The organism is Herbiconiux sp. FW305-C-125 (assembly GCF_058783455.1).
Genome location: NZ_JBYSYO010000001.1, coordinates 895,207 through 1,343,393, shown reverse-complemented (window position 1 = coordinate 1,343,393; position 448,187 = coordinate 895,207). Strand labels below are relative to the sequence as shown.

General features: G+C 70.3%; 449 protein-coding genes, 4 tRNA genes and 1 pseudogene (2 of these 454 only partly in view). 263 read left to right on the top strand and 191 right to left on the bottom strand.

The features are described 5' to 3' along the window. Together AC3WLB_RS06895 and AC3WLB_RS06890 are read right to left on the bottom strand one after the other, a co-directional pair. Window positions 1–1,388, bottom strand: the 5' portion of a protein-coding gene (locus AC3WLB_RS06895) for a sugar ABC transporter ATP-binding protein (protein WP_492504471.1). The gene continues 289 nt to the left of window position 1, outside the view; only the first 1,388 of its 1,677 coding nucleotides appear in the window; it begins with the start codon at window positions 1,386–1,388; the stop codon falls past the left edge of the window. Further along, complete coding sequence (locus tag AC3WLB_RS06890; protein ID WP_492504469.1) at window positions 1,385–2,482, bottom strand: substrate-binding domain-containing protein; 1,098 nt, start codon at window positions 2,480–2,482, stop codon at window positions 1,385–1,387. The genes AC3WLB_RS06895 and AC3WLB_RS06890 overlap by 4 nt, the downstream gene beginning before the upstream one ends. Before the next feature lie 167 nt (window positions 2,483–2,649). On the opposite strand from AC3WLB_RS06890, the gene AC3WLB_RS06885 reads away from it, so the two are divergent. Further along, window positions 2,650–3,225, top strand: coding sequence for a 1,2-dihydroxy-3-keto-5-methylthiopentene dioxygenase (locus tag AC3WLB_RS06885; RefSeq protein ID WP_492504467.1), 576 nt, complete (start codon window positions 2,650–2,652; stop codon window positions 3,223–3,225). 109 nt (window positions 3,226–3,334) lie between these two features. Here AC3WLB_RS06885 and AC3WLB_RS06880 read toward each other — a convergent pair whose 3' ends face one another. The 5 genes from AC3WLB_RS06880 to AC3WLB_RS06860 all read right to left on the bottom strand — a co-directional run bounded on the left by AC3WLB_RS06880 (window position 3,335) and on the right by AC3WLB_RS06860 (window position 8,473). Continuing rightward, the gene (locus AC3WLB_RS06880; RefSeq protein WP_492504465.1) at window positions 3,335–4,486 is read right to left on the bottom strand and encodes a VIT1/CCC1 transporter family protein; all 1,152 of its coding nucleotides are present in this window, start codon (window positions 4,484–4,486) and stop codon (window positions 3,335–3,337) included. A gap of 269 nt (window positions 4,487–4,755) precedes the next feature. Next, complete coding sequence (locus AC3WLB_RS06875) at window positions 4,756–5,415, bottom strand: alpha/beta hydrolase (protein WP_492504463.1); 660 nt, start codon at window positions 5,413–5,415, stop codon at window positions 4,756–4,758. A gap of 727 nt (window positions 5,416–6,142) precedes the next feature. Then, window positions 6,143–6,382 (bottom strand): hypothetical protein, encoded by a 240-nt coding sequence (locus AC3WLB_RS06870; RefSeq protein WP_492504461.1) that lies wholly within the window; start codon window positions 6,380–6,382, stop codon window positions 6,143–6,145. 99 nt (window positions 6,383–6,481) lie between these two features. After that, window positions 6,482–7,684: an acyl-CoA dehydrogenase family protein gene (locus AC3WLB_RS06865; RefSeq protein ID WP_492504459.1), complete on the bottom strand. Its 1,203-nt coding sequence runs from the start codon at window positions 7,682–7,684 to the stop codon at window positions 6,482–6,484. Between the two features lie 102 nt (window positions 7,685–7,786). Further along, window positions 7,787–8,473, bottom strand: a complete 687-nt coding sequence (locus tag AC3WLB_RS06860) for a histidine phosphatase family protein (protein ID WP_492504457.1) — start codon at window positions 8,471–8,473, stop codon at window positions 7,787–7,789. Between the two features lie 151 nt (window positions 8,474–8,624). Here AC3WLB_RS06860 and AC3WLB_RS06855 point away from each other — a divergent pair, with 151 nt between their 5' ends. From AC3WLB_RS06855 to AC3WLB_RS06840, 4 genes are read left to right on the top strand one after another with little or no spacing between them, the layout of a single operon-like run. Then, a complete protein-coding gene (locus tag AC3WLB_RS06855) occupies window positions 8,625–10,025 on the top strand; it encodes an amidohydrolase family protein (RefSeq protein ID WP_492504455.1) in 1,401 nt (466 codons plus the stop codon). A 24-nt stretch (window positions 10,026–10,049) separates the two neighbouring features. Continuing rightward, complete coding sequence (locus tag AC3WLB_RS06850; protein WP_492504453.1) at window positions 10,050–10,514, top strand: GNAT family N-acetyltransferase; 465 nt, start codon at window positions 10,050–10,052, stop codon at window positions 10,512–10,514. A 45-nt stretch (window positions 10,515–10,559) separates the two neighbouring features. Beyond that, window positions 10,560–11,582, top strand: a complete 1,023-nt coding sequence (locus AC3WLB_RS06845) for a nitronate monooxygenase (RefSeq protein ID WP_492504451.1) — start codon at window positions 10,560–10,562, stop codon at window positions 11,580–11,582. Continuing rightward, entirely contained in the window at window positions 11,579–12,430 is an 852-nt protein-coding gene (locus AC3WLB_RS06840) for a PPK2 family polyphosphate kinase (RefSeq protein ID WP_492504449.1), read from the top strand. The genes AC3WLB_RS06845 and AC3WLB_RS06840 overlap by 4 nt, the downstream gene beginning before the upstream one ends. 27 nt (window positions 12,431–12,457) lie before the next feature. Here the strand turns inward: AC3WLB_RS06840 and AC3WLB_RS06835 are convergent, their stop codons facing one another. Next, window positions 12,458–12,649: a hypothetical protein gene (locus AC3WLB_RS06835; RefSeq protein WP_492504447.1), complete on the bottom strand. Its 192-nt coding sequence runs from the start codon at window positions 12,647–12,649 to the stop codon at window positions 12,458–12,460. A gap of 64 nt (window positions 12,650–12,713) precedes the next feature. Next, window positions 12,714–14,033, bottom strand: a complete 1,320-nt coding sequence (locus AC3WLB_RS06830; protein WP_492504445.1) for a glycosyltransferase — start codon at window positions 14,031–14,033, stop codon at window positions 12,714–12,716. Window positions 14,034–14,114: 81 nt separating this feature from the next. Between AC3WLB_RS06830 and AC3WLB_RS06825 the strand changes: the two genes are divergently transcribed. Continuing rightward, on the top strand, window positions 14,115–14,813 hold the full coding sequence (locus tag AC3WLB_RS06825) for a TetR/AcrR family transcriptional regulator (protein ID WP_492504443.1): 699 nt from the start codon (window positions 14,115–14,117) through the stop codon (window positions 14,811–14,813). Here the strand turns inward: AC3WLB_RS06825 and AC3WLB_RS06820 are convergent. Next, the gene (locus tag AC3WLB_RS06820) at window positions 14,720–15,994 is read right to left on the bottom strand and encodes a Bcr/CflA family efflux MFS transporter (RefSeq protein WP_492504441.1); all 1,275 of its coding nucleotides are present in this window, start codon (window positions 15,992–15,994) and stop codon (window positions 14,720–14,722) included. The two genes, AC3WLB_RS06825 and AC3WLB_RS06820, sit on opposite strands and share 94 nt — an antisense overlap. Before the next feature lie 93 nt (window positions 15,995–16,087). Here AC3WLB_RS06820 and AC3WLB_RS06815 point away from each other — a divergent pair, with 93 nt between their 5' ends. Beyond that, the gene (locus AC3WLB_RS06815; RefSeq protein WP_022898459.1) at window positions 16,088–16,912 is read left to right on the top strand and encodes an SDR family oxidoreductase; all 825 of its coding nucleotides are present in this window, start codon (window positions 16,088–16,090) and stop codon (window positions 16,910–16,912) included. Between the two features lie 25 nt (window positions 16,913–16,937). Here AC3WLB_RS06815 and AC3WLB_RS06810 read toward each other — a convergent pair whose 3' ends face one another. Continuing rightward, a complete protein-coding gene (locus AC3WLB_RS06810; protein WP_492504438.1) occupies window positions 16,938–17,903 on the bottom strand; it encodes an NAD(P)/FAD-dependent oxidoreductase in 966 nt (321 codons plus the stop codon). 65 nt (window positions 17,904–17,968) lie between these two features. Between AC3WLB_RS06810 and AC3WLB_RS06805 the strand changes: the two genes are divergently transcribed. Both AC3WLB_RS06805 and AC3WLB_RS06800 read left to right on the top strand, forming a co-directional pair. Beyond that, on the top strand, window positions 17,969–18,637 hold the full coding sequence (locus AC3WLB_RS06805; protein ID WP_492504436.1) for a helix-turn-helix domain-containing protein: 669 nt from the start codon (window positions 17,969–17,971) through the stop codon (window positions 18,635–18,637). A 73-nt stretch (window positions 18,638–18,710) separates the two neighbouring features. Further along, on the top strand, window positions 18,711–19,385 hold the full coding sequence (locus tag AC3WLB_RS06800; RefSeq protein WP_492504434.1) for a hypothetical protein: 675 nt from the start codon (window positions 18,711–18,713) through the stop codon (window positions 19,383–19,385). On the opposite strand, the gene AC3WLB_RS06795 is transcribed toward AC3WLB_RS06800, so the two are convergent. Genes AC3WLB_RS06795 through AC3WLB_RS06780 form a run of 4 tightly spaced genes read right to left on the bottom strand, consistent with a single transcriptional unit; the run spans window position 19,355 to window position 21,607 of the window. Then, window positions 19,355–19,714 carry a gamma-glutamylcyclotransferase family protein gene (locus AC3WLB_RS06795; RefSeq protein ID WP_492504432.1) on the bottom strand — a complete coding sequence of 120 codons (360 nt, stop codon included), beginning with the start codon at window positions 19,712–19,714 and terminating at the stop codon, window positions 19,355–19,357. The two genes, AC3WLB_RS06800 and AC3WLB_RS06795, sit on opposite strands and share 31 nt — an antisense overlap. A gap of 34 nt (window positions 19,715–19,748) precedes the next feature. Then, window positions 19,749–19,970 carry a hypervirulence associated TUDOR domain-containing protein gene (locus AC3WLB_RS06790; RefSeq protein WP_022898464.1) on the bottom strand — a complete coding sequence of 74 codons (222 nt, stop codon included), beginning with the start codon at window positions 19,968–19,970 and terminating at the stop codon, window positions 19,749–19,751. A 26-nt stretch (window positions 19,971–19,996) separates the two neighbouring features. Then, window positions 19,997–20,500, bottom strand: a complete 504-nt coding sequence (locus AC3WLB_RS06785; protein WP_492504430.1) for a hypothetical protein — start codon at window positions 20,498–20,500, stop codon at window positions 19,997–19,999. 60 nt (window positions 20,501–20,560) lie between these two features. Then, window positions 20,561–21,607, bottom strand: coding sequence for an EamA family transporter (locus tag AC3WLB_RS06780; RefSeq protein ID WP_492504428.1), 1,047 nt, complete (start codon window positions 21,605–21,607; stop codon window positions 20,561–20,563). 73 nt (window positions 21,608–21,680) lie between these two features. Between AC3WLB_RS06780 and AC3WLB_RS06775 the strand changes: the two genes are divergently transcribed. Next, window positions 21,681–22,229, top strand: coding sequence for a CGNR zinc finger domain-containing protein (locus tag AC3WLB_RS06775; RefSeq protein ID WP_492504426.1), 549 nt, complete (start codon window positions 21,681–21,683; stop codon window positions 22,227–22,229). Here AC3WLB_RS06775 and AC3WLB_RS06770 read toward each other — a convergent pair. From AC3WLB_RS06770 to AC3WLB_RS06760, 3 genes are all read right to left on the bottom strand, one after another. Further along, entirely contained in the window at window positions 22,226–22,759 is a 534-nt protein-coding gene (locus AC3WLB_RS06770) for a DUF1697 domain-containing protein (protein WP_492504424.1), read from the bottom strand. The genes AC3WLB_RS06775 and AC3WLB_RS06770 overlap by 4 nt on opposite strands. Window positions 22,760–22,865: 106 nt before the next feature. Next, window positions 22,866–24,761 carry an alkaline phosphatase gene (phoA, locus tag AC3WLB_RS06765; RefSeq protein ID WP_492504422.1) on the bottom strand — a complete coding sequence of 632 codons (1,896 nt, stop codon included), beginning with the start codon at window positions 24,759–24,761 and terminating at the stop codon, window positions 22,866–22,868. A 139-nt stretch (window positions 24,762–24,900) separates the two neighbouring features. Beyond that, window positions 24,901–25,626, bottom strand: a complete 726-nt coding sequence (locus AC3WLB_RS06760; RefSeq protein WP_492504420.1) for a GNAT family N-acetyltransferase — start codon at window positions 25,624–25,626, stop codon at window positions 24,901–24,903. A 185-nt stretch (window positions 25,627–25,811) separates the two neighbouring features. Between AC3WLB_RS06760 and AC3WLB_RS06755 the strand changes: the two genes are divergently transcribed. Both AC3WLB_RS06755 and AC3WLB_RS06750 read left to right on the top strand, forming a co-directional pair. After that, complete coding sequence (locus tag AC3WLB_RS06755; RefSeq protein WP_492504683.1) at window positions 25,812–26,516, top strand: response regulator transcription factor; 705 nt, start codon at window positions 25,812–25,814, stop codon at window positions 26,514–26,516. Further along, window positions 26,513–28,129, top strand: a complete 1,617-nt coding sequence (locus tag AC3WLB_RS06750) for a sensor histidine kinase (RefSeq protein ID WP_492504418.1) — start codon at window positions 26,513–26,515, stop codon at window positions 28,127–28,129. Before AC3WLB_RS06755 ends, AC3WLB_RS06750 begins: the two co-directional genes overlap by 4 nt. A 101-nt stretch (window positions 28,130–28,230) precedes the next feature. On the opposite strand, the gene AC3WLB_RS06745 is transcribed toward AC3WLB_RS06750, so the two are convergent. Then, window positions 28,231–28,578, bottom strand: coding sequence for a metalloregulator ArsR/SmtB family transcription factor (locus tag AC3WLB_RS06745; protein WP_022898274.1), 348 nt, complete (start codon window positions 28,576–28,578; stop codon window positions 28,231–28,233). A gap of 75 nt (window positions 28,579–28,653) precedes the next feature. Here AC3WLB_RS06745 and AC3WLB_RS06740 point away from each other — a divergent pair, with 75 nt between their 5' ends. Next, window positions 28,654–29,598 (top strand): NAD-dependent epimerase/dehydratase family protein, encoded by a 945-nt coding sequence (locus AC3WLB_RS06740; protein WP_492504415.1) that lies wholly within the window; start codon window positions 28,654–28,656, stop codon window positions 29,596–29,598. A 6-nt stretch (window positions 29,599–29,604) separates the two neighbouring features. Here the strand turns inward: AC3WLB_RS06740 and AC3WLB_RS06735 are convergent, their stop codons facing one another. After that, window positions 29,605–30,429, bottom strand: coding sequence for a TspO/MBR family protein (locus AC3WLB_RS06735; protein ID WP_492504413.1), 825 nt, complete (start codon window positions 30,427–30,429; stop codon window positions 29,605–29,607). A 118-nt stretch (window positions 30,430–30,547) separates the two neighbouring features. Here AC3WLB_RS06735 and AC3WLB_RS06730 point away from each other — a divergent pair, with 118 nt between their 5' ends. Further along, window positions 30,548–31,636, top strand: a complete 1,089-nt coding sequence (locus AC3WLB_RS06730) for a hypothetical protein (RefSeq protein WP_051047966.1) — start codon at window positions 30,548–30,550, stop codon at window positions 31,634–31,636. On the opposite strand, the gene AC3WLB_RS06725 is transcribed toward AC3WLB_RS06730, so the two are convergent. The 13 genes from AC3WLB_RS06725 to AC3WLB_RS06665 are packed head-to-tail and all read right to left on the bottom strand — an operon-like array spanning window position 31,633 to window position 44,206. Beyond that, window positions 31,633–32,538 (bottom strand): MurR/RpiR family transcriptional regulator, encoded by a 906-nt coding sequence (locus tag AC3WLB_RS06725; protein ID WP_492504411.1) that lies wholly within the window; start codon window positions 32,536–32,538, stop codon window positions 31,633–31,635. The genes AC3WLB_RS06730 and AC3WLB_RS06725 overlap by 4 nt on opposite strands. Before the next feature lie 13 nt (window positions 32,539–32,551). Then, window positions 32,552–33,526: a phosphoglycerate dehydrogenase gene (locus AC3WLB_RS06720; RefSeq protein ID WP_492504409.1), complete on the bottom strand. Its 975-nt coding sequence runs from the start codon at window positions 33,524–33,526 to the stop codon at window positions 32,552–32,554. After that, window positions 33,527–34,141 carry a glucose-6-phosphate isomerase gene (locus tag AC3WLB_RS06715; protein WP_492504407.1) on the bottom strand — a complete coding sequence of 205 codons (615 nt, stop codon included), beginning with the start codon at window positions 34,139–34,141 and terminating at the stop codon, window positions 33,527–33,529. Beyond that, the gene (locus AC3WLB_RS06710; protein WP_492504405.1) at window positions 34,138–35,118 is read right to left on the bottom strand and encodes a shikimate dehydrogenase family protein; all 981 of its coding nucleotides are present in this window, start codon (window positions 35,116–35,118) and stop codon (window positions 34,138–34,140) included. Before AC3WLB_RS06710 ends, AC3WLB_RS06715 begins: the two co-directional genes overlap by 4 nt. Beyond that, window positions 35,115–36,614: a glycerol kinase GlpK gene (gene glpK, locus AC3WLB_RS06705; RefSeq protein WP_492504403.1), complete on the bottom strand. Its 1,500-nt coding sequence runs from the start codon at window positions 36,612–36,614 to the stop codon at window positions 35,115–35,117. Before glpK ends, AC3WLB_RS06710 begins: the two co-directional genes overlap by 4 nt. A gap of 38 nt (window positions 36,615–36,652) precedes the next feature. Beyond that, entirely contained in the window at window positions 36,653–37,702 is a 1,050-nt protein-coding gene (locus AC3WLB_RS06700; RefSeq protein WP_492504401.1) for a zinc-dependent dehydrogenase, read from the bottom strand. Beyond that, complete coding sequence (locus AC3WLB_RS06695; RefSeq protein ID WP_492504399.1) at window positions 37,699–38,769, bottom strand: galactitol-1-phosphate 5-dehydrogenase; 1,071 nt, start codon at window positions 38,767–38,769, stop codon at window positions 37,699–37,701. Before AC3WLB_RS06695 ends, AC3WLB_RS06700 begins: the two co-directional genes overlap by 4 nt. 4 nt (window positions 38,770–38,773) lie before the next feature. Continuing rightward, window positions 38,774–39,631 carry an SDR family oxidoreductase gene (locus tag AC3WLB_RS06690; RefSeq protein ID WP_492504397.1) on the bottom strand — a complete coding sequence of 286 codons (858 nt, stop codon included), beginning with the start codon at window positions 39,629–39,631 and terminating at the stop codon, window positions 38,774–38,776. A gap of 9 nt (window positions 39,632–39,640) precedes the next feature. After that, on the bottom strand, window positions 39,641–40,306 hold the full coding sequence (gene eda, locus AC3WLB_RS06685) for a bifunctional 4-hydroxy-2-oxoglutarate aldolase/2-dehydro-3-deoxy-phosphogluconate aldolase (RefSeq protein ID WP_492504395.1): 666 nt from the start codon (window positions 40,304–40,306) through the stop codon (window positions 39,641–39,643). After that, on the bottom strand, window positions 40,299–41,213 hold the full coding sequence (locus AC3WLB_RS06680) for an MBL fold metallo-hydrolase (RefSeq protein WP_492504393.1): 915 nt from the start codon (window positions 41,211–41,213) through the stop codon (window positions 40,299–40,301). Before AC3WLB_RS06680 ends, eda begins: the two co-directional genes overlap by 8 nt. After that, window positions 41,210–42,049: an ATP-binding cassette domain-containing protein gene (locus AC3WLB_RS06675; protein WP_492504391.1), complete on the bottom strand. Its 840-nt coding sequence runs from the start codon at window positions 42,047–42,049 to the stop codon at window positions 41,210–41,212. The genes AC3WLB_RS06680 and AC3WLB_RS06675 overlap by 4 nt, the downstream gene beginning before the upstream one ends. 29 nt (window positions 42,050–42,078) lie before the next feature. Next, entirely contained in the window at window positions 42,079–43,125 is a 1,047-nt protein-coding gene (locus tag AC3WLB_RS06670) for an ABC transporter permease (protein WP_492504389.1), read from the bottom strand. Window position 43,126: 1 nt separating this feature from the next. Then, entirely contained in the window at window positions 43,127–44,206 is a 1,080-nt protein-coding gene (locus tag AC3WLB_RS06665) for a substrate-binding domain-containing protein (RefSeq protein ID WP_492504387.1), read from the bottom strand. A 221-nt stretch (window positions 44,207–44,427) separates the two neighbouring features. Here AC3WLB_RS06665 and AC3WLB_RS06660 point away from each other — a divergent pair, with 221 nt between their 5' ends. From AC3WLB_RS06660 to AC3WLB_RS06645, 4 genes are read left to right on the top strand one after another with little or no spacing between them, the layout of a single operon-like run. Next, entirely contained in the window at window positions 44,428–45,285 is an 858-nt protein-coding gene (locus AC3WLB_RS06660; RefSeq protein ID WP_492504385.1) for an SMP-30/gluconolactonase/LRE family protein, read from the top strand. A 22-nt stretch (window positions 45,286–45,307) separates the two neighbouring features. Continuing rightward, window positions 45,308–46,456, top strand: coding sequence for a winged helix DNA-binding domain-containing protein (locus AC3WLB_RS06655; RefSeq protein ID WP_492504383.1), 1,149 nt, complete (start codon window positions 45,308–45,310; stop codon window positions 46,454–46,456). Beyond that, complete coding sequence (locus AC3WLB_RS06650; protein ID WP_492504381.1) at window positions 46,453–47,265, top strand: spermidine synthase; 813 nt, start codon at window positions 46,453–46,455, stop codon at window positions 47,263–47,265. Before AC3WLB_RS06655 ends, AC3WLB_RS06650 begins: the two co-directional genes overlap by 4 nt. Window positions 47,266–47,295: 30 nt before the next feature. Continuing rightward, window positions 47,296–48,006 (top strand): SOS response-associated peptidase, encoded by a 711-nt coding sequence (locus AC3WLB_RS06645; protein WP_492504379.1) that lies wholly within the window; start codon window positions 47,296–47,298, stop codon window positions 48,004–48,006. Window positions 48,007–48,040: 34 nt separating this feature from the next. On the opposite strand, the gene AC3WLB_RS06640 is transcribed toward AC3WLB_RS06645, so the two are convergent. The 6 genes from AC3WLB_RS06640 to AC3WLB_RS06615 form a co-directional block, all read right to left on the bottom strand. Next, window positions 48,041–48,742, bottom strand: a complete 702-nt coding sequence (locus AC3WLB_RS06640) for a response regulator transcription factor (RefSeq protein WP_492504681.1) — start codon at window positions 48,740–48,742, stop codon at window positions 48,041–48,043. 173 nt (window positions 48,743–48,915) lie between these two features. Beyond that, complete coding sequence (locus AC3WLB_RS06635) at window positions 48,916–50,181, bottom strand: sensor histidine kinase (protein WP_492504377.1); 1,266 nt, start codon at window positions 50,179–50,181, stop codon at window positions 48,916–48,918. 74 nt (window positions 50,182–50,255) lie between these two features. Further along, the gene (locus AC3WLB_RS06630) at window positions 50,256–50,792 is read right to left on the bottom strand and encodes a hypothetical protein (protein ID WP_492504375.1); all 537 of its coding nucleotides are present in this window, start codon (window positions 50,790–50,792) and stop codon (window positions 50,256–50,258) included. A gap of 133 nt (window positions 50,793–50,925) precedes the next feature. Further along, window positions 50,926–51,438, bottom strand: a complete 513-nt coding sequence (locus tag AC3WLB_RS06625; RefSeq protein ID WP_492504373.1) for an anthrone oxygenase family protein — start codon at window positions 51,436–51,438, stop codon at window positions 50,926–50,928. 27 nt (window positions 51,439–51,465) lie between these two features. Then, on the bottom strand, window positions 51,466–51,753 hold the full coding sequence (locus AC3WLB_RS06620) for a hypothetical protein (protein ID WP_492504371.1): 288 nt from the start codon (window positions 51,751–51,753) through the stop codon (window positions 51,466–51,468). A gap of 3 nt (window positions 51,754–51,756) precedes the next feature. Then, window positions 51,757–53,451 carry a PspC domain-containing protein gene (locus tag AC3WLB_RS06615; protein WP_492504369.1) on the bottom strand — a complete coding sequence of 565 codons (1,695 nt, stop codon included), beginning with the start codon at window positions 53,449–53,451 and terminating at the stop codon, window positions 51,757–51,759. A gap of 114 nt (window positions 53,452–53,565) precedes the next feature. On the opposite strand from AC3WLB_RS06615, the gene AC3WLB_RS06610 reads away from it, so the two are divergent. Continuing rightward, on the top strand, window positions 53,566–54,870 hold the full coding sequence (locus AC3WLB_RS06610) for an ATP-binding protein (RefSeq protein ID WP_492504367.1): 1,305 nt from the start codon (window positions 53,566–53,568) through the stop codon (window positions 54,868–54,870). An 18-nt stretch (window positions 54,871–54,888) separates the two neighbouring features. Beyond that, window positions 54,889–55,542: a LuxR C-terminal-related transcriptional regulator gene (locus AC3WLB_RS06605; protein WP_492504365.1), complete on the top strand. Its 654-nt coding sequence runs from the start codon at window positions 54,889–54,891 to the stop codon at window positions 55,540–55,542. Here AC3WLB_RS06605 and lspA read toward each other — a convergent pair. Beyond that, complete coding sequence (lspA, locus tag AC3WLB_RS06600; protein WP_492504363.1) at window positions 55,539–56,129, bottom strand: signal peptidase II; 591 nt, start codon at window positions 56,127–56,129, stop codon at window positions 55,539–55,541. The two genes, AC3WLB_RS06605 and lspA, sit on opposite strands and share 4 nt — an antisense overlap. 76 nt (window positions 56,130–56,205) lie before the next feature. Between lspA and AC3WLB_RS06595 the strand changes: the two genes are divergently transcribed. Then, window positions 56,206–57,231, top strand: coding sequence for a PHP domain-containing protein (locus tag AC3WLB_RS06595; protein WP_492504361.1), 1,026 nt, complete (start codon window positions 56,206–56,208; stop codon window positions 57,229–57,231). Between the two features lie 46 nt (window positions 57,232–57,277). On the opposite strand, the gene AC3WLB_RS06590 is transcribed toward AC3WLB_RS06595, so the two are convergent. Then, window positions 57,278–57,514 carry a hypothetical protein gene (locus AC3WLB_RS06590; RefSeq protein ID WP_492504359.1) on the bottom strand — a complete coding sequence of 79 codons (237 nt, stop codon included), beginning with the start codon at window positions 57,512–57,514 and terminating at the stop codon, window positions 57,278–57,280. 60 nt (window positions 57,515–57,574) lie between these two features. Further along, window positions 57,575–58,465, bottom strand: coding sequence for an SDR family oxidoreductase (locus tag AC3WLB_RS06585; protein WP_492504357.1), 891 nt, complete (start codon window positions 58,463–58,465; stop codon window positions 57,575–57,577). Window positions 58,466–58,547: 82 nt separating this feature from the next. On the opposite strand from AC3WLB_RS06585, the gene AC3WLB_RS06580 reads away from it, so the two are divergent. After that, window positions 58,548–59,129, top strand: coding sequence for a TetR/AcrR family transcriptional regulator (locus tag AC3WLB_RS06580; protein WP_492504355.1), 582 nt, complete (start codon window positions 58,548–58,550; stop codon window positions 59,127–59,129). A gap of 77 nt (window positions 59,130–59,206) precedes the next feature. Here the strand turns inward: AC3WLB_RS06580 and AC3WLB_RS06575 are convergent, their stop codons facing one another. Together AC3WLB_RS06575 and AC3WLB_RS06570 are read right to left on the bottom strand one after the other, a co-directional pair. After that, on the bottom strand, window positions 59,207–59,725 hold the full coding sequence (locus AC3WLB_RS06575; protein ID WP_492504353.1) for an FBP domain-containing protein: 519 nt from the start codon (window positions 59,723–59,725) through the stop codon (window positions 59,207–59,209). Window positions 59,726–59,909: 184 nt separating this feature from the next. Then, a complete protein-coding gene (locus AC3WLB_RS06570; protein WP_492504351.1) occupies window positions 59,910–60,677 on the bottom strand; it encodes an SDR family oxidoreductase in 768 nt (255 codons plus the stop codon). 155 nt (window positions 60,678–60,832) lie between these two features. Between AC3WLB_RS06570 and AC3WLB_RS06565 the strand changes: the two genes are divergently transcribed. Then, window positions 60,833–61,726: a fructose bisphosphate aldolase gene (locus tag AC3WLB_RS06565; protein WP_492504349.1), complete on the top strand. Its 894-nt coding sequence runs from the start codon at window positions 60,833–60,835 to the stop codon at window positions 61,724–61,726. After that, on the top strand, window positions 61,723–62,415 hold the full coding sequence (locus AC3WLB_RS06560; RefSeq protein WP_492504347.1) for a Pr6Pr family membrane protein: 693 nt from the start codon (window positions 61,723–61,725) through the stop codon (window positions 62,413–62,415). The genes AC3WLB_RS06565 and AC3WLB_RS06560 overlap by 4 nt, the downstream gene beginning before the upstream one ends. On the opposite strand, the gene AC3WLB_RS06555 is transcribed toward AC3WLB_RS06560, so the two are convergent. Further along, on the bottom strand, window positions 62,405–63,787 hold the full coding sequence (locus tag AC3WLB_RS06555; RefSeq protein ID WP_492504345.1) for an LLM class flavin-dependent oxidoreductase: 1,383 nt from the start codon (window positions 63,785–63,787) through the stop codon (window positions 62,405–62,407). The two genes, AC3WLB_RS06560 and AC3WLB_RS06555, sit on opposite strands and share 11 nt — an antisense overlap. Window positions 63,788–64,369: 582 nt before the next feature. Then, window positions 64,370–64,705: a helix-turn-helix domain-containing protein gene (locus AC3WLB_RS06550; RefSeq protein WP_022897536.1), complete on the bottom strand. Its 336-nt coding sequence runs from the start codon at window positions 64,703–64,705 to the stop codon at window positions 64,370–64,372. Between the two features lie 63 nt (window positions 64,706–64,768). On the opposite strand from AC3WLB_RS06550, the gene AC3WLB_RS06545 reads away from it, so the two are divergent. Beyond that, on the top strand, window positions 64,769–66,346 hold the full coding sequence (locus tag AC3WLB_RS06545; protein WP_492504343.1) for a deoxyguanosinetriphosphate triphosphohydrolase family protein: 1,578 nt from the start codon (window positions 64,769–64,771) through the stop codon (window positions 66,344–66,346). Between the two features lie 39 nt (window positions 66,347–66,385). Here AC3WLB_RS06545 and AC3WLB_RS06540 read toward each other — a convergent pair whose 3' ends face one another. After that, window positions 66,386–67,192, bottom strand: coding sequence for a dienelactone hydrolase family protein (locus tag AC3WLB_RS06540; protein ID WP_492504341.1), 807 nt, complete (start codon window positions 67,190–67,192; stop codon window positions 66,386–66,388). Window positions 67,193–67,284: 92 nt separating this feature from the next. Between AC3WLB_RS06540 and AC3WLB_RS06535 the strand changes: the two genes are divergently transcribed. Beyond that, entirely contained in the window at window positions 67,285–68,526 is a 1,242-nt protein-coding gene (locus tag AC3WLB_RS06535; protein ID WP_492504339.1) for a cell wall-binding repeat-containing protein, read from the top strand. A 47-nt stretch (window positions 68,527–68,573) separates the two neighbouring features. Continuing rightward, window positions 68,574–69,512, top strand: coding sequence for a 5'-3' exonuclease (locus tag AC3WLB_RS06530; protein ID WP_492504337.1), 939 nt, complete (start codon window positions 68,574–68,576; stop codon window positions 69,510–69,512). A gap of 43 nt (window positions 69,513–69,555) precedes the next feature. Here AC3WLB_RS06530 and AC3WLB_RS06525 read toward each other — a convergent pair whose 3' ends face one another. From AC3WLB_RS06525 to AC3WLB_RS06505, 5 genes are read right to left on the bottom strand one after another with little or no spacing between them, the layout of a single operon-like run. Further along, window positions 69,556–71,280: an alpha-glucosidase gene (locus AC3WLB_RS06525; RefSeq protein WP_492504335.1), complete on the bottom strand. Its 1,725-nt coding sequence runs from the start codon at window positions 71,278–71,280 to the stop codon at window positions 69,556–69,558. Next, window positions 71,267–72,901 (bottom strand): glycoside hydrolase family 66 protein, encoded by a 1,635-nt coding sequence (locus AC3WLB_RS06520; protein ID WP_492504333.1) that lies wholly within the window; start codon window positions 72,899–72,901, stop codon window positions 71,267–71,269. The genes AC3WLB_RS06525 and AC3WLB_RS06520 overlap by 14 nt, the downstream gene beginning before the upstream one ends. 2 nt (window positions 72,902–72,903) lie before the next feature. After that, window positions 72,904–73,740, bottom strand: a complete 837-nt coding sequence (locus AC3WLB_RS06515; RefSeq protein ID WP_492504331.1) for a carbohydrate ABC transporter permease — start codon at window positions 73,738–73,740, stop codon at window positions 72,904–72,906. Beyond that, complete coding sequence (locus AC3WLB_RS06510; RefSeq protein WP_492504329.1) at window positions 73,737–74,696, bottom strand: carbohydrate ABC transporter permease; 960 nt, start codon at window positions 74,694–74,696, stop codon at window positions 73,737–73,739. The genes AC3WLB_RS06515 and AC3WLB_RS06510 overlap by 4 nt, the downstream gene beginning before the upstream one ends. A gap of 12 nt (window positions 74,697–74,708) precedes the next feature. Next, window positions 74,709–75,983: an extracellular solute-binding protein gene (locus tag AC3WLB_RS06505; protein WP_492504327.1), complete on the bottom strand. Its 1,275-nt coding sequence runs from the start codon at window positions 75,981–75,983 to the stop codon at window positions 74,709–74,711. A gap of 138 nt (window positions 75,984–76,121) precedes the next feature. On the opposite strand from AC3WLB_RS06505, the gene AC3WLB_RS06500 reads away from it, so the two are divergent. Then, window positions 76,122–77,285 carry an ROK family protein gene (locus AC3WLB_RS06500; RefSeq protein ID WP_492504325.1) on the top strand — a complete coding sequence of 388 codons (1,164 nt, stop codon included), beginning with the start codon at window positions 76,122–76,124 and terminating at the stop codon, window positions 77,283–77,285. Window positions 77,286–77,310: 25 nt separating this feature from the next. On the opposite strand, the gene AC3WLB_RS06495 is transcribed toward AC3WLB_RS06500, so the two are convergent. The 13 genes and pseudogenes from AC3WLB_RS06495 to AC3WLB_RS06435 all read right to left on the bottom strand — a co-directional run bounded on the left by AC3WLB_RS06495 (window position 77,311) and on the right by AC3WLB_RS06435 (window position 92,187). Beyond that, window positions 77,311–77,814: a hypothetical protein gene (locus tag AC3WLB_RS06495; protein WP_492504323.1), complete on the bottom strand. Its 504-nt coding sequence runs from the start codon at window positions 77,812–77,814 to the stop codon at window positions 77,311–77,313. Beyond that, window positions 77,811–78,446 (bottom strand): apurinic/apyrimidinic endonuclease family protein, encoded by a 636-nt coding sequence (locus AC3WLB_RS06490; protein ID WP_492504321.1) that lies wholly within the window; start codon window positions 78,444–78,446, stop codon window positions 77,811–77,813. Before AC3WLB_RS06490 ends, AC3WLB_RS06495 begins: the two co-directional genes overlap by 4 nt. Next, window positions 78,443–79,093, bottom strand: a complete 651-nt coding sequence (locus AC3WLB_RS06485) for a hypothetical protein (RefSeq protein ID WP_492504319.1) — start codon at window positions 79,091–79,093, stop codon at window positions 78,443–78,445. The genes AC3WLB_RS06490 and AC3WLB_RS06485 overlap by 4 nt, the downstream gene beginning before the upstream one ends. After that, entirely contained in the window at window positions 79,086–80,687 is a 1,602-nt protein-coding gene (locus AC3WLB_RS06480) for a hypothetical protein (RefSeq protein WP_492504317.1), read from the bottom strand. Before AC3WLB_RS06480 ends, AC3WLB_RS06485 begins: the two co-directional genes overlap by 8 nt. After that, window positions 80,687–80,983 (bottom strand): hypothetical protein, encoded by a 297-nt coding sequence (locus AC3WLB_RS06475; protein WP_492504315.1) that lies wholly within the window; start codon window positions 80,981–80,983, stop codon window positions 80,687–80,689. Before AC3WLB_RS06475 ends, AC3WLB_RS06480 begins: the two co-directional genes overlap by 1 nt. 1 nt (window position 80,984) lies before the next feature. After that, window positions 80,985–81,284, bottom strand: a complete 300-nt coding sequence (locus tag AC3WLB_RS06470; protein WP_022895766.1) for a WXG100 family type VII secretion target — start codon at window positions 81,282–81,284, stop codon at window positions 80,985–80,987. A 10-nt stretch (window positions 81,285–81,294) separates the two neighbouring features. Beyond that, complete coding sequence (locus AC3WLB_RS06465; protein ID WP_492504312.1) at window positions 81,295–86,055, bottom strand: type VII secretion EssC family protein; 4,761 nt, start codon at window positions 86,053–86,055, stop codon at window positions 81,295–81,297. Window position 86,056: 1 nt separating this feature from the next. Beyond that, window positions 86,057–87,403: a serine/threonine-protein kinase gene (locus tag AC3WLB_RS06460; protein ID WP_492504310.1), complete on the bottom strand. Its 1,347-nt coding sequence runs from the start codon at window positions 87,401–87,403 to the stop codon at window positions 86,057–86,059. After that, window positions 87,400–88,044: a hypothetical protein gene (locus AC3WLB_RS06455; protein WP_492504308.1), complete on the bottom strand. Its 645-nt coding sequence runs from the start codon at window positions 88,042–88,044 to the stop codon at window positions 87,400–87,402. The genes AC3WLB_RS06460 and AC3WLB_RS06455 overlap by 4 nt, the downstream gene beginning before the upstream one ends. Before the next feature lie 153 nt (window positions 88,045–88,197). Next, window positions 88,198–89,394, bottom strand: a complete 1,197-nt coding sequence (gene dinB, locus AC3WLB_RS06450) for a DNA polymerase IV (protein ID WP_492504306.1) — start codon at window positions 89,392–89,394, stop codon at window positions 88,198–88,200. Window positions 89,395–89,484: 90 nt separating this feature from the next. Next, the gene (locus AC3WLB_RS06445; RefSeq protein ID WP_492504691.1) at window positions 89,485–90,495 is read right to left on the bottom strand and encodes a hypothetical protein; all 1,011 of its coding nucleotides are present in this window, start codon (window positions 90,493–90,495) and stop codon (window positions 89,485–89,487) included. Between the two features lie 50 nt (window positions 90,496–90,545). Further along, window positions 90,546–90,737, bottom strand: a pseudogene (locus AC3WLB_RS06440) (pentapeptide repeat-containing protein); the annotation flags it as partial. 91 nt (window positions 90,738–90,828) lie between these two features. Continuing rightward, the gene (locus AC3WLB_RS06435; RefSeq protein WP_492504304.1) at window positions 90,829–92,187 is read right to left on the bottom strand and encodes an HNH endonuclease signature motif containing protein; all 1,359 of its coding nucleotides are present in this window, start codon (window positions 92,185–92,187) and stop codon (window positions 90,829–90,831) included. Window positions 92,188–92,299: 112 nt separating this feature from the next. Between AC3WLB_RS06435 and AC3WLB_RS06430 the strand changes: the two genes are divergently transcribed. Both AC3WLB_RS06430 and AC3WLB_RS06425 read left to right on the top strand, forming a co-directional pair. Further along, a complete protein-coding gene (locus tag AC3WLB_RS06430) occupies window positions 92,300–93,682 on the top strand; it encodes a magnesium chelatase ATPase subunit I (RefSeq protein WP_492504302.1) in 1,383 nt (460 codons plus the stop codon). Window positions 93,683–93,897: 215 nt separating this feature from the next. After that, the gene (locus AC3WLB_RS06425) at window positions 93,898–95,949 is read left to right on the top strand and encodes a vWA domain-containing protein (RefSeq protein WP_492504300.1); all 2,052 of its coding nucleotides are present in this window, start codon (window positions 93,898–93,900) and stop codon (window positions 95,947–95,949) included. Window positions 95,950–96,037: 88 nt separating this feature from the next. Here the strand turns inward: AC3WLB_RS06425 and AC3WLB_RS06420 are convergent, their stop codons facing one another. From AC3WLB_RS06420 to AC3WLB_RS06395, 6 genes are all read right to left on the bottom strand, one after another. Continuing rightward, window positions 96,038–96,397 (bottom strand): DUF202 domain-containing protein, encoded by a 360-nt coding sequence (locus AC3WLB_RS06420; protein WP_492504298.1) that lies wholly within the window; start codon window positions 96,395–96,397, stop codon window positions 96,038–96,040. Then, a complete protein-coding gene (locus AC3WLB_RS06415; RefSeq protein WP_022897904.1) occupies window positions 96,394–96,771 on the bottom strand; it encodes a DUF202 domain-containing protein in 378 nt (125 codons plus the stop codon). Before AC3WLB_RS06415 ends, AC3WLB_RS06420 begins: the two co-directional genes overlap by 4 nt. Beyond that, window positions 96,768–97,754, bottom strand: coding sequence for a formylglycine-generating enzyme family protein (locus AC3WLB_RS06410; RefSeq protein WP_492504296.1), 987 nt, complete (start codon window positions 97,752–97,754; stop codon window positions 96,768–96,770). The genes AC3WLB_RS06415 and AC3WLB_RS06410 overlap by 4 nt, the downstream gene beginning before the upstream one ends. After that, window positions 97,751–99,451, bottom strand: a complete 1,701-nt coding sequence (locus AC3WLB_RS06405; RefSeq protein WP_492504294.1) for a sulfatase family protein — start codon at window positions 99,449–99,451, stop codon at window positions 97,751–97,753. Before AC3WLB_RS06405 ends, AC3WLB_RS06410 begins: the two co-directional genes overlap by 4 nt. After that, entirely contained in the window at window positions 99,448–100,944 is a 1,497-nt protein-coding gene (locus tag AC3WLB_RS06400; protein WP_492504292.1) for a sulfatase family protein, read from the bottom strand. The genes AC3WLB_RS06405 and AC3WLB_RS06400 overlap by 4 nt, the downstream gene beginning before the upstream one ends. 79 nt (window positions 100,945–101,023) lie before the next feature. Next, a complete protein-coding gene (locus AC3WLB_RS06395) occupies window positions 101,024–102,457 on the bottom strand; it encodes a sulfatase-like hydrolase/transferase (RefSeq protein ID WP_492504290.1) in 1,434 nt (477 codons plus the stop codon). 104 nt (window positions 102,458–102,561) lie between these two features. Here AC3WLB_RS06395 and AC3WLB_RS06390 point away from each other — a divergent pair, with 104 nt between their 5' ends. The 11 genes from AC3WLB_RS06390 (at window position 102,562) to AC3WLB_RS06340 (ending at window position 117,878) form a co-directional block, all read left to right on the top strand. Continuing rightward, window positions 102,562–104,097 (top strand): ABC transporter substrate-binding protein, encoded by a 1,536-nt coding sequence (locus tag AC3WLB_RS06390; protein WP_492504288.1) that lies wholly within the window; start codon window positions 102,562–102,564, stop codon window positions 104,095–104,097. Between the two features lie 86 nt (window positions 104,098–104,183). Beyond that, entirely contained in the window at window positions 104,184–105,563 is a 1,380-nt protein-coding gene (locus AC3WLB_RS06385; RefSeq protein WP_492504286.1) for a sulfatase family protein, read from the top strand. Further along, a complete protein-coding gene (locus AC3WLB_RS06380) occupies window positions 105,563–106,510 on the top strand; it encodes an ABC transporter permease (protein ID WP_022897911.1) in 948 nt (315 codons plus the stop codon). The genes AC3WLB_RS06385 and AC3WLB_RS06380 overlap by 1 nt, the downstream gene beginning before the upstream one ends. Before the next feature lies 1 nt (window position 106,511). Further along, the gene (locus AC3WLB_RS06375) at window positions 106,512–107,426 is read left to right on the top strand and encodes an ABC transporter permease (RefSeq protein WP_492504283.1); all 915 of its coding nucleotides are present in this window, start codon (window positions 106,512–106,514) and stop codon (window positions 107,424–107,426) included. Continuing rightward, window positions 107,423–109,054, top strand: coding sequence for an ABC transporter ATP-binding protein (locus AC3WLB_RS06370; RefSeq protein WP_492504281.1), 1,632 nt, complete (start codon window positions 107,423–107,425; stop codon window positions 109,052–109,054). The genes AC3WLB_RS06375 and AC3WLB_RS06370 overlap by 4 nt, the downstream gene beginning before the upstream one ends. Before the next feature lie 28 nt (window positions 109,055–109,082). Next, a complete protein-coding gene (locus tag AC3WLB_RS06365; RefSeq protein WP_022897579.1) occupies window positions 109,083–109,733 on the top strand; it encodes a TetR/AcrR family transcriptional regulator in 651 nt (216 codons plus the stop codon). Window positions 109,734–109,759: 26 nt separating this feature from the next. Next, entirely contained in the window at window positions 109,760–111,325 is a 1,566-nt protein-coding gene (locus tag AC3WLB_RS06360) for a sulfatase-like hydrolase/transferase (protein WP_492504279.1), read from the top strand. Between the two features lie 12 nt (window positions 111,326–111,337). Continuing rightward, window positions 111,338–112,705 (top strand): sulfatase family protein, encoded by a 1,368-nt coding sequence (locus AC3WLB_RS06355; RefSeq protein WP_492504277.1) that lies wholly within the window; start codon window positions 111,338–111,340, stop codon window positions 112,703–112,705. Window positions 112,706–112,707: 2 nt separating this feature from the next. After that, window positions 112,708–115,182, top strand: coding sequence for a beta-glucosidase (locus AC3WLB_RS06350; protein WP_492504275.1), 2,475 nt, complete (start codon window positions 112,708–112,710; stop codon window positions 115,180–115,182). A 93-nt stretch (window positions 115,183–115,275) separates the two neighbouring features. Then, the gene (locus AC3WLB_RS06345; RefSeq protein WP_492504273.1) at window positions 115,276–116,442 is read left to right on the top strand and encodes a pyridoxal-phosphate-dependent aminotransferase family protein; all 1,167 of its coding nucleotides are present in this window, start codon (window positions 115,276–115,278) and stop codon (window positions 116,440–116,442) included. Further along, window positions 116,439–117,878 carry an amidase gene (locus AC3WLB_RS06340; RefSeq protein WP_492504271.1) on the top strand — a complete coding sequence of 480 codons (1,440 nt, stop codon included), beginning with the start codon at window positions 116,439–116,441 and terminating at the stop codon, window positions 117,876–117,878. The genes AC3WLB_RS06345 and AC3WLB_RS06340 overlap by 4 nt, the downstream gene beginning before the upstream one ends. A 3-nt stretch (window positions 117,879–117,881) precedes the next feature. Here the strand turns inward: AC3WLB_RS06340 and AC3WLB_RS06335 are convergent, their stop codons facing one another. From AC3WLB_RS06335 to AC3WLB_RS06325, 3 genes are read right to left on the bottom strand one after another with little or no spacing between them, the layout of a single operon-like run. Further along, window positions 117,882–118,649, bottom strand: a complete 768-nt coding sequence (locus AC3WLB_RS06335; protein WP_492504269.1) for an SCO1664 family protein — start codon at window positions 118,647–118,649, stop codon at window positions 117,882–117,884. Next, entirely contained in the window at window positions 118,649–119,203 is a 555-nt protein-coding gene (locus AC3WLB_RS06330; RefSeq protein ID WP_492504267.1) for a DUF3090 domain-containing protein, read from the bottom strand. The genes AC3WLB_RS06335 and AC3WLB_RS06330 overlap by 1 nt, the downstream gene beginning before the upstream one ends. A 4-nt stretch (window positions 119,204–119,207) precedes the next feature. Next, window positions 119,208–119,945, bottom strand: coding sequence for an MSMEG_4193 family putative phosphomutase (locus AC3WLB_RS06325; RefSeq protein ID WP_492504265.1), 738 nt, complete (start codon window positions 119,943–119,945; stop codon window positions 119,208–119,210). An 88-nt stretch (window positions 119,946–120,033) separates the two neighbouring features. On the opposite strand from AC3WLB_RS06325, the gene AC3WLB_RS06320 reads away from it, so the two are divergent. Together AC3WLB_RS06320 and AC3WLB_RS06315 are read left to right on the top strand one after the other, a co-directional pair. Continuing rightward, a complete protein-coding gene (locus tag AC3WLB_RS06320; protein ID WP_492504263.1) occupies window positions 120,034–121,716 on the top strand; it encodes a cell wall-binding repeat-containing protein in 1,683 nt (560 codons plus the stop codon). 231 nt (window positions 121,717–121,947) lie between these two features. Then, window positions 121,948–122,958, top strand: a complete 1,011-nt coding sequence (locus AC3WLB_RS06315; RefSeq protein WP_022898116.1) for a TerC/Alx family metal homeostasis membrane protein — start codon at window positions 121,948–121,950, stop codon at window positions 122,956–122,958. A gap of 19 nt (window positions 122,959–122,977) precedes the next feature. On the opposite strand, the gene AC3WLB_RS06310 is transcribed toward AC3WLB_RS06315, so the two are convergent. Both AC3WLB_RS06310 and AC3WLB_RS06305 read right to left on the bottom strand, forming a co-directional pair. After that, window positions 122,978–123,283 (bottom strand): DUF3253 domain-containing protein, encoded by a 306-nt coding sequence (locus AC3WLB_RS06310; protein WP_492504260.1) that lies wholly within the window; start codon window positions 123,281–123,283, stop codon window positions 122,978–122,980. Between the two features lie 80 nt (window positions 123,284–123,363). Then, window positions 123,364–124,047 (bottom strand): HAD family hydrolase, encoded by a 684-nt coding sequence (locus AC3WLB_RS06305; protein WP_492504258.1) that lies wholly within the window; start codon window positions 124,045–124,047, stop codon window positions 123,364–123,366. Between the two features lie 59 nt (window positions 124,048–124,106). Between AC3WLB_RS06305 and AC3WLB_RS06300 the strand changes: the two genes are divergently transcribed. Further along, a complete protein-coding gene (locus AC3WLB_RS06300; RefSeq protein ID WP_492504256.1) occupies window positions 124,107–125,033 on the top strand; it encodes a cation diffusion facilitator family transporter in 927 nt (308 codons plus the stop codon). 158 nt (window positions 125,034–125,191) lie between these two features. Beyond that, on the top strand, window positions 125,192–125,401 hold the full coding sequence (locus tag AC3WLB_RS06295; protein WP_492504679.1) for a DUF3072 domain-containing protein: 210 nt from the start codon (window positions 125,192–125,194) through the stop codon (window positions 125,399–125,401). A gap of 1 nt (window position 125,402) precedes the next feature. Here AC3WLB_RS06295 and AC3WLB_RS06290 read toward each other — a convergent pair whose 3' ends face one another. Then, on the bottom strand, window positions 125,403–125,729 hold the full coding sequence (locus AC3WLB_RS06290) for a biopolymer transporter Tol (protein ID WP_492504254.1): 327 nt from the start codon (window positions 125,727–125,729) through the stop codon (window positions 125,403–125,405). A 127-nt stretch (window positions 125,730–125,856) separates the two neighbouring features. Here AC3WLB_RS06290 and AC3WLB_RS06285 point away from each other — a divergent pair, with 127 nt between their 5' ends. The 4 genes from AC3WLB_RS06285 (at window position 125,857) to AC3WLB_RS06270 (ending at window position 128,219) form a co-directional block, all read left to right on the top strand. Next, the gene (locus AC3WLB_RS06285; RefSeq protein ID WP_492504252.1) at window positions 125,857–126,210 is read left to right on the top strand and encodes a nuclear transport factor 2 family protein; all 354 of its coding nucleotides are present in this window, start codon (window positions 125,857–125,859) and stop codon (window positions 126,208–126,210) included. 125 nt (window positions 126,211–126,335) lie between these two features. After that, window positions 126,336–127,217 carry a S1C family serine protease gene (locus AC3WLB_RS06280; RefSeq protein ID WP_492504677.1) on the top strand — a complete coding sequence of 294 codons (882 nt, stop codon included), beginning with the start codon at window positions 126,336–126,338 and terminating at the stop codon, window positions 127,215–127,217. A 101-nt stretch (window positions 127,218–127,318) separates the two neighbouring features. Next, a complete protein-coding gene (locus tag AC3WLB_RS06275) occupies window positions 127,319–127,897 on the top strand; it encodes an SRPBCC domain-containing protein (RefSeq protein ID WP_492504250.1) in 579 nt (192 codons plus the stop codon). Between the two features lie 7 nt (window positions 127,898–127,904). After that, on the top strand, window positions 127,905–128,219 hold the full coding sequence (locus AC3WLB_RS06270) for a metalloregulator ArsR/SmtB family transcription factor (protein ID WP_022898107.1): 315 nt from the start codon (window positions 127,905–127,907) through the stop codon (window positions 128,217–128,219). Between the two features lie 49 nt (window positions 128,220–128,268). On the opposite strand, the gene AC3WLB_RS06265 is transcribed toward AC3WLB_RS06270, so the two are convergent. The 3 genes from AC3WLB_RS06265 to AC3WLB_RS06255 form a co-directional block, all read right to left on the bottom strand. Then, window positions 128,269–129,111: a class I SAM-dependent methyltransferase gene (locus AC3WLB_RS06265; RefSeq protein WP_492504247.1), complete on the bottom strand. Its 843-nt coding sequence runs from the start codon at window positions 129,109–129,111 to the stop codon at window positions 128,269–128,271. 61 nt (window positions 129,112–129,172) lie between these two features. Further along, window positions 129,173–129,952 carry a class I SAM-dependent methyltransferase gene (locus tag AC3WLB_RS06260; RefSeq protein ID WP_492504245.1) on the bottom strand — a complete coding sequence of 260 codons (780 nt, stop codon included), beginning with the start codon at window positions 129,950–129,952 and terminating at the stop codon, window positions 129,173–129,175. 77 nt (window positions 129,953–130,029) lie between these two features. Next, on the bottom strand, window positions 130,030–130,494 hold the full coding sequence (locus AC3WLB_RS06255; RefSeq protein WP_492504243.1) for a MarR family winged helix-turn-helix transcriptional regulator: 465 nt from the start codon (window positions 130,492–130,494) through the stop codon (window positions 130,030–130,032). A gap of 23 nt (window positions 130,495–130,517) precedes the next feature. On the opposite strand from AC3WLB_RS06255, the gene AC3WLB_RS06250 reads away from it, so the two are divergent. The 6 genes from AC3WLB_RS06250 (at window position 130,518) to AC3WLB_RS06225 (ending at window position 134,303) form a co-directional block, all read left to right on the top strand. Continuing rightward, entirely contained in the window at window positions 130,518–130,769 is a 252-nt protein-coding gene (locus AC3WLB_RS06250) for a hypothetical protein (protein ID WP_051048077.1), read from the top strand. Between the two features lie 148 nt (window positions 130,770–130,917). After that, a complete protein-coding gene (locus AC3WLB_RS06245) occupies window positions 130,918–131,379 on the top strand; it encodes a helix-turn-helix transcriptional regulator (protein ID WP_492504241.1) in 462 nt (153 codons plus the stop codon). A 9-nt stretch (window positions 131,380–131,388) separates the two neighbouring features. Continuing rightward, window positions 131,389–131,793 (top strand): VOC family protein, encoded by a 405-nt coding sequence (locus tag AC3WLB_RS06240; RefSeq protein WP_022898101.1) that lies wholly within the window; start codon window positions 131,389–131,391, stop codon window positions 131,791–131,793. A gap of 109 nt (window positions 131,794–131,902) precedes the next feature. Then, entirely contained in the window at window positions 131,903–133,174 is a 1,272-nt protein-coding gene (locus AC3WLB_RS06235; RefSeq protein WP_492504238.1) for a sensor histidine kinase, read from the top strand. Continuing rightward, a complete protein-coding gene (locus tag AC3WLB_RS06230) occupies window positions 133,171–133,863 on the top strand; it encodes a response regulator (protein WP_492504236.1) in 693 nt (230 codons plus the stop codon). Before AC3WLB_RS06235 ends, AC3WLB_RS06230 begins: the two co-directional genes overlap by 4 nt. Window positions 133,864–133,910: 47 nt before the next feature. Further along, the gene (locus AC3WLB_RS06225; protein WP_492504234.1) at window positions 133,911–134,303 is read left to right on the top strand and encodes a PPOX class F420-dependent oxidoreductase; all 393 of its coding nucleotides are present in this window, start codon (window positions 133,911–133,913) and stop codon (window positions 134,301–134,303) included. A 29-nt stretch (window positions 134,304–134,332) separates the two neighbouring features. Here AC3WLB_RS06225 and AC3WLB_RS06220 read toward each other — a convergent pair whose 3' ends face one another. Next, complete coding sequence (locus AC3WLB_RS06220) at window positions 134,333–134,626, bottom strand: DUF4287 domain-containing protein (RefSeq protein ID WP_492504232.1); 294 nt, start codon at window positions 134,624–134,626, stop codon at window positions 134,333–134,335. A gap of 105 nt (window positions 134,627–134,731) precedes the next feature. On the opposite strand from AC3WLB_RS06220, the gene AC3WLB_RS06215 reads away from it, so the two are divergent. From AC3WLB_RS06215 to AC3WLB_RS06205, 3 genes are read left to right on the top strand one after another with little or no spacing between them, the layout of a single operon-like run. Further along, window positions 134,732–135,652 carry an ABC transporter ATP-binding protein gene (locus AC3WLB_RS06215; RefSeq protein WP_492504230.1) on the top strand — a complete coding sequence of 307 codons (921 nt, stop codon included), beginning with the start codon at window positions 134,732–134,734 and terminating at the stop codon, window positions 135,650–135,652. Then, on the top strand, window positions 135,649–137,265 hold the full coding sequence (locus tag AC3WLB_RS06210) for an ABC transporter permease (protein ID WP_492504228.1): 1,617 nt from the start codon (window positions 135,649–135,651) through the stop codon (window positions 137,263–137,265). The genes AC3WLB_RS06215 and AC3WLB_RS06210 overlap by 4 nt, the downstream gene beginning before the upstream one ends. A 22-nt stretch (window positions 137,266–137,287) precedes the next feature. Next, entirely contained in the window at window positions 137,288–137,755 is a 468-nt protein-coding gene (locus AC3WLB_RS06205) for a GbsR/MarR family transcriptional regulator (RefSeq protein WP_492504226.1), read from the top strand. A gap of 201 nt (window positions 137,756–137,956) precedes the next feature. Here AC3WLB_RS06205 and AC3WLB_RS06200 read toward each other — a convergent pair whose 3' ends face one another. Continuing rightward, entirely contained in the window at window positions 137,957–139,549 is a 1,593-nt protein-coding gene (locus tag AC3WLB_RS06200; RefSeq protein ID WP_492504224.1) for a hypothetical protein, read from the bottom strand. Window positions 139,550–139,801: 252 nt separating this feature from the next. Between AC3WLB_RS06200 and AC3WLB_RS06195 the strand changes: the two genes are divergently transcribed. From AC3WLB_RS06195 to AC3WLB_RS06180, 4 genes are all read left to right on the top strand, one after another. After that, window positions 139,802–140,779: a beta-ketoacyl-ACP synthase III gene (locus tag AC3WLB_RS06195; protein WP_492504222.1), complete on the top strand. Its 978-nt coding sequence runs from the start codon at window positions 139,802–139,804 to the stop codon at window positions 140,777–140,779. 71 nt (window positions 140,780–140,850) lie between these two features. Continuing rightward, complete coding sequence (locus tag AC3WLB_RS06190) at window positions 140,851–141,891, top strand: LacI family DNA-binding transcriptional regulator (protein WP_492504220.1); 1,041 nt, start codon at window positions 140,851–140,853, stop codon at window positions 141,889–141,891. After that, window positions 141,888–142,643, top strand: a complete 756-nt coding sequence (locus AC3WLB_RS06185) for a glutamine amidotransferase (RefSeq protein WP_492504218.1) — start codon at window positions 141,888–141,890, stop codon at window positions 142,641–142,643. The genes AC3WLB_RS06190 and AC3WLB_RS06185 overlap by 4 nt, the downstream gene beginning before the upstream one ends. Beyond that, entirely contained in the window at window positions 142,640–144,082 is a 1,443-nt protein-coding gene (locus AC3WLB_RS06180) for an amidohydrolase (protein ID WP_492504216.1), read from the top strand. Before AC3WLB_RS06185 ends, AC3WLB_RS06180 begins: the two co-directional genes overlap by 4 nt. A 44-nt stretch (window positions 144,083–144,126) precedes the next feature. On the opposite strand, the gene AC3WLB_RS06175 is transcribed toward AC3WLB_RS06180, so the two are convergent. The 6 genes from AC3WLB_RS06175 to AC3WLB_RS06150 all read right to left on the bottom strand — a co-directional run bounded on the left by AC3WLB_RS06175 (window position 144,127) and on the right by AC3WLB_RS06150 (window position 151,252). After that, complete coding sequence (locus AC3WLB_RS06175) at window positions 144,127–145,530, bottom strand: M24 family metallopeptidase (protein WP_492504214.1); 1,404 nt, start codon at window positions 145,528–145,530, stop codon at window positions 144,127–144,129. 61 nt (window positions 145,531–145,591) lie between these two features. Beyond that, the gene (locus tag AC3WLB_RS06170) at window positions 145,592–146,773 is read right to left on the bottom strand and encodes an adenosine deaminase family protein (protein ID WP_492504211.1); all 1,182 of its coding nucleotides are present in this window, start codon (window positions 146,771–146,773) and stop codon (window positions 145,592–145,594) included. A 17-nt stretch (window positions 146,774–146,790) separates the two neighbouring features. Beyond that, complete coding sequence (locus tag AC3WLB_RS06165; RefSeq protein WP_492504209.1) at window positions 146,791–147,489, bottom strand: purine-nucleoside phosphorylase; 699 nt, start codon at window positions 147,487–147,489, stop codon at window positions 146,791–146,793. A gap of 30 nt (window positions 147,490–147,519) precedes the next feature. Then, window positions 147,520–149,232 (bottom strand): ABC transporter permease, encoded by a 1,713-nt coding sequence (locus AC3WLB_RS06160; protein WP_492504207.1) that lies wholly within the window; start codon window positions 149,230–149,232, stop codon window positions 147,520–147,522. After that, window positions 149,229–150,080: an ABC transporter ATP-binding protein gene (locus AC3WLB_RS06155; RefSeq protein WP_022895154.1), complete on the bottom strand. Its 852-nt coding sequence runs from the start codon at window positions 150,078–150,080 to the stop codon at window positions 149,229–149,231. The genes AC3WLB_RS06160 and AC3WLB_RS06155 overlap by 4 nt, the downstream gene beginning before the upstream one ends. Before the next feature lie 107 nt (window positions 150,081–150,187). After that, window positions 150,188–151,252, bottom strand: coding sequence for an ABC transporter substrate-binding protein (locus tag AC3WLB_RS06150; protein ID WP_022895153.1), 1,065 nt, complete (start codon window positions 151,250–151,252; stop codon window positions 150,188–150,190). A gap of 196 nt (window positions 151,253–151,448) precedes the next feature. Here AC3WLB_RS06150 and AC3WLB_RS06145 point away from each other — a divergent pair, with 196 nt between their 5' ends. From AC3WLB_RS06145 to AC3WLB_RS06110, 8 genes are all read left to right on the top strand, one after another. Beyond that, window positions 151,449–152,471: a substrate-binding domain-containing protein gene (locus tag AC3WLB_RS06145; protein ID WP_022895152.1), complete on the top strand. Its 1,023-nt coding sequence runs from the start codon at window positions 151,449–151,451 to the stop codon at window positions 152,469–152,471. A 135-nt stretch (window positions 152,472–152,606) separates the two neighbouring features. Continuing rightward, window positions 152,607–153,866: an ABC transporter substrate-binding protein gene (locus AC3WLB_RS06140; RefSeq protein ID WP_022895151.1), complete on the top strand. Its 1,260-nt coding sequence runs from the start codon at window positions 152,607–152,609 to the stop codon at window positions 153,864–153,866. A gap of 10 nt (window positions 153,867–153,876) precedes the next feature. Beyond that, window positions 153,877–154,827 (top strand): ABC transporter permease subunit, encoded by a 951-nt coding sequence (locus AC3WLB_RS06135; RefSeq protein WP_022895150.1) that lies wholly within the window; start codon window positions 153,877–153,879, stop codon window positions 154,825–154,827. Next, on the top strand, window positions 154,827–155,774 hold the full coding sequence (locus AC3WLB_RS06130; protein ID WP_492504204.1) for a carbohydrate ABC transporter permease: 948 nt from the start codon (window positions 154,827–154,829) through the stop codon (window positions 155,772–155,774). Before AC3WLB_RS06135 ends, AC3WLB_RS06130 begins: the two co-directional genes overlap by 1 nt. A 4-nt stretch (window positions 155,775–155,778) precedes the next feature. Continuing rightward, on the top strand, window positions 155,779–157,734 hold the full coding sequence (locus AC3WLB_RS06125; protein ID WP_492504202.1) for a DUF8034 domain-containing protein: 1,956 nt from the start codon (window positions 155,779–155,781) through the stop codon (window positions 157,732–157,734). Further along, complete coding sequence (locus tag AC3WLB_RS06120) at window positions 157,731–158,522, top strand: RraA family protein (protein ID WP_492504200.1); 792 nt, start codon at window positions 157,731–157,733, stop codon at window positions 158,520–158,522. The genes AC3WLB_RS06125 and AC3WLB_RS06120 overlap by 4 nt, the downstream gene beginning before the upstream one ends. Next, complete coding sequence (locus tag AC3WLB_RS06115) at window positions 158,492–159,439, top strand: aldo/keto reductase (RefSeq protein WP_492504198.1); 948 nt, start codon at window positions 158,492–158,494, stop codon at window positions 159,437–159,439. The genes AC3WLB_RS06120 and AC3WLB_RS06115 overlap by 31 nt, the downstream gene beginning before the upstream one ends. After that, the gene (locus AC3WLB_RS06110; RefSeq protein WP_492504196.1) at window positions 159,436–160,251 is read left to right on the top strand and encodes an amidohydrolase family protein; all 816 of its coding nucleotides are present in this window, start codon (window positions 159,436–159,438) and stop codon (window positions 160,249–160,251) included. Before AC3WLB_RS06115 ends, AC3WLB_RS06110 begins: the two co-directional genes overlap by 4 nt. Here the strand turns inward: AC3WLB_RS06110 and AC3WLB_RS06105 are convergent. The 5 genes from AC3WLB_RS06105 to AC3WLB_RS06085 form a co-directional block, all read right to left on the bottom strand. Further along, on the bottom strand, window positions 160,239–160,916 hold the full coding sequence (locus AC3WLB_RS06105) for a GntR family transcriptional regulator (protein ID WP_492504194.1): 678 nt from the start codon (window positions 160,914–160,916) through the stop codon (window positions 160,239–160,241). The genes AC3WLB_RS06110 and AC3WLB_RS06105 overlap by 13 nt on opposite strands. Before the next feature lie 118 nt (window positions 160,917–161,034). Continuing rightward, entirely contained in the window at window positions 161,035–163,047 is a 2,013-nt protein-coding gene (locus AC3WLB_RS06100; protein ID WP_492504192.1) for a right-handed parallel beta-helix repeat-containing protein, read from the bottom strand. Between the two features lie 86 nt (window positions 163,048–163,133). Then, the gene (locus AC3WLB_RS06095; RefSeq protein WP_492504190.1) at window positions 163,134–165,107 is read right to left on the bottom strand and encodes a DUF2264 domain-containing protein; all 1,974 of its coding nucleotides are present in this window, start codon (window positions 165,105–165,107) and stop codon (window positions 163,134–163,136) included. Then, on the bottom strand, window positions 165,104–166,231 hold the full coding sequence (locus AC3WLB_RS06090; RefSeq protein ID WP_492504188.1) for a LacI family DNA-binding transcriptional regulator: 1,128 nt from the start codon (window positions 166,229–166,231) through the stop codon (window positions 165,104–165,106). The genes AC3WLB_RS06095 and AC3WLB_RS06090 overlap by 4 nt, the downstream gene beginning before the upstream one ends. After that, window positions 166,228–168,174 carry a heparinase II/III domain-containing protein gene (locus AC3WLB_RS06085; protein ID WP_492504186.1) on the bottom strand — a complete coding sequence of 649 codons (1,947 nt, stop codon included), beginning with the start codon at window positions 168,172–168,174 and terminating at the stop codon, window positions 166,228–166,230. Before AC3WLB_RS06085 ends, AC3WLB_RS06090 begins: the two co-directional genes overlap by 4 nt. A gap of 138 nt (window positions 168,175–168,312) precedes the next feature. Here AC3WLB_RS06085 and AC3WLB_RS06080 point away from each other — a divergent pair, with 138 nt between their 5' ends. Then, window positions 168,313–169,332: a hydroxyacid dehydrogenase gene (locus AC3WLB_RS06080; RefSeq protein ID WP_492504184.1), complete on the top strand. Its 1,020-nt coding sequence runs from the start codon at window positions 168,313–168,315 to the stop codon at window positions 169,330–169,332. A 54-nt stretch (window positions 169,333–169,386) separates the two neighbouring features. Continuing rightward, window positions 169,387–170,736, top strand: coding sequence for an alpha-L-fucosidase (locus tag AC3WLB_RS06075; RefSeq protein WP_492504675.1), 1,350 nt, complete (start codon window positions 169,387–169,389; stop codon window positions 170,734–170,736). A 77-nt stretch (window positions 170,737–170,813) separates the two neighbouring features. Here the strand turns inward: AC3WLB_RS06075 and AC3WLB_RS06070 are convergent. The 3 genes from AC3WLB_RS06070 to AC3WLB_RS06060 all read right to left on the bottom strand — a co-directional run bounded on the left by AC3WLB_RS06070 (window position 170,814) and on the right by AC3WLB_RS06060 (window position 171,169). Then, a tRNA-Phe gene (locus AC3WLB_RS06070) sits at window positions 170,814–170,886 on the bottom strand. Between the two features lie 76 nt (window positions 170,887–170,962). After that, window positions 170,963–171,039 (bottom strand) — tRNA-Asp (locus tag AC3WLB_RS06065). Between the two features lie 57 nt (window positions 171,040–171,096). Continuing rightward, a tRNA-Glu gene (locus AC3WLB_RS06060) sits at window positions 171,097–171,169 on the bottom strand. 163 nt (window positions 171,170–171,332) lie between these two features. Here AC3WLB_RS06060 and AC3WLB_RS06055 point away from each other — a divergent pair. Together AC3WLB_RS06055 and AC3WLB_RS06050 are read left to right on the top strand one after the other, a co-directional pair. Next, the gene (locus AC3WLB_RS06055) at window positions 171,333–172,598 is read left to right on the top strand and encodes a M23 family metallopeptidase (protein ID WP_022894907.1); all 1,266 of its coding nucleotides are present in this window, start codon (window positions 171,333–171,335) and stop codon (window positions 172,596–172,598) included. Between the two features lie 7 nt (window positions 172,599–172,605). Next, window positions 172,606–173,880: a M23 family metallopeptidase gene (locus AC3WLB_RS06050; RefSeq protein ID WP_492504181.1), complete on the top strand. Its 1,275-nt coding sequence runs from the start codon at window positions 172,606–172,608 to the stop codon at window positions 173,878–173,880. 421 nt (window positions 173,881–174,301) lie between these two features. Here AC3WLB_RS06050 and AC3WLB_RS06045 read toward each other — a convergent pair whose 3' ends face one another. Further along, window positions 174,302–174,796: an inorganic diphosphatase gene (locus AC3WLB_RS06045; protein ID WP_492504179.1), complete on the bottom strand. Its 495-nt coding sequence runs from the start codon at window positions 174,794–174,796 to the stop codon at window positions 174,302–174,304. Between the two features lie 83 nt (window positions 174,797–174,879). Between AC3WLB_RS06045 and tilS the strand changes: the two genes are divergently transcribed. From tilS to cls, 16 genes are all read left to right on the top strand, one after another. Continuing rightward, on the top strand, window positions 174,880–176,037 hold the full coding sequence (tilS, locus tag AC3WLB_RS06040) for a tRNA lysidine(34) synthetase TilS (RefSeq protein ID WP_492504673.1): 1,158 nt from the start codon (window positions 174,880–174,882) through the stop codon (window positions 176,035–176,037). 13 nt (window positions 176,038–176,050) lie between these two features. Further along, a complete protein-coding gene (gene hpt, locus AC3WLB_RS06035) occupies window positions 176,051–176,605 on the top strand; it encodes a hypoxanthine phosphoribosyltransferase (RefSeq protein WP_492504177.1) in 555 nt (184 codons plus the stop codon). 119 nt (window positions 176,606–176,724) lie between these two features. After that, window positions 176,725–178,737, top strand: coding sequence for an ATP-dependent zinc metalloprotease FtsH (ftsH, locus tag AC3WLB_RS06030; protein ID WP_492504175.1), 2,013 nt, complete (start codon window positions 176,725–176,727; stop codon window positions 178,735–178,737). A 17-nt stretch (window positions 178,738–178,754) separates the two neighbouring features. Further along, window positions 178,755–179,369: a GTP cyclohydrolase I gene (folE, locus tag AC3WLB_RS06025; RefSeq protein ID WP_492504173.1), complete on the top strand. Its 615-nt coding sequence runs from the start codon at window positions 178,755–178,757 to the stop codon at window positions 179,367–179,369. After that, window positions 179,366–180,169: a dihydropteroate synthase gene (gene folP / locus AC3WLB_RS06020; RefSeq protein WP_022896482.1), complete on the top strand. Its 804-nt coding sequence runs from the start codon at window positions 179,366–179,368 to the stop codon at window positions 180,167–180,169. Before folE ends, folP begins: the two co-directional genes overlap by 4 nt. Further along, entirely contained in the window at window positions 180,166–180,549 is a 384-nt protein-coding gene (gene folB, locus AC3WLB_RS06015) for a dihydroneopterin aldolase (RefSeq protein WP_492504171.1), read from the top strand. The genes folP and folB overlap by 4 nt, the downstream gene beginning before the upstream one ends. After that, window positions 180,546–181,091: a 2-amino-4-hydroxy-6-hydroxymethyldihydropteridine diphosphokinase gene (folK, locus tag AC3WLB_RS06010; protein WP_492504169.1), complete on the top strand. Its 546-nt coding sequence runs from the start codon at window positions 180,546–180,548 to the stop codon at window positions 181,089–181,091. The genes folB and folK overlap by 4 nt, the downstream gene beginning before the upstream one ends. Then, window positions 181,088–181,540: a DUF3180 domain-containing protein gene (locus tag AC3WLB_RS06005; protein ID WP_492504167.1), complete on the top strand. Its 453-nt coding sequence runs from the start codon at window positions 181,088–181,090 to the stop codon at window positions 181,538–181,540. The genes folK and AC3WLB_RS06005 overlap by 4 nt, the downstream gene beginning before the upstream one ends. A gap of 60 nt (window positions 181,541–181,600) precedes the next feature. Further along, window positions 181,601–182,065, top strand: coding sequence for a PH domain-containing protein (locus AC3WLB_RS06000; protein WP_492504671.1), 465 nt, complete (start codon window positions 181,601–181,603; stop codon window positions 182,063–182,065). Then, complete coding sequence (locus tag AC3WLB_RS05995) at window positions 182,062–183,744, top strand: PH domain-containing protein (protein ID WP_492504165.1); 1,683 nt, start codon at window positions 182,062–182,064, stop codon at window positions 183,742–183,744. Before AC3WLB_RS06000 ends, AC3WLB_RS05995 begins: the two co-directional genes overlap by 4 nt. Continuing rightward, window positions 183,741–184,454, top strand: a complete 714-nt coding sequence (locus AC3WLB_RS05990) for a Rossmann-like and DUF2520 domain-containing protein (protein ID WP_492504163.1) — start codon at window positions 183,741–183,743, stop codon at window positions 184,452–184,454. The genes AC3WLB_RS05995 and AC3WLB_RS05990 overlap by 4 nt, the downstream gene beginning before the upstream one ends. Window positions 184,455–184,512: 58 nt before the next feature. After that, the gene (gene panC, locus AC3WLB_RS05985) at window positions 184,513–185,427 is read left to right on the top strand and encodes a pantoate--beta-alanine ligase (protein ID WP_492504161.1); all 915 of its coding nucleotides are present in this window, start codon (window positions 184,513–184,515) and stop codon (window positions 185,425–185,427) included. 81 nt (window positions 185,428–185,508) lie between these two features. Continuing rightward, window positions 185,509–187,020, top strand: coding sequence for a lysine--tRNA ligase (gene lysS, locus AC3WLB_RS05980; RefSeq protein ID WP_022897424.1), 1,512 nt, complete (start codon window positions 185,509–185,511; stop codon window positions 187,018–187,020). 15 nt (window positions 187,021–187,035) lie between these two features. After that, on the top strand, window positions 187,036–187,266 hold the full coding sequence (locus AC3WLB_RS05975) for a hypothetical protein (protein WP_492504159.1): 231 nt from the start codon (window positions 187,036–187,038) through the stop codon (window positions 187,264–187,266). 18 nt (window positions 187,267–187,284) lie between these two features. After that, window positions 187,285–187,467: a hypothetical protein gene (locus AC3WLB_RS05970; RefSeq protein ID WP_022897426.1), complete on the top strand. Its 183-nt coding sequence runs from the start codon at window positions 187,285–187,287 to the stop codon at window positions 187,465–187,467. Between the two features lie 48 nt (window positions 187,468–187,515). Next, complete coding sequence (gene cls, locus AC3WLB_RS05965; protein ID WP_492504157.1) at window positions 187,516–188,988, top strand: cardiolipin synthase; 1,473 nt, start codon at window positions 187,516–187,518, stop codon at window positions 188,986–188,988. Between the two features lies 1 nt (window position 188,989). On the opposite strand, the gene AC3WLB_RS05960 is transcribed toward cls, so the two are convergent. After that, window positions 188,990–190,069 carry a pirin family protein gene (locus AC3WLB_RS05960; protein WP_492504155.1) on the bottom strand — a complete coding sequence of 360 codons (1,080 nt, stop codon included), beginning with the start codon at window positions 190,067–190,069 and terminating at the stop codon, window positions 188,990–188,992. 20 nt (window positions 190,070–190,089) lie between these two features. Between AC3WLB_RS05960 and AC3WLB_RS05955 the strand changes: the two genes are divergently transcribed. Beyond that, on the top strand, window positions 190,090–190,518 hold the full coding sequence (locus AC3WLB_RS05955) for a DUF5684 domain-containing protein (protein ID WP_492504153.1): 429 nt from the start codon (window positions 190,090–190,092) through the stop codon (window positions 190,516–190,518). Window positions 190,519–190,571: 53 nt separating this feature from the next. Here AC3WLB_RS05955 and AC3WLB_RS05950 read toward each other — a convergent pair whose 3' ends face one another. Together AC3WLB_RS05950 and AC3WLB_RS05945 are read right to left on the bottom strand one after the other, a co-directional pair. Next, window positions 190,572–190,865, bottom strand: coding sequence for a hypothetical protein (locus AC3WLB_RS05950; RefSeq protein WP_492504151.1), 294 nt, complete (start codon window positions 190,863–190,865; stop codon window positions 190,572–190,574). Next, complete coding sequence (locus AC3WLB_RS05945) at window positions 190,862–191,032, bottom strand: hypothetical protein (protein ID WP_492504149.1); 171 nt, start codon at window positions 191,030–191,032, stop codon at window positions 190,862–190,864. Before AC3WLB_RS05945 ends, AC3WLB_RS05950 begins: the two co-directional genes overlap by 4 nt. A gap of 290 nt (window positions 191,033–191,322) precedes the next feature. Between AC3WLB_RS05945 and AC3WLB_RS05940 the strand changes: the two genes are divergently transcribed. The 3 genes from AC3WLB_RS05940 to AC3WLB_RS05930 all read left to right on the top strand — a co-directional run bounded on the left by AC3WLB_RS05940 (window position 191,323) and on the right by AC3WLB_RS05930 (window position 194,780). After that, window positions 191,323–193,845: an ATP-dependent Clp protease ATP-binding subunit gene (locus AC3WLB_RS05940; protein WP_492504147.1), complete on the top strand. Its 2,523-nt coding sequence runs from the start codon at window positions 191,323–191,325 to the stop codon at window positions 193,843–193,845. 135 nt (window positions 193,846–193,980) lie between these two features. Continuing rightward, window positions 193,981–194,499, top strand: a complete 519-nt coding sequence (locus AC3WLB_RS05935; protein ID WP_492504145.1) for an amino-acid N-acetyltransferase — start codon at window positions 193,981–193,983, stop codon at window positions 194,497–194,499. Then, the gene (locus AC3WLB_RS05930) at window positions 194,496–194,780 is read left to right on the top strand and encodes a hypothetical protein (protein ID WP_492504143.1); all 285 of its coding nucleotides are present in this window, start codon (window positions 194,496–194,498) and stop codon (window positions 194,778–194,780) included. Before AC3WLB_RS05935 ends, AC3WLB_RS05930 begins: the two co-directional genes overlap by 4 nt. Window positions 194,781–194,865: 85 nt before the next feature. Here the strand turns inward: AC3WLB_RS05930 and AC3WLB_RS05925 are convergent, their stop codons facing one another. Both AC3WLB_RS05925 and AC3WLB_RS05920 read right to left on the bottom strand, forming a co-directional pair. Further along, window positions 194,866–195,138, bottom strand: coding sequence for a TraR/DksA family transcriptional regulator (locus tag AC3WLB_RS05925; RefSeq protein WP_492504141.1), 273 nt, complete (start codon window positions 195,136–195,138; stop codon window positions 194,866–194,868). 83 nt (window positions 195,139–195,221) lie between these two features. Beyond that, the gene (locus AC3WLB_RS05920; protein ID WP_022894985.1) at window positions 195,222–195,392 is read right to left on the bottom strand and encodes a hypothetical protein; all 171 of its coding nucleotides are present in this window, start codon (window positions 195,390–195,392) and stop codon (window positions 195,222–195,224) included. A 55-nt stretch (window positions 195,393–195,447) separates the two neighbouring features. Here AC3WLB_RS05920 and AC3WLB_RS05915 point away from each other — a divergent pair, with 55 nt between their 5' ends. Then, the gene (locus tag AC3WLB_RS05915; RefSeq protein WP_022894984.1) at window positions 195,448–195,984 is read left to right on the top strand and encodes an NUDIX domain-containing protein; all 537 of its coding nucleotides are present in this window, start codon (window positions 195,448–195,450) and stop codon (window positions 195,982–195,984) included. A gap of 12 nt (window positions 195,985–195,996) precedes the next feature. Here AC3WLB_RS05915 and AC3WLB_RS05910 read toward each other — a convergent pair whose 3' ends face one another. Further along, on the bottom strand, window positions 195,997–198,297 hold the full coding sequence (locus AC3WLB_RS05910) for an FdhF/YdeP family oxidoreductase (RefSeq protein ID WP_492504138.1): 2,301 nt from the start codon (window positions 198,295–198,297) through the stop codon (window positions 195,997–195,999). Then, a complete protein-coding gene (gene fdhD / locus AC3WLB_RS05905; protein ID WP_492504136.1) occupies window positions 198,294–199,163 on the bottom strand; it encodes a formate dehydrogenase accessory sulfurtransferase FdhD in 870 nt (289 codons plus the stop codon). Before fdhD ends, AC3WLB_RS05910 begins: the two co-directional genes overlap by 4 nt. Window positions 199,164–199,298: 135 nt before the next feature. Here fdhD and AC3WLB_RS05900 point away from each other — a divergent pair, with 135 nt between their 5' ends. From AC3WLB_RS05900 to AC3WLB_RS05885, 4 genes are all read left to right on the top strand, one after another. Next, window positions 199,299–200,678 carry a DUF6457 domain-containing protein gene (locus tag AC3WLB_RS05900; protein WP_492504134.1) on the top strand — a complete coding sequence of 460 codons (1,380 nt, stop codon included), beginning with the start codon at window positions 199,299–199,301 and terminating at the stop codon, window positions 200,676–200,678. Continuing rightward, complete coding sequence (locus AC3WLB_RS05895; protein WP_492504132.1) at window positions 200,675–201,967, top strand: molybdopterin molybdotransferase MoeA; 1,293 nt, start codon at window positions 200,675–200,677, stop codon at window positions 201,965–201,967. Before AC3WLB_RS05900 ends, AC3WLB_RS05895 begins: the two co-directional genes overlap by 4 nt. Window positions 201,968–202,113: 146 nt before the next feature. Continuing rightward, window positions 202,114–203,421: a GAF domain-containing protein gene (locus AC3WLB_RS05890; RefSeq protein ID WP_492504130.1), complete on the top strand. Its 1,308-nt coding sequence runs from the start codon at window positions 202,114–202,116 to the stop codon at window positions 203,419–203,421. Window positions 203,422–203,568: 147 nt separating this feature from the next. Then, window positions 203,569–204,810 (top strand): MFS transporter, encoded by a 1,242-nt coding sequence (locus AC3WLB_RS05885; RefSeq protein WP_492504128.1) that lies wholly within the window; start codon window positions 203,569–203,571, stop codon window positions 204,808–204,810. Between the two features lie 2 nt (window positions 204,811–204,812). Here AC3WLB_RS05885 and AC3WLB_RS05880 read toward each other — a convergent pair whose 3' ends face one another. Further along, window positions 204,813–205,760: a helix-turn-helix domain-containing protein gene (locus tag AC3WLB_RS05880; protein WP_492504126.1), complete on the bottom strand. Its 948-nt coding sequence runs from the start codon at window positions 205,758–205,760 to the stop codon at window positions 204,813–204,815. A 150-nt stretch (window positions 205,761–205,910) separates the two neighbouring features. Between AC3WLB_RS05880 and exaC the strand changes: the two genes are divergently transcribed. Genes exaC through AC3WLB_RS05865 form a run of 3 tightly spaced genes read left to right on the top strand, consistent with a single transcriptional unit; the run spans window position 205,911 to window position 208,608 of the window. Then, window positions 205,911–207,482 carry an acetaldehyde dehydrogenase ExaC gene (gene exaC, locus AC3WLB_RS05875; protein ID WP_492504124.1) on the top strand — a complete coding sequence of 524 codons (1,572 nt, stop codon included), beginning with the start codon at window positions 205,911–205,913 and terminating at the stop codon, window positions 207,480–207,482. Beyond that, window positions 207,482–207,901, top strand: a complete 420-nt coding sequence (locus AC3WLB_RS05870; protein WP_492504122.1) for a DUF779 domain-containing protein — start codon at window positions 207,482–207,484, stop codon at window positions 207,899–207,901. The genes exaC and AC3WLB_RS05870 overlap by 1 nt, the downstream gene beginning before the upstream one ends. A 29-nt stretch (window positions 207,902–207,930) precedes the next feature. Next, window positions 207,931–208,608 carry a hypothetical protein gene (locus AC3WLB_RS05865; protein ID WP_031281800.1) on the top strand — a complete coding sequence of 226 codons (678 nt, stop codon included), beginning with the start codon at window positions 207,931–207,933 and terminating at the stop codon, window positions 208,606–208,608. Between the two features lie 22 nt (window positions 208,609–208,630). Here the strand turns inward: AC3WLB_RS05865 and AC3WLB_RS05860 are convergent, their stop codons facing one another. Continuing rightward, window positions 208,631–208,789 carry a hypothetical protein gene (locus tag AC3WLB_RS05860; RefSeq protein ID WP_492504120.1) on the bottom strand — a complete coding sequence of 53 codons (159 nt, stop codon included), beginning with the start codon at window positions 208,787–208,789 and terminating at the stop codon, window positions 208,631–208,633. Window positions 208,790–208,898: 109 nt separating this feature from the next. Here AC3WLB_RS05860 and AC3WLB_RS05855 point away from each other — a divergent pair, with 109 nt between their 5' ends. Further along, complete coding sequence (locus AC3WLB_RS05855) at window positions 208,899–210,488, top strand: carboxylesterase/lipase family protein (protein WP_492504118.1); 1,590 nt, start codon at window positions 208,899–208,901, stop codon at window positions 210,486–210,488. A gap of 163 nt (window positions 210,489–210,651) precedes the next feature. Here the strand turns inward: AC3WLB_RS05855 and radA are convergent, their stop codons facing one another. After that, window positions 210,652–211,974: a DNA repair protein RadA gene (gene radA, locus AC3WLB_RS05850; protein WP_492504116.1), complete on the bottom strand. Its 1,323-nt coding sequence runs from the start codon at window positions 211,972–211,974 to the stop codon at window positions 210,652–210,654. A 46-nt stretch (window positions 211,975–212,020) separates the two neighbouring features. Beyond that, window positions 212,021–212,806, bottom strand: a complete 786-nt coding sequence (locus AC3WLB_RS05845) for a hypothetical protein (protein ID WP_492504114.1) — start codon at window positions 212,804–212,806, stop codon at window positions 212,021–212,023. 148 nt (window positions 212,807–212,954) lie between these two features. Between AC3WLB_RS05845 and AC3WLB_RS05840 the strand changes: the two genes are divergently transcribed. Both AC3WLB_RS05840 and AC3WLB_RS05835 read left to right on the top strand, forming a co-directional pair. After that, window positions 212,955–213,356 carry a DUF6855 family protein gene (locus AC3WLB_RS05840; RefSeq protein WP_492504112.1) on the top strand — a complete coding sequence of 134 codons (402 nt, stop codon included), beginning with the start codon at window positions 212,955–212,957 and terminating at the stop codon, window positions 213,354–213,356. Between the two features lie 149 nt (window positions 213,357–213,505). Further along, entirely contained in the window at window positions 213,506–215,152 is a 1,647-nt protein-coding gene (locus AC3WLB_RS05835) for a stealth family protein (protein WP_492504110.1), read from the top strand. On the opposite strand, the gene AC3WLB_RS05830 is transcribed toward AC3WLB_RS05835, so the two are convergent. Beyond that, a complete protein-coding gene (locus AC3WLB_RS05830; RefSeq protein ID WP_492504108.1) occupies window positions 215,088–216,032 on the bottom strand; it encodes a phosphodiesterase in 945 nt (314 codons plus the stop codon). The two genes, AC3WLB_RS05835 and AC3WLB_RS05830, sit on opposite strands and share 65 nt — an antisense overlap. A 155-nt stretch (window positions 216,033–216,187) precedes the next feature. Here AC3WLB_RS05830 and AC3WLB_RS05825 point away from each other — a divergent pair, with 155 nt between their 5' ends. From AC3WLB_RS05825 to AC3WLB_RS05775, 11 genes are all read left to right on the top strand, one after another. Beyond that, window positions 216,188–217,201, top strand: coding sequence for a lactonase family protein (locus AC3WLB_RS05825; protein ID WP_492504106.1), 1,014 nt, complete (start codon window positions 216,188–216,190; stop codon window positions 217,199–217,201). A 54-nt stretch (window positions 217,202–217,255) separates the two neighbouring features. Continuing rightward, window positions 217,256–218,011 (top strand): IclR family transcriptional regulator, encoded by a 756-nt coding sequence (locus AC3WLB_RS05820; protein WP_492504104.1) that lies wholly within the window; start codon window positions 217,256–217,258, stop codon window positions 218,009–218,011. 106 nt (window positions 218,012–218,117) lie between these two features. Further along, on the top strand, window positions 218,118–218,774 hold the full coding sequence (locus tag AC3WLB_RS05815) for an RraA family protein (RefSeq protein ID WP_492504102.1): 657 nt from the start codon (window positions 218,118–218,120) through the stop codon (window positions 218,772–218,774). Between the two features lie 36 nt (window positions 218,775–218,810). Further along, the gene (locus AC3WLB_RS05810) at window positions 218,811–219,818 is read left to right on the top strand and encodes a mannonate dehydratase (RefSeq protein WP_492504100.1); all 1,008 of its coding nucleotides are present in this window, start codon (window positions 218,811–218,813) and stop codon (window positions 219,816–219,818) included. Further along, window positions 219,815–220,636, top strand: coding sequence for an NAD-dependent epimerase/dehydratase family protein (locus tag AC3WLB_RS05805; RefSeq protein WP_492504098.1), 822 nt, complete (start codon window positions 219,815–219,817; stop codon window positions 220,634–220,636). The genes AC3WLB_RS05810 and AC3WLB_RS05805 overlap by 4 nt, the downstream gene beginning before the upstream one ends. Window positions 220,637–220,675: 39 nt before the next feature. Beyond that, entirely contained in the window at window positions 220,676–222,058 is a 1,383-nt protein-coding gene (locus AC3WLB_RS05800; protein WP_492504096.1) for an ABC transporter substrate-binding protein, read from the top strand. Window positions 222,059–222,146: 88 nt separating this feature from the next. Then, window positions 222,147–223,052 carry a carbohydrate ABC transporter permease gene (locus AC3WLB_RS05795; protein WP_492504094.1) on the top strand — a complete coding sequence of 302 codons (906 nt, stop codon included), beginning with the start codon at window positions 222,147–222,149 and terminating at the stop codon, window positions 223,050–223,052. Beyond that, on the top strand, window positions 223,049–223,885 hold the full coding sequence (locus AC3WLB_RS05790; protein WP_492504092.1) for a carbohydrate ABC transporter permease: 837 nt from the start codon (window positions 223,049–223,051) through the stop codon (window positions 223,883–223,885). The genes AC3WLB_RS05795 and AC3WLB_RS05790 overlap by 4 nt, the downstream gene beginning before the upstream one ends. A 5-nt stretch (window positions 223,886–223,890) precedes the next feature. Then, window positions 223,891–225,930, top strand: a complete 2,040-nt coding sequence (locus tag AC3WLB_RS05785) for a hypothetical protein (protein ID WP_492504090.1) — start codon at window positions 223,891–223,893, stop codon at window positions 225,928–225,930. Then, window positions 225,927–226,850, top strand: coding sequence for a phosphotriesterase family protein (locus AC3WLB_RS05780; protein WP_492504088.1), 924 nt, complete (start codon window positions 225,927–225,929; stop codon window positions 226,848–226,850). Before AC3WLB_RS05785 ends, AC3WLB_RS05780 begins: the two co-directional genes overlap by 4 nt. After that, window positions 226,847–227,563 (top strand): DUF4432 family protein, encoded by a 717-nt coding sequence (locus AC3WLB_RS05775; protein ID WP_492504086.1) that lies wholly within the window; start codon window positions 226,847–226,849, stop codon window positions 227,561–227,563. The genes AC3WLB_RS05780 and AC3WLB_RS05775 overlap by 4 nt, the downstream gene beginning before the upstream one ends. On the opposite strand, the gene AC3WLB_RS05770 is transcribed toward AC3WLB_RS05775, so the two are convergent. Further along, complete coding sequence (locus tag AC3WLB_RS05770; RefSeq protein WP_492504084.1) at window positions 227,496–228,173, bottom strand: potassium channel family protein; 678 nt, start codon at window positions 228,171–228,173, stop codon at window positions 227,496–227,498. The two genes, AC3WLB_RS05775 and AC3WLB_RS05770, sit on opposite strands and share 68 nt — an antisense overlap. Window positions 228,174–228,236: 63 nt before the next feature. Between AC3WLB_RS05770 and AC3WLB_RS05765 the strand changes: the two genes are divergently transcribed. Then, window positions 228,237–229,145, top strand: a complete 909-nt coding sequence (locus AC3WLB_RS05765) for an alpha/beta fold hydrolase (protein ID WP_492504082.1) — start codon at window positions 228,237–228,239, stop codon at window positions 229,143–229,145. Here AC3WLB_RS05765 and AC3WLB_RS05760 read toward each other — a convergent pair. After that, the gene (locus tag AC3WLB_RS05760; RefSeq protein ID WP_492504080.1) at window positions 229,099–229,854 is read right to left on the bottom strand and encodes a glycosyltransferase family 2 protein; all 756 of its coding nucleotides are present in this window, start codon (window positions 229,852–229,854) and stop codon (window positions 229,099–229,101) included. The genes AC3WLB_RS05765 and AC3WLB_RS05760 overlap by 47 nt on opposite strands. Window positions 229,855–229,923: 69 nt before the next feature. Here AC3WLB_RS05760 and AC3WLB_RS05755 point away from each other — a divergent pair. Further along, window positions 229,924–230,013, top strand: a tRNA-Ser gene (locus tag AC3WLB_RS05755). 73 nt (window positions 230,014–230,086) lie between these two features. On the opposite strand, the gene AC3WLB_RS05750 is transcribed toward AC3WLB_RS05755, so the two are convergent. The 6 genes from AC3WLB_RS05750 to AC3WLB_RS05725 are packed head-to-tail and all read right to left on the bottom strand — an operon-like array spanning window position 230,087 to window position 235,273. Further along, complete coding sequence (locus tag AC3WLB_RS05750; protein WP_492504078.1) at window positions 230,087–231,343, bottom strand: dihydroorotase; 1,257 nt, start codon at window positions 231,341–231,343, stop codon at window positions 230,087–230,089. Continuing rightward, window positions 231,333–232,187 (bottom strand): iron-sulfur cluster-binding protein, encoded by an 855-nt coding sequence (locus AC3WLB_RS05745; RefSeq protein ID WP_492504076.1) that lies wholly within the window; start codon window positions 232,185–232,187, stop codon window positions 231,333–231,335. Before AC3WLB_RS05745 ends, AC3WLB_RS05750 begins: the two co-directional genes overlap by 11 nt. Beyond that, window positions 232,177–233,433: a Zn-dependent hydrolase gene (locus AC3WLB_RS05740; protein ID WP_492504074.1), complete on the bottom strand. Its 1,257-nt coding sequence runs from the start codon at window positions 233,431–233,433 to the stop codon at window positions 232,177–232,179. Before AC3WLB_RS05740 ends, AC3WLB_RS05745 begins: the two co-directional genes overlap by 11 nt. Window position 233,434: 1 nt before the next feature. After that, window positions 233,435–233,899, bottom strand: coding sequence for a hypothetical protein (locus AC3WLB_RS05735; RefSeq protein ID WP_492504072.1), 465 nt, complete (start codon window positions 233,897–233,899; stop codon window positions 233,435–233,437). Continuing rightward, window positions 233,892–234,350, bottom strand: coding sequence for a hypothetical protein (locus AC3WLB_RS05730; protein WP_492504070.1), 459 nt, complete (start codon window positions 234,348–234,350; stop codon window positions 233,892–233,894). The genes AC3WLB_RS05735 and AC3WLB_RS05730 overlap by 8 nt, the downstream gene beginning before the upstream one ends. Next, complete coding sequence (locus AC3WLB_RS05725) at window positions 234,347–235,273, bottom strand: dihydroorotate dehydrogenase (protein WP_492504068.1); 927 nt, start codon at window positions 235,271–235,273, stop codon at window positions 234,347–234,349. The genes AC3WLB_RS05730 and AC3WLB_RS05725 overlap by 4 nt, the downstream gene beginning before the upstream one ends. 124 nt (window positions 235,274–235,397) lie before the next feature. Between AC3WLB_RS05725 and AC3WLB_RS05720 the strand changes: the two genes are divergently transcribed. From AC3WLB_RS05720 to AC3WLB_RS05665, 12 genes are all read left to right on the top strand, one after another. Further along, window positions 235,398–235,967, top strand: a complete 570-nt coding sequence (locus tag AC3WLB_RS05720; RefSeq protein ID WP_492504066.1) for an LOG family protein — start codon at window positions 235,398–235,400, stop codon at window positions 235,965–235,967. A 72-nt stretch (window positions 235,968–236,039) separates the two neighbouring features. Then, window positions 236,040–237,005 carry a PfkB family carbohydrate kinase gene (locus AC3WLB_RS05715; protein ID WP_492504064.1) on the top strand — a complete coding sequence of 322 codons (966 nt, stop codon included), beginning with the start codon at window positions 236,040–236,042 and terminating at the stop codon, window positions 237,003–237,005. Next, window positions 237,002–239,377 (top strand): extracellular solute-binding protein, encoded by a 2,376-nt coding sequence (locus tag AC3WLB_RS05710; protein ID WP_492504062.1) that lies wholly within the window; start codon window positions 237,002–237,004, stop codon window positions 239,375–239,377. The genes AC3WLB_RS05715 and AC3WLB_RS05710 overlap by 4 nt, the downstream gene beginning before the upstream one ends. A 69-nt stretch (window positions 239,378–239,446) precedes the next feature. Further along, window positions 239,447–240,337 (top strand): carbohydrate ABC transporter permease, encoded by an 891-nt coding sequence (locus tag AC3WLB_RS05705; RefSeq protein WP_492504060.1) that lies wholly within the window; start codon window positions 239,447–239,449, stop codon window positions 240,335–240,337. 3 nt (window positions 240,338–240,340) lie between these two features. Further along, entirely contained in the window at window positions 240,341–241,195 is an 855-nt protein-coding gene (locus tag AC3WLB_RS05700; protein ID WP_492504058.1) for a carbohydrate ABC transporter permease, read from the top strand. Next, window positions 241,192–242,220: a nucleoside hydrolase gene (locus AC3WLB_RS05695; RefSeq protein ID WP_492504056.1), complete on the top strand. Its 1,029-nt coding sequence runs from the start codon at window positions 241,192–241,194 to the stop codon at window positions 242,218–242,220. The genes AC3WLB_RS05700 and AC3WLB_RS05695 overlap by 4 nt, the downstream gene beginning before the upstream one ends. Window positions 242,221–242,262: 42 nt before the next feature. Further along, window positions 242,263–243,027 carry a sulfite exporter TauE/SafE family protein gene (locus AC3WLB_RS05690; RefSeq protein ID WP_492504054.1) on the top strand — a complete coding sequence of 255 codons (765 nt, stop codon included), beginning with the start codon at window positions 242,263–242,265 and terminating at the stop codon, window positions 243,025–243,027. Window positions 243,028–243,069: 42 nt separating this feature from the next. Next, a complete protein-coding gene (locus AC3WLB_RS05685; protein ID WP_492504052.1) occupies window positions 243,070–243,825 on the top strand; it encodes an IclR family transcriptional regulator in 756 nt (251 codons plus the stop codon). Between the two features lie 99 nt (window positions 243,826–243,924). Next, window positions 243,925–245,391 (top strand): 2Fe-2S iron-sulfur cluster-binding protein, encoded by a 1,467-nt coding sequence (locus tag AC3WLB_RS05680; protein ID WP_492504050.1) that lies wholly within the window; start codon window positions 243,925–243,927, stop codon window positions 245,389–245,391. A gap of 107 nt (window positions 245,392–245,498) precedes the next feature. After that, window positions 245,499–246,065, top strand: a complete 567-nt coding sequence (locus AC3WLB_RS05675; RefSeq protein ID WP_492504048.1) for a TetR/AcrR family transcriptional regulator — start codon at window positions 245,499–245,501, stop codon at window positions 246,063–246,065. A 2-nt stretch (window positions 246,066–246,067) separates the two neighbouring features. Then, window positions 246,068–246,775: a GNAT family N-acetyltransferase gene (locus tag AC3WLB_RS05670; RefSeq protein WP_492504046.1), complete on the top strand. Its 708-nt coding sequence runs from the start codon at window positions 246,068–246,070 to the stop codon at window positions 246,773–246,775. 181 nt (window positions 246,776–246,956) lie between these two features. Then, entirely contained in the window at window positions 246,957–247,202 is a 246-nt protein-coding gene (locus AC3WLB_RS05665; protein WP_492504044.1) for a hypothetical protein, read from the top strand. On the opposite strand, the gene AC3WLB_RS05660 is transcribed toward AC3WLB_RS05665, so the two are convergent. Beyond that, window positions 247,156–247,647 (bottom strand): DUF2510 domain-containing protein, encoded by a 492-nt coding sequence (locus tag AC3WLB_RS05660; RefSeq protein ID WP_492504042.1) that lies wholly within the window; start codon window positions 247,645–247,647, stop codon window positions 247,156–247,158. The genes AC3WLB_RS05665 and AC3WLB_RS05660 overlap by 47 nt on opposite strands. Window positions 247,648–247,658: 11 nt before the next feature. Further along, complete coding sequence (locus tag AC3WLB_RS05655) at window positions 247,659–248,288, bottom strand: TetR/AcrR family transcriptional regulator (protein WP_492504040.1); 630 nt, start codon at window positions 248,286–248,288, stop codon at window positions 247,659–247,661. Window positions 248,289–248,374: 86 nt separating this feature from the next. Between AC3WLB_RS05655 and AC3WLB_RS05650 the strand changes: the two genes are divergently transcribed. The 4 genes from AC3WLB_RS05650 (at window position 248,375) to AC3WLB_RS05635 (ending at window position 250,393) form a co-directional block, all read left to right on the top strand. Then, complete coding sequence (locus AC3WLB_RS05650) at window positions 248,375–248,815, top strand: DUF6640 family protein (protein WP_492504038.1); 441 nt, start codon at window positions 248,375–248,377, stop codon at window positions 248,813–248,815. After that, the gene (locus AC3WLB_RS05645) at window positions 248,799–249,281 is read left to right on the top strand and encodes a nuclear transport factor 2 family protein (protein ID WP_492504036.1); all 483 of its coding nucleotides are present in this window, start codon (window positions 248,799–248,801) and stop codon (window positions 249,279–249,281) included. Before AC3WLB_RS05650 ends, AC3WLB_RS05645 begins: the two co-directional genes overlap by 17 nt. Next, window positions 249,235–250,176, top strand: coding sequence for a quinone oxidoreductase family protein (locus AC3WLB_RS05640; protein ID WP_492504034.1), 942 nt, complete (start codon window positions 249,235–249,237; stop codon window positions 250,174–250,176). Before AC3WLB_RS05645 ends, AC3WLB_RS05640 begins: the two co-directional genes overlap by 47 nt. Before the next feature lie 88 nt (window positions 250,177–250,264). Beyond that, window positions 250,265–250,393 (top strand): hypothetical protein, encoded by a 129-nt coding sequence (locus tag AC3WLB_RS05635; RefSeq protein ID WP_492504032.1) that lies wholly within the window; start codon window positions 250,265–250,267, stop codon window positions 250,391–250,393. Here AC3WLB_RS05635 and AC3WLB_RS05630 read toward each other — a convergent pair. The 8 genes from AC3WLB_RS05630 to AC3WLB_RS05595 form a co-directional block, all read right to left on the bottom strand. Then, on the bottom strand, window positions 250,390–251,217 hold the full coding sequence (locus tag AC3WLB_RS05630) for a siderophore-interacting protein (RefSeq protein ID WP_492504030.1): 828 nt from the start codon (window positions 251,215–251,217) through the stop codon (window positions 250,390–250,392). The two genes, AC3WLB_RS05635 and AC3WLB_RS05630, sit on opposite strands and share 4 nt — an antisense overlap. 55 nt (window positions 251,218–251,272) lie before the next feature. Continuing rightward, window positions 251,273–252,763 carry an aldehyde dehydrogenase family protein gene (locus tag AC3WLB_RS05625; protein ID WP_492504028.1) on the bottom strand — a complete coding sequence of 497 codons (1,491 nt, stop codon included), beginning with the start codon at window positions 252,761–252,763 and terminating at the stop codon, window positions 251,273–251,275. Between the two features lie 95 nt (window positions 252,764–252,858). Continuing rightward, window positions 252,859–254,010 (bottom strand): iron-containing alcohol dehydrogenase, encoded by a 1,152-nt coding sequence (locus tag AC3WLB_RS05620; RefSeq protein WP_492504026.1) that lies wholly within the window; start codon window positions 254,008–254,010, stop codon window positions 252,859–252,861. Window positions 254,011–254,040: 30 nt separating this feature from the next. After that, window positions 254,041–254,982 (bottom strand): 3-carboxyethylcatechol 2,3-dioxygenase, encoded by a 942-nt coding sequence (locus tag AC3WLB_RS05615; protein ID WP_492504024.1) that lies wholly within the window; start codon window positions 254,980–254,982, stop codon window positions 254,041–254,043. Between the two features lie 15 nt (window positions 254,983–254,997). Then, window positions 254,998–255,882, bottom strand: coding sequence for an alpha/beta fold hydrolase (locus AC3WLB_RS05610; protein WP_492504022.1), 885 nt, complete (start codon window positions 255,880–255,882; stop codon window positions 254,998–255,000). Further along, on the bottom strand, window positions 255,879–256,922 hold the full coding sequence (gene dmpG, locus AC3WLB_RS05605) for a 4-hydroxy-2-oxovalerate aldolase (RefSeq protein ID WP_492504020.1): 1,044 nt from the start codon (window positions 256,920–256,922) through the stop codon (window positions 255,879–255,881). Before dmpG ends, AC3WLB_RS05610 begins: the two co-directional genes overlap by 4 nt. Next, complete coding sequence (locus tag AC3WLB_RS05600) at window positions 256,919–257,857, bottom strand: acetaldehyde dehydrogenase (acetylating) (RefSeq protein ID WP_492504018.1); 939 nt, start codon at window positions 257,855–257,857, stop codon at window positions 256,919–256,921. Before AC3WLB_RS05600 ends, dmpG begins: the two co-directional genes overlap by 4 nt. Further along, entirely contained in the window at window positions 257,857–258,675 is an 819-nt protein-coding gene (locus tag AC3WLB_RS05595) for a 2-keto-4-pentenoate hydratase (RefSeq protein WP_492504016.1), read from the bottom strand. Before AC3WLB_RS05595 ends, AC3WLB_RS05600 begins: the two co-directional genes overlap by 1 nt. Window positions 258,676–258,816: 141 nt before the next feature. On the opposite strand from AC3WLB_RS05595, the gene AC3WLB_RS05590 reads away from it, so the two are divergent. Genes AC3WLB_RS05590 through AC3WLB_RS05555 form a run of 8 tightly spaced genes read left to right on the top strand, consistent with a single transcriptional unit; the run spans window position 258,817 to window position 267,619 of the window. Next, entirely contained in the window at window positions 258,817–259,785 is a 969-nt protein-coding gene (locus AC3WLB_RS05590) for a LysR family transcriptional regulator (protein ID WP_022897869.1), read from the top strand. 33 nt (window positions 259,786–259,818) lie between these two features. Further along, a complete protein-coding gene (locus tag AC3WLB_RS05585) occupies window positions 259,819–261,534 on the top strand; it encodes an FAD-dependent monooxygenase (RefSeq protein WP_492504014.1) in 1,716 nt (571 codons plus the stop codon). Between the two features lie 49 nt (window positions 261,535–261,583). Further along, window positions 261,584–263,002: an MFS transporter gene (locus AC3WLB_RS05580; protein ID WP_492504012.1), complete on the top strand. Its 1,419-nt coding sequence runs from the start codon at window positions 261,584–261,586 to the stop codon at window positions 263,000–263,002. Beyond that, on the top strand, window positions 262,999–264,738 hold the full coding sequence (locus tag AC3WLB_RS05575) for an AMP-binding protein (protein ID WP_492504010.1): 1,740 nt from the start codon (window positions 262,999–263,001) through the stop codon (window positions 264,736–264,738). The genes AC3WLB_RS05580 and AC3WLB_RS05575 overlap by 4 nt, the downstream gene beginning before the upstream one ends. Beyond that, complete coding sequence (locus tag AC3WLB_RS05570; RefSeq protein ID WP_492504008.1) at window positions 264,735–265,202, top strand: MaoC family dehydratase; 468 nt, start codon at window positions 264,735–264,737, stop codon at window positions 265,200–265,202. Before AC3WLB_RS05575 ends, AC3WLB_RS05570 begins: the two co-directional genes overlap by 4 nt. After that, window positions 265,199–265,657: a PaaI family thioesterase gene (locus tag AC3WLB_RS05565; RefSeq protein WP_492504006.1), complete on the top strand. Its 459-nt coding sequence runs from the start codon at window positions 265,199–265,201 to the stop codon at window positions 265,655–265,657. The genes AC3WLB_RS05570 and AC3WLB_RS05565 overlap by 4 nt, the downstream gene beginning before the upstream one ends. 25 nt (window positions 265,658–265,682) lie before the next feature. Then, on the top strand, window positions 265,683–266,549 hold the full coding sequence (locus AC3WLB_RS05560; RefSeq protein ID WP_492504004.1) for an amidohydrolase family protein: 867 nt from the start codon (window positions 265,683–265,685) through the stop codon (window positions 266,547–266,549). 17 nt (window positions 266,550–266,566) lie between these two features. After that, the gene (locus AC3WLB_RS05555) at window positions 266,567–267,619 is read left to right on the top strand and encodes a 2,3-butanediol dehydrogenase (RefSeq protein WP_492504002.1); all 1,053 of its coding nucleotides are present in this window, start codon (window positions 266,567–266,569) and stop codon (window positions 267,617–267,619) included. Between the two features lie 78 nt (window positions 267,620–267,697). Here AC3WLB_RS05555 and AC3WLB_RS05550 read toward each other — a convergent pair whose 3' ends face one another. The 5 genes from AC3WLB_RS05550 to AC3WLB_RS05530 all read right to left on the bottom strand — a co-directional run bounded on the left by AC3WLB_RS05550 (window position 267,698) and on the right by AC3WLB_RS05530 (window position 273,174). After that, window positions 267,698–268,540 (bottom strand): flavin reductase family protein, encoded by an 843-nt coding sequence (locus tag AC3WLB_RS05550; protein ID WP_492504000.1) that lies wholly within the window; start codon window positions 268,538–268,540, stop codon window positions 267,698–267,700. A 5-nt stretch (window positions 268,541–268,545) separates the two neighbouring features. Then, entirely contained in the window at window positions 268,546–269,712 is a 1,167-nt protein-coding gene (locus tag AC3WLB_RS05545) for an LLM class flavin-dependent oxidoreductase (protein ID WP_492503998.1), read from the bottom strand. A gap of 77 nt (window positions 269,713–269,789) precedes the next feature. Beyond that, window positions 269,790–270,587 (bottom strand): helix-turn-helix transcriptional regulator, encoded by a 798-nt coding sequence (locus AC3WLB_RS05540; RefSeq protein ID WP_492503996.1) that lies wholly within the window; start codon window positions 270,585–270,587, stop codon window positions 269,790–269,792. Next, window positions 270,584–271,681, bottom strand: coding sequence for an ABC transporter permease (locus AC3WLB_RS05535; protein WP_492503994.1), 1,098 nt, complete (start codon window positions 271,679–271,681; stop codon window positions 270,584–270,586). Before AC3WLB_RS05535 ends, AC3WLB_RS05540 begins: the two co-directional genes overlap by 4 nt. Continuing rightward, window positions 271,678–273,174 carry a sugar ABC transporter ATP-binding protein gene (locus AC3WLB_RS05530; protein WP_492503992.1) on the bottom strand — a complete coding sequence of 499 codons (1,497 nt, stop codon included), beginning with the start codon at window positions 273,172–273,174 and terminating at the stop codon, window positions 271,678–271,680. The genes AC3WLB_RS05535 and AC3WLB_RS05530 overlap by 4 nt, the downstream gene beginning before the upstream one ends. A 245-nt stretch (window positions 273,175–273,419) precedes the next feature. Here AC3WLB_RS05530 and AC3WLB_RS05525 point away from each other — a divergent pair, with 245 nt between their 5' ends. Both AC3WLB_RS05525 and AC3WLB_RS05520 read left to right on the top strand, forming a co-directional pair. After that, on the top strand, window positions 273,420–274,469 hold the full coding sequence (locus AC3WLB_RS05525) for a sugar ABC transporter substrate-binding protein (RefSeq protein ID WP_492503990.1): 1,050 nt from the start codon (window positions 273,420–273,422) through the stop codon (window positions 274,467–274,469). Further along, window positions 274,462–275,277, top strand: coding sequence for a glucose 1-dehydrogenase (locus AC3WLB_RS05520; protein WP_492503988.1), 816 nt, complete (start codon window positions 274,462–274,464; stop codon window positions 275,275–275,277). The genes AC3WLB_RS05525 and AC3WLB_RS05520 overlap by 8 nt, the downstream gene beginning before the upstream one ends. 15 nt (window positions 275,278–275,292) lie before the next feature. Here AC3WLB_RS05520 and AC3WLB_RS05515 read toward each other — a convergent pair whose 3' ends face one another. Genes AC3WLB_RS05515 through AC3WLB_RS05505 form a run of 3 tightly spaced genes read right to left on the bottom strand, consistent with a single transcriptional unit; the run spans window position 275,293 to window position 277,878 of the window. Continuing rightward, a complete protein-coding gene (locus AC3WLB_RS05515; protein WP_492503986.1) occupies window positions 275,293–276,465 on the bottom strand; it encodes an acetyl-CoA C-acyltransferase in 1,173 nt (390 codons plus the stop codon). Beyond that, window positions 276,462–277,136: a CoA transferase subunit B gene (locus tag AC3WLB_RS05510; protein ID WP_492503984.1), complete on the bottom strand. Its 675-nt coding sequence runs from the start codon at window positions 277,134–277,136 to the stop codon at window positions 276,462–276,464. The genes AC3WLB_RS05515 and AC3WLB_RS05510 overlap by 4 nt, the downstream gene beginning before the upstream one ends. Window positions 277,137–277,170: 34 nt before the next feature. Further along, window positions 277,171–277,878, bottom strand: a complete 708-nt coding sequence (locus AC3WLB_RS05505; RefSeq protein ID WP_492503982.1) for a CoA transferase subunit A — start codon at window positions 277,876–277,878, stop codon at window positions 277,171–277,173. 177 nt (window positions 277,879–278,055) lie between these two features. Between AC3WLB_RS05505 and AC3WLB_RS05500 the strand changes: the two genes are divergently transcribed. After that, window positions 278,056–278,823: an IclR family transcriptional regulator gene (locus AC3WLB_RS05500; protein ID WP_492503980.1), complete on the top strand. Its 768-nt coding sequence runs from the start codon at window positions 278,056–278,058 to the stop codon at window positions 278,821–278,823. A 3-nt stretch (window positions 278,824–278,826) separates the two neighbouring features. On the opposite strand, the gene AC3WLB_RS05495 is transcribed toward AC3WLB_RS05500, so the two are convergent. From AC3WLB_RS05495 to AC3WLB_RS05475, 5 genes are read right to left on the bottom strand one after another with little or no spacing between them, the layout of a single operon-like run. Next, the gene (locus tag AC3WLB_RS05495) at window positions 278,827–280,350 is read right to left on the bottom strand and encodes a sugar ABC transporter ATP-binding protein (RefSeq protein ID WP_492503978.1); all 1,524 of its coding nucleotides are present in this window, start codon (window positions 280,348–280,350) and stop codon (window positions 278,827–278,829) included. After that, window positions 280,347–281,366, bottom strand: a complete 1,020-nt coding sequence (locus tag AC3WLB_RS05490) for an ABC transporter permease (RefSeq protein ID WP_492503976.1) — start codon at window positions 281,364–281,366, stop codon at window positions 280,347–280,349. The genes AC3WLB_RS05495 and AC3WLB_RS05490 overlap by 4 nt, the downstream gene beginning before the upstream one ends. After that, on the bottom strand, window positions 281,363–282,427 hold the full coding sequence (locus AC3WLB_RS05485; protein ID WP_022898269.1) for an ABC transporter permease subunit: 1,065 nt from the start codon (window positions 282,425–282,427) through the stop codon (window positions 281,363–281,365). The genes AC3WLB_RS05490 and AC3WLB_RS05485 overlap by 4 nt, the downstream gene beginning before the upstream one ends. Next, the gene (locus AC3WLB_RS05480; RefSeq protein ID WP_492503973.1) at window positions 282,424–283,512 is read right to left on the bottom strand and encodes a mandelate racemase/muconate lactonizing enzyme family protein; all 1,089 of its coding nucleotides are present in this window, start codon (window positions 283,510–283,512) and stop codon (window positions 282,424–282,426) included. The genes AC3WLB_RS05485 and AC3WLB_RS05480 overlap by 4 nt, the downstream gene beginning before the upstream one ends. A gap of 43 nt (window positions 283,513–283,555) precedes the next feature. Then, window positions 283,556–284,599 carry a sugar ABC transporter substrate-binding protein gene (locus AC3WLB_RS05475; protein WP_492503971.1) on the bottom strand — a complete coding sequence of 348 codons (1,044 nt, stop codon included), beginning with the start codon at window positions 284,597–284,599 and terminating at the stop codon, window positions 283,556–283,558. A 130-nt stretch (window positions 284,600–284,729) separates the two neighbouring features. Between AC3WLB_RS05475 and AC3WLB_RS05470 the strand changes: the two genes are divergently transcribed. From AC3WLB_RS05470 to AC3WLB_RS05460, 3 genes are all read left to right on the top strand, one after another. Next, window positions 284,730–285,401: a GntR family transcriptional regulator gene (locus AC3WLB_RS05470; protein ID WP_492503969.1), complete on the top strand. Its 672-nt coding sequence runs from the start codon at window positions 284,730–284,732 to the stop codon at window positions 285,399–285,401. A gap of 69 nt (window positions 285,402–285,470) precedes the next feature. Then, window positions 285,471–286,034 carry a TetR/AcrR family transcriptional regulator gene (locus AC3WLB_RS05465; protein WP_492503967.1) on the top strand — a complete coding sequence of 188 codons (564 nt, stop codon included), beginning with the start codon at window positions 285,471–285,473 and terminating at the stop codon, window positions 286,032–286,034. 94 nt (window positions 286,035–286,128) lie between these two features. Beyond that, on the top strand, window positions 286,129–287,571 hold the full coding sequence (locus AC3WLB_RS05460; protein ID WP_492503965.1) for a DHA2 family efflux MFS transporter permease subunit: 1,443 nt from the start codon (window positions 286,129–286,131) through the stop codon (window positions 287,569–287,571). A 66-nt stretch (window positions 287,572–287,637) separates the two neighbouring features. Here AC3WLB_RS05460 and AC3WLB_RS05455 read toward each other — a convergent pair whose 3' ends face one another. Continuing rightward, window positions 287,638–288,231 carry a TetR/AcrR family transcriptional regulator gene (locus tag AC3WLB_RS05455; protein ID WP_492503963.1) on the bottom strand — a complete coding sequence of 198 codons (594 nt, stop codon included), beginning with the start codon at window positions 288,229–288,231 and terminating at the stop codon, window positions 287,638–287,640. 236 nt (window positions 288,232–288,467) lie between these two features. On the opposite strand from AC3WLB_RS05455, the gene AC3WLB_RS05450 reads away from it, so the two are divergent. From AC3WLB_RS05450 to AC3WLB_RS05440, 3 genes are read left to right on the top strand one after another with little or no spacing between them, the layout of a single operon-like run. Beyond that, the gene (locus AC3WLB_RS05450; RefSeq protein ID WP_492503961.1) at window positions 288,468–288,896 is read left to right on the top strand and encodes a hypothetical protein; all 429 of its coding nucleotides are present in this window, start codon (window positions 288,468–288,470) and stop codon (window positions 288,894–288,896) included. Continuing rightward, window positions 288,896–290,317, top strand: a complete 1,422-nt coding sequence (locus AC3WLB_RS05445; protein WP_492503959.1) for a dihydrolipoyl dehydrogenase family protein — start codon at window positions 288,896–288,898, stop codon at window positions 290,315–290,317. Before AC3WLB_RS05450 ends, AC3WLB_RS05445 begins: the two co-directional genes overlap by 1 nt. Before the next feature lie 59 nt (window positions 290,318–290,376). Continuing rightward, window positions 290,377–290,679, top strand: a complete 303-nt coding sequence (locus AC3WLB_RS05440; RefSeq protein ID WP_492503957.1) for an EthD family reductase — start codon at window positions 290,377–290,379, stop codon at window positions 290,677–290,679. 54 nt (window positions 290,680–290,733) lie between these two features. Here the strand turns inward: AC3WLB_RS05440 and AC3WLB_RS05435 are convergent, their stop codons facing one another. Continuing rightward, a complete protein-coding gene (locus AC3WLB_RS05435) occupies window positions 290,734–292,194 on the bottom strand; it encodes an MFS transporter (RefSeq protein ID WP_492503955.1) in 1,461 nt (486 codons plus the stop codon). A gap of 70 nt (window positions 292,195–292,264) precedes the next feature. On the opposite strand from AC3WLB_RS05435, the gene AC3WLB_RS05430 reads away from it, so the two are divergent. Beyond that, on the top strand, window positions 292,265–292,885 hold the full coding sequence (locus AC3WLB_RS05430; protein WP_492503953.1) for a TetR/AcrR family transcriptional regulator C-terminal domain-containing protein: 621 nt from the start codon (window positions 292,265–292,267) through the stop codon (window positions 292,883–292,885). On the opposite strand, the gene AC3WLB_RS05425 is transcribed toward AC3WLB_RS05430, so the two are convergent. Both AC3WLB_RS05425 and AC3WLB_RS05420 read right to left on the bottom strand, forming a co-directional pair. Next, window positions 292,882–293,646, bottom strand: a complete 765-nt coding sequence (locus AC3WLB_RS05425) for an NADPH-dependent F420 reductase (protein ID WP_492503951.1) — start codon at window positions 293,644–293,646, stop codon at window positions 292,882–292,884. The genes AC3WLB_RS05430 and AC3WLB_RS05425 overlap by 4 nt on opposite strands. Further along, the gene (locus AC3WLB_RS05420; RefSeq protein ID WP_492503949.1) at window positions 293,643–294,719 is read right to left on the bottom strand and encodes an LLM class flavin-dependent oxidoreductase; all 1,077 of its coding nucleotides are present in this window, start codon (window positions 294,717–294,719) and stop codon (window positions 293,643–293,645) included. The genes AC3WLB_RS05425 and AC3WLB_RS05420 overlap by 4 nt, the downstream gene beginning before the upstream one ends. Window positions 294,720–294,797: 78 nt before the next feature. On the opposite strand from AC3WLB_RS05420, the gene AC3WLB_RS05415 reads away from it, so the two are divergent. Both AC3WLB_RS05415 and AC3WLB_RS05410 read left to right on the top strand, forming a co-directional pair. Beyond that, entirely contained in the window at window positions 294,798–295,271 is a 474-nt protein-coding gene (locus tag AC3WLB_RS05415) for a MarR family winged helix-turn-helix transcriptional regulator (protein ID WP_492503947.1), read from the top strand. A gap of 112 nt (window positions 295,272–295,383) precedes the next feature. Further along, on the top strand, window positions 295,384–297,006 hold the full coding sequence (locus AC3WLB_RS05410) for a molybdopterin-dependent oxidoreductase (protein WP_492503945.1): 1,623 nt from the start codon (window positions 295,384–295,386) through the stop codon (window positions 297,004–297,006). 60 nt (window positions 297,007–297,066) lie between these two features. On the opposite strand, the gene AC3WLB_RS05405 is transcribed toward AC3WLB_RS05410, so the two are convergent. After that, window positions 297,067–297,720 (bottom strand): mismatch-specific DNA-glycosylase, encoded by a 654-nt coding sequence (locus AC3WLB_RS05405; protein ID WP_492503943.1) that lies wholly within the window; start codon window positions 297,718–297,720, stop codon window positions 297,067–297,069. Window positions 297,721–297,862: 142 nt separating this feature from the next. Here AC3WLB_RS05405 and msrB point away from each other — a divergent pair, with 142 nt between their 5' ends. After that, on the top strand, window positions 297,863–298,324 hold the full coding sequence (msrB, locus tag AC3WLB_RS05400) for a peptide-methionine (R)-S-oxide reductase MsrB (RefSeq protein WP_492503941.1): 462 nt from the start codon (window positions 297,863–297,865) through the stop codon (window positions 298,322–298,324). Then, on the top strand, window positions 298,321–298,842 hold the full coding sequence (gene msrA, locus AC3WLB_RS05395) for a peptide-methionine (S)-S-oxide reductase MsrA (RefSeq protein ID WP_492503939.1): 522 nt from the start codon (window positions 298,321–298,323) through the stop codon (window positions 298,840–298,842). Before msrB ends, msrA begins: the two co-directional genes overlap by 4 nt. A 120-nt stretch (window positions 298,843–298,962) precedes the next feature. On the opposite strand, the gene AC3WLB_RS05390 is transcribed toward msrA, so the two are convergent. From AC3WLB_RS05390 to AC3WLB_RS05375, 4 genes are all read right to left on the bottom strand, one after another. Beyond that, window positions 298,963–300,345 (bottom strand): ABC transporter permease, encoded by a 1,383-nt coding sequence (locus tag AC3WLB_RS05390; protein WP_492503937.1) that lies wholly within the window; start codon window positions 300,343–300,345, stop codon window positions 298,963–298,965. A gap of 8 nt (window positions 300,346–300,353) precedes the next feature. Next, a complete protein-coding gene (locus AC3WLB_RS05385) occupies window positions 300,354–301,115 on the bottom strand; it encodes an ABC transporter ATP-binding protein (RefSeq protein WP_492503935.1) in 762 nt (253 codons plus the stop codon). A 76-nt stretch (window positions 301,116–301,191) separates the two neighbouring features. Further along, on the bottom strand, window positions 301,192–301,920 hold the full coding sequence (locus AC3WLB_RS05380; RefSeq protein WP_492503933.1) for a response regulator: 729 nt from the start codon (window positions 301,918–301,920) through the stop codon (window positions 301,192–301,194). Continuing rightward, window positions 301,917–303,164, bottom strand: coding sequence for a sensor histidine kinase (locus tag AC3WLB_RS05375; protein WP_492503931.1), 1,248 nt, complete (start codon window positions 303,162–303,164; stop codon window positions 301,917–301,919). The genes AC3WLB_RS05380 and AC3WLB_RS05375 overlap by 4 nt, the downstream gene beginning before the upstream one ends. Before the next feature lie 175 nt (window positions 303,165–303,339). Between AC3WLB_RS05375 and AC3WLB_RS05370 the strand changes: the two genes are divergently transcribed. Beyond that, the gene (locus tag AC3WLB_RS05370; RefSeq protein ID WP_022896068.1) at window positions 303,340–303,600 is read left to right on the top strand and encodes a hypothetical protein; all 261 of its coding nucleotides are present in this window, start codon (window positions 303,340–303,342) and stop codon (window positions 303,598–303,600) included. Here AC3WLB_RS05370 and AC3WLB_RS05365 read toward each other — a convergent pair. Further along, window positions 303,591–304,106, bottom strand: a complete 516-nt coding sequence (locus AC3WLB_RS05365; RefSeq protein WP_492503928.1) for a dihydrofolate reductase — start codon at window positions 304,104–304,106, stop codon at window positions 303,591–303,593. The two genes, AC3WLB_RS05370 and AC3WLB_RS05365, sit on opposite strands and share 10 nt — an antisense overlap. Beyond that, window positions 304,103–304,906, bottom strand: coding sequence for a thymidylate synthase (locus tag AC3WLB_RS05360; RefSeq protein ID WP_492503926.1), 804 nt, complete (start codon window positions 304,904–304,906; stop codon window positions 304,103–304,105). Before AC3WLB_RS05360 ends, AC3WLB_RS05365 begins: the two co-directional genes overlap by 4 nt. A 65-nt stretch (window positions 304,907–304,971) precedes the next feature. Here AC3WLB_RS05360 and AC3WLB_RS05355 point away from each other — a divergent pair, with 65 nt between their 5' ends. From AC3WLB_RS05355 to AC3WLB_RS05345, 3 genes are all read left to right on the top strand, one after another. Continuing rightward, complete coding sequence (locus tag AC3WLB_RS05355) at window positions 304,972–305,184, top strand: hypothetical protein (protein ID WP_022896065.1); 213 nt, start codon at window positions 304,972–304,974, stop codon at window positions 305,182–305,184. A gap of 8 nt (window positions 305,185–305,192) precedes the next feature. Beyond that, complete coding sequence (locus AC3WLB_RS05350; protein ID WP_492503924.1) at window positions 305,193–305,969, top strand: YqjF family protein; 777 nt, start codon at window positions 305,193–305,195, stop codon at window positions 305,967–305,969. Window positions 305,970–306,033: 64 nt separating this feature from the next. Continuing rightward, on the top strand, window positions 306,034–306,933 hold the full coding sequence (locus AC3WLB_RS05345) for a hypothetical protein (RefSeq protein ID WP_492503922.1): 900 nt from the start codon (window positions 306,034–306,036) through the stop codon (window positions 306,931–306,933). A gap of 38 nt (window positions 306,934–306,971) precedes the next feature. Here the strand turns inward: AC3WLB_RS05345 and AC3WLB_RS05340 are convergent, their stop codons facing one another. The 4 genes from AC3WLB_RS05340 to AC3WLB_RS05325 are packed head-to-tail and all read right to left on the bottom strand — an operon-like array spanning window position 306,972 to window position 313,821. After that, complete coding sequence (locus AC3WLB_RS05340) at window positions 306,972–307,496, bottom strand: aminoacyl-tRNA deacylase (RefSeq protein WP_022896062.1); 525 nt, start codon at window positions 307,494–307,496, stop codon at window positions 306,972–306,974. A 14-nt stretch (window positions 307,497–307,510) separates the two neighbouring features. Continuing rightward, window positions 307,511–308,218, bottom strand: a complete 708-nt coding sequence (locus AC3WLB_RS05335) for an alpha/beta hydrolase (RefSeq protein WP_492503919.1) — start codon at window positions 308,216–308,218, stop codon at window positions 307,511–307,513. Between the two features lie 49 nt (window positions 308,219–308,267). After that, window positions 308,268–309,047: a DNA-formamidopyrimidine glycosylase family protein gene (locus AC3WLB_RS05330; protein ID WP_492503917.1), complete on the bottom strand. Its 780-nt coding sequence runs from the start codon at window positions 309,045–309,047 to the stop codon at window positions 308,268–308,270. After that, window positions 309,040–313,821, bottom strand: coding sequence for an ATP-dependent helicase (locus AC3WLB_RS05325; protein ID WP_492503915.1), 4,782 nt, complete (start codon window positions 313,819–313,821; stop codon window positions 309,040–309,042). Before AC3WLB_RS05325 ends, AC3WLB_RS05330 begins: the two co-directional genes overlap by 8 nt. Before the next feature lie 107 nt (window positions 313,822–313,928). Here AC3WLB_RS05325 and AC3WLB_RS05320 point away from each other — a divergent pair, with 107 nt between their 5' ends. Continuing rightward, window positions 313,929–314,468 carry an NUDIX hydrolase family protein gene (locus AC3WLB_RS05320; RefSeq protein ID WP_022897660.1) on the top strand — a complete coding sequence of 180 codons (540 nt, stop codon included), beginning with the start codon at window positions 313,929–313,931 and terminating at the stop codon, window positions 314,466–314,468. Window positions 314,469–314,515: 47 nt separating this feature from the next. Beyond that, window positions 314,516–315,106 carry a YdeI/OmpD-associated family protein gene (locus tag AC3WLB_RS05315; protein ID WP_492503913.1) on the top strand — a complete coding sequence of 197 codons (591 nt, stop codon included), beginning with the start codon at window positions 314,516–314,518 and terminating at the stop codon, window positions 315,104–315,106. Between the two features lie 80 nt (window positions 315,107–315,186). Here AC3WLB_RS05315 and AC3WLB_RS05310 read toward each other — a convergent pair whose 3' ends face one another. From AC3WLB_RS05310 to AC3WLB_RS05300, 3 genes are all read right to left on the bottom strand, one after another. Beyond that, window positions 315,187–316,854, bottom strand: coding sequence for a DEAD/DEAH box helicase (locus tag AC3WLB_RS05310; RefSeq protein WP_492504669.1), 1,668 nt, complete (start codon window positions 316,852–316,854; stop codon window positions 315,187–315,189). Window positions 316,855–317,058: 204 nt separating this feature from the next. Beyond that, entirely contained in the window at window positions 317,059–317,727 is a 669-nt protein-coding gene (locus AC3WLB_RS05305; protein ID WP_492503911.1) for a DUF1684 domain-containing protein, read from the bottom strand. Beyond that, a complete protein-coding gene (locus tag AC3WLB_RS05300) occupies window positions 317,724–318,260 on the bottom strand; it encodes a hypothetical protein (RefSeq protein WP_022896564.1) in 537 nt (178 codons plus the stop codon). Before AC3WLB_RS05300 ends, AC3WLB_RS05305 begins: the two co-directional genes overlap by 4 nt. Before the next feature lie 121 nt (window positions 318,261–318,381). On the opposite strand from AC3WLB_RS05300, the gene AC3WLB_RS05295 reads away from it, so the two are divergent. The 5 genes from AC3WLB_RS05295 to AC3WLB_RS05275 all read left to right on the top strand — a co-directional run bounded on the left by AC3WLB_RS05295 (window position 318,382) and on the right by AC3WLB_RS05275 (window position 322,524). Beyond that, a complete protein-coding gene (locus AC3WLB_RS05295) occupies window positions 318,382–319,407 on the top strand; it encodes a Vgb family protein (RefSeq protein ID WP_492503909.1) in 1,026 nt (341 codons plus the stop codon). A 50-nt stretch (window positions 319,408–319,457) separates the two neighbouring features. Then, on the top strand, window positions 319,458–320,033 hold the full coding sequence (locus AC3WLB_RS05290) for a 2-phosphosulfolactate phosphatase (protein ID WP_492503907.1): 576 nt from the start codon (window positions 319,458–319,460) through the stop codon (window positions 320,031–320,033). A gap of 28 nt (window positions 320,034–320,061) precedes the next feature. Further along, window positions 320,062–320,364, top strand: coding sequence for a DUF427 domain-containing protein (locus AC3WLB_RS05285; protein WP_022898831.1), 303 nt, complete (start codon window positions 320,062–320,064; stop codon window positions 320,362–320,364). A gap of 160 nt (window positions 320,365–320,524) precedes the next feature. Continuing rightward, window positions 320,525–321,490 (top strand): Vgb family protein, encoded by a 966-nt coding sequence (locus AC3WLB_RS05280; protein WP_492503904.1) that lies wholly within the window; start codon window positions 320,525–320,527, stop codon window positions 321,488–321,490. A 20-nt stretch (window positions 321,491–321,510) separates the two neighbouring features. Further along, window positions 321,511–322,524, top strand: a complete 1,014-nt coding sequence (locus tag AC3WLB_RS05275) for a Vgb family protein (RefSeq protein WP_492503902.1) — start codon at window positions 321,511–321,513, stop codon at window positions 322,522–322,524. 52 nt (window positions 322,525–322,576) lie between these two features. Here AC3WLB_RS05275 and AC3WLB_RS05270 read toward each other — a convergent pair whose 3' ends face one another. The 5 genes from AC3WLB_RS05270 to AC3WLB_RS05250 all read right to left on the bottom strand — a co-directional run bounded on the left by AC3WLB_RS05270 (window position 322,577) and on the right by AC3WLB_RS05250 (window position 326,696). Then, window positions 322,577–323,086, bottom strand: a complete 510-nt coding sequence (locus AC3WLB_RS05270) for a SprT-like domain-containing protein (RefSeq protein WP_492503900.1) — start codon at window positions 323,084–323,086, stop codon at window positions 322,577–322,579. Window positions 323,087–323,100: 14 nt separating this feature from the next. Next, window positions 323,101–323,589, bottom strand: coding sequence for a hypothetical protein (locus tag AC3WLB_RS05265; protein ID WP_022898829.1), 489 nt, complete (start codon window positions 323,587–323,589; stop codon window positions 323,101–323,103). 105 nt (window positions 323,590–323,694) lie between these two features. Continuing rightward, complete coding sequence (locus tag AC3WLB_RS05260; protein WP_492503898.1) at window positions 323,695–324,870, bottom strand: PQQ-dependent sugar dehydrogenase; 1,176 nt, start codon at window positions 324,868–324,870, stop codon at window positions 323,695–323,697. Window positions 324,871–324,917: 47 nt separating this feature from the next. Then, window positions 324,918–325,820 (bottom strand): spermidine synthase, encoded by a 903-nt coding sequence (locus AC3WLB_RS05255; protein ID WP_492503897.1) that lies wholly within the window; start codon window positions 325,818–325,820, stop codon window positions 324,918–324,920. 9 nt (window positions 325,821–325,829) lie between these two features. Continuing rightward, the gene (locus AC3WLB_RS05250) at window positions 325,830–326,696 is read right to left on the bottom strand and encodes a DUF817 domain-containing protein (protein ID WP_492503896.1); all 867 of its coding nucleotides are present in this window, start codon (window positions 326,694–326,696) and stop codon (window positions 325,830–325,832) included. Between the two features lie 261 nt (window positions 326,697–326,957). Here AC3WLB_RS05250 and rpoB point away from each other — a divergent pair, with 261 nt between their 5' ends. The 33 genes from rpoB (at window position 326,958) to map (ending at window position 355,365) form a co-directional block, all read left to right on the top strand. Next, complete coding sequence (rpoB, locus tag AC3WLB_RS05245; protein WP_492503895.1) at window positions 326,958–330,446, top strand: DNA-directed RNA polymerase subunit beta; 3,489 nt, start codon at window positions 326,958–326,960, stop codon at window positions 330,444–330,446. Window positions 330,447–330,488: 42 nt separating this feature from the next. Continuing rightward, on the top strand, window positions 330,489–334,367 hold the full coding sequence (locus tag AC3WLB_RS05240) for a DNA-directed RNA polymerase subunit beta' (RefSeq protein ID WP_492503894.1): 3,879 nt from the start codon (window positions 330,489–330,491) through the stop codon (window positions 334,365–334,367). A gap of 100 nt (window positions 334,368–334,467) precedes the next feature. Then, on the top strand, window positions 334,468–335,592 hold the full coding sequence (locus tag AC3WLB_RS05235) for a hypothetical protein (protein WP_492503893.1): 1,125 nt from the start codon (window positions 334,468–334,470) through the stop codon (window positions 335,590–335,592). A 332-nt stretch (window positions 335,593–335,924) separates the two neighbouring features. After that, window positions 335,925–336,299, top strand: a complete 375-nt coding sequence (gene rpsL / locus AC3WLB_RS05230; RefSeq protein WP_022889720.1) for a 30S ribosomal protein S12 — start codon at window positions 335,925–335,927, stop codon at window positions 336,297–336,299. After that, window positions 336,299–336,769 carry a 30S ribosomal protein S7 gene (gene rpsG, locus AC3WLB_RS05225; protein ID WP_022895507.1) on the top strand — a complete coding sequence of 157 codons (471 nt, stop codon included), beginning with the start codon at window positions 336,299–336,301 and terminating at the stop codon, window positions 336,767–336,769. The genes rpsL and rpsG overlap by 1 nt, the downstream gene beginning before the upstream one ends. A 48-nt stretch (window positions 336,770–336,817) precedes the next feature. Continuing rightward, complete coding sequence (fusA, locus tag AC3WLB_RS05220) at window positions 336,818–338,932, top strand: elongation factor G (RefSeq protein WP_492503892.1); 2,115 nt, start codon at window positions 336,818–336,820, stop codon at window positions 338,930–338,932. 114 nt (window positions 338,933–339,046) lie between these two features. Continuing rightward, window positions 339,047–340,240 (top strand): elongation factor Tu, encoded by a 1,194-nt coding sequence (gene tuf, locus AC3WLB_RS05215; RefSeq protein WP_022895510.1) that lies wholly within the window; start codon window positions 339,047–339,049, stop codon window positions 340,238–340,240. 77 nt (window positions 340,241–340,317) lie between these two features. Continuing rightward, a complete protein-coding gene (locus tag AC3WLB_RS05210; RefSeq protein WP_492503889.1) occupies window positions 340,318–340,530 on the top strand; it encodes an antitoxin in 213 nt (70 codons plus the stop codon). A gap of 15 nt (window positions 340,531–340,545) precedes the next feature. Continuing rightward, window positions 340,546–341,514: a DNA topoisomerase IB gene (locus AC3WLB_RS05205; protein WP_492503887.1), complete on the top strand. Its 969-nt coding sequence runs from the start codon at window positions 340,546–340,548 to the stop codon at window positions 341,512–341,514. A 222-nt stretch (window positions 341,515–341,736) separates the two neighbouring features. Next, the gene (locus AC3WLB_RS05200; protein WP_022895513.1) at window positions 341,737–342,507 is read left to right on the top strand and encodes a fructosamine kinase family protein; all 771 of its coding nucleotides are present in this window, start codon (window positions 341,737–341,739) and stop codon (window positions 342,505–342,507) included. 276 nt (window positions 342,508–342,783) lie between these two features. Continuing rightward, the gene (gene rpsJ / locus AC3WLB_RS05195) at window positions 342,784–343,092 is read left to right on the top strand and encodes a 30S ribosomal protein S10 (protein ID WP_022895514.1); all 309 of its coding nucleotides are present in this window, start codon (window positions 342,784–342,786) and stop codon (window positions 343,090–343,092) included. Between the two features lie 24 nt (window positions 343,093–343,116). Continuing rightward, window positions 343,117–343,773, top strand: coding sequence for a 50S ribosomal protein L3 (rplC, locus tag AC3WLB_RS05190; RefSeq protein WP_022895515.1), 657 nt, complete (start codon window positions 343,117–343,119; stop codon window positions 343,771–343,773). Between the two features lie 3 nt (window positions 343,774–343,776). Next, window positions 343,777–344,436, top strand: a complete 660-nt coding sequence (rplD, locus tag AC3WLB_RS05185; protein WP_022895516.1) for a 50S ribosomal protein L4 — start codon at window positions 343,777–343,779, stop codon at window positions 344,434–344,436. Beyond that, window positions 344,433–344,738, top strand: a complete 306-nt coding sequence (gene rplW, locus AC3WLB_RS05180) for a 50S ribosomal protein L23 (protein ID WP_022895517.1) — start codon at window positions 344,433–344,435, stop codon at window positions 344,736–344,738. Before rplD ends, rplW begins: the two co-directional genes overlap by 4 nt. 25 nt (window positions 344,739–344,763) lie before the next feature. Further along, complete coding sequence (gene rplB, locus AC3WLB_RS05175; RefSeq protein ID WP_022897961.1) at window positions 344,764–345,603, top strand: 50S ribosomal protein L2; 840 nt, start codon at window positions 344,764–344,766, stop codon at window positions 345,601–345,603. A gap of 12 nt (window positions 345,604–345,615) precedes the next feature. After that, window positions 345,616–345,897 carry a 30S ribosomal protein S19 gene (gene rpsS, locus AC3WLB_RS05170; protein WP_022897962.1) on the top strand — a complete coding sequence of 94 codons (282 nt, stop codon included), beginning with the start codon at window positions 345,616–345,618 and terminating at the stop codon, window positions 345,895–345,897. Between the two features lie 27 nt (window positions 345,898–345,924). Beyond that, the gene (gene rplV / locus AC3WLB_RS05165) at window positions 345,925–346,317 is read left to right on the top strand and encodes a 50S ribosomal protein L22 (RefSeq protein WP_022897963.1); all 393 of its coding nucleotides are present in this window, start codon (window positions 345,925–345,927) and stop codon (window positions 346,315–346,317) included. Continuing rightward, window positions 346,317–347,081, top strand: a complete 765-nt coding sequence (gene rpsC / locus AC3WLB_RS05160; RefSeq protein WP_022897964.1) for a 30S ribosomal protein S3 — start codon at window positions 346,317–346,319, stop codon at window positions 347,079–347,081. Before rplV ends, rpsC begins: the two co-directional genes overlap by 1 nt. Window positions 347,082–347,083: 2 nt before the next feature. Further along, complete coding sequence (gene rplP, locus AC3WLB_RS05155) at window positions 347,084–347,503, top strand: 50S ribosomal protein L16 (RefSeq protein WP_022897965.1); 420 nt, start codon at window positions 347,084–347,086, stop codon at window positions 347,501–347,503. Continuing rightward, window positions 347,503–347,820 carry a 50S ribosomal protein L29 gene (gene rpmC / locus AC3WLB_RS05150; protein WP_022897966.1) on the top strand — a complete coding sequence of 106 codons (318 nt, stop codon included), beginning with the start codon at window positions 347,503–347,505 and terminating at the stop codon, window positions 347,818–347,820. The genes rplP and rpmC overlap by 1 nt, the downstream gene beginning before the upstream one ends. Next, entirely contained in the window at window positions 347,820–348,143 is a 324-nt protein-coding gene (gene rpsQ, locus AC3WLB_RS05145; protein WP_022897967.1) for a 30S ribosomal protein S17, read from the top strand. Before rpmC ends, rpsQ begins: the two co-directional genes overlap by 1 nt. A gap of 1 nt (window position 348,144) precedes the next feature. Then, complete coding sequence (gene rplN, locus AC3WLB_RS05140) at window positions 348,145–348,513, top strand: 50S ribosomal protein L14 (RefSeq protein WP_022897968.1); 369 nt, start codon at window positions 348,145–348,147, stop codon at window positions 348,511–348,513. Between the two features lie 2 nt (window positions 348,514–348,515). Further along, window positions 348,516–348,875: a 50S ribosomal protein L24 gene (gene rplX / locus AC3WLB_RS05135; RefSeq protein ID WP_022897969.1), complete on the top strand. Its 360-nt coding sequence runs from the start codon at window positions 348,516–348,518 to the stop codon at window positions 348,873–348,875. Further along, window positions 348,875–349,468: a 50S ribosomal protein L5 gene (gene rplE / locus AC3WLB_RS05130; RefSeq protein ID WP_492503879.1), complete on the top strand. Its 594-nt coding sequence runs from the start codon at window positions 348,875–348,877 to the stop codon at window positions 349,466–349,468. Before rplX ends, rplE begins: the two co-directional genes overlap by 1 nt. Before the next feature lie 76 nt (window positions 349,469–349,544). After that, window positions 349,545–349,943 (top strand): 30S ribosomal protein S8, encoded by a 399-nt coding sequence (gene rpsH / locus AC3WLB_RS05125; protein ID WP_022897971.1) that lies wholly within the window; start codon window positions 349,545–349,547, stop codon window positions 349,941–349,943. A 6-nt stretch (window positions 349,944–349,949) separates the two neighbouring features. Then, window positions 349,950–350,486: a 50S ribosomal protein L6 gene (gene rplF / locus AC3WLB_RS05120; protein ID WP_022897972.1), complete on the top strand. Its 537-nt coding sequence runs from the start codon at window positions 349,950–349,952 to the stop codon at window positions 350,484–350,486. Between the two features lie 3 nt (window positions 350,487–350,489). Then, a complete protein-coding gene (gene rplR, locus AC3WLB_RS05115) occupies window positions 350,490–350,861 on the top strand; it encodes a 50S ribosomal protein L18 (RefSeq protein WP_022897973.1) in 372 nt (123 codons plus the stop codon). Continuing rightward, entirely contained in the window at window positions 350,858–351,553 is a 696-nt protein-coding gene (gene rpsE / locus AC3WLB_RS05110) for a 30S ribosomal protein S5 (RefSeq protein WP_022897974.1), read from the top strand. Before rplR ends, rpsE begins: the two co-directional genes overlap by 4 nt. Continuing rightward, window positions 351,553–351,738, top strand: coding sequence for a 50S ribosomal protein L30 (gene rpmD / locus AC3WLB_RS05105; RefSeq protein WP_022897975.1), 186 nt, complete (start codon window positions 351,553–351,555; stop codon window positions 351,736–351,738). Before rpsE ends, rpmD begins: the two co-directional genes overlap by 1 nt. Then, window positions 351,738–352,457: a 50S ribosomal protein L15 gene (gene rplO / locus AC3WLB_RS05100; protein WP_492503876.1), complete on the top strand. Its 720-nt coding sequence runs from the start codon at window positions 351,738–351,740 to the stop codon at window positions 352,455–352,457. The genes rpmD and rplO overlap by 1 nt, the downstream gene beginning before the upstream one ends. A gap of 132 nt (window positions 352,458–352,589) precedes the next feature. Further along, window positions 352,590–353,912: a preprotein translocase subunit SecY gene (gene secY / locus AC3WLB_RS05095; RefSeq protein WP_492503874.1), complete on the top strand. Its 1,323-nt coding sequence runs from the start codon at window positions 352,590–352,592 to the stop codon at window positions 353,910–353,912. Then, entirely contained in the window at window positions 353,909–354,514 is a 606-nt protein-coding gene (locus AC3WLB_RS05090) for an adenylate kinase (RefSeq protein ID WP_492503872.1), read from the top strand. The genes secY and AC3WLB_RS05090 overlap by 4 nt, the downstream gene beginning before the upstream one ends. Beyond that, window positions 354,511–355,365, top strand: coding sequence for a type I methionyl aminopeptidase (gene map, locus AC3WLB_RS05085; RefSeq protein ID WP_492503870.1), 855 nt, complete (start codon window positions 354,511–354,513; stop codon window positions 355,363–355,365). Before AC3WLB_RS05090 ends, map begins: the two co-directional genes overlap by 4 nt. Here map and AC3WLB_RS05080 read toward each other — a convergent pair. Continuing rightward, a complete protein-coding gene (locus tag AC3WLB_RS05080; protein ID WP_492503868.1) occupies window positions 355,362–356,402 on the bottom strand; it encodes an ABC transporter permease in 1,041 nt (346 codons plus the stop codon). The genes map and AC3WLB_RS05080 overlap by 4 nt on opposite strands. 34 nt (window positions 356,403–356,436) lie before the next feature. Further along, complete coding sequence (locus AC3WLB_RS05075; protein WP_492503866.1) at window positions 356,437–358,359, bottom strand: BglG family transcription antiterminator; 1,923 nt, start codon at window positions 358,357–358,359, stop codon at window positions 356,437–356,439. 116 nt (window positions 358,360–358,475) lie between these two features. Between AC3WLB_RS05075 and AC3WLB_RS05070 the strand changes: the two genes are divergently transcribed. From AC3WLB_RS05070 to glmM, 16 genes are all read left to right on the top strand, one after another. Then, entirely contained in the window at window positions 358,476–358,853 is a 378-nt protein-coding gene (locus AC3WLB_RS05070) for a PTS sugar transporter subunit IIB (protein WP_492503864.1), read from the top strand. Continuing rightward, entirely contained in the window at window positions 358,835–359,104 is a 270-nt protein-coding gene (locus AC3WLB_RS05065) for an HPr family phosphocarrier protein (protein ID WP_492503862.1), read from the top strand. The genes AC3WLB_RS05070 and AC3WLB_RS05065 overlap by 19 nt, the downstream gene beginning before the upstream one ends. Beyond that, entirely contained in the window at window positions 359,104–360,798 is a 1,695-nt protein-coding gene (gene ptsP, locus AC3WLB_RS05060) for a phosphoenolpyruvate--protein phosphotransferase (RefSeq protein ID WP_492503860.1), read from the top strand. Before AC3WLB_RS05065 ends, ptsP begins: the two co-directional genes overlap by 1 nt. Before the next feature lie 5 nt (window positions 360,799–360,803). Continuing rightward, window positions 360,804–362,396, top strand: a complete 1,593-nt coding sequence (locus AC3WLB_RS05055; RefSeq protein ID WP_492503858.1) for a PTS mannitol transporter subunit IIBC — start codon at window positions 360,804–360,806, stop codon at window positions 362,394–362,396. Window positions 362,397–362,421: 25 nt separating this feature from the next. After that, complete coding sequence (locus tag AC3WLB_RS05050; protein WP_031284364.1) at window positions 362,422–362,853, top strand: PTS mannitol transporter subunit IIA; 432 nt, start codon at window positions 362,422–362,424, stop codon at window positions 362,851–362,853. Between the two features lie 9 nt (window positions 362,854–362,862). Beyond that, window positions 362,863–364,011, top strand: coding sequence for a mannitol-1-phosphate 5-dehydrogenase (locus AC3WLB_RS05045; RefSeq protein ID WP_492503855.1), 1,149 nt, complete (start codon window positions 362,863–362,865; stop codon window positions 364,009–364,011). Between the two features lie 122 nt (window positions 364,012–364,133). Further along, on the top strand, window positions 364,134–364,355 hold the full coding sequence (gene infA / locus AC3WLB_RS05040) for a translation initiation factor IF-1 (RefSeq protein ID WP_022883252.1): 222 nt from the start codon (window positions 364,134–364,136) through the stop codon (window positions 364,353–364,355). A gap of 63 nt (window positions 364,356–364,418) precedes the next feature. Then, on the top strand, window positions 364,419–364,535 hold the full coding sequence (rpmJ, locus tag AC3WLB_RS05035; protein ID WP_022898361.1) for a 50S ribosomal protein L36: 117 nt from the start codon (window positions 364,419–364,421) through the stop codon (window positions 364,533–364,535). Window positions 364,536–364,661: 126 nt separating this feature from the next. Beyond that, window positions 364,662–365,039 (top strand): 30S ribosomal protein S13, encoded by a 378-nt coding sequence (gene rpsM, locus AC3WLB_RS05030; RefSeq protein WP_171703640.1) that lies wholly within the window; start codon window positions 364,662–364,664, stop codon window positions 365,037–365,039. 34 nt (window positions 365,040–365,073) lie between these two features. Next, a complete protein-coding gene (gene rpsK, locus AC3WLB_RS05025; RefSeq protein ID WP_022896808.1) occupies window positions 365,074–365,472 on the top strand; it encodes a 30S ribosomal protein S11 in 399 nt (132 codons plus the stop codon). Window positions 365,473–365,596: 124 nt separating this feature from the next. Beyond that, on the top strand, window positions 365,597–366,586 hold the full coding sequence (locus AC3WLB_RS05020; RefSeq protein WP_022896807.1) for a DNA-directed RNA polymerase subunit alpha: 990 nt from the start codon (window positions 365,597–365,599) through the stop codon (window positions 366,584–366,586). Between the two features lie 60 nt (window positions 366,587–366,646). Then, window positions 366,647–367,228, top strand: coding sequence for a 50S ribosomal protein L17 (gene rplQ, locus AC3WLB_RS05015; protein WP_492503847.1), 582 nt, complete (start codon window positions 366,647–366,649; stop codon window positions 367,226–367,228). 75 nt (window positions 367,229–367,303) lie between these two features. After that, on the top strand, window positions 367,304–368,188 hold the full coding sequence (locus tag AC3WLB_RS05010; protein ID WP_022895547.1) for a tRNA pseudouridine synthase A: 885 nt from the start codon (window positions 367,304–367,306) through the stop codon (window positions 368,186–368,188). A gap of 164 nt (window positions 368,189–368,352) precedes the next feature. Continuing rightward, window positions 368,353–368,799: a 50S ribosomal protein L13 gene (gene rplM, locus AC3WLB_RS05005; protein ID WP_492503845.1), complete on the top strand. Its 447-nt coding sequence runs from the start codon at window positions 368,353–368,355 to the stop codon at window positions 368,797–368,799. A 42-nt stretch (window positions 368,800–368,841) separates the two neighbouring features. Further along, complete coding sequence (gene rpsI / locus AC3WLB_RS05000) at window positions 368,842–369,327, top strand: 30S ribosomal protein S9 (RefSeq protein WP_022898635.1); 486 nt, start codon at window positions 368,842–368,844, stop codon at window positions 369,325–369,327. A 26-nt stretch (window positions 369,328–369,353) separates the two neighbouring features. After that, window positions 369,354–370,715, top strand: a complete 1,362-nt coding sequence (gene glmM / locus AC3WLB_RS04995; RefSeq protein WP_492503842.1) for a phosphoglucosamine mutase — start codon at window positions 369,354–369,356, stop codon at window positions 370,713–370,715. A gap of 71 nt (window positions 370,716–370,786) precedes the next feature. Here the strand turns inward: glmM and coaA are convergent, their stop codons facing one another. Beyond that, window positions 370,787–371,737 carry a type I pantothenate kinase gene (coaA, locus tag AC3WLB_RS04990; RefSeq protein ID WP_492503840.1) on the bottom strand — a complete coding sequence of 317 codons (951 nt, stop codon included), beginning with the start codon at window positions 371,735–371,737 and terminating at the stop codon, window positions 370,787–370,789. A gap of 89 nt (window positions 371,738–371,826) precedes the next feature. Here coaA and glmS point away from each other — a divergent pair, with 89 nt between their 5' ends. The 10 genes from glmS to AC3WLB_RS04940 all read left to right on the top strand — a co-directional run bounded on the left by glmS (window position 371,827) and on the right by AC3WLB_RS04940 (window position 380,292). Further along, on the top strand, window positions 371,827–373,674 hold the full coding sequence (gene glmS / locus AC3WLB_RS04985) for a glutamine--fructose-6-phosphate transaminase (isomerizing) (RefSeq protein WP_492503838.1): 1,848 nt from the start codon (window positions 371,827–371,829) through the stop codon (window positions 373,672–373,674). Window positions 373,675–373,680: 6 nt separating this feature from the next. Next, window positions 373,681–374,040 (top strand): holo-ACP synthase, encoded by a 360-nt coding sequence (locus AC3WLB_RS04980; RefSeq protein WP_022898631.1) that lies wholly within the window; start codon window positions 373,681–373,683, stop codon window positions 374,038–374,040. Continuing rightward, on the top strand, window positions 374,040–375,203 hold the full coding sequence (gene alr / locus AC3WLB_RS04975) for an alanine racemase (RefSeq protein WP_492503836.1): 1,164 nt from the start codon (window positions 374,040–374,042) through the stop codon (window positions 375,201–375,203). The genes AC3WLB_RS04980 and alr (AC3WLB_RS04975) overlap by 1 nt, the downstream gene beginning before the upstream one ends. Further along, window positions 375,200–376,360 (top strand): alanine racemase, encoded by a 1,161-nt coding sequence (gene alr / locus AC3WLB_RS04970; RefSeq protein ID WP_492503834.1) that lies wholly within the window; start codon window positions 375,200–375,202, stop codon window positions 376,358–376,360. The genes alr (AC3WLB_RS04975) and alr (AC3WLB_RS04970) overlap by 4 nt, the downstream gene beginning before the upstream one ends. Continuing rightward, window positions 376,357–376,866, top strand: a complete 510-nt coding sequence (gene tsaE / locus AC3WLB_RS04965; protein WP_492503832.1) for a tRNA (adenosine(37)-N6)-threonylcarbamoyltransferase complex ATPase subunit type 1 TsaE — start codon at window positions 376,357–376,359, stop codon at window positions 376,864–376,866. The genes alr (AC3WLB_RS04970) and tsaE overlap by 4 nt, the downstream gene beginning before the upstream one ends. A 107-nt stretch (window positions 376,867–376,973) precedes the next feature. Then, complete coding sequence (gene tsaB, locus AC3WLB_RS04960) at window positions 376,974–377,585, top strand: tRNA (adenosine(37)-N6)-threonylcarbamoyltransferase complex dimerization subunit type 1 TsaB (protein WP_492503830.1); 612 nt, start codon at window positions 376,974–376,976, stop codon at window positions 377,583–377,585. Then, window positions 377,582–378,085, top strand: coding sequence for a ribosomal protein S18-alanine N-acetyltransferase (gene rimI / locus AC3WLB_RS04955; protein ID WP_492503828.1), 504 nt, complete (start codon window positions 377,582–377,584; stop codon window positions 378,083–378,085). Before tsaB ends, rimI begins: the two co-directional genes overlap by 4 nt. Beyond that, a complete protein-coding gene (gene tsaD / locus AC3WLB_RS04950) occupies window positions 378,082–379,134 on the top strand; it encodes a tRNA (adenosine(37)-N6)-threonylcarbamoyltransferase complex transferase subunit TsaD (protein ID WP_492503826.1) in 1,053 nt (350 codons plus the stop codon). Before rimI ends, tsaD begins: the two co-directional genes overlap by 4 nt. A gap of 120 nt (window positions 379,135–379,254) precedes the next feature. Continuing rightward, on the top strand, window positions 379,255–379,533 hold the full coding sequence (locus tag AC3WLB_RS04945) for a DUF4190 domain-containing protein (protein WP_492503824.1): 279 nt from the start codon (window positions 379,255–379,257) through the stop codon (window positions 379,531–379,533). A gap of 96 nt (window positions 379,534–379,629) precedes the next feature. Next, window positions 379,630–380,292 carry a DUF4190 domain-containing protein gene (locus AC3WLB_RS04940; RefSeq protein ID WP_492503822.1) on the top strand — a complete coding sequence of 221 codons (663 nt, stop codon included), beginning with the start codon at window positions 379,630–379,632 and terminating at the stop codon, window positions 380,290–380,292. A gap of 35 nt (window positions 380,293–380,327) precedes the next feature. Here AC3WLB_RS04940 and AC3WLB_RS04935 read toward each other — a convergent pair whose 3' ends face one another. Continuing rightward, on the bottom strand, window positions 380,328–381,551 hold the full coding sequence (locus AC3WLB_RS04935; protein WP_492503820.1) for a THUMP-like domain-containing protein: 1,224 nt from the start codon (window positions 381,549–381,551) through the stop codon (window positions 380,328–380,330). Window positions 381,552–381,732: 181 nt separating this feature from the next. Between AC3WLB_RS04935 and groES the strand changes: the two genes are divergently transcribed. The 4 genes from groES to AC3WLB_RS04915 all read left to right on the top strand — a co-directional run bounded on the left by groES (window position 381,733) and on the right by AC3WLB_RS04915 (window position 385,431). Next, window positions 381,733–382,029: a co-chaperone GroES gene (groES, locus tag AC3WLB_RS04930; protein WP_066041091.1), complete on the top strand. Its 297-nt coding sequence runs from the start codon at window positions 381,733–381,735 to the stop codon at window positions 382,027–382,029. 112 nt (window positions 382,030–382,141) lie between these two features. Further along, window positions 382,142–383,098, top strand: a complete 957-nt coding sequence (gene rarD, locus AC3WLB_RS04925) for an EamA family transporter RarD (RefSeq protein ID WP_492503817.1) — start codon at window positions 382,142–382,144, stop codon at window positions 383,096–383,098. A 12-nt stretch (window positions 383,099–383,110) separates the two neighbouring features. After that, entirely contained in the window at window positions 383,111–383,920 is an 810-nt protein-coding gene (locus tag AC3WLB_RS04920; RefSeq protein ID WP_492503815.1) for an ABC transporter substrate-binding protein, read from the top strand. 152 nt (window positions 383,921–384,072) lie between these two features. Then, the gene (locus AC3WLB_RS04915; RefSeq protein ID WP_492503813.1) at window positions 384,073–385,431 is read left to right on the top strand and encodes an ABC transporter substrate-binding protein; all 1,359 of its coding nucleotides are present in this window, start codon (window positions 384,073–384,075) and stop codon (window positions 385,429–385,431) included. A 77-nt stretch (window positions 385,432–385,508) separates the two neighbouring features. Here the strand turns inward: AC3WLB_RS04915 and AC3WLB_RS04910 are convergent, their stop codons facing one another. Genes AC3WLB_RS04910 through AC3WLB_RS04890 form a run of 5 tightly spaced genes read right to left on the bottom strand, consistent with a single transcriptional unit; the run spans window position 385,509 to window position 390,184 of the window. Further along, the gene (locus AC3WLB_RS04910) at window positions 385,509–386,075 is read right to left on the bottom strand and encodes a hypothetical protein (protein WP_492503811.1); all 567 of its coding nucleotides are present in this window, start codon (window positions 386,073–386,075) and stop codon (window positions 385,509–385,511) included. Between the two features lie 38 nt (window positions 386,076–386,113). Next, window positions 386,114–386,950 (bottom strand): branched-chain amino acid ABC transporter ATP-binding protein, encoded by an 837-nt coding sequence (locus tag AC3WLB_RS04905; RefSeq protein ID WP_022894878.1) that lies wholly within the window; start codon window positions 386,948–386,950, stop codon window positions 386,114–386,116. Further along, a complete protein-coding gene (locus AC3WLB_RS04900) occupies window positions 386,947–387,903 on the bottom strand; it encodes an ABC transporter ATP-binding protein (RefSeq protein ID WP_492503809.1) in 957 nt (318 codons plus the stop codon). The genes AC3WLB_RS04905 and AC3WLB_RS04900 overlap by 4 nt, the downstream gene beginning before the upstream one ends. Beyond that, window positions 387,896–388,873, bottom strand: coding sequence for a branched-chain amino acid ABC transporter permease (locus tag AC3WLB_RS04895; RefSeq protein ID WP_022894880.1), 978 nt, complete (start codon window positions 388,871–388,873; stop codon window positions 387,896–387,898). The genes AC3WLB_RS04900 and AC3WLB_RS04895 overlap by 8 nt, the downstream gene beginning before the upstream one ends. 12 nt (window positions 388,874–388,885) lie before the next feature. Continuing rightward, window positions 388,886–390,184: a branched-chain amino acid ABC transporter permease gene (locus AC3WLB_RS04890; protein WP_492504666.1), complete on the bottom strand. Its 1,299-nt coding sequence runs from the start codon at window positions 390,182–390,184 to the stop codon at window positions 388,886–388,888. Between the two features lie 252 nt (window positions 390,185–390,436). On the opposite strand from AC3WLB_RS04890, the gene guaB reads away from it, so the two are divergent. After that, a complete protein-coding gene (guaB, locus tag AC3WLB_RS04885; RefSeq protein WP_492503806.1) occupies window positions 390,437–391,939 on the top strand; it encodes an IMP dehydrogenase in 1,503 nt (500 codons plus the stop codon). Window positions 391,940–392,081: 142 nt separating this feature from the next. Here the strand turns inward: guaB and AC3WLB_RS04880 are convergent, their stop codons facing one another. Continuing rightward, entirely contained in the window at window positions 392,082–394,040 is a 1,959-nt protein-coding gene (locus AC3WLB_RS04880) for an NHL repeat-containing protein (RefSeq protein ID WP_492503804.1), read from the bottom strand. A 62-nt stretch (window positions 394,041–394,102) separates the two neighbouring features. On the opposite strand from AC3WLB_RS04880, the gene AC3WLB_RS04875 reads away from it, so the two are divergent. From AC3WLB_RS04875 to guaA, 7 genes are all read left to right on the top strand, one after another. Continuing rightward, window positions 394,103–395,221, top strand: a complete 1,119-nt coding sequence (locus tag AC3WLB_RS04875; RefSeq protein ID WP_492503802.1) for a GuaB3 family IMP dehydrogenase-related protein — start codon at window positions 394,103–394,105, stop codon at window positions 395,219–395,221. Between the two features lie 51 nt (window positions 395,222–395,272). Further along, window positions 395,273–397,003: a glycerol-3-phosphate dehydrogenase/oxidase gene (locus tag AC3WLB_RS04870; protein ID WP_492503800.1), complete on the top strand. Its 1,731-nt coding sequence runs from the start codon at window positions 395,273–395,275 to the stop codon at window positions 397,001–397,003. Window positions 397,004–397,148: 145 nt separating this feature from the next. Next, the gene (locus AC3WLB_RS04865; protein ID WP_492503798.1) at window positions 397,149–397,679 is read left to right on the top strand and encodes a cation:proton antiporter regulatory subunit; all 531 of its coding nucleotides are present in this window, start codon (window positions 397,149–397,151) and stop codon (window positions 397,677–397,679) included. Between the two features lie 12 nt (window positions 397,680–397,691). Continuing rightward, the gene (locus AC3WLB_RS04860; RefSeq protein ID WP_492503796.1) at window positions 397,692–399,197 is read left to right on the top strand and encodes a cation:proton antiporter; all 1,506 of its coding nucleotides are present in this window, start codon (window positions 397,692–397,694) and stop codon (window positions 399,195–399,197) included. Continuing rightward, entirely contained in the window at window positions 399,194–400,015 is an 822-nt protein-coding gene (locus tag AC3WLB_RS04855; protein WP_492503794.1) for an SURF1 family protein, read from the top strand. Before AC3WLB_RS04860 ends, AC3WLB_RS04855 begins: the two co-directional genes overlap by 4 nt. A 4-nt stretch (window positions 400,016–400,019) precedes the next feature. Next, window positions 400,020–400,469 (top strand): DUF3817 domain-containing protein, encoded by a 450-nt coding sequence (locus AC3WLB_RS04850; protein WP_022897987.1) that lies wholly within the window; start codon window positions 400,020–400,022, stop codon window positions 400,467–400,469. After that, entirely contained in the window at window positions 400,465–402,060 is a 1,596-nt protein-coding gene (guaA, locus tag AC3WLB_RS04845) for a glutamine-hydrolyzing GMP synthase (RefSeq protein ID WP_492504664.1), read from the top strand. The genes AC3WLB_RS04850 and guaA overlap by 5 nt, the downstream gene beginning before the upstream one ends. Here guaA and AC3WLB_RS04840 read toward each other — a convergent pair. Further along, window positions 402,044–403,147 carry a DUF418 domain-containing protein gene (locus AC3WLB_RS04840; RefSeq protein ID WP_492503792.1) on the bottom strand — a complete coding sequence of 368 codons (1,104 nt, stop codon included), beginning with the start codon at window positions 403,145–403,147 and terminating at the stop codon, window positions 402,044–402,046. The genes guaA and AC3WLB_RS04840 overlap by 17 nt on opposite strands. Window positions 403,148–403,201: 54 nt before the next feature. Then, window positions 403,202–404,032: a Bax inhibitor-1/YccA family protein gene (locus AC3WLB_RS04835; RefSeq protein ID WP_492503790.1), complete on the bottom strand. Its 831-nt coding sequence runs from the start codon at window positions 404,030–404,032 to the stop codon at window positions 403,202–403,204. Between the two features lie 150 nt (window positions 404,033–404,182). On the opposite strand from AC3WLB_RS04835, the gene AC3WLB_RS04830 reads away from it, so the two are divergent. After that, on the top strand, window positions 404,183–405,217 hold the full coding sequence (locus AC3WLB_RS04830; protein ID WP_492504662.1) for a glycerophosphodiester phosphodiesterase family protein: 1,035 nt from the start codon (window positions 404,183–404,185) through the stop codon (window positions 405,215–405,217). A gap of 12 nt (window positions 405,218–405,229) precedes the next feature. Further along, complete coding sequence (locus AC3WLB_RS04825; RefSeq protein ID WP_492503788.1) at window positions 405,230–407,665, top strand: ATP-dependent helicase; 2,436 nt, start codon at window positions 405,230–405,232, stop codon at window positions 407,663–407,665. Between the two features lie 91 nt (window positions 407,666–407,756). Here the strand turns inward: AC3WLB_RS04825 and AC3WLB_RS04820 are convergent, their stop codons facing one another. Then, complete coding sequence (locus AC3WLB_RS04820; RefSeq protein WP_492503786.1) at window positions 407,757–409,913, bottom strand: hypothetical protein; 2,157 nt, start codon at window positions 409,911–409,913, stop codon at window positions 407,757–407,759. 223 nt (window positions 409,914–410,136) lie between these two features. Between AC3WLB_RS04820 and sucC the strand changes: the two genes are divergently transcribed. The 9 genes from sucC to AC3WLB_RS04775 all read left to right on the top strand — a co-directional run bounded on the left by sucC (window position 410,137) and on the right by AC3WLB_RS04775 (window position 421,632). Next, window positions 410,137–411,312, top strand: coding sequence for an ADP-forming succinate--CoA ligase subunit beta (gene sucC, locus AC3WLB_RS04815; RefSeq protein WP_022897251.1), 1,176 nt, complete (start codon window positions 410,137–410,139; stop codon window positions 411,310–411,312). 17 nt (window positions 411,313–411,329) lie between these two features. After that, on the top strand, window positions 411,330–412,232 hold the full coding sequence (gene sucD / locus AC3WLB_RS04810) for a succinate--CoA ligase subunit alpha (RefSeq protein ID WP_492503783.1): 903 nt from the start codon (window positions 411,330–411,332) through the stop codon (window positions 412,230–412,232). 104 nt (window positions 412,233–412,336) lie between these two features. Then, a complete protein-coding gene (locus AC3WLB_RS04805; RefSeq protein WP_492503781.1) occupies window positions 412,337–412,849 on the top strand; it encodes a hypothetical protein in 513 nt (170 codons plus the stop codon). A gap of 74 nt (window positions 412,850–412,923) precedes the next feature. After that, entirely contained in the window at window positions 412,924–414,285 is a 1,362-nt protein-coding gene (locus AC3WLB_RS04800) for a cell division protein PerM (protein WP_492503779.1), read from the top strand. A 2-nt stretch (window positions 414,286–414,287) separates the two neighbouring features. Beyond that, entirely contained in the window at window positions 414,288–414,881 is a 594-nt protein-coding gene (purN, locus tag AC3WLB_RS04795; protein ID WP_492503777.1) for a phosphoribosylglycinamide formyltransferase, read from the top strand. Continuing rightward, complete coding sequence (gene purH, locus AC3WLB_RS04790; protein WP_492503775.1) at window positions 414,878–416,524, top strand: bifunctional phosphoribosylaminoimidazolecarboxamide formyltransferase/IMP cyclohydrolase; 1,647 nt, start codon at window positions 414,878–414,880, stop codon at window positions 416,522–416,524. Before purN ends, purH begins: the two co-directional genes overlap by 4 nt. 68 nt (window positions 416,525–416,592) lie before the next feature. Continuing rightward, window positions 416,593–417,801, top strand: a complete 1,209-nt coding sequence (gene ddaH / locus AC3WLB_RS04785) for a dimethylargininase (protein WP_492503773.1) — start codon at window positions 416,593–416,595, stop codon at window positions 417,799–417,801. Between the two features lie 181 nt (window positions 417,802–417,982). Continuing rightward, window positions 417,983–419,827: an ABC transporter ATP-binding protein gene (locus AC3WLB_RS04780; RefSeq protein ID WP_492503771.1), complete on the top strand. Its 1,845-nt coding sequence runs from the start codon at window positions 417,983–417,985 to the stop codon at window positions 419,825–419,827. Next, complete coding sequence (locus tag AC3WLB_RS04775) at window positions 419,824–421,632, top strand: ABC transporter ATP-binding protein (RefSeq protein ID WP_492503769.1); 1,809 nt, start codon at window positions 419,824–419,826, stop codon at window positions 421,630–421,632. Before AC3WLB_RS04780 ends, AC3WLB_RS04775 begins: the two co-directional genes overlap by 4 nt. 36 nt (window positions 421,633–421,668) lie before the next feature. On the opposite strand, the gene AC3WLB_RS04770 is transcribed toward AC3WLB_RS04775, so the two are convergent. Genes AC3WLB_RS04770 through AC3WLB_RS04760 form a run of 3 tightly spaced genes read right to left on the bottom strand, consistent with a single transcriptional unit; the run spans window position 421,669 to window position 422,887 of the window. Then, window positions 421,669–422,079 (bottom strand): hypothetical protein, encoded by a 411-nt coding sequence (locus AC3WLB_RS04770; protein WP_492503767.1) that lies wholly within the window; start codon window positions 422,077–422,079, stop codon window positions 421,669–421,671. Beyond that, window positions 422,076–422,438 carry an MGMT family protein gene (locus tag AC3WLB_RS04765; RefSeq protein ID WP_492503765.1) on the bottom strand — a complete coding sequence of 121 codons (363 nt, stop codon included), beginning with the start codon at window positions 422,436–422,438 and terminating at the stop codon, window positions 422,076–422,078. Before AC3WLB_RS04765 ends, AC3WLB_RS04770 begins: the two co-directional genes overlap by 4 nt. Next, entirely contained in the window at window positions 422,435–422,887 is a 453-nt protein-coding gene (locus AC3WLB_RS04760) for a GNAT family N-acetyltransferase (protein WP_492503763.1), read from the bottom strand. Before AC3WLB_RS04760 ends, AC3WLB_RS04765 begins: the two co-directional genes overlap by 4 nt. 116 nt (window positions 422,888–423,003) lie before the next feature. Here AC3WLB_RS04760 and AC3WLB_RS04755 point away from each other — a divergent pair, with 116 nt between their 5' ends. Further along, window positions 423,004–424,221 (top strand): NADP-dependent isocitrate dehydrogenase, encoded by a 1,218-nt coding sequence (locus AC3WLB_RS04755; RefSeq protein ID WP_492503761.1) that lies wholly within the window; start codon window positions 423,004–423,006, stop codon window positions 424,219–424,221. Window positions 424,222–424,315: 94 nt separating this feature from the next. On the opposite strand, the gene nagA is transcribed toward AC3WLB_RS04755, so the two are convergent. Together nagA and AC3WLB_RS04745 are read right to left on the bottom strand one after the other, a co-directional pair. Next, window positions 424,316–425,461 carry an N-acetylglucosamine-6-phosphate deacetylase gene (gene nagA / locus AC3WLB_RS04750; RefSeq protein WP_492503759.1) on the bottom strand — a complete coding sequence of 382 codons (1,146 nt, stop codon included), beginning with the start codon at window positions 425,459–425,461 and terminating at the stop codon, window positions 424,316–424,318. Next, window positions 425,458–425,811: a YrdB family protein gene (locus AC3WLB_RS04745; RefSeq protein ID WP_492503757.1), complete on the bottom strand. Its 354-nt coding sequence runs from the start codon at window positions 425,809–425,811 to the stop codon at window positions 425,458–425,460. The genes nagA and AC3WLB_RS04745 overlap by 4 nt, the downstream gene beginning before the upstream one ends. A gap of 74 nt (window positions 425,812–425,885) precedes the next feature. Here AC3WLB_RS04745 and AC3WLB_RS04740 point away from each other — a divergent pair, with 74 nt between their 5' ends. The 8 genes from AC3WLB_RS04740 (at window position 425,886) to AC3WLB_RS04705 (ending at window position 434,927) form a co-directional block, all read left to right on the top strand. After that, window positions 425,886–427,040, top strand: a complete 1,155-nt coding sequence (locus AC3WLB_RS04740) for an ROK family transcriptional regulator (RefSeq protein WP_492503755.1) — start codon at window positions 425,886–425,888, stop codon at window positions 427,038–427,040. An 85-nt stretch (window positions 427,041–427,125) separates the two neighbouring features. Further along, on the top strand, window positions 427,126–428,406 hold the full coding sequence (locus AC3WLB_RS04735) for an extracellular solute-binding protein (protein WP_492503753.1): 1,281 nt from the start codon (window positions 427,126–427,128) through the stop codon (window positions 428,404–428,406). Window positions 428,407–428,527: 121 nt separating this feature from the next. After that, on the top strand, window positions 428,528–429,517 hold the full coding sequence (locus tag AC3WLB_RS04730) for a carbohydrate ABC transporter permease (protein ID WP_492503751.1): 990 nt from the start codon (window positions 428,528–428,530) through the stop codon (window positions 429,515–429,517). After that, entirely contained in the window at window positions 429,514–430,368 is an 855-nt protein-coding gene (locus AC3WLB_RS04725) for a carbohydrate ABC transporter permease (RefSeq protein ID WP_492503749.1), read from the top strand. The genes AC3WLB_RS04730 and AC3WLB_RS04725 overlap by 4 nt, the downstream gene beginning before the upstream one ends. Then, window positions 430,365–431,882: a beta-N-acetylhexosaminidase gene (gene nagZ / locus AC3WLB_RS04720; RefSeq protein WP_492503747.1), complete on the top strand. Its 1,518-nt coding sequence runs from the start codon at window positions 430,365–430,367 to the stop codon at window positions 431,880–431,882. The genes AC3WLB_RS04725 and nagZ overlap by 4 nt, the downstream gene beginning before the upstream one ends. After that, window positions 431,879–432,847, top strand: coding sequence for an ROK family protein (locus AC3WLB_RS04715; protein ID WP_492503745.1), 969 nt, complete (start codon window positions 431,879–431,881; stop codon window positions 432,845–432,847). The genes nagZ and AC3WLB_RS04715 overlap by 4 nt, the downstream gene beginning before the upstream one ends. Further along, window positions 432,835–433,623, top strand: coding sequence for a glucosamine-6-phosphate deaminase (locus AC3WLB_RS04710; protein WP_492503743.1), 789 nt, complete (start codon window positions 432,835–432,837; stop codon window positions 433,621–433,623). The genes AC3WLB_RS04715 and AC3WLB_RS04710 overlap by 13 nt, the downstream gene beginning before the upstream one ends. Before the next feature lie 38 nt (window positions 433,624–433,661). Continuing rightward, window positions 433,662–434,927 carry an alpha/beta hydrolase family protein gene (locus AC3WLB_RS04705; protein ID WP_492503741.1) on the top strand — a complete coding sequence of 422 codons (1,266 nt, stop codon included), beginning with the start codon at window positions 433,662–433,664 and terminating at the stop codon, window positions 434,925–434,927. Here AC3WLB_RS04705 and AC3WLB_RS04700 read toward each other — a convergent pair. From AC3WLB_RS04700 to AC3WLB_RS04665, 8 genes are all read right to left on the bottom strand, one after another. Further along, a complete protein-coding gene (locus tag AC3WLB_RS04700) occupies window positions 434,869–436,155 on the bottom strand; it encodes a type II toxin-antitoxin system HipA family toxin (RefSeq protein WP_492503739.1) in 1,287 nt (428 codons plus the stop codon). The two genes, AC3WLB_RS04705 and AC3WLB_RS04700, sit on opposite strands and share 59 nt — an antisense overlap. Then, window positions 436,148–436,369 carry a helix-turn-helix domain-containing protein gene (locus tag AC3WLB_RS04695; protein ID WP_022896791.1) on the bottom strand — a complete coding sequence of 74 codons (222 nt, stop codon included), beginning with the start codon at window positions 436,367–436,369 and terminating at the stop codon, window positions 436,148–436,150. The genes AC3WLB_RS04700 and AC3WLB_RS04695 overlap by 8 nt, the downstream gene beginning before the upstream one ends. A gap of 100 nt (window positions 436,370–436,469) precedes the next feature. Then, window positions 436,470–437,681 carry an adenosylhomocysteinase gene (locus tag AC3WLB_RS04690; protein ID WP_492503736.1) on the bottom strand — a complete coding sequence of 404 codons (1,212 nt, stop codon included), beginning with the start codon at window positions 437,679–437,681 and terminating at the stop codon, window positions 436,470–436,472. Next, window positions 437,671–438,093 (bottom strand): cytidine deaminase, encoded by a 423-nt coding sequence (locus tag AC3WLB_RS04685; RefSeq protein ID WP_492503734.1) that lies wholly within the window; start codon window positions 438,091–438,093, stop codon window positions 437,671–437,673. The genes AC3WLB_RS04690 and AC3WLB_RS04685 overlap by 11 nt, the downstream gene beginning before the upstream one ends. Continuing rightward, entirely contained in the window at window positions 438,086–439,195 is a 1,110-nt protein-coding gene (locus tag AC3WLB_RS04680) for an ABC transporter ATP-binding protein (protein WP_492503732.1), read from the bottom strand. The genes AC3WLB_RS04685 and AC3WLB_RS04680 overlap by 8 nt, the downstream gene beginning before the upstream one ends. A 10-nt stretch (window positions 439,196–439,205) precedes the next feature. Further along, window positions 439,206–440,009, bottom strand: a complete 804-nt coding sequence (locus tag AC3WLB_RS04675) for an ABC transporter permease (protein ID WP_492503730.1) — start codon at window positions 440,007–440,009, stop codon at window positions 439,206–439,208. Then, window positions 440,009–440,866 (bottom strand): ABC transporter permease, encoded by an 858-nt coding sequence (locus AC3WLB_RS04670; RefSeq protein WP_492503728.1) that lies wholly within the window; start codon window positions 440,864–440,866, stop codon window positions 440,009–440,011. The genes AC3WLB_RS04675 and AC3WLB_RS04670 overlap by 1 nt, the downstream gene beginning before the upstream one ends. A gap of 74 nt (window positions 440,867–440,940) precedes the next feature. Continuing rightward, window positions 440,941–441,993, bottom strand: coding sequence for an extracellular solute-binding protein (locus tag AC3WLB_RS04665; RefSeq protein ID WP_492503726.1), 1,053 nt, complete (start codon window positions 441,991–441,993; stop codon window positions 440,941–440,943). A gap of 166 nt (window positions 441,994–442,159) precedes the next feature. Between AC3WLB_RS04665 and AC3WLB_RS04660 the strand changes: the two genes are divergently transcribed. The 5 genes from AC3WLB_RS04660 to fgd all read left to right on the top strand — a co-directional run bounded on the left by AC3WLB_RS04660 (window position 442,160) and on the right by fgd (window position 447,617). Continuing rightward, window positions 442,160–443,161, top strand: a complete 1,002-nt coding sequence (locus AC3WLB_RS04660; RefSeq protein ID WP_492503724.1) for a LacI family DNA-binding transcriptional regulator — start codon at window positions 442,160–442,162, stop codon at window positions 443,159–443,161. Between the two features lie 105 nt (window positions 443,162–443,266). Next, window positions 443,267–444,115 (top strand): nitrilase-related carbon-nitrogen hydrolase, encoded by an 849-nt coding sequence (locus tag AC3WLB_RS04655; RefSeq protein WP_492503722.1) that lies wholly within the window; start codon window positions 443,267–443,269, stop codon window positions 444,113–444,115. Next, window positions 444,112–445,551: a dihydropyrimidinase gene (gene hydA, locus AC3WLB_RS04650; RefSeq protein WP_492503720.1), complete on the top strand. Its 1,440-nt coding sequence runs from the start codon at window positions 444,112–444,114 to the stop codon at window positions 445,549–445,551. The genes AC3WLB_RS04655 and hydA overlap by 4 nt, the downstream gene beginning before the upstream one ends. A 15-nt stretch (window positions 445,552–445,566) precedes the next feature. Then, complete coding sequence (locus AC3WLB_RS04645) at window positions 445,567–446,601, top strand: TIGR03842 family LLM class F420-dependent oxidoreductase (RefSeq protein WP_492503718.1); 1,035 nt, start codon at window positions 445,567–445,569, stop codon at window positions 446,599–446,601. Next, the gene (fgd, locus tag AC3WLB_RS04640; RefSeq protein ID WP_492503716.1) at window positions 446,598–447,617 is read left to right on the top strand and encodes a glucose-6-phosphate dehydrogenase (coenzyme-F420); all 1,020 of its coding nucleotides are present in this window, start codon (window positions 446,598–446,600) and stop codon (window positions 447,615–447,617) included. The genes AC3WLB_RS04645 and fgd overlap by 4 nt, the downstream gene beginning before the upstream one ends. A 36-nt stretch (window positions 447,618–447,653) precedes the next feature. On the opposite strand, the gene AC3WLB_RS04635 is transcribed toward fgd, so the two are convergent. Further along, window positions 447,654–448,115 (bottom strand): nucleoside deaminase, encoded by a 462-nt coding sequence (locus AC3WLB_RS04635; RefSeq protein ID WP_492503714.1) that lies wholly within the window; start codon window positions 448,113–448,115, stop codon window positions 447,654–447,656. Further along, on the bottom strand, window positions 448,112–448,187 hold the final stretch of the coding sequence (locus AC3WLB_RS04630; protein ID WP_022896539.1) for an isopenicillin N synthase family dioxygenase. The gene runs 854 nt beyond the window's last position; only the last 76 of its 930 coding nucleotides appear in the window; its start codon lies beyond the right edge, outside the window — the gene reads right to left on this strand; it ends in the stop codon at window positions 448,112–448,114. The genes AC3WLB_RS04635 and AC3WLB_RS04630 overlap by 4 nt, the downstream gene beginning before the upstream one ends.

Sequence of the window (448,187 nt, the reverse complement as noted above, 5' to 3'; positions counted from 1 at the left end):
CCGTCGGCCGCCAGCGCGGCCAGCCGCTGGCCGATCTCGCGCCGGGCCGCGATGTCGACCCCGCGGAACGGCTCGTCGAGAATCGCCAGCGCCGGCCCCGCCGACAACCATCGCCCCACGACGACCTTCTGCTGGTTGCCGCCGGAGAGGTCGTCGATCGACGCATCCGGCCCGCTCGCCACCACCGAGAGGGTGTCGATGACCGAGTCGGCGCGCGAGCGCTCGAACCGCCGCCGCACGAGCCCGGCGACGCTCGACTCGCGGAGGAACGGCAGCGTGATGTTGCGCAGCACCGACCAGCCCGGCAGGATACCCTGGCGCTGCCGGTCTTCGGGCACCAGCACCACCTTCGCGGCGATCGCGTCGCCGGGGCGCTTCGGCTGGTACGGCGCGCCGCGCAGCGACAGCGAGCCGGCCAGCGGGGTCGCCAGACCGCCGAGCAGCTCGGCGATCTCGGTCTTGCCGGCCCCGATCAGCCCGAGGATGCCGAGCACCTCGCCCGAGCGGATCTCGAGGTCGACCGGCGCCGACTCGGGAAACAGCCGGATGCCCGCGAGCGTCGCCGCCACCGCCGTGCCGCGATGCGTCGCGCCCCGGTCGTGGTCGAGCGTGGTCGCCCGGCCGAGCATGTCGTGCAGGATGTCGTGCCACTCGAACGGCCGCGCCGACGCGCTCTGCACGATGCCGTCGCGCAGCACCACCACGCGGTCGGCGAGCGCTTCGATCTCACCGAACCGGTGCGAGACGTACACGATGGAGAGACCGGATGCCCGCAGCGCCCGCAACACGTCGAACAGCCGCTCGGCTTCCGCCGCCGTCAGCGCGGAGGTGGGCTCGTCGAGGATGAGCAGCTGCGGGGTGGTGCGCAGGGCGCGTGCCAGCACGAGCAACTGCGCGTCGGAGATGGCCAGGCGCGCGGCATCCTGCGACAGCACGGCGTCGGACCAGTCGAGCCCGAGAGTGGCGAGCGCCGCCCGGGCGTCGGCGAGCGCGGCCCGTTTGTTGCGCAGCGGATGCCGCGAGGCCTGCGCCAGGTCGTCGAGCGTGAGGTTCTCGGCCACCGAGAGGCCCGGCACGATGCCGTCGGCCACCTTCTGGTGCACCGCCGAGATGCCGAGCTGCCGCGCCTGCACGGGCGAGGAGAGGTGCACCACCTCGCCGCGGATGCTGATCTCGCCGCTGTAGCGGGCGTTCGCGCCGGACAGCGCCTTGATGAGAGTGGACTTGCCGGCACCGTTCGCGCCGAGGAGTGCGGTGATCTCGCCCGCCCGGAACTCGAGCGCGACGTCGCTCAGCACCACGTTCGATCCGTACGCCACCGAGACGCCGACGAGGGACACGACGGTGACGTCGTGCCCCTCGGCCGGAGTGCTCGGAACGGAGGTCATTCGGAGACCGCGGGCAGCCAATCCGCGACCACGACGTCGTCGAGCTTCAGCGTGGGCTCCGCGGCGCGCAGCTCGGTCACGTTGGTGACCTTGTTGTCGGCCAGGAACTGCTGCGTGATGGTCTTCGCCGGGAACTGCACGTCGGTCTCGTCGAGCTGGCCGGCGAGGCTCAGCGCGAGGGAGCGCACGACACCCGCGCCGACCGCGGCCGGATCGGTGGCCGAGGTGGCCACCCACGGGCTGCCGTCGGCGGTGATGACCTCGATGTCGGCGTTCGAGATGTCGATTCCGTACACCTTCACCTTGCTCTGCAGATTGTTCTGGATGACGGCCTGCACCGTGCCCTTGGTGATCTCATCGTAGGGCGCGAAGATGGCCTGCACATCGGGGTTCTGCTTGAGAGCGGCGTCGACCAGCGGGATGTTGTCGGTGGCGGTCGACTCGGTGACCTTGCCGGTGGAGAACACCACGTCGAGGTCGTGCTTCTTCACGTAGTCGTTCCAGACCACGGCACGGCGGTCGAGCGCCGCGTAGCCCTCGGCCGAGACGTAGCCGACCTTCGCGCCGTCGCCGACGTCGTCGATCAGCTGGTCGAGCACACCGGAGGCCATCGACTCGTCGGACTGGCTGGTGGTGATGACGCCGGTGGAGTCGGTGAGGGCGAGGTCGTAGACCACCACGGGGATGCCCGCCTGCACGGCCTCGGTCACGAGCGGCTGCAGGGTGTCGGTCTGGCCGTGGTCGATGATGATGGCGTCGGGCTTGGACGCGATGGCCTGCTCGAGGTCGCTGGCCTGCTTCGCGTTGTCGTTGCGCGCATCCGTCACCTGCAGGTCGATGTTCGCGAACTTCGCCTGCGCCTGGGCGCCCGCGCCCCACGCCTCGAAGTAGTCGCCGGCGCCGCTCTGGCGCACCAGCGCGACCTTCACCGGGTCGCCGTCGAAGGGTGCGGGCAGCGGAGCGGATGCGGTGACCGCCGCCGAGGTGCTCTCGCCGCCCTCGGAGGAGGTGCTCGACTGGGCGCAGGCCGAGAGGGCGAGGATGCCCGCGGCAGCGAGGGCCGTGACGGCGGCGGCTCGACGGATGATGGCCATGGAAGGCTCCTTCGGGAGGGTGGAGCGCCGGAGGGACGGCCGGCGGGGCTGTGATTGCAGAGTCGATTCAACGCTGTCGGCGAGGCATTCGACGAATTGTGTTGCGATCTGTTACCTCGCGCGCCCACGGGCGGAATTGTGCAGGAGAGGAGGCTTAGCATGGGGGCATGACCCTGCTCACCGTGTGGAACGACTCCGACCCCCAGGCCCCCGAGCTGCAGACCCGGGATGCCGACACCATCCGCGAGGTGCTCGCCGGCCTCGGCGCACGCTTCAGCCGCTGGGAGCTCAAGGAGTTGTCGGCCGAGCCCACCCAGGAGGAGGTGCTCGAGGCCTACCGCGCCGAGATCGACCAGGTCAACGCCGAGCACGGCTACAGCCTCGTCGACGTCGTGTCGATCACGCCCGACGACAGCGACGAGTACCGGTCGAACGCCGCCGCCGCGCGCCAGAAGTTCCTCAGCGAGCACCAGCACGATGACGACGAGGACCGCTTCTTCGCGCGCGGCTCCGGCGTGTTCTACCTGCACGTGAACGGCAAGGTGCACGCGGTGTTCTGCGAGGCGGGCGACCTGCTCTCGGTGCCGAAAGACACCACCCACTGGTTCGACATGGGCACGAACCCCGACTACGTGTCGGTGCGCTTCTTCCACGACGACGACGGCTGGGTGGGCAACTTCACCGGCAGCGACGTCGCCACCCGCTTCGCCACCTACGACGAGCTGGCCGCCGTCCCGGCCTGACCCGCCCCGCGCATCCGCCCGCCCCGCGCATCCGCGTCACCCCGCGCATCCGCCTCGCCCCGCGCACCCGCCCAGCGCCGCAGGGCAGAGCGCCGGATGCTCGCCGCGCCTACCCGACCGAGGCGCCGAAGAGCAGCCCCAGCAAGTACGTGACGGCGGCGGCGCCGAAGCCGATCGCGAGCTGACGCAGGGCGCGGCGCAGCGGCGGCCCGCCCGAGAGCAGCCCCACCACCGCGCCGGTGCCGAGGAGCGCGAGCCCCACGAGGCCGGCCGAGAGCGCGACCGCGGCGAACCCGGTGAGCCCGAACAGGTACGGCAGCACCGGGATGATCGCCCCCGACGCGAAGAAGCAGAACGACGACAGGGCCGCCTGCCAAGCGGTGCCGATCGCTTCGTGCTCGTCACCCGCATCCGCTCCGCCCGAGATCTCAGGGGCGGTGATGCCGGCGTCGCCGACGCGTTGCACGCGGATGGCCGCCGTCGTCGTGGTCAGCCCGCCGAACACGTCGGCGGCCTTCGCCAGCGCCTCCTGCTCGCTCATGCCCCGCGCGCGATACACGAGGGCCAGTTCGTTGGCGTCGACGTCGAGTCGTGGCACGGCGGTGTGCGCCTGCGGATCGGGGGTGGATGCGGCGAGCAGCTCCCGTTGCGACCGCACCGACACGAACTCGCCGGCTCCCATCGACAGGGCGCCCGCGAGGAGTCCCGCGATGCCCGTCGCCAGCACGACCGAGGGCGCAACACCGGTCGCGCCGATGCCGAGCACGAGGGCGAGGTTCGAGACCAGTCCGTCGTTGGCGCCGAACACGGCGGCGCGGAAGGTGCCCGAGAGGCGGCTGCGGCCGCGGGCGGCGAGTGCGCGCACGACCTCGCCGTGGATGCGTTCGTCGGCGGCCATCGCGGGGGTGGCGTCGGCATCCGTCTCGTAGGGGGAGCGGGCCTCGGCGCGCTGCATCAGGGCGAGCACGAACACCGAGCCGAAGCGCTTCGCGAGCACCGCGAGCAGCCGGGTGCGCACGTCGGCCCGGCGCGGTTTGCCCACCTCGTCGCCGAGCAGTTCGACCCAGTGGCTCTCGTGCCGCCCCTCGGCCTCGGCCAGCGCCTCGAGGATCTCCCGCTCGGTTCCCGTGCGGCGCTGGGCGAGCTCGCGATAGACCTGCGCCTCCGCGCGTTCGTCGGCGAGGTACTGCCGCCAGCGGCGCAACTCGGCGGGCGTGGCGGCGGATGCGGGGGTCGCGGCTGGCGCGGATGATGCGGTCATGAGTCTCCGAATCGGCGGTCGGCGCGGCGCACGGGCGCCTCGCGGTGTCGATCGAAGGTCTCGTTCGCCGCGAGCCGCGCCGGCTGCGGGCGCCGCGGTGGATTGCCGGGCCGATCGTCGTGATGGCCAGTGTGTCGACAGGTCCGCTGCTCGCGCGAGGGCGCGGGCGCTGGAACTACTCCCCTTCGGTGCCTCCATTGTGGCAGGCGCCGGGCCGCATCCGGGGCTCGGAGCCGCGACTCCCAGTATTTCGAGGCGCCGAAACGCGCTCAGGCGGTGGGGCGGCAGGCAGGGCGCCGGCGGTCGAGCCAGGTGGCGCAGAGGCCAGTCCAGGCGGCGGCCGGATGCCCGGGAGCGAGCCCCAGGCCGTGCTCGCCCGACTCGAACACGTGCACCTCGTGCGGCACGCCCGCCGTGGCGAGGGCCTGGGCGAGCGGGTAGGTGTGCTCGTCGACCGGCACCGGCTCGTCGTCTGCGGTCGCCCAGAGGAAGACGGGCGGCGAATCCGGCGTCACGAGCCGCTCGAGCGAGGTCTGCCGGCGGAGCTCGTCGGTGGGTTCGGGCCCGAGCAGATTCAGCTGCGAGCCGGCGTGAGTCGGCGTGAGCATCGACACGACGGGGTAGCAGAGCACCGCGAAATCGGGCCGGCTGCCCTCGGGGGCATCAGGCGTCAGCGCCGTGTGCCCGGCGAGGTGCCCACCGGCCGAGAACCCCAGCACGCCGACGACGGATGCGCCCGCCGCACGCTCGGCGGCGACGGCGGCCTGCACCGTCTCGAGCGGAGCCGGATGCCGCGTCGACACCGGGTAGCGGATGACCCGCGCCCCCCACCCCAGCCCCTCGAGCCACTCGGCCACAGGCTCGGCCTCATGCGGCGCCAACACCCCGTACCCGCCCCCCGGCAGCACCAGAACCACACCCTCAGTCACCCCGCCACCCTACCGCCCCCCGCCTCTCGCCCGTCCCGCTCACGCCCGTCCGCATCCCCAACGACGGAGTCCGCGCCGAACGCCGGACGCACACTCCGTCGTTACCGTCCTCCGCCCCAAAACACCGTCGCTCCGCCCCCGGCCCGGGAGTGCCTGGGATGGCGCGGCGCGAGAGGGGGGTGAGCGAGTTGCGACGTCGGCGCAGGTGGTGGTGGCGGTTGGGGCGCGGGAGTGGGGGTGGGTGGCGATGGCGGCGCAGGTCGGGGCGGGGATTGCGGCGCGCGTGAGTGGCGACGGCGGCGCAGGGTGGCGATTGGGGCGCGGGAGGGGGCGTGTGGCGACGGTGGGGCAGGTGGTGGTGGGGATTGCGGCGCGGGTGGGGGTGGGCGTGTGGCGACGGCGGCGCAGGTGGGGGCGGGGGTTGGGGCGCGGGAGTGGGGGTGGCCGGCGCGGCGCAGAAGAGGTCGGTGCGAAAGGAACAGGGACGCGCTGCGGTGGAGCGCTGCCGCGCGTGCGGCACTGGGAGGGGGGACGAACGCTACAGGGACGCACTGGGGTGGTGGGCTGGGGTGGCGCGGGGGGCTCGGGGGCGAACGCTACGGGCCGTACTCGACGACCCAGGGTGCGGGCGCGGCCGCGGAGCGACCGCACCCGCACATGTCGCGCGGCGCCGGGCAGGGACCGGCGACGCCCGAGGAGCCCGCGCGAAGCACGGGCCCCGAGGCAGCTACAAACTATCCCGCAGGTCGTCCGGCGTCTTGTCGCCGAAGGGCTGGGACTCGTCGGGGCCCTCGCGGTCGGGTGCGTAGTGCTTCCAGTCGGCCTCCGCCTCCTTGGGCGACCCGCCGGTGGGCCCGTCGTTGCCCTCGCCGGCGCCGCCCCAGACGGTCTCGCCCGCAACGGCGTCGTTCGTCACGATGTCGTCGCCCTCGTCGAATCGCGGGGGTCCGTTCCTGTCGTCGCTCATCATGCTCCTCGTCTGCGGCCGCACCCGCGGCGCGCTGGCTCAAGCCCACCACGTTCCCGCCCGCGACGGAAGGCCCGCGTCAGCGGCCCGGGGCGACGGCTAGCTGTACCCCGACGGGGTGGGGAACAGCCCCTGCAGCGCGTGGTCGCCCACCTCCTGCGACTTGTAGGCCACCGGGTCGTGGAGGGTGATGGTGCGGGCGTTCCGCCAGAACCGGTCGAAGCCGTACGACGTGCCGGTGGCGCGGGCGCCGGTGAGCTCGAACAGGCGCGATGTGACATCCAGCACCGTCCGCGTCGACACCACTTTCGCCGCGGCGATCTCCACGGCGACCTCGCCGCGCTCCGCATCCGTCAGCGACCAGCCCCGCGACGCCGCCTCGGTGAGGGCGTCGGTGGCGCGCCAGGTGAGCGCGTCGGCGGCGCGGGTGGCGGCGGTGAGGTCGCCGATGAGCTCCCGGATGTACGGGTCGTCGACCGCACGCTCGACACCGCTGGTCGACCACGGCTTCGTGGTCGTGCGCACGTAGTCGGCGGCGACGGACAGCGCGCCCTCGGCGAGACCGACGTGGATGTGGTCGAGTGCCAGCTGGAACAACAGGATCGACAGCGACGCGAACGGCCGGTAGCGCGGGCCTGACTGCTCGCCGAGACCGAGCACGTGCGCATCCGGAACCCAGGCGCCGTCGAACGACACCGACCCGGATGCGGAGAGCCGCTGCCCGATGTTGTCCCAGTCGTCGTGGTGCACGACGCCCGGCTGGGTGGCGTCGATGATGATGGCGAGCTTCTCGCCCGTGTCGACGCGGGTGCCGCTGGCGGTGATGCGCTCGGCCACCTGGGCGCCGGTGGCGAAGAACTTGCGGCCCGAGACCGTGAACCCGCCTTCGACCGGGGTGAGTTCGAGGCCGGCGTCGCGCGGGTTGCCGGCGCCGCCCCAGAACCAGTGGTGGGCGGCGAGCCCGCGCTGCAGCTCGTCGATGGCGGCCTGGTTCTCGTTCAGCTGCAGCCGCCAGGAGTTCACGAAGTGGTAGGCGAAGACGTGGCCGAGCCCCGCGTCGGCGCGGATGACCGGCCGCAGAGCTGTGAAGACGGTGCGCCAGTCGAGGCCGCCGCCGCCGAACTCCCGCGAGACGAGGGCCGGCAGGATGCCCGTGGCCCGCAGCTCGGCGACCTCGGCGAACGGCGCGGTGCCCTGGCGATCGCGTTCGGCGGCCACGTGCCGGAAGCCCTCAGCCAGTCCGGCGAGAGCGTCGACGGCGGCGTCGGGCGAGGTGATGACGGCGGGGACGTCTTCGGGCACGGTGTTCTCCAGGTGATGTGACGGCGGCCGAGGGCTCCGGGCCGATACCACTATGCCTCCCTCACTGCGGCCGAGTGGAATCGGCGGCTGCAGCCCGCCGGGTCACTCGGCCCAGGGGGTGCGGTTCCACATACGCATCACCTGGTTGCCGTGCTCGAAGCCCAGCACGCTGATGGAGGCGGTGTCGAGCACGACGAGCTCGCCGGCCCGGATCGGCAGGCCCATCCAGGTCGCGGCCAAGGTGCGCAGGTAGTGGCCGTGCGAGAACAGCAGCACGTCCTGGCCCGCGTTGAGAGTCGGGCGGAGCCGTTCGATCACCGCCGTGTTGCGGCGCAGGAGGTCGGCGGCCTGCTCGCCGTTGCCCTCCGCATCCGGTTCGACGCCGTCTTCCCAGAGGTTCCACGGCTCACCGAAGCGCTCGGTGATCTGGGCGCTGGTGAGGCCCTCGTAGGCGCCGTAGTCCCACTCGGCCAGGTCGGGGTCGATGACCGCGCCGGCGCCGAAACCGGCGATGTCGGCCGTGCGCACGGCGCGCTGCCGCGGGCTCGTCAGCACCAGCCCGAAGGTCTGACCGGCCAGCACCCGCCCCACGGCCAGTGCCTGCTCCTCGCCGTTCGGCGTGAGCGGGATGTCGGTGCGCCCGGTGTGCTGCCCGGTGAGGCTCCACTCCGTCTCCCCGTGCCGCACCAGCACGATGCGCGGGGCCGGCACCGCCGCCGGCTGGGCGGCCACGATGGCGCCAGGCACCTCGAACGGAGCGCCGGAACGGGGTTCGTCAGAAACGGTCATGGGGTTCCTCACCGGGTGGAAGTGGGGCCGGGCAGGCCCCGTTCAGGATAGCCGCCGCGAGCCGGAGGCCCGCCGGCTGCCCCGGGCATCCGAAACCCGAACGGCGATCGCACGAAACGTCGCCGCAACCTGCGCCGGGGAGGATGGCGCCATGACCGATCCGCAGCTGCCCCTCACCGTCGTCGACGCGGTGATCATCCCACTCGCCGATGGCAGCGACTGGTTCCGCGGCTGGCTGAGCGTCGATGCCGACGGGCACATCGCGGGCCTCGGCGCGGGCGAACCGCCGGCCCAGCCCACGGGCACCCGGGTGCTCGACGCCCACGGCGCCTTCGTCGCTCCCGGGTTCGTGTCGGCGCACAGCCACCTCTTCACCTCGGGAATGCGCGGCATGACCCCGGGCGAGCCGCTGTACGGCTGGGTGGGCGAGCAGAGCGCCTTCATCTCGGGCGCCGACGCCGACGACATCTATTGGTTCACCTTGCACGGCTGCCTCGACTTCCTCGGCAACGGGGTGACGAGCGCCTACAACTTCACCGACTCCCGCATCGTCGGCCGGTACGACGCGGCCACCGACACCCGCGAGATCTACGACGTACGGCCGGAGGAGTACCTGTTCCGGCAGATCGACGCCGCACGCGACGCCGGGCTGCGCACGATGAACGCCATCCGGCTCGACAGCGAGTTCCAGCCTGCCGAGCAGGCCTTCGAGGTGTTCGCCCGCGCCGTCGAGCACCTCGAGGCGAGCGTTCCGGGGCCGCTGAACCTCGGCGCCTCCGTGTTCGGGGCCGTGCAGTGGTCGGCGACCGCCCAGGCCGCGATCGACGAGGTACGGGCGATGGATGCGCACGGCATCGGCAACCAGGCGCACTTCCTCGAGACCGGCGAGGCGCTCGATCAGCAGCGGGAGAAGTTCCGCTGGTACCAGGAGGCGGGAGCGCTGCGGCCGGGCTTCCTGTTCGGGCACTTCGTGCATCCGGATGTCTTCATGTCACGCGTCGCCGCCGCCGCGGGTGCCGGGATGGTGTGGCAGCCCACCTCGAACGGGCGACTCGGTTCGGGGGTGGCGGACATTCCGCGCTATCGGGAGCTCGGCATGCCGATCGGTGTCGGGCTCGACGACCAGTCGTGCACGGATGTGTCCGACCCGTTCCAGAACGTGCGCATCGGCGTGTACACCCAGCGCGCCGTCAGCGAGGACGCCGGGGTGCTGATGCCCCGCGAGATGCTGCGGATGCACACCCTCGGTTCTGCGGAGGCGCTCGGCGTGGCCGACCGGATCGGGTCGCTCGAGGTCGGCAAGGCCGCCGACTTCCTGGTGGTCGACCCCGCCAGACCCGACACCGGGCCGGTGTGGGACGTGTACGCGCACTACGCCTTCGCGATGAGCCTGCGCAACCTCAAGGAGGTGTACGTGGGCGGCGAGCTGGTGGCGCGCGACGGGGTGAGCACGCATCCGCTCGCCGCCGACGCCTCGCGCGAACTGCACGCCCGCGTGCGCGCCGTCGCGGCCCGCGCCGCCGAGCGCAGCACCTCGCGCCTGGCCTGGTAGGCGCCTGCGCACTACCGTTGGCGCATGGCTGTGACACTCCGACCGATGCCCGAGGATGCGCTCGCGAGCTGGCTGGCCGCATCGAACGCCGAGTACGTGCGGGAGCGGATCGCCGCCGGCGACTCACCCGAGTACGCCGAGGAGCGCGCGGCCGAGTCGAACGCGCAGTACTTCCCCGGCGGCGTGCCGGCCGCCGGCCAGCTCGTCTTCGACGTGCTCGCCGACGATGAGCCGGTCGGCGTGCTCTGGCTCGGGCCGATGTCGCCGCGGCATCCGCACGACTGGTGGGTGTTCGACGTCGAGATCGCGGCCGAGCACCGCGGCCGTGGGCTCGGCCGCGCGGCGATGCTGCTGGCCGAGGAGGCGGCCCGTGACCACGGCGCCCGCCGGCTCGGGCTCAACGTGTTCGGCCACAACACCGTCGCCCAGAACCTCTACACCTCGCTCGGCTACGAGACCACCGCCATCAACATGGCCAAGCCGCTCTGAGCCGGCGAGGGCACCCGGGCGACGGTCGCGAGTAGGGTGAGGGCGATGTTCGAGTTGCGTTCCCTCCGTGTTCCGGTGGTGCAGGCGCCCATGGCGGGCGGCCCGTCCACGCCGGAGCTCGCGGGCGCGGTGAGCAACGCGGGCGGGCTCGGCTTTCTCGCAGGGGGATACCGCAGCGCCGAGGCGCTGGCGGAGCAGATCCACCACACCCGGCTCATCACCGGGCAGCCCTTCGGCGTCAACCTCTTCGTGCCGCAGCCGTCGGTGGCCGACCCCGCCGCGCTCGCCGCCTACGCCGCCGAACTCGCGCCCGACGCCCGGCGGCTCGGCGTCGAACCCGGCACACCGCATCCGGATGACGACGACTGGGCCGCCAAACTCGACGTGCTGTTCGAGCTGCGCCCCGCGGTCGCATCGTTCACCTTCGGCACGCCCGACGCCGAGACCGTGGCACGGCTCGGCGACGCCGACGTGCTCGTGCTGGTCACCGTCACCTCCCTCGCCGAGGCGAAGGCCGCGCTCGCGGCCGGAGCACCGGCGCTCGTGGTGCAGGGCCCGCTGGCCGGCGGGCACCGCGGCACCTTCGATCCGGCGGCCCCTCCGCCGGCCGACGATCTCGAGACGCTGTTCGGCCGCATCCGGCACCACACGGATGCGCCGCTGGTCGCCGCGGGCGGGCTCACCACCCCGGCGGCCGTGGCGCGAGCGCTGGCGCACGGGGCCGTGGCCGTGCAGGCCGGCACGGCGTTCCTGCTGGCCACCGAGGCCGGCACGAGCGCGGTGCAGCGGCAAGCGCTCGTGGCGCCCGGATTCACCGAGACCATCGTCACCCACGCCTTCTCGGGCCGGCCCGCGCGCGCACTCGTCAACGACTTCGTGCGGCGGCACGACGCCACCGCGCCCCTCGGCTACCCCGAGGTCAACCAGCTCACCGGGCCGCTGCGCGCCACCTCCGGCGCGGCCGGCGACCCCGACGGAACGAACGTCTGGGCCGGTGCGGCGTGGCGGGACATCCGCTCGGGCACCGCAGCCGAGATCGTGCGGCACCTCGCGAAGGAGATCGAATGACGAAGCACGGAGCCCGCGCGGCGGACTGGAGCAAGCGCCTCCGCGTCGACGGGCCGATCGACCTGGCAGCCATCGACACCGGGGCCACCCCGGGCGTGCTCGACAAGGATGCGGGGGAGGAGCTCTTCGACGGCACCAGCCGCTCGCTCGCGACGCTGCAGGAGCAGCTCTTCGCCGCCAGCCTGTCCGGCGGCAAGCGTTCGGTGCTGATCGTGCTGCAGGGCATGGACACCGCGGGCAAGGGCGGCACGGTGAAGCGGGTGGCGGGGTCGATGGACCCGCAGGGCATCACTCATCACGCGTTCAAGAAGCCGACGGAGGAGGAGCTGGCGCATCCGTTTCTCTGGCGGGTGGAGAAGGAGCTGCCGCCGCCCGGGCACATCGGCATCTTCGACCGCTCGCACTACGAGGACGTGCTGGTGCCGCGCGTGCACGAGCTCATCACCTCGGAGGAGCTGACGATGCGGTACGCCGAGATCAACGAGTTCGAGCGCCGGCTGGTGGAGGGCGGCACGACGGTGCTCAAAGTGATGCTGCACCTCGGGCGAGACGAGCAGAAGAACCGGTTGCTGCGGCGGCTGGAGCGGTCGGACAAGCACTGGAAGTTCAATCCGGGCGACGTGGACGACCGTGCGCTGTGGCCGCTGTTCCAGGACGCCTACGAGGTGGCGCTCACGGCGACCAGCACGTCGCACGCGCCGTGGCACGTGGTGCCGGCCGACCGCAAGTGGTACTCGGCGCTCGCGGTGCAGCAGCTGCTCGACGAGGCCCTGCGAGCCCTCGACCTCGGCTGGCCGGCCGCCGACTACGACGTCGCCGAGCAGCGCGCCCGGTTGCTCGCGACCTGAGCGGCGCGAGCGAGCGAGCGACCTGTGCTAGCGGCTCTCGAGCGCGTCGATGCGCTCGGCGAGCAGTTGCAGCGCCTCGCCGATGGCGGCGAAGTTGCGGTCGGCGATCTCCCAGCGCGGGTCGACGTTGAGGCGGTGCAGCATGGCGCTGCGCTTGGACTCGTTCATGGCGAGGTCGGCTTGGGCCAGAACCTGCTTGAGGTCGTCGACGGTACTCACGGAATCCCCCTGGAGTGTGCGATGGTTGCGTACCCGTCCAATCTACGGGCGCTCCGCGACCACGTCACCGCGCGCGGGAACCCGAGCGGGAGCGGGGTGGGGTGGCGGTGAGGGTGGCGAGCACGTCGTCGAGGCCGGCGAGGCCGGGGGAGGCCGCGATGTCGGCGCCGATGCGGGCGCTCGCCTCGCGGTAGCGGGGCTCGGTCAGCACCCGCTCTACGGCGGCACGGATGCGCTCGGGCGTCGGCGCGTTCGTCGCGAGGTTCACGCCCACCCCGGCCCAGGCCACGCGCGCGGTCACCTCGACCTTGTCCTCGGTGAGGCCCGCCACGACAAGCGGCACCCCGTGTTCCATCGCGTAGTGCACGCCGCCGTAGCCGCCGTTCGTGACATAGGCATCCGTCAGCGGGAGCAGCCGGTCGTACGGCAGGTAGGAGGCCGCCCGAACGTTGGCGGGCAGCGGATGCGGGAGGGTCTCGACCGGTCGGCCCCCGGTCGAGACGACGACCAGTGCGTCGAGCCCGGCGAGCCCCTGCAGCGCCGGAGCGATGAGTTCGTCGTAGTTCTTGTTCGCCACCGTGCCCTGGGTCACGTGCACCACCGGACGCGGCCCGGCGAGCTCGCCCCACCACTCGGGCAGCGGAGTCGTCGACGGTGCGGTGCGGGAGACCGGACCGACGAAATGCACGGTGCTCGGCAGGTCGCTCCGCGGGTACTCGAACGACGGAACGGTGAACTGCACGATCGCATCGGCCAGCGCCGCCGTACCCATGAAGAAGGTGTGCAGTTCGCCGCCGGTGGTCTCGCGGATCATCCGCTCGGCCTGCAGCTGCAACGGGCGGAAGATGCCCTTCTCGGCGGCCGTCTTGAGCATCCGGTTGCGCACGCGTCCGCGCCAGCCGGGCAGCGGCGGCTTGCCGAGACCGAAGGGAGCCGTGTCGACGCTGTCGACACCGAGCGGCACGATGCCGAGGTTGACGACCGGGGGGCGGGCCGTGCCGGGCCGGGTGAGCAGCAGCAGTGCGCCCATGAAGAGCGACTCCACCAGCACGGCGTCGGTGGGCTCGGCGGCGAGCGCGGCGTCGACCGCGGTCAGCTGTGCCGGCGCCGGGGCGAGGAAGATGGTGCCGAGGTCGTAGCGGATGCCTGCAGGGCCCTTGAGGCCGACGCGACCGGGGAACGCGGCATCCATGTCGGTGTCGTCGTAGTCGGCCTCGGCGGGCAGCGGCAGGAAGGTGGCACCGGTCGCCTCGACGGCGGCCTGGTAGCGCGCTCCGGTGAGGAAGCGCACGCGGTGGCCACTCGCGACGAGGTGGCGGGCGACCGCGAGGAGCGGGGTGACGTGACCGTGCACCGGCGTGCTGCAGATGAGGAGAGAGGACATCGGTGGGCCTTCGCGTAGGGGACGAGGGGTTAAGCTTGGCTATACTCCAGAAGTATTCACTACCCCGTTAGGAAAGTCAATATGCCGGACAGCAGGACATCCGCGGTGCGCAGTTACCACTCGGCGCTCCGTGCCGAGCAGGCGGCCAACACGCGGCAACGCATCCTCGACGCGGCCGCGGCGTGCTTCGCGCGCTCGGGCTACGCCGGCACCTCGCTCGCGGACATCGCGGGGGAGGCCGGGGTCTCGGTCGAGACCGTGAAGCTGAACGGCCCGAAGCGCGCCCTGCTGCTCGGCGCCTTCGAGCAGGCCTTCGCCGGCAGCGAGGGCCGCGAGTCGATCGCCGACCGCGATGTCGGGCGCGAGCTGACCGCGCTCGACGACGACGCCCTGCTGCCGGGCTACGTGCACTTCGTCGCCGAGGCGAACCGCCGCACCAGCGGCTTGTGGGCGGGTTTCCTGAGCGCCGCGTCGTCGGATCCGCTGGTCGAGGCCGAGCTGGCCGATCTGCTCCAGCGGCGCCGCCGCGACTTCCTCGCGTCGGTGGCCGAGTTCGAGCGGCGCGGGATGCTCCCGGCCGGCCTCGGCGACAGCGAGCGACGGGAACTCGCCGACATCCTCTCGTTCCTCGTGTCGCCCGAGAGTCATGAGCAGCTCGTCACCCAGTCGGGGTGGAGCATGAAGCGCTACGAAGCCTGGCTGCGCGAGGCGGTCGAGCGCCTGGTGCTCGGCAGGCACAGCGCCAGCAGCACTCCGCCCAGCACGGCGCAGCCCACGTAGACCGCCCCGAGTGGCGCCTGGCTGTCGTCGGGCAGCGTGGCGGCGGCGGCCATCGTGACGGCCACGAAGAGGTAGCAGACGGCGCTCGTGAGCCCGCCGATGAGGCCGAGGTTGCGTTCGAACAGACCGAGCGCCAAGCCGTACGCGAGCGGGCAGAGCGCGCCGCAGCCGAGCATCACGAACACGCCGCCGACCGTGATGAGCACGAGGTCGGCGCCGACCGTGAACCCGCTCACCGCGAGCACCACGGCCCCGATGGTGAACGAGCTGAGCGCGGCGAAGCCGAGGGTGCGTGACGACAGGCGGGTGGCGAGTGAGCCGGTCGCGAGTTCGCCGCCGAGGTTCGCGGCACCCACGACGAGGGCGATGACGCCGTACGCGGCGGGCGGCAGCCCGAGCTGCGTCTCGTAGAGCAGCGGCGCCACCACGCCGAAGAGCAGCTGCGCGCTCGCGAACACCGCGAACACGAGGGTGAGGCCCACGAAGAGCTTGCGGCGGAGGGTCGTGCCGAGCACGCGGGCGATGAGCCGTGGGCGGATGGGCTCCGCCTTGTCGGCCGCCAGCGTCTCGGGCAGCAGCCGCCACACCACGAGCAGGGCGACGGCGGCGAGTGCCGCGATGAGCACGAAGATGCCGCGCCAGCTCACGAATTGCACGAGCACCCCGCCGATGGCGGGTGCGATCACCGGCGCCAGCCCCCAGGATGCGCCGAGCCAGCCCGAGAGCGCGGTCAGCTCCCGGCCGCGATGGGTGTCGGCGGCGATCGCGTACACCACCACCATGCAGGCGCAGGCACCGAGCCCCTGCACGAAACGCAGCACGAGCAGGAGCCAGATGTCGGTCGTGACCGCGATGGCGAGGCTCGCGACGACGAGGAGCACCAGACAGGTGAGCAGCGTCGGCTTGCGGCCACGCGCATCCGCGATGATGCCGACGGGCAGCAGGCCGAGGCTCATCCCCAGCACGTAGGCCGAGACCGAGTTCTGCACGAGAGTGGCGGATGCGCCGAACTCGCGGATCATGTCGGGGATCGCGGGCGTGTAGACGTCGATGGGGAACTGACTGAGGGGGATGACGCCGAGGAGTATGGCGATGAGCAGGCGGCGGTTCGGACCGCGGCGGGCGGTGCTCGAGCTGCCGGTGCCCGTGCTCGCCCCAGCGTCTGCTGCCTGACCGGCCATTGCACCCTCCCGCTTCCCCGGCCACAGTGTAGTGCGCAGGCGGGAAGTTCCCGGGCCGCTGCGGAGTTCGACTTCCCGAGAGAAGGGACCATCATGGCTCAGAAGGTTTGGTTCATCACCGGTGCATCGCGCGGGTTCGGTCACGAGTGGGCGACCGCCGCTCTCGAACGCGGCGACAGCGTCGCGGCGACCGCCCGCGACACGGCGACACTCGCGCCGCTCGTCGACCGGTTCGGCGATCGCATCCTGCCGCTCCAGCTCGACGTCACCGACCGCGAGGCGGACTTCGCGGCCGTGACCGAGGCGTTCAACTACTTCGGGCGCCTCGACGTCGTCGTGAACAACGCCGGGTACGGGCAGTTCGGCTTCATCGAGGAGCTCAGCGAGCAGGAGGCGCGCGACCAGTTCGAGACCAACGTGTTCGGTGCGCTGTGGGTGACCCAGGCGGCGCTGCCGTTCCTGCGCGAACAGCAGAGCGGGCACATCATCCAGGTGTCGTCGATCGGCGGCATCTCGGCGTTCTCGAACATCGGCATCTACAACGGATCGAAGTGGGCGCTCGAGGGCATCTCGCAGGCGCTCGCTCAGGAGGTCGCGTCGTTCGGCATCCATGTGACGCTCGTGGAGCCGGGCGGGTTCAGCACCGATTGGGGCGGAGCGTCGGCGAAGACCGCCGCGCCGTTGCCCGACTACGAAGAGGTGCACGCGGCCGCGGCGGCGGCCAGGGCCACGCGGGTGTCGACGCCCGGCGACCCGGCCGCGTCGGCCGCCGCCCTGCTGCGCATCGTCGATGCCGAGAAGCCGCCGCTGCGGGTGTTCTTCGGCACCGCCCCGCTCGGCATCGCGAAGGCGGACTACGCGTCGCGCATCGCGGAGTGGGAGGCCTGGAGCGACGTCTCGGAGCTCGCCCAGGGCTGACCCACCGGCCGCGGCCGACTCATGATCACCCGGCCGCAGCCGTCAGCGCCGCGACGGCCCGGCGGGTGTCGTCGGCGATGAGGTCGGCGTTGATCTGGGTGGCGGCGGCAGCGCCGGAGGCCGCCGCCATCACCACCAGTGCGTGGGCGACGGCCGAGTTGCCCGCGACCCACACGCCCGGCACCGACGTGGCGCCGAACGGGTCGGCGACCACCCACTCGCCCACGGGGCCCTCGGCGTAGTCGGCGCCGAGCTCGCGGAGCAGAGCGTCGTTCGCCACCGGTCGCGGCCCCACGAAGAGCCGGTCGAGCGGGATGGTGCTGCCGTCGTCGAGCGCGACGCCGGTGAGCGCGCCGGGGCCGTCGCCGCCCGCAGGGGCCGAGAGAACGGCCGTCACCTGCGCCGGCACGATGCGGATGCCGCGGGCGTCGAAGCCCGCGCGCGTCTCGGCGTCGAGGTCGGCGGCGGCGGGCCCGACGAAGGTGACGTCGGACGACCACTGACGCAGCAGTCCCGCCTGGTGTGCGCCCATCGGGGTGAACGCGAGCACCCCGATGCGCAGGTCACGTGACTCCCAGCCGTCGCAGTAGGGGCACGCGACGGCGCCGCGCCCCCACTGCTCGGCGAGGCCGGGGACGTCGGGCAGGTCGTCGCGCAACCCGGTGGCGATGACGAGGCGGCGGCTGCTGAGCATCCGGCCGTCGTCGAGGGTGACGGTGAACGCGCCGGCCTTGCCGGCCGCGCTCACCGCCCGCCCGTTCACGATCTCGCCGCCGTAACTGCGCACCTCGGCGCGGCCCGCTTCGAGCAGGTCGAGCGGCGACATGCCGTCGCGGCTGAGGAAGCCGTGCATGTGCGGCGCGAAGCGGTTGCGCGGCTCGCCGGCGTCGATCACCGCGACGCGGCGGCGGGCTCGGGCGAGCACCAGGGCGGCATTGAGGCCGGCGGCACCGCCACCGACCACGAGGACATCGAGGAGTTCATCGGTCATGCCTCCACACTGAGCCGCCCGAGACGGTATGGCAAAGTGGTGTGCCGAAATGGCAAGATGGAGGAATGCCTTCCGCCTCCGCCCCGCACCGTGTCTCCCACAGGTCGCGCCCAGTCGCCCCCGCCGCCGATGCCGCCGCCGCGCCGACGGGCGACGGCACCCGCGCGGCGCGCATCGGGGCGCGCCTCAAGGCGACCCGCCTCGACCGCGACCTCACCCTCGCCGGCCTCGCCGCGGCCACCGGCATCTCGTCGAGCACCATCTCGCGCCTCGAAGCGGGCAAACGGCAGCCCAACCTCGACCTGCTCATTCCGCTCGCCGCCGCGCTCGAGGTGACCCTCGACGAGCTGGTCTCCGACACCGCCGTGCCCGACCCCCGTGTGCGCCCGCGGTTCACCCGCCAGTGGGGTGCCGAGGTCGAGCAGCTCTCGCGCGAGGGCTCGCCGATGCAGACCGTGCGCATGGTGCTGCCGCCCCGCGACGAGGAGCCCGAGCTCCGCACCCACGACGGCTTCGAGTGGCTCTACGTGCTCGACGGCCGGCTGCGGTTGCGCCTGGCCGAACACGATCTGGTGCTGAAGCCCGGCGAGGCGGCCGAGTTCGCCACCCGCGTTCCGCACTGGATGGGCAGTGCCGACGATCACCCGGTCGAGATCATGTGCATCTTCAGCCGCGACGGCGAGCGCATCCACGTGCGTGCGCAGACCGAGCCGGATCGCCGCGCCGGGCGCTGACCCGTCCGCCCGCGGTCCGGCGGGCACCCGGCCCCGGGGTGCGGCGGTGCCCGTAGCGGCCTAGCCTCGAACCATGCCCGCACCCACCGACCTGCGTTTCGCCGGGCGCATCGCGGGCTTCGGCACCGCATCCGGAACCCGGGTCGTGCTCGGCCTCTGGCACATGACCCCGCTCGGGTCGTTCGCCGATGCGATGCTGCAGGATGCGCGGGGTCACCGCATCCTGCTCGCGCCGAACGACGAGGTGGCCGCGCTCCTCACCGGCACCTACCGCTTCGACGAGGTGCGGGTGGCGCCGGTGCGCTGGCGGCGGATCGACGGCGGTCTCCGCTTCGAGGCCCGAGACCTCCGCACGCAGCTGCGTCTCGGCGGCATCTCGCCGCTGGGCCGCGCGCTCCGGCTGGTGCCGGCGGCCGTGGCGACGCATCCGCGGTGGTTGCAGACGGTCGATCCGGTGGCACGGATGCTCGTACCCGGCGCCCGGACGGCCGGCACCGCCGGTGGCGGGCGGCGTGAGTTCTACGGGGTGACGCTCGCGCGCCGCATCGTCTGGGCCGAGGCCGAGCTCGACGGCGCCGATCTCGGGGCGTTCGCGCCGCTGGATCCGCCGGTCACGTTCGGCTTCGGGTCGGCCCCGGCGTCACCCCAGCTGGTCGACGTGGTCACCACGATCCGCGAGCCGGGCGCACGCGGCCGGCCGGCCGGTGGGGCGCCTGATCAGGCCTCCGGCGTGCCCGCGAACACGTAGACCCAAGCGTCCTCGCCCGAGTCGAGCGGAACCCGCACACGCACGTAGTCCGACACCTCGTACTCGTCGGCGGCGAGCAGCTCGTCGAGCGTGAGCTCGAAGACGGTACCGGGCACCGGCTCGGCGCCGGCGTCCGGCACGAGAAGCGGATGCCGGTCGCTGCCGCTGGTCGCGATCACCGCCGCGTCGGTGATGGTGAGCCATTCGAGCCGGTAGCCCACGACCGCGGCGTCGCGGCCCTCGAGCAGCCGCCCGAAGGTGGCGAGCTGCACCGCGGGCTGACGCAGCGTTCCGTACGAGAAGAGCAGCACGCCATCCGTCGCATCCACCCGTCGAGCCTACCGACCCGGCCGCGCGCTGCCGTCAATCGCCCTTCGGCGCCTTGCGCAGAGCCTCGGGCTTGTGCACGGCCTCGCGGCCGGTCTTGTCGCTTTCGACGAGGAACTGCGGGTCGTCGTCGGATGCCCGCACCGTGCGGCCGGCGGCCTCGGTGTCGCTCGTGATCTTCTTCTTCACGGTGCCGGTCGTCGTGGTGCCGTGGGTCGACCACCTCACGTGGTCGCCGCGGTGCGGTTCTTTCGCCATGCCGGCGACCGTACTCCCGAATCGGCTCAGGCGTACACGGCCGAGATGACCACCGGGTAGAGCAGTCCGCCCAGCACCCCCAGCAGCCCGGCCGCGCCGAGCGCGAGACCCGCGGAGGCGAGGGCCTTCGGTGCGCCGGGCCGCACGACCACGACGAGACCGAGGATGACTGCCGCCAGTGAGCTCAGCCCCACCAGCACCGCCTGCACGGTCGACACGGCACCCATCGCGCCGGGGCCGCCCGACACGAGGACGCCCGCCTGCACGAACACGAACACGAAGCCGAGCACCGGGCCGACGGCGCCGAGGATGAGTGACGCCAGCCCCAGCGGGTTGCGCGCTCCCGGGTTGCGCGGCGCGGCCGGGGGAGTATTCGCGCCGTACCCGGGGTGCTGGCCCGCGGGCGGGCTCTGCGGCGGGTAGGGCGCCGCGGGCGGCGTGGTCGGCGGCGTGGGACCGTACCCCGGGTGGCGCTCGGCGGGCTGATCGAACGGTGGCTGACTCACGGTGCTCCCCTCGGCGACGGACATCTGCGTCCATCCTGTCCCGAACCGCCGCCGGCCGGGAGGGCCAGCAGACGATCGGGGCGATCAGGCCCGGTGGTCGAGCGTCACCGCGCCGGGGTCGGGTGCGATCGGCTCCGGCAGCTCGAGCCCGGGCGCCCCGTGCGCCCCGGGCGCATCCGTCGCATCCGTCGCGCCTGACGCCTCCCGCTCGAGCTTGACGAACACGACCCCCGCGACGATCAGCGCCCCGCCGACCCCCTGCAGCAGCGTCGGCACCTCGCCGAGCAGCAGCCACGACAGCAGCACCGCGAAGAGCACCTCGACGAGCCCGACGAACGAGGCGACCCGCGACCCGAGCCGCACCGCACCCAGGATTCCCGCCAGGTACGCGAACGCGGTCGCCACCAGCACCACCACACCCATCGGCACGAGCCACGACACCTGCCCGAACACCGGCAGCACCACGTCGTCGAACGACATCGTGAACGGCAGCAGCCCGGTGGCGCCGACGAGCCCGAGCCCGGCCGCGCCGATGAGGAGCCCGACGCTCACGAGCGTCACCGGGGGGAGCCCGTTCGACGGCAGCGCCGAGATGAGGTAGTACCCGGCCAGGCACACCGCCGCCGCGAGCGCGAACAGCACGCCGAGCACGTCGAGCCCGCCCGCGCCGGAGGGGTTGATGACGAGCACCAGCCCGGCGATGCTGAGCACCGCACCGATGATGGTGAGCAGCGCCGGGGGGATGCGCGTGCGCGCCCAGGCGAGCAGTACCAGCAGGATCGGGGCCGAGTACTCGATGAGCAACGCGACGCCCACCGGCAGGCGGCCGATCGCGGCGAAGTAGAACACCTGGGCGCCGATGACGGCGACGAAACCGTAGGCCAGCAGCAGCTTCCACGAGCGCAGCAGCAGGCCGTAGCGCCCCCGCAGTGCGAGCAGGGCTGGCACGAGCAGCACCAGTCCGCCGGCGCCGGCGCGCACGGCGACCGCGGCCACGGGCGACCAGCCGGCGTCGAGCAGCGGTTTCACGAACGGCCCGCTCGTGCCGAACGCGGCGGCCGCGGCGATGGCGAGCACGAGACCGGATGCGCGGTGTGCCGATGCGGTGCGCGGTGCGGGCGAGTCGGTCATCGGGCATCCGTCGTGTCAGGAGTGAAAAGGATTACGCTAGTGACACTACTCATCCGCCCTGTCAGGAGTCAATGTGGTCTTTGCCTATGACACCGAGGCGACCCTGGTGTTCGCTGCGGCGCTGATCAACACGGGCGCCGGCGCCTCGAACTCGCGCGACGACGAGCTGACCGAGCTCGGAGCGCTCGAACGCCTGCTCGACGAGCACGAGTACTCGGGCCGGCGGGATCGCGACGCGGCCGAGCTCGAGGAGGTGCGCGCCCTGCGCGGCGAGTTCCGCCAGTTCTGGCAGGTCGACCGCGACACGGCGGTCGAGCTCGTCAACCGCATCCTCCGCGACTCCGCCGCGCTGCCGCAGCTCGTGCGGCACGGCGACTGGGACTGGCACCTGCACGCCACCGCGGCCGACGCTCCGCTGGCCACCCGGATGCGCGTGGAGGTGGCCATGGCGTTCATCGACGTCATCCGCACCGACGAGCTCGATCGCCTGCGGGAGTGCGCGGCGGACGACTGCGCCGCCGTGGTCGTCGACCTCTCCCGCAACCGCTCGAAGCGCTACTGCGACGTGGGCAACTGCGGCAACCGGATGAACGTGCTCGCCTACCGCGCCCGCCGGCGTTAGAGGAGCTTGCGCAGGGTACGGAGGTTGCGGGTGGTGGTCGCGGCCTTGAAGCGCGGCTTCGCCAGGAACTTCGCCAGCGCCGTGTCGAGGCTGTGCCCCTTCGGCACCTCCCAATAGACGATGGCGTCGCCCTGCACCTCGGCGCGCTCGGCCGGCTCGGCGTCCGGGTCGAGGCCGGCGATGAACTCGGCGATCTCGGCGGTGGCCGCGGGGTCGGAGGAGAACACGACATACGGCTGCCGCTCGTCGACCTCCTCGTAGGGGAAGCCGTCGACCACCGACGCCAGGTCGCCGCGCTCCACCAGCACGATCCAGGCGTCGTAGCCGAAGCGCTCGCGCAGGCCCGTCTCGATGGCGGCCTTCAGTCTCTTCGTCTCCTGCGCATCCGTCTCGAACAGCACGTTCCCCGAGGCGAGCACCGTCTTCACCCCGTCGAAGCCGAGCGACCGGAAGAGTTCGGCCAGCTCGGCGCTCTTCACGGTGACGCCCCCGACGTTCACTCCGCGGAGCAGGGCGACGAATCGGGTCATGCGCCAACGCTAACGGCGAATCGCCAGTTCTGGTCGGAATCCCGGGTGGGGAAGCGACCAGAACTGGCGATTCGATGAGGTGACGCGGTGCGGCGCGACCGGCGCGTCAGGCGTGCCGGCGGCGGCGCTGCAGCACGAGCACGACGCCCGCGGCGAGCAGCAGCCCGCCGAACACGACGAACCGTGCCACCGTCGCGCCCGTGTTGCCGAGCACCCCGGCGCTCGACGAGGAGCCGGAGCCGCCCGCACCGGCACCGCCGTCACCCGCGGGCCCAGCCGGCGGGTTGGTCGGCTCGCCCGGCGTGCCGGCTGCCGCGACGGTGAAGTCCACCACGACCGCCTTGGTGCTCTGCCGCCCGGTGAGGGTCACCGAGTGGGCTCCCGGCTCGCTCGGCGCCGTGAAGGTGTAGGAGGCGGTGCCGTCGATGACGTCCTGCGACCCGAGATCGGTCGGTGTCGAGGCGACGGTCGCGCCGATCTGGCGGTCGCCCATGAAGCCGGATGCGTCGACCGTCACCTCGGCCCCCGGCTCCACCGTCGTGGCCGACAGCGCCGCCGTGGCGCCCGAGCTGAGCGACGCGGTGTCGCGGTTCAGCTGCAGGGCGTTCGCCATGGTGAAGAAGTTGTCGGTCTGGTCGGTCAGGCCCACCACCTGCGCGCCGCCGGGGCCGTAGGCCGCGATGCGGAGCTGCGAGCCGGTGTGCTGCTGCGAGCCGCCGGCCGCCGCGGTGCCGTAGGCCACCTTCATGACCGTGCCGTCCTTCGTGGTGAGGGCGGTGCTGAGGCTCGTGGGCGGCGTGCTGTCGACGATCTGGCTGGTGTGGGCGTGGTCGGCGGTGACGATGACGAGCGTGTTGCCGTCGGTCTTCGCGAACTCGAGTGCGGCCTGCACGGCCTCGTCGAGGTCGATCGTCTCGCCGATCTGGCCGCATGCGTTGGCGGCGTGGTCCTGCTTGTCGATCGAGGCGCCCTCGACCTGCAGGAAGAAGCCCTGGTCGCCGGTGTCGAGCAGGTCGATCGCCTTCTGGGTGAGCGACTTCAGCGACAGCCCGCTGTCGAGCCGGTCGGGGTTCGGCTGGCAGGTCACCGGCGCGAGGTCGGCGCCTCCCACGGTCGCCTCGCTGGGGGCGAAGCGGGTGGGGAAGTTGCCCTCGGTGAAGAGGCCGAGCACCGGGGCGGTCTGGTCGGCCGAGGTGACGGCGGCGAGGCCCGCCGCGTCGCCGACCACCTGGTAGCCGCGGTCGTCGGCCTGCTCGAACAGGGTCTGGCCGTTCCACTGGCCGGCCTTCGCGGTCTGCGTGAAGCTCTTCGAGCCGCCGCCGAGGGTCACGTCCGGGCGGGTGTCGAGCAGCTGCTCGCTGATCGAGCCGAGGCCGCCGGCCGCGAGCGCGTCGTCGCCGCAGCTCGGGCTGTCGGGGCCGTAGCAGCTGCGGGCATCCACGTGCGCAACCTGCACGGCGGGCGTCGCATCCTGGATCTCGGCGGTCGACACGTCACCGGTCTTCAGGCCGTTCGCCTTCGCGATCTCGATGAGGGTCTGCTGCGGGTTGCCGTCGACATCGACCGAGATGGCGTTGTCGAAGGTCTTCGTGCCGGTCGACCAGGCCGATCCGGTGGCGGCCGAGTCGGGCACGTAGTCGGGCTTGCCCTTGTTGGCGCCGTCTCGGTAGACCGAGTAGGTCGTGTACTGACCGGTCAGCGGCAGCGCGTCGATGCCGGGCAGTTCGCCGCCGGCGCCGTACTCGTAGTTGCGGGCGACGGTGATCTCCGAGTCGCCCATGCCGTCGCCGATCAGCAGGATGACGTTCTTCGCCGGTCCGTCGACGATCGAGGCCCGCAATGCGGCGGCCTTGTCGCCGTCGTTGCGGGTGGCCCCGCCGTTGTCGGTGATGTCGGCGTAGGCCGCAGCCGGGACGCCGATGCTGGCCGCGGTGAGGAGGGCCGCGGATGCGAGGATCAGCGTGCGCCGCTTACCCCCGCCCTGGTGTGCGCTGAGCGCCATCGTGTGCTCCATGTCATGAGGTCGGCACCCACCCCGGGTGCCGTCGCTCCAGCACAGCGGCGACCCGGAACGGTGGCCCGAACATCCGAGGTCCTCCGCATGAACCCGAGGTGTCCACTCGGTGTGCCCTGCCCGGGGGTCAGCGTGCCGGGGTGCCGGCCGGCGCCGGCGACCCCGCGCGGTCGCCGCGCGGGCGCATGAGCACGAGGTCGGCCCCGGCGCTCCGCACCTCGACGAAGCCGAGCCGCCGGGCGAGCGCGAGCGAGGGGGCGTTGCGCGCATCCGTCACCGCCGTCACCCAGCGCGCCCCCACCACGTCGTAGGCGAAGTCGAGCAGCGCCGAGGCCGCCTCGGTGGCGTAGCCGCGACCACCGGCCGACGGATGCAGCACCCAGCCGATCTCCGCCGACCGCTCCGCCGCTCCGACCGACCGCAGGTGCAGCGAGACGTCGCCGATCAGTCGCCCGTCGCGCTCGATCGCCAGCGCCAGGAAGTCGTCCTTCTGCCACAACCGGGTGTGCCGGGTGCGGTCGCGCAGGTGCCGGGCCGAGCTCGCACGGTCGCGTTCGGGCCACGGCAGGAACGCGCGCACCGCCGGCTGGGACTGCAGGGCGAACCAGTCCGCGGCATCCGCCGTGCGGTGCGGGCGCAGCAGCAGCCGCTCGGTGCGGATGCGCGGTGCATCGAAGGGCGTCTCGGTGCGCGGCCCCCGCAGCACCCGGGGGCGGCGGATGCCCGCTGACGCCAGCCGGTCGCGGAAGGGCGCCAGGGGGAACGGAAGCGTGGGGCGCGTGGGGCGTGCGGGGTGGACGGCGCGGGTGGGCGCCCATCGGGTCGGCTGATCGAGTGCTCTCGACGAGGTCATGCCGAGACGGTACGTGCCGCACTCAGGTGGGCCGTGTGGGATTATTTGAGGTCTCTATGAATACGCATCGACTCGTGGATATCGGCGCGCCCGGCGACGACCATGGAAGAGTGGCGAACTCTCCGATCTCCGACGAACTCGTCACGTCGGGCCGCCGGCGTGCCGTGCTGGCGAAACTCCCGCGGATGTACCGGGCCGACGGATCGGCCATCCGCGTGCTGCTCGTCGACGACGAGGTGGTGCTCACCAGTCTCGTGAGCCTCGCGCTCGCCTACGAGGGCTGGGTGGTCGACGTCGCGCACGACGGGGCGACGGCGCTGCAGAAGTACCGCGAGGAGCGACCGGATGTGGTCGTGCTCGACATCATGCTGCCCGACACCGACGGCATCCGGTTGCTGCGCCAGCTGCGCGAGGTGGAGCAGGGCTCACCCACCCTCTTCCTCACCGCCCGCGACTCGGTCGACGACCGCATCATCGGACTGACCGCCGGCGGCGACGACTACATGACGAAGCCGTTCAGCCTCGAGGAGCTCGTGGCGCGGCTGCGCGGGCTGCTGCGTCGTTCGATCACGACCAGTTCCGACGAGGACTCGCGCATCGTGGTGGGTGACCTGCTGCTCGACGAGACGAGCTACGAGGTGAACCGGGGCGGCGACGCCATCTCGCTCACCACCACCGAGTTCGAGCTGCTGCGCTACCTGATGCGGAACCCGCGGCGGGTGCTTTCGCGCGCGCAGATCCTCGACCGGGTGTGGAACTACGACTTCGCGGGCAAGGCCTCGATCGTCGACCTGTACGTGTCCTACCTTCGCAAGAAGGTGGATGCGGGGCGCGCGCCGATGATCCACACCGTGCGCGGGGTGGGCTACGTGCTGAGGCCGGCCGAATGAGCGGGGCGCGACGCCGGTGGACGCTGCGTTCGCGCCTGGTGGTGGGCGTCACCGCGGTGTCGGCCGGTGTGCTCGCGGCGGTCGGCATCGGGAGCATCCTGAGCGTGAACGCCACCGTCACGCGTGTGGTCGACACGCAGCTGAGTGGTTCGATCTCGTCGTTCCGCTTCTCGGTGGAGAAGTACCGCTACGGCAACTTCGAGACCTCCGACGGTGTGCGGCACATCGACCCGCATCCGGAGAAGCCCTTCACCGACTACACGGGCAACGGGCCCGGCTCGGTGATCGCCCTGATCGAGGACGGCACGGTCGTGGACTCGGCCCACTTCAGCGACGGTGACGCGACGGCCTTGCCGCCGGTCGTGCTCGACCAGCTGGCGTCGGCGGACCTCGCACCGGGTACGCGCGAGACGACGGATCTCGGCGGACTCGGCAGCTATCGCATCGCGACCGAGGCCGACAGCACCGGAGCGCTGCTGGTGACGGGCGTCTCGATGGCGGCCGCCGATGCCGCGTCGGCGCAGCAGGCGGTGACGATGATCGGTCTCGCGCTGATCGGGATCGTGATCATCGGGTTCGGCGTGGTGCTCGTGGTGCGGCTCGGGCTGCGGCCGCTCGAACGGGTGGCGTCGACCGCCTCCTCGGTGGCGACCCTGCCGCTCGACCGCGGCGATGCCGCGATCACCGCCCGGGTGCAGGCGGCCGACACCGACCCCGACACCGAGGTCGGGCAGGTGGGCGAGGCGCTGAACCGTCTGCTCGCCCACGTCGACGACGCGCTCGCGGTGCGGGTGGCGACCGACAAACGGATGCGCCGCTTCGTCACCGACGCGAGTCACGAACTCCGCACGCCGCTGGCTGCGATTCAGGGCTACGCCGAGCTCACCAGGCAGCAGAGCGACGAGTTGCCCGAGCTGACCGAGTTCGCGCTCGCCCGGATCGAGTCGGAGGCGCAGCGCATGAACTCGCTGGTGAGCGATCTGCTGCTGCTCGCCCGGCTCGACGAGGGGCAGGACCTGCACCTCGACGAGGTCGATCTGGGCGAGATCGTGGTGAACGCGGTGAGCGATGCCCGCGCGTCGGCGCCCGGCCATCGCTGGGCCGTTGCTGTTCCGGATGCGCCCGCTCTCGTGCACGGCGACCGCGAGCGCCTGCACCAGCTGGTGCTCAACCTGCTCTCGAACGCCGCGGTGCACACCCCGGAGGGCACCGCCGTGACGGCGAGCGTGCGGCTCGTGCCGGCGGCGGAGGCCGCGGGGGCGGGTGCGGCGACTGACGGCGCAGCGGGCTCCGACGACGTGCTGGTCGAACTCGAGGTCGCCGACGACGGGCCGGGCATCGCGCCCGAACTCGTGCCCGAACTCTTCGAGCGCTTCGCGCGCGGCGATTCGTCGCGCTCACGCCGCGCCGGCAGCTCGGGGCTCGGGCTCGCGATCGTGGCATCCATCGTCGAGGCGCACGCCGGCGCCATCGAGGTCGCCTCGACCCCGGCGGGCACCACGTTCACCGTGCGCCTGGCCCGCGCCGCCGCCGCTGCGCCCGCCCCCGCCCTGTCGCCGGGCGCCCCCGCCGCTCCGGCTGCCGCCTCGTCCTCGGTGCCCGCCGCCACGTAGGTGTGACCGGGCATCCGCACGCCCGTATTCAGGTGCCTCGCGCGTATTCAGGGGAGTTCGGCCTGACTACGGTCGTGGCAGGTCGGCGATCCTGAAAAGGGTCAGGCCTCGGCCGGCCGGGGGGCGCCTGCGGCACCCGCCGGGGCGGCGCGCTTGCGCACCTCGCGGAGCACGATCTGTTCGGGGCAGACGGTGGAGAGGAAGTCGCCGACCGACAGGGCGAGCCGCTCGCCGACGAGCGAGTACAGGATGCGGTTGGCGTCACGCCGCTCGGTGATGAGACCGGCCTGGCGCAGCACGCCGAGATGGCGCGAGATGGTGGGCCCGCTGGCCGAGAAGCGCGCTGCGATCTCGCCGGCGGCCAGCTCGCCGTCTTTCAGGTCTTGCAGGATCTGCCGTCGCGTCGGATGCGCGAGAGCCGCGAAGATGTCGGACGCGCTGTCTGTCATATTCGCACTCTAGCACGCTTGCTAAATATCAAAAAGCCTTGTAGCTTCATCGCTAATAAGCGAAGGAGCACACTCATGCGAGTAGCAATCACCGGAGGCACCGGCTTCGTCGGCCGTCACCTGGCCGAACGGCTCGACCCCGCCGAGACCGTCATCGTCTCGCGCCGAACGGGCACGGCGATCGATGACGTCGAGGCGCTCGCCGAGGCGTTCGCCGGCTGTGACGTCGTCGCCCACTGCGCCGGCATCAACCGGGAGATCGGCGACCAGACCTTCGACCGGGTGCACGTCGCCGGCACCCGTGCGGTGGTCGAGGCCGCCCGGCGGGTCGGCGTGCAGCGCGTCGTGCTGCTCAGCTTCCTGCGTGCCCGACCCGACTGCGGCTCGCCGTACCACGAGAGCAAGTGGGCCGCCGAAGAGCTCGTGCGCAACTCGGGCCTGCCGCACACCGTGCTGAAGTCGGGCATGATCTACGGCCCCGGCGACCACATGGTCGATCACGTCACCCGTGCGGTGCGCACCTGGCCGGTGTTCGCGACGGTCGGCTTCCGGGAGCGCACGGTGCGCCCGGTGCCGGTCGACGACGCGGTCGACGTGCTGCTCGCCGCTCTCGAGGGGCGCATCCCCGAACCGACCGTCGCCGTGATGGGCGCCGAGGAGCTCCCGCTCGGCACGGCGGTGCGCCGCATCGCCCGTGTCGCCGGCCGACGCCCGCTCTACCTGCCCGTGCCCGTCGCCGCGATCCGCGCCCTGGCCTGGGTGGCGGAGCGCACGATGGTGGTGCCCCTGGTCGCCCGGGCGCAGGCCCGGATGCTCGCCGAGGGCGTCAGCGCACCGGCCCCCTGGGCGCCGGAGCCGCCCGAGGGCATCCGGCCCGCGCATCCGTTCAGCGCCGAGCGCATCCGGGCGGCGCTGCCGGCCGGCCGCTTCACGCGCGCCGACTTCCGCCTACCGCGGGGGGTTGCGACCAGGACGGTCGGGCGGCGCCGAGTCGAGCGAGAGCGGATCGTCGAGAGGTGAACGGGTTCAGGCGCGGCGGCGCATCCGCAGTTCGTCGGCGATGCGGATGACGACCGTGGCGACCACCACGGCCGCGGCGGTGGCGAGGGCGACGGATGCGACGGTCGGCGACTCGAGGCTGCCGGTGAGACGCGAGACCGCGAGCCAGGTGAGGCCCCAGGCGAGCGACGCCGTCGGCGCCAGCCGGCCGCCGCCGAACACGGCCAGGGCGACCCCCGCGAGACCGGCCACGATCACGACGGCTGAGCCCCACCCTTCCGCCGGCCAGCCGAAGCCGTCGAAGCCCGCGACCATGAACGCCGAGGTGAGGTTCGCGGCGGTGGCGACGCAGACCCAGCCGAGGTAGAGGCCGACCGTGCCGTCGACCACGAGCGATTCGACCCATGACTGACCGCGCCGCCGGGTGCGCACGACCAGAACGAAGGTCACGAGGAGTGCGGCGAGCAGCACGACGATGACGATCGCGCTGAGGGCCAGGAAACCCGCTTGAACGCTGAGGATCCACGCGGCATTCAGCAGCAGGGTGGCCGCGATCGGGTAGCCGAGGCGGCGCTGCCTGGCGCTGCCGGTCTGGCGGGGGAGGAATTGCCAGACGGCGTAGGCGACCAGCCCGGCGTAGATGACGCTCCAGATGGAGAATGCGGGGCCGGCCGGGGCGATGAGGGTGGCGTCGGCGCTCAGCGCGCCGCCCGCGGCATCCTGAATGGGAGTGCCACCCGCCGCGCCCGAGCCGACGAACGACCCCACGATCGCCAGCACGGCGCTCACCGCGACGACGGTCTGCCGCACGCGGTCGGAATTCACGGGATGGGTGACGGCGGTCTCGCTCACGGTGTTCTCCTCGCGGTGCTCAGGGAATCGAACTCGCTAACTAGCTTAGCTACTTGAGCCCCGAACCGCTCGGGTGGGTCGGCGGCGCCGGGCTGCCGGGCCGCGCTACCGTGATGGCATGTCGAGTGAACACCCCGTCGGTTCCGCACCCACCGCCGTCGCACGGGGGCTGACCGCCGCCCGGCGCGCGGTGACCGGGCCGAACAAGCCCGCACTCATCGTCTCGCTCCTGGTGTCGCTGTTCGCGGCGTTGTTCGTGACCTCCTACAGCCTGGCCATGAGCAATCCGCAGCCACACGACGTGCCGATCGGCGTGGTCTCCGAGACGGTCACCGCCGCGCAGCTGCAGGAGGGGCTGGCGAACGTCGAGGGTGCGTCGTTCGTCGTGGCCGACTATCCGTCGCTCGACGCGGCGACCCTCGCGATCGACGAGCAGAAGATCTACGCCGCCCTCGTCACCGGATCGGGGAAGTCGGCCGACCTCTACATCTCCAGCGCATCGGGCGCGTCGATCGCGAAGCTCATCGACGCCGACGCGACCGAGCTCGGCGACAAGGTCGGGGCGAGCATCACCGTCACCGACCTCAATCCGCTGAGCCCGAGCGACCCGAGCGGGCTCGTGCTGTTCTACCTCGCGCTGGCAGCGACCATCATCGGGTTCGTCGGCGCCATCCAGACCCGGGTGAACGCGGCGGGGCTCACACTCGGCGGCGAGCTGCTCTGGGATGCGGGGCGCGCCATCCTCGTCGGTCTCGTCATCACCCTCACCACCGGCCCGATCTTCGGTTTCGAGAGCTTTCCGATCGTGCCGGTCTGGGGGGTGCTGTCGTGCTCGGTGTTCATCGCGGGGGCGGTGTACAGCTTCTGGCGCGTGGTGATCGGCGGGCGGTGGGCGCTCGTGCCGACGTGGGTGCTGTTCATCCTGATCAGCAATCCGTCGTCGGGCGGCGCGGTGGCGCCCGAGTTGCTGCCGCCGTTCTACGAATTCATGGGGCGCTGGATGCCCACCGGTGCGACCGTGCGCGCGTTACGCGACCTCACCTACTTCCCCGACTACCCGCACGCCGAACCGTACCTCGTGCTCGGGGCGTGGCTCGTGGGTGCGACCGGCGCGTTCATCGTCGCCCGATCGGCGAAGTTCGGCCCGGGCCGTCTGCCGGCCCCCGCCCCCGACCCCAAGCCCGAACCCGCGGCACAGCCCGCTTAGGGGGTGCGGGACTGCTTGATGCCCGACTCGTAGGTGGCGTCGAGGTGCTGGAGGGTCTCGTCGTAGCGGCCTGCGGCGAAGGCCGCGTAGAGGATGTCGATGACGAGGATCTGCCCCCACTTGCTCGTCACCGACTCGCCGTAGAGCTCGCCGCCGCTCGGCACGCTGGAGGTGAACAGGGCGATGTCGGCGGCCGCGGCGAGCGGTGCATCCTCGGCGGAGGTGATGGCGATCGTGTGGGCGCCGCGCGACCGCGCCAGGGTGACGGCCTGGATGACCGAGGTCGACTGGCCGGAGTCGCTGATGGCGATGAGGGCATCGCTCGGGCCGATGATCGAGGCGAGCATCACCTGGATGCTCTGGTCGCGGAAGAGCAGGCACTTGCGCCCGGCGCGGGTGAAGCGCATGACGGCCTCCTCGGCGGCGATGCTCGAGGAGCCCATGCAGACGAACACGATCGTCTCGGCCGCGTCGAGATGCGCCACCGCCCGCGTCAGCGCGTCGATGTCCTGCCGCTGCGCCGTGCGGCGCATCGCCTGAACGCTGGAGCGCTCGATCTTGCCCACGATGGCCGCCAGGTCGTCGCCCCGCGCGATGCCCTCGTACACCAGCCGCTCCGGGCCGTCGGCCTCGGCGGCACCGGCCGACCGCGAGACGAACATCGCCTCGGCGACCTCCCGCGAGAGAGCCTTGTAGCTGTCGACGCCGAGTTCCCGCACGAACCGTGAGACGGTCGACTCCGCAACCCCCGAGGAGGTCGCGAGCTCGCTGATCGTCATGGACTGCGCCGCGGCGGGCTCCTTGAGGATGGTCTCCGCGACCTGCCGCAGCGACGGCGGGAGGTACGGCAGTTTCCCCGAGATCTTGTGCAACACGGTGTACTCGGGCGGCGGAACCTCCATCGACGACCTCCGTCTAACGCGGGTCATCGAGCACCCGCAACAGGTTGTCGACGGCGGCCTGAGCGGCGCGGTCGACGCTCTCCTCAGTGTATCCACCGAGATGCGGCGTCACGATGACCCGGTCGTGCCGGTAGAGCGGATGCGGCGCCGGCGGCTCGGTGGGGAAGACGTCGGTCGCGTAGGCGGCCAGCCGCCCGCCCTCGAGCGCCGCGAGCACCGCGTCGAGGTCGACGAGCGAGGCGCGTGCGGTGTTGACGAGCACGGCCCCGGGCCGGATGCGCGGAGCACCGTCGCCCGCAGCGAACGCCGCCGCACCGATCAGCGGCCCCTCGGCCGAACCCGGCGCGTGCAGGGTGACGACGTCGGCGTCGAGGGCGCCCGCGAGGTCGGTGAACGCGAAGTCGCCGTCGGGCGCGAACCCGGCCGCCGGGTAGGCGTCGAAGGCGCGCACGCGCATCCCGAGCCCGAGCGCCATGCGGGTGACCCGCTGCCCGATCTGGCCGCACCCGACGACCCCGAGCGTGCGGCCGGCGAGCTCGACGCCTTGCCGTCGTGCCCAGTCCCCGCTCTTCAGGCGGGCGTCGTGCCACGGGATGTGCCGCGCGCTCGCGAGTATCAGGGCCACGGCCAGCTCGGCGACGCCCTGCGCGTTCGACGCCGGCGCGGTCGCCACCTCGACGCCGAGCCGTGCGGCGGCGTCGATGTCGATCGCGTCGACCCCCACGCCGTTCCGCGACACCACGCGCAGACCCCGGGACGCGGATGCCTGCAGCACCTCCTCGTCGATGCGCTCGGCCCCAGCCAGCCAGCCCACGCATCCGGGCACCGCGTCGAGCAGTTCCGCGGCCGAGGGCGCGCGGCCCGGTGCCGGGAACACGAGCTCGAACCCCGCACCGACGAGGGCGTCGAGCGCCGCATGACGCGTCCCCAGCGCCGAGAGCGACCTCGGGGTGACGGCGATGCGCCGCCGGGCGGCCGTGGCGGGCATTCAGCCCTGCCAGCGCGGGTTGTCGACGAACTCGGGCGTTCCGTCGCGCTCGACGCAGAGCTTGCGGAAGCCCTTCGTCTCGATGGTGCCGTAGTCGTGCCCGGCGTGACCGGGGAAGGCGAAGAAGGTCACCAGCGGCTCGGTCGCCGATACGTTGATCGAGCGGTGCGCGTAGCGCCGCGGCACGTACACGGCGGCGCCCGGCGTGAACCGGGCCACTTGCCAGTCGCCCTCCGGGTTCTCCATCAGCATGTAGCCGTCGCCGCTCAGGCAGTAGTAGATCTCGGCGGTGTCGAGCACGGCGTGGAAGTGCCCCTTCGTCATGAAGTACTCCTCGCCCACCTTGCCGGGGTAGGTGATGCTCGTGCCGTACGCCACGTCGCCCGTCGTCGACGGCACCCCCATGTCGAAGAACTTGTAGGTCAGCACGTCGTCGGCGGCCAGCTGCGCCTCGAACGCCGCCTCGTCGGCGTACATGCCGCGCATGGCGGAGAGCGGGCGGCGCAACGGCTCCTTCGTGGTGGAGAGGCCGGTGTGCACGTCGAAGTCGGTGAGCACGGCGGCCACGGTCGTGCTGTCGGCAGCGGAGGTGGTGGATGCGGTGGGGCTGGTCATGCGGGGATTCCTTTCTTGCCGGCCGTCCGCGCGAGCTCGGAGAGCCGCTCGAAGTCCGGACCGTGGGTGGGGATGTCGAGGTGGAAGACGTCGGCGATCACGCGCGTCCACCCGTGCAGGAAGTAGAACCAGCCGTCGACGACGCGGATGTCGCGGGCGGGCTCCTGGGCGCGGGCCTGGTCGAGGAAGACGAGGTCGCCGCGGTAGTTGAAGTCCCAGGCGACGGAGCGCGCGGGAAAGACCACCGCATCCGTCAGCGGCGACCCCGGCCGGTCCTTGCCGAGGCCGGTGGCGTTGACGACGACGGATGCCTCGCGCGCGCCGGCCACGACGGCGTCGTTCTGCGCCGGCTCGGGCGCCTCCACGTACTCGATCGGCAGGGTCGAGCCGAGTCGCTCGTGCACCGCCCGCATCTCGTCGAGCCGGCCCGGGCGGCGGTTCGTCACGACGATGCGCTGCGGCACCTCGTGGCCCGCGAGCATCCGCTTGTGCAGATAGAGCGTGAGCGCGAGCGAGGAGCCTCCGGCGCCGAGCAGCACGAGCTCGCCGCCGGTGCGCGACCAGTAGGTGTCGTCGACGATGGCCTCGAGGGAGAGGCCGCTGGTGACGGGGTCCATGGCGTTGCCCCAGAGCTCGGTCGAACCCGCCGCGCCCTCGCGCTTCGCGATGCTCGAGATCTCCCCGAGCAGCTGCGCGTCGTCGCCGAACCCGTCGAACAGGTCACGGGCCGCGGTGACGATGTTGAGCTTGTGGGTGGTGACGAGCGCGCCGAGGGAGAGCGGATCGTGCTTGATGAACGACACCACCTCGCGGTAGGCCTCGGCGGGCGCATCCAGCGGCAGGTCGATGCCCGAGATCGTCGCGTCGATGCCGAGCGCGTCGGCCCAGGCGGGGAAGACGTCCATGATGGACGACTTGCCGGTGGAGACCCCGATGAAGTACATGGTGGGCCCCGCGGCGGGGGTGAAGTCGGTCAATGCAGTTCCCAATCGCTCGCGCGCTCGACGGCGCGTTTCCATCCGCTGTACATCGCCTCGCGCTGCTCGGCCGCCATGGCCGGCGCGAACGACCGGTCGAGGTCGAAGGTGTCGCGCAGCGCCTCCACGTCGCTCCAGAACCCGGTGGCGAGCCCGGCGAGGAAGGCGGCGCCCCGCGCGGTCGACTCGATCACCCGGGGCCGGTGCACCGGCACGTCGAGCAGGTCGGCCTGGAACTGCATGAGGAAGTTGTTGCGCACCGCGCCGCCGTCGACGCGGAGCTCGGAGACGGTGATGCCCGAGTCCTGCTCCATGCACTCGAGCACGTCGCGGTACTGGTAGGCGATCGACTCGAGGGTGGCCCGGATGACCTGCCGCCGCCCCGAGCCGCGGGTGAGGCCGAGGATGGCGCCGCGGGCGTACTGGTCCCAGTACGGCGCGCCCAGCCCGGTGAAGGCGGGCACGACGTACACGCCGCCCGAGTCCTCCACCTGCAGGGCCGCGGCCTCGCTGTCGCTCGCGGCGTAGAGCACCTTCAGCTCGTCGCGCAGCCACTGGATCGACGCCGCCGCCACGTAGATCAGCCCCTCGAGGGCATACTCCACCCGGCCGTCGACGCCCCAGGCGATCGTGGTGAGCAGCCCGATGTCCGAGCGCACCCGTTCGGCGCCGGTGTTCATCACGAGGCTGCCGCCGGTGCCGTAGGTGGCCTTCACCATGCCCTTGTCGAAGCAGGCCTGGCCGAACAGGGCCGCCTGCTGGTCGCCGGCCGAGGCGGCCACCGGGATGCGGGCGCCGGGGAACACGCCCTCCGCGGTGGTGCCGTAGACCTCGCTCGAGGGCCGAGCGGCCGGGAGCATCGCCCGGGGCACCCGCACGGCGGCGAGCAACGTCTCGTCCCAGTTGAGCGCCGAGATGTCGAAGAGCATGCTGCGCGACGCGTTCGTGTAGTCGGTGACATGGGCGGCGCCGCCGGTCAGGTTCCAGATCAGCCAGCTGTCGATGGTGCCGAAGGCGAGCTCGCCCCGCTCGGCGCGCTCCCGAGCGCCCTCCACGTGGTCGAGCAGCCACGCGATCTTGGTGCCCGAGAAGTAGGCGTCGACGACGAGCCCGGTGGTGTCGCGCACGTGCTCCTCGAGGCCCTGCGCCTTCAGCTCGTCGCAGACGGCTGCGGTGCGCCTGTCCTGCCACACGATCGCGTTCGCGATGGGTACGCCGGTGGCGCGGTCCCACACCACGGTCGTCTCGCGCTGGTTCGTCACGCCGATGGCGGCGAGCTGGCCGGCGTCGATGCCGGCCAGCGCTATCGCGCGCTTGGCGACCTGCAGCTGGGTGTCCCAGATCTCCACCGGGTCGTGCTCGACCCAGCCGGGCTTCGGGTAGATCTGGGTGAACTCCTGGCTCGCCTCGCCCACGATCGCGGCGTCGTGGTCGAACACGATCGCGGTGATGCTCGTCGTGCCGGCGTCCAGGGCCAGGACGTATCTGCTCGTCATCAGGTTTCCGTTCTTCGTCGAACTCGGGTGAGGCGACGCTACCGCGCGTCGAACTCGATCATGGCTTTCATTCCGGTGCCCGATCCCGCGTACTCGAGGGCCTCCGCGATCTCGTCGAGCACGAAGCTGCGGGTCACCAGCGGCTCGAGGTCGATCCGCCCGTCGCCGGCGAAGCCGAGCGCGGTGAGGTAGTCGGAGTTGCTCGAGCCGGTGGTTCCGGTGAGGGTGAGCGCACGGTAGTGCAGCCGGTTGGTGTCGATGGGCACCTGCTGCGCCCGGCCGAGGCCGGCGAAGAAGTTCACCCGGCCGTGCGTGGCCAGGAGCTCCACCGCCTCCGACTGCACCTCGGGCTTCGAGACGCAGGTGATCGCGACGTCGACGCCGCGGCCGGCCGTCTCCTCGGCCACGACGGCCGCGAGGTCGCGCTCGCCAAGGTTTACCAGCACGTCCGCGCCCACCGTCCCGGCGAAGTCGAGCCGGGGCTGCCGGGTGTTCGACACGATCACCTTCGCCGCGCCGGAGAGCTTGGCGAGCATGACGTGGCAGGCCCCGATGGGGCCCGCGCCCATGACCAGCACGGTGGCCTCCGGCCCGACATCCAGGCGCCGGATGGCCGACCAGCAGCAGGAGAGCGGCTCGACCAGGGCTGCGGCGCGGTAGCTGAGGGAGCCGGGCAGCGGGAAGACGTTGCCGCGGGCGATGGCGAAGGCGGGAATCAGCACGTACTCGGCGAAGCCGCCGTCGAGCGTGATGCCGAAGGCCTCGTAGTCGGGGCACATGTTGTTCTCGCCGAGCCGGCAGAACTCGCAGTGGCCGCAGCCGATGTTCGGCGTGACGCTCACGCGGTCGCCCACCCGGAACTGCGTCACCTCGGCGCCGACCTCGACGATCTCGCCCGCGAACTCGTGGCCGAGCACCCGCGGGGTGCCGGCCGGCAGCTTGAAGTGCCCGTTCGCGGCGATGCGCCGATCGGTGCCGCAGATAGAGGCGGCGCGCACCGCCACGACGAGGTCGCCCGGCCCCGCGGTGGGGGTGGGGATCTCGTCGAGCGTCACGACGCCCTGCTCGTGGAAGCGTGCCGCCCTCACGGTTCGCGCACCTCGTCCCGCGCCTCGTCGGCCACCTGGAAGAGCACCTTGTTGTACCAGATCTCGCGGTTCAGCAGCTGCGCGAAGGTCTCCGGTGCCGCAGCCAGCGGGCGCACGTGGCTGATCAGCTCGTCGACGTGCAGGTCGCGGCCGATGTGCGCGATCACCATGTCCCACTCGCTGCGGCCGACCGGCGTCACCTTCGCGTTCCAGGTGCCGTAGAGGCGCAACTCGCGGCGCAGGATGGAGGAGACCGTCTTCTGCGTGAGGGTCAGGTCGCCGCTGAGGTCGCCGAGCAGCACCACCTGGCCGAGGGTGGCGGCCGCCTCGATGCACTGCACCAGGGCGCCGGGGAACCCGGTGGCCTCCACGGCGATGTCGGGCCCGCGGCCGTCGGTGAGGTCGCGGGCCAGGGCGACGGTGTCGCCGGCGGCGGCGTCGATGGTCTCGAAGCCGAGGCCGGCCATGACGGCGCGCTTCCGCGCATCCGTGTCGGCCACCAGCACCCGCGAGCAGCCCAGGATGCGCAGCCACTGCGCCGCGAGGGCGCCGATCGGCCCCGCGCCGATGACGAGGGCGGTGGTGTGCGCCTCGATGGTGGGCTTCAGCATGGCGTGCAGCGCCACGCCGGCCGGTTCGACCATGGCGGCGTGCGTCAGCGGCAACTCGGCGGGCACCCGGAAGAGGTTGGCCTCCGGCACCCAGAGCAGCTCCTCCATCGCCCCGTCGCGGCGGGAGCCGAAGTAGTCGTAGCCCTGACCGAGTGCGTACTCGCCGACCTTCGACATGGGGTCGTCGTCGCGGTGCAGCAGCGGGAACACCGCGACCCGGTCGCCGGGCGCGAACGGCCCGTCGGCATCCGGAACCCGCTCCACCACTCCCGAGAACTCGTGACCCAGCACGAGCGGGTAGTGGTAGGCCTTGCCGCGGCCGTAGCGCAGCACGTCCGAACCGCACACGCCCACCGCGCCGATGCGCACGAGCACCGGGCGCTCGCCCACCCGCTCGGGCTCGGGCACCTCTTTGTAGACGAGGGTGTCAGGACCCTCGAGCACGACGGCTTTCACCGGCTCAGACCTCCATGCCGTAGCGGTGGGCCTTGTGGGTGGGGTACATGGCGATGGACGGGATGGTGACGTCGGGCGTGCGGGTGGCCACGAACAGGGTGATGTCGGCCACGTTGTCCACGTCGATGCAGCTGGCGTGGATGCCCTCCTCGATCTCCTTCTTGTCGAGCCAGCCGTCGACGTAGGCCGGCACGTCGCCGTCGTAGAGTCCCTTGTCGATGATCTCGGTCATCGGGGTCTTCACGTGCGAGGGGTTGATGACGGTGACGCCGATCTTCTTGTCCTTGCCCTCGAGCAGGATGTTCTTGCTGAAGCCCATCAGGCCGTGCTTCGACGCGCGGTAGGGGCTGTGCCCGGGGCCGGACGCGAGGCGTGCGGAGGAGGAGCCCATGTTGATGATGCGGCCGCCGGTCTCCTGCTGCTCCATGATGCGGAACGCCTCGCGGCAGGTGAGGAACACGGCCGTGAGGTTCGGCTCCATGGTCTTGTTCCACTCCTCCAGCGTGACCTCGGTCACCGGGGGAGCGAGCGAGTCGCGGCCGGCGCTGTTGACGATGAGGTCGACGCTGCCCCAGCGGTCGCGGGTGTCGGCGAAGAGGTCGATCACGGCCTGCTCGCTGGTGACGTCGATCACGACGGGCTCGACCACGGCTGCCGCGTCCCCTGCGCCGTGCGAGCGGATGCTCTCGGTCACCCAGGCGAGCCGGTCGGCGTCGAAGTCGACGAGGGCGACCTTGGCGCGGTTCGCGGCGAAGATGCGGGCCACGGCCTCGCCGATGCCCGAGGCGGCGCCGGTGACGATGGCGACTTTGCCCTCGAGCGCGGTGCCCGCGGTGGGGAGGTACGTTTCGGTGTAGGTCATTGCAATTCCTTAGCGTTGTGAGTGGTCGGAGTTGTGAGTGGTCGCGGGGAGTCGGGTGCCGGCGGCGGCCCGGGCCCGGTCGGCGATCTCGTCGAAGCGGCCCGCGGCGATGTCGTCGCGCGGGGCGATCCAGGTGCCGCCGCAGGCGGCGACGGCGGGCACGGCCAGCCAGTCCGCCAGGGTGTCGGGGCGGATGCCCCCGGTCGGCATGAAGGAGACGTCCCGGTAGGGCCCGCCGAGCGCGGAGACCATCGGGATGCCTCCGCTCGCGGTGGCGGGGAAGAACTTCAGCAGGGTGAAGCCGGCTTCGCGCGCCCGTTCGATCTCGCTCGGCGTGACCGCGCCGGGCACGATGCCGACACCGGCGTCGCGGGCTTCGGCGACGACCGCGGGGTTGTACCCCGGGGAGACGAGGAAGTGGGCGCCGGCCGCGGTGGCGGAGCGGGCGGTGGACGGGTCGAGCACTGTGCCCGCGCCGACGATCAGCTCGGGCACCTCGGCGCGGAGGCGCCGGATCGACTCCTCGGCGGCATCCGTCCGGTACGTGACCTCGACGATCGGCAGGCCCGCGGCCACCAGCGCCCGGCCGAGGCCGATCGCGGTCGCGGCGTCGACGATCTCGACGACGGGCACGACGCCGTGGCGGCGCAGCACGGCTTCGAGCGACTCAGACATGCCGGGCTCCTTCGACGAGGGGCTGGTGGCCGGCCGCGTGCGTCGCGTCGCGTCGGGCGACGCGATAGGTCAGCCCGAGGCTCGGCAGTGTCCAGTCGAGGTCGGTGGCCTCGCGGGCGAACCGCTCCCGGGCATCCGCCGGGTCGACCGTGTTGAAGTCGAAGAGGCCGAAGTGGTGCCCGAGGAGAGCCGGGATGCCGGCCTCGCGGGTGAGCGAGATCGCTTCGCTCACCGAGAAGTTGCCGGGCACCCCGTTCGACGTGCGGTGGGCGTCGCGGCCGTTGACCGGCAGCAGCGCCAGGTCGACCCGGGCGGCGCGCAAGCGGTCGGCGAGACCCGGGTACGGCACGCAGTCGCCCGAGTGGTAGAGGCGCACGCCGCCCATCTGCACGACGTAGCCGAGGCACAGGTGGTCGCCCGCGGCATCCGTCTCGAGGGTCTCGTGCGCGGCCGGCAGGGCCTCGACGGTGACGCCGTCGAGGGGCGACGTCGTCTCGCCGTCGGCCAGGCCGATCAGCGACGCCGCCGGGATGCCCCGCTCGAGCGCCACGTCACGGCGTGCCCGGGGCGCCACGAAGACGGGCCGGTTCTGCTGCAGCAGACCGCGCACGGTCCACGGGTCGAGGTGGTCGGTGTGGGCGTGCGTGTGCAGCACCGCCCCGATGCCGACGAGCCGTTCGGGTTCGACCGGGGCCGGGTGCATCCGCTCGTGCGGAAAGAGGGTGCCGCGGTACTTCGCCGCGAGGCTGTTGCTGAGGTACGGGTCGATCAGGATGCGCTGCCCGCCCGCTTCGAGGGCGAACCCGGCCTGGCCGAGCCACCAGAGCCGCAGGCCCGGGTGCTCGCCGGCCGGCCGCGTCAGCGAGTTGACGGAGGCGCCGTAGTGGTCGGGTGTCACGAGGCTCATCGGGCGGCACTCTCGAGCAGCCGTGCCGGCGGGCGATCGGCGTCGTGACCCTCGTCGGGGGTGAGGGCGCCGGTCATGAGCGACACCGCATCCGTCATCCGCACGTCGCTCGTCTGCACGCAGGCGATGCGACGGCCGAGCCGTTGCACGTGGATGCGGTCGGCCACCTCGAACACGTGCGGCATGTCGTGCGAGATGAGGATGACCGGGATGCCGCGGTCGCGGATCTCCTTGATCAGCTCGAGCACGCGCGCCGACTCCTTGACGCCGAGCGCGGCGGTCGGCTCGTCCATGATGATGACGCGGCTGCCGAAGGCGGCGGCGCGGGCCACGGCGACGCCCTGGCGTTGACCGCCCGAGAGCGTCTCCACCGACTGGCCGAGGTTCTGGATGGTGAGGAGGCCGAGGTCGCCGAGGATCTCGGCGGTGCGGGCGCGCATGGTCTTGCGGTCGAGCATCCGGAGTCCCCAGCCGAGGAAGCCGGGCTTGCGGAGCTCCCGGCCGAGGAAGACGTTCGCGGCGATGTCGCGGCCCGGAGCGATGGCCAGGTGCTGGTAGACGGTCTCGATGCCGGCGTCGCGGGCGTCGAGCGGGCTCTTCAGCCGTCGCACCTCGCCGTCGATCGCGATGTGACCCTCGTCGGGCACGACGGCACCGGAGAGGCACTTGATGAGCGTCGACTTGCCGGCGCCGTTGTCGCCGACCACCGCCAGCACCTCGCCCGGGTAGAGGGTGAGGTCGGCACCGGCCAGGGCGGTGACGTGGCCGTAGCGCTTGATCAGGCCGCGGGCCTCGAGGGCCGGGGCGAGAGCGGGGGAGGCGGGGGTGCTGGTCATCGGGATCTCCTTGTTCGCGGTGGGCGCGGTCATCCGGCCACCCGCCTCGTCCACTGGTCGACGCCGACGGCGACGATCACCAGCACGCCGGTGGTGAAGACCTGCCAGAGCACGTCGACGCCGGCGAGCGTGAGCCCGTTCGAGAACACGCCCACGATGAGGGCGCCGAGCAGGGTGCCGAGCACGTTGCCGCGCCCGCCGAACAGGCTGGTGCCCCCAATGACGACCGCGGTGATGCTGGCGAGGTTGATGTCGGCGCCCGAGAACGGGCTCACCGAGCCGACCCGGCCGATCAGCAGCCAGCCGCCGATCGCGCAGATGACACCGGCCGCGATGTAGACGCCCATCAGCACCCGGTCGGTGTGGATGCCGCTCAGGCGCGCGCCCTCCCGGTTGTCGCCGACCGCGTAGACGTGCTCGCCGAAGGAGGTGCGCTTCAGGATGTAGGCCGCCGCGAGGAACGCGGCGATGACGAGCACCGAGCCGAAGGTGACCGGGGTGCCGAACAGGCTGAAGGTCTCGCCGGGCCAGAGCAGCAGCGCCGGCACGTCGGCGGCGCGGATGGTCTGGCTGCCGGAGATCTGCAGGTTGAGGGCGGTGAAGATGCTGAGCGTGCCGAGCGTGGCGATGAACGGCGGGATGCGGAACCGGGTGACGAGCAGCCCGTTCAGGGCCCCGCAGGCCGCGCCCACCAGGAGCGCGAGGAGGAGCGCCAGGAGCGGCGGCACGCCGAGCGAGAACGCCGCCGTGCCGGCCACCACCGAGGTGAAGACCATGATGGCCGCGACCGAGAGGTCGATGCCACCGGTGAGGATGATCAGCGTCTGCGCGATGCCGATGATGCCGATGATCTGCACCTGCTGCAGCAGCAGCGACAGGTTGCGTGGGCCGAAGAACTTCGGGCCCACCCAGATCGAGAAGCCGATGCAGGCGAGCACGAGCACCACGAATGGGCCGATCAGGGCGTGGGAGTGCATCAGGCGCTGGAGCCGCTGCACCGGCGAGAGGGTGGTCTCGTCGGGCAGCCGCTCACCGACCCGGCGCTCGGCCGAGGGGGCGGGGGCGAGCTTCGTCATCTCAGCCCCAGCAGTTCTCGAGGCCCCACGCGCTGTCCTGCGAGTCGACGCCGTCGACGGGGGTGTCGGTGATGAGCTGCACACCGGTGTCGGTGTAGTCCAGGCCCGGGCTGCTCGACGGCTTCGTGCCGTCGTCGAGGAACGCCTTCAGCGCTTCGAGGGCATCCTGCGCCATCTTCAGCGGGAACTGCATCGAGGTGGCCTGGATGACGCCGTCGGCCACGTTCTGCACGCCGGCGCAGCCGCCGTCGATCGAGACGATCGTCATCTGGTCGGTGAGCCCGGCTGCCTTGATGGACTCGTAGGCGCCGGCCGCGGCGGGCTCGTTGATCGTGTAGACGAGGTTGATCGACGGGTCGACCTGGATCAGCTTCTCCATCGCCGTGCGGCCGCCCTCTTCGTTGGCGTTCGTGACCTCGTTGCCGATGATGCGCGGGTCGGTCTCGTCGCCGATCTTGCCCGGGTCGCCGAGGTCGATGCCGAAGCCGTCGAGGAAGCCCTGGTCGCGCTGCACGTCGACCGCGGGCTGCGAGGGTGCGAGGTCGAGCATCGCGATCTTCGCCTCCTTGTTCGCGGCGGCGAAGTCGGCCTTGGCCCACTCGCCGATCAGCTGGCCGGCGCTGTAGTTGTCGGTGGCGAAGGTCGCATCCGCGGCGCTGGTCGGGTCGGTGGGGGAGTCGAGCACGGCCACCCAGACGCCGGCGTCGCGGGCCTTCTTGATGGCGGGCAGGATGCCCTCGGAGTCGGCCGGGGTGATGAGGATGCCGACGGCGCCGGAGGCCACGAGGTTCTCGATGGCGGCGACCTGCGCGTCGTTGTCGCTCTGGTCTTTGCCCGAGAGCGACTGCAGCTCGAAGCCGAGCTCGTCGGCGGTTTGCTGGGCGCCCTTCTTCATGCTCACGTAGTAGGGGTCTTCGGTCTTCGTGATGAGACCGACGAGCGGCTTGTCGCCGCTTCCGCCGCCGTCGGCGGCGCCGGCGTCGCTGCAGCCGGCGAGGCCCGCGAGCAGCAGACCGGCGGATGCGAGGGCGACGAGGGTGGTGGAACGGCGTCCACGGCGGGTGTTCGGGAAGTTCTTCATTGACTGCCTCTCCGATGAGGGCGGCGACGATGCCGGCTTCGTAAGTGGGGCCCGTATTTCCGGGTAGGTCACCGACGATAGCAGAAAATTCCCGCTTAAGCACGAACTAACGAAGGAATTTCCACATGAGCTGCGCCGACCCCGTCTGCCACTTCAAGGAGGGCGGTAGGAGCGCGGTATAAAGGGAGGCGACGAAGCCGACGACACGGGGGAACGCACACATGGTCAGCGCTGAACAGGTCACCGATCCGATCGTGTTCCACGGCGAGGGCGCGGTGTGGTCGGAGGCGTGGGGCGGCTTGAAGTGGGTCGACATGCTGCGCGGCGACGTGCTCTCGCTCCTGGCCGACGGAACCGTCGATCGGCTCGAGACCGGCTCCTCCGTGGCGGCCATGGTGCGGCCCCGGGTGGCGGGTGGCTTCGTGGTCGTGACCGAGCGGGAATTCACGCTGTGGGATGCGGAGGGGCGCCGTGAGTGGGCGAGCGATCCGCTCTGGGAGGCGGGCGCGGGCATGCGCTTCAACGAAGGCGGCTGCGACCCCGACGGGCGGCTGATGTGCGGGTCGATGTCCTACGCGGTCGTACCCGGGGCCGGCACGATGTGGCGGCTCGGCGCCGACCGGTCGGTCGAGCCGGTGTTCGGCGACCTCACCATCTCGAACGGGCTCGGCTTCAGCGCCGACCGCTCGCGCATGTTCTACGTCGACACGCCCACCCGCCGCATCGACGTGTTCGACTACGCCGACGGGGAGCTGCGCGAGCGCCGGCCGTTCGTGCACATCGCCGAGGGGGTGGGCGACCCGGACGGTCTGTGGGTCGACGCGGAGGACGGCGTCTGGGTGGCGCTCTTCGGCGGTGCCGCCGTGCACCACTACGACTCGAGCGGGGAGCTGGCCGACGTGGTCGAGCTGCCGGTGACGAACATCACCTCGTGCTGTTTCGGCGGCGCCGACCTCTCGACGCTCTACATCACCACCTCACGAGAGGGAATCGCCGACGATGCCGAGCCGCTCGCCGGCGCGCTCTTCGCGGCGCCCGCCGGCGGGCGGGGCAGCGCCGTGCTGCCGTTCGCGGGCTGACGGCACCGGGCATACTGGGCGCATGGCGAAGACGGCGTCCCGCGAGCTGCTGCGGCAGCGGCTCGCCACCCAATGGGTGACGCCCCCGCCGCGCCCCGGCGACGGAGGCGCCCCCACCGCCGAACGCAGCATCTCCGGCGTGGCGCGGCACCTCCTCGCCACCCAGGCGCAGGATTTCGGGCAGGGCGTCTGGGCGCTCGCCCTGCGGTCGCCCGGAGCGACCCGCGCCGACGTGGCGGCCGCCCTCGACCGGGGCGAGGTGGTGCGGTCGTGGCCGATGCGCGGCACCCTGCACTTCAGCACGCCCGACGACCTGCGCTGGATGCTCGCCCTCACCGCCGCCAAGACCGTCAGCGGGGTCGCCGCCCGCCAGCGCCAGCTCGAGCTCGACGACGACGTCTTCGCCCGGGCGACCCGCATCGCCGAGGGGGAGCTGCAAGGCGGCGGTTCGTTCTCGCGCGACGAGTTCTTCGCTCTGCTCGAGGCCGACGGCATCACCACCTCCGGTCAGCGCGGGGTGCACATCATCTGGCGTCTCGCGCACGACGGCCTTATCTGCTGGGGCCCCACCCGCGGCACGCAGCAGGCGCTCGTACTCCTCGACGAGTGGGCGCCGCCGACCCGCGATCCGCAGCCCGACCGCGACGACGCCCTCGCCGAGTTCGTGCTGCGCTACTTCGCCGGGCACGGCCCCGCCACACTGAAGGACTTCTGCTGGTGGTCGAAGACCACGGTGACGGATGCGCGTCGCGGCCTCGACCGTGTGCGCGACCGCCTCATCGAACTCGAGCTCGACGGCGCGAGCTACTGGATGCGCGACCCGGCCGATGAGACCGGGCCGGCCCCCGCGGCCGCGCCCCGCGCATCCGGTGTGCACGCCCTCCCCGGCTTCGACGAGTACCTCCTCGGCTACCAGGACCGCTCGCACGCCCTTCCCGCGGCGTTCGCCGACCGGATCGTGCCGGGGAACAACGGCATGTTCCTGCCGATGATCGTCTCGCGCGGCGAGATCGTGGGCACCTGGCGGCGCGCGGTATCGGCCCGCCGGGTGGTGGTGACCGCCGAACCGTTCACCACGTTGACGGCCGCCGAACAGAGCGGGTTCGCGCGCGAGGCCGAGCGGTACGGTCGCTTCCTCGGCCTGCCGGCGAGCGTAACGGCACCGGCATGACCCTCGCCACGACCATCCTGCGCCCGGGCGGCGCCGTCGCCGAGATCGCCGTCGACCCCGTCGTGCCGGGCTCCTTCGTGCTCAGCATCGGCGGGGTGGCCCAGTCGCACGTGTCGCTCGGTGACCCGGGCACCCTGTTCTACGACTACGTGCGGCGCATCGGGAACGCGATCGACCGCATCCGTCTGCCGGGTGCCCCCGTCACGGCGGTGCACCTCGGCGCCGGCGCGCTCACGCTGCCGAGATACCTGCAGGTGACGCGGCCCGAATCGGAGCAGCACGTGGTCGAGCTCGAGGAGAACCTCGTCGACTTCGTCGTGAGCACCCTGCCGTTGCCCGCCGGCACCGATCTGCGCGTGCATCCGGGAGACGCGGCCGAGCGTCTGGCCGACCTCGTGCCGTTCCTCGGCGGGCAGGCCGATCTCGTCGTCGCCGATCTCTACCAGGGCATCAGAACCCCGCCGCATCTGCGCACGACGGCGTTCTACCGGCGAGCCGCCGAGCTGCTCGTGCCCGGCGGGGTGCTGGCGGTGAACGTCGCCGACGACGAGGGGTTGCCCGCCCTGCGTGGGCACCTGGCCGCGCTCGCGCCCGTGCTGCCCCACCTGCTCGTGCTCGGCCCCGACTCGGTGCTGCGGGATGCCGGCACCGGCAACGCCGTCGTGCTCGCCTCGCGTGCGCCCGCGGTGCTCGGCTGGGCGGATGCGCTGCGTCTGGCCGGACCGCATCCGGGCACCGTCCTCTCCACTGCCGACGGGTCGCTCGGCCGGCTGCTCGAAAGACTGCCCGGTGTCGGTGGGGGCGACTAGCGTGGAGGGCATCCGGGGAAGGAGCGCAGCATGTGCGGCCGATTCAGCATGAGCGCCGAGACCGATGAGTTGATCACCGAGTTCGTGGCGCGGGGCGGCAGGCTCGAAGACTGGCGCCCGTCGTACAACGTGGCGCCCACGGAGGTGGTGCCGATCGTGCGCGAACGCCTGATCGACGGCGAACTCGTTCGTGAGATCGATTCGGCGTCGTGGGGGCTGAAGCCCGCCTGGGCGAAGCAGGGCGGCCCTGCGCCGATCAACGCGCGGCTCGAGGGCGTGGCCACGAACGGTTTGTTCCGCAACGCGTTCGCCCAGCGGCGGTGCATCGTGCCGATGAACGGGTACTACGAGTGGGTGGCGACGGCGCAGGGCAAGCAGCCCTACTACATCCATGCGCCCGAGAGCATCCTCGCCGCCGCCGGGCTCTACGAATTGAAGAAGGAGGCCGACGGCTGGGCGCTGTCGTTCACCATCATCACCCGGGAGGCGGCCGATGCGTCGGGCGAGGTGCACGATCGCATGCCGGTCTTCCTCACCCCCGACACGTGGGACGAGTGGACCGAGCCGCTGAAGGTCGAGGAGCCCACCCAGAAGGAGGCACTGGTGGCGATGCTCGACCGGTCGTCGTTGGCGGTGGCGCGCACGATCACGACGTACCCGGTGTCGAAGCGCGTGAACAACGTGCGCGACACCTCCGTGGCGAAGGACGACCCGACGCTGATCGAGCCCATCGAGCTCTGACGCGCCACGGGCCCGCGCCGCGTGCCGGGCGCGCTCAGGTGCGCACGAGGGCGATCGCCTGGGCGCGGTCGCGCACGGCGAGCTTGGCGAACAGCGCGTTGATGTGCGTCTTCACGGTCGCCACGCTCACGAACATCCGCGCCGCGATCTCGCCGTTCGAGAGGCCGTCGCCCACGAGCGCGAGCACCTCGGCTTCGCGCTGGGTGAGGAGGGGGAAGCGGATGCGCAGCGCCGCCGGTGTGGGAACGCCGGGCCGGCCGTCTGCGGCAGCGGTCCGGGCTGCGGTCGGGGCGCCGATCATGCTGTCGATGAGCAGGGCGCCGACCTCGGGCGCGAACGTCGCCTGCCCGCGGGCGACGGAGCGGATGGCGGTGGCGACCTCCGTACGACCGGCGTCCTTCGTGAGGTAGCCGCGGGCGCCGGCGCGCAGGGCGCCGACGATGGAGGCGTCGTCGGCATAGGTGGTGAGCACGAGCACGGCGGTGGCCGGGTGGGCGGCGACGATGGCGGCGGTGGCGGCGGTGCCGTCGAGCACGGGCATCCGCAAGTCCATCAGCACGACGTCGGGGTGCGCTTCGGCGGCGAGTCGCACGGCTTCGGCGCCGTCGGCGGCCTGGCCCACCACCGTCACGTCGTCGAGCAGGGAGAGCACGGTGACGAGTCCGTCGCGCACGATCGCCTGGTCGTCGCACACCAGCACCCGGATGCGCGAGGCCGCCGCGCCATCGCCCGGCACGGGCGGGTTCGCCGGCTCCGCCACGGAGCGGCCGCCTGCCTCGGTGTGGTCGCCCGCCAAGGAGAAATCGCCCGCCGGGTGATCGCCTGCGTCGACGTGGTCGCCCGCCACGGAGTGATCGGCGTCGACGCGGTCGCGGGGCTCGGCGGGATCGTGCGGCTCGGTGTCAGGCGTCATCGCGGCGCTCCCTGCTCGGCGCCGGGTGCCGGAGCGCCCGCGGTGTCGTCGGCCACGGGCTCGAGCGGGAGGTGGACGCTCACGACGAACTTCCCGTCACGCTCCTGGGCGTCGATGGTCGCCTGTGGGAAGACGGCGAGGCGTTCGCGCATCCCTTCGAGTCCGTGCCCGCCGCCCGGCACCGGGTCCTGCCGGTCGGATGACGCCATGCCCGGGCCTGCCACCGGATTCTCCACTCGCAGCTCGACCGCACCGGCCGGGGACCAGCTCAGTGTCGCCCGCACCGGCTGGCCGGGCGCGTGCTTGCGAGCGTTGGTGAGCGACTCCTGGGCGGCGCGCCGGAGGGCCTCGCCGGCGGTCGCCGGAAGGGCATCCGGTGCTCGGCCGTCCACCGCGAACTCGATGGTGCCGTCGAGTGTCCGATGCGCCTGCGCCAGTGCCGCCACCTCCGCTTCGAGCTCGCGACCCGCGACGGTCGGGGCCGCGCCCGTGGTGGCGGCGCCGGGCGGGGCCGGGACGTCGCGGAGGGCGTCGACGGCGCGGCGCGCCTCGGCGAGGCCCGAGACCGCGAGGGCGCGGGCGTCGTGCACGCGCGTCGCCGCATCCGTCGTGCGGCCCGCCTCGAGCAAGGCCTCGACCGCGTCGAGCTGGATGACGAGCCCGCCAAGGCTGTGTGCGAGCACGTCGTGGATGTCGCGTGCCACCTGCTGCCGCGAGGCCAGCACGGTCGCGCGGGCGAGTTCCTCGCGCGCCGCCACCCGCTCCTCCAGCAGCAGCCGCGACTGCCGCTCGGCAGCCCGGAACTGCCGCCGGCTGAGGCCGGCGAGCACGGCCACGACGATCCCGGCCCCGATCGACACCACGCCGAGCAGTGGCACCGAGGTCGCCAGCGCCGACACCGGAACGATCGCGCCCGCGACCACGGCGAGCGCGAGCCCCAGCCAGATCGGCCGTGCCAGGTCGCCCACCGTCTGCGCCACCCCGATGGCCACCACGACCACCAGCACGCCGTTGCTCGGCAGCATCACCGGCGCCCCCGCCAGCACCATCACGGCCTGCAGAACGCCGATCACTCGAGCATCGCGCCGCGGCACCAGTGCGGTGGCCGCCCAGCAGGCCAGCGCGAGCCAGAGCAGCACGATCTGCCACCACACCAGCTCCGGCATGCCGTCCCGCGTCGCGAAGAACGCCACGACCGCCACGGCCAGCAGGTTGAGCGCGCGACTCAGCCAGGAGCGGCGCGGGTCGGGCGGCGGGATCACGTCTCCATCATCGCGCTCGCCGCGCGTCGGGCGCACGCGCCGGGCGAGCCGGGGCACGCCCGACGCGGCCGGTGTCACGCGACGGCCGTGCGCATCCGTTCGATGCGCGACAGGAACACCACGGTGCGTGCGGCGCGGTTCGCGGCCACGACGATGAGGATGGCACCGACCGTCGTCGCCAGCTGCGACCCGGCGGCGCCGGCCCAGACGTCCATGCCGATGCGCACCGCGATGAAGACGAGCCACAGCGCGATGCCCCACCAGCCCGTGCGGCTCTCGACCACCGGCGCCGCGCCGTCACGACCGCGTCGCTTCACCGACCACGCCGCCAGCGCCGGTTCGGTCACCGGACGGAACAGCGCGATCGCGCCCATCAGCGCACCCACGCCGAGCGCGATCACGATCTCGATCGCGAGCACCGCGAGGTCGAAGGTCGAGATCGCTGCCGTGCCACGCACCGAGGCGACCTGAACGACGCCGATCACCGCGAACAGCCCGGCGGTGCGCCACATGTCCGGCACGACGACGGCGCGCCACTGGGCTTGGCGGTAGCAGATCCAGCCGACCACCGCGATGATCAAGACGGTACGGATGAGGACGTCGTACGACATGCGAGCACTCTCGGAACGGGGGCCGAGCGGATGTGCCGGCCGGGTCACTCCAGACTCGTCGCGTCACGTCGTGAGCGGCACCACCCCAGGGTGGAGAACGCGGTGGCGCCGGGTGGAGATCGGTGCGCGGCGGTCAGTGCGCGGCCACGGTCAGGGCGACGGCGACGCCGAACAGCACGGCGGCGATCACACCGGTCAGGGCGCGCACGTGGTTGCCGCGCGTCCATTCGGTGAGGTAGCCGCGCCACGCGGGGACCGCATCCGCCGACGCGCTGTCGAGGCGGTCGAGCGCGGTGTTGCGCGGGACGTGGAAGCCCATGGTGAGGCCCACCGCTCCCACGAGGTAGACCGCTTCGCCCGCGACGGCCCACCACAGGGCGTTGCCGCCGTGCGTGACGGCGAGCAGGATGCAGGCCGCGAGTCCGGCCAGCAGGGTGCCGAAGAGGCTGATCATGAGCGGCGGGCGCACCGCCGCCCGGTTGATGGCCTGCATCACGGCGATCGCCGCCGCCGGCGCGGAGTCGCCGAGAGCGCGCATCACGAATCCGGAGAAGGCGAAGAACACCCCGCCCACGACCGCCGCGCCGAGCGCACTCGCCCCGGTGACGACGGTGACGAGCGCGACGGCGGCGGTGGGTTCGCTCATCCAGCCATTGTGGCCCCTTCGGCCCGGTCAGCGGCGGAAGGCCGCCGCGATACCGACAGCGACCAGCGCCACTCCGGCGGCGATGACGCCGATGAAGGCCCAGAGGTAGCGGTCGGCGTCGATTCCGGGGCCGAATTGCGCCAGGGCCACGAAACCGCAGAGACCGAGCAGCAGGATGCCCCACACCATGGTGCCGAACTGCGGCGACCGCTTCCGCGCCGCTGCCGCGGGGGCCGTGGCAGCGGCCGGTGGGAACGGGGGCGTCGGGGACGACGGGGTGGTGGCCTCAGGGGAGGGGGTGCTGGGGTCGGACATGGGTTACCTCTCGGAAGCGGGGACGAAGGAGACGGAGCCGGCGAGCAGCCAGACGCGGATGACCGGGGCGCTCGCCGAGGCGGTGTCGCCGCCCCGCGGGGTGCCGGTGGGGGGACCGGTGCGGGTGAACATCCGGTCGTCGTCGATCCACACGCCGCTGCGTTCGGTGCCGAGCGACGAGGTGACCGAGCCTGCGAACACGTGCGATTCGACGCGCACCGAGGCGTTCGCCGGCAGCAGCACCTGCGTCTGCCCGGCCATCAGCCACACGTCGACGCTGCCGTCGGGGGAGGCGGCGGTGAGCGCCTCGGCATCGACCACCGACTTGCCGGCCAGCAGCAGGTAGCTGTCGGGGCCGCGGCTGAGCGACTGACTCGCGTCGATGTTCTGGGTGCCGAACGGCTGCACCACGGTGCCCGCGGGCAGCACACCGGTGAACACGACGACAGCGGCGAGGAGCACGGCGAAGGGCCCGAGTCCGCCACTGCGGCGCCCCCGGATGCCCGCCACCACGATTCCAACCGCGATCACCGCGAGGGCGGCGAGGGAGATGACGAGCACGAGCTTGCCGTCGGGCACGACCGCGCCGTAGCCGATGCCGACGACGGCGGCCGCGACGAGGGCGATGCCGAGCACGACCGAGGAGAACGCCGCGCCGGCGCCCTGTGCCTGCGGGTGCGCCGCCTTCCAGGCGTCCGCCCGTGCGCGCGCCTCCTCCTTGGCACGTTCGTGGCGCTCGCGGTGCCACTCGGAGCGCTGCCACGCCGTCTGCCCCCACGGATCGGCGGTGCCCGCCGCGGCGGTGGGTGCACCGGGCGCGGATGCGGGACCGGCTGCGAACGAGTCGGTGAAGCCGGCCGTGCCGGGCTCGCGTGCGAACCCGGTCGCGACCGGATCAGCCGCGGCGGAGTCGGCGGTCTCGCCCGTGGTGGGGAGCACCCCGACGGCGTCGGCCTGCACGGTGTCGGACTGCGCGGCGGTGGACTCCGAGGTGACGGAAGGGCCCGAGGGCATGGCGAACGCGGCGGCGGAGCCCGCAGATCGGGCGCTCGGCGCCTCCGACGACGGAGCGGGCGCATCCGTCGCTGTCGGAGCCCACGCCCCATCGGCGAAGGGTGCAGCAGCGCCAGGTCCTGTCGCCCCGGTCGCGCCCCAACCCGGCGCGCCGGCGGTCCCGGCGGCACCTGGACCTGGCGCACCGGGCGCGGGCGGGCGCGGCACGCGTCGGGCGATCGCGACCGTGAGCCAGATGCCCGCCCCGATGAGCGCCAGCACCCACAGGGTGCGCAGGGTGATCTCGAGCCAGTCGGGCATGCCCCAGATGTGCGGCGCACCGTCGAACCAGATGCCGCGCGTGAACGGCAGGAAGGTCAGCACCGCGGCGATGCCGATGAAGATCATCGGGTAGGTGAAGTGCCCGTTCACCGCGCTCTCGGCGTGGATGTGCCCCCGGGCATCCGGCAGCAGCGCCCAGCCCACGGCGTAGGCGAGGAACACGGGGCCGCCGAGGATCGCGATGACGATGGCGATCCCGCGCACGAGCATGGGGTCGAGGCCGGTGCGGGCGGCGATGCCGGAGCAGACGCCGGCGATCCAGGCGTCGTCGCGACGGGTCACGCCGAGACCGCGGAGCCAGCCGAAGAAGGTGGCGCCGACCGGTCGCGGCGGGGCGGGAGGAGCAGGAGGCGGTGTGGACATGTGTCGATTCTGGCGAACGGCCCGCACCGCCCGGTATCGGGGATGACCCTGATTCGACCCCCAGATCGCCCCGGGGGAGTAGGGGTGGCGGCGCCGACCTGCTTGGATGCTGGAATGGAGAACTCCGCCACCATCGTGCGCCCCCGCCTGCGCATCGTGGGTGGCGTGTGCGCCGGGGTCGCCGAGCACCTCGGGGCGCCCGTGACCGTGGTGCGCACGGTCGCGGTGCTGCTCGCCCTCTGCGGTGGTGCGGGCATCCTGCTCTACGCCTGGTTGTGGGCCACGACGCCGGTGGCGCCCGAACCCGCAGAACCACGGATGCGCGCCGGCCTCACCGCGCCCGCGTCCGCCACCGTGGGCGGCCCGGGCTCGGCGGGTGCCGGAGGGCCCCGCGCCGAGCAGCTGCGGCGGGCCCCTGTGACCGAGATCCTGCTCGGACTGGCGTTGATCGCGGCGGGCGGAGCGCTCGTGGCCGGCCGGCTCGGCGTCGAGGTGCCGCTGGCGGTGGTGATCCCGGGCATCGTCGTGCTCGCCGGGGTGGCGCTGGCCTGGCGGCAGTTCGCCGACCTGCGAGCGGGGTCGACCGCAGCCGGGCCCACGCTCGTGGTGCGCTCGCTCGGGGCGCTGGTGCTGGTGGCGACCGGTATCCTGCTGTTCTTCATCACCGGCGACGCGCCGAACATCTGGACGGTCGTGATCGCCGCCGTCACCGTGCTGCTCGGCGTGGGGCTCGTGGCGCTGCCCTGGGTGGTGCGGCTCATCCGCGACCTCGGCGCGGAGCGGGTGGCGCACGAACGGGCGGCGGAGCGCGCCGAGATCGCGGCGCACCTGCACGATTCGGTGCTGCAGACGCTGGCGCTCATCCAGCAGAAGGCGGGGGCGCAGAGCGAGGCGGCGCGGCTCGCCCGGGCGCAGGAGCGCGAGTTGCGCGACTGGCTGTTCGACACGGCGCCGGCGGATGATCGTGACCTCGCCGGGGAGCTGCGGCGTCTGGCCGGGGTGATCGAAGAGGACCACGCGGTGCGCTTCGAGCTCGTGACGGTGGGCCCGTCGGTGCCGGCACCCGACGCGCTGCTCGCCGCCGGCCGCGAGGCGATGCTGAACGCCGCGCGGCACGCGGGCGGCGATGTGTCGATCTTCCTCGAGGTGGGCCGGGAGCGCATCGAGCTGATCGTGACCGACCGCGGACCCGGCATCGACCTCGCCGCGATCCCGGCTGACCGGCTGGGCGTGCGCGAATCGATCGTGGGCCGGTTGAAGCGTGCGGGCGGGACGGCGATCCTCGGGCCGGGGCGCGGCGGAGCGGGCACGTCGGTGCACCTCACGCTGCCGATCGCGGCCGAACCCGCCGCTCCGGCTCCTGCTGCCGCATCCGCTGCCGCGTCACCGTCCGAACCACCGATCGCCGAGCAGCACTGACATGGGAGCACTGACCAGATGACCGCCTTGCGCATCGTCATCGTCGACGACCACTCGATCTTCCGCTCCGGGCTGCGCGCCGAACTCGACCCCGCGCTGGACGTGGTGGGTGAAGCCGCGACGGTCGACGAGGCGGTCGCCCTGGTCGCCGCGACCCGGCCGCGGGTGGTGCTGCTCGACGTGCACCTGCCCGGGGGTCGGGGTGGCGGCGGCGCGGAGGTCATCACGCGGGCGGCGCCGACGTCGCCCGAGACGGTGTTCCTGGCCCTCAGCGTGTCGGATGCCGCCGACGACGTCGTGCGCGTCATCCGCGCCGGGGCCCGCGGCTACATCACGAAGAGCTCGTCGGGGGCCGACGTGTCGGATGCGGCCAGGCGCGTCGCCGACGGCGATGCGGTGTTCTCGCCCCGGCTCGCGGGCTTCGTGCTCGACGCGTTCGGTGCGGCCGCGGGGGAGACGGCGTCGACCCACGACGAGCTCGACCGCCTCTCCCGGCGCGAGCAGGAGGTGATGCGCCTGATCGCCCGCGGCTACTCCTACCGCGAGGTGGCGACCGAGCTCTACATCTCGGTGAAGACGGTCGAGACCCACGTCTCGGCGGTGCTGCGCAAACTCCAGCTCTCGAGCCGCCACGAGCTCACCGCGTGGGCCCTGGAGCGCAAGCTCCTCTAGGCCGGGTCCGCGTCCGGATCGGGGGCGGGGCGCATGCGGAAGCCGAGGAAGGAGAGGAGGAGGATGAGCACGGCGCCGGCGAAGATGGCGATGTCGGCGACGTTGCCGATGAACCAGTTGCCGTAGGCGATGAAGTCGACCACGTGGCCCTGCGCGAAGCCCGGCTCACGGAAGAGGCGGTCGCCGAGGTGGGTGATGGCGCCGCCGAGGAGGAGCCCCCAGGCGATCGACCATGCGATCGAACGGGTGCGGACGGCGATGATCGCCACCGCGATCGCCGCGAGCCCGGCGAGCAGGGCGAAGACCCAGGTGAACTGCTCGCCGATCGAGAACGCGGCCCCCGGGTTGTAGATGAGCTGCAGGCCGAGCAGGTCGCCGATCAGCGGAATGCGCTCGTTCGTCGACAACTCGGCCTCCGCCCAGAGCTTCGAGAGCTGGTCGGCCGCGATGGTGGCGACCGCGATCGCCGCGGCCAGCAGCGGTGCCCAGCGCGAGAAGGTCTGCCGCCGGGTGCGCGGCGCGGGTTCGGCCGGGCCGGGCTCCGGCGTCGTGGCCGGCGCGTCGGGCTCGGATGGTGCGTTCGACATGGCTCAATCTTCGCAGCCGCCGCTGAGTGCCGCCGACACGCTCCCGGTCGCGAGCGCACGTCGGTAGGGTCGGAGCATGGAGCCGATCGATGCGCTGAACGAGACCGCGTTCCTGCTCGAACGCGAGCTCGCCCCCGGCTTCAAGGTGAAGGCGTTCCGCCGGGCGGCGGCGGTGATCGCGGCGTGGTCGCCCGAGGAGCTGGCGGCACGGGCATCCGATGGCCGGCTGAAGGCGACCAAGGGCATCGGCTCCCGCACCTTCGAGATCATCGGCGAAGCGCTCGAGGGCCGCGTGCCGGCGTACCTCGCCGACCTGCGCGAGCGCACCGCCGAGACACTCGCGCCCGCGGTGGCCGAGTTGCGTGCGCAGCTGAAGGGTGACCTGCACGCGCACAGCGAGTGGTCCGACGGCACGACCGACATCCCGAGCATGGTGGCCGCGGCCCGCCTCCTCGGGCACCGTTACCTCGCCCTCACCGACCACTCGCCGAGCCTCACCGTGGCCAACGGCCTCTCGCCGGAGCGGCTCGAAGAGGAACTCGATGTCGTGGCCGAGCTCAACGCATCCGCCGCCACCGGGCCCGATTTCACGCTGCTCGCGGGCATCGAGGTCGACATCCTCGACGACGGCTCGCTCGACCAGGAGAAGGCGCTCCTCGACCGCCTCGACGTGGTGGTGGCGAGCGTGCACTCGAAGCTGCGCTCCGACTCGGCGACGATGACGAAGCGGATGCTCGGCGCCATCGACGACCCGCGCACCGACGTGCTCGGGCACTGCACCGGGCGCCTGGTTCAGGGCTCGCGGGGCACCCGGCCGCCGTCGGAGTTCGACGCGGACGCGGTGTTCGCGGCCTGCGCGGCGGCCGGCGTCGCGGTGGAGATCAACTCGCGGCCGGAGCGGCAGGACCCGCCCGACGAGCTGATCCAGCGGGCCCTGGATGCCGGATGCCTGTTCAGCATCGACTCCGACGCGCACGCCCCCGGGCACCTCGGCTTCCTCGACCTGGGCGCGGCGCGCGCCGTCGCGGCGGGGGTGCCGGCCGAGCGCGTCGTGACCACCTGGGAGCTGCCCCGCCTGCTGGAGTGGACGGGGCGGCGCTAGCCGCGAGCGTCCCGCGCCGGCCCGCTTTCCCGCCCGCCGGCCGGCCTCAGCCGACCAGGTCGCCGGGCGCAGGCGCGGGAACCGTGCGCTCCTCCGCGATCTGCAGCTCCACGAAGGTGTCGTGCGCCGTCGAGTGCATCGCCTCGTCGTACGCGGCCATGGCGGCGGCGATCGCCGGGCCGGCGCTGCCTCGCCGGCGGACGCGGAGCGCGAGCAGCACGAGCACCAGCAGTACGGCCGCCACCACCGCGAAGAACACCGCGCCGAAGAGGAGCCCTGTCACGCGCTCACGGTACACCCGGCGCCTCGGAGTCCGGGGTCCGGGGCCTAGGACTCCGAGGGCTCAGGCGTAGGCGCCCGCGGCGATGTCCTCGAGCAGGGTGGGGCCGGTCGGGGTCCACCCGAAGCGCTCGCGGGTGAGGGCGCTCGAGGTGGGCATGTCGGTGCCGAAGAAGCGGGCGATCCAGCCGAAGCGCTCTGCCGCGGCATCCGGTGCGACGGACTCGACCGGGAGCGCGAGGTGCTCGCCGATGGCCGTTGCGATCTCGCGGGTCGGGATGCCCTCCTCCGCCACCGCGTGGACGACCCCGCCGGCCGGCGCCTGCTCCAGGGCCAGGCGCACGAGGCGTGCCGCGTCGGAGCGGTGCACGGCCGGCCAGCGGTTCGACCCGTCGCCGATGTACCCCGAGACACCCGCCGTGCGCGCGGCGGCGACGATCACCGAGGTGAAGCCGTGGTCGCCCTGGCCGTGCACGGTGGGCGCGAAGCGGAGGCTGACCGGGCGCACCCCGCGCTCGGCGAAGGAGAGCGCGAGGTTCTCGCCGCCGCCGCGGGGCGCATCCGGCCCGCTCGACGGGTTGGCGTCGCGCTCGGTGAGCACCCGGCCCGGGGTGAGACCGGCGACGCCGGACGCGAACAGGAGCGGCCGGTCGGAGCCGGCGAGCACGTCGCCGAACAGCTCGATCGCGGCCCGCTCGGTGCGCGCGGCCCCCGCCATGTCCGAGAAGTCGTGCTTGAAGCCGAGGTGCACGACCCCGTCGGCGTGCTCGGCTCCCGCGCGCAGACTGTCGAGGTCGTCGAGGCTGCCTCGCTGCACGGCGGCGCCTGCACTGCGGACTGCCGCGGCCGACTCCTCGGAGCGAGCCAGGCCGACGACCTCGTGGCCGGCGCCCAGGAGTTCGGAGACGACGGCCGAACCGATCCAGCCGGATGCCCCGGTGACGAAAACGCGCATGAGTGATCTCCTATCATGATGTCAGTATCTGTCATCAGATTAGCACGGCGATGACAGTGACTGACATCGCTACACTGGTCCGGTGGGACGCTGGGAGCCGGATGCGCCGGGCCGCCTGACACAGGCCGCCCTCGAGCTGTTCGTCGAGCGCGGGTACGAGCAGACGACCGTGCTCGACATCGCGGAGCGTGCGGGTGTGACCGAGCGCACCTTCTTCCGCCACTTCACCGACAAGCGCGAGGTGCTCTTCGATCGCACGAACGCGATGCAGGAGGCCGTGGTCGCGGCGATCGCGGCGGCGCCGGAAACCCTCCCGCCCCTCGAACTCGCCGGCCTCGGGATGGCGGCGGCCGGCGACTTCCTCGAGGGTCGCCGCGAGCACGCCGGCCGTCGGGCCGGGGTGATCGCCGCGAACCCGAGCCTGCAGGAGCGCGAACTGCTGAAGCTGGCGGCGCTGTCGGACGCGGTCGCCACCGAACTCCGGCAGCGCGGTGTGCCCGCGCCGGAGGCCGGGGTCGCCGCCGAGGCGGGCGTCGGCGTGTTCCGTCGCGCGTTCGAGCGCTGGGTGGCCGACCCCACCGCTCCCGACCTCGCAACCTGCGTCCGCGACTCCCTCGCCACCCTCCGCGCGCTCGCGGCCGGTCAGCGAGTCTCCAGTTCTTGACGGAATGGCGGCGGCCATTCCGGCGTCTTCTGGAGACTCGCTGAGCGCGGCCGCGAGGCCGCGCGGCCGAGGCGCCGTTACGCGCTGAGCTGCACCTCGGCGGCGAAGCCGGCTGCGCGCATCCGCAGGTTCTCGATGCGTTCCGCTCGCGCCGCCTCGACGTCGAACCCGACGTAGGCCACCGGCGGGGTCTTGCGCACGTTCGCCGAGCACTCGAACTCGGCGCAGACGAGCGTGCCGACCGTGTTGCCGTTGCGCCCGCCGGCGCCCGCCCGCCGCGCGCTGTAGAACACCACGTCGTTCGGCAGATGCACGTCACGGCACCACGAGCACTGCGCGCGGGTGCGCGGCGTCGCCTCGGCCTGGCGCAGCATGATGCCGACGGGGTCGCCCCAGCCGTCGCCGGGGTCTGTGCCCGGCACGGCCGGGATCACCACGTACGCCCGCCGCGGGTTCTTGCGGTCGCGCCAGCCGAGGTAGTCCAGCCGGGACCAGTCGAGCTCGTCGAACGCCGGAGGCAGCACGAGGTCGTTCAGTTCTTTGCGCGTCGCATTCACGAACGACGCGCGGATGGTGCTTTCGCTCAGAGGGAGCATTGATGTCGCCAATCGATTCGGCCCGCACCGCCGCGCCGATGACGCGCAGCGCGGGCGGAGAACAAGAAAAGATCGAGAAACGGCGACTACCTGATGCCGGCGGATGACGCGCCGACGACCTCCCAACGCCCCGAGGGCGTAGCGGACGGCTGGTGGATGCTCACCCCAGCAGTCTACGCGCCCGCTACGCCGCGAAGGCGCGCGTGAGCCACTCCTCGAACCGGGTCGCGCCGTACCGCTGCCGCGTCACGCGCGGGTCGTTGTCCGGGGTGAGGGAGCGGTCATCCACCGTGCCGCCGAAGTAGCCGAGCTCGTCGGCCACCACCACCCGACGCGGGTCGCCCTTGGCGGCGAGCACGCGGGCGCCGAGGTCGGCGAGCCGCAGCGGCTCGGGGCCCGCCAGTTCCACCACCCCGCCGAGCGGTTCGCCCACGGCGACCTCGGCCAGCGCGGCCGAGACGTCGGCGGCCGCGATCGGCTGCATCAGCACGGAGGAGAGCCGCACGACGTCGCCGTCGGCGCCACCCTCGGCGAGCGCGCCGATGAACTCGAAGAACTGCGTCGCCCGCACGATGCTGACGGGCACCGGGCTCGCCGCCGCGATCTGCTCCTGGGCGACCTTGGCGCGCATGTAGCCGATGTCGGGCATCCGGTCGGCGCCCACGATCGAGAGCACCACGTGATGCCGCACCCCCGCGGCTGCCGCAGCCTCGACGATGGTGCGCGTCGACGTCTGGAAGAAGTGCAGCACCGGCCCGTCATCGAACGAGGGGGAATTCGGGATGTCGACCACGACCTCCGCGCCGGCCAGAGCCGCTGCCAGGCCCTCCCCGGTGATGGTGTCGACGCCGGTCGACGGTGAGGCCGCCACCACGTCGTGCCCCGACTGCCGGAGCTGCTCCACCAGGGGCCTGCCGATGAGCCCGGTTCCGCCGATGACCACGATCTTCATGAGAGATGCCTTTCTTCCGGTTCGGGCGGGACACCGGATGTGCCGGCCGCCTTCACGAACCACGACGATTCGGCGGGCGGGAATGTGACCTCGTGGCGCCGAGGTCTCGGCGGGCCGGCGAACGCTAACTAAGCTGGCCCCTGAGGGAGACGCAGATGCCAGACGCTCAGAAACTCAGCCGCTTCGAGACCGGTCGCGGGTTCATCGCCGCGCTCGACCAGAGCGGCGGCAGCACCCCGCGGGCGCTCGAGCAGTACGGCATCGATTCCTCGCAGTACTCCACCGACGCCGAGATGTTCGATCTCATCCACGCCGAGCGGGTGCGCATCGTCACCGATCCGGCGTTCACGTCGGAGCGCATCCTGGCCGCCATCCTGTTCGAGAACACGCTCGACCGCGAGATCGCGGGGCGTCCCGCGGCCGAGTACCTCTGGGCCGGCAAGGGCATCGTGCCGTTCCTCAAGATCGACAAGGGGTTGCTCCACGAGAGCGACGGCGTGCAGCTGATGCGCGACATCCCGGGCCTCGACGAACTGCTGCCGCGCGCCCGCAGCGCCGGGGTGCTCGGCACGAAGGAGCGCTCGGTCATCCACGCCGCGAACCCCGAGGGCGTGCGCGCGGTCGTGGCCCAGCAGTTCGAGGTCGCCCGCGTCGTGCTCGGGCACGATCTGCTGCCGATCCTCGAGCCCGAGGTCGACATCCACGCGCCCGACAAGGGCGACGCCGAGGTGCTGTTGAAGGATGCGCTGCTCGAGCACCTCGAGAGCCTCGGCGCCGGTCAGAAGGTGGCGGTGAAGATCACCCTCCCCTCGGTCGACGACTTCTACCGCGACCTGATCGAGCATCCGCGGGTCGCCCGCGTCGTGGCGCTCTCCGGCGGCTACTCGCGCGACGAGGCCGACGCTCTGCTGCGCCGCAACCACGGCCTCATCGCGAGCTTCAGCCGAGCGCTGCTCGCCGGGCTCAGCGCCGAGCAGAGCGACGAGGAGTTCTCCCGCACCCTGGATGCCTCGATCGAGGAGATCTACCGCGCTTCGGTGGGCGAGTGAGCGACGCGGCTGTGCGCACGGCACCGGCCGGGCGCCGGATCGCGGGAGCGGTGCGGCTGATCGCCGGGCTCGGGCTCGCCGTGACCATCGGCATCCAGATCGGCGACCGGGTGGCGAACAACGCGTTCGACCCGTGGGAGTACTTCAGCTACTTCACCATCGAGACGAGCCTGTTCAACATCGTCGTGCTCGTGGTGGGCGGGGTGCTCGCGCTCCGGCTGCCGCGCGACCCGGGTCTGTTCACCACGGTGCGGATGGCCACGCTCACCTACGCGATCGTGACCGCGGGCGTCTACAACCTGCTGCTGCGGGGGCTGCCGCCCGAGGGGTACCCGGGATTGTCGTGGCCGAACGAGGTGGTGCACGTGTGGGTGCCGCTGCTCCTGCTGCTCGACTGGCTGTTCACGCCCGGGCGGCCGGCGCTGCCGTGGCGGTCGCTCTGGGTGGTGCCGATCTACCCGGTCGCCTGGGCGATCTACACCTTCATCCGCGCGGCGGCGAGCGGCGGCGCCATCTACCCGTACCCCTTCCTCGACCCGGCCACCGACGGGTGGGGGAGCGTGTTCGCCTACATCGTGGCGCTCACGCTGGTGCTCGTGGGGTTGGGCGCGCTCGCGGTGGCCTACGCGCGCATCCGCGCTCGTGCCGGCCGCCGCCCCGGGCGCCGGCCTCGCCGCCTCACGCCGTGACCGGCTGGCCCACCTTGAAGCGCGAGCCGTGGTGCTCGTCGGGCAGGCGGTCGCCGCGCCCGTGCAGCTTGTTGCGGAGCGTGCCCTCCGCGTAGCCCTCGGGGTAGACGCCGCGACGCCGGAGCTCGGGGATGACGAAGGTCACGATGTCCTCGAAGGTGCCCGGCGTGATGGCGTAGGCGAGGTTGAAGCCGTCGACGTCGGTCTCCTCCACCCACTCCTGCAGCTGGTCGGCGATCTCCACGGCCGAGCCGACCACGAGCGGGCCGAGGCCGCCGATGGCGCCGAGCTTCGCGATGTCGCGCACCGTCCACTCCGTGCCGTCGTCGTTGGCCGACTGGAAGTTCGACACCGCCGACTGGATCGCGTTCGACTTCACGTTGCCGATCGGCTCGTCGAGGTCGTACTGCGAGAGGTCGATGCCCATCCAGCCCGACATGAACACGAGTGCACCCTCCTCGCTGGCGTAGCGGAGGTAGTCGGCGTGCTTCGCCCGCGCCTTCTCGGGGGTCTCGTCGGTGATGATCGTGAGGAGCGTGTAGATCTTCGCCGAGTCGCGCGGGCGGCCCGCCGCTTCGAGGGCGTCCCGGATCTTCGCGACAGTGCCCTTCAGCACCGCCTTCGTGGGGGCGGCCACGAAGATCGCCTCGGCGTTGCCCGCGGCGAAGGCAATGCCCCGCGGGCTCGCCCCGGCCTGGTAGATCACCGGGGTGCGCTGCGGCGAGGGCTCGGCGATGTGGATGCCCGGCACCGTGAAGTGCTCGCCGCGATGCCCGATCTCGTGCACCTTCGCCGGGTCGGTGAACACGCCCGACTCGCGGTCGCGGAGAACGGCGTCGTCCTCCCACGACCCCTCCCAGAGCTTGTAGAGCACCTCGAGGTATTCGTCGGCGACGTCGTAGCGCTGGTCGTGCTCGAGCTGGTCGTCGTGGCCCATGTTGCGGGCGGCGCTCGGCAGGTAGCCCGTCACGACGTTCCAGCCGACGCGGCCGCCCGTGAGGTGGTCGAGCGTCGACATCCGTCGCGCGAAGGGGTACGGATGCTCGTACGCCGTCCCCGCGGTCACACCGAACCCGAGGTGCCGGGTCGCGGCCGCCATGGCCGAGATCAGCAGCACCGGGTCGTTCACGGGCACCTGCGCGCCGTGCCGGATGGCGGCCTCGTTCGACCCGCCGTACACGTCGTAGGTGCCGAGCACGTCGGCGATGAAGATGCCGTCGAAGGTGCCGCGCTCGAGCAGCTGGGCGAGCTCGGTCCAGTAGGAGAGCTCTTTGTAGCGCCACGACTGGTCGTCGGGGTGCCGCCACATCCCGGAGGACTGGTGGGCGACGCAGTTCATGTCGAAGGCGTTGAAGCGGATCTGCTTGCTCATCCCGCCACTCTCTCCGCGCATCCGCCCCCTGTCCACCGCGCCCGCCACATACCGTCACATTCCCCGCGGCCAGAACCACTTCCCACCGAGCTGTCTGCGCGCGCCTTCACGGTGCGAGAAGCGCGCGCCGCGGGGCTGTCCGCGAGCCGGGTGCGGCGGTCGGATCTCGCGCGGCCGTTCCGCGGGGTTCGCGTCGACGCCCGCCTGCCGACGCCGCTGATTCGTCTCGCCGAGGCCTACCAACTGCGGGCGCCCACGTCGCACGTGTTCAGTCACGTGACCGCGGCGCTGCTCTGGCGGGTTCCGCTGCCACGAGGCCTGAGCGAGTCCCGCATTCTCGACGTGGCCGTCGGTAAGCCGCACGCGATGCCGCGCTCGAACGCGGTTCGAGGGCATCGACTCGGCGGCGCGGGAGTGTGCGTGTGCGAACGGTACGGCCTCCGAGTCATCGACGCCGCCGCATCCGCGTGGTGCCAGCTCGCGCCTACGTCGACCTGCTCTATCGCGCCGAGCGCACGAGGTAGCGCCAGGTGCGACCTGGCGAGCCCGGAGGTCGCACTTGGCGCTACCTCGCGGGTCGCGTCAGCGGCCCTGGCGCTTGGGGTAGGGCTTGGGCTGGCCCTTCACGATGGGGGCGCGGCCCTTGCCCTTCGAGGCCTTCGCCTTGCCGCCGGCCTTCGGCGGCGGGGGCGGTGCTGCCGCGACCCGGGCGCGGGCTTCGGCGCGGAAGTCTCGTCCCGCATCCGTCAGCGCCACGCCGTCGGGGCCTGCCTCGACCAGTGCCTCGCCGCGTTCGGCTTCGAGCGCGGCGACGGATGCCTGCACGGTCGCCCGCGACACGTGCTCGGCGTTGGCGGCACGCGACCAGTCCCCGTCGTCGGCGACGGCCAGGAAGTGCCGCAGCTGACTGATCTCCATCGCCCCAGGCTACGCGACCCCCGCCCGGTGCCGCAGAATGGGGCGAACGGATGAGGAGTGAGAGTGACCGACGACGCCCGCGTGACCCGCCGCCAGCCCGAGGAGCTCGACGAGATCCTGCTCGCCGAGCACCACCCCGAGTTCCGCATCGACCTCGAGCGGGTGCGGTTCTCGCCCTACTTCTCGCGGCTGTCCGCCGTCACCCAGGTCATCTCGCAGGCAGGCGCCAGCCCGCTCATCCACAACCGGCTGACCCACTCCATCAAGGTCACCGCCGTGGCCCGCGCCATCGCGGTGACGGTCGACGACACGCTCGTGGGCACCACGCCGGCGCTCTCCGAGCCCGTGTCGCCGGGCGGATGCGACGCCGTCGTCGTGCAGGCCGCCGCCAGCGCGCACGACCTCGGGCATCCGCCGTTCGGTCACCTCGGCGAGAACGTGCTGAACCGCCTCGCTCGCGACACCCTGGGTCTCGCCGACGGGTTCGAGGGCAACGCCCAGACCTACCGCATCCTCACCGTGCTCGACGTGTGCGACGGCGCGCCCGCGGGCCTCAACCTCACCGCCGCCGTTCGCACCGCCATGTCGAAGTACCCGTGGACCCCGCGAATGGAGGGTCTCGGCCTCGGCGACTCGCCCCGCGCATCCGCCGGTCTGCGCACCGCCGACCTCCCGCCGGGCATCACGCGCGAGGGTGATGCCGTGGTGGCGCGTAAGTACTCGGCCTACTTCCTCGACCAGGACGACCTGCTCGACGCCCGCGCCTCGGTGCCCGAACTGCAGCCGTGGGAACAGTCGCTCGAGTGCTCGGTGATGGACATCGCCGACGACATCGCCTACTCGATCCACGACGTCGACGACTTCTACCGGGCGGGCATCCTCAGCCAGGTCGCGGTGTCGCGCGAGTTCCGGGGCTGGCTCGAGAACGCCCCGGCGTTGCGGATGCTCGACGCCCCCGAACTCGAGGTGGCGGGTGTGCGCAATCACGCCGGCGAGGGGCTCGAGGCGCTGCGCCGCAAGATCCATCGTGACGATCCGTGGATCGCCGACGACGATGCCTTCGCCGACGCCGTGTCGGTGGTGTCGGAGGACCTCGTGGAGGGCCTGCTCTCGACGGTGTTCGACGGGTCGATCGCGGCCGAGCGGCAGCTGTCGAGCTTCACCAGCCGCTGGATCGCGCACTTCGAGCGCTCGATCGTGGCGGCCCCGCCGGGCACGCCGCGCACGGGCATCATCACCCTCGACCGGCGCGCCTGGCACGAGGTGAAGGTGCTGAAGTTCGTGCACAAGCACTTCATCCTGAACCGGCCCGACGTGGCGATGTACCAGCGCGGGCTCAGCCAGGTGCTGGTCGGGCTGGTGGGTGCGTTCTCCGACTGGCTCGAGGACGACCACGACCGCAAGCGCGTGCCGCGCCGGCTGGTGGAGATGGCCGAACTGGCCACCCACGGCTACCAGCGCCTCGCCGTCGAGCGGCCGGATCTGCTGCCGGACACCGCGGCGTCGACGCTCCGCCGGCTCGGGCATGGGCGAGGCGTGATCGATTACGTCGCCTCGCTCTCCGACGGCCAGGCCATCGCGGTCGCCGAGGCGCTGAACGGGCGCACCGATCGGCTGTGGGACATCGGCCAGAGCCTCTGAATCTCTGAGTCTCTGAGGTGCCGCGGCGCCGCGGCCGGGTCAGGCCGCGAGCTGCCGGCGCAGGAACGCCACCACCTTGGCGCGAGCCTCGAGCGCCGGATGCCCCGGAACGTCGCGCACCTCGGCGGTGAGCACCGAATGGGCGCGCGGCGAGAAGCCGCCGGCGTTGCCCGGCGAGGAGTCCAGCTCGATCACCTCGAACGCGTCGCCGAGCCGGGCGGCGAGGGCGTCGAAGCGGGGCCGGGGTGAGTTGCCGTCGTCCGAGAACCGTAGACCGAGGGCGCAGAACCTGGTCGTGCGGGCGCGCTCGGCCACCCGTTCGAGCTCCACTCCGGACAGCCCGGGGTCGGCACGCCGGGCGGCGCCGAGCGGGAACGGGGCGGCCGGTTGCGAGACGACGGATGCGGCGACCGCGTCGTCCACGGCCGTCGCCAGCGCGAATCCGCCCGTGAAGCACATCCCGATCACGCCCACGCCCCGGCCAGGGGTGCGCGCGTTGAGCGACGCGGCGGCCGCGCGGAGGAACCGGGTGACGGGCCGCTCGGCGTCGAGGGCGAAGGCACGGAACTCCGCGCTCACGCAGACCCGGGCCACTTCGCGCAGGATGTACCCCGCGCTCTTCTCCTTCTCGGGCACACCGAACGGCGAGGGCACCACGACCGTGAACCCCTCGTCGACGAGATGCTCGGCGAGCCCCAGCACCTCCGGCGTGATGCCGGGCAGCTCGGGAATGAGCACCACTCCGGGGCCCGCGCCCTTCTCGTAGCAGTCGTAGGTGAATCCGCCGCCGGTGAACGGTGTGCGCACCCACCCCTCGAGCGTCCCGCGCGGTGCCGTCTCAGCCATGCCCCCAGTCTGCCGTGCCCCACCCCGATCGGGGGACTGTTCGATCGACAGATGTCCAATACGATTCGATCAGCCCGATCAGACAGGACCCGATGAAGCGCTTTCTCGCCGCACTCGCCATCCCCGCCATGGTCGTCGGAGCCATGGCCTTCGCCGCGCCGGCCGCAGCCGACGACACCGACACGCAGCCGTTGGCCGCAGGGGGGAATCTGCGCTATGGCGGCGATACCCGTTACGACGTCGCGATCGGCATCTCGGGGCAATGGTCACCCGGTGTGGACACCGTCTTCCTCGCCAAAGGAACGGACTACCCCGACGCGCTCTCAGCCGCCGCGGTAGCCGCGCACGTCGGCGCACCCTTGTTGCTCACGCCTCCCGACCAGCTGCTGCCGGCCGTGGCTACGCGCATCCAGCAGCTTGCGCCGTCGCACATCGTCATCGTCGGCGGTCCCGCCTCGGTGCAGCCGGTGGTGGCCGAAGCGCTGACCGGTCTCGCGCCCGACGTCCAGCGGGTGACCGGGGCGAACAGGTACGAGGTGGCTCAGAATCTCATCGGGTCGGTGTTCGAGTCCGCTCCGGTGCTCTACGTCGCGACCGGCAACACGTTCCCCGACGCGCTGTCGGCGAGCCCTGCAGCGGCGAAGGCCGGCGGCCCGGTGCTCCTCGTGAACGGTGGTGCGTCGAGCGTCGACGCGGGCACGAGCACGCTGATCTCCCGGCTGGCACCCGCGCAGATCGTCATCGTCGGCGGACCGAACTCGGTATCGACCGCGGTGGAGAACAGCCTCGGCCAGTTTGCACCGGTGCTGCGCATCAACGGCGCCGATCGATACGAGGCGTCGAGCGCTGTGAACCAGTACGCCTTCGGTTCAGCCGACCAGGTCTACTTCGCGACCGGCCAGACCTTCGCCGACGCCTTGGCCGGCGGTGCTCTGGCCGGCCAGAAGCAGCAGCCGCTGCTGGTGGTGCCCGGTTCGTGCGTGACACAGGGGGCGGCCGACCTCGTGAACGGATCGTATCCGCGGGCGCAGCGGGTCGTGTTCGGCGGCCCGAACTCGGTCAGCGACAGCGTCTTCTCGTTGAGCGTCTGCGCACCCCCGCCGCCCCCGGTCGACCCGAACCCGCCCACCAACCCGAACCCGCCCACCAATCCCAACCCTCCGACGCAACCAGGGAACCCCGGCGACACGAAGAACTGCAGCGACTTCGCCACGTGGCAGGACGCCAAAGCCTGGTTCGACACGTACTACCCCTATTACGGCGACATCGCGAAACTCGACGGAGACAACGACGGCGACCCGTGCGAGAGTCTCCCCGGGCATCCGAAGGGGTAGAACCCCGATCGGTGCGCGGGTGGGGGCATCCGTGTCAGGATTCGGGCATGACCGATCGACTGATGCTGCTCGACACCGCCTCGCTGTACTTCCGTGCGTTCTACGGGGTGCCCGATTCGATCAAGCGGCCCGACGGAACTCCCGTGAACGCGGTGCGGGGGCTGCTCGACATGATCGCCCGGCTCACGGTCGACTACGGCGCGACGCACCTCGTGGCCTGCTGGGACGACGACTGGCGGCCGCAGTGGCGGGTCGACCTCATTCCGAGCTACAAGGCGCACCGGGTGGCCGAGGTGGTGCCGGATGCGCCCGACGTCGAAGAGGTGCCCGACCCCCTCGAGGCGCAGATCCCGATGATCCGCGAGACGCTCCGGCTCGCCGGGATCGCCGTGGTGGGCAAGGCCGAGCACGAAGCCGACGACGTGATCGGCAGCTACGCCAGCCACGCCGAACTCCCCGTCGACGTGGTTACGGGCGACCGCGACCTGTTCCAGCTGGTCGACGACGCCCGCGACGTGCGGGTGCTCTACACCGCGCGGGGCATGAAGAACCTCGAGGTGCTGACCGAGCAGACCGTGGTCGAGAAGTACCGCGTGTTGCCCGAGCAGTACGCCGACTTCGCGACCCTGCGCGGTGACACCAGCGACGGTCTCCCGGGCGTCGCGGGCATCGGCGAGAAGACGGCCGCGGGGCTGCTGGCCGAGTACGGCACGCTCGATGGCCTGCTCGCGGCGGCAGCGGGTGCGCAGGGCGGCGTCTCCGCGTCCGTTCGGCTCAAGCTGGAAGCGGCCGCCGATTACCTCGTGGTCGCACCGACGGTGGTGAAGGTCGTGCGCGACCTCGAGCTGCCGAGCCTCGAGGAGGCGGGGGCGCGGTTGCACCCGGTGACCGGCGATGACCGCGCCGAGCTCGAGCGCCTCGCGACGGACTGGAACCTCGGCGGCGCGGTGACCCGCCTGCTCGCCGCGCTCGACACCCGCGACTGAAGCGCCTGACGCGACTGACCCTGACCCTGACGCTGCGACGGCGTCAGGCGCCGACCACCACCGCCTCCCACGGCCGCAGCGGAGCGAACGGCGCCGCTCCGCCCGGGCGGTCGAGGTTGGCGAGCAGTGGCCGGGCATCCGCCCACCGCTCGGCGACCGCCGGCGCGACGACCGGCGTCCGCTCGTCGGAGGAGAGGTTCGCCACCACGAGCAGCCGGTCGGCTCCATCCACCCGCTCGAACGCGAAGATCGCGTCGTCGCCCGCATCGACCCGCGAGAACGAGCCGTGCGCCACCACGGGCAGCTCGTGCCGCAGCCGGATGAGCGCCCGGTAGTGCGCGAGCACCGACCCGTCGTCCTCGTCCTGCGCCGCGACGTTGATGCGCGATGCGTTCGGGTTCACCCCGATCCAGGGCCGCCCCGACGTGAAGCCGGCCGACGGCGATGCATCCCACTGCATCGGCGTGCGCGCGTTGTCGCGGCTCATCGAGGCGAGCCCGAGCAGCGCTTCGGCGGGGCTCGACCCCGCGGCGACGGCCTCGGCGAACCAGTTGAGCGACTCGACGTCGCGATGCTCGTCGATGGTGGCGAACGGCATGTTCGTCATGCCGATCTCCTCGCCCTGGTAGACGTACGGCGTGCCGCGTTGCAGGTGCAGCATCGTGGCGAGCGCGGTGGCGGATGCGTACCAGTGCGACGAGTCGTCGCCGAACCGTGAGACCGAGCGGGCCTGGTCGTGGTTGCCGAGGTAGAGGCTGTTCCAGCCGACCCGCGCCAAGGCGTCCTGCCAGCGGGTGAGGTTCGCGGCGAGCTCGCCGGGCTCGAGCCGCCGGGGCCGGAACTTCGTGACCGGCCCGTGGTCGAGCCCCACGTGCTCGAACTGGAACACCATGTCCACCTCGTGCCGGGCCGGATCGGTGAACAACGCCGCCTCGGCCGTGGTGACCCCCGGCGTCTCGCCGACGGTGATGAGCCCCGGCCGCCCGGCGAAGACCTCCCGGTTCATCTCCTGCAGGTACTCGTGCAGCCGCGGTCCGCCGGCGTAGTGCGGGAATCCGTCGCCGTAGAGCTTGCCCGGCGGCACGACCCCGTCGGGCAGGGCCACGTTCTTCGAGATGAGGTTGATGACGTCCATCCGGAACCCGTCGACCCCACGATCGAGCCACCACCGCATCATCGTGTAGACCGCCTCGCGCACCTCCGGGTTCTCCCAGTTGAGGTCGGGCTGCTTGCGGTCGAACAGGTGCAGGTAGTACTCGCCGGTCGTCTCGTCGAGCTGCCAGGCCGAGCCCGAGAAGAACGACTCCCAGTTGGTGGGCGGCTCGCCGTTCGGGCCGGGGCGCCGCCACCAGTACCAGTCGCGCTTGGGGTTGTCGGTGCTCGAGCGCGATTCGACGAACCACGGATGCTCGTCGGAGGTGTGGTTCACCACGAGGTCCATCACGAGCTTCATGCCCCGGTCGTGCACCGCGGCCAGCAGCTCGTCGAAGTCGTCGAGGGTGCCCATGGCCGGGTCGATGTCCTGGTAGTCGCTGATGTCGTACCCGTTGTCGGCGTGCGGCGAGCGGTACACCGGTGACAGCCAGATGACGTCCACGCCGAGCCGTTCGAGGTGGTCGAGCCGCTGCAGGATGCCTCGCAGGTCGCCGATGCCGTCGCCGTTCGAGTCCTGGAAGCTGCGCGGGTAGATCTGGTACACCACCGCGCCCTTCCACCAGTCGGGAGCGGTGTCGGTGAGCCGCGGCGAACGAAGATCAGAGAGCGACATGGATGACCTGCCAGACGTGGAGAGCGGGAAGGGCGGCGACGGCATGGTCGCCGTCGAGCCGCACGGGAACATCGATGAGGCGCGGCTGCCGGTCGGGGTCGGCCACTCGCACCTGCGGGAGACGCCCGCGCACGAAGCGGAACCGCAATTCACCGCCGTCGAGGTCGACCGGATGCTCGCGCGGTGCGTCCCACCGGGTGTCATGCTGCCCGACCAGGTTGATGGCGTGCACGACGAGTCCCTCGGGCCCGGTCGTCACCCGCCGCCAGACCGCGCCGGGCACCGGGGTCTCCGTGACGGCGACGATCGGGGCGCCGCCATCGCCGGCACCGCTCACCGCCGGGTAGCGGAGCTCGAGGTCGTCGTTGTAGTCGCCGACGTACGACCGCGTCACCTCGGCGATGGCCGGGTGCAGCAGCAGCGCGTCGTGCTCCACGGCGAAGTCGTACCAGCGGGCCAGCAACTCGATGGTCGACCGCTCGGCTTCGTGATTGCGCACGTAGTACGGGTCGACGAGCACGTGCCCGCACTCGCCGGCCAGGAGCTGGGTGGCCCCGTGCGAGAACAGCGTCGCCATGGTGAACGCGGTCGCCAGATCGGCGGATGCGGCCGGCGCGCTGTCGTAGACGTGCTGATAGGCGGCGAGCACCACAGGCTGCCCGCGTGAGACGAGTCGTGCCCGGGTGACGATGGCGGCGAGGGAGCCGAGATCGTCGTTCGGTTTCCACGGCTCGATGTAGACCGCATCCTGGGCCGTGCCGGCGGTCGCCCAGGTGGGGAAGTCGTTGACGTTGTTGAAGACGAGGCTCGCGTCGGGGAGGGCTGACCGCAGGTCGCCGATGAGCTGCACGAACGAGTCGGCCACGTCGACCGGCGTGCCGTCGGGAGTGGCGGCGTGCTTCGGGTAGCCGTACTGGTCGAGGTGGAAGCCGCCGAAGCCGAGTGAGCGCACCGCGGCCAGCAGGTCGTCACGGAAGTGCTCCGCCCAGCGCGGTGCCGCCGGATCGACGAGGAAGAGGAAGTCGCCGAGCGCGTATGGTTCACCCGACGGCCGGAGCAGGGCCAGATCCGCCCACTCACTCCATTCCGATGGGCCGACCGCGTAGACGGCGGCGTAGCCGTGGGCGGTGCTCCCCGCATCCGCCAGCCCGGCGACCAGCTCGCGCACCACGGCGAGGTCGATCGGCTGGTCGAGGGCGTCGTCGTAGCGCTCGCCGCCCCCGAGGAGGTCGGCGTGCCGGTAGGCCCAGTCGTAGAACTGCACGCCGTTCAGATGCAGGCGCCGGGCGAGGCGCACCACCGCCGCGACGTCCTTGCCGGGCCGGTAGCTCGCGACGAAGCCGTAGCGCAGCCTCGCACGGGCATCCGCCGTCACCTCAACGGCGGTGCGCCGCACCTCGTCGCCGATGCGCGCCTCGATGCCGTACCCGCCGGCCGGCAGAGCGGGCAGCTGCTGCACGGCGGCGGGGGTGAGCGGCTGCTCGTGCACCAGGCGGCCCAGGCGCCACACGGAGAGGGTGCCGGTTGCGTCTCCGTCGCCGAGCGCGGGCTCGACCTCGATCTCGATCGGCGCATCCGGCGCGAAGCTCGCACGGGTGGGGAGCAGGGTGAAATGGTGCACGGTCATCCTTTGACTGCCCCGGAGGTGAGGCCTTGAACGAAGTGGCGCTGGAAGATGAGGTAGACCACGATGACCGGGATCACCGCGATGACGGATGCGGCGAACACGAGCCCCCATTGAGTGGCGTTCTGGCCCTGGAACAGCTGGATCGCGATGGGGAGGGTGCGGTTGCCGGGGCTGTTGATGATGGTGAGCGCCCACGCGAACTCGTCCCAGCAGGCCAGGAAGGTGAAGATGGTGGCGGTGGCCAGCGCCGGCCGGGCGAGCGGGATGGCCAGGCGCCAGTACCGCGTCCAGGCGTTCGCGCCGTCGACCTGCATGGCCTGGTCGAGCTCCGCGGGCAGCGCGGCGAAGAAGCCGCGCAGCAGGAAGGTGTTGAGGGCGAGCGATCCGGCCACGTAGAACACGATGAGGCCCGGCAGCGAGTCGAGCAGGCCGAAGTACTTGGCGAGCACGAACTGCGGGATGATCAGCATCATCGCCGGCACCATGAGTCCGATCAGCAGCACCCGGAAGACGACCTCCTTGCCACGGAACTCGAACCGGGCGAATCCGTAGGCCATCATCGAGCTGACCAGGATGGAGATCGCGGTCGACACCACGGCCACGAGCACCGAGTTCATGGTGTACCGGGCGAAGTCCTGCGTGGTCCACGCCTGCACGTAGTTGTTGAGGGTGAACGGGTCGGGGATGAACTGCGGGGGGTTCTGCAGCACGTACGCCTGCGGCTTGAACGAGGTCGACAGCATGTAGACGAACGGGGTCACCATGACCACGGCGCCCACGATCAGGGTGATCACGCGGAGCGTGGTGAGTGCGCGGCGTCGGGATGTTCTCACGATTCGTTCCCCCGATCCCGGAACACCCGCAGCTGCACCACGGAGATGACGAAGACGATGACGGTGAGGATGACGGCGAGGGCCGATCCGTAGCCGAAGTCGAGATTCGAGAAGGCCTGCTGGTACATGTAGGTCAGCAGCACCTCGGTCTGGCCGCCGGGGCCGCCCGCCGTCATGAGCAGCACCGAGGTGAACACGTTGAAGCCGCCGATCACGAGCATCACGATCACGAACAGCATCGCGGGCCAGATGGCGGGCACGGTGACCACCTTGAAGCGCTGCCACCAGTTGGCGCCGTCCATCTCGGCGGCCTCCTCGAGCGATTGCGGGACGCCCTGAAGGGCGGCGAGGAAGATCATCATCGACCAGCCGATGCCCTTCCAGACGCCGAGGGCGCAGATGGCGACGAGCCCCGTCCAGCGCCCGGAGAGCCACGAGGTGTCGCCGGCGGTGAGGTGCAGGATGTCGCCGAGCGTGAAGTTCACGAGCCCCTGATCGGCGAACAGGTACTTGAACAGCAGCGAGACGACCACCCAGCTGGTCACCACCGGGAGGTAGAACAGCACCCGGAAGAACGGCTGGGCCGGCGCCTTCGACCGCAGCAGCATGGCGACGGCCAGGCCGATGACGATCTGCGGCGGGACGGTCAGCACCATGTAGATGCCGCTGTTGCTGAGACTCAGCCAGAAGCGGTCGTCGGTGAACGCTCGCACGTAGTTGTCGAGCCCCACGAAGTCGCTAGCCGCGCCGCGCAGGATGTTCCAGTCGTACAGGCTCATCTGCACGGCCTGCACGATGGGGAAGAGGATGAAGACGCCGAACAGGGCGGCGCCCGGCAGGATGAAGAGGTACGGCGTCAGGCGACCGCGCCGGCGTCGCCGTGACGGCGCCGCTCCGGCGGCCGGGCGGCGTGCAGCGGCTTGCGCCGCTCCACGCCGCTCGTCGAGAAGAACCATTGCGCGATTCTCCTACTTGTCGGCTGCCAGCAGGGGGTCGATCTGCTTCGCGGCCTTCGTGAGAGCATCTTTCACCGAGACGTCGCCGTTGAAAGCGGGGACCAGTTCGGTGGCGAGGATGGTGTCGACCTCACCCGATTGCGGGATCGGCAACCGTGCCCGCGCGGTGTCGAGCTGGTCGGAGAAGGTCTGGAAGTACGGATCGGTCGCCGCCTGGGCGTCGGCGAACTCGGGCTTCACCGTCATCTGGCCGGTCTTCGCCATGCCCAGCTGGAAGTCCTTCGACTGCGTGAACTCCACGAACTTGTAGGCCGCATCCGCGTGCTCGGTGGATTCGGAGACCACGATGCTCTCCCCGCCCACCACGCTGATCGAGCCGCCGTCGCCGGCCGGAACCGGCGCGTAGATCGGCTGGAAGTCGGGGTACTGCCCCGTCCAGATGTCTTTCATCCACGGCCCGTCGAGCACGGTGGCGTAGCTGCCCGAGGGCAGGCCGTCGGAGGTCGAGGTGGCCCCGGTGTTGCCGGTGATGAGGTTCGGGATCGCGCCCTCCTGGTAGAGGTCGACCAGCAGCTGCACACCGGCGACGCTCTCGGCGCTGTCGAGGTAGCCGGATGCCGTGGTGTGGTCGGGGTCGGTGATGTCGCCGCCGGCCGACCAGATCCACGGCATCACGTTCCAGGCGTTCAGGCCGCTGTCGGCGAAGGTGGAGATCCCCGTGCCGGCCAGCTTCGTGGCCATCGTGCGCAACTCGTCGAACGTGGCGGGCGGTGCGGACATGCCGGCCGCGTCGAGGGCCTTCTGATCGGTGATGAGCACGCGGGTGTTGGTGTCGAGGGGGAGCCCGTAGTAGTGGCCGTTCCAGGACGCCGTGTCGAGGGTGCCCGGGTATACGGCGCCCGCGAGGTCGTCGAAGCCCGGCATGCTGCCGTCGAGCTGCTTGAACACCCCGAGCTGGGCGAACTGGGCCACCCAGCCGATGTCGGAGCGCACGAGGTCGGGCAGCTCACCGCCGGCCGCGCTCGTGGTGAGCTTCTGCTTGAGGCCATCGTAGGGCATGTCGACGTAGTCGACGGTGATGCCGGGGTTGGCCTTCTCGAAGGCGGGGATGAGTTCTTTCTCGAGCTCGTCGGTCTGGGCGCTGTTGCCGCCGTTGCCGTAGGTGCCCCAGAGGGTGAGCGTGATCGGGTCGTCGCTGCTGCCCCCGGAGGACGTCGAACAGCCCGACAGGACGAGTGCCCCGGCGGCGACGAGCGCCCCGGCGACGGCGAAACGGGTATGCCTCATTGCAGTGTCTCCTGATTCGGATGATGGGCGGATACGCCATGCGGGGTTATTTCATCACACGAATAAACTTGACGTCAAGTAGTCACTTTCCGACACTTTTATGAGAGAGTTGGTTCGTGATGAAAAGGAAGGCGCACGATGCCGTGGCGTCCCGCTGACGAGCTCGCGCAGGTCGTCGCGCTCGAGGTGCTGCTGCACGGCCCCTTGGCGCGTGCCGAGCTCGCCCGGCGGCTCGACCTCGCCCCGGCCACCCTCACGCGCATCAGTGCCGACCTCATCGATGCCGGGCTGCTCACCGAGACCGCTCTGCCGGCCGAGCGCCGCAACGGCCGGCCGTCCATTCCGCTCGACGTCGTCACGAGCGCGCATCACTTCCTCGGCGTGAAGCTCGCGGGCGACGCCGTCTCGGCAGCGGTGACCGACCTCCGCGCCGACGTCGTGGACTACTTCGAACTCCCGCTCGACTCGACCGAACCCGCCGCCGTGGTCGAGCGCATCTGCGAGCTGGTCGCCCGCGCAGCCGGGGAGCACGTCATCGATGCCGTGGGCATCGGCCTGGGCGGCGTCGTCGACGACGAGGGCCGGGTGAGCAGCGCGCCCTTCCTCGGCTGGGAGGATGTGCCGCTGTCGTCGATGGTGCAGGAGCGCTGCGGGCTGCCGACCTTCGCGGCGAACGACCTGACCGCCTTCACCGAGGCCCTGCACTGGTTCGGCCTCGGAGCCGGCCACGCCAACTTCGCCGCACTCACCTTGGGCGTCGGCGTCGGCTACGGCTGCATCGCCAACGGGAGGTTGCTGGCCGGCGGCGATTCCGGGGTGGGGCTGGTCGGGCACTGGCCGCTCGATCCGCTCGGCCCGCTGTGCAGTCGGGGCCATCGTGGCTGTGCCGAGTCGATGCTCACCATGCCCTACCTCGTGCGCGACATCTCGCTCGCCCTGGGGCGCGAGGTGCAGTGGCCGGAGTTCCTGACGCTCGCTGCCGACGGGCATCCGGCAGCGCGCGGAATCGCGGATGCGTCGGGTCGCGCGCTCGGCCGTCTGATCGCGGCCATCGCGAACCTCGCTGCGCCGGAGCTCGTCGTGATCGGCGGGGAGGGGGTCGACCTCGCACGGGTGTCGATGCCGGCCGTGGAGGAGGGCATCCGGGAGCATCGCGATCCGCGCGCGGCCGACGTACGGGTCGAGCTGACCTCGGGCAGCAACGAGAGCTGGTGCCGAGGTGCCGCCGTCATCGCACTGCAGGGCTACGTGCTCGACCGGCGCCGCGTCCGCTCCTCGGCTGCCCGCACCGGCTCCCGCTGACCCTCGCGCGCCCGCCCCGCCCGGTTCAGCCGTTCGGCGAGGAGTATTCCACCGTCACTGACGCGAACGGGAACGGCAGCCAGAAACGGGTCGCGTCGCCCGCACTGTCACCGATAGGGAGCAGGAAGAACCAGAGCAGGGCGATGACGATGCTCGCCGCTGCAGTGAGCGTGAGAATCAGGGCGGCACGACGCAGGATGCGCACCGCCGCGAGGTCGTCCCGCGCCCGGCGGCTGCGCGCGATCGCCACCACCAGAATGGCGCCGAGCGCGACGAAGACGAGCACGCTGGGTTTCATGTTCACCGTCGTGCACATCGGCACCAGGCCGGACACCGGAACGTCGCCACCGCCTGACCAGGCATCGCGGCTGCCCTCACCGAGACACGCTCCCCTTCCCGCAGTGGAACCGAAGGAATAGGCGACCGCCCAGCACACCGCCCAGACGATGAGACTGCGGGTGTACCGGGCGACGGGAGAGCGCGCGGCATCGACCGCCGGTGGCGTGAACTCGACGCGCGTGCCGCTCATGGGCGGCTCCCGGTGCCGGCGGGGAAGGTCCAGGTGGTGGTTCGGACGACCTCGTCGAAGAGGGTCACGAGCTGGTCGGCGAGCAGCGGCATGCCGCAGGCGAACGAGAGCAGCAGCACCCGATCGCCGGGGGTGGCCAGCCAGTAGTCGACCTCGACGGTCGTGACCTCGGGCGCCGAACCGTCCGGTGCCGCCGAACCCGTCACCAGGCGGGAACGACGGATGCCCGCCCCCGTCGGCAGGTCGGTCAGCGCTACCTGGGTGGTCTCGGCATCGGGGGCGCCGAGCACCCGCGTGAGCGCCGCCGCCGGGTCGGCCTCGCCGCTCGCCCGCAGTGCGAGCCGTGGCCAGTAGACCGTGAGGGTGGCCGGCAGTGGCACGCCCGGCATGATCTCGCGGCAGAGATGCACCTGCGCGGCGCCCGCCGTGCGCGCGCGGTCGGCGACATCGGTGAACCGGGCGCGCAGCTCGGCGCGCAGCCGGGCATCCCCGTCGCGCCGGCCGATCGCCTGCTCGACGGCCCGCCCGATCGCCTTCGCCGACACCTCGGGGTCGGCGACCGGCACGAGCCACCAGGTGCCCGGCAGTGCGAAGTCGAAACCGGTCTCGCGGGGGGAACGGGTGCCGCTCACGCCACCACCTCCGGCGTCGCGGTCTCGAATCGCAACGTCTCGGCCATCGCGATCGCGACCGCCCGAGGGTCGTCGAACGCGGTGAGGTCGGGCGTGGAGAGCTGCAGCTGCACGACGAGCTCGTCGCCCAGCGCGAGCGCGTCGGCCGACCTGTCATCGGCCGGGAAGAGGGTGATCAGGATGCGGCGGTGCAAGCGGCTGCCGTCGGCCGACGGCACCTCGAGCAGGTCGACGACCACGGCGGCCGGCCGCTCGGCGATCACGCCCGCGGCGGCCTCGCGCCGCCACGGCCGCACACCGTCGCCCGCGCCCGCGCCCCCGCCCGCGCCCGCGCCCGCGGGGCCGCCCGCCGGCTCGGCCGCCCGTGCGAGCACCGACTCGACGGTCGCGCCCTCCCGCGCCACGAGCTCGAGGTGCGCCCATGCCCGCACCGACGGTGTCTCGCCCACACCGAGGTAGACGTAGTGCCTCCGGCCCGGCCGGTTCTGTCGCCGAGCCAACTCGGCGACCCGAGCGAGCTTCTCCGCCACCTCGGTGGCCGCGAGTCCCCCCGCGGCGCCAGCGGCAGCCGCGAGTCCACCCGCGGCCATGGGCAGCTCCACCCAGCCGGCCGGCAGACCGAGCGAGAACCGCACCGGCTCAGCCATGCCGGCTCCCACCACTCGTGCCGGCGCCGACGTGCGGCGCCTGCGAGGCGTTGTACGCACTCTGCGCGAGATCGCCGAACCCCGCCGCGATCGGCTTCACCACCGCATCCGCACCCGGAACCGAGCCGAGCACGCCGCCGAGTTGCGACGAGACGAAGTCGCTCACCTGCTTGCCCGCCTCCGGCCCGCCGAGCGCCCCGCCGAGGTCGTGCGCGAACTGCGACGACACGTGGTCGAGCCCGTCGCCGAGCAGCGGCCCGAGCGCGTTTCGGGACGCCTCGTCGATCGAGCTCTGGATGGACGAGACGGCTCCGTCGACAGCGGTGGTCACCTGCGTGGCGACCGAGTAGGCCGCGTCGTAGCCCTGGCCGAGGAGCCCGGCGCCCGCGCGCCCGAGCTGGCCGGCACCCGTGATGAGATCGCCGAGCCCGCTGGCCTGCACGCCCTCCGCGAAATCGGCGCCCACCTTCTCGCCGATGCCGGTCATGGTGTCGGTGAACGCCGAGACGTCGTCGGCGAAGCTCGTGTCGAGGAAGTCGGTGCCGACCCCCGAGATGGAGTCGTAGAGCGAGTGCGCCCCGTCGCCACCGAGGTCGAGGATGCCGTCGACCACCTGGTCGGTGGCCGCCTCGAGGGCGTGGCTCACCGCCTGCTGGGCGAGCTCGCCGATGCCCTTGCTCACCGCCTCGCCGAGCGCCGTCGTCGCTCCGGCGGCCGCCGACTTCGCCGCCGCCCCGAGCGCGTTGCCGAGCGCGCCGCCGCCGAACGCGGCCAGCACCGCCATGCCCGCCACGACGAGGTCGAGGATGTGGAAGCCGTTCAGCGTGAACTGCAGCAGCGCCAGGATCGCGATGGCCAGGTTGGCCACCTGAGCGTAGGTGAACAGCAGCCCGGCGACCACGGCGAGGATGGGCAGCACCACGGCCAGTGCGGCGAAGACCACGGCGAGCACCGTGAGCACCAGCGACACGATCTTGAGGATCACCTGCGCGATGCTCGCGATCAGTCCCACGATGTCGAAGAAGTCGCCGAGCGAGTCCCAGAAGCTGTCGTTGAGGTCGCCGAACTCGTTGCCGCGGTGCACGCGCCCGGCCGCCGCGGCGGCGGCCCGGCGCATCATCTCCAGCGCAGCGTGCCACTCCGCCTCGGCCTGACTCATCTGCGACTGCAGACTCGTCAGCTCCGCCCGCAGCTGATCCGCCGCCGCCATCGCCGATTGCTGCTGCGGCCCGGGAAGCTGCGCCTGCCGCTCGTACTCCTCGAGCTGCGGCCGGATGAGGGCGGCCCGGTCGACGAGGTCGCGATTGGCCGCGGTCAGGGCGTTCGCCCGGTCGTGCGCCTCACGCATCGGACCGACGTAGTCGAGCAGGGCCTGGGCGGCCTCGGCGTAGCGGGTGTGTGCTTGCGTGATGGTTCCGGCCGCCTCGCCCGCCGTGTCGATGATCGCGTCGACGGCGTCGCTCCGGTACCGGTCGGTCGACAGCCCGCGCAGCTGCTCGGCCGCCGAGGCGATGGCCTCGGCGGTGCGCTGGTACTGCGTGGCGTCGCGGAGCACCGTGTCGGGATCGCCCGGCAGCGGCCCGAGCTCGGCCATCAGCCCTCGCCCCGCAGCTTCGCCACCAGCTTCAGCAGCTCCCCGTCGGCCTGGTCGAAGGCATCCGAGATCATGTGCACCGCGTCGCTGATCGAGCGCACCGCGTCGAGCATGTCCTCCCGGGTGTCCTCCCAATCGTCGGCGAAGTCGATCAGCACGCCGGCGAGGTCGCCGTCGCCGCAGGCGTCGGCGCTCGAACGGCTGATGCCGCCGGCGGTGTCGAGGGTGGTGACGATCAACCGCAGCGAGGAGTCGAGCTCCCGCAGGGTGTCGGTGTCGACGACGAGGTCGGCCATGTCAGTTCTGCTGGATCGAGCGGGCGAGCTGCTCGTCGGTGTTCTGCATGGCGGTGGCGGCGCCGCGCAGGAACTTCGCCATGCCGTCGAGGCCGCCGACCGCCTGGGTGGTGCCGGTGGTGAACTGCTCGTAGGTGTCCTTGAATGCGCCCGAGGCCAGCTGGGTCTGGAAGCCGTTCGCCACGAGCTGGTCGATCAGGTTCCGCAGCTCCGTCAGTGTGTTCGTCATCGAGTCCCGGCCGGCGTCCAACCGCGCGGCGGCGTCGTTCATCTCTTCGTAGGTGACGTTGAGGTTGGCCATGGTGTTCTCCTTAGGGGCGGGCCGCGATGTCGGCGGCCGGATCGGTGGTGCTGGTGCTGGGAGCGGCCGCCAGCGGCAGCTGCACCCGGGTGGCCTTGCCTGCGGCCACCAGGTAGCCGCGGCCCGGAGGGAACTCCGAGCGTGCGGCGCGCGGGAGGGCGGTGCGCAGCACCGTCTCCCCTTCAGCGGGTTCGGGTTGGAGGAGGATGCCGCGGCGCGCGTTCTTGACCTCGGCCAAGAGTGGCCACGACGAACTCCAGGCACTGGTCTCCGCCTCGGCCACGAGCAGGTGCTCGCTGCGCTTGACGGCACGGGTCAATTCGACGATCGCGGCGTCGGCGGGGGTGGAGAGGAAGTCGGCGATGCTCTCGACGATCACGGCGACGGGTGCTGCAGGCTCGGTGGCGTCGGCTGCGGCGTCGGCGGCCGTGATCTCGGCGGCGAGCCGGCGCGCGAGCTGGGCGACCGCATCCGGATCGGTGGCCGTCTCGGTCCACGGCACCGCGCCGAGGAGCGCGGAGCGGCGCTGGCCGAGGTAGTAGAGCGCGATGCCGGGCCGCCACCGCCGCAGCGACTGCGTGAGCGCGAGCACCGCGTTCGAGCGCCCGCTCGCCGGGCCGCCCGCGACGAGGAGCAACCCGACCGGGTCGAAGCCGATCGGCGCGAGGTCGTCGTCGGAGACACCGGCGACAGGCCGGCCCTTCACCTCGACCGGTAGCTCGGTCAGAGCGACCTCGGTGGGCAGCGAGCCGACGCCCGCGACATCCGTCAGCCCCTGTGCGCGGAGCTGTGCGCGGAGCTCGGCGCCGAGCCGCTCCAAGGCCCCGGCCTGCTCGAGCACGTTGCGCGAGCCGCCGAGCACGGCGATCTGCGTCTCGTGACCGTCGACGATCGCGCGGCCCGCGGGCGACGCCGCGCTCAGCACGTCGTCGGGGGCGTCGAGCATGAGGTAGGCCGAGTCGTCGGCCATGCGGAGCACCACGCGCCGCGGCACCGCCGAACTCACCGAGGAGGGCACGCTGCCCGGCCGGTCGGCGCTGAAAACGACGTGCACGCCGAGGCGCCGGCCCTCGGTGAGCACCCGCAGGAACTCGCCGTAGCGCGCCAGGCGACCGGATGCGGTCTCCCACTCCGCGCGGAACGCCGGGAACCCGTCGATGAGCAGCAGCACGCGCGGCACCAGGGCGCCGGGCGCGGTGCCGGCCCGGCCGGCCGCCGCGCCCGAGAGCTCGCGGTAGTCGTCGAGCGAGCCGGCGTTCACCGCCGAGAAGGCGCGCCCCCGTTCGTCGATGAGCGCGTTGAGGGTGCGCAGCAGCCGGGCCACGCGTTCGGGGTCGTCGCCCGCGATCACCGAACCGACGGTGGGCAGTTGCTCGAGCATCCGGAGGCCGCCGCCGGCGAAGTCGAGGGCGTAGATGGACGCCGGATCGCCGGCCGCCAGCGACGCCGCCACCGCGACGGTGCGGAGCGTCACCGTCTTGCCCGAGCCGCTGGTGCCGTAGACGGCGAGGTGGCCGTCGGCATCGGGGAAGAACGCGACGGGCTCCTGGGTCTGCCGCTCGGGCAGGTCGGCCAGCCCGAAGGTGAGCGCTCCGCCGGGCGCTGCGGCGCCATCGGCCTCCGGCAGCGCGGCGAGATCGTACGTCGCCGCGAGCTCATCCAGCCATGGCCGCCGCGGAGCCGGTACGCCGGCGATCGCTGCGGCGGTGCCGATGGTCGACACCACGCGTGACTCGTCGTTCGGCCCGGTCTCGTCGCGCCGGAGCGCGGCGACGTCGGCCACCCGAGGCTCCCACACGATCTCGGCGCCGAACCGCAGCTCGGCCACCTTCACGCTCGCGCGCTCGGGTTCGCTGCGGGTCCAGCCGCCCACGTACGCGGTCTGGAACGGCGTGAGCTTGCCCGGCCCGGTCTTGGCCACCGCGCGCCCGGGGAGTGCCGGGTCGAACCAGGCCGCCGTCTTCTCGCCGATGACATCCGTCGAGTCGTGCTCGTCGGCCATCCGCAGGGCGACGCGGAGGTTGGTGTTGGCGCGCAGGTTGTCCTTGATCACGCCGGCCGGCCGCTGGGTGGCCATGATGAGGTGGATGCCGAGCGAGCGGCCGCGCTGCGCGATGTCGACCACGCCGTCGACGAACTCGGGCACATCGGTGGCGAGCGCCGCGAACTCGTCGATGACGATCACGAGCGCGGGCGGGCACTCCGGGTCGCCGCGTTTCTCCAGCTCGAGCAGGTCTTTCGCCTTCTTGCGCCCGAGCAGGCGCTCGCGGTGCTGCAACTCGGCGCGCAGGCTCGTGAGCGCGCGACGCACGAGGTGCGGGCTCAGGTCGGTGACGAGGCCCACCGCGTGCGGCAGGGTCACGCACTCGGCGAACGCCGAGCCGCCCTTGTAGTCGACGAAGAGGAAGGTGACCCGGTCGGGGCTGTACTCGGCGGCCATCCCGAGCACCCAGGCCTGCAAGAACTCCGATTTGCCCGATCCGGTCGTGCCGCCCACCAGCGCGTGCGGGCCTTGCAGGCGCAGGTCGAGGTGCATGGCGTCGATGCCCGAGTTGCCGACCAGGGCCCGCAGGCTGCCGGCGCGCCGTGGCGCACGGGGCGCCGGTGCGCCCCCGGCGCCGTCGGCGGTGCCGAGCTCGTCCCGATCGAGCAACGAGTCGTTCTGGCGCCAGCGGTCGACCACGGCGGCGGGCGACTCGGCGAAATCCGAGCCCACCAGGGTCAGGAACGACACCGACGGCGGCAGATCGCTCGAGTCGTCGATGCGCGCCCCCGAGTCGACGAGGGGCGCGAGCCGACGCGCGAGGGCAGTGGCCTGCTCACGGTCGACGCGCTCGCAGCGCACCCCGTGCACGGCACGGCCGAGCCGCACCAGCGAGACGGATGCGCTTCCCGCCTGTTGCCCGGCCAGGTCGACCCAGCTCCGGCACACTGCGGGCAGCTCGCGCGCCGAGGGCGCCGCCCAGAGCAGATAGACGTTCGCCTCCGCGGCGCGCTCGGCGAGTTGCACGAGCCGCGCTCGATCGACCGGCGCGTCGTCGGTGACCAGCACGACGACGGCGGGCATGGCGGCACCGCGGGCCGGGGCGGCGGCGCCGCCGTCCGACGCTCCGGGCTCGCCGACCCTGGCCCCGGCGGCGGTGACGTCGTCGTCGGCGGGCAGGGCGCCGCGCTCGGCCGGCGTGCCGGTCCTCCCGGCGCGTGCCGCGACCAGGTCCTCCAGCGACGCGAGCAGGGTCAGGCCGGTCGCCGCGCTGTCGGCGAGGTGCACCTGGTCGCCGAGCGGCGATTGCGGCGAGGAGGTGTGCGGCAGCCAGCCGAGCCACGCGTACTCGGGCGACCAGCGCGCGCTCGTGATGGCGGCGAGCACGACCTCGGCGGGGGAGTGCAGGCCCGCCACCTGCACGAGGAGGCCCCGCATCACGTCGGCGACCTCCGCATCCGGCCCCACCACACCGATGCCGCCGCTCGCCCGCGGATTCTCGACGAGCGGTACGTCCGCGATCTCGGCGAACGGGGCGAGCACCCCGTCGACGCGGTGTTCGAGCGCCGCGACCACCGGTCCCGTCGCCTCCGAGCGTGACACGGTGTTGCGCGAGGGGAGCGTGCCGGTGCCGAGGCGCAGGTTGAGGAACGACCAGTGCTCGGGCCGCCTGGTCCAGAGCAGGGGGCCGAGTTGGAGGGCGTCGGTGTAGACGTCGGCCGTGGTCGGCGCTTCGGTGTTGCGCACCGATCGCTCGCGCGGCACCTCGGCGGCGAGTTCGGCCGAGAGGTCGTGCAGCTCCTCGTCGAAGCGGGCGGTGTCGGTGCCGATGCGGCGTCGCCGGTTGAGGCCGCCATCGAGGTAGCTGCCGAAGACCAGCACGGGTGCGAGCGCCACGAACAGCAGGGCGAAGGCGCTCTGGAACAGCGCGAACATCGCGGCCCCGGTGATGAGTGGCGCGAGGAGCGAGATCCACGGGAAGCGGGTCTTCTCGGGCTCGGCCGGGGTGGTCGGAGCGGTGAACTCGCGACCGGGGTAGCGCGGCTCGACCCGCGGGGCGCGGTTGAACGGGAGGCTGCCGCCGCGTTCGGCGGGGGCGCGGCTCGAGGCCGGGGCGCCCGGTCCGCCCGGTGCGCTCGGCGTGGCCGGCTCGGGCCGGGCGACCCGCCGGAAGCCGATCTCGGAGTCGCCGATGGTCACCGACTGGTGCTCGTCGACCGTGACCCGCGTCACCACACCGCCGTCGATGAGCAGTCCGTTGGCGGAGTTGAGGTCGGCGACCTCGATGGTGTCGCCCACCAGCACCTTGGCGTGCAGCTTCGAGGCGAGGGGGTCGGTGAGCACGATGGTGCAGCCCGGGTCGCGACCGATGGTGCTCTCACCGAAACCCAGGGCGAACTCGCGGCCGGCATCCGGGCCGGTGAGGATGCGCGCGATCACCGCGGTGGCGTCTGCGGCGCGGAGGGCGGTTGCGCCTCCTGCGGCGGAACCCGGTGCGGCGCGGTCGTGCGGGTCGTTCGGGGCAGCCAGCCGCACGGTGAAGCCGGAGCCGATCTCGGCCTCGCCGATCGGCGTGCCGGGCGCGAGCACGGCTTCGCGCGCGAACGCCGGCGGCGACACGGCCAGGGTGAGTGACCCGGCGGCCCCGACAGGCGCCGCGTGCGACGCCAGTGGATCGGCGGCGGCGATGGCGGTGGCGATGTCGCCGACGGAGGCGGTCGCATCCGTCGTCACCACGATGTCGGCGGGCGGTGCGGATGCCCGGGCCAGGGTGAACTTCAGCCGCACCTCAGCCGCCCGTCAGGTACACGACCGCCGCTGCGGCCACCGCCACGACGAGCACGGCGTCGAGCACGATGCCCGGCCACACCGACTTCTTGGCCACCGGCGCGGTATAGACGGGCGCGGCCGTGGCCGGGCGCCGCACGGTCGACTCGAGCGGCACCGTCGGGGCTGCGGCCGGCTGGGCGTACGCCGGTTGGGAGGGCGGGGGCGTGGTGCCCACCGCATCCGCCGGCGGTGCAGTGGGGAATGCGGGCACGGCGCGCTGTGTCTCAGCGAGCGGAGCGGGCACGGCCTCGGTCGGGGCGGTGAGCGGCTGGGTCGTCGCGCCGGTCGGGAAGGGCGGCGGTGCGGGCTGAGTGGAGGCGGCCGCGAGCGGCACGGTGGCCGGCGGGATGGGCGCGGTCGCGGGTGCCGTGCTCACCGGCGCGGTGCCGGCCGGTCGTGCGCGGCTGTCGTCGAAGGAGGGCCCGCGCGCGAAGGCGTCGTCGGTCACGTCGATCGGGGTCACTGCGAGGCCGAGCTGCTCCTGCACCCGCTGCAGCGCTCGGCCGAAAGAGAGGGCCGAGGTGTACCGCGCTGCGGGCGAGGCCGACAGGGCGACCGCCAGCGCCTCTTCGACGGCGGGCGGGACATCCGCTCGGCCGATCGGCGGCAGCGGATCGGTGCGGATGCGCGCACTCATCGCCTCGACCGTGTCGGCGCCACCGCCGGGGTCGCCGCTCGTCAGCTCGAACGGCGCACGGCCGGCGAGCAGGCTGTAGAGGGTGGCGCCGAGGGCGTACACGTCGGACGAGACCCGCAATGTGGCGCCGTCGCCGAGCACCTCGGGTGCGGCCCACGGCACCGAGTAGGCGTCGACCACCTGGGCCGAACCGAGCGTGCCCGCGATGCCGAAATCGGCCAAGGCCGGCCGGTGGTAGTCGGTGACGAGCACGTTCGCGGGCTTGATGTCGCGGTGCAGGATGCCGGCCCGGTGCGCCGTCTCGACCGCGCCCGCGAGCTGCACGCCCACGGCGAGCACCTCGGCGACCGGGATCTGCTCGCTGCGGAACCGTGCGCCGTAGCCCGGCAGGGCGCAGTACTCCATCACGAGGTACGGCTGCCCGGTCTCGGCGATGCCGGCCTGGTGGATGGTGACGATCGACGGATGCGTCGACAACTGCGCCATGAGGTTCGCCTCGTCGCGGAACCGCTCGACCGCCCGGTCGTCGAGCTCGTTCGTGGCCAGCACCTTCACGGCGACGCGGCGGCGGGGCAGGTGCTGTTCGTAGAGGTGCACGTCGGCGAACCCGCCGGACCCGATGGTCTGCAGGAAGTCGAAGCCCGGGAGGCGGGGCGGGGCGGCGGTCATCCGGTGTACCCCGTGTTCACGACCTCGATGGTCTGGCTGGTCTTGCCACCAGGGCCCACCAGGGTGATCGTGTAGATCTGGCTGGACTGCGGGCACTGGAAGTCGAGGGCGATGGAGTCGTTCACGGCGACGCTGGAGAACGGCTCGGCCTGGGCATCCCGGGTCTGTATGCCGAAGTAGGCGGTATCGGCGCCGGTGCCGGTCCAGGAGAAGCTGAGCACGGGCTGCTCCACCTGGCCTTGGCCGGGAACCGGGGCTTCGCTCGGCGTGGGGCACGTGACGGTGCTGGGGCCGGTGAACGAGGTGATGGTGGGGCCGGGGTTCGCGGGTGCTTCGGGTGCGCCACCGCCACCGCCACCGCCTGTGCCGCCGCCCGTGCCCGGGTCGGTGGTGGCCGTCGGCGTGGGGGTGGGCGTCGGTGTCGGCGTCTTGGTCGGCGTCGGTCTGGGGGTGCTGCTCGGCGTCGCGCTGCTCGCAGCCGGGGTCTCGGGGGCGGCCACCTGCGAGGTGCCCGCGTTCCGCAGCACGATGAGGGTGACGAAGACGACGAGCGCGGCGGCCAGCAGACCGCGCAACACCCAGCGGATGACGACCGGCGCGCGCCGACGGGCAGGCGGAGAGTCCCCCGGCTCTGTCGTCATGTGGTGGCCTCACGGCTGGTCTGCGGAGATGGCACGATCGTCGAGGTTCAAGATATCCGTTCGCCCCACCGAGCGCCAGAGCCAGGCATCCCAAATGTCCCCCGATTGCGGGCCACCGTCGGCGCGCACCCCGAGGCCGCTTCTCGCGATGAGCTACCGGTGCTCCGGCAGCAGCGGGGCGGTCAGGCCAGGGTCACGACCGAGTTGGGTGGCACGGGCGACGGATGCGGCGCCGAAACGATCGCGCACCGCATCGAGCACGGAGTCGAGGGCGGCGCCGTCGGTCCAGTCGATCGGCAGTTCGGGCTGGATGCTGCCGGTGCGCGCCAGCTGCCCGAACGAGATGCCGATGAGGGTGATCCCGCGTTCGCTGAGCTCGGGCCGGGCCGCGGCAAGCAGGCCCCGGGCGGTGGCGAGCAGCAGCGCCGTGCTGTCGGTCGGTGCGTGCAGGGTGCGCGACCGGGTCGCCTTCGCGAAGTCGCCGAAGCGCAGTCGCAGCACGATGGTGCGGCACATCCGGTCGCCGTCGCGGAGGCGGCGGGCGAGGCGATCGATGATCTGGCTGAGGATGACGTCGAGCTCCTCGGATGAGCGGGGTCTGCTGCCGAGGGCGCGCTGAGACCCGATGGAGGAGCGCCGCCGCGTCGTGTCCACCGGCCGCGGGTCGCGGAGCCGGGCGAGGGCGTGCAGATGGGCGCCGGCGGCTCGGCCGAGAAGCCGTTCGGCGGTCGCGGCCTCGAGCTCGGCGAGCTGACCCACGGTGCGGATGCCGAGCCCGTGCAGCTTCTCGGCCGTCTTGGCGCCGACTCCCCACAGCCGTTCGACCGGGAGGGGCAGCAGGAACTCCTGCTCGCCGTCGGGCTCGACGACGAGCAGGCCGTCGGGTTTGCTGACCGCGCTGGCCACCTTGGCGAGGAACTTGGTGCGGGCGACGCCCACCGAGATCGCGAGCCCCACCTCGGCGCGCACCCGCCGGCGGAGGGTCGCGGCGATCTGTTCCGGCGAGCCCGCGAGCCGTCGCAGGCCTCCCACTTCCAGGAACGCCTCGTCGATCGACAGCCCCTCGACGAGCGGCGTGGTGTCTCGGAAGATGGCGAACACGTCTTTGCTGGCCGCGGAGTACGCCTCCATGCGCGGCGGCACCACCACCGCATCCGGGCACAACTCGCGCGCCTGCCGGCCGCCCATCGCGGTGCGCACCCCGCGAGCCTTCGCCTCGTAGCTCGCGGCGAGCACCACGCCGCCGCCCACGATGACGGGCCGGCCGCGCAGCGCCGGAGCGTCGCGCTGCTCCACCGACGCGAAGAACGCGTCGAGGTCGGCGTGCAGCACGGTCGCTTCGCCTCGCATCCGCCCTCCCGTGCTCGTCTCCCGCCGATCGTCCCACTCACCCCCGACATCGACGCTGGCCGAGACTCGCTCAGGCGGTGCGTGCTCCGTTCAGCGCGTCGAGCCGATGGTCGAGTCGCCTCCCGACTCCTCGAGCGCCGCCAATCGAGCCGCGAGCTCGGAAGCGGCCGGTGGGAGCAGCGTGCTGAGCGGCGTCATCCAGACGATCTCTGCCGCGGCGGCGCCGCAGTCCAGCACGGCACGGATTGTCGCGATCGCCTCGTCGCGCGACGCCACCCCGCTCAGGGCGGCGACCAGTGGGGTGAGACCGGTCGCGGCGGCGAGTTGAGCACGAAGCCGGTCGATCTCGAATTCGGTCTGGCGGCGGCGCTCGAGCGGGGAGTGCCGGCGGGGTGCGACGCGATGTGCGGCGATCATGTCGTCGGTCAATTCAACGCTCAGCGGCTCCGCAGCCGAGAGACCGAGATCGATGAGCAAGGCACGGAGGTCGTACCTGCCCGGCGAGAGGCCATTCCAGGATGCCGGGTCGATGATGACGGGCACTCGGGCGTATTCGCCGGGGTCGAGAGGCACGCCGGTCTCGCGGCCGACGCTCGCCCATCCGAACGAGAAGTCCGGGTTCCCGGGCGTGGTGAACACTCCGATCACCCGCTGCCCGTCGCCGTCCGGAACCCATCGTCGGTCGCCGGTGTTCACCACGTCGATGGAGAACAACGTGCCTACGGCAGGGTCGCGTGCAACGGCCGGCCAGCGCAGTTCGAGCCCCCTGCGCCGCTCCGCGCGACCCGGTCGCAGCCGCATCGGATCGGGGTGAACCCGCAGCACGGTCCGGCCATCGCCATTCCGGTCAAGATGAGCGACCCGCCAGATCGTCGGATCGGCGGGGTTCGGCGCACCGAACAGCACCCCCGCGTCGTGCCGCACGAGAAGGCGCCAGCCGGAGTCCGGCGCATCGGCCGCCGACCCCGTGTCGATCTCGCACTCCCGCTCGCGCGCCAGGTCGATGAGCGGCCGACCGGGTTCGCGCACGACTTCTCCATCGACCTCGGCGAGACCGATCTGGTACATCTGCAGCTGCTCCATCGTGCTGTCCTCCGGCATGTTCTCGGTGAGTCTGTTCTCGGCGGTTGCGTTCTGGGTGGGTCTGTTCTGGATAGGTCTGTTCTGGATAGGTCTGTTCTGGATAGGTCTGTTCTGGATAGGTCTGTTCTGCATGGGTCGGTTCTACATGCTTGTGTTGTCGGCGGGTCTGTTCCCGACCGTTGTGCCTCCGACCGTTGTGCCTCCGACCGCTGTGCTTTCGCCCGGCATGCCCGTCCGGCGTGTCCCCGCCCAGCCTGCACCCGTCCGGCTCGTCGCGCTGGCGCATAGTCGACCTTCCCATATCGCTTCTGCTCTGCCGCCCCCAGCGGCTCAACTCGGCACCCCGGGAGCTCAGAACGGTGGGTCGTCGGGAAGGCTGGGGCGGGCGCGAGCGCGAGCGCCAGGGCGCGCTGGCACGTTGTCGAGAGCGCGGCCGGGGCGTGGTGCGGCAGTGTGATCGGGCGGTGCGGTGGCATGACGGGCGCCCGCGGGGGAGGTCCACACCAGTGAACGCGCTGGACCGGGCCGAACCCGCCACTCCGTCTGGTGCTTCAGGGTGTGGTGGCGGCGGCAGAGCGCCGAGAGGTTCTCGAGGCTCGTTTCGCCGGCGTGAGCCCAGTCGCGGGTGTGGTCGAGGTCGCAGCGGTCGGCCCGGCGGATGCAACCGGGGAAGCGACAGGTCACGTCGTCGAGAACGACAGCGGTGCGCAGATCGGCGGGCACTTTGTAGCGCTCACGGCCGACCGAGAGGCGCTGGCGGGTGACCGGATGGGTGAGGATGCGCAGCCACGAATCCGCGCCCGCCGCCAGACGACGGCTCGTCTCGTGATCGATCGGCCCGTAGCCCTGCAGCTCGGCGGCTTCGTCGGAGCGACCGAGGAGCGTCAGCGCCGGCACCGTGACCACGATGTTCGCCCGGATGCCGCGTGCACGCGCCGCGGTGTCGCCGTCTCGGTGCAGGAGCAGCTCGGCGAGGCCGTCGGCCCGGAGCTGCGCATGGGTGCGCGTCTCATCGGGGGCACGGAGCGACCGGGCGAGTTGATCGAGGGTGTCGTCGATCGCGAACGCCGACACCGCGGGAAGGTGACACACCAGGGTGGCCATGCCGTCGCGCTCGTTCTCGACCCACACCGCGCGCTCGTCCCGCGCCTCGCGGTGGCGCCGGTCGATGGAGTCGGGGTGCATCCGCTCCCGCACCGCACGGGCGTGGGCCGAGAGCTGCGCGCTGGTCTGGGAGGCCGCCCGGGCGAGTGCCACGACCTCGAACTCGCCCCGGACGGCTTCGGGCAACGACCGCGCCTGGCGAACCACCGCCCGTGCGTGCTGGTAGCTGATGTCGCCACGGCTCAGTGCCTCGAGGGTGAGCGGCAACGAACCGCACAGAACCTCGGCCTCATCGATACGCAATGCGGCTGCGCCCTCCGAGATGAGCAAGGTCGTGGCGACCTCGGCCACCAGGGAACGCCGGGCGAATTCGAGCGAGCCGCCGGGCAGTCGCGCCAGGCTGTCGGACTTGCGAGCAGCTGCCGCGAGCCGCCGTACCGACCCCGCCTCGAGGATGGCCTGCCGCCGTTGCAGCACCGCCACCGAATCGGCATCCGAACCGATGCCCCACAGCAGCGTCTCGCGAGCGTTGAAATACACCTGAGGCACCACGTCTGCGGGCTCGACGACGTCGGTCGAAGAGGCGAAGGCGGGTGTGATGAGCATGACTCGATTATATCGAACATAGATTCGAATGTCGAGTCCCGAGCGGCTGGCAGATGGGGATTCGCTGGAAGCGACAGCAGTGCCGGATGCGCGGCGTATCGTTGCGTAGGTGATGCCACCCACCATCGAAACGGTCGGCGAACTCCGGGCTTCCGGGCACGTCGAGAAGTCCCTGCGCGCCGAGATCCGCGACAACCTGCTCAGTGCCCTCCGCGAGGGCCGCGACCCGTGGCCGGGCCTGCACGGCTTCGAATCCACGGTCATCCCCCAGCTCGAACGCGCCCTCATCGCCGGGCACGACGTGGTGCTGCTCGGCGAGCGCGGCCAGGGCAAGACGCGGCTGCTGCGCACCCTGAGCGGGCTGCTCGACGAATGGTCACCGGTCATCGCCGGGTCGGAGCTCGGCGAGCATCCGTATTCCCCCATCACCAGCGTCAGCCGGCGCCGCGCGGCCGAACTCGGCGACGACCTCCCCATCGCGTGGCGCCACCGCGACGAACGGTACGTCGAGAAGCTCGCCACCCCCGACACCAGCGTCGCCGACCTCATCGGCGACGTCGACCCCATGAAGGTGGCGGAGGGCCGGAGCCTCGGCGACCCGGAGACCATCCACTTCGGCCTCATCCCGCGCTCCCACCGCGGCATCGTGGCCATCAACGAGTTGCCCGACCTGGCCGAACGCATCCAGGTCGCCATGCTCAACGTGATGGAGGAGCGCGACATCCAGATCCGCGGCTACGTGCTGCGGCTACCGCTCGACGTGCTCGTGGTCGCGAGCGCCAACCCCGAGGACTACACGAACCGCGGCCGCATCATCACCCCGCTGAAAGACCGGTTCGGCGCCGAGATCCGCACCCACTACCCCACGGAGCTCGACGACGAGGTGGCGGTCATCCGGCAGGAGGCCGAGCTCGTGGCCGAGGTGCCTGACTACCTGGTCGAGATCCTGGCCCGCTTCACCCGCGCGCTCCGCGAATCCAGCGCCGTCGACCAGCGGAGCGGCGTCAGCGCACGCTTCGCCATCGCGGGCGCCGAGACCATCGCGGCCGCGGCCATCCACCGCGCCACCCGGCAGGGTGAAGCCGAGGCCGTGGCCCGCCCGGTCGACCTCGAGACGGCCGTCGACGTGCTCGGCGGCAAGATCGAGTTCGAGTCGGGGGAGGAGGGGCGCGAAGACGAGATCCTCGACCACCTGCTCCGCACCGCCACCGCCGAGACCGTGCGCTCCCACTTCCGCGGCATCGACTTCTCACTGCTGGTGGATGCGCTGGAGAGCGGCGTGATGGTCACGACCGGTGAACAGGTGGCCGCGCGCGACTTCCTCGCGGGGTTGCCGTCGCTCGGGGAGTCGGAGCTCTACGACGAGATCTGCGAGCGGCTCGGCGCGCGCAACGACGGCGAACGCGCCGGCGCGATCGAGCTCGCTCTCGAGGGCCTCTACCTCTCCCGCAAGATCAGCAAAGACAGCGCGGGCGGCGAGACGATCTATGGCTGAGTACACGTACCCGCGCGGCGGCGACGGTGATGCCGGTGCCAGATGCGCGCCGGAACGACGGATGCGCGGGGCAAACTCGGAGGCTGGCTCCGTCGTTCCCGACATCCGGCCCGTTTCTCCGTCGTTCCGATCTCGCGCGGCCGGCACGCACGGCACGCACGGCACGCACGGCGAGGGGGGCGGCAGGGTCGGCACGCACGGCGACGGGGGCGATCGTGGCTAGGGCGAACCGGCGGCTCACGCGCGGCTCCCGGTACGGCAAGTACGTCGACGGGCCCGATCCGCTCGCCCCGCCGATCGACCTGAAAGAGGCACTCGACGCCATCGGCGAAGACGTGATGGCGGGCTACTCGCCCGAGCAGGCGCTCCGCGAGTTCCTGCGCCGGGGCGGCCGCGACCAGGAGGGGCTCGACGACCTCGCCGGCCGGGTGGCCGAGCGCCGCCGCGAACTCACGCAGAAGCACAACCTCGACGGCACCCTGCGCGAGGTGAAGCAGCTGCTCGACCGCGCGGTGCTCGCCGAGCGCAAGCAGCTCGCCCGCGATGCCCTCATGGACGAGGGCGACCGCGCCCTCGCCCAGATGCAGCTCGACAACCTCCCCGCGTCGCCGGCGGCCGCCGTGAGCGAGCTGAACGGCTACGACTGGCAGAGCAGCGAGGCGCGCGCCGACTTCGAGAAGATCAAAGACCTCCTCGGGCGCGAGATGCTCGACCAGCGGTTCGCGGGCCTCAAGAACGCGCTCGAGAACGCCACCGACGCCGATCGGGCCGCCGTCACCGAGATGATGCGCGACCTCAACACCCTGCTCGAGGCGCACAAGCGCGGCGACGACACGCAGGAGCAGTTCGACGAGTTCATGGCGAAGCACGGCGACTACTTCCCCGAGAACCCGTCGACCATCGACGAACTGCTCGACACCCTCGCCCAGCGAGCAGCGGCGGCGCAGCGGATGCGCAACTCCATGACCCAGGAACAGCGCGACGAACTCGACGCGCTCGCCCAGCAAGCGTTCGGGTCGCCCGAGCTCATGCAGACGCTCGCCGAACTCGATGGCAACCTGCGCGAGCTCCGGCCGGGCGAGAACTGGGGCGGGTCGGAGCGCCTCGACGGCGAGGAAGGTCTCGGGCTCGGTGACGGCACGGGCGTCTTCCAAGACCTGGCCGACCTCGATCAACTCGCCGAGCAGCTCTCCCAGTCCTACGACGGGTCGCGCATGGACGACCTCGACCTCGATGCGCTGGCCCGGCAACTCGGGCCCGAGGCCGCGGTGGATGCCCGAACACTGCAGCAACTCGAGAAGGCCCTGCGCGACTCGGGAACGATGAAGCGCGGCTCCGACGGGCAGCTCAAGATGACCCCGAAGGCCATGCGCCAGCTCGGCAAGGCACTGCTCCGCGACGTCGCCGAGCGGATGTCGGGCCGCCAGGGCGCCCGTGAGCTGCGGCAGGCGGGTGCCGCCGGCGATCTGTCGGGGGCCACCCGTGAGTGGGCCTTCGGCGACACGGAGCCGTGGGACGTGACGCGCACGATCACGAACGCCGTGACGCGGAGCGCGGGGGAGCGGGGCGCGTTCGGGCCGGTGCAGATCCGCATCGGCGACGTCGAGGTGCAGGAGACTGAGGCGCGCACCCAGGCGGCGGTCGCCCTGCTGGTCGACACCTCCTTCTCGATGGCGATGGACGGCCGGTGGGTGCCGATGAAGCGCACGGCGCTGGCCCTGCACACGCTCATCACCAGCCGGTTCCGCGGCGACGACCTGCAGCTCATCGGCTTCGGCCGGCACGCCGAGGTGATGGACATCGAGCAGCTCACGGCGCTCGAGGCCAAGTGGGACAAGGGCACCAACCTGCACCACGCCCTGCTGCTGGCGAACCGGCACTTCCGCAAGCATCCGAATGCCCAGCCGGTGCTGCTCATCGTCACCGACGGCGAACCCACCTCGCATCTCGAACCGAACGGGGAGATCGCGTTCAGCTACCCGCCGCATCCGGTCACCGTGGCCTACGCGGTGCGTGAACTCGACAACTCGATGCGACTCGGGGCGAAGACGACGTTCTTCCGGCTCGGCGACGACCCGGGGCTGGCGCGGTTCATCGCGTCGATGGCCAAGCGCGTGGGGGGCACGATGGTGTCGCCCGAGCTCGACGACCTGGGCGCGGCGGTGGTGGGTTCCTACCTCGGTTCGCGGCGCGGCGACGACCCGTTCGGCGCGCCGGGATCGTTCGACGACATGTTCGGGCGCGGCTGGGGGCGCTGGGCCGGCTGAGCCCGGCCACGAAACCGCGGCGGCCGACGAGCCCGCGACGACCGAGCAGGCCGAGCAGGCCGAGCCGATCGAGCCGGCCGAGCAGGCCTCAGACGATCGTCGCGATCGAGAACCCGGTCGCAGCCATCACGATGACGAGCACGAGGGTGAGCGCCGCCGCGAGCACGCAGAAGAGCGCGGTGGCGGCGATCAGCCGGCCGCCGGCGAGCGCGCTGCGATCGCCCTCCTCCGTCAGCATGCGGTGGTGGCCCAGGTAGCGGCGGTGCACCGCCCAGAGCAGCGCTCCGGCTGCCACGACGCCGGCCGCCCCGAGCACGACCGCCCAGCCGCCGAGCACCTCGGGCAGGATGCGCATGGCCACGAGCGACCCCACGAAGAGCGCGAGCGCCGTTCGACGCCAGGCCAGAGCCGTGCGCTCGGGCTGGAGCCCGGGGTCGAAGAGGCTCACACCAGCACTCCGATGAGCACGAGCAACCCGACCACGGCGACCACGATCGCGAGCGGCAACGCGAGCGGCGCACTCGGCAGCGGGTTGCCGAGGCGCAGCGCGCGTTCGGTGCGCGCCCAGCCGAACCAGCCCTGCAACGGTGTGAGGAGCCCGGCGACGATGAGGATGACGGATGCCGTGAGCCGGAGCCCGGGGTGGATGCCGAGCCCGAGGGCCTCCAGCGCCACGCCGCCCGCGAGCAGCGCCAGTCCGGTGCGGATCCAGGCCAGGAACGTCCGCTCGTTCGCGAGACTGAAACGCGCGTCGGGTTCCGAGCCCCGCGTGAAGACCGAGGCGGGGAAGCGGCGCCCCGAGCCCGGCTCCGAGCCGGTCATGCGGCCACCCCCGCCAGCGCCACCGTGCGGAACCCCGCGTTGCCCATCGACGAGTCGGGCGTGTTCTGCGAGCGCGCCGAGTTGCGGTACCGGTTGCAGTAGGAGATGTGGCAGAGGTAACTCCCGCCGCGCATCACGCGCACCTCGCCCTGATCCGGCCCCGTGGGGTTCTCGGCGGGCGACTCGCGGTAGTAGTGCGGTGAGTACCGGTCGGCGCACCATTCCCACACGTTGCCCACCGTCTGCCACAGTCCGTACCCGTTGGGTGCGAAGCTGCGCACCGGTGCCGTGGTGAGGTATCCGTCCTCCACCGTGTTCTCGCCCGGGAACACGCCCTGGAAGATGTTGGCCCGCCACCCGCCGGCGTCGACCTCGTCGTCGCCCCACGGGTACTTCGCGCCCACGAGTCCGCCGCGGGAGGCGTACTCCCACTCCGCTTCGGTGGGCAGGCGCCGCCCCGCCCAGGCGCAGTAGGCCTGGGCGTCGTTCCAGCTGACGTGCACGACCGGATGCTCGCCCAGCGCGTCGATCGTGGAACCGCGACCGCCCGGGTGCCGCCAGTCGGCTCCGCGCACCCCGTACCACCACGGCGTGCCGGGCGGCTGGCCCACGATGTCCTCGCGCGGGGCGTCGAGCGCGAGATGGAAGACGGCCGAGAATCCGAAGGTCTCCGCCTCGGTGGCGTAGCCAGTGGCGTCGACGAAGCGGGCGAAGTCGTCGTTCGTGACGGTGGTGGCGTCGATGGTGAAGCCGTCGAGCCGCACCTCGTGCAGCGGCACCTCGCCGTCGGCGGGGTTGCGGTCACCGGAGGAGTCGCCCATGGTGAACGACCCGGCCGGAACATGGATCTGCTCGATCGAGTGTGCCGGTGGGGCCGCCGGCGCCGACGGCACCGCGTCGGGGGCCGTCCCGATCGTGAGGAAGGCCGATCGTCCCGGTGCGCCACACGTGCAGCCCGGTCCGCATCCCTCGGCGTCGCTCATACTCCTGCTCCTTCTGTCGCAACTTCCAGTATCGCGTTGTCGGAGCCGCCACGGCGCACGGCCACGATCGGGCTCGGGCCGATGCCGAGCCGCCACGCCCGCAGCCAGAGCGTCGCCCCCTCGGGCAGGTCGATCGGCCCGGTTGCGATGCGCCAGCCGATCGGCTCCGCGGGCTCACCGTTGATGCGCTGCTGCAGCGAGAGCTCCCGCTCGGTCTCGGGTGGCTCGGTGCTCCACCCGATCAACGCGCCCGGTGTCTCGCAGGTCAGGACGATCGCGGCGGACTCGTCGAGCGCGGCCGTCGGCGCCGCGGTGCGCGGCTCCACACCGTCCGGGCGCCACTGCTCGGCCAGGTCGTCCTCGGCGACGGCGCCCAGGTCGCCGGTGCGCTCGAGCCACTCGTCGAGTGCGCTGAGCAGCCTCGCCACGACCTCGGCATACCCCGGGTCGCCGGCCAGGTCGGTCGTCTCGTGCGGGTCGGCGGCGACGTCGTACAGCTCGATCTCGGGTTTGCACTCGCCGGTGACGCGGCGCTGCAGAGGGGTGAGCCGGTCGGGCCGCAGTCCCGCTGCGCGCTGCCGCGCCTCATCGTTCACCGCCGTGCGGAGGTCGCGCCAGGTGGGGAACCGTTCGGCGAAGTGCTGGTGCTGCAGGGGCGAGCGGTCCGGATGGCGATGACGGATGAGCCGGAAGCGTTCGTCGCGCACGGTGCGGGAGCTGTCGCGCTGCTCATCCATCCGGTCCCGGCCGCCGAACGCGTAGCGGCCCTGGCTCAGCGCGCGGCCGTCCGCGTCGAACAAGGGGGAGAACTGCAGATGCTCGGGCACCGGCAGTCCGGCCATCGCGAGCATGGTCGGCCCGAGGTCGGCGAGGTGCACGACGTCGGTGCGCACCTGTCCGCCCGTGAGGCGCCCGGGCCAGCGCACGATCACCGGCACCCGGAGCCCGGCCTCGGTGGGGGCGCGCTTCATCCGCGGGAAGCCCGCGCCGTGGTCCGACCAGAACACGACGATCGTGTTCTCGGCCAGACCGTCGTCGTCGAGCTGCCGGAGCAGGTCGCCGACCCAGGCGTCCATCACCGAGATGAGGTCGTGGTACCGCGCCCAGGCGGTGCGGAACGCCGCCGTGTCGAGGTGGTAGGGCGGGATGGGGACGGTGGCGGGGTCGTGCCGCTGCGCATCCGGGAGCCCGGCGGTGACCCGGTCGAACTCCTCGTCGGAGAGGTAGAGCTGGCCCTCGTGCGTCGTCATGCCGTGGAAGGTCGCGAAGAACGGCGTCTCCGGATCGGGCCGGCCCCGCCAGTGGGCCGTGGGCGAGCACTCGTCGAAGGCAGTGCCCGGCAGATGCACCTGGAAGTCGGTGAACCAGTTGTTCGTGGCGTAGTACCCGGCCATCCGGAAGTACTCCGACAGCAGCCGCACCTCGGGTGGCGGCACCGCTTTCGCGCGCATCTGGTGCGTGCCGATGGAGGTCGGGAAGCAGCCCGTCAGCAGGGCCGATCGCGAGGGGGCGCACACCGGTGTCGTGGCGAACGCCTGATCGAACCGCACCCCCGCCGCGGCGAGGGCGTCGAGGTGGGGGGTGTGTGCCACCTCGGCGCCCGGCCACACTCCGGCGTAGGCGCCGAGGTCGGGGTTGATGTCGTGGGTGGAGATCCAGAGGATGTTGGGCCGCCCGCCCGCCGACGGCCCGGTCATCGCGGTGTCGTCGGCACGACCGGGTTCATGCCGGGTGAGCGGGTGAACCGGGCGAGCACGGTGAACCGCTCGTCGGTGGCGGGCTGCTGGCCCGCCCAGGGCTCGTCGCCCACCGCGGCCTGCGCCTCGAGCATCCGCCGGGTGAGGTCGTCACGGATGCCGGCGTACTCGGGGTCGTCGTAGACGTTGCGCAGTTCGTGCGGGTCGGTCTCGAGGTCGAAGAGCTCCCATTCGGCCGGGTACTCGAAGAATCCGCTGCCGGGCAGGCCGTAGCCGGTGTTGTAGTAGTAGATGAGCTTGTACCGGCGGTCGCGGTAGCCGTAGTGCGCCGGCGCCTTGTGGAACCAGTCGTCGTTCTCCCAGTAGCGGTAGTACATGCCCTCCGCCGGGGGAGTGGACGGTTCGCCCGCGAGGTCGCCCCAGAAGCTGCGACCCTGCATCCGCTCGTGCGGCTCGACCCCGGCCGCGTCGAGGATCGTGCGCGCGAAGTCGACATTGGTGACGATTCCGTCGTGCACCGAGCCGGCGGGGATGGCGCGCGGATAGCTCATCACCAACGGCATGCGCAGCGACTCCTCGTACATGAAGCGCTTGTCGAACCAGCCGTGGTCGCCGAGGAAGAAGCCCTGGTCGGAGGAGTACATCAGCACGGTGTCGTCGAGGTCGCCGCGATCGCGGAGCCACTCGGTGAGCCGGCCCACGTTGTCGTCGACCGACGCGACGCAGCGCAGGTAGTCCTCCATGTAGCGCTGGTACTTCCAGAGCGCGAGCTCGTCGTAGCTCAGCCCCTCGGGCGGGTCGACCTTGAGGTCTTCGCTGTTGATGTAGTCGGCGATCGACATCAAGGCCCGGCGGGCGGAGGCGGAGCGCGTGCTCAGGTCGTCCCAGAACGTCCCCGGCACCGGGATCGGGTCGGAGTACATGTCCTTGTGCTTCTCATCCGGCTCCCACGGCCGGTGCGGAGCCTTGTGCCAGACCAGCAGGCACCACGGCTCGTCGCCGTCGAGACTCTCGACCCACTGCATGGCGAGGTCGGTGATGACATCCGTCGCGTAGCCGGGTTCGTTGCGGATGCCCGCGGCCGAGAGGAACCGCGGATCGACGTACTCGCCCTGATTGATGAGCACGTCCCAGTAGTCGAAGTTCTTGGGGTTCGAGGGCTCCTCCTCGCCCATGTGCCACTTGCCGACGATGCCGGTGCGGTAGCCCGCCGCCTTCAGCTGCGAGATGAAGGTGGGTTGGGAGGCGTCGATCGGCGTCCAGAGGGTGGTGACACCGTTCACGTGGCTGTAGGTGCCGGTGAGGATGGAGGCCCGGCTGGGTGAGCAGAGCGAGTTGGTGACGAAGCAGTTGTCGAGCCGCACCCCGGCGTCGGCGATGGCGTCGATGTGGGGCGTCTCGTTGACGACCGACCCGTAGGCGCCGATCGAGTGCGCGGCATGGTCGTCGGTGAGCACGAAGACGATGTTGGGGCGTCTCGGTGTGTCGGTCACGGGTTCTCCTTCAGGGTCGGGCGGATGCGGTGCGGATGCAGGGCGGATGCGGGGCGGACGCGCGGGGCGGCTGGCGTGCTCAGACGGCGCCGGTACGGCCCCGGGTGCGGGCGAAGTCGGCCGCGTCGACGACGGCGACCGGGATGCCGGCGGCGGCGGTCTCGACCTGCTCGGAGAGCGTGCGCACGACGTCGGCGTAGTCCGGGTCGTCGACCCGGTTCACGCGCTCGGCAGGGTCCCGCAGGGTGTCGGCGAAGAAGGGTGCGGCGTCGTCGGCCGCGACCTGCTCGCCGCCTCGGCGGGTGGTCGCGTCGAAGCGGTAGCGCACGGTGCGCGCGCAGACGCGCTGGGGCCAGCCGCGGCCGTCGCCCCAGGCGCCCTCGTCGCGATTCGGGAACGCCCGGCTGGACGGCTCCCCGTAGCCGATGGCCGAGAGCACCACCTCGGGTGCGGGGTCGGCGAAGAGATCCCGCCCGGTCATCCCGGCGGGCCGCGGGAGGCCGGCGAGGCCCAGTAGCGTCGCCGCGAGGTCTTCGCTCACGGCGAGGTCGCCGCGGCGCTCGCCGGCGCGCAGCACGCCCGGCCAGGAGACGATGAGGGGCACGCGGTGGCTCTCCGGCGCGAAGGTGTGCTTGGCCAGGATGCCGTGCTCGCCGAGCGACGCGCCGTGATCGGTGCCGAGCACCACGATGGTCGACTGCCGGAGGCCGGCCCGGTCGAGCGCCTCGAGGATGCGCCCGACCTGGTCGTCGAGCCAGGCGACGCAGCCGTGATACCGCCGGAACGAGAGCTGCAGCTCCTCGTCGCTGAGCTCGGCCCCCCGGGTGAGCCGGCCCCATTCGCGTTCGAACTCGTTCTGCGCGTCGCCGGGCTCCCGCGGCACGTCGAAGTGCACGTCGTCGTAGCGGCTCGCCCACGGCTCGGGCACCACCATGGGCTTGTGCGGCTGCACGAAGCTGGCACGGAGGAGGAAGGGGCCGTCGGCCGCCGTCAGGGCGGCGACCGTCGCATCCGTGATCGCCTCCGAGCCGGTCGCGATGCCCGCGGGGAGGACGGCGTCGTAGACGTGTCCGATGCCGGGCGATCGCCGGATCGGAACGCCGTGCTCGCCAGCGACGGCCAGGAGTTCCGGCATGCCCGACCCGGTGTGGTCGTCGATCTGCCAGGGCGAACGGCCGCCGGGGAGGTGCTCCTTGCCGTAGTTCGCCGTCGTCCAGCCGGCAGCGGCGAAGGTCTCGGGAAACATCTCGGGTGGCTCGAATCCCGCGGGCAGGTAGCCCTCGTTGTTGACCACCCCGCTCGCGAGCGGGCTCATTCCGGAGAGCATCGCGTGCCGGGCGGGAACGCAGACGGGTGACGACGCGTACGCGCGCTCGAAGAGCACGCCGCTCGCCGCCAGGGCATCGATGTTCGGCGTGCGCACCTCGGGGTGCACGTTGCCGTAGCACGAAAGGGCGTCGGCGCGCAGCTCGTCCGCCATGATCCAGAGCACATTCGGCCTGCCCTCGAGCATCTGTCATCGCCTCCTCGCGAAATTCGTACTTGCAAACCTACTATCTACTCACTAGGTTTTTGCAACAGCACCAGTCTCTCACCGATGAGGAGTGAACAACAACGATGTTGAAGTCCCGCAGATCCAGGTTGCTCGTCGGCGTCGCCGCCGGCGCCGCCGCCCTCGCCATGACGCTGACCGGATGCCAGTCAGCCGTCAACACCGCCGCCCAGGCGTCCGCCACGCCCGTCGACGGCGGGCGGCTGACCATCGCCCAGAGTGCGGATGCCCAGCCGAACAACGTGCTCTCGGGCCGTCTCGGCAACTTCTCCTGGGCCGCGAACGTCTTCGAGACGCTGACGGTGCTCGACGCCGACGGGAAGCCGCAGCCGCTGCTCGCGAAGGAATGGAAGCTGGCCGACGACGGGCTGTCGATCGACATCACCCTCCGCGATGACGTGACGTTCCACACCGGACGGACGATGACGGCCGATGACGTGAAGTACTCGTTCGAGACGGCCGCGACCTCCAGCTCGCAGACCTCGTACATCGCGAAGATGTTCTCGGGCATCGAGGTCACGAGCCCGACCGAGCTCACCATCACCTTCTCCCAGGCCATCCCGAACCTGTTCGATTTCTTCGAGCAGACCTTCATCCTCGACCAGGAGACCGCAGCCGGCCTGGCCGACGGTTCCCAGGTGGTCGGCACCGGTCCCTTCGTCTTCACGAACTGGACGCCGGGTTCCGAACTGACGCTCGACCGCTACGACGACTACTGGGGCGAGAAGCCGCACCTCGACGGCATCGACGTGGCGGTGATCACGGACAGCACCGCGATGCTGAACGCCGTGCGCAGCGGGCGCTCCGACGTCGCCATCGGCATGAACCCGCAAGACGTGAACTCCATCGGCGCGAGCAGCGGCTACACGATCGTGAACACCTCGGGCAGCGTCTACCCCCTCGGCATCGACACCACTCAGGCCCCGTTCGACACGGTCGAGGCCCGGCAGGCGCTGAACTACGCGATCGACCGCGACCGGATCGCGACCCAGGTCTTCGGTGAGGGCGCGACGCCCACCGACGTGTTCTGGGACGAGAGCTCGGTCGACTACCCCTCCGACCTCGACGACTACTACAGCTACGACCCCGACAAGGCGAAGCAGCTGCTCGAACAGTCCGGCGCGGCAGGAGCCGCGGTGACGATCAACGTGATCAGCATCCCGGCGAACGCCAGCGTCGCCGAGATCGTGCGCAACAACCTCGAAGAGGTGGGCCTGAAGCCCACCATCAACGCGGTCGACACGCAGACCTTCGGTCAGAACCAGATCGCCGGCGAGCTCGGGCAGGTCTTCATGCCACTGCACGGCCTCAACGGCCTGGCGCCGATCACGCTGATGAACACCCTGCCGTCGCTGCGCAAGGGCAACCCCTCGAAGTTCTGGACCGACGAGTACGAGCAGCTGCGCAACGACCTGCTCACCGCCGACGAGGCCGACTACGGCGACGCGCTGCACGCCCTGACGGAGTACATGCTCGAGCAGGCCTTCTCGACCAACATCGTGCGGGTCGACGGGCAGTTCGTGCAGGCCGACGCCGCGCAGGACCTGTCCTGGAGCACGAGGGCCTACCTCGATGCCTCGAAGGCGTTCGTCACCCAGTGATCCACCGGAGGGCGCCCGCCGGGGCGCCCTCCTCCCCAACCTCAGCGTGCGCGCGTGATCGCGCCCGCGCATCCGGAAGGACCGACATGACCACCCCCAACGTGCTGTTGGTGATCGCCGATCAGCACCGCTACGACTGGCTGGAAGGCGAGCCGGGCCTGCCCGTGCGCACGCCGAACATCCGGCGCCTGCAGGAGTCCGGCGTCACCTTCCGGCGGGCGACGACTCCCTCGCCGCTGTGTGCACCGGCGCGGGCCTGCCTCGCCACCGGCCTCGACTACACCTCGACGCCGGTGCCCAACAACTTCCACGACCTGCCCGTCGAGAGCACGACCTACTACCGCACCCTGCGCGACGAGGGCGGATACTTCGTGGCGGGGGTGGGCAAGTTCGACCTGCACAAGGCGACCTTCGACTGGAACCTCGACGGCTCGCGCCTGCTCGGCGAGTGGGGCATGTCCGACGGGATCGACAACGAGGGCAAGTTCGACTCCCTCTGGTCGACCCGCGACGGCCGCCCGCACGGGCCGTACATGAACCATCTCTACGAAGCCGGCCTGGCCGACGTGCACCGCGCCGACTTCGGTCGCCGAAAGGATGCTCCCTACCGCGACGTGGCGCCGAGCCCGCTGCCCGAGGAGTCCTACCTCGACAACTGGATCGCGGCGAACGCCCACACGATGCTCGACCGTCGCCCGACGGATGCCCCGTGGCACCTCGTGGTCAATTTCGCCGGCCCCCACGACCCGATGGACGTCACCGACCGCATGCGCGACGACTGGGCGGATGTCTCCTTCCCGCCGCCGCACGCCCCGGGCGAGTTCGACGGCGACCACGACGAGGTGCGCCGCCGGTACGCCGCGATGATCGAGAACATCGATCGCCACCTCGGTTCGTTCCTCGACCGGTTGGCGGCCGAGGGTGAGCTAGCGAACACCGTCGTCATCTACACCAGCGACCACGGCGAGATGCTCGGCGACCACGGCACCTGGGGCAAGCAGATCGCCCTCGACCCGAGCATCCGCATCCCGCTCGTCGTGAGCGGACCCGTCGTGCGAACGGGCGGCGTGGTGAGCGACGCCCTGGTGTCGCTCGAAGACCTCGCCGCCACCATCCTCGACGCCGCGGGCGTCGCGGTGCCGGAGGCGATGACCGCCAGATCCGTGCTCGGCGTGCTCGAGGGCCGCACCGACTCGCATCGCGAGTGGACGGTCTCGGGTCTTGACCGCTCGGAGCGCGAGATCGAGATGGCGGCCCGCCACTACGGCGCGAACGCGTGGGTGCTGCTTCGGCAGTGGCGCGCCCTCACCACCCCGACGCACAAGCTCGTCACGAGCCCCGACCTGCCTCGCCCCTACCTCGTCGACCTCGCCGAGGATCCGTTCGAGGAGCGGGACGCGTCGGAGGACCAGCCCGAGGTGGCCGCCCGGCTGCGCGCCCTCGTCGACGCGGCGGGCGGTGCCTGATGCTGCGGTTCCTGCTGCGCAAGCTCCCGTCCATCATCCTGGTGCTGTTCGCGACCTCCATCATCGCCTTCCTGCTGCCGCGGTTCGCGCCGGGCGACCCGGCCCAGACGATCGCCGGCTCCGACGCGTCGCCGGAGCAGGTCGAAGCCATCCGGGCGTCGCTCGGTCTCGACCAGCCCCTCGTCGTGCAGTACTTCACCTGGCTCGGCGGGGTGTTCCGGGGCAACCTCGGGGAGTCGTTCATCTTCAACCGCTCGGTCACCGACCTGATCGGGGCTCGCCTGGAGAGCACGATCGAACTCGCACTCCTCGCCGCGATCTTCCTCGTGATCATCGGGTTCACGCTGGGCATCCTCGGTGGCTCCGCGCAGTCGAAGGTCGCCCGCTTCGCCGTGGACACCACCAACACCCTGCTGCTGGCCACGCCAGCATTCCTGGCGGGCCTCCTGCTCATCGTGCTCTTCGGCGTCACCTGGCGCATCCTGCCGGTGAGCGGCGAGGTGCCGCTGACGCAGAACCCCGAGATCGGCATCCAGTACCTGCTGCTGCCGGCCCTCGCGCTCGGCCTGTCCCAGGCCCCGTCGGTCGCCCGGCTCCTGCAGACGACGATGCGCACCACCCGGGGCGAGGAGTTCGTCGACCTCGCGCGTGCGAAGGGTGCGTCCGCCCGCCGGATCACCTTCCGCCACGTGCTCCGCACGAGCCTCGGCGCGGCCGTGGTGGCCATCGGCATCCGCGTCGGCGAGCTGTTCGGCGGTGCCATCATCATCGAGGCGATCTTCGCCCGCAACGGTCTCGGTCAGCTGGCCGTGCAGGCCGTCAACTCGCGCGACTACCAGCTCGTGCAGATCCTCATCATGGGCGCTGTGCTCATCGCCGTGTTCGCTCAGCTGATCACCGAGATGATCCTCGCCGCCCTCGATCCCCGAGTCAGATTGGACGCCTGAGATGAGCGTCGACCGCAAAGCCTCCCGAGTCCCGAGTCCGCCCCGCACCGAGGCGGTGAACCTGCAGCGCACCCGGCAGCGCCGGCTGACGCCCGGAGCGACGCTCCAGCGCTACCTGTCGGCCTTCCGCACCCCGCGCGGCATCATCGGTGCGGCGATCCTGATCGTGCTCGTCGTGCTCGCCGTTTCCGCCCCGCTGCTGTTCCCCGGCGGCTACGACCAGCAGACCCGGGACGCCTTCCTCGGCCCGAGCCTCGCGCACCCCTTCGGCACCGACGAACTCGGTCGCGACCTCCTCGTCAGGACCGTCTACGGCCTCCGCACCGACTTCTCGATCATCCTGGTGGCGGTGCCGCTCAGCATGATCATCGGCACCGCGCTGGGCCTCCTCGGAGCCCTGTCGCGGGTGGCCGGCACCGTCGTGCAACGCGTGCTCGACATCATCCTGGGCTTCCCCGGCGTGGTGCTGGGTGTCTGCATCGTGCTCATCATGGGCCCGGGCTGGGCGGCGCTCGTGGTGGCCATCACCATCAGCGGCCTGCCCTCGTTCGGCCGGCAGGCCCGCGCGGCCCTGATGGAGCAGATGCAACGCGAGTACGTCGTCGCCGCGCGCACCCTCGGTGTCGGGAAGGGCACCATCCTGTGGCGCCACATCCTGCCCAACGCGGTCGACCCGATCCTCGTCGGGGGCGCGATCTTCGTGGTCGTCGCGGTCTTCATCGAAGCCGGCCTCAGCATCATCGGCCTCGGCATCCAGCCGCCGGAGCCCTCGCTCGGGTCGCTCCTGAACGTCGGCATCCGCTTCATCGAGCAGTCGCCGATGTACATCCTCGGCCCGACGCTGGTGCTCATCCTGCTGTCGATGTCGTTCAGCCTCCTCTCCGACGCGCTCAACGAAACGGTGATCCGCAAATGACCAGCACAGACCCCACGGCGGAGCCGTTGCTCCGCGTCACCGACCTGGAGGTCACGTTCGACCTGCCGAGCGGTCCGCTCACCGCGGTCGACGGCGTCTCGTTCGAGCTGCGGCCCGGTCAGATCCTCGGCATCGTCGGCGAGTCCGGGTCGGGCAAGTCCGTCACCTCCCGTGCCGTGATGCGGATGCTCCGCCACCCCGGCCGGGTGACCGGCGGAACGATCGAGCTCCGCGGGCGTGACCTGACCGAGCTCACCGAGAAGCAGATGCTCGACGTGCGCGGAGCCCAGATCGCGATGATCTTCCAGGACCCGCAGGCGGCGCTGAACCCCGTGATGCGGATCAAGGACCAGATCGTCGAAGCGCTGCGCATCCACGGCGTCGACTCGCGCGCCGCCGGCGAGCGGGCGGTGGAGCTGCTCGGCAAGGTCGGCATCCCGAACCCGGAGGAGGCCGCGACGAAGTACCCGCACCAGTTCTCCGGCGGCATGCGGCAGCGCGTCGTGATCGCCATCGCGCTGGCCAACAATCCCTCCGTGCTCATCGCCGACGAGCCCACCACGGCCCTCGACGTCACGATCCAGGCCCAGATCCTCGATCTGCTGCGCGATCTGCGCGACGAGCTCGGCATCGCGATCCTGTTCATCACGCACGACATGGGCGTGGTCGCCGAGCTCTGCGACGACGTCGTGGTGATGTACCACGGCAAGATCGTCGAACGCGGCGACGTGCGATCGGTGCTCACGCAGCCGAAGGACCCGTACACGGTGCGCCTGATGGACGCCATCCCGAAGATGGATGCGCCGCTGCGCGAAGACGCGCCGGTGGAGCGGCCGAGAGTGCTCGACGTTCGCGATCTCAAGACGAACGTCAACACCCACCGCACCAGCCTCTTCCGCAAGCCCACGCCCTTCTTCGCGGTGAACGGGGTGTCGTTGCACGTGGATGCGGGCGAGACCCTCGCCCTCGTCGGGGAGTCGGGGTGCGGAAAATCGACGCTCTCGCGAACCATCGTCGGCATCTACGAGCCGGCCGAGGGTGAGATCGACGTCGACGGCAAGTCGATCCACGGCATCTCCGCGCAGGAGCGCCGCGGAGTGGCGCGGGCCGTGCAGTACGTGTTCCAGGACCCGTACTCGTCCTTGAACCCGCGCCGCACCGCCGGGCAGTCGCTCGCCGAGGCCCTGAGCGTCGCGGGCGTGCCCGGCCATGAGCTGCACGCCAGGAGCGTCGAGCTGCTCGAGCGGGTCAGCCTCGGGCCGGAGTACCTCGACCGGTACCCGTGGGCGTTCTCCGGCGGTCAGCGCCAGCGCATCGGAATCGCTCGGGCGCTCGCCAGCGACCCGCGCCTGCTCATCCTCGACGAGCCCGTGTCGGCGCTGGACGTGTCGATCCAGGAGCAGATCCTCCGGCTCCTGCGCGAGCTGCAGGAGGCCGACGACCTGGCGTACCTGTTCATCTCGCACGACCTGGCCGTGGTGAGGGAGATCAGTCACCGCGTGGCGGTGATGTACAAGGGCCAGATCGTGGAGCATGGCACTACGGAGCAGATCTTCGGCGACCCGCAGCATCCCTACACGCGGACGCTGCTCGCAGCGACGCCCGATCTGGAGAAGGCCATCGCATGACTGACGTCAGCACAACGGTAGGAGAGACATGAGCGCCGAAACGATGACACCCCGCAGCCGTGCCCAGACGAGCACGCAGAAGCGCGGCGAAGCGCGTCGCCGCGAGATCCTCGACACCGCGACGTCGTTGTTCTCGGCCGGCGGCTTCAACACGGTGAGCCTCGCCGACATCGCCCGCGAGGTCGGCATCACGCAGGCCGGCATCCTGCACTACTTCCCGACCAAGGCGGCCCTGCTCCTGGCGGTGCTGCAGGAACGCGAAGCCCGGAACATCGCGTCGCGGGAACGGCACATCGAGGAGGGCATGTCCCCGCTCGCGGCCTACATCGCGACCCTCAAGGAGAACGACCAGAACCCCGAACTCGTGCAGTTGTTCGTGGTGCTCGCCGCCGAGGCCACCGCGGTCGACCACCCGGGTCACACCTGGTTCGCCGTGCGCAACGAAAACCTGGTCACCTCCATGACCGACATGGTCTCCCGCACGGTGGACGAGTCGCGGCTGCCGGACGGCGTGACAGCCACCACCATCGCCCGCTGGGTGCTCGGTCTCGCCCACGGTCTCGGCGCCCAGTGGGTGCTCGACACCGCGGCATTCGACCGCGCCGGCCAGCTCGACCTGTTCATGAAGGTGCTCGAACCGTACCTGCTGAGTTCGGCCGACCCCTCCCCGGATCACTGATCCGCCTCATCGAAAGAGACCTCTCCGTGGCCCACCAGCCCAACATCGTCATCATCCTCGCCGACGACCTCGGCTTCTCCGACATCGCGCCCTTCGGTGGTGAGATCGACACCCCGGCGCTGCAGCGGCTGGCCGACCGCGGCATCCGGATGAGCTCGTACTACGTCACGCCGCGCTGCAGCCCGTCGCGCGCGGCCCTGCTCACGGGCCACCACCCGCACTCGGTCGGCATCGGCGTGCTCACCACCGACAACCGGCCGAACGGCTACCCGGGTTCGTTGACCACCGAGGTGCCGACGCTCGCGGAGCTGCTGCACGCGCGCGGCTACGCCACGGGACTGTTCGGCAAATGGCATCTCGCCAGCGAGTTCACCACGCCGTGCGACACCTGGCCGACGCGTCGAGGCTTCGACGAGTTCCGCGGCATCCTGCCCGGGGCGTCGAGCTACTACCAGCCCCCGCTGACCGAGGGCGAGACGAGGGTGCCCGACGACGAGCTGCCCGACGACTTCTACTTCACCGACGACATCACGGCGAGCGGCGTCGATTTCGTGCGGCGGCACGCGAAGGCGGAGGATCCGTTCTTCCTCTTCCTCACCTACACGGCGCCGCACTGGCCTCTGCAGGCGCGCGAGGAGGAGATCGCGAAGTACCGGGCACGGTTCGAAGCCGGCTGGTCGGATGCGCGGGAGCGGCGCCTCGCACGGCTGCGCCAGGAGGGCATCCTGCCCGCCGTCGACCACTTGCCCGAGCAGCAGACGCTGCCCGAGTGGCCCGAGGAGAACCGCGACTGGCAGATCGAACGGATGGCGGTCTACGCCGCCCAGGTCGAGTCGCTGGATCGCGGAGTCGGCAGCATCCTCGACGCCCTGGATGCGGCGGGAGTGGCCGACGACACGATCGTGCTGTTCTTCTCCGACAACGGCGGCTGCGCCGAGGAGCTCCCGCCCGGGCCCTCCTTCTTCCCGCCCTTCACGGCTCCGCCCGCCACGCGCGACGGCCGGCCGATCCCGTTCGGCAACGATCCCTCGATCATGCCCGGGCCCGACACGACCTACCAGAGCTACGGCAAGGACTGGGCGACCGTGTCGAACACGCCGTTCCGCATGTGGAAGCGCTGGGTGCACGAGGGCGGCATCTCCACACCGTTCATCGCCGCCTGGCCGGGCGGCGGAGTGCCGGCGGGCGGCGCGATCAGCCACTCGCTCGGGCACGTCACCGACATCGTCCCGACCATCCTCGACGTGCTGGGCGCCCCCAACTCCGCCGAGGGCCAGAGCCTCCTGGAGGCGTGGCGCACACCCGAATCCGACGACCAGGACCGCACGGTCTGCTGGGAGCACGTGGGCAACGCGGCGGTGCGGCGGGGCCGGCACAAGCTCGTGCGCGAGTGGGGCGGCCCGTGGGAGCTCTACGACATCGCCGTCGACCGGATCGAGTCGAACGATCTCGCCGCGGAGCGACCCGAGCTGGTCGAGGAGCTCGTGGCGATCTACGAGGAGTGGGCGAGGGCGCACTCGGTCATCCCGTGGCAGGATGTGCTCGACGACCACGTGGCCCGGGGCATCCCGCCGCAGCGCGCGGTCGGCTGAGGAGGGTCGACGATGCCTGCCAACATCCTCTTCATCACCGCCGACGACATGGAGGGCACGACCCCCGGCGCGTTCGGCGGCCCCGGCGACGTGACGCCGGCGCTCGACGCGCTGGCGGCCGAGGGCATGATCTTCGGCCGTGCGCACGTCGCGGTCGCCGTCTGCCAGCCGAGCCGATCCGCCATCATGACCGGTCTGTGGCCGCACCGGAACGGCGCCGAGGGCTTCGAGCCCATCGACGACGGGGTGCCCCTGCTCACCGGACTGCTCGCTGCGGCGGGCTATCGCACGGGCATCCTCGGCAAGGTCAACCACCTCCAGCCGGTCGACCGCTTCGGCTGGGACCGCATCGTGGAGATGCGGCAACTCGGGCTCGGCCGCGACCCCGCCCGCTACGCCGAGGAGACGGCGGCCTTCCTCGCCGAAGCGGCGGACCGGCCCTGGTTCCTCATGGTGAACGCCCACGACCCCCACCGCCCGTTCCACGGCGCCGACGACGTGCGCCGAGCCTTCGGTGACGCCGCCGACGCCATCCCCGAGCCCTCCAAGGTGTACGACGCCGACGACGAGGCCGCGACCCCACCGGCGTATCTCCCCGACATCCCCGCGGTGCGAACGGAGTACGCGCAGTACCTGAGTTCGGCGCGGCGCTGCGACGACGTCGTCGGTGCCGTGCTGGGTGAACTCGAGGCGTCCGGGCAGGCGGGGGAGACCCTCGTCGTGTTCCTCTCCGACAACGGCATGGCGTTCCCGTTCTCGAAGGCGAATTGCTACCTGCAGTCGACCCGCACACCGCTCATCGTGCGCTGGCCGGGGGTCGTCGCACCGGGAGGCGCGGAGACCACACGCTTCGTCAGCATGCTCGACCTGTTCCCCACGTTCTGCGAGGCGGCAGGCGTTGCGGCGGGCGAGATCGACGGGGAGAGTCTCGTCCCGGTGCTACGGGGCTCTCCCTCCACCCCCGAGCGCGACCACGTCGTCACGGTCTTCCACGAGACGGCCGCTCAGCGCCGCTACGAGATGCGGTGCGTGCAGGATGCCCGGTACGGCTACATCTGGAACGGCTGGGCTGACGGGCACACCGAGTACCAGGCCGAGAACATGATGGGCCTGAGCTGGCCCGGGATGGTGGCGGCGGCGGCCGATGACCCGGCGATCGCCGCTCGGGTCGAGTTCTACACCCACCGCCGGCGCGAGGAGCTCTACGACCTCGAGAACGACCCGGCGGGGCTGCGCGACCTCTCCGAGCAGCCGGCGCACGCAGCGACGCTCGCGACCGCTCGCGAGCACCTCCGGGCCTGGATGACCGACACCGCCGACCCGCTCCTGGCCCGGTTCGACGAGCAGCTCGGCGAGCGCGGTTTCGCCGCGGAAGGATGACGATGACCAGCACCACGACGAACTCCACCGCAACGAACTCCCCCGCGACGACGGCCGAGCGCATCGACGCCCTGGTGACCGAACTGACGCTGGAGGAGAAGGTCCGGCTGCTGACCGGCCGCGATTTCTGGACGACCTGGCCGATCGAGCGGATCGGCTTGCGGCGCATCCTCGTCTCCGATGGTCCGAGCGGTGTTCGCGGCGAGGTGTGGGACGAACGCAGTCCGTCGGTCAACCTGCCCTCGGCCACCGCGCTGTCCTCCTCGTGGGACCCGGGAATCGCCGCGCGGTACGGCGCGGTCTGTGCGGTCGAGGCGCGGCGCAAGGGCGTCGACGTGGTGCTCGGGCCCACCATCAACCTGCACCGCTCACCCCTCGGCGGGCGGCACTTCGAGGCGTTCAGCGAAGACCCCGTGCTCACCGCCGAACTCGCCGCCGCCTACGTGGCCGGCCTCCAGCGCAACGGGGTCGCCGGCACCCCGAAGCACTACGTCGCCAACGATTCCGAGACCGACCGGCAGAGTGTCGACGTGCGGATGACCGAGCGCACCCTCCGCGAGCTGTACCTGCTGGCGTTCGAGAAGGCGGTGACCGAGGCGCACGCCTGGCTCGTGATGAGCGCCTACAACGCCGTCGACGGGGTGACCATGACCGAGAACGCGCTGCTGGAGACGCCGCTCAACTCCGAATGGGGGTTCGACGGCGTCGTGATCAGCGACTGGACGGCCGTGCGGAGTGTCGACGCCGCGTGCGCCTCCCAGGATCTCGCCATGCCCGGGCCACGCGGTGCCTGGGGTGATGCCCTGCTGGAGGCCGTCCGCGCGGGGCGGGTGGCGGAGTCCGCGATCGACCGCAAGGTGCGGCGCATCCTGCTGCTGGCCGCCCGCGTCGGCGCGCTCGACGGCTTCGCCGACCTCGCCACAGCCCCGGTCGACCGCGAGGACGCGGTCGCGTTCGCCCGCGAGGCCGCCGTCGAGGGCTCGGTGCTCGTGCGGAACGACGGCCTCCTGCCGCTCGATCCGTCGGTGCCGACGATCGCCGTCATCGGCCACAACGCCCGGGAGGCGCGGTCGCAGGGCGGGGGGAGCGCCACCGTGGTTCCCGAGTCGGTGGTCTCGCCGCTCGAGGGCATCCGCGCCGCGTTCCCGGATGCACGCATCGAGTACGAGCGGGGAGCGGTCGTGGCGCAGGGCGTCGCGGAGCTTCCGCTCGCGGCCATGACGAACCCCGTCACGGGCGAACCGGGCGCGCACGTGCGCTTTCTCGACGCCACCGGCACCGAGCTCCACGCCGAGGAACGCCGGGCGAGCGCGCTGGTCTTCGTCGGAGGCGACGCGCCGATCGGGGCCACGCACACGATCGAGTTCACGACGCGGTTCACGCCGGAGGAGACGGGGGACGCTCTGCTCGGCTTCGCCGGACTGGGTTCGGGCGCCGTCTTCGTCGACGGGCGTGAGATCGCGGTGCTGCAGACGCGGTCCGAGAGCAACGACGTCGCCGCGCGACTGTTCTCGCCGCCGTCGGCGTCGGCCCCCGCGGCGCTGACCGCCGGCACGACGGTCGAACTGCGGGTCGTCTTCGAGCCCGCGCGGGACGACACCCTCACCGACGCGCTCGCCCTCATGGTCGGGATCGAGGCGGACACCGCGCATCCGGAGATCGCCCGGCAGCGCGCGGTCGAGGCCGCGGCGCGCGCCGACGTCGCCGTCGTGGTGGTCGGCACGAACGCGCAGGTCGAGTCGGAGGGGTACGACCGGCAGGATCTCGACCTGCCCGGCGAGCAGGACGAACTGGTGCGGGCGGTCGCCGCGGCGAACCCGCGCACGGTCGTGGTGGTCAACTCCGGTTCGCCCGTGCTGCTGCCCTGGCGGGAGCAGGTCGGTGCCATTCTCGTGACGTACTTCGGCGGGCAGGAGTACGGCACGGCAATCGGCGAGATGCTGCGCGGAATCGCCGAGCCGGGCGGCCGGCTGCCCACCACCTGGCCGGCGACGCTCGCCGACGTGCCGGTGCTCGACGTCACCCCCCGCGACGGCGTGCTGCGCTACGACGAGGGCATCCACATCGGCTACCGCGCCTGGTTGCGCGAGTCACGGGCACCCGCCTTCCCGTTCGGCGCCGGCGTCGGCTACACCACCTGGGAGCTCGGCACGCCGACGGTGGCCGAGGATGCAGACGGCTGGGTCGTCGAGGTGCCGGTGGCGAACGTCGGTTCACGGCCGGGCAAGCACGTGGTGCAGGTCTACGCCGAGCGGCCCGATTCGTCGATCGAGCGCCCGGTGCGCTGGCTGGTCGGGTGGGCCGTCGTGCGGAGCGAGGGCGGAGGCGAGGAGGTCGCCCGCATCCCCGTCTCCCGGCGGGCACTCGCGCACTGGGATGGCGGCTGGCAGGTGGAGCCCGGGCAGTTCACGCTCCGGATCGGGTCCGCCGTCGACACGCTGCCGCATCAGGTCGTCGTCTCGGTGGGCGCCGTGTGAACACCGTGTAAAACCGATCGGCGAATTGTTACATCCTGCGATAGTTCGATTGTATCGTGAGAGGAATTCCGAGCCCGACCGAGAGGATTCCGTGTGAAAGCCCCCGACTTCACCCTGACGGCGGGCCCGACGCCCGCATCCGCCCGCACCCTGAACGCACTGGGTTCGCAGCTCGTCTACCACCTCGACCCCACCTTCATCGAGACCTTCCGGCGCACCACCGAGAAGGCGCAGGCCTTCTTCCGCACCACGAACGACATGCTGCTCCTGCAGGGCGAGGGAATCCTCGGCCTCGAGGGCGCCGCGCGGTCGCTCACCCGCCCCGGCATGCACGTGCTCAACCTGGTGCAGGGCATCTACGGCAAGGGCATGGGCCAGTGGCTGGAGAGCTACGGATGCGTGCTGCACGAGATCGAGGTCGCGTACGACAGCGCGGTCGACCCCGACGACGTCGACGCCTACCTGGCGGCGCACCCCGAGATCGAGCTCGTCACGATCGTGCACTCGGAGACGCCGTCGGGCACGCTCTCCGACTGCTCCCGGCTCGGGCCGATCGCCCGGCGTCACGGCGCGCTCACCCTGGTCGACGCGCTGTCCTCCATCGGCGGCAGCCACTTCGAGGCCGATGCGTGGGAGCTCGACGTCTGCATCTCGGGCGGGCAGAAGTGCCTCGGCGGGCCGGTGGGCATCACGATGGCCTCGGTGAGCCCGGCGGCGTGGGAGCGCATCCTCTCGAACGAGAACGCACCTCGGTACTCGTACCTGTCGCTGATCGACTGGAAGGTCGCCTGGCTCGAGAACGGCACCTTCCCGTTCACGCCGTCGGTCACGGATGTGATGGGGCTCGAGGCCGCGCTCGACGCGATGCTCGAGGAGGGGATCGAGAACTCGATCGCCCGCCACGCCCACGCCGCTGCCGTCACGCGCGCCGGTGTGAGGGCGATGGGGCTGGAGCTCTGGCCGGTCTCGGCCGAGATCTCGGGCAACCCGATCACCGCGGTGCGGGTGCCGGACGGGATCGTGCACACGGAGCTGAGCGCGCACATCCGTGAGCGGTACGGCGTGATGCTGTCGACGGGATCGTCGGCGGGCAACATCATCCACATCGCGCACATGGGGCCGACGGCCACCGGTCTCTACCCGATCGTGGGCCTCACCGCTCTCGGCAGCGGACTGCGCGACCTCGGCATCGACATCGACCTCGGCGCGGGTGTTGAGGCTGCCATGGCGGTGCTCTCGGCCGGCCCGGCGGGCGCATGATGACGGATGCGGCCGACGAGCTCACCTGGCTGAGCGCCGGCGAGATCGCGCGCGAGGTCAGCGCCCGGCGGCTCGCGGCGAGCGATGTCGCCGAGCACTTCCTCGAGCGGATCGAACGGCTGAACCCGGCGCTCAACGCCTTCGTCTACGTCGATCCGGCGGCCGTGCGGCAGCGTGCGCACGACCTCGACCGGCGGATCGCTGCGGGGGAGGACGTCGGCCCGCTCGCCGGCGTGCCCTACTCGCTCAAGGAGAGCACCGCTGCCGCCGGGTTGCCGCACACCGGGGCCATGGCTGCGATGGCCGGCCACCGTGCCGGCCACGACGCCGTCGTCACCCGGCGGCTGGCCGCGGCCGGCGGCATCCTGATGGGCAAGACCAACCTGCCCGAGAACGGCTACCGCGGCACCACCGACAACCACCTCTACGGCGCGACCCGCAACCCCTGGGATCTCGACAGCTCCCCGGGCGGTTCCACCGGCGGGGGCGCGGCCGCGGTCGCAGCCGGGCTCACCCCGCTGGCCGACGGCAGCGACGGCGCCGGGTCGATCCGCATCCCGGCCGCGCTCTGCGGGCTCGTCGGCTTCAAGCCCTCGACCGGCCGCATCCCGCAGGAACTGCTGCCGACGCGGTTCGCGACCTTCCTCAGCCATGGCATCCTGGCCCGCACGGTGGCGGATGTCGCGCTCATGCTGCAGGTCGAGGCCGGCCCCGACCGGGTCGACCCGATGAGCCTGCCGGCCGACGGGACCGATTACCGTGCCGAGCTGGCGGGCGATCTGAGCGGCTGGCGGATCGCGTGGTCGCCGGATCTCGGCTTCGGCCCGGCGACCGATCCCGAGGTGCTCGCTCTCTGCGAGGCCGCGGTGGCGGCCTTCGCCGAACTCGGGGCCACAGTCGTGCCGGCGGCGCCGGCCTGGTCCGACCCCCAGGCGGCGATGTGGAACGGCGTCTGGCTGCCGGCCTACGCGCCCGACCTCGACGCCTACGACTGGGCGGAGCTGCTGCGCACGGACCGGGTCGACCCGGAGCTGGTCGAGATCGTGCGCGCGGGCGCCGCGCAGACCGGCACCGAGATCGCGGCGGCCGAGATGGAGCGGAGTGCCGTCTACCGGGCCTTCGCCGGGTTCATGGACGAACATGACCTCCTGGTCAGCCCGACCCTCCGCGTCGCCGGGTTCCCGGCAGTCGGGTTCGGGCCGCCGGAGTTCGACGGTGCGCCGCTCAGCGACCGCATCCTGGGCTGGCTCAACACCTATCCCTTCAACATGACCGGCACGCCGGCCATCTCCGTGCCGGTCGGCTTCACCGCGGCCGGGCAGCCGGTGGGGCTGCAGATCGCGGGCGGTCACCTCGCCGACGCGCGGCTGCTGCGCGCGGCCGCGGCCTTCGAGCGGGTGCGCCCGTGGGCGGAGCGGCACCCCGCGCACAGCTGACGGTCAGAACAGGGGGTACGGCACGGCGGGCATGGCGCCGCTCGGTGCCGGGAACGTTCCACGGGAGCGCAGACGGTCGATGCGGCTGCCGAAGGCGTCGAGTTCGGTGTCGGTGATGAGTGCGCCGAGCGCCGCGCCGAGACCCGCGCCCAGATCGGCGCGCAGGCGGTCGAGCGCGGCCAGCTCGTCGGGCGTGAGGGGATCGTCGAGCCAGCCCCAGAGCACGGTGCGCAGCTTGTGCTCGGAGTGGAACGTCAGCCCGTGGTCGACCCCGAAGCGGTGCCGGTCGGGCATCGCCAGCACGTGGCCGCCCTTGCGGTCGGCGTTGTTGACCACCACGTCGAACACGGCCATCCTGCGCAGGGCGGCCGAGTCCTCGTGCACGAGCGTGACCAGCCGGTCGTGTTCGTCGTGCCCGTCGAAGACGCGGCGCCAGCCCGTGTCCGGCACGGCGTCGGCCGGCACGAGGTCGACGGTCTCCTGTTCGGGATCGATGTCCTGCCAGAGCTGCACCATGCCCACCCCGAACGGCCCCTCGCGGAGCCAGGTGCGCGGCACCACGTTCCACCCGAACGCCTCCGACACGAGGTAGGCGGCCACCTCTCGGTGGGCCAGGTCGCCGTCGGGGAAGTCCCAGAGCGGCTGCTCGCCCGCGACCGGCTTGTAGACGACCTGGGTGTCGCCGATCCGGCCGAGGAAGGTGGCGTTCGAGGCCGTGGTGATGCGCCCGGTGAGTTCGAGCTCGCCGTCGATCAGCTCGGCCTCCGCCATCAGAGGTCGCCGGGCTCGGGGCAGACGTGACCTTCCGGGTCGATCGGGTTTCCGCACCGGGGGCAGATCGGGCGCCCGGCCCCCACGATCTCGCGGGTGCGCTTCGCGAACGCCCGGGCGGTGCCCACGGGCATCCGCACCTCGAGCATCTCTTCGGGTTCTAGGTCGTCGGCGTCGATGTCGGCGAGGTCGTCGGCCTCGACCACCACGATCGGGAACGCCTGCAGCACCACCTGCGCCGTCGTCGGGTCCCAGCCGAGGCCGAGGGCGCCGGTGCGGAACTGCTCCTCCACCGGCTCGAGCGGCTCGTTGTCGACCAGCTCCACCGGCGTCACGGCCGGCACGCTGAACGGGTTGCCCTCGTTCACCATCAGCTCGTCGAGGATCTCGTCGATCTTCTCGGCCAGCAACGCCGACTGCTCCTTCTCGAGCGTCGCACTGAGGATGCGGCGTCCTGCCCGCACCTGCAGGTAGAACGTGCGCTCACCGGGGCGGCCCAGGGTGCCGATGACGACGCGGTCGGGCCAGTCGAACTCGTGAGCGATCGTGGGCATGCTCCTATTTTACGAGCGTGCCGGGCGAGTCGGGCTCGGGGTGCGCAGCCGGATGCCCTGCACCGCCGCCGACCGGTGCATCCGTGGTGGGTGCCGCTGCGCTCCGCAGCCAGGAGAGGTCGCCCGCGTCGGTGTTGGTCGACACGACATCGGGCCGGTCGGCGCCGTATCGCACGATCGAGACGGATGCGGGGCCCACGCTGATCCGCTGGAACAGGTCGAGGTGCATCCCCAGCGCATCGGCCAGGATCGACTTGATCACGTCGCCGTGGCTGACCGCCGCCCACACCGCGCGGGGGCCGTACTCGGCCTCGACGGCGGCGTCGTGCCGGCGCACCGCCGCCACCGCGCGCGCCTGCATCCCCGCCAGCGACTCCCCACCGGGGAAGACCGCGGCCGAGGGCTGGGTCTGCACGGTTCTCCAGAGCTTCTCGCTCGCCAGCTCGCGCAGCGCTCGGCCCTGCCAGTCGCCGTAGTCGCACTCGGTGAGGTCGTCGTCGATCTCGAGTCGCGCATCCGCATCGACACCCTGCTGGGCGAGGATCGCGGCACTGGTCTCGCGACAGCGCTCGAGCGGGCTGGAGATCACGCGCACGAGCGGCGCCACCGCGAGCCGTTCCGCCATGCGGGTGGCTTGCCCGCGCCCCACGTCGTCGAGCGATACGCCACCGGCGCGTCCCGCCAGCACGCCCGCCACGTTCGCCGCCGTGCGCCCGTGCCGCACCAGAATCATCGTCGCCATGCCTGCCAGCCTAGACAGCTGCCGTGTCAGCCAGCTCCGACGGCAGAGCAGACCGAGCGCTGAGCTATCGTTGGCGTCGGGGGTATCCATGAGAAAGTTCTTCGCTGCGTCCGCCGCCGTCCTTACCGTGTTCGGTTTGTTCCTGGGGGCGGTGCCGCCGGCGCAGGCAGACGCGACGGCGCGGTACACGGTCTCGGGCACGGTGGTGTCCCCGATGCCGCCCAACCCGTACTCGCCGACTCCACTGGGAGGATCGGCAACTCTCACCACCCTCGCCGGCCAGCTGGTCGGCGAGTTTCCGGCGAGCATCGGCTATGACGGGAACTTCGCCATCGGCGACGTGAAACCGGGCAGCTACCTCCTCAGTGTCTCGCTGTACATCCAGCTGACGTACCAGGACTATGAGGGGTTCTCGACCGACTGGTACTACGGCGACACTCCCTACCGTTCGCAGGCCACAGTGATCGAGGTGATCGATCACGACGTCACCGGCCTCGAGGTGGCTCCGCCGAAGGGCGGAGCCGTGTCGGGCCGACTCACGGACTCGTCAGGTGCCGCTGTGGCCGACACGATGGCCCAGGCCTTCCTGTACGACCCCTCGACCGGTTACCAGAATCGTGCGACTGTCTGGGCCGAGGTCGGCGCGGATGGCAACTACACCCTGCACGGGCTCGCCCCAGGCCGCTGGGTGGTGCAGTTCTATCACGATCCCGACCGCACGCCCTCGCCGTACGGGGTGTCCTACGCGGGCGGAAGCGATCTCTCCGGAGCACGGCAGATCGATATCGCCGATGGCGACACCGTCACCGGGGCAGATGGCACACTGCAGCCCTACCACGTCACGGTGGCGGCTGACCGAATCGCAGGAGACGACCGGTTCGCCGTCGCCGTGCACGCCTCGCAAGTCGGATTCGCCCCCGGCGTGCAGCAGGTCTATGTGGCAAACGGTTTGAACTGGCCGGATGCACTGAGTGCCGGGCCGGCGGCCGCCTACCACGACGCGCCCTTGCTGCTCGTGACCCCGACGTCGCTTCCCGATGCGGTCCGCGCAGAGATCGAGAGGCTCGACCCCGCCCAGATCGTGGTGGTCGGCGGCCCGAACTCGGTCGGGGCGGATGTCGAGCGGCAGTTGTCCGCGATCGCGCCGGTGGAACGGATCGGCGGGGCCGACCGCTATGAGGTGTCGCGCGCACTCAACCTCGAGGCGTTCGGGCCGACTATCGACAGCCGCTCTGTGCTCGCTGCGAGCGGTCGCAACTTCCCGGATGCGCTCTCCTCCGGTGCCGTGGCGGCAGCCGAGTTCTCCCCGGTGCTTCTGATCGACGGTCTCGCGCCTCAGCTCGACGCCGAGACGCGCATCTACCTCTTCAACTCCCAGATCTGGGGCGTCACCGTCGTGGGCGGGCCGGCGTCCATCACCGACTATTTGATGAACGAACTGAACGACTTCAGCCGGTACGACGGCCCCGCGTCGCGCGTCGGCGGCGCCGATCGCTTCGCCGTCAACCGAAACCTCAACTCGTACGACGGCTACTTCACGCCGCCGACAGTGAACAATACGGCGTACCTGGTAAGTGGCCTGACCTTCCCTGATGCGCTTTCGGCCACGACGCTGGCTGCGAAGGCGGACTCCCGTCTCTTCCTCGCGGCCCCGAACTGTGTTCCCCAGGCAACTCTCGACACCATGCGCGGGCTGCATGTGGAGCGGATCGTGCTCGTCGGGGGCCCCAACACCCTGGGTAGCGGGGTGCAGAATCTCACGCCCTGCTGAGCCGCGGACCGTCAGCGGCGGGCTGACGAATCACGCCTGAGTAGAACATCAGAGTCGGTCGCCGGGTTCGGCGCGGTCGCGCGCATCCGGTATCCTGGGTGCAGCAGGGGGAGTACTCCCACCCGCGGTCGGCTCGTCAGTACGGATGCTCAGTGGCATCTCGGGCCACCGGTCCCGCCTCGGCGGGGTGGAGGAGACCTTGGTTCGACAACCGAGCCCTCTGGAGTCACCGTGCAGGTCACGCCTCTCATCTGGATCATCACCATCGCGGTCACGATCGCGTTCTTCGTCTACGAGTTCTTCGCCCACGTGCGGAAGCCGCACGAGCCCACCATCGGCGAGTCGGCGCGGTGGTCGGCGTTCTACATCGGCCTCGCGCTGCTGTTCGGCGTGGGCATCGGCGTCGTCTCGGGCTGGACCTACGGCGGCGAGTACTTCGCCGGGTACCTCACCGAGAAGGCGCTGTCGATCGACAACCTCTTCGTCTTCCTGCTCGTGATGAGCGCGTTCGCGGTGCCGAAGGCCTACCAGCAGAAGGTGCTCATGATCGGCATCGTGATCGCTCTCATCCTCCGTGGCGGGTTCATCGCGGTGGGAGCGACGCTGATCGAGAACCTGTCCTGGATCTTCTACCTCTTCGGCGCCCTCCTGCTCTTCCTCGCCTGGCGGCAGGCGTTCGGCAACCACGAGAGCAACCCCGCCGACGGGCGGTTCATGCGATTCGTGCGGCGGGTGCTGCCCGTGTCCGACGAGTACGAGCGCGACCGGTTCACCGTGGTGAAGAACGGCTCCCGCTTCGCCACGCCGATGCTCCTGACCGTGATCGCGATCGGGTTCATCGACCTCATCTTCGCCGTCGACTCCATCCCGGCGATCTACGGACTCACGAGCGAGGCCTACATCGTGTTCACCGCGAACGCCTTCGCGTTGATGGGGCTGCGGCAGCTCTTCTTCCTCATCGGCGGGCTGCTCGAGCGGCTCGTGTACCTGGCACAGGGGCTCGCGGTCATCCTCGCGTTCATCGGAGTGAAGCTCGTCTTCCACGCGCTGCACGTCAACGAACTGCCGTTCATCAACGGCGGCGAGCCCGTGCTGTGGGTGCCGGAGATCCCGATCTGGTTCTCGCTGCTGTTCATCGCGGCCACGATCGCCGTGGCGACGGTGGCGAGCCTCGTGAAGTCCTCCCGCACCGCTGCGGCGGTCACCCCCTCCGAGGAGGCATCGCAGCACCCCAGGGGCTGAGGTGTGGCGTGGGCGTGGCTCAGCGGGCGCGACGGATGCGGATGGGGCCGCGCGCCGAGGCCAGGTCGACAACCTCGCCCTTCTGCGTGATCACCACCTCGCCCCGGTCGACGAGACGCTGCGCCGCCTGCCGTGCGGGTTCCATCAGCTCGCGCCACGAGTCCCCACCCACAGCGCGCGCCGCGTCGGACGGGCAGATCGTCGACGTGGGCGCGCGCCGGGCGACCAGCTCGCGGATGCTCTCCTCGAGCTGGCCCGCCGCCTCGTGCTGCGCCGAAGTGCTGTCGCCGGTGTCAGCCCGAGGGGTTCTCGACCGGGGTGCCATCGGGCGCGGTGCCTTCGTCGGGGTCGACCTCGTCGGGAGGTGTGGGCTCTGGTCGCGGATCGCTCGTCATGCGTCGGACCCTACGCCCGTCCGAGCCATTCGGCTCCGCGCTCGGTGAACGCCGTCAGGATCGCCGACACGTCGTCGAACACCGCGACCGCTCCCGCCGCCCGCAACTCCTCCGCGCCGATGCCGCCGGAGAGCACTCCGACCGACCGCACGCCGGCGCGCCCGGCCGCCTCCGCATCCCAGCGCGTGTCGCCGACCATCACGGCCTCCTCGGCCGGAACTCCTGCCCGTTCGAGCGCCGTGGCGATGATGTCGGGCTCGGGCTTCGCCGTCTCGACGTCGTCGGCGGTGGTGGCGGCGTGCAAGAACTCGTCGACGTCGAGGCGCTCCCTCAGCACCTCGTACTCCTCCGGCGGGGCGGATGTGGCCAGCACGACGCGGACGCCCGCTTCGCTCAGCCGCTGCACCAGCTCGCGTGCCCCGTCGAAGCGCCGCAGCTGCGGGTACAGCTCCTCGTAGTGCGCGGAGTGCCGCTCCGACGCCCGCTCGCCCAGCTCGTCGGCACGGTCGCCGAGCAAGGTCTCGAGGAGCTTCGACGAATCGAGCCCGATGGCCCGGTGCACCCGCCACGAGTCGACGGCTGCGCCGACGTCGGCGAACGCCCGCATCCAGGCGTTGACGTGCAGGTAGTTGGAGTCGATGAGGGTGCCGTCGATGTCGAACAGTACCGCGCGGACGGGGGTGGGGGAGGCCATACCCCACTGAACCACCGATGCCCGTTCGCCGCAGGGCCGGCGACCCGTATCGTGATGGCATGACCGTCGTCATCGCGTTCATCGCCAACATCCTCGTCGCCCTCGCGAAGTCGATCGTGGCCGCACTCACCGGCTCGGCGTCGATGCTCGCCGAGGCCGCGCATTCCTGGGCCGACGCGGGGAACGAGATCTTCCTGCTCATCGCCGACCGGCGGGCCGAGAAGAAACGCGATGCGGCGCATCCGCTCGGCTACGGCCGCGACGCGTACATCTTCTCGCTGTTCGCGGCGTTCGGCATCTTCACGGTGGGCGCCGTGGTGTCGGTGTACCACGGCATTCAGAGCCTGGCCGCGCCGGAGGCGGTGGAGAACTACACGCTCAACTACATCGTGCTCGCGGTGGCGTTCGTGCTCGAGGGCATCTCGCTGTCGCAGTCGGTGATGCAGGGTCGGCGCACCGCCCGCCGCTACCGTCGCGGTTTCTTCGACTACGTGGTGAACGGCTCGAACACGACACTGCGCTCGGTGTTCTTCGAAGACACGGCGGCGCTCATCGGTCTCGTGCTGGCCGCGACCGGCATCGGTCTGCACCAGCTGACCGGCGATCCGATGTGGGACGCCCTCGGGTCGATCGCGATCGGCCTGCTGCTCGGCGGGGTGGCGCTGCTCCTCATCAGTCGTAACCGACGGTATCTGCTCGGCGCTGGACCGACGGATGCGTACCGCTCCCAGGTCGGCCGGATGCTGCTCGCGCACCCCGAGATCAACCGGGTCACCGCGCTGTATCTCGAGTTCAGCGGGCCGGGCGTGCTGTTCCTCGTGGCGGCGGTCGACCTTGTGGGCGACGAGCCCGAGAACGGTGTCGCGGCGCAGCTCCGGCGGCTCGAGGGCGACCTCGAACGGGAGGAGCTCATCGGCACGGCGGTGCTGACGCTGTCGGTGAACGACGAGCCGTCGATCGTGTTCGACGACGCCGAGCCGGCCTGAGCGCCGGCGCGTGGCGGGTGTCGGAGGCCGGGCGTACGCTCCTCGGCATGAGCGACAGCACTGAGACCAGCCCCGACAATCCGAACGGTCCGGATGCCCGGGAGAGCTTCGAGCAGAACGAGCAGATCGTGCCCGAACCCGCCGCCGACGACGTCGAGATGCTCGGCGGATCGGGGCCGGATACGTCGTCGGCCAGCAAAGACCCGGAGGACTGGGTCACCGGCGACGAGCCGATGACCGGGCCGCAGAAGAGCTACCTCGACACCCTGCTGCGCGAGGCCGGCGAAGAGCTGCCCGCGAACCTGACGAAGGCAGAGGCGTCGGAGCACATCGACCGGCTGCAGAAGCTCACCGGCCGCGGGCAGTAGGTCAGTCGGAGGCGCCGCAGGCGTCGAGCTCGGCCAAGGCTTCGCGAGCGCGGGCCAGGCGGGCCGGCTCGGGCTCGGTCCACCAACGGAGGCCGCGCTCGCCGAGGCCGTGCTTGGCCAGGTCGACGCGGCGGCGGGCATCCGACACGCGCTCGTCGTCGCCGGCGCGCTTCGCGGCGCCGACGGCGGAGCGCGCCCGGCCCAAATGCGAGGTCAGTGCGGCGACGAGGTCGGGCGGCAGAGACGGGTCGGTGCGGCGCCAGCGCCGACCGTCGATGACGAGCCAGCGTTCGTCGTCGGTGCCCGCTTCGTCCGCCTCCTGCTCCACGGTTGCAGCCTACGTCGCGGCGCGGTCCCGATGTCGGCGGGCCGCGATACAGTCGCAGCACGCGAACCGGCTCGACCGCCGTGTTCGCCGACCTGATCCGCCGGCCCGCCGCCCTCGAGGAGAATCCATGCCCACCACCGCCGAGCTGCTCACCGCCAACCTGCACGAGGTCTTCGGCAACCGCGACCCCGAGTCGCGCAGCGCCGCGATCGATGCCACCTACGCCGACGACGTCGCGTTCACCGACCCCGAGGGCACCGTCACCGGCCGGGTCGCCCTCGCCGAGAAGGCGGCGGCACTTCTCGACGGCGCCCCCGCCGATTTCGTGTTCGCCGAGGAGGGGCTGGCGTACGTCGACGCCGACACCGGTGCCCTGGCGTGGACCTTCGGTCCTGCCGGCTCTCCCGTGGCCCGCGGAATCGACATCATCACGGTCGTCGACGGCCGCATCGCGACCCTCCGCACCATCCTCCACGAGTGACCCACCGCCCCGGGGGCGGCCGGCGCTGTGCGCTATGAGCGAAGTGGGGGCGTCGGTCGGCGGGGTGGAGGTGGAATGGAGGGGTGAACGAACGGGAACCGTTGGATGCCTACTCCGAGGTGGTCATGAGCGTCGCCGAGCGGGTGCTGCCCTCGGTGGCCAGCGTGAGCGTGCAGACCTCGCGGGGCGCCGGCGCGGGGAGCGCATCCGTCATCGGTGACGACGGGCTGTTGCTCACGAGCGCCCACGTCGTGGCCGGGGCGCGCGAAATGGAGGTCGCGTTCGCCGACGGACGTTCGTCGGATGCCCGGGTGATCGGCGCCGACCCCCTCTCCGATCTCGCGGTGCTGCGGGCGAGCGGCCCCACGCCGCCGCCGCTCGTGCTCGGTGACGCGGCTCGGCTGCGGGTCGGCCAACTCGTCGTCGCGCTCGGCAACCCCCTCGGGCTCGCCGGCAGCGTCACGGCCGGCATCGTCTCGGCCCTCGGCCGGTCCTTGCCGACCACGGCCGGCCGCGTGATCGACGAGGTCGTGCAGACGGATGCCGCCCTCAACCCCGGCAACAGCGGCGGCGTGCTGGCCGACGGAACCGGTGCGGTGGTCGGCGTCAACACCGCCGTCGCGGGCGTCGGCCTGGGTCTTGCGGTGCCGATCAATTCGACCACGCGCGAGATCATCGACGCGCTCACGACGTTCGGCCGTGTGCGGCGGGCCTGGCTCGGCATCGCCGGCGTGCAGATCCAGCTGCCGCCCGAGGTGCAGGCGAAAGTCGGCTCGGCGCGCGGGATGCAGGTCGCGACCGTCGTGGCCGACAGTCCGGCCGCGCTCGCCGGCATCCGTCGGGGCGACATCGTGCTCTCGCTCGACGGCACGACCATCGTCAGCGCGACGGCGGTGCAGCGGCTCATGGTCGAGAACGCGATCGACCGGATGATCGAGATGACGGTGTGGCGGAACGGCGCGCTCGTCGACGTCATCCTCCAGCCGACGGAGCTGCTGCTGCGCTGACCGCGACCGATGTCCTAAGTGCAACTTATGGGTTGCACTACTCGGCGCCCTGTGCAACTGTTGAGTTGCATAACCGACCGAAAGGAACAAGGATCATGAGCATGACCAGCAACCCGGCATCCGTCGTCGACGACGAGGCGTTCACCGTGACGCGGAGCATCCGGATCGCGGCCCCCGTCGAGAAGGTGTGGGCGGCCGTGACCGAGCCCGAGCACATCTCCCGCTGGTTCGGGCGCGCGGAGTTCGCGGGCGCGGGCGTCGGCGCGGGCGCCACCGCGACGCCCGGCGTCACCGGCACCATCACGTGGCCCGGCCGCGATGCCGTGCCGCTGCGCATCGAAGCCGTCGCCGCGCCGCGCCTCATCTCGTACCGCTGGTGCAACCCCTGCCTCGGCGAGCCTGTGCCGAGCGAGATCGACGAGGCTCATTCCACGGTCTTCACGTTCACGCTCGAGCCCGTCGACGGCGGCACCCGCCTCACCGTCGTGGAGACCGGATTCGAGACCACCCCCGACCCCAAGGCCGATCTCGAGAGTCACCGCGGCGGCTGGGACGGCGAGCTCGACAAGCTCGTCGCTCTCCTCGAGACCGGCGCTACCGAGGCCGGCGCGACCGAGACCGGCGCGACTGAGACCCCCGAGACCGGCGTCGGCCCGGTCGGGGCGCGGGTGCACGCGTGACCCGCTCGTGACCGACACACTCGTGCCCGTGTTCGCCGCGCTCGGTGATGAGACGCGCTGGAGCATCCTCGCAGCGCTCGGCGAGGGCGACGCATCGGCGTCGGCCCTCGCCGGGCGGCTGCCCGTGACTCGTCAGGCCATCGCCAAGCACCTCGCCGTGCTCCAGGAGGTCGGGCTGGTCGAACCCGTGCGGGTGGGCCGCGAGGTGCGCTTCCGGGTGGTGGGCGCCACGCTCGACGCCACAGCGCGCCGCCTCGAGGCACTCGGCGCCGAGTGGGACGCCCGCCTCGCCGCCATCAGGCAGATCGCCGAGTCCCTCTGAGGGTCTGCGCCGCTGCCGGGCGGATGCGCACGGCCGCCCCGTGCATCCGTCACGCCGCCGGCTTCGCCGCCTGCAGTGTGTACGAGAGCGGAGCCACGCCGGCCAGAGCGCCGAGCGCGTGCTCGCCGTCGGGGCGCTGCACCATCTGGCCGGGCAGCGCCTCCCACGGCACGCTGTCGTGCTCGACGAGCATCGTGAGCGTGAGCCCCTCGGCCAGCAGCGCGGTCACGATCTCGCCGAGACCGTGGTTCCACTCGTACGTCGTGGTGGCCGTCAGCGGGCGGTCGGTCGCGACGTAGCTGCTCTCGCCGTTCCACTCGAGCGGTTCGGCCTGCTCGAAGTAGGAGTAGCGCAGGTGCAGATCGTCGGTCAGCGTCTCGTCCATCGACCACAGGATGGGGTGGATCTCGCGGAGGAACAGACGCCCGCCCGGCTTCAGCAGCGCGGCGACGACCCGCGCCCAGTCGGCGATCCGGGGCAGCCAGCAGAGTGCACCGATGCCGGTGTAGACGAGGTCGAAGGATGCGGGCTCGAGCACGCCGAGCGCACCGTCGACGTCGGATTCGACGAAGTCGACGGCCGCCTCGTCGCCGCTGTCGCGCACGAGGGTGCGCGCCTCGGCGATCGCGACGGAGGAGAAGTCGAGGCCGGTGACGCGAGCCCCGAGGCGCGCGAGCGACAGCGTGTCGGTGCCGATGTGGCACTGCAGGTGCACGGCGCGGAGCCCCACGATGTCGCCGAGCCGCTCGCGGTCGAACCGCACGACGTCGGAGAGCAGCGACCGGTCGTCGATGTAACGCTGCACCTCGTATCCGCGGCCGGATGCGCGGGCGGCGTGCAGCGAGGCGCGGTCATCCCAGTTGGCTCGGTTGGTGTCGAGGTACTCGTTCACGGTGGCTCCCGTTCGTGCGACGCGCCCGCGGGGGCGGCCGGCCGGTGGCCAGCCGACCAGGCTACCAGCGGCGACGGATGAGGAGGATCGCGTCGTCGAGCGTCGCCTGCTGGCCGTCGGGCCCGGTCGCCTCGCGGGCGCGGTTCTCGGCGATGAGCGTCTCCCACTCGCCCGAGGGCAGGTGCAGGGCTGCGAGCACTTCGTGGGGCGTCGGCAGGTGGTCGTGCCCGTGGGAGTGCGCGGTGGCGGTGGCCTGAGGCTCGGCGTCGCGCGCGTGGTGGGTCGCGGCTGGGTTTCCGTGCCCTCCTGCGGCGTGCATGTGGTCCTCGGCAGGCGCGGCGCCGTGCGCGACTGCGTCCGCACCCGCATCCGGCTCCGCGTGGCGCGACCAGGGTGGGAAGCCCGCGTGGCCGACCACGAGCAGGTACCCGCCCGGCGCGACCGCTGCAGCGGCCCGGCGCAGCACCTCTTCGCGGGGGAAGGCGACCGGGGAGTGCAGGAAGCAGGCGGAGACGAGGTCGAACCCCGCCGGCGGTTCCCACTCGGCGAGGTCGGCCTGCACCCACGTCGGGTCGACTCCGCGATCGGCAGCGTGCGCCGCGGCCCGGGCCAACGCGGTGGCCGAGATGTCGACGCCCGTGACCTGCCAGCCGCGCTCGGCCAGCCAGATGGAGTCGCCGCCCTCGCCGCTGCCGAGGTCGAGCGCGCTCCCGGGCTGCACCTCGAGCCCGGAGATGACATCGACCAACGCACGGTTGGCGTTGCCGCTCCAGATCTGATCGCTCTCGCTGTAGCGGCCCTCCCAGAAGGTCGTCGCATCCAACTCGGTCTCGTCACTCATTCCACCAGCATGCGCACAGCGAGCCGTGGGGCGAAATCGCGTGCCGATTCGGCAAGCGAGACCGCGACCGCGACCGCTCAGGCGCGCAGTGGCGCGATGCGCTCGATGATCGCCGACAGCCGTACCTGCAGTTCCATGAGCTCGTCGATGTCGACCCCGAGTGCCGCCACCACCTGCGGCGGCACCTGCTCCGCCTGTGCCCGCAGGTCGCGACCCGCCGCGGTGAGCCGCACGGCGAGCTGCCGCTCATCCTCCGCCGACCGCTCCCGCGTCACGAACCCGCCCGCCTCGAGCCGCTTCACGAGTGGCGAGAGTGTCGCGGGCTCCAGCCGCAGCAGTTCGGCGAGCGCCGACAGGGAGCGCGGCTCGCTCTCCCAGAGGGCCAGCATCACGAGGTACTGCGGATGCGTGAGCCCCATCGGTTCGAGAATCGGCTTGTACGCCCCGATCACCGATCGCGACGCGACCGCCAGCGCGAAGCACAGCTGCCGGTCGAGTGCGAGCAGGTCGGTCTCGGTCGACTCGATCGTCCCAGAAGTCATAAATAGATAGTACACTAATGGTTATGGCACGAAGGAAAGCGGCGCGCAAAGCCAACCCCATGAATCCGTGGGACGGCAAGCCCGGGCTGTTCAACACCATCAACCGCCTCGTCTACAGCTACGCCGGCCCCGCCCAGGTGGGCATCGGCCGCGACGAGGCACCATACGTCCCGCCGGCCGATCCGCGCTGCCCGCTCTGCGGCGAGCTCATGGCGCGCCACGACATCGACCGCTCGGGCGAACGCACCCAGTTGCACTGCCCGACCGCGGCGTGAGCTGCGCCGCGCCTCGCATGGCCGGTAACTCTGCATTTGAGAGGGAGTGGTGCCCTATACGGCGTCGCTTGCTCTCACATGCAGAGTTACCGGCCATCCTTCGCCAGGAAGTGCACCACGCCACCTCGCGGGGGATCACAATGGGTGCATGAGCGCCGACCTCGACGAACTCCGCCGCCTGCGCCGCGCCCGCGACCTCATGGATCGCGAGTACGCCCGCCCCCTCGATGTGCCCGCGCTGGCGCGCTTCGCGCTCATGTCCACAGCCCACTTCAGCCGCCGCTTCCGTGAGGCCTACGGCGAGACGCCCTACTCCCACCTCATGACGCGGCGCATCGAGCGAGCGCAGGCGCTCCTGCGCCGCGGCGACATCAGCGTCAGCGACGCCTGCTTCGCCGTGGGCTGCACCAGCCTCGGCTCGTTCAGCTCCCGGTTCACCGAACTCGTCGGCGAGACGCCGAGCGCCTACCGCGCGCGCGATCACAGCGACACCATCGCCATTCCGAGTTGCAGCGCGATGGTGCTCGGCCGAGCGCGCCGCATCCCGCCGTCGCACAGCACGGGCGAATCGAGCAGGAACGAAGAAGCGTCCGTGACGCCCAGTCGCTAGCGTCGAGCCATGACCATTTCACTCAGCCACGTGCACATCCTCGTCGACGACCCGGATGCGGCCATCGCCTTCTACCGCGACACCCTCGGCCTCGAGGTGCGCAACGAGGTCGCGAACGACGGCTTCCGCTGGATCACCCTCTCCACCCCGTCGCAGCCCGAGATCGAGATCGTGCTCTCCCAGCCGCACGCCGGCGTCTCGAAGGAAGACGGGGATGCCCGCGCCGAGCTCCTGGCGAAGGGCGAGCTGCCCGGAGTGCTCTTCCGCACCGACGACCTCGACGCCACCTTCGAGCGGGTGCGGGCCCAGGGCAACGCCGACATCCTGCAGGAGCCGACGGATCAGTTCTGGGGCGTGCGCGACGCGGCGTTCCGTGACCCGGCCGGAAACATGGTGCGCATCAGCCAGGCCTGACTCCGCCGGCGCCTCGTAGGCGCCCGCCCACGTCGGACGCCTCGTCCCTTCGGCTGAAAGCTGCGCCTCCGGCTGTCACCCGGCACGCCCGAGCGCTTAGCGTGAGGGCATGAGACGTCTTCCGAAGCACCTGCGCCTCGCGCTCGAACCCGCCGTCGCGGTGGCGTTCCTCGCGCTGTGGATCGTCGCCGAGGCCGGGCGCGAACATCCGGCGGGCTTCTGGGTGTGGTTGGCGCTCGCCGCCGCCGCGATCGCCCTGGCCCGCCTGCTGCCCGCCGTGGCGCTCGCGCTGGTGGTGGTCGTGCCCGTCGCGCAGCTGCTCGGTGTGCTGAGCCCGCCCGAGGCCACCACCTGGCCGCTCTACGGGTCGGCCGCGATCGTCGCCTTCTTCGTCGGGCTGGGCGCCGGCGGCCGGATGCGCTGGGTCGCGCCGGTCGCGGTCGTCACGCAGTCCCTGCTGGTCGGCGCGACCATGGTGTACCGCGGCGACTGGCAGAGCTGGCTCGGCGTCGCCCCCGTCGTGTCGGGTTCGACGGTGTACCTGCCGAACTCCGCCGACACCGCGCTGCCGCTGGTGCTGATCGGCGCCGTGGCCGGGCTCTCGGGGTGGACCGCCGGGTTCGCGCTGCAGGTCAGTGCGCGCCGGCGGGCCGACCAGGCGCTGATCGCTCAGGCCGAGGTCGACCTCGCGGTGGCTGACGCCGAGCTGGCGGGAGTCAAGGAGCGCAGTGCGATCGCGCAGGAGGTGCACGACGTGCTCGCGCACTCCCTCGCCGTGGTGATCGCGATGGCCGACGGATCGCGCTTTCTCCGCGCTGCCGGGTCGACGACGGCGGAGGCACGCACCGATGTGGCGCTGAGCGAGATCGCCGACACCGCCCGCACGGCCCTCACCGACCTGCGCGGGCTGCTCGAGGCGCTGCACGACGACGCCGGGGAGCGCCCGCAGCCTTCGCTCGCCGAACTGCCGGCGCTGGTGGAGCGGATGTCGTCGGCCGGGATGCGCGTGGCGCTCGAGCAGGTGGGTGAAGCCCGGGCGCTCACGCCGTCGCAGGAGCTCAGCGTGTATCGCATCGTGCAGGAGAGCCTGACGAACGCGCTGAAGCACGGTGGGAAGCATCCGGTGGCCGCGGTGTCGTTCGCGTGGGAGGGTGAGGGCCTCGCGCTGACGGTGGTGAGCGACGGGGGCGCGTCGCCGGCTGCCGGTGGGGGCGCGGGCACGACGGCCGGGCCTGGCGGCACGGGTGCGAGGCGGGCGTTCGGCATCGAGGGGATGAAGCAGCGCGCGCGCCTCGCGGGCGGTTGGCTCACCGCAGAGCCCGACGCCGACGGCTTCATCGTGACCGCATTCGTTCCCGTGCGGGCGGAGGTGCTCGCGTGAGCGCGGCGGCGGGCGCGGCACCGGGCGCGGCGGCCATCCGCGTGGCGGTCGTCGACGACCAGGAGCTGTTCGGCTACGGCATGCGCATGCTGATCGAGTCGCAGCCCGACCTCGCCTTCGCCGGAGCGTCGACCGACGGGGCGCAGGCCGTGGCGCTCGTGGCCGAGACCCGGCCCGATGTGGTGCTGATGGACATCCGGATGCCCGTGCTCAACGGTCTCGACGCCACCCGTCGCATCGTCGGCGCCGGCGACTCCGCGGCGCCGAGGGTGATCGTGCTGACGACGTTCCAGCAGGAGGAGGCGGTGTTCCAGGCGATGAAGCACGGCGCGAGCGCGTTCGTGACGAAGGATGCGACGCCCGAACTGCTGCTCGACACGATCCGCTCGGTGCACGCCGGGGATGCGCTGCCGGCGGGACTCGCGGCCTTGGTGAAGCGACAGGCCGGAGCTCCAGACGGCGCAGCCTCGGCCTCCCCGACCGACGCGATCGCCTCGCTCACCCCGCGCGAGCGCGAGATCTTCCTGCTCGCGGCGAAGGGCCTCCGCAACAGCGAGATCGCGGCCGCGGCGTTCGTGAGCGAGTCGACCGTGAAGACGCACATCGGGAGCATCCTCACCAAGCTCGGCCTCGAGACGAGGGCGCAGATCGTGGTGCACGCCTACGAGAACCGGCTCCTCACCGCCTGAGCCTGTCGAGCCTCCTCGCCGCCTGACCGGAGTGATTGGATGGTGGCATGAGCGACCTCATCCCCGCCGACTACGCCGATCTGCTCGAACAGCCGAACTACGGTCACCTGGGCACGGTGCGCCCCGATGACACCGTGCAGGTGAACCCGATGTGGTTCCTGCGCGACGGTGACACCCTCCGATTCACCCACACCACGAAGCGGGCCAAGTACCGCAACCTGCAGCACAACCCCTCGATGAGCCTGTCGGTGATCGACCCCGACAACCCGTTCCGCTACCTCGAGGTGCGGGGGCGCCTGATTGCGGTCGAGCCCGATCCCGCGGGCGCCTTCTACGTCGTCCTCGGCAAGCGCTACGGCAACCCGGGCCAGACCCCGCCGCCCGACTCCGCCGACCGCGTCGTCCTCGTCATGAGCATCGAGTCCACCACTTCGCAGTAGCGCCCCGCGCCCGGGCGCGTGCGGGGAGGTCAGTAGCCTTCGGGCTTCGTGGCGACGCCGTCGAGCCAGAGGTGGTCCTTGGCGTCGGAGTGGGTGGTGCCGGTGCCCACGTGCTTGTCGCCGATGCGGTCGCCCTTCGTGATGACGTGCACCATCGCCATGCCGTGGCCGCGCCCGAGACCGTAGTCGTCGGCCAGCCACTGCAGGATGGGTGCCGCCTTGGTGTCCGCACCGAAGCCGCGCTCGTGCGCGAGTTCGACCAGTTGCCGCGGCGTGAGGCCGGTCTTCTTCTCGACGGCGTCGAGGTAGGCCTGGAATGACATCGTTGCTCCTTCTGATGCGGCACACTCACCGACGCAACCCACTGTATTGCGCGCTGTTCCTTCGGACTATTCACAAATTTGTGAATCAAGCGTAAAGTCCCGCGCATGAACACCGTGATCGAGGTCGACGCCCTCGAAAAGCAGTACGGCCGAGTGCGCGCCCTGAGAGGCCTCGACCTCACCGTCACCGAGGGGGAGGTGCACGGCTTCCTCGGCCCGAACGGGGCGGGCAAGTCGACCACCATCCGCATCCTGCTCGGTCTGGCACGGGCCACCGGCGGCCGAGCGACGGTCTTCGGCCGCGACCCGTGGGCGGATGCCGCGACCCTCCACCGCCGAATCGGCTACGTGCCGGGCGACGTGAACCTCTGGCCGAACATCTCCGGCGGCGAGGCGATCGATCTCATCAGCCGGCTCCGCGGCGGCACGCTCGACCGAGCGGCCTACGCCGCCCGCAGACAGCGTCTCGTCGAGGCGTTCCAGTTCGACCCCACGAAGAAGGGGCGCGCCTACTCGAAGGGCAACCGGCAGAAGGTCGCCCTCATCGCGGCCTTCGCCACGCGCGCCGACCTCCTCATCCTCGACGAGCCCACCAGCGGGCTCGACCCGCTGATGGAGTCGGTCTTCGCCGAAGAGATCCACCGCGCGGCCGGCGACGGCACCACCGTGCTGCTGTCGAGCCACATCCTCTCCGAGGTGGAGCAGCTCTGCGACCGCGTCACGATCATCCGCTCGGGCGTCACCGCCGAGACCGGCACCCTCGCCGAACTGCGCCATCTCACCCGCACCGAGGTCTCCTTCGCGGCCGAGGGAGTGACGGATGCCCAACTCGCGTCCATCCCGGATGCGCACGACCTCCAGGCCCGCGACGCCCGCGTGCACTTCACGGTCGACAGTGACCGCCTCGCCCCCGTGCTGACCGCACTCGGTGGCCTGGACGTGCACGGTGTGACGATCGCGCCACCCTCGCTCGAAGAACTGTTCCTGCGTCACTACGGCGTCGCCGCCGACGCAGCCCGTTCATGAGCGCGCTCGTCGCGCTGCTCGGGCAGCGCATCCGTCGTGACCGCCTCCAGCTGATCTTCTGGATCGGCGGTACCGCCCTGCTGGCGCTCTTCACGGCCACGGCGGTCGCCACCACGTACGGCGACGCCGCGGAGCGGAACCAGATCCTCGCGCTCGCCATTCAGAGTCCCGCCATCCTCATCCTCCGCGGGCTTCCGCAGGGTGGTGGTCTCGACGCGTTCGTGTTCTTCGAGATCTTCACCTACCTCGCCCTGCTCGCGGGCCTCATGAGCACCTTCCTCGCCGTGCGGCACAGTCGCGCCGAGGAGGAATCGGGGCGTGCCGACCTCATCGGCTCCACCCCGGTCGGCCGCGTGCTGCCGACGGTGGCGACGCTCGCGCACGGCGTCGGCGCGAACCTCCTGCTCGGGCTCGGGGTGGTCGCCGGATTCGTGGCCGGCGGCATGGCCGTCGACGGGTCGTTCGTCGCGGGAGTGGCCACGACGGCGACCGGTGTCGCCTTCCTCGCGGTCGGGCTGCTCGTGGCCCAGTTCCTCCGCACCTCGCGCGGCGCCAACGGGGTCTCGGTCGCACTGGTCGGAATCGCCTTCCTGCTACGCGGTATCGGCGACGCGCTCGGCACGCAGACCGGCCCGCTCGCGATGGCGAGTGCGTGGCCGAGCTGGCTCTCGCCGATCGGCTGGGCCCAGCACACGGCGGCGTACAGCGGCAACTCGCTCGCGCCGTTGCTGCTGAGTGCCGCGCTCGCGGTGGCCTGCCTGATCGGGGTCTTCGGGCTGCAGAGCGTGCGCGACAGCGGGGCGAGCCTGCTGCCGGAGCGGCGGGGGCGGGCATCCGCTCGGCCCCTGTTCGCCGGCGCGTTCGGGCTGGCCTGGCGGCTGCAGTGGGGCACGGTCGTGGCGTGGGCCGTGGGCGGCGCCGCGTTCGGCCTGCTCGCCGGTTCGCTCTCGTCGCTCGTGCAGCAGGCGGCGGCGAGCGATCCGTCGATCGAGCACTCCCTCGAAGCCGTCGTGGGTGGCGCCGGGTCGGTGACGCAGACGCTGGTGGCCGCCATGTTCGACTTCGTCGGGGTGCTGGCGGCCGCCTGCGCGACCCAGGCGGTGATCCGGATGCGCCAGGAGGAGTCGCTCGGCACGGCCGAACTGTTGCTCGCCACGCCGGTGTCGCGGGTGCGCTGGCTGGTCGACTACCTCGTGGTCGGCGCTCTCGCCATCGTGATCGTGCTGGCCGTGGCGGCCGGCGCCGGAGTACTCGGCCTCGCGGCCTCCGGCGATTCGTCGGTCGGCGCGGGCGACGTGATCGCGACCGCGCTGGCCCAGGTGCCGGCGGCGCTGGTCTATCTCGGCGTGGTGGCTCTGCTGTTCGTGCTGGTGCCGAAGGCGACCATCGGGGCCGGCTGGGCGTTCGTGGCAGCGGGCGTCGTGGTGGGAGAGTTCGGCGGCCTGATCGGCCTGCCGGAGTGGTTGCGCGACGTCTCGCCGTTCACGCACACGCCGGTCGTCACGGGTGCGGCCACCGATTGGAGCGGGGGTCTGTGGCTGGCGGCCGTGGCGGTGGTGGCGATCGCCGCATCCGTCGCGCTCATGCGGCGCCGCGAAGTGGGCACGGCCTGAGCGGGAGTGCGAGGCTGAAGGGATGGCGAGAGACGAAGCGGCAGTGCGGGCGGCGGTCGAGAAGACGGCCGCGGTGCTCTCGGCGGCAGGGTTCCCCAAGATGGCGGCGCGGGTGCTGATGACCCTGCTCGTGGCCGACCGGGGCGGGCTCACCGCCGCCGAACTCGGCGAGACGATGGGGGTGAGTGCCGCTGCCGTCTCGGGCGCGGTGCGCTACCTGCAGAACCTCGGCGTCGCGCACCGGGTCGCGCAGCCCGGCAGCCGTCGTGACCGGTACGAACTGGTCGACGATGCGTGGTACACGACGTCGCTGAAGAACAGTCCGCTCTACGCGACGCTCGCGGGTCTCGCCGAGTCGCTGCTGGACGCCTTGGGCGCGACCGAGTCGGCGGCAGCGGCGCGGGCGCGCGACATGGCCGACTTCTACCGCTTTCTCGAGGTGCGCATGCCGGCGCTGCTCGAAGAGTGGGAGTCAGAACGCCGCCCCTGACCTGTCCGCCGCGCCCGGGGGCGCGATCGTGGGGCGGATGCGCGCCCGCGTTAAGCAGAGGATGCGACGTCACCCACGTGACGTCGCATCCATCCCCCCGCCCCAGTCAGACGAGAAGCCGCAACCGGTCCCGAATCCGGTTGCAACTTGAGACTCCAATATTGCACACCCAACCGCACTTCGACAAGTGCCGAATTCGGGTCATAGCCCGGCCAACGCGCCCAGGCGCTTCTTGAGCTTCGGTTCCGGCTCGGCCCGATGAGCCGCGAGCACGGCCATGTGAGCCTCGCTCGGCCAGGCCTCGCGCGGCCACGACTCCAGGGTGCGTACGGTCAGCGACCGAACACGCACCACCTGATTCACCAGCCCGAGCCGAAGAGCATCCCAGCCGAGGCCCGGGAAGCGCCCGAGATCGGCAACGAGCCCCTCGAAACAGTGGTTGGCGTCGAAGCCTTCACCGAAGCCGAGGTGCAGCGTCGGTCCGGTCGGCAGTGTGGTGGGGTCGAGGAGCCGGTCGGCCAGTACGAGGAGCTCGCTCATGAAGTCGCGGTCGGCGCCGTCGCGGAGCACCTGCCAGAGGTAGGCGTCGTGCGGGTCCTCCGGCAGGCGCCGAAGTGCGGCCTGCCGCGGGTCGAGGCCGACCGCGGAGGCGTTCGCCAGCGCCTCCTGGAAGGTCCAGCGGTCAGCCGACTCCAGGCCCGCCTCGACGGTCGGGCGCCACTCGGGCCGCGCCAGCACGCGCTCGGCGAGGTGGGTGAGGTGATGGCGGTCGTCGGGCGTGAGGTGCGGGTTGCGCTCGGCCGGGCCGCGCAGGTAGGAGTCGATCGCACGCACCGCGCTCAGGCGGCCCAGGGTGGCGGCCGCGGTCAGGAGCTCGGTCAGGTAGAGCTCGAGCGCCACGCCGCCGGCCGGCCAGTTGCGCAGGCTCTGGCCCTGGATGCCGTCGGTCAGCGCGGCGAGCAGCACGCCGGCGTGGTCGAGCAGCTCGTCGTCGACGTCGCCCTGCAGCGCTTCGACGAGGCCGCCCGTGGTGACGGCGATGAGCGCCAGCTCCGCCACGGCGACGCCGCTGTCGTAGCCGCCGCGCAGCAGCCAGCGCGCGACATCCGGTCGTCGGCTGTGCTTCAGGCGGTACACGCAGTGGATGCGCCCCCAGCCGTGCACCTGCTTCGCCAGCTCGAACATGGCGGCCTCGGCCTCGGCGGCGGGCAGGAGGTTCTGCAGGGCGACGACGGCGTAGAGCGTGAGTGCGTCGAGGAGGCCGAGGTGCGCCACGAACTCCGCGTCGCCCGGTGTCCCGGCGACACCGAGGAGCGCCAGCCCGCCCTTCACCTGCCACTCCCGTACGCCGAAGCGGCAGAGCCAGCGACCCAGCTCGGCGAGGCGCAGGCGGTTGACCGGTACGTCGAGGCGGATGGCCTCGAGCATCCGATCGACGTCCTGCGGACTCTGCAGCCCGAGCAGTCGTTCAGCCACGGTGTGCACCGCGATGGTGCCGAGCGGGGTTCGGCAGGCCTCGAGCACCGCGGCGGCGGCGAGGAGCGGCGCGTCGCCGGAACTCGGCGCCCCGCGGAGACTCAGCACGCCATCGAGCGCGGACTGCCACCACGACGCGGAACCGGGGTCGGTGTCGACCGCGTCGGGCAGCGGGAAGCCGCCCTGCGGAAGCGGGCCGCGCCCGTCAGGGGGCAGAAGTCGCTCGAGATGCGAGAGGTAGGTCGTGCCCTCGAGCGGATCGACGCCGTCGGGTGACCAGAGCGCGGGGCGGGGCGTCGCCCGCCGGTCGCGTCTCATCGGATGGGCGAGAAGCCGCCCTTGCTGTCGTGATTCGTCATGATCGTCGTCCTTCGCGGCGGACGTGGGCCATCGTCAGGCGCGGGCCGATCGCCCAGCGCGGAGGATGACACTAGCGTCTGCGCCGCCCGCCGGCAAGACGTGCCCCGCCCGCCCCCCGCACGAAGACGCATGCCGCTCGGGGAATGGCGGCGGGGTTAGGGTCGGCACGGAGTGGGCGACCCAGACGCCCCGCCGGAGGAGAGGCGACCGATGACCGTGCCGACACCGACCCTGCGAGGCAGCCGACTGCTCGGGCTCGGGCACTACCAGCCCGAACGCGTCATGACCAACGAGGAGCTGAGCCGACTCGTCGAGACGAACGACGAGTGGATCGTGAGCCGCACCGGCATCCGCACCCGCCACATCGCCGGCGAGAACGACACCGTCGCCTCGATGGCGATGGAGGCCGGCCGGATGGCACTGACCGACGCGGGGGTGGCGGCGACCGACGTCGATCTCGTGGTCGTCGCATCCGTCACCGGCACCGACCGCAGCCCGAGCGCCGCGGGCCGCGTCGCCGTCGGTCTCGGGATGGCGGGGCCCGGCATCTTCGATCTCAGCGCTGCCTGCTCGGGGTTCGAGTACGCGCTCGGGGTGGCCGACATGGCGATCCGCGCCGGGTCGGCGAGCACCGCGCTCGTCATCGGCTCCGAGAAGCTCAGTGCGTTCACCGACTACACCGATCGCTCCACCTGCGTGCTCACCGCCGACGGTGCGGGCGCGTTCGTGCTCGGCGCGACCGATCAGCCGACGGTCGGCCCCACCGTCTGGGGCTCGGTGCCGCACCTGCTCGACGGTGTGCGCATCGAGGGCGCCCCGGGCGAACCGCGGTACTTCGCGCAGGAAGGCCGATCGGTCTTCCGCTGGGCGATCACCGAGGCGGCCGGTCACGCCGAACGCGCGGTGGCTGCAGCGGGCCTGCGGCTCGACGAGATCGACGTGCTCGTCACCCACCAGGCCAACCTGCGCATCATCGAGCCGCTGGCCGAGGCGCTGAAGCTCACCGGCAAGATCGTGGTGACCGACATCGTCGAGTCGGGCAACACCTCGGCCGCGAGCGTGCCGTTGGGGCTCTCGAAGGCGTGGCACCGCGGTGAGATACCGGCGGATGCGCAGACGCTGCTGTTCGGGTTCGGCGGCGGCTTCGCGTACGCCGGCCTGGTGCTGCGCACCCCGTCCCGCGCCTGAGCGCGGGCGACGTCGTCGGCCGGCACCTCGCACGCACTGCAAAACGTTTTGTAACCCGCTAGAGTGCTGCCATGACCTCGGATCGACAGCGTTCGCCGACGATCAAAGACGTCGCCCGGGTGGCGGGGGTGAGCATGACCACGGTCTCGCACGCCCTCTCCGCGAAGCGCCCGGTGAACGCCGAGACGGCCGAGCGCATCCAGGCCGCCATCGACGCCCTCGGCTACGTGCCGCACTCCGCCGCCCGAACGTTGCAGGCCGGCAAGACCTTCATGCTCGGACTCGTGCTGCCGGATGTCTCCGACCCCTTCTTCGGGCGCCTCGCGGTGGCCGTGGAACGGGCGGCCGACGAGAACGACTACGGCGTCGTGCTGAGCAGCTCGAACGGCGCGCCGGAGCGGGATGCCCGCTACTTCAACCTCCTCCGCTCCCGCTCGATCGACGGCCTGATCTACGTCGCCGGCGCCCTGCGCCGCGACAACCAGCTGGCCGAACTCGCCCGGGCGTTCCCGATCGTGCTGGCCGACGAGTGGGTCGAGGGGCTCGACGGCATCCCGCTCGTCGCATCCGACAACCGGGCCGGCGGCCGGCTCGCGGCGCAGCACCTGCAGCAGCTCGGGCACACCGACGTCGCGGTGCTGGCCGGCCCGCGCGGGTTGCGGTCGGCCGAGGAGCGGATGGCCGGATTCCAGGAGGTCTTTCCCGCGGCCGAGGTGATCGAAGGCGACTTCAGCGAAGCCACCGCGTTCGCCCGCGCCCAGGAACGGGTGGCGCGCTCCGAAGCAGAACGTCACACGCTGCCCACCGCCGTCTTCGCCTCGAACGACCTCGCGGCGTTCGGTGTCATCGAGGCGTTCGCCGCCGCCGGCCTCGTGGTGCCCTGTGACGTGTCGGTCGTGGGCTTCGACGACGTCGACCTCGCCCGCCGCTTCACCCCCGGCCTCACCACCGTTCGGCAAGCCGTCGACCAGATCGGCCGGCAGGCCACGCTGACCCTGCTCGAACTCGTGGCCGGCGATGCGCCGTCGCTCGTGCCGCCGTGCCCCGTCGAACTCGTCGTGCGCGCGAGCACGGCACCGCCCCGACCCCGCCCCCGAAAGGAACGCCTGTGACTCGAGTTCTGCTGCTCGGCGAATCCTGGTTCGTGCATTCCATCCACCAGAAGGGCTTCGACTCGTTCACCACGTCGGAGTTCACGCTCGGCGGAGTGGAGTTCGTCGCCGCGCTCCGAGCGGCCGGCCATGAGGTCACCCACGTGCCGTGCCACGAGATCACGACCCGGGTGCCCGGCACCGCCGACGAGCTGCGGGCGCTCGCCGACGTGGTCGTGGTCTCGGATGTCGGCGCCAACACCTTCCAGCTCCCGCCGGCCACCTTCACCCGCTCCGAGTCACAACCCGACCGCACGGATGCCCTCCGCGGCTTCGTCGAGCAGGGCGGGGGTCTCCTCATGGTGGGCGGGTACCTGACCTTCTCCGGCATCGACGCCAAGGCCCGCTGGGGCCACAGTCCGCTCGCCGAGGCGTTGCCGGTGCGGATGCTCGACCGCGACGATCGGGTGGAACTCCCGGCGGGGGCTCGGCCGGTGACCGCGGCCGAGCATCCGATCACCGACGGGCTCGAGGCGGAATGGCCGGCGCTGCTCGGGTTGAACGAGGTGTCGGTGCGCGGGTCGGGCACGGAGCTCGCGAGCTGCGCGGGGCATCCGCTGCTCGTGGTCGGCGAGTACGGCGCCGGACGATCGGGCGCGTTCACCTCTGACATCGCGCCGCACTGGGCGCCGCCCGGCTTCGTGGCGTGGGACGGCTACGGCCCCCTGTTCGACCGGACGGTGCGCTGGCTGGCCGGGGAGGTGCTCGCATGAACGAGGTCACGGGCGCGCCCGGCTCGGTCACCGTCGCCGGGGCCGTCGATCGTGTCGACACGGTCGTCACGCATGCCACGGTGCTCACCCACACCACCCGGCCGGAACCCGGTTACCCCGGGCTGCCGCGGGCGGACACGGCGGCACGCGGAACGGCGACCTTCCTCGCCGATCACGCCATCGGCATCCGTGACGGGGTGATCGTCTGGGTCGTGCCGGCCGGCCAGGTCGAGCCCGCTGTGCTCGCCCAGGCGGCCGTGATCGATGCGCGTGGGCAGGTCGCGATCCCGGGCCTGATGAACTCGCACACGCACTCGCCGATGACGATGTTCCGGGGCTCGGCTGAAGACGTGCCGACCGACGAGTGGTTCAACAAGCACATCTGGCCGATGGAGGTGAATCTCACCGACCGTGACGTGATGCTCGGCGCCCAGCTCGCGGTGGGCGAGATGCTGCTCGCGGGCGTGACCAACTTCGCCGACCACTACTTCGCCACCGACACGATCGCCGAAGTGGTCGCTGCCGGCGGCGGCCGCGGGCTGCTCGCCTCGACCTTCTTCTCGTCAGAGGGACAGGCCGGCGTCGAGCGCTCGGCAGCCTTCGCCGAGCGCTGGAACGGCGCGGCCGACGGACGCATCACCACCGCGATGGGGCCGCACGCGACCTACACGGTGAACGACGACGACCTCGCCAGCACCGCCGAGCACGCCGGCCGCCTCGGGGTGCGCACCCACATCCACGCCGCCGAGAGCCTCGGGCAGACCGAGTCGAGCCTCGCCAAGCGCGGCGTGACGCCCGTACAGGTGCTGCACGACACCGGCATCCTCGAGACGGGGGCGATCATCGCGCACGGCGCCGCGATCGTGGAGAGCGACCTCGAATGGCTCGTGCCGTACGCCGACCGGGTGGCGGTGGCGTCGTGCCCCAAGGTCTACCTGAAGCACGCGCACACCACCACGCCGGTGCGGATGCTGCACGACGCGGGCATCACGGTGGGCGTCGGCACCGACGGGCCGGCCTCCCACAACACCCTCGACGTGCTCGAGAGCATGCGGATGCTCTCGCTCACCCAGAAGGGCGCCCTGCTCGACGCGACCTGGCTCACCTCGGCGCACGCCCTCGACCTCGCCACCCGGCAGAGCGCGGCCACGTTCGGGCTGCAGGACTCGCTCGGCTCGCTGCTGCCGGGTTACCGCGCCGACATCGTGCTGATCGACATGCAGAAGCCCCATCTGCAGCCCATGCACGACCTCGCCGCGGCGCTCGTGCTGAGCGTTCGGGCGAGCGACGTGACGACGGTGCTGGTCGACGGACGCGTGCTCGTCGAGGACGGCCGGCTGCTCACGATCGACACGGCTGCGGCGGCCGAGGAGCTGGCCTGGCGCATCCCGGAGTTGACGGATCGGTCGCGCGGCTCGATCCAGGAGTACGCGCCTTAGCCGGTCGGGGGATGCCGTGGCGGGACGGGCTACGTTTGCCGACGCTACGCGCGGCGCATGGCCAGGTGGGGGGAGAGCCAGAAGGGGGGTAACCAACCGGCGATGTTCGACATGGGAAGGACGGACTCGTCGAGGGTGATGCCGAGGGTGGTCATGAAGTCGCGGCGGTGCTGGATGCGGGTCCAGGCATCCGGATAGCGTTCGGCCAGGGCGGAGCGCAGGGCGGCGTCGGCCAGGACGACGCCGTCTTCGATGTTGGAGGAGCCGTAGACGGTGCCGGTGGCGGGGATGATGTCGAGTTGGAGAGCCATACCGGAGCGGAACTCGACGGGTGAGCCGGGGGCGACGGGGGAGGAGGGCCACTCGTCCAGGTGGATGTGGTGGCCGGGGTTGAGATAGACACCGTAGAAGGGGTCGTCGAGGACGCCGTGGACGACGTCATGGATCTCGCCCGCTGTGACGCCGATGCGCATGGTCTCGTACCAGGCGACGGCCGCTGCGAAGTAGGGGGCGACGAGCGCGGTCACGTAGTCCTCGGCACCCGCCGGCAACTCGTCGGCCGAGGCGACGAGGAAGCCGCCGCGGGCCGAGTTGCTGCCCCAGTGCCCGAAGCCGGCGCTCATCGCATCGCCGGTCGCGAGCATCCGGCCGCTCGGGCTGGCCACACCGTACGCCGCCCGCTCCCCGCTCAGCAGGGTGGGGTGATAGGAGAACGGCAGCAGCGTCGCGCCGTAGAGAACGGATGCCTGCAGCTCGGTCATGCCCGGCGTCACACCGGTGATCATGCGTCGCAGCGACTCGGAGCTGTGGCAGGCCGCGAACTCGAACGCGGCGATCTGGTCGACGTCGTTGACGAGCCGCAGCCCGGTGCCGTGACCGGTGAACAGGCCGTTCGCGTTGCGGAGCTCGAACCCGGCGGCGCGCAGCTCGTCGACGATGAAGCTCGGCAGCTCGATCCAGGTCTCGGTGCCCGGGGCGTCCCAGAACTTCCAGCCGACCGTGCCGACGCGCGGAGTCGTGGCGGCCGAGAACCCGGCGAGCCCGAACGCGTCGGCGAGACTCAGCTGCTCGGGATCGGGTTGACCCACCAGACTGAACTTCGCGAACCGCAGCACGTCCACCTCGATCCCGGCGGCCGCTGCGTAGGCCACGCTTTCGTTGCCCACGAGCAGCACCGGGGTGCGGCCAGGGACGAGCAGGAGCAGCATCTCCTCCCAGCGCGGATCGAACCCGGTGAGGTACGCGATGTTCGCGAAGTGCTCGCGGTCGCCGTAGACGACCAGGGCGTCGAGCCCCGCGGTCGTCGCGGCATCGAGCGCCGCGACGACGCGCGCCTCGTAGGTGGCCGCGGGCACGACCGGTTGCTCGACGGGCAGCTCGTACACCGGTAGCTCGACGGCCGCGAGCTCGAACGCGGCGGCGTGGCTGTTGGCAGGGGCGATCGACATGGGTGTCCTGTGTTTCGGTGCGGTGCGGTGCGGTGCGGTGCGGGCGGTGGGGGGCGCGGCGTCAGCGCACGAAGGCGTCGACGCCGGCCTCCACCCGGGCGAGCAGGGTCTCGCGCTCGGCGCGGGGGAGGAACGTGGCCTCGGCAGCGGCGTACTCGGCCTCGGCGAACTCCGCCGGGCCCCAGCCGAACGCCGCCTCGATCGTGCGCATCTCGGCGCTGATCGAGGTGGTCGACATGCCGCGGTTGTCGGGGTTGACCGTCACGGTGAAGCCGAGTTCGCGCAGCAGGTCGATCGGATGGTTCGCCACACCGTCGACCACTCCGCCGGCGTTCGAGGTGACGCAGACCTCGAGCGGGATGCGCCGGTCGACCACCCATTGCGCGGTGCGGCCCAGCTCGAGCCTGGCCGTGCCGGCGGCGCGCGCCGCCGCGACCTCGCGCACCGCCGTGCGCACGCCGAGGGGGCGGCCGTTCAGCGTCACGTCCTCGATCACGCGCACGCCGTGGCCGAGCCGAAGCGCGTGGGCCAGGTGCACCGTCTCCCAAACACTGTGCTCGCCCTCGGCCTCGCCCGTGTGCAGGGTGAACGGGATGCCCTCGCGCTCGAGCAGCGTCGTGGCGTCGAGATGGTGGCGCACCGGGAATCCGTCTTCGGCTCCGGCCAGGTCGAACCCGGCCACGCTGCCGCCCCACTCGCCGTAGGTGTCGACCACGAGCCGGGCGATCTCGTAGCTGAGGGTCGAGGTGCGCATTCCGCAGATCAGCTGGCGGGCGCGGATCGACCCGCCCGCGGCGGCGACCAGCGCCTCGCCCTCGGCGAGGCCCGCAGCCACGGCCTCGACCGCGACGCGAAGCGGCAGGCCGCCCTGGATGTGCTTCTCCGGCGCCCACCGCGTCTCGCCGTAGATCACGCCGTCGGCCGCCGCTTCGAGCACCCACTCCCGCGCGACCCGCACGATCGACTCCTCGGTCTGCATGGCGCGGGTGGTGAGGCCGAACTTCTCGTCCCAGTTCTCGATCGTGGGCACGGTGATCTCGCCGGTGAACCACTTCGTGAGGGTGTCCGGGTCGTCGTAGGGCAGCGTGACACCCTGCGCGGCGGCGAGCTCGATCAGCGTCTCGGGCCGCAGCGACCCGTCGAGGTGGTCGTGCAGCGTGACCTTGGGGAACGCCGCGTAGGGTTCGGCGCTCTGCGACCAGCGCGGGTAGCCGGGGAACGTGGGCACGACGGGTGCGGGCACGTGCGCCTCCGCCCCGCTCACCGGAACGCCGCCAGGCCGAACGAGACCATGTTCTCGAAGGTCGCCTCGCGCTCGGACGCGGTCATCTCCGCGCCGGGGAGGTCGCTGACCGTGCCCACCATGAGCGCGTCGAAGCCCTCCTTGCGAGCGACGGCGTAGAGCCCGGCCGCCTCCATGTCGATGCCGATCGTGCCGTACTTCAGCAGGTTCGGAACGAGCGCGGTGTCGGGGTTGTAGAAGCTGTCGGTGGTGAACAGCGGGCCGACGTGCAGGCGCTTGCCGGTGGCCTCGCCGTGCTCGACGACCTTGCGCAGCAGGGCGAAATCCGGTGCGTGGCTGAGTGTCACCCCGGGCACCCACTCGCTGGTCATGGCCGAGTTGGTGTGGGCGGCGGAGGCCGCGATCACGTCGCCGAGCTCGAGGTAGGGCGCGATGCCGCCGATCGTGCCGACCCGCACGATGCGCTTGACGTCGAAGAAGCGTGCGAGCTCGGTGGAGTAGATCGCCATCGAGGGCATGCCCATGCCCGAGGCCAGCACCGAGACGGGCTTGCCGTTGAAGGTGCCGGTGTAGCCGAGGATGCCGCGCACCTCGGTGACGAGACGAGGTGCGTCGAAGAAGGTCTCGGCGATGAGCTTGGCGCGGCGCGGGTCGCCGGGCATGAGCACGTCGGGGGCGAAGTCGCCCGGTTCGGCGCCGATGTGGGGTGTTGCCATGGTGGTCCTCTCGAACGATGGATGGGACGGTCAGCGCACGTGGGACGGCGCGTAGCGCGCGAGCACGACGCGTTCGGCCCAGCTGACCAGGCTGTAGAAGATGAGCGAGACCGCGGTGAGGATGGCGGCTGCCGCCCAGAGCCCGGTGTAGTCGGAGTGCGCGCGCGAGCTCACGATGACGTGCCCGAGCCCGTCGCCGGTGGCGAGCCACTCGGCCAAGGTCGCGGCGAGCACGGCGGTGGGCGCGGCGATGCGCGCCGAGGCGAAGATCGCGGGCAGCGTGTAGGGCAGCTGCAGGCGCCAGAGCGTCGACCAGGTCGACGAGTCGTAACTGCGCATGAGCGTGAACGCATCCGCCGGCACCCGCTTCAGGCCGCCCTGGGTGTTGGCGAGGGTGGGGAAGAAGGTGACGATGGCGGTGATGGCCACCACGCCGCCGAGGCCCCGCCCGAGCGCGAGGATCAGCACCGGGATGAGCACGATGATCGGCACCGAGCGCAGCGCCACCGCGAGCGGCGTGAGCACCCGCTCGGCGACGGGGAAGGTGACGAAGGCCACGGCCATGCCGATGCCGATCACCAGGCCGGCGATGTAGCCCACACCCGCGTGCAGCAGCGTCACGTCGAGGGCGTCGAGCATCACCGCGCGGTTGGCCGCTGCATCCTCGGAGGCGAACAGGTAGGTGAACACGTCGACGGGGCTCTTGCCCACGAACGGGGACATGTCGAACACGATGAGGTAGGCCCACCAGGCGAGCAGGATGACCGCGATCGACCCGATCGTCCAGGCCACGGCGCTCGCGAGCCGCCCCGCCACCGAGCCCTGGCGAGGGGTCGAGACCTGCGGCGCGGTCGAGATGGAGGCCGACCACGGGGTGAGCCAGCGCCGCAGCAGGCCGAAGATGCCGTAAGGCACCGCGGCCATCACGGTGGCCAGCAGCGCCACCGACCAGACGCGGGCGAGGTCGAGCGACATCAGGCCGTTGATCAGCAGCACGCCGAGACCGGCCTTGGCGCCGATGAACTCGCCGAAGATCGCGCCGAGCACCGCCGCTGCCGCGCCGATCTGGAGGCCGGTGAGCATCGCGGGAACCCCCGAGGGCAGCCGCACGAACCGCAGTGCGCTGAGCCCGCGGCCACCCCAAGCCGTCACCATGGTGAGCGGGCCGCCGTCGGCGGAGCGGAGGCCGAGCATCGTGCCGACCAGTGTGGTGAAGAACACCGAGAGGGCGGCGAGCACCACCTTCGCGGTGTCGGGGTCGAAGGTGAGCTGCAGCAGCGGGTTCACCGCCACCAGCGGCAGGCAGAAGAGCGCCAGCGCGAGGCGGAGGAAGAGCGATTCGAACACCGGCACCTGCACGAACAGGATGGCCGCTGCGATGGCGGCGAGGTTGCCCCAGAACCAGCCGCGCACCGCGATCCAGGCCGTGGTGCTGAGCGCGCCCCAGTAGAGCTGGGGGTTCTCGATCAGGCTCCGGATGATGGCGGTCGGCGACGCGAGCACGCCGAGTTTCGTGAGCCACAGTTCGGCGGCCACCTCCCAGAGCACGAGCAGGACGAGGCTGACGACGACCGTCGTGACCCAGCCGCTGATCGCCGAGCGGCGCGACTCCCGGCCGGCCCGGGCGCGTTCGGTGGCGATCGCGGAGGCGCGGAGGGCGTCGCGGTCGCCGTCCGGCCCGGTGGCTCGGGAGCGACCGGCGGCGGCGGTCGTGGTCGTGGTCGTGGTCGTCGACATCGTCATGCCCCCGGCGTCGCCACGGCGGCGAGTTCGCCGTCGCTGCGCAGGTCGTTCTCGTCGTCGCGGTGGTCGCCGTCTTCGCCGCCGTCGGTGCCGGCGTGCAGCATCGCGCTCAGCTCGTCGCAGATCGCGTGGAACTCGGGGGTGGAGAGCAGCTCGCGGCGGCGCGGGCGCGGGAAGTCGAGGGTGAGGTCGCCGACGATGCGGCCCGGCCGGGGCGACATCACGATCACCCGGTCGGCGAGGAACGCGGCCTCGGAGATGGAGTGGGTGACGAGCAGGGCGGTTGCGGAGGTCGCGCTCCAGAGCTTCTGCAGCTCTTCGTTCATGCGTTGCCGGGTGATCTCGTCGAGCGCGCCGAACGGCTCGTCGAGCAGCAGGATCTCGGGCTCCGCGACGATCGCCCGCGCGATCGCGACCCGCTGGCGCATGCCGCCGGAGAGCTGGGCCGGCCGCGCATCCGCGAAGCCGTCGAGCCCCACCAGGCGGATGAGGTCGTCCACGCGCTGCTTCGGGATGGCGGTGCGCATGACCTGGCCGGGGAGACGGATGTTGTCGCGGACGCTCCGCCACGGCAACAGCGACGGGTCCTGCAACGCCAGGCCGAGCCGGTGCGCCTTGCGGATGGCGGTGGGGCTCTCGCCGTGGATGGTGACCTCACCGGCCGAGTAGGGCTCGAGGTCGGCCAGGATGCGCAGGATGGTCGACTTGCCGCATCCTGATGGCCCGAGCAGCGCCGTGAAGGAACCTTCCGGCACGGCGAGCGAGATGTCGTCGAGGGCGAGCACGTCGCTCTTCTTGGACGAGTACACCTTCGTGAGGTTGGTGAGGGTGAAACCTGAGCCGTTCACAGGGCCTCCGGGTGTCGTGGATGGAGTCCCTCCTCGCGACCCGTCGAAATCGGCCCTAAAACTGCTGAGGAAGGGCCAAAATCGACGGGTCGCGAGGAGTGGGAGGGTTACTCGATGGTGTTCTTGCCGCCGTAGACGTCTTCGAGCAACGAGGTGTCGAAGAGCGACTCGTCGACGCCGGTGATGCCGAGCGACTCGAGGGTGGCGATGTTCTTCTGGATGCCGTCGTCCGAGATCCAGAGGAGGCCGTGCTCCTTCGTCTCGTCGGTGACGAGGAGGTCCATCTGGAGCTCGGCCTGCTTGGTCTGCTCCTCGACGGTGAGGCCGCCGTCCTTCGCGTAGTCGTTGACGGTGAGGTCGACGGCTTCGGTGGGGTCGGCCACGTAGGCCTGCCAGCCCTCGATCTCGCCCTTGAGGAAGCCCTCGATGGCGGCCTTCTTGTCGGGGTCTTCGAGGGTCTCCTTCTTGACGGCGTAGACCTGGGCGTAGACGTCGAGGCCGTAGTCGGCGGTGAGGAAGACGGTGCCCTTCTTGCCGGTGGCCTCCTCGTAGGCGATGGGCTGCTCGGAGTAGAACACCCAGAGGCCGTCGACCTCGCCCGAGACGAGCGGGGCCACGTCGAAGCCGACCGGCACGCTCGTGACCTTCGAGGCGTCGACGTCGTTCGCGGCGACGATGGCGTCCTGCGCCGCTTCGTCGCCCGAGGGCACGCCGATCTTCATGCCCTCCATGGCCTTCGGGTCGGCGATGGGCTTGTCGGGGCTGGAGAGGATGGCCAGCGGGTTCTTCTGGAAGCCGGCCGCGACGATCACGAGGTCGGCGCCCTGCTCGTTGGCGCGGGCGACCGTGTCGGCGTTGCCCATGCCGATGTCGGCCTGGCCGGAGACCACGGCGGCCATCGAGTCGACGTCGGGACCGCCGGGGAGGATGTCGACGTCGACGCCGTTCTTCTCGTAGTACCCCTCCTTGTCGGCGACGTAGCTGCCGCCGAACTGCACGAGGGGGATCCACGAGGTCTGGAGGGTGAGCGGCGTGAGGGCGTCGCTGCCGCCGTCGGCGGTGCTGCCGCTCGACGACGACGCGCAGCCGGCGAGCAGGGCGACCGAGGCGGCGAGGGCCGTGGCGGTGGCGGCGGCGCGGATGCCGCGGCGGCCGGTGATGCGGAAGGTCATCTGTTCTCCTTGGGGCGATCGGGATGGTGCCGGAAGAGGGATGCGCAAAGCAAACCGTTTTGCATCTTGGTGTGCGCACGACAATACGGGTCGTCTGTTTCCAATCGATTTCGCCCTGTTACCTCCGTGTAAAGCCCCGGCAATCCGGATGATCACTGATTGCAAGACGTTTTGCGTTGTCCGCTACTCTGAACCGGTGGATGACGCCGCCCCCAAACCCTGGACCATGCAGCAGATCGCTGCTGCCGCCGGCGTGAGCGTCACCACCGTGTCGCACACCCTCTCGGGCAAGCGGCCGGTCAGCACCCAGACGGCGTTGCGCATCCGGAGCCTCATCGACCAGTTCGGCTATGTTCCGGATGCGGGGGCGCGCCGCCTCAAATCGGGTCGCAGCGGCATGATCGGGCTCGCGGTCCCCGACATCTCGCACTGGTACTTCGGGCGCATCGCCCGTGGGGTCGAGGAGATGGCCAACGAGTACGACTACGGGCTGATCATCTGCAGCACCTCGAACTCCGATCCGCGTCGCGAGAAGCGGTACTTCAATCTGCTGCGCACCCGGTCGATCGAAGGGCTCATCTACACGGCCAGTCGCGAGATCGGGCCCACGGACGAGCTGATGAGCATCTCGGCGTCGGCCTCACCCATCGTGTTGGCCGACGAAGTGGTGTCCGGTCTCGAGCGTGTTCCGTCGGTGACGTCGCTGAACTCGGCCGGGGCGCGGGAGCTGGGCCGGCACGTGCGCGAGCTCGGCCACCGGCGGGCAGTGATCGTGGCCGGGTTCGAGGGGCTTCGGTCGACGATCGAGCGCGTCGCGGGCATCCGGGAGTCGTTTCCCGATGCGGTGGTGGTGTACGGCGACTTCGAGGTGCAGTCGGGCTATGACCGGGTCGACGAGCTGCTCGCCCGGGGAGTGGAGTTCACCGCGGTCTTCGCGTGCAACGACTACATGGCCGTCGGCGCCATGCGGCGGTTGCACGAGGCGGGTCTGCGCGTGCCCGACGACGTGTCGGTGGTCGGCTTCGACGACATCGACATCGCGGGCGTGATCACGCCGGGCTTGACCACGGTGCGGCAGGACATGCTCGAGATCGGCCGCCGTTCGGCGCGCCTCCTGCTCGAGTCGCTCGCCGCGGGCACCATGCGGGGCATCGAGTCGGTGACCCTGCCGGTGGAGCTCGTGGTGCGCGGTTCCACGGCTCCGCCGCCCGCATCCTGACGTCGCCTCGTTCCCGCCCATCGGCGCGTTCGGCGCTCGATCGCCGCGAGAGGCGCAGCTCGCGTTGCGCCATAACCGATTATCGATTATCGTAAGTGCCGTGCCACGGAGGTCGTGCGCAAGAGAGGATCAACGATGATCGACAAGCGAAAATTGGTCGCCGTCGGCGCGCTCGCGGCAGTCGGCCTTGGGCTGGCCGGCTGCGCCACCGGTGGTGGCGACGAAGGCGATGGCAAGCAGACCGTCAGCCTGCTGGTGAACGTCACCCCCAACCTCACCGAGGAGTGGTGGAATGACCTGGTGAAGCCGTTCGAGGACGCGAATCCCGACATCGACGTCACCATCCAGAACCCGGGTGCGGAGGGTGTCGCCGCCGCGGTGCCGCGTCTGCTCGCGGCCGGCGAGGCGCCCGACGTGGTCGAGTCGCTCCCGCCGTCGACCGAACTCGCGCCGGAGCTCGTCGACCTCTCGCAATACGACTGGGCGACCGAAGCGCCCCTCGCCGAGCAGTACACGATCGACGGCAAGTACTACATGGCCGGCATCGGCCTGCAGGTGCAGAGCCTGTGGTTCTACAACAAGGACGCGTTCGCCGCGGCCGGCATCACCGAGACGCCGACCACGGTGGAGGAGCTGGGCGCCGACCTGGCGAAGCTGAAGGAGGCGGGCTGGACGGGCATCCAGACCGGCGGCGACTGGATGTCGAGCTACGCGCTCCAGACCGTCGGGCTCCCCACGGTCATCGCCGACAACCCCGACTGGTACCAGAAGATGAGCGCGGGGGAGCTCACCTTCAGCAAGACCTACGGCGACTCGGTGAAGGAGTACGCCGACTGGATCGCGAAGGGCTACGTCAACGACGACGCGCTCGGCATCAAGTACACCGACGCCGAGCAGAACTTCCTCGACGGCAAGGCGGCGCTCTACCCGATGGGCAGCTGGTTCGTGGCGAGCGAAGCTGCGGCGACCGACCCGGCGAACATCGGCGTGTTCCGTGCGCCGGCGTTCGAGGGCACCGACCAGCCGGCCATGGGGGCGAACATCGCGAGCCCCTACGTGATCATGAAGGAATCGAAGCACCAGGATGCCGCAGCGAAGCTGGTGGAGTACCTCGTCACCGACAAGGACGCCATCCTCAACCAGTTGAAGGTCGACGGCAACTACCGGGCCGGCTACGACTACGAGATGGGCGACCTCGGCACCGAGCTGCTCGACATCGTGACGAACACGCCGGATGACGCATACACCCCGACCGGGCAGGGCTACGGTGAGCGCACGCTGCCGACCGGCTACTCGACCGAGATCAACGCACAGACCCAGGCGCTGCTCGGCGGCACCTCGGCCGACGACGTCGACAAGGCGATGGACGACTGGTTCACCGCGAACGTCGGTTGAGACCGGCCCCGTGCTGACCGACAACGCTCCGTCCGCCACCGTGCGGGCCGCCGTCATCGACACCGGCAGCCGCCGTCGCCCCAGCGTGCGCTGGGGCGACCGGCTGGCCGGCCTCGCGATGGCGGCGCCCGCGGTGGTCGTGTTCGTGGCCATGTTCATCGTGCCGATGATCCTGGCGTTCGTGCTGAGCCTCACCGACTGGAACGGGTACAGCCTCCGCTTCGACTTCATCGGGCTCGAGAACTACCGGTTCGCGTTCCGCAACCCGCGCACCATCGACGCGGCCGTCTTCACCGCCGTGATCGCCGTGGTCGGCACGATCCTCTGCAACGCCCTGGGCCTGGCGCTCGCCGCGCTGGTCTCGGCGCCGGGCCGGGCGAACACCGTGCTGCGCACGATCTTCTTCTACCCCTACATCATCAGCGCCCTGATCATCGGGTTCCTCTGGTCGGCGCTGCTCGCGCCGCACGGCGCCGTGAACGGAGTGCTCGCCGGCCTCGGTGCGGGGCCCGTGCCGTTCCTCACCGACCCGGCGTTCGCGAAGGCCACCGTCATCCTCACGATCGTGTGGGCGCACTTCGGCTTCAACATGATCCTCTACATCGCGGGCATCAAGTCGGTGCCCACCGAGTTCTACGAGGCCGCGACCGTCGACGGTGCGAGCCGGTGGCAGCAGTTCCGCAGCATCACCGTGCCGATGATCGCTCCGGTGGTGACGGTGAACCTGGTGCTCACCCTGGTGGGCCTGCTGAAGGTCTACGACGTGGTGCTCGCGCTCACCGACGGCGGCCCCGCCGCCTCCACCCAGACCATCGTCTACCAGATCCTCAAGGACTCCTTCGCCCAGTCGCGGCTCGGCCTCGGTGCCGCGCAGTCCGTGGTGCTGCTGGTCATCACCGCGGCCATCGGGCTCGCCGTGACCTTCGCCCGCCGGGGCGCCGAGCGGAAAGTGACCGACTGATGAGCACGTCGTTGCAGGACACCCCCAATCTCGGCGCCGAGGCGCTGCTGGCCCAACCCGGCGACGCTCCGCGAGCGACTCGGCGGCGCGGCGGCAGGCCCGCCAGCGAGCGCCGGTCCCCGGTCGCGGCCATCGTGCGGTGGATCGCGCTCGGTGCGACCGCCCTCGTCATGCTGATCCCGTTGTACGTGCTCGTGATCAGCGCTTTCAAGCCGCAGGAGGAGATCGTGCGGCATCCGCTCGAGATCTCCCCGACGACCTTCACCCTGGAGTTCCTCGGCAACGCGGTGACGAGCAGCAAGTTCAACGTCATCGCCGCCTACGGCATCACCGTGCTCTTCGTGGTGCTGGTGAACCTGTTCTGCATCCTGCTCTCCGCCCCGGTCGCCTATGTGATCGCGCGCGGGCGCCGCAAGTGGCACCTGGCGCTGCTGCTCCTGTTCGTGTCGGGCCTGTTCATCCCGGGCCAGGTGACCCTCATCCCCGTGGTCTTCGTGCTGCGTGTGCTCGGTCTCATCAACACCATCCCGGGCTTCATCCTGTTCGAGACCGCGGCCACCCTGCCGGTGACGATCTTCTTGTTCACCGCCTACCTGCGCACCGTGCCACGGGACATCGACGAAGCGGCCGCCCTCGACGGCGCCGGGCGCATCCGCACCTTCTGGGCGTGCATCTTCCCCATCATGCGGCCGGTGGTGGCGACCGTGATCGTGCTCAACTCGATCGGCGTCTGGAACGACTTCGTGAGCCCGCAGATCATCCTCGGGCCCGGTTCCGGCATCTACACCGTCACCACCGGGGTGTACGCGGCGGTGGGCGAGTTCTCGACCGACTACACCGTGGTCTTCCCGACCCTGCTGCTGGCCATCGCGCCGATCGTCATCTTCTTCATCATCATGCAACGACACATCATCGGCGGCCTGGTCGCCGGGGCGACGAAGGGCTGAGCGCGTGGACACGATCACCGGAGTGCCGCTGGATGCGGTGCCGGCCTGGGCCGTGCTGCAGCGCCATCTGTTCGCCACCATCGAGGACGCCTGGCGCCTGTTCTCCGCGCGGTACACCGGCCCTGACGGCGGGATCGTCTTCCCGGCCGTGTTCACCGACCGCGACGGGGTCGACGACCTCTACGAGCCGTTCTTCAACTGGCCGGCGTTCTACCTGCTCGGCGGCAGCGACGAGGTGCTCGCCGCGGCCAAGCGGCACTGGGCGGGTGTCACAGCACAGCTCGAGGCGGCCGGGATGCTCACGGGGGAGTACGAGAACGGCTACGACTGGTTCCACCAGGGCGAGTCGCTGCTGTTCTTCTACGGTCTGTGCACCGCCGACCCGGCCGACCCGGCGTTCGGGAGCCGGGCGCGGCGGTTCGCCGAGCTCTACACCGACCCGGCGAACGGCAACTACGACCCGGAGCACAACATCATCCGCTCGCCGCACAACGGCGCCCTGGGCGCCCGGCCCGGCCTCAACGACGCCGTGCAGCCGTACTCGGCGGCGCTGGCCGAGATGGAGCGGTACGGCTTGCCCCTGGAGTTCGTGCCCGGCATCGAGCGCTGGGCCGACCTGGCCGAGCCGACCGCGGCGCAGGCGATGGGGGAGGCGATGCAGCGGGCGGCCGCCGGCGACGTGGTGGTGAACCTCGCCGCGACCGGTGTGGTGACCAACCGCTGGCTGTACGACGGCGATCCCGCCTCGGCGGCCTGGGTCGAGCGCTACGTCGGCGGCTGGGCGGAACGCGCCCGGGCCAACGGCGGTCTGGTGCCCGACAGCGTGGCACCCGACGGCACGGCCGGCGGCCTGCACGACGGCCGCTGGTTCGGGGGCCACTACGGCTGGACCTGGCCGCACGGCCTCCCGTCGGTCGGCATGGCGACGGTCGTCTCGGGGCTGAACGCCGCCCTGGTGTCGGGTGACGACGGCTATCTCGACATGGCCCGGCAGGTGCTCGACACCGTGCTCGAGCACGCGGTCGTCGCATCCGTGGCGGAGACCCCCTACAGCTTGAAGGGCGGCTGGGCGGCCCGCCTGGGCGCGGAGATCGACCAGCCCGCCCTGCTGGTGCCGCACCGCTACGGGCGGGACGGCTGGTTCGACTTCGCGCCGATGCCGCTCGAGCTGCCGACCTGGCTGTGGTGGTGGTCGCGCAGCGACGAGGATCGTGCGCGTCTCGACCGGGTGCGGGCGGGGCGGCCGCGCCTGGAGCCCGCCGTCAAGGCGTTCCGCGACAAGGCGGAGGCCGGCCACGAGTCGCCCTGGCTCGACTACCTCGACGGGCAGCTGCCCGACTACCCCGAACGCGCGCTCGAGATGGCGCTCGGCCAGGTGGCGCGCCGGGTGGCCCTGATCGAGTCGGACGACAGCGACCCGGCCACGGTGCACCTCCACTTCTGGCAGCGGGTGAACCCGGTCGTCACCGAGGTACTCACCCAGCTCGTCTCGGGCGCCCCTCAGATGCTCTACAACGGCGGTCTGCCGTTCACGGCCGTCGACTACGACGACGTGGAGCGCTCGCGGCCGGGCCTGCCGCCGGATGTCGCGGCGCTCGTGACGGGGCTCGGCGCCGGCAGGATCGCGCTGAAGCTCGTCAACACCTCCGCGACGCACACCCGCCGGGTGGCCGTGCGGCCCTCCCGACTCGGCCGCGCGCGACTCGTCGGCGTGCGCTACGGCGCCGAGACCGGGCTCGACTACCCCGGTGCGAGCACCGCCTACGCCGCCGCCCGCGGCCTCGTGACCGACGAGCACCTCAGCACCGCCGGGGACGCGATCGAAGTCGTGCTGCCGCCGGCCCACGAACTCCGGCTGGAGCTGCTCACCGCCCCGTCGACGGCCAGGGCGCGGCATCGAGCCGCGACCGCCGCCGCCGACCCCGCCGACCAGAACGACCACACGAAGGAATCAGCATGACGACCATCCCCGGTGCCCTCCCGCACCCCGACTTCGCTCTCCCCGTGCGCGGTGCGGCCTACCGTCGCACCGACGCCGAGACGATCGCCGGCTTCGACACCATCACCTCGGCGACGGCGTGTGCGAAGCTGCACGGCATGGGCATCTCCCGCTCGTACGTCGACGGGCCGGTTCCGCTCACCCCCGGGCAGCGGATCGTCGGCTCGGCCATCACCCTGCAGTTCATGCCCCAGCGGGAGGATCTCGCCTCCGGGCTCGGCCAGGAGTACGTCGAGCGCCACACCGCGCTCTGGGCGGTGCTCGAGCAGGTGCAGCCGGGCGACGTACTCGTCATCCAGGCCTACGGCAGCCGGTTCTCGGGCTGCATCGGCGACATCCTCGCGCGGTACTTCCTGCGCAAGGGCGGTGCCGGAATCGTGGTCGACGGGCGCATCCGCGACGCGGCGCGCATCCGTCAGCTCGGCCTGCCGGTCTGGTCGACCGGCACCACCCCGCACTACGCCTCTCAGACCGAGCTGTTCCCGTGGGCCTACGACGTGCCCGTCGCGGTCGGCGGTGCCCTGTGCATGCCGGGCGACGTGGTGATCGCCGACGACGACGGGCCCGTGATCGTGCCGCAGGCGATGTCGGGCGACGTGATCGAGGCCGCCCGCGACCACGAGGAGTGGGAGACCTTCAGCCGCCTGCGCCTCGACGAGGGTGCGCGGCTCAGCGACTACTACCCCCTCACCCCCGACACGCGAGAGGAGTTCGAGGCGTGGCGTTCCGAGCAGGCGTTCGCCCTCTGACGGCGACCATCGGCGCCTCCGAGACGTTCGGCCTCGGCTGCGCGCCGATCGGCAACCTCTACCACGACGTGGCGGAGGATGCCGCCGACGCCACCGTGGCCGCGGCGCTCGGCCGGGGCATCCGCTTCTTCGACACCGCTCCGCACTACGGCGCCGGGGTCAGCGAACGCCGGCTGGGCCGAGCGCTCGCCCGCGCCGGCGTCGACCGGGACACCGTCTCGATCGCCACGAAGGTGGGCCGGATGATCGTGGACGCCGACCGCGAGCCGATCGCCGTCGGCGGCACCGGGGTCGACACCGTCGGCGATCTCAGCGCCGACGGGGTGCTGCGGAGTGTCGAGGGCAGTCTGCTGCGCCTCGGCACCGACCGCATCGATCTGCTCCACCTGCACGATCCCGCCGACGTCGACGAGGCCCTCCGGGGTGCCATCCCGGCGCTCGTGCGCCTCCGCGACGAGGGCGTCGTGCGGGCGATCGGCGCCGGGATGGTGTGGCCCGAGCCGCTCACGCGCCTGGTTCGCGAGGCCGATCTCGATGTCGTGATGATCGCCGGCCGCGTCACCCTGCTCGACCACACGGGGGAGGCATCCCTGCTGCCCACGGCTGCGGAACGGGGGGTCGGCGTGATCGCCGCCGGGGTGTTCAACTCGGGTATCCTCGCCGACCCGGTCGGCAGCCCCTACTTCGACTACCGCGAGGCGTCGGCGGAGCTGCGCAGCCGCGCACTGCGGTTGCAGGATGCCTGCGAGCGGCACGGCGTGCGGCTCGCCGACGCGGCGGCTCGCTACCCGCTGCGGGCGCCCGCGGTCGAGGCCGTGGTGGTCGGCGCGCGCACTCCCGCCGAGGTGGACGCGTTCGCCGCGGCCGAGACCGCGGCGATCCCCGAGGAGCTGTGGGCGGAACTGGCCGCGCTGTGACCGAGCCGGCCGGCGCGATCGACGCGCACGTGCACCTCTGGGATCTCGACCGGGTCGCCCTGTCGTGGTTCCGGCCCGATCTGGGACTGCCGGCCGTCGCCGACGCCGAGGCGCTCGCCGCTCAGGCCGGTGCGGTCGTGACGCCGATCGGGCCGATTCAGGGTGCGATCGCCGTACAAGCCGCCGACACGCCGGAGGAGGCGGCCTGGCTGCTGGGCCGGCGGCATCCGCTGCTCGACGCCGTCGTGCTGCAGTACGACCCCGGCGATGCGTCGGGGTCGACACCGGCCCTGGCGGGCGGGGTACGGGGCATCCGGGTCGCGGTTCCCGATCGCCGCGCCGACCTGGGCGACGTGGCCGGGCTCGACCCGCTGAGCGAGCGGATGGCGTCGCACGGCGCGGTCGTGGAGCTGCTGGTGCGCGTCGAGCAGCTTCCGGCGGCGGCTCTGCTGGCCGCACGGCATCCGCGTACGACCTTCGTGCTCTGCCACCTCGGGCTCGGCGCCGGCGAGCCCGACTCCGCCTGGGAGTCGGGCGTTCGCGATGTCGCGCGGCGCCCGAACGTCGCCGCCAAGGTGTCCGGCGTCGTCACAGCGCAACCGGACGGCGGGCGACTGCGCCGGTCGCTCGCGGTGGCCGTCGATGCGTTCGGCTCGGGCCGGCTCCTGTTCGGCAGCGACTGGCCGATGTCGGCTCGTGTCGCACCCTACGAGGCCGTCGTCGACGGCATCGCGGATGCTCTGCCGCCGCTCGGGGAGCGCGGGGCGGCCGCGTTCTGGGGCGGCACCGCGCGGGAGCTCTACCGGCTCTGATCCGTCCCCGGTTCCTCGAGCAGGGTGCCCGAGGCGTGGGCGCGGAACAGTGCCGACGCGGCCTCCGGATCGTCCCCGTCGAGCCGGTCGAGCAGTGCCCGGTGCCACTCGGCCACCTCGTGCCAGTCGCCCTCGAAGCTCGGGTCGCCGAGCACGTGCATGGAGCGGAGCCCGGGCTCGACGATGTCCCACATCCGTGGCAGGTAGCTGTTGCCGCTGGCTTCCACCACGCTGCGGTGGAAGGTGAAGTCGAGTTCGCGGAAGGCGTCGAGGTCGCCCGAGTCGGCAGCGGCGTGCATCTGTTCGATCAACTCGGTGAGCCGGGCCCGGCTGGCGGGCGTCAGCGTTCCGCAGGCGAGCCGTCCGGCGATCGCCTCGAGTTCGGCGCGGGCGGCCCTGGCCTGCACGAACTCCTCCTCGGAGTAGCTCGCCACGAAGTTGCCGAGGTGCCGCACGTGCGACACCAGGCCCTCGTGCGCGAGCTGCTTGAGGGCGTCGCGCACCGGCGCCTGGCTGACCTGCATGCGCTTGGCGAGCTGGGACTCGACGAGCTGCTCGCCCGGCGGAAGGGTGCCCTCTTTGATCATCGACTTCATCAGCTCGTAGATCTGATCGGACAGCAGTCCGCGCTTCAGCCCGGCGAGCGAGGTGAACGGGTCGCTCATGATTGCCCTTCGATCGACCGGATGCGATTCGCCCAGCATAATCGATAATCGCTGGATCGGGGACGCAAGCGGGGCGGAAACCGCGACGCTGCGCGATCCCCGCCCCGCTTCAGGCGCGTCAGGGCCGCGCACCCGCCGTCCACGCCGGCGCGCCGTACTGGAACGCGCCGAGACTCGGCGTCGGATCGGTCGATCCGTCGTTCACCCCGGGCAACGGCACCGCGGCGTTGCGAGCGGGAGATCCCGCCTGCAACCGGTAGTCGTGCGCCGCCGCATCCACGAACAGCGGATCTTCGGTGATGAGGTTGTTCGACAGCACGAGCCCGCCGTCGGTCGCCCCGGCGAGACCGGTGATCGGGCCGATGTTGTTCGAGATGATCGTGCCCGTCGACTGGCCGGCCTCCTTCACGTAGAACAGGGTCATGCCGCCCGTGTTGTTGTAGACCAGGTTGTCGTGCGACCCGGTGCCGAGGCCGTTGAGCTCGACCGTGCCCTCATGGTTCCCCCAGCCGACGTTGTTGTCGATCTGGATGTCGCTCATCCCGTTGTCCGCGTAGATCCCCGAGATGCCGAACGGGTACACGCCGCCGGCCCGCGGAGTCGGGTCGTGCAGCACGTTGTGGTCGATGCGCGTGCCCTCCATGTAGGCCGAGCAGCAGGTGTAGATCGCGGCGGTGTCGACGCTCAAGGTGGCGTGCCCGGAGATGTCGTTGTAGGCGATCCGGTCCGGCCCGGCGGTCGTTCCCGCGACCCCGTTCCACTGCAGGTTGATGCCGCTGCGGCCCGACCGCGCCATCGTGTTGTGGGTCACGGTCTGGCTGTGGCCCTGCACGGCGACCGCCGCGGCATAGGTGCCGGCGTAGTCCACGTCGGTGATGACGTTGTCGATCGCCGTGTTGCCGTACCCGCCGAGGGAGATGCCGTTGCCCGCGCTGTACTGCAGGTGGCTGTTCTTCACGGTGTTGCCCGTGCCCTTGATGATGATGCCGCTCGTGGTGACGCCGCGGGTGACGTTCGCGCCGCAGTCGGTGGCGCCCTGCGTGACGTCCCAGTAGTGGCTGAGGTAGCGGCCGTCGATGCCGTCGAGCACCACGCCCGTGCTGGTGTCCCCGGTGCGGATGGTGGCGCCGAAGACCCCGATGCCGGTCACGTGCACGTTGCTGACCCCGGAGAGGTCGAAGGCGAGATCGCGCACCTTGGCTTCGATCACGTGATCGGCAGGATCGTCGTCGCTGTAGACGTAGAGCCGCCCGGCCGCTGCGTCGTAGAAGTAGGAGCCCGGATGCCCGAGCTCCCCGATCTTGCCGGAGAGCCGGAACCAGGTATCGGTCGGCACGACCTTGTGCACGCAGGGCGGCGCGGTGGTGAGCGTGACCGAGCCGACCGCCGAACTCGCGACGGTGCCGGTCGCCGTGACGTACCAGTACGAGGTGAGGGCGCGGGCACCGTCCCAGTACCCGGCCGGGCGGGTGAGCGTCGAGTCGACGATCGTCGCATCCGCGGTTCCGCTGTCGGCGCGCTCGATCACCGGGTCGAGCAGGTCGGTGCCGGGGAACGGGAACGACGCCTCGATGTCCATGGTGCCGTCGGTGAAGATCTGTGCCTCGCCGCCGGCGTCGCCCAGATCGGCGGCGACGCTGTAGATCTTGCCGTCGGCGACCGCCGCGCTGAAGAGGGAGTCGTCGGCGAACGGGTCGGCGGCGATGACGGCAGCCAGCTGGGTCTCGTCCACGGGCGTGAAGCCGGTGAGCTCCTCGGTGCCGCTGACCACGACGTCGGCCCCCGGCGCGGCCGTGAAGGTGATGGGCGCCGTGCTGGTGCCCGAATTCGCCGGGGTCACCGTCTCCTCATAGGTTCCCGATCCGATCTCGCAGGTGTCGCCCGGCTGGGCCAGGTCGGCGCAGTCCTGGATGCTCGTGAGCGCCGTCTGGGGAGACCTGCCCTGGCCGACCCCGGACGCGTTCGCATCGACGTAGTACGTCTTGCCCGGACCAGTCGGATGGTGGCCAGGTGGCGGAGTCGCCAAGGCGGGTGACGCCGCCGTTCCGACCAGGAGGAGGGCGGCGGCGCCGGCCAGCCCGGCCCCGGCCAGGCCATGGCGAAGGCGGTTTCGTCTCGTGTACCCGAGCATCGTTGCTCCAATCGATAGTGAGTAATCGATAATGTACGAGTGTTGACGCGGCCGGTCAAGAGCCCCAGCCGGATCTGCGCCGGGCTCTACCAGCGCGTGGTGCTCAGAGTGCTGTCAGGCCAGCCGATGCGGCAGCTGCTCTCGCCCGGCGCGTTCTCGATCTCGAGCTCCGGGGTGTCCTGCGGAGCGGCTGCCCCGAGGAACACCGCCACCGCGACCTGATCGCCGACACCCACACCGTCGAATTCGGCCCAGGGCACGGCCGTCGTCTCGGCGAGGGGAGAGGTGCCGGACTCCTCGTGCAGGTGCAGATCCGCCACCCCCGCGAGCGGAATCAGCGCCGAGACCCGTCCGCCGCGCTCGGCGACGCAGCGGGCGCCGGGAGCGGCGGACACGGTGTCGTCGCGAGCGGGGCCGGCGACCGGCCATCCGCTCAGCCGCAGCCGCACCGGATGCGAGTCCTCGGGCCCGCCGCCCGGCACGCGCCGCACCACACGCACCTCCCAGGGCCCGCGCACGACGGAGGTCGTGCGCAGCACCGGCCCGGCCGTGACCGACCCGGCCCGGCCGGCGCCGAGATCGGGCGCGTCGGCGTCCGCACGCACCCAGTGGGTGCGGCTCGTGGAGGCCGCGACCGCCGCGATCCCGTCGTCGCGCACGAACTCGTACTCGAAACCCGAACGACTCGTCGAGCGGCCGGCCGCGTCGAGCGCTCCGACCGAGTTGTCGACGGGAGAGTCCAGGGTGCCACCGATGAGGGGCGGAATGGTCGCGGTGGAGTAGCCCAGGCGGGCGTACAGCGGGGCGTCGCTGGTGAACACCCCGGCGTCGCCGTGGTCGGTGCCGTGATTGACGACCCGCACGATCCCGTCTGCGCGGGTGCCGCTGACGACCCAGCCGGCAGGCCGGATCAGCCGCCGCACATCCCCGCGTTCCACGGGCAGCGGCTCCTCGACGGCGGTCCAGACCGGATGCCCGGCCGGGAGCGCGAGGCCGAGGAAGCCCTTCGCCGCCCAGTAGGGCGAACCCGAGCCCGAGTAGCTCTGCGCCATGGCGGGCCATTCCCCGAACAGGCCGACTGACAACAGCCCGCGGTCATCGATCGCTCCGCGCTCGACGAAGCCCTTGAGCATGCCGGATGCCGCGCGGCGGAGGAGCCCCATCGGCGCCCGGCTCGCGCCGGTGACGGCGCCGACCCAGAGCGGCGCCGCGGCGGCGAACCGATAGATCAGGCTGCGCCCCTGGAAGACGGGCATCCCGTCGCCGCCGATGAGCGCCAGGTGGTCGTCGAGGAACTCCGTGAGTCGCTCGCGGAACACCGGTGCGAGCTCGGTCGCGCCGAATCGGTCGGCGCCGTCCGACGCGGCCCACAGCAGCGGGTAGAACTGCATCGCCCATCCGCTGTACTGGTCGAACGCGCGCAGCGGACCGTCGCCGTACCAGCCGTCGCCGCGGTAGTAGGACTCGATCGTGGCGAGGTCGGCACGGATGCGCGCCGGGTCGTGCGGCCCGCCCACCGACGCGAGCAACGTCTCGATCGTCACGCGGAACCACAGCCAGTTGTTGTCGGGGTAGTGTCCGCCGGCCGCACCCGAGAACCAGTCGACGACGGAGCGCTGCGCGTCGGCCGGGAGGCGGTCCCACAGCCACGGGCGGGTCAGCTGCAGGCCGAGGGCGAGGGATGCGGCCTCCACCTTCGCCTGGGCCACCTCATCGGGCCGCGGCCAGCGCTCCGGATTCGCGGGGTCGCAGCCGGCCACGATGCCGTCCCGGTACCACTCGCCGAAGCCGAGTGGATCGGCGCCGCCCTCGCCGCTCAGCCGGAAGGCGTGGAGGAGGAAGGAGCGCGCGAAGCCCTCCAGGCCGTCGCTGTCCGCACCGCTGGAACTGGTGATGCCGGGCAGCCGCACGCGGGCGCGGGACGCGGAGAAGTGCGGGCGCAGGGAGAGCAGGAGGTGGTCGGCGACGGCGGCCCAATGACCGCGGCTCCAGCCGGTGAGAGGGGAGAGAGCCCGATCGTCCGGAGGCAGTTCGAGCCGAGTGCGGCCGGCCCCGGTCATCCGTTCGCCTCCTCGAGCAGGGCGCGGTCGATCGATGCCGGTGCCGACGACGGGCGCACGTGCAGTTCCGGCCCGAGCAGCACCCGGTACGGCGGGCGGCCCGGCGCGTCTTCGAGCCGCGCGATCAGGGTCGAGACGGCCTCCCGGCCCACGTACTCCTTCGGCGGCCGGACGGCGGTCACGGCCGGGTCGCCGAAGCGGGCGACGTCGTCGTCGTAGGCGACGAGCGCGAGATCGTGCGGCACGCGCAGCCCCCGGTCGATGGCGTGCTGCTGCAGCGCGATGGCCTGCGGATCGGGGAGCACGATCACCGCGGTGGTGCCCGTGCTCCGGAGGAGGTCGAGCGCCTCGTCCTTCGCGGCATCCTGCCCGGGCTCGTCGAACCGGATGCCGTCGAGAACGGCGACGTCGACCGGGAGGCCGAGTGACTCGAGCGCCGAGCGCCAGCCGAGGCGCAGCGCCGGGCCCGTCGGGTTACCTGCCTGCGTGAACAACCCGATGCGGGTGTGGCCCAGCTCGTGCAGGTGCTGCACGGCGAGGGCGGCGCCGACCGCGTGGTCGGTTCCGACGGAGTCGAGCCGCGCGGTCGCAGCCCCCGGCGGCACCTGCCGTTCGGCGAGCACCACGGGAACCGGGAGGGAGTCGAGCCAGCGCAGGGTGTCGAGTGCCGCTTCGCCCTCGGTGGCCGGTGCCACGATCAGGCCCTGCAGTCCCGGCGTCTTCAGCAGCGCCTCGACGTGACGCCGGTTGTCCCTCGGGTCGTAGGTCGACGCCCGCAGGAGCACGGATGCCCGCAGCCGGGCGGCCTGTGATCGCGCGCCGTTCACGATCGCCGGCCAGTAGTACTCGAGCGACGGCACCACCATGCCGATGGTGTGGCGCGGCGGCAGCCCGGCGGTGGACGGCCGGGCGCCGACGTCGAGCGTGCTGCGCAGCGTGGCGCCGCCGTGCACGCGGGTGAGCAGCCCCTGCTCGGCGAGGGCGTTGATGTCGCGTCGCACGGTGAGCGTGCTGACGTCGAGCCGCCGCGCGAGCGTCGTCACACTGACGGCGCCGTGCTCCCGCAGCTCGGCCAGGATGCGCTCGCGCCGCTGCACCGCGTAGACCGGTTCGGTGCCGCTCATCGGAGGAGCTCCACGACCGTCGTGAGGGTGCCCACCGCGGCGGGCACGGGGTACCTCAGCCGGGTCAGCCGGGCACCCCACACCGCGGCGAGCTCGGCGTCCTCGAGCGACCACTCCTCCGATTCCGGCACCAGCCCCTCGACGCGGACCGCGATGCTCCGGCCCTCGGTCGACACGATGACCCGGCCGGCCGAGAGCCGGACCTCGCCCGCCGCCACCAGCGTGATCCAGCCCGCCGGTGCGCTCGCCGCCGGGCGCAGACGCCAGCTGTCGGTGATCTCGACCCGCTCGGCCGAGGCGAGGCGGAACGACCGCCGCCATTCCTCGCCGGCGGCGAGCGGATAGGCGCCCGTCAGATCGAGTTCGAGCGGGGCGGCGGGCTCGGCGGTCTCGCCCGCGGTCGGGGCCGGGGCGGACGTGACTCGAGCGTCGTACGAGGAACCCTCGGCCTGTTCGAGCCCGTGCGGCGCCGGGGCGTTGTGCCAGGCGCTCTGCATGGCCCGGATGCCGTACCGTTCCGGGCCGAAGGTCTGGCGCGAGTAGGTGGGCTTCCCCACGTCGACGAGCAGTGGCCGCCCGTCGGCGGCCACGATGAACGAACCGAGGTCTTTGTGGTTGTGGCTCTCGCCGTTCGTGCCGCCTTTCGCGGCCAGGGTGAGGCCGCTCGGGTCGCCGGCCCGCGCGCGGCTCACGAACACCTGCGTGGAGGGCAGCCACACGGTGCGGGGGAGCGGTGGGGCCGCGGGCGTCGTGTCCCGCCACTCCGGGTCGAGGAGGGCCCGCGCCAGCCGCGGCAGGCCGCCCGCCACCGGGGCCACCACCTGCTGCGGGCGCCGCCCGCCGCGCGCCCAGTCGACGACGTCGCGGTCGCCCGTCCGCCGGCCCCAGCGGAACGCCAGCTGCCACGGTTCGCCGCCCCGGCTGCGCGCCCAGCCGTCGGCCATGTTCACCGACCACTCGTCGCCGAGCTGCATCCGCAGCGGGAACCGCAGCAGTTCCGGCACGAGCGGCAGGCCGGCCGGGTCGAGTTCGCCCGCGGTGAGTTCGCCGACGAGATCGAGCAGTTCGAGCATCCGGGCGGCGCCGTTCCACCAGTAGGCCACGCCCTCGTCGATGGCGCCGTCGGGCGGAAGGGTCGCCGCGTAGCGGTCGAGGCTCTCGAGTGCCCGCGCTGCCAGTCGCGCCAGCCGCACCGGGTCGTCGAGGAGCAGCACAGCGGCGAGCAGCAGGTTGCTGAGAATCCACGGGTTCCAGTTGTTGACCGTGCGCTCGTAGCCGAGCCACCAGAAGTCGTCGCGCGTCTCGAACGGGGTGAAGACGCGCAGTTCGGCCTCGTGCCGGATGCGCTCGCGGAGGCCCGGCCAGCGGCCGTCCCAGTGGGGGCCGAGGATGCGGTCGGCCACGGCGAGCTGGGCGGCGACCTCGCCGGCGCCGAGATCGAGGGCGGGACGGTCGGCGTCGGGCAGCACGAATCCGCGCCGGTCCAGGGCGTCGTCGTGGGCCGGCAGCGCCCACGAGCTCTGTTCGCAGAGCAGCAGGGCGCCGTCGGCGGCCTCGTCGAGCCAGTCGGCCGAAGCGGTGCCGGCTGCCAGTACGACTGCTCGGGTGAGCCGCTGCTGCCGCGCGGCCAGGGCGGCTTCGTACGACTGCCGGTCGCCGTCGCGGGCGAACCGGGCGCTGAGCGAGGCGGTGACGGCGGGCCATGGTCGGTCGCGCTCGGCCTCGGCCTCCTCGCGCAGTAACGCGAGCGTCGTCGCGTCGACGGCGGCCCAGGCCGAATCGGATGCTTCGGGGATGCCGCTGCGACGCCGCAACTCGGTCGAGCCCGCCCGGCTGAAGGAGTCGCGGAGGCGGGGTTCGCGCATCCGCTCGCCCCAGTGCTCGTGCAGCACGCCGGCGTAGCCGCCGGGTGCTGCCACGGTCGGTGATGCGGGGAGTGGCATGGCAACCTCCGTTGCTTCATGTGTGTTCATGTTCGAATCTGTTCGATTCGAGCGATTGGAGCGCGTCTGAGTATGTACTGTCGTGCAGCACCCCGCAACGACCCGCTCTCGACCGAGGGCGAAGACAGGATTCGCACCATGACCCACCCGGCGGCCCCGGAAGCCCTGGTGGTGATGGCGCGCGACGTGTTCGACCGGCAGTTCGACGAGCGGCACCTGGTGCGGCTGCGGCGGTCGGCCCGGGTGCCGGAGCCTGTCCTGTGCGAGAACCTCGACGATCCCGCGTTCGCGTCCCGGCTGGCCGGGGTCGAGGTGCTGCTGACGGGGTGGGGGGCGCCGCGGCTCGACGCGGCCCGGCTCGACCGGATGCCGCGCCTGCGGGCGATGCTGCACTGCGCCGGCTCGGTGCGTCCGCAGGTGAGCGACGAGTTCTGGGCACGCGGCATCCGTGCCACGTCCGCCGCCGAGGCGAACGCGGTGCCCGTGGCCGAGTTCACCCTGGCCGCGATCATCTTCGCCGGGAAGAAGGCGCCCTTCCTCGCCGCCGACCCGTCGAGCCGGGGTGCGGACGAGTTCCCCACGAGCCGATTCGGCGAGCTCACGAACCTCGGCCGCACGATCGGCGTCGTCGGCTTCAGCCGGGTGGGCCGGCGGGTGGTGCAGCTCGTGCAGCAGCTGGAGGGGGTGACCTGTCTCGTGGCCGACCCTTTCGCCGACCCGGGCGCGATCGTCGCCGCCGGCGGAGTCCCGTCGTCCCTGGCCGACCTGCTGCCGCGGGTCGACGTGCTCTCGCTGCACGCGCCGGCCCTGCCGAGCACGCGGCACCTCATCGGAGCGCCGGAACTCGCCGAGTTGCGCACCCACGCGACCGTGATCAACACCGCGCGCGGGAGCCTCATCGAGGCAGCGGCGCTCGAGCGCGAGTGCGCATCCGGCCGTCTGAACGCGATCCTCGATGTGACCGACCCCGAGCCCTTGCCGGCCGACAGTCGGCTCCGCCGGCTGCCGAACGTCATGGTGACGCCTCACCTCGCCGGCTCGCTCGGCTCGGAGTTGCACCGCATGACGGATGCCGCGCTCGACGAACTGGAGCGGTACGTGGCCGGCGAGCCGTTTCTCGACGAGGTCACGGCCGACGCCCTTCGCCTCAGCGCCTGAGGGCGCTGCGTTTCACGACCCGGTCGCTGACCGGAAAGGAGATCCGACGTGGCCATGTTCGCCGACGACCCGGTGCGGCCCGAGAACTACCGCCGGTTCGCGCGGGAGGTGCCCCAGTGGTTCACCGACGCGAAGCTCGGCGTGTTCATCCATTGGGGGCCGTACTCGGTGCCCGCGTGGGCGGAGCCGGTGGGCGAGCTGGGCACGATCACGAGCGGGTGGTATGCCCACAACCCCTACGCCGAGTGGTATTTCAACACCATCCGCATCCCCGGCAGCCCGGCGGCCTCGCATCATCGGCGGGTCTACGGCGACGCGCCCTACGACGACTTCCTCGACCGGTGGCAGCCGCACGACTTCGTGCCGGACGAGCTGCTCGCGCTGATCGCGAGCACGGGCGCGCGCTATCTCGTCCCCACTGCCAAGCACCACGACGGTGTCACGCTGTGGGAGGCGCCGGGCACCGCCGGCCGCAACACCGTCGCGCGCGGCCCCCGCCGGGATCTCATCGGAGAGCTCGAGCACGCGGCACGCGCCGCCGGATTGCGCTTCGGCGTCTACTACTCCGGTGGCCTCGACTGGCACGTCGCCCCGCTCGAACCGATCACCGAGGACAGCAACGGATTCCGCCGGCCCGTCGACGCCGGGTATGCCGAGTACGCCTATCGCCAGGTCGCCGACCTCGTCGACCGGTACCGGCCTGACCTCCTCTGGGGCGACATCGAATGGCCCGACGCCGGCAAGCCGCCCGGCCCGTTCAGCCTCGAGCGACTGTTCGAGCGGTTCTACGCCGCCGCGCCGGAGGGCGTCGTGAACGACCGCTGGGGCGAGACGCACTGGGACTTCCGCACCAGCGAGTATCAACAGGGCCTCAACGTCGAGGGCGGCGCGGCCTGGGAGAACTGCCGGGGCATCGGCTACTCCTTCGGCCACAACACGCTCGAGAACGAGTCGCACACGCTGAGCGGTCCGGATGCCCTGAAGACCTTCGTCGACATCGTCTCCCGCGGCGGCAATCTGCTTCTGAACATCGGCCTCACCGCTGCCGGGGCGGTACCCGAGCTGCAGCGGCGCACCCTCGAGCACCTGGCCCGGTGGAACGCCGTCAACGGGGACGCCGTGTTCGGGGCGCGGCCGCTGGGCGGTGAGGTCGCGCATCCGTCGGACGAGCCGTGGGTGCGCTGGACGCGCAGTGTCGAGGGCGGGCGGGAGGTCGCGAACGCCTTCGTCGACGCGGTCGGGGCCGTTCGCCTCGCCGGGGTCTCGGCTGCGGTCGATCACGCGAGCGCGCGATACGCCGACGGAACGCCGGTCTCGGTGGCCCGCGACGGGGACGTGCTGACGCTCGAGGTCGCCTCGCCGCCCGTCGTGGGGCCCACACTCGTTCGTTTCGACCTGCGCTGAGAGCGGTCGGCCCAGCCGCGGCCGGGCGGCAGAACGAAAGAAACCCCCGCCATGTAGAAGCTAGGCGAGGGTTTCCGTGGCTCCGACCGGCATCGATCCGGTGACCTTTCGATTTTCAGTCGAACGCTCTACCAACTGAGCTACAGAGCCGAAGCGGCCGTGCTGCAAGGACTGCAGTGTGCCGCCTCTAGCGAAAAGCCCTTCCGATGTGGAAGGGCTTCACGCCTGGCGACCCTGACGGGACTTGAACCCGCGACCTCCGCCGTGACAGGGCGGCACGCTAACCAACTGCGCTACAGGGCCTTATGTGTTGTTCCTATTGTAGTGTTGCCGACCCCCGCTTCGTGACCACGTGGAGCGTGACCCCAACGGGATTCGAACCCGTGCTACCGCCGTGAAAGGGCGGCGTCCTAGGCCGCTAAACGATGGGGCCGCGGCGACAACTCATCGAGTATGCCACATCCCATGCACAGCCGCCAATCGGTGACGAGTTATCCACATCAGAAGGAATGTCCGTGCATTCTCGCCGCTCGCGCGTTAGATTCGCCGGAAGCACTGTGACAGATGTGACAGATGCGACGACAGGCCAGGGGAGCATGAGCAACACCGACAACACCGGCGGGCGCTGGGGCGGCATCCGCTTCCGGCGCATTCGCGCTGTGGCGACGACGATGGTCGTGACGGCGCTCCTCGTGGTGTCCGGCGGTGCCTTGGCCGGCCCGGCCTTCGCCGACGAGTACCCCACCTGGGACGACGTGAAGAACGCCCAGGCCGACGAGGCGGCGAAGAACGAGGAGGTCACCCGCATCCAGGGCCTCATCGAGTCGATGAACGCCCAGGTCGCCGAGGCGCAGGCGGTCGCCACCCAGCGCGGTACCGAATACCAGGCGGCACAGGAGAAGTACGACACGGCCGAGTTCGTGGCCGCCCAGCTCGAGGCGCAGGCCGCTGACGCCTCCAGCCGGGCGGATGCGTCGAACAAGCAGGCCGGTCAGCTCGCCGCCCAACTCGCCCGCACCGGCGGCAACGATCTCAGCTTCAACCTCTTCGTCGGCGGCGACCAGGCGTCGAGCGATCTGCTCTACCAGCTGAGCGCCATGTCGAAGCTCACCGAGCAGACGGCGCAGATCTACGCGCAGGCCGAGCAAGACCGCAACACCGCCACCGCGCTCACCGCGCAGGCCACCGTCGCGCGCGACGAACTGCGTGGGCTCGCCGACGAGGCGCAGCGCCTGCGCGACGAGGCGGTGGCCGCGCAGCAGGCCGCCGAAGCCGCGCTGCAGGAGCAAGAAGACCACCAGGTCGAGCTCCAGGCCCAGTTGCAGGTGCTGCAGGAGAACCGGGCCGCCACCGAGGCCGACTTCCAGAAGGGCGTCGAGGCGCGCGCCGCTGCCGCCCGCGCCGCCGCAGCGGCCGGCCTGCCGACGCTCCCTTTCGTGGCCGCGAGCGGCTGGGCCAGCCCCTTCCCCGGCTCGTACTCCTCCGACGAGTACGGCATGCGCGTCAACCCGGTCGACGGCGGGTACCGCCTGCACTCGGGCATCGACCTCGTCTACAGTGGCGGCACCTGCGGGGCCTACGTCTACGCGGCCGCCGAGGGAATCGTGAACTTCGCCGGCTGGAACGGCGGCTACGGCAACTTCATCCAGATCGACCATGGTGGGGGCATCGCCACCGCCTACGGTCACAACACCCAGCTGCTCGTCGGCGTCGGCGACTACGTGTCGGTGGGTCAGCCCATCTCGCTGGCCGGCACCACGGGCAACTCCACCGGGTGCCACCTGCACTTCGAGGTGCGGCAGAACGGCACCGCCATCAACCCGCGCCCCTTCATGGCGGCGCAGGGCATCGAGTTCGGATAGGCGAGAGATGAGCATCGACACCCCACCCGCCCGCGCACCGCGACGGTCGGTGTCGAGGCTGCTCGCGGCCCTGACGCTCGCCGCGGGGCTGCTGGCCGTCGACGTGCTGCGCGGCAGCGAGTCCGCCGCGGCGGCCGACTACCCGTCGTGGGACGACGTGCTCGCGGCGCGCGGCAGCGAGGAGGCGAAGAACGCCGAGGTGGCGAACATCCGCTCACTCATCGACACCGCGCAGCGCGAGGTCGAGGCGGCGCAGTTGCTCGCACGCCAGAAGGCCGACGAATACTCCGCCGCCCAAGACGCCTACGACACGGCGGTGTACCGTGCCGACGAGCTGGCGGCGCAAGCCGCCGAGGCCACCGTGCGGGCCGACGAGTCGAACACCCGGGCGGGCCGGCTCATCTCGCAGTTCACGCGAGCGGGCGGGGCGGATGTCGCGGTGACGCTGTTCCTCTCGGGCGACGACTCCGACGACTTGCTCTACCAGCTCGGCGCCATGAGCAAGCTCTCCGAAAAGACCGGGCAGCTCTACGAGCAGGCGGCGCAGGACCGCAACACCGCCACCTCGCTCACCCGGCAGGCCGAGGTGGCCGAGGGCGAGCTCGAGGCGCTGAAGGTGGCGGCGGAGCAGGCGTTCGAGGCCGCCGTCGAGGCGCAGGCCGCAGCCGAAGCACTGCTGGCCGAGCACGAAGCACAGAAGGTGGTGCTCGACGCACAGCTCGAGGCCCTGCAGGCGGCGACCGCGAAGACGGTGGCCGAGTACGAGAAGGGCGTCGAGGAGCGGCGCAAGGCCGAGGAGGCCGCGCGGGCTGCCGCCGCGGCCGCAGCGGCCGCCGCAGCGGCGGCAGCCGGAGACGGCGGTGGGCCCCCGCCGTCGGCGAGCGGGTGGGGCGCGCCGCTGTCGGCCTGGCGGGTCACCGACGAATGGGGCATGCGCTACCACCCCATCGGCGGCGACTACCGCCTGCACGCCGGCATCGACCTCGTTCAGGCCGGCGGCGGCACCTGCGGAGCCCCTGTGTTCGCTGCGGCGGCCGGGACGGTCATCCAGTCGGGCTACAACGGCGGGCTCGGCTACTCGGTCACCATCAGCCACGGCGGCGGGGTCACCACGGTGTACGGCCACAACAGCTCGCTGAACGTCGGCCGCGGCCAAGACGTCGGCGGCGGCGAGCTCATCGCCCGCGCCGGCACCACGGGCTCGTCGACGGGCTGCCACGTGCACTTCGAGACCCGCGTGGGCGGCACCTCCCAGAACCCCCGCAACTTCGTGAATTTCTAACCCGCGCCATCCCCCGAACAACGCGGGTGCGAGGGCGCACGCAACAGGCCCCACTCGACGACCCAGGGTGAGGGTGTGGAACCGCGCTGGGGGTCGGGGGATTTCCACCTCCGCCTAAGGGTTGAGCGGAGCTCAAAGGCGGCGGAGGCGAAAATCCCCCGACCCCCAGCGCTCCTTGGCGGGGTGGGCGACGGCGGGCCGCGCCATTCCCCGAGCAACGTAGGTCGCGAGGGCGCACGCAACAGGCCCCACTCGACGACCCAAGGTGAGGGTGTGGCCGAGGGGTGCGACCGCAGGCCGCGCCCCTCGACCGCGCCCTCACATGTCGCGTCGCGCCGGGCAGGGACCGGCGCGACCCGGGCAGCCCGAGCGAAGCCCGGGCCGCCCGGCAGCTAGCACAGCCGCCCGGCAGCCAGCACAGCTAGTGCTTGCCCTCGTCCTGGAGCTTCTTGAAGCCGGCCTGCACGATCGCCTCGGCCTCGGCGGCGTCGCCCCAGCCCTCGATGTTCACGAACTTGCCCGGCTCGAGGTCTTTGTAGCGGGCGAAGAAGTGCTCGATCTCCTTGCGGGTCTGCTCCGGAACATCCGTGATGTCCTGGATGTGCGCCCAGCGCGGGTCTTTGAAGGGCACGACGACGACCTTGGCGTCGGAGCCGGCCTCGTCGCTCATGTTGAGCACGCCGACCGGGCGCACCTTGACGCCGACGCCCGGGAAAGTCGGGTACTCGAGCAGCACGAGCGCGTCGACGGGGTCGCCGTCCAGGCCCAGCGTGTTCTCGAAGAAGCCGTAGTCGGTGGGGTACACGAAGCTCGTGAACAGCACACGGTCGAGGTAGACCCGACCGGTCTCGTGGTCGACTTCGTACTTGTTGCGGCTTCCCTTGGGGATCTCGACGACGACATCGTACGCGGCCATGTGTGGTGCTCCTTCGTGTCCGGCGGTGGCGGTACGCCGCACGAGACGGCGCCGCGAAACTGCAATAACGTTACTGGATGCACATGGACGGCCGCCGCCCGCGCCTGACGCCCGCCATCGCCGACATCCGCCGCGCCGTGCGCGACGCCCTCCAGCCACTCCTGCCGCCGCCCGAACGACGGAGTTCCGGCGCCGATGACGGGAACGACGGTGCCACGGTCCGACGTTCGGGCGAGACTCCGTCGTTGCGCGACGAGCGGCCGGCGCCCGAGGTGCTCGTGGCGCTGAGCGGGGGGCCCGACTCGCTCGCGCTCGCGGCGGCGACGGCGTTCGAGGCGCCGCGGGCGGGCATCCGGGCCGGCGCGATCGTCGTCGACCACGCCCTGCAGGAGGGGTCGGCTGCGGTGGCCGATCGGGCAGCCGGCCAGGCGCGCGCGCTCGGCCTCGACCCCGTGCTCGTGACCCGGGTGCAGGTGCCCGCAGGCCCGGCATCGCGCACCGGTGGCATCGAGGCCGCGGCTCGATCAGCACGCTACGCCGCGATCGACGACGCCCTGCGCTCGACGGGCGCCCGCGCCGTGCTGCTCGGCCACACCCTCGACGACCAGGCCGAGACCGTGCTGCTCGGGCTCGCCCGCGGTGCCGGCGCCGCGAGCCTGGCGGGCATGGCCGTGATCACCGAACCGGATGCGCCCGACCCGCACCACGGCGGGTCTCGGCCTGGCGGCGGGGTGACGCCCGGCACACGCATCCGCCCGCTGCTCGGCATCCGTCGCGCCCAGACGGTGGCGTTCTGTGCCGACTCCGGGCTCGAGCCCTGGCTCGACCCGCACAACGACAGCCCCGACTTCACGCGCGTGCGGGTGCGGCGGAGCGTGCTCCCGGTGCTCGAGCGCGAGCTCGGCCCGGGCGTCGCCGAGGCGCTCGCCCGCACGGCCGAGCAGCTGCGCGAAGACGACGAGACCCTGCACGACATGGCGATCGAGACCATCGAAGACCTCGTCGAGCCCGCCGAAGCCGGCATCGCGATCTCGGCCGGCGCCCTCGCCGCGAACCCGCCGGCCCTCCGCAACCGCATCGTCCGCTACGTGGTCGACAGCGAGTTCGGCGTGTCGCTGAGCCGTGCGCAGACCCTTGCGGTGGCCGCCCTGGTGACCGATTGGCACGGTCAGAGAGGCGTCGACCTGCCAGGGATTAGAGTGGTGCGGCAAGGCTCACTCGTGGTGTTCACGCGGGTCTGACGGGAAGGGTCGAATGGACATCCAGGACATCGAGTCCGACATCACCGAGGTGCTGCTCACCGAGGAGCAGATCGCGGAGACGATCGCAGAACTCGCCCGCCGCATCGAGGCCGACTACACCGACGAGGACGACCTGCTCATCGTGGGCGTGCTCCGCGGTGCCGTGATGGTGATGGCCGATCTGGCGCGCGCCCTGCGCATCCACCTCACCATGGACTGGATGGCCGTGTCGTCGTACGGCGCGAGCACGCAGTCCAGCGGCGTGGTGCGCATCCTGAAAGACCTCGACACCGACATCGCGGGCCGCAAGGTGCTGATCGTCGAGGACATCATCGACTCCGGGCTCACGCTCTCCTGGCTGCTGTCGAACCTCCGCACGCGAGGTGCGGAGTCGGTCGAGATCTGCGCGCTGCTGCGCAAGCCCGAGGCGGTCAAGGTCGAGCTCGACGTGAAGTACGTGGGCGTCGACATCCCGAACGCATTCGTGGTGGGATACGGGCTCGACTACGCCGAGAAGTACCGCAACCTGCGCTCCATCGGCGTGCTCTCCCCGCACGTCTATTCCTAGGGCGCGTTCTCGTTACGCCCACGGGGAACATGGAGGCGCCGTCCAGCGCCCGGCAGGTACTGTTGCAGCACGACTAAAGCACCCGTGTCGACCACTCGGCACCGAAGCGATGAAGAGACATGAACGCGAAACGCATCTTCCGATCTCCCATTCCGTACATCCTCCTGGGTGCCATCGCGCTGTGGATCGGTTTCAGCCTGCTGACGGGCGGCGGGTTCCAGCAGGTCACGACGCAGCAGGGGCTCGGTTTCCTCTCGAGCGGCAAGGTCTCCGAGGCCACCATCATCGACGGTGAGCAGCGGGTCGACCTCACGCTCACGAACCCCGACGACAAGTACGGCTCGAAGGTGCAGTTCTACTACGTCACGCCGCGTGGCCCCGAGGTCGTGCAGGCGGTGACGGATGCGAATCCGGCCGACGGCTACAACGACCAGGTTCCGCAGCCCAACTGGCTGCTGTCGGCGCTCGGCCTGTTGCTGCCGATCATCCTGATCGGCGCCTTCTTCTGGTTCATGCTCTCGGGCATGCAGGGCGGCGGCAACCGGGTGATGCAGTTCGGCAAGTCGAAGGCGAAGCTCGTCACGAAGGAGACCCCGAAGGTCACCTTCGACGACGTCGCGGGTGCCGAAGAGGCACTCGAGGAGCTCGAGGAGATCAAGGACTTCCTGAAGGAGCCGGCCAAGTTCCTCGCCGTCGGCGCTCGCATCCCGAAGGGTGTGCTGCTGTACGGCCCTCCCGGCACCGGCAAGACGCTGCTGGCCCGCGCCGTCGCGGGTGAGGCGGGCGTTCCGTTCTACTCCATCTCGGGCTCCGACTTCGTCGAGATGTTCGTGGGTGTGGGCGCGAGCCGCGTGCGCGACCTGTTCCAGCAGGCGAAGGAGAACTCGCCGGCCATCATCTTCATCGACGAGATCGACGCCGTCGGCCGTCACCGCGGCGCCGGCATGGGCGGCGGGCACGACGAGCGCGAGCAGACCCTCAACCAGCTGCTGGTCGAGATGGACGGCTTCGACGTGAAGACGAACGTCATCCTCATCGCCGCCACCAACCGCCCCGACATCCTCGACCCCGCGCTCCTGCGCCCGGGCCGCTTCGACCGCCAGATCGGCGTCGACCAGCCCGACCTCAACGGGCGCCGCAAGATCCTCGAGGTGCACGGCAAGGGCAAGCCGCTCGCCGCCGGCGTCGACCTCGACGTCGTGGCGCGCAAGACCCCCGGGTTCACGGGGGCCGACCTGGCGAACGTGCTGAACGAGGCGGCGCTGCTCACCGCGCGCAGCAACGCGCAGCTCATCGACAACCGGGCGCTCGACGAGGCGATCGACCGTGTCATCGCCGGCCCGCAGCGGCGCACCCGCGTGATGCGCGACCAGGAGAAGCTCGTCACCGCCTACCACGAGGGCGGTCACGCCCTGGTCGCCGCGTCGATGAACTACACCGACCCGGTCACGAAGGTCACGATCCTCCCGCGCGGTCGCGCGCTCGGCTACACGATGGTGCTGCCGCTCGAAGACCGCTACTCGGTGAGCCGCAACGAGCTGCTCGACCAGCTGGCCTACGCCATGGGCGGCCGCGTCGCGGAGGAGGTCGTATTCCACGACCCGACCACCGGCGCGTCGAACGACATCGAGAAGGCGACCGGCACGGCCAAGAAGATGGTGACCGAGTACGGCATGACCGCCTCGCTCGGCGCCGTCAAGCTCGGCTCCGCCTCGGGCGAGATGTTCCTCGGCCGCAACATGGGCCACGAGCGCGACTACTCCGAGTCGCTCGCCCAGCAGGTCGACGCCGAGGTGCGCGGTCTCATCGAGGCGGCGCACGACGAGGCCTGGCAGGTGCTGAACGACAACCGCGACATCCTCGACAAGCTGGCCGCCGCGCTGCTCGAGAAGGAGACGCTCGACCACGACGAGCTCGCGGTGATCTTCGAGGGCGTGAAGAAGCTGCCGCTGCGGCCGCAGTGGCTCTCGAGCGAGCACCGGCCGGTGTCGGAGCTGCCGCCCGTGGCGTTCCCGACGCACAAGGCGCCGATCGACGGCGCGTCGGTCGACGGCGGCGTCGGTTCCGACCCAGAACCCGAGGTCAAGCCGAAGCGCACGCCGCGCATCAACCCCCGCCCCGCCACCGCGTAGGCCCGGAGACCGGCCTAGTGGCTTCCGTCGACCGAGAGCGAATCGCGGCCGCGGTCAGCGAGATCCTCGCGTCCATCGGTGAAGACCCGGGGCGCGAGGGCCTCCGCGACAGCCCGCGGCGCGTCGCCGAGCTCTACGCCGAGCTGTTCGGAGCCGTCGGGGACGACCCGGCGGCTGCCCTCGGCTCGGCGTTCAGTGCGCCCGACGGGCCGGATGCGGGAGACCAGCCGGTGCTGATCCGCGACATCACCTTCCGCTCGGTGTGCGAGCACCACCTGCTGCCCTTCGAGGGCGTGGTGCACGTGGCGTACCTGCCGAACGAGCGGATCGCGGGTCTCGGCTCCGTGGTGGCCGTCGTCGAGTCGGCGGCCTCCCGGCCGCAGCTGCAGGAGCGGCTCACCGACGACATCGCCGAGGCGGTCGAGCGGGGCCTCGACGCTCGCGGGGTGCTGGTCGTCGTGGATGCGAAGCACGGCTGCGTGAGCGCCCGCGGCCCGCGGCAGACCCGCAGCACCACTCTCACGCTGGCCGCGCGCGGCAGCCTGGCCGAGCCGGCGGCACGCGCGGAGATCGTGGCGCTGATCGGCGGCTCGCAAGCCGCGACGACGGCCGAGGGGAGCGCCGCCCGGTGACGCAGATTCTCGGCGTGCTGAACGTCACGCCCGACTCCTTCAGCGACGGCGGGCGGTGGCTCGACCGCGCCGCCGCGGTGCGGCACGCGGAGGGGATGGTGGCGCGCGGTGCCGATCTCATCGACGTGGGTGGCGAATCCACCCGGCCGGGCGCGCCGCGCGTCGCGATCTCCGAGGAGCAGCGCCGGGTGCTGCCCGTGGTGCGGGAACTCGTCGATCGGGGCATCCGGGTCAGTATCGACACCATGAACGCCGACACGGCGGCCGCTGCGGTGGCCGCCGGCGCCGAGATCGTGAACGACGTGTCGGGCGGCCGGGCCGATCCCGAGATGGACGACGTGGTGCGCGAGACCGGCACGCGCTTCGTGGTGATGCACTGGCGCGGGCACAGCGAGTCGATGAACGAGCTCGCCCGCTACCGCGACGTGGTGGGCGAGGTGGTGCGCGAGATCGAGTACCGCGTGGCCGAGCTCATCGTCAAAGGCGTTTCGCCCGAGCGGCTGATCGTCGACCCGGGCCTCGGGTTCGCCAAGAACGGCGACCACAACTGGCGCCTGCTCGCCCACCTCGACCGCCTGCAGCGGCTCGGTCTGCCGGTGCTGATCGGCGCCTCCCGCAAGCGGTTCATCGGCGAGCTGCTGCCCGCGGGCGCGCAGGTGGGGGAGCGCGACTTCGCCTCCGCCGTGATCGCCGCCCTCGCGGCGCACGAAGGGGTGTGGGGCGTGCGGGTGCACGACGTGTCGGGCACGCGCGCGGCGCTCGACGTGGCAGCGGCGTGGGCGGGAGGGCGGACGCGATGACCGACGAACTCGACTCCCTGACCATCACCGGCCTCGAGGTGTTCGCCCACCACGGCGTGTTCGACTTCGAACGCGCCGAGGGGCAGCGCTTCGTGCTCGACGTCACGCTCTGGCTCGACGCCGCGCCCGCGGCCGCGGCCGACGACCTGGCGCAGACGGTGCACTACGGCGAGCTCGCGGTCGCCATCCACGCCGCAGCCGCGGCCGATCCGGTCGACCTGATCGAGACGCTCGCCGAGCGCGTCGCCGGCGTGGTGCTCGCCCACGAGCCGGTGCGTCGCGTGCGGGTCACCGTGCACAAGCCGGACGCCCCCATCCCTCTGCCCTTCGCCGACGTCAGCGTCAGCATCACGAGATCGAGAACGGTGCCCACCGCATGAACGCCCGCCCCATCGACAGCGTCGAGCGACGGATCATCCGGCTGCCGGCCGTGCTCGCTCTCGGCAGCAACCTCGGCGATCGGGAGGCAACCATCCTCGGCGCCCTCGACGACCTCCGGGCGACCGACGGCATCGAGGTCGTGGCGGTCTCCCGCCTCTATGAGACAACCGCCGTGCGGCCGACGGGGGTGGATGCCGATGCCCCCGCCTACCTCAACGCCGTCGCCCTCATCCGCACGAGCCTCCACCCCGAGGAGCTGCTCGGCGTGGTGAACCAGATCGAGCACGAGCACGGCCGGGTGCGCACCGAGCGCTGGGGCGACCGCACGCTCGACGTCGACATCGTCAGCTTCGCCTCCGTGGTGCGCAACACCGAGCGCCTGACCCTGCCCCACCCGCGGGCCGCGGAGCGCGACTTCGTGCTCGTGCCGTGGCTCGAGGTCGACCCGGATGCGGTGCTGCCCGGTCGTGGCCGGGTCGACGAGCTGGTGCGCGGCGTGCAGCAGACCACGTTGCGACCGTACGTGGGGGAGTCGCGGTGAGGCACACGCATCCGTTGACCGCGGTGATCTTCGGGTCCGTCGGCATCGCCGCCGGGTTCGTGCTGGAGGTCGCTCTCGCGGCGATGGGTCAGCCGGTGCTCATCCCGCCGTACACGCTCGCGATCACGCTGGTGGCCGCGGCGGTGATCGTCGTGGTGCTCGCCATCCCCATCCGCCGCGCCATCCGCGGCACCTCGACGACGAAGATCAACCCCTTCCGGGCCATGCGCGTCGTGGTGCTGGCGAAGGCGTCGGCGCTCGTCGGCAGCCTCATCGCGGGTTTCGGCATCGGGGTGGTCGCCTTTCTCCTCACCCGCCCGGTGGTGGCCGATGTAGGCTCGTTGTGGCCCGGGATCATCGCCGCGCTGGCCGGAGCCGTGCTCCTCACGGCCGGGCTCGTGGCCGAGCGGCTGTGCACCCTGCCGCCCGACGAACCCGACGCGAAGTGAGTCCCTTTGTCCAGCCCTGACGAGCAGATCGCGCCGGTGAGCACGCCCGGCCGCCGTCTCGTGGTCGAGGGGGAGTGGCGCGGCGTCAGTCCGAAGTACCTCGGCGTCGAGATCGTGTCGAGCATCATCGGAGCGCTCGTGCTGTGCGCGATCGCCGTCGTGTTCGTCGTGGTCGGCGCCTGGTTCGGCTGGTGGGCGCTCGGGGTGGCGGTGGTGATCGGCGTCGTGATGCTGGTGCTGGCGCCGCGGCGGGTGCGCGCGATCGGCTACCAGCTGCGCGCCGACGACCTCGTGTTCAAACGCGGCATCATGTTCCACCGCGTCGTCTCGGTGCCCTACGGGCGCATGCAGCTCATCGACATCAACCGCGGTCCGGTGGCCCGCGCGCTGGGCTTGGCCGAACTGAAGTTCGTGACCGCGGCGGCCTCGACCGGGGTCTCCATCCCGGGACTCGTCGACGAGGAGGCCGACGCGCTCCGCGACCAATTGGTGGGCCTCGCCGAATCCCGCCGCGTCGGGCTGTGAGCGCCGCCGACGGCCCGGGCGAGCCCGCGGCCGAGCCCGCCGCCACCGGTCCCGAACTCACCGCCGGCCCCGAACTCCCCGCCGGGCCGGTTGTCCTCACCGACGGCGAATGGCACCGTCTGCACCCGGCCACGCCGTTGCTGCGAGGCGGGATCGTGCTCGTCGCCATCCTGGGCTTCGTGCTCGCGAACTTCCGCGAACGCCTGATCGACTGGGTCTTCGGCGCTCCGGATCTTCCCGGAGACCCCCTGCAGACGGCCTACGAGCGGGGCCAGCTGGGCTGGGCGATCGTGATCGTCGTCGTGGGTCTCGTGGTGGGCATCGTCGTCTTCTACGCGTCGTGGCGCATGCACACCTTCCGGGTGGGCGACGACGTGGTGGAGGTGCGCAGCGGCATCCTGTTCCGCACCCACCGGCGCGCGCGGCTCGACCGCATCCAGGGTATCGCCATCAGCCGCCCGATCTTCGCCCGGCTGTTCGGCGCCGCGAAGCTCGACATCAGCGTGGCGGGTCAGGATGCGAAGGTGCAGCTGGCGTACCTGCGCGGCTCCGAGGCCGACCGGCTCCGCAACGACGTGCTCGTGCTCGCGTCGGGTGCGCGGGCGGCGGCGGCTCCCGCATCCGCTTACCCCGCGGCAGCAGCGGCCGCTGCGACTGCTGCGACTGCTGCGACCGCAGCGGTCGCCGGTGCGGATGCCCCCGCCGCCGTCGCGGGTGCCGCACCGCAAGGGGCTGCCGCTCGCGTGGTGAACCAGCGGGTACGCGAGCTGCTGGCCCCCGAGCTCGACCCGTCGGTGGCGCCCCCGGAATCGGTGGTGAAGATCCCGCCGCTGCGGCTCATCCTCTCGCTCCTCCTCAGCGGCTTCACGGTGCTGCTCGTGCTGGTCGCCGCCCTCGTCGTGGTGATGTCGCTCTTCGGCCGGCGCGAGTTCTTCATCTTCCTCGTCATCCCCGGCGTGCTGGCCGCGGCCGGGTACTACGTCAACCGCTTCACGAAGTCGTTGCGCTACAGCATCGCGGGCACCCCCGACGGCGTGCGCATCGGTTTCGGTCTGCTCTCCACCAGCAACGACACCCTCCCGCCCGGCCGCATCCACGCCATCGAGGTCAGTCAGCCGCTGTTGTGGCGGCCGGCGAAGTGGTGGATGATCCGCATCAACCGCGCAGGCGCCGCCGGGCAGAGCGCCGCGCAGACCAGCACGCTCATGCTCCCGGTCGGAACCGTCGACGACGTGAGCCGCGTGCTCGGGCTGCTCCTCCCCGGCCTGGCCGGAGAGGAGACCCGTCAGCTCGTGCTCGCGGGGCTCACCGCCCGCTCGGGCGCGGGCTTCACCGATGCACCCCGGCGCGCTTGGGTGCTGCGGCCGCTCTCGTGGAAGCGCACGGGGTACGCCGAGAGCGGCGACGCGATCCTGCTGCGGTCGGGTTTCGTGTGGCGGCACCTCACGGTGGTGCCGCTCGCGCGGGTGCAGAGCCTGCGCGTCTCCCAGGGGCCGGTGCAGCGGATGCTCGACCTCGTCGAACTCACCGTGCACACCGTCGCGGGTCCGGTGCGGGCCACGCTCGGCGCCGCCGACCGCGCGGGCGGAACGGCGACCTTCGGGCGCTGGTCCGCCGACGTCGTGCGGGCCGGCGCCGAGGACCACTCGCACCGCTGGGCGGAAGGGCGGGCCTCGTGAGGCCCGACGAGCGCACCGGGCGGCTCGGCGTCGGGATCATCGGCGCAGGCCGCGTGGGGCCGGTGCTCGGCGCGGCTCTGGCGGGAGCCGGCCACGCCATCGTGGGCGTGGCAGCGATCTCCGAGGAGAGCCGGGAACGCGCCGACGCGTTGCTGCCCGGAGCGCCGATCCTGCCCATCCCCGAACTCGTCGAACGCAGCGAGCTCGTGGTGCTCGCGGTTCCCTCGGGCGAGCTCGAGTCGCTCATCGCGGGCCTCGCCGAAACCGGCACCTGGCAGATGGGTCAGCTCGTGCTGCACACCGCCCCGGAATTCGGTGTCGACGTGTTCGCGCCCGCTCGCGCGGCCGGGGTCATCCCGCTCGCCGTGCATCCGGCGATGGCGTTCACCGGCACGAGCGTCGACATCGCCCGGCTGGCCGGAACCTACTTCGCGGTCACCGCGCCCACGCCCGTGCTGCCGATCGGTCAGGCGCTCGTGGTCGAGATGGGCGGGGAGCCGGTCGTGGTGGCGGAGACCGACCGGCCCGCCTATGCCGAGGCGATCGAGACCGCCACCACGTTCTCCACGGCCATCGTCGACCAGGCCGCCGGCATCCTCGCCGGCATCGGCGTGGAGCTCCCTGGTCGCGTGCTCGCGCCGCTCGTGCGGTCGGCCGTCGAGAACGCGCTGGCGCGCTCGGGTGGCACGGGCGGCGTGGTTCCCGAGTAGCATCGATCTGCGGTCGCGCCCTTTGGCGACTCGCGCACGTGCAACTGAAGGAGTACCGGTGGCTGACGCCGAGACGCAAGCCCTCGCCACCGAGACCCCCGTGGTCGTGACGACGATCGCCGGGGTGCGCGAGCAGATCGAGCGGGCGCGGGCTGCTGCATCCTCCCGGTCGCACGGAACGGATGCGCGCGTGCCGGTCGCGCTCGTGCCCACGATGGGTGCACTGCACGACGGCCACCTGGCACTGGTCGACCGGGCCGCCGAGATCGCCGACGTCGTCGTGGTGTCGATCTTCGTGAACCCGCTGCAGTTCAACGACCCGGCCGACCTCGAGCGCTACCCCCGCGACCTCGAGGGCGACCTCGCCACTCTCGCCGGGCACGGCGTCGACATCGTGTTCGCCCCGCTCGTCGACGAGCTCTACCCGCACGGCGATTCGCAGACCCGCGTCACGGCGGGCCGAGTCGGCACGATGTTCGAGGGCCGCAGCCGCCCCGGGCACTTCGACGGCGTGCTGACCGTGGTCGCGAAGCTGATCAATTCGGTCGGGCCGCAGCGCATCCTGTTCGGGCAGAAGGACGCCCAGCAGGTGTTCCTGGTGTCGCAGATGATCGCCGACCTCGACATGCCGCTCGCGGTCGAGGTGGTCGAGACGGTGCGCGACGCCGACGAGCTGGCGCTCTCCAGCCGCAATCGTTTCCTCGACGCGCGGGAGCGCCGGGCAGCGCTGACGCTGCCGCACATGCTCGAGGCGGCGCAATCGGCGGCGGATCGGGGCATCGACGCGGTGATCGCGGCGGCGCAGTCGGCCGCGATGGGCGAACCGCTGGTCGAGGTCGACTACCTCGCGATCGTGCATCCGGAGACCTTCCTCCCGGTCGACGACGACTACCGCGGCCCGGCACGCGCCATCGTGGCGGCCCGCGTCGGCGCCACCCGCCTCATCGACAACGCGCCGCTCTACCTCCCCTGACGGCGCCGCCGCCCGGCGGCAGGCCGGGGCATCGGGGCGACGCAGTAAACTACAGGTCGATCGCAAGGAGACCGCCCCCGCATGACCGACGCATCCGCGCCCACGCCCGCTCCGGCAGAACCCACCGAGGAGGAGGTCTTCGAGCAGAAGGCCGTGCGCCTGGGCAAGCGCGACAAGCTCAACGAGTCGGGCGCCGAGGCGTACCCGGTGTCGGTGCCGGTCACCACCACCATTCCCGCCGTGCGCGCGAAGTGGGGGCACCTCGAGGCCGACGAGGTCTCGGGCGAGGTCGTCGGCGTCGCGGGCCGCGTCGTGTTCCTCCGCAACACCGGCAAGCTCTGCTTCGTGACGCTGCAGTCGGGTGACGGCACGCGCATCCAAGGCATGATCTCGCTCGCCGCCGTGGGCCTCGACTCGCTCGCCGAGTTCAAGGAGCTCGTCGACCTGGGCGACCACCTCTACCTCCGCGGCGAGGTCATCTCCTCGCGCCGCGGGGAGCTGAGCGTGATGGCCACCGAGTGGAAGATCGCCTCGAAGGCGGTGCTCCCCCTCCCCAACGTCTACTCCGAGCTGTCGGAGGAGACCCGGATGCGCAGCCGCTACCTCGATCTCATCGTGCGCCCCGCGGCGCGGGAGATGGTGCGCACCCGTGCGGCCACCATGGCGTCGCTCCGCCGCACCTTCACCGAGCGCGACTTCCTCGAGGTCGAGACGCCGATGCTGCAGACGATGCACGGCGGTGCGGCCGCCCGGCCCTTCGTCACCCACTCCAACGCCTTCGACACCGAGTTGTACCTCCGCATCGCGCCCGAGCTCTTCCTCAAGCGGGCGGTCGTCGGCGGCATCGACCGGGTGTTCGAGATCAATCGCAACTTCCGCAACGAGGGCGCCGACTCCACGCACAGCCCCGAATTCGCGATGCTCGAGGCCTACGAGGCCTACGGCGACTACACCTCCATCGCCGAACTGACGCAGTCGCTCATCCAGAACGCCGCGCTCGCCGTAGCGGGCTCGCACGTCGTGACCTGGGCCGACGGCACCGAGTACGACCTCGGCGGCGAGTGGGATCGCATCAGCATGTACGAGTCGCTGGCCGCCGCATCCGGCCTGCCGATCACGCCGGCCACGCCCGTCGAGGAGCTGCAGGCGCTCGCCGACCGGGAGGGCGTGCAAGTGCACCTGCCCAATCACGGCAAGCTCGTCGAGGAGCTCTGGGAGCACTTCGTGAAGGGCTCGCTCGTGCGCCCCACCTTCGTGCTCGACTTCCCGGTCGAGACGAGCCCACTCGTGCGCGCGCACCGCAGCATCCCGGGCGTGGTGGAGAAGTGGGACCTCTACGTGCGCGGCTTCGAACTCGCCACCGGCTACTCGGAGCTCGTCGACCCCGTCATCCAGCGCGAGCGCTTCGTGGAGCAGGCCGCGCTGGCCGCGCGCGGCGACGACGAGGCGATGCGGCTCGACGAAGACTTCCTGCGGGCCCTCGAGTTCGGCATGCCCCCCTCGGGCGGCATGGGCATGGGCATCGACCGGTTGCTGATGGCGCTCACCGGGCTCGGCATCCGCGAGACCATCCTGTTCCCGTTGGTCAAGTGAGCGGATGATGGTGGCATGAGCTTCTTCGGCAAGAAGGACGACGATCCCTACCAGCCCGGCAAGACCGAGCGGGAGAACGCGGAGCGCGCCCGGCGTGCGGCCGCGGGAGGCGGCGAAGGCGACGGCGGTGACGGCGAGAAGAAGCCGGAGCGACCCTCGAACACGCGCATCGCGATCTGGGTGATCGTCGGTGCGATCGGCCTCTACCTCGTCGGTTCAGGCCTGTGGGGCGCCCTCACGCACTGATGACGTATCGTTGAAGCGATGGATGACTTCTGGCCCGCCGTGTACGCACTGGCCCCGACCGTTCTGATCGGGCTCGTGTTCTGGTTCATCATGCGTGCGCTCATCCGTTCCGACAAGTCCGAGCGCAAGGCGCTGGCGAAGATCGAGGCCGAAGAGCGGGCGAAGCTCGGCCTGCCGGTCGAGAAGGTCAGCGCCGAGTAGTCCCAGCCGATACGGTATCCCTGAGACCTACACGACGGGGAGGCTGCGGTGACGGGTGCGGATGTCGCGGGATTCATCGCGCTGGCATTGCTCCTCATCGACCTCACCATCCGTGTGGTGTCGGTGATCGTGGTGCCGCGCAACCGCCGGCCCTCGACGGGCATCGCGTGGCTCATGGCCATCTTCGTGCTGCCGTACGTGGGCTTTCTGCTCTTCCTCCTGATCGGCTCGTACAAGCTGCCGAAGTCGCGGCGTGACAAGCAGTACGCCATCAACGAGTTCATCATCGAGACCACCGAGGGTATCGAGCAGGTCAGCGACGACGACCCGTGGCCGCCGTGGTTCAAGAACGTGGTCGAACTGAACCGCACGCTCGGCGCGATGCCGCTCGTCGGCGGCAACGACGCCACCCTCCTCGGCGACTACGACGAGTCGATCCGGCGCATGACCGCCGACATCGAGCAGGCCCAGCGCTACGTGCACGCCGAGTTCTACATCCTGTCCTACGACCGCACCACGAAGCCGTTCTTCGAGGCGCTCGCCGGGGCGGTGAAGCGCGGGGTGACGGTTCGGGTGCTGCTCGACCACATCGCATCCGTGCGCGCCCCCGGGCACCGCACGACCGTGAAGATGCTCAATCAGATGGGCGTCAAATGGCACTTCATGCTGCCGGTGCAGCCCCTCAAGGGCAAGTGGCAGCGGCCCGACCTGCGCAATCACCGCAAGATCCTCGTGGTCGACGGCGACGTGGCGTACATGGGCTCGCAGAACGTGGTCGACCGCAGCTACAACAAGAAGGGCAACCTCAAGCGCGGCCTGAAGTGGCAGGACCTGATGACCCGGCTCGAGGGGCCGATCGTCGCGGGCATCAACGCCATCTTCATCACCGACTGGTACAGCGAGTCGAACGAACTGCTGCTGCGCGAGACCCGGCCGATCACCGAGGACATGATCGACGAGCAGGTGGATGCGCTCGACATGCAGGTGGTGCCCTCCGGCCCCGGGTTCGAGGGTGAGAACAACCTGCGCCTGTTCCTGGCGCTGCTCTACAACGCGCAGGAGCGCATCATCATCACGAGCCCCTACTTCGTGCCGGACGACGCGATGATGTACGCCATCACCACCGCCACCCAGCGCGGGGTCGAGGTGCAGCTGTTCGTGTCGGAGATCGGCGACCAGGCGCTGGTCTACCACGCCCAGCGCTCCTACTACGAGCTGCTGCTGCGGGCCGGTGTGCGCATCTACATGTACCAGGCCCCGTACATCCTGCACTCGAAGCACTTCACGATCGACGACGAGGTGGCCGTGATCGGGTCGTCGAACATGGACATGCGCTCGTTCAGCCTCAACATGGAGGTCTCGCTGATGGTGCGCGGGCGCTCCTTCGTGGAATCGATGCGGGCGGTCGAAGACGGCTACCGGGCGGTGAGCCGGGAGCTGACCCTCGACGAATGGCACAAGCAGCCGCTGCGCTCGACCATCCTCGACAACCTGGCCCGCCTCACCTCCGCCATCCAGTAGGTCAGCGGCGGCGCGGCTGCAGGCGCACGTTGGGCAGCACGGGAGCAGGCAGGGGTGCGCCCTCGTAGTGATGGTCGCTCGCGCCGAAGCGGGGCGCGGTGGCCGCTGCCGGCGCAGCATCCGTCTCGCCGACCGCTGCTCCGGCGCCCGACTCGCGCTGCCACTCGGCGCGGTACTCGACGATCTCCTCGTGGCTGCGGCCCACGAAGTTCCACCACATCAGGATCTGCTCGTCGAGGGGGCGGCCGCCGATCAGGAGGAGGCGGGTCGGAGCATCCGCTGCCCGCAGCGTGAGGGTCTCGCGGCCGAGGCCGGTGTAGACGAGCTCGGTGCGCGCCGCCGCGACGCCGTCGACCGTCACCGCACCGGTGTCGACCAGCACGCCGTACTCGTGGTCGCGGCGCACCGGCAGTTCGGCGCTCCCGCCGGCGGGGAGGCGGATCTCGGCGGCGATGAGCTCGGTGAACGTGGTCGCACCGACGGACACCCCCGCGAACTCGCCCACGAACACGCTGAGCTCGGCGTCGTCGATGCGGGTGGGCACGGCGGTGTGGCTCTCGAAGAACGGGTCGATCTGGCGGCTCGCCTCGGGCAGGGCCACCCAGAGCTGGACGCCGTGCAGGATGCTCGTGGCCGAGGTGGACACCTCGGAATGCGAGATGCCGTGTCCGGCCGTCATCAGGTTGAGCACACCGGGGCGCACGAAGGCGTGACTGCCCACGCTGTCGCGGTGCTCGATCTCGCCCTCGAACAGCCAGCTCACGGTCTGGAGGCCCGTGTGCGGATGCGGGGGGACGACCATCCCGCCGGACACCGTCACATCGGTCGGGCCGTAGTGATCGACGAAGCACCAGGCGCCGATCATGGTGCGCTGCTTGCTGGGCAGGGTGCGGTGCACGGTCATGGCCCGGGGACCGCCGAGCGGCACCTCGCGGGCCTCGATGATCTCGGGTGCGCCCGGGGTTCCGAAAGCCTCGGCGTCGCATTCCACCCAGGTCTCGGCCGGGTGCTTCTCGAGGTTGCTCATGGCGGCGTGCTCATCTCCAATAAACTTCAGCAGCGGCGAGAACTGCTCGCCCACCGACTCACCCTGGGGGACCCATGATCGCATCCACCGTCGCCGAGAACACGTTCTCGTACAGCTATCAGTTCGACCCATTGTCGTCGGTCTTCAGCCTCATCGTGTGGGCGTTGATCGTGATCGGCATGTGGTCCACGTTCCTCAAGGCCGGCCGGCGCGGCTGGGCGGCCATCGTCCCGTTCTACAACATCTACACGCTGTGCAAGGTGGCCGGGAAGCCGGGGTGGTGGTGGATCTTGTACATCGTGCCGATCGTCAACATCGTGATCAGCATCATCGTGGCGGTGAACGTGGCGCGGAACTTCGGCAAGGGTGGCGCGTACGGCTTCTTCCTGCTGTGGTGGCTGCAGTTCATCGGCTACCCCGTGCTCGGCTTCGGCAGCGCCGTCTACCAGGGCCCCCGCCCCGACGGCCAGCTTCCGAACGGCCAGCGCCCCGTCACCATCTGACGCGCGACACACCGCGCGCGCCACTTCTCGAGGGCCTGCCCCGTCTCCGCGGGTCAGGCGCTCTTGCGTTTCGCTTTGCCGTACCTCTGACGCGCCGCTTCTCCGGTCGTACCGAGGAAGATGCCGATCGACGACCAGGGCATGCCGGTGGCGCGAGCGGCAGCCACGGCGCTCATGAGGTCGCGTTCGGCCTGGTAGCGATTTCTCGCTGCCGCCCGTAGCTGTGCGGCTGCGGCTTGATCGATATCCACTCCGCGGTCCGTCGGTTCGAAGCTCTCAGCCCGATCGGCGTCTTCCTCATCCATGCGTGCCAGCAGCTCGTCCAGTGATCGGGGCACGGTGATCACCGAATGAACTTCAGGCGGGCACGCATGGCGTGGATGATCCGGGGCGACCCGGATCGGATGCTCACCGCGATCTCCAGCGGCAGGCCTGTTCGACTCGGGCCGATGATCATCGTCACTCCCTCTCCCATGTCGAAAGCTCTCATCTGGTGGTCGAGCGCGTGATACATGTCAGCCTCCTCGATCTCATGACGGTGGGCACTTCCGGCTACGCGCGGGCGCATGTCAAGTATTGCAAGTTAACTTGTAATGAGCAATGGTCATGTACGAGTGTCGCCTGCGTCCGGGTGGCTGCGGGGGCGCATCCGGAAACTGTGGACGGCGGGGCGGCGGGCGGGTTACGTGGTGGAGGGGAGCAACGAAGTCACGCCCACGGCGAACAGGGGCTGTCCGGCCCCGGTTCGCTGGCTAGTCTCTTCGTATCGGCCGTCATCCTGCCCTGGCGGCCAAGGAGACAGACATGTTTGAGAGATTCACCGACCGAGCCCGTCGCGTCGTCGTTTTGGCCCAAGAAGAGGCCAAGATGCTCAACCACAACTACATCGGCACCGAGCACATCCTGCTCGGTCTCATCCACGAGGGTGAGGGCGTGGCCGCGAAGGCCCTCGAGTCGCTGAACATCTCGCTCGACGCCGTGCGCGAGCAGGTGCAAGACATCATCGGCCAGGGCCAGCAGCAGCCCACCGGCCACATCCCGTTCACCCCGCGCGCCAAGAAGGTGCTCGAGCTGAGCCTCCGCGAGGCCCTGCAGCTCGGCCACAACTACATCGGCACCGAGCACATCCTGCTCGGCCTCATCCGCGAGGGCGAGGGCGTCGCCGCCCAGGTGCTGGTGAAGCTGGGCGCCGATCTCAACCGCGTGCGGCAGCAGGTCATCCAGCTCCTCTCTGGCTACCAGGGCAAGGAGCAGGTGGCTGTGGGCGGCAACGACCAGGCTCCCGACAAGGGGTCGCAGATCCTCGACCAGTTCGGCCGCAACCTCACGCAGGCCGCGCGCGACAACAAGCTCGACCCGGTGATCGGGCGCGAGAAGGAGATCGAGCGGGTCATGCAGATCCTCTCGCGTCGCTCGAAGAACAACCCCGTGCTCATCGGTGAGCCCGGCGTCGGCAAGACGGCCGTCGTCGAGGGTCTCGCCCAGGCGATCGTGCGCGGTGACGTGCCCGAGACGCTGAAGGACAAGCAGCTCTACACGCTCGACCTCGGTTCGCTCATCGCCGGTTCCCGCTACCGCGGCGACTTCGAGGAGCGCCTGAAGAAGGTCACCAAGGAGATCCGCACCCGCGGCGACATCATCACCTTCATCGACGAGATCCACACCCTCGTCGGCGCCGGCGCGGCCGAGGGCGCGATCGATGCCGCGAGCATCCTGAAGCCGCTCCTCGCCCGTGGCGAGCTGCAGACCATCGGTGCCACGACCCTCGACGAGTACCGCAAGCACTTCGAGAAGGATGCCGCGCTCGAGCGCCGGTTCCAGCCCATCCAGGTCGCCGAGCCGTCGCTGCCGCACGCCATCAACATCCTCAAGGGCCTGCGCGACAAGTACGAGGCGTTCCACAAGGTGTCGATCACGGATGGCGCGATCGTCGCCGCCGCGAACCTCGCCGACCGCTACGTGCAAGACCGCTTCCTGCCCGACAAGGCGATCGACCTGATCGACGAGGCCGGCGCACGCCTGCGGCTGAGCATCCTGTCGGCCCCGCCGGAGCTCCGCGAGTTCGACGAGCGCATCGCCGCCGTGCGCGGGCAGAAGGAAGCCGCGATCGAAGACCAGGACTTCGAGAAGGCCGCGTCTCTCCGCGACGAGGAGAAGAACCTCCTCGGCGAGCGACTGCGCCTCGAGAAGCAGTGGAAGTCGGGCGACGTGCAGACCTCCGGCATCGTCGACGAGGGGCTCATCGCCGAGGTGCTGGCCCAGGCCACGGGCATCCCGGTGTTCAAGCTCACCGAGGAGGAGTCGGCTCGCCTGGTGTTCATGGAGAAGGCCCTGCACCAGCGGGTCATCGGCCAGAACGAGGCGATCGCGGCGCTCTCGCGCACGATCCGCCGCACCCGCGCGGGCCTGAAAGACCCGAAGCGCCCCTCCGGCTCGTTCATCTTCGCCGGCCCCACGGGTGTCGGTAAGACCGAGCTCGCCAAGGCGCTCGCCGAGTTCCTGTTCGACGACGAGAACGCTCTGATCTCGCTCGACATGTCGGAGTACGGCGAGAAGCACACCGTCTCGCGGCTGTTCGGTGCCCCTCCCGGGTTCGTCGGTTTCGAAGAGGGCGGCCAGCTCACCGAGAAGGTGCGCCGCAAGCCGTTCTCGGTCGTGCTCTTCGACGAGATCGAGAAGGCGCACCCCGACATCTTCAACTCGCTCCTCCAGGTGCTGGAGGAGGGCCGGTTGACGGATGGTCAGGGTCGCGTCGTCGACTTCAAGAACACCGTGATCATCATGACCACGAACCTCGGCACGAAGGACATCACGGGTTCGCCGATCGGGTTCCAGGTCTCGGGCAACGAGTCGACCTCGTACGACCGCATGAAGGCGAAGGTCTCGGAGGAGCTGAAGAAGAACTTCAAGCCGGAGTTCCTCAACCGCGTCGACGACACCATCGTGTTCCCGCAGCTGAACAAGCAGGAGCTGCTGCAGATCGTCGATCTGTTCATCAAGCGCCTCCGCGACCGCCTGCTCGACCGCGACATGACGATCGAGCTCACGCTCGCCGCCAAGGAGCGCCTGATCGAGGTCGGGTTCGACCCGTCGCTCGGTGCGCGCCCGCTGCGTCGCGCGATGCAGCACGAGGTCGAGGACCAGCTGTCGGAGCGCATCCTGCAGGGTGAACTGAACGCGGGCGACCACGTGCACGTCGATTTCGTCGACGGCAAGTTCACCTTCGAGCAGTCCTCGCGCGAGCCGGTCGCCATCGGCGCCGGCGTCGGCGACCAGCAGCAGGCCTCGGCCGCTGCGGCCGCCGCCGCGCTGGGCGACCTCGACTAGGCACCCCCTCTCGAAGGGCCGGGCACCACGGTGCCCGGCCCTTCGTCGTCCCCCTCGCGACCCGTCGTTTTTGGCCCTTCCCGGCAGCTTTCAGGGCCGAAATCGACGGGTCGCGAGGAGGACTACGCTGGTTCGATGAGCAATCCGAAGGCGCCCGTCACCGTGCGGCGGGCGCGCACCAGTGACGTCCCCCGCATCCAGGAGCTGGTGGAGCCCCTGGTGCAGCGACGTATCCTGCTGGGCAAGGATGCGGTGGTGTTCTACGAGGCCGTGCAGGAGTTCCGGGTGGCGGAGGATGCCGACGGCCGGCTGATCGGCTGCGGTGCGCTGCACGTGTTCTGGGAAGACCTCGGAGAGGTGCGCACCCTCGCGGTGCACGACGACTGGCTCGGCCGTGGTGTCGGCCGGGCCCTGCTCGAGCAGATCGAACGCGATGCCGCCGATCTCGGCCTCTCCCGGCTGTTCTGCCTGACCTTCGAGGTGCCGTTCTTCGAGCGCAACGGGTACACCGCCTCGCCGCTTTCCCTCGTCGACCCCGAGGTGTACGCCGAACTCGTGCGCTCGCCCGACGAAGGTGTCGCCGAATTCCTCGATCTGGCGCGCGTCAAGCCCAACACCCTCGGCAACACGCGCATGCTGAAGCACCTGCGATGAGCGCGCCTGACGAGTCGACAGAACCACCGGTGCGGATGCCCGCCGAGCGGCCCAGCTTCAACGAGCGGTTGCGCGCGCGATACTTCGGTCGCCGGCGGCCCGGGGAGACCGCCGATGAGGCCTCGGTTGCCGAGTCATCGTTGCCGAAGTCGAATCAGATGGGCTTCTTCGGTCGGGTGCAGCGCCCGGGCGGGTTCGACACGCCGCCCGAGGAGCCGATCGAGTTCGAGGGGGAGTTGCCCTGGGAACTCGGCGGCGAAAGCTCGGAGCAGCGGGACTAAGTAGGCACCAGGCGCTGGGAGTTGCGGCGTTGCGGCAGGTTCAGCGCTGAGGTTGCGGCGCCTTCAGGTCTGGCGTGCGGCGCGTTCAGGACTCGCGGTGCGACGCACAATCGATGCACAGGGCTGCGGCCGGTCGCGCCTCCAGGCGCGCCGGGGCGATCGGGCGGCCGCAGGCCAGGCACGCGCCGTAGCTGCCGTCCGCGACGCGGGCGAGTGCCGCATCCGTCTCGGTCAGCAGGGCCTCGGCCGCGAGCAGCAGACCCCGGATGCGCGACCACTCGCTCGACAAGGTCGGGCCCTCGGGGTCGTGCTCGTCGTCGTCTGAGGAGGACTCGCGGGCATGGCGCACAGCTGCCATGGTCGTTTGCAGGTCGGTGATCTCGGCGAGGATCGCCCCGCGCAGCCGCGTCAGCGCGACCGGTGGTTGCTCGGCGGACGTCGTCAGCCCGCGGGCGCGGGGCCGTCGGTGGGCTCCGCGTCGCCGATGAACTCTTTGAACTCGTCTTCGACCTGCTTGTCGAAGGAGTCCTGCTCCTCGCCTTCGTCGACCTCCGGGTGCTGGTCGTTGTGTTCGAACGAACCGGGCTCGAGCGGATCAATGAAATCGGTCATGCTGCGAGCCTATTCCTGAAACATGGCGAACACATCCGCGGGATATCATCCACAGGTGTCTCCCGTCTCGCCCTACCAGGTCTGCGTCGCCTTCCTCACGCGCGTGCGCCAGGACGGCCGCACCGAGGTGCTGCTCGGGCGCAAGAAGACCGGTCTCGGCTCGGGCAACATCGTGGGGCTCGGCGGCAAGATCGAGCCGGGCGAGACCGCGCTCGAGGCGGCCGTGCGGGAGATCGAGGAGGAGTCGGGGCTGGTGGTCGACCCGGGTGACCTGCGGGACGCCGGTCTGGTGAAGTTCGCTTTCCCGTTCCGGGAGAACTGGAGCCAGGACTCGACGGTGTTCGTCGGGTCGCGCTGGACGGGTGAACCCGCGGAGTCGGACGAGGTGGCGCCGGATTGGTTCCTGCTCGACGAGTTGCCCCTGGACGGGATGTGGGACGACGCGAAGTACTGGCTGCCCACGGTGCTCGCGGGGGGCCGCGTGCTGGGCGACTTCACCTTCGCCGAGGACTGCCGCACGGTGGCTGCCCACACCCTGCACGACCCCGCCGTCGCGATCGTCCCCGGCTCGGCCGCCGCGCTCCGCGACTGAGCTTCGCGCCGGTCAGCCCACGGTGCGCGCGGGCTCGAGGCGCACGACCACCGCCTTCGACACCGGGGTGTTGCTGCCCTCCGCTGTGCTCGCGAGGGGGATGAGCACGTTCGCCTCCGGAAAATAGGCGGCCGCGCAGCCGCGCGCAGTGGGGTACGCCACGATCCGCATCCCCCGGAGCTCGCGATCGGGCTGCCCCGGCCACTCGCTGAACACGTCGACGTGCTGACCGTCGTCGAGGCCGAGTTCGTCGAGGTCGTCGGGATTGACGAACACCACGTCTCGACCCTTTTTGATTCCTCGATAGCGATCGTTGCGGCTGTAGATCGTGGTGTTGAACTGGTCGTGCGACCGCAGGGTCTGCAGCAGCAGCCGGCCCGGCGGGCATTCGACCCGCTCGAGCTGGTTCACCGTGAGGATGGCCTTGCCCACCGCGGTGGGGAAGGTGCGCGAGTCGCGGGGCCCGTTGGGGAGCACGAACCCGTCGGGCCGGCGCACCTTCTCGTTGTAGCCTGCGCAGCCGGGCACCACGGCGGCGATGTGGTCGCGGATAACGTCGTAGTCGCTCTCGAAGCCCTCCCAGTCGATGCCCGACGTCTCGCCGAGCGTCGCCCGGGCGAGCCGGGACACGATCGCGACCTCGGACAGCAGGTTCGGTGCCACCGGTTCGACCCGGCCGCGCGAGGCGTGTACGGCACAGACCGAGTCTTCGACGGTCACGAACTGCACCCCCGACGCTTGGCGGTCGATCTCGGTGCGACCCAGTGTCGGCAGGATCAGCGCCGCCTTTCCGGTCACCGCGTGGGAGCGATTGAGCTTCGTGGAGATCTGCACCGTCAAGTCGGTGCCGCGCATGGCTGATTCCGCCGCTGCGGTGTCGGAGATGGCTCCCACGAAGTTGCCGCCGAGCGAGACCCAGACCTTGATATCGCCGCGTTGCATGGCCTGGATGCCCTGCACCGCATCGACCCCGTGCTCGCGGGGTGGCTCGAACGGGAACTCCCGGGCCAGCGCGTCGAGGAAGCTGTCGGGCATACGCTCCCAGATGCCCATGGTGCGGTCGCCCTGCACGTTGCTGTGACCACGGATCGGTGAGGCTCCCGCACCGGGCTTGCCGATGTTGCCGCGCAGGAGCAGCAGATTCACGATCTCCTTGATTCCCGCCACAGCCTTCTTGTGCTGGGTCACGCCCATCGCCCAGGTGATGATCACTCGCTCGGCGTGGATGTAGCGGTCGGCGAGCTCATCGATCTCGGCGCTAGTCAGACCGGTGGCCGCCAGCACCTCCGTCTCGTCGAGCTGTGCCAGGTGGGCTGCGAGCTCGTCGAGCCCGACGCAGTGCTCGGCGAGGAACGCCTGGTCGAGCACTGTGCCCGGCCGTGCGGCCTCGGCCTCGAGCACACGCTTCGAGACGGCCTGGAGCAGCGCCATGTCGCCGCCCAGCCGGATCTGCAGGAACTGGTCGGCCAGTGTCGTGCCCTTGCCGATCATGCCGCGCACCGTCTGCGGATTCTTGTAGCGCTGGAGCCCGGCCTCGGGCAGGGGGTTGACCGAGACGATGGTGGCCCCGGCGCGCTTGGCGTCTTCGAGCGCCGTGAGCATGCGCGGATGATTCGTTCCCGGGTTCTGACCCATCACGATGATGAGGTCGGCCCGCTCGAAGTCGTCGTAGCTCACGGTGGACTTGCCGATGCCGATGACCTCGGAGAGGGCGGTGCCGGTGGACTCGTGGCACATGTTCGAGCAGTCGGGCAGGTTGTTGGTGCCGAAGGCGCGCACGAACAACTGGTAGGCGAACGCCGCCTCGTTCGACGCGCGCCCGCTGGTGTAGAACGCGGCCTGATGCGGAGAATCGAGACCCCGGAGCGCTGCGCCGGCGAGGGCGAACGCCTCGTCCCAGCTCACCGGGCGGTAGTGGTCGTCGCCGGCGGGCTTGTAGACCGGTTCGATCAGCCGCCCCTGCTGGCCGAGCCAGTACTCCGACTTCGTGGCGAGCTCGTCGACCGGGTGCTCGGCCCAGAACGAACTCGGCACCGTGATGGGTGTCGCCTCCCAGATGACCGCCTTCGCGCCGTTCTCGCAGAACTCCAGCGTCTTGCGCGACTCAGGGTCGGGCCAGGCGCAGCTCATGCAGTCGAAGCCCTCCTTCTGGTTCATCGAGGTGAACAGGGCGAGCGTGCGTCGTGGCCCCAGCTGGGCGAGCGCCGGACCCATCGAGTGCACGACACCGGGGATGCCCGCCGCGGCGTGGCCCGGCAGCGTCACCCTGATGAGAGCGTCGGTGGCGTCGTCGATCGGCTGCTTCGGATTCACGCGCTCACCTCCGCGTCGACGGTGGCGACCGCGTCGGTCTTCGCGATGCGGTGCGCTCCGCTGTAGACCACCATCGAGTCTCCGCGCAGGAATCCGACGAGGGTCATCCCGAGCTCGACGGCCAGCTCGGCCGCGAGCGACGAGGGGGCCGAGACCGCGGCGAGCGCCGAGATGCCGGCCATCGAGGCCTTCTGGGTGAGTTCGAAGCTCGCCCGACCGGAGACCATCAGCACGACGCCCCGCAGCGGCAGGCGGTCTTCTTTCACGGCCCAGCCGATGACCTTGTCGACGGCGTTGTGCCGCCCGACGTCTTCGCGCAGCACCAGCAGCTCCCCGGTGCGGCCGTCGAACAGTGCGGCCGCGTGCAGCCCGCCGGTCTTCTCGAACACATCCTGGTGCGCCCGCAGTCGGTCGGGCAGGGTGCTGAGGAGCCCTGGGTCGATGATCACCGCATCCGATGCCACCTCGTGGTGGGACAGCGTGCGCACGGCGTCGATGCTGGCCTTCCCGCAGAGCCCGCAGGAGCTCGTGGTGAAGAAGTTGCGTTCGAGGCTCGGATCGGGCGCCGGCACCCCGGGTGCCAGCGTCACGTCGAGCACGTTGTAGGTGTTCAGACCCTCATCGGTGGCTCCCGCACAGTAGCGCGCCGCCGCGAACTCGGCACCGTGACGGATGACGCCCTCGGAGACGAGGAAGCCTGCCGCGAGATCGACATCGTGGCCCGGCGTGCGCATCGTGATGGCGAGCGACCGACCACCCACCCGGATCTCGAGTGGCTCCTCGACGGCGAGCAGGTCTTCGCGGATGACCCGTGAGTGGCCGACGGTGATGCGGGTGACGCGGCGTCGGGCGGTGATTCGTCCCATGGCTTCAGGGTAGGCATCCCGGCGGACGGCGGGCAATCAGCGACGCCAGATTGTGGAGAGCTCTGCAGCGGGAAGGGGATGTGGTGGAGTGGATGCGCCGGGGCGGTTCTGCGGCACACGGCCTAGTCTGGAACGGTGTTGTTCGATGCACTGGTGCTGGCCGGAGGGCGCTCGTCGCGCCTCGGGGGGACGCCGAAGGCGGGTCTTGAGGTGGCCGGGCGAAGCCTTCTGGCGACCACGGTCGCGAGCGTGGTCGCGCGCGGTGCGCGACGCGTGGTCGTCGTGGGCGAGGAGCGCGCGATCGCCGAGTTGCTCGGAAAGGTCGAAGGGCTGGGGGAGGCCGAACTATTCGGCGAGGCCGACGGGTTCGGCGAAGTCGGTGCACCCGGAGAAGTGGACCGCCTCCAGGGGAGGTCTGGCGAGCCCCCACCCGTCGAGGTGCTCGTCGCCCGCGAGGTGCCGGAGTTCGGCGGCCCCGCCGCGGGCATCGCAGCCGGATTCGCGGCTCTGGAGGCGGCATCCGAACACCACGACTCCGACTTCGTGCTCGTGCTGGCGTGCGATGTCCCGGTCGTCGACGCGGTGGTGGCGGCGCTCGTGAGCGCGGGCGGGGACACCGTCGGGGCCGAGACGGCCGTCGCAGTCCCGAACGAGCTGATGACGGCGGGCGACGAGGTGAGTGCTGCGGTGGCGGGGGCGGACGGGATGGTGGCCGGGAGCGCGGATGGGCACCCGCAGCACCTGCTGGGGCTCTACCGCACGCCGGCGCTCCGGGCGAGTGTGGCGCGGCACCGGGAGGCCGGTGACCTCGACGGACTGGCCGTGCGCACGCTCGTCGCGGGCCTGGATCTCGCGGTGGTGCCGGTACCGGCCGGCGTCACCGACGACGTCGACACGTGGGCGGATGCGGAACGACTCGGGATCGCGCGGCCCTCAGGACCGGAATCGGGAGCGACGCCCGCCGGCGGAGCGCGACCGGGCGGTTCAGGGGGTGCGGATGCGACAGGCGCACCGGGCGTGGAGACCGCGACCGGGGCGCGGGAAGCGGGCGGGGCCACGTCGGGTCAGGGTACCCGGCCCGACGTGCGGCGGCCCAGCGATGACGCCGAGCAGGCGGCGGAGCTCCGCGCCTGGGTCGACAGGTTGGCGGAAGAACTCGGGCACCCGGGGCTCGAGGTCGACCTCGACGACCTTCTGGGGCTGGCCGGAGTGGCGGCGCACGCGGTGCGGCGTCCGGCGGCACCCCTCACGACCTTTGTGGTCGGGTACGCTGCCGGGCGCGCGGTGGCGGACGGCGGCGACGCGCGTTCGGCTGCCGAGCATGCATCCGCCGTCGCGCGCGCACTGGCTGCCCGGTGGCGCGGTGCCGACGGCGACGGCGGGGACGGCCCGACGGCAGCGGTCGACCGAAAGCGCGGCGCAGGCGGTGACAGCGGGTCTGCGGGGTGGTCCGGAGCGGGGGACGACGCCGGAACGGACACGGTCGACCGGCGCCGCGGCGCGGGCGACGCGTGAGCGACGGGCGCGTGCTGTGGCACGACGCGCGCCGCATCGCGTTCGACGCGGGGGCCACGCCTGGCGCTGAGCACGTTCCGTTGGCTGCGGCCGCCGGGCGAGTGCTGGCCCAGGATCTCCGGGCGCTCTGTGCGCTGCCGCACTACGCCTCGTCGGCGATGGACGGGTGGGCAGTCGCCGGGCCCGGGCCATGGCGCCTGAGGGCAGCGGGCTCCGAAGCGCCGGGCGCAGCCCGGCCGGCGCCCGCGCCCTCGGGTTCGCCGAGCACACCGTCCGCGCATTCGCCGGCCGACGTCACGCCCCTCCGATCGGGCGAGGCCGTGCCGATCGTGACCGGCGGCGTCATCCCCGCCGGTGCCCGCGCGGTGCTGCGCGCCGAGCACGGTCGCGAGGACGAGGGCCTGCTCCTCGCGACCGGTCCCGACGCGAACGAACCCCGTGACGGCCAGCACGTGCGGCCGCCCGGCGGTGAAGCCGATGCGGGGGAGCTGCTCTTCCGCGCGGGCACCGTGCTCAGCGCCCCGCACATCGCGGTGGCGGCCGGCTGCGGGCAAGACGCCCTCGAGGTGGTGCGGCGCGCCCGCGTCGAACTCCTGCTGACCGGAAGCGAGGTCGTGACGAGCGGAATCCCCGCCGCCGGTCAGGTGCGCGACAGTTTCGGGCCGACGCTGCCGGCCGTCCTCGCCGCTCTCGGCGCCGAAGTGGTCGCCAGTCACCGTGTGGGGGATGATCGCGCCGCGCTCACGGCACACCTCGCGGCCGAGCCCGAACCCGCCCCACCACCCGCCGGCCCGCACGCACCAGCCGCGCCCCGCGCATCCGCCGAACTCGTCGTCACCACCGGCGGCACCGGCTCCTCGGGCGCCGACCACGTGCGGCCGGCCCTCCGCGCAGCGGGCGCCGAACTGCTGGTCGACGGGATCGCCGTGCGGCCGGGCGGCCCCGCACTGCTCGCCCGGATGCCCGACGGCCGGCTGGTGGTGGCGCTGCCCGGTAACCCGCTCGCGGCCTTCCTGGCGCTGCTCACCCTCGCGCAACCGCTGCTCGCCGCGATGCAGGGCCGGCCGATGCCCGCGTTGCGCGACATCCGCACCGCCGTCGACCTGCCGGCCGCACCGGCGCCCGCGACGCTCCGGCCGTACCGCACGCACAACGGGGCGGCCGAACCGACCGCCTGGCACGGCGCCGGCATGCTGCGCGGACTCGCCGAGGCCGACGGCGTACTCGTCGTACCCGGCCGAGGTGCTCCTGCCGGCACCGTGCTCGAGGTGCTGCCCCTGCCCTGGTGAGCGGATGCCCGGGCCACCGCCGCCCGGGCCGCGCCGCCCGGTCTACCGCCGCCCGGGCTGGCGTCGGGCGGGCCGGCGGGGCGATACTGGGTGCGCGACGCGCGCGCATCCGCACCCCACCCCATCGACGACGATCGGCAGAGGACATGATCGGCCCCAGTCCAAGCCCCTGGCTCGCGAGCTCTGACGGGCTCGAACGCCGGGTCGTGCACGAGTCCTGGGAGCGCGCCCGCCGCCGGGCCCTCGACCCCGAACACCTCCTGCCCACGCTCGAGGTGGCGGAGGATGTGCTGGCCGACTTCCGGCTCGCGCATCCGCTCGCGCCGGTGCTGCCGGTCATCCGCAAGCTGCTGGTGCGCGACGCCGAGGGCTCCGGGCTGCTCGTCGCGGTGGGCGATGAGATGGGCCGGTTGCTGTGGGTCGAGGGTGACTCCGCCGCGAAGCGGCGCGCCGAGGACATGCGCTTCGTCGAGGGCGCCGGCTGGTCGGAGCAGCGCGTGGGCACCTCCGCGCCGGGCACCGCGCTGGAGCTCGATCACGGCATCCAGATCCACGACTCGGAGCACTTCAACCGGCTGGTGCACGGCTGGAGTTGCACCGCCGTTCCCGTGCACGACCCGGAGACGCGGCGCATCCTCGGCGTCATCGACATCACCGGCGACGCCCGCGCCGTCGACCCGCACACGCTTCCGCTGATCGAGGCGACGGCCGCGGCGGCCGAAGCCGAACTCATGGTGCTGCGGTTGCGTGCTCTGCGCGACGGCGCGGGTGCCGGCGGCGACGGCTCACGGATGCACGTCACGAGCTTCGCCGACCTGCCCCGCTCGCGGGAGCGGACGGCGGCGGGCAGCCGATCGCGCGCGGCCACCATGCACGTGCTCGGCCGGGACACCGGAGAGCTCGCCTCCGCCCACGGGAGGGTGGAGCTGAGCCTGCGGCACTCCGAGATCCTGACGCTGCTCGCCTGGCACCGGGAGGGGCTCTCGGCGGCGCGACTGACCGAGCTCGTCTACGGCGACACCGGCACGCCGCTCACCCTGCGGGCCGAGATCGTGCGCCTGCGGCGCGCGCTGGAGGCGGGAGCGACCGGCATCGACCTTGAGTCGCGGCCGTACCGGCTGAGTGTTCCGCTCGAGCTCGACGCGCATCAGGTGACCTCGTTGCTCGATCGCGGGGCGCACCGGGTGGCGCTCGCCGCCTCGGTCGGGCCGTTGTTGCCGGGGTCGGAGTCGCCCGGGATCGAGGAGATCCGCACGGCGCTCCGCGCGCGCCTACGCGAGGCGATGCTGGGCGACGCGGCGCTCGACGTGCTGCTCGACTACGCGGCCACCGAAGACGGGATGCACGATGCCGAGGTCTGGACGGCCGCGTTGCGCCTGCTCCCACCGCGCTCGCCGAAGCGGGCGGGCATCGTGCTGCAGCTCGAACGCATCCAGGCCGGCGCAGGCGCCTGACCACTCGTCCGTCCTGACGGCGCCCCGCGGGCGGGCCTCCTACGGCCGCCGCGGAAGCGACCGCTGCGGCAGGCAAGCGCAGACGATCTACATGGTGCGGGCGACGATCGGCGTGCTGGGCGGGACGGTTCGCGCGTTGCATCCTGCATGACCAGTATGGATACCGCCTCGACCGCCGTGATCCGGCCCGCTTCGCCCGCTGCCCCCGCCGCATCCGACGCGTCGGCGCAACCCGGGCCGCCCGGCGAACGCGGAGCATCCTGGGTCGCGGTGTTCTCGCTCAGCCTCGGCGTGTTCGCGCTCGTCATGGCCGAATTCCTGCCGGCGAGCCTCCTCACCCGCATCGCGGGCGACCTCGGGGTGAGCGAGGGTGTGGCCGGGCAATCGGTGAGCGTGACGGCGATCGTCGCCGCCCTGGCGGGCCTCACCGTTCCGGTGCTGCTGCCCCGCCTCGACCGGCGCCGGCTGCTGCTCGGGCTCGGTGTGCTGGCGGTCGCCTCCGACCTGCTCGTCGCGTTCGCGGCGAACTACCCGATGCTGCTCGCCGCGCGGGTGCTCCTGGGTATCGCGCTCGGCGGATTCTGGGCGCTCGCGATCTCGGTCACCGCCCACCTCGTGCCGCCGGCGCGACTCGGGCGGGCGATGATGGTGGTGCAGATCGGCGTCTCGCTCGCCACCGTCGCCGCGATCCCGCTCGGCACCTGGCTCGGCGAACTCAGCGGCTGGCGATCGGTCTTCGTGCTGGCGGCCGGGGTGGGGCTCGCGGGGCTGGTGTTCCAGTGGTTCGTGCTGCCGGGCATCCGGCCGAGCGGGGCGCCCGGGCTGCGCGCGCTGCTCGGGGCGGTGCGTTCGCGCTTCATCCTGGTGGCGCTGATCGCCACCGCGCTGGTGGCCGGCGGGCACTTCGCGGCCTTCACCTACATCCGCCCCGCCGCCACCGAGGTCGGCGGCTTCGATGCCGCGCACCTCGCGCTCCTGCTGCTCGTCTACGGCGTGGCCGCGTTCGCCGGCAACCTGCTCGCCGGCCCGCTGGTCGACAAGCGTCCCCGCTCGGCGGTGCTCGTGTTCCCGCTGCTGCTCGGGGCGGCGCTTCTGGTGTTCGCGCTCTCGGGCGGGTCGACGGTGCTGGTTCTCGCCGCCACCGCCCTCTGGGGCATCGGGTTCGGTGGCGTGCCGACCTCGCTCATGACGTGGATGGCGCGCGCCGAACCCACCCGGCTGGAGAGCGTCGGCGGGCTGCAGGCGGCGGCGTTCCAGGTCGCGATCGCGACCGGTGCTGTGGTGGGCGGCCTGCTGGTCGACGGGGTGAGCGTGCAGGCCGCGCTCCTCGTGGGCGGTGTGGCGGCGGCCGCCGGCGGCGTGCTGCTGGCGTCGCTGCGCCTGCGCTGACGTCAGCGGCCGCGGCGCCAGGCGCTCGGCGACTCGCCCGCGACGCGGCGGAACGCGCGGCTGAACGCCACGTCGGAGCAGTAGCCGAGCGCAGCCGCCGTCTGCCCCACGCTCCAGCCCTGCTGCCCGAGGAGCTGCTTGGCGCGCTGCATCCGCACCCGAGCGAGGTAGCGCAGCGGCGGCTCGCCCACCGCGGCGTGGAACTGCTCCGCGAACACTGAGCGCGACGCGTTCGCCAGCCGGGCGAGGTCGGCGACTGACCACTTCGCCCCCGGGTCGTCGTGCATCGCCTCGACCGCCCGCGCGATGTGCGGGTCGCGCACCGCCAGTTCCCACGCCCGGCCAGAGGGGTTCGCCGCGCATCCGTCTTCGGCCCACTCGCGGATCACCGCGGCCACCACGAGCGCGGCCAGCCCGGCGGCCAGGGAGACCGCGTCGGAGCGGTCGCTCGCCCGTTCGTCGCGCAGGCCCTCGAGCAGCGCGGTCAGAACCGGGCGTCGCCGGCCCTCGGCACAGTCGGCGATGAGGTCGGGCAGCCCGCCGACGATCGCGGCCGCGGGGTCGGCGGCGCGACCGGATGCCACGGCGAACGCGGCATCGACCGGCTGCGGTTCGGCCCGGAGCGGCACGACGAGCAGCTGCGAGTCGGCCACCGCGGTGACCACCTGGTCGCGGGCGGCGGGCACGAGTACCACGTCGCCCGGGCGCAGCAGCATGCAGGCGCCCGAATCGGCGCCGATGGGCTCGGTGACCACACAGACCGATCCGGCCACGAGGTGGTAGAGGGTCGGCTCGGCCGCGCGCCGCTGGCGTTCACCGAGGCCCAGTTCGTGCAACTCGACGCCGAGCACGCGGTAGCGCAGGCGCGCGAGCAGCTCGCCGAGCTGGTCGTCGGATGCCGCGGCGCCCTCGCCGGTCACCGCCACCTCGCTCAGCGCAACAGAACTCACATCTCGTTCAAGCCCGAAACACCCGCTCCGCATTCCCGAGCCTGCCGCCGGCCGCCGGCGCCCGCCCGCCCCGTGCCCGCGCAACGGGATGCAACCTCCCCGCGCGTAGCGTGCTGCGCATCCGACACCGTCGTCAGAAGGAGACCGAACATGACCATCACCGACCGGCCCGAGACCGCCGCACCGGCGGCACCCGCACCCACCGTCTACGCCAATCCGGGCACCGCCGGCTCCGTCGTCACCTTCAAACCGCGCTACGACAACTACATCGGCGGGGAGTACGTGCCGCCGGCGAGCGGGCAGTACTTCCAGAACCCGAGCCCCGTCACCGGCCAGGTCTTCACCGAGGTCGCGCGCGGCACCGCGCCCGACGTCGACCGCGCGGTGGACGCGGGCTGGCGTGCGTTCGAGAGCTGGGGCAAGACGAGCGTCGCCGAGCGCGCCGTCATCCTCAACAAGATCGCCGACCGGATGGAAGCCAATCTCGAACTGCTGGCCGTCGCCGAGACCTGGGAGAACGGCAAGCCGGTGCGCGAGACGCTCGCCGCCGACATCCCGCTCGCCATCGACCACTTCCGGTACTTCGCCGGCTGCATCCGGGCGCAGGAGGGCGGCATCTCCGAGCTCGACAACGACACCGTGGCCTACCACTTCCACGAGCCGCTGGGGGTCGTTGGGCAGATCATCCCCTGGAACTTCCCCATCCTCATGGCCGTCTGGAAGCTCGCACCCGCGCTCGCCGCCGGCAACTGCGTGGTGCTGAAGCCCGCCGAGCAGACGCCGGCGTCGATCCACGTGCTGCTCGATCTCATCGCCGACCTGCTGCCGGCGGGGGTGCTCAACATCGTGAACGGCTTCGGTATCGAGGCCGGCGCTCCGCTGGCGTCGCATCCGCGCATCCGCAAGATCGCGTTCACCGGCGAGACCACGACCGGCCGGCTCATCATGCAGTACGCGAGCGAGAACCTCATCCCCGTCACCCTCGAGCTCGGCGGCAAGAGCCCCAACGTGTTCTTCGCCGACGTCGCCGACGAGAAGGACTCGTTCTACGACAAGGCGCTAGAGGGCTTCACCTTCTTCGCGCTCAACCAGGGCGAGGTGTGCACCTGTCCGTCGCGGGCGCTCGTGCAGCGGTCGATCTACGACGGGTTCGTGGCCGACGGCCTGGACCGCGTCGCCAAGGTCAAGCAGGGCAACCCGCTCGACCTGTCGACCATGATCGGTGCGCAGGCGTCGAACGACCAGCTCGAGAAGATCCTCAGCTACATGGACATCGGCAAGCAGGAGGGCGCGAAGCTGCTCGCGGGCGGCGAGCGGGCCGACCTCGGCGGCGAACTGTCCGGCGGCTACTACGTGCAGCCGACGGTGTTCGAGGGGCGCAACGACATGCGCATCTTCCAGGAGGAGATCTTCGGGCCGGTGCTGGCGCTGACCAGCTTCGACGACTACGACGACGCGATCTCGATCGCGAACGACACCCTCTACGGTCTGGGCGCCGGCGTCTGGTCGCGGAGCGGAACGCAGCTCTACCGTGCGGGCCGCGCCATCCAGGCGGGTCGCGTCTGGTCGAACACCTACCACCAGTACCCGGCGCACGCGGCCTTCGGCGGCTACAAGCAGTCGGGCATCGGCCGGGAGAACCACCGCATGATGCTCGACCACTACCAGCAGACGAAGAACCTCCTCGTCTCCTACGCCGACGGGCCGATGGGCTTCTTCTGATGCCCGACTCTCCGGTGGAGGAGCCCGCCTCGCGGGTCGACGTGACGGGTGCCGCAGCGGACATGCTGCGGCACCTGGCCGCGTCGCACGGGCCGCTGATGTTCCACCAGTCGGGCGGATGCTGCGACGGTTCGTCGCCGATGTGCTACCCGGTCGGGATGTTCCGGGTGGGCGCATCCGACGTCCTCCTCGGCACGTTGGCGGTGGCCGGCATCGACCCGGTCGAGGTGTACATGTCGCGCTCGCAGTTCGAGTACTGGAAGTACACCCACCTCACCATCGACCTCGTCGACGGGCGGGGGAGCGGATTCTCGATCGAGGCGCCCGAAGGCAAGCGCTTCCTCATCCGCTCCCGGCTGCTCGATGACAGCGAACTCGAAGCTTTCGGCCTCGCGACTCACGGGCCGGTCGCGCCGTAGTTCGCGCATCCGCTGGTTACCCTGGGGACATGTCGACGATCAGGCATCCGGTGGGCCCCCAGCCCAAGAAGGTGTACTGGCGCCGCCGGCTGGTGGTGCTGTTCGTGGCGCTCGCCGTCATCGCCGTGGTGGTGCTCATCGTGGTGCGACCCGGGTCGGGCCCGGCGGATGCGTCGAACGGCGTCATCCACACCGGTCCGCCGCCCGGGACGGATGCGGCGGCGAGCGACACACCCGCGACGGATGCGGCGTCGACCCCGGGCGCGGTCGATGCGGCCTCGACGACCCCGCCCGGCGAGGTGGCGGCGTGTGCGGCCGGGAACATCTCGATCACCCCGGTGACCGACGCCGCGAATTACGACGCCGCCACGAAGCCGCAGCTCTCGTTCACCATCACGAACACCGGCTCGGAGGCCTGCAAGATCAACGCGGGCACCTCGCAGCAGGTGTACACGATCACGAGCGGCGACGAGACGTACTGGGTGTCGACCGACTGCCAGACCGATCCGTCCGACACCGAGGCCGTGCTCGAGCCGGGCGTGGCGGTGGCGTCGACGCCGTTCACCTGGGACCGCACGCGCTCCTCGAAGGACACCTGCGCGGCAACCGACCGCCCCCAGGTGCCGGCCGCGGGCGCCTCGTACCACCTGAACGTGCAGGTCGCGGGCATCGACTCGGCCGACTCGAAGCAGTTCATCCTCAACTGACGTCGCCGCACGTCGCGGTCGGTTACTTGTAGAAGAGGGCCGCCCAGACGAGGATGGCGGCGAGCGCCACGAGGGTCACGACCAGCGCGATGATGCCCGCCAGATGGAGGCGCGGGCGCGCCGTGGGGTAGTAGCGGTTGTGGAGGCGTCGCTCTCGGCGACGTCGCTTCGTCGAGGGCACGGATGTGACGGTACGCCCGCCCCGCGCCCGGTGGGTGACGGGGATGTGAACGCGCGCTGGGAGTTCACCTGGTGCGCATCCGTTCACTCGACGCCTGTAGCATGCAGCCGTGAGCGCCACGACGTCACGAGCGGATGCCGAAGGCGCCGCCGCGCGCCCCGGCGACCCGCTCGTGGTCGGCGTCACCGGTGGCCTCGTGCGCGGCGTCGAACGGAGGCGGCGTGGGCTGCGGCACTGGCGCGGCATCCCGTACGCCGCGCCGCCCGTGGGCTCCTTGCGATTCAGGGCGCCCCGCCCCGTGGTGCCGTGGGCGGGCATCCGCGACGCCGCCGCCTTCGGGCCGATCGCGATGCAGTCGCGCAACGGCAACTTCATCGGCGCCTCCCGCACCGCCGCCATGTCGGAGGACTGCCTCAGCATCAACGTGCTGCGCCCCGCGACGGATGCGCGCGACCTCCCGGTGATGGTGTTCATCCACGGCGGTGCCTACAGCGTCGGCTCCTCGGCTGAACACCCGCACAACGGGGAGACGCTCGTGCGCGAGGGCGGGGTGATCTACGTGAGCTTCAACTACCGGCTGGGGGCGCTGGGCTATCTCGATCTCACGCGCTTCGCCACGGCCGAACGCCCGATCGAGTCGAACCTGGGTCTGCGCGATCAGGTGGCGGCGCTGGAATGGGTGCGTGAGAACATCCGCTCCTTCGGGGGCGACCCGGGCAACGTGACGCTGTTCGGCGAGTCCGCGGGTGCCAATGCCGTCACGACGCTCATGGCCACGCCTGCCGCTCACGGATTGTTCGCTCGCGCGATCGCGCAGAGCTCGCCGACCAACGCCGTCTATCTTCCCGAGTTGACCGCCGTGTGGGCGTCGGAGTTCGTCGAACTCCTGACCGAGTCGATCGACACCGACGGGGTCGAATCCACGTCCGACGACATCGCGGGGCAGGTGCTCGCCGACGCCGCCGCGGTCGAGCTGGTCGAGGCGGCCGTCGCCCTCACCCTCAGAACGCCGGATGCGCATCCGGGCACCATCGTGCTCTCGCCGGTGATCGACGGCGACTTCCTGCCGGAACGCCCCCTCGACGCGTTCAAGGAGGGGCGCGCCGCGCCCGTGCCGCTCGTGATCGGCACCAACGACCGCGAGGGCTCGCTGTTCACGGGGCGGCTGGACATCCTCGCCACCACGCCCAAGCGCATCCGCGCCATCTTCGCGCGCACGAAGAAGAGTGCGCGCAAGGCGATTAAGGCCGAGTACCCCGGGCTGCCCGCGAAGCGCCCAGCGGCCGATTTCGGCGGCGACTACGCGTTCTGGTACCCGACCGTGAAGGTGGCCGAGCGACACGCCCGCTTCCAGCCGGTGCACTTCTACCGTTTCGACATCGCGCCCCGGCTCGTGCGCTGGGCGGGCTTCGACGCCACCCACGGCCTCGAGCTCTTCGCCGTCTTCGACCGGATGAACGGCTGGTTCGGTCGCACCATGACCTCGCTCGGCGGGCGACGTGCGTTCCTTGCGGCGGGCCGGCGGATGCGCGGCCACTGGCTCGCCTTCTCCCGCGACGGGGGCATCGACGAGACGGTGTGGCCGCGGTATGACGAGAACGAGCGGCGCACCCTCATCATCGACGTCGCCGACCGCGTCGAGTCCGACCCGCGCGCGTCGCGTCGCCTCGCGTGGCAGGCCTTCGTGCCGCACGTGTGACGCCGCCCGAGCGGCGGGCGCGTCGGCCGCGCTGCGTGGGGCGCCGCCGCAACGACGGAGTTTCGGCAGCATTCGCGGGAACGACGGAGGCACGCTCCGACGTTGGCGTCGGCCTCCGTCCTTCGGGTGCCCCGCCGCCCGTGCGCGGCCGGCGGGGGCCGGGCTACGAGAAGGCGCGGCGCAGCGCGACGGTGAGCTGCCCCACCTCGTCGTCGATGAGGGTGGAGAAGCCGAGGCGTCGGGCCTCGGCTGCGCGGGTGCGACTCGACGAGACCGGGCGCACCTCGCCGGCGAGGCTGATCTCGCCGAAGGCCGCGAGCCGATGCGGCAGCGCCCGGTCGTTGGCCGCGGACGCGAGCGCCAGCGCGATCGCAAGATCGGCCGCCGGTTCGGTGAGCTTCACTCCGCCCACCGTCGACACGTACACGTCTTGGTCACTCAGCTTCATTCGCGCCCGCCGCTCGAGCACTGCCAGGATCATCGCCACCCGCGACGAGTCGACCCCGTTCGTGACGCGTCGAGGGTTGGGCGCCGACGTCGCGACCACGAGCGCCTGCACCTCCACCGGCAGGGCCCGGCGCCCTTCGAGCGCGACCGTGACGCAGGTGCCCGACACCGCATCCGACCCCCGGGAGAGGAACAGCCCGCTCGGGTCGGGCACCTCGGCGATGCCGTCGGCCGTCATCTCGAAGCAGCCCACCTCATCCGTCGGCCCGAAGCGGTTCTTCAGCGCCCGCACGAAGCGCAGCGCGGTCTGCCGGTCGCCCTCGAACTGGCACACCACGTCGACCAGGTGCTCGAGCACGCGGGGGCCCGCGATCGAGCCGTCTTTCGTGACGTGCCCGACGAGCAGCACCGGGAGCGAGCGCTCCTTCGCCACCCGGATGAGCGAGGATGCGACCTCCCGCACCTGCGTGGGCGACCCCGCCGCCGAGTCGAGCGCCGACGACGCCACGGTCTGCACGGAGTCGACGATGACGAGGTGGGGCTGCACCGCGTCGATCTGGCCGAGCACCGTGGCCAGGTCGGTCTCGGCGGCGAGCATGAGCGTGGGGGAGAGGGAGTGCGTGCGCTCGGCGCGCAGCTTCACCTGCGACACAGACTCTTCGGCCGAGACGTAGAGCACCCGCAGGTGCTCTTCGGCGGCCTTCGCCGCCACCTCGAGCAGCAGCGTCGACTTGCCGACGCCGGGTTCGCCGGAGAGCAGGATGGCGGCGCCGGGCACGAGCCCGCCGCCGAGCACGCGGTCGAACTCGCCGATGCCGGTGGCCCAGTGCGCGGCGACATCGGAGGAGATCTCGGTGATCGGCCGCGCGATGCGCGCCGCATCGAGCACGGTGGCCCGCACGGCGCGCGCGATGCCCTCGTTCGACGCGGATGACACCACGGTGCCCCACGCCTGGCACTCACCGCAGCGACCGACCCACTTCGCGGTCTGCCAGCCGCACTCGGTGCAGCGGTAGGCGCTGGGGGTTCGGGTTGCCATGCGACCACCCTAGGGGCGGCCACCGACATCCGCCGGGAGGGGCGCGTCAGTCGTCGCTGTTGTCGTCCTCGTCGTCGACGAAGCCGGCCTTGCCCCGCGCCGCGACGATGGCGGCGCGCTCGGCGAGGCGGCGGCGCACCTCGGTCTGGGCATCCTCGACCACTCGCGGGTCGAGCGGCACGCTCGGGAAGTGGGGGTTGCCGTGGTACTTCTCGATGTAGGCGTCGAGTTCGGGGCCGGACTCCCACGACGTGATGAGGCAGTAGCGGGGCTCCGGGCCCTTCTGGAAGACGGCGTGCCAGAACCGCTGGGTGTCGACGATGACCTGGCGGCCGGCCGGGAGCGAGATGCGCACCTCGGTCTCGGGGTCGAAGCGGTCTTCGCGCAGGATGAGGAAGGACTCCGGGTCGTCGGAGAGGTTGAAGAAGCCGCGCACGATCCACCCGGTGCCGTCGGGGTTCAGGCGGTTGTTGTCATCCTGATGCAGGTTGTAGATGGCGGTCGGGTAGGTGTCGGGCTTCAGCTCGATGACCCGGCAGCGGCCGATGTTCGCGCCGGGCTCCTGAGCCCGGGCGGTGAGCCTCGGAGCCTTGGCCACGTTGGCCTCGACCCAGACGCCGTCCTTGTCGGTGCGGGGCGGGGTGTTGTTCCAGAACGCGTTGACCTCCATGTCGCCGAACGCGCTGGCCAGCGGCGCGAACCGCGTGTCGCCGGAGGACTTCCAGTCGACGTACTCGAGACCCAGCCACTCCTGCGGATCGACGGCCTGGTCGTAGGAGTCGAGAACGACGTAGCCGGTCTCGTCGAGTGCGGTCGAGCGAACGTAGCTCATCAGAGGAAGGGGCCCTTCTCGTGACAGAGCACGCGCCTGGTGTGCCTGCTCTACTTAGGCAAGGCTAACACGCTGCACCGACGCGTTTCGGGGGATGGTTCCGTGTCTGCACCTTCCCGTCGCGTGACTCGTGGAGGACAATGCGGGCATGGCATCCGGAACCGCAGAAGACCCCTGGCAGCTCACCACCGCGCCGGGTACGTCGGCTTACTCGATGTACCGCGACGAGGCCGCCGATCCGCCGACGCTGGTGTGCCAGGTGGGGTCGACCACGCTGAAGTACCAGCTGCGGGCCATCGACGACCTGCACGCCTGGCTGACGGAGCAGGGTGGCTGGGTGCCGCTCGGCGCCGCGGACGAGCAGAAGGCCGCGGCCGACGGCACCGTGGAGGCGTGGGGACGCTCGGAGAGCAACCCCGTCGGCGGCTGGTACGGACTGCGCAAGGGCTACCGTGGCCGATTCGGAATGTACCTGCCCCCTCTGCTGGAAGAACTGGGCCTGGCCGAGCTCACCCATGAGGCTCGCAACAACTCGGTGCGGGCGCTCTGACGACGTGAACGACGGATGCGACCCGTGCTGAGAGCGGAATCGCGAGCCGTCCTTCGCTGATGGACGTACAGTAGAAGGGACTGGCAGCGACGGCAGGAGACCCCACCACCAGCGCACATCACCACCCCACTCGACCCAAGGAGGCGACTTTGACCGATGTTGTATCAGGAGCCCCTCACCTCGAATCGGTACTGCGCACCTCCGTCCCGCATCCCGTCGCTCTCGAGCGCGACGACATCGTCCTGCGCAAGGGTCAGCTGACCCGTCTCAACGGGCATGCGACGCCCCGTCAGTCCATGATCGAAGACCTGCTCTTCATCGCGGATGCGCTGGGTGACGCCCACGTTCCCTTCCTGCTGGTGCGCGGCAACGACGAGCGCCCCGTGCTCGCGGTGCGCTGGACCGACCGCAAGAAGGCCAAGCGAGCCCTCCTGGCCGCGATGGCGACCGAGCCCTTCTACTCGAAGGCACCAGGGGCCCCCGCCCTCCTAGTGGCCGACGGCAAGCTCGCCCGCGACCCGAAGGCGCGCGTGATGCGCCTGTTCCGCCCCCGCATCGAGCCGATCGGCCGGCTGCGCTACGGCGCCGGGTCGGCCGTGCAGCTGGAGTTCTGGCGCGAGAACGGCGACGTGGTCGAGGCGCCGGTCGAGAACTCGCTCACCCGCCGCATCATCCCCCGCGACGAGATCGTCGAGACCACGGTCGAGCTCTTCGGGCGCACCTGGACCACCATCGAGGGCATGTTCGACGCGCTCGCGAGCGACGTCGGTTTCGACATCGACATCGTGTTCTCCTGGGTCGACGGCACGGCCATCGAGTTCCAGCGGGCCCGCGCCAAGCGCATGGCGAGCTACGTGGTCGGCGACGGCGACGACTCCGAGGCGCGGTACCGCCAGATCGACGAGTTGAAGTATGCGCTCCGCAGCGTCTACACCTTCGCGCCGTGGATCCGTCGCATCTTCATCGCCACCGACTCCCCGAGACCGGCCTGGCTGGCCGACGACCCCCGGGTCACGATCGTGCCGAGCGAGCAGTTCTTCGCCGACCTCTCGAACCTTCCCACGCACAACTCGCACGCCGTCGAGGCGCAGCTGCACCGCATCCCGGGCCTGTCCGAGCACTTCCTCTACTCCAACGACGACATGTTCTTCGGCCGGCCGGTGCAGCCCGACCTGTTCTTCTCGCCGGGCGGTATCTCGAAGTTCGTCGAGGCCTCCACCCGCATCGGGCTCGGCTCGAACGACGTGCGCCGCAGCGGGTTCGAGAACGCCGCCCGGGTGAACCGGGAGCTGCTGCAGCAGCGCTTCGGCCGCATCACCACCCGCCATCTCGAGCACTGTGCGGCACCGCTGCGCAAGAGCGTGCTGTTCGAGATGGAGCAGGAGTTCCCCGAGGCCTTCGCGCGCACGGCGGCGAGCCCGTTCCGGTCGGCCACCGACATCTCGGTGACCAACTCGTTCTACCACTACTACGCGCTCATGACGGGCCGAGCGGTGGTGCAGACGGATGCGAAGGTCAAGTACATCGAGACCACCCTGCGCTCGGCGCTCAAGCAGATGGACACCCTGCTGAAGAAGCGGTCGATGGACATGTTCTGCTTGAACGACGGCTCGAAGCCCGAGATCGAGGTGGAGCAGCGCACGGCTGCCGTCATCTCGTTCCTCGAGCGCTACTTCCCGTTCCCCGCGCCGTGGGAGAACGTGCCTCAGGCCGACGCCGCGACGCCGCCCGTCACACTCCCGACGGGAGCAGGATCGGCATCGTCATCGGGGGTTCTGGCGATACCCGCGGGCTGACCGCGTCGGCGATGACGATTCCGGATGCGGCGAGCCGGCGCCGGGTCTCCTCCGCCGTGATGTGGTCGAGGGCCGGGTAGCTCCCCACGGGCACCACGGAGTGCAGCACCGTGTGCTCGTAGACGTGCACCAGGTTGAACGCCTGCGCGCCGGCGCGCCCCTTGGTGCCGCCGACCTCGACGTTGAGGTCTTGGGTGTAGCAGGTGGCGCTGGCGACCGAGACGGGGATGCCGGCGAAGGTGGCGGTGGTGGAGTAGTGCAGGTGCCCGGCGATGATGGCCCGCACGTCGGAGCCTTCGAGCACCTCGGCGAGCCCCTGCTGATCGCGCAGCTCGACGGCGACGGCGAGGTCGAGCACGCTCGGCACGGGCGGGTGGTGCATGGCCAGGATGGTGCCGTGCGGCGCCGCGAGAGCGAGTTCCTCGGCCAGCCAGTCGAGCTGGGCGCTGGTGATCTCGCCGTGGTGGTGCCCCGGAACGGTGGAGTCGAGCGTGATGACCCGCAGCCCGTTGACGTCGTAGACCCGGTCGACCGACCGGTCGCTCGGCAATTCGCCGAACAGGCCCGCGCGGAAGGCGGCGCGGTCGTCGTGGTTGCCCATCACCCAGATCACCTCGGCGCCGAGCCGCGCCGCGGCCGGCTCGACGATCGCGCGGAGCCGCTCGTAGGCATCCGGCTCGCCCTTGTCGGCCAGGTCGCCCGTGAAGACGATGGCTTCGGGGCGACCGCCCGAGGCCTCGAGTTCGGCGAACACCTCGCGCAGGTGGGCTTCGCTGTCCACGGTGCCGTAGAGCTTGCCGCCGCCGGCGAGCAGGTGGGTGTCGCTGAGGTGCAGCAGAAAGTGGTTCGGCCTCGGGTACTCGGCCGTTCTGGTAGTCACAAGACGTCCATTCGGGTGAGGTGCGGGCTCCGGGATGTCGCCCGTCCGTGGTGCTGTACCGACTCAAGCACGCGAAAGTGAACGAAAGGGTGACTTTTGCTGGCGAGTCGCTATCAGCACCTAGGCTTCCTAGCGAGGCCCGGGGGGAGACGGCGATGACGGAACAGGTGTTCGCGGTCGGTTCCTACACCGACGCACGCTGGGGTGACCCGGGTGCCGGTGTCAGCCTGGTCGCCCTCAGCCGGCTCCCCGGCGGTGCCGCACGATTGCGTGTGCTGCCCAGCGCGGCCGCCGTCGCCGATGCGAGCTACCTGGTCGCGCACCGCGGCGAGCTCATTGCGACTTCGGAGCAGGAGTTCGGTGAGCTCGCCAGACTCCGCGTGGATTCGGAGGGCATCCATCTGATCGAGCGACGATCCAGTGGGGGTGCCGCACCCTGCCATCTCGCCGCGATCGACGACGAGGTCGTGGTGTCGCACTACTCGACCGGAGATCTCGCTGCGTTCGAAGCCGGCCCCACCGGGTTGGAGCCGCTCTGGCGTGTCCGTGAGATCGGGACCGGCCCCCGGCCCGACCGTCAAGAGGCGTCGCACGTGCACAGCACCGCGTACTGGCAGGGGCACCTGGTCTCTGCGAACCTCGGTACCGACGAGCTCACGCTTTATCGTCGCATCCCTGGCGGGCCTCCGGTGCCGGACGCCGTGGTGCGCATGCCGGCCGGCTCCGGCCCACGGCACCTGCAGCCGGTCGGCGACCGGCTGTACATCACGGGCGAACTCGACTCATCGCTGCACTGGGTGCGGGCGACCGGTCGCGAGCGGCGCCACGTCGGCTCGTTCCCCAGCACGAGTTCCGGCGTGCTCAACCATCCATCTCACCTCGCGATCGTGCCCGGCAGGCCGCTGCTCGTCCTCGCGAATCGGGGTGCGGACACCCTGGCGGTGTTCGACATCACCCAGGGTGACCCGCTTCCCGTTGCCGAGATCGCCCTCGGGGGGCGGCAGCCCCGGCACTTCGCCGTCACCCACGACTATCTCCTCGTCGCGGAGGAGGCATCGTCGCGCATCGAACTGGTCGACATCCGATCTGCGGATGCACGTGACTGGGCAGTGGTGCAGTCGCTCCCAATCGCATCTCCGGCCTGCATCATCGAAGCGACCAGGCGATAGCCAGATTCTGCGGTTACTGAAACAATGGTTCCATTGAGTGAATCGGAGGCGCGCGTGTCTGCAGACGAGCTGGTCGAGGCCGACCACGGCAGGTACACGATCCGGGCTGTCGATCGCACCTGCGACATCCTCGAGATCCTGGCCGGCGCGCGGGATGCGGTTGCGCTGCCTGAAATCGCCGATGCCTGCGGGTTGCCGAAGAGCTCGGCCTTCCGCTATCTCACCACGCTGGAGAACAGGCGGTTCGTCGAGCGCACCCCGGACGGCGGGAGTTATCGCCTCGGCTCTGCGATACGCCGCATGGCGGTGGGTGACGTGACCGACCTGATCGAGCAGGCCCACCCGGTGTTGCAGACGCTGCGGGACGAGTTCGGCGAGACGGCCAATCTCGGGCGCCTGGAAGGTCGTCAGGTCGCATACCTCGACATCGTCGAGAGTCCCAAGTCCGTTCGTCTGGTTGCGCACCCCGGCACTCTCGACGAACTTCACTGCACGGCTCTGGGCAAAGCCATCATCGCATCGTGGCCAGAAGAGCGCGCTCACGCGGTGCTCGGCGACGAATTTCCCGCGCGAACCCCGCGGACCGTGACGAATTGGCCCGATCTGAAGCGGGAGCTCGGCAAAGTGGCGCGAGCAGGGTACGCGATCGATGACGAAGAGAACGAGCTCGGGGGACGTTGCGTAGCGGTAGCCATCCCCGGTGCCGATGCCGCCATCAGCGTCTCAGCCCCGACCGGACGGATGCCGTACGACAAAGTCGAGAGCGTCGGCGATCGCATCCATTCCCTCATCACCGAATTCATTAGATGAAACGGATTGACCCGAAAAAGCAAATTTGAGGCCGATCTGCGTCAAAACTCTTGCCAATTGTTTCAGTAGACAATACGCTCCACTTACCAGGCGAAACGGAGCATATGTGTCCACCTCACGAACCCTCGACGAGATCCGCGAGCACCTCTTCACGGGGGTGCTGAGCGACGTCCTCGACGCCCTCGACCGCCCCGGACAGGTCGCTGACCTGCCGTTCGTGCAGGCGACGAGCGGACAGAAGGTGGTGGGTCGCGTGCACACTGCCCGCGCTGTGCAGGTCAGCGCTGAGCCGGTCGAACCGTATCGCCACCTCCTCACCGCCATCGACGGCCTCGATGAGGGCTCGGTGCTGGTCATCTCGTCAGCGGCGTCCTCGACCAGTGCCCTGTTCGGCGGCCTGCTCGCCACCGCGGTGCGCCAGGCTGGCGGGGCGGGCGTGATCGTCGACGGGTTCGCTCGCGACGCCCGGGAGATCCGCACTCTCGGTGTGCCGACGGTCGTCCGGGGCTACCGTCCCCTCGACAGCTTCGGCCGTGACGAGGTGGTCGAGATCGGGCAGCCCGTGTCGATCGGCAGCGTGTTGGTGCGGCAGGGCGATCTGGCCTTCGCTGACGAGGACGGCATCGTGTTCGTGCCGGCCGACGTTCTGGACGAGGCGATCGAGCGGGCTTTTCAGAAGGTCGGTGCGGAGCGGACCATGCGGGCGGCCCTCACCGAGGGCATGCCGGTTGCGACCGCATTCGAGCAGTTCGGAGTGCTCTAGGCCGCGTGGCCGGAGCGGATGAGGAGGAACCAGGACGTGGCCATTCGAATCGCAGTCTGCCAGGTGCAGGAAGTCGACGACTCCATCGCCGACTTCGCTCGGCAGCTCGGAGTGACGAGCATCAACATCACCACCGCCGACATCCCCGCCGTCGACGGGTACTGGAAGACCGACGACCTCGTCGATCTGAAGCGGCGGTGCGAGGAGCGCGGTCTCACCCTCGAGGTGATCGAGAATCTGCCCTACGGCACGTACGAGAAGATCATCCTCGGCCGTGAGGGGCGCGACGAACAGCTGGAGAACTACGGCCGCACCATCCGCAACATGGCTGCGGCCGAGATTCCCATCCTCGGCTACCACTTCATGCCGAACGGTGTCTGGCGCACCTCGATGAGTGCACCAGCACGTGGGGGCGCCACAGCAACGGCCTACGACCACTCGCTGGCGCACCTCGGCAACAAGGTGATGTATCCGGCCGACGTCATCCAGCCCTCGATCGAGGCGGGCGACCCCGGCCTGACCACCGATGAGCTGTGGGAGAACTATCAGTACTTCCTCGACGCCGTGCTCCCGGTCGCCGACGAGGTCGGGATGAAGTTGGCGCAGCACCCGGACGACCCGCCGGTCGAGTCGATCAACGGCTTCGCCCGCAACTTCACCAGTCCGGATGCCTACAAGCGGGCGTTCGAGATGGCCAAGGGCAGCCCCGCCTGGGGTATCAACCTCTGCGCAGGGACGTTCTCCGAGATGAGCGGCGCCGAGAGCGTGGCCGAGATGATCCGCTTCTTCGGTCCGCTCGGACGCATCCGCTACGTGCACTTCCGGGACGTCAAAGGCACCGTGCCCGACTTCGTCGAGTGCTTCCTCGGCGAGGGCAATTTCGACCCCGCGCACGTCATCCAGCAACTCCTCGACGTCGGCTTCCAGGGTTGGCTGCAGGACGACCATGTTCCCTTCATGACCGAGGACACGTCTTACGGCCACCGGGCCCGGGCGCACGAGATCGGGTACATGCAGGGCATACTCTCGATCCTCGACCGATGAAAGCGCTCGTCACCGGCGCGGCCGGGCTAGTCGGCCGCGCGGCCGTGAGTGCATTCGAGCAGCGCGGCTGGGAGGTCGTTGGGGTGTCGCGGAACGCCGCGGAGGCGCTTCCCGGGGTGCCGTGGATCACCGCGGAGCTCGCCGACGACGAGTTGCCGCGTGAGGCGTTCGAGGGTGTCACCGCGGTGGTGCACCTGGCCGCCATCCCCGGGCCGGGTGTGGTCTCCGACGCGCGCCTGTTCCGCAACAACGTCTGCGCCACGTTCAACGTGCTGCACGCGGCGGCGGAGGCGGGAGTCCGGCGGGCGGTGGTCGCCTCGAGCATCTCCATCTACGGCCTGGTCTATGCGGCGGCCGAGACCGACCCCCCGGAGATTCCGCTGCGCGAGACCTCCGAGCTCCGTGTCTCCGACGCGTACGCGCTCGGCAAGGAGACCGATGACGCCACGGCCAGGATGATCGCTCGTCGCTACGGCATGAGCATCGCGTCGCTGCGCCTGCCGAACATCTCGAGCGAGACGGTCGTGCGAGAGCGGATGACGGAGGCTCACGCCTCCGCCGACCATGCGCACCGCGAACTCTGGGCTTACCTCACCACCGAGGACGCCGGGGAGGCCGTCGCCCTCGCCGCGACCGCCGAGTTCGAGGGTCTGGTGATCGCGAACTGCGTGAGCCCCTCGTCCCTCGTGCCGAACGGGTTCGCCGACGCCGCCCGACAGTTCTACCCCGCCCGAGACGCCACCGGCATCGAGTGCGGGTACACAACAGACGTCGCCCGAGACGTCTTCGGCTTCGAAGGACGGATCGTCGTCGACTGAAGCCGAGTCACCCGCACCATCCACCCAAGAGAGGCAGAGATGAACCATCGCAGAACCAGTACCCTGCTCGCCGGAGCGGCGATCGCAGCGCTCACCATCGTGCCGCTGTCGGCATGCGCGTCCTCCACGCCGAGCGCGGCGGGCGACTCGCTCACGATGTGGACGTACAGCTCCACCGGAGCCGCCGGTCTTGAGGCGGTAGCCGCTCAGTATGAGAAAGACACCGGCGTCAAAGTCGACATCGAGGTCACTTCTCCCCGTGAGGCCTACACCACGAAGCTGCAGGCGGCTGCCCGCTCCAAGAGCCTGCCCGACATCATCACCCTCGGAGCTGATGTCGAGAACTTCCAGTTCGCGGCATCCGGCATCACCCTCGACCTCACCGACTACGTCGACGACGACTGGAAGGCGGAGTTCTTGCCGGGCATGATGGACGCCGCCACGCTGACCCAGACCGCCATCGACAACTCGGCATCGGACTCCCAGAATTCGTTGGAGTCGCTCGAAGCCGGTCACATCTACGGCATCCCGTATCTGGCGGGTTCGTCCGGCGTCATCGTCGCCAACAAGAAGGTGCTCGAGGAGGCAGGGGTGCCGACGGATGCGCCTCCCGCGACCTGGGAGGACTTCGTCGCGGCGGTCAAGAAGACGTCGGAATACTCCCCTGAATCGGGCGGGATCATCAATGGGCTCCAGACGCCGGAGGGTGCCTACCAGTGGTTGTTCCGGCCCATGGCTGCTCACCTTCTCGGCGCCGACGGCCTCGAGGCCCTGCAGACGAAGGACGGGTACACCGGCTGGACGGGCCCGGACGGCACTTCGGCACTGAAGCTCTATGACCAGCTTCAGCCGTATTGGGCGCCCGGCGTGCTCTCGCTCGGTCTGCCCGAAGCAGACACCGCCTTCGCGCAGGGCCAGGCCGCGTGGGACGTGGGAGGCACCTACACCGTGCCTTCCGTCGTCGATCAGGGACTCGCTCTCGATGACCTGATGACCTTCCCCGTTCCGGCGCCCGCGGGCTCGGAGCAGCCGGAGGCGTCGGTCTCGGCCATCGCACTTCTCTCGGCGGCCGTCAGCAGCCAATCGGCGAATCCGGAGCAGGCCGTCGACTTCATCAAGTACCTGACGAGCCCGGACGGTGCCTTGATCTGGGCCAAGGGTGCGCAGGACGTGCCGGCCACCGCGATCGACTCGGCGAAACTCACCGACAGCCCCCTCCTCGCCTCGGTGATCGGCTCACTCAGCACCGACCCCGCCTCGCTGTTCAACCCCGACGACACCTCGGCCGATCCGCAGGCCACCCCGCCGATCAAGCACGACGTGGCGGTCGAGCTGGCGCGCCTCGTCAGCGGCGAGGGCACACCCGACGAGGTGGCGGCAAACATCCAGTCCATCTACCAGTCGGCCTGGAATGCTCAGTAGCGAGACCAGGTCGATCCGGGGAGGCGCTGCGAGCGCAGCGTCTCCCCGGGCGGTGCGCCGGCGGCGGGCTCGGCCGCTCAGTTCCCGCGTGACCCCGTTCCTCTTCTTGGCGCCGGCGCTCATCATGCTGGCGGTGTTGGGGCTCTACCCGATCCTCTCCGGTCTGCAACTGAGCTTCGTGGAGTGGAACGGCATCAATCCGGTTCAGGACTTCGTCGGTCTGCAGAACTACTTCGACCTCCTGGGGGCGGATTCGCGTGCAGCGCCGCTCGTGCTGCGCGCCCTCGGCAACACTCTCGCCTTCCTCATCGTGGTGCCAGTGCTCGTGATCGCGATCAGTCTCCCGCTCGCCTACGGCATCCACCGACTGAGCAAGCGTGTTTCCGGCCTACTCCGCACCATCTTCTTCTTCCCCTACGTCACGGCTGGTATCGCAGTGCTCTACGCCTGGCGGTTCCTCTACCTTCCGAACGGCGGCCTCAATGGCCTCTTGAACGGTCTCGGGCTCGGCTTCCTCGCTCAGCCGGACGGATTCCTCTCCAACCCCCAGACCGCGTTGCCGAGTGTCATCGCCGTCATGGTCTGGCTGCTCGTGCCGTTCGGCATGCTGGTGTACCTCGCCTCGCTGCAGTCGCTCGACCCCGAGCTGATCGAAGCCGCAGCCCTCGACGGCGCGAACAGCGGCCGCGTGCTGCGGCACATCGTCTGGCCGCTGATGCGGCCGACGACGGTGCTCATCCTCATCGTCTGCGCGCGCGAAGCATTGCAGGACTTCCAGATCATCCTGCTGATGACGGCCGGCGGCCCGTTGGACAGCACGACCACATTGAGTTACCTGGCCTACCAGTTCGCGTTCAGTTCCAGTGCGAAGTACGGCTACGCGAGCGCCCTCGGCTGGCTGCTCTTCATCGCGGGAGTGCTCATCTCGCTCATCACCTTCCGGCTCATCACGCGCCGCGACCGGGAGCCCCGAATCAGGAGGTCACGCCGATGAACCGTCCCGTCGCCGCCCGCGTCGCCAGCCGGGTCGTCATCGCCGCCGTACTGGTCGTCTACGGATTGATCAGCGTCTACCCGTTCCTCTCGATGCTCTCGGGCGCTTTCAAGACCTCGCGCGATGCCACCTCCTCGGGCACGCTGTGGCCGAGCGAATTCACCCTCGACGGCATCACCCAAGCCTGGGGCAATCTGCATTTCGAGACCTACCTGCTCAACAGCATCTCGGTCACCGCGACGACCCTGGTGATCGTGCTGGTCGTCTACCCGGCGGCGGGCTACGCGTTCTCGGTGCTGCGCTTCCCGTTCCGGAACGCGCTGTTCTGGGTCTTCGTCGCGTTGCTCTTCGTCCCCAGCATCGTGACGCTGTTGCCGATCATCCTCCTGCAACAGCAGCTCGGACTGCTCGGCACCCACATCGGGTTGGCCCTGGTGTTCGCCTCGAGCACGGCTCCGCTGGCCATCCTGCTGTTCCGCACCATCTTCGACACCGTGCCGAAGGAGTTGCGCGAGGCCGCACGCATCGACGGCGCGAACGAGTTCTGGATCTTCGTGCGCGTCTACGCGCCGCTGGCGAAGCCGGCCTTCGCGACCGTCGGCATCCTGTCGTTCGTCGCTGTCTGGAACGAATACGTCGTCAGCGGCATCTCGCTGAGCGACGAAGGGCTCTACACGCTGCCGATCGGGCTCGAGCGGATTTCGAGCGCGAACGTCGTGCACTGGAACGAGGTGATGGCCGGCTCCCTGTTCCTCGTGATCCCGGTGATCATCCTCTATCTGATCGGTCAGCGGTACTTCAATGCCGGCGTCGTCGGCGCGATCAAAGGATGAGCAGAGTGAAACGAGTGATATCGATCATCGCCGCCGTGCTGGTGGCCTGTGGTCTGGCGGTCGTGCCGGCGATGTCGGCGATGTCGGCCCAAGCCGTGCCGTACTCGGCGGTTCCGGGGCAGTTCATGGCGAAGATCTACACCGAGGGGCTCGGGCGGGCACCGGATGCCGCGGCCTGGGACGCGATGCAGAACGACTTCATCGCCAACGGATGCTCGGTCAGCACGCTGGCGCCATACGGCAAGGCTGTACTCAAGTCGGCCGAGTTCGCGGCGGCCTACCCCATCCCGGACACGAGCGCGTCGCACCAGACGCTCGGCGCACGAGCCATAGCGCTCTACCGCGCGGGACTGAACCGCGATCCTTCCAGCACAGATCTGGCGAACACCGTGGCCGCCCAGGTCGCGAGCCAGACGGCGGCAACCTGGAGTGGTCTGGTCGACGCCGTCTTCGCTTCGGCCGAGTTCTCGTCGCTGGCGACGAACTCGATCTGCTCCGGCGCGAGCTGGGAGCGCGACCCCTCGGCCTACTACTGGAACACGCAGGTCGATCCCGCTCAGACAGCAGCGCCGGCCGACGCCCGATGCGGTCTCTCGGGCATCACCCAGGCCCAGCTTCAGACCACGTTGAACGCCACGCCCGCCGGCGGAGCGGTCAAACTCGCCCAGGGCGCCGTGATCGTGATCGACGGTGCGCCCACCGGCACCGGGACGTTCGCCGGCGGGTTACGCGTGCCACCGGGAGTGACGCTGACCACCTGCGCGGCCGGCGACGCCGCGGGCCTCGCGACGCCCACACCGAACAGCTACGCCACGATGGCCCGGTTCGTGCGGGCGTGGACAGTCTCCGGTACCACGCGGAGCACCTTCATCACGTACAAGCCCGGCTCGACCACGAACATCGACTTCTCGAAGACCGCCATGATTCGCGTCGCCGACGGCGGCAAGGTCAGTCGGGTCTGGATCGATGGCAACGCCAACGTGCCGGACTCCTACTGCGAGAGCTGCGGCAACATCATGACGCTCGGCGGATCGGGCACGTCGGTGCTCGAGTCGAAGATCGGCAACGGGGCCGGATCGGCTCAGCTGCAGACCGTCGGTCTGTGGAACAAAGTGCTCAGCACCCCGGCTGACCCGGACGTAATGGCCTGCAGCGGCACCAACTACGTGCAGAACAATCTGGTCACCGCGTACAACAGTGCCCACCATGCGCCGGCCCCGAACTCGAGTTCACCGGGGGCGGGCCAGGCGACCTGGACAGACGGCTTCAACATCGGCTGCGAGAAAACCGAGGTCTCCGGCAACTCGATCATCGACGCCACGGACGTCTCGCTGATCGTGTTCCGTTCGTGCGTGCAGAACGAGACCGCCAGCTCGGGGCCGGTGTGCACCACCGGTCCGGGCCGGCAGCAGTCGCAGGTGCACGACAACATCATCCTGAACGCCGGGCAATCCGCTTACGGGGCGCTCATGGTCAGCCCGTTCGATTCGAACGGTCCCGACCCGATCGCCGACTTCAACGGCTTCTCGATGACCGACAACCAGATGTGGACGAGCGTTGCGGCGCACTACAACACGGGCATCATCGCCGGTGTGCGCCCCTACACCTACGCCGACACCGCCCGACGGGGCTCCGGTGTGACGGCCACCGGCGGGAACGGACTCACCATCACCGGCAACACCACCAACGGGCAGATCGCCTACGTCGGCAACGCGGCGCTGGTCAGCGGTCTGCTGAACGTCAACGTCTCGGGCAACTCCCTCAGCCTGATGGAGACCGCGGGTGCCGGTTACGGCGGCGTGCCGTCCACCGGTTACTACTCCACGTCGGCGCTCACTTCCTGGGTCTGCCCGACGACGGCGGTGAACACGCCGGCCTCGATGATCGCGGAAACCTACACCGGTGCCACGACCCCGGCGAACTACTGGGCGTCGGGCAGCATCTCGACGACCGGCACCACTCCGCTTTCCGATCAGGCCTTATACTACACGGTCAGTGGCCAGAAGATCGGATGCATGCTGGGTGGAATCGGGAACGGCCTGTGAGCGGCACGGTGATGACCGTCTCGGGTGCGGTGGATGCGGCTGAGCTCGGGGTGACGCTTTCCCACGAGCACGTGTTCATCAACCTCTATCGCGAGTATCAACCGCATCGCGACATGTACCTCCACGATGCGGAACTGGCCGAGCTCGAGCTGCGCCGCTTCGCCGACCTGGGGGGCGGGACGATCGTCGACCTCACCACTCCGGACATCGGCCGCGACCCGGCCGCTCTGCGGGCGATGGCCGAGTCGACCGGGCTCCACATCGTCATGGGGACGGGCCGCTACCGCACGCCGTTCTATGAAGAAGCGATCATCACCACGTCGACGCAGGAGCTCGCCGACCACTTCATCGCCGAGATCCGCGATGGAGTGGAGGGGGTTCGTCCCGGTGTCATCGGTGAGATCGGCACGAATCTGCCGTTCATCGATCCCGCGGAGGAGCGGGTGCACCGGGCTGCGGCGCGCGCGTCGCTCGCGACGGGCCTCCCGATCGTGACGCATTCCCTCGGCAGTGACGTCGGCCTGCAGCAGCTGCGGCTGTTCGCCGAAGAGGGAGTGGCCGCGGATCGCGTGGCCATCGGTCACGCCGACACGTGGCCCGACCCTCGCTACCACCGGCAGCTCCTCGACCTCGGTGCCACCCTGGTCTTCGACACCCTCCGGGGCCGCGTGCAGTACGAGACGGACCGTGCCATCCGTCTGATCGTCGCGGCCGTCGAGTCCGGGCATGCCGACCGCATCCTGCTTTCGCACGACGTGTGCGGAACGAGCCACTACGCGAGCTACGGCGGAGAAGGGTACGGATATGTGACCGGCCGCTTCCTCGCAGAACTCGAGGCCGCCGGGCTCGGTGCCGAGGTTGCACAGGCGCTCGTCACGACGAATCCGCAGCGCTTCTTCGCCACCCGTCCGAGCGGATGAGCGCGGAGCCGACCGCTCGGTGGTTGCTCGAGTCAGGCGCGGTCGCGTCGGCGGAAGCGCTCGTCACGGTCGATGACGTGTCGGTCGAGCGTGTGGGCGGGCTGGTCACCACCTGCGGACTCGAGAACGTGGGTGTGGCGCGCGAGGGTCTGCCCTTCCACGGTTCGCACCACTCCACACCCGCCATCGACGTGTCCTGGCACACCGAGCTGGTCGAAGCCGACCTCGTGCTGACGATCACGGGCTCAGTGCCGGCGGTGAGTACGTTCGGGCATCGACTCGAGCTCCGGCGCACGATCACAGCGGCAACCAGCCGCTCGAGACTCGCGATCCAGGACCGTGTGGTCAACCTGGGTTACGCCTCCGCCCCGGTCGCCCTGGCCGAGGATGGCGTCGATGCGCAGCTGGTGGAGCATCGGTGGGCCGGGTTCGGAGAGGGTGTCGTGCGCATCCGGCCCCCGGGCGGCACCTCGGCGAGCGTCCGCTGGAGCCGGGACACGCTTCCGCGTCTGTTCCAGTGGTGGTGGCCGGCGCCGGGCGGATACGTTCTCGCTGTCGAACCGAGCACGAGCCCTTTGTTCGCGGCCGAACGGACGGGCGCGGAATCGGAAGGGCGCATCCTCGCGGCGGGGGATTCGGTCGAGTTCAGTCTCCAGGTCGACCTGCAGACGAGTCGTCGCCCTGATGCGGGCGCCGACCGATCCGCTCGTTGAGGAACGACACGATCGTCGCGGTCGCCACACCGAGGATCGCGACCCCGCCGAACATCAGCACCACCGCGAGTACTCGCCCCGGCACGGTGACGGGGTAGTAGTCGCCGTACCCGACCGTGGTCATGGTCACGCACGCCCACCAGACGGCGTCGCCGAAGGTGGTGATGGTGGCGCCCGGGGCGTCCCGCTCGGCCGAGAGCTCGGCGAGCGAGATGGAGTAGACGAAGAGGATGACGAACAGTGTCGCGTAGATGACGACCGTGGCCCGAACGGCATTGCCCGAGCGGCGGCGGAAGAACGGGATGTCGCGAAGTCGGGTGAGCAGCAGGAACGGGCGGAACACCGGCACCAGCACCGACAGCAGGTCGAGGGGAGTCGACCGCACGAACTGGGCCTTGTTGCGCGCGAGTGCCAGGCGCACCACGTAGTCCACCGCGAAGCTCAGCCAGATCACCGAGAGGGCGATGGTGAGCGCGAGGGTGCCGCCCGGGTTCATCGTGGGCGTCAGCACCTGCACCGTGTAGAGCACGATGAACAGGAGCGAGAGGATGACCAGCGGAACGGAGGTCGTGGTCTCCCACGTCCTGCGCCGCGACTCCTCGTCGACCATGCCCGCCTCCCGCTCGGCATCAGGATGGCACGGATCGACGAGCGGAAACGGTAAGTTGGGGGCGTGTTGGACCCGGCCCTGGAGGCGAAGCAGCGTGCGGTCACCCGCGACGAGAACCTCCCAGACATCGACTGGGTGACGCCGCCCGCGGGTGCCGTCACCTGCACCTTCGCCGCGCCGAGCGGGGAGCTGGCGGTGGTCTCGATGGGCGACCCCGCGCATCCGCGGGTCGTGCTGGTAGCTGGGGCGACCGGGTCGAAAGAGGACTTCCACTTCATCATGCCCGAGCTCGTGGCCGCCGGGTTCTTCGTGCAGAGCTACGACCTCGCGGGGCAGTTCGAGTCGCACGCGGCCGGCCCGTGGAACCTCACGCCGCCGCAGCCGCACTACACGCTCGAGCTCTTCGTCGACGACATGGTGGCCTTTCTCGAGGCGGGCTCCAGGCCGGTGCACCTCCTTGGCTACTCCTTCGCGGGTGTGGTGGCCGAGGTCGTGGTGACCTCGCGGCCCGAGCTGGTGGCGAGCCTGACACTCCTCGGCACCCCGCCCGACCCCGGGCAGAGCTTCGCCGGCGTGAGCCGCATCGGCTGGTTCTCCGGCATCGCCACCCCGGGTGCTGCCGCGAACCTGATGCGCTGGGGCGTGCAGGCGAACGTGCTGCACGTGAAGCCCGGGCGGCTGAGGTTCGTGCGCGACCGCTTCCACCTCACGCGCCGCGATTCGCACCGCGACATCATGCGCATCATGATGCACGCCCCCGACCTGGAGGCGCAGCTCGCGGCCGTCGACATCCCCAAGGCGGTGGCGGTGGGGGAGCACGATCTGTGGCCGCTCGCCCGGCACGCCCGCTTCGCGGAGGCGATCGGCGCATCCATCTCGGTGTATCGCACCGGGCACAGCCCCTGCGAAGACGCGCCCTACGAGCTCACGAACGACCTGCTGGAGCTCTACGCGAAAGCCGACGGCGCCTAGCCCAGCGCTGCCACGGCCACTGCCCCGGGAGGTTCACCGCGATGGTGCGGAAGGCCCAGCCGAGGCGGCGCATGAAGCCCTTGTAGGAGTGGAACGGGCGCCCCGAGATCGGCATCACGAGGGTCGGGTCGTACTCGACTGTCATGTCGGGCAGCAGGTGGTAGGTGATGTCGAGGTCGTCGTGCACCCGGCGGTCGGTGCGATGGACGGTGTCGCGGATGCGCAGCCACGCGTCACGGCGCAGCGCCATGTTGCTTCCGAAGAGCGGGGCGTGGCCGAGGAAGAGCGTCATCCAGGTGACGTAACCACCGAGGTAGAAGGTCTTGCCCGCCCAGGCGCCGGCGGCGTTGATGTCGTAGAAAGCGCCGGGGCCGGTGTAGGCGGTGGGCGCATCCGGTCGGGTGAAGACCTGTGCGACTCGTTCGAGCCAGTCGGGCCGGGGCACGGAGTCGGCGTCGATGCGGGCGAGGATGCTGCCCGTCGCCGCGTCGAAGCCGGCGGCGGTGGCGCGCAGGATGCCCTGCACGGGTTCGTCGATGACGCGCGCGCCGTGGCTGCGGGCGACCTCGGCGGTGTCGTCGGAGCTGCCGTTGTCGACGACGACGATCTCGTCGGCCGGGCGGGTCTGCGCAGCAAGGGCTTCGAGCGCCCGCCGCAGGAAGGCGGCGTCGTCTCGGGCGGGGATGACGACGGAAATCGTGATCTCCATGCCGTCAGACTATCGGCTGCGCTCCGCCCTGATTGGCGCGCCGAGCGCCGCTCGCGTACACTCGTCTGCGGTACCGTGTCCGAGCGGCCGAAGGTGCAACTCTCGAAAAGTTGTGTGGGGGAGACTCCACCGTGGGTTCAAATCCCACCGGTACCGCCACAGATGAACCCCCTGCTTCCGCCGTCCGAGCGGAGGGCAGGGGGTTTCTTCGTTCCGACGCACGGCGACGAGGTCAGGCTCCGGCGGCGAAGGTGACGGCTCCGTTTCGGACGGTCTGCACGACGCGGTGGTTGATGCGCCGGCCTTCGAAGGGGGAGTTCCGGGAGAGACTGAGGTGCTCGGCGCTTCGCACCACCGCGCTGGTTCCGCCCTCCACGACCACGAACGTGGCCGGCTCTCCGACGCGGACCGGGCGCCCCGCTGTCTCAGCGATTCCGCCGATGCGAGCGGGTGCCGACGACAGGACCTCGGTGAGCCGATCCCAGTCGACCACGCCAGTCGTCGCGTCGGTGAGGACGTCGGCCACGATCGGGAAGGCTGTCTCCAGCGAAGTGAAGCCGAAGGCGGCGGTCGCCCACGGCAGACTCTTGGCGGATCGCGGGTGGGGGGCGTGGTCGGTTGCGACCGCATCGATCGTCCCGTCGCGGAGAGCCTCGCGGAGCGCCGCCACGTCGGCGCGGTCGCGCAGCGGCGGATTGACCTTGAGCTCGGGCCCGCGCAGCGCGGCGTCCGCGGCGGTCAGCTCCAGATGGTGCGGAGCGACCTCCGCGGTGACGTGAACACCACGATCCTTGCCGCTGCGGATCAGGTCGACGCTGCGGGCGCTCGAGACGTGACAGATGTGGAGGTGGCCGCCGGTGTCCTGGGCGAGCGCGATGTCGCGGGCGATGACGGCTTCCTCGCCGATGGTCGGCCAGCCGGGCACCCCGGAGGTCGCCACGCGGGAATCGATGACGCCGAGACGCACGAGTGCCGCGCTCTGGGCGTGCTGCGCGAACGCCCCGCCGCAGCGGGCGAGTCGGGTGAGCAACTCATGAACGAGAGCCTCGTCGTCAACGCACCGGCCGTCGTCGGAGAACATCGTGACGCCCGCGGCCACCAGGGCCTCCACGTCGACCAGCGCTGTGCCGTCGAGGCCGACCGTCGCCGCGGCGACCGGGTGGATGCCTGCCGGGAGTCCGGCTGCGCGGGATCGAAGCTCCGCAAGGCGCGCCACCGTGTCGGTCGGCGGATCGGTGTTCGCCATGGCGAAGAGCTCGGCGAACCCGCCCGCAGCCCCGGCCTGCGCACCGGTGAGCAGCGTCTCGCTGGCCTCGCCGCCGGGCTCGCGGAGGTGCGTGTGAAGATCGACGAACGCGGGAAGCAGCACCCGCCTGCTACCGGTACCGGCACCGAGACGGGTCGGGCGGATGGCGGCGATGCGTCCGGCGGCGACCTCCACATCGACCGGATCGGGGTTGCCGCCCAGGCGCACCCCGCTAACGAGCATCCGTGCCGGCCTGGCCCAGGGCGAAGACCGGGCCGTCGACGCACACCAGCGGGCCCTCGCTCTCCTTGTCCGAGGGGTTCGGTGCCGCGCAGCCGTGGCAGTATCCCAAGCCGCACGCCATGTGCGCTTCGAGGGACACCTGGACGCCGACCCGCCAGCGGTCTGCCAACTCCTGAGCCAGCCGCGTGAGACGGGAGGAGCCGCACACCGCGATCGTCGACGGTGGGAACCGGTCGAAGCGAGCGATCAGACTCTCGCGAAGCGCGCCGACCGCGCTCGACCCATCGCTGTCGACCACGGGAAGCGCATCCGCTCGGAGCGAGAGGCAATCGTCGATGCCGATGAGTCGCTCCGATGTGCTCGCACTCAGCACGGCCGTGCACGCCACCCCGCGTGCGGACGCATCTTCGACCAGCCCCATGATGGAGCACACGCCGATACCGCGCCCGAGGGCCAGCACGGGTCCGGCGGCGACGGGAAGGTCGAATCCGCGGCCGAGCGGACCGGTGACCAGGAGCGAGTCGGAGGTGCGCACACGTGCCAGAGCAGCGGTTCCGCGACCGATCACGTTGTAGATGAGTTCGATGTTCCCGTTCGCGCGATGACGACGATGGATAGCCATCGGCCGGGGCAGCAGGATGCGTTGGTCCGCGGATGCGGGCACGGTCACCATCACGAACTGGCCCGCTTGCGCCGTGGACGCGACCGACGGGGAGTGCAGGACGAGGCGACGGATGCCGGGAGCCACGTCGTGATGGGCGACCACGGCGGCCTTGCCCACACACGGTTTCGGCCGAGCTCGAGGCGGGAGCAGGCTGATGCTGTCGTAGCTCTCAGTTGTCACGGACGGCATCCAATCGATACAGCGACTCGAGCAGCACTTCGGTGCCGGTTCGGATCTGGTGAGTGGGCGTGAATTCCTCGGGGGTGTGACTCAATCCGCGCCTGCTCGGCACGAAGATCATCCCGGTCGGCACGATGTGGTTGATTTGTTGGCTGTCGTGGCTCGCTCCGCTCACGAGAACGCGGTACGGATGGCCGGAATCGCGGGCCGCCGCGCTCACCACGTCGCGCACTCGAGCGGGCAGGAAGACCGGTGCCGTGTCAGCGAGCAGCTCGGCCCGGAGCCCGAGGCCGCGCCGGCGGGTGATCGCCTCGAACCGGTCGATCAGCGCGTCGGCGGTGCTGCGCTGTCGCGTCGCATCCACATCACGCACATCCACCGCGAACTGCACCTCACCGGGGATGGTGGTGATGGCGTTGGGGTGCACCGTCAGGCGTCCGACCGTGATCCGGGTGCGGTGGTGCTCGAAGTCCGTGGCGACTCGCTCGCAGGCGAGGATGCACTCAGCCGCTCCGGCGAGGGCGTCGCGGCGATCGTGCATCGGCGAGCCGCCCGTGTGCGAGGCGACGCCGGTGACTCCGATCTGAAGTCGGGTGCTCCCCGATATCGCCTCGACGATGCCGATCGGCACGCCGGCGCTCTCGAGCACGGAGCCCTGCTCGATGTGCAACTCGATGAAGGCCGACCATTCCGCCGCAGCCCAGACGGCTCGGTCGGCGAGGTCGGGCGACAGCCCGCATGCCGTCATGGCCGAGGCGAGCGACACCCCGTCGGCGTCGCTCAGCTGGTGGAGGTCGGCCGAGGTGGTCAACCCCGCGACGAGTCGGCTGCCGTTGCAGGCCTGTCCGAAGCGAGCTCCTTCTTCGGCGGCGAAGGCGACGAACCGCCATGGGCGAGTGCGGATGCGCTCGGACTCCGACGCCCAACGCGCGACCTCCATCCCCGCGACCACTCCTGCGACGCCGTCGAAACGCCCGCCTTCCGGCACGCTGTCCAGGTGCGAGCCGGTTCCGACGGCGGCCTCCCCGGCTCCGCCCGGACGGTTGGGAGCGAGTTCGGCGATCGTGTTCCCCACGCAATCGGTGACGACCCGCAAGCCGAGTGAGCTCATGTGATCGGCGAAGAGATCGTGAGCGGCTCGTTCCAGCGGCGTGTAGGAGAGGCGCGTGACGCCCGGCCCCTCGGTTGCGGTGATGCTCGCGAAACGGTCGAGAAGCGACTCGATGGAGTTCAGCTGATCCGTCACGTCACCCGACCTCGGTGAGCGTGATGATCGGGGTGGTGGGTGTCGCCGAACCCGCGGTGTACCTGTCGGGCAGGGACGGCAGAAGTTCGACCGCGACGGCGAGCTCGACTCCCTGGCTCTCGAGCAACCCCCGCACGGCCGCGACCGGCCGCGTCCGGGAGAGGCGGGTGGAGACGAGCGCGGCTCGGCCGGCGTGGCCCGACCGGGATGTCGTGAGCAGCCCCGATTCCTCGTAGGCCACGACTCGCGGAACGCCGAGGTGCCGGGCGGTGACGTGCGCGAGGACGACGTCGTCCTCGCCGTCCCAGCTGATCACCAGATCGACGCCCACGGTTCTCAGGAGGGCCGCGATCTCTGCACCGATGCGTTCGGTTGCGGCGGGATCGATGCCGAGATCGATCCACGTGTCGTCGTGCGATCCTCGCCGCACGCGCGAGATCGCTTCGGTGACGGTCAGGTCAGTCATGGTCCTCCTTGAGGTCGAGGGCGCCATCCGGCCCGACCGGGATGAGTTGATCGCGCACGGATCGCAGGATGCAGCGCGGCAGACCGCTCGTGCCGATCAGCACCAGATCGATTGCGCGGCCTGCCGGCCCGGATTCGCCCCCTGGTTCGGTGAGGGCGATGGAGAAGACGGCCTCGCCTGGATGCTGGTCGCCCAGTTCGTCGTGGTCGGTGACGATCAGGACGGGTAACCCGGTGGTGAGCGACACCGCTGTTCCGAGGAGTTCTGCCGCCTCCCCGCTCGAGACGAGCCGATCGGTGCCGCTCGGCACCCGCTCAGCCATGGCCATCGCCACTCGGCGGGCGATGGCCGGCTGGGTCATCCACCGGGCCGCCGCAGACGCGCCGGTGGCGATGTCGGGAGCGAGCGCCTGGATGTCCAGTGCCAATTCGGCGAGATCGCGTGACTTCATGCCGGCACCGTCCGCAGGAGCTCCCGGATGCCGGTCACCTGTGCACGCGCGCAGCGATCGGTGAGTTCTCGGGCGATCGAGACCAGGGCGAGGGGGTTGCCGAAAGTGGCGGTCCCGACCTGCACGGCGGAGGCGCCGAGCGAGAAGTACTCGAGCGCGTCGTCCGCGGTCTCGATTCCGCCGCAGGCGATGACGGGGATGTCGACGGCCCGAACGGCCTGCCAGACCAGACGGAGCACGATGGGACGGATCGCCGGGCCGGTGAGGCCGCCCACCCGGTTGCCGAGAGCAGGGGTGGTCGTGCCCGGCATCAACGGGAAGGCCGGGACGGAGTTGGCGACGCACACCGCATCCGCTCCGGCGGCGGCGGCCGCCGCGGCGCACTCGGCGATGGAAGCCGTCATGACCGGGAGCTTCACGATGAGGGGCTTGTCGGTCTCGTCGCGGGCCATCGTCACCGCCGCTCGGATGGCGCCCGGGTCAGAGCCGATGTCCCGGCCGTCGCTGTCCAGATTGGGGCAGGACACGTTGAGCTCGTAGGCGGCGCCGTGCCCGCGGAGACGCCGGACCACCTCCGCGTACTCGGCCGGTGAGTGCCCACCGACGCTGATGATCGTCGGGGCGTCGAGCGCAGCGTATCCGCCGTGCTGGTGGGCGAGGTAACCAGCCGGGCCGAGGCTGGGAATGCCGACGCTGTTGACGACGCCGGACGAGATCTCGCTGAGGCGGTGAGCGGGGTTCCCGCCGCGCTCCTGGAGGAAGACCGTCTTCGTGACGGTGGCACCGAGCGCCTCGACGTCGATCAGCTCGCCGAGTTGGGGGCCGAAGCATCCGGACGCTGGCATGACGGGGTTGCGGAGTTCGAGCGCTCCGATCTGCACGCGCAGGTCGACCTCGGTCCGAGCGGGGAGGGTGATCGTCACGTCGCATCCAATTTCCGTGAGGTGGAAATATGCTTTCCACAATGACTGGAAGTAGAAGTATCGGCACGTGTCGGCCGGAAGTCAAGTCGAGGTCGTCGATGACGTCGGCGGAGAGGGGAATTCGATGAGGGTCGGCATCTATGCCGGGGCGAGGGCTGCTTCGCCGGAGATCGAGCAGGACGTCCGTCGTTTCGTGGCCGAGTTGGTGGAGTCGGGACTCGACGTGGTGTACGGTGGCGGACGCACGGGCCTCATGGGAATCGTCGCCGACACGGCGCTGGCCGCGGGTGCGGCGGTGACCGGCGTCGTGGCCGACGGGGGAGAAGGTGGGGAAGCCGCGCATCGTGGCCTCACCGATCTCGAGGTCACCGCCGATCGCCATCGGCGCAAGGAGCGAATCCTCGAGTTGTCGGACGTCGTCGTCGCGCTGCCGGGGGCCTCGGGAACGCTCGAAGAGATCGTCGAGGCGTGGTCGCTCTTCCGGCTCGGCCGCCACGGTACCCCGTGCGCGCTCTTCGATACCGGCGGCTTCTTCGACCCCCTGGTCGAGTTGGTCGCCGGAATGCAGCGCAGCGGATTCATGCCGGCCGATGAGAACTCGCTCGTCATGGTGAGGAGCGGACGCGAGGTCGTCGAGTTCGCACGCCGCGGCCGTGCGGGCAATTCTGGAAATCCACTTTCCAGTCGTAGTTGACGCGCGTAGACAATGCGCGTAGATTCCTCTTCACCGTCAGAGAGGATACCGATGAGGCAGCATGGCTCCACCGTGGCAACAACCGTTGTCGTGCTCGGATCGGTCCACCACGACCGCACCCGCTACGTCGCGGAACTGCCCGGCGCCGGTGAGACGGTGATCGCCATCGACAGCAGTGAAGGCCTCGGCGGGAAAGGTGCGAACCAGGCCGCTGCCGTTGCACTGCAGGGTGGCCGGGGCATCCTCGTGGGAGCGGTCGGGGTCGATGCGTCGGCGGAGTTCGTCCGCACCGAGTTGCGACGACTCGGCGTCGACGACGACCACGTGAGTTCGATCGAGGCGGCGAGGACTGGGTCGGCGTCGATCACCGTCGACCAGGCCGGCGAGAACGTCATCGTCGTCGAATCCGGTGCCAATCGATCGGTCACGGGAGCGGATCTGCCCGATCCGGTCGCGCTGCCCGGCCATCCCGACGTGGTGCTCGCTCAGGGCGAGCTCGGCAGTCGAGCGGTGCAGGGCGCCGCCGACTACGCGGAGCGGTTGCGCGCTCGGTTCGTGCTGAACCTCGCGCCGGTGGTGTCCGTCGGATCGACGGTCATCGGTCGTGCCGACCCGGTGGTCGTGAACCAGTCCGAGGCCATCGCTCTCGCCGAGCAGATCGGGCTTCCCCGTGCGACCCCGGACGTGTCCGCCGACCCGGTGGCGTGGGCCATGACCCTCGCCATCGCGCTCGTCGAGACGGTCGCGACGTCGGCTGTGATCACCCTCGGGGCGCTCGGCGCGGTCGGTGCGACGGCATCCGGATGCTGGCATGAGCCCGCTTTCGCGACGACAGTCATCGAGACGACGGGTGCGGGCGACTGTTTCACCGGCACGCTCGCACTCGCGCTCGCCGAAGGGAGCTCGTTGAGGGCTGCGACGATTCGCGGTCTGGCGGCAGCATCCGTCGCGGTGAGTCGCGCGGGCACCGCGGCGGGCTACCCGATCCGTTCGGAGATCGACGACGTGCTCCAGCGACAGGCGGGGGCGCGGTCATGACGGATGGCACCCGGGTGACCCGAGAGGATGTCGCGCGGCTCGCCGGCACCTCCCCGGCGGTCGTGAGCTATGTCATCAACAACGGCCCCCGTCCCGTTGCGGCGGCGACCCGGGCGCGCGTGCTCGCGGCGATCGCTGAGACCCGGTATCGCCCGAACGGCATCGCGAAGGCGCTCGCGAGCGGGTCGTCCGGCGCCCTCGGCCTCGTGGTCCCGGACATCGCGAACCCCTTCTTCGCCGAACTCGCCCGCGCGATCGAAGACGAGGTCTTCGCGTCAGGGCGGGTTCTGCTCGTCGGCAACTCCGCCGAGAGCGACGTCCGGGAGCGCCGCCTCGTGCACAGTTTCATCGAGCGCCAGGTCGATGGCCTCCTGTACGTCGGCGTCGGCCACCACACCCACGTCGAAGACGCCCGGGTGGCGGGCATCCCGGTAGTGGTCCTCGATCGGCGGGATCCCGGATCCGGGGTCGCATCGGTCGTCGTGGACAACTTCGAGGGCGCCGTGGTGGCGACGAACCACCTGGTCGAACACGGTCACAGCCGAATCGCGATCGTGGCCGGGCCGTCGAGTCTGTTCACCTCGGTCGAGCGGATCGGCGGCTGGCGGAAGGCGCTGAAGGCGCGTGGCCTCGCGAACGGAGACGATCTCTTCTTCGAGGCGCCCTTCTCGCGCCAGGGTGGCTACGACGTGGCCGCCCGGCTCTTCGAGGGCGTGCTGCCCGACGCCGTCCTGGTCGCGAACGAACTGCAGGCCCTGGGCCTCATGGCGGCTGCGGCGGACAGGGGAATCCGCATCCCGGACGACATCGCGCTCATCACGTTCGACGGCACCGAAGAGTCGGTGTTCAGCTCGCCGCCGCTGACGACGGTGGCCCAACCGCTGGCCGAGATCGCCCGCCACGCCGTGGCGCTGGCGCGGCCCACAGACGCGAACGACGCTCGAAACATCACCTGCGAGATCGAGCTCGTTCGCCGCCGCTCCTGCGGCTGTTCCTATCCACTGAATGAGAACCGCCAGGTGCCATCACAGATGGCGATCTTCGGTAGCACCCGGCAGCCCCCACCGAAAGAGGAATCTAGCATGAACAAGAATGTCGGCAGAATCGCCGGCGCGTCGATTGCCATCGCGGCAATGTCCCTCGCGGGATGTTCCGCCACATCGAGCGCCGACCCGGACGAGAAGCAGACGATCACCTTCGTGACGCCGCACCAGGGGGTCTTCGATGACGCCATCACGGCGTTCGAGGCCGAGCACCCGAACATCACGGTCGAGCTGCAGGTCATCCCGTTCACCGAGATGGCGGCGCAGTCCCAGGCCCGGCTCGGCGCGAAGGACACGTCGATCGACGTGATCGCGGTCGACCCGCCGCGCCTGCCGTCCATGGCGGAGAAGGGCTTCCTGCTCGACGTCTCGGGTGACAAGTCCGCGATGGACGAGTCGCTGACCGCGGGTGGAATCGACTCGGTCACCTGGAACGACCAGCAGTACGCGTATCCGCTCTGGACGAGCGACACGTTCCTCTTCTACAACAAGGATCTGCTCGCCCAGGCGGGTGTCGAGGCCCCCGGCGCCGACAACGCCAGCCGGTGGACCTGGGAGCAGACCCTCGACGCCGCGCAGAAGGCGCAGGGCGCGGGCGCGCAGTACGGTTTCGCGTTCGAACAGGTCGACGCCTACTACGCCCTCCAGCCCGTGATCATGTCGATGGGCGGCGGGTCCGGTCTCAGCGGCGACGGCAACCTCACCCCCGAAGTCGACACCGCCGAGTGGCAGGGCTTCGGTTCGTGGTACGGCGACCTCTACTCGTCCGGCCTGTCCCCGCGGGGTGTCGCCTCCGCGCAGATGCCGGACCTCTTCAAGAACGGTTCCGTTGCCTTCTACGTGGCCGGCCCGGCCCGGATCACCGACCTGCAGAACAGTGTTCTGAAGGACAAGTGGGGCATGGCCCCGCTGCCCTACCAGGCAGGAGGCGACGTCGTCACGCCGACCGACTCCTGGGCGGTCGGAGTGAGTGCCTTCAGTGAACACCAGGGCGCCGCTCAGGAGTTCGCGCGGTACCTCTCACTGACCACCGACGGTGCGGTCGCGTCGTCGACCAAGTTCAACCTGCCGCCGGTGAACCAGAAGGCCTACCCGAAGTACATCCACTACATCGACGGAATCGCGCCCGACGAGACGTCGCAGTACGGCGCTCTGCTCACGGTCGACTCCGACGAGCACGCGCAACGTCGACCGTCATCGATCGGCTATGTCGACTTCGAGACCGTGGTCAACAAGGCCTTCGCCGACATCCGCAACGGGGGCGACCCGGATGCGATCCTCGCCGCCGCCCAGGCCGACCTCGTTCGGCAACTCGGCCAGTACCGCTAGGCATCCGGCTGCTCGGGGCCCACGCCCCGAGCAGCCGGCTCCCGCTTCTTCTGAAAGTTCGTGGTCTCCGTGACTCAGACATCTTCGCGCCGAGGGGCGCCGGCACGCCGCCTCAGCGGCCGTGCCCGGCTCGCCCTCACTGCCGCGCTGTTCCTCCTGCCCGCGAGTGTCGGGCTCATCTTCCTTCGCCTCGTGCCGTCGGTTCAGGCGATCGGCTCGTCGTTCACCAACCGTGCGGGCGACTTCTCCTTCGCCAACTTCACCTACATCTTCAGCGACCCATCATTTCTCAACTCACTGGCGGTGACCCTGCTCTTCGCCGTGATCATCAACCCGCTGCAGATCGCTCTCGCGCTCTGGCTCGCCGTGGTGCTCACCAAACGTGTTCCCCTGGTCGGGCTCTGGCGCACGCTCATCCTGCTGCCGATCGCCGTACCCCAGATCGTCTCGGCGATCGTGTGGGGCGTGCTGTTCCGGCCCGATGGTCCGATCAACGGTGCCCTGGGTGTGCTCGACATCCCGCCGGTCCCGTGGCTCGTGAGCCCGCAGACGGCTCTGATGTCGATCATCATCATCTGCAGCTGGGTGGGCGTCGGTTACTGGATGACCTTCCTCGTCGCAGGTATCAAGGACATCCCGACCAGTCTCTACGAGGCCTCGGAGCTCGACGGCGCGGGTGGCTGGAAGCAGTTCTGGTACATCACCCTGCCCGGCCTGCGCCGGCCTCTGCTCTTCGTGCTGGTGGCCGACACCGTCGCCAACTTCCTGGTGTTCGCGCCCGTGCGCATCCTCACCCAGGGTGGCCCGCAGGGGTCCACCAACCTCATCATGAACTTCATCTTCGAGCGGGCCTACACCTTGGCGGACACGGGCGGCGCGGCGACCGCGACCGTCGTGCTGGTCGCCATCGTCGTGCTCGTGGTCGCCATCCAGTTCCGGCTGCTGCCGGGGAAGGACTGAATCGTGTCCGACGTCATCCCCAACACCCGCCAACGGCGCACCGGGCGGTTGATGCTGCTGATCGCCGTCCCGGTCGCGATCTTCGCCATCGCTCCGCTGGCCTGGTCGCTGCTGTCGTCGCTGCGGCCCGGGGACGAGATCTTCAAGTTCCTCTCGCCCTTCTCCATCAACACGCTCCTGCCCACCTCGGTCTCGCTCGACAACTACGCCGCCGTGCTGAGCAGCGACTTCACCGTCGCCCTGATCAACTCCGTGATCGTGGCCTTCTTCAGTGTCGTGCTGGGCCTCGCCGTGTCGTCGCTGGCCGCGTTCGCGCTGGCCGTCCTCGATTTCCCGGGCCGTAGCGCGGTCTTCGCCGTGATGGTCGTGAGCTTCCTGGTACCCTTCGAGGCGATCGCGATTCCGCTGGCCAACTCCTTCCGCGACGCCGACCTGCAGAACACGCTGATCGGCCTGATTCTGCCGGCCATCGGCAACGGGTTGTCGATCTTCCTGCTCCGGCAGTTCTTCCTCAACATCCCGTACTCGCTGAGCGAGGCGGCGCGGATGGACGGGCTGTCCTGGTTCGGGATCTACTGGCGCATCTACCTCCCACTGTCCCGGGCCTCGATGGTGGGTGCCGGACTCATCCTGTTCGTCTTCCAGTGGCAGTCGTTCCTCTGGCCGCTCCTCATCGCCCCGGCGCCCAGCGCGCGGGTGGCGCCGGTCGCCATCGCCGACTTCGCTCAGGAGTCCGGGGTCGACTACGGCCAGATGTTCGCGGCGGCGACACTGACCGCGGCGATCCCGCTTCTGCTGCTGCTGGTCTTCCAGCGCCAGTTCACGAACTCGCTCGCGTCATCCGGGAGCAAGGAATGAGCGCCGCGGCCGGGCCGACCCGTCGTGAGCCGCGACGCATCGTCATCGACTGCGATCCCGGCAACGGGATACCCGGGGCCGACATCGACGACGGACTGGCGATCGCGCTCGCGCTGGCCGCCCCGACACGACTGCGCCTGGAGATGATCACGGTCGTCTCCGGAAACACCCACCGTGACCAGGGCTACGCGGTCGTTCGGACCATGCTCGATCGGTTGGGGATCGACCTGCCCGTCTACGCCGGGGCGAGCGCGGCACTGGTCGAACCCTCCGGCCCGTGGCGCACGCGGCAGGACGCGAACTCGGCGAAGCCCGAGATCCTCGCAGCCTGGGCAGACGTCGAAGCGCCCGGCGACTACGACGCGGGTGACGCATTGGGTGCGGCCACCAAGCTGGTCGAGATCGTGCGGGAGAATCCCGGGGAGATCACGGTCGTCGCCATCGGCCCGCTCACGAACCTGGCGCACGCGATCCAGATAGATCCACAGTTCCCTCAGCTCGTCGACGAGATCGTCATCATGGGCGGCGGATTCGCCGTGCCCGGCTTCTTGCAGGAACTGAACTTCGGCATCGACCCGGAGGCCGCTCAGCAGGTGGTCACCAGCGGAGCCCGGATCACGCTGGTGCCCTTGGACGCCACGTCGCAGACGCTTCTCCGGCACAGCGACCTCGATCGGCTCGACCCGGCACGGTCCGCGCTCGCGTCGTACGTCGTGCAGACCACCCGGCCCTGGATCGACCTGGCGGCAGCCTGGCGCAACATCGACGGCTGCCTGCTGCACGACCCGCTCACCGTCGCACTCCTCATCGACCCCGACATCGTCGAGACCGAGCAGATGATCGTCGACGTCGAAACCCAGGGCACGCTCACCCGCGGTCGGCCCGTCGCCTGGACGGCCGAGAACCTGCGGTTGCACGTCGGGCTGACTCTCCGGAATCCGCCCCCCAGTCCGATCAGCGTCGTCACGAAGGTCGACAACGAGCGGCTGCTGGCGACCCTGTTCGACAACTACGCCGCATGGTGAGCACGACGCGCGCTGCACCGCCCTCCTCACCTCGATCCGTCGATGGCCGGTGACGTCCTCGCCCTAGTCTGTCTGGCCGTTCTTCTCGGGGCGTTCGCGCAACGATCCACCGGGATGGGATTCGCGCTGGTCGCGGCCCCCTTCCTGGTGCTCTTGCTCGGCCCGCTCGAAGGAGTAGTGCTGGTCAATCTCGCCAGCGTGCTGTCCGCCGGCCTGGTGCTCCTGCGGGTGCGCCGGGACATCGAATGGCGCACCTACCTCTGGCTGATCGTCCCCGCGCTGGTCGGAATCGTTCCCGGTTCGTTGCTGGCCGTGCTGCTCGACCCCGACTGGTTGGAGTTCTCGATCGGGCTGGTGCTGATCGTCGCGCTCAGCGGGTCGATCCTCCTGCGTCGGGTCGCGGTCACGCTGCAGGGAAGAGTGCCGCCCGTGGTCGCCGGCTTCACCTCGGGACTCACGAATGCGGCGGCCGGGATCGGCGGGCCACCGGTGGGCGTGTACGCGGTCGTCAGCGGCTGGTCCCAGCGCGCCTTCGCTGCCACCGTGCAGCCCTACTTCCTGTCGATCGGACTCGTGTCGGTCGTGACGAAGCTCGCCCTGGAACCGTCCCGCTGGCCGCAACTCGACTGGTGGATGTGGGTCGTTCTCGCGCTGGCGCTCGTATTCGGCATCGTGGGTGGCGAGCTCGTCGCCGGGCGCCTGCATCCGAAGCTCGCCCGTCGCGCGGTTTTCGCCGTCGCGCTGGTCGGGTCGGCCGTCGTGGCGGCGAGCGGCTTGTCGGCCCTCATCGCGGCCGGCGGGGCGTGAGTGCGACCGAACCGGCGCGCGGTCGAACTCTAAGGTGGATGCATGCAGCCCGTCGTTCGCGCCCTCCATGTTCTTCAAGCACTGTCGGCGCGGCCGGACGGCATGAGCCTGCAGGAGCTGCACGAACAACTCGACATCCCGCTCGGCAGCATGCACCGTGTTCTGGCGACCCTGCACGACGAGCGGTTCGTCAGCAGGTCGCCGATCAGTCTGCGCTACTTCCTCGGTGCCGCCACCCGGAGCCTCGCCGAGCGCAACATCAGCACGACGGGGGGCATGCAAGCTCTTTCCACGGGCATCCGCAAACTCTCCGAGGAGACCGGCGAGACCGTGTTCCTCACCGAGTTGCAGGGGAGCGAGGCCCTCTGTGTCGCACTCGTGGAGGGCACGTACCCGTTGCGGTTGTTCGTGCGGCTGGGGCAGAGCATGCCGTTCAACGCCGCGGCGGCCGCACGTGTGCTGTTGGCCGACCTCGACGACGACACGGTCACGTCGCTCCTCGAGTCGCAGGCGCTGCCGGAGTTCCGTTCGGCGACGCCCCACACCGTCGAGCAGGTCATGGCGCGCCTCGGCGATGTGCGAGCGAACGGCTACGACATCGCCGACGACGAACTCGACGCCGGTGTATGGGCCGTCGCTGCGCCGATCTTCACCTCGACGGGGCGGGTCGCCGCCAGTGTCACCCTCGCCGGCTCCGCCGGGCGCCTCGGCGCCGACGCCGTCAAGACGGCGACCGTTCGCCGGGTCGTGTCCGCTGCGAACGCGATGTCCGAAGAGTTGGGGGCATCCGTTCGTTAACTCTCTGTAAAACGGATGCTTCCTGACTCGAAATCTGGAAGCATAGTTTCCATGAGACGGAAGCGTGAACAGTCGCCGGCGAGCCCGACGGTGGTCGGCGTGCAGGTCAGCACGAGACATGCCTTCAGCAAGCTCCCCGTCGACAGCATCCGGCTCATCGAGAACCACGGCGTCGAAGGCGATGCGCACGCGGGGGTCACCGACCAGCATCAGTATCACGTCAGGCGCTTCGGCAATCGCCCGAATCTGCGGCAGGTGCATGTGATCCAGGCCGAGCTGTTCGACGAACTCGACGAGAAGGATCACGTCGTGAGGCCCGGCGATCTGGGCGAGAACATCGCCACGCGCGGGGTCGACCTGCTCGGCCTGCCCACCGGCACCAGGCTGCATTTCGGCTCCGATGCCGTCATCGAGCTGACCGGCCTTCGCAATCCCTGCGTGCAGGTCGAGGAGTTCCAGCCCGGGCTCCTCAAGCAGGTGGCCGAGTCCACGCCCGCGGGGCTGGTGCGCAAGGCCGGCGTGATGAGCATCGTCACCCGGGGCGGCGTCGTCCGGCCGGGCGATGCGATCGAGGTCGAGCTGCCGGCGGAGCCACATGTCCCGCTCAGCTACCGCGCGCCCGTTCTGGAACTCCGAATCGAGTCGATCCGTCGAGAGGCGGACGACATCAATTCGATCGAGTTGATGGCCGTCGATCGAAGCGACCTGCCGCCGTTCACCGCCGGCGCGCACCTCGATCTGCTCCTGGCTCCCGGTCTGACGAGGAGCTACTCGCTCAGCAACGACCCCGCCGAACGGCACCGTTACGTCGTTACGGTGAACCGCGATCCCGCGAGCCGTGGCGGTTCGGCGCACGTCCACGAGGCCCTACGGGTGGGCGAACGTGTTCAGGTGAACCCGCCACGCAACAACTTCGCGCTGGACGAGACCGCGGTTCACACCGTGCTCGTCGCCGGCGGCATCGGCATCACCCCGCTGAAATCCATGATCGCGCGGCTGGAGCGGCTCGGCCGGAGCTGGGAACTCCACTACTCGGCGCGAACGCAGAGCGGTGCGGCATTCCTGGATCCCCTCAGGCGACTGAACGGCGCGGGAGGCGAGCGGGTCCGTGTCCACCTGACGGGGTCGGCGGGTGGCCGGATCGATCTGGCCGACATCGTGGCCACGGCTCCGCCGGGCGCCCACTTCTACTGCTGCGGGCCGTCGTCGATGGTGGAGGCTTTCGCGGAGGCGACGGCCGCACTGCCGCCGTCGAGTGTTCATCTGGAGCGATTCCGTAGTGAAGCGGCCGCGACCGACGGTGGATTCACGGTGACCCTCAACCGCTCGGGCCGGTCGTTGGCGGTGAAGCGAGGCAGCAGCGTGCTCGACACCCTGCTCGGTGCCGACGTCGAGGTCCCGTACTCGTGCAAAGAGGGTGTGTGTGGATCGTGCAAGGTCAGAGTGCTGGCCGGCATTCCCGAGCATCGGGACGTGGTCATGACCGAGCGCGAGCGAAGCCGGAACGATCACATGCTCGTGTGCTGTTCGGGCTCGAGATCGCCCGAGCTCGTGCTCGATCTGTGAGCCGCGTCGCGTGGAGTGCCTGGTCGCAGCGCTACGGCGGATCGAGACCGAATTATGCTGAATGGCATACCTCCGGCCAGGCGGTAGCGGCGAAGCGGAGGCGGCTCGTGACGAGTGACACCCGGCAACAGATGATCGACGGCACCGTGCAGCTGCTCGCCCGCGGCGGGTTGCCGCAGACCTCCTTCGCGACCGTGCTGGAGCACACCGGTGCCCCGCGGGGGTCGATCTACCATCACTTCCCCGAGGGCAAGGATCAGCTCGTCTCCGCCGCGGTCGCCGCGTCCGGAGCCCGCTCGATCGCGATGATCCAGGCCTGGCGCGGGGAGCCGGCCACTGTCGTCGCCGAGCGATTCCTCGCCGCCTGGCGGATGCTCCTCACGGCGACGCAGTTCCGGGCGGGCTGCGCGGTGCTCGCCGTCACGACGGCGACCGAGTCGGTGGAGGTCCTCGACGGCACCGGAGCCGTGTTTCGTGAATGGCGGGAGGTGCTGGCCTCGGTGCTGAGCGAGGGCGGGCTGCCCGCCGATCGTGCCGGCTCCGCCGCGACGATGCTCATCGCGTCGGCCGAGGGCGCGGTCGTGATGAGCAGGGCCGAGCGGAGCATCGAGCCGTTCGACGACGTCGCCGCGGGAGTGCTCGCGCAAGTGGCCGCGCTGACCGAGCGGGCGTGACGATGGAATTCGACACCCAGCTCGACAATCCGGTGTGGGCCGCCCTGACCGGGCCGCAGGCCGCGCTCGGTGTGGTGCGCGGTGGCGCCGCCCGGTTCCACGCCGAGTTCTGTCCGTTCGCGAGCGTCGTCGACGCGGCTGACGACGACGCGTGGCGCGACCTTCGCCGTCTCGTTCCATCCGACGAGACGATCGCCCTGCCCGGGATGCAGCCGCAGGATGTGCCGCGGGGCTGGGCCGTCGTGGAGACGATCCCGTGTCATCAGCTGGTCGCCGGCGGCGGAGGCGGAGGCGATCGAGCGCGCCCCTCCGCGGCGGCGAAGGTCGAGGCACTGACCCCGGAGGACGTGCCGTCGATGCTCGCCCTCGTCGACGAGACCGAACGCGGTCCGTTCCGTGAGCGCACGGTGGAGATGGGGCCGTACCTCGGCATCCGGAGCCCTGACCCGTCGCGACGGCTGGCGGCGATGAGCGGCGTGCGCCTGCGCACCGGGAGCTGGCACGAGATCAGTGCCGTCTGCACCCATCCCGACTTCCGGGGCCGCGGTTACGCCGGCACCCTCGTCGAGGGCGTCAGCCGACTGGTCGACAGCGCGCACGGGCGACCGTTTCTGCACGTCCGAATCGGGAACCCCGCCGAGCGACTCTACGAGGCCCTCGGCTTCACCGTCCGCCGCGACATCGATTTCGTGATCGTGAGGCCGTCCTGATGCCGCGAACCTGACCGGGGCAGGTAGTTGAGGTCAGGGTGTTTTCGAACGAGGAGTACCTCCTGCGCCGCGGTGGAGGCTTCGCCGAGTTGGTGGCACCCGACGGCGGACGACGCGCGGCGTCACGGTTGCGCCCTGCAGCACGCTGCTCACCACTCAGGAGGCGGCGGATTTCTTGGCAGTGTCGCGTCCGACTCTGGTCAAGCTGCTCGACAGTGGTCAGATGGAACGCGAGATGCGCAATCGGCATCGCAAAGTGACGCTGCGCGCCCTCGTGGACGATCAGGAGCGTTCGCGGCGGGATCGTCGTACAGCTCTCTCCGAGTGTTCGAAGAGCGGGCAGCTGATCAGAGCACTCGCTTCGGTCGCATCCGCGCCACTCAGCCGGTGGCGGCCTTCACAGCGCTCACCGCGAGCAGCGCGATGAGACCGCCCGACCAGGCCAGCAGCACGACCCCCGCATAGATCATCTGGGTCGCGAGCCCCAGTGCGCCGAGGCGTCCGGCAACCCGCACGCCGGCGATCGCGTGGCCGAGCGTCAACGCCCCGCCGACGAAGGCCAGCACGCTGGCGAGCGACAGCGCGACACCGACGGCGACACCCGGCCGGGCGCCGCTGAGCGCCACCACGATGAGGGCGATTGTGGCCGCGAACACCAGTCCCAGCGCGATCAGGTCGAAGAATCGCGCGCGTCGAGCGTGGGTGTTCGCTCCAGGCCAGAACGACCGCGTGTATGCGGGGCCGAAGAGCCAGGAACTGGCCGCGGCGTGCTCGTGCTTCGACCACTCGGTGCCGGACCACCACCGCTCGCGGCCGGGCGCGTGCGGGTCGGGATACCAGCCGGGTGGCGGGAGGATCGGGGTGTGGCTCATGGTCGACGGTGTCAGACGGCGCCGAGGGTGAGCGCCTCGGTGAAGGCGGCCTCCGTCTCGCGCACCAGCTCCTTGGCGGTGCGGCCGCTGCGCCGGGCGGTCTCGTAACAGGCCAGCGCGATCTGGGCCGCGAAGACCGCGATCCGCTCCTCGGTGCCCCGCCTCTGCAGCACCTCGGCGAGCTTGGCGGCCACCTGCTGGGTCTTCAGGGCGTCGCGGGCGCGGAGTTCGATGTGCTGCTCGAGCAGGCGCGAGCGGCGGTCGTAGGCGTCGAGCTCGACGGCGGCCCTCTCGCAGAGCTCGAGGACGATGGGGCGCAGCTGTTCGATGGCCGTGCGCGAGTCGTGCGCGGCGCCGATGCTGTCGTCCTGCCCGGCCAGCGCGATGGCGTCGAGCATGGCCTGCTCCTTCGCGAAGAGCACCTCCGTCTTGTCGCCGAAGTAACGGAAGAACGTGGTGCGCCCGACGTCGGCCCGGGCGGCGATGTCGCTCACCGACACGTCGTCGAAGCCGCGCAGCGCGAACAGGTCGTCGGCGGCCTCGACGATGCGCTGGCGCGCCTGCCGCTGCTTGCGCTCGACGAGGGACTCGGAGACGAGGGGTCCGGCAGGGGCGCCGGTCGCCGGAGATGGGGTGCTCACACCGTCATCCTACTCTCAGTCGGATTCCGGAACCAAAAGGTACTCAGAGTGTTATGGTACGGAGTACCGAACTGAAAGGATCGCACATGTCCGAGAAATCCGCGGGTCTCCCGCTCGGCCGGGTGATGATGTCCACTGCGGCTGCCGGCCTCGCAGTGGGAGTCTTCGCCGCCGACTTCAACAAGACCAACATCTACAACCCCGAGTGGACGCCGCACGCGAAGTTCCACACCGGTCAGACCATGAGCATGGGGGTCGGGCTAGCGCTCGCCACTCTGTACGGGTTGTGGGCGCGCCCCCGCGAGTCGCGCATCGCCCTCGACGGCGCCGCCGTCGCGGGGAGCATCTACCACCTCGGCCAACTCACCGCCGGACTGTACCCGGGCACGGCGACCGCCGATCCTCCGCGCAAGGACAACTGGTCACAGCTGCTCACCACCGTGCCGGTGCTGGTGCTCACGGGCGTCGGCTACCTGCTCGAACGGCGCCGGATGACGAACGCGGACGGGGGTGGCCGCCGTGCGTGAGTCGCTGTCGGCCGACGACCGGCTGGAGATCCAGGAGACCATCGCGCTCCACGCCCACATCTTCGACGCGCATCGACTCGACCGGCTCCAGGAGCTGTTCACCCCCGACGCCGTGTACGACATGTCGCGGTCGGGAATCGGAACCTTCACGGGGATCGACGTCATCCGCGGCGCGGCCGCGCAGATGATCGACAGCGGACACTTCCCGCTCCAGCACTCGGTGACGAACATCGTCATCTCGAGCGCTGCCGATGACGTGGTGACCGCCCTGTCCAAGGGCCTCATGGTCATGGCCGACGGCGCGATCCAAGGCGTGAACCACGAGGACACCCTGCGGCGGCACGACCGTCGGTGGCGCATCAGCCGCCGGATCATCACGCCGGTGCAAGCGGCGCCGGCCGCGAAACCGGGGCGCCGCGATGACGGCCGCACAGCGCATCCAGTACCACCGATACGGCGGACCTGAGGTCCTCCGGCTCGAGGAGTTCGAGCCTGCCGAACCCAAGGCTCGCGAGATCCTCGTCCGCGTCCGGGCCGCGGCGGCCAACCCGATGGACTGGATGTTCCGCAACGGCGACGCGAAGTTCATGACCGTCGGCCGCTTTCCGCGGGGCCTCGGTCACGACTTCTCGGGGGTGGTCGAAACCGTCGGCGAGGGGGTGATGAGGTTTGCCGTCGGCGACGAGGTGCTCGGTGCCACGATGAGACCCGGCACCTTCGCCGAACTCGTCACGGTCAAGGCGAGCTGGGTCGTGAAGAAGCCCGCCGGGCTGCCCTTCGACCAGGCGGCCGCGATCCCGATCGTCGGAGCGACCGCCTTCCACGCTCTCATCGACACGGGAAGACTGCAAGCCGGCCAATCCGTCTTCGTCACCGGATGCCTGGGCGGCGTGGGCCGAGCGGCGACGCAGATAGCGCTGCAGCACGGAGCCACCGTCGGAGGCAGCTGTCGAAGCACGGCGAGACAGGATGCGCTGGAACTCGGCATCGACCCGGTCGTCGACTTCGTCTTCGATCCGGAGCCGCTGCGAGGCCGATTCGACATCGTCTTCGACACGGCCGGAACCCTCCCGTACCGCACGGCGCGGGCCCTGCTGAAGCCGGGCGGGCGCATCGTCGACATCAAACCCACGCTCGGCAAATTTCTGAGGAGTGTGATGCCCGGCCCGTACACTTTGGGCTCTCTGCCCGGAGGGGAGGTACTTGAGGAGGTCGCGCGCGCCGCGGAAGCGGGGGTGCTGTCGCAGCCGATCGCGCGCACTGTGCCTCTCGCCGAAGCGATCCGGGCCCTGACCCAGTACGAGCGCACTGCCGCCCCCCGGGGAGGTAAGCTCATCGTCACGAATTCCGAACGGCCGTAATCGGCGCACAAATCGCCGAAGCCGACGCCCGCCGAGACGCCCCTCTCCGACCGTCGAGCGCGGTGACAATCGCTGGACTCACCGGCCGGTGCCGCACCCCAGCTCGTTCGGGCTTGTTGCGGCGGCCGGCGGAACGCTGAGCCTGCTCGTCATCGCCACGGCGACCGATCTGGTGCAGGTGATCATCGGCGGGCGCCGGCCGTCACCTCCTTGCTAGCCGGAACGGCCGACGCGCCAGTAGCCGATGAACGCGATCTGCTCCTTGGGGATGCCCGTCTGAACGGCATGGCGGCGCACGTCCCGAGGCAGCGACTGCTCCCCGGCCACCCACACCGCCTGCTCCGGGCGGGACGGGAGGCCGGTGGCCATGCTGAGCGCGGCGGAGCCGGGTGCATGCCCGTGCTCGCGCACGACCCAGTGCACGGTCACGCCCGCGGGGGCGTCGATCGCCCGAACGTCGGCGTCGTCGGGAATCTCGAGTACGGCGGCGCCCTCGACGGTCCGGGGGAGCGACCCGAGGATGCCCGCGGCGGCCGGGAGTGCGCTCTCGTCGGCCACCACGAGCAACGGATGCCCGAGCATCCGGGTGTCGAAACCGATGCCCTCGTCGATGATCCCGACGACATCACCCGGGTTCGCCGAACGGGCCCACGACGCGGCGGTCGGTGCGTCGTGGCCGCCGTGCCCGTCGCCGTGCATCACGAAGTCGATGTCGAGCTCGTCGCCGCCGGGCAGGCGGCGGAACGCCCGGACGGTGTAGTTGCGCAGGATCGGCCGTGTCGCCTTCGAGGTGGTGAGGAACTTCACATAACTGAGGGTGTCGAGCTTGTGAGGTGCGTGCGCGAGGTCACCACCGTCGACCGGCAGGAACAGCCGGAACCACTGGTCGAACCCCAGCGGCGTGAAGCGCGCGAGGTCGTCGCCGCCCAGCACGACGCGGGTGAAGGAGGGCGAGACCCGCTCCGTGCGGAGCACGCGGCATACGAGCAACTCCGCCTGCGTCGGCTTGGTGCGGGTCGCCCGCATGTTCGTTCGAGCCATGTAGGTTAGCCTAACCTAACCACTGGCCGCATGCGAGAACTTCTCCGGCCGGCGACTACCCGCGCCGGTTGTGCTCCGCGAGCGACTCCATCGAGACGACCGGACCGGTGCGCAGGATGAGCGCCTTCTTGCGGAGGAAGCGCAGCAGGCCGGCCGGGCCCATCCGCGAGCCACCGAGGCCTGAGCTCTTGAAGGCCACCTTCTCGACATCGCGCATGATGCCGATCGTCAACGAGGTGTCCTGCAGGCTGATGGCGCCGGCGTCGAGGCGGCGGGCGATGGCGTCGGACTCGTCGGCACTACCCGAGATGACCGCCCCGGAGAGGCCGAACTCGGAGTCGTTCGCCAGGTCGACGGCTTCGTCGATGCTGTCGTACGGCATGACCGGCATCACCGGTCCGAAGGTCTCTTCGGTCATCAACCGCATCGAGTGGTCGACGTCGACGACAACGGTCGGGCGCATGTACCGGCCGCCGCCCTGCTCGATGCTGGGGCCGCCCGTGAGAACAGATGCACCGTGTTCCACGGCGTCCTGCAGGTGGTCGTCGACGATCTCGGCCTGGCGCTCGAGGATGAACGGTCCGATGTGCCCGCGCGTCGGGTCGGGATAGCTGAGTTCGAGCGCCTCCGACTGTCGCACGAGCTCGGCCACGAACGGCTCGTAGATGGTGCGATCGACGTAGATGCGCTCGGTCGAGAAGCACAGCTGCCCGGTGTTGTGCACCGACCCCTTGAGGATGGCCGCTGCGGCCGAGCCGACGTCGGCCGAGCCCGTCACGATCGCGGCGTCCTTCCCGCCGAGTTCCAGGAAGGCGGGGATGAACCGGGCGGCGCACGCCGCCGCGATCAGCCGGCCGGTCGCGACGCTGCCGGTGAAGCAGAGGGCGTCCACGTTCTCGATGACCGCTTGGCCGACATCCGCCGCGCCCGGGACGTACGCGAACACGGATGCGAGCTCCGGCACGCTCTGGATGGTCGTCATCACGGGTTCGATGAAACGCGGCGTGATCTCGCTGGGCTTCACCAGCACGGCGCAGCCGGCCAGGAGCGCGGGGATGGCGTCGGTGGACGAGAGGAGGAGCGGGTGGTTCCAGGGGCTGATGATTCCGAGCAACGCGTAGGGCTCGAGCTGCGTGGTGTATGTGACGTCGCTCATCACGCTCGAGCGGCCCTCCAGCGTCGCCGCCTCGATGATCGCGGGCGCCTTCGCACACCAGTCCCGCACCGCGGCCGCCACCATGAACGGCACCTCGGACGATACCCGGACACGGGCCGTGTCGATTCCCTCGGCCTCCGCGATGAGGGAGGCGTCGCGCTCGATCGCATCGGCCCAGCGCAGCATCGCAGTGACCCGGCCGGAGAGCCCGAGATCGCGCCAGGCACGCTGACCGGCACGCAGCGACGCCGCCAGCTCGCCGACCTCCGCGGTCGTCGGCGGAACGACGACGTAGTCGACCTCGCCGGTGCGGGGGTTGCGGGCCCAGAGTCCGCGGGCCTGGTCGGTCTCGTCGAGGGGCGACGGGTGCGTCGTTGCGGAGTTCGTCATGAGTGTCAGCCTAAGAATGAGGGTCGGGAAGGACCAGCAGAAAGATCGGTGCGCATCGATAGCCCGCGAGCTATCGATGGGCGGGGGCTCGGAGTTCAGTGCGGAGCGAGCTGCCGCTCGAGGGGTGCCATCGCCGACAGCGCCATGCGCTCGTAGTCTCCGGCCGTCGCCTGGCCGGGGGCCGTCTGGTTGAACGCGCTTCCGGCGGCCAGAACGCTGAACTCGGGCAGGCGCTGCGGGTCGACCCCGAGCGCGCCGAGCCCGGAGGGCAGGCCGAGCTCCTCGGTGAACGAGGCGAGATCGTCGGCCAGGGTCGCCGGAGTGGATCCGACGGCCTCGGCGACGGCGGCGATCCGATCGCTCGGCACGACCTCGGTGAGGAAACCGACGGTGTGCGGGAGCAGCACCCCCACCACCGTGCCGTGATGAAGTCCCAGGTCGTCGAAGGGCATCGAGAGCGCGTGGGTGAGGCCGAGGCCCTTCCACGTGGTCATCGCCGCCTCGAGCGCGGCCATCATCACGTTCCAGCGCGCCTCGCGGTCGCGGCCGTCGGCCACCGCCCGTGGGAGCCACTGGCGCATCCGTCGCAGCGCCTCGAGCGCGACGGCGTCCGCAGGCGGGTTGACGGCAGGGGAGAGGTAGGCCTCGAAGGCGTGGGTGAAGGCGTCGATGCCCGTCGCGGCCGTGAGGTGAGGCGGCAGGCCGTGCGTGAGTTCCGGGTCGCAGATCGCCACGCGCGGCACGAGGTTCGGGCTGAGGAAGACCTCTTTCTCGCCGTTCGCGAGGGTGAGGCCGGCGCCGCGCCCGATCTCGCTGCCGGTACCGGCGGTGGTCGGGATGGCGATGACGGGCGCCACGGCTCGCGTGATGCGCGCCTCCCCGCCCGACTTCGCGAGGTAGACCTCGAGCGGCTGATCGTGGGTGGCGAGCAGGGCCACCGCCTTGCCGCAGTCCATGGGCGAGCCGCCGCCGATGGCGATGACGCCGTCGCATCCGCTCGACCGGTAGAGCTCGAGAGCCGCGCGGGCGGCCGCCTCCGTGGGGTTGCTCGGCACGTCGAGAAAGGCCGGCAGAGCTTCCCACCCCTCGAGGAACGCCAGCGCCTGGGCCAGCACGCCAGTGGCTTCGAGTCCCCGGTCGGAGACGATCAGTGGCCGCTGCAGACCCAGCCGAGCGAGCTCATCGGGCAGCGTGCGCCGTGCGCCGTCATCGAACTGGATGCGGCCGATGTACTGGATGAATGCCATCCGGACTCCTTCGTCGATGTGCGGTTCAGGCTAGTCGAGCACGGCGGTCGTGACGGAGAACCCGGCGATGAACTCCTTGATGGGCCGGTAGAAGCGGGTGTCGAGGCGGTAGTGCCCGCTGGCGGCGAGGGCCGAGTAGGCGGCGATCCAGGTGCGCACCTCGTGGGAGGAGTTGCCGGCGGTCTCGGTCATCCAGTTCGGGGTCCAGGCGTCGAGCGCCGGGAGGTCTCCGCGCTCGACGATGTCGAGGAACGCCTCGTCCCACTCCGGCGCGAGGTCCATGATGTCGGCCTCGCCCGCCGCGAAGGCGTGCGCCGCGGAGATGACACGCTGCTGCCGCTCGTTGCGGGCCTCAGGGGTGAGGTGTCGCCCGCCGCCCAGGAGGAACTCACGCTGCTCGCGCGTGGCCGTGGCGATGCGCGGCACGGGCGGGTCGTGCGAGAGGCCGCCGGAGGCGAGGAACAGCACCCGCTTGTCGGTGCCCGCGAAGTACTCGCCGATGGCGGTTCCGAGCGCCCGCACCCGCGACAGCGGGGTGAACGGGGGCGCGACCGAGTTGATGAACACCGGGATGACCGGTTTCGCGGTGATGGAGCCGTAGAGGATCTCGAGCGGCTGCACGGCACCGTGGTCGACCTCCATGCGGAGCGACACCGCCAGATCGACTCCCCGGTCGAGCACGGCCTCGGCGAGCTCCCGGGCGATGGCGGTCGGCACGTCGAGCTCGCCGGCCTGGCTGCCGTAGTCGCCGATGCTCACCGCTTCGTAGCCGAGGCAGAACGGCGGCATCAGTTCGTAGAAGAAGCCGTTGTAGTGGTCGGGCCCGAAGCTCACGATGAGCTCGGGGTCGAAATCGTTCACGAAGGCGCGTGCGGCGGCGAAGGCGCCCTCGACGGCTTCGGTGGTCTCCTGACCCGGATCGACGAGTTCGAGCAGGGGACTGTGCGACATCGCCGCGACTGCGACCGGCATGGTGATTCCTTACGTCTAGTTCTTCGGTTCGATGTTCTCGAGCAGGAAGTCGAGGTGGAGGCGGTTGAAGGTCTCGGTGTCCTCGTACTGCGGCCAGTGCCCGCAGTTGTCCATCACGGCCAGCCGGCCGTTGGGGATGAGCGATGCGATCCGTCGTCCCTCATCGACCGGCCCCGAGGGGTCCTTCGTCGTCCAGAGCACCATCGCGGGTGCCTGGATGGCACGGAGATCGTCGTCGGAGATCATGTTGCGAGCGCGCGTCTCAGGGTCTTGCAGCGCCATGTTCATCTCGCACGCCATCAGCCAGTCCGGCTGCTCGAAGATCATCTGGCGGGTGCGGATGAGGTCGTCGGTCACCATGGACGGGTCGGCCATCAGCCACTCCAGCCGGGTGCGCACGCGTTCCCAGCTGGGGTCGCGCGCCGCATCCATCGACAGGGTGTACAACCGCTCCATGACCTTGGGGTTGGCCATCGTGCCGCCCATCGTGTTGAGCACGATGCGGTCCACCCGCTCCGGATGCAGCTGGGCCAGCCGGGCGGTCACCCAACCACCGAGCGACTCGCCCGAGAACGAGGCCTTCTCGGCGCCGATGGCGTCGAGGAAGCCGGTGACCTGGCTGATGTAGTGCGGGATCTCGAGCGGATGCTCGGGCTTCGCGCTGTAGCCGTGGCCGATGAAGTCGATCGCCCAGACGTCGAAATGCTCGGCGTGCGACTGCAGGTTGCGCACGTAGGCCTCGGCGTGACCGGTGATGCCGTGCAGCAGCACCAGCGGCGGCTTCGAGGAGTCGCCCGCGTGCAGGTAGCGGGTGCGGTAGCCGCCCGCGTCGAGGAAGCCCTGGCTGAACTCGACCTGGTTGAGGTCGCTCCAGACGCTGGTGTACGGGCGTTCGGTCATCGCGTTCCTGCTTCCTGTGCGTCGCGGGCGTCGCGGGCGGCGACGAGATCGAGCGCGACGTCGACGATCATGTCCTCCTGGCCACCGATCAGGCGTCGTGCGCCCACTTCGACGAGCACGTCGCGGGCGTCGAGGTCGTACGTCTGCGCAGCCCGCTCGGCATGCCGGAGGAAGCTCGAGTACACCCCGGCGTAACCGAGGCTCAGGGTCTCCCGGTCGACCTGCACGGCACGATCCATGAGCGGGCGCACGAGGTCGTCGGCGAGATCCTGCAGGGCGAACAGATCGGCCCAGGTCTCCCAGCCCTGAAGGTCGGCGACCGCCACGAAGGGTTCGATCGGCGTGTTGCCGGCCCCCGCGCCGAGCCCCGCGAGCGACGCGTCCACCCGGTAGGCGCCTCCCTCGACCGCTACGACGGAGTTCGCCACGGCGAGCGAGAGGTTCTGGTGGGCGTGGATGCCGATCTGGGTGCCCTCCGCGAGCACGTCGCGATAGGCGCGCACGCGTTCCCGCACGCCGGCCATCGTCAGGCGGCCGCCCGAGTCGGTCACGTAGACGCAGTGCGCGCCGTACGACTCCATCAGCTTCGCCTGCTGGGCGAGCGAGGCCGGGTCGTTCAGGTGCGACATCATGAGGAACCCCGAGACGTCCATGCCCCACTCCCGGGCGGCGGCGATGTGCTGGGCGGCGACATCCGCTTCGGTGCAGTGGGTGGCCACCCGCACCGAGCGCACGCCGAGGTCGCGGGCGCGGGCGAGGTCGTGCAGCGTGCCGATGCCGGGAAGGATGAGCGTCGTGAGCACGGCGTTCTGCACGGCGCCGGCGGCCGCCTCGATCCACTCCCAGTCGGTGTTGCTGCCGGGGCCGTAGGTGAGGCTGCTGCCGCCGAGTCCGTCGCCGTGCGACACCTCGATGGCCGCCACGCCGGCCCGGTCGAGTCCGGCGGCGATCTCGGCGATCGTCGTCGGGGTGATGCGGTGCCGCAGGGCGTGCATGCCGTCACGGAGCGTGACGTCCTGGAGGTAGATCGGGGTGCTCATGCGCTCACCTCGAGACGTGCGGCGACCATCCGCTCGGCCACGCGCAGCGCCGCCGAGGTCATGATGTCGAGGTTGCCGGCGTAGGCGGGCAGGTAGTGCGCCGCCCCCTCGACCTCGAGGAAGACGGTCACCCGGGTGTACGACCCGCCTGCCGGGGCCGGAAGCAGGCCGTCGAGTTCGGCACCCTCGTCGCTGAACTGCACCCGCTGCTTGAGCCGATATCCCGGCACGTAGTCGGCCACCGCGGTGATCGTCGATTCGATCGAGTCGAGGATGCCCTGCTTCGCGGTCTCGTCGAGGCGGTCGACGACCACCTGCACGGTGTCGCGCATGATCATCGGCGGCTCGGCCGGGTTGAGCACGATGATCGCCTTGCCCCGTGCGGCACCCCCCACTTCCTCGATGGCGCGCGCCGTGGTCTCGGTGAACTCGTCGATGTTCGCGCGGGTGCCCGGCCCTGCCGACCGCGACGAGATGGAGGCCACGATCTCGGCGTAGTGCACCGGCACCACCGCGCTCACGGCGGCGACGACGGGGATCGTGGCCTGTCCGCCGCACGTGACCATGTTGATGTCGGGAGCGTCGAGGTGGGCGTCGAGGTTCACGCACGGCACGACATAGGGTCCGATGGCGGCCGGCGTGAGGTCGACCAGGCGCTTGCCGAGAGGCAGCAGCCGTTCGGCGTTGTGGCGATGGGCGCCCGCGCTCGTGGCGTCGAAGACCACCTCGATCTGATCGAACTCGGGGTGGGCGATGAGCCCCTCGACTCCGTCGGCGGTGGTGGGGATGCCGAGCCGCCCGGCCCGCGCGAGCCCGTCGGAGGCCGGATCGATGCCGACCAGCACGCCCATGTCGAGGGTTTCGCTCAGTCGCATGATCTTGAACATGAGGTCGGTGCCGATGTTGCCCGACCCGATGATCGCCGCTTTGGCCATCAGGAGTCCTTTCTGGAGGAGGAGGCACCGGTGGATGCCCCGGAGACGTGGGAGGCCGCTCGAACCGAGACGGAGCCGAGGGTGCTGATCTGCGCCTCGAAGAGGTCGCCCGGCTGCACCGGCACCATGGGCCCGAGCGCACCCGAGAGCACGACCTCGCCCGCCCGCAGCGGGCGGCCGAGCCGGATCGCGGTCTCCGCCACCCAGGCGAGTGCGTTCAGCGGATCGCCGAGGCAGTCGGCGCCGGTGCCCGACGAGACGACGTCGCCGTTGCGGCGGAGTGTCATGGAGACCGTTGCCGGTTCGAACTCGTCGAGCCCGAGACGCTCGGCGCCGAGCACGAATAAGCCGCTCGAGGCGTTGTCGGCGATCGTGTCGACGATCGTGATGTCCCAGCCGGCCACGCGGCTGTCCACGATCTCGAGGGCGGCCACCGCGTAGGCGACCGCCCGCCTGATCGACGCGGGATGCGCATCCGGCACGTCCGCGCCCAGCACGAACGCGATCTCGGCCTCGATGCGCGGCTGGAGTAGCGCGGATGACGGGAGCTCGCCGCCGTCGGCGATCGCCATGTCGGCGAGGAGAACGCCGAAGTCGGGTTGGTCGACGCCGAGCTGCTGCTGCACGGCCGGGGAGGTGAGCCCGACCTTGCGGCCGATGCGCGGGTTCGCCGGAGTGATCCTCGGCGCGAGCGCGAGTTCTTGGATGGCGTAGGCGTCGGGGATGGAGAAGGCGTCGAGTGCGCGGATCGGCGGGCAGGGCCGGCCGGTGCCGGCGGCGATGCGCAAGCGCGCGGCTGCTTCTTCGATGTGCACCACGCTGGACTCCTCTCGGCGCCGCGGTGTTCCGGTTGCGGCTCCGTCCACGCTACGGTCGAAGCACTGATTGATCTATGACGTAGATCTGCGACGTCGTATAGTCGATCGACTATTGATGCCAGCCAAGGGCGAGGAGGCCCCATGTCACCCGACAACCGCATCTCACTCCAGAAACTGGAAGTCTTCAGCAAGGTCGCCGAACTCGGCGGCGTGCGGCGGGCGGCCGAGGAGCTCTACATCTCCCAGCCTGTCGTGAGCGCGCACCTGCGCTCGCTGCAGCAGCGGGTCGGCGCCAAGCTGTTCCACCCCGAGGGCCGGGGCATCGCGTTGACGGAGGCCGGCGAGCGCACCCTGCTCTGGGCCAACGAGGTGCTGCGCGGCCGGGTCGAGTTGGAGAAGGATCTGGCCGATCTCTCCGACGGGCTCTCCGGGTTCGTCTCGGTGGGGGCGAGCATCACCGTCGGCAACAGCATCCTCACCCCGGCGGTCATCGACTTCAAGATCGCCAACCCCAGTGTCTCGGTGCGGCTCGAAATCTCCGCCGTCGAGACCGCGCTGGAGCAGGCCCGGCTCGGCCGCCACGACTTCGCGATCGTCGCCACCGGCGCCGTGCTCGACTCGCGGGCATTCGACTCCGAGCTCGTCGCCGAACCGCCGTGGGCCGTCATCGCGGCCGCGACGAACACCACCATTCCCGACACCGTCTCGCCGAAACAATTGGCGAGGCTGCCCTTCGTCTGCCCGCCGGGCGGGATGGCCATCCGGCGTAGTCAGGACAACGCGCTCGCCTCGATCGGCGTCACCGACCGCCGGGTGGAGATCGAGCTCGGCAGCGCGGAGTCGATCAAGCAGGCGGTGGCCGCCGACATCGGGGTGGCGATGCTCTGGCGCGCGTCGGTGCAGGCCGACATCGAGGCCGGCGCGGTGCGCGAAGTGCACGTCACCGGGCGGCCGATCCGGGACAAGCTGTTCATCGTGCGACGCACCGGCAACCGGCTCACGCCCCTGCAGCAACGCCTCCTGGACGAGTTGCGCTCCGTGATCGAGGACCGGCTCGGGGATGCGACCCCTATCCATTCGCCTATCGATGGTGGCGCAATTACGTCATAGTGCTATCGGCCGACCGCGTCTTACCGTGATGCGGTGTTGACAAGCCAGAACCCCACCTCATCCACCAGCGCACTCGGTGCCGAGTCCGCCGCAGCGGTCTGGGACGTCGTCGTCGTCGGAGCCGGACCGGTCGGAATGACCCTCGCCACCGAACTCGGCCTCCGCGGAGTGAAGACGCTCGTCGTCGAGAAGGCCACCGAGACCACCACCAATCCCCGGTGCAATACGACGAACGCCCGCTCGATGGAGTACTTCCGTCGGCAGGGCAGCGCCGACCGCATCCGTCGCGCCGGACTGCCGCTCGAACACGCCACCGACGTCGTGTACGTCACGACGCTCGACTCGTACGAACTGACCCGGTTCCAGTTCTCGTCGAGTCAGGCGGTGCTCGACGGAACGGCCGTCGAGTTCGCCGAGTGGCCGACCCCAGAACCGCAGCACCGCATCTCGCAGATCTTCCTCGAGCCGCTGCTCGCCGAGCGCCTCGCCGAGCTTCCGAGCGTCACCGTGCTGCGCGGCTGGGAGGCGGCCGGCGCCGAACAGGACGGCGAGGGAGTGTCGATCGTGCTCACCGAGACCGCCACCGGGGGCACGCGCACGGTGCGCGGCCGCTATGCGGCCGGCTGCGACGGCGGCACGAGCGTGCTGCGCCGCGCCATCGGTGCTCGCCTTCAGGGCGACTCCGAGGCGGCCGAGCGTCGCCTGTCGATCTACTTCCGCTCCGAGGAGCTGGTGCCGCTGCTGAAGGATCCGGGTTGGATGTACTGGTGGTACGGCCCCGAACTCCGCGGCTCGTTCCTGCAGCTCGACGGTGAATCCCTGTTCCTCTGCCACGCCCGGGTGCCGGAGGGGATGGAACCCGACGACCTCGACCCCGATCGGGTGCTCGAGGCGGCGATCGGCCGCCCGATCGCCCACGAGAAGCTCCAGGTCATCCGGTGGACACCGCGCCGCCTGGTTGCGGACTCCTTCCGGCAGGGCCGCATCGCGCTCGCCGGAGACGCGGCGCACCTGTGGCTTCCCCTCGGCGGCTTCGGCATGAACACCGGCATCGCGGATGCGGTCGGCCTCGGCTGGCGTCTGGCCGCGCTCCTCTCGGGAGCGGGCACCGATGCCCTGCTCGATGACTACGAGGCCGAGCGGCAGTCGGTCGGCGAGGCGACCTCGCGGGCGGCTCTGAAGATCGACCGCGACATGTCGGCGATCGGCCGCGATCCCGAGCTGCACGCCGCCACCGAGCGCGGGGAAGCACTGCGCGCCGAGGCCGGCCGGCTCATCCAGCTGATCGATCGCCAGCAGTGGCACAGCCAGGGGGTGCAGTTCGGCTCGCGGTACGAGCGCTCCGCCGGGATCGTGCCGCCCGAGTCCGTCGACGGCACCGCGATCGCCGCCATCGACAGCTACACGCCGTCGGTGCGCGCCGGCTCGCGGTTGCCGCACCTCTGGCGAACGGATGGCTCGTCGCTGTTCGATGCGCTCGGCCGCGACTGGACGCTGATCACCGTTGGCGACACCGATTCTGCAACGTACCTCGCCGCCGCCGAACGCGCCGCCGTCACGCTGACTGTGCTCGCCCTCGACGCCGAGGAGGCGCAGGGCGTGATCGACGCGCCGGCCGTCCTCGTGCGTCCCGACCTGTACATCGCCTACAGCGGCGAGCGTCCCGACGATCTGGAGGCAGTGTTCGCCCAACTCCTCGGGTCGGGACGCACCGAGGCGCGCGAGCCCAGCGAGGTCGGCGCGGCGTGACCGTCAGCCCCTGCACCATCCGCTCATGGAGATCAAAGGAGACATCACAATGAGCACGACGAAAGCCAAGGTTCCGATGTACATCGGCGAGGACGGCCGCGAGCTTCGGCGCGTGCTCGCCTCGAGCTACGTCGGCAGCATGATCGAGTACTACGACTTCGTGCTCTACGCCGCCGCATCCGGGCTCATCTTCAACCGGCTGTTCTTCAACGACCTGCCGCCCGCCATCGCCACGATCGCCGCCTTCGCCACGCTGGCGGTGGGCTTCGTGGTGCGCCCGCTTGGCGCGATCATCTTCGGATATTTCGGCGACCGGGTCGGCCGCAAGTCGGTTCTGGTGCTGACCATGAGCATGATGGGCATCGCCACCGCGCTGATGGCCGTGCTGCCCACCCGCGACCAGGCGGGGGTGCTCGCACCGATCCTTCTGATCGTGCTCCGCATCGTGCAGGGACTGTCGGTCGGCGGCGAATGGGGCGGGGCCGCCCTCATGGCCTTCGAGCACGCCAACCCCCGGCGGCGCGGCTTCGCGGCGGTCTTCGCCACCGCGGGTCAGCCGACCGGGTCGCTGCTCGCCGGGGTCGTTCTCGCCCTGTTCGCCCTGATGCCCGAGGACCAGTTCCTCGGTTGGGGCTGGCGGGTGCCCTTCGCGCTCAGCGCCGTGCTGGTGATCTTCGGCCTCTGGATCCGCGTGCGCGTCTCCGAGTCGCCGCTGTTCGTCGAGGAGAAGCGCCGCCGCGAGGAGACCACCGAGAAGGTGCGTGCGCCCCTCGTCGAGGTGCTGCGCCGGCCGGGCACCCTCATCCTCGCCTTCGTGGCGCTCCTGGCGCCGTTCCTCTCGTTCACCCTCTCGGGCGCGTTCGGAATCACCTACGGCGCGACCCACGGGCTGACGACCTCGAGCGTGCTCTTCATCTCCTCGGCCGGGTCGCTCGTCTGCATCGTGGGGGAGCTCTTCTTCGCCGCGCTCTCCGACCGCGTGGGGCGTCGCCCGGTGATGATCGGCGGCGTGATCGCGGGTGCCGTGCTGGTCTGGCCGTTCTTCGCGCTGCTCCAGACCGGCACCGCCTGGGGCGCGCTGCTCGCCTTCGCGCTCATCAACGGTGTCGCCATCGGCGCCACCTTCGGCCCGCTGGCGGCCTTCATGGGCGAGCGGTTCCACACCGGCTCGCGCTTCACCGGGCTCTCGCTCGGCTACCAGATCGCGGCGACCATCGGCGGCGGCTTCGGTCCGCTCATCCTCACCGCCCTCATCGCCGGCAACCCGGGCGACGTGTCGCCCATCGTGTGGTTCATCGCCGGCGTCGCCGTGCTCAGCATCATCGCATTGCTGCTCTCGAAGGAGCGCGCGGTCGAGGCGCCGGCCGGCTCGAGCGCCGGAGCTGTTGCCGGTGATGCGCCGACGGGCGTGGCCACTCCGCGGCACGGCCGCGTCGCCCAACCCGTTCCCGACAAGGCCGCGCGGTGAGTTCGGGCTCGATGGGCAGGATGCCGCCCTTCAGCGAACCCGAGATCGACATCGATCGATTGCCCGGCGGCGTGATTGAGCTCCGTTCCCGCCGGCGGCTCTCGGATGCGCCGGTGACCACCCTGCACTGGTTGCGTCGGTGGGCACGCGAGACGCCGCAGACGGCGTTGCTCACCGAGGTCGAGGCCGGGGAGCGTCGCGTGCTCGACTACGCCAGCGCCTGGTCGGCCATCGCCCGCACCGCGGCCGCCCTGACGGAACGGGGGATCCGCCCCGGCGACCGGGTGGCGGTGATCGCGACCAACAGCATCGAGTCGTTCGTCTGCGGTCATGCCGCCATGCTGGTGGGCGCGCTGTGGGCACCGATTGCGCCGCAGTATCTGCGCCCCGGTGCCGATCGTGGTCGCATCGCCGGAGTGCTCGATCTGGTCGACCCCGCGCTCATCGTGGTGCCCGATCCCGCGCTCCACGCGGGACTTCCGGATGCGCGGGTCGCCGTGACGGGCATCCGGCCCGCCGGCGCGCAGGATGCCGCGAGCACCGACGACCCCGACGCACTCGCCGAGCATCTGCTCGACGCGGCGCGCGACGACGACCCCGTCAAGCTGCTGCTGACCTCCGGGTCGACCGGCACGCCGAAGGCGGTCGTCTACACGCACCGGATGCTCGTGAGCAACATGCGCGCCACCGTCGACGTGTGGCCGTTCGTGACCGACCACCCGCCCGTGCTGGTGGACTGGTTGCCCTGGAACCACGCCTTCGGCGGCAACGCGAACATCGACATGGTGCTCCTCGGCGGCGGCACGCTCCACATCGACGACGCCCACGGCCGCCCCGCGCACCTGGGCCGCACGATCGCCTCCATCAAAGAGTTCTCGCCCACGTTCCACGCCGCGGTGCCCGCCACATTCCAGGCGCTCCTGCCCGCGCTGGAGGCCGACCCGGAGTTCCGCCGAGCACTCCTCGGGCATTCGGACGCGCTCTTCTCCGCCGGAGCCGCGATGCCGATGGGCACCTTCCACCGGCTGCGCGAGTTGTCGCTGACCGTGCGCGAAGACCCGGTGCCCGTGCTCACGGGCTGGGGATCGACCGAGGTCGGCCCGGCGGCGACGACGGTGCACACCGCCGACAGCGAGCCCGGTCAGGTCGGGCCGCCGCTGCCCGGCGTGACCGTGCGACTCGTGCCCGTGGCCGGCAACCTCGAGCTGCGGGTGAAGGGTCCGAGCGTGATGCCCACCTACTGGCGGGAGCCCGAGCGCACCGCCGCGGTGTTCGATGCGGACGGCTTCTACTGTTCCGGCGACGCCGGCGTGCTGGTGGACGAGGACGATCCCGGCCGGGGCATCCGCTTCGACGGACGCATCGCCGACGACTTCAAGCTCGCGAACGGCTCCTGGGTGAATGTCGATCGGCTCCGCTCGAGCCTGCTCGCCGCGGGCGGCACGGGGGTGCGCGACGTCGTCGTGGCGGGCCCCGACCGGTCGCATCTCGTCGCGGTGTTCTGGCTGGCCGACGGCGCTGCGGTCGATGTCGACGCCGTCGTCCGTGCTCACAACGCGACCACGTCGGGGCAGACGAACCTCATTCGTGCGGCCGCCGTTCTGACGGCCGAACCCGCCGCCGAACTGCTCTCGCCGAAGGGGCTGCTCAAGCCGGCACTGTTCCGGAGCGCCTCGGCCGACCTGATCGACGCCCTGTACCACCCTGATTCCGTTCTCGCGAAGGAGCCCTCATGATCACCGTCGAGTCGGCCGGCGACCTCGCCGAGCACGTGGGAACCGTGCTCGGTCACAGCGCGTGGACGACGGTGCCCGCCGAGCGCATCGCCGCCTTCGGTGTGCTGACCGGCGACGAGCACTGGGTGCACCTGGACCGCGAGCGGGCGAAGGCCGACAGCCCGTTCGGCGACGTGCTGGCGCACGGCTTCCTGATGCTCAGCCTCGTGACCGGTCTGGCCAACGAGTGCTACGCCGTGCGCCTGGCCGAGCGCTGGACGAACTACGGCCTCGACCGGGTGCGCTTCACCGCCCCGGTCACCCCCGCCGACCCCCTCCGGCTCGCGCTCACGCTGAACTCGCTCGAGGAGACGAAAACGGGATACCGGCTCGTTCTCGGGTGTGTGCTGGAGCGGGAGGGCTCGGAGCGCCCGGCCATGGTGGCCGACTGGATCGTGTTGATCACCGAAGGAGAAGCCCGATGAGCGAGCAGAACCCGTTGAGCGAGCAGAACCCGTTGAGCGAGCAGAGCCCGATGAGTGAGTATGGCCCGATCGGCCAGGAGGGCACGTTCCTCGACCACGTCGGCGGCATCGAGTGGCGGGTCGGACCGGATGCGGTGAGCATCCGTCTGACGGTCCGCCCGGCCCACGTCAATCCCAACGGCACCGTGCACGGCGGGCTCATCCTGACCCTCCTCGACTTCACGCTCGGCGCCGAGGTCGAACGGTCGCTCGGGGCCGGCCAGCAGGGACATCCGATCACGATCCAGCTCTCCAGCAGCATGATCGGCGCCGCGTCGCTCGGCGAGACCGTGCTGGGTTCGGCGCGGGTGACCGCGCGCACGAAGACGATGAGCTTCGTGTCGGGCGAGATCACTTGCGACGATCGACTGATCGCCTCGGCCACCGCCGTGTTCCGCAACCCCCGCATAGCCTGATCCGCCTCGCCCGAAAGGAGCGGCCATGAGCCCCGCCCGAACCACAGCCCACATCATCGACACCCACCACCACGTCGGCGAACTCGCCCTGGGCATGGGGGAGGCGGGCGCCACGGCTGAGGGCACGAGCATCCGACCGGTCGAGGTGCACACCGCGATGCTCGACCACTTCGGCCTGGCGGCGGCCTGCGTCATCCCCGGCTTCCAGTACGACCGCAGCGACGGCATCGCCAACACCCGCGCACTCAACGACGGCATCGCCGCCTACCGCGACAGCCTGCCGAGCCGGTTCCCCATCGCGCTCGGCACGGTCGAGCCGCTGCATCGCGAGGCGTTGTGCCGCGCCGAGGTGACCCGGCTGGTCGACGAGCTGCAGATCGACGGCCTGGCCTGGCACACCCGCTACCAAGGGGTGGCGCTGTCCGACCGGCGGATGCACGTGCTGATCGACCTCGCCACCGAACGCGGGCTGCCCTGCTACCTCCATCTGTTCAGCGAGTCGGGCCTCGAGGCCCCGTGGTCGCTCCTGGATCTGGCGACCGCGCATCCGGACGCCACCCTCGTCGCCCTCGACGGCTTCTCGGGGGCCACGCAGATCCGCTACCTCTTCGACATCGCCGAGCGCTGCCCGAACGTGCTGTTCGACACCGCCATCTGCTTCCCCCTGCTGCGGCCGCTCGACGAGTTCGTGAGCCGCTTCGGGTCGGAGCGCCTCCTCTTCGGCACCGACTCCTACGCCCAGCCGCTGCTCTACAACACGCCCTCCGTGTTGCACGAGCTGCAGGCCTCCGACATGCCGCAGGACGACCTCGAGAACATCATGTGGCAGAACTTCCTGCGGGTCTTCCCGCAAGCGGCAGCCCGACTCGGCCTCACCGACCACCCGTCCTGAACTCGAATGGAGACACCATGAAAGCCGCCCGCTTCCACGCCGCGCGAGACCTGCGCGTCGAAGACGTTCCCGAACCCGAACTCCGCCCCGGCGCCGTCATGGTCGACATCGCCTGGTGCGGAATCTGCGGCAGCGACCTGCACGAGTACCTCGTGGGGCCGAACTTCATTCCCCACCCCGGCCATCCGCATCCGATCTCCGGCGAGGAGCCGCCCATCGTCATGGGCCATGAGTTCTCCGGCACCATCAGCGCCGTGGGTGAGGGGATCACCGACCTCGTGGTGGGCCAGAACGTCGTCGTCGAGCCGTACATCATCCGCGACGACGTGCCGATGGGGCCGGACGACGAGTATCAGCTCTCGCCCGACACCAACTTCGTCGGGCTCGCGGGCCGCGGCGGCGGACTGAGCGAGAAGGTGGTCGCCGACCGCAAGTGGGTGCACCCGATCGGCGACATCCCGCTCGATCAGGCCGCCCTCATCGAGCCGCTCGCGGTGTCGCACCACGCGGTGACCCGGAGCGGCGCGAAGCCGGGCCAGACCGCCATCGTGGGCGGTGCGGGGCCGATCGGTCTGATGACCGCTGCCATCCTGAAGGCCAAAGGTCTGACGGTGCTGGTCTCGGAGATCAACCCGGCCCGCAAGGAGAAGGCGCGCGTCATCGGCGTCGACGCCGTGTTCGACCCGACCGGGACGGATGTCGCCGAGGAGGTGCGCCGCCGCACGGACGGCAAGGGAGCCGATGTCGCGTTCGAGTGCACGAGCGTGCAGCCCGTCCTCGACATGCTGATGGATGCCGTGAAGCCCACGGGCACCATCGTCAACGTCTCGGTCTGGACGGCGCCGGCGGCCGTCGACATGGAGCGCGTGGTGATCAAGGAGATCACCCTGCGCGGGTCGATGGCGTACGCGCACGACCACGCCGCCGTGATCGCCCTGATCCAGGAGGGGTCGATCGACCTGGAGCCGCTCATCACGAGTCGCATCGCCCTCGACGACGTCGTGGAGCAGGGGTTCGAGCGGCTCATCCAGAACAACGAGACCGAGGTGAAGATCCTCGTGCATCCGTGAACGGATGCCCGAACGGCAATGGCCGCCTCATCGAGAGGCGGCCATTGTCGTGTCGTCGCTGCGACGGGTGCGGAGGCGTCAGCCCGCGCGCACCTCGAGCTCGGAGTGCTCGGTGAGCGCGTGCCAGGTGCGGTTGTGGTACACCAGCGGTGCCTCGCCCTGCTGCTCGTCCTCGGCACGTGACCCGCTCTCGAGGGCCCGCACGACCACGATCGTCGACGTGCCGGCCACCGAGGTCGACACGACTTCGGCCCGCAGCCACCGGGAGACCGTCGGGAAGTACGGTTCGCCCGTCGGCAGGCGGCTCCAGAGCGAGGTGTCCGCGAATCGGTCGATGCCGCTCGTGGCGCAGAGCTGCGCTGCCCAGAGATCGCGTGAGCCGAGAAGGTGCACCACGACCGACTCCGACGCCGTGATGGTCGGGGTGCTCGACGAGAGGTGCGAGACCGAGAACACCAGGAGCGGCGGCTCGGCGCTCACCGAGAACACCGAGGTCGCCGTGAGGCCCACGGGCCCCGAGCCGTCGTCGGCCGTGATGACGGCGACCCCGGCCGGGTGACCGCGGAACGCCGCGCGGAACTCGTCGGCGCTCAGCCCAGGGGCTCGCCGGTACTCGACGTGCGCCTGAACGGTGCCCGCGTCGGGGGAGTACCAGCCCTTCGACTCCGCGAAGGCGAGCATGGCGTCGAACGAGTTCTCCCAAGCAGCGTCGCCGTCGCCCTGGTGCCGGAGCCAGCCGGCGTGGATGACGGGCTCGGCCGTGCCCTCGTCGAACGAGCCGGCCGACGCGCGCCGGAGGGCGAGGTCGATCTCTGAGCGTGTGGTGCCCTGCTCGGCCTCCACATGGAATCGATCGAAGACCCCGGCTTCGATCAGGTCCACGTCGGCCGGCTCCGCCGGGCTCCCGATCCGGATGATCATCGCCGTCACGCCTTCGCGGCGACTTCGGCGTCGTACTTCTCGGTCATGTGCGAGATCGCCGCCAGGTGCTGCTTCGTCTGCTCGTCGCGCAGGGCCGCCGTGTGCGCCTTGGATGCGGCCGCCGCGGCGAGATGGCCCTGGAACGCCGGCATCACGTGGCGGGCGAAGAGCTCGTAGGAATTGAACGTCGCCGCCCGGTTCGCCCAGTCGTTGCCGAACACGAGCAGGGCGCCGAAGCCGCCGGTCTGCTTCTCGAGGCGCTCGATCTGCTTCACCGCGTCATCCGGCGTGCCGATCACGCCGATGCCGTTGTCGTTGATGAAGTCGATCATCTCGCGCACGTTGTCGCCCTCGACCGCCATCTGCGGGAAGGCCACGACGTTCTGCCAGTAACGGAACCACTCCTCGATCCCGTACTCCACGTCTTTGTAGGCCTGCTCGCGGGTCTCGGCGAGGTGGAACAGCGTCGCCAGGCGCCACTGGTCGCGCGAGACGGTCTTGCCGTACTCCGCGGCCCGCTCCTCCTGGATACCGTAGGCGTGGGCGAGCGCGTCGAAACCGTCGGAGGTCATCGTGGCGCCGATCGAGAACAGGCCGAGACCGTGCATCCCGGCCAGTCGCGGCCCGGTGGGCGACACCACGCCGGCCGCGACGATGTCGAAGAGCGGGTCGGAGTACGGTGCCAGCTGCAGCCGGGCGTCGACGAGGGTGTGGGTCTTGGTGGTGGCCGTGACCGTTTCGCCCCGCAGCAGCCGCAGGATGATGTCGATGTTCTCCGAGAGCAGTTCGCGGGTGTCGGTGGGGGTCAGCCCGATCATCGAGGAGTCGGAGGGGAGCGAACCCGGCCCGACGCCGAGCATCACCCTGCCGCGGGTCTGGTGGTCGAGCTGCACGAAGCGGTCGGCGACCCAGAGCGGGTTGTGGTAGCTGATCGAGGTCACTCCCGAACCGAACTTGATGCGGGTCGTGACCTCGGCGGCGGCCGCGATGAAGATCTCGGGGCTGCCGATGATCTCGCTGCCACCGGAGTGGTGCTCACCGATCCAGGCCTCGTCGAAGCCGAGCCGGTCGAGGTGCTGCATCAGTTCGATGTCCTGGCGCATCGCCAGCGTGGGATTGATCTTCGAGGAGTGCAGGGGGGTCTGCACGATTCCGAAACGCAAGCGCGTCATGGTGACTCCATTTCTTCACGTCGTCGTGGGTTCTTCAGTGTCGGATGAGCGGACGGGGTCGCAGAAGTGGTCGAAAGTTACCAGTGCGGCCGGACGGCCCGGTCGCCGCGAGTGTTCACGAGCAAGGCGAGCTGTGTGCGCGACCGGAGCCGGGTGGTGTCGAGGATCGCGCTCACATACTTCTTCACCGTGCCTTCGGTGAGGTTGAGGAGCGTCGCGATCTCGGCATTCGAGTGGCCGGCGGCGATCAGGCGTGCGACCTCCCGCTGCCGTGGGGCGAGTGCGGAGAAGCGGTCGTGCGAGGAGTCGGGCTCGTCGGTGGCGAGCGCCCGGCTGAGGCCGTTCAAGGGCCCGGCGAGGCGCCGGAGAGCGGCGAGTTCCTGCTGCTCGCGCACGGAGGCTTTGGATTTGAAGATCCCGATGACGGCCCGTCGGCCCCCTCCAGCGTCCAGATGGAGCGCAGTGGCCGCGTGGAAACCACCGGGGTAGAGGTAGCGGTCGAGATAGTCCTGCGCCGGATGCGGCAGCCGGCCGAGCTCGCCGAGTCCGGCCACCCGGGTGCGGCGGAGCAGGGTCACCGCTGCCGCCGTGGAGAACACCTCGTTCTTGTACCAACCGTCCTGATAGGGCGCGAGCATGCCCACCGAGCTCCGCGTCTCCAGCGGATCGGGGTCGGTCCAGATCGCGGCGAACGACGACCCGGTGAAGAAGGTCGTCGTGGTGAAGCCGAATCGTCGCCCGAGCGACTCCAGGAGCGCCTCGCGGAAGCTCCGGAGGTCGCGCGCGGTGTCGCAGTCAGCCAGCACGCCGAAGATGCGGTCGTAGTCGGCCGAGGTCAGCACGTCACGATCGAGCGCACCGGACGCCGTCGTCATCGTGCCCCGGTGGCTTCGGTCTTCGTGGCGAGCACCGGGTCGGCCGCGACCTCCGCGCGGGCCTCGGCCTGCGCATCCGCCTGCGCGAGGGCATCGGCGGCGCGTTGCCGGCGTGACGGCCGGCGACGCGCTGAGATGCGGTCGCCCAGCACCGCGGCCACGAGGATCACGCCGGTGATCACCTGCTGCCAGAAGCTCGCGATGCCGGCGATGCTGAGCCCGTTCTGCAGCAGACCGATGAACAGCACGCCCAGAGCCGTGCCCACCACGCTGCCGAGCCCACCGAGCAGGCTCGTGCCGCCCAGGAGCACCGCGGCCACCGCCAGCAGCGGCAGACTCGGGTCGACCTGGGGCGTGGCGGCCCCCACGCGGGAGCTGGAGAGCACGCCGGCCACGGCGCCGAGCGCGCCCGAGATGGCGTAGACGATAACGATGGTGCGGGTGGTGTTGATGCCGGAGAGGCGGGCGGCCGAGAAGCTGCCGCCCACCGCGAACACGTCGCGGCCGAAGAAGGTGCGGCGCTCGAGGTAGAGGAAGAGGGCGAACACCACGATCATCACGCAGACGGGATACGGGATGCCGAACAGCGAGCCGCCGGAGAGCTGCGCGAACAGCGGATCGGTGAGATAGAACGACTTGCTGTTCGACCACAGGTTCACGATGCCGGTGAGGGTCGTCATCGAGGCGATCGTCACCACGAAGAACGACAGGCGCAGCCAGCCGATGAACAGTCCGTTGGCCAGAGCGCCGACGACGGCGCCGAACACCACGCTCAGCAGGAGCGCGAGCCACGCCGGCAGGCCCGCTTCGATGGTCTTGGCGAGGAAGATGCCGGCCAGAGCGGCGGTGGCGCCGACCGAGAGGTCCACGCCGCCGGTGATCACGACCAGCGTCATCCCCATGCTGACCACCCAGAGCGGCGCCGCCGCGGTGAGTACGTTCGCGATGTTGCCCGCCGTGAAGAAGACCGGCTGCGTGACCGCGAAGAACACCAGCATGGCGATCACGAGGAACAGCACCGGCCGGAACAATCGCGTGCCCGCCCAGAGGCGCGAGAGGGCCGGTTGTGCGGCGGTCGTCGATTCGATGGTCATAGGTGGCCTCCAGCCAGGCGGGTGATCGAGGGTTCGGTCGCATCCGCAGCAGCGACATCGGCGACGATGACGCCCGCGTGCATGACGAGGATGCGATCGCAGAGTTCGAGGAGTTCGTCGGTCTCCGAGGAGCTCACGAGGAGCGCGGTGCCCTGGTCGGCGGCGTCGCGCAGCAAGGAGTGGATCTCCTGCTTCGCGGCGATGTCGACGCCGCGGGTCGGCTCGTCCAGCAGCAGCACCGTCTTGCCGGCGCCGAGCCATTTGCCGATGGCGACCTTCTGCTGGTTTCCGCCGCTCAGCGATCCGACGGGGGAGCGGAGATCAGGCGCCTTGATCGACATCCGCTTCGCCAACGTCGCGGCCAGCGCGGTGTCCGCCGCGCGAGGGGCGCCGAGGCGCCGCCGGTCACGGGTGGTGACCATCAGGAGGTTGTCGACGATGCTGCGCTGCAGCACCACGCCGTCGGTCTTGCGGTCGGGCGGCAGGTAGGCGGCACCCGCCGAGATCGCCTCCTCGGGTCGCGCCCCGGTCACGGGTGTGCCGTTGAGCGAGACCTGGCCGGTGAAGGGGCGCGCACCGAAGAGGGACTCGAGGAGTTCACCGCGTCCGGCGCCGGTGAGTCCGGCTAGACCGACGATCTCGCCCGCCTGCACCGTGAGGCTGACGTCGGTGAAGGCACGGGCCGAGCTCGCCTTCTGCACCTCGATGAGCGGAGCGGCTCCCGGTGTCGGCCCGCGGCGGCCGGGCGGACTGGATCGTCGGCGCGTGGCCGCCTGGCCGACCATGGCATCCACGAGGGTGGTCTGGTCGAACGCCCCTGTGGGTCCGGTGGCGACGGTGAGTCCGTCGCGGAGCACGGTGATCTCGTCGGAGAGCTCGAAGAGTTCGGGGAGACGGTGACTCACGAAGACGGTGGAGACGCCCTGCCCCTTCAGACGGCGCACTGCGGCGAACAGCGACCGCACCTGGTCGTCGCTCAGGGAGCTGGTCGGCTCGTCGAGGATGAGCACCGACGTCTCGATCGAGAGCGCTCGGGCGATCTCCACCATCTGCCGCTGGTCGGGCCGCAGGCGCGACACCGCGATCGCGGGGTCGAGGTCGAGATCGAGGCGCGCGAGCACCTCGGTGGCACGACGACGGGTCGACGTCCAGTCGATGCCCCACCACGACCGGCTCAGGCGACGGCCGAGCAGGATGTTCTCGGCCACCGACAGATGCGGGGCGAGAGCGGATTCCTGCGACACCATGGCGATGCCATGCGCGAGCGCGTGGGCGGGGTCGCGGAACTCCACACGCTCGCCGTGCAACGTGATCGTGCCGGCATCCGGGCTCAGCTGGCCGGAGAGCACGCCGAGCAGCGTCGACTTCCCGGAGCCGTTCGCTCCGATCAGGCCGTGCACGCTGCCGCGCTCGGAGAGCTGGAACTCCACGCCGCGGAGGGCGTGGACTCCACCGAACGACTTCGTGATGCCGGTCAGGCTCAGGTGACTCATCCGCGCTCTCTCCAGTGAGGTCGATCAGCGTGCTGCTGCTGGACCGACTGTAGGGGAAGAGCACCCAGAGGTCTCTTTCGAAATTCGCCAGGCAACGATAGTCGAACAGCGATGGAACGGCGTCGAGCATCCTGACGGCTTTGGCTATCGATGCCGGTCGAACTATCTCATAGTGCTTTCAGTCCGGGCTGACCTACCGTGGGGCCTCATCACCACCCGTGTCACCACTCAATGAGGAGAACGCAATGACTCGACCACGCCACGTCCGTCTCGGCGCCCTGATCGCGGCCACCGCGATCGGGGTCTCCCTGGCCGCATGCAGCACGGAGGCGGCACCGGCCAGCACTGGAGACGCGTCCACCGCGGAGTTCGTCGACGTGCCCTACGACGGCCCGGAAGCCGGGTTCCCGGACAGCTTCCCCACCCCAGAGAAGGTTCCCGGTAAGTCGTTCACCATCGGCTATCTCAGCCCGTTCGACGCCTACCCCGTCACGCACTACCAGCAGGAGGTCGCCCAGAAGGTCACGGAGGAACTGGGCGGCACGATGATCGCCAAGGATGCGAACCTCGACGCCCAGCTGCAGGTGACCCAGTTCGACGAGCTGCTGACCCAGGGCGTGGATGCGATCGTGGGCTACCCGCTGAACCCCGAGTCGTGGAGCAACTCCATCAAGAAGGCCAACGAGGCGGGCGTCCCCGTGATCGCCTTCGCCACCCCGTGGGACTTCACCCAGGAGCCGATCGCCGGGGTCTCGGCCTCGATCGGCAACGCCTACGACGACGAGGCCTACGCCATCGTGCGCGCTGTGGCCGAGAAGAAGCCCGGCGCGACGTTCGCCGTGCTGAACGTGGGCCTGCCGATTCCCTCGCTGCAGTACGTCGGCGACCGCCAGGAGTACTGGGGCGAGAAGTTCGGACTGAAGTTCCTCGGCCGGGTCGACGCCCAGACCGACAACCCGGCGGGTGCGGCGACCGCCGCCAACGACATCCTCACCAAATACCCGGATGTCGACGCGATCCTCACCTACAACTCCCTCGCCGCGATCGCTGCCGGCAACATCGCCAAGGGCAAGATCATCACCGGCATGAACGCCGGATCGGTCAGCGACGTCGAATCGGTGCAGAGCGGCGCGGTGACGTTCAGCTACTTCCTGGATTCGGATGCGCTCAGCACGCAGGCCATCTACGCCGCCTACGACATCCTGACCGACCAAGGGGGCGACCTGCCGCCGCTGATCAACATCAAGGGCACCGTCGTCAGCCTCGACAACGTCGACGAGGTGACCGGTGTCTGAGCCGCGCTGGTTCGACGGGAGGGCCGGGCTCGTCACCGGCGCCGCGAGCGGGATCGGCCGCGCGAGCGCCCTGGCGTTCGCCGCGGCCGGGGGCGCCGTCGTGGTCGGCGACCTGGAACGGTCGCGCGCCGGAGGGGAGGAGACCGTGCGCCTCATCTCGGAGGCGGGGGGCGACGCGGTCTTCGTTCCCGTCGACGTCAGCGAGGCCGACCAGGTCGAGCATCTGGTCGACGCGACCGTCGCGAACTTCGGTCGACTCGACTTCGCGCACAACAACGCCGGCACCGTCGCCGAGGGGTTCACCGCCGAGGTGGAGGAGGGCGCGTGGGACCGGGTCTTCGACGTCAACATCAAAGGCGTGTGGCTGTGCATGAAGTATGAGTTGCGCCACATGAAGGAGCACGGCGGCGGCGCGATCGTGAACACCGCGTCGGTCTCCGGCCTGATCGGCACGGCCCTCACCAGCCCGTACGTCTCGACCAAACACGCGGTCGTGGGCCTCACGAAAGTCGCGGCGGGCGAATACGCCAACCTCGGCATCCGCATCAACGCCGTCGCGCCGGGCGCCATCTGGACACCGCTCATGCAGTCGGCGCCGGAGCCGATCCAGGAGATGATGCTCGCCCCTCAGCCTCTGCACCGCTTCGGCACGGCGGAGGAGGTCGCCGAGGCGGTGATCTGGCTCAGCTCCTCGAAGGCGTCGTTCATCACGGGCGTCACCCTGCCCGTCGACGGCGGACTGCTCGCCACGCCGGGCTCCTACAATCCGCTGCTGAGTCCCTCCCTCGACGACGACGCGAGCAGCTGAGCCGGGCGCCGGCGGCTACAGCGCCTCGAGGAATACGGCCGCGCCTTGCCCGCCGCCGCCGCAGATGCCCGCCGCGCCGAGCGCGCCGGGCCCTGCTGCGGCGAGGCGGCGGGCGAGGTGCCCGACGATGCGGGTGCCGGAGGCGCCGATCGGGTGGCCGAGGGCGATCGCGCCGCCGTGGGCGTTCACGATCTCGGGTGCGACGCCGAGCGCGCGGGTGGAGTGCACGGCGACGGCCGCGAAGGCCTCGTTGATCTCCACCGCCGCGAGGTCGCCGGCATCCCGTCCGGCCCGGGCCAGGGCGGCCGTGATCGCGTTCGCCGGCTGAGCGTGCAGCGACACATCGGGCCCCGCCACGAACGTGTGGGCCAGGATGCGCGCGATGCCGGCGACCCCATGGGCCGAGGCGGCGGCCTCGCTCATCAGCACCACGGCAGCCGCGCCATCCGTGAGCTGGGAGGAGTTGCCCGCGGTGATGGTGCCCGACCCGCCGAACGCGGCCCGCAGACCCGCGAGCGACTCGGTCGTTGTGTCGGCGCGCAGGCCGTCGTCGGCCGACACGACCGTCGCGCCCTTGCGGCCCGGCACCTCGAACGGCTCGATCTCGCCGGCGAGGAACCCGGCCGACGCGGCCAGACGCTGGTGCGATGCGGCGGCCCACGCATCCTGATCCACCCGCGTCAGGCCGAGCGAGTCGTTGCGCGCCTCGGTCGAGGCCCCCATCGAACGCTGCTCGAAGGCGTCGCTCAGGCCGTCGTGGTCCATGGTGTCGATCAGCTCGATCGCGCCGTAGCGCTTCCCCGCCCGCGAGCCTGACCAGGCGTGCGGCGCGAGCGTCATCGACTCTTGACCGACCGCCACGACGACATCCGCCTCGCCCGCGTCGATCAGCCGCGCGCCCGCGATGATCGCCTCCATGCCCGACAGGCACACCGCGTTGAGGGTGAGGGCCGGGGTCCCGAGCGGGATGCCGGCCCCTACCGCCGACTGCCGCGCCGGGTTCTGGCCGGCTCCACCCTGCAGCACCTGGCCGGCGTAGACGAAGTCGACCTCCTCGGGCGCTACCCCGGCCCGGGCGAGGGCGGAGCGGATGGCGGCGGCGCCGAGCTCGGTGGCCGGTACGGCCTGGAACTGCCCGCAGTACTTCACGAAGGGCGTGCGCGCGTAGCCCACGATGACGGCGCTCACGCCGAGGCCCCCGCGACCGTGGCGGCGACCGTCGCGTCGAGCTCCACGCTGAACTCCGCGCCCGTCTTCTCCCGCACCAGCTCCACGGATGCGCCCGGCGCCACCGCCCGCAGCACCAGTCCGCCGCCTGTCACATCGAACACGGCGAGGTCGCTAATGATGCGGTCGACGACGCCCGCTCCGGTGAGCGGCAGATCGCAGCGGGCGACGATCTTCGGCGTGCCGTCTTTGGAGACGTGATCGGTGAGCACGATCACCCTCGGGGTGCCGGCCACCAGGTCCATCGCGCCGCCCATGCCTTTCACGAGCTTGCCCGGGATGGTCCAGTTCGCCAGGTCGCCGTTCCCCGCCACCTGCAGGGCGCCGAGGATCGCCTTGGCCACGTGGCCGCCGCGGATCATGCCGAACGAGGTGGCGGAGTCGAAGATGCTCGCACCGGGCAGCAGCGTGACGGTCTGCTTGCCGGCGTTGATGAGGTCGGCGTCCTCCTCGCCCTCGAACGGGAACGGGCCCATGCCGAGCAGCCCGTTCTCGCTCTGCAGGGTCACGCTCACGCCCGGCGGCAGATGGTTGGCCACGAGCGTCGGGATGCCGATGCCGAGGTTCACGTATTCGCCGTCGCGGAGTTCGGCGGCGGCGATCGCCGCCATCTCGTCGCGGGTCCAGGGCATGGGGCTTCTCCTTCGTTTCAGGCGGCAGCGACGCTCAGGCCACCGCGACGCGCGGCCGGGTGGTGCGCTGCTCGATGTCCTTCACCCGCGGCCGCGACTGCACGAGCCGCTGCACGTAGATGCCCGGGGTGACGATCACGTTCGGGTCGAGCCAGCCGTCGACCACCTCTTCGGCCTCGGCGATGGTGAGGTGGCTCGCGGTGGCGACCAGGGGATTGAAGTTGCGAGCGGTGTGCCGGTAGACCAGGTTGCCCTCGGCGTCGGCACGCCAGGCGTGCACGAGGGCGAGGTCGGCGAGGATGCCCCGCTCGAGCACGTAGGTCTCGCCGTCGAACTCGGCGAGCGGCTTGCCCTCGGCCACCGGGGTGCCCACGCCGGTCTTGGTGTAGAACCCGGCGATGCCGGCACCACCTGCCCGCAGGCGCTCGGCGAGGGTGCCCTGCGGGGCGAACTCCACCTCGAGCGTGCCGTTCAGGTACTGCTCGGCGAAGAGCTTGTTCTCGCCGACGTAGGAGGCGATCACCTTCACCACCTGCTTGTTCTCGAGCAGGATGCCGAGGCCCTTGCCGTCCACACCCATGTTGTTCGACACGATCGTGAGGTCGCGTGCGCCGGTGTCGCGGAGCGCCTCGATCAGGTCGCTCGGGTTGCCGGAGAGGCCGAACCCGCCGACCGCGATCACCGCGCCGTCGGTGACGCATCCGGCGATCGCCTCGGCCGCACTGCTCCACCGCTTCGCCATGTCACTCCCTCGTGTTCGATCGCTGTCCACCACGTGGTCGGTGGGGCTCCTTCGTGCCGACGCTATGAGGGCGCGCATCCGCTGTCAAAGGCCGAAACGCCAGGGCGTCGTCGATGCCTCGCAGTCTGGGCGCAGGACGGCGCTATGCTCACAATATGGACAACTGGATGCGCCACCATGGCTGACCCGACGCCGGGAGCGCAGGTGGTCTCCCGGGTGAGCCGGGTGCTGAAAGTGGTGGCCGAGCATCCGCGGGGCGTGTCGGCCGCCGCCGTCGCGCACGCCACCGGACTCACCCGGCCCACCGCCCACCGGCTGCTCACCTCCCTCGCCGCCGAGGGCTTCGTCGACCACGACCCGGGGGCCGCCCGCTGGTTCCTGGGCCCCGAGCTCTACCTGCTCGGCTCGCTCGCCGCCGACCGCTACGACGTCACCGAGGCGGCCCGCGAGAGCGTTCGGGCGCTCGCCGCCGAGACGGGGGAGAGCGCGTTCTTCTCGGCGCGCCGCGGCCCGGAGACGGTGTGCCTGGTGCGCGAGGAGGGGAGCTTCCCGATCCGGTCGTTCGTGCTCTCCGAGGGCGTGCGCTTTCCGCTCGGGGTGGCCTCGGCGGGCCTCGCCATCCTCAGCTACCTCGCCGATGCCGAGATCGACGCCTACCTCGACGCCTCGCCGCTCGAGGAGCGCTGGGGGCCGCAGCACTCGCCCGCCGCGGTGCGCGAACGGATCGCGCTCACCCGTGAGACCGGCTATGCGGTGAACCCCGCCCTCATCCTGGAGGGGTCCTGGGGCATGGGCGCCGCCGTCTTCGACGCCCAGGGCCGGCCCGCCTGGGCCCTCAGCCTCACCGGCGTCGAATCGCGGTTCCGGCCTGACCGCCAGCGGGAACTCGGCGGACTGCTGCTCGAGCACGCCCACCGGGTGAGCACGCGCCTCGCCGGTCGCTAGGCGTCAGAGCGCGTCCGCGTCGGCGTGGATGAGGCGGATGACCTCCCGGCTCATCGAGTCGTAGTCGTGGTCGTTCTCGACTTCCCCGGTGATCGCGAAGCGGTCCATCACGGCCACCCGGTCGGCCAGCGTGATCATCTCGGCGAGGTCGCTCGAGATGAGCAGGATCGCGAGTCCCTCATCGGCCAGCCGCCAGATGAGTTCGTAGAACGCGCGCTTGGTGCGCAGGTCGATGCCCACGGTGGGTTCGTCGATGATGAGGATGCGCGGCGACGCCGCCAGCCATTTCGCCAGCGACACCTTCTGCTGGTTGCCACCCGAGAGCCGCCCGGCCAGTTGGTTCAGCGAGGAGATGCGGATGTCGAGATCGTCGACGTACCGGCTCACCACCTCGCGTTCCCGCCGACCGCTCACGAGCCCGGTTCCGCGGGCCAGCGACGACCACACCGTCACCGCGATGTTGCGGGTGATGCTCTGCTCGAGGAACACCCCCTCCTCCTTGCGGTTCTCGGTCACGTAGCCGAGCCGGTGGCGCTGCAGGGCCTGGCGCACCGAGCGGATGCGCGCCGGGCTGCCGTCGATCCGCAACTCCCCGGCGGTGATGCGTTCCAGCCCCACGATCGCGTGGGCGAGCTCGGTGCGGCCCGCGCCGACCAGGCCGTACAGGCCGAGGATCTCACCGGGGCGCACCGCGAGCGACACATCGTGATGGCCGGCGGTGGTGGTGACGCCGTCGAGTTCGAGAGCGGGGGCGACGTCGCGGGGCGCTGACCGCGTCGGCACCGTCAGCGAGCCGAGGCTGCGGCCCACCATGGTGTCGACGATCTCGTCGTGCGCGTGCTCGGCGAGCGGCCGCGACTCCAGCACCGACTTGCCGTCGCGGAGCACGGTGACGGTGTCGCAGTGCGCGTACACCTCCTCGAGCTTGTGGCTCACGAAGAGCACCGCCCGGCCGTCGTCGCGCAGGCGGTCGACCACCCGGAACAGGCGGTCGCTCTCCGCGCCGCTGATCGAGGCCGTCGGCTCGTCGAGCAGCAGCACCCGGGTCTCGGTGTAGAGCGCACGGGCGATCTCGACCAGCTGCATCTGCGCCGAGGAGAGCTCGGTGATGGGGGTGGCCGGGTCGAGGTCGACGTCCAGGAGCGCCAGGCACGCGGCCGCCTCACGGCGCACCTTCGACCAGTCGATGCGGCCGGCCGAGCGGGGCATCCGTTCCATCACGATGTTCTCGCCCACCGTGAAGCTGCGGATGACGTTGCGTTCCTGGTGCACGACGCCGATGCCCGCGGCGCGCGCCGCAGCCGGGTCGGCGAAACGCTGCTCGCGGCCGGCCACCACGATCGACCCGGCATCGGGGCGATGCACCCCGGTGAGCGCCTTGATGAGGGTGGACTTGCCGGCGCCGTTCTCGCCGAGCAGCGCGTGCACCGAGCCGGGAGCGAGGCGCAGGTTCACGCCGTCGAGCGCCTTGACGCCGGGGAACGACTTCGAGAGGCCGATCGCCTCGAGCAGGGGAGTGGTCGTCATCGGGTGGCCTCCACGGGTGTGACGTTCTGCGGGCCGGCGGCGCGGAGGGCACCTCGCCGGCGTTCGGCGCGCACCTGCCGCACGCGGTCGAGGGCGACGGTGCCGAGCACGACGGCACCGATGACGAAGTTGACCCAGGCCGGCGCGAGCTGGAACTCGGCGCGGGCGGTGTCGACCAGGCGCACCACCGTGGCGGCGAGCACGGTGCCGAGCACGGCGACGGTGCCACCGGTGAGCGCCACGCCACCGATGATCGGCGCCGCGAAACTCGGCAGCAGCCAGTCGCCGCCGACGCTCTGGTTCACTCCGGGCAGCGACGCGAGGCTCACCAGGGCGGCGACCCCGCAGAGGAGCCCGGACGCGGTGTGCGCCACCACCACGCTGCGATCGTTCGAGATGCCGGCCAGTCGCGCCGCCTCGGGGTTGTCGCCGCTCGCGAGCAGCTGCCGCCCGGTGAGGGTGAACCGGAAGGCGATCGCAACGACCACCGCCACGGCGACGGCCGCGAAGAAGATGACCGGGATGCCCGCCACCGTCGCCTTGCCCACCGCCGCGAGCGGCTCCCAGTTCGACGCCGACACCGTGCGGGTGCCGACCAGTGCGTACTGGGCGCCGAGCAGGATGGTCATGGTGGCGAGGGTCACGATGAAGCCGTTGATGCGCGTGAGCATGACGAGCAGCCCGTTGCCGAGCCCGGCCAGGGCGCCGACCACGAGTGGCACGAGCGCGCCGAGGAGCGGCGGCACGCCGACATCCGCCATCAGCACGGCCGAGAGCGCCGCCGCCACACCGCCGATGGCACCGACGGCGAGGTTGAGCTGGCCCACGGCCACCGTGATCATCTGCGCGAGGCCGATGAGGATGGGCACGGCGAGGAACTGGAAGAAGGTGCGCAGCCCCACGGGCGAGAACAGGTCGCCCTGGGAGGCGATGCCGAGCAGCACCGTGCCGACCACGACGATGGCGATGAGGGTGGCGCTCTGGGAGCGCAGGAGGGCGGAGACCGACCGGTTCATGCCGCCACCTCCTCGCGCTCGGGCGTCGCGGCGCCCGACGCATCGGGGGTGCGACCGCGCCGCAGCCGCACCTCGCGCACGCGGTCGGCGGAGAGCGCGACGAGGAGGATCACGCCGAGCAGCACGTTGAGCGTCTCGATCCCCACCCCGAACAGTTCGAGCCCCTTGCGGATGACGAGGGTGAGGGTGATGCCGAGGAAGGTGCCGACCACCGAGACGTAGCCGCCCGCGAGCAGCGTGCCGCCGAGGATCGGCCCCACGAACGACTGCAGCATGAACTCGTCTCCGATCGACGGTGTGAACGAGCCGATGCTCGTGGCGAGCAGGATGCCCGCGAGCGCCGCCAGGGCACCCGAGAGAGCGTGGGCCAGCACGATGCGCCGCCCGGTGGGGATGCCGGAGAGCTCGGCCGCCTTGACGCTCGCCCCGGTCAGCAGCAGTTCGCGGCCCACCCGGGTCTTCGTGAACAGCACGGCGACGAGCACCATGACGAGCGCCACGGGCACCACGATCAGCGGAATGGCGGCGGGGCCGCACCAGCCGACGAGACAGACGTCGGCGAACGAGCCGCGCCCCAGCAGGTCGAAGCCTGCCGGCTTCGTCGTGAACGCCGATCCCGCGCTGAGCGACGAGTAGATCGTCGGCACCAGGCCGAGCAGCGCGAAGCTCATGGCGAGGGTGACGATGAACGAGTTGACGCCCGTGCGTGCGATGATCCAGCCGGTGAGCGCGCCGATCGCGGCGCCGGCCACGAGCCCGGCGGCGATGCCGGCCACCAGCGGCCAGCCGGCGAGGTCGAAGGTGATGCCGGAGACCATGGCGCCGAACGCGGCCATCTGGCCCACGGCGATGTTCATGTGCCCGATCGACAGCACCATCATCTGCGCCAGGCCCACCACGGTGAACACCGCGATGCTCGTGAGCAACGGCGCGATGACGAAGGTCCCGTTGAGGAACGACGGCTTGACCGCCACGAGTACCGCGACGAGCAGCACGATGATGACGACCAGCACGAACCGCGGCGTGGCCACGAAGCGGCGGAGGAGTCCCGGCTCGTTCATGCGACGATCCGGTCGTCGATGGCGTCGCGGTTCCATTCGATGCCGAGGCCGGGCTGTTGCGGGGCGAGCGCGTGACCGTCGGCGATCTCCATCTCGCGGAGGGTGATGGCGCGCAGCTGCGGGATGTGCTCGACGTAGCGCCCGTTGGGCACCGCGCCCACGAGGCTCACGTGCAGTTCCATCAGGAAGTGCGGGCACACCGCGACGTTGAAGGCCTCGGCGAGGTGCGCCACCTTGAGCCAGGGTGTGATGCCGCCCACCCGCGCCACGTCGACCTGCACGATGCCGGCCGCCCCGCGCTGGAGGTACTCCCGGAACTGGCTGACCGAGTACATCGACTCGCCGACGGCGATCGGGATGCTCGTGGAGCGCGCCAGTGTGCGGTGCCCGGCGATGTCGTCGGCCGGCAGCGGCTCTTCGAACCAGTACAGGTCGAGGGGTTCGAAGGCCTTGGCGCGGCGGATGGCTTCGGCCCCCGTCATCGACTGGTTCGCGTCGACCATGATGTCGACGCGGTCGCCGACGGCGTCGCGCACGGCCCGCAGCCGCTCGACGTCGTCGGCGACGTGCGGGCTGCCGACCTTCACCTTGAGCCCCGCCCAGCCGGCCGCCTTCGACCGCAACGCGCCCTCGACGATCTCGGCCGTGCTGAGGTGCAGCCATCCGCCCTCCGTGTCGTACAGCGGCACCTCGCGCCGGTAGCCACCCGCCACCTGCCACAGCGGTGCGCCGGCGCGCAGGGCCTTGAGGTCCCACAGGGCGGTGTCGACGGCGGCGAGGGCGAGTGAGGTGATGGCCCCGGTCGTGGTGGCCCGGGTCGAGGCGAACAGGTCGACCCAGGCCGCCTCGACGTCGGCCGCCTCCCGCCCCACCAACCGCTCGAGCAGGTGCTCCCGCAGCATCGAGAGCACCGCCCGCCCACCGGTGCCGATGGTGTACGAGTATCCGGTGCCGGTCAGCCCGTCGTCGGTGGCGATCTCGACGAACACCGTCTCCTGTTTCAGAAAGCTCTGCACGGCGTCGGTGCGCACGGTCTCGACCTCCAGGTCGACGAGGTAGGCGCGGGCGGTGGTGATTCTCGGCATGGTGACTCCGGTCGTTCGGGTTCGGGCGGCTACGTGCTGCGTGCTACTTGCAGTCGAGGTACTTCGAGTCGAACTCCTTCAGCAACTGCTCGCTCGCCGCGGTGCGCTCGTCGTCGTAGGTGGCCACGTTGTCCTTCGTGACCACGAACGAGCCGGAGTCGATGATCGCGCCGGGTTCGGCCATCGTGCACTCCTTGCTCGCCAGCTTCGCCAGCGCGTAGCTGCCGACGTAGGCCTGGCCGGTGGGGTTCTGCGCGATGGTCGCGTAGACCGATCCGTCTTCGATCGCCTTGAGGATGGTCTCGTCGTCGTCGATCGCCACGAGCGCGATCGGCAGGCCCGACTCGGCGACGGCGGTGGCCGCGGCGACGGCCGGGTTGTAGGCGGTGGAGACGATGCCGGTGATCTCCGAGCCCTTCGAGGCGAGCAGGTCGGCCACCGCCTTCTGCGCCGTGGTGAGGTCGGTGTCGACGTCGGTGATGTCGGGCAGCAGGGTGACGGCGCCGTTCGTCTCCTCGACGGCCTTCTTCACGCCGGCGATGCGCCGCTGGGTGTTGGAGTCGACGTTGACGCCGGTGAGGTGGGCGAGCACGCCCTTGCCGCCCATGGCCTGGATGGTGGCCTGCGCCGCCTTGTACGCGGCCTCTTCGGTGTCGGTGGAGAGGCAGAAGTCGGCGTCGTTGGTGTCGCCGGCCGGGCAGGAGCCGAGTGCGGCGCTCGCGATGCCGTTCTGCCGCAGGTTCTGGAAGGTGGAGTTGATGTCGGTCGGCGAGACGCCGAACACCCCGAACGCGTTGTAGCCGTTGGCGACGAGGGAGTTGATGACGTCGTTCTCCTTCGTCTGGTCCCAGCCGGCGGTCTCGTTGAAGGTGGTGCCGCCGAGGCCGAAGTCGGTCTTGGCCTTCTCGCCCGCGGCGACCCAGGGCTGGAAGTACGGATGCGGGCCGCCCGGTACCAGCGCGACCTTCACGGAGTCGAGGCCGGTGGCCTCCCCACCGCCGCTCGAGCCTTGGGGGGTGCAGCCGCTCAGCAGCATGGCGCCGAGCGCGGTCGCCGCGACGGCGATCGAAAGGGTAACGCGTCTCATCGTTGAGCCTCCATCGGTGTCTGAATCCTATTGGATTTCCCTATAGGATTTCTGACATCGTGCACGATAGATTGGATGATGTCAATCGCAGTGGTGCGACGGCGTCGCTGCCGAGCGGAAAGGGGTGACGATGCTCGAGGGAACGTTCCTCACGTCGCTCGACCGCGCATCCGCTGCGCCCCGGCCGACCGAGGTGTACGAGCGGTTGCGCGCGCTCATCATGTCGGGTGCCATCCCGCCGGGGGAGCGGATCAACATCGAGGATGTGGCGCGCCGGCTCGCCGTCTCACCCACCCCCGTTCGTGAGGCGCTCGCCGGGCTCGAGTCCGAAGACCTGGTGCTGAAGGTGCCGCTGCGCGGCTACCGCACCACCGAACTGCTCACCCGTGAGGAGTTGATCGAGCTCTATGAGCTGCGCCGGCTGCTCGAGCCGGCGGCGGCCGCCGCTGCGGCCCGGCGCCACGACGCCGGCGTGGTGCAGGCGCTCGACGACGAGCTCGCCTCGATGAGCGCCCGCCAGGGGCCGCTGCCGGCCATCGAGCTCGCGGCGCACGACGAGCGGTTGCACGGTCTCGTCTTCGAGGGGGCGGGCAATACGCTCATCCGGCGCACCTACGAGCGCACGCACTGCCACCTGCACATCTTCCGGCTGTCGTACTCGGGCACCTACGGGCACCACACGGTCGACGAGCACGCCGCCGTGGTCGCTGCCATCGACGCCGGCGGCCCTGCCGCGGCCGAGGCCGCCATGGCGACGCACCTCACCCTCTCCCTCGACCGGGTCCTGGCCGTCCACCGCTGACCCCGCCCGCCGCCCCGGCGCACATCGCGGCCTTGCGCTCGCAGGATGAGTGAGTGTACAGTCACTCTTATGGCACCTCGAAGCTCAGTCCTCTCCACCGCGGATGCGCGGCGACCGCTCGTCACCGACGCCGCGGTGCGCGAATTCGCTCGCGGCGGATTCCACGGCACCACGATCGCCGACGTGGCTCGCGAGGCGAAGATCTCGCCCGCCTACGTCTTCAAACTCTTCCCCAGCAAGGAGCGCCTCTTCGTGGCCGCGCTGGAGCGCTGCTTCGAGCAGGTGGTGGCGGCCCTGGGGGAGGGCGCCGACGCCGCGGCGGCCCAGGACGCCGACTCCGTGCTCGATGCCATGGGTGGTGCGTACGCCGAGTTGATCAACGATCGCAGCCTGCTCATGCTGCAGGTGCACGCCCAGTCGGTCGCCGAGATCCCCGAGATCGGCGACGCGTTCCGGGCGGGCTTGGCGAAGGTGACCACGTTCGCCAAGAGCCGCTCGGGCGGCGACGACGACGCCGTGCAGCGTTTCATCGCCTACGGCCAGCTGTGCCATCTCATCGTCACGGCTCGCATCGAGGAGATCCCGGAGTCGTGGGCCGACCTCCTGTCGCACGGCATCCGCCACCCCGACTGACCCACGCCCCTCAACCGTCTTCCTTTCCTCATGTCCGTAAGAGTGAGTGTCTATTCACTCTCCAACCCGGCCCCATCCGAACAAGGAGAATCCCATGACGAAATCGCCCACCGCTGCCGCTGAATCCCCCAGCGACCACACCACCACGAACAGCAGGAGTGCCCACCGCTGGTTCGCCCTGAGCATCCTGGCGCTGGCCCAGTTCCTGGTCGTGCTCGACGCCTCGATCGTCAACATCGCGTTGCCCGCGGTCGGCGATCAGCTCGCAATGGATACGGCGGCGCTCGCCTGGGTCATCACCGCCTACGTCCTGCCGTTCGGCGGTCTCCTGCTCCTCGGCGGAAGGCTCGCCGACCGGTACGGTCATCGCCGGCTGTTCCTCGTCGGCGTGATCGGATTCGTCGGCGCGTCGATGCTCGCCGGTCTCTCGGTGAGCAGCGGGATGCTGCTCGGTGCGCGCGCCTTGCAGGGCGCGTCAGCGGCCTTGCTCGCCCCGGCGGCGCTGGCTCTCGTCACGCAGCTCTTTCCCGCCGCGGCCGATCGCACCAAGGCCCTCGGCATCTGGGGCGCCGTCGCCGGCATCGGTTCGGCTGCGGGCGTGCTGCTCGGCGGCGTGCTGACGGCGGCCATCGGCTGGCAGGCCGTGTTCTTCGTGAACGTGCCGGTGGGCATCATCGTGATCGTGCTGATTCCGCTGCTCGTCAACCGCGATCGCGCCGGTGCGCCGTCGCCACTCGACTACCCCGGAGCCGCCACCATCACGGGCGCCCTGGTGGCCCTCGTCGGTGCGCTCAGCGCCGTGGAGCAGGTCGGCTTCGCCCACCCCGTCACGATCGGCCTCGGCATCCTGGCCGTCGTTCTCGCCGCCGCCTTCGTGCTGATCGAGCGGCGCAGCGCCAATCCGCTCGTGCCGCTGGCGGTGTTCCGCAATCGCAACCTCACGGTCGGCAATCTCGCCATGCTCCTCGTCGGCGCGGCCATGGTCGCCCTGTTCTTCGCCCTCTCGGTCTACCTTCAGGCCGTTCTCCACTACGACGCTCTCGCTGCCGGTCTCAGCCAGTTGCCGCTCGCCGGCGCTCTCGTGATCGTGGCCGGTGTCGCTCCCGCCATCGTCGCCCGGCTCGGGCTCAAGGGCACCCTGATGGGCTCGCTCGTCGTCCTCGCCGGTGGCCTGATCTGGCTGGCGACCTCGCCGAGCGACGCCGGGTTCGTGGCGAACATCCTCGGCCCGAGCATCCTGATCGGCGTCGGTCTTGGTGGTGCCTTCGTCACCGCTACGCAGCTCGCGGTGGACGGCGTCGAGGGCGGCGAGGCGGGCCTCGCCGGCGGACTCATCAACACCAGCCAGCAGATCGGCGGTGCGCTCGGCCTCGCCACCCTCGCCTCCATCGCGACGGCACGCACCGCCGCCCTCGAGGCCGTCGGAGCGGCGCCGGCGGATGCGCTGACCGCCGGGTTCTCCTGGGTGTTCCTGGGAGCCGCGGCCTTCGCGCTGCTCGCGACGATCGCCGCGAGCCGTGCCCGCGTGAGCCGCTGACACTGCGGCGCTCCACCGCCAGCGCCCTCGGGAGACGGCCGGCTTCGCTCAGCGGAGCCGGCCGTTTCAGCGTCCGAGGGCCACGCGGAAGGCCTCCTCGAGGGTGGCGCTGATCTCGTCGGGGTCGCCCAGGTAGCCCGCCACCATCGCGCCGTCGCGCAGCATCATGAGGCGGCGGGCGGTGGCCTCCGGGTCGGGTGCCCCCGCGTCGGCGGCGATCGCGGCGAAGAAATCGCGCATCCAGCTTCGGTGGGCCTCGACGACGCTCCGCACCGGGTCGCCGGCGTCGGGCGTCTCGGCGGCGGCGTTGATGAAGGCGCAGCCGCGGAATCCGGGCAGGCAGCTGGCCGCGCCGATGAAGCCGGCGATGTTCTGCAGCGAATGGATGCCGTCGCCCTCGACCCGGGCGGCGAGGAACGCGCCCTGCTCGAGCTCGGCCTGCCGCTCGAGGTAGGCGACGACCAGGTCGGTCTTGGTGCGGAAGTGCCGGTAGAAGGTGACCTTCGTGATGCCGGCGGCCTCGATGATGCGATCGGCGCTGGTGCCGCGGATGCCGTTGGCGTAGATGAGCTCCGACGCGGCGTCGAGGATGCGCGCACGTGCCACTCCCTCGTGCCCGCGGCCCACCGGCTCGGCCGGTCTGGTCGACGTGTCGGTCATCGTGTGCTCCTTCCGGCGTTCGGACTTGCGTCGAACCGCACCATCACTCTAGAGTCTCCATAGTAGACGAACTAGTACGTCTACTATCACGGAAACGGAAGACACACATGACAACGACGGCCCTCCCCGCCGCAGCGACCCTGCCGAGAACGCTGCGCCGGCTCTACTTCGTCCGCTTCGGCTTCGCGATCGTCTGAGCGCTGCTGCTCGCGCTCGTCGCACCGAACGTCGCCCCCTTGCTGACCGTGCTCCTGGTGCTCTACCCGCTCGTCGACGCCGGGTCGGTCTTCACCGAGCTGCGAGCCGCCGGCACCTCAGCCCGCTCGCGCGTCACCGAGACCGTGAACATCGTGGTGAGCATCCTGGCCGCCATCGCCCTGGGCTGGGCGTCGTTCGTCTCGCCGGCCGCCGTGCTCGCGGTCTGGGGCGTCTGGGCCGTGCTGGCCGGCGCCACCCAGCTGCTCACCGGAATCAGCCGCCGCACGCTCGGTGGCCAGTGGCCGCTCATGTTCAGCGGCGGCCTTTCGGTGCTGGTCGGCTTCGCCTTCCTCGCGCAGGGCCTCGGCGGCGCGACCAGCGTGACGTCGGTCGCCGGGTACGCGACCCTCGGCGGCGTGCTGTTCCTCGTCTCGGCCATCCGCCTCACCCGCGCGGTGCGCGCCTGATGGCGGGCGACTTCGGCGCGAACACGCCCGACTACGACCTCATCGTCGTCGGTGCCGGCCCGGTCGGCGAGAACGTGGCCGACTACGCGGTCAAGCGCGGCCTGCGCGTGGCCATCGTGGAGTCGGAACTCGTCGGCGGCGAGTGCTCCTACTGGGCGTGCATGCCCTCGAAGGCACTGCTGCGCAGCGGCCACGCCCTCCGCGCGGTCGAACGTCTGGCCGGCGCGCGCCAGGCGGTGTCGGGTGCGCTCGACGCAGCCGCCGTGCTCGCCCGCCGCACCGCGTTCGCCAGCGACTGGAAGGATGACGGGCAGGTCGAGTGGCTCGAATCGGCCGGCATCGACCTGCTGCGCGGACGCGGGCGCCTGACCGGCCGCGGCGCGATCGAGGTGGACGGGCGCGGATACACCGCGGCAGCCGTCGCCATCGCGACCGGATCGCTGCCCGTGCTGCCCGACATCCCGGGGCTCGCCGACGCGGCGCCGTGGGGCACCCGCGAAGCCACCAGCGCCACGGCCGTGCCGCCGCGCCTGGCCGTGGTGGGCGGCGGGGTCGCGGGCACCGAGCTCGCCACCGCCTGGGCATCCCTCGGTTCCCAGGTCACCCTGGTGGCCCGGGGTGCCCTGCTCGACCGCGAGGAGCCGTTCGCCGGCGAGCTCGTGGCCGAGTCGCTCCGCGCGCTGGGTGTCGACGTGCGGTTGGGCGTGCGCCCGCTGCGGGTCGACCGCGACGCCACCGGCGTCGTCACGACCGAACTGAGTGATGGCACGACGGTGCTTGCCGACGAGATCCTGGTGGCGACGGGCCGGCGGCCGGCCACGCTGGACCTGGGTGTCGAATCCGTCGGTCTGGTGCCGGGGGAGTGGCTCTCGGTCGACGACACCCTGCTCGTCGACGGCACCGACTGGCTCTACGCGGTCGGCGACGTCAACGGCCGTGCGCTGCTCACGCACCAGGGCAACTACCAGGCCCGGGCCGCCGGCGAGGCGATCGCCGCGCGCCTCACGGGCACGGGCCTCCGCGCCGATGCCTGGGGCGAGCACGTCGCGACCGCCGACCACGCGGCGGTGCCGCACGTCGTGTTCACCGACCCCGAGGTGGCCCGGGTGGGCCTGACTGAAGCGGATGCGCGGGCCAAGGGCCTCGACGTGCGCGCGGTCGAGTACGACCTCGGCTGGGTCGCGGGCGCGAAGCTGCACGCCGACGGCTACTCCGGGCGAGCCAAGCTCGTCGTCGACGAGAGCCGTTCGGTGGTGGTCGGAGCCACGTTCGTGGGGCAGGATGTCGCTGAACTGCTCCACTCCGCCACCGTCGCCATCGTGGGTGAGGTTCCGATCGCCCGGCTCTGGCACGCGGTGCCCGCCTACCCCACCATCAGCGAGATCTGGCTGCGTCTGCTCGAGACCTACGGCCGGCCCTAGCGGCCACCCCGACCATCCGTCCATCCACCCACCCGAATCACACAACAAAGGAGAACACCATGCCCACCAAGATCACGCTCGTCATCGACAACCCCGCCGACCCGGCCGCGTTCGAAGCCGCCTACGCGGAGATCGCGGCCCTCGCCGCGCAGCTGCCCGAGCTGCGGCGCGTCGAGTCGGCCAAGGTCTGGCCGAAGGAAGACGGCACTCCCACCCCGGCGCACCGCACGCTCGACCTCTACTTCGACAGCTACGAGGATGCGTCGGCCGCGGTCGCCGCGCCCGTCGCCGGTGAGTTCTTCCAGCGCCTGATCGGCACCGGGGCGACGTTCACCGGCCTCTTCTCCGACATCGAGGAGTGACCCGGGCGAGGGTGGGCGGCGGACGCCCGCCCTCGCTCTTTGCGTTTGAACCGCTCAGTCCGTCGGCGCGCTGACGGCGCGGCGGGTGCGGCGGCCCGCCCACAGCACCAGCGCGCCCGCCACCGCCGCGAGCCCCAGTGCCGCGATGCTCGCACCCTCGTGGAACTGCGCCGTCTGCTGCCCGCTCCACCCAGGGGCGGTGAGGATGCCCGTGAACAGCGCAGCGAGCACGGTGCCCGCCACGGCGATCCCGATGCCGCTCGCCACCTCCTGCGCGGTGTCGGTGAGTGCGGCGCCGATCGAGGTGCGGTTCTCGGGCAGGCCGCGGAGCACGTTCGTGCCCGCCACCACCCCGTTCACCCGGATGCCGGCGGCGACGAGCGCGAGTGCCGCCGCGATCCAGCCGTAACCGAGCGAGTTGCCCACCCCGTAGACCGCGAGCCCGGTCAGCACGAAAGCGGCACTCAGCCACGCGGCGCGATCGAAGCCCAGCCGGTCGACGATGCGGCCGACGAACGGGCTGAGCCCGATGAGCACCGCCACCTGGGGCAGGAGGCCGATCGCGGCCAGCGCCGGCGGCCAGCCGTAGTCCAGCTGCAACTGCAGCGTCACGAGGTACCCGAGGCCCGCGAGCGCGAGCCCCGTCGCGGCTTTGTAGGCCAGCCCGCTCGCCACCAGAGGCCGGCCGACGAGCGCGAGATCGATCAGCGGCTGCCGGGCGCGCCGCGCTCGCACGACGAACAGTGCCAGCGCCGCCAGGGCGGTCGCGACGGTGCACCACGGCACCCACGATGCAGCGCCGTCGTTCACGAACACGGTGGGCGCGAGCAGTGCGGCGACGATTCCGACCGTGCCGAGCAGCGCGCCGAGCAGGTCGATGGGAGCGCGGTGCAGCTCGTCGGCGTCGTCACGCGGGATGCCGGCCCGGATGCCGGCGAAGGCGATCGCCGCGACGGGCACGTTGGCGAGCAGCAGCACCGGCCACGGCGCGACGGCCAGCACCAGGCCGCCCGCGACCGGGCCGATGGCGAGACCCACGATTCCCACCATGGAGATGAGGCTGATGGCGCGCACGCGCAGCCCGTCCTCCCGGAACAGGCGGAAGGCCAGCGCGATCGAGCCCGGCGTGGTCATGGCGGCGGCCACGCCCATCGCCGCGCGCACCGCGATGAGCCCGCCGGCGGTGGTGGCGAACGGGGTGCCGAGGCTCGCCAGGGCGAGCAGTGCGAGGCCGACGAGCATCACGCGACGGCGGCCGACGCGGTCGGCGATCGCGCCGAAGAGCAGCATGAGGCTGCCGAAGACCACGGCGTAGACCCCGGTCACCCATTGCAGATCGGTGGCGGATGCGTTCAGCTCGCGGCCGATCGTGGGCAGGGCGACGGTGAGGATCGAGTTGTCGAGCATCTCGAAGAGGAACACGGCTGAGAGGCCGGTGAGTGCGAGCCACGCAGAGCGCAGGGTGGCGGGGGCGGGGGCGGTGGCGGCGGGGGGCGCAGCGGTCGGGACGGGCATCCGAATCTCCCTTACAGTGTTAGAGCGCTAGTATGTCTAACACTGTTAGAGTGCGAATGCAAGGAGAGAGATGGCGCTGACTCGGGACGTCATCGTGCGCGAAGCGCTCACCCTGGTCGATGAGCAGGGACTCGAGAAGCTGAGCCTCCGCACGCTCGCGGGTCGGCTCGGCGTGCAGGCGCCGACGCTGTATTGGCACGTCGCGAACAAGGCTGCTCTGCTCGGAGCGCTGTCCGACGCCATCATGGGTGAGGCGGTCGAGCCCCTGGCGGCGCTCGACCGGCCCGATGAGCGCTCGGCGTCGTGGCGCGAGTGGCTGCTCGGGGCGCTCGTGGCGCTGCGGGCGGCGCTGCTCGCGCATCGCGACGGGGCACGCATCGTGTCGGGAGCGCACGATTCGCTGCGGCGCGCCGAGTTCACCGAGCGGGCGCTGGAGCGGCTGGTCGCCGAGGGGGTCGAGCCGGGGCGGGCGTGGATTCTGGTGCTGGCCGCCACCCGCTACACCCTGGGGCACGTGCTGGCCGAGCAGGGGCCGGATGCGGCGCCCTCCGACGAACTCCAGCCTGAGTTCCGGCGGCGCTTTCCCCTACTGGCGGCCGGGGTGACCGAGTACTTCGCCCACAACGACGCCGACGATCTCTTCGAGGACGGGGTGCGGCAGCTCGTCGGGCTGCCGGAACGGGAGCGCTAGCGCGCGGCGAGCCGCGCGTCGGCGTCGAGTTCCGGCTCCGGACCGGGCCCGGTGGCTGCGGTTTCGTGGGGCGTCGCCGCGAGCAGTCGCCGCAGCTCGGCCGCGTCGGTGTTGGCGCCGAAGACGGGGGTGCCGGGTTCCATCCGGCGGCCTTCCTCGAGCGCGCCGGCGACCACGGGGTCGAAACCGAGCTCGTCGACGAGTGCGGCGACCGCCGCGACGTCCGCCGCATCGTCTCCGGCGATCGCGATCGCCTTGCGGCCGGGCGCTCCGGCCGGCCGGGCTTCGGCCTCGAGGTCGTGGTAGCCCATGTGGTTGAAGGCCTTCACCACGCGCGACTCGGGGAGGAAGCGCTGCACGAATCCGCTCGAGGTCTCGGCCGGGTCGAGGATGCGCTCGCGCGGTCCGTCGATCTCCCACCAGTGGTTCATCGTGTCCACCACCAGCCGGCCGCGCAGCACATCGACGGGCAGCCGACCGTGCTTGCCGAGCGGGAGCGCGAGCAGCACGATGTCGGCGGCTGCGGCATCCGCCGCCCACACCGCTTGGGCACCCGGGGTCAGGACCTCGGTGGGGAGCGCGATCTTGGCCGGATCGCCGCTGCCCGCGATGAGCACGCGATGTCCGGCGGCGAGGGCGAGCCGGGCGAGCACGGTGCCCACCTTGCCGGCGCCCAGGATGCCGAGCGTGCCGCGGCCGTCGCCGCCGGCGCTGACCGGGCCGCCCGAGCCGGCGCCCGCGCCGCTGCCCGCGCCGCTCATTGGGCCACCGCCGCTGCGCCGGCGGCACCCACGGGCGACTCGGCCAGCAGTTCTCGCACCATCGGGATGACCTGGGTGGCGTACGACTCCACGGCGTGCATCCGCGCGCTGGCGGCCAGGCTGCCGCCCGAGGAGTAGATGAGGTCGAAGCGCCCCACGTCGAGGCTGCGGATGGCGGCCGCCATCTTTCGGGCCACCGTCTCGGGCGATCCGACGTAGAGCGAACCGTGCTCCACCTCGGCGTCGAACTCCTCGGCGCGCAGCGGCGGCCAGCCGCGCAGGGCGCCGATGCGGTCGCGGAGCTCCTTGTAGCCGGGGTAGAACAGCCGCTTGGCCTCGGCATCCGTGTCGGCGATGAAGCCCGGCGAGTGCATGCCGACGGGGTGGGCGGTGGTGCCGAGCTGCTCGGTCGCGCGCCGGTAGAGGTCGACGTAGGGGGCGAAGCGTTCGGGCGCCCCGCCGATGATGGCGAGCATGAGCCGGAAGTCATAGCGCGCGGTGCGGATGACCGACTGCGGCGACCCGCCGACCCCCACCCAGGTGGTGAGCCGCCCCGATTCGGTCTTGGGAAAGACGTCGGCGTCGTGCAGCGCGGCCCGCGTCGTGCCCTCCCAGGTGACCGGCTGCTCGTCGAGCAATTTGTGGAACAGGTCGATCTTCTCGTCGAAGAGGAGGTCGTAGTCGGCGAGGTCGTAGCCGAACAGCGGGAACGACTCGGTGAACGACCCGCGGCCGAGGATGACCTCGGCGCGACCGCCGGAGAGGGCGTCGACGGTCGCGAAGCGCTGGAAGACGCGCACCGGGTCGTCGGAGGAGAGCACCGTGACACCGGAGGCGAGACGGATGCGCTCGGTGCGCGTGGCGATGCCGGCCAGAACGGTCTCCGGCGTCGAGATCGCGAACTCGGGCCGGTGGTGCTCGCCGACGGCGACCACGTCGACGCCGGCCTGGTCGGCGAGCACCGCCTCGTCGACGGTTGCGCGGATGGCCTCGGCGTACGACATCAGCCGCCCGTCGTCGTGGCGGGGGAGATCGCCGAAGGTGTCGATGCCGAACTCGAGTCCGGTGCTCATACGGGGTGCCCTTCTGTCGGGCCTCCTGCGCTGATGCGTGCCATATAGTTCACATGTCAACTACTGGAGGCAATGAGAGTGAACGCCGCGACCGCCCGGAATCTTCCTACCCGCGAGCAACTGCGCATCTGGCGCGACTACACCGAGACGGCGGAGTCCTTGCGCTCCTTGCTGGGCAGCCGGATGCAGAGCGAATCGGCGGTGTCGACGGCCGACTACCAGGTCATGCTGGCACTCAGCGAGGCGACGGGCCGCCGGCTGCGGTCGTCGGCGCTGGCGTCGTCGATCGGCTGGCAGCGCAGTCGGCTCTCACACCATCTGGGGCGCATGGAGGCCCGCGGGCTGATCGTGCGGGAAGGCAGTGCCGCCGACAATCGGGGGTCGGAGGTGCTGCTGACGGCGGCGGGCGCCGAGGTGTTCCGCCGCTGCTCGGTGCCGCACCTGCGCGACGTGCGAGAGCTGTTCGTGGCCGCGCTCACGCCGGAACAGCTGGCCGCGCTCGACGGTGTCTCGGCCGCGCTGCGCGCGCACCTGGGGCTGCCGGGGCGCTGAGCGCCGGGCGAGCCGGGCAGCTCTCGCCCCACCGGTGGCTAGCGCGGCCAAGCCGATCCGCGTGCCGCTCCGAATACCCGACGACACTCACGTCGACGTCGGGAGGCAGCGGATGCGCGAGAAGACAGAGACGGCACGTGGCACCCGTGCCCGCACGCACGCCCGGGGCCGGCTGGCCGACTGGGCGCTCGCGGCGCTCAGCGGTGTGCTGAGCGGGGCAGCGCTGCTCGCGATCGCAGAGCTCGTCGCCCTGATCGTGGCGCGGGACGGCAGCCCGGTGCTCGCGGTCGGATCGTTCGTCATCGACATCGTGCCGCGGTGGGCGAAGGAGTTCGCGATCGAGACCTTCGGGGCGAACGACAAGCTCTTCCTGCTCGCGTCGATCGGCGTCGCGGTGGCGGTGGCCGCGGCACTCGCGGGCGTGCTGCATTGGGTGCGCCGGCCGCTCGGAGTGGTGCTGTTCGGGCTGGCGGGCGCACTCGCCGTCGCCGCGATCGTGACCCGCACGGGCGCGACCCCGCTCGCCGCGGTGCCGACCGTGCTGGGCACGATCGGGGGCGCGTTCCTACTCACCCTGCTGGTGCGCCGCCTCCGCGTCTGGCGCGCTGCGCCCCGGGCGTCGGCGCCGGCCGACCCGGCGGAGGCTCCGGGCCGTGACCCCCGGTTCGACCGGCGGCGGTTCCTGGTGCTGGCCGCGGTCGTGGCGGCAGGGGCCGCCGTGGTCGGGACGGGCTCGCGCATCGTCTCGGCGGCCACGTCGTCGCTCGCGGGCATCCGTGACGCCCTGAAGCTGCCGGCCCCCCGCGCGACCGTGCCGGTGCCCGACGGTGCGGAGCTCGACGTGCCGGGCATCTCACCCCTCTACACGCCCAACACCGACTTCTATCGGGTCGACACCGCTCTCACCGTGCCCGCCGTCGACCCGTCGAGTTGGCGCCTCACGGTCGTGGGCCTCGTCGACAACGAGGTGACACTCTCGTTCCAGGACCTGCTCGACCTCGGCCTCGACGAGTACTCCATCACGCTCACCTGCGTCTCGAACGAGGTCGGTGGCGAACTGCTCGGCACGGCGAAGTGGCTCGGCGTGCCGGTGCGCACCGTGCTCGCAGCGGCCGGCCCCCAGCAGGGGGCCGACATGGTGCTCTCCAAGAGTGTCGACGGCTTCACGGCGAGCACGCCGCTCGGGTCCCTCACCGACGAGGGCATCGACGCCATCTTCGCCGTGGCGATGAACGGCGAGCCGCTGCCGCTCGAGCACGGCTTCCCGGTGCGCATGGTCGTGCCCGGCCTCTACGGCTACGTCTCCGCCACCAAGTGGGTCACCGAGCTCAAGGTCACGACCTTCGACGCCGACGAGGCCTACTGGACGCCGCGCGGCTACTCGGCCGAAGCCCCGATCAAGCTCTCCTCGCGCATCGACACGCCGCGCATCGACAAACAGCTCGCTGCCGGGCCCACCAAGATCGCCGGTGTGGCGTGGGCGCAGACAGTCGGCATCGAGAAGGTGGAGGTGTCGATCGACGACGGGGAATGGCAACCCGCCAAGCTCTCCACCGCGGTGAACGCCGACACCTGGGTGCAATGGGTGCTCGACTGGACGGCGACCCCGGGCCCCCACTACGTCTCGGTGCGCGCCACCGACAAGGCCGGCAACCTGCAGATCGAGGAGCGCGCCCCCATCGCGCCCGACGGTTCGACCGGCTGGCAACGCACCCTCATCACGGTCACGGGCTGACGGATGCCCGTGCCGCCGCCCCTGGTCGGCCCGCCGGTCCTGGTCGGCTCGCCGCCCGGATCAGTCGCTCGCCCGGGCGCCGGCGTCCGGTTCCGCGCCGCCGGCCGGGCGCTCACCGCCCTCGGGGGCGGTCGTCTGCGGCACCGGGTACACCGGGATGCCGGCCGCGATCGCCACCTCACGGTAGGCGGCCGCCAGCGAGTCGACGGATTCGTGGGCGTTGAGCCCGCTGGGGTTCGGCACCACCCACAATTCGGCGCCGGCCAGCGTCTCGGGCTGCTTCCCGACCACCGCGCGCGGCCGGTGGAACGCGATCCGGTAGGCGGTCACGCCCAGCATCGCGACGACGGCCGGCTGCAGTTCGGCCACCCGCGGAACGAGTGCCGCCGCGCCCGCCACCAACTGGTCGTCGCTCAGCTCGTCGGCACGCGCGGTCGCGCCTGCCACCAGGGTCGTGAGCCCGATGCCGCGGTCGAGGAGGTGCTGACGGTCGCCCGGCTTGAAACCCACCGACGCATCGATCAGGCGGTCGAGGATGCCCGCGCGGTACAGCGCCGGATAGAACCGGTTCCCGCGCCGGCTGAACGGTGCCTGCACCGCGGCGGTGTGCAGGCCCGGGTTGATGCCGACGATGAGCAGCCGGAGCCCCGGACCGATGACGTCGGGCAGCGTCGTGCCGTAGTAGGAGTCGAGCTCGGCCCGCGTGAATCCCATGCCAGCAGGCTAATCCACCTCGCAACCGGGCCGATGCTGAGGGCTGCCTGTGAGCGCAGCGGCCCGCCGGAACTTTCTCGTCAGCACCGCTGTTCTTATTGATGACCGCCGCAGCCAGTGGTGCGAACCAAGGAGATCTCTCGTGACACAGGAGTACCGCAAGACCCCCGAGGCCTTGTCCCGCCTCACCCCTCAGCAGTATCGCGTCACCCAGGAGGACGTGACCGAGCCCGCCTTCCGCAACCAGTTCTGGGACAACAAGAAGGCCGGCATCTACGTCGACGTCGTCTCGGGTGAGCCGTTGTTCGCCTCCGTCGACAAGTACGACAGCGGGTCGGGCTGGCCGAGCTTCACGGTGCCGATCGATCCCGCCAACGTGGTGGAGAAGAAGGACCGCAGCTGGGGCATGACCAGAACCGAGCTGCGTTCCGCCCACGGCGACAGCCACCTCGGGCACGTGTTCGATGACGGCCCGCGGGAGACCGGCGGCCTCCGCTACTGCATCAACTCCGCCGCCCTGCGGTTCGTGGCGCTCGACGCCCTCGAGGCCGAGGGCTACGGCGACTACCTCACCCTGTTCGACACGAAGGAGAACGCACGATGACCACGACCGAGAAGGCAATCCTTGCCGGTGGCTGTTTCTGGGGCATGCAGGATCTGATCCGCAAGCGTCCCGGGGTGCTCGACACCCGCGTGGGCTACAGCGGAGGCGACACCCCGAACGCCACCTACCGCAACCATGGCAGCCACGCCGAGGCGATCGAGATCACCTACGATCCCGAGACCACCAGCTACCGGGAGCTGCTGGAGTTCTTCTTCCAGATCCACGACCCGTCGACCAGGAACCGTCAGGGCAACGACGTCGGAACGAGCTACCGCTCGGCGATCTTCTACGAGAACGAGGACCAGCGCCGCGTCGCCGAGGACACCATCGCCGACGTCGACGCCTCCGGGCTCTGGCCCGGCAAGGTGGTCACCGAGGTCGCTCCTGCGGGCGCCTTCTGGGAGGCGGAGCCGGAGCACCAGGACTACCTCGAGCGCTACCCCAACGGTTACACCTGCCACTACGCCCGGCCGGGCTGGAAGCTGCCCCGCCGCGAGGCGGCCGCCAACCAGTCGTAGTCGCCCCCTGACGGTCGCTTGCGACAGTCGGCCTGCGTTGATACACCGGGTGTGGAGCCAGTTCCTGGCTCCACACCCGGTTGTCGTTTCGCCGCGCCTCGCTGTCCCAGCGGAGGTCCCTCATTCCACGGCCAGTGCCACGACGGGAGCGATGCGGGTGGCGCGACGGGTCGGCGCGATCGCCGCGACCACCGTCAGCACCGCGGCTGCGGCGGTGACGACTCCCAGAAGCCACAGCGGCAGCACCGGGAGGATCACGGCCGGCCCGTTCATCCAGCCCAGCAACGATTGAGCCCCGGCCCAGCCATAGAAGGTGCCGAGGATGAGCCCCACGAGTACGGCCGTCAGAGTCAGCTGCGCGCTTTCGGCGACCACCATCCCGCGCACCTGCCGATTCGTGAACCCGAGTGCGCGCAGCAAACCGAGTTCCCGTGTGCGCTGGAGCACGCTGAGCGAGAGGTTGTTCACCATCCCGACCGCCGCGATCAGGGCGCTGAACCCCAGCAGCGCCGAGAACACCCCGACGGTGACCGCGATCACCTGCTCGATCCCGGCGACGCCGCCCTCCCGTGATTGGTCGAACCGCGACAGGATCTCCTGGTAGCTCGCCGCAGCGACGGCGAAGGTCGTGATCAGGGTCACGCCGATGACGAGACCGATGGTGGTGCGTGAACTCCGCTCCGGGTAGCGCACGGCGTTCTCGGCCGCCAGCCGTGCTGCGGGCGTCTTGCCGAGTGCTCGGCCGACCACTCGCAGGGCGCCGGGCATGAAAAGGGGAGCGCCGAGCACGAGGCCGCTGAAGGAGAGGAGACCGCCGATGACGGCGGGCAGAACACCCAGCGGCGTCGCCAATCCGATGAGGATGCCGAGCGCCAGCAGTCCGAATCCCAGCACGATGAGCACGATCGCCGTGATGTTACGGCCCCGCCGGCGGAGCGCGACGTCGTGCCGCACCTCGTGTGCGCCTCCGGTCGCCGCCATCGGAGAGACGTCGAGGACGCGTCGCGAGCCGATCCACGAGGCCAGCCACGTGGTCAGCACCACCGCCACCAGGGGGAGACCGATCACCGGCGTCAGGTAGTCGTATTCGACGGGAGGGGCGACGTCGGCGGCCACCGCCACCGAGATGAGAGTGAACGCCGCCGCGGTGCCGGTCAGGAGACCGAGCGCTGCTCCGGCCAGACCCACCAGCAGTCCCTCCCGCGCAATGGCCCGGCGCTGACTCGCCGCAGTCGCACCGATCAGGCGCAGTAACGCGATGGTCTTCGTGCGCCCGGAGACGATCGTGGCGAAGGTGTTCGCGGTGACGACGGCACCGACGTACACCGCGATGACGATGAAAACCCCGCCGGTGAGAGCGAGCAGGACCGCTGCGGTCCCGCTCGTGGACAGGCCCGGGTCTGAGGTCATCATGGTCGCGAGAGCGCCGGTGACCTGTAACAGGGCGACCCCGAATGCGGCGCTCAAGGTGGCGACCAGCACGCTCGGCGCGTGGTCGCGCATCCGCGGCCTCATGCCACACCTTCCATGCCCAGCATGTACTGGCTGATCTCGGACGCCGTCGACCGGCCGCGGTCTTCGACGATGTGGCCATCGGCGAGGAAGACGATGCGCTCCGCGAAGCTCGCGGCCACCGGGTCGTGGGTGACCATGGCGATGCTCTGCCCGTAGTCGCTCGCCGCCGAGGCGAGCAGCGCCAGCACCTCTCGGCCGGTGCGGGAGTCGAGGTTGCCGGTTGGCTCGTCGGCGAACACCAGGTCGGGCCGTGCGCCCAGGGCGCGCACGATGGCGACGCGCTGCTGCTGGCCGCCGGAGAGTTCGTGCGGGCGATGCCGGATGCGGTCGCGGAGCCCCAGCGTGTCGACGAGGTGATCGATCCAGCGGTGCTCCTCGTCCGACGGCGGACGGCCGTCGAGCTCGAACGGGAGCAGGATGTTGCCCAGCACATCGAGGGTCGGCACGAGGTTGAACGACTGGAAGACGAAGCCGACGCGTCGTCGGCGCAACGTGGTCAGTTGGGTGTCGCGAAGCGATGTGATCTCCGTGTCGCCGATCCACACCCGGCCCGAGCTCGCGTTGTCGAGGCCCGCCATGATGTGCATGAGGGTGGACTTGCCGGAGCCGCTCGGGCCCATGATCGCGGTGAACTGGGCTCGGCGGATGCCGATCGACACATCGTCGAGAGCGGTGACCGCGGCGCTGCCGGTGCCGTAGGACTTGGTGAGCTGGGCGACTCTCGCGACGAGGCCGATGTCTCCTGGGCTGATCTGCATGTCGTCGACGCTACGGATCGGAGCGTCCGGCGGCGTCAGCCCGCGGAACGACTCGCGTACATCCGGAGGATGACGTTCAGCGGGCCGTCGGCCGGCCCAGTCCGTGAGTCACTGCGAAGAGGACCAGTTGCACGCGATCGCGCAGCTGCAACTTCGTGAGGATGCGGCTCACATGCGTCTTCACCGTCGCCTCGCTGAGGAACTCGGCGCTCGCGATCTCAGCGTTGGACAGTCCGTCGGCCACGAGCGCGAAGATCTCGCGTTCGCGCGACGTGAGTCGCTCATACGCCTGCACCGGCGGCATCGCGGGGCCGAGACCGGACGCGGGGGCGCCCATTCCGCCCGGCCCGGGCGACGGTCGTGCGCTCGTGCTCGCCGCTGCGAAGTGCTCGAACAGATCGCGCGTGGCCGCCGGTGCGATGACCGCGCTGCCGGCGTGCACCGTGCGGATCGACGACAGCAGGAACTCGGGGTGCGCATCCTTGAGCAGGAAACCGCTCGCACCGGCCGCGATGGCACGTACTGCCGCGGTGTCGAGGTCGAAGGTGGTGAGCACGACGACCCGCGCGGTCACCGAGCCCCCGGGTGCGAGCAGACGGCGGGTCGCCTCGATGCCGTCCATCACCGGCATCCGGATGTCCATCAGCACCACATCCGGCCGGGTCTGTTCCACCAGCGCCACGCCCTCGGCACCGTCACCGGCTTCGCCGACGAACTCCAGATCGGGCTGGGAGGAGACCACCTGCCTGATGCCGGCGCGGAACAGCGGCTGATCGTCGATGAGAACGACTCTGATGGCGCTCATCCGTCTCCGCCGTCTGCGCGGGCGGTGCCGCTGACACCGCGAGTGCCGGTGCCGTCGACACGGCCGCTGCGGTCAGGGGCAGCGCCAACGGCCGCGCTCTCCGGTACCGGGATCGTCGCTCGCACGACGAACTCGTCCTCACCGTCGACAATGGTCAGCTCGCCGCCGGCGAGCGCGGCTCGCTCGCGCATTCCGTGGATTCCGTGACCGGCGCGCAGTGCGCGAGCCGGTCCGGCGGCACGTTTGCTCGTCACAGTCAGCTCGAGGGCGGTCGGCTGCCAGTGCAGGCGCACCCGCGCGAGGCCTCCCGGCGCGCCGTGACGCAACGCGTTCGACAGGGCCTCCTGCGCGATGCGGTAGACGGCGAGCTGGCTGCCCGGTGGCAGCGAGCGAGGTGTTCCCGACTGGTCGAAGTCGACCGAGAGTCCGGATGCACGCAGCTGATCGACCAGACGCGGCACGTCTCCGAGTGAGGGCTGCGGGGCCGTGGGCTCGTCGTGACGCAATTCGCCGAGCAGCACGCGGACATCGGCCAACGCCGCCCGTGCCGTGTCGGAGATGGTGCCGAGCGCCGATTCGGCGGCCCCGGGGTCGGCCGACATCGCGTAGCGCGCACCGTCGGCCTGGGCGATGACCACGGCGAGCGAGTGCGCCACGATGTCGTGCATGTCGCGGGCGATGCGATTGCGCTGCTGCTCGACGGCGACGTTGTGCTCCGCGACCAGCTGCCGCATCCGGCTCTCCTGTGCGTTCGCCCAAGTCTTGGCGAGAAGGCCGAGCGTCCAGCTCAGGACCAGCGCAGCCATTGCCGCGAACAGGTAGGCGAGGAAGGTGATGGTGAAACGCGCGAGGTTCGGGGGGCCGGTCTCGCCGAACAGGCTGCCGTAGTAGACCCCGACGGTGAGGTAGAGCGACGCCAGCACGGCACCGAGCGCCGCGGAGATGAGTCCGGCCCATTTGACGAGTCGCCCGCCGTAGCGGGCGGTGGCGTACAGCACGGGCAGGAGGGCGAGATTGGCCACGTCGGGCTGCAGCGCGAACGACAATTGCGCGACGGCGAACACCCACGCGGTCGCCAGGGCGAGGGGCGGGCTCAGTCGCCGTAACGCGAAGGCGAGGCCCATACCCACCACCACGACCGTCAGGGCGGGCTCGGGCGCCCCGAGCGGAACGCGCAGACCGACGCAGAGAACGGCGAGACCGACATCGAAGCCGAGCTGGTAGGGCTTCAGACGGCGGAACATGCCTCAACGGTAGACGCCGGCTCGCTGCGATTCGAGCGGTTCGGGCCGATCGGCCAGAGATCATCCTTGCGATGTACGTGAACTCCGGCAGCCTCATCACCCCGCTTGGCGTGTCGCCCGTCGGTGCGGGATAGTGAATTCATTCGAACATATATTCGATCTTCCGGAGGCGAGAATGACGACCATCGACCTGACCGAGTTCGCGACCCTGTGGCTCGACGACGGCCTCGTGCCGGTGCGGATGCTGTGGCGCGGACGTCGGTGGACGGTCAGCGACCGGCCCACCGAGCCGGAGGGACTGTACTGGTCCACCCATGCACCCGACTTCGTGGCCTGGCGATTCCAAGCCACCGATGAGAACGGACTCAGTCACGTCTTCGACCTGGTGCGCCATCACGGTGGTCAGCACTGGACGGTCGCTCACGTCTACGACTGAACGGGCCGTGGCTCGCGGGTGAGCGACTCGAAGCGATAGCGCAGGCCGGTCCGGGACTCGAACCAGCCGGATGGCGGATCGAGCTCGGTCCGCCACTCGCCACCCATCGCTGGTGCGGTGGTGTCGCCGTCGACCTCGAGATCGACGCGCGTGATCTCCACCCGGTGCGCGAACGGAAGCGCCTGCCGGTAGATGTCCCCGCCACCCATCACCCACACGGTGCCGGTGGCCCCGCCGGCCTCTGCCAGCGCCTCGGCGACCGAGTGGTGCACCACCGCGCCGGGCGCCGCCCACCCCGCCTGCCGGGTCACGACCACGTTGCGGCGATCGGGCAACGGACGGAACCGTTCAGGCAACGACTCCCACGTCCGGCGCCCCATCACCACGGTGCTGCCCTCGGTGAGCCAGCGGAAACGCGCGAGGTCTTCGGGGAGATGCCAGGGGATTCCGCCGTCCCGCCCGATCACCCCACCCCGCGCTTCAGCCCAGATGAGTGCGACGCTCATACCGCGACCGCGGCCCGGATGGCGGGATGGTGCTCATAGCCCACCACCTCCAGGTCGTCGTACTCGTAGTCGAACACGCTCGTGCGCTGGTTCACGATGCGCAGGGTCGGCGCCGGGTACGGGCTTCGCTGGAGTTGCAGCTGCACCTGCTCGACGTGATTGTCGTAGATGTGGCAGTCGCCGCCCGTCCAGACGAACTCGCCCACACCGAGTCCGGTCTGGGCCGCGATCAGGTGCGTCAGCAGCGCATAACTGGCGATGTTGAACGGCACGCCGAGAAACAGATCGGCGCTGCGCTGGTAGAGCTGGCACGAGAGCTTCCCGTCGGCCACGTAGAACTGGAACAGCGCGTGGCACGGCGCGAGCGCCATCTGCGGAATCTCGGCCACGTTCCAGGCCGACACGATCATGCGCCGCGAATCGGGGTCGGTGCGGATGGTCTCCACCACCTGCGCGATCTGATCGATGTGCTCGCCCGTGGGAGTCGGCCACGAGCGCCACTGCACACCGTAGACCGGTCCGAGTTCGCCGGATGAGTCGGCCCACTCGTCCCAGATCGTGACCCCGTGCTCCTGCAGCCAGCCGACATTGCTCTCGCCGCGCAGAAACCAGAGCAGCTCGTAGGCCACCGACTTGAAGTGCACGCGTTTGGTGGTGATGAGCGGAAACCCCAGGCCCAGGTCGAACCGGAGTTGGCGCCCGAACACGCTTCGCGTGCCGGTACCTGTCCGGTCGCCCTTCGGCGTTCCGGCCTGGAGGGTCTCGCGCAGGAGGTCTTCGTAGGGGGTGGCGATCGTCATCACATCGAGCGTAGAGCCAATTCGGGCCGCGGGCGGTAGCCTGGGTCGAAGAAGGGCGAACCCGTATGAAGCGCATCAACATCCTGTATGACGGAAAGCAGTACTCGGTCTCTGGTCGCGATGTCGACGTGCTGAAGGAGGAGATCCGCGCCGCCGTCGAATCGGCGGTTCCGACCTGGCTCGAGGTGAACGTGGGTGAGGGGCGGTACAAGCGTGCCGACATCCTCCTCGCCCCCGGCATCCCCGTTGCGGTGATCGGTATCGAGGCCGACGACTGACCCCGTCGATGCCTGCCGACGGTCCGAGCCGAGTCGCACCCGCGCTCGCCGGTGGTGCCCTGCACGAGCAGGATTGGCAGTCGCTCACCTTCGTGCACTGGCGGGTGCCTCCGGAGCTGGTCGCTCCGCACCTCCCGCCCGGTACCCGGCCGGACGTCTTCGACGGCTCCGCCTGGGTGGGCCTCATCCCGTTCCGGCTGGCGAACGCCACCACGCCGGGTGCTCGGCGGCTCGGGCCCGTTCCCTACATCGGCACCTTCCCCGAGATCAACGTGCGGCTGTACTCGATCGACGACACCGGTCGTCGCGGCGTGGTCTTCGTGTCGCTCGAGTCGGCCCGGCTGGCGGCCGTCACGGCTGCGCATCTGCTCTTCGGCCTGCCGTACCGCTGGGCGCGGATGAGCATCACCACCGCGGCCGACGGCACCATCAGCTACCGCTCGGAGCGCCGTGGTCGAAACGGGTTCGGCGGCGGCCCCGGCCCGCACAGCCGGGTGGATGCGCGCCCCGGCCACGACGACCGTTCGAACGACGAGCTCGCCGTGTTCCTCACGGCGCGGTGGGGACTGCACGTCGCCCGGGGGGCCGGCGCGGCTCGCACCCGGTTCATCCCGAACGAGCACGAACCCTGGCAGCTCGTCGACGCCGAACTGCGCTTTCTCGACGACGAGCTGCTCGCCGCCGCCGGATTCCCCGAGCTCGCTGACCGTGCCCCCGATTCGGTGCTCTTCTCGCCCGGCGTGCACACGGCGTTCGGGCGTTCGACACCCGCTGGAGCGGCCTGACGCGCTCGGCCAGGGACTCGGGTGGCCGACCGCACGCGGGGGCGGAGCCGAGGATAATGGGCGGGTGACCGCACCGGCCTTCGATCTCGGACTCCTCCTCGATGTCGACGGACCCATCGCGAGCCCCGTGGCCCGGGGGATCGCCATCCCGGCGATCGCGACCGACCTCGTGGCCCTCGCCAACGCCGGCGTGCCGGTGGCGTTCAACACCGGGCGCTCGGACGTCTTCCTGCAGAACGAAGTCGTCGCTCCGCTGATCGACGGCGGGCTCGACGAATCGGCCCGTGTCTTCGGCGTGTGCGAGAAGGGGGCTGTGTGGTTTCGCATCACCCCAACCGGCGTCGGTGATCTGTCCATCGATGACTCCCTCGTTCCTCCCGCTCGATTGGCCGTCGAGGTCGACGGCCTGGTGGCGACGCGCTTCGCCGAGACGATGTTCGTCGACCGCACGAAGCGCACCATGATCTCGGTCGAGCAATGCACCGACGTCGACTCCGACGACTATCTCGCGGAACAGCCCGTGTTCGACCGCGCGGTGATCGATCTGTGCAGAACTTTCGATCTCGGCGTGGTGTGGAGGAACAGTCCGCATCCCGACAGCACCGGCCGGGTGCTCTATCGCATTGACCCGTCGATCATCGCGAGCGATGTCGAGTCGGTTCGGGTCGGGAAGGACCTGGGGGCGGAGCGTGCGCTCGACCTCATCGCTGCGACCGGCCCGGTGCCGAGCGTCTGGCGCACCATGGGCGACTCCCGAAGCGACTACGCCATGGCGCACTGGCTGCACGGCCGGGGCCATGAGGTCGTGCACGTCGACGTGCGTCCTCGCGACGGCGTGCCGACGACGGACTACCCGGTGCTCACCGCTCCCGACAGCGTGGTCGACGACTCCGCGGGCGCACTCTTCCTCCGTCGATGGACCCGTCTCGTGGTTGACGGCGCCGACCCAGGCGGGCCCGCCTGACGCGCGTGAACCGTTCCTGCGCGGCTTCGACCCACCTCTCACCCGCGCCGGATGAGCGCGACCCGCCCCGCCACCGCTCGCAGCAGATCGGCCGGCGCGAGCTCGATGTCGAAGCCGCGCCGACCGCCCGAGACGAAGATGCTCGCGAACGCCAACGCCGAGTCGTCGAGCACCGTCGGCAGTGCCGTCTTCTGCCCGACCGGGCTGATGCCGCCCACCACGTACCCGCTCTTGCGTTCCGCCACGGCCTTCTCGGCCAGTGCGCCCCGCTTCGCGCCGAGCTCCACCGCCAGCGCCTTCACGTCGAGCTGATCGCGCACCGAGAGGATGCCGATGCCGAGCCCCGCATCCGTGTCGACCATCAACGTCTTGAAGACCCGCTCCGGCTCGACCCCCAGCTCGCGCGCGGCCTCCGCGCCGAAGTCGGTCGCAGCCGCGTCGTGCACGTAGACGTGCCCGGCGAACGGGATGCCCGCAGCGCGCAGCGCCACCGTGGCGGCGGTGGTCGGAACCCCTGAACCACCGGCCGCTCCCGACGCTCCGGCGCGCGCCTTCTTCGCCATCCGCTCGCCCGCCGTCAGCTCGCCGGCACCTGGTCGGCCGGATCGACCGGCAACGCCGCCCGCAGGAACGCCGACACGTCGGCGAGCTCCTCGGGCGAGATGCCGTGCCCGACGCCCGGGTACAGGCGCGCGGTGACGGCGAAAAGCTCCGGCACGACCTCGGTGGTGCACGAGATCCCCGCCACCGCGATCACCGGGTCGGCCTCGTCGCGCCCCCAGAACAGCGGCGGACGCCGCGCGGTGAGTGCTTCGTCGCCCGCGACCGGCCCGCGCACCGCGAAGCCCGACAGATTCACTGCGGCGGCGAAACGATACGGTGCCAGCCGCATCAGGTGGATGGACATCGCTCCACCCTGCGAGAACCCGAGCACCGCCGTGGCGGGCGGGGCACCGAAGGCCGACTCGACACGGTCGAGCCATCCCAGAACCGCCCGCCCGGCGGCGTCGATCGTGTCGAGCGCGGGGTTCGCCGGCTCACCGGGCGGAAACCACGTCCACCCGCCCATCCCGAACGGGGCACCCGACAGCGGCGCCCGAAGCGACGCGTAGACGACGCCCTCCGGCAGCAGCGGGAACAGTGCGGCGAGGTCGTTCTCATGCGAGCCGCGCCCGTGCATCACGATGACGAGCGGCTCGCCGGCGAGCCGCTCCGACAGCTCGGCACGAGGCACCGACCACACCACGGCGTCGTCGTCGAGAATCAGGTCTGCGGATGCGTTCACCGAACTCAGCGTAGTCGAGCAGCCAACGGTCACGGGTCGGCGGGCGACCCTAGCTCTGGCACACCGGGCACCAGTAGGTCACCCGTTGCGTGAGTTCGGATGCGCCCATCGACCCGCGGCGGATGCGCGTTCCGCACCGCAGGCACGGCCGGCCGTCGCGCCCGTACACCCAGGTCTGCCGGCCCGGTCGCAGGTCGCCCGTCGTCGTGCGCTCGACCCGGTCCCGGTTGGTCGTGATCAGACGGTGCGCCAGCGTCACGACCCCCGGCAGATCACGCACCTCGCCGACCGGCCGCTGCGGCAGCATCCCCCGCAGGAAGCACAGCTCGTTGGCGTAGACGTTGCCGAGGCCCGCGAGATTGCGCTGGTCGAGCAGCGCCACGTCGATCTCGCGCGACCCGTCGGCCGCCAGCCGGCGCACCGCTTCGTCAGGGTCCCAGTCCGGGCCGAGCAGGTCCGGCCCGAGATGCCCCACCACCTCGTCTTCGCGATCGCGTTCGACCAGTTCGACCACGCCCAATTCGAAGCCCACGGTCACCCAGTCGGCGTTCTCGAGCACGATGCGCGCCTGGTAGGCGGGCCGGCGCCACCGCGTGCCGTGGCGGTAGATGTGCCACGACCCCTCCATCTTGAGGTGCGTGTGGATGCTGTAGTCGCCCACTCGGGTGAGCAGATGCTTGCCGCGAGCCACCACCCCCTCGACGACCTCGCCGACGAGATCGACGGATGCGAACTTCGGCACCCGGAAATCGCTCACGGTCAGCGGCCGTCCGGCCAGCGCCTCGTGGAGATGCTTGGCGGTGCGGTAGACGGTGTCGCCCTCAGGCACGGAGCCTCAACCCACGTGGCGTTCCGGTGAACCCGGCGATCTCCAGTGCGCCGCCGACGGGCGTGCCCAGCACGAAGTCGCCGTTCACCCGCTCCACGGCGATCCGGTCGACCCGGCCCGAGGTGACGGCCAGAGCCACCGACCGCGCGGCGAGCTCGAGCACCACCGGGTCGTCGCTGAAGGCGAGCGCCGTCTTGCCGCCGCGTTCGAGGTAGAGCACGAGCTCACCGTCGACGAGTGACACGAGGGCGCCCGCCTTGCGCCCGGGTTTGTGCCCCTCCACCGTCGGCCAGGGGAGGGCGGCGCCGTAGGGGTTCGCCGGATCGGTGGCGGCCAGGGTGAGCGCCTCGGGTGGCTGATCGCGCCCGCTGTCGCGGCCTGGCGCATCCGGAGCGAAGCCGCGCAACCGGTCGACCGTACCCCCCGTGGCGAACTGGGCGGCGCCGAGCGTCTCGACGAAGTAGCCGCGCCGGCACCGCCCGCTCTCCTCGAACTGGCTGAGCACCCGGTAGGCGAGTGCGAAGCCGCCCGGGATGCGCTCGTTCACGACCGACCCACGGGTGACGATGCCGTAGCGGTCGAGCAGCAATTCTGCGGTCGCGTGCGCCCGCAGGGTCGGGTCGTCGCTCGGCGCGGGCAGCAGCGACCAGCGGCCGCCGGCGGTCGGCGGACCGACCCGGGTCTGCATGGTCGCGCGGGCGAGGCTGCGGCCGCGGTACATCCGGGTGCGTGGGGCGGGTCGCTTGGTGCTGTGCGCCGACTTTCCCGAGCCGGTGAGGGTGCGCAGCGGCGCGACCGTGTCGTTCGTCACGGCCCCGGCCCACACCAAGTCCCAGATGGCGCTCACGATCGTCGCGTCGTCGACGGTGACCGGGCCGCTCTGGATGCCCGCCACCAGGTCTGCACTCGCCGGATCCCCGGCCTCCTCCAGCACCAGGCGTGCCACCTCGTCGGCCAGCGACCGGAAGAAGTATGCACCGCCGCGCGAGAGAGCGCCGAGCAGCGCGCGGTGCACGGGCGTCTCGTCGATCTCCTCCGGCGCGGTCGACGACATCGGCAGGGTGTCGAGGGTGTGGAAGGCGATCCAGCCGTCGCTGCCGGGCAGCGTACCGCGACCCGACCAGACCACCTCGCCCGCGGCGGTCAGTTCGTCGAGCATGGCGGGACTGTAGTCGCGCACGCGCGCCGGCAGCACGAGGTTCTCCCACGCCGAGGCCGGCACCGGGACACCGGCGAGCTGTTCGATCACCGTCAGCACGCCGTCGACACCGCGCAACGACCCGCCGACGTGCTGCCAGGCGGGCAGGAAGCGCGCGAGAGTGGTGGTGGGAACGGGTTCGACCTCGTGCCGGAGCGCCGCGAGCGAGCGGCTGCGCAACCGGCGAAGAACCTCCGCGTCGCACCATTCGGTGCCGCCGGCCAGGCCCACGCGCTCGAGGTCGGCGGTGAGGCCGCTCGGCCGGAACTCGCCCTCGATCACACGGCGGTCGGCGGCGAGGCGCCGCAGCGCATCCGTCACCACTGAGACGCCGAGGCCGAATCGTGCGGCCACCTCCTGGGCCAGGAACGGCCCGTGGGTGCGCGCGTAGCGGCTCACCAGGTCGAGCACGGGCTGCTCGACCGGAGCGATGAACGCGTCCGGAACGCCGAACGGGATGGGCACGCCCAATGCGTCGCGCAGGCGGCCCGCGTCTTCGATCGATGCCCACCACTCGGTGCTCGCGAACGTCACGCGCAACGCCCGGCGCGCGGTGACGAGCTCGTCGAGCGCCCTGGCGACATCGAAGTCGAGCGAGCGTTCGCGCACCTCGGCCGTCGTGAGCGGGCCCAGCAGCCGCAGCAGGTCGGCCACGCCTTCGAGGTCGCGGGCACGGCGGTCGGCAGTGAGGCGCTGCAGTTCGCGCTGCGTCTCCTCGATCACGCCCGGGTCGAGCAGCTCACGCAATTCGGCGCGGCCGAGCAGCTCGGAGAGCAGGCTCGGGTCGAGCGAGAGCGCCGCCGCCCGGCGTTCGGCCAGCGGGCTGTCGCCCTCGTAGACGAACGACGCCACGTACCCGAACAGCAGCGACCGCGCGAACGGCGACGGCTCACCCGACTCGGTCTCGACCACGCGGATGCGCCGCGCCTCGAGGTCGCGCGCGATGCGCAGCAGCGCCGGCAGGTCGTAGACGTCTTGCAGGCACTCCCTGACCGTCTCGAGGATGATCGGGAACGTCGGGTACTTGCGTGCGACCTCGAGCAGCTGCGCCGACCGTTGCCGTTGCTGCCAGAGCGGCGACCGCTTGCCCGGGTTCTGCCGGGGCAGCAGCAACGCGCGGGCAGCATTCTCGCGGAACCGCGAGGCGAACAGAGCCGACCCGCCCACCTCGTCGGTCACGATCTGTTCGAGGTCGGCGGCCTCGAACAGGAAGAGCTCGGCCGAGGGCGGGTCGCTCTCGGTGTCGGGGAGTCGCACCACCACGCCGTCGTCGCTCGCCACCGCGTTCGCGTCGACCCCGAACCGCTCCCGGATGCGCGCGTTGATCGCGAGCGCCCACGGCGAGTGCACCTGCATGCCGAACGGGGAATGCAGGATGACGCGCCAGTCGCCGAGCTCGTCGCGGAACCTCTCGACCACCAAGGTCTTGTCGCTCGGCACGTGACCGGTAGCCTCACGCTGGTCGTGCACGAAGGCCACGAGGTTCGCCGCCGCCCATTCGTCGAGCCCCGCGCCGAGCGCCATGGCATTTGCATCCTGCGGCGAGGCGGACGCGACGGTGCGGGTGAACTCCCCGATCGCCGCCCCGAGTTCGGCCGGCCGGCCGAGACCCTCGCCGCGCCAGAACGGCAGTCGGCCGGGTTGCCCGAACGCCGGCGTCACCAGCACCCGATCGTGGGTGATCTCCTGGATGCGCCAGCTCGTCGCCCCGAGCGCGAAGACATCGCCCACCCGCGACTCGTAGACCATCTCCTCGTCGAGTTCGCCCACGCGGCGGCCCGGCGCCGATCGGGTGCGCCCGGTCGCCGGGTCGGCATCCGTCGGCTCGCCGCCGACCATGAACACGCCGAACAGCCCGCGGTCGGGGATGGTGCCGCCGCTCGTGACGGCCAGGCGCTGTGCGCCGGGGCGGCCGGTGAGGGTGCCCGCGTCGCGGTCCCAGACGAGACGCGGCCGCAGCCCGGCGAACTCGTCGGACGGATACAAGCCGGCGAGGAGGTCGAGCGTCGCGTCGTATGCCGATCGGGGCATGTTGCTGAACGAGGCGCTCCGCCGCACCACGTCGAACCATTCCTCGACGTCGATCGGCTCGAGCGCACAGGCCGCGACCGTCTGCTGGGCGAGGATGTCGAGCGGGTTCGCCGGGATGGACAGGGTCTCGATGAGCCCCTCGGTCATGCGCATCGACACCACGGCGGAATGCAGCAGATCGGCCCGGTGCTTCGGGTACAGCAGACCCTTCGAGACCTCGCCGACCTGGTGGCCGGCGCGGCCGACCCGCTGCAGGCCGCTCGCCACCGACGGCGGCGCCTCGACCTGGATCACCAGGTCGACCGCACCCATGTCGATGCCGAGCTCGAGGCTCGAGGTCGCGACGACGCAGCGGAGCCGCCCCGTCTTCAGGTCGTCCTCGATCAGGGCCCGCTGCTCCTTGCTCACCGAACCGTGGTGCGCCCGCGCGAGCACAGGCTCGTCGCCCGAGCTCTGGCCGGCCTGGCCCATGAGCTGGGCGGGTGGGCGCGCCGGCGCGGCACGGCCCCGCGCATCCGTCTCGCCGTCGTCGAACACCCCCTCGGCTTCGTCGTCGCTCTCGTCGAAGGGCACCGGAACGACCACACCGCCCGATGGGTCCTCCCACAGCCGTCGACCCGCGTAGATCTCGTTGAGCCGCGCCGTGAGCCGCTCGGCCAACCGCCGCGAGTTGGCGAAGACGATGCAGGAGCGGTGCTCGAGGATGCGGTCGACGATGTCTTCTTCGACGTGCGGCCAGATCGAGCCCTGTTCGGGGGCGTCGGCACCCGCCGCCGAACCCTCGAGCGACGCGGTCTCGGCGGGAGGGATCTGCGTCATGTCCTCCACCGGCACGACGACCTTGAGGTCGAACTTCTTGGTGGAGGGCGGCGCCACGATGGTGACCGGCCGCCCGCCCGCCAGGAAGCGCGCGACCTCTTCGCGGGGCCGCACGGTGGCGGAGAGCCCGATGCGCTGGGCCGGCGTGGGGAGCAGCTGGTCGAGCCGGTCGAGGCTCACCGCGAGGTGGGCGCCGCGCTTGGTGGCGGCCACGGCGTGCACCTCGTCGACGATCACCGTCGTGACCGCCGCCAGCGACTCGCGCGCGGCCGAGGTCAGCATGAGGAAGAGGGACTCGGGCGTGGTGATCAGGATGTCGGGCGGATTCTTCGCCAGATCGCGCCGCTCGGCCGCCGGGGTGTCGCCCGAGCGCACGCCGACGGTGATGAGCGGGGGAGTCGCGCCCATCCGCTTCGCCGTCTGGGTGATGCCCACGAGCGGCGACCGGAGGTTGCGCTCCACGTCGACCGCCAGCGCCTTCAGCGGGGAGACGTAGAGCACCGAGGTGGTGCGCGGAGCGTCGTCGGTGATGCTCGAGGCGAGGCGGTCGATGGCCCAGAGGAAGGAGGCGAGCGTCTTGCCCGAGCCCGTGGGCGCGACGACGAGCGCGTGGTCGCCGCTCGACACCGCATCCCACGCCCCGGCCTGCGCGGCGGTGGGGGACTGGAAGGCGCCGAGGAACCACTCGCGGGTCGCGGGGGAGAACCTCTGGAGCACATCGCTCATCCCTCAATACTCACCCATGCCACCGACATCGGCATCGGCGCGGTCGTGGGCGCATCGGGGGGCCTGTCGCACGCGTGGGTGTCGGCGGGAGCAGGTAAGAATGGACTATGAGCGTTCGCACCCCCGATCCGAATTCCGGCTGGTTGAGCGACAGCGAGCTCGCCGAGATCCGGCAGCGGCTGCCGCTGCTCTACGTCGAGGCGGTGCCGGTGCGGGTCGACGGGCTCGGCCAGGTAGTCGAGGTCGGCGTGCTGCTGCGCGTCGGGTCGAGCGGCACCATCACCCGCACGCTCGTCTCGGGGCGGGTGATGTACGGCGAGACGCTGCGCGACGCACTGTTCCGGCACCTCGAGAAAGACCTCGGGCCCATGGCGTTCCCGCAGCTCCCGGCCAGCCCGGTGCCGTTCCAGGTGGCCGAGTACTTCCCGCTCCCCGGTGTGTCCACCTACTACGACGAGCGTCAGCACGCCGTGTCGCTGGCCTACGTCGTCCCCGTCACGGGCACCTGCGAGCCGCGGCAGGATGCCCTCGAACTCACCTGGATGACGCCCGAGGAGGCATCCGCCGACTCGATCTCCGCCGAGATGGAGGGCGGGCGCGGTGCGCTGCTGCGGGCGGCGCTCGCGTCGGTCGGGCGGCTGCGCTGAGCATCCGCATCGACTGAGTCGGATCGGAGCGAGGCGAGGGGGCCAGCATGGAGGAGCGCGACATCCACTATTTCGCCGACGCCGTCACCTGGGAGGCCTGGCTCACCGAGCATGCTGAGGCATCCGACGGCGTGCGTCTGGCCATCGCCAAGAAGGGCAGCGCGAACACCACGGTGAGCTATGCCGAAGCACTCGACGTGGCCCTCTGCCACGGCTGGATCGACGGCCGCCGCAATGCGCTCGACGACGACTACTTCCTGCAGACCTTCACGCCACGGCGGGCGAGGAGCATCTGGTCGCAGATCAACCGGGCGAAAGTGGCCGCACTCATCGAGGCGGGGCGGATGCGCGAGGGCGGTTTCCGCGAGATCGACCGCGCCAAGGCCGACGGGCGATGGGACGCGGCGTACGCCTCGCCGAAGAACATCGAGGTGCCCGACGATCTGGCGGCGGCGCTTCGCGCGAACCCCGAGGCCGAGGCGTTCTTCGCCACGCTGTCGGGGCAGAACAGGTTCGCCGTGCTGTTCCGCGTCGTCAACGCCAAGCGCCCCGAGACACGGGCCCGCCGCATCGAGACCTTCGTGGCCCAGCTCGCCCGCCACGAGACCATCTACCCCCAGTCCCCGCGCACGACCTGAGCGCCCCGCCCCACCTGGTCGGGGTGCGCGAACGGCCCGCCTCCGAGGAGACGGGCCGTTCGAGGGGAGCGGATGCGCGACTAGCGCGAGCGGCGCCGGCCGCCGTTGCTGCTGGCCGAGAACGACGCTGCCGACTGGCGGGGGCGGTCAGAACCCGCGCCCGAGTTCTGGCCGGCCCCGCCGCGGCGGCCACCGGCCTCGCCCGAGCCGGAGGCGGGGCGATCGGTGGAGGTGCTGTAGAAGGAGCGGCTGCCGCCGGAGGTCGAGCCTCCGCCGTTGCCGCCACGACCGCGCCCGCGCCCGCCGCCGGTCGCGCCCGAGCCGCCCTGGCCGCCGCGGCCCTGGCCCTGGCCGGCGCCGTTGCGCCCGCCGCCCTGACCGCTGCGGCCCTGGCCACCCTGTCCGCCGTCGGCGCCGACGACGGCGCCGTCACGCCGGGCGCGCTTGCGCTGCGCGTTCGCGCCCTGCGACCGGCCGCCGCCCTCGCCGGAACCGGAACCGGAACCCCGGCGTGCCTGCCCCGACGCGGGGAGCTGGTTGGTCGTCCGCGGCGCCGGCTTCACGTACGCCGCGACCTCGCCGACGAGGGCGTCCACCGACGGCGAAGCACCCGACGCGGGAACGGCCTCGGGCGTGACCGTGATCGCGGCCTTCCGCAGCAGGTCCTTCACGTCCTTCCGCTGCGCCGGAAGCATGATCGTCACGACGTCGCCGGCCGATCCGGCGCGAGCGGTGCGACCCGAGCGGTGCAGGTACGCCTTGTGCTCCGCCGGCGGGTCGACGTGGATCACGAGCTCGATGTCGTCGACGTGCACACCGCGCGCCGCGACATCCGTCGCCACCAGCACGCGCACCGAGCCGTCGGAGAACGCGGCGAGGTTGCGGTCACGCGCGACCTGCGAGAGGTTGCCGTGCAGGTCGACCGACGGGATGCCCGCCTCGGTGAGCTGCTTCGCGAGCTTCTTGGCGTGGTGCTTGGTGCGCATGAAGAGGATGCGGCGCCCGGTGCCCGACGCGAGCTTCTCCACGAGCACGCGCTTGGACTCCACATCGGGAGTCTCGAACACGTGGTGCGTCATCGCGGCGACGGGGGAGTTGGCCTCGTCGACCGAGTGCAGCACCTCGTTGTGGAGGAACTTGCGCACGAGCTTGTCGACGCCGTTGTCGAGCGTCGCCGAGAAGAGCATGCGCTGGCCCGACTGCGGGGTCTTGTCCAGGATGCGCGTGACGACGGGCAGGAAGCCCAGGTCGGCCATGTGGTCGGCCTCGTCGAGCACCGTGATCTCGACCGCGTCGAGGGTGAGGAAACCCTGCTTCATGAGGTCTTCGAGGCGGCCCGGGCAGGCCACGACGATGTCGACGCCGGCCTTCAAGGCGGTAACCTGGCGCGACTGCGAGACGCCGCCGAAGATCGTGGTGGTGGTCATGCCGTAGGCGTGGGCGAGCGGAGCGAGGGTCGCGTCGATCTGGGTGGCGAGCTCGCGCGTGGGGGCGAGGATGAGGCCGACGGGGCGACCCGGGCGGCGCTGGCCGCCGGCGAGCGGCCCGGCCAGGCGCGCCACCATCGGGATGGAGAAGGCGAGGGTCTTGCCCGAGCCGGTCTTGCCGCGGCCGAGCACGTCACGCCCGTTCAGCGTGTCGGGCAGGGTGTCGACCTGGATGGGGAACGGCTCGGTCTTGCCCTGCGCGGAGAGCACAGCGACGAGCGGAGCGGGCACGCCGAGCGCGCCGAAGGAGGAAGGAGTGATGGACACAGTGGTGCCTTTCGGGCATCAGTCCGGCAGGCGCATCGTGCAGAAGGCCCACTCGGAGTTCTGGCGAACGCACCGACGGTGCATCCGTTCGCCGCAAGAAGTATCTGCAAATGGGTGGCATTCGGTGCCGGCCCACGAGAAGAGGGAGCGTTCTTTCGACGCACGGGGCTCGCAGTGGAGCCCTCGAGTACCCCCAGTCTAGTGCATGTCTCCGGGGTAGCTCTCGCCGACGGGGATTTCCACAGCCACGCGGTTGCCCGGTTGGGCCAGCGGGCAGGCCCATGCAGGGTCGTAGGCGCAGGACGGGTTGTAGGCGAAGTTGAAGTCGAGCACGAGGGTCGACGAGCTGCCGACCCCGAGGACGACGTTCTGGTCGAGGCTCGCGCCCTTGATGGTGTCGACGAGGTAGCGGCCGCCGCCGTAGGTGCCGCCGGGCTTGCCGGCGAGGGCGTCCTTCACCGGGATGAACAGGCCACCGCCGTAGGAGGCGAGACGCCAGACGTCGAGGGTGCCGACGCCGTCGATTCGGGCGATGCCGAGCAGATCGAACGGAACGACACCGTCCGTCCCGGTCTCGAAGTCGAAGTGCCGAGGGCGGTCGTCGTCTTCGGGCACCTCCTCGATCTCGACCTCGAAGCTCCACGCGGGGTCGTACGGCGCGATCGGCAGCCCGTCGAAGCCCTCGCGGTCGTCGGGGAGCAGGGGAGTGGCCGGATGCAGGCGGAACAGGTCGTCCCGCGCCTCCCGCCAGAACTCGTGCGCCTCGACGGCGTCGACACCGCGCAGTCGGCGCACTTCCTCGTAGATGCTGAACACGCGCCGGCGCCAGTCCGCCGTCTCGAGGGCCGTCATCGCAGCGGCGTTCATGACTCGTCCTCCACAGGTTCAGGGGCGGGGAAATCGTACGCCCAACTCGGCGCGAGAGCCTGCAGCTTGCGCCCGCGCAGCTGCCAGAACGCCCACAGGCTGTACCAGGCGAAGGGAGTCAGAAGCCCGGCGCCCACGATCAACTGATCGCGGTAGAGCGTCTTGCCCGTCCCCGCGGGGTCGGGCGACACGGCCATCCGGTGGTCCCAGAGGTGGATCGCGCTCACCGCCCCGGTCACCCCCTGCCCCGAATCGTGCAGGATGCGCGTCTGCCCGCGCTCGGCCGTCTCGACGCTCAACCGGATGATCTGCTTTCCCATCGGAAGCAGCCCCGCCGCTTTCATGGCGACCGGATGCTGCCCCGGCTCCCACACGGTCGGGAACCCGTCAGCGGCGAGCGACTCCACCTCCATAAGCGGCCCCGACACCTCGCGGAACACCGCGGGGCTCCGCAACGCGCGCCAGGCCGCATCCGGGTCGCAGTCCAGAACCAACTTCAGCAGCACGCGCACCCCACCAGTCTCCCCCGGCACGTTCGCTGCTCCAAGCGCCCTCACCGCAATCTTCGAGTAGCAACTACTCATAACTCCTGGTCTTGGGTCGGTGATGGACTTTGGCGTGCCCCCCACCCAGGGTCCGATCCGAGGAGTAGTCATGTCCGGTATTCATCCCGCTCGTCGCCATCGTCGCGGCCTCCTGACAGTCGGTGCCGCGGTCGCCGTAGTCGCTTCGCTCACGGTTCCTGCCGGCGAAGGCGGCGCGAGCGCACTCGACCTTCCGCCCCACAGTGTCTCGCTCTGGCACGAGCTTCCCTTGCCTGCGGCCGTGACGAGCGCGCGCCTGCTTACGAAGGACTGGGCCGGGGACGTCTGGTACACCAACGGCAATGCAGCCCAATCGTTGGTACGTATCGATCAGGGCAGCCACGCGCAGACGGAGTACCCCATTGACTCCGACTCGTGGGTCACGGGCATGGTCGGTGCGCCCGATGGGACCTTTTGGTACACGAACAGCGCCGACTCCACCGTCAACAGGCTCGACCCGGTCACCGGGTCGGTCTCGTCCTTCGCAGTGTCGACGGCTGTGGCAGCATCGTCAGCTCTCGCAGTCGGTGCCGACGGAGCGATCTGGCTGGGAAACATCTTCTCCGACGAACTCGCTCGCGTCAGCCTCAGCGGTTCCGTCTCGGTAATCCGGGAGCCCCATGGCGAGCGGATCTTCGACATGAAAGCCGCCGCCGATGGGCGACTCTGGTACACCCGCAGCGGGTCGGATGCCCTCGGAGCATTCGACCCCGTCAGCGGAGCATTCTCCGATTTCGGAGTCCGAACCGTCGATTCCCGGACGCTGGCTGTCGGGAAGAGCGGTTCGCTGTGGCTAGGGGGTGACGGCGAGATCATCGAGATTGCGCTCGATGGCAGCGTCGAGACCCATCCGCTCCCGGCGGGAAGCGGTCTTCCCATCCGTGTCTTCGGTCTGGTCGGCGGCGACCTCGCCGGTGACGACGAAGGCGAGGTCTACTTCACGTCGTCCGACCTGGGGTTCACACGCGTCGAGGCCGACGGCACGCTTCATTCTTCGCGGCTGGATACTCCGAGCATGTCGATGGTGATCGATGGCCAGGGCCACCTCTGGGCACAGGCCAGTACTGTCATCGGAGATTCACTTCTCTGGTACTGACCAGCGACGCGGATTTCTGGCCGCAGGAGACGTGAATCTATGATCGGGGGATGCGCACCGAGTCGTCCTCCGCAGCCCCGATCCCGGTCATGGAGGGATCGAGCTCGCAGACCCGCTACCAGGTGCGTGTGCACGTGGGCGTGGCGTCGGGGGAGCTCGCGGCGGTGGTGGCGGATGCGCACGTTGTCGTGCTCGCCGACGCGCTCCCGGATGGGATCGGTGACGAGCTCGCGTCGTCGCCGTCATCCGTGCCGGCGGACGCGCTCGTCCTTGCGGCCGACTTCCGGGTGCGGAGTGCTGCGGCGCGCGCGGTGCTCGACGAGCAGGCCCGCCGCGGCGACCGGGCGATGGTGGCGATCGTCACACCGCAGCGCGCCGACGGGCAGTTCGCCGTCGAGGACTTCTTGCTGGCAGGCGCCGTCGTCGACGCCCTCGCGACCCTCGGCATCGACTACTCCTCGCCCGAGGCGGCTGCCGCCTGCGCCGCGTTCACCGGGCTGCGGGGCGCGGTCGGGCACCTCGTCTCCGCGTCGGCGGCCGGGCAGGAATGGGTCGCGCAGGGGCGCGCGGCCGAACTGAGAGAGCTGTGCGCGATCGACAGCGAGGATTCGCTGCAGAAGGCGTAGCGTTGAGGTGACATTGGAGGTCAGCACAATGAAGGCAGTCCTGGACGGCACCGTCATCGCCGAAGCACCCAAAGAAGATCTGATCGCGATCGAGGGCAACTGGTACTTCCCGCCGTCGAGCGTGAACGCGGAGTTCCTCGAGAAGAGCCCCACCCCCTACACCTGCCCCTGGAAGGGCGAGTGCCAGTACTTCAACGTCAAGAACGGCGACGCCTCGCTGCAGGATCGCGCGTGGAGCTACCCGCACCCCTACCCGACCGCCTTCGACCGCGTCGGCAAGGACTTCTCGAACTACGTCGCTTTCTGGAAAGAGGTCCAGGTCACCGACTGACGCCGATGGAGTAGCAACTACTCCTCCCACCCCTGAGGACTCCTCGAATACGGTGATCGGATGCGCCCACCCAGCGCCCATCCCACCGATCCGAGGAGTTCCTCCATGTCCAACCCGCACTCCCGCGCACTCCACAGCGGTCGGCACTCGCCGCGCCGCCATGCTGGCAACGTGCGTCTTCGCAGTTCTGACGGCAAGCTCGTTCGCGAGCTCTGCCTCCGCGCTCGACCTTTCGAGCAGCGGTGTCTCGCTTTGGCATGACCTGCCGCTCAGCAGCCCGACGGCCCAGATCACGCGCTTGACGCACGATGTCGACGGCAACCTCTGGTACTTCGATGACCGCGCCGAAGACCTCGTCCGGATCGACGTTCACACCCATGTCCAGACGGCATACGACCTGGGAACTCGGCTCAACGTGCTGGCAGTCGTCGGAGCCGCCGACGGATCGATGTGGTTCAGCGAGGGGTTCGGTGTGACGATGGATCGCCTCGACCCGGATACGGGGGCGGTCGAGGTCTTTCCACTCACCGGCGTGAGCGCTGCTCCTTCATCACTCACGCTCGGCGCTGACGGCAACATCTGGTTCGGCGACCCTTACGGCACGAACATCGTGAGTATCGACGCGATGGGCATGATCTCCGTCGTGGCCGAACCGCGCGATGAGCGCGTCAATGCAGTGACCGCCGCACCCGACGGTCGCATCTGGTACACGCGAACCGGCGGGAATCGTGTGGGCGCCTACGACCCGCGGACCGGGTCATTCGCCGACCTGGGCGGCGGCGCATCCTCCGGCAGCATGATTGCCGTCGGCAAGAGTGGCGACGTGTGGGTCGGCGGACTGTACGGCTTCCTCGAGATCGCGATGGATGGCACGATCACCGACCGGCATGTCACCGGCGGGGGAGCGATTCCCGTGCTGCCCGTCGCCATGGTCGGAGGGGACCTCGCCGGCGACGACTCCGCCGAGCTCCACTTCCTCGACCAGGAGTACGGCTACGGCACGATCGACGGGGCTGGGGTGGCACATTTCAGTCGCCTCGACGGCAACCGCACCGCTCTCGACATCGACGGGGAGGGTCACCTCTGGGTCAACGAGCTTTGGAGCCCGACCCTCACCTGGAACTGATGCAGAAAGGAATAAGAACAGTGTCTGAGATCAGTTTCTCGCGTTCCATCCGTTGCGCCGTCGCTGGAATCGCGGCCATTGCGGCGGTCATGACGATCGCCGGGGGCGCCGCTCCGGCAGCTCAGGCGGTCGACGTCGGAGGAGCGGGGTTCGCCACCTGGCACGAGACCGCGCCCGCCACGGCGGGAGGTCGACCCGAGATCGTCGAAAGCGACCTCGGCGGCTTTCTCTGGTACGCGGATAGATCGAGCAACGAGCTGGTGCGCGTCGACCCCGTCAGCGGTGGGCAGACCCCCTATGACCTCGGCCCCACGCATCCCGCCGTCATTGACATGACGATGACGCCGAGCGGTGACATGTGGTTCGGCGACGCCGCAAACGCAGCAATCGACCGACTCGATCCGCGCACGGGCACAGTCGACTCGTTCCCCCTCGGCGGCTCATTCGATATGGCTTTCTCCGTGGTCTCCGGGTCGGATGGCAACGTCTGGTTCGGGGAGCCGGCCACGGGCGGTCTCGGCAGCATCGCGCCCGATGGCACGATCACCAGAGTCGCTGACCCCGATGGTGCGATCATCACCAATGTCGTCAGTGCTCCGGATGGCCGGCTCTGGTTCACCCGGGCCGGGTCTCCAGTGGCATCCCTCGGCGCATACGACCCGCGCTCGGGCGCGTTCGACGTCGTCCCGCTCGCCCTCACCGGTCTCTCAGGTCTCGCCGTCGCTCACGACGGAACCCTGTGGGTCGGGGGTGCCGGGGCGCTCGCGAACGTGACGCTCTCCGGCGGCGTGAGCGTGGTCCCGATCCCACCCGCGCGGTTCGGCACCGTCACTCCGGCCTCACTCGTCGCCGGCGATTTCGCCCAGTTGTACTTCACTGACGGTGGGGGAGACATCGGCCGCGTCGAGCTCGACGGGTCGGTGTCGTTCGTGACTCCGCCATTCGCCGGGGCGATGCCGAACCGCCTCGCCGTCTCCAGCATCGGTTCGCTCTGGTACACCGATTTCAATCGGGGCACGCTCGGCTCGGTGTAGTCACCGGATGTCGAGCCGGTAGACCGCCGCCGGTTGCCGCTTTCCGGGCGACTCAGCCCAGCGGCTGCCGCGCCCGCTGGGCCGCGGGGGTGCCGCGGCGGGCGGGGGCGACGTCGCGGCGGGTCCACGTGATGAGGTGCGCCGCGCTGAAGCCGCGCGCGCAGAGGCTGCAGGAGAGGCGTGACGCGGGCCGCCGGTGCCGGTAGAACTCGTGGCCGGCGGGGCAGCGCCCCACCCACGGCGCCAGCTCGTCGGCCCGCGTGCCGTGGTGCAGCCGCGACCCCTCGTACCCGATCGACCGGGCGATCGCCGTCCACCGCGGCCCGTGCCCGGCGCCTGACCCGGCCAGCGCGTGCGCCACCTCGTGCAGCAGGATCTGGTGGATCTCGTCGTCCTCGTACCGCGCCGCCAGATACCGCGACACCGTGATGCGCCGCGCCGTGTAGTTGCACTGCCCGGCCCGCGTCTTGGCGTTGTCGAACCCGAACGACCAGACCCGCGCATCCAGATGCAGCGCGATCAGGGCGTTCGCCCAGGTCGTCACACGAGCAAGATCGGCCACGGCGAACCCGGACCCTACGCCGAGAGGAACGACTCGGTCACGGCCACCGCCACCAATGAGCTCTCCAACTGATCGATGGATGCGCCCTGCCGCTCCATCAAGAAGACCGCAGCCTTGAAGTCGACGAGTGCCGACTCGAAGTCCTTCATCTCGAAGTGCACCTTGCCGCGGCTGAGCGTGGCCGCCGCCTCGAGCGCGCCCCATTCGTGGGTCTGCGCCTCCTCGACGCAGAGCGAGAGCTCCTGCAGGGCGGCGGCGTACTTGCCCTGGTACTGCTGCACCTGCGCACGACGGATGCGCGCCCCCAGCGCCTGCTCCCGGTCACCCGAGAACCGGGCCTGCCGCAGCGCTTCGTTGGCGATGACGAACGCCTCGTCGAGCTGCCCGCCGAGGCGCAGCAGCACGACCTTCTCGTTCAGGGCCGACAGGCTCCGGAGCTTGCCGAGCTCCTCGAGCCGCTCGTTCACGGCGTCGAGATCGACCTTCTCGCGGAGGGTGGTCATGTCGTAACCGGTGATGATGCTCAGTTCGTGCTCCTGGTGCCGTGTCGGGGGTTCGGGTCCCGTCGCGTCAAGGGTACTCAACCCGCCCGGGGATGGCCCGGCGACTCACCCCGCCGGAACCAGATTCACCTGGTAGAGCACGTCGTCACCGGCGCGTGGCGACCCGCGCCCGTCGGTGTTGTTCGTGAGCAGGTACACCGTCGATCCGGGCCCGCGCACGACGTCGCGCACCCGCCCGAGCTGACCGCCCTGGTACCAGGATGCGGCCGACCCGTCGAACCCCACGGTCCACAGCCGCTCCCCGCCGAGCGCGGCCATGAAGATCGTGTCGCCGACCACCGCGATCCCCGACGGCGACGCGTCCTCCGTCGGCCACTGCGCCACCGGGTCGACGAACGCCGGGTCTCCCGCCACGCCCTCCACCACCGGCCAGCCGTAGTTCGCTCCCGGCGTGATGCGGTTGATCTCGTCCCAGGTGTCCTGCCCGAACTCGGCCGCCCACATGGTGCCGTCGGCGGCCCAGGCGATGCCCTGCGGGTTGCGGTGCCCGAGCGTCCACACCGGCGACCCCGGGAACGGGTTGTCGGCCGGCACCGTGCCGATCGGGGTGATCCGCAGGATCTTCCCGCCCAGCGAATCGAGGGTCTGCGCGTTCGAGCCGTTGCTCGCGTCGCCCGCGGTGACGTAGAGCATGCCGTCCGGTCCGAACGCGATTCGCCCACCGTTGTGGTTCGACGCCTTCGGCAATCCCGTGAGCACCCCCTCGGGTGCGCCCAGGGTGTGCGCGCCCGGGGAGCCCGACAGCGGCATCCGCACCACCCGGTTGTCGTCCTGCGCGGTGTAGTAGGCGTACAGGTAGCTGCCGGATGCCCCCTCCAACGCCGCGAGACCGAGGAGGCCGCCCTCGCCCGCCGCCACCACGCCGGGCATCGTCGCAACCGGCACCGCGCGGCCGTCGACGATCTCCACGATCTGCCCGGAGTCCCGCTCGCTCACGAGGAGTGATCCGTCGGCCAGCCGCGGGATCGACCACGGTGCCGGCAGGTCGCTCGCGATCGCCACCGGATCCCCCGACGGCACGAGCGGCCCGAGATCCTCAGACGGCGCGGCGCTCGCCGTGGGCGTCGGTGCCGCCGTCATCGACGGAGTGGGGGAGGGCGGAGCGGAGGAGGCGGCCTCCGTCGGAGTCGCGGGCGCCTCGGCCGCGCCCGAACACGCCGCCAGCCCCAACACGGCGAGTGCTGCAACCGCACCCACCACGGCGCCCCGAGCGCGGCTCACGGCTGCCCGACTTCTCCCGCGCATCCGCTCACCACCCGTCTCGACCGTCAGTCCCGCTGCTTCCGGTCTACCTGGAAAATGCTCCGAGCGGGAGCCGGCGACGGCGTGGAGGTCTGGTCGGTGGACACCGGGGCGCCCGCGATGAAGTCACGCAGCTCCCGCCCGGCCACCACCTTCGCCGGCACCGGATCCCCCGCCACGAGCCGCGGCAGCGTATCGAAGGGCAGCGGCGCGTTCGACGCGAACGCGACCACGTTGCCGAACCGTCGCGCCTTCAACATCTGCGGGTCGGCCACCAGGGCCACCGCCGGGAACACGTGCGCGAGCGTCGCCGCCTGGCTGCGGGCGAACGCGAGCCCCGCTCCGTCGGCCACGTTCACCGCCACGATCCCGGTGGGCGAGAGGATGCCCGCGACGGCCGTGTAGAACTCCGCGCTCGTGACGTGAGCCGGCGTTCGCGCGCCGGCGAACACATCCACCACGACGACGTCGACCGTGCCGTGCAACCCGGGCGGGAACTTCGCCAGCACTTCGCGGGCGTCGCCGTGCCGCACCCGGATGCTCGCGTCCCGCGGCAGCGGCAGGTGCTCGCGCACGAACTCCACCAGCGCGCTGTCGATCTCCACCACCTGCTGCCGCGACCCGGGGCGGGTGGCGGCCACGTAGCGGGGCAGGGTGAACGCGCCGCCCCCGAGGTGCACCGCCGTGATGGGTGCCCCGGGCGCGGCGACGAGGTCGATGCCGTGCCCGATGCGCCGCACGTACTCGAACGAGAGGTAGCCGGGGTCGTCGAGGTCGACGTGCGACTGCGGTGTGCCGTCGACGATCAGCACCTTCGATCCGGGGCGAAACCGGTCCTCCTCGATGGTGGCGAGCAAGCCGTCCTGCAACCGGGTCGACGGATGCCCGGCGCCCCCGCCGCCCGCCGCCCGCTCCGCGTTCCGTGCCATCCCTCGACCCTATCGCCGAGGCCCGAGCGGCCCGAGCGGCCCCGGCGCCTTCGGCGGGTACACCCACGTCACCAGCACGACGGAGATGATCATGAGCAGGAACCACGAGACGAGCTTCGCGGCCGACACGAGTTGCCAGCCAGTCGCCTGGTCGGGGTAGGTCCAGGCCTGGGAGAAGGTGGCGATGTTCTCCGCGAACCAGATGAACAGCGCCACCAGCAGGAACGCGACGAGCACGGGCATCCGGTACGTCCGCCGGAAGACCCGGTAGTGCATCGTCGTGCGCGCGAACACCGCCACGACGGCGAGCACGAGCAGCCAGCGCAGGTCCCAGATGTAGTGGTGGGTGAAGAAGTTGAGGTAGATCGCGGCGGCGAGCACGGCCGTCAGCCACAGGGGCGGATAGCGTGTGAAGCGCAGATCGAACAGCCGGTACACGCGCACGAGGTACGACCCGACCGCCGCGTACATGAACCCGCTGAACAGCGGCACCCCGGCGATGCGCAGGATGCCGTCGGCTCCGTAGCTCCACGACCCGACGTCGGTCTTGAACAGCTCCATCACGGTGCCCACGATGTGGAAGAGCACGACCACCCGCAGCTCCCGCCAGGTCTCCAGCCGCGCCGCGACCATCACCACCTGGATCGCCACCGCCGCGAGCGTCAGGAAGTCGTTCCGCGCGAGCGCGGCGTCGGCCGGGTACCAGAGCCGCGCCGCGAAGATGACGGCGAGCAGCGCGCCGCCGAACACGCAGGCCCAAGCCTGCTTGAGCCCGAACACGAGGAACTCGACGAGCCAGGAGAGGGGGCCGCGCGCGGGCGTGGCGGCCAGGATGCGCCGCCAACGGCCCTCGAGGAAGCTCTCGGCGTCGCTCACGCGGTGGTTATACCTGAGAAAATGGAACTGGTCAAGATTTCGACTGGACAGGCGTGTTGAAAACGCCTATATTTGTTCTTTGCGCTCCCAGAAAACCCATGCCTTCATATTGTGGTCGGCAGCCGCGCGGACAGGTTCACACCATACCGCGCAGCAACACTCTAGAACCATATTGCGGGTTCAGACCATGTCTGCGGAGTCTCGACACCACATCGACCGTAAGTAACACAAGACCCGACGGGGTCCACGGAGGTTATTTCCTTGGCTGCTGCGCGCAACGCAACCACCAATTCACCCAAGAACGGTCGGGCCGCTTCCCGGCTCTCGTTCGCCAAGATCACCGACACCTTGACGGTTCCCGATCTGCTCGCTCTGCAGACCGAGAGCTTCGACTGGCTGGTCGGTAACGACGTGTGGAAGGCACGCGTCGCCGAAGCCAAGGCCGCCGGCCGGCAAGACCTGCCGAGCAACTCGGGCCTCGACGAGATCTTCGAGGAGATCTCGCCGATCGAAGACCTCGGCGAGACCATGCAGCTGAGCTTCACCAGCCCGTTCCTGGAGCCGGAGAAGTACACCATCGACGAGTGCAAGGAGCGCGGCAAGACCTACGCCGCCCCGCTCTACGTCGAGGCCGAGTTCATGAACCACCAGACCGGTGAGATCAAGACCCAGACCGTCTTCATGGGCGACTTCCCGCTGATGACCGAGAAGGGCACCTTCATCATCAACGGCACCGAGCGTGTCGTCGTGTCCCAGCTCGTGCGTTCCCCTGGTGTGTACTTCGAGCGCACCCCCGAGAAGACCTCCGACAAGGACATCTACTCGGCTCGCATCATCCCGAGCCGCGGCGCCTGGCTCGAGTTCGAGATCGACAAGCGCGACCAGGTCGGCGTGCGCATCGACCGCAAGCGCAAGCAGTCGGTGACCGTGTTCCTCAAGGCCCTCGGCCTCACCTCCGAGGAGATCCTCGAGGAGTTCAAGGGCTTCGCCTCGATCGAGGCCACCCTGGAGAAGGACTCGATCCTCACCAAGGAAGAGGCCCTCAAGGACATCTACCGCAAGCTCCGTCCGGGCGAGCAGGTGGCTGCCGAGGCCGCGCGTGCGCTGCTCGACAACTTCTACTTCAACCCGAAGCGCTACGACCTGGCGAAGGTGGGTCGTTACAAGATCAACCGCAAGCTCGGTATCGACGCTCCGCTCAGCGACTCCGTCCTCACCAACCAGGACATCATCGCGACCATCAAGTACCTGGTGGCCCTGCACGACAACCAGACGCAGCTGCCCGGCGTGCGTGACGGCAAGCCGGTCGAGATCCGTCTCGACGTCGACGACATCGACCACTTCGGCAACCGTCGCATCCGCGCCGTCGGCGAGCTCATCCAGAACCAGGTCCGCACGGGTCTGTCCCGCATGGAGCGCGTCGTCCGCGAGCGCATGACCACGCAGGACATCGAGGCCATCACCCCGCAGACCCTGATCAACGTGCGCCCCGTCGTCGCCGCGATCAAGGAGTTCTTCGGAACGAGCCAGCTGTCGCAGTTCATGGACCAGAACAACCCGCTCGCGGGTCTCACCCACAAGCGCCGCCTCTCTGCGCTCGGCCCCGGTGGTCTGTCCCGTGAGCGTGCCGGCGTCGAGGTGCGCGACGTGCACCCCAGCCACTACGGCCGGATGTGCCCGATCGAGACCCCTGAAGGCCCGAACATCGGTCTGATCGGTTCGCTCGCATCCTTCGCGCGCATCAACTCGTTCGGTTTCATCGAGACCCCCTACCGCCGCGTCGTCGACGGCAAGGTCACCGAGAACATCGACTACCTCACCGCGTCGGAGGAGGACGAGTACATCGTCGCCCAGGCCAACGCGCCGCTGACCGCCGACTCGCACTTCGCCGAGCAGCGCGTCCTCGCCCGTAAGAAGGGCGGCGAGGTCGACCTGTTCCCGGCCGAGGAGATCGGCTACATGGATGTCTCGCCGCGCCAGATGGTGTCGGTCGCGACCTCGCTCATCCCCTTCCTCGAGCACGACGACGCGAACCGCGCGCTCATGGGCGCGAACATGCAGCGCCAGGCCGTGCCCCTGCTCCGTTCGGAGTCGCCGCTGGTGGGTACCGGTATGGAGGGCTTCGCAGCCATCGACGCCGGTGACGTGGTCACCGCGGCCAACGCCGGTGTGGTGCAGGAGGTGTCGGCCGACGCCGTCACCGTGCAGCTCGACGACGGTGGCTACGACACCTACTACCTGCGCAAGTTCGACCGCTCGAACCAGGGCACGTCGTACAACAACCGCGTCATCGTCTCCGAGGGCGAGCGGATCGAGGCCGGTCAGGTCATCGCCGATGGCCCGGCCACCGAGAACGGCGAGCTCGCGCTCGGCAAGAACCTCCTCGTGGCGTTCATGCCGTGGGAGGGTCACAACTTCGAAGACGCGATCATCCTGAGCCAGAACCTGGTGAAGGACGACGTGCTCTCCTCGATCCACATCGAGGAGTACGAGGTGGATGCCCGCGACACCAAGCTCGGCAAGGAGGAGATCACCCGTGACCTCCCCAACGTGAGCCCGGAGCTGCTGGCCGACCTCGACGAGCGCGGCATCATCCGTATCGGTGCCGAGGTGCGCCCCGGCGACATCCTCGTCGGCAAGGTCACGCCGAAGGGTGAGACCGAGCTCTCCGCCGAGGAGCGTCTGCTCCGCGCGATCTTCAACGAGAAGAGCCGCGAGGTGCGCGACACGAGCCTCAAGGTGCCGCACGGTGAAGAGGGAACCATCATCGCCGTCAAGGAGTTCTCGGCCGAGAACGACGACGAGCTGGGTTCAGGCGTCAACCAGCGCGTGGTGGTCTACATCGCCCAGAAGCGCAAGATCACCGCGGGCGACAAGCTCGCCGGCCGTCACGGCAACAAGGGCGTCATCTCGAAGATCCTCCCGGTCGAGGACATGCCGTTCCTCGCCGACGGAACTCCGGTCGACATCGTCCTGAACCCGATGGGTATCCCGGGCCGCATGAACTTCGGCCAGGTGCTGGAGACCCACCTCGGGTGGATCGCCAAGCAGGGCTGGGAGGTCGAGGGCAAGCCGAAGTGGGCTGCGAGCCTGCCCGAGCAGGCCCGTTCGGCTGCTCCCGGCACGAAGGTCGCGACCCCGGTGTTCGACGGCGCCTCCGAGGAGGAGATCGCGGGTCTGCTCGACTCCACCACGCTCACGCGTGACGGCGAGCGCCTGATCGGCTCCTCCGGCAAGACGCAGCTGTTCGACGGCCGCTCCGGCGAGCCGTACCCGGAGCCCGTCTCGGTCGGCTACATGTACATCCTGAAGCTGCACCACCTGGTCGACGACAAGATCCACGCCCGTTCGACCGGTCCGTACTCGATGATCACCCAGCAGCCGCTCGGTGGTAAGGCGCAGTTCGGTGGCCAGCGCTTCGGTGAGATGGAGGTGTGGGCCCTCGAGGCTTACGGCTCGGCGTACGCGCTGCAGGAGCTGCTCACCATCAAGTCCGACGACATCCTCGGCCGCGTGAAGGTCTACGAGGCGATCGTCAAGGGCGAGAACATCCAGGAGCCGGGTATCCCCGAGAGCTTCAAGGTGCTCATCAAGGAGATGCAGTCGCTCTGCCTGAACGTCGAGGTGCTCTCGGCCGACGGCACCGCGGTGAGCCTGCGCGACACGGACGACGAGGTCTTCCGTGCCGCCGAAGAGCTCGGCATCAACATCTCCAGCCGCTTCGAGTCGTCGTCCATCGACGACATCTGAGCCGGCAACCACTAGAAGACTTTTTCCAGGAGAGAAGGAAAATTGCTCGACGTAACAACTTTTGATGAGCTGCGGATCGGTCTCGCCACGGCAGACGACATCCGCAAGTGGTCGCACGGTGAGGTCAAGAAGCCCGAGACGATCAACTACCGCACGCTGAAGCCCGAGAAGGACGGCCTCTTCGGAGAGCAGATCTTCGGGCCGAGCCGGGACTGGGAGTGCTCCTGCGGCAAGTACAAGCGGGTGCGCTTCAAGGGCATCGTCTGTGAGCGCTGTGGTGTCGAGGTCACGAAGTCGTCGGTGCGCCGTGAGCGCATGGGCCACATCGAGCTCGCCGCTCCGGTCACCCACATCTGGTACTTCAAGGGCGTTCCGTCGCGCTTGGGCTACCTGCTCGACATGGCGCCGAAAGACCTCGAGAAGGTCATCTACTTCGCCGCGTACATGATCATCTCGGTCGACGAAGACGGCCGCCACGAGGACATGCCGGGCCTCGAGAACGAGCTGCGGCTCGAGATCAAGACCCTGTCCGACCAGCGTGACGCCCGCATCGCCGACCGCCTGTCGCGCCTCGAGACCGACCTCGCCGAGCTCGAGAACGAGGGCGCGAAGGCCGACCAGAAGCGCCGCACGAAGGACGGCGCCGAGAAGGAGATGGCGCAGACCCGCAAGGCCTACGACGACCAGATCTCCCAGCTCGAGCGCGTGTGGGAGGACTTCCGCAACCTCAAGGTGGGCGAGCTGAAGCCCGAGGATGCGATCTTCCACGAGCTGCAGGACCGCTACGGCATGTACTTCGAGGCCTACATGGGCGCGGAGGCGATCAAGAAGCGCCTCGAGGCGTTCGACCTCGAGGCCGAGTCGGAGCTGCTGCACCTGCAGATCGCCGAGGGCAAGGGTCAGAAGAAGATCCGCGCCATCAAGCGTCTGCGCGTGGTGAACTCGTTCCTGCAGACCGGCAACTCGCCGGCCGCGATGGTGCTCGACGTGGTGCCGGTCATCCCGCCGGAGCTGCGCCCGATGGTGCAGCTCGACGGTGGCCGCTTCGCGACCAGCGACTTGAACGACCTCTACCGTCGTGTCATCAACCGCAACAACCGTCTGCGCCGTCTGCTCGACCTCGGTGCGCCCGAGATCATCGTCAACAACGAGAAGCGCATGCTGCAGGAGGCCGTCGACGCGCTGTTCGACAACGGCCGCCGCGGTCGCCCCGTCACGGGTACCGGCAACCGCGCGCTGAAGTCCCTCAGCGACATGCTGAAGGGTAAGCAGGGCCGGTTCCGCCAGAACCTTCTCGGCAAGCGCGTGGACTACTCGGGCCGTTCGGTCATCATCGTCGGCCCGCAGCTGAAGCTGCACCAGTGCGGTCTGCCCAAGCAGATGGCGCTCGAGCTCTTCAAGCCGTTCGTGATCAAGCGCCTGATCGACCTGAGCCACGCTCAGAACATCAAGGCCGCCAAGCGCATGGTGGAGCGTTCGCGCCCGCAGGTGTGGGACGTGCTCGAGGAGATCATCCGCGAGCGCCCCGTGCTGCTGAACCGCGCGCCCACGCTGCACCGTCTCGGCATCCAGGCCTTCGAGCCCCAGCTCGTGGAGGGCAAGGCGATCCAGCTGCACCCGCTCGTCTGCGCCGCGTTCAACGCGGACTTCGACGGTGACCAGATGGCCGTCCACCTCCCGCTGTCGGTCGAGGCCCAGGCCGAGGCGCGCATCCTGATGCTCGCGTCGAACAACATCCTGAAGCCGTCGGATGGCCGTCCGGTCACCCTGCCGACCCAGGACATGATCATCGGTCTACACCACCTCACCACGGTCAAGGAGGGCGCTGTCGGTGAAGGCCGCGCGTTCGCCTCGATCGCCGAGGCGATCCTGGCCTTCGACCAGAAGACGCTCGACCTCAACGCGAATGTGCGCATCCGCCTGAACGACGTCGTCTTCCACGAGGACGAGCGGCCCGAGGGCTACGTCGACGGCCCCGTGCTGGTCGACATCTCGCTCGGTCGCGCGCTGTTCAACGAGGCCCTGCCGGCCGACTACCCGCTCACCCGGGCCGTCGCCGACAAGGGGATGCTCTCGGGCATCGTCAACGACCTCGCCGAGCGCTACCCGAAGGTGGAGGTCGCAGCCTCGCTCGACCGCATCAAGGACGCCGGGTTCTACTGGGCCACGCGCTCCGGTGTGACCGTTGCGCTCTCCGACATCCTGACCCCGCCGAACAAGCGGGAGATCGTGGCGGGCTACGAGAAGCAGGCCGCCAAGGTGCAGGGTCAGTTCGAGAAGGGTCTCACGACCGACCTCGAGCGTCGTCAGGAGCTCATCCAGATCTGGACGAAGGCCACCGACGAGGTCGCCCAGGCCATGCGTGCCAACTTCCCGAGCGACAACACCATCAACCGCATGGTGTCGTCGGGTGCTCGTGGTAACTGGCTGCAGATCCGCAACATCGCGGGTATGCGAGGCCTGGTGAACAACCCGAAGGGTGAGATCATCCCGCGCCCGATCATCTCCTCGTACCGCGAGGGATTGTCGGTGGCGGAGTACTTCATCGCGACCCACGGTGCCCGCAAGGGTCTGGCCGACACGGCTCTCCGTACGGCCGACTCGGGCTACCTCACCCGTCGTCTGGTGGACGTCTCGCAGGATGTCATCATCCGCGAGCCCGACTGCGGCACCTCCCGCGGTCTCGACCTGCCGATCGCGATCGAGGGTGCCGACGGCACCTGGACCCGCGACGACAACGTCGAGAACTCGGTCTACGCCCGTTCGCTCGCCGCTGACGCGGTGAACGAGAAGGGTGAGGTCGTGGCCGAGGCCGGAGACGACGTCGGCGACGTGCTGATCGACAAGCTGGTCGCCGCGGGCGTCCGCACCATCAAGGTGCGCTCCGTGCTGACCTGCGAGTCGGCCGTCGGTGTGTGTGCTGCCTGCTACGGCCGCTCGCTCGCCACCGGCAAGCTCGTCGACATCGGCGAGGCCGTCGGCATCATCGCGGCCCAGTCGATCGGTGAGCCCGGTACCCAGCTCACGATGCGCACCTTCCACACCGGTGGATCGGCCTCGGCCGACGACATCACGCAGGGTCTGCCCCGCGTGCAGGAGCTCTTCGAGGCCCGCACCCCCAAGGGTGCGTCGCCCATCGTCGAGGCCGCCGGTCGCGTCATCATCGAGGACACGGAGCGCAGCCGCAAGGTCATCCTCACGCCCGACAACGGTGACGAGCCGATCGCCTACCCGGTGCTGAAGCGCGCCACCCTCCTCGTCGAGGACGGGCAGCACGTCGAGCTCGGCCAGCAGCTCATCGTCGGCGCCGTCGACCCGAAGGAAGTCCTTCGCGTCAAGGGCGTGCGCGAGGTGCAGAAGCACCTCGTGGGCGGTGTGCAGGGCGTCTACCGCTCGCAGGGTGTGCCGATCCACGACAAGCACATCGAGGTCATCGTGCGGCAGATGCTGCGCAAGGTCACCGTCGTCGAGCACGGCGACACCGACCTGCTCCCCGGTGAGCTCGTCGACCGGTCGCGCTACACCGAGGTGAACCGCGCCGCTCTCGCCGAGGGCAAGAAGCCCGCCTCGGCTCGCCAGGAGGTCATGGGTATCACCAAGGCCTCGCTCGCGACCGAGTCGTGGCTGTCGGCCGCGTCGTTCCAGGAGACCACGCGTGTTCTCACGCAGGCCGCCATGGAGGGCAAGTCCGACCCGCTGGTGGGCCTGAAGGAGAACGTGATCATCGGAAAGCTGATCCCGGCCGGAACCGGTCTCCAGAAGTACCGCAACGTCACCGTCGAGGCGACCGAAGAGGCCAAGGCCGAGCGCTACCCGAACCGCATCTTCACGGATGACTCGGTGTTCTCGGAGGCCGACCTCTCGTTCGTCGACTTCGACTCGTTCTCGAGCGACGACTACACCCCGGGCACCTACAACTAGTAGGCACCCCCGAAAGGCCCCTCACCGGACGGTGGGGGGCCTTTCTGGTTCTGCGGCGCGCGTGGCTGTCGGATGACGCATCCGTTGGTAGCGTGTGCGCATGAGCAGCGACGACCGTCACGACGACACACCGGAGTTCCCTGCGCGGGGGCCCGAGGGGGAGACGGCGGCGCCGGCGACGCCGCCGCTGCCCGATCTGCCGGCGTGGCAGGCGCCCGCGGGCGACGGGGCGACGGATGCGCCGCGCAACGACCCGGAACCCGCTGAGAACGTCGAGGTGGTCGACACCGAGCGCGTCGAGCGCGTCGAGGCCGTCGAGCACGCTGGGCCGGTCGAAGCCCCCGGTGAGGACCTGCCGGCCGCGAGCGGGCGGCCGACGGCCGAGAGCGCCACTCGCGAGCCGCTGGGGGGTCCCTACGTCGTCTCCGACCATGCTCCCGTTGCCGAGCAGGCCACCGCCGCCTACGACCGTCAGCCGCAGGGCGGCCCCTATGTGACGTCGTCCGAGCCCACGCCGTACGTCCCGGTCGATGAGGGCCGCACCCCGTACCCCGCGGCCGTGTTCGCTCCGGCGCCGCCGGCGGCCGCCGCGATGGCGGGTGCGGCCTACCCGCCGCCCTACCAGCCCGTGCCGCAGCCGATCGCCGCGCCCACGCCACCGGCCGCCCGCGGCAACCGGGGCGGCGGTACGCTCATCGCGCTGGTGGGCACCGTCGCGTTCGCGGTGGTCTACGCGGCCGTCGCCTTCCTCATCATCTCGGCGAACGTGCAGCCCGACACCTACGTCACGGCCTTCTCCTCGTTCCTCCTCAGCGCCGCATTCATCGTGCCGGCGATCGTGTTCGCGGTCTCGCTCATCCTGATGGTGTTGATCGTCAATCGCGCGGGCTGGTGGGCCTATGTGCTCGGGGGCTTCCTGGTGGCCGTCCTGGTCTACTTCGGGGGCCTGGCGGGCGCACTCATCCACGTGCAGGCCTGGAACTGGCAGCCCCAGGAGCAGTACGACTTCGTGCGCTCCATCACCATGGACCCGCTCACCCTCGCCGGTGCCATCGTGGCCCGCGAGGCCACCATCTGGGCCGGTGCCTGGATCGCGCTGCGTGGCCGCAAGGTCAAGGCGCGCAATCTGGCGGCGCGCGAGGAGTTCGACCGGCGGCAGGCCGAGAGCTCGGCTGCGGCCACCATGGCCTACGCCGAATCGCCGACCACCAGCCCGACCTGGTAACCCGCTCCGACCTGGGCACCCAGTCCGACCTGGTAACATCGGCAGGTCCGCGCTGCCGTTCGCTCCCAGCATGAGGAGCGATATTTGACCCTCCGGGGTCAAGAGGCTATTATTTTCCGGGTGTGTGCATACTTGCATGCCCAGATTTTCGAGCGAAGCAGGACGTAAGTCCCCACTGCTCCACCAACCAGCGATACCAGAGCCATTTTGTACCGCCGGTGGGTCCAAACGAACCCGACACGCCTGAACGAGGCGCGCGTGGGTCGTGAACGAACGAGGTGCGGGTGTCCGCCCTTGCAAACACTGTGCAGTACGAATACAAGGAGCAAGTAGTGCCAACCATTCAGCAGTTGGTCCGGAAGGGTCGCAGCCCCAAGGTCACGAAGACCAAGGCGCCCGCCCTCAAGGCCAACCCCCAGCAGCGCGGCGTGTGCACCCGTGTGTACACCACCACCCCCAAGAAGCCGAACTCCGCGCTTCGCAAGGTCGCCCGCGTCAAGCTGTCGAACGGCACCGAGGTCACCGCGTACATCCCCGGTGAGGGCCACAACCTGCAGGAGCACTCGATGGTGCTCGTCCGCGGCGGTCGTGTGAAGGACCTCCCTGGCGTTCGCTACAAGATCATCCGCGGCGCGCTCGACACGCAGGCCGTGAAGAACCGCAAGCAGGCTCGCAGCCGTTACGGCGCGAAGATGGAGAAGAAGTAATGCCTCGCAAGGGTCCCGCTCCGAAGCGCCCCGTCGTCGCCGACCCCGTCTACGGGGCCCCGATCGTCAGCCAGCTGGTCAACAAGATCCTGCTCGACGGCAAGAAGGCCACTGCCGAGCGCATCGTCTACGAAGCGCTCGAGGGCGTCGCCGCCAAGAACAACCAGGATGCGGTCGTCACCCTGAAGAAGGCGCTCGACAACGTGCGCCCGACCCTCGAGGTGCGCAGCCGCCGCGTCGGTGGCTCGACCTACCAGGTTCCGATCGAGGTCAAGCCGCACCGCGCGAACACGCTCGCGCTCCGCTGGCTCACCACCTACGCGAAGGCCCGCCGCGAGAAGACGATGACCGAGCGTCTCACCAACGAGATCCTCGACGCGTCGAACGGTCTGGGCGCCGCTGTCAAGCGTCGCGAAGACACCCACAAGATGGCCGAGTCGAACAAGGCGTTCGCGCACTACCGCTGGTAGTCCGACCCCTCTCCTCGCCCTCAACCCCTTACCTATCGGAGGATATCCGTGGCACAGGACGTGCTCACCGACCTGAACAAGGTCCGCAACATCGGCATCATGGCGCACATCGATGCCGGCAAGACCACCACCACCGAGCGCATCCTGTTCTACACGGGCATCACCCACAAGATCGGTGAGGTGCACGACGGCGCCGCCACCATGGACTGGATGGCGCAGGAGCAGGAGCGCGGCATCACCATCACGTCGGCCGCGACGACCTGTTTCTGGAACAAGAACCAGATCAACATCATCGACACCCCCGGCCACGTCGACTTCACCGTCGAGGTGGAGCGTTCGCTCCGCGTGCTCGATGGCGCGGTCGCCGTGTTCGACGGCAAGGAGGGCGTGGAGCCCCAGTCCGAGACGGTGTGGCGTCAGGCCGACAAGTACAACGTGCCGCGCATCTGCTTCGTCAACAAGATGGACAAGCTGGGCGCCGACTTCTACTTCACGGTCGACACCATCATCAACCGCCTCGGCGCGAAGCCGCTGGTCATCCAGCTCCCGATCGGTGCGGAGTCCTCGTTCGAGGGCGTCGTCGACCTGGTTGAGATGCGTGCGCTGACCTGGCGCGGCGACGCCAAGGGTGACGTGCAGATGGGTGCCAAGTACGAGATCGAGGAGATCCCGGCCGACCTCAAGGAGAAGGCCGACGAGTACCGTCAGGTGCTCCTGGAGACCGTCGCCGAGACCGACGACGCGCTGCTCGAGAAGTTCTTCGGCGGCGAGGAGCTCACGGTCGCCGAGATCAAGGGCGCCATCCGCAAGCTCACCGTCAACAGCGAGATCTACCCGGTGCTCTGCGGCTCGGCGTTCAAGAACCGCGGCGTGCAGCCGATGCTCGATGCGGTCGTCGACTACCTGCCGTCGCCGCTCGACGTTCCCGCGACCGAGGGTCACGACATCCGCGACGAGGAGATCGTCGTCGAGCGTCACCCCGACCCGAAGGACCCGTTCGCGGCCCTCGCGTTCAAGGTCGCGGTGCACCCGTTCTTCGGTCGTCTCACCTACATCCGCGTGTACTCGGGTCACCTCGATTCCGGCGCTCAGGTGATGAACTCGACCAAGGGCAAGAAGGAGCGCATCGGCAAGATCTTCCAGATGCACTCCAACAAGGAGAACCCGGTCGACTCGGTCACCGCCGGCCACATCTACGCGGTCATCGGCCTGAAGGACACCACCACCGGTGACACCCTGTCCGACCCGTCGAACCAGGTCGTCCTCGAGTCGATGACGTTCCCGGAGCCGGTGATCGAGGTCGCGATCGAGCCGAAGACGAAGGCCGACCAGGAGAAGCTGGGTGTCGCCATCCAGAAGCTCGCTGAAGAGGACCCGACCTTCCGCACCGAGCAGAACCAGGAGACCGGTCAGACGGTCATCAAGGGAATGGGCGAGCTCCACCTCGACATCCTGGTCGACCGCATGAAGCGCGAGTTCAACGTCGAGGCCAACGTGGGCAAGCCCCAGGTGGCCTACCGTGAGACGATCCGCAAGGCCGTCGAGCGTCACGACTACACCCACAAGAAGCAGACCGGTGGTTCCGGCCAGTTCGCGAAGGTGCAGATCGCCATCGAGCCGCTCGAGGTCACGGCCGACAAGACCTACGAGTTCGAGAACAAGGTCACCGGTGGTCGCGTTCCGCGCGAGTACATCCCGTCGGTGGATGCGGGCATCCAGGATGCGCTGCAGGTCGGCGTGCTCGCCGGCTACCCCATGGTGGGTGTCAAGGCGAGCCTGCTCGACGGTCAGTCGCACGACGTCGACTCCTCGGAGATGGCGTTCAAGATCGCCGGTTCGATGGCCTTCAAGGAGGCCGCTCGCAAGGCCAGCCCCGTGCTGCTCGAGCCGCTCATGGCCGTCGAGGTGCGCACGCCCGAGGAGTACATGGGCGACGTCATCGGCGACCTCAACTCGCGTCGTGGCCAGATCCAGTCGATGGAAGACGCCTCCGGCGTCAAGGTCGTCCGCGCTCACGTCCCGCTCTCGGAGATGTTCGGTTACATCGGTGACCTGCGCTCCAAGACGTCGGGCCGTGCGGTGTACTCGATGACCTTCGAGAGCTATGCCGAGGTCCCGAAGGCTGTGGCCGACGAGATCATCCAGAAGAACAAGGGCGAGTAACACCCGAGTTCTGCGGGCCACGTCGGTTCGCGTAAAATATCAACAAACCCCCCGCCTGATTCCGGATGCAATCCAGCATCCGGTGTCCGGCATGAGAGTCCTGAGGAGGACCTAGTGGCTAAGGCCAAGTTCGAGCGGACCAAGCCGCACGTCAACATCGGAACGATCGGTCACGTCGACCACGGTAAGACCACTCTTACCGCGGCGATCTCGAAGGTTCTGGCGGACAAGTTCCCGTCGGCGACCAACGTTCAGCGCGACTTCGCGTCGATCGACTCCGCTCCTGAGGAGCGCCAGCGCGGCATCACGATCAACATCTCGCACGTCGAGTACGAGACGCCCAAGCGTCACTACGCTCACGTCGACGCCCCTGGTCACGCTGACTACATCAAGAACATGATCACCGGTGCCGCTCAGATGGACGGCGCGATCCTCGTGGTCGCCGCCACCGACGGCCCGATGGCTCAGACCCGTGAGCACGTGCTGCTCGCCAAGCAGGTCGGCGTGCCCTACCTGCTGGTCGCCCTCAACAAGGCCGACATGGTCGACGACGAGGAGATCCTGGAGCTCGTCGAGCTCGAGGTTCGCGAGCTGCTCTCCAGCCAGAACTTCGACGGCGACAACGCTCCTGTCGTGCGCGTCTCGGGCCTGAAGGCCCTTGAGGGTGACGAGAAGTGGACCCAGTCCATCCTCGACCTCATGGACGCCGTCGACGAGTCCATCCCGGACCCGATCCGCGACAAGGACAAGCCGTTCCTCATGCCGATCGAGGACGTCTTCACGATCACCGGTCGTGGAACGGTCGTCACCGGTCGCGCCGAGCGTGGCACCCTGGCCATCAACTCCGAGGTCGAGATCGTCGGCATCCGCCCGACGCAGAAGACCACGGTCACCGGTATCGAGATGTTCCACAAGCAGCTCGACGAGGCCTGGGCCGGCGAGAACTGTGGTCTGCTCCTCCGCGGCACCAAGCGCGAGGACGTCGAGCGCGGTCAGGTCGTCGTGAAGCCCGGTTCGGTCACGCCGCACACCGAGTTCGAGGGCACCGCCTACATCCTCTCGAAGGATGAGGGTGGCCGTCACAACCCCTTCTACACGAACTACCGTCCGCAGTTCTACTTCCGTACCACCGACGTCACCGGCGTCATCACGCTGCCCGAGGGCACCGAGATGGTCATGCCCGGCGACACCACCGACATCTCGGTCGCGCTGATCCAGCCGATCGCGATGGAGGAGGGCCTCGGCTTCGCGATCCGTGAGGGTGGCCGCACCGTCGGTGCCGGTACCGTCACCAAGATCAACAAGTAGTCTCTGCACCATTCAAAAGGGTCGTGCCTTCGGGCACGGCCCTTTTGCTTTGCCGGAAAACGGATCAGGATGACCACATGAGTGGATTCGACGACATCACCAAGAAGGCACAGGAGTTCCTGAACGACGACAAAGTGAAGGATGCCCTGAAGAGCGAGAAGGCGGAGGAGATCAGCGACAAGGTGCTCGACGGCGTGGCCGACACCGTGAAGAAGGTCACCGGCGGCAAGTTCGACGACCAGGTGGAAGGCGCCCGGGCCGCGGCCGACAAGGCGGTCGGCAACGAATAGGTATTGAATAGGGGAATGCCCCGCCTCCGTCGATCTGATTCCTCGGGGCGGGGCATTCGCCGTCTCCGCTCGGGAAAAGGCTTCACCTACCGCGACGACGACGGCAACACGATCACCGATCCCGAGCTCCGCGCCCGGTTCGAAAACCTCGCCATCCCGCCCGCTTGGACCGATGTCTGGATCGCCCCCTACGCGAACGGCCACATCCAGGCCACCGGCGTCGACGGAGCGGGCCGACGCCAGTACATCTACCACCCCACCTGGCGAGAGCAGAAAGACCGCATCAAGTACGACCGTGCGCTCGCCCTCGCGGAATCGCTGCCGGCCGCGCGACGTCTCGTCACCATCGACCTCCGCAAGGAGGGGTACCCGCGGGAGCGCGCCCTGGCGGCCGGCTTCCGGATGCTCGACACCGGCTCCCTGCGCGTCGGCAACGAGCGCTACGCGCAGCAGCACGGCAGCTACGGACTGACCAGCCTGCTCTGCAGCCACGCGAGCGTCTCGGGCGACGTCGTGTCGCTCGAGTTCCCGGCGAAGAGCGGCGAGGAGTGGTCGTCGGAGATCACCGACGCCGACCTCGCGAGCGTGGTGCGCAGCCTCAAGCGGCGCGGCCCACAGGCTCGCCTGCTCGCCTGGAAAGCGGGTCGCACGTGGCACCCGGTCGATCCCGCCGAGATCAACGAGTACGTGCGCGAACGCACGGGCGGGGAGTTCACGGCCAAGGACTTCCGCACCCTGCACGGCACGCTGGCGGCGGCCGTGAGTCTCGCCAAGCACGGGCCGGAGGAGAAGAAGACCGCGCGGACGAGGGCCCTCGCACAGGCGATGCGCGACGCATCCGTCGTGCTCGGCAACACGCCCGCGATCGCGAAGAAGAGCTACGTCGACCCGCGAATCGTCGACCACTACGCGGCGGGGGCGACCATCGACCCGGGGCGCCTCGCCTCGGCCGAGAGCGAACTCCGAGTTCTGCTCTTCTCCTGAGCCCACCCACTTCTCGGGCGTGAAGTCAAGACTTGTGTTCCGGGGTGGCGGGCGCAGAATAGGGTCAATCGTTCTTACGGGAGGCTCGCCGCCAGACGCTGCGAACAGAGCTTGGCCGAGAGTAGCCAGCGCGATTGAGACGACTGGGCTCCGGGCGCTCCCGTAAGAACGTTTTTTCGTGGTCGACATGCCCGCGAAACCTGCGGGGCATAGCGTTGAAGCGTGTTCACCAAGTCCGACCCCGCAGCGCCCGAGGGCTTCTTCGAGGCCGAGGCGGCGGGGCTCCGGTGGCTTGCGGATGCGCAGGGCGTGCCGTGCGTGCGCGTCGAGTCGGTGCGCCCGGGCCGGATCGAACTCGAGGAACTCCGGAGTGCTCGGCCCAGCCGGGAGGCGGCACGGCGCTTCGGTGAACTGCTGGCGCTCACGCACGGGGCCGGAGCGGATGCGTTCGGCTCGCCGCCCGCCGACTGGCCGGGCCCGAGCTTCATCGGCCGGCGCGCGATGAGCGTCGGGGCGTGGGCGGATTGGAGCGAGTTCTACGCCGGGCAACGCGTGCGACCCTACGCCGAGCAGGCGGTTGCCCGGGGCAACATCTCGGCCGAGGGCTACCAGACGGTGCTGCGCACCTGCGACCTGATCGAGTCGGGCATCTTCGACGACGGAGCCCCGCCCGCGCGTCTGCACGGCGACCTCTGGTCGGGCAACGTGATGTGGACGCCGACCGGCGTCGTCCTGATCGACCCCGCCGCGCACGGCGGCCACCGGGAGACCGATCTCGCGATGCTGCTGCTGTTCGGCGCGCCGTTCGTCGAGGACATCCTCACGGCCTACGACCGGGTCGCGCCCCTCGCGCCCGGGTGGCACGAACGGGTGCCGCTGCACCAACTCTTCCCGCTCGCCGTGCACGCGGTCGGCCACGGGGCGAGTTACGGTGCTGAACTCGAACGGGCGGCCCGGGCGGTGCTGCGCCTGGGCGGCGGATCCGCGTCCTGATGCGCGACACGCCCGGGTTGCATGTAGCCCTGAGATGTGGCAAACTCGTCTAGTTCAACATTTTGGGCCGCTCTGCGCGTGCCCGAATCACTGTCTTGGCAGTGCATAGTCACGATGTTCATTCATCGGGGAACTAGGCCGCGGGCAGCAGGACACAGCTTAATCGCAACCCTCACTTCCCTTGGGATACGTGTGTGCGCGCGGTGCTTGATAGCAAAACAGTGGGCGTCCAATGCAGTCGAGGCTGTACGACGCGAGATAGAGAGAGAGTCACACATGGCGGGACAGAAGATCCGCATTCGACTTAAGTCGTATGACCACGAGGTCATCGACACCTCGGCACGCAAGATCGTCGACACGGTCACGCGCGCAGGTGCAACGGTCGTGGGCCCCGTGCCGCTGCCGACCGAGAAGAACGTGGTGGCGGTCATCCGTTCGCCCCACAAGTACAAGGACAGCCGCGAGCACTTCGAGATGCGCACGCACAAGCGCCTCATCGACATCATCGACCCGACGCCCAAGGCCGTCGACTCGCTCATGCGTCTCGACCTCCCCGCCGACGTCAACATCGAGATCAAGCTCTGAGCGGGAAGGGACCAGTAAACACTCATGGCTACCACCGCTAAGACTTCCAAGGGCCTGCTCGGCAAGAAGCTCGGCATGACCCAGGTGTGGGACGAGAACAACCGTCTCATCCCCGTGACCGTCGTCGAGGTCTCCCCGAACGTCGTCACCCAGATCCGCACCCCGGAGAAGGACGGCTACTCGGCCGTTCAGATCGCCGCCGGCCAGATCGACCCGCGCAAGGTCAACAAGCCGGCCACCGGTCACTTCGACGCCGCCGGCGTCACCCCGCGCCGCCACCTCACCGAGATCCGCACCGCGGATGCGGCCGACTACACCGTCGGCCAGGAGCTCACCGCCGAGAGCGTCTTCGAAGCCGGCCAGAAGGTCGACGTCGTGGGCACCTCGAAGGGTAAGGGCTTCGCCGGTGTGATGAAGCGCCACAACTTCAAGGGCGTCTCCGCCTCGCACGGTTCGCACCGCAACCACCGCAAGCCCGGCTCGATCGGTGCCTCCTCGACGCCCAGCCGCGTCTTCAAGGGCATGCGCATGGCCGGCCGGATGGGTGGCGAGCGCGTCACCGTGCTCAACCTGGTCATCCACTCGGTCGACGCCGAGAAGGGCCTGCTGCTGGTCAAGGGCGCCGTTCCCGGCGCCAAGGGCCGCCTCGTTTTCGTTCGCAACGCAGTGAAGGGGGCGTAGTCCATGGCTGCCGCTACTAACACGCTCGATGTGCTCGACGTCTCCGGCAAGAAGTCTGGCACCGTCGAGCTGCCCGCCGAGATCTTCGACGTGCAGACCAACATCCCGCTCATCCACCAGGTCGTCGTCGCTCAGCTCGCCGCCGCCCGCCAGGGAACCCACAAGACCAAGCGTCGTGGTGAGGTCTCCGGTGCCGGCCGCAAGCCGTTCAAGCAGAAGGGAACCGGTCGCGCTCGTCAGGGCTCGATCCGCGCCCCTCAGATGACCGGCGGTGGCATCGTGCACGGACCGGTGCCGCGCAACTACTCGCAGCGCACCCCCAAGAAGATGATCGCCGCGGCTCTGCTCGGCGCTCTCTCCGACCGCGCCCGTGGTGGCCGCGTGCACGTGGTCGAGACGCTCGCCCAGGGCGAGACCCCCTCGACCAAGGCCGTGAACGAGTTCCTCGCCACCGTCGCCACCTCCAAGCACGTTCTGATCGTGCTGGAGCGCACCGACGAGCTGAGCCTCAAGAGCGTCCGCAACATCCCGACCGTTCACGTGCTGCCCGCAGACCAGCTGAACGCCTACGACGTCCTCGTCTCCGACGACATCGTCTTCACCAAGGGCTCGTTCGACGCCTTCGTCGCGTCGAAGAGCAACAAGGAAGAGGTTTCCGCATGAGCAACGCCGCGTTCAACAAGGACCCGCGTGACATCATCCTGTCTCCGGTCGTCTCCGAGAAGAGCTACGGCCTGATCGACGAGGGCAAGTACACCTTCGTCGTCGACCCCCGTTCGAACAAGACCGAGATCAAGCTCGCCATCGAGAAGATCTTCGGCGTCGAGGTCGCGTCGATCAACACCCTGAACCGTCAGGGCAAGACCCGTCGCACCCGCTTCGGCCAGGGCAAGCGCAAGGACACCAAGCGCGCGATCGTGACGCTCAAGTCCGGTTCCATCGACATCTTCACGGCCGTCGGCTAGGCGCGGAAGCTAGAGGAAAAGACACATGGCTATTCGTAAGTACAAGCCCACGACTCCGGGCCGCCGCGGTTCGTCCGTCGCGGACTTCGCAGAGATCACCCGCTCGACGCCCGAGAAGTCGCTGCTGCGCCCGCTCGCCAAGACCGGTGGCCGCAACAACCAGGGCCGCATCACGACCCGTCACATCGGTGGTGGCCACAAGCGCCAGTACCGCGTGATCGACTTCCGTCGCAACGACAAGGACGGCGTGAACGCCAAGGTCGCGCACATCGAGTACGACCCCAACCGCACCGCGCGCATCGCGCTGCTGCACTACGTCGACGGCACGAAGCGCTACATCCTGGCTCCGAACAAGCTCGCCCAGGGCGACATCGTCGAGTCGGGTGCGGGCGCGGACATCAAGCCGGGCAACAACCTGCCGCTGCGCAACATCCCGACCGGTACCGTGATCCACGCGATCGAGCTGAAGCCGGGCGGGGGCGCCAAGATGGCCCGTTCCGCCGGTGCCTCCGTGCGCCTCGTGGCGAAGGACGGCCCCTACGCGCAGCTGCGTCTGCCCTCGGGCGAGATCCGCAACGTCGATGCGCGCTGCCGCGCCACCATCGGCGAGGTCGGCAATGCCGAGCAGTCCAACATCAACTGGGGCAAGGCCGGCCGCAACCGCTGGAAGGGCATCCGCCCGACCGTCCGCGGTGTCGCGATGAACCCGGTCGACCACCCGCACGGTGGTGGTGAGGGCAAGACGTCCGGTGGTCGTCACCCCGTCAGCCCGTGGGGTCAGGCCGAAGGCCGCACCCGTCACCCCAACAAGGAAAGCGACAAGCTCATCGTGCGTCGTCGGACCGTCGGCAAGAAGCGTAAGTAGGAGTCTCAGAAAATGCCACGCAGTCTCAAAAAGGGCCCCTTCGTTGACGACCACCTGTACCGCAAGGTCGTCACGCAGAACGAAGCCGGCTCGAAGAACGTCATCAAGACCTGGTCACGCCGATCGATGATCATCCCCGCGTTCCTCGGTCACACGATCGCCGTGCACGACGGTCGCAAGCACATCCCGGTGTTCATCACCGAGACCATGGTGGGTCACAAGCTCGGCGAGTTCGCCCCCACCCGCACCTTCCGTGGTCACGTGAAGGACGACAAGAAGGGCCGTCGCCGCTAACCGCGGTGGCGTGAAGGAGGAAGAGAAATGGTGGAGTCGATCGCACGCGTGCGTCACATCCGCGTCACCCCCATGAAGGCCCGTCGTGTCGTCAACATGATCCGAGGCCGTCAGGCCGTGGAGGCCCTGGCCATCCTGAAGTTCGCCCCGCAGGGCGCTTCGGAGCCCGTGTACAAGCTGGTCGCCTCGGCGATCGCGAACGCCCGGGTCAAGGCAGACGCCTCGAACAGCTACCTCGACGAGCAGGACCTCTTCGTGTCGAAGGCGTTCGTCGACGAGGGCACCACGCTCAAGCGCTTCCAGCCCCGTGCTCAGGGACGCGCGTTCCGCATCAACAAGCGCACCAGCCACATCACCATCGTCCTGGCCACGCCGGACGAGGCGGATGTCGCGGCCGCGAGCAAGAAGGCGAGCAAGTAATGGGCCAGAAAGTCAATCCGTACGGCTTCCGCCTCGGAATCACCACCGACCACGTGTCGCGCTGGTTCTCCGACAGCACGAAGAAGGGTCAGCGTTACAGCGACTACGTGGCTGAGGACGTCAAGATCCGCAACCTGCTGAAGACGAGCCTCGACCGCGCCGGTGTGGCGAAGATCGAGATCGAGCGCACCCGTGACCGCGTGCGTGTGGACATCCACACCGCTCGCCCGGGCATCGTGATCGGCCGCCGCGGCGCCGAGGCCGAGCGCATCCGCGCCGACCTCGAGAAGCTCACCGGCAAGCAGATCCAGCTGAACATCCTCGAGGTGAAGAACCCCGAGGCCGAGGCTCAGCTCGTGGCGCAGGGCATCGCCGAGCAGCTCACCGCTCGCGTGGCGTTCCGCCGTGCGATGCGCAAGGGCCTGCAGGGCGCTCAGCGCGCCGGTGCCAAGGGTGTCCGCATCCAGGTCTCCGGCCGTCTCGGCGGCGCGGAGATGAGCCGCTCGGAGTTCTACCGCGAAGGCCGCGTGCCGCTGCACACGCTGCGCGCCAACATCGACTACGGCTTCTACGAGGCCAAGACGACGTTCGGCCGCATCGGCGTGAAGGTCTGGATCTACAAGGGCGACATCACCAACAAGGAGCTCGCCCGCGAGCAGGCCAACCAGAAGTCGACGCGCCCCGAGCGCGGCGACCGTGACCGTCCGCGCCGGAACTCCGCCCCCAAGGCGGACGCCCCGGTTGCAGCAGGAGTTGAGGCGTAACCATGCTTATCCCCCGTCGAGTCAAGCACCGCAAGCAGCACCACCCCGGCCGCAGTGGCCAGGCCACCGGTGGCACCAAGGTGAGCTTCGGTGAGTACGGCATCCAGGCCCTTACCCCCGCGTACGTGACCAACCGTCAGATCGAGTCCGCTCGTATCGCGATGACCCGTCACATCAAGCGTGGTGGAAAGGTGTGGATCAACATCTACCCCGACCGTCCGCTCACCAAGAAGCCGGCTGAGACCCGCATGGGTTCCGGTAAGGGCTCGCCCGAGTGGTGGGTCGCGAACGTCAAGCCGGGCCGTGTGCTGTTCGAGCTGAGCGGGGTCAACGAGACCATCGCTCGCGAGGCACTCACCCGTGCAATCCACAAGCTGCCGCTCAAGGCACGCATCATCAAGCGCGAGGAGGGCGACGCGTAATGGCGATCGGTTCCAAGGAGCTCGCCCCGGCGGAGCTCGACACGTTCGAAGATTCTCGACTTCTCGAGGAGCTTCGCAAGGCCAAGGAAGAGCTGTTCAACCTGCGCTTCCAGTCGGCGACCGGACAGCTCGAGAGCCACGGCCGCCTGCGCGCCGTGAAGCGCGACATCGCCCGGATCTACACGATCATCCGCGAGCGCGAGCTCGGCATCCGTGCGACGCCCGCCCCCGTCGAGGCCCCGGCCAAGACGACCCGTAAGTCCAAGAAGGCAGAGGCCGAGGCCCCTGCTGCTGACACCGAGGAGGCCGGCAAGTAATGGCTAAGACCGAAGAGAAGGTCGCGGGCGCCGGACACGAGTCGGCCGCCCACGACGTGAAGGATGAGGCGGCGCGCGGTTACCGCAAGGCCCGCCGCGGCTACGTCGTCAGCGACAAGATGGACAAGACCATCGTCGTCGAGGTCGAGGACCGCGTGAAGCACCCGCTGTACGGCAAGGTCATCCGCCGCACCTCGAAGGTGAAGGCGCACGACGAGGGCAACACGGCCGGCATCGGCGACCTCGTGGTCATCAACGAGACCCGCCCGCTGAGCGCCTCCAAGCGCTGGCGTCTGGTCGAGATCCTGGAGAAGGCGAAGTAACATGCTGCAGCAAGAATCACGAGTGAAGGTGGCCGACAACACCGGCGCCAAAGAGCTCCTGACGATTCGTGTGCTCGGTGGATCCGGCCGTCGCTACGCCGGTCTCGGCGATGTCATCGTCGCGACCGTGAAGGACGCCATCCCCGGCGGAAACGTCAAGAAGGGCGATGTGGTCAAGGCCGTCATCGTCCGCACCGTCAAGCAGACCCGTCGTCCCGACGGTTCCTACATCAAGTTCGACGAGAACGCCGCCGTGATCCTGAAGAACGACGGAGACCCCCGTGGCACCCGTATCTTCGGACCGGTCGGCCGTGAGCTCCGTGACAAGAAGTTCATGAAGATCATCTCGCTGGCACCGGAGGTCATCTAGTCATGGCAAAGATCAAGAAGGGCGACCTGGTTCAGGTCATCTCAGGCCCGAGCCAGGCCCGCGGCGGCGACCGCGGCAAGCAGGGTCGCGTCATCGAGGTGCTCGTGGAGAAGGACCGCGTCGTCGTCGAGGGCGTGAACTTCGTCACGAAGCACGTGCGCGTCGGCCAGACCCAGCGCGGCACCAAGACCGGCGGCATCGAGACCATGGAGGCGCCGATCCACGTGTCGAACGTGGCGCTCGTCGACCCCGAGACCAAGAAGCCGACCCGCGTCGGCCACCGCAACGAAGAAGTCACGAAGGACGGCGTCACCAAGACGGTCCGCGTTCGTTACGCGAAGAAGTCAGGTAAGGACCTCTGATGAGCACCGAGACTGCTGCGCCCGCTGGCAAAATCCAGCCGCGCCTGAAGCAGAAGTACAAGAGCGAGATCGTCGATCAGCTCACCAAGGACTTCGGATTCACGAACGTGCACCAGGTGCCCGGTCTCGTGAAGATCGTCGTGAACACCGGTGTCGGCGAGGCTGCCCGCGATGGCAAGATCATCGACGGCGCCGTGAAGGACCTCACCGCGATCACGGGTCAGAAGCCGCAGGTCACCAAGGCCCGCAAGTCGATCGCGCAGTTCAAGCTGCGTGAGGGACAGCCCATCGGCGCCCACGTCACCCTCCGTGGCGACCGCGCCTGGGAGTTCCTCGACCGGCTGCTCTCGCTGGCCCTGCCCCGCATCCGCGACTTCCGGGGTCTGTCGGACAAGCAGTTCGACGGCCGCGGCAACTACACCTTCGGTCTCCAGGAGCAGTCCGTGTTCCACGAGATCGACCAGGACAAGATCGACCGCGTGCGTGGTTTCGACATCACCGTCGTGACCACCGCGAAGACGGACGACGAAGGACGGGCGCTCCTCAAGGCGCTCGGGTTCCCCTTCAAGTCCGACGACAGCACCACCAACTAGCACCACTCACCCACGACGACCACAGGTCGGCATCCTCGGAAAGGGTGTCGAAACCAGGCGCGAAAGGCACCACATCATGACCATGACAGATCCGGTCGCAGACATGCTGACCAGACTGCGCAACGCGAACTCGGCGCACCACGACTCCGTGTCGATGCCGCACTCGAAGCTCAAGTCGCACATCGCCGACATCCTCAAGGCGGAGGGCTACATCTCCGGCTACGAGGTCACCGACGCCAAGGTCGGCCAGACGCTCACGCTGAACCTCAAGTTCGGCCCGAACCGCGAGCGTTCGATCGCGGGCATCAAGCGCGTCTCCAAGCCCGGCCTCCGCGTCTACGCGAAGTCGACCGAGATCCCCACCGTCCTCGGTGGCCTCGGCGTCGCCATCCTGTCCACCTCCTCGGGTCTGCTCACAGACCGTCAGGCGAGCAAGAAGGGCGTGGGTGGGGAAGTCCTCGCCTACGTGTGGTAACCGACAATGTCACGAATCGGACGTCTTCCCATCGACATCCCCGCCGGCGTCACTGTGACGATCGACGGCCAGGATGTCGCCGTCAAGGGCCCCAAGGGTGAGCTCGGTCTCACGATCAAGGCTCCCATCGCCGCATCCGTCGAGGAGAACCAGGTTCTGGTCACCCGGCCCGACGACGAGCGCGAGTCGCGTTCGCTGCACGGCCTGACCCGCACCCTGATCGCCAACCAGATCATCGGCGTCACCACCGGGTACTCCAAGAGCCTCGAGGTCGTCGGCACGGGTTACCGCGTCGCCGCCAAGGGCTCGGGTGTGGAGTTCGCGCTCGGTTACTCGCACCCCATCGCGGTCGAACCGCCCGCGGGCATCACGTTCACCGTCGAGGGCAACAACAAGCTCACGGTCAACGGCATCGACAAGCAGGCCGTCGGTGAGGTTGCCGCCAACATTCGCAAGCTGCGCAAGCCCGAGCCCTACAAGGGCAAGGGTGTGCGCTACGCCGGCGAGGTCGTTCGCCGCAAGGCCGGAAAGAGTGGTAAGTAAGCCATGGCTACTGTTACCAGAGGAAAGTCGAAGTCCGCTGCCCGCGACCGCCGGCACACGCGACTCCGCAAGAAGGTCGAAGGCACCCCGGCGCGTCCGCGCCTGGTCGTCACCCGTTCGGCTCGCCACGTCTTCGTGCAGGTCGTCGACGACAGCAAGGGTCACACCCTCGCCTCCGCGTCGACCCTCGAGGCCGACCTGCGCAGCTTCGACGGCGACAAGACCGCCAAGGCCAAGAAGGTCGGTGAGCTGGTCGCCGAGCGCGCCAAGCTCGCCGGTGTCGAGGCGGTCGTGTTCGACCGCGGAGGCAACCGCTACGCCGGTCGTGTCGCGGCCATCGCCGATGGAGCACGAGAGGGTGGTCTGGACCTGTGAGCACGGAAAACAACAAGGAGCAGGACGTGGCAGCAATTGCCGAAGCGCCCGTCGAGACGGCTGCCTCGAGCGGCCAGAACTCGACCGAGCCTCGCGAGGCCCGTCGTGGCGGCCGTGAGCGAAACCAGACCCGCGGTGACCGCGGTGGTCGCGACTCCGACAAGAGCAACTTCCTCGAGCGCGTGGTGACCATCAACCGCGTCTCCAAGGTCGTGAAGGGTGGTCGTCGCTTCAGCTTCACCGCTCTCGTGGTCGTCGGTGACGGCAACGGCCTGGTGGGTGTCGGTTACGGCAAGGCCCGCGAGGTGCCGACCGCGATCTCGAAGGGCGTCGAGGAGGCGAAGAAGAACTTCTTCCGCGTTCCTCGCGTCGGCAACACCATCCCCCACCCGGTTCAGGGTGAGGCGGCCGCCGGTGTGGTGCTCCTGCGCCCCGCCGCCGCGGGTACCGGTGTCATCGCCGGTGGTCCGGTGCGCGCCGTTCTCGAGTGCGCCGGCATCCACGACATCCTCTCGAAGTCGCTCGGCTCGTCGAACACGATCAACATCGTGCACGCGACCGTCGAGGCGCTGCAGCAGCTCGAAGAGCCGCGCGCAGTCGCCGCCCGCCGTGGCCTCGACTTCGAAGACGTCGCCCCGGCGCGCCTCGTGCGTGCGGAGGCCGACGCCCTAGCTGCGAAGGCAGGTGCATGATGGCCACGAGCCTGAAGGTGACCCAGATCAAGTCCAAGATCAGCGAGAAGCAGAACCAGCGTGACACGCTGCGCAGCCTCGGACTGAAGCGCATCGGCGACGTCGTCGTGCGCGAAGACAACGCCCAGAACCGTGGTTACGTGCGCACCGTCGCACACCTGGTGAAGGTCGAGGAGATTGACTAATGGCTGAGAACGAAGCCAAGGAGACCGCGAAGGCGGCTCCGAAGAAGGCCGCGGCCCCCAAGGCCGCCGCCGAGAAGGCTCCGGCTGAGAAGGCGGAGAAGGCTCCGGCCAAGGCTGCTGCCCCCAAGAAGGCTGCTGCCCCCAAGGCCGCTGCCGAGAAGGCCCCCGCCGAGAAGGCACCCGCGGAGAAGGCTGCGGCCGCCACCAAGGCGCCCGCCGCGAAGGCCCCGGCTGCCAAGGCTGCGGCGAAGAAGGACGACGCCGAGACCGCTGCTCCCCGCGAGCACGTGCTCAAGGTGCACCACCTCCGCCCGGCCCCCGGTGCCAAGAAGGCGCGCACGCGCGTCGGTCGTGGTGAGGGCTCGAAGGGTAAGACCGCGGGTCGCGGTACCAAGGGTACGAAGGCCCGCTACCAGGTCAAGGTCGGCTTCGAGGGTGGGCAGATGCCGCTGCACATGCGCACCCCGAAGCTGCGCGGCTTCAAGAACCCGTTCCGCGTGGAGTACCAGGTCGTGAACCTGGACGCTCTCGCCGAGCTCTACCCGAGCGGCGGCGATGTCACCATCGCCGACCTGGTCGCCAAGGGCGCGGTCCGCAAGAACGAAAAAGTGAAGGTTCTCGGCAATGGCGACATTGCGGTTAAGCTGAACGTTGCGGTCGACAAGGTCTCCGGCTCCGCCGAGCAGAAGATCGTCGCCGCAGGTGGTTCCGTCAAGTAGGTACCGCAAACCGGTAACCAGGTTCGTGGCTCTCGACGCGCTGCATCATCAGAATGATGTAGCCTGTCGAGGCCACGAACCCGGTCACCGGCTTTCTTGGCATTAAGCCACACACGCCGCAGGAGGCCCCTTTTGTTCAAAGCCGTCGCGAGGATCTTCCGCACGCCGGATCTCCGCCGGAAGATCGGCTTCACGCTCGGCATCGTCGCCCTGTTCCGCCTGGGGTCGTTCATCCCTGCGCCCTTCGTCGACTTCGGGAACGTGCAGACCTGTCTCGCCGCGAACCAGAACACGTCCGGCTTGTACGAGCTCGTCAACCTGTTCAGCGGTGGCGCTCTGCTCCAGCTGTCGATCTTCGCGCTGGGCATCATGCCGTACATCACGGCGTCGATCATCGTGCAGCTGCTGCGCGTGGTCATCCCGCACTTCGAGACCCTCTACAAGGAGGGCCAGGCGGGCCAGTCGAAGCTCACGCAGTACACCCGCTACCTGACGATCGCCCTCGGCATCCTGCAGTCGACGACCCTCATCACGGTGGCCCGGTCGGGCGCCCTCTTCGGCACCTCCACGGTCGCCGAGTGCGGCCAGCTCATCACCAACGACGCGTGGTACGCCATCCTCCTCATGGTCATCACCATGACCGCGGGCACCGGCGTGATCATGTGGTTCGGTGAGATGATCACCGAGCGCGGCATCGGCAACGGCATGTCGCTGCTCATCTTCACCTCGATCGCTGCTCGCTTCCCGGAGTCGCTTTGGCTCATCGCGCAGACCAAGAGCTTCGAGATCTTCCTCCTCGTGATCGCGGTCGGCCTCGCCGTCATGGCGCTCGTGGTGTTCGTCGAGCTCTCGCAGCGGCGCATCCCGGTGCAATACGCCAAGCGGGTGGTCGGCAGACGCACCTATGGCGGAAACAACACCTACATCCCCATCAAGGTCAACATGGCCGGTGTGGTGCCCGTCATCTTCGCGTCGTCACTGCTCTACCTGCCGGCGTTGATCGCGCAGTTCAACCAACCCGCACCCGGCCAGGCGCCGGCCGGCTGGGTGACCTGGATCAACAACTACCTGGTGCGCGGCGACCACCCGCTCTACATGCTGCTGTACTTCCTGCTCATCGTCGGGTTCACCTACTTCTACGTGGCCATCACCTTCAACCCCGAAGAGGTGGCCGACAACATGAAGAAGTTCGGCGGGTTCATCCCGGGCATCCGGGCCGGCCGGCCGACCGCTGAGTACCTCGACTACGTGCTCACCCGCATCACCCTGCCCGGCTCGATCTACCTCGGTTTGATCGCGCTGCTGCCTCTGATCGCCCTGGCGGCGGTGGGCGCCAACCAGAACTTCCCGTTCGGTGGCGCGTCCATCCTCATCATCGTGGGTGTGGGTCTCGAGACCGTGAAGCAGATCGACTCGCAGCTGCAGCAGCGCCACTACGAGGGACTGCTGCGATGACGGATGCGCCGAGCGAGCCGGTCGCGGCCGGCTCGCTCCGTCTGCTGCTGATCGGCCCGCCCGGCGCCGGCAAGGGCACGCAGGCGGCCCGTCTGTCGGAGGCCTACGGCATCCCGGCCATCTCCACCGGGGACATCTTCCGGGAGAACGTGAAGAACGGCACCGAGCTGGGCGTGAAGGCCAAGGAGTACATGGACGCGGGGAAGTACGTTCCCGACTCCCTCACCAACGATCTGGTGCGCGACCGACTCGGGCAGGCCGACACGGTCGACGGTTTCCTGCTCGACGGGTACCCGCGCACGCTGCAGCAGGTCGAAGAACTCGACGACATCCTCGGTGTCGCCGGCGCAACGCTCGACGCCGTGATCGTGCTGACCGCCGATACCGAAGAGGTCGTGTCGCGACTGCTCAAGCGCTCGGCCGAGCAGGGTCGGAGCGACGACACCGAAGAGGTCATCCGGCACCGCCTCGACGTCTATGCGGAGCAGACCGCGCCCCTCATCGACGTGTACGCGGCCCGTGGCCTCGTGGTGAACGTCGACGGTCTGGGTGAGATCGACGAGGTCACCGGGCGCATCATCGCCGCGCTCGCCAGTCGATGATCGGGCGTCGCGACAAGGGCATCTACAAGACGCCGGCCGAGCTGCGCCTCATGGTGGAGCCCGGTCTCGTCACCGCGGCATCGCTCTCGGCGGTGCGGGCGGCCATCCGGACGGGGCTGACGACGCTCGAGCTCGACGCGATCGCCGACCGCACCATCCGCTCGCTCGGCGGTGTCTCGAACTTCCAGATGGTGCCGGGCTACGCCCACACGGTGTGCACCTCGGTGAACGACGACATCGTGCACGGGATCCCGGGCGACCGCGTGCTCCAGCCCGGTGACATCGTGTCGATCGACAGCGGCGCCGACGTCGGCGGCTGGAACGGCGACTCCGCCATCACGATCGTGCTCGACGATCCGAGCCGCCCCGACGAGGTCGCCGCCCGCCGGCTGCTCTCCGACGTGACCGAGCAGGCGCTCTGGCACGGGATCGCGCGGCTGGCGACGGCACGGCACCTCAACGAGGTGGGCGAGGCGATCGAGGAGTTCGTCGAGGAGCATCCGTCGACCCTCGAAGGCGCTCAGTACGGCATCCTCACCGATTACATCGGACACGGCATCGGCCGGAGCATGCACGAGGCGCCGCCGGTGTTCAACTACCGGGTGCGTCAGCGCGGGCCCGAGGTGAAGCCCGGCCTGGTGGTGGCGATCGAGCCGATGATCACCGCCGGCACCACCGAGACCTACACGCGCGACGACGACTGGACGGTGGCCTCGGCCGACGGCAGCATGGCGAGCCACTGGGAGCACTCGGTGGCGGTGCACGCCGACGGCGTCTGGGTGCTCACAGCGGAGGACGGCGGGGCGGCGGGCCTCTCGCCCCTCGGCATCACCCCGGTTCCCATTCCCTAGCGGCGTTCGGCGCGCCGGCTCACGGCGATGGTGCCGCCCACCAGTGCGAGCGCGGCGAGCAGCACGTGGATGCCGAGGCCCACGTACCAGAGCGGAGCGCCCCACGACTCCACCGGCGCTTCGGGCAGCGCGGTGGTGGCGTTCTCACCGCACTCGTCGTCGATGCTCGCGATGGGCTGCGGAGACTGGGCCTGACGCACGTCTTTGGCTGTCGTCCCGAACCCGTCGCGCGGCCGGCCGGTGTCGTAGCGGTCGTGGGCTGACGCATCCGCCACCACCACGAACGGGTTGGCGATCAGCACGATCCAGTTCGGCAGCGCGGTCGGGGTGGTGGTCGTGACCGTGGTCGGCGGGAGGCACTCGACCTCCTCGGTCGTCTCGTTGTACTCCGACCCGATCGTGGTGACGGTCTCGGTCACATCCTTCACCGAACCGGTGCCCGGTGCGACGGCCGCCGTGCCGAGGGTGAGCAGCAGCACCACGGCGTAGCTGAGGAGAACGGATGCGACGCGCGAGTGGAGCAGGGCCGACAGGCCGACCGCGATGGCCGCCACCACGCCCAGCTCGACGATGCTCAGCAAGCCGGCGGTGACGAAGGTGAGGAACGAGACACCTCCGGCGAAGGCGGTGATGAGGAGCATGGGGCCGGCTGCTATCAGCACCCCCACCGCGAGAACCCAGCGGGCCAGCCAGGTGCCGAGCACGAGACCGGCGGGGCGGAGACCCTCAGGTGCGGGCGCGGGCGCCATCGCCGGCGCGGGCGCGGGGGCGTTCAGCGCACCGCCCGCGAGCAGCGGCAGCGTCGCGAAGCCGACGCCGAGCGCCACGAAGACCACGCCGGAGAAGGGCAGCCCGGCCAGGTGCCCCGAGGAGAACCCCTCGAACACCCACAGCACGACGGCCGTGATCACCGAGACCACCAGCGTCAGGCCGTACACCACGTACCAGGCGGGCCGGCGGAGGCCCCGTCTCACCTCGCTCGCGAAGACGCTTCGACTCCGGGCACGTCGACGGTCGGCACTGACTGCTGCGCTCATGTATTCCCCCTGCGCAGAGCTTAGCGGTGCCGGGTCAGGCGTCCATGACGTGGACGAGTTCGTCGATGAACGCGGGGAAGTCGGTGGCGCCCCGGACGATGCGCTGCAGGTCGTCGCGGTCGGAGAACACCTCGACGAGCTGGTCGAACACGTCCTGGAACGCCTTGCGCCCGCTCTCGCTGAACGCGATCAAGGCGATCACGTTCACCCGGTTCTCGCCCCACGGCATCGGCGTCTCGTTCACCACGACCGCGATGGCGGTGCGGCTCGCACTCATCTCCATCGCGTGCGGAACCGCCAGGGTGTCGGTGAACGCGGTCGACGACATCCGTTCGCGCTCGATCGCGCCCTCGACGTAGCTCTCGTCGATGACGCCGAGCGTCACCATCGCGTCGCCGAGCGTACGGATCATCGCCGCCTCGGTGGGCGCCGCGAGGTTGCGCCAGAACAGGCGCTCGTCGAAGTACTGCAGCAACTCGTCCTTGATCTGGGTTCGCCGCCGGTGCCGCCGCACCGTGGCGATGGCGCGCCGCACCGCCTCGAAGTCGGCGGCGGTGAGGAAGGGCTGGATGACCACCACGTTCTCGCCGCTCAGCGGCGCCTGGATGGTCGTGACCACGATGTCGGCGGAGAGCGCCGCCCAGTCGACGTCGGCCCGGGTGATGACGACCTCGACCTGCAGCTCGGCACCCAGTTCCGCCTCGAGCTTGGCGCGGAGGATCTCGTGCATATCGTAGTAGTTCGGGCACACGATGGCGCAGCTCACCCGCTCCTCGCGGAGGTTCTGCCGCTCGAGGTACGAGCCCACGTGCAGGGCGATGTAGGCGATCTCGTCGTCGTTGATGACGATGCCCTCGCGCCGCTGGATCTGGCTGGCGATGAACACCGCCAATTCGTAGATCATCGGGTAGGAGCCCTTGATCGAGCGGGTCATGGGGTTCCGCGAGTACGAGTTCTCCTGCGCCCGCGCGACGAGGTTGCGGATGTGCAGACCCAGCCGCACGATGAAGTCCTCGTCGTCGAGGTCGACCAGGTACTCCTCGCTGGCCAGCCGGATGATGCGCCGCGTCGCCTCGAGGTCGGACGGGTCGAGGTAGGTGGTGGCGACCGTCTCGGTGGGCTGGTCGTGACCGGGGGTGAGCACGCGGGTGGTGAGCAGCACCGAGAGATAGGTGAGCTCGCGGATGCCGAGGGCCGTGCCGAAGTGATCGCGCACGAGCCCGTCGAGTCGCTCGGCGATCTCCCGGATGGTCTCGGAGACCGCACGCTCCTCGGCCGGCTCGATCGACTGCTGCTTCGCCACCCGGTCGACCGCGATCGCCACGTGCAGCAGCACGTTGTTGATGGAGTACTCGTTGACGAAGTAGCCCTGCTCGTCGAGCATGGCCAGCAGGTCGGACTTGAACGCGCCGAGGTTCTCGGAGGCGAACTCGCGCTGGATGTTCGCCAGGTCGAGGAAGCCCTGCGCGCTCTCGTCGCGGAAGATGCGGCTGAGCAGCCGGCGCCGGTTGAGTTCGGTGCCGTCGAGCGTGACGGTGCTGCCCCGGCGCACCAGCGAGAGCCCGGCCTCCTCGACCAGCACCTTCGCCCGCCGCAGATCGGCCTCCACGGTGGAGTCGCTGATGTAGAGGCTCGAGGCGAGGTCGTAGACGTCGACGCCGGCCGGCGCGTCGCCGAGCGTGCGGATGATGAGGTGCACGCGCTCCCGCGGACTGCCGCCCGCCGCATCCCGCGTGCGCAGCCCGGCGACGAACGAGGCGTACGCCTCGCGGTTCAGCCGGTAGCCGCTGGTGGAGGAGACGACGACGTCGAGGGGCTTCGCGGCGGTCTTCACGCTGGTGACGTAGCTGCGCACACTGCGCGTGGTGACGCCGAGACGGTCGGCGAGCTCGCCCGCCGTCACCCAGTCGTCGCTGGCCGCCAGGTACTCCAGCAGCCTCTCGTACTTCGCTCTCATCACCAGTCACCCTAAACGCTTCGGCGTGCTTCCGGGGGTGCGGAAAGAAGGCTGGTGGCAGCGCGGATGCGTGTGTCGGAGGATCGGAGTGACGGAACAGACGCAAGGAGGCGTGCGTGGACAAGGTGCTGATCGTGTGCGGCGCGGGCGCGTCGAGCACCTTCTTCGCTCTCCGCCTGCGCGGCATCGCCCGGGCGCGCGGTCTCGACCTCACGGTTGAGGCCGGCACCCTCGCCGATGTCGCCGAACGACTGGCCGCCACGGACGTGCTGCTCGTCGGCCCGCACCTCGCGACGCAGTTCGCCGAGCTGCAGGCGGAAGCAGCTGCGGCCGGCACCCGCAGCGCGCTGCTTCCCGACACCGTCTTCCAGGCCGGCGGCGCCGAACACGCCGCCGATCTCGTGACCACCCTCCTCGCGGAGTCGCGGGGTTCGACCGACAGGCTCGCCGCCGAGCCGGATGAAGGAGAGCTGACATGGCTGAACGAACGGTAGAGCTGGCATCGACCCACGGGCTGCACGCGCGCCCCGCGACGATCTTCACGCAGGCGGTCGCGAAGGCGGGCGTTCCGGTGCAGATCGCCAAGGCCGGTGGCAAGCCGGTCAATGCCGCGAGCATCCTCGGCGTCATCTCGCTCGGCATCGAACAGGGCGACACGCTGACGCTCGTCTCCGACGACCCCTCGGCCGACGCCGTGCTCGACGAGCTGGTGACGCTGCTCGCCTCGAACCTGGACGCCGAGTAATGGCTGCCGCCACCCTCACCGGCACCGGCATCGGCCGCGGCGTCGCGGTGGGCACGGTGCTCCGGATGCCCGACCCCCTGCCCGCCCCTGAGGAGACCCCGAGCACGCTCACGCCCGACGCCGAGAAGGAGCGCGCGCGTGCGTCGCTGGCCGCGACCGCCGCCGTCATCCGGCACCGCGGGGAGCGCGCGGGCGGCTCGGCGAAGGACGTGCTCGAGGCGCAGGCCTTCATGGCCGAGGACCCGACCCTGATCGACGACGTCGGTGCCCGCATCGACGGCGGCGCCACGGCCGAGCGCGCCGTCTACGAGGCGTTCGCGGCCTTCCGCGACCTGCTCGTCAGCATGGGCGGATACATGGGCGAGCGCGCGACCGACCTCGACGACGTCTCGCAGCGCGTCGTGGCCCACCTCCGTGGCGTTCCGGCCCCCGGCGTGCCCGACCCCGACTTCCCCTTCGTGCTCGTCGCCCGCGATCTCGCGCCGGCCGACACCGCCCTGCTCGACCTAAGCAAGGTGCTGGCGCTCGTGACCAGCGACGGCGGACCGACCTCGCACACGGCCATCCTCGCCCGCGAGAAGTCGATCGTCGCCGTGGTGGGCGTGGCGGACGCGCTCACCCTCGCCGATGGCACCGAGATCGTCGTGGATGCCGGCAGCGGCACGGTGACGGTCTCGCCGAGCGACGAGGAGCGAGCCGCGGCGATCGCTCGGGCCGCCGAGCTGAAAGCCTCCCGCAGCGCTGCGACCGGGCCGGGCCGGCTCGCCGACGGCACTCCGGTGCCGCTTCTGGCGAACCTCGGCTCGGCCGACGGCGCGGCGGATGCGCTCGAGAAGGGCGCCGAGGGCGTCGGCCTCTTCCGCACCGAGTTCCTCTTTCTCGACGCGGCCAGCGCGCCGACGGTCGAGGAGCAGAAGGCGCAGTACCTGCGGCTGCTCCAGGCCTTCGCGGGCAAGAAGGTCGTGGTGCGCGCTCTCGACGCGGGGGCGGACAAGCCGCTCAGCTTCTTGAACGACGCGCCGGAGGAGAACCCGGCGCTCGGCCTCCGCGGCCTTCGTGCGCTGCGGGCCAACGAGCCGATCCTGCGCGACCAGTTGACCGCGCTCGCCGCCGCCGAGGCGGAGAGCGATGCCGAGGTGTGGGTGATGGCGCCGATGGTCTCGACCGTCGAGGAGACCCGCTACTTCACGGCCCTCGCCCGCGAGGTGGGGCTGACGACCGCGGGGGTGATGGTGGAGGTGCCGTCCTCGGCCCTCCTGGCCGACCGCATCCTGGCCGACGCCGACTTCGCGTCGATCGGCACGAACGACCTCACCCAGTACACCCTCGCGGCCGACCGGCTGCTCGGCTCGGTGGCCTCGTTCCAGGACCCGTGGCATCCGGCCGTGCTGAAACTCGTGGGGGAGGTGGGCGCCGCCGGGCACGCCACGGGCAAGCCGGTCGGCATCTGCGGTGAAGCGGCGGCCGACCCGCTGCTCGCCGTGGTGCTCGTCGGCCTCGGCGCCACCACGCTCTCCATGTCGCCGTCGGCGCTCGCCGACGTGCGGGCCGAGCTGGCCCGCTTCACCCTCGACGACGCGCGGCGCTTCGCCGATCTGGCCCTGTCGGCCGACAGCGCCGTCGAGGCCCGCGCCGCCGTCACCTCGGCGGCGGCCGCAGCACCTGCAGCAACAACCAACACAGAAACGGAGTAGTCGTCATGACAACGGCGTCAGAAACGAAGGCCGGAGGGGGAGCCCGGGTACGCGTGCAGCGTTTCGGCACCTTCCTCAGCGGCATGGTCATGCCCAACATCCCCGCGTTCATCGCGTGGGGGCTCATCACGAGCCTGTTCATCGCCACCGGCTGGTTGCCCAACGGCATCCTCGGCGGCTTCGGCAACGCGGATGCGATCGGCTGGCAGGGCGCGGCCACGGTGCTCGCGCAGGCCGACGACGGCACCACCTTCCAGCAGTACGTGGGCCTGGTCGGCCCGATCCTGACGTACCTGCTGCCGTTGCTGATCGCCAACACCGGTGGGCGCATGGTCTACGGTGCGCGAGGCGGGGTGGTCGGCACCATCGCGACGATGGGTGTGATCGTGGGTGCGAGCATCCCGATGTTCATCGGCGCCATGATCATGGGCCCGCTCGGAGCGTGGTTGATCAAGCAGGTCGACCGGATCTGGGCCGGCAAGATCCGTCCGGGATTCGAGATGCTGGTCGACAACTTCTCTGCGGGCATCCTCGGGTTCATCCTCGCGATCGCGGGCTTCTTCGGGATCGCCCCGGTCATCGAGTTCCTGTCGAAGGCTCTGGAGACCGGGGTGAACTGGCTGATCAGCATCGGCCTGCTGCCGCTGGCGTCGCTCCTCGTCGAGCCCGGCAAGGTGCTCTTCCTCAACAACGCGATCAACCACGGTGTCTTCACGCCGCTCGGCGCCATCCAGGTGCAGGAGAGTGGCAAGTCCATCCTGTTCCTCATCGAGGCCAACCCCGGGCCGGGCCTTGGAATCCTGCTCGCCTTCTCGATCTTCGGAATCGGATTGGCCAAGGCGAGCGCGCCCGGCGCGATCATCATCCAGTTCTTCGGCGGCATCCACGAGATCTACTTCCCGTACGTGCTGTCGAAGCCGATCACGATCCTGGCCGCCATCGCCGGCGGTGCCACGGGCGTCGCGGTCAACGTGCTGTTCAACTCGGGCCTTCGCGCGCCGGCCTCGCCCGGCAGCATCTTCGCGGTGCTGCTCCAGACGGCGCCGGACAGTTACATCGGCGTCATCCTGTCGGTGATCGCTGCTGCGGCCGTGTCGTTCCTCGTCACGTCGGTGATCCTGCGAGCGAGCCGGAAGCGGGACCTCGAACGTGGCGACGTGGGTGACCTGACGTCGGCGATCGCCAAGACCGAGGCGAACAAGGGCAAGGAGAGCTCGGTGCTCGGGAACCTGCGCGCCGAGGGCGTGCCGGCCGGCGACGCCGAGGCCGTGGCCGAGGAGACGTCGCTGCTCACCGACACCCGGCCGATCCGCAACATCGTGTTCGCCTGCGACGCGGGCATGGGGTCGAGCGCCATGGGCGCATCCGTGCTCCGCAATAAGATCAAGAAGGCCGGCATCGACGGCGTCACGGTGGTCAACAAGGCCATCGCGAACCTCGACGACGACGTCGACCTGGTGATCACCCAGCGCGAGCTGACCCCGCGGGCTCAGGAGCGCACGCCGAGTGCGGAACACGTCTCGGTGGACAACTTCATGAACAGCCCCCGGTACGACGAGGTCGTCGAGAAGCTGAAAGAGCAGCACTCCGCCGAGTAGGCGGGTGCGAGGAGAGGGAGAACCCATGTCCGTTCTGGAACCGTCGCAGATCCGCCTGTCGGGCACCGCGAAGAACAAGGAGGAGGCGATCGCCGAGGCCGCCGACATCCTGGTCGCCGCCGGCGCCGTCGCCCCGGAGTACCTCGACTACATGCTCCAGCGCGAAGCGACCGTCTCGACGTACATGGGGAACTTCCTCGCCATCCCGCACGGCACGAACGAGGGCAAGGACACCATCCTCGACTCCGCGCTCTCGTTCGTGCGGTACGACGAGCCGCTCGACTGGGGCGGCGAAGAAGTGCGCTTCGTGGTCGGCATCGCCGGCAAGGAAGGCGGGCACATGGAGATCCTCACGAAGATCGCCATCGTGTTCAGCGAGGAGGACGACGTCGAGCGGCTCCTCGCCGCCCAGTCGCCGGACGAGGTGCTCGAGATCCTCGGCGACATCAACGGATAGGTGGGCGACATGAAGGCCGTTCATTTCGGCGCCGGCAACATCGGCCGCGGGTTCGTGGGGCTCATCCTGCACGACGCCGGGTACGAGGTGGTGTTCGCCGACGTGAACACCGAGCTGATCGACGCGCTCGCCGCGTCCGAGAGCTACCGGGTGCGGGCGGTGGGGGAGAACTCCACCACCCGCACCGTCACGGGCTATCGCGCGCTCAACAGCGCCGCAGACGAGGATGGGGTGGTCGCCGAGATCGCGACCGCCGACGTCGTGACGACCGCGGTCGGCCCGAACATCCTGAAGTTCGTTGCTCCGGTCATCGCTCGCGGGCTCGAGGCGCGCGACTCCGCGCTGCCGCCCCTGACGGTGATGGCCTGCGAGAACGCCATCAACGCGACGGATGCACTGCGCGCCGAGATCGTCGGCCGGCTGAGCGGCGAGGGGGCGCCCGCGCTCGGGCGCGCGGTCTTCGCCAACACCGCCGTCGACCGCATCGTGCCGAACCAGGAGCCCGGCTCGGGCCTCGACGTCACGGTGGAGGACTTCTTCGAGTGGGCGATCGAGGCGGGGCCGTTCGGCGACGTGGTGCCGAGCATCCCCGACGCCCACTTCGTGCCCGACCTCGCGCCCTACATCGAGCGCAAGCTCTTCACCGTCAACACCGGCCACGCCACCGTGGCCTACCACGGCTGGATCGAGGGGGCGACGACCCTCGCCGACGCGCTCTCGGTGCCCGCCGTGTTCTCGGAGGTGCGTGCCGTGCTGGCCGAGACGAAGGCGCTGCTCGTGGCCAAGCACGAGTTCGACCCGGCCACCCAGGAGGCCTACCTCGAGAAGAACCTCGCACGGTTCGCCAACCCGTACCTCACCGACACCCCCGAGCGGGTGGGTCGCCAGCCGCTCCGCAAGATCAGCCGGCACGAGCGCTTCATCGGCCCGGCCGCCGAGCTCGCCGAGCGGGGTCTGGCGACGGATGCCCTGCTGCGTGCCGTGGGAGCGGCGCTGCGCTTCGATGCCCCGAGCGACCCGCAGACCGCCGAGCTCGGCGAGTTCCTCGACACCCTCACACCGGAGCAGTTCGCCGAGCAGGTCTGTGGGATCGCCCCCGCACATCCGCTGTTCGACGCGCTGGCCGGCACTATACGCTCGGTGCAAGCCTTTCGCTGATTGCGCACGGGCGTTTCTTCGCGTAAGCTTGATCTTTGGTGCTTTCGGCCCGTTTCGCATGCGCGTGATGAGCGCCGATCTCCGCACGACCAGCAAATCCTATTCTTAGCGACAGTGAGGCTATGGCCAAAAAAGACGGTGTTATCGAGATCGAGGGCGCGGTCGTCGAAGCCCTCCCGAACGCGATGTTCCGGGTGGAATTGACGAACGGTCACAAAGTGCTTGCCCACATCTCGGGCAAGATGCGCCAGCACTACATCCGCATCCTCCCCGAGGACCGCGTGATCGTGGAGTTGAGCCCTTACGACCTCACCCGTGGCCGGATCGTCTACCGCTACAAATAGGCGCTGCTGGAAAGTAACGGCCCGGCATTCTGCCGGGTACGAGGACAGCGAAGAGAGAAACAAATGAAGGTCAACCCCAGCGTCAAGCCCATCTGCGAGCACTGCCGCGTCATCCGCCGCAACGGCCGCGTGATGGTCATCTGCAAGAGCAATCCGCGCCACAAGCAGCGCCAGGGCTAGTAGCACCCGGCTCCGGCCGGTCTGAAGAGCAGAGCCAGGAACCCGAGCGATCGGGGGACACCCCAGGAGGAGGCCTGGGCACCGGTTCTGTCCGAAACCTCCACACATCACCAGGAGATAGCCACAATGGCACGTCTAGCAGGAGTTGACATCCCCCGCGACAAGCGCGTGGAAGTCGCACTCACGTACATCTACGGGGTGGGCCGCACTCGCGCGCTCAAGACCCTCGCCGACACCGAGATCTCGGGCGACATCCGCGTGAAGGATCTCACCGACGACCAGCTGGTCGCGCTCCGCGACTACATCGAGGGCAACTACAAGGTGGAGGGTGACCTGCGCCGCGAGGTCGCCGCCGACATCCGCCGCAAGGTCGAGATCGGCTCCTACGAGGGCGTCCGTCACCGCAAGGGCCTCCCGGTCCGCGGTCAGCGCACCAAGACCAACGCTCGCACCCGCAAGGGCCCGAAGCGCACCGTCGCCGGCAAGAAGAAGGCCGGCCGCTAAGCGCGCCGACTGACCAGGATTTCAGGAGAGATACATGGCAACCCCCAAGTCGGCCGTTCGCAAGCCGCGCAAGAAAGAGAAGAAGAACGTCGCCGTGGGCCAGGCCCACATCAAGTCGACCTTCAACAACACGATCGTCTCGATCACCGACACCACCGGTGCGGTCATCAGCTGGGCCTCCTCGGGTGGCGTCGGCTTCAAGGGCTCGCGCAAGTCGACCCCGTTCGCCGCGCAGCTCGCCGCCGAGTCGGCCGCGCGCCAGGCGCAGGAGCACGGCATGAAGAAGGTCGACGTCTTCGTCAAGGGACCGGGCTCGGGCCGCGAGACCGCGATCCGCTCGCTCCAGGCCGCCGGCCTCGAGGTGGGCTCGATCAACGACGTGACGCCGCAGGCGCACAACGGGTGCCGCCCGCCCAAGCGTCGCCGCGTGTGACGTCCTTCCCGTTCTGACCGCCGGCGGGGCCCCTCGTGGGCCTCGCCGGTGAGGCCGTTTCCCACAACTCAATACCTCTGCACGTGAGTGTCATATAGCGGACACTCAGCTGAAAGGAATCACAGTGCTCATTGCACAGCGCCCAACTCTCACCGAAGAGAACATCTCGGAGTTCCGCTCGCGGTTCGTCATCGAGCCGCTCGAGCCCGGCTTCGGCTACACCCTCGGCAACTCGCTCCGCCGTACGCTCCTCTCCTCGATCCCCGGTGCTGCTGTCACGAGCATCCGTCTCGACGGCGTGCTGCACGAGTTCAGCACCATCCCGGGTGTGAAGGAAGACGTCACCGAGATCATCCTGAACATCAAGGGTCTCGTCGTCTCCAGCGAGCACGACGAGCCGATCACCGCGTACCTCCGCAAGCACGCGGCGGGCGAGGTCACGGCTGCCGACATCTCGGCGCCGGCCGGTGTCGAGATCCACAACCCCGAGCTGGTCATCGCGACCCTCAACGACAAGGCGAAGTTCGAGCTCGAGCTCATCATCGAGCGCGGCCGTGGCTACGTGTCGGCCACCCAGAACCGCAGCGAGTTCTCTGAGGCGGGCCAGATCCCGATCGACTCGATCTACTCGCCCGTGCTGAAGGTCACCTACCGCGTCGAGGCCACCCGTGCCGGTGAGCGCACCGACTTCGACCGCCTGGTGGTCGACGTCGAGACCAAGCCCGCCATCACCCCGCGCGACGCCATCGCCTCGGCCGGCCGCACCCTGACCGAGCTGTTCGGTCTGGCGCGCGAGCTCAACACCGCGGCCGAGGGCATCGAGATCGGCCCCGCGCCGGTCGACGCCGTGCTCTCCTCCGAGCTGTCGGTGCCGATCGAAGACCTCGATCTCTCGGTGCGCTCCTACAACTGCCTGAAGCGCGAGGGCATCAACACCGTGTCCGAGCTCGTGGCGCTGTCGGAGACGCAGCTCATGAACATCCGCAACTTCGGCCAGAAGTCGGTCGACGAGGTGAAGGACAAGCTCGTGGAGCTCGGCCTGTCGCTGAAGGACACGGTTCCCGGGTTCGACGGTGCGCACTTCTACGGCGGCTACGACGACGAGAACGTCTAAGACGTACTCGTCCTCCGCTTCGACCTTCCCGACCAACTGACCCACATCTGGAGATAAGAAATGCCCAAGCCAACCAAGGGACCCCGTCTCGGTGGCGGACCGGCGCACGAGCGCCTGCTCCTCGCGAACCTGGCTGCCGCCCTGTTCACCCACAAGAGCATCAAGACCACTGAGACCAAGGCGAAGCGGATGCGTCCGCTGGCCGAGCGTCTCATCACCTTCGCCAAGCGTGGCGACCTGCACGCCCGCCGTCGCGTGCTCTCGGTGATCGGTGACAAGACCGTGGTGCACGAGCTGTTCACCGAGATCGCCCCGCTCATGGCGGAGCGTGAGGGTGGCTACACGCGCATCACCAAGCTCGGCTTCCGCAAGGGTGACAACGCGCCGATGGTGCAGATCGAGCTCGTGCTCGAGCCCGTCGTGGCCAAGAAGAAGGCTGCGCCCAAGGCTGCCGCCAAGGCTGAGGCCCCTGCCGCGGCTGCCGAGCCGGCTGAGGAGGAGACCGTCGAGGAGACTCCCGCCGAGGACGCCGCTGAGGCTCCTGCCGAGGACGCCGCCGAGGCTCCTGCTGAGGACGAGGTCGCCGAGGCTCCTGCCGAGGACGCTCCGGCCGCCGAGGCCGAGGAGAAGGACGCCAAGTAGGCATCCGCTCCGCTCTTCCGCACGAAGGCCCCGCACCCGCAAGGGTGGCGGGGCCTTCGTCGTAGACTGGCTGCCGTGAATTCCGAGACGGCGAAGTGGCGCATCCGGCTCGGGGTCGCTTATGACGGGACGGACTTCGCCGGGTGGGCGCGGCAGCCGGAGCTCCGCACCGTGCAGGGCACGCTCGAAGGGGCGCTCGGCACCCTGTTCCGCCGGCACGAGCCGGCCCCGCTCCTCACCGTGGCGGGGCGAACGGATGCGGGGGTGCACGCCACCGGACAGGTCGCGCACCTCGACCTCGACGAGCCGCAGCTGCAGAGCCTGCGCCGCAGGGGCGACGACGACGCGAGCCGGCGACCCGAGCGTTTGGCAGCAGTGCTCGAGCGGCGGCTGAACGGCATCCTCGGCGCCGACTCCGACGTGGTGGTGACGAGCGCCGCGCTCGCGCCCACCGGGTTCGACGCCCGCTTCTCCGCCGTCTGGCGGCGGTACCGTTACCGGGTGGCCGACGCCGTGAGCCGGCGCGATCCGCTGCAGCGGCGCACGACGGTGCGGCATCCGGCGACCCTCGACGCAGAGGCCATGGACACGGCGGCGCGGGCATTGCTGGGGCTGCACGACTACGCGGCGTTCTGCAAGCCGCGCGAGGGGGCAACCACCATCCGCACGCTGCAGGCGTTCGAGTGGCGGCGCGGCGACGACGGCGTGCTCGAAGCATCCCTGCAGGCCGACGCGTTCTGCCACAGCATGGTGCGTGCCCTGGTCGGGGCGACGGTGGCGGTGGGCGCGGGGGCGCTCTCGGGGCCCGAACTCGTCGCCATCCGCGACGACCGGATGCGCACCAGCGCCTTCCCCGTCATGCCCGCCAAGGGGCTCGTGCTCACCGAGGTGGGCTACCCGCCCGACGACGAGCTCGCGGCGCGGTCGGAGCAGACCCGGGCGCGTCGAGAGCTCATTTGACCGGCGGAGTGGTATCGCCTATTCTTGATCTTTGGTGTGCGCGCCCCGTGCCGTTCACCCGAAGTTGAGCCCTCCATCGGCTGCCTTTCCGGTCGTTCTGATCGGCAAGACCCACCGGAGCGGGATTCACGAACTCCTCACTCGAACAAGAAAGCAGCACTACTGTGACGCGCACTTACACCCCCAAGGCCAGCGAGGTCCAGCGCGGCTGGGTCGTCATCGACGCCACCGACGTGGTTCTCGGCCGCCTGGCCAGCCACGCGGCCGCCATCCTCCGTGGCAAGAACAAGGCCACCTTCACCCCGCACATGGACATGGGCGACTTCGTCATCATCGTCAACGCCGAGAAGGTGGCGCTGACCGGTGCGAAGCTCCTGCAGAAGAAGGCGTACCGTCACTCGGGCTACCCGGGCGGCCTCAGCGCCACCACGTACTCCGAGCTGCTCGAGAAGAACCCCGAGCGCGCCGTCGAGAAGGCGATCCGCGGCATGCTGCCGAAGACCTCGCTCGGTCGCGACCAGTTCCGCAAGCTGAAGGTCTACGCAGGCCCCGAGCACCCGCACGCTGCTCAGCAGCCCACCCCGTACACCCTCGACCAGGTCGCCCAGTAGCGTCCCTCGTTCAGCAGACTCAGACAAAGGACTTCAACTACCGTGGCGAAGATCGCAGACCAGATTGACGTGGCTCCCGAGAGCTACTCCACCGAAACCCCGGCCGACGAGGCGCCCCGCGCCCCCCGCGCCGTTCTCAACGTGTCCGGCTCGGCCGTGGGCCGCCGCAAGCAGGCCATCGCCCGCGTGCGCCTCGTTCCCGGCGCCGGCACCCTCACGGTCAACGGCCGTGAGTTCGAGCACTACTTCCCGAACAAGCTGCACCAGCAGCTGATCACCGACCCGTTCAAGGTGCTCGACCTCATCGGCTCCTACGACGTGGTCGCGAAGATCACCGGGGGCGGCCCCTCCGGCCAGGCCGGTGCTCTCCGTCTCGCCATCGCTCGTGCGCTGAACGAGATCGACCGCGAGAACAACCGCCCGCAGCTGAAGAAGGCCGGCTTCCTCACTCGTGACGCCCGCGTCATCGAGCGCAAGAAGGCCGGTCTCAAGAAGGCCCGTAAGGCGTCGCAGTTCTCCAAGCGCTAAGCGCTCCTGGGCTCTACGCTTAGCCTATGGCTCGCCTGTTTGGCACCGATGGGGTGCGTGGGCTCGCGAACCAGGACGTCACCGCCGACCTCGCTCTTCGGATCGCGCAGGCCGGCGCGCGCGTGCTGGGGGCCGAAGCCCGGAGTGAGGGTCGCCGGCCCGTCGCCGTGGTCGCGCGCGACCCCCGGCAGTCCGGCGACTTCATCGCCGCTGCCGTCTCGGCCGGTTTCGCCAGCTCCGGCGTCGACGTGCTCGACGCCGGAGTGCTGCCGACCCCGGCCGCCGCGTTCCTGATCGCCGACATCGACGCCGACTTCGGTGTCGTCATCTCGGCATCGCACAACCCGGCACCCGACAACGGCATCAAGTTCTTCGCCCGCGCCGGCAAGAAGCTGCCGGACGACGTCGAGATCGCCATCGAGGCGGCGCTCGAGCATCCGCGGCTCACCCCGCTCGGCGGCGACATCGGCCGCATCAAGCGGTTCGCGGACGCCGAAGACCGCTACGTGGTTCACCTGCTCACCACCCTTCCGCACCGGCTCGAGGGCCTGCACGTGGTGCTCGACTGTGCGCACGGCGCGGCCGCGGGCGTCTCGCCCGAGGCGTTCAGCCAGGCCGGCGCGCGCATCACGGTGATCGGCAACGACCCGAACGGCATGAACATCAACGACGGGGTGGGCTCGACGCACCTCGGCCAGCTCGCCGCCGCCGTTGTGGCCGCGGGCGCCGATGTGGGCATCGCGCACGACGGCGACGCCGACCGCTGCCTCGCGGTCGACGCCCAGGGCAACGTCGTTGACGGCGACCAGATCATGGCCATCCTCGCGCTCTCCGAGCGGGAGCGCGGTGCCCTCCGCGAAGACACGCTCGTGGCGACCGTCATGTCGAACCTCGGGCTCAAGGTGGCGATGGCCCAGCACGGCATCCGGATGCTCGAGACCAAGGTGGGCGACCGCTACGTGCTCGAGGCCATCAACGAGAAGGCGCTGTCGCTCGGCGGCGAGCAGTCGGGGCACATCATCTTCGCCGACTACGCCACAACCGGCGACGGCATCCTCACCGGACTGCAGCTGCTCAGCCGCATGGCGGCCACCAAGAAGAGCCTCGCCGAGCTCGCGAGCGTGATGAAGGTGTACCCGCAGACCCTCGTCAACGTGCGCGGGGTCAACCGTGACGGCGTGCACACCGACGAGGTGCTCGCGGCGGCGGTGGCTGAGGCATCCGCCGATCTCGGGGACACCGGGCGCGTGTTGCTGCGGCCCTCTGGGACTGAGCCGCTGGTGCGGGTGATGGTGGAGGCGGGCGACCAGACCACTGCCGATCGGATTGCCGAGTCGCTTGCTGAGATCGTGCGGCAGCGGCTTTCTACTGGGGTCGAGCAACTCTGACCCTCCTGGCGACCCGTCGATTTTGGCCCTAAAACCGCAGGTTTAGGGCCAAAATCGACGGGTCGCCGGGGTTAGAGCTTGCGGAGGAGGACCTTGTTCACCGTGTGGTCGGAGTCTTTTTGGAGGACCAGGGTGGCTCGGGAGCGGGTGGGGCGGATGTTCGCCATGAGGTTCGGGAGGTTGATGGACTCCCAGATCGAGCGGGCGGTGGCGCGCGCTTCGACCTCGCTGAGGCTCGAATAGCGGTGGAAGTAGGACTTCGGGTTCGCGAAGGCGCCGCGCTGCAGATCGAGGAAGCGGCTCTCGTACCAGTTCGCGATGTCGGTGGTGCGGGCATCCACGTAGACCGAGAAGTCGAACAGGTCGCTCACCGCGAGCGTGTTGCTCGCGGCCGGCGGCTGCAACACGTTGAGCCCCTCGACGATGAGGATGTCGGGCTGTCGCACCACCACCTGGGCTTCGGGCACGATGTCGTAACTGAGATGGGAGTAGAACGGCGCGCGCACCTCGGGCACCCCGCTCTTCACGGCGCTCACGAAGCGCAGCAGCGCCCTTCGGTCGTACGACTCCGGAAAGCCCTTGCGGCTCATGATTCCGCGCCGCTCCAGCTCGCGGTTGGGCAGCAGGAAGCCATCGGTGGTGACGAGTTCGACCCGAGGCGTGTCGGACCAGCGTGCCAGCAGCTCGCGGAGGAGGCGTGACGTGGTCGACTTGCCCACGGCCACCGAGCCGGCGACGCCGACGACGAACGGCGTGGACTTCGACCGCTCGCCCAGGAAGTCAGAGGTGGAGCGGTGCAATCGCTGCGCGCTGGTGGCGTAGAGGTTGATCAGGCGCGCCAGCGGCAGGTAGACCTCGGTGACCTCGCGGAGGTCGAGCGGGTTGCCGAGCCCGCGCAGCTGCACGATCTCCGTCTCCTTCAGCGGAAGCGGGGTCGAGGGCGCCAGGGCGGCCCAGTGCGCCCGATCGAACTCGATGAAGGGGCTGAACTGCGCGAAACCGGAAGAAGAGGAGTCGGGCATAGGACTCCTATTCTGCCCGACGCGGGAACGGATGCGGGCCGCCGGCCCTGTCAGCAGTCGCCCGGTCGGGCTCGGCTAAACTCGACCGCATGTGTGGAATCGTGGGATACGTCGGCAACAACAGCAGCCTCGAGGTGCTCCTCGGCGGACTGCGCCGGCTGGAGTACCGCGGTTACGACTCGGCCGGCGTCGCCGTGATCGGCGCTGACGGCACCCTCTCCACCCGCAAGCGCGCCGGCAAGCTGGCGGTGCTCGCCGACGACCTCGCGGCGCATCCGATGAGCGACGGGCAGACCGGGATCGGGCACACCCGCTGGGCGACGCACGGCGGCCCGACCGACGGGAACGCGCATCCGCACCTCTCGGCAGACGGCCGGATCGCGCTCATCCACAACGGCATCATCGAGAACTTCGCCACGCTCAAGCAGGAACTGCTCGACGACGGCTTCGTGTTCGACAGCGAGACCGACACCGAGGTCGCGGCCAAGCTGCTCGGCCGCGAGTACGAGGTGGGCGACGGCCTGCCCGCGGCGCTCGGCCGCGTCGTGTCGCGCCTCGACGGCGCCTTCACGCTGCTCGCCCTGCACCAGGACGAGCCGGGCGTCGTGGTGGGCGCCCGCCGCAACTCGCCGCTCGTGATCGGGCTCGGCGAGGGCGAGAACTTCCTCGGCTCCGACGTGGCCGCCTTCGTCGAGCACACGCACCGCGCCGTGGCGATCGGGCAGGACCAGATCGTCGTGATCACCCCCGACACGGTGACCGTGACCGACTTCGACGGCGCGCCGGTCGAGACGCACGAGTTCGAGGTGTCGTGGGATGCGGCGGCCGCCGAGAAGGGCGGCTGGTCGAGCTTCATGGCGAAGGAGATCAGCGAGGAGCCCGAAGCGGTGGCCAACACCATCCTCGGGCGGGTGCACGACGGCCAGGTCGTCCTGCCCGAACTCGAGGACCTCGACGAGACGCTGCGCGACATCGACCGCGTGATCATCATCGCCTGCGGCACCGCGAGCTACTCGGGACTGCTCGGCAAGTACGCCATCGAGAAGTGGGCGCGCATCCCGGTGGAGGTGGAGCTCTCGCACGAGTTCCGCTACCGGGAGCCGGTGCTCACGCCGCGCACCCTCGTGGTGTCGATCAGCCAGTCGGGCGAGACCATGGACACGCTGATGGCCGTGAAGTACGCCATCGCGAACGGCGCCCGCACCCTCTCCATCTGCAACACGCAGGGTGCCACCATCGCCCGCGAATCCGATGCCGTCGTCTACACGCACGCCGGCCCCGAGGTGGCCGTCGCCTCGACGAAGGCGTTCGTGGCGCAGATCACCGCGCTGTACCTGTTCGGCCTGCACCTCGCGCGGGTGCGCGGCGAACTCGACGCGACGGTCGGTGCCGCGCAGCTGAAGGAATTGCAGGCGATCCCCGAGAAGATCGCCAAGGTGCTGACGAGCGCCCCCGAGATCTCCCAGCTGGCCAAGTGGATGTCCGACACCCGCGCCGTGCTCTTCCTCGGCCGGCACGTCGGGTACCCGATCGCGCTCGAAGGCGCGCTGAAGCTCAAGGAGCTCGCCTACATCCACGCGGAGGGGTTCGCCGCCGGCGAGCTCAAGCACGGCCCGATCGCGTTGATCGAGCCGGGCCAGCCCGTGTTCGTCGTGGTGCCCTCGCCGCGCGACCCCAACTCGCTGCACGCGAAGGTGGTCTCGAACATCCAGGAGATCCGGGCCCGCGGGGCGCGCATCCTCGCCATCGCCGAGGAGGGCGACGTGGCGGTGCTGCCGTTCGCCGACGAGGTCATCCGCATCCCGCTCGCCGCGCCCCTGTTCGAGCCGCTGCTCACGGTCATCCCGCTGCAGCTGTTCGCGATGGAGCTCGCGACCGCCAAGGGCCTCGACGTCGACCAACCGCGCAACCTGGCGAAGTCCGTCACGGTCGAGTAGGCCGCCGTGATCGTCGGAGTCGGGGTCGATCTCGTCGAGATCGCGCGGTTCGAGCGTGCGCTCTCGAAGACGCCACGACTGCGCGACCGCTTGTTCGCTCCCAGCGAACGGATGCTCCCGGTGCGGTCGCTCGCGGCCCGCTTCGCCGCGAAAGAGGCGCTGATCAAGGCCGTCGGGCACTCCACCGAGTTCCGCTGGCACGACATGACGGTGGTGTCGAACGAGCACCGCAACCCGGAGTTCGCCGTCTCGGGCGGGGTGGCCGAGGCGCTCGCCGCGATCGGCGCGACCCGGCTGCATCTCAGCATGACCCATGACGGCGGCACGGCGGTGGCGTTCGTCGTGGCCGAGTCGGGCGAGGCGTGATGGGCGTCGTCGAGTCGGCCGAGGCATCCGGAGCCCGTCACGCGGGAGCGTCGGTTCCCGCGCTGCGGCGCGCGATCGTCGACACCGAGGCGATCAGTGCGAACGTCGCGCACGTGCGGTCGCTCGTCGCTCCGGCCGCTGTGATGGCCGTGGTGAAGGCCGACGGCTACGGCCACGGCGCCGCGCCCGCCGCTCGCGCGGCGCTCGAGGGCGGCGCGACCTGGCTCGGCGTCGCCGACGTGGCGGAGGGCGTCGCCCTGCGGCGGGTGGGGATCGCCGCGCCGGTGCTCGCGTGGTTGCACGGGCACGACCCGGAGTTCGGGGAAGCCGTCGAGAACGACATCGCCGTCGGGGTGAGCAGCCGGCTGCAGCTCGAGCGCGCCGCCGCGGCGGGCACGTCGGCCCGGCCGGCCCGCGTGCACCTCAAGGTCGACACCGGGCTCGGCCGAAACGGCGTCGAGCGGTCGGAGTGGGAGCCGGTGTTCCAGGCGGCGCGCGACGCGGTCGCGAACCGGCGCATCCTGGTCGACGGGCTGTTCAGCCACCTCTCGAACGCAAGCGATGACGACGACCTCGCGCAACTGGCGGCTTTCGAGGAGGCCACCGTCATCGCGCGCAGCCTCGGTCTCGACCCGTCGGTGCGGCACCTGGCCTCGACCGCCGGCGCCCTGCGGCTGCCGGCCACGCGGCTCGATCTCGTGCGTCTGGGCATCGGGATGTACGGCCTCTCGCCCTTCGAGGGCACGGATTCGGCCGAGCTCGGTCTGCGCCCGGCGCTGCGGGTGGAGAGCCGGCTGATCTCGGTGAAACGCGTCGCCGCCGGCACCGGCGTCTCGTACGGCTACACCTACCGCGCCGCCGCCGACACCTGGCTCGGGCTCGTGCCGCTCGGCTACGCCGACGGGGTGGCCCGCCACGTGTCCAACCGGGGGAGCGTGTGGGTCGGTGGCGCCGTGCATCCGATCGTCGGCCGTGTGGCCATGGACCAGTTCGTGGTCGACCTCGGGTCGCTCGAGGCGCAGGTGGGCGACCGGGTGGTGCTCTTCGGCGACCCCGCCGAGGGCTACCCGAGCGCGGACGACTGGGCCGAAGCGGCCGGCACCATCAACTACGAGATCGTGACGCGGCTCGGGGGCCGGGTGCGCCGGGAGTACGGCGCATGAGCGGCGCGGCTCCCCGGCGCGAGGCCGTGATCGACCTCGACGCGTTCCGGCACAACGTGCGCACCCTCTCGGAGCTGGCGCAGCCGGCCGCGACGATGCTGGCCGTGAAGGCCGACGCGTACGGGCACGGCATGATCCCCCTGGCCCGGGCGGCGCTCGAGGCGGGCGCGACCTCGCTGGCGGTGCTCGACATCCCGGCCGCGCTCGTGCTGCGCGAGGCCGGTATCACGGCGCCGATCTTCGCCTGGATGCACGACCCCGACGCGCTGTTCGGCGACGCCGCGGAGGCCGACATCGATCTCGGCATCTCGGCCGTCTGGCAGCTGGACGCGATCGCGGCGGCCGGGGCATCGCGCGCGCCGCGCGTGCACCTCAAGGTCGACACCGGGCTGAGCCGCAACGGCGCCACCGAGGAGGACTGGCCCGGGCTCGTCACTGCCGCGCTGGAGCACGACCGGCGCGGGGCCGTGCGGTTGCACGCCGCGTGGTCGCACCTGGCCGACGCCTCGCCGGCGGACGACGAGGTCGCGCTGGGCCGGCTGCGCCGTGCCGTCGCGGTGGCCGAGGAGCTGGGGGCACGGTTCGAGGTGCTGCATCTCGCGGCGAGTTCGGCGGGCATCCGGATGCCCGAAGCCCGGCTCGATCTCGTGCGCTTCGGCATCGCTGCGTACGGCATCTCGCCGTTCGACGACCGTTCCGCGCGTGACCTCGGACTCCGCCCGGTGATGACGCTGCGGGCGCCCGTGGTCTCGACGAAGCGCGTTCCGGCCGGCCACGGCATCTCCTACGGGCTGGTGTACCGCACCGCGCGGGAGTCGACGCTGGCGCTGGTGCCGCTCGGCTACGCCGACGGCATCCCGCGGGTCGCGACCGGCCGCGGCGAGGTCTGGATCAACGGGCGCCGCTACCCGATCGCCGGGCGCATCGCGATGGACCAGTTCGTCGTCGACGTGGGCGACGACGAGGTCTCCGCCGGGGACGAGGTGATCGTGTTCGGTGAGGGCGACGACGGCGAGCCGACGGCGGAGGACTGGGCCGGCTACGCCGACACCATCGGCGACGAGATCGTCGCGCGGGTCGGCGCGCGCGTCGAACGCGTGTACCGCGGTGAGCACCGGGACGCCGCGTCGGCGCCCACTCCGGAGTCCGGATCGTGACGGATGCGCGGGGCGCCGTGGCCGGCCTCGAACCCGAGCTCGAGGTGGCGACGCCAGAGGAGATGCACGCGCTCGGGCGGCGGGTGGCGGCGCTCCTCCGCGCGGGCGACGTGGTGCTGCTCTCGGGCGACCTCGGGGCGGGCAAGACGACGTTCACCCGCGGGCTCGGTGACGGGCTCGACGTGCGGGGGCCGGTGACGAGCCCGACCTTCGTGCTGGCGCGCACGCATCCGTCGCTCTCGGGCGGCCCGGCGCTCGTGCACGTCGACGCCTACCGCCTGGGGAGTGCGCTCGAGCTCGACGACCTCGACATCGACTTCGCGCACTCGGTGGTGGTGGTGGAGTGGGGCGCCGGCCTCATCGAGGCGCTGACCGACTCGTACCTCGCGATCGAGATCGACCGCCCCCATGGCGGCGGCCCCGCCGCCGACCCCGGTGCCGCCGCGGAGGAGCCGATCGAACCGCGCGCCGTGCGCATCCACGGCTCCGGCCCGCGCTGGGTCTGAGCGCGTTCGCGGGGTCGCGCAAACGGGCTACCCCAACCGCTGGAAAGAACACTTTGCGCGACCCCGCGGGGCGCTGGGCGGCGCGCGGGCCGCGTTAGGCTCGATGTGTGTTCCTCGCCATCGATACCTCCGCCGGAACCTCGGTCGCCGTGGCCGATGGCGAGATGGTGCTCGCCGAGCGCTCCACCGAGGACACCATGCGCCACGCCGAGGTGATCGGGGAGATGATCGCGGGGGTGCTCGACGACGCCGGGGTGCCCCCGGCGCGCATCCGCACCGTCGTCGCGGGCATGGGGCCGGGGCCGTTCACGGGCCTCCGGGTCGGCATCGCGGCCGCCCGCGCATTCGCGCTCGGCATCGACCGGCCCGTGCTCTCGGTGGTCAGCCATGACGCCGTCGCGCTCGAGGAGTGGTCGGCCGGTGCGCGCGGTCCGCTCCTGGTGGTGACGGATGCCCGCCGCCGCGAGGTCTACTGGTCGAGCTACGACCTCGACGACGACGCTCCGGTGCGTTCCGACGGCCCGGCGCTCTGCAAGCCCGACGAGGTTCCGTATCCCGAGTTCGAGCGCATCGACGCCACCCAGGTCAGCGCCGGCGCGCTCGCCCGCGTCGCCCTCCTGCACCAGCAGCGCGGCACGGCGGAGGAGTACGGCGAGCCGCTCTACCTGCGCTCGCCCGACGTCACCATGCCGGGCCCCCGCAAGCGGGTGACCCCGTGAGCTGGGAGCTGCGGCGGGCCGGCGAGGGCGACCTCGACGCCATCATGGCGCTCGAGGAGGCGTCGTTCGAGAACGACGCCTGGTCGCGGGATTCGATGCGGCGTGAGCTCGCGAGCCCGCAGTGCTACTACCTGGTGGGGTTGGATGCGGACGGCGCGAGCACGGAGATCGCGGGCTACGCCGGCCTGCTCTGCCCGAGCGGCGTGGCTGACGCCGACATCCAGACCATCGCCGTCGCCGAGAGCGCACGCGGCCGAGGGCTCGGGCGGCAGCTGATGCAGCGGCTCCTCGCCGAGGCGGCCACCCGCCGTGCGAAGACGGTGTTTCTCGAGGTGCGCGCCGACAACCCGGTCGCGCACGCGCTCTACGTCTCGCTCGGCTTCGCCGACATCGCCGTGCGGCCCGACTACTACCAGCCCGACGGGGTGGACGCGATCGTGATGCGGGCCGAACTGTCCGCCCCGGGCGCGGCGCTCGCGGCAGAAGGGAACTCCCGATGAACGCGGCCGAACCCGTGGTGCTCGGCATCGAGACCTCCTGCGACGAGACCGGCGTGGGCATCGTGCGCGGCTCGACCCTGCTGGCCAACGTGATCGCGTCGTCGATGGACGAACACGCCCGCTACGGCGGCGTGGTGCCCGAAGTCGCGGCGCGCGCCCACCTCGAGGCGATGAACCCGACCCTCCAGGCCGCGCTCGCCGAGGCCGGCCTCGGGCTCAGCGACATCGACGCCATCGCCGTGACGAGCGGCCCCGGGCTCGCCGGTGCCCTCATGGTGGGCGTCGGAGCCGCGAAAGCCCTCGCCGTCGCCACAGGAAAACCGCTCTACGCGGTCAACCACCTGGTGGGTCACGTCGGCGCCGACGTGCTCGCGGCCGAGTCGCTCGAGTACCCGACCATCGCCCTGCTCGTCTCGGGTGGTCACACCTCGCTCCTCCTCGTGCGCGACCTGGTCGACGACGTCGAGCTCCTCGGCGAGACCATCGACGACGCCGCCGGCGAGGCCTTCGACAAGGTGGCGCGCGTGCTCGGCCTGCCCTACCCGGGCGGCCCGCAGATCGACCGGGCCGCTCTCGGCGGCGACCCCGACGCCATCCGCTTCCCCCGCGGACTGATGCAGGCCAAAGAGCTCGAGAAGCACCGCTACGACTTCTCGTTCTCGGGCCTCAAGACGGCGGTCGCCCGGTGGGTCGAACGCGCCGCCGACGCGGGGGAGCCGATCCCGGTGGCGGATGTCGCGGCCAGCTTCCGCGAGGCGGTCGTCGACGTGCTGCTCACCAAGGCCTTCCGGGCCTGTGCCGACTTCGGCATCCCGCGGCTGCTGCTCGGTGGCGGGGTGGTGGCGAACGCACGCGTGCGCGAGGTGGCCGCCGAGCGAGCGGATGCCCAGAGCGTGAGCCTGCGCATCCCGCCGCTGTCGCTCTGCACCGACAACGGGGCGATGATCGCCGCGCTCGGGGCGCAGCTGATCGGCGCTGGCCACGCGCCCTCCGACCTCGGGTTCGGCGCGGATTCGACGCTGCCGGTCACCGAGATCCAGATGCGCTGAGCGCCTGCCGCGAGCCCGAAGCAGCACCGGAGCGACCTCGTGTGACGGGGCTCATTGACACTTTCTCATCGGCCCTGCCACGATAGTGCCGTCATCGTTTCCCACGACATTGGAGCCCCCGTGACCGAACCCACGCCCGCGTACACGCCCGCACCCGTCGCCCGCAAGACGAACGTGCTCGCCATCGTCTCGCTGGTGATCTCCATCCTCGGTTTCACCGTGATCGCGATCATCCTCGGCGCGATCGGCCTCAACCAGATCAAGAAGACCGGGGAGGCCGGCCGCGGCCTCGCAATCGCCGGCATCATCATCGGCGCGGTGGAGCTCGTGATCGGCATCATCCTCATCATCGTGTCGATCGCGATCGTGGCCGCGAACACCACCGTCACCACGTACTGAGCCGTCCGCACGGGCGGCGCGCAGGCGTCTGCCCGTACGCTGGTTCCACGATCGCAGAAAGCGGCCGGCAACGGCCCGAACAGAAGGGCGTTCTCCGTGAGCGACACGAACAACCCCACCCCTGAGGCCGGCGAGCCGGTCACTCCGCCCGTGACGCCGCCCGAGACCGGGAGCGTTCCGCCGGCCCCGCCGGTGCCGCCGGCACCCCCGGCGGCGCCCGCCGCTCCCGCGTACTCGCCGCCGCCCGCGCCCAGTGCTCCCGCGTACGGTGCGCCGGCGGCACCACAGCCGCCCACCGGTGGCTACCAGACGCCCCCGGCGCCGGGCGGGTACCAGCAGCCTGCTCCCGGCGGCTATCAGCAGCCGGCCCCCGGCGGGTACCAGCAGCCGCCGGCCGCGGGCTACCAGACCCCGCCGCCCGCCCCGGGTTACGGCCAGGCGCCGCCTCCCGGCTACCAGCAGCCCGGGCAGCAGCCGTACTACGGCTACGCGCCGGCTGCCACGCCGCCCATGAACACCCTCGCCATCGTCACGATCATCCTGGCCTTCGTGTTCTCGGTCGCCGGCATCGTGACGGGCCACATCTCGCTGAAGCAGATCGACCGCACCGGCGAGTCGGGCCGCGGGCTCGCCAAGGCCGGCCTCATCCTGTCCTACGTCTTCACGGGGCTGTGGGTGCTCGGCATCATCGCCTACATCATCTTCATCGTGGTGATCGTGGCCGCCGCCGGCTCGGGAGCGATGTACTCGAGCTACTGAGCAGCCTGGTGACGCGCCTCAGGAGGCCGTCACCCTCATCCGGCCACCCGGTCGACCAGCAGCGCCTCGTGCGCTCCGGCCACGCGGGTGAGGATGAGGGTGGCGGCCTCCGGCCCTTTCAGGCCGAGACGCGTCCGCAGGGCGGCGGGATCGACGTCGATGCCGCGCTTCTTGATCTCGAGGGTGCCGATGCGCCGCTCGCGCAGCGCTCTCTTCAGCTGCGCCTCGCCGGCCGGCAGCCGTTCGCGCACGCGGAAGGCGTCGGCGAACGGGGTGGCGACCAGCTCGTCGCCGGTGAGGTAGGCGATGTCGCGGGACAGCATCCCCGCACCGAGACGCTCGCCGAGGGCGCCGATCAGGCGGGCGCGGATGACGGCGCCATCCGGTTCGTACAGGTATTCGCCGAGCTCGCGGGTCGGCAGGTCGGCGCTGTCGGCCTCGGCGCTCAGCTCGGCCGCTCCCGAGTCGTCGAGGACGAGCGCGGAGCGACGGATGCCCGGCCGTGCCAGCGCCCCGAACCACAGCCCCAGCTCGACCACCTGCCCGTCGACCGACACCCACTGCGCCTCGGCAGCGGCGGGGATGGCCGAGCGGTCGAAGCCAGGCCCGAGTTTGATGCCGGTGGGCATCCGCTCGGCCAGGCCGAAGGCGAAGTCGATGGTGGGGGAGTAGTCCTCCGGGCGGGTGAGGCGCCGGGTGTTAGCCGTGCCGGCAGTGCGGCGGGCGGGGTCGAGGTAGACGGCGGCGACGTCGTCGAGGGGGAACGTCTCGGCGTCGCCGAGCACCACCTCGGCCGTCGGGAAACCGGCGAGATTGTAGGCGGCGACGGCGGCCGTGACCTCGTCGCGCTCGACGGCGACGACCGGAAGGTCGAGGGCGGCCATTGCCAGCGCGTCGGCGCCGATGCCGCAGCCGAGGTCGGCGATGCGCCCGGCGCCCGGGCCGGCGCTCGGGTCGGCGCCGCCGATCCCGGCGTCGCGGAAGCGGCCCGCGTGCAGAGCGGCGACCTTCAGTCGCGTCGCCTGCTCGAGCCCGGCCGGCGTGTAGAGCAAGCGCTCGGCGAAGGCCCCGAACTTGGCGCGGGCCTTCTCGCGCAGCCGCGCCTGCGTCAGCACGGCGGCCACCAGCTCGGGGGGATGCCCCGCCTTGCGCAGCGCCGACACCTGCTGCACCGATCCACCCGCCGAGTACAGCGGCAGCGAGTCGAGCAACCGAAGCCCCTCGGGCGTCAGCAGTACCGCGAGCTCGCCCGAATCCACTGGGCTAGCTTACTGTGCTGGTTGCCGGGCAGCCCGAGCGAAGGCCGGGCCGCACCGCAACCAGCACAGCACTGGCACTCACGTTGCGCGAGTGCCAGGAACAGCCCTAAACTCGGATTAGCACTCTCGGTGTGAGGGTGCTAACCCAGACGTTTTGAAACTGAGAAAGAAGAGGTCAACCGTGTCGGTCTCCATCAAGCCGCTCGAGGATCGCATCGTCATCAAGCAGGTCGAAGCTGAGCAGACCACTGCTTCCGGTCTCGTCATCCCTGACACCGCCAAGGAGAAGCCGCAGGAGGGCGAAGTCGTCGCCGTCGGCCCCGGCCGCATCGACGACAACGGCAACCGCGTTCCGCTCGACGTCGCTGTCGGCGACAAGGTCATCTACTCCAAGTACGGCGGAACCGAGGTGAAGTACGCCGGTGAGGACTTCCTGGTGCTCTCGGCTCGCGACGTGCTCGCGGTCGTCGTCCGCTAGTCGGCACGACCCAGCAGTTCCCGGAACCCGGGCGGCCTCGGCCGCCCGGGTTCTCTGTCTGCCGCGAACGGTGCCGCGCGATGAGGCGCATCCGCCGGAGTAGAGTGACGCGGTGACGCCCGCACCGAACCCCGCCATCGCGGGTTCGGCCTCCGAGCGCTTCCGCACCGGGCTCATCTACGCCGTCATCGCCTACGTGCTCTGGGGCGTGTTCCCCCTCTACTTCCTGCTGATGCGGCCGGCCGGCGCGTTCGAGATCGTCGCCTGGCGCATCCTGTTCTCGCTCGCGTTCTGCGCGGTGCTGCTCACGGTCACCCGCGCCTGGCAGCCGTTCATCGCGATAGCGCGCCAGCCGCGGCTGCTGCTGTGGATGGGCCTGGCCGGCGCCCTGATCTACGTCAACTGGCAGACCTACATCATCGGCACGCTGGGCGGTCAGGTCGTCGAGACGTCGCTCGGCTACTTCATCAACCCGATCGCCACGGTGCTCCTCGGCGTGCTCGTGCTGCGCGAGCGGCTGCGGCGGATGCAGTGGGCCGCCATCGCCGTCAGTGCGATCGCCGTGGTCGTGCTCACCGTGGGTCACGGCAGCGTGCCCTGGATCGCGCTCGTGCTCGCCGCCTCGTTCGGCACCTACGGACTGGTGAAGAAGCACGTCGGCCCGCGGGTCGATGCGGTCAGCGGCCTCACCCTCGAGTCGCTCTGGATCGCACCCGTGGCGGTGGTTCAGGTCGTCGTGGTGAGCCAGACCACCGGCCTCGTCTTCGGCACGGTGGGTGTGTGGCACACGCTCATCCTCGTCTCCGCCGGCGTCGCGACCGCGATCCCGTTGCTGCTGTTCGCCGCGTCGACGCGGCGCTTGCCGCTCGTCTACGTGGGGTTCGTGCAGTTCATCGTGCCGATCCTGCAGTTCGTGATCGGGGTGTTCATCCTGCACGAGCCCATGCCGGTCGCGCGCTGGGTGGGCTTCGCGATCGTGTGGCTGTCGCTCGCCATCCTCATCGTCGACATGGTGCGCGCCGCCCGCGGATCGCGCGCCGCGGAGGGCGACGCCGAGCCGCAGCGGTAGTCTGAGGCGAGCATGACCCACCCCCATCGCCGAGCCCGCGGCAGGGCCGCCCGTGTCCTCGCCCTCGCGATGCTGTGTGCAGGCGCGCCTCTCGCGCTCGCTGCGTGCGTGGCTGCCGCGTCGCCCGAGCCGCCGGCGACACCCACCCCGGTGGCGTCGATGGCGCAGCCCATTCCGACCGGCGACGGCGTGCTCACCATCGGGGCGCTGGTGCCGCTCACCGGTCCCGACGCCGCCTGGGGCGCGGGCGCGCTCGCCGGCGTCGAGTTGGCGGCGCGCGACATCGATGAAGCCGGCGGGGTGCGGCACGCCTCGGTGATCGTTGTGCACGCCGACGCCGGCGACACCTCGAGCACGCGCGCCGCCGACGCCGTCGCCGCGTTCGCCGGCCGCGGGGTCGACGCCATCGTCGGCCCGCACGTTCCCGGTCTCGTCGACGCGGCGGATGCGGCCGCCGCCACGGCAGGCATCCCGGCGCTCTCGGCGGTCGCCCCGCCGGTCGCAGTCGACGACGCGTTCGCCGCCCGGCTCCGTTCCTCCGATCCGGCGCTCACCGACACCCGCTACGCCGCCGAGAGCTACGACGCCACGGTGCTCATCGCGCTCGCCGCGCAGGCGGCCGGGGACGACGGACGTGCGTCGGTCGCGGCGTTCCTGCCCGCCGTGACCGGTGGGGAGCTCGCCTGTTCGAGCTACGGCGAGTGCCTCGCGGGCCTGAAGGCGCCCGGAGGCATCCGCTATTCCGGTGTCACCGGTCAGCTCACGACGGATGCGACGGCTCCCGCCGCGGGGGCGCTCCGGATGCTCGGCCTGCGCCGCTGAGAGCGCGCTCACATCACCGGGAGGTAACGATTTGCCCGTGTTACGTGCCTGTAACACGAACGTATTGTTCCGTGGCGCAATGCCGCATAGCGTGAATCCACGGCAATTCTTCGAATTCGCCGAGAACTGCACATATTCACAAAAGGAGCACCATGAGCGTATTTGCGAAGGCCACGGCCTCGCGCTCGAAGCCCCTGTCGATCGTTGCGGGTGTCGCCGCGTTCAGTGCCACGGCTCTTCTGCTGGCATCCTGCGCGTCGACTCCTTCCACCGACGGCGGAGAGACCACAGCAGCCGCAGCACTGTGCGGCCCCGATGCGGCCACCGCAGCGGCCGACATCACGGCCGTCAAGCCCGAGGCGGCGCAGAGCCGCGACACGAAGCTGAAGATCGGCTCGATCCTGCCCACCACGGGTAGCCTCGCGTTCCTCGGCCCGCCCGAGATCGCCGGTGTCGACCTGGCTGTCGACGAGATCAACGCCTCGGCTCCTGGTGTGCTGGGCGGCAACGTCGAGGTCATCCACCGCGACTCCGGCGACACCACCACCGACATCGCGACGCAGTCGGCCACCGACCTGCTGAGCCAGGGTGTCTCGGGCATCGTCGGCGCCGCGTCGTCGGGTGTCTCGTTCACCTTCATCGACCAGGTGACGGGTGCGAAGGTCGTCCAGGTCTCGCCGGCGAACACCTCGCCCGACTTCTCGACCTACGCCGACGGCGGGTACTACTTCCGCACCGCCCCCTCCGACGTGCTGCAGGGCCGCGTGCTCGGCAACCTGATGGTGGGCGACGGCGCCACGAACGTGGGCATCATCTACCTCAACGACGCGTACGGCTCGGGCCTCGAGCAGAACGTCTCGACCGCCATCGAGAACGCCGGCGGCACCGTCGTGGCGTCCGAGGCGTTCAACGAGGGTGACAGCCAGTTCTCCTCGCAGATCGACGCCGTGCTGGCCGAAGACCCCGACGCCATCGCGCTGATCGCCTTCGACCAGACGAAGGTCATCATCCCCGAGCTCGTGGGCACCAAGGGCTACGACGGCAGCAAGGTCTACTTCGTCGACGGCAACCTGGCCGACTACTCGGCCGACTTCGACGAGGGCACCCTGAACTGCGCCAAGGGCACGCTCCCCGGCGTTCTCGCCGACGACGCGTTCAAGGCGAAGCTGCTCGGTGTGAACCCCGACCTGACCGACTTCAGCTACGGCGCCGAGTCGTACGACGCGGTCAACCTGATGGCGCTCGCCGCCGTCGCCGGTGGCGCCACGGATGGCCCGACCATCCAGGCCAACATGAAGGCGGTCTCCGAGGGCGGCACGAAGTGCACCTCGTTCGCGGAGTGCGCCGACCTGCTGGCCGCCGGCACCGACATCGACTACGACGGCGTCTCCGGACCCATCACCTTCGATGACAACGGTGACCCGACCGAGGCCTACATCGGTATCTACCAGTACGGCAAGGACAACACCTACGCGCCGCTGAACGTCGAGTTCGGTTCGCTCGCGAAGTAGTCTCCTCGCACACGAGGCCCGGCCCCTCCTCGGAGGGTGCCGGGCCTTCTGCGTTCACGGCACCGGGCGCACGCCGGCTACGCCGACAGCAGCCACCAGGCGCGATGCCACTCGGCCGGCGACGAGAAGTCGAACGGATCGACGATCTCCATCCGTGACGGGGTGAGCAGGTACCCGGAGACGGTGCCATCGGCGTGCCGGTAGTTGCCCGCCTCGACGTATGCCCCCGCGATCTCGCCACGGAACCGCCGCAGCGCCCGGCCACCGCCGTCGGAGAAGCGCAGCCCGGGTAGGCTCGGCTCGTCGGCCCCGCGCTCGTAGACGAGGCCGTTGCGGGCCGCGAAGGCGGCGAGACGGTACTCCAGCAGACAGGTGCGCGCCGCGGTGGCCCGGGCGCAGACGAGGGCACCGACCGCCGCCCCGGCGCTGAGCGCCGCCCCGAGGGCGATCAGCCGTGCATCCGCCCCTGTGGAGGCGAGAGCAACCGTCAGGGCCGCCGACACCGTCATCAGGGCCGTGTAACTCACCCCGCCGAGGCAGGGCCGCACCCGCACCGGCGGACCGCTCACGCGGGCGCACCCACGGCGGTAGGCGCGCAACTCGTACGGGTCGGCGGTGGAGAGCAGGGGAGCGGTGTCGAGCATCAGATGAGAATACCTCATCTGAGTCACAACTGGCGGTGTCAGTGCCCCTGATCGGCGGCGAGCGTGCCCAGGTACAGTTCGATCACCTTCGGGTCTTTCATCAGCTCGCGGCCGGTGCCGGTGTAGGCATCGCGGCCCTGGTCGAGCACGTAGGCGCGGTCGCAGATCTGCAGGCAGCGCCGGGCGTTCTGCTCCACCATGATGACGGAGACGCCGGCGCGGTTGATCTGGTGCACCCGCATGAACGTCTCGTCCTGCCGGACGGGGGAGAGACCGGCGGACGGCTCGTCGAGCAGCAGCACCGAGGGCTCCATCATGAGGGCGCGCCCCATGGCCACCATCTGGCGTTCACCGCCCGAGAGCGAGCCCGCCCGCTGCTTGCGCCGCTTGCCGAGCTCGGGGAACAGGGTGGTGACGAAGTCGAACCGCTCGGCGAAGATCGACGGCTTCTGGAACAGCCCCATCTCGAGGTTCTCCTCGATGGTGAGGCTCGGGAAGACGTTGTTGTTCTGCGGCACCATGCCGACGCCCTTGGAGACGAGCTTGTTGGCCTTGAGGCCGGTGATGTCCTCGCCCTTCAGCAGCACGCGGCCGCCACGGATCCTGATCTGCCCGAAGATCGCCTTCAGCACCGTCGACTTGCCGGCGCCGTTCGGGCCGATGATGCCGATGAGCTCGCCCGGGTAGGCCTCGATCGTGCAGCCGTTCAGGATGTTCACGCCGGGCAAGTAGCCGCCCACGAGGTCTTCCGTCTTCAGCACGGCCTCGCCCCGGTCAGTGGGTGCGAGCGTGTGGGTGGCGCGCTGCGGCGCAGACGACTCCTCGGCGAGCAGGTTCGTCTCGGCGTTCTTCTCGTTCGGGTTCTCGTCGGTCATGACTTCTCCTCGCCGTAGCCGGATTCGCCGGCCTCCGGATGCGCTTCATGCGCCTTGCGCTCGGCCTCGAGCACGGGGTTCGGGCCGTCTTCCATCAGGTCGCCCAGGTCTTCGTCGTGGTGCGCGCCGAGATAGGCGTCGATCACGGCGGGGTCTTTCATGACCGTCTCGGGCGGGCCCTCGGCCACCACCCGGCCCTCGGCCATGACGACCACCCAGTCGGAGATGTGGGTGACCATGTGCATGTCGTGCTCCACGAAGAGCACGGTGGTGCCGTCGGACTTCAGGTTCTTGATGTGCCCGAGCAGCGACTGGGTCAGCGCCGGGTTCACGCCCGCCATCGGTTCGTCGAGCATGATGAGGCGCGGGTTCGACATCAGTGCGCGCGCCATCTCGAGGAGCTTCCGCTGGCCGCCGGACAGGGAGGCCGCGTAGTCCTCGCGCTTGGCGTCGAGCTTGAAGCGGGCGAGGAGCTCGTCGGCGCGAGCCGTGTTCTCCTCCTCCTGCTTGCGCCAGATGCCCTTGAACAGCGACGCGAAGAGCTTCTCGCCCTTCTGGCCGGTGGCGCCCAGCAGCATGTTCTGCAGCACCGACAGGCGCCCGAGCGACTTCGTGAGCTGGAAGGTGCGCACCATGCCGGCGCGCGCCACCTTGAACGCCGGTACGCCCGCGAGCGACGTGCCGTCGAACTCCCAGGTGCCGGTGTTGGGCTTGTCGAAGCCGGTGAGCAGGTTGAACATCGTCGTCTTACCGGCACCGTTCGGGCCGATCAGGGCGGTGATCTGCCCACGCGGGATCTCGAGGTGGTCGACGTCGACGGCCTTGAGTCCGCCGAACTGCCGCGTCACATGGTCGGCGATGACGATGGGGTCGACCTTCGCGCATCCGGGGCCCACCTCGCCCTTGACGAGCGGGTGGCTGGAGACGACGGCGGCGGATTCTGGATTAGACACTGAAGGACAGCTCCTTCTTGTTTCCGAAGATGCCTTGCGGCCTGAAGATGACGAGGAGCATCAGCGCGACACCCACGAGGATGAAGCGGATCTGGCCCGCCTGGGTGGTCGAGACGAAGCTCAGGGCGCCCGACTCGATGGCGCCGTACAGGATGCCCTGGGTGAGCGAGAGCACGACCCAGAAGATCATCGAACCGACGATCGGGCCGAAGATGGTGGCCGCGCCGCCGAGGAGCATGATCGTCCAGATGAAGAAGGTGAGGCCGGTGGTGTAGTTCGCCGGCTGCACCGCTCGGGGCAGGATGAAGATGATGCCGGCGATCGAGCCGAGACCGCCACCGATGATGAGGGCCTGCATCTTGTAGGCGTACACGTTCTTGCCGAGCGAGCGCACCGCATCCTCGTCTTCACGGATGCCCTTCACCACGCGGCCCCAGGGGCTCCGCATGAGCAGCCACACCAGAACGCTCGCGAGCGCCACGAGCACCCAGCCGACGATGCGCACCCACCAGTCGTACTGGTTGTAGACGAACGGCCCGAAACCGTAGGTGCCCTCCGGGATGGGGTTGATGGCGGCGAAGGTGCCCTTGAACCCGGAGAGGCCGTTCGCGGCGCCGGTGAAGTCGGTGAGCCCCGTCGTGGTGACGATGTACCGCACCACCTCGGCCGCCGCGATCGTGACGATGGCCAGGTAGTCGGCTCTCAGCCGGAGCGTCGGGATGCCCAGGATGAACGCGAAGATCACCGAGCACACGATCGCGCAGAGGATGGCGACGATGAGCGGCGCACCCGCGAGCGTCGGGATGGCGAAGGCGTACGCGCCGATCAGCAGGAACGCGGCCTGACCGAAGTTCAGCAGACCCGTGTAGCCGAAGTGGATGCCGAGACCGATGGCGGCGAGCGCGTAGGCCGCGGTCGTCGGGCTGATGATCTCGCCGACGGCATTGCCGAAGATGTTTCCCCAGTCCATGTGTCGCCTCCCTTAACCGATTCGTTCTTTGCGGCCGAGGATGCCCTGGGGTCGCACGAGCAGCACCACGATGAGCACCACGAGGGCCGCCGCGTACTTGAGGTCGGCCGGGATGAAGAGCGTCGAGAGCTCGACGAACAGTCCGACCACGAGCGAACCGACGAGGGCGCCGTAGGCCGAACCGAGCCCGCCGAGGGTGACCGCGGCGAACATCAACAGCAGCACCTGGAAGCCCATGTCCCAGGAGACCTGGCGGTAGAGGCCGAGCATGACGCCCGCCAGCGCGGCGAGCGCTCCGGCGAGCACCCAGACGATGCGGATGATGCGGTCGACGTCGATGCCGGATGCCGCGGCGAGCGACGGGTTGTCCGACACCGCGCGGGTGGCCTTGCCGATGCGGGTGCGGGTGAGGAAGAGGCCGACCAGCACGAGCACCACGATCGAGATGACCATGCTGAGGATCGACCCGGTGGTGATGCGCACGGGGCCGAGCACCACCGCATCCGAGAGGCCCACGCTCATGGTCTTCGTGTCGCCGCCGATGAAGAAGAGGTAGAGGTAGCGCAGGGCGATCGCGAGACCGATGCTCACGATCATCGCCTGCACGAGCCTCACCCCCTTGCGTCTCAAGGGTTTCCAGAGCAACCAGTCCTGCAGGTAGCCGAAGACGCCGCCGAGCACGAGGGCGATGAGCATGGCCACGAAGATGTTGATGCCGAGGATGACCGCGACGATCCAGGCGATGATGGCGCCGAAGGTCACCATCTCGCCGTGCGCGAAGTTGTTGAGGCCGGTGGTGCCGAAGATGAGGGTGATGCCGATGGCGGCCAGCGCGATCAGCAGCCCGAAGTTGAGGCCGGCGGCGAGACGTTGCAGGAACTGCTCGAAGAAGCCGGTGGTCTGGCGGGTGTCGACGCCGAGCGGGAAGGATCGGGTGATCGTGTTGGTCTGCCACTCCGTCGCGGCAACCTCGGCGGTGTCGCGGTCGGGGTCGCGGAGCGTGACGCCGTCAGGCAGGGTGTCGGCGTCGAGGGTGACCGTGTAGTCGCCCTTGCCGGGCACCACGACCGACCAGCGGCCCGTGTCGTCGGTGGTCGCGGTCTCGCTGAAGCCGCTGCCCTCCACCGTGATCTCGGCGCCTTCGACGAGCGTGTCGCCGTCGCGCAGGATGCCGCCGATCGTGTACGTGGTGGTGAAATCACCGGAGTCGGTGGGTGCCGGTGTCGGCGCCGGGGTCTCGGTGGCCTGTGCCGAGAAGGCTGCGGAGCCGAGAACGACACCCAGGCACAGCGCGAGCGCGGCGAGGATCATCGTGGTCAACCGGACTCCACGTCCGAGACGGATACCTGTGAGCAAAAGACAGCACCTCCTGGTAGGAGATCAACGGGTGCAGCGCTGATCTCCGTGCCGATGGTCGAGCGACTTTGGACGACCATACAGTCGATTTGTGTCCACCGTGTTTCAACTGGCCACCTGAATCGACGTTCGTCATTTCTACACGGAATAGCGCCGACCGCCTAACGGTTACCATGAGAACGACAAATGGCGCGTGAGGGAGAAGCAATGGACCAGCCGGATCCGTTCGGTTTCGTGGGATTGACGTACGACGACGTGATGCTTCTTCCCGGCCATACCGACGTGATTCCGAGCGAGGCCGACACGACCTCGCGGCTCACCAAGCGCATCCAGGTCGCCACACCGCTGCTCTCGGCGGCGATGGACACCGTGACCGAGTCGCGCATGGCGGTGGCCATGGCCCGCCAGGGCGGGCTCGGTGTGCTGCACCGCAACCTCTCGATCATCGACCAGGCCGAGCAGGTCGACCGGGTCAAGCGGAGCGAGTCCGGCATGGTCACCGACCCGGTCACCACGACGCCCGACGCGACCGTGGCCGAGGTCGACGCGCTCTGCGGCGTGTACCGCGTGTCGGGGCTCCCGGTCGTCGACGGCAGCGGTGTGCTGGTGGGCATCATCACCAACCGTGACATGCGCTTCGTGTCGCAGTTCGAGAAGTCGACCACTCTGGTGCGCGACGTGATGACCCCCATGCCCCTGATCACGGCGCGCGTGGGCGTCGACCCCGATGACGCGGTCGCCATCTTCGCACAGCACAAGATCGAGAAGTTACCCATCGTGGATGACGCGGGCCGGTTGTCCGGTCTCATCACGGTGAAAGACTTCGACAAGAGCGAGAAGTACCCGAACGCCACGAAGGATGCGGCGGGGCGGCTGCGCGTGGGCGCCGCGATCGGCTTCTTCGGCGACGCCTGGCAGCGCGCCACCAACCTCCTCGACGCAGGCGTCGACGTGATCGTGGTCGACACCGCGAACGGTGACAGCGCGGGCGTGCTCGACATCATCCGCCGGCTGAAGAACGACCCGGCGTTCGCCGAGGTCGACGTCATCGGCGGCAACGTGGCCACCCGGTCGGGCGCGCAGGCGCTGGTCGACGCGGGCGCGGACGCCATCAAGGTGGGCGTGGGCCCGGGCTCCATCTGCACCACGCGGGTGGTGGCCGGTGTCGGCGTTCCGCAGGTGACCGCCGTGTACGAGGCGTCGCTCGCGGCGCGCGAGTCCGGCGTGCCCGTGATCGCCGACGGCGGTCTGCAGTACTCGGGCGACATCGCGAAGGCGCTCGTCGCCGGTGCTGACACCGTCATGCTCGGCTCGCTGCTCGCCGGCTGCGACGAGAGCCCGGGCGACCTGGTGTTCGTCAACGGCAAGCAGTTCAAGAACTACCGCGGCATGGGCTCGCTGGGCGCGCTGCAGACCCGTGGTGAGAAGACGTCGTACTCGAAGGACCGCTACTTCCAGTCGGATGTGCCCTCCGACGACAAGCTGATCGCCGAGGGCATCGAGGGCCAAGTGCCGTACCGCGGCCCGCTCGCGAACGTCGCCTACCAGCTGGCCGGAGGCTTGCGGCAGTCGATGTTCTACACCGGCGCCCGCACCATCCCCGAACTCAAGGCCAAGGGCAAGTTCGTGCGCATCACGCCGGCCGGGCTCAAGGAGTCGCACCCGCACGACGTGCAGATGGTGGTGGAGGCGCCGAACTACCGCCGCTGAAACTGTTGCTCGTGTGAAGCGGGGCGGGTTCTCACTCCAGGCCTAGGGGTTGCGCTGCGCGCAAAGGCGGCCTGGAGCGAGAACCCGCCCCGCTTCACTTCGCTCGCTTCGCATCGGGTTCGGCTGGGTGGGGAATGAGGGGTCAGGTGCCGGGGACGGGGGTGGCCAGGCCCAGGTAGGCGACGATCTCGTGGCCGCCGGGGTTGGTCTGGACGGGCTCGAGGAGCCAGTTGTTGGTGACCCAGACGTTGCCCGAGGGGTCGATGGCGACGCCGGTGCTGCGGTCGAGGCCGTCGAAGGAGTAACCCGTGTCATCGGGGGAGATGGGGTCTCCCGTGGCGGAGCCGGGCGGGCAGGTGGACGGCTGGAAGCCGCAGAACTCCACCAGGCGCTGGCCCGAGAACTCGGCCACCCAGACGTTGCCGGAGCCGTCGGTCGCGATACCCCACGGCGTGCTCGCGCCGCCACCGGAGAACGGGCCGGTGAGGGTGCCGGTGGCCGCGTCGATGTACGAGACCGAGCCCGTCGCATCCGGCCTGACCTGCGGTCGATCGGGGCAGGGCAGCGTGATGGCGCCCGAGTTGGCGATCCACACGTTGCCCGCGTCGTCGGCGGCGATGCCCATCGGCCGGTCGAGGCCCCCGCCCGAGAAGGGGCTGCCGGGCAGCGGGGTGCCGTCGCGGTCCAGCACCGCGACCGTGCTCGACGCGGTGCCGGTGGCGAAGATGCTGGTGCCGTTGTCGACCAGCCCGAACGCCTGGTCGAGGCCCAGGTCGCCGATGGTGCGCGCCTTGGTGGGGTCGGCATCCGGATACACGGTGAGAGTGCTCGTGTTGCAGTTGGCGAACCAGACCGAGCCCTCGTCGTCGAAGATCGTGCCCTGCGGCCAGTTCAGCGCGCCGGCGGTGATGCCGCTGCCGTCGGTGAGTGCGGTGCCGTCGGCGGTGAAGATCGAGACGCTGTTGTGCGGCGGCTGGTCGGCGGTCGGGCAGCCGGGGTCGGGCGCGGCGAAGCCGTAGTTCGACACCCAGACGTCGCTCGTGGCGGGATTGATGGCCACGCCGAAGCCGGAGCCGCTGAGGCCGCCCCCGGTGTACGGCGACCCGTCGGTGAACTGACCGGTGGGGGAGAACTTGAAGAGCTCGTCGCTGGAGCACACGCCCACGTGGGGGTCGGCGCCGTACTGGTAGTTGTTGTTCACCCAGAGGTTGCCGTCGCTGTCGATCGCGAAGTTGCCCGGCCCGTCGAGCGACTGCCCGTCGCCGTCGAAGCGGAGGGCGAGCGTCCACGCATCCGGCGCCGTGGCGAGACCGGGCTGGCTCGGCAGCGCGCCCTGCTGGGCGAGGTCGAACAAGGGAACGACGGCGCTCGCGGGACTCTTGGCGATGGCGGCGAAGGCCCGGAACGTGTCGACCGGCGTGTCACCACCCGCGGGTGTGGCGGCGGTGAGCAGCTCGGCGCAGGCGCCGTCGTCGGCCACGCAGGCCGCGAGCATGCCGACCAGTGACTGGAAGGCCGGCAGCGTCGACGTCTCGGAGCCGTTGGGGGAGGAGGAGATGACGGTGGCGAGCTCCCCGGTGTGCGGGTCGACGAGGTTCCCCGCCATGGCCGCCGAGTTCTGCACGCCGGGAGCGGTGCCCTCGACGCCGTCGGCGCCCACGAACTGGGCCATCGCGAATCCGGTGGCCACGGTGGTGCGCTCGTTCACCGCGACCGCGGAGAGATTCTCGGGCGCCGAAGGATCGGCGATCACGGCAGCCAAGACGGCCTTCTGCGCCGTGCCCTCGGGTGTGGCGACGAGGTAGATCACGGCGTCGTCGTCGACCGTGTCGCTCGACAGCGGCACCGTGAAAGCGCCGCCCTCGGCGGTGTCGGCGCGCCCGAGGGGCGTCGGCTGCCGGTCGGCGTCGCCCGATTCAAAAGCGGTCACCGTCCAGCCGTCGGCCTGCGGATGCGTGGCCAGCGGCGCGACCACACCGCTCACGGTCGCGGCGGCGGCCGACTCGGTGCTGCAGGCGGCGAGGCCGGCTCCGGCCAGTGCCAGCACCGCCGTCGCCGTGATCAGGGAGCGGACGGATCGCCGGGTGCGCGTTTCAGGCATGAATTCCCCCAATTCCGACCCGAGTCTATGGGCCGAGAGGCCTCTCGATAGGATGAGTTGTGATGGAAATTGAAATCGGCCGGGCCAAGCGTGGCCGTCGCGTCTACGCCTTCGACGACATCGCGGTGGTGCCGTCGCGGCGCACCCGCGACCCGCAGGACGTCTCGGTGAACTGGTCGATCGACGCCTACCACTTCGACATCCCGGTGCTCGCCGCCCCGATGGACTCCGTCGTCTCGCCCCGCACCGCGATCATGATCGGGCAGCTCGGCGGCCTCGGCGTGCTCGACCTCGAGGGCCTGTGGACCAGGTACGACGACCCCGAGCCGCTGCTCGAGGAGATCCGCACGCTGCCCGAGGGCAAAGCCACGCAGCGCATGCAGGAGATCTACGCCGAGCCGATCAAGCCCGAGCTCGTCACCGCGCGGCTCGCCGAGATCCGCGCCTCCGGTGTAACCGTCGCCGGCGCCCTCTCGCCGCAGCGCACCCAGGAGCTCTACGAGACGGTGGTGGCCGCCGGTGTCGACCTCTTCGTCATCCGTGGCACCACCGTGTCGGCCGAGCACGTCTCGAAGACCGTCGAGCCGCTGAACCTCAAGAAGTTCATCTACGAACTCGACGTGCCCGTCATCGTGGGCGGCGCCGCCACCTACACGGCGGCGCTGCACCTCATGCGCACGGGAGCGGCGGGCGTGCTGGTCGGTTTCGGCGGGGGAGCCGCGTCGACCACGCGCGCGACCCTCGGCATCCATGCCCCGATGGCGACGGCGGTGGCGGATGTCGCGGGGGCCCGCCGCGACTACATGGACGAGTCGGGCGGCCGCTACGTGCACGTCATCGCCGACGGCGGTCTCGGCACCTCCGGCGACGTCGTCAAGGCCATCGCGATGGGTGCCGACGCCGTGATGCTCGGCACCGCCCTGGCCCGCGCCGAGGACGCGCCCGGCGGCGGCTGGCACTGGGGCCCGGAGGCGCACCACTCGCAGCTACCGCGTGGCAACCGCGTGCACGTGGGCCAGGTGGCGCCGCTCGAGCAGATCCTCTACGGCCCCTCGCCCGTTGCCGACGGCACCGCCAACCTCATCGGCGCCCTGCGCCGGTCGATGGCCACCACCGGGTACTCCGACCTCAAGGAGTTCCAGCGCATCGAAGTGGTTGTGGCTCCGTACCGGGTTCATTAGCGTGAGAGGGGACGGAGCTGGCTCCTATGCTCTGCGACGAAGGAGAGTCCCATGGCCACGAAGAGCTCGGTTTCCCATTCGACGAAGATCGGCCCGGAAGAGCGGGCAGCGGCGATCGAGACGCTCAAGGCCAAGGAGCTCGACATCCTCGTGGTCGGCGGCGGCATCGTCGGCACCGGCAGCGCCCTGGATGCGGTGACCCGGGGCCTGCGCGTCGGCCTGGTCGAGGCGCGGGACTGGGCATCCGGCACCTCGAGCCGCTCGTCGAAGCTCGTGCACGGAGGCATTCGTTACCTCGAACAGCTCGACTTCCGGCTGGTGCGCGAGGCGCTCATCGAGCGCGGACTGCTGCTGCAGCGCATCGCCCCGCACCTCGTGAAGCCGGTGCGCTTCCTCTACCCACTGAACAAGCGGGTGTTCGAGCGGGCCTACATCGGCGCCGGCATGCTGCTGTACGACATCTTCAGTTACTCGGGCGGTCGGCCGCCCGGGGTGCCGCATCACAAGCACCTCTCCCGGCGTCAGGTGCAGCAGCTCATCCCGAGCCTGTCGAAGAACGCGCTGATCGGCGGCATCACCTACTACGACGCGCAGGTCGACGACGCGCGGTACGTCGCGAGCCTCGCCCGCACGGCGGCCTCCTACGGGGCGCACGTCGCCAGCCGGGTGCGGGTGGAGGGCTTCGTCAAGGTCGGCCAGCGCGTGGTCGGCGTGCAGGCGCACGACCTCGAGACCGGGGAGCGCTTCGAGATCCGCGCCAAGCAGGTCGTGAACGCCACCGGCGTGTGGACGGATGAGACGCAGGCCATGGTGGGCGAACGCGGCCAGTTCAAGGTGCGCGCGTCGAAGGGCATCCACCTCGTGGTGCCGCGCGACCGGTTCCAGGGCAAGGCCGGGCTGCTGCTGCGCACCGAGAAGAGTGTGCTGTTCGTCATCCCGTGGGGGCGGCACTGGCTGATCGGCACCACCGACACCGACTGGCACCTCGACAAGGCGCACCCGGCCGCGACCGCCGCCGACATCGACTACCTGCTCGAGCACGTCAATAAGGTGCTCGCCGTGCCGCTCACCCGCGAAGACGTCGAGGGCGTGTACGCAGGGCTCCGGCCGCTGCTCGCGGGCGAGAGCGACCAGACCTCGAAGCTCTCGCGCGAGCACCTGGTGGCGCACTCGGTGCCCGGCCTGGTGGTGATCGCGGGCGGCAAGTGGACGACCTACCGGGTGATGGCGAAGGATGCGATCGACGCGGCGGTCTCGGCCCTCGACGGCAAGATCTCGCCGTCGGTGACGCAGGACATCGCGCTCCTGGGCGCGGAGGGCTACCAGGCCGCCTGGAACAAGCGCGCCAAGATCGCCCGCAAGTTCGGGGTGCACACGGTGCGGATCGAGCACCTGCTGAATCGCTACGGCACGCTCACCGACGAACTGCTCGACCTCATCTCGGCCGACCCGACGCTCGCCGACCCGCTGCCCGGCGCCGACGACTACATCGGCGCCGAGGTGGTCTACGCCGCCTCGCACGAGAGCGCGCTGCACCTGGACGACGTGCTCGCCCGGCGCACCCGTATCTCGATCGAGGCATGGGACCGCGGGGTGTCGGCGGCGCCGGTGGCCGCGCGCCTGATGGGCGGCGTCCTGGGCTGGGACGAGGAGACCACCGAGCGCGAGGTCGCCTTCTACCTCGAGCGGGTCGCGGCCGAGCGAGCCAGCCAGGAGCAGCCAGACGACGAGTCGGCCGAGCGGATCCGGCTGGAGGCGCCCGACATCGTGCCGGGGGACTGACGGGCACGTGGCGCGGCGTCGCGGTCGTGCACAGGGCCGGGAATGGCATCCGTTCTCCACAGGCTGACTCCTCACGGCGGGCGCACGAGCCGGCGGGCCTAAAATAGGAGTATCGCAATCGCGAATCTTCTAGAGGAGTCAGCACATGGTGGACGTTCGGCGAGTGAAGCTTCCCGGAGTGGGGGTGCTGCACACCTTCTACACCTCAGACGGCGGGAAGGTGGGCGTGATCGCCCACCGGTCCGGGCACAGCGACCTCATCACGTTCGCCGACGACGACGACGGGCCCGACGTGAACAAGGTGTCGCTGCGGCTGTCCGAAGACGAGGCGCACACCCTGGCCGAGTTGCTGGGTGGCACCCAGATCACCGAGTCGCTCACAGCGCTCGACCAGATCCCCGGCCTCAGCATCGACTGGTTCACGGTCGACTACGAAGACCACATCGCCGGGCAGCCGCTCGGCAGCCCGGCCGAGCGAGGCATCGCGGGCCTCACCGTGGTGGCGGTGGTGCGCGGCGAGTCCACGAATCCGGCCCCCGCGCCCGACTTCAAGGTGTTCCCCGGCGACACCCTCGTGGTGGCGGGTTCGCCCGAGAAGGTGGCGAAGGCGTTCAACTTCTTCCGCACCGGGTCTGCCAAGCCGAAGGTCGCGGTCGACGGTCCGCCCGGAAACTAGACGGCGCGGCGAATGCACCTAGGCCCCGACCTCCTCGTCCTCGGCGTCCTCTTCGTCATCGCCTATGTCCTCGGGCGGCTGGGTAAGTCCATCGGGCTGCCCGCGATCCCGATCTACATGGTCGTCGGCCTCCTCGCGAGCCCGTACTTCGGCTGGTTCCCGATCAACTTCGTGCACGGGGACTACATCGAGCTGATCGCCGTCTTCGGGTTGATCCTGCTGCTGTTCAACCTCGGGCTGGAGTTCGACCAGGACGAGTTCTTCGGCAACGCCGGCAAGCTCATCATCTCCGGCGGCTCGTACATCGCCATCAACATGGTGGTGGGCTTCGGCTTCGGGTTCCTGGTGGGCTGGGGCACCCGCGAGGCGCTCGTCATCGCCGGCATCACCGCGACCTCGTCGAGCGCCATCGTCACGAAGCTGCTGATCGAGCTGAACCGGCTGGCGAACCGTGAGACGCCGATGATCCTCGGTGTCACCGTCGTCGAAGACGTGTTCATCGCCATCTACCTGGCGATCGTGTCGGTCGTGCTCTCGGGCGAGACCGAGATCTGGCCCGTGGTGGGCAAGCTCGTCATCTCCTTCGTCTTCCTCGTCGTGATGTTCGCGGTCGCGCGCTGGGGCGGCAGGTTCGTCTCGCGCATCTTCCGCACGAAAGACGACGAGCTGTTCACCATCCTGTTCTTCGGCCTGGCGATCATGTTCGGCGGCCTCGGCGAGATCCTCGGGGTGACGGATGCGATCGGCGCGTTCCTCATCGGCCTGGTGCTCGGTGCCACCCGCTACCGCAACAAGATCGAGAACATCGCCATCCCGCTGCGTGACGTGTTCGGCGCGTTCTTCTTCCTGAACTTCGGGCTCGGGCTCGACCCGTCGAAGTTCCCGCAGGTCATCGTGCCGGTGGTCATCGCGGTGGGGCTCACGATGGCGCTCAACATCATCGCCGGCCAGTTCGTCGCCTGGCTGAACGGCCTGGGGCCGCAGGCCGGCATCAACACCGCCGCCATCCTGCAGAACCGCGGCGAGTTCGCGCTCATCCTCGCGACCCTCGCGCTGGCTGCGGGGCTCGACGAACGCATCCAGCCCTTCGCCGGGTTGTACGTGCTCATCATGGCCATCGCCGGGCCCATCCTGGCCGTGAACTCGGAGCGCATCGGCGCCGTCGTGCTGCGCACCAAGCGCAAGCAGGCCGTGGCCAAGGCGCGCTCGGCCGAGGCGGCCGAGGCGATCGCGCTGATGGAGGGGGAGACCCGCGGCGATCGGCTCGGGGAGCCCGAGGAGATCCCGGCGGCGTACGGCGGCGGGCCGAACACCGGTTCGGGCAACGGCGGTGCGGGAACCGTGCCGGGCGCACGGTCGGCGGCGGCCGCATCCGCGCTCGATGCCGACACCGGACTCGATCTCGGCGACGAGGGCGATCTCGCCGAGCCCGACCGCGCGAACGTCGAGCGGCTGATCGAGCAGGCCATGCAGCAGTCCGACGAAGCGAACCCCCGAGCGAGAGACAGCGAATATTGAGCATCTTCAGCGTCATGCGGCGGCCGCGCTGGATCGCGACACTGGTGCTGGCCCTTGCGGTGGCCAGCGGCTTCGCGGCGCTCGGGCAGTGGCAGCTCGGGCGCGCGGTGGCCACCGGCACCGTCGTGAACGACCAGACGGAGCAGGTGCGGCCGCTGGCCGATGTGGCCGAGCCGCAGACGCCCGTCGTCGAGACGCAGGCGGCGCAGCGGGTCAGCGTTCCCGGGCGGTTCGTGGCCAGCGGCTACGACGTGCTGGGTGACCGGCTGAACGACGGAACGCCGGGGTTCTGGGTGATCGGCCAGTTCCGTGTCGACAGCCCCGCCGACACCTACCTCGCGGTCGCGCTGGGCTGGACGACGAGCGCCGACACCGCCCTCGCCACCGCCCGGGCGCTCGCCGACGATGCCGGCGCCTCCGTCTCCGAGACGCTCGTGGGCCGCTACCTGCCCACGGAGGCGCCGACGGTCGACGACGACGAGAAGCCGTTGGCCGGCGTGCAGTCGCTCGCGGGCGGGCCGTTGCAGACCGCCATGTCGGTCGCGACGCTCATCAACCAGTGGAGCGAGTTCGACCAGGCGGCCGACGTCTACGGCGGGTACGTCGTGGCCGACAGCCCGCCGGCCGGGCTCGATGCCATCTCGTCGCCCGAACCCCAGCGCTCGGTGGAGCTGAACTGGCTGAACATCTTCTACGCCGCCGAGTGGGTGGTGTTCGCCGGCTTCGCGATCTACCTCTGGTACCGCCTCGTCCGCGACACCTGGGAGCGCGAGCAGGAGGAAGCCGCCGATGCCGCTCCGGATGCGCGGGTAGGCTAGATCCATGGCCCTCGAACCCAAAATGAAGGACTTCCCGCGCATCCGCGGGGCCCTGAAGTTCTACCAGGTCGCCTCCGTCATCACGGGAACGCTGCTGCTGCTGCTCTGCGCCGAGATGCTGCTCAAGTACACGCCGATCGCCCTCGAACTCGAGCTCGGCGGCCCGCACGGCTTCCTCGCCCTGGTGCCCGCCGGGACGACGGTGGCGGTGAACCTGAGCCTCGGCATCCTGATCGTGCACGGCTGGTTCTACGTCGTCTACCTGTTCTCCGACTTCCGGCTGTGGAGCCTCATGCGGTGGCCGTTCCTGCGCTTCATCGTCATCGCCCTGGGTGGCGTCATCCCGTTCCTGTCGTTCTTCCTCGAGGCGCGCATCGCCCGCGAGGTCAAGGCCTACCTGGCCCGCCGTGAGGCCGAGGCCACCGCACCCGAGACCGTGGAGGCATCCCATTAGCGGTTCAGACACCCCCGCCCACGACGAGCTGACCCGGCCGGTTCTGGTCGTCGACTTCGGCGCCCAGTACGCACAGCTGATCGCGCGCCGCGTGCGCGAGGCGAGCGTCTACTCCGAGATCGTGCCGCATGACATCAGTGCGGCCGAGGTGGCGGCGAAGAACCCGGTGGGCATCGTGCTCTCCGGCGGCCCGTCGAGCGTCTACGAGCCCGGGGCGCCCGCCTTCGACTCGGCGATCTTCGACCTCGGCGTGCCGGTGATGGGCATCTGCTACGGCTTCCAGGTGATGGCGCGTGCCCTCGGCGGCGAGGTCGCGCAGACCGGCGCCCGCGAGTACGGGTCGACCGACATGGCCATCGACGGCGACGGCGGGTCGCTCCTGGGCGAGCAGCCCCCCGCACAGACGGTGTGGATGAGCCACGGCGACTCGGTGGTACAGGCGCCGGAGGGCTTCGAGGTGCTGGCGAGCACGGCATCCACCCCGGTCGCCGCGTTCGCGAACCCCGACCGCCGTCTGTACGGCGTGCAATGGCACCCCGAGGTGAAGCACACGCAGTTCGGGCAGAACCTCATCGAGAACTTCCTGCACCGCGCAGCCGGCATCCCGGCCGACTGGAACCCGGGCAACGTCATCGCCGATCAGGTCGCTGCCATCCAGGCTCAGGTGGGCACCGGCCGCGTCATCTGCGCCCTCTCCGGCGGGGTCGACTCGGCGGTGGCCGGCGCACTCGTGCACAAGGCCGTCGGTGACCAGCTGGTCTGCGTCTTCGTCGACCACGGCCTGCTGCGGCAGGACGAGCGGCGTCAGGTCGAGGAGGACTACGTCAAGTCGACCGGCGTGCGACTCATCACGATCGATGCTCGCGAGCAGTTCCTCTCGGCGCTCGCCGGCGTGAGCGACCCGGAGCAGAAGCGCAAGATCATCGGGCGTGAGTTCATCCGCACCTTCGAGCAGGCGCAGGCCGAGCTCGTGGCCGAGGCGGCGGCCGACGGTGACCCCATCCGGTTCCTGGTGCAGGGCACGCTCTACCCCGACGTCGTCGAGTCGGGCGGGGGCAGCGGCACCGCCAACATCAAGAGCCACCACAACGTGGGGGGATTGCCCGAAGACCTGCAGTTCGAGCTGGTCGAGCCCCTGCGCGCCCTGTTCAAAGACGAGGTCCGGGCCATCGGCCGCGAGCTCGGTCTGCCGGAGGAGATCGTGAGCCGGCAGCCGTTCCCCGGGCCCGGTCTCGGCATCCGCATCGTCGGCGAGGTGACCTTCGAGCGTCTGGAGCTTCTGCGCAAGGCGGATGCGATCGTGCGCGCCGAGCTGAGCGCCGCCGGGCTCGACGCCGAGATCTGGCAGTGCCCCGTGGTGCTGCTGGCCGACGTGCGCTCGGTGGGCGTGCAGGGCGACGGCCGCACCTACGGGCATCCGATCGTGCTTCGCCCGGTGTCGAGCGAAGACGCGATGACCGCCGACTGGACGCGTGTGCCCTACGACGTGCTCGCCCGCATCTCGAATCGCATCACCAACGAGGTGGAGGGCGTCAACCGGGTGGTGCTCGACGTCACGTCGAAGCCGCCGGGCACTATCGAGTGGGAGTGACCTCCGGCGCCCGTGGTGGAGTTCTCCGCCACGGGCGCTGTGTCGTCAGCCGGCTGACGAGCCATTCGAGCGGGCCCTGCTCGAATCGCAGCCGCCACAGGCTGGTGAGCACGAGCGTGGGCACGGCGAGGGCGAAGAACAGCGGCAGGCTCTGCCAGGCCAGGTAGCCGACGTCGTCGGCGTTCTCGATGACGGCCCAGATGACGACGATCTGCGCGCAGTAGACCGTGAGCGGCATCGAACCGGCGGAGGAGAGCGGCCAGAGCAGGCGGTCGGTGGTGCGGCGTACGCGGTCGGGTGAGGACTCCGAGAGCCACACCAGCGCGCCGATCACGGCCACGGCGACACCCCCGGAGGCGAGCACCTCCGCGGTGCTGTCGTCGTGGGCGAAAACCGGGTTTCCGACGAGGGCGGCGATCAGATAGCCCGCCGTGGCCACAACCGAGCCCACGACCACGAGTGCGACCTGAACCGTGAGGCGCCGGATGCCTGTGCGCGCGATGAGCAGGCCGATCGCGAGGTAGGCGAGCCACACCGGTGCCGGGTACGTGCCGTCGACCCAGCGCTCGGGGAAGTACAGCCAGGCGCCGTCGAGCACGTGCCGGGCTTCGGCCGAGGCTCCGTCGATCGCGGCGGTCACGGCGTCGACGACGATCGGGCCGAGCAGAGCGGCGGCTGCCGCGACGGTCGCGATGAGCCAGCGAGGCGCGTAGATCAATGGGAGCGCGAGGAGGAAGAGGAACCCGTAGGTGTCGAGGATGATGGCGATCGGGGTGCCGAAGGCGGTGAGCGCGATACCGAGGGCGATGAGCACCAGGGCGCGCACGGCGACGACGCGGGCGGCGCGGCCCCGGGCATCCGGTGCCACTCCGCGCGTGCCGCCCGTCATGAGTCCGAGCGAGACGCCCGCGATGGTGGCGAAGAGGATCGAGGAGCGGCCGTCGAAGACGGTCTCGGCGTCGGTCTCGGGCACGGTGTGAGCCACGAGCATGCCGAGGAGGGCGAGGCCGCGGGCGACGTCGAGGCCGACGATGCGGGTCGAGCGCGGTGCCGAGCTGGTCGTGAAACGCGGAACGGGGCCATCCATCAGGATGACCCCGTTCTCTCGATGTTTCCGGGTGGCTGCGTCTGCGTCAGCGCGTCAGCTGCGGAAGATGGCGATGATGCGCAGCAGCTCGAGGTAGAGCCACACCAGCGTCAGCACCAGGCCGAAGGCGCCCGACCAGCCGTACTTGCGCGGGGCTCCCGACTCCACGCCGCGCTTGATGGCGTCGAAGTCGAGCACGAGCGAGTAGGCGGCGAGCAGCACCGCGAACAGGCCGATGACGATGCCGAGCGGGATGCCGAAGATGACGGCGCCGCGCAGGCCCCACGGGTCGGTGACGACACCCGTGATCATGAGCACGAAGTTGAGCAGCGAGAACAGCCCGTAGCCGACGATCGCGATGAGGAAGACCTTCGTGGCCCGCTTGGACGCCCGGATCTTGCCGCTCGCGAACAGCGCCAGCGTTACCGCGAACACGGCGAGGGTGGCGAGCACGGCCTGGAGCACGATGCCCGACCACCGTGACTCGAAGAAGCCGGAGATGGCGCCGACGGCGAGGCCTTCGAAGGCGGCGTAGAGCAGGATGAGCGGAACCGACGGCTCGCGACGGAACGCGTTGATCAGGCCGAAGACGAGGCCGCCGATCACACCGCCGATCATGAGGCCGAAGCCGAGCACCGTGGGCACGGGGTAGTTCGCGAGGAAGCCCACCGCCGCCGTGGCCAGCAGCACCACGAACATCAGAGCGGTCTTGACGATGGTGTCGTCGTAGCTCATACGATCGGTCTGCGACGGCGTCGCGGCCGGGCGGTCGTACATGTCCTGCAGACCCTCGGCCGAGATGGTCGGGACCTGAGCCGCAGCGCCCTTGCCGTTGAACACCGGATTTTTCGCGAAGGCGGGGTTACTGGAGGTCGGTTCAGCCATGTCAGTCTCTTCTGTGTGGGGAACGTGAACGTGGACACTTCCAACTTAGTCCACCCTCACCAGGAACTCTCTGGTAGTCCGCCGAATTCCCGCCGTATACCGGGCTGGATACCGTTCCGCGTCAGCCGGTCGGCGTAGCGTGTCAGCGTGATGGATTCCGCGCGTGCACAGCCCCTCGTCATCGGCCACCGCGGCGCGAGCGGCTACCGGCCGGAACACACGGCGTCGGCCTACGAGCTCGCGTTCGCCCTCGGGGCGGACGCCGTGGAGCCCGACGTGGTGGTCTCGCGGGACGGCGTGCCCGTGGTGCGGCACGAGAACGAGATCTCGGGCACGACGGATGTCGCCGCGCATCCGGAGTTCGCCGGCCGACGGTGCACCAAGGAGGTCGACGGGCAGGCAGTGACGGGGTGGTTCGTCGAGGACTTCACCTGGGCGGAGCTGCAGACCCTGCGGGCGCGGGAACGACTGCCCGCGTTGCGCGCGTCGAGCGCCAGCTTCGACGGGCGGTTCGGGCTGCTGCGGCTGGCGGATGTGCTGCGCATCGTCGACGAGGTGGGGGAGGGGTCGCCCGGTAGTGCACCCCTCGCTGTGGTGGAGGTGAAGCATGCCAGCTACTTCGCCTCGATCGGGTTGCCGATCGGCGAGATCGTCGCGGCGGAGCTCGCGGCCGCGGGCTGGGGCGCGCAGCCGGAGCGACTCGTGATCGAGAGTTTCGAGAAGACGGTGCTGCTGGAGTTGCGTCGTCTCGGGGTTCCCGCGACCTACACCTACCTCCTCGAGGCGGCGGGGGCTCCGTTCGACGTGGTGGCGCGGGAGGGGGGTGCCGCCGCCGAGTACGCCTCGCACCTCACCGACGCGGGGCTCGCGGCGCTCGTGGGCGAGGTGGACGGCATCAGCGTCGACAAGGCGATCATCATGCCGCGCGACCTCGCGGGGGCGTCGCATCGCACCTCGGATGTGGTCGCGCGCGCCCATGCCGCCGGGCTCTCGGTGTTCACCTGGACGCTCCGCGCCGAGAACCGGTTTCTGCCCCGGAACTACCGGACGGGGCACGACAAAGCGGCGTTCGGGCGCTGGGAGGAGGAGTTCCGGGCCATCATGGCGACCGGGGTCGACGGGGTGTTCGCCGACCAGCCCGATCTCGCGGTCTCGGCACGCGGCGGTGTCGGTGGCGCGGCCTAAACTTGGGGCAGCATGAGCGACACCACTGAAACCACTCCCCGGATCACGCCCGTCGTGGTCGGCCACGCCGGTGCGGATGCGGGCGACGACCAGCTGCTCGAGGGCCTCAATCCCGAACAGCGCGAGGCGGTCGTCTACCGGGGCCCGGCGCTCCTCATCGTCGCCGGCGCAGGCAGTGGCAAGACCCGGGTGCTCACCCACCGCATCGCGAGCCTGATCAAGGGCGGCGAGGCCTGGCCGAGCCAGATCCTCGCCATCACCTTCACGAACAAGGCGGCCGCCGAGATGCGCGAGCGCGTGGGGCAACTGCTCGGCCGGGTGGCGGAGGGCATGTGGATCTCCACCTTCCACTCGGCGTGTGTGCGCATCCTGCGCCGTGAAGCCGAGAACTTCGGGTTCACGAAGAGCTTCACGATCTACGACTCGCAAGACGCGCGCGCGTTGGTGAAGCGCATCATCAAAGACCTTCAGGCCGACACCTTCGGGTTCACCGTCGCGCAGGTCACCGGCAAGATCTCGAAGCTCAAGAACGAGCTGACCGACGCCGAGAGCTATGCCCGTCAGGCGAACTTCTCCGACCCGAACGACGCGATGTTCGTCGAGATGTTCCGGGCCTACTCGCGGGCGCTGCGCGACGCCAACGCGTTCGACTTCGACGACCTGATCAGCCAGACGGTGTTCCTGTTCCGGGCCTTCCCGCAGGTGGCGGAGAAGTATCAGCGGCGGTTCCGGCACATCCTGGTCGACGAGTACCAAGACACCAACCATGCGCAGTACGCGCTCATCCGCGAGCTCACCAAGCCGCCGGAGTCGAACGAGCTGGCGGGCATCGCCGCGTTCGGTGGCGGCGGGGCGTCGCTGACGGTGGTGGGCGACTCGGATCAGTCGATCTACGCGTTCCGTGGGGCCGACATCCGCAACATCGTCGAGTTCGAGCGCGACTTCCCGGGCGCGCAGGTGATTCTGCTGGAGCAGAACTACCGGTCGACGCAGAACATCCTGTCGGCGGCGAACGCCGTCATCTCGAACAACTTCGATCGCAAAGACAAGAAGTTGTGGACGGCGGTGGGCGACGGCGAGAAGATCGTCGGCTTCACCGGCTACTCGGGGCACGACGAGGCGCAGTTCGTGGCCGACGAGATCGCGAAGCTGCACGAGAGCGGCACGCCGTACAACCAGATCGCGGTGTTCTACCGCACGAACTCGCAGACCCGAGCGTTGGAGGAGATCTTCATCCGGTCGGCGCTGCCGTATCGGGTGCTGGGCGGCACGAAGTTCTACGAGCGCGCCGAGATCAAAGACGCGATGGCCTACCTCACCTCGGTCGCGAATCCGTTCGACGGGCTGGCGCTGCGGCGCATCCTGAACACCCCGAAGCGCGGGATCGGGCCGGCCACCGAGACGCAGCTCGCCTCCTTCGCCGAGCGCGAGAACGTGAGCTACCGGGAGGCCATGCGTCGTGCCGCGGAGCTGGGGCTCGGGCCGAAGGTGACGGGCGCCATCCTGCAGCTGGCCGCGTTGCTCGACGAGGCGACCGAGCTGGTCGACCCCGAGCGGCTCGGCGGGCAGGCGCCCGTGAGCGAGGTGCTCGCGCTGCTGATGGAGAAGAGCGGGTACGTCGCGAGTCTGCGGGCGACCCGCGACCCGCAGGACGAGGCGCGGGCCGAGAACGTGGAGGAGCTCCTCGCCGTCACCAAGGAGTTCAACCGCAACAACCCTGACGGCACGTTGCTCGACTTCCTCACCGAGGTGTCGCTCGTGGCGGCGGTCGACGATCTCGACGACTCGAGCGGAACGGTGTCGCTCATGACGCTGCACACCGCCAAGGGGCTGGAGTACGACGCCGTGTTCCTCACCGGTGTGGAGGAGGATCTGCTGCCGCACCGCATGTCGGCCGGCGAGCCGGGCGGGCCTGCCGAGGAACGGCGGCTGTTCTACGTGGGCATCACGCGGGCGAAGAAGCGGCTCTTCCTGTCGCTCGCGATGACGAGGGCGCAGTTCGGGGAGACGGCGGTGGCGATGCCGAGCCGGTACCTGCAGGAGATTCCGGCGGAACTGATCGAGTGGATTCAGTCGCCCGGCATGGCGACGTCGCGTGGTGGAACCGAGCCCCGTGCGCTCAACGCCGGGCGCGGGCGCGGCGGGTACGGATCGGGGTCGGGCGGGTCTGGCTCTGGCGGGTCTCGTTGGAATTCCGACTCGGGGTACGGCATTCCGCCGGGGCCGCCGCGACCGAAGACGGAGTGGGCCAACCGGGTCACCGGCCAGGTGCGCGACAACGGCGACCTCGAGTTGCAACCTGGTGACCGCATCCGGCACACCGACTTCGGCGAAGGCCGCGTGAACCAGGTGACCGGCGAGGGCGCGAAGCGCGTCGCCCACGTGCAGTTCGAGGCGGCGGGCCCGAAGAAGCTCCTCATCAAGATCGCCCCGATCGAGAAGCTGTAGCGCCGACCCGCCTGCCCGCCCCTGTCCCGGGTGCCGCGCGCGCCGCTGGGTTCGGCGCGGTTCGGCACGGGTGACCCCATCCCGGGCCCGCTCAGCCCCGCCCGAAACGACGGACTTCCGGCGCCATTGACGGCAACGACGGACCCTGAGCCCGTACCTGCGCCGAGCCTCCGTCGTTCTGGTTGCGGAGGGCCGCGCGCGTTGTCCGGCCTGCGCCGCCGGTGGGGCGCCCGCCCGGCGGGGTGCGGGGCGCCGGCGGGTGGGTCAGCGCCAGCGGCGGGTGGCGGCGGCCACGCCTGCCAGGCCGGCGATGATCGCCAGGACTGCCAGCGTGGTGGACATCGCGGTGGGCAGGGCGGCGGTGCCGGTTTGCGCCAATTGCGCGGGCTGGGTGGGCTGCGGGGGCGCGGGCTGTGCCGGCGGCTGCGTCGTCGGCGGCTGTGGGGGCGGGCGGCGTCGGAACACCAGGGGGAGGGGTCACCGCCACCGACTCCGACTCGTGCACTCGGTGGTCGGCGAACGGCGGCACCAGCACCGCGGGCGCGGGCTCTGTCGCAGTGCGCCCTGCCGAGTTCGCGGGTCGCCCTGTCGGGTGCGTCGCAGCGGAGCCGGCAGGCGCCGAGAGACCGGAAGCGGCGGGTGAAGGTGAGGCCGAGCCGGGGGAGGAGAACACGAAGTAGTAGAAGCCCGGGGCGGGGACGTCGATGCAGGGTGAGGCGTGCTCGCCGTCGGTCGCGATCACCGTGGTGACCGTGCCCGCGACGGGGAAGTCGGCCCAGCCCTCGGGGGTGGTGCCCGGTTCGGGTCGGGTGGCGAGCGGGCCGAGCAGCGTCGAGGTGACCGTGATGGGGTCGGCGCCCGTCGGCAGCCCCGAGACGACCAGGCGGTCGTGTACGCATTCGTGGCCGGTGACGGACGACGTCGACGCGACGGTCGCGATGGCGGGAGCGGCGGGCACCACCGTGGTCTCCTGTGCCACGCCGAACCGCGACGCCCACCCCCGCAGCCGGTCGCCGCCCTTCTCGAGCGGTGTTCGCGCCGGGTCGATCGAGTCGATCCACACGTAGAAGCCGGACGCCGGCAGCACGCACGGCGGCGACTCGACGGTGCCGGGCCCGCTCTCGACGAGCGTCTCCACCGTGCACACCACCGGGGCGTCGGCCGGCGCCACCTCGTTCTCCTCGGGCCGCTTCGGGTACGGCCCGAGGAGAACGCTCTCGATCACGACCGGGATGGGCGCGAGCGACCCGTCGGCGGTCTCGTACACGCCCCACTCGCCATCCGTCTCCGAGTCGGCATCGACACCCAGCTCGAGGAAGTCGGTGATGCTCACGCCGGGCTCGGCGACCGGCGCGCTCGTGACCGTCTGCACACGCGGCCGGAAGGGCAGCCCGGTGGGTGCGGTGCGCGCATCCGCCGCCTGCGCCGTGGTGGGGTAGGGATTCGTGACGAGCAGGTTCTGGCTGTCGCCGGTGTTGCGGCCGAGCCGGAACCCGGGCCCGAATGGCAGGTCGACGTACTCGACCGTGACCGATACCTCCTCGGTCGCCCCCGATTGCTCGGGGTGGATGCGCGTGACCACGCCGTTGCCCACCATCGCCGTGCGCGTGCCGTCGTCGAAGGTGGCGCCGTGCAGCGCGACGCGCCCCCGAAAGGATGCCGGCGGGAGAGTCTTCGCCCCGGCCACGTAGTCGACGGTGAGCTGGGACACCACCGTGCCGTTCGCGCCGTCGAGATCGAGCGCCACCGAGGCGGTCGCCCCGCGCGACGCTCCGGACGGCCCGTCGGCGAGCCCCAGCATGTGGTCGGCAGTCGCGAGCACCGCGTCGGCGTCGTCGTTCGCCCGCTGGGCGAAGTAGGCCTGATCGTGCCCGGCCAGCCCGGTGATGCTCCACACCGCGAGCTGTGCCGCCGCAGCCGTCAGCGGATCGCCCGGCGCACCCCAGTTGCGGGAGATGAAGGCCAGCCGCGCCGAGTCGTCGGCCGGGAACCAGCCCGCCGCCGCGCCGTCGACGTAGTCGAAGTCGGCGGCGTGCGGTGCCGGCCGCGCCACATCGATGCAGTACCCGTGGTTGCCGTCGTCGAGCTCGTAGTTGCCGAGCCACGAGGTGTGATCGACCCGCCACAGCACCCCTTGGCCGTGGGCGACGGCTTGCACCGCCCGGGCGGATACCCCTCCGGCGAGGGCGAGAGAGATGGCGAAAAGGCTCAGCAGGGCGGCGAGGATGGTGCGGGGGAATCGGTTCATGAACCCAGGGTGAAGGGCGGGCATCCGCTCGGAGCCGCTGCCCGGGAATCTGTGGAAACGGGAGTCTCGAGGCCCGGTTGGGGAGGACGAGACGGCCCCTGGCGCGGGGGTAGAGTTCTAGATGGTGTCCGGAGCGATGAAGGGGAACCTTCTCTTCGTCGAGCCTTGAGTCATGTGCCCCGACCACATGGGGCGACGAGAAGAATGCGATTGGAAGTCCAGCGTGGATCTATTCGAGTACCAAGCCCGAGACCTGTTCGAGAGCTACGGTGTGCCGGTGCTGCCGGGAATCATCGCCGACACGCCTGACGAGGTCAAGGCAGCGGCCGAGAAGCTCGGCGGGGTCACCGTGGTGAAGGCCCAGGTCAAGGTCGGCGGCCGCGGCAAGGCCGGCGGCGTGAAGGTCGCCAAAGACCCGGAGGCCGCGTACGAGGCGGCGCAGAGCATCCTGGGACTCGACATCAAGGGCCACGTCGTCAAGCGCGTGATGGTCGCCGGTGGCGCTCGTATCGCGCAGGAGTTCTACTTCTCGGTGCTGCTCGACCGGGCCAACCGCTCCTACCTCTCGCTGACGAGCTACGAGGGCGGCATGGAGATCGAGCAGCTCGCCGTCGAGCGGCCCGAGGCGCTCGCCCGCATCGAGGTCGACCCGATCGCCGGCATCGACCTCGACACCGCGACGCAGATCGCGAAGGACGCGAAGTTCCCGGAGGAGCTGATCGAGAAGGTCGCCCCCGTCTTCGTGAAGCTCTGGGAGGTCTACAAGGGCGAGGACGCGACCCTCGTCGAGGTCAACCCGCTGGTGCTGACCGAAGAGGGCGACATCATCGCCCTTGACGGCAAGGTGAGTCTCGATGAGAACGCCGGCTTCCGTCACCCGAACCACGAGGCGCTCGAAGACGCCGACGCCGCCGACCCGCTCGAGGCGAAGGCCAAGAAGAACGACCTCAACTACGTGAAGCTCGACGGCGAGGTCGGCATCATCGGCAACGGCGCCGGACTCGTCATGTCGACCCTCGACGTCGTCGCCTACGCGGGCGAGAAGCACGGCGGCGTGAAGCCGGCGAACTTCCTCGACATCGGCGGCGGAGCATCCGCCGAGGTGATGGCCAACGGCCTCGACGTGATCCTCGGCGACGAGCAGGTCAAGAGCGTGTTCGTCAACGTGTTCGGCGGCATCACCGCGTGCGACGCGGTCGCCAACGGCATCGTGGCCGCCCTGGGCATCCTGGGCGACACCGCATCGAAGCCGCTCGTGGTGCGCCTCGACGGCAACCGGGTGGAGGAGGGTCGCGCCATCCTGCGCGAGGCCGCCCACCCGCTGGTCACCCTGGCATCGACGATGGACGAGGGCGCCGACAAGGCCGCCGAGCTGGCCGCCGCCGCGAGCGCGAAGTAAGTAGAGGACGAAGAGCTATGTCGATTTTTCTGAACAAGGACTCCAAGGTCATCGTGCAGGGCATCACCGGCGGTGAGGGCACCAAGCACACCGCCCTCATGCTGAAGGCCGGCACCCAGGTCGTCGGCGGTGTCAACGCCCGCAAGGCCGGCACCACCGTGAGCCACACCGACAAGGACGGCAACGCGGTCGAGCTGCCCGTGTTCGGCACGGTGAAGGAGGCCATCGAGGCCACGGGCGCCGACGTGTCGATCGCGTTCGTGCCGCCGGCGTTCTCGAAGGACGCGATCGTCGAGGCGATCGACTCCGAGATCCCGCTGCTCGTCGTGATCACCGAGGGCATCCCGGTGCAGGACTCGGCCGAGGCCTGGGCCTACGCCAAGGCCAAGGGCAACAAGACCCGCATCATCGGGCCGAACTGCCCCGGCATCATCACGCCCGGCGAGTCGCTCGTGGGCATCACCCCGGCGAACATCACGGGCAAGGGCCCGATCGGGCTGGTCTCGAAGTCGGGCACCCTGACCTACCAGATGATGTACGAGCTGCGCGACCTCGGATTCTCGACCGCCATCGGCATCGGCGGCGACCCCATCATCGGCACCACCCACATCGACGCACTCGCGGCGTTCGAGGCCGACCCCGAGACGAAGGCGATCGTCATGATCGGCGAGATCGGCGGCGACGCCGAGGAGCGCGCGGCCGACTTCATCAAGGCGAACGTCACGAAGCCGGTCGTGGGCTACGTGGCCGGGTTCACCGCGCCCGAGGGCAAGACGATGGGCCACGCGGGTGCCATCGTGTCCGGCTCGGCCGGCACCGCCCAGGCCAAGAAGGAGGCCCTCGAGGCCGCCGGCGTGAAGGTCGGCAAGACCCCTAGCGAGACGGCTGCCCTCCTCCGAGAGGTCTACGCCGCCCTCTAGGCGTTCGAAAACGCAAACGTCGCGGCAAGCGAGCCCCTCCAGGAGCCGGTTGCCGCGACGTTTGCGTTTCTGAACCCGGGTGCCAGCCCTGGCAGAATGAACGCATGACGCAGACGCAGGCCGAGCCGAATCTGTATCGGCGGCTGCGGCACCAGCTCGTCACCCCGGAGGCGATCTACGGCACCATCATCGTCAGCGCCCTGATCGTGCTCGCCGACGACGACGAGAGCGACTTCGATCTGCTGGTCGTGGTCGCCGCCACCAGCTTCGTGTTCTGGATCGCCCACGTCTTCGCCGCGACGGTCGCCCACCACGGCAAGCGCGACGGCGTCGAGATCCCGATCGGCGAGGCCCTCGGCAACGCCGTGCGGCACTCCTCGGGCCTGCTGATCGCCGCGATCATCCCGATCCTCGTGCTGGCCCTGGGGGCGACGGGCATCCTGTCCGAGGAGCTCGCCTACGTGCTGGCGCTCTTCGTGGGCGTCGTCATCCTGTTCGTGCTCGGCACCCTTGCCTTCGCCGAACGCGGCAGCCGGTGGTACCTCTGCCTCCTCGGCGGGCTCGCGACGGCGCTCCTCGGTGTGGCCGTCATCCTGCTCAAGGCCATCTTCCACTGAAAGGTCGGCTTCCACCGAGCGGGCGAGCGCGCCGCCGACGGATGCCCAGCCCCGGCGGGTAGGCTCGGCCACGCATGAATCGCCCAGTCACCGCTCTGCTCGCCGCCCTCGACGCGGTGATCGTCGTCGCAATCGGCGTGGGCATCCCGCTCATCCCGCTGACGATCCTCTGGGCGACCCAGTTCGGCCTCGCCGTCGACTGGCTCGCGTTCTGGCGCGCCTCGGGTGATCTCTGGCTCCTCGGCAACGGGGTCGACGTGCTCTTCACGATCGACCCGCAGCTCGCCCTCCGGCTGGCCCTCGACGGCGCACAACTGCCGTTCGAGGTCGGGATCGCGCCGCTTGGCCTCGCGGTGGTGACCGTGCTGCTCGGTGCACGGTCGGGCCGGCGCCTCGCCGCGACTCCCTACCCCGTCACCGGGGCGGTCGTGGGCGTGCTGAGTCTCGGCGCCCTCGGCGGTCTCGTGGCGCTCGGGGTGACGGATGCGTCGGCCCGCCCGTCTCCGGCCCAGAGCGTGCTCTACCCCGCCGTCGTCTACGCGATCGGCCTCGCCATCGGGTACGCCTGGATGACGCGCCGCACGGCGTCGCGGGAGCTCGGCGCGGATTCGGGCATCCGTCGCCGGTGGAGCACACGGTGGGCGAGCGTCGACGCGGGCGACCGCGGGCTGGTCGCTCTTGCCCTCCGGGCCGGGGCGGTGGCCGCAGCCGGCGTGGTGGGCGTCGCCGCGGTGGCCATGGCGCTCATCCTCGTCGTCGGCTTCAGTTCGATCGTGGCACTCTACGAGAGCCTGCAGGCCGGCATCCTCGGGGGTGTCTCGCTCACTCTCGCCCAATTGGCGCTGCTGCCGAATCTCGTGATCTGGACGGCGAGCTGGTTCGTCGGCCCCGGCTTCGCCCTCGGCACCGGCTCGGCGGTGTCGCCGCTCGGCACCCAGCTCGGCCTCGTGCCGTCGTTGCCGGTGTTCGGCGCGCTGCCGACCGGCACGCCGGCACTCGGCTTCGTGGGCCTCCTCGTGCCGATCGCCGTCGGCTACCTCACGGCGGCGGTGCTGCGGCCCGCCTTCCTCGCGTCGCTGCGCGGACACCGCGCGGGCGGTGGTGCACGCGGAGTACGACTCGTGCTCACGGCCGTGGGCGGTGGGGCGGTGGGTGCGAGCATCCTCGCCCTGCTCGCACTCTGGTCGGGCGGTGCGGCCGGGCCGGGCCGGCTGGCCGACGTCGGGCCGGATGCGGGCTGGGTGTGGCTCTGGGCATTCGTCGAGCTCGCCATCTCGATGCTGCTGGGGCTGGTCGCCGGCGCAGGTTCGCGCACGAGTGACGCGGCAGCCGCCGCCGGCTCGGGCGGAGGCGGGGCGGAACGCGGCCGCGACGGTTCGGGCGCGAGCGCTCCCGTTCCCCGCGCGGGCGGCCCGGGCGCTGCCGATACACTGTGATGGTGCTCTCGCTCCTGGTTCTCATCTCGGGGGGCGGCTCCAACCTCCGCGCGCTCCTCGAAGCGTCCAGCGACGCCGAGTACCCCGCCCGGGTGATCGCCGTCGGCTCCGACACCGACGCTCCCGGGCTCGCACACGCCGAGGCGTTCGAGATCCCGAGCTTCACCGTCGTGCCGACCTCGTTCGAGAGCCGTGAGGCGTGGGGCGCCGAGCTGCTGGCGCAGATCGAACGCTGGTCGCCCGACCTCGTGGTGTGCGCGGGATTCATGCGCATCCTGCCCCCCGCCGTCGTGGCGGCGCTCACCCCGCGGCTCATCAACACGCATCCGGCGCTCCTGCCCGCGTTCCCCGGCGCCCACGCCGTGCGCGACGCGCTCGCAGCAGGCGTCGACACCACCGGCGTGACCGTGCACGTGATCGACGAGGGCGTCGACACCGGTCCGGTCATCGTGCAGCGCGCGGTGCCCGTCGAGCCCGGCGACACCGAGCACGAGCTGCACGAACGCATCAAGTCCGTCGAACGCGAACTGCTGGTGCAGGCCGTGCTCGACATCGCCAACGGAGCAGTCGACCTCGAGGAGATAGCAGCACGATGAGTGGCCCCCAGCACGACCCGAGCCTCTACACGCACCGCGACCTGGTGCCGATCAGCCGGGCGCTGATCTCGGTCAGCGACAAGACGGGGCTCGTCGAGCTGGTGCAGGCACTCGCGGCGGCCGGTGTCGAGATCGTGTCGACCGGGTCGACCGCCAAGACCATCGCCGAGGCCGGCGTCGCGGTCACGGAGGTGTCGAGCGTCACCGGGTTCCCCGAGTCGCTCGACGGCCGCGTGAAGACGCTGCACCCGGGCGTGCACGCCGGCATCCTGGCCGACCTGCGGCTCGAGTCGCACAAGCACCAGCTCGCCGAGCTCGGCATCCGGCCGTTCGATCTCGTGGTCGTGAACCTCTACCCCTTCCGTGAGACGGTGGCCTCGGGCGCGGCCCCGGATGCGGTGATCGAGCAGATCGACATCGGCGGGCCCGCCCTCGTGCGTGCGTCGGCGAAGAACTTCGCGAACGTCGCGATCGTGGTGTCACCGTCCCGCTACGCCGACGTGGTGGCGGCCCTCGGCGTGGGCGGCACCGGGCTCGAGGTGCGGCGCGGGCTCGCGGCGGAGGCCTTCGCGCACACCGCGGCCTACGACGGCGCGGTGGCCGCGTGGTTCGCCGAGCAGCTGGGCGCGGCGCCTGCGCCGGCGGATGCCGCCGAGCCGGTCGCCACCGCGACGGATGCGGCTGCCGCCTTCCCCGACACCCTCGCCGTGTCGGCCGCCAGGGCCCAGACCCTGCGCTACGGCGAGAATTCGCACCAGCAGGCGGCGCTCTACGTGCGTGACGGCGGCCACGGCATCGCGCAGGCCGTGCAGCTGCACGGCAAGGAGATGTCGTACAACAACTTCGTCGACGGCGACGCCGCCGTGCGCGCCGCCTACGACTTTGCCGAGCCCGCGGTCGCGATAATCAAGCACGCCAACCCCTGCGGCATCGCGGTGGCCGACCCGGATGCCCCCGACGCCATCGCGTCGGCCCACGCCAAGGCGCACGCGTGCGACCCGGTGTCGGCGTACGGTGGGGTCATCGCGGCCAATCGCCCGGTCACGCTCGCCATGGCCGAGACGGTGAAGGACATCTTCACCGAGGTGCTCATCGCACCGGCGTTCGACGCGGATGCGCTGGAGCTCTTGCAGACGAAGAAGAACCTGCGCCTGCTCACCCTGCCCGAGGGGTACGGGCGCGAGGGCGTCGAGTTGCGGCAGATCAGCGGCGGCTTCCTCGCCCAGACCCCGGACGTGTTCGACGGCTTCGACAGCTCGACCTGGACTCTCGCGGCCGGCGAGCCCGCTGACGCCGAGACGCTCCGCGACCTCGAGTTCGCGGGGAAGGCCTGCCGGGCCGTGAAGTCGAACGCGATCCTGCTCGCCAAGCACGGCGCATCCGTCGGTGTCGGTATGGGGCAGGTGAACCGCGTCGACTCGTGCCAGCTGGCCGTGACGCGCGCCGGTGATCGCGCCGCCGGTTCGGTGGCGGCGTCGGATGCGTTCTTCCCGTTCGCCGACGGAGCGGAGGTGCTGATCCGTGCGGGCGTGAGCGCCATCGTGCAACCGGGCGGCTCGGTGCGCGACGCCGACGTCATCGAGGCGGCGCGCGCCGCCGGGGTGACGATGTACTTCACCGGCGAACGGCACTTCTTCCACTGATCCCACTCCGAGCCCGCGTTCACCGGCCTCGCTGGAAGCGCCCAGGCAGTATCACCTAAGGTCGTCACATGTCATCGTTCCGGCTCCGGTCGCTCACCGCGTCGGTGGCCGCTGCGGCCGTGATCGCGGTGGTCGCGCTGGTGGCTGCCATGCTCTCGGTGTTCATCATCAAAGGACAGGCCTACCAGGCATTCGGTTTGGGGTTCTCGTACTTCATCGACGGCACGATCGTGCTTTTCGTGCTCTCGGCGGTGTTCGGTCTGACGGGTGCATATCGGCGCTGGTACACGGCGCTGGCTGCCGGAATCGTGTCGGCCGTGATCGCAGCAGTGGTGGGTACCGGCGTAGCCTCGCTGGCAAACGGTGCGATGGTGAGCGGCGACTTGATCGGCCAGCTGTTCGTGACCGTGATCGGCGCCAACCTCGTGTTCGAACTCGCCGCGGTGATCACCTCCGTCACCCTGGCCCGCCGCATCCACGCCCATATCGCGATCGACGAGCAGCAGGAGGTGCTGCGCAAGAAGTACGTGCTGGTGCGCCGCCCTGCGGAGTCGCTCGCGCAGGGCATCGTCACCCACCTCGAGCGCAGCGAGATCGACGTCGATCTCGCCGAGGAGCAGTGGGAGGAGTACGTCGCGGCGCTGACCGGCGGCGGCTGGGACCCGGTCGAGGTGCCCACCGCGGACGACCTGCCCGATTCGGTGTTCATCGAGGACACGGTGGTGATGTTCGGCGCCCTCGCGGTGCTGGCGAGCCCGGGCGCCGAGTCGCGGGTGGCGGAGCTGCCGGCGGTGGAGGAGAGCATCCGCTCGCTCGGCATCGAGACGAAGCGCATCGAGCGGCCCGGAACGCTCGACGGCGGCGACGTGCTGAAGGTGGGCACCACTGTCTTCGTCGGCCGTGGCGGCCGCACCAACTCCGACGGCATCCGGCAGTTGCGCAAGATCCTCGCGCCGCGCGGGTATTCGGTGGTGGCGGTGCCGGTCACCAAGGCGCTGCACCTGAAGAGCACCGTGACGGCCCTGCCCGACGGCACGGTGATCGGCTACCGGCCGTTGGTCGACGACCCGTTCATCTTCGACCGCTTCCTCGAGATGCCGGAGCCGAGCGGGGCGCACGTCGTCGTGCTCACCGACGACACGGTGCTCGTGGCCGCCAGTGCGCCGGAGTCGGCGCGCTTGATCGAAGGGCTCGGCTACCGCGTCATCTCGGTCGACATCTCGGAGTTCGAGAAGCTCGAGGGCTGCGTCACGTGCCTCTCGGTGCGCGTGCGCTGAGCCGCCACCGAATTCGGTATTGCGCTGCCGGCGGGCCCGGCTATAGCCTGTAAGGCTGCCGCGACGCCCACCCCCGGAGAGGGGGTGTTCAGCACGCCCCGACGACGCCGGTCGGGGAATCGAGTTGCGCGGCTGTGCGTTGTGCCACGAGCGCGACGTTCGCTTTCTACGAGGATGCACGATGTCTGAGACCACCAGCCCAGCCGCCACCGGAACGGTGGCCACGCTGAAGCGGCTGCACCCGTTCGTGCGGCAGGCGCTGCCGCGCATCTACGTGGCCATGGTGGTGTCGCTCGGGGCCAGCGTGGTGGCGCTCGCGATCCCCCAGGTGCTGCAGTGGATGGTCGACGGCCCGCTCGCCGACGGCGACGCGAGCCAGATCTGGCTCGCCGCCGGCATCGTGCTCACGCTCGGCGTGCTCGAGGCGCTGCTCATCGGCGCGCGTCGCGCCCTCGTGCTCACGCCGGGAACGCATGTGGAGGCGCGGATGCGCAACGCGCTCTACGCGCAATTGCAAGACCTGCCCGTGGCTTTCCACGACCGCTGGCCCAGCGGGCAGCTGCTCTCGCGCGCCGTGAGCGACCTCAACCTGATCCGCCGCTGGCTCTCGTTCGGGCTCGTGCTGCTCGTCGTGAACGTGCTCACGCTCATCGGCGGCATCGTCATCCTGCTCTCGCTCAACTGGGTGCTGGGGCTCATCTTCGCGGCGGCGGCGGTGCCCGTCATCGCCTACGGCCTCGCGTTCGAGCGCAAGTACTCGGATGTCGCGCGCCGCAGCCAAGACCAGGCCGGCGACCTGGCGACGAGCGTCGAGGAGTCGGTGCACGGTATCCGCGTGCTGAAGGCCTTCGGCCGGAGCCGGTACGCGCTCAAACGATTCGAGCGACAGGCCGAGCAGCTGCGCGGCACCGAGATCGAGAAGGCCAAGGCCATCGCGGGCATCTGGCTCTACCTCACCCTCATCCCCGACCTGGCGTTCGGACTGTGCCTCGTGGTGGGCGTGTGGCTGGCCTCGACCGGCGCCTCCTCCGTCGGCCAGCTCGTGGCGTTCTTCGCCACCGGCACGGTGCTGCTCTTCCCGATCTGGTCGATGGGCTACTTCCTCGCCATGACGCTCGACGCCAAGACCGCCACGTCGCGCTTCTTCGAGGTGATGGACTCGGTGAACACGATCGAAGATCCGGCCGAACCCGTGCACGTCGTCGACGGGCAGGGCGAACTGCGCTTCGACGACGTGCACTTCCGGTACCAGGACGCACCCGAGTCGTTCCCCGACCTGATCGACGGCGTCACCCTCACGGTACGGCCGGGGGAGACGATGGCTCTGGTCGGGCTCACCGGTTCGGGCAAGTCGACGCTCACCGCGCTGACCACGCGCCTGTACGACGTCACGGGGGGAGCCGTGCGCGTCGACGGGGTGGACGTGCGCGAGCTCAGCCGCGACGACCTGCGCAGCCGCATCGCGATGGCGTTCGAGGAAGCGACTCTCTTCAGCCAGACCGTGCGCGAGAACGTGCTGCTCGGCCGGCCCGACGCCTCCGAGGAGGACTTGCGGGAGGCGCTCGAGATCGCGCAGGCGACCTTCGTCGACGACCTGCCCCAGGGGCTCGACACGAAGGTGGGTGAGGAGGGGCTCAGCCTCTCCGGCGGCCAGCGGCAGCGCCTCGCGTTGGCGCGGGCCATCGCGGCGCGGCCGAGCATCCTGGTGCTCGACGACCCGTTGTCGGCGCTCGACGTCGACACCGAGGCGCTCGTCGAGGCGGCGTTGCGGCGCGTGCTCGCCACCACAACCGCCCTCATCGTGGCGCACCGGCCCTCGACCGTCGCGCTCGCCGACCGCGTCGCCCTGCTCGAGAACGGGCGCGTCACCGCGGTGGGCACCCATTCCGAATTGCTGGTGAGCAGCCCGCACTACCGGTTCGTGATCTCGAGTTTCGACGCCGACGAACGCGCCGAACAGCGGGAGACGGATGAGCGTGCGGCAGCCGCACGACACGATCGCACCACGAAGGAGGTGGCGTCATGACCTCGGTGCTCGGGGTGGAGGGCGAGGAGCGCGACGACTTCTCGCGCACCGAGAGCCGCCAGATCCGGCAGCGCTCGCTGCGGCTGCTCGGCTCGCTCGTGCGCCCGATGCGCGGCCGGCTCGTGGTGAGCATCGTCGCCGTGATCATCAGCACGATCTCGCAGGTCGCCGGCCCGTCGATCATCGCCTACGGGATCGACACCGGCCTGCCGGCGCTGCTCGACCAGAACTGGCTGCCCGTGGCGCTCGCCGGGGTGGCGTACCTGCTGGCGGGCGTCGTGGGCGCTCTGCTGATCGCCTGGTTCACCGTGCTGTCGGCGCGCATCAGCCAGGCCATCCTGTTCGACCTGCGCAAGCGCGTCTTCCTGCACACCCAGAAGCTGAGCCTCGAGTTCCACGAGAGCTACACCTCCGGGCGCATCATCTCGCGGCAGACGAGCGACCTCGACGCCATCCGCGAGTTGCTCGACTCGGGCATCAACCAGCTCGTGCAGGGCGTGCTCTACATGGCGTTCACCGCCATCGCGCTGTTCCTGCTCGACGTGGAGTCGGGCTTCATCCTGCTGGCGTCGCTGGTGCCGCTCATCATCCTCACCCGATGGTTCCAGCTGCGCTCGCAGCGGATGTTCCGGCGCACGCGCGTCGTGTCGGCCCGGCTCATCGTGCACTTCGTCGAGACCATGACCGGCATCCGCGCCGTGAAGGCCTTCCGCAAGGAGAAGCGCAACGAGGCCGAGTTCGGTGAGCTCGTCGAGGACTACCGTGAGGCGAACGCCCGCGTCATCAAGCTGTTCGGGGTGTACGACCCGGGGCTCGTGCTGATCGGCAACGTGGCGGTGGCCGTGGTGCTTCTCGTGGGCGGCTTCCGGGTGGTCGACGGCGGTCTCGAGATCGGCGTGCTGCTCGCCGCGGTGCTCTACACCCGGCGCTTCTTCGACCCGATGGAGGACATGGCGATGTTCTACAACGGCTACCAGAGCGCCACGGCCGCGCTCGAGAAGATCTCGGGCGTGCTCGAGGAACAGCCGAGCGTGCCCGACCCCGAGCGCCCCGTCGACCTCTGGCAGTCGACCGGCGCCGTCTCCTTCGACGACGTCGAGTTCGGGTACACCGCCGACCGGCCGATCCTGCCCTCGTTCGACCTCGTCATCCCGGCGGGGCAGACGATCGCCCTCGTCGGGTCGACCGGAGCGGGCAAGTCGACGCTCGCGAAGCTGATCTCCCGGTTCTACGACCCCACCCGGGGCCGGGTCACGCTCGACGGCATCGACCTGCGCGACCTGCACCCGAAAGACCTCCGCCGCGCGATCGTGATGGTGACGCAGGAGGCGTACCTGTTCTCGGGCACGGTCGCCGACAACATCGCCATCGGCAAGCCCGAGGCCAGCCGCGACGAGATCATCGCCGCAGCGAAGGCGGTGGGTGCCGACGAGTTCATCCGGGGCTTGCCGAACGGCTACGAGACCGACGTCAACAAGCGCGGCGGCCGGGTCTCGGCCGGGCAGCGGCAGCTCATCTCGTTCGCGCGGGCCTTTCTCGCCGACCCGACCGTGCTCATCCTCGACGAGGCGACGGCCTCGCTCGACATCCCGAGCGAGCGACTGGTTCAGGATGCACTGCAGACGCTGCTCGCCGACCGCACCGCGATCATCATCGCGCACCGGTTGTCGACGGTCTCGATCGCCGACCGGGTGCTCGTGATGGAGCAGGGGCGCATCGTCGAGGACGGCACGCCCGAGGAGCTCATCGGCGGCACGGGGCGCTTCGCCCAGCTGCACGCCTCGTGGCGGGAATCCTTGGTGTGATCAGGGCCGAGGCCCTGATCACACCAGCGGTACCGATCAGGGCTTCCAGGCGAAGTACTGGGAGCCGTACATGAACGAGATGTGCCAGCCGTCTTGGCAGGTGAGCGCCGAGGTGTCGAGGGCCTGAGGCCACCAGGTGTCGTCGAGCGGCGGCTTGTTGTCGGCGATCGACGGGTCGCACGGGCCGCCGATGGGCTCCGGAGCGGGGTCGCCGAACTGCATGATCGCGGCACCGGTCTCGGAGTTCTCCTTGATGCGGATCATCTGCGCGTCGTCGGGCACCCAGGAGGGGATGGCGATCGTGGCGCTCGACGCCTTCGCATCGGCAGTCGTGGGGTACAACTGGGTCTCGATGGGCGGAGTGATGGCGTTCGCCAGCGTGCAGCCGGTGAGCGAGGCGACGAGTCCTGCCGCCGCTAATCCGGCGAGAAGCGCTCGTCTGTTCATCGGCTGTGGGGGATCCTCTCCTGCTGGGCATCCGGGTGCAACGGCTGCCACCGTGCTACAGCGTACTCGACTGCATACCCCGGTTCCCGCGAGATCGCTCGGAGCGGGGTGCCTTCGGCCTCGTAGAACTCCCGGGCGCGCGCTTCGTGACCGGCCGGCGGCAGCCCGCCCGAGCGCACCACGCGCCACCACGGATGCCCGCTGCCATACCGGCTCATGACGGTTCCGACCGCTCGGGCGGCCCGCGTGCCGAGCAGGGCCGCCACATCGCCGTAGCTCAGCACCTTGCCGGGCGGAATGGAGTCGACCAGGTCGAGCACGTCGTCGACGAAGGAGCCCTCTGCCGGCTCCTCGCTCACAGGTCGAGCGCTGCGATCGTCTCCCCGTACGGCGTCTCGCCGATCGGCACGAAGCCGAGCTTCTCGAAGAACGCGGCCGGGCCCGCCTCGCCCTGTTCGAAGATCACCGTGATCCGGTCGAAGCCGCGCGACCGGGCCTCATCGGCCAGAGCCAGCACGGCGAACCGCCCCACGCCGTGGCCCTGCGCGGTGGCGGCCACGTTGATGCGCCAGATGCATCCGCGGAACTCGACCTCCTGCGCATCCGGATCGAAGTTGCCCATGATGAAGCCGACGACCTCGTCGTCTTCGAGCACGACGCGCGGCCAGGCGGTGCTGGGGTTGACGTAGGCCTCGGCGATGGAGTGGGAGACCGGAGCGACGAACTGCTCCTGGCCGGGCTTCAATGACAGCGTGTTCGCGGCCACGATGTTCGATGCCGACAGCTCTTCGAGCCTCAGTTCACTCATGCTCTCAGGCTAACGGTTGCGTCCGACCCGCGCCAAGATATCTCGATGTCGAGATATCTCGGGAAACGGGTAAACTGGCTGATGGCCCATTTCCGGCGGCTGTCAAGGGAGCTGAATTGCAGAAGATCAAGGTTGAAGGCACGGTCGTCGAGCTCGACGGCGACGAGATGACGCGCATCATCTGGCAGGCCATCAAAGACACGCTGATCCACCCCTACCTCGACGTGAACCTCGAGTACTACGACCTCGGCATCGAGCACCGCGACGCGACCGACGACCAGGTCACCATCGACGCGGCCCACGCCATCCAGAAGCACGGTGTCGGCGTGAAGTGCGCCACCATCACCCCCGACGAGGCCCGCGTCGAGGAGTTCGGCCTGAAGAAGATGTGGAAGTCGCCGAACGGCACCATCCGAAACATCCTCGGCGGCGTCATCTTCCGTGAGCCGATCATCATCTCGAACATTCCGCGCCTCGTGCCGGGCTGGAACAAGCCCATCATCATCGGCCGCCACGCCTTCGGCGACCAGTACCGTGCCACCGACTTCGTGTTCAAGGGCAAGGGCAAGCTGACGGTGGAGTTCACGCCGGAAGACGGCTCCGAGCCGCTGAAGTTCGAGGTCTACGACGCGCCCGACGACGGCATCGCGCAGGTGCAGTACAACCAGGACGCGTCGATCCGCGACTTCGCACGCGCCTCGCTCAACTACGGCCTCAGCCGCAACTACCCGGTCTACCTCTCGACGAAGAACACCATCCTCAAGGCCTACGACGGCCGGTTCAAGGACATCTTCCAGGAGATCTTCGAGACCGAGTTCAAGGAGCAGTTCGACGCCGCCGGCCTCACCTATGAGCACCGCCTCATCGACGACATGGTCGCCTCGGCCATGAAGTGGGAGGGCGGGTACGTCTGGGCCTGCAAGAACTACGACGGCGACGTGCAGTCCGACACCGTGGCGCAGGGCTTCGGCTCGCTCGGTCTGATGACGAGCGTGCTGTCGACGCCCGACGGCTCGGTCGTCGAGGCGGAGGCCGCGCACGGCACCGTCACCCGGCACTACCGCCAGCACCAGGCCGGCAAGCCGACGTCGACCAACCCGATCGCCTCGATCTTCGCCTGGACCCGTGGCCTCGCCCACCGCGGCAAGCTCGACGGCAACCAGGAGCTGATCGACTTCTCGCTCACCCTCGAGGACGTCGTGATCAAGACGGTCGAGTCGGGCAAGATGACGAAGGACCTGGCGCTGCTGGTCGGCCCCGACCAGCCCTACCAGACCACCGAGGAGTTCCTCGCGACGCTCGACGAGAACCTCCAGGCGCGCATGGCCGCCTAAGCTCCCGCGCCCGCGTCGAAGGCCCCCGCCGCTCTGCGGTCGGGGGCCTTCGTCGTCGTTGCCGCTGTGCGGCCGAGAAGGCGGAAGGGGTGGGTCAGAGGGGGCGGCCGGCGGCGTAGACGCGCTGCACGGTCCAGTCGGCGTCGAGGAGCACGGCGTCGGCGGCGTAGCCGGGGCGGAGGTAGCCGAACTCGTCGTCGCGGCGGATGGCCCGGGCCGGGTTCGCGGTGAGCGCCGCCACCGCGAGCACCGGGTCGACGCCCGACGCACCGACCGCCCAGCGCAGTGCCGCGTCTTGGGTGAGGGTCGAGCCGGCGATCGTCGAGGTGCCCGAGAGCAGCGCCCGACCCTCGGTGACGGAAACGTTGAGCGTGCCCAGGCGGTAGTGCCCGTCGGCCGAGCCGGCGGCGGCCATCGCATCCGTCACGAGCACGATGCGCTCGGGCGCGATGCGGAACGCGAGCTTCACGACCTCCGGATGCACGTGGAACCCGTCGACGATGAGCTCCAACGCCACCCGCGGGTCGTCGAACGCGGCCACCACCGGGCCGGGTTCGCGGTGCCGGATGCCCGCCATCGCGTTGAAGGCGTGCGTCAGCAGTGTGGCGCCGTGCTCGAACGCCTCGCGGGCGAGCTCGAGGTCGGCCGCGGTGTGCCCGACCGCCACCACGACGCCCGCCGCGGTGAACGCGTCGATCGCGTCGAGCGCTCCGGGGAGCTCGGGCGCGATCGTGATCTGCACGAGCCGCCCCCGCCCGCGCGCCACCATCAGCGCCACCTCGTCGGGCGTGGGGGAGTGCAGGAACTCGGGGTTGTGGGCGCCCCGGTGGTTGCGCGCGAGGAACGGCCCCTCGAGGTGCGCGCCGAGCACGAGCGGGTCGGTGTCGGCGAGGCTCGCCACCGTCTCGAGCCCGACGAGGAGCGACGGCACCGGGTTCGCCACGAGGGAGACGACCGAGCGGGTGGTGCCGTGCGTACGGTGCAGCGCCAGTGCGGCCCGGATCGACTCCGTGCCGTCGTCGAACGAATACCCGCCGCCGCCGTGGGAGTGGATGTCGATGAACCCGGGCGTCAGCCACAGCCCGACGGCGTCGACCACCTCGGTCTCGGCTGCGAGGTGCGAGCGCCAGCCGTCGCCTGAACCGGTGGCCTGGATGCGGTCACCGGCCGTCAGCATCCAGAAGTCGTCGACCACGCCGTCGGCATCGACCTTGCGGCCGCCGTGCAGCAGGAGGCTCACCCGAACTCCTTGCGCCCCGCGATCACTCCCGAGACGACGGCGACGACGCCGAACACGAGCGCGACGATCGGCTGGCCGAGCATCAACCAGGCCAGCGCCGCCGAGCCCATGACGACGATCTCGACCAGGGCTTTGCCGAAGGCGTCGATGTGGATGACCGCGCGCGGCGACCGGAACACCGCCCAGACCACGATCGCGAACAGCGGTGTCGCGATGCCGAAGGCGATGTTCCAGGGGAACGGCCAGGCCACGAAGCCCCAGAACGCGAAGGTGAAGAACGCGAACAGCTCGACGACGAACCGGACGACATCGTTGACGCCGAGCCGGCTGTCAGGGGGAGCTTCTGCCACCCACCCATCGTACTGACCCCCGAGGCGAGAAGGGGTCTTGCGCGTGGGTATGTTTGTACGCTTTACTAACAAACATGACGACGACGCGAGTGGCGGGGACAGGCTTCGCTCGTGGGCGGGCGCTCCGCCCCAGCGCGAAAGTGCTGCCCGAGCACGCCCGGGGGCACAACCGCTCGCTCGTGCTGCAGAGCCTCTACCGCGAGGGCGGCCGCAGCCGCGCCGACATCGCCCGCGAGACCGGCCTCACCCGCGTGACGGTGAGCGCCCTGGTCGCCGAGTTGATCGCCGACGGGCTGGTGGTCGAGCTCGGCCAGCGCGAAGAGACGCGGCCGGGAAAGCCCGCCACCCTGCTCGACCTCGACCGCAGCGCCTTCGTGATCGTGGGCCTCGACCTCTCCGAGCACGCCACCTTCTCGGGCGCCCTGCTCGACCTCGACGGCAGCATCAGCGCCCGCGCCGAGGTGGCGCTCGCCGGCAGCACCGGCGACGACGCCGTGCAGAAGGTGATCGCGCTCGCCCAGCAGCTCGTCGACCAGGCCGCGGCACCCATTCTCGGCATCGGCGTGGGCTCGCCCGGTGTGGTCGACCTCGCCGGGGTGGTGTTGAGCGCCCCGAACCTCGGCTGGAACGGGATGCCCCTGCAGAGCATCCTGAGCGAACGCTTCGGGCTGCCCGTGCTCGTCGCCAACGACGCCAACGCCGCCGTGCTCGCCGAGCACAGCTTCGGCGGCGCCGACAGCGACGCGATGCTGATCAAGATCGGCCACGGTGTCGGCGCGGGGCTCCTGCTGGGCGGCACCCCGCTGTTCGGCAGTCGCTTCGCCGCGGGCGAGATCGGCCATGTCGTCGTCGGCACCGACGGGGGCGCCGTCTGCGCCTGCGGCAAGCGGGGCTGCCTCGAGACGTGGCTCAGCATCCCGAACCTCATCGTCCGGCTCGAGGGTGAGGAGGACGCCGCGCGAACGGCCGTCCTCCAGGAGGCGGGGGAGCGCCTCGGCATCGCCCTCGCGCCGGTGGTGGGTGCGCTCGACCTCAGCGAGGTCATCCTGAGCGGCCCCACCGACCTGCTCGACGGACCGCTCATGGCGGCCACCGTCGAGACCCTGCGCAGTCGCACCATGCCCGAGTTCCACGGGTCGCTGACGCTGCGCATGACGACGCTCGGGCAGGACATCGTCCTGCGCGGGGCCGCCGTCATGGTCCTCTCGGGCCAGCTCGGGGTCTCGTAGCCCCGCGCCGCACCACCAGCACCACCGCACCACACGAACAGCATCACCGAGAAGCAATCCATCGCCCTAGGAAAGGTAGAACACCATGAGGAAGACGACCCTCGCCGTCACCGCCCTCGGCATCACGGCGGCACTCGCGCTCGCCGGGTGCGCCGGCGGCAGCTCGTCGGGCGGCAGCACCGACGCTGCCGACGGCGCCGACATCCGCGTGTGGCTGAACGGCACCGACACCCCGGATGCCGCCCGCGAGTACCTGAAGACCACCTTCGAGAGCGAGCACCCGGGTTCGACGCTCACCATCGAGGAGCAGAGCTGGACGGGCCTCGTCGACAAGCTCACCACCAACCTCTCGGGCTCGGACAGCCCCGACGTGGTCGAGGTCGGCAACACGCAGGCCGCGGCCTTCACCTCGGCGGGTGCGTTCCTGCCGCTCGACGACGTGTACGAGGAGCTGGGCGGGGACGACCTGCTGCCCGGCTTCGTCGAGGCGGGCAGCTACGACGGCACCTTCTACGCGGCGCCCTACTACTCCGGCGCCCGCCTGGTCTTCTACAAGAAGGACCTCCTGGCGAACGCGGGGCTCACCGTTCCCACCACGCTCGACCAGTACGTCTCCAACGGCATCGCGCTCGCGCAGGCCAACCCGGGAGTCTCGGGCATCTACTTCCCCGGTCAGGACTGGTACAACGCGCTGCCCTACATCTGGGAGGCCGGCGGCGAGATCGCCACGCAGGACGGCGACACCTGGACGTCGAGCTTCTCGAGCCCCGAGTCCATCGCCGGCCTGAAGCAGGTGCAGGAGGTCATGACGAAGGCCTCGGTGGCGCCGAAGGACGGCAACGAGACCGACCCGCAGGTGCCGTTCTGCGAGGGTGCCGTCGCGAACCTCAGCGCCCCGAGCTGGGTGAAGGGCTCCATCCTGGCCCCGGCCGACGCCGAAGCCCCGGGCTGCCCCGACCAGGAGGCCAACCTCGGCGTCTACGCGCTCCCGGGTAAGGACGGCGGCGCCGCCCACGTCTTCGCCGGCGGCTCGAACATCGCCGTCGCCGCCAAGTCGGCCCACCCCGACCTGGCGACGGATGCACTGAAGATCATGCTGAGCGACGACTACCAGACCATCCTCGGTGAGAACGGCCTGGTTCCGGCGAAGCTCTCGCTGGCCTCCACCCTCGGCACCGACGACGTGGCGAAGGCCATCGCCGAGGCCGCGGCCAACGCCAAGCTCACCCCGGCGTCGCCGAAGTGGGCCGATGTCGAGGCCTCAGGAGCGCTGCAGGACTTCTTCGTCTCGATCGCCCAGGGCGGCGACGTGGAGCAGCTCGCGAAGGCGCTCGACGAGAAGATCGACGGCATCCTCAACTCGTAGCGTCTGAACTCGTCAGGCAGAACGGACGGTGGCCGTGCGCGAACACGGCCACCGTCAGCCCGAGTGCCCATCGCCCTAGGAAGGTGGTCGGCACATCGCAATCGTAACGGGAGGACCCCGGATGACCTCGCCTGTGACCTTGATCAGGGAGCACGAGTCGGGTGGGCTGCAGGAGCTGCCGCCCGAGCTCGGCCCGCGGAGCAAGCGCCTGCAACGCCGCACGCGCGCCGGCCGCTTCACCCCGGGCGTGCTGTTGTTGCCCGCACTCCTCATCCTCGCCGTGGTGATCGGCTGGCCGCTCATCCAGCTGTTCGTCATGTCGTTCCAGGAGTTCGGCCGCGCCCAGGTGTTCGGCCAGCCGGCACCGTTCGTGGGCTTCGACAACTACGCGCACGTGCTGAGCGACCCCCAGTTCTGGGCCGTGCTCGGCCGCAGCGTGCTGTTCTGCGCCGCCAACGTGGTGACCGCGATGGTGCTCGGCACCCTCGTGGCCCTCCTCATGCACCGCGTCAACCGCTTCTTCAAGGTGCTCGTCAGCGTCGGGCTCCTGCTGGCCTGGGCGATGCCCGCCCTCACGGCCACGATTGTGTGGGGCTGGATGTTCGACACCCAGTACGGCGTGGTCAACTACTTGCTCGAGGCCGTGTCCGGCCAGGACTTCACGAACCACTCCTGGCTGATCGACCCGTTCTCGTTCTTCGTGGTGGCGACCATCATCGTCACCTGGGGCGCCGTGCCGTTCGTGGCGTTCACCATCTTCGCGGGGCTCACCCAGGTTCCCGACGAGGTGCTCGAGGCCTCCCAACTCGACGGCGCGGGGGCCTGGCAGCGCTTCCGCCTCATAGTCTTCCCCTACCTGCGGAGCATCTTCGTGGTGGTGATCATCCTGCAGGTCATCTGGGACCTGCGCGTCTTCACCCAGATCTTCGCCCTGCAGGGCATCGGCGGCATCAAGGAGCAGACCTCCACGCTCGGCGTGTACATCTACCAGACCTCGCTCGGCAAGGGCGATTACGGCACGGGCGGCGCGATCGCCGTGATCATGGTGGTGCTCATGGTGGGCATCTCGATCTTCTACGTGCGCCGCAGCCTCAAGGAGGAGGAATCATGAGCGCCGCCCGCACCCGCAAGCGCACCACGGGCATCCTGCTCGGCATCGCCTCGGTCGTCGTCTTCCTCTGCTCGGTGTTCCCGGTGTACTGGATGGTCAACACCTCCCTGCAGCCGAACAACGAGATCCGCGGCACCGTGCCGAAATTCGTGCCGCAGCACCTCACCACGGCGAACTACGAGACGGTCATCTTCGATCCGGGTCGCGCACCCTTCCTGCCGGCCCTCGGCAACTCGCTCATGGTCACCGTCTCGACCGTGATCATCGCACTCGTCTTCGCGTTCCTCGCCTCGCTCGCCGTCACCCGCTACCGCTTCAAGAGCCGCAAGACGTTCATCTTCGCTATCCTGATCATCCAGATGATCCCGGCCGAGGCCATGATCGTGTCGACCTACCGCGTGCTCGACGGCTGGGGGCTGCTCAACACCATCGCGGGACTCACCCTGGTGTATGTCGCGACCGTGCTGCCGTTCACCATCTGGACGCTGCGCGGCTTCGTGAACGGCGTGCCGGTCGAGCTCGAGGAGTCGGCGATGATCGACGGCTGCTCGCGCACCGGCGCGTTCTGGCGCATCACCTTCCCGTTGCTCGCGCCCGGGCTCGTCGCCACCGGGGTGTTCGGGTTCATCCAGGCCTGGAACGAGTTCCTCCTGGCCCTCGTGGTGAACTCCCGGCCTGAGATGATGACGCTGCCGGTGTGGCTGCGCACCTTCCAGCAGGTCACCGGCACCACGAACTGGGCCGCGATCATGGCGGGTTCGACCCTCATGGCGATCCCGGTGATCGTGTTCTTCCTGATCGTGCAGGGGCGCATGACCTCGGGCCTCGTCAGCGGGGCGGTGAAGGGATGAGCCGGCGCGACGTCCTCGGCACCCTCCTGCCCGGATTCACCGGCCCGACCCTGCCCGCGTGGGTGGAACGGATGCTCGCTGAGGGCCTCGCGGGCGTGTGCCTGTTCGGCGAGAACATCACCTCGGTGGAGCAGCTGCGCTCGCTCACCGGGGCGATCCGGGCCGCGAATCCGGATGCCCTGATCGCCATCGACGAAGAGGGCGGCGACGTCACCCGGCTGTACTACGACCGCGGGTCGCCCTTCCCCGGCAACGCCGTGCTCGGGCGGCTCGACGACCTCGACGCCACCCGGGCGGTGGGCACCGCGGTGGGAGCAGAACTCCGCGCCGTGGGCGTGAACCTCGACTTCGCACCCGACGTCGACGTCAACTCGAACCCGCGCAACCCGGTGATCGGCATCCGGAGCTTCGGCAGTTCGCCCGAACTCGTGGCCCGGCACGGCGCCGCCTGGGTCGAGGGACTGCAAGGGCAGGGCGTCGCGGCGAGCATCAAGCACTTCCCGGGGCACGGCGACACGGCGCAGGACTCGCACCTCGCGCTGCCCACGGTCGACGTCGCGCCGGCGACGCTGCGCGCGCGGGAACTGCTGCCCTTCGCCGCGGCCGTGCAGGCGGGAGCGCTCACCGTGATGACGAGCCACATCCTGCTGCCGCAACTCGACCCCGCGAATCCCGCGACCTTCTCGTCGATCGCGCTGCAGGGCATCCTGCGGGGCGAGTTTGGCTTCGACGGCGTGATCGTGAGCGACGCCCTCGACATGGCCGGCGCGAGCGGCTCGATCGGCATCCCGGCGGCCGCCGTTCGCGCGCTCGCCGCGGGCTGCGACCTGCTCTGCATCGGCACGAAGAACACCGAGGCGCAGCTCGAGCAGATCGTCGCCCGCGTGTCGGCCGCGCTCGACGAGGGGGAACTCCCAGCCGCCCGTCTCGCCGACGCGACCGTGCGTCTGCGCCGACTCGTGGGGCGCATCCGCGACGCCGAACATGCGAACGAGGTCGCGCCAAGTGCTGCCTCCCTGCCCGCCGAACGACACTTGGCGCTACCCGGCGAGCCCGGAGGGCCGGGGGTGCCGGATGCGGAGCGGATCGCGTCCACCTTCGACATCGAGCCGGGGGCGCGAGCCGCGCTGCAGGGAGCCGGCTGGGTGGTGATGCGCGTGGACACTGTGGCGAACATCGCGGTGGGCGAGGTGCCGTGGGGGCCCTTCCGGGCGCTCGCTGAATCGGGGCCCGTGCTGCCGGTGATCGAGATCACGGAGGAGGACTGGGCCGAGCGGTCCGGGCATATTCCGCTCGAGGCATCCGTTCTGGTGATCGGCAAGGACAATGAGCGGAGGCCATGGGTGGTGGCACTCGTCGACGCGCTGCGCGAGCGGCACGAACGGGTGGTGACGGTCGACATGGGCTGGCCGGGCGATGACGCCGCCTCCGCGCAGATCGCGACCCATGGTGCTTCGGCGGCGGTCGGCGCAGCCCTGGCGGCCTTCCTCGTCGAGAGCGGGGTGCGCGCATGAGGCTCGGACTCGACATCGGCGGAACGAAGACGGATGCGGTGGCCGTCGACCACACGGGAGTCATCGTCGACCGGGTGCGGCTCGCCACCGGTTTCGGGCCGGAGGCCGTGATCGCCACGGCGCTGGAGGGGGTGGCGCGGATCGCGGAGATCACCGGCGTTCCCGTGCCGGAGTTCGAATCGATCGGCATCGGCATCCCGGGCCAGGTCGACGTGACCACGGGGAGCGTGTGGCACGCGGTGAACCTCGGCTTCGACGAGCTCGATGTCGGGCGGCGGCTCGGCGAGGCCCTGGGCCGCGACGTGAAGGTCGAGAACGACGTGAAGGCGGCCGCGCTCGGCGCCTACCACCTCATGACGGTGGCCGGCCCTGGCCCGGCGGCGCGGTCGATCGCGTACCTCAACCTCGGCACCGGGCTCGCCGCGGGACTCGTGATCGACGGCCGGCTATGGCGCGGGGCCAGGGGTGCTGCCGGGGAGATCGGGCACATCCCGGTCGACCCGAACGGCGTGCTCTGCGCCTGCGGGCAACGCGGATGCCTGGAGACCGTGGCCTCCGGGTCGGCGATCGCGCGGCAATGGGTGAGCGACGACCCCATCCCGGCACGGTCGCTGCTGGCCGCGGCCGAGGCGGGCGACGCGGAGGCCGTGGCCATCCGCTCCCTCCTCATCGACAACATCGCCGCCGCCGTGCGGGTGCTGGTGCTCACCGTCGACGTGGAGGTGGTGATGATCGGCGGCGGGCTCAGCAACCTCGGCGAGTGGCTGCTCGACGAGGTGCGCCGGGTTCTGACATCCTGGGCGGTGGAGTCGCCGTTCCTGGCCTCGCTCGGTCTCGACGCCCGGGTGCAGCTGGTGCCGGTCGATTTTCCGGCGGCAGCCGTGGGCGCCGCCCTCGTCGGCGCCCCCACGGGGGCCGGCGCCGTTCCGCAGAACCAGGAAGAGGTCGCCGCGTGGCAGAAGTGATCGTCGTCGGCAGTCAGGAAGCCGCCGGGGCCCTCGTGGCCGAAGCGATCGAACGACTGGTGACGACGAAACCGGATGCGGTGCTGGGCCTCGCGACCGGAGACACGCCGCTGCCGGTCTACCGCGCTCTCGCCGAGCGGGTGCAGGCCGGCCTCGACCTCTCCGGCGTGCGGGGATTCGCGCTCGACGAGTACGTGGGCATCCCTGTCGCGCATCCGGAGAGCTATCACTCGGTCATCGACCGCGAGGTGGTTCAGCCCCTCCGGCTGCGGCCGGGCGCGGTGCACGTGCCGGACGGCCGCTCGCTCGGCATCGAGACGGCGGGGGAGCGGTACGAGGCGGCCATCCGGGCGGCCGGCGGGGTCGACCTGCAGATCCTCGGCGTGGGCACCGACGGACACATCGGCTTCAACGAGCCGGGCTCGTCGTTCGCGTCGCTCACCCGGGTGAAGACGCTGACGCGCCAGACCCGCGAAGACAACGCGCGCTTCTTCGACTCGGTCGACGAGGTACCGATCCACAGCATCACCCAGGGCCTCGGCACGATCCTGCGCGCCGAGCGGCTCGTGCTGCTCGCCTTCGGGGCGGTCAAGGCGCATGCGGTGGCCGCCGCCGTCGAGGGGCCGCTGACGGCCAGCGTGCCCGCATCCGCCATCCAACTGCATCCGCGGGCCACCGTCGTGGTCGACGAGGAGGCGGCGAGCATGCTCGCCGAGCTCGACTACTACCTCGATGCGTTCGCGAACAAGCCCACCTGGGACCCGGTCATCGTCTGACCATTCCCTCCGGGCGCGCGGGTCGGCAGACTGGGGGCATGGTGAAAGCATCGGAGACCTTCACGTCGGGGTTCTCGGCGAACCCCGACTACGATTTCGAGATCCGCTGCGTGCTGGGGCTGGCGTACTCGGGCGCATCCGACACCGGCGAGGTGCTGGCGGCGGTGCAGGGCATCGGCAAGAACGATCACGAGAAGTGGTTCGCCGCCTGGCACGACCTCGGCGACCGCGTGACCGGCATCGCGGACGCCGCGGATGCGGCCGGCCACCACGAGAGCGCGGCCTCGGCCTACCTGCGCGCATCGGCCTACTACGGTGTGGCCGTGAACGCCGTGGCGGCGCTCGACTCCTCCGACCAGCTGCTGCCGACCTTCACGAAGCAGCGCCGGGCGTGGGAGCGGTTCGTCGCCACCACGTCGGTGGATGCGCGGAGCGTCGAGATCCCGTACGAGGGCACGACGCTCCCGGGCTACTACTTCCGGAGCGCGGCGGAGGGGGACGCGCATCCGCTGCTCGTGGTGGTGAACGGCAGCGACGGCTCGCTCGCGGCCCTGTGGGGGAGCGCCGTCTCGGGTGCGCTCAGACGCGGCTACGACGCCCTCGTGTTCGACGGTCCGGGCCAGCAGTCGATGCTGTTCGAGCGCGGCACGACCTTCCGGCCCGACTGGGAGGCGGTGCTCACCCCGGTGCTCGACTTCGTGCTCGGGCACGGTGGGGTGGATGCCGACCGGGTGGCCGTGTACGGCATCAGCCAGGCGGGCTACTGGGTGCCGCGCGCGCTGGCGTTCGAGCACCGGTTCGCGGCCGCCATCGCCGACCCGGGGGTGGTGAACGTCTCCACGTCGTGGACGTCGCACCTGCCGAAGAGCCTGCTGAAGCTGCTCGACGAGAAGAGCGACGCGAAGTTCGACCGCGAGATGGCGCTCGGCTTGAAGCTCGCGCCCGGCACGGCACGCACGTGGACCTTCCGGGCCCGGCCCTACGGCGGGGGCGGTTACGCCGAGACGATCGAGGCGGTCCGCGCCTACGACCTCACCGCGGTCGCTGCCGCCATCACCACGCCGCTGCTCATCACGGAGCCCGAAGACGAGCAGTTCTGGCCCGGCCAGTCCCGGCAACTCGCCGATCTCGCCCCCGCCGTCTCGACCGTCGTGCCGTTCACCGCGGCCGAGGGCGCCAACTTCCACTGCCAGCCCCTCGCCCGCGCCCTCACCGAGCAGCGCATGTTCGACTGGCTCGACGAGGTCATCGGGGTTGGGGCGACCCGATCCGCTTCTGCGCCATCAGAGGGATCACCGAGCTGATCCGGGCCGCCCTGCCGCCGCCCAGGTTCTTGGCCTGCTCGCGGATGTAGCCAGGGATGTGCGCCGCGATCGAGGAATGCGCCTGTACCGTTCGAGTAGCTTCGATGATTCGCTCTAGCGTGTCATCGACGACCTCCGTAGCGCGTGACTGCGTCAGGCCCCACGCCACCGCTTCAGCGACGAGGTCGCCTCGGGTGATGTCGGGTTGGTGCCAGCGTCCGTTCACGCGCATCGAGAGCGCTTGGGTCGCGCCGTAGGCCAGCGCGAGCGGGGCGGCGTCGTAGAACGGCGCAAGAGACGTGCCACCGTCTTCGTCGTGGAGGAGCGAGAAGTTCTTGGCGTGCGCGTCGGTGTTCCCGGCCGCCACGTTGAGTGTGGTGTACCGCAGGAGTTTCTCCGTGTCGGGCAGGGCGGGCGCGAACACCGTGCGGCCAGGGTCGAGCAGGGCGGCAACGGATGCGAGCGACGCTCGGGCGTCATTCTGCTCGAACTTCTCGTTCCCACCCCAGGGGAGCCCGATCGCCTGCCCGGTATCCTCCTGGTGCACGCGTCGTATCTCCGAGCCGACGTGTCGCCGGTCGTACCGCTCGACCACGATCACGGCGCGCGGGCCGATCTCCTCCACCCAGGTCTCGAACGGCGAGAGACCGATCTCGCGCGCCACCGACAGTGTGAAGTGCTCGCTCTCGACGGCTGCCCGGTCATCGAGCGGGACGGGCTTGAGGATGTGGGTCGACGGCACCGACCCGTTCCCACGCACCCATCGGCCGTCAACGCGCGTGAGGGTCAGCTTGCGCTGGAATCCCGGCAGCGCAGACCCGCCGCCTCCGACCAGGAAGCCGGATGCGCCGGCCAGCAGCTGATCGATCTGGTCGTTCGACAAGCTCTCCGGCTCTCGAGCGGCGCGCGGATCACCGATCTGCAGGGCGCCGGCCAGGTCGGCACCCACGTGGGCCAGGAGCCCGAGGAGATCGTTGGCGGACACCTTGGCGTCCGCAGCGAGGCGCTCGAGATGCCGCCCCTCCGGCAGCAAGCCGCCGAAGAACGACGCCGTCTGAGCCGCCGACGAGAAGCCGACCCGCAGTGAGCGGCTGAGCGCGGCCGAGTTCAGGCTCCAGCGCTCTTCGGCCTCGGGCGACCAGCGGAACACGGCCCTTCCGGCGCGGGCGGCGGTCAGTTCGCCGAGATGGGTGCCGTGCAGACGCACCGGGAGGTCGCGGTCAACCATCCGTCGTCTCAGCCGTCAAGCGGATGCCGAGCAACCCGAGCAGCCGGAAGTAACGGTCGTCGGCCGTTTTCGGCTTGCCGGCCTCGAGCTCATAGACATACCGCTGTGAGGTGCCGAGCCGCTCGGCCAGTTCGCGCTGACTCAGGCCGTACTTGGTGCGGAGCCGCTTGACGACGTTGCCCAAGTCCTGCGGCGAAGCGATCGCTGCGCGCATCCGATGCCTCCACTCGACTACGTATCGGTAGTCATCCTACTCGTGACTACCGAAGCGTAGTCAATGTCGGATGAATACGCTTCGGTAGTCGGCGGAGAGGTCAGGCGGCGGGGGTGGTGAGCGCTGCGGCGGTGCCCTCGACCGGGGCGGCGCTCGTGCGCAGCGCCACGAAGGCGTTCGCCACGCTCGCGTCGATCGAGCGCGGAACGGGGACCAGCGTGTCGGTGCGGAGGCCGCCGCCGGTGGCGATGTGCTCGAGCGAGCGGGCCTGCAACGCGAAGCCGATGTCCATCGACTCGATCGAGTTGCCCAGCGGCCGGGGGCCCGAGAGGTTCAGCATGTGCCCGTGGTTGATCAGGTTCACGATGCGCCCGTCGTCGAGGTGCAACGCCGACAGTCCTGACTCGAAGGTCTCGGCGCCGGTCACCTCGGCCGCGGTCTCGATCTCCGGGCTGATCTCCCACGGGAAGTGGCCGGCATTGCCGAGCACCACGCCGTCGCGGAACAGCGGGAGGTCGTCGACCGTCAGGATCGACGGCGCGCCGGTCACGGTCACGATCGCGTCGGCGGAAGAGATCGCCTCAGCCCGGTCGGTCACGATGAATCCGTCGAGCAGGGCCTGCAGGCGGCGCACGGGGTCGTTCTCGACCACGGTGACGAGCGCGTTGGCCGAGCGGAAGTTGGCGGCCACACCCTGGCCGCAGGCGCCGTAGCCGAACACGGTCACCCGCTTGCCGTTGGTGGAGAGGTTCGTGATGCGCATGAACGACTCGAAGACGCTCTGCCCCACCGCGTGCAGGTTCTCGGCGAACTGCTTGATCGGGCTGTCGTTGATGACGTAGATCGGTACGGTGAGCCGGTCGCGCACCGGCATCAGCCGCATCCGCCCCGATGTCGTCTCCTCGGTGCCGCCGAGCAGGCCCGGATACGGTGCATCCAGGTAGGCGTCGAAGAGCTCGCCGCCGTTGTCGAGGATGAGGTCGGGCTGCCCCGCCACCAGCTCGCGGATGAAGCCGCGGTGCACCTCGGCGTCGCGGGTCTGGTGGCCCACGATGGTGACCCCGTTGGCCGCCAGGAAGTCGGTGGTCTCGGTCTGCGTGGAGTTGAGGTTTCCGGTGGCGGTGACGGTCGCTCCGCCGCGGCGGAGCGTCAGCAGGAGCGACGCCGTCTTCGGTTCGAGGTGGATGCCCGTGGCGATCCGGAGGCCGGCGAACGGCCGGGTCGCTTCGAACTCGTCACCGATGGCGGTGAGCAGGCGGGTGTTGCGGATGACCCAGTCGAGTCGGCTGAGGGTCTGCTGTTCAGTGGTCACGGGGGTCGATGCCTTTTGTTTCGGGGCCGTACGGCCGGGGGTAGATGGTGCCCATGGTCAGGAGTTCGACGGGCTCGTCGAGCGGCGCGCTGATGACGACCACGTCGGGGTCGCCGCCGCAGAACTCCCAGATCACCTGCCGGCACTCGGCGCAGGGGACGCCGGAGTACGGGCCCACCACGGTCACGGCCACGATCCGGCGCCCGCCGGCCGCGGCCATCGCTGCGACCGCGGTGCGCTCGGCGTGCATCGACTGCTGCAGCGTGACGGTCTCGACGTTGCAGCCGCTGAAGATGCGGCCGTCCGCGTCGAGCACGGCAGAGCCCACGAGATGCTGGGAGTAGGGGGAGTAGGCGTTCTGCCGGGCCGCGGTCGCGGCTTCGACGAGTCGTTCGATCGTGTTCTCATCCATTGTTCGCTCCGGAGATCTCGAGGGGTCGTGCGGCGGCCTCGCCGTCCGCCGGCACCGGGTGACCGGATGCGGGGACGACGATCGCGCGATCGGCGTGCAGGTGGAGGTCGATCGTGCTGCCCGTGACGAAGTCGGCGCCGCCCGCCGGGATCGACACGATTCCTTCGTCGCCGGTGGGCAGCGCGATACGGGCCTTGACCACTCCACCGGCATACCCGCTGGCGAGGACGCGTGCGGTCAGCCGGATCTCGTTGGCCTGCCCGCTCGGTGCGAGGCTGATCGCGTGCGGCCGCCAGAGCACCCGCACCCGGCCGGCCGGGAGCGGCGGGGCGGCGATCGGCAGCGCACCGAGTGCGCCGGCGACGACGTCGCTACCCGTCCACTCCGCGGAGAGCGCGAGCGACTCGCCCACGAAGTCGGCCACGAAATCGGTGGCGGGCTCGTCGTAGATCTCCCGCGGGGTGCCGACCTGCTCCACCCGGCCCTGGCTGAACACCACGATGCGGTCGCTCATGGTCAGCGCCTCCTCCTGGTCGTGCGTCACGTAGATCACGGTGACGCCGAGCCGTTCGTGCAGCGCCTTGATCTCGAGCTGCATGAACTCGCGCAGGCGACGGTCCAGCGCGCCGAGCGGTTCGTCCATGACGAGCAGGGCCGGCTCGAACACGAGTGCGCGAGCGATGGCGACGCGCTGCTGCTGGCCGCCCGACAGCGAATCGGGGCGGCGGCGCTCGTAGCCGGCGAGCTCGACGAGAGCCAGTGCATCCGCCACCCGCCTCGCCCGCTCGGCGGCGGGCACCTTGCGCATCTTCAACGGGAAGGCCACGTTCTGCCCGACGCTCAGGTGCGGGAAGAGGGAGTAGTTCTGGAAGACGACACCGATGTTCCGCCGCTCCGGGGCGACCGCGGTGACGTCGTCGCCGTCGAAGGTGATCTGGCCCGAGCTCGGCGCTTCGAACCCCGCGATCATCTTGAGCGTGGTGGTCTTGCCCGAGCCCGACGGGCCGAGCATCGAGATGAACTCGCCCTTCTCGATGGTGAGGTCGATCCCTTCGACCGCGACGGCTTTGCCGTAAGCCTTCGTGACGTTCCGCAGAGTCACGGATGTGGCATCAATCGCCAACGTTTCGTCTCCTTCCGCGCAGCAGCACGATGATCATGATGAGGATGGTGATGAGAAGCAGGATGGTGGCGATGGCGGCCACCGTCGGGTCGACGCGCTCGCGCAGCTGGTCCCACATCACCACCGGGAGGGTCTTGAAGCCCGGGTCGGTGAGGTAGAGCGCGACGACCACCTCGTCCCACGACGTCACGAAGGCGAAGAGCATGCCCGAGACCACGCCGGGCACCGCCAGGGGCAGCAGGATGCGTGTGATGACGGTGGCCGGTGACGCCCCCAGGCTCCGCGCCGCGTCAGCCGCGGCGGGGTTGATCTGCGCCACCGACGCCATCACCGTGACCACGACGAACGGGGTGACGAGCATGGTGTGCGCCGCGACGAGACCCCAGAACCCCGTCAGGTCGAACTGGGCGTAGGTCACGTACATGCCGATGGCGACGACCATCGGGGGCACGATCACCGGTGAGACGAGCAGCGCGAGCACGATGCCCTGCCCCCGCCATTTGCGGAAGCCGAGCGCGATGCCGGCGGGCGTGCCGATGAGGGCGGCGAACACCGCGGTGGTCAGAGCGACGGCGAAGCTGTTGCCCATCGACCGCGTCCACTGCGGGTCGTCGATGAAGTTCTGGTACCAGGCGAGGCTGAACCCGGTCGGGGGGAAGGTGAGGATCTCGCTCGGACTGAAGCTCATCGGAATGACGACGAGCGAGGGCAGCAGGAGCAGCACGACGATGAGCACGGTGGGGATGATCCACCACCGTCGTCGCACGCTGAGGCCCGACCGCGTCTGGTCCATCAGTTCTCCTTTCGGGAGAGGAACGCACGGGCCAGCACGCCCCAGCCTGCTGCGAGCAGCACGACCACGGCGATCAGCACGAGGGTGGCCAGCGCTCCGGCGGTGCCCCAGTCGCCGCGTTGTTGCACGGCGTTCTCGATCAGCACCGCGATCGGCTGGTCGGCGGGCCCGCCGAGGAGCACGGGAGTGATGTAGTAGCCCACCGCGAGGATGAAGGTGAGCACCGCTCCGGCAGCCGTGCCCGGCGCGGTGAGGGGCACGAAGACCCGCCAGAACGTGGCGGTGGGCCCGGCGCCGAGGCTGCGGGAGGCGCTGAGCAGGCTGGTGTCGACCCGCCCCATCGCCGCCCAGCACGGGAGGATGACGAACGGCAGCAGGATCTGGGTCATGCCCACCGTCACGGCGAACGAGGTTCGGAGCAACGGGATCGGCTCGTCGATGAGCCCGACGCCGATGAGCAGCTGGTTGACGATCCCGGTGTCGCGGAGGATCACGGTCCAGGCGAAGCTGCGCACCAGGAGGCTGGTCCAGAACGGCAGCAGGGCCGCGAAGAGGAGGAAGACGCGCCAGCCCGGGCGGGACTTGTACATCGCGTAGGCGTAGAAGTAGCCGATGACGACGGCGAGCACCGTCACCACCAACGCGGTGCGGAAGGTGTTGCCGGCGTACTGCAGCGAGACCGGGTCGGTGAGCACCCGGGCGTAGTTGGCGAGGCCGGCGTCGGGCGGGTAGGTGAAGCTGCGAACGACCACTGTTCCGAGCGGGATCAGGAAGAAGATCGCAAGGAGGGTCAGCAGCGGCATCACCAGCAGCGGACTGGCGGCCGACCGTCCGTCTCGTACTCGCGCGGTAGCCATGTCGAGCCTTTCGGTGGTGGAGGAGGAAGCGGATGGTTCGGGTGGGCCGGCGCGGCCCACCCGAACCGGTGCGGCTACTGGGCGCGCCAGGCCTGGTAGGCGCTGTCGATGTCGGCCGAGTTCTCGGCGATCCACTCGTCGGCGAAGCTGGCCGAGCCCTCGAGGTGCGAGGTGGGCAGGTCGGGCTCCATCGTGGGGTCGGCGGTGGCCTTCGTGTTCGAGGGAGCGAGGGGGCTGAACTGCGAGGGGGCGCCGTTGTGGTCGGCGCTCACCGCGAAGGCGATCAGCTGCTGGGCGCCCTGGAGGTTCTTGGTGCCCTTCGGGATCGACAGGTACGACGCGGCGAGGATCTGCTGGTCGAAGGTGTAGTCGACCGGCAGCTTGAGGTTGACCTTCGCGTCGTAGGCGCGGGCGTTGTAGGTCATCACCATGGCGACCTCGCCGCTGCCGACGATCTCCTCCGACTCCGAACCGCTCTGCCAGAAGACCAGCTGGTCTTTGATGGTGTCGAGCTTCTTGATGGCACGCGGGATGTCGAGCGGGTAGAGGTCGTCGGGCGCGACCCCGTCGGCGAGCAGGGCGATCTCGAACAGGCCGCCGAGCGAGTAGTCCATGACCCCGCGCTTGCCCGGGTACTTCGCCAGGTCGAAGAAGTCGGCCCAGCCGGTCGGGGCGGTGGTGACCGAGTCGGTGTTGTAGGCCAGCACGATGCTGTAGATCGTGTTCGCGACCCGGTAGTCGGAGGAGTACCCCTCGAGGATCTCGTCCTTCGGGATGAGCGAGTAGTCGAGCGGCTCGAGGTACGCGGCGTCAGCGCTGGTACCCCAGGTGTTGTCGCCGTTGTACACGTCCCAGACCACGCGGTTCGCGTCGACCATCGAGCGGAGCTTGGCGTTGTCGGTGCCGGACTCGATGGTGACCTCGGTGCCCGTGTCCTCGGTGAACGGGTTGAGGATGCCCTGCTTCATCGCCTCCTGGTAGGCGCCGCCGCCGTCGACCCAGACGATGGGGCCGGATGCGGCTGACGACGACGAGGTGTCGCCGCCCGAGCTGCACGCGGCGAGCGTGACGGCGGTGGCGGCGGCCAGAAGGGCGACGAGGGTTCGGCGCTTGGTGGTCTGTGACATGGGGGTCCGTTTCTCGTGGGGTGGAGAGAGGAACTGCTGTAGGGACTCGGAATTTCGGGTAAGTCATACGAATGACTTGCGCTGATGGTAGAAGTAATTCGTCATACTCGTCAATGACCAACGCAAAAATCGTTACACGCCGGAAACCCAAGCACCCAGGGGAGACATGAGTTCTCAGCGCCGCTCGGTGACGAGCGAAGACGTGGCGCGGCACGCCGGTGTCTCGCAATCGGCGGTGTCGCTCGTCATCTCCGGCAAGGCCGGAACGCGGGTGTCGGCGGCGACCGCCGAACGCATCCGCCAGTCCGCCGCCGAGCTCGGCTATTCGCCGAACCATGCCGCGGTGATGCTGCGCACCGGGGTCGCCCCGACCCTCGCGCTGGCTGTGCCCACGGTGACCCAGCCGTTCTTCTCGTCGGTGCTGGTGGCGGCGGAACGGCGGGCACGGGCATCCGGCCACTCGATGATCCTGCTCGACAGCGGAAGCGACGAGCAGTGGGTCGCGCGGCTGTCGTCGATGCTCCGGGGCGGGGTGCTCGCCGGTGCGATCGCGTTCGCGCCGACGGAACCCGAGGCGCGCACCCTTGCCGACACGGGGTTCTCGGTGGTGCTCGCCGACATCGAGCTGGCGGGCGCGACGAGCATCCGCTTCGATTTCTCGCACGGGGCGGAACAGGCCGCTGCGCATCTGGCCGAGCTGGGGCACGAGCGCATCGCCTATCTCGCCGCGGGCAGCGAGCGCGACACGTATCGGCTCCGGCTGCAGGCCTTCAGCACCGAGGTGGCGGCGCGGGGCGGCGAGGTGGTGGTGATCGAGCAGAGCGCGTCGCTCGAGTTCGACGACGCCCTCGACGCGGCGACCCGGTTGCTCGCGGGCGGGGTGGACTTCTCGGCGGTGATGTGCGACGACGACCTGCTCGCGGCGGCGATGGTGAAGGCGGCGGGTGCCGGCCGGGTGCCGGAGTCGCTGTCGGTGATCGGGGTGGGCGACATCGAGCTGTCGCGCATGCTGACGCCCGAGCTGACGACGGTCGAGTTGTCGGCCGCCGCGATCGGTGCGGGAGCGGTCGACCTCATTCTGGAGGGCGGCGCCGACGCAGGCACCGTGCAGGTGTCGATCCCGTCCCGGCTCGTCGTGCGTGGCTCCACCGGGCCTGCCCGGCACTGACGCAGCTGTTACCTGCCGGAAACACTGGGTCTTTATTTCCGGGAAGTCTTACGTATAACCTGCTCGATGAGACACATCATTCGAAGCAGCAGGGAGGTAAGGGCCGTGGCGGTAGTGCGCGCAGCGATCACTCAGACGACGTGGACCGGTGACAAGGAGTCGATGCTCGACAGGCATGAGCAGTTCATGCGGGATGCGGCGGCGCAGGGTGCGCAGGTGATCTGTTTCCAGGAACTGTTCTACGGCCCCTACTTCGGCATCACGCAGGACAAGAAGTACTACCGGTACGCGGAGCCGGCTGACGGCCCGATCGTGCAGCGCTTCGCGGCGCTGGCGAAAGAGCTGGGCATGGTGACGATCCTCCCGATCTACGAGGAGGAGCAGACCGGCGTCTACTACAACACCGCGGTGATCGTGGATGCCGATGGGAGCGTTGTGGGCAAGTACCGCAAGCACCACATCCCGCATCTCGACCGGTTCTGGGAGAAGTTCTACTTCCGCCCCGGCAACCTCGGCTACCCCGTGTTCGACACGGCGGTGGGCAAGATCGGTGTGCACATCTGTTACGACCGGCACTTCCCGGAGGGCTGGCGGGAGCTGGGTCTGAACGGCGCCGAGATCGTCTTCAACCCCAACGCCTCCAAGCCCGGACTCTCGAACCGGCTGTGGGAGCTCGAGGGGCCTGCGGCGGCCGGTGCGAACCAGTACTTCGTGCTCGTGCCGAACCGGGTGGGTCGTGAGGACAACGAGTACGGCGAACTCGCCGTCGATTTCTACGGCACGAGCTACGTGGTCGACCCGCGCGGCAACTACGTCGGCGAGCTCGGGTCTTCGGAGACCGAGGAACTGCTCATCCGAGACCTGGACCTGGACCTCATCCGCGACACGCGTGACGACTGGCAGTTCTACCGGGATCGCCGGCCCGACGCGTACGGGGAGATCGTCGCGCCGTGAAGACGCTCATCACGGGTGGGACGGTCGTGAACGCGACGGGCACGGCGCAGGCCGACGTGCTGCTGGATGGCGACACGATCGCGGCGGTCCTCGCGCCGGGTTCGACACTGTTGGGCTTCGATGTCGCGGGCAACGTCGACGAGGTGGTGGATGCGACGGGGAAGTACGTGATTCCTGGCGGGATCGATGCGCACACCCACATGGAGATGCCGTTCGGTGGCACGTTCGCGTCGGACACGTTCGAGACGGGCACGCGGGCGGCGGCGCATGGCGGCACGACCAGCATCATCGATTTCGTGGTGCAGTACGCGGGCGAGAACATCCTCGACCAGTACCAATTGTGGCACGAGAAAGCCGCGGGCAACTGCGCCATCGACTACGGCTTCCACCAGATCCTCTCCGACGTTCAGGACTCGTCCCTGACGGCGATGGATGAGCTGATCAACGAGGGTGTCACGAGCTTCAAGCTGTTCATGGCTTACAAGGGGGTGTTCCTCTCGGATGACGGTCAGATCGTGAAGGCGATGCAGAAGGGTGCCCAGAACGGTGCGCTGATGATGATGCACGCCGAGAACGGTTCGGTCATCGATCTGCTGGTGCAGCAGCACATCGCCCGCGGCGAGACGACGCCGTTCTACCACGGGGTGTCGCGCCCCTGGCAGGCCGAGGAAGAAGCCACGCACCGCGCGATCATGCTCGCCAACCTCACCGGCGCCCCTCTCTACATCGTGCACGTCAGCGCGAAAGAAGCACTCGCGCAGATCACCCAGGCGAGGGATACCGGCCAGAACGTGTTCGCCGAGACCTGCCCCCAATACCTGTACCTCTCCCTCGAGGACCAGCTCGGCGCGAGCAGCCCGGAGTGGGGGGATTTCGAGGGGGCGAAGTGGGTGTGTTCGACTCCGTTGCGGTCCAAGCACGAGGGCCACCAGCATCACATGTGGCAGGGGTTGCGCACGAACGATCTGCAGGTGATCTCGACCGATCACTGCCCGTTCTGCATGAAGGGCCAGAAAGACATGGGCCTGGGCGATTTCTCGAAGATCCCGAACGGCATCGGCTCGGTCGAGCACCGCATGGACCTCATCTACCAGGGCGTCGTGATGGGCGAGATCACACTGCCCCGCTGGGTGGAACTGACAAGCACCACGCCGGCGCGGATGTTCGGGGTGTACGGCAAGAAGGGTGTCATCCAGCCCGGCGCCGACGCCGACGTCGTGATCTACGACCCCAACGGCCACACCTCCATCGGTGTCGGCGAGGGCCGCACCCATCACATGAACATGGACTACTCCGCCTGGGAGGGCTACGAGATCGACGGCCACGTCGACACCGTCTTCTCCCGCGGTCGCAAGATCGTCGACGACAACACCTACCTCGGCCGCAAGGGCGACGGCGCGTACTTCAAACGCAGCCTCAGCCAATACCTGATCTGAAGAGAGAACCCCATCATGGAATTCGGTGTCGTCGTACAGACCAACCCGCCCGCACCCCGCACCATCGCGCTCGCCCGCCTCGCCGAAGAGCACGGCTTCGACTACTTCTGGACCTACGACTCTCACATCCTGTGGCAGGAGCCGTACGTCATCCACTCGCAGATCCTCGGTCAGACCAACCAGATCATGGTCGGCACCATGGTCACCAACCCCGCCACCCGCGACTGGACGGTCACGGCCTCGACGTTCGCGACCTTGAACGCCCTGTTCGGCAATCGCACCGTCTGCGGCATCGGCCGCGGCGACTCCGCGGTCCGTGTCACGAACGGCAAGCCGGTCTCGCTGCGCGAGTTCCGCGAATCGATCGGCGTGATCCGGGAGCTCGCGAACTCGCGATCGGTCGAGATCAACGGCACGAGCATCCGCTTCCCGTGGAGCCGCAACTCGCAGCTCGAGATGTGGGTCGCCGCGTACGGGCCGATGGCGTTGAAGATCGCCGGCGAGGTCGGCGACGGATACATCCTGCAGTGCGGCGATGTGGACATCGCGAAGTGGATGATCGCGACGGTACGCCAGGCCGCCGAGAACGTGGGCCGTGACCCCGACGCGATCACGTTCTGCGTGGCCGCGCCCATGTACGTCACCGACGGCACCGCCGCGGGCCGGGCGCACGCCATCGACCAGTGCCGCTGGTTCGGGGGGATGGTCGGCAACCACGTCGCCGACATCGTGGCCAAGTACGGCACCGACAGCGACGTGCCCCGCGCTCTCACCGACTACATCAGAGATCGCGAAGGCTACGACTACAACGAACACGGCAAGGCCGGCAACACGCACGTCGACTTCGTGCCCGACGACATCGTGGAGCGGTTCTGCGTCATCGGCACAGCCGACGAGCACCGCGCGAAGCTCGAACAGTTCAAAGAACTCGGCGTCGGTCAGTTCGCCGGCTACCTCGACCACGACAACAAGGAGGAGACGATGCGCGTCTACGGCGACGTCATCATGCCCGCCGTTCGCGACACCGTGCAGGCCCGGTCGGCATCATGACGCTGACTCTCGGCTACAAGGCCAGCGCCGAACAGTTCGACCCGCGCGAACTGGTCGAGATCGCCGTGGCGGCCGAAGCGCGCGGCATGCAGAGCGTGGCCGTGAGCGATCACTTCCAGCCCTGGCGCCACGACGGCGGGCACGCCCCGTTCTCCCTCACGTGGATGGCCGCGGTGGGCGAGCGCACCTCGAGCATCCGCATCGGCACGAGCGTTCTGACCCCCACCTTCCGTTACAACCCCGCGGTGCTCGCGCAGGCGTTCGCGTCGCTGGCCGTGCTGTACCCCGGGCGGATCTTCCTCGGTGTGGGCTCCGGGGAGGCACTGAACGAGATCGCGACCGGCTTCCGGGGCGCGGGCGAGCAGAGCTGGCCCGAGTTCAGGGAGCGGTTCGCCCGCCTGCGTGAGTCGATCGACCTGATGCGACGACTCTGGAGCGGTGACCGGGTCAGCTTCGCGGGCGAGTACTACTCCACCCATGACGCCTCGATCTACGACCGGCCCGCCACCCCCGTTCCCGTCTACGTCGCCGCCGCGGGCCCCGTGGTGGCGCGCTACGCCGGCCGCGCGGGCGACGGCTTCATCTGCACCTCGGGAAAGGGCATGCAGCTCTACACCGAGAGCCTGCTCCCCGCCGTACGCGAGGGTGCGGCGAAGGCCGGCCGCGCCTTCGACGACATCGACCGGATGATCGAGATCAAGCTCTCCTACGACACCGACCCCGTGGCCGCCCTCGAGAACACGCGCTTCTGGGCGCCGCTGGCGCTCTCGAAGGAGCAGAAGCACGACATCACCGACCCGGTCGAGATGGAGCGGGCGGCGGATGCGCTGCCGATCGAGCAGATCGCCTCGCGGTGGATCGTGGGCTCCGACCCCGACGCCGTCGTCGCCGAGATCGCGGCCTACGTCGACGCGGGGTTCACCCATCTCGTCTTCCATGCCCCCGGCAGCGATCAGCGCCGCTTCCTCGAGCTGTTCGAGCGCGACCTGGAGCCGCGGCTGCGACGCCTCGGCTGACGTCGGGGCGGCGCCGCGGCCCCGACCCGCGGCGGTTCAGCCGAGCCGCCACTCCGCGAGGGTGCGTGCCGCCGCGGCCACGGGAACGAGCTCGCGCCGAAGCGGCAGCCGCGCCCAGTCGACGGCGCCCGGCGGGAACAACTCGTCGATCGGCACCCCCGTCAGCGCCTCGATCGGTGCGGCGTAGACCACGGCCGGGATGCCCGCCCACACCGCGCCGGCCGCGCACATCAGGCACGGCTCGCACGAGGAGTAGAGCACGGCGCCGCTGAGGTCGAGCGTATCGAGTGTGCGGCAGGCCGACCGGATGGCCAGCACCTCCGCGTGGGCGGTGGGATCGCGGTGGCTGCCGACCGCGTTCACCTCGAAGCTCACCACGACGTCGCCGACCACGACGGCCGCGGCGAACGGGCTGCCGCCCTCCAGCACCGACCGCTCGGCGGCGGTCACCGTGTCGAGCAGGACCGTGTCGAGCAGCACCTCGGCCGCCCCGGTCACGCCGGCACCCGCATGGCCTCGATCTTCGCGATGAAGTGCTCGCCCGAGGTGATGGTGGGGTACTTCGCGGGG

Coding starts and splice junctions, on each gene's coding strand:
- AC3WLB_RS06890 (WP_492504469.1), bottom strand. CDS start 2,482: ATGGCCATCATCCGTCGAGCCGCCGCCGTCACGGCCCTCGCTGCCGCG.
- AC3WLB_RS06885 (WP_492504467.1), top strand. CDS start 2,650: ATGACCCTGCTCACCGTGTGGAACGACTCCGACCCCCAGGCCCCCGAG.
- AC3WLB_RS06880 (WP_492504465.1), bottom strand. CDS start 4,486: ATGACCGCATCATCCGCGCCAGCCGCGACCCCCGCATCCGCCGCCACG.
- AC3WLB_RS06870 (WP_492504461.1), bottom strand. CDS start 6,382: ATGAGCGACGACAGGAACGGACCCCCGCGATTCGACGAGGGCGACGAC.
- AC3WLB_RS06860 (WP_492504457.1), bottom strand. CDS start 8,473: ATGACCGTTTCTGACGAACCCCGTTCCGGCGCTCCGTTCGAGGTGCCT.
- AC3WLB_RS06855 (WP_492504455.1), top strand. CDS start 8,625: ATGACCGATCCGCAGCTGCCCCTCACCGTCGTCGACGCGGTGATCATC.
- AC3WLB_RS06850 (WP_492504453.1), top strand. CDS start 10,050: ATGGCTGTGACACTCCGACCGATGCCCGAGGATGCGCTCGCGAGCTGG.
- AC3WLB_RS06845 (WP_492504451.1), top strand. CDS start 10,560: ATGTTCGAGTTGCGTTCCCTCCGTGTTCCGGTGGTGCAGGCGCCCATG.
- AC3WLB_RS06840 (WP_492504449.1), top strand. CDS start 11,579: ATGACGAAGCACGGAGCCCGCGCGGCGGACTGGAGCAAGCGCCTCCGC.
- AC3WLB_RS06830 (WP_492504445.1), bottom strand. CDS start 14,033: ATGTCCTCTCTCCTCATCTGCAGCACGCCGGTGCACGGTCACGTCACC.
- AC3WLB_RS06825 (WP_492504443.1), top strand. CDS start 14,115: ATGCCGGACAGCAGGACATCCGCGGTGCGCAGTTACCACTCGGCGCTC.
- AC3WLB_RS06820 (WP_492504441.1), bottom strand. CDS start 15,994: ATGGCCGGTCAGGCAGCAGACGCTGGGGCGAGCACGGGCACCGGCAGC.
- AC3WLB_RS06815 (WP_022898459.1), top strand. CDS start 16,088: ATGGCTCAGAAGGTTTGGTTCATCACCGGTGCATCGCGCGGGTTCGGT.
- AC3WLB_RS06810 (WP_492504438.1), bottom strand. CDS start 17,903: ATGACCGATGAACTCCTCGATGTCCTCGTGGTCGGTGGCGGTGCCGCC.
- AC3WLB_RS06805 (WP_492504436.1), top strand. CDS start 17,969: ATGCCTTCCGCCTCCGCCCCGCACCGTGTCTCCCACAGGTCGCGCCCA.
- AC3WLB_RS06800 (WP_492504434.1), top strand. CDS start 18,711: ATGCCCGCACCCACCGACCTGCGTTTCGCCGGGCGCATCGCGGGCTTC.
- AC3WLB_RS06790 (WP_022898464.1), bottom strand. CDS start 19,970: ATGGCGAAAGAACCGCACCGCGGCGACCACGTGAGGTGGTCGACCCAC.
- AC3WLB_RS06785 (WP_492504430.1), bottom strand. CDS start 20,500: ATGTCCGTCGCCGAGGGGAGCACCGTGAGTCAGCCACCGTTCGATCAG.
- AC3WLB_RS06780 (WP_492504428.1), bottom strand. CDS start 21,607: ATGACCGACTCGCCCGCACCGCGCACCGCATCGGCACACCGCGCATCC.
- AC3WLB_RS06770 (WP_492504424.1), bottom strand. CDS start 22,759: ATGACCCGATTCGTCGCCCTGCTCCGCGGAGTGAACGTCGGGGGCGTC.
- phoA (WP_492504422.1), bottom strand. CDS start 24,761: ATGGCGCTCAGCGCACACCAGGGCGGGGGTAAGCGGCGCACGCTGATC.
- AC3WLB_RS06760 (WP_492504420.1), bottom strand. CDS start 25,626: ATGACCTCGTCGAGAGCACTCGATCAGCCGACCCGATGGGCGCCCACC.
- AC3WLB_RS06755 (WP_492504683.1), top strand. CDS start 25,812: ATGTACCGGGCCGACGGATCGGCCATCCGCGTGCTGCTCGTCGACGAC.
- AC3WLB_RS06750 (WP_492504418.1), top strand. CDS start 26,513: ATGAGCGGGGCGCGACGCCGGTGGACGCTGCGTTCGCGCCTGGTGGTG.
- AC3WLB_RS06745 (WP_022898274.1), bottom strand. CDS start 28,578: ATGACAGACAGCGCGTCCGACATCTTCGCGGCTCTCGCGCATCCGACG.
- AC3WLB_RS06740 (WP_492504415.1), top strand. CDS start 28,654: ATGCGAGTAGCAATCACCGGAGGCACCGGCTTCGTCGGCCGTCACCTG.
- AC3WLB_RS06730 (WP_051047966.1), top strand. CDS start 30,548: ATGTCGAGTGAACACCCCGTCGGTTCCGCACCCACCGCCGTCGCACGG.
- AC3WLB_RS06725 (WP_492504411.1), bottom strand. CDS start 32,538: ATGGAGGTTCCGCCGCCCGAGTACACCGTGTTGCACAAGATCTCGGGG.
- AC3WLB_RS06720 (WP_492504409.1), bottom strand. CDS start 33,526: ATGCCCGCCACGGCCGCCCGGCGGCGCATCGCCGTCACCCCGAGGTCG.
- AC3WLB_RS06715 (WP_492504407.1), bottom strand. CDS start 34,141: ATGACCAGCCCCACCGCATCCACCACCTCCGCTGCCGACAGCACGACC.
- glpK (WP_492504403.1), bottom strand. CDS start 36,614: ATGACGAGCAGATACGTCCTGGCCCTGGACGCCGGCACGACGAGCATC.
- AC3WLB_RS06690 (WP_492504397.1), bottom strand. CDS start 39,631: ATGACCTACACCGAAACGTACCTCCCCACCGCGGGCACCGCGCTCGAG.
- eda (WP_492504395.1), bottom strand. CDS start 40,306: ATGTCTGAGTCGCTCGAAGCCGTGCTGCGCCGCCACGGCGTCGTGCCC.
- AC3WLB_RS06680 (WP_492504393.1), bottom strand. CDS start 41,213: ATGAGCCTCGTGACACCCGACCACTACGGCGCCTCCGTCAACTCGCTG.
- AC3WLB_RS06675 (WP_492504391.1), bottom strand. CDS start 42,049: ATGACCAGCACCCCCGCCTCCCCCGCTCTCGCCCCGGCCCTCGAGGCC.
- AC3WLB_RS06670 (WP_492504389.1), bottom strand. CDS start 43,125: ATGACGAAGCTCGCCCCCGCCCCCTCGGCCGAGCGCCGGGTCGGTGAG.
- AC3WLB_RS06665 (WP_492504387.1), bottom strand. CDS start 44,206: ATGAAGAACTTCCCGAACACCCGCCGTGGACGCCGTTCCACCACCCTC.
- AC3WLB_RS06660 (WP_492504385.1), top strand. CDS start 44,428: ATGGTCAGCGCTGAACAGGTCACCGATCCGATCGTGTTCCACGGCGAG.
- AC3WLB_RS06655 (WP_492504383.1), top strand. CDS start 45,308: ATGGCGAAGACGGCGTCCCGCGAGCTGCTGCGGCAGCGGCTCGCCACC.
- AC3WLB_RS06650 (WP_492504381.1), top strand. CDS start 46,453: ATGACCCTCGCCACGACCATCCTGCGCCCGGGCGGCGCCGTCGCCGAG.
- AC3WLB_RS06645 (WP_492504379.1), top strand. CDS start 47,296: ATGTGCGGCCGATTCAGCATGAGCGCCGAGACCGATGAGTTGATCACC.
- AC3WLB_RS06630 (WP_492504375.1), bottom strand. CDS start 50,792: ATGTCGTACGACGTCCTCATCCGTACCGTCTTGATCATCGCGGTGGTC.
- AC3WLB_RS06625 (WP_492504373.1), bottom strand. CDS start 51,438: ATGAGCGAACCCACCGCCGCCGTCGCGCTCGTCACCGTCGTCACCGGG.
- AC3WLB_RS06620 (WP_492504371.1), bottom strand. CDS start 51,753: ATGTCCGACCCCAGCACCCCCTCCCCTGAGGCCACCACCCCGTCGTCC.
- AC3WLB_RS06615 (WP_492504369.1), bottom strand. CDS start 53,451: ATGTCCACACCGCCTCCTGCTCCTCCCGCCCCGCCGCGACCGGTCGGC.
- AC3WLB_RS06610 (WP_492504367.1), top strand. CDS start 53,566: ATGGAGAACTCCGCCACCATCGTGCGCCCCCGCCTGCGCATCGTGGGT.
- AC3WLB_RS06605 (WP_492504365.1), top strand. CDS start 54,889: ATGACCGCCTTGCGCATCGTCATCGTCGACGACCACTCGATCTTCCGC.
- lspA (WP_492504363.1), bottom strand. CDS start 56,129: ATGTCGAACGCACCATCCGAGCCCGACGCGCCGGCCACGACGCCGGAG.
- AC3WLB_RS06595 (WP_492504361.1), top strand. CDS start 56,206: ATGGAGCCGATCGATGCGCTGAACGAGACCGCGTTCCTGCTCGAACGC.
- AC3WLB_RS06585 (WP_492504357.1), bottom strand. CDS start 58,465: ATGCGCGTTTTCGTCACCGGGGCATCCGGCTGGATCGGTTCGGCCGTC.
- AC3WLB_RS06575 (WP_492504353.1), bottom strand. CDS start 59,725: ATGCTCCCTCTGAGCGAAAGCACCATCCGCGCGTCGTTCGTGAATGCG.
- AC3WLB_RS06570 (WP_492504351.1), bottom strand. CDS start 60,677: ATGAAGATCGTGGTCATCGGCGGAACCGGGCTCATCGGCAGGCCCCTG.
- AC3WLB_RS06565 (WP_492504349.1), top strand. CDS start 60,833: ATGCCAGACGCTCAGAAACTCAGCCGCTTCGAGACCGGTCGCGGGTTC.
- AC3WLB_RS06555 (WP_492504345.1), bottom strand. CDS start 63,787: ATGAGCAAGCAGATCCGCTTCAACGCCTTCGACATGAACTGCGTCGCC.
- AC3WLB_RS06550 (WP_022897536.1), bottom strand. CDS start 64,705: ATGGAGATCAGTCAGCTGCGGCACTTCCTGGCCGTCGCCGACGACGGG.
- AC3WLB_RS06540 (WP_492504341.1), bottom strand. CDS start 67,192: ATGGCTGAGACGGCACCGCGCGGGACGCTCGAGGGGTGGGTGCGCACA.
- AC3WLB_RS06535 (WP_492504339.1), top strand. CDS start 67,285: ATGAAGCGCTTTCTCGCCGCACTCGCCATCCCCGCCATGGTCGTCGGA.
- AC3WLB_RS06530 (WP_492504337.1), top strand. CDS start 68,574: ATGACCGATCGACTGATGCTGCTCGACACCGCCTCGCTGTACTTCCGT.
- AC3WLB_RS06525 (WP_492504335.1), bottom strand. CDS start 71,280: ATGTCGCTCTCTGATCTTCGTTCGCCGCGGCTCACCGACACCGCTCCC.
- AC3WLB_RS06510 (WP_492504329.1), bottom strand. CDS start 74,696: ATGGTTCTTCTCGACGAGCGGCGTGGAGCGGCGCAAGCCGCTGCACGC.
- AC3WLB_RS06505 (WP_492504327.1), bottom strand. CDS start 75,983: ATGAGGCATACCCGTTTCGCCGTCGCCGGGGCGCTCGTCGCCGCCGGG.
- AC3WLB_RS06500 (WP_492504325.1), top strand. CDS start 76,122: ATGCCGTGGCGTCCCGCTGACGAGCTCGCGCAGGTCGTCGCGCTCGAG.
- AC3WLB_RS06495 (WP_492504323.1), bottom strand. CDS start 77,814: ATGAGCGGCACGCGCGTCGAGTTCACGCCACCGGCGGTCGATGCCGCG.
- AC3WLB_RS06485 (WP_492504319.1), bottom strand. CDS start 79,093: ATGGCTGAGCCGGTGCGGTTCTCGCTCGGTCTGCCGGCCGGCTGGGTG.
- AC3WLB_RS06480 (WP_492504317.1), bottom strand. CDS start 80,687: ATGGCCGAGCTCGGGCCGCTGCCGGGCGATCCCGACACGGTGCTCCGC.
- AC3WLB_RS06475 (WP_492504315.1), bottom strand. CDS start 80,983: ATGGCCGACCTCGTCGTCGACACCGACACCCTGCGGGAGCTCGACTCC.
- AC3WLB_RS06470 (WP_022895766.1), bottom strand. CDS start 81,284: ATGGCCAACCTCAACGTCACCTACGAAGAGATGAACGACGCCGCCGCG.
- AC3WLB_RS06460 (WP_492504310.1), bottom strand. CDS start 87,403: ATGACCGCCGCCCCGCCCCGCCTCCCGGGCTTCGACTTCCTGCAGACC.
- AC3WLB_RS06455 (WP_492504308.1), bottom strand. CDS start 88,044: ATGACGACAGAGCCGGGGGACTCTCCGCCTGCCCGTCGGCGCGCGCCG.
- dinB (WP_492504306.1), bottom strand. CDS start 89,394: ATGCGAGGCGAAGCGACCGTGCTGCACGCCGACCTCGACGCGTTCTTC.
- AC3WLB_RS06445 (WP_492504691.1), bottom strand. CDS start 90,495: ATGCCGGAGGACAGCACGATGGAGCAGCTGCAGATGTACCAGATCGGT.
- AC3WLB_RS06435 (WP_492504304.1), bottom strand. CDS start 92,187: ATGCTCATCACACCCGCCTTCGCCTCTTCGACCGACGTCGTCGAGCCC.
- AC3WLB_RS06430 (WP_492504302.1), top strand. CDS start 92,300: ATGCCACCCACCATCGAAACGGTCGGCGAACTCCGGGCTTCCGGGCAC.
- AC3WLB_RS06415 (WP_022897904.1), bottom strand. CDS start 96,771: ATGACCGGCTCGGAGCCGGGCTCGGGGCGCCGCTTCCCCGCCTCGGTC.
- AC3WLB_RS06410 (WP_492504296.1), bottom strand. CDS start 97,754: ATGAGCGACGCCGAGGGATGCGGACCGGGCTGCACGTGTGGCGCACCG.
- AC3WLB_RS06405 (WP_492504294.1), bottom strand. CDS start 99,451: ATGACCGGGCCGTCGGCGGGCGGGCGGCCCAACATCCTCTGGATCTCC.
- AC3WLB_RS06395 (WP_492504290.1), bottom strand. CDS start 102,457: ATGCTCGAGGGCAGGCCGAATGTGCTCTGGATCATGGCGGACGAGCTG.
- AC3WLB_RS06390 (WP_492504288.1), top strand. CDS start 102,562: ATGTTGAAGTCCCGCAGATCCAGGTTGCTCGTCGGCGTCGCCGCCGGC.
- AC3WLB_RS06385 (WP_492504286.1), top strand. CDS start 104,184: ATGACCACCCCCAACGTGCTGTTGGTGATCGCCGATCAGCACCGCTAC.
- AC3WLB_RS06380 (WP_022897911.1), top strand. CDS start 105,563: ATGCTGCGGTTCCTGCTGCGCAAGCTCCCGTCCATCATCCTGGTGCTG.
- AC3WLB_RS06375 (WP_492504283.1), top strand. CDS start 106,512: ATGAGCGTCGACCGCAAAGCCTCCCGAGTCCCGAGTCCGCCCCGCACC.
- AC3WLB_RS06370 (WP_492504281.1), top strand. CDS start 107,423: ATGACCAGCACAGACCCCACGGCGGAGCCGTTGCTCCGCGTCACCGAC.
- AC3WLB_RS06365 (WP_022897579.1), top strand. CDS start 109,083: ATGAGCGCCGAAACGATGACACCCCGCAGCCGTGCCCAGACGAGCACG.
- AC3WLB_RS06355 (WP_492504277.1), top strand. CDS start 111,338: ATGCCTGCCAACATCCTCTTCATCACCGCCGACGACATGGAGGGCACG.
- AC3WLB_RS06350 (WP_492504275.1), top strand. CDS start 112,708: ATGACCAGCACCACGACGAACTCCACCGCAACGAACTCCCCCGCGACG.
- AC3WLB_RS06340 (WP_492504271.1), top strand. CDS start 116,439: ATGATGACGGATGCGGCCGACGAGCTCACCTGGCTGAGCGCCGGCGAG.
- AC3WLB_RS06335 (WP_492504269.1), bottom strand. CDS start 118,649: ATGGCGGAGGCCGAGCTGATCGACGGCGAGCTCGAACTCACCGGGCGC.
- AC3WLB_RS06330 (WP_492504267.1), bottom strand. CDS start 119,203: ATGCCCACGATCGCTCACGAGTTCGACTGGCCCGACCGCGTCGTCATC.
- AC3WLB_RS06325 (WP_492504265.1), bottom strand. CDS start 119,945: ATGGCGACGATGATTCTGGTGCGGCACGGGCGCACGGCGGCGAACGTG.
- AC3WLB_RS06320 (WP_492504263.1), top strand. CDS start 120,034: ATGAGAAAGTTCTTCGCTGCGTCCGCCGCCGTCCTTACCGTGTTCGGT.
- AC3WLB_RS06310 (WP_492504260.1), bottom strand. CDS start 123,283: ATGGCACCCCGGTCGAGAACCCCTCGGGCTGACACCGGCGACAGCACT.
- AC3WLB_RS06305 (WP_492504258.1), bottom strand. CDS start 124,047: ATGGCCTCCCCCACCCCCGTCCGCGCGGTACTGTTCGACATCGACGGC.
- AC3WLB_RS06300 (WP_492504256.1), top strand. CDS start 124,107: ATGACCGTCGTCATCGCGTTCATCGCCAACATCCTCGTCGCCCTCGCG.
- AC3WLB_RS06295 (WP_492504679.1), top strand. CDS start 125,192: ATGCTCGGCGGATCGGGGCCGGATACGTCGTCGGCCAGCAAAGACCCG.
- AC3WLB_RS06285 (WP_492504252.1), top strand. CDS start 125,857: ATGCCCACCACCGCCGAGCTGCTCACCGCCAACCTGCACGAGGTCTTC.
- AC3WLB_RS06280 (WP_492504677.1), top strand. CDS start 126,336: ATGAGCGTCGCCGAGCGGGTGCTGCCCTCGGTGGCCAGCGTGAGCGTG.
- AC3WLB_RS06275 (WP_492504250.1), top strand. CDS start 127,319: ATGACCAGCAACCCGGCATCCGTCGTCGACGACGAGGCGTTCACCGTG.
- AC3WLB_RS06260 (WP_492504245.1), bottom strand. CDS start 129,952: ATGAGTGACGAGACCGAGTTGGATGCGACGACCTTCTGGGAGGGCCGC.
- AC3WLB_RS06255 (WP_492504243.1), bottom strand. CDS start 130,494: ATGACTTCTGGGACGATCGAGTCGACCGAGACCGACCTGCTCGCACTC.
- AC3WLB_RS06250 (WP_051048077.1), top strand. CDS start 130,518: ATGGCACGAAGGAAAGCGGCGCGCAAAGCCAACCCCATGAATCCGTGG.
- AC3WLB_RS06245 (WP_492504241.1), top strand. CDS start 130,918: ATGAGCGCCGACCTCGACGAACTCCGCCGCCTGCGCCGCGCCCGCGAC.
- AC3WLB_RS06240 (WP_022898101.1), top strand. CDS start 131,389: ATGACCATTTCACTCAGCCACGTGCACATCCTCGTCGACGACCCGGAT.
- AC3WLB_RS06235 (WP_492504238.1), top strand. CDS start 131,903: ATGAGACGTCTTCCGAAGCACCTGCGCCTCGCGCTCGAACCCGCCGTC.
- AC3WLB_RS06225 (WP_492504234.1), top strand. CDS start 133,911: ATGAGCGACCTCATCCCCGCCGACTACGCCGATCTGCTCGAACAGCCG.
- AC3WLB_RS06220 (WP_492504232.1), bottom strand. CDS start 134,626: ATGTCATTCCAGGCCTACCTCGACGCCGTCGAGAAGAAGACCGGCCTC.
- AC3WLB_RS06215 (WP_492504230.1), top strand. CDS start 134,732: ATGAACACCGTGATCGAGGTCGACGCCCTCGAAAAGCAGTACGGCCGA.
- AC3WLB_RS06210 (WP_492504228.1), top strand. CDS start 135,649: ATGAGCGCGCTCGTCGCGCTGCTCGGGCAGCGCATCCGTCGTGACCGC.
- AC3WLB_RS06205 (WP_492504226.1), top strand. CDS start 137,288: ATGGCGAGAGACGAAGCGGCAGTGCGGGCGGCGGTCGAGAAGACGGCC.
- AC3WLB_RS06200 (WP_492504224.1), bottom strand. CDS start 139,549: ATGAGACGCGACCGGCGGGCGACGCCCCGCCCCGCGCTCTGGTCACCC.
- AC3WLB_RS06195 (WP_492504222.1), top strand. CDS start 139,802: ATGACCGTGCCGACACCGACCCTGCGAGGCAGCCGACTGCTCGGGCTC.
- AC3WLB_RS06190 (WP_492504220.1), top strand. CDS start 140,851: ATGACCTCGGATCGACAGCGTTCGCCGACGATCAAAGACGTCGCCCGG.
- AC3WLB_RS06180 (WP_492504216.1), top strand. CDS start 142,640: ATGAACGAGGTCACGGGCGCGCCCGGCTCGGTCACCGTCGCCGGGGCC.
- AC3WLB_RS06175 (WP_492504214.1), bottom strand. CDS start 145,530: ATGTCGATCGCCCCTGCCAACAGCCACGCCGCCGCGTTCGAGCTCGCG.
- AC3WLB_RS06165 (WP_492504209.1), bottom strand. CDS start 147,489: ATGGCAACACCCCACATCGGCGCCGAACCGGGCGACTTCGCCCCCGAC.
- AC3WLB_RS06160 (WP_492504207.1), bottom strand. CDS start 149,232: ATGACGATGTCGACGACCACGACCACGACCACGACCGCCGCCGCCGGT.
- AC3WLB_RS06150 (WP_022895153.1), bottom strand. CDS start 151,252: ATGACCTTCCGCATCACCGGCCGCCGCGGCATCCGCGCCGCCGCCACC.
- AC3WLB_RS06140 (WP_022895151.1), top strand. CDS start 152,607: ATGATCGACAAGCGAAAATTGGTCGCCGTCGGCGCGCTCGCGGCAGTC.
- AC3WLB_RS06130 (WP_492504204.1), top strand. CDS start 154,827: ATGAGCACGTCGTTGCAGGACACCCCCAATCTCGGCGCCGAGGCGCTG.
- AC3WLB_RS06120 (WP_492504200.1), top strand. CDS start 157,731: ATGACGACCATCCCCGGTGCCCTCCCGCACCCCGACTTCGCTCTCCCC.
- AC3WLB_RS06105 (WP_492504194.1), bottom strand. CDS start 160,916: ATGAGCGACCCGTTCACCTCGCTCGCCGGGCTGAAGCGCGGACTGCTG.
- AC3WLB_RS06100 (WP_492504192.1), bottom strand. CDS start 163,047: ATGCTCGGGTACACGAGACGAAACCGCCTTCGCCATGGCCTGGCCGGG.
- AC3WLB_RS06095 (WP_492504190.1), bottom strand. CDS start 165,107: ATGACCGGGGCCGGCCGCACTCGGCTCGAACTGCCTCCGGACGATCGG.
- AC3WLB_RS06090 (WP_492504188.1), bottom strand. CDS start 166,231: ATGAGCGGCACCGAACCGGTCTACGCGGTGCAGCGGCGCGAGCGCATC.
- AC3WLB_RS06085 (WP_492504186.1), bottom strand. CDS start 168,174: ATGCCACTCCCCGCATCACCGACCGTGGCAGCACCCGGCGGCTACGCC.
- AC3WLB_RS06080 (WP_492504184.1), top strand. CDS start 168,313: ATGACCCACCCGGCGGCCCCGGAAGCCCTGGTGGTGATGGCGCGCGAC.
- AC3WLB_RS06075 (WP_492504675.1), top strand. CDS start 169,387: ATGTTCGCCGACGACCCGGTGCGGCCCGAGAACTACCGCCGGTTCGCG.
- AC3WLB_RS06055 (WP_022894907.1), top strand. CDS start 171,333: ATGAGCAACACCGACAACACCGGCGGGCGCTGGGGCGGCATCCGCTTC.
- AC3WLB_RS06050 (WP_492504181.1), top strand. CDS start 172,606: ATGAGCATCGACACCCCACCCGCCCGCGCACCGCGACGGTCGGTGTCG.
- AC3WLB_RS06045 (WP_492504179.1), bottom strand. CDS start 174,796: ATGGCCGCGTACGATGTCGTCGTCGAGATCCCCAAGGGAAGCCGCAAC.
- tilS (WP_492504673.1), top strand. CDS start 174,880: ATGGACGGCCGCCGCCCGCGCCTGACGCCCGCCATCGCCGACATCCGC.
- hpt (WP_492504177.1), top strand. CDS start 176,051: ATGGACATCCAGGACATCGAGTCCGACATCACCGAGGTGCTGCTCACC.
- ftsH (WP_492504175.1), top strand. CDS start 176,725: ATGAACGCGAAACGCATCTTCCGATCTCCCATTCCGTACATCCTCCTG.
- folB (WP_492504171.1), top strand. CDS start 180,166: ATGACCGACGAACTCGACTCCCTGACCATCACCGGCCTCGAGGTGTTC.
- folK (WP_492504169.1), top strand. CDS start 180,546: ATGAACGCCCGCCCCATCGACAGCGTCGAGCGACGGATCATCCGGCTG.
- lysS (WP_022897424.1), top strand. CDS start 185,509: ATGACCGACGCATCCGCGCCCACGCCCGCTCCGGCAGAACCCACCGAG.
- AC3WLB_RS05975 (WP_492504159.1), top strand. CDS start 187,036: ATGAGCTTCTTCGGCAAGAAGGACGACGATCCCTACCAGCCCGGCAAG.
- AC3WLB_RS05970 (WP_022897426.1), top strand. CDS start 187,285: ATGGATGACTTCTGGCCCGCCGTGTACGCACTGGCCCCGACCGTTCTG.
- AC3WLB_RS05955 (WP_492504153.1), top strand. CDS start 190,090: ATGATCGCATCCACCGTCGCCGAGAACACGTTCTCGTACAGCTATCAG.
- AC3WLB_RS05945 (WP_492504149.1), bottom strand. CDS start 191,032: ATGTATCACGCGCTCGACCACCAGATGAGAGCTTTCGACATGGGAGAG.
- AC3WLB_RS05940 (WP_492504147.1), top strand. CDS start 191,323: ATGTTTGAGAGATTCACCGACCGAGCCCGTCGCGTCGTCGTTTTGGCC.
- AC3WLB_RS05935 (WP_492504145.1), top strand. CDS start 193,981: ATGAGCAATCCGAAGGCGCCCGTCACCGTGCGGCGGGCGCGCACCAGT.
- AC3WLB_RS05930 (WP_492504143.1), top strand. CDS start 194,496: ATGAGCGCGCCTGACGAGTCGACAGAACCACCGGTGCGGATGCCCGCC.
- AC3WLB_RS05925 (WP_492504141.1), bottom strand. CDS start 195,138: ATGGCAGCTGTGCGCCATGCCCGCGAGTCCTCCTCAGACGACGACGAG.
- AC3WLB_RS05920 (WP_022894985.1), bottom strand. CDS start 195,392: ATGACCGATTTCATTGATCCGCTCGAGCCCGGTTCGTTCGAACACAAC.
- fdhD (WP_492504136.1), bottom strand. CDS start 199,163: ATGGGACGAATCACCGCCCGACGCCGCGTCACCCGCATCACCGTCGGC.
- AC3WLB_RS05890 (WP_492504130.1), top strand. CDS start 202,114: ATGATCGGCCCCAGTCCAAGCCCCTGGCTCGCGAGCTCTGACGGGCTC.
- AC3WLB_RS05885 (WP_492504128.1), top strand. CDS start 203,569: ATGACCAGTATGGATACCGCCTCGACCGCCGTGATCCGGCCCGCTTCG.
- exaC (WP_492504124.1), top strand. CDS start 205,911: ATGACCATCACCGACCGGCCCGAGACCGCCGCACCGGCGGCACCCGCA.
- AC3WLB_RS05870 (WP_492504122.1), top strand. CDS start 207,482: ATGCCCGACTCTCCGGTGGAGGAGCCCGCCTCGCGGGTCGACGTGACG.
- AC3WLB_RS05865 (WP_031281800.1), top strand. CDS start 207,931: ATGTCGACGATCAGGCATCCGGTGGGCCCCCAGCCCAAGAAGGTGTAC.
- radA (WP_492504116.1), bottom strand. CDS start 211,974: ATGGCAACCCGAACCCCCAGCGCCTACCGCTGCACCGAGTGCGGCTGG.
- AC3WLB_RS05845 (WP_492504114.1), bottom strand. CDS start 212,806: ATGAGCTACGTTCGCTCGACCGCACTCGACGAGACCGGCTACGTCGTT.
- AC3WLB_RS05840 (WP_492504112.1), top strand. CDS start 212,955: ATGGCATCCGGAACCGCAGAAGACCCCTGGCAGCTCACCACCGCGCCG.
- AC3WLB_RS05825 (WP_492504106.1), top strand. CDS start 216,188: ATGACGGAACAGGTGTTCGCGGTCGGTTCCTACACCGACGCACGCTGG.
- AC3WLB_RS05805 (WP_492504098.1), top strand. CDS start 219,815: ATGAAAGCGCTCGTCACCGGCGCGGCCGGGCTAGTCGGCCGCGCGGCC.
- AC3WLB_RS05800 (WP_492504096.1), top strand. CDS start 220,676: ATGAACCATCGCAGAACCAGTACCCTGCTCGCCGGAGCGGCGATCGCA.
- AC3WLB_RS05790 (WP_492504092.1), top strand. CDS start 223,049: ATGAACCGTCCCGTCGCCGCCCGCGTCGCCAGCCGGGTCGTCATCGCC.
- AC3WLB_RS05775 (WP_492504086.1), top strand. CDS start 226,847: ATGAGCGCGGAGCCGACCGCTCGGTGGTTGCTCGAGTCAGGCGCGGTC.
- AC3WLB_RS05770 (WP_492504084.1), bottom strand. CDS start 228,173: ATGGTCGACGAGGAGTCGCGGCGCAGGACGTGGGAGACCACGACCTCC.
- AC3WLB_RS05760 (WP_492504080.1), bottom strand. CDS start 229,854: ATGGAGATCACGATTTCCGTCGTCATCCCCGCCCGAGACGACGCCGCC.
- AC3WLB_RS05750 (WP_492504078.1), bottom strand. CDS start 231,343: ATGCTCGTTAGCGGGGTGCGCCTGGGCGGCAACCCCGATCCGGTCGAT.
- AC3WLB_RS05735 (WP_492504072.1), bottom strand. CDS start 233,899: ATGACTGACCTGACCGTCACCGAAGCGATCTCGCGCGTGCGGCGAGGA.
- AC3WLB_RS05730 (WP_492504070.1), bottom strand. CDS start 234,350: ATGAAGTCACGCGATCTCGCCGAATTGGCACTGGACATCCAGGCGCTC.
- AC3WLB_RS05720 (WP_492504066.1), top strand. CDS start 235,398: ATGAGGGTCGGCATCTATGCCGGGGCGAGGGCTGCTTCGCCGGAGATC.
- AC3WLB_RS05710 (WP_492504062.1), top strand. CDS start 237,002: ATGACGGATGGCACCCGGGTGACCCGAGAGGATGTCGCGCGGCTCGCC.
- AC3WLB_RS05695 (WP_492504056.1), top strand. CDS start 241,192: ATGAGCGCCGCGGCCGGGCCGACCCGTCGTGAGCCGCGACGCATCGTC.
- AC3WLB_RS05690 (WP_492504054.1), top strand. CDS start 242,263: ATGGCCGGTGACGTCCTCGCCCTAGTCTGTCTGGCCGTTCTTCTCGGG.
- AC3WLB_RS05685 (WP_492504052.1), top strand. CDS start 243,070: ATGCAGCCCGTCGTTCGCGCCCTCCATGTTCTTCAAGCACTGTCGGCG.
- AC3WLB_RS05670 (WP_492504046.1), top strand. CDS start 246,068: ATGGAATTCGACACCCAGCTCGACAATCCGGTGTGGGCCGCCCTGACC.
- AC3WLB_RS05660 (WP_492504042.1), bottom strand. CDS start 247,647: ATGAGCCACACCCCGATCCTCCCGCCACCCGGCTGGTATCCCGACCCG.
- AC3WLB_RS05650 (WP_492504038.1), top strand. CDS start 248,375: ATGTCCGAGAAATCCGCGGGTCTCCCGCTCGGCCGGGTGATGATGTCC.
- AC3WLB_RS05640 (WP_492504034.1), top strand. CDS start 249,235: ATGACGGCCGCACAGCGCATCCAGTACCACCGATACGGCGGACCTGAG.
- AC3WLB_RS05630 (WP_492504030.1), bottom strand. CDS start 251,217: ATGGCTCGAACGAACATGCGGGCGACCCGCACCAAGCCGACGCAGGCG.
- AC3WLB_RS05625 (WP_492504028.1), bottom strand. CDS start 252,763: ATGACGAACTCCGCAACGACGCACCCGTCGCCCCTCGACGAGACCGAC.
- AC3WLB_RS05620 (WP_492504026.1), bottom strand. CDS start 254,010: ATGGCATTCATCCAGTACATCGGCCGCATCCAGTTCGATGACGGCGCA.
- AC3WLB_RS05615 (WP_492504024.1), bottom strand. CDS start 254,982: ATGCCGGTCGCAGTCGCGGCGATGTCGCACAGTCCCCTGCTCGAACTC.
- AC3WLB_RS05610 (WP_492504022.1), bottom strand. CDS start 255,882: ATGACCGAACGCCCGTACACCAGCGTCTGGAGCGACCTCAACCAGGTC.
- dmpG (WP_492504020.1), bottom strand. CDS start 256,922: ATGAGCACCCCGATCTACCTCCAGGACGTCACGCTCCGTGACGGCATG.
- AC3WLB_RS05600 (WP_492504018.1), bottom strand. CDS start 257,857: ATGGCCAAAGCGGCGATCATCGGGTCGGGCAACATCGGCACCGACCTC.
- AC3WLB_RS05590 (WP_022897869.1), top strand. CDS start 258,817: ATGTCACCCGACAACCGCATCTCACTCCAGAAACTGGAAGTCTTCAGC.
- AC3WLB_RS05580 (WP_492504012.1), top strand. CDS start 261,584: ATGAGCACGACGAAAGCCAAGGTTCCGATGTACATCGGCGAGGACGGC.
- AC3WLB_RS05570 (WP_492504008.1), top strand. CDS start 264,735: ATGATCACCGTCGAGTCGGCCGGCGACCTCGCCGAGCACGTGGGAACC.
- AC3WLB_RS05565 (WP_492504006.1), top strand. CDS start 265,199: ATGAGCGAGCAGAACCCGTTGAGCGAGCAGAACCCGTTGAGCGAGCAG.
- AC3WLB_RS05560 (WP_492504004.1), top strand. CDS start 265,683: ATGAGCCCCGCCCGAACCACAGCCCACATCATCGACACCCACCACCAC.
- AC3WLB_RS05555 (WP_492504002.1), top strand. CDS start 266,567: ATGAAAGCCGCCCGCTTCCACGCCGCGCGAGACCTGCGCGTCGAAGAC.
- AC3WLB_RS05550 (WP_492504000.1), bottom strand. CDS start 268,540: ATGATCATCCGGATCGGGAGCCCGGCGGAGCCGGCCGACGTGGACCTG.
- AC3WLB_RS05545 (WP_492503998.1), bottom strand. CDS start 269,712: ATGACGCGCTTGCGTTTCGGAATCGTGCAGACCCCCCTGCACTCCTCG.
- AC3WLB_RS05540 (WP_492503996.1), bottom strand. CDS start 270,587: ATGACGACGGCGTCCGGTGCGCTCGATCGTGACGTGCTGACCTCGGCC.
- AC3WLB_RS05535 (WP_492503994.1), bottom strand. CDS start 271,681: ATGACCATCGAATCGACGACCGCCGCACAACCGGCCCTCTCGCGCCTC.
- AC3WLB_RS05530 (WP_492503992.1), bottom strand. CDS start 273,174: ATGAGTCACCTGAGCCTGACCGGCATCACGAAGTCGTTCGGTGGAGTC.
- AC3WLB_RS05525 (WP_492503990.1), top strand. CDS start 273,420: ATGACTCGACCACGCCACGTCCGTCTCGGCGCCCTGATCGCGGCCACC.
- AC3WLB_RS05510 (WP_492503984.1), bottom strand. CDS start 277,136: ATGCCCTGGACCCGCGACGAGATGGCGGCGATCGCCGCCGCCGAACTC.
- AC3WLB_RS05505 (WP_492503982.1), bottom strand. CDS start 277,878: ATGGCGAAGCGGTGGAGCAGTGCGGCCGAGGCGATCGCCGGATGCGTC.
- AC3WLB_RS05500 (WP_492503980.1), top strand. CDS start 278,056: ATGGCTGACCCGACGCCGGGAGCGCAGGTGGTCTCCCGGGTGAGCCGG.
- AC3WLB_RS05495 (WP_492503978.1), bottom strand. CDS start 280,350: ATGACGACCACTCCCCTGCTCGAGGCGATCGGCCTCTCGAAGTCGTTC.
- AC3WLB_RS05490 (WP_492503976.1), bottom strand. CDS start 281,366: ATGAACCGGTCGGTCTCCGCCCTCCTGCGCTCCCAGAGCGCCACCCTC.
- AC3WLB_RS05485 (WP_022898269.1), bottom strand. CDS start 282,427: ATGAACGAGCCGGGACTCCTCCGCCGCTTCGTGGCCACGCCGCGGTTC.
- AC3WLB_RS05480 (WP_492503973.1), bottom strand. CDS start 283,512: ATGCCGAGAATCACCACCGCCCGCGCCTACCTCGTCGACCTGGAGGTC.
- AC3WLB_RS05475 (WP_492503971.1), bottom strand. CDS start 284,599: ATGAGACGCGTTACCCTTTCGATCGCCGTCGCGGCGACCGCGCTCGGC.
- AC3WLB_RS05470 (WP_492503969.1), top strand. CDS start 284,730: ATGCTCGAGGGAACGTTCCTCACGTCGCTCGACCGCGCATCCGCTGCG.
- AC3WLB_RS05465 (WP_492503967.1), top strand. CDS start 285,471: ATGGCACCTCGAAGCTCAGTCCTCTCCACCGCGGATGCGCGGCGACCG.
- AC3WLB_RS05460 (WP_492503965.1), top strand. CDS start 286,129: ATGACGAAATCGCCCACCGCTGCCGCTGAATCCCCCAGCGACCACACC.
- AC3WLB_RS05455 (WP_492503963.1), bottom strand. CDS start 288,231: ATGACCGACACGTCGACCAGACCGGCCGAGCCGGTGGGCCGCGGGCAC.
- AC3WLB_RS05445 (WP_492503959.1), top strand. CDS start 288,896: ATGGCGGGCGACTTCGGCGCGAACACGCCCGACTACGACCTCATCGTC.
- AC3WLB_RS05440 (WP_492503957.1), top strand. CDS start 290,377: ATGCCCACCAAGATCACGCTCGTCATCGACAACCCCGCCGACCCGGCC.
- AC3WLB_RS05435 (WP_492503955.1), bottom strand. CDS start 292,194: ATGCCCGTCCCGACCGCTGCGCCCCCCGCCGCCACCGCCCCCGCCCCC.
- AC3WLB_RS05430 (WP_492503953.1), top strand. CDS start 292,265: ATGGCGCTGACTCGGGACGTCATCGTGCGCGAAGCGCTCACCCTGGTC.
- AC3WLB_RS05425 (WP_492503951.1), bottom strand. CDS start 293,646: ATGAGCGGCGCGGGCAGCGGCGCGGGCGCCGGCTCGGGCGGCCCGGTC.
- AC3WLB_RS05420 (WP_492503949.1), bottom strand. CDS start 294,719: ATGAGCACCGGACTCGAGTTCGGCATCGACACCTTCGGCGATCTCCCC.
- AC3WLB_RS05410 (WP_492503945.1), top strand. CDS start 295,384: ATGCGCGAGAAGACAGAGACGGCACGTGGCACCCGTGCCCGCACGCAC.
- AC3WLB_RS05405 (WP_492503943.1), bottom strand. CDS start 297,720: ATGGGATTCACGCGGGCCGAGCTCGACTCCTACTACGGCACGACGCTG.
- msrA (WP_492503939.1), top strand. CDS start 298,321: ATGACCACGACCGAGAAGGCAATCCTTGCCGGTGGCTGTTTCTGGGGC.
- AC3WLB_RS05390 (WP_492503937.1), bottom strand. CDS start 300,345: ATGCGCGACCACGCGCCGAGCGTGCTGGTCGCCACCTTGAGCGCCGCA.
- AC3WLB_RS05385 (WP_492503935.1), bottom strand. CDS start 301,115: ATGCAGATCAGCCCAGGAGACATCGGCCTCGTCGCGAGAGTCGCCCAG.
- AC3WLB_RS05380 (WP_492503933.1), bottom strand. CDS start 301,920: ATGAGCGCCATCAGAGTCGTTCTCATCGACGATCAGCCGCTGTTCCGC.
- AC3WLB_RS05375 (WP_492503931.1), bottom strand. CDS start 303,164: ATGTTCCGCCGTCTGAAGCCCTACCAGCTCGGCTTCGATGTCGGTCTC.
- AC3WLB_RS05370 (WP_022896068.1), top strand. CDS start 303,340: ATGACGACCATCGACCTGACCGAGTTCGCGACCCTGTGGCTCGACGAC.
- AC3WLB_RS05365 (WP_492503928.1), bottom strand. CDS start 304,106: ATGAGCGTCGCACTCATCTGGGCTGAAGCGCGGGGTGGGGTGATCGGG.
- AC3WLB_RS05360 (WP_492503926.1), bottom strand. CDS start 304,906: ATGACGATCGCCACCCCCTACGAAGACCTCCTGCGCGAGACCCTCCAG.
- AC3WLB_RS05355 (WP_022896065.1), top strand. CDS start 304,972: ATGAAGCGCATCAACATCCTGTATGACGGAAAGCAGTACTCGGTCTCT.
- AC3WLB_RS05350 (WP_492503924.1), top strand. CDS start 305,193: ATGCCTGCCGACGGTCCGAGCCGAGTCGCACCCGCGCTCGCCGGTGGT.
- AC3WLB_RS05340 (WP_022896062.1), bottom strand. CDS start 307,496: ATGGCGAAGAAGGCGCGCGCCGGAGCGTCGGGAGCGGCCGGTGGTTCA.
- AC3WLB_RS05325 (WP_492503915.1), bottom strand. CDS start 313,821: ATGAGCGATGTGCTCCAGAGGTTCTCCCCCGCGACCCGCGAGTGGTTC.
- AC3WLB_RS05320 (WP_022897660.1), top strand. CDS start 313,929: ATGAGCGTTCGCACCCCCGATCCGAATTCCGGCTGGTTGAGCGACAGC.
- AC3WLB_RS05315 (WP_492503913.1), top strand. CDS start 314,516: ATGGAGGAGCGCGACATCCACTATTTCGCCGACGCCGTCACCTGGGAG.
- AC3WLB_RS05305 (WP_492503911.1), bottom strand. CDS start 317,727: ATGAACGCCGCTGCGATGACGGCCCTCGAGACGGCGGACTGGCGCCGG.
- AC3WLB_RS05295 (WP_492503909.1), top strand. CDS start 318,382: ATGTCCGGTATTCATCCCGCTCGTCGCCATCGTCGCGGCCTCCTGACA.
- AC3WLB_RS05290 (WP_492503907.1), top strand. CDS start 319,458: ATGCGCACCGAGTCGTCCTCCGCAGCCCCGATCCCGGTCATGGAGGGA.
- AC3WLB_RS05285 (WP_022898831.1), top strand. CDS start 320,062: ATGAAGGCAGTCCTGGACGGCACCGTCATCGCCGAAGCACCCAAAGAA.
- AC3WLB_RS05280 (WP_492503904.1), top strand. CDS start 320,525: ATGCTGGCAACGTGCGTCTTCGCAGTTCTGACGGCAAGCTCGTTCGCG.
- AC3WLB_RS05265 (WP_022898829.1), bottom strand. CDS start 323,589: ATGACCACCCTCCGCGAGAAGGTCGATCTCGACGCCGTGAACGAGCGG.
- AC3WLB_RS05255 (WP_492503897.1), bottom strand. CDS start 325,820: ATGGCACGGAACGCGGAGCGGGCGGCGGGCGGCGGGGGCGCCGGGCAT.
- AC3WLB_RS05235 (WP_492503893.1), top strand. CDS start 334,468: ATGAGCAGCGACGACCGTCACGACGACACACCGGAGTTCCCTGCGCGG.
- rpsG (WP_022895507.1), top strand. CDS start 336,299: ATGCCTCGCAAGGGTCCCGCTCCGAAGCGCCCCGTCGTCGCCGACCCC.
- AC3WLB_RS05210 (WP_492503889.1), top strand. CDS start 340,318: ATGAGTGGATTCGACGACATCACCAAGAAGGCACAGGAGTTCCTGAAC.
- AC3WLB_RS05205 (WP_492503887.1), top strand. CDS start 340,546: ATGCCCCGCCTCCGTCGATCTGATTCCTCGGGGCGGGGCATTCGCCGT.
- rpsJ (WP_022895514.1), top strand. CDS start 342,784: ATGGCGGGACAGAAGATCCGCATTCGACTTAAGTCGTATGACCACGAG.
- rplC (WP_022895515.1), top strand. CDS start 343,117: ATGGCTACCACCGCTAAGACTTCCAAGGGCCTGCTCGGCAAGAAGCTC.
- rplD (WP_022895516.1), top strand. CDS start 343,777: ATGGCTGCCGCTACTAACACGCTCGATGTGCTCGACGTCTCCGGCAAG.
- rplW (WP_022895517.1), top strand. CDS start 344,433: ATGAGCAACGCCGCGTTCAACAAGGACCCGCGTGACATCATCCTGTCT.
- rplB (WP_022897961.1), top strand. CDS start 344,764: ATGGCTATTCGTAAGTACAAGCCCACGACTCCGGGCCGCCGCGGTTCG.
- rpsS (WP_022897962.1), top strand. CDS start 345,616: ATGCCACGCAGTCTCAAAAAGGGCCCCTTCGTTGACGACCACCTGTAC.
- rplV (WP_022897963.1), top strand. CDS start 345,925: ATGGTGGAGTCGATCGCACGCGTGCGTCACATCCGCGTCACCCCCATG.
- rpsC (WP_022897964.1), top strand. CDS start 346,317: ATGGGCCAGAAAGTCAATCCGTACGGCTTCCGCCTCGGAATCACCACC.
- rplP (WP_022897965.1), top strand. CDS start 347,084: ATGCTTATCCCCCGTCGAGTCAAGCACCGCAAGCAGCACCACCCCGGC.
- rpmC (WP_022897966.1), top strand. CDS start 347,503: ATGGCGATCGGTTCCAAGGAGCTCGCCCCGGCGGAGCTCGACACGTTC.
- rpsQ (WP_022897967.1), top strand. CDS start 347,820: ATGGCTAAGACCGAAGAGAAGGTCGCGGGCGCCGGACACGAGTCGGCC.
- rplN (WP_022897968.1), top strand. CDS start 348,145: ATGCTGCAGCAAGAATCACGAGTGAAGGTGGCCGACAACACCGGCGCC.
- rplX (WP_022897969.1), top strand. CDS start 348,516: ATGGCAAAGATCAAGAAGGGCGACCTGGTTCAGGTCATCTCAGGCCCG.
- rplE (WP_492503879.1), top strand. CDS start 348,875: ATGAGCACCGAGACTGCTGCGCCCGCTGGCAAAATCCAGCCGCGCCTG.
- rpsH (WP_022897971.1), top strand. CDS start 349,545: ATGACCATGACAGATCCGGTCGCAGACATGCTGACCAGACTGCGCAAC.
- rplF (WP_022897972.1), top strand. CDS start 349,950: ATGTCACGAATCGGACGTCTTCCCATCGACATCCCCGCCGGCGTCACT.
- rplR (WP_022897973.1), top strand. CDS start 350,490: ATGGCTACTGTTACCAGAGGAAAGTCGAAGTCCGCTGCCCGCGACCGC.
- rpmD (WP_022897975.1), top strand. CDS start 351,553: ATGGCCACGAGCCTGAAGGTGACCCAGATCAAGTCCAAGATCAGCGAG.
- rplO (WP_492503876.1), top strand. CDS start 351,738: ATGGCTGAGAACGAAGCCAAGGAGACCGCGAAGGCGGCTCCGAAGAAG.
- AC3WLB_RS05090 (WP_492503872.1), top strand. CDS start 353,909: ATGACGGATGCGCCGAGCGAGCCGGTCGCGGCCGGCTCGCTCCGTCTG.
- map (WP_492503870.1), top strand. CDS start 354,511: ATGATCGGGCGTCGCGACAAGGGCATCTACAAGACGCCGGCCGAGCTG.
- AC3WLB_RS05080 (WP_492503868.1), bottom strand. CDS start 356,402: ATGAGCGCAGCAGTCAGTGCCGACCGTCGACGTGCCCGGAGTCGAAGC.
- AC3WLB_RS05075 (WP_492503866.1), bottom strand. CDS start 358,359: ATGAGAGCGAAGTACGAGAGGCTGCTGGAGTACCTGGCGGCCAGCGAC.
- AC3WLB_RS05065 (WP_492503862.1), top strand. CDS start 358,835: ATGGCTGAACGAACGGTAGAGCTGGCATCGACCCACGGGCTGCACGCG.
- ptsP (WP_492503860.1), top strand. CDS start 359,104: ATGGCTGCCGCCACCCTCACCGGCACCGGCATCGGCCGCGGCGTCGCG.
- AC3WLB_RS05055 (WP_492503858.1), top strand. CDS start 360,804: ATGACAACGGCGTCAGAAACGAAGGCCGGAGGGGGAGCCCGGGTACGC.
- AC3WLB_RS05050 (WP_031284364.1), top strand. CDS start 362,422: ATGTCCGTTCTGGAACCGTCGCAGATCCGCCTGTCGGGCACCGCGAAG.
- AC3WLB_RS05045 (WP_492503855.1), top strand. CDS start 362,863: ATGAAGGCCGTTCATTTCGGCGCCGGCAACATCGGCCGCGGGTTCGTG.
- infA (WP_022883252.1), top strand. CDS start 364,134: ATGGCCAAAAAAGACGGTGTTATCGAGATCGAGGGCGCGGTCGTCGAA.
- rpmJ (WP_022898361.1), top strand. CDS start 364,419: ATGAAGGTCAACCCCAGCGTCAAGCCCATCTGCGAGCACTGCCGCGTC.
- rpsM (WP_171703640.1), top strand. CDS start 364,662: ATGGCACGTCTAGCAGGAGTTGACATCCCCCGCGACAAGCGCGTGGAA.
- rpsK (WP_022896808.1), top strand. CDS start 365,074: ATGGCAACCCCCAAGTCGGCCGTTCGCAAGCCGCGCAAGAAAGAGAAG.
- rplQ (WP_492503847.1), top strand. CDS start 366,647: ATGCCCAAGCCAACCAAGGGACCCCGTCTCGGTGGCGGACCGGCGCAC.
- glmM (WP_492503842.1), top strand. CDS start 369,354: ATGGCTCGCCTGTTTGGCACCGATGGGGTGCGTGGGCTCGCGAACCAG.
- coaA (WP_492503840.1), bottom strand. CDS start 371,737: ATGCCCGACTCCTCTTCTTCCGGTTTCGCGCAGTTCAGCCCCTTCATC.
- glmS (WP_492503838.1), top strand. CDS start 371,827: ATGTGTGGAATCGTGGGATACGTCGGCAACAACAGCAGCCTCGAGGTG.
- alr (WP_492503836.1), top strand. CDS start 374,040: ATGGGCGTCGTCGAGTCGGCCGAGGCATCCGGAGCCCGTCACGCGGGA.
- alr (WP_492503834.1), top strand. CDS start 375,200: ATGAGCGGCGCGGCTCCCCGGCGCGAGGCCGTGATCGACCTCGACGCG.
- tsaD (WP_492503826.1), top strand. CDS start 378,082: ATGAACGCGGCCGAACCCGTGGTGCTCGGCATCGAGACCTCCTGCGAC.
- AC3WLB_RS04920 (WP_492503815.1), top strand. CDS start 383,111: ATGACCCACCCCCATCGCCGAGCCCGCGGCAGGGCCGCCCGTGTCCTC.
- AC3WLB_RS04915 (WP_492503813.1), top strand. CDS start 384,073: ATGAGCGTATTTGCGAAGGCCACGGCCTCGCGCTCGAAGCCCCTGTCG.
- AC3WLB_RS04910 (WP_492503811.1), bottom strand. CDS start 386,075: ATGCTCGACACCGCTCCCCTGCTCTCCACCGCCGACCCGTACGAGTTG.
- AC3WLB_RS04905 (WP_022894878.1), bottom strand. CDS start 386,950: ATGACCGACGAGAACCCGAACGAGAAGAACGCCGAGACGAACCTGCTC.
- AC3WLB_RS04895 (WP_022894880.1), bottom strand. CDS start 388,873: ATGGACTGGGGAAACATCTTCGGCAATGCCGTCGGCGAGATCATCAGC.
- AC3WLB_RS04890 (WP_492504666.1), bottom strand. CDS start 390,184: ATGATCCTCGCCGCGCTCGCGCTGTGCCTGGGTGTCGTTCTCGGCTCC.
- guaB (WP_492503806.1), top strand. CDS start 390,437: ATGGACCAGCCGGATCCGTTCGGTTTCGTGGGATTGACGTACGACGAC.
- AC3WLB_RS04880 (WP_492503804.1), bottom strand. CDS start 394,040: ATGCCTGAAACGCGCACCCGGCGATCCGTCCGCTCCCTGATCACGGCG.
- AC3WLB_RS04875 (WP_492503802.1), top strand. CDS start 394,103: ATGGAAATTGAAATCGGCCGGGCCAAGCGTGGCCGTCGCGTCTACGCC.
- AC3WLB_RS04870 (WP_492503800.1), top strand. CDS start 395,273: ATGGCCACGAAGAGCTCGGTTTCCCATTCGACGAAGATCGGCCCGGAA.
- AC3WLB_RS04865 (WP_492503798.1), top strand. CDS start 397,149: ATGGTGGACGTTCGGCGAGTGAAGCTTCCCGGAGTGGGGGTGCTGCAC.
- AC3WLB_RS04860 (WP_492503796.1), top strand. CDS start 397,692: ATGCACCTAGGCCCCGACCTCCTCGTCCTCGGCGTCCTCTTCGTCATC.
- AC3WLB_RS04850 (WP_022897987.1), top strand. CDS start 400,020: ATGGCCCTCGAACCCAAAATGAAGGACTTCCCGCGCATCCGCGGGGCC.
- AC3WLB_RS04840 (WP_492503792.1), bottom strand. CDS start 403,147: ATGGATGGCCCCGTTCCGCGTTTCACGACCAGCTCGGCACCGCGCTCG.
- AC3WLB_RS04835 (WP_492503790.1), bottom strand. CDS start 404,032: ATGGCTGAACCGACCTCCAGTAACCCCGCCTTCGCGAAAAATCCGGTG.
- AC3WLB_RS04830 (WP_492504662.1), top strand. CDS start 404,183: ATGGATTCCGCGCGTGCACAGCCCCTCGTCATCGGCCACCGCGGCGCG.
- AC3WLB_RS04825 (WP_492503788.1), top strand. CDS start 405,230: ATGAGCGACACCACTGAAACCACTCCCCGGATCACGCCCGTCGTGGTC.
- AC3WLB_RS04820 (WP_492503786.1), bottom strand. CDS start 409,913: ATGAACCGATTCCCCCGCACCATCCTCGCCGCCCTGCTGAGCCTTTTC.
- sucD (WP_492503783.1), top strand. CDS start 411,330: ATGTCGATTTTTCTGAACAAGGACTCCAAGGTCATCGTGCAGGGCATC.
- AC3WLB_RS04805 (WP_492503781.1), top strand. CDS start 412,337: ATGACGCAGACGCAGGCCGAGCCGAATCTGTATCGGCGGCTGCGGCAC.
- AC3WLB_RS04800 (WP_492503779.1), top strand. CDS start 412,924: ATGAATCGCCCAGTCACCGCTCTGCTCGCCGCCCTCGACGCGGTGATC.
- purH (WP_492503775.1), top strand. CDS start 414,878: ATGAGTGGCCCCCAGCACGACCCGAGCCTCTACACGCACCGCGACCTG.
- ddaH (WP_492503773.1), top strand. CDS start 416,593: ATGTCATCGTTCCGGCTCCGGTCGCTCACCGCGTCGGTGGCCGCTGCG.
- AC3WLB_RS04780 (WP_492503771.1), top strand. CDS start 417,983: ATGTCTGAGACCACCAGCCCAGCCGCCACCGGAACGGTGGCCACGCTG.
- AC3WLB_RS04775 (WP_492503769.1), top strand. CDS start 419,824: ATGACCTCGGTGCTCGGGGTGGAGGGCGAGGAGCGCGACGACTTCTCG.
- AC3WLB_RS04770 (WP_492503767.1), bottom strand. CDS start 422,079: ATGAACAGACGAGCGCTTCTCGCCGGATTAGCGGCGGCAGGACTCGTC.
- AC3WLB_RS04760 (WP_492503763.1), bottom strand. CDS start 422,887: ATGAGTGAACTGAGGCTCGAAGAGCTGTCGGCATCGAACATCGTGGCC.
- AC3WLB_RS04740 (WP_492503755.1), top strand. CDS start 425,886: ATGACGACGACGCGAGTGGCGGGGACAGGCTTCGCTCGTGGGCGGGCG.
- AC3WLB_RS04735 (WP_492503753.1), top strand. CDS start 427,126: ATGAGGAAGACGACCCTCGCCGTCACCGCCCTCGGCATCACGGCGGCA.
- AC3WLB_RS04730 (WP_492503751.1), top strand. CDS start 428,528: ATGACCTCGCCTGTGACCTTGATCAGGGAGCACGAGTCGGGTGGGCTG.
- AC3WLB_RS04725 (WP_492503749.1), top strand. CDS start 429,514: ATGAGCGCCGCCCGCACCCGCAAGCGCACCACGGGCATCCTGCTCGGC.
- nagZ (WP_492503747.1), top strand. CDS start 430,365: ATGAGCCGGCGCGACGTCCTCGGCACCCTCCTGCCCGGATTCACCGGC.
- AC3WLB_RS04715 (WP_492503745.1), top strand. CDS start 431,879: ATGAGGCTCGGACTCGACATCGGCGGAACGAAGACGGATGCGGTGGCC.
- AC3WLB_RS04705 (WP_492503741.1), top strand. CDS start 433,662: ATGGTGAAAGCATCGGAGACCTTCACGTCGGGGTTCTCGGCGAACCCC.
- AC3WLB_RS04700 (WP_492503739.1), bottom strand. CDS start 436,155: ATGGTTGACCGCGACCTCCCGGTGCGTCTGCACGGCACCCATCTCGGC.
- AC3WLB_RS04695 (WP_022896791.1), bottom strand. CDS start 436,369: ATGCGCGCAGCGATCGCTTCGCCGCAGGACTTGGGCAACGTCGTCAAG.
- AC3WLB_RS04685 (WP_492503734.1), bottom strand. CDS start 438,093: ATGGATGAGAACACGATCGAACGACTCGTCGAAGCCGCGACCGCGGCC.
- AC3WLB_RS04675 (WP_492503730.1), bottom strand. CDS start 440,009: ATGGACCAGACGCGGTCGGGCCTCAGCGTGCGACGACGGTGGTGGATC.
- AC3WLB_RS04670 (WP_492503728.1), bottom strand. CDS start 440,866: ATGGCTACCGCGCGAGTACGAGACGGACGGTCGGCCGCCAGTCCGCTG.
- AC3WLB_RS04665 (WP_492503726.1), bottom strand. CDS start 441,993: ATGTCACAGACCACCAAGCGCCGAACCCTCGTCGCCCTTCTGGCCGCC.
- AC3WLB_RS04660 (WP_492503724.1), top strand. CDS start 442,160: ATGAGTTCTCAGCGCCGCTCGGTGACGAGCGAAGACGTGGCGCGGCAC.
- AC3WLB_RS04645 (WP_492503718.1), top strand. CDS start 445,567: ATGGAATTCGGTGTCGTCGTACAGACCAACCCGCCCGCACCCCGCACC.
- fgd (WP_492503716.1), top strand. CDS start 446,598: ATGACGCTGACTCTCGGCTACAAGGCCAGCGCCGAACAGTTCGACCCG.